Genomic DNA, 457,652 nt, shown 5'->3' with positions numbered 1-457,652 from the left:
CTGAAGGCGCGCGAGGCAGGCGTCGAGGTGATCGGCGACATCGAGCTGTTCTGCCGTGAGCGCCGCCGCCACGCACCGAACGCGCCGTTCGTCGCCATCACCGGCACCAACGGCAAATCGACCACGACGGCGCTGATCGCGCATCTGACCAGGTTCGCGGGCTACGATACCCAGATGGGCGGCAATATCGGCACCGCGATCCTGTCGCTGGAGCCGCCGCGCATGGGCCGCGTCCACGTCATCGAGATGTCGTCCTACCAGATCGACCTCACGCCTTCGCTAGATCCCTCCGTCGGCATTCTGCTGAACGTCAGCGAGGACCACATCGATCGCCACGGCACCATTGAGCACTATGCCGCGGTGAAGGAGCGCCTGGTTGCCGGCGTGCAGGACGGCGGCACCGCGATCGTCGGCGTCGACGACGGCTTTTGCCGCGACATCGCCGACCGGCTCGACCGCGCCGGCAAGACCGTGGTGCGCATCTCCGTCAAGAACCCGCTCGCGTCAGGCATCCATGTCGAGCACGGCAATATCGTGCGCACCGCGGGCGGCGCCCGCAGTGAGGTCGCTGCGCTCGGCGGCATCGGTTCGCTGCGCGGCCAGCACAACGCGCAGAACGCGGCCTGCGCTGCCGCTGCCGCGCTTGCGATGGGCATCAGCCTTGATGTGCTGCAGAGCGGCCTGCGCAGCTTTCCCGGCCTTGCCCACCGCATGGAGCAGGTCGGCCGCCGCGGCAACGTGCTGTTCGTCAACGATTCCAAGGGCACCAACGCCGACGCTACCGCGCATGCGCTGTCGTCCTTTGCCGACATCTTCTGGATCGCCGGTGGCAAGCCGAAGGCCGGCGGCATCACTGGCCTGACCGGCTTCTTCCCGCGCATCCGGAAAGCCTATCTGATCGGCGAGGCCGCGCAGGAGTTTTCGGGAACGCTCGGCACGGTGGCGCATGAGATCAGCCAAACCCTCGACGTCGCCGTCGAGCACGCCGCGCGCGATGCGGAAGCCTCAGGCCTGACCGACGCAGTCGTGCTGTTGTCGCCGGCCTGCGCCTCCTTCGACCAATACCGCAACTTCGAAATCCGCGGCACCAAGTTCCGAGAACTGGTGCAGGCGCTGCCGGGCGTGAAGCCGGTGGTGTGAGAATGTCGCGCCGACGCTGGATTGGAATTGCCGTCGCTGCTCTTGCTGTTCCGATCGGTTTCCTCGGCGTCGTCCTCATCGACAGCGTCATGCACCAATTCGGTGCATGCCGCGTCGTTCGACAGCGCGCCTTCGCCTCGCCAAACGGTAGCCAGTTGGTCGTCGTGGTCTGGAAGTCGTGCGGAGCGACGGTACCCGACAGCACGCAAGCCAGCATCGTGGCGCGCGGCCGGACGTTTTCGCCCGAGAGCACGCCGACCTTTCTCAGCGTGCGCGGGCACCTCGATCCCGTCGTCGTCTGGAGTAGCGAGCGGGCGGTCAGGATCGGTTTCATTCCCGGGCCAGACCAAGTCTACAAGCGCGACGCACGCGTTGGGGATGTCACGATCAGCTACGAATAGGTTCTCGTGTCCCGGACGCGCCCCGGGGCACGAGACTCTTCGAAACTTGAACAAGCTATTAACCCAGCGGTAACCAACCTCGGCGACCAATGAACGGACCTCTATCCGAAAGCGGTCGCCCATGCTCTCCCGTGAAGAACGTACCCCCTTTTCCGAGTGGTGGTGGACCGTCGACAAGCCGCTGATGGGCGCCATCCTGGCGCTGATGCTGACCGGGGTGATTTTGTCGCTCGCGGCGAGCCCGCCGGTTGCGACCCGGATCGGGCTCGATCCCTTCCACTTCTTCAACCGCCACGTGATGTTCCTGCTCCCCTCGTGCCTGGTGCTGCTCGGAGTCTCCTTCCTGTCGCCGCGCGCGATCCGCCGCTCGGCCCTGATCATCTTTGCGGCGAGCATCATCCTGATCGTGCTGACGCTCGCGATCGGTCCTGAAGTGAAGGGCTCGCGGCGCTGGATCACGCTGCTCGGCGTCAACATCCAGGCTTCCGAGATCGCAAAACCGTCCTTCGTCGTCATCGCCGCCTGGCTGTTCGCGGAATCGACCAAGCGGCCGGAGATGCCGGCGACCACGATGGCGATGGTGCTGCTGCTGATGCTGGTCGCGCTGCTTGTGATGGAGCCGGACTTCGGCCAGACCATGCTGATCCTGATGGTGTGGGGCTCGCTGTTCTTCATCGCAGGCATGCGCATGATCTGGGTATTTGGGCTCGCAGGTCTCGGCGCGGCCGGCCTGTTCAGCGCTTATCTGTTCGTCCCGCACGTGGCGGGACGCATCAAGCGCTTCATGAACCCGGCCTCGGGCGACACCTTCCAGGTCGATACCGCCATGGAGGCCTTCTACAACGGCGGCTGGTTCGGCCTCGGGCCGGGCGAGGGCATTGCCAAGCGCAGCCTGCCTGACAGCCACACCGACTTCGTGTTTGCGGTCGCCGCCGAAGAGTTCGGCATCATCCTGTGCCTGGCGATGCTGGCGCTGTTCGCCTTCGTCGTGATCCGCACGCTGTCGCGCGCTTATGCCACTGAGGACATGTTCTCACGCTTTGCGGCCTCGGGCCTTGCGATCCTGTTCGGGGTGCAGGCCGCGATCAACATGTCGGTCAACCTCCAGCTGATCCCCGCCAAGGGCATGACGCTACCGTTCATCTCCTATGGCGGCTCCTCGATCGTGTCGCTCGCCTATGGCGTCGGTATGATGCTCGCGCTGACACGGCTGCGCCCGCGCACCGAGGTCGAGGCCAGCGGCCATGCCGACGCGATGCGGAGTTACGCCTAGCCGCGCGTGTCCCGGACAAGCTCCGCGAAGCGGAGCGCAGATCCAGGACCCAGAATGCCGCAACGATGGGCCCCGGTTCAGCAGCGCACCACGCCGCGAAGTGCGACGTACTGCGCTGCGCCCGGGGCACAAGCACGGTGTAGCCGGCTCGCATTGACGACAAGACCCCTGTAAAAGGGCAATTATGGACACTTCCCCCTGATTCTTCTCGCCGCGGGCGGCACCGGCGGGCATTTGTTTCCGGCTGAGGCACTCGGCGTCGAGCTGATCCGGCGCGGCTTTCGCGTCCGCCTCGTTACGGATGAGCGCGCGCTGCGCTATAGCGGGCTGTTCACCAAGGATATGATCGACGTCGTCGCGAGCGAGACCGCGCGGGGCCGCAATCCGCTCCAGCTCGCCTATGCCGGCCTCACGCTCGCCGCCGGTACGCTCTCTGCCTATAAGCTGATCAAGCGGTTGAAGCCCGTCGCCGTCGTCGGCTTTGGCGGCTATCCGACGCTACCGCCGCTGGTCGCGGCCAAATTCGCCGGCGTGCCCGGCATCATCCACGACGCCAATGCCGTGCTCGGCCGCGCCAACCGGTTCCTGTCGAGCCGCGTGCGCGCCATCGCGACGTCCTTGCCCGGCGTGCTCGATCGCGATCCCGCACTTTCTGGAAAGACAACGACGGTCGGCACACCGATGCGCCCGGCGGTACTCGCCGCGGCTGCCGTCCCATATGCCGCGCCCGAGGTGAACGGTCCGCTGCGCCTGCTCGTCGTTGGCGGAAGCCAGGGCGCGCGCATCATGGCCGACATCGTGCCGGGCGCGATCGAGCGGCTCGAGCCTGCGCTGTGGAGCCGTCTGATCCTCACCCAGCAGGTTCGCGACGAGGACACGGCGCGCGTGCGTGCGGTCTACGACAGGCTCAAGATCAAGGTGGAGCTGGCGCCGTTCTTCACCGATTTGCCGGCGCGGCTCGCCTCCAACCATCTCGTGGTATCGCGCTCGGGCGCCGGCACTGTCGCCGAGCTCGCGGCGATCGGCCGGCCCTCGATCCTGGTGCCGCTGCCCGGCTCGATCGACCAGGACCAGTTCGCCAATGCCGGTGTGCTGGTCAAGGTCGACGGCGCGATCCGCATCCCGCAGACCGAGTTCAGCTCCGACCGGCTGGCCTCCGAAATTTCCGCCTTCGCCGTCGAGCCCGCGCGCCTCGCCGCCATGGCCGCAGCCGCGAAGGGGGCAGGTCGGCTCGACGCCGCCGAGCGGCTGGCCGATCTCGTGGCCAAAGTCGCGGGAATCTGACGCGAAGCGGACCGATTTTCGTATTTTTGCCGTCATGGCCGGGCTTGTCCCGGCCATCCACGTCTTGCATGAAGTAGCTTGGGATTCGTGGATGGCCGGGACAAGCCCGGCTATGACGACGGAACCACGGGATAAGCCATGAGACTGCCGCGCGAGATCGGACCCATCCACTTCGTCGGGATCGGCGGGATCGGCATGAGCGGCATCGCCGAGGTGCTGGTCAATCTCGGCTATGCCGTGCAGGGCTCGGACGCCTCCGACAATTACAATCTCGACCGCCTGCGCAAGAAGGGCGCCAAGGTCTCGGTCGGCCACAAGGCCGAGAACGTCGACGGTGCCGAGGTTGTCGTCGTCTCCACTGCGATCAAGCGCGACAATCCGGAACTGATGGCGGCGCGCGAACGGCGCATCCCCGTGGTGCGCCGCGCCGAGATGCTGGCCGAGCTGATGCGGCTGAAGAGCTGCGTCGCGATTGCCGGCACCCACGGCAAGACCACGACGACCACGATGGTTGCAACGCTGCTCGATGCCGGCGGGCTCGATCCTACGGTGATCAACGGCGGCATCATCAATGCCTACGGCTCCAACGCCCGCCTCGGGGCCGGCGATTGGATGGTGGTCGAAGCCGATGAGAGCGACGGCACGTTCCTGAAGCTGCCGACCGATGTCGCGATCGTCACCAATGTCGATCCCGAGCATCTCGACCACTTCAAGACCTTCGAGGCCGTGCAGGACGCCTTCCGCCATTTCGTCGAAAACCTGCCGTTCTACGGCTTTGCCGTGATGTGCATCGATCACCCGGTCGTGCAGAGTCTCGTCGGCAGGATCGAGGATCGCCGTATCATCACTTACGGCGAAAATCCGCAGGCCGATGTGCGGCTCGTCGATCTCACCCCGATGGGCGGTGGCTCCAAGTTCAAAGTCGCGTTCCGCGATCGCAAGACCGGAGCCGTGCACGAGATCGCCGATCTCATGCTGCCGATGCCGGGCCGCCACAACGCCTCCAACGCGACGGCGGCGATCGCGGTCGCGCGCGAGCTCGGCGTCTCCGACGACGCGATCCGCAAGGCGATCGCCGGCTTCGGCGGCGTCAAGCGCCGCTTCACCAAGACCGGCGAATGGAACGGCGTCACCGTGATCGACGATTACGGTCATCACCCCGTCGAGATCGCAGCGGTGCTCAAGGCGGCGCGCGATTCCTACACCGGCAAGGTGATCGCCGTGGTGCAGCCGCATCGCTACACCCGCCTGCAATCGCTGTTCGAGGAATTCTGCACCTGCTTCAACGACGCCGATGCGGTCATCGTCGCCGACGTCTATGCCGCGGGCGAAGCGCCGATCGAGGGCATTGACCGCGACCATTTCGTGACGGGCCTGCGCGCCCATGGCCATCGCGAGGTTGTCCCGTTGCCGGGCGCGACGGAGCTCGCGGGCATCGTCAAGAGATTGACGAAGTCCGGCGATCTCGTCGTGTGCCTGGGCGCGGGTAACATCACGCAATGGGCGTATGCGCTGCCGGACGAATTGAAGGCGCTGGGGTAGGGCAGTGGGATTCCCCGACATCACGCCCGATCTCAAAGCCGCGATGCCGGACCTTCGTGGCCGCCTGCTCGCCAACCAGTCGCTCGCCGAACTGACCTGGTTTCGCGTTGGTGGTCCTGCGCAGGTGCTGTTCACGCCGGCTGACGAGGACGATCTCGCTTACTTCCTCGCGCATCTTGCGCCCGACATTCCCGTCTACGTCGTCGGCGTCGGCTCCAACCTGATCGTGCGCGACGGCGGCATTGCGGGCGTCGTGATCCGCCTTGCGCCGCGCGCCTTCGGTGAGGCGAGCGCGAGCGGCGACGTCGTCACCGCCGGCGCTGCCGCGCTCGACAAGCGCGTGGCGGAAGTGGCTGCATCCGCCAATATCGGCGGGCTCGAATTCTACTTCGGCATTCCCGGCACCATCGGCGGCGCATTGCGGATGAATGCGGGCGCCAATGGCGGGGAGACCAAGGACGTGCTGATCGAGGCGCGCGGCGTCGGGCGCGACGGCACGAAGCAAATCTTCTCCAACGCCGACATGAAGTTCGTCTACCGCAACAGCGGCGTCGATCCCTCGGTCATCTTCACCTCCGCGCGCTTTCGCGGCGAGATCAGGGACACGGAGGCGATCCGCGCGCGCATGGCGGAGGTGCAGACCCACCGCGAAACCGCGCAGCCGATTCGCGAAAAGACCGGCGGCTCGACCTTCAAGAATCCGCCCGGCCATTCCGCCTGGAAGCTGGTCGACGCCGCCGGCTGCCGCGGTATGCGCGTTGGCGGCGCGCAGGTTTCCGAGATGCACTGCAATTTCCTCATTAACACTGGCGATGCCACCGCGCGCGACATCGAGACGCTGGGCGAGACCGTGCGTGAACGCGTGAAGGCGAACTCCGGAATTGAGCTACACTGGGAAATCAAGCGGATCGGAATTCCCGGTTAACCTGGACAGGCGACGAGAGAACATGCACATCACCATCCTCTTCGGCGGTACCAACCGCGAGCGTCTGGTTTCGGTCGCCTCGGCCCAGGCCCTGCATCAGGCGTTGCCCGAGGCCGATCTGTGGTGGTGGGACGTCGAGGACAAGGTGCACGCCGTTCAGTCGAAGCAACTGCTCGAACATGCCCGCCCCTTCGAGGACGAGTTCAAGCCCGGAACATCAGGCATCCCGCTGGAGCAGGCGCTCGATCAGGCCAGGGCCGAGGATCGGGTGCTGGTGCTCGGCCTGCATGGCGGGCGCGCCGAGAACGGCGAATTGCAGGTGATGTGCGAAGCGCGCGGCGTACCCTTCACCGGCTCGGGTTCGGCGTCCTCGCATCTGGCCTTCGACAAGATCGCGGCCAAGCATTTCGCCGCGCTCGGCGGGGTGACGCCGCCGGCAAACATTGCGCTCGACAACATCGACGAGGCCTTCGCCGAATACGGCAGGCTGATCGCAAAGCCGGCCAGGGACGGCTCGAGTTACGGCCTGATCTTCGTCAATGCCAAGCAGGATCTCGTCGCCGTCCGCAACGCGGCCAAGCACGAAGAGTATGTGATCGAGCCCTATATCGCCGGCGTCGAGGCGACCTGCGGCGTGCTGGAGCGCACCGATGGTTCGATCATCTCGCTGCCGCCGATCGAGATCATTCCGGGTGAGGGCAATTTCGACTACGCCGCAAAATATCTCCTGAAGTCGACCCAGGAGATCTGCCCCGGGCGCTTTTCACCCGAGATCACCGCCGCGCTGAAGGCGCAGGCGATGCTGGCGCACCGCGCGATGTCCTGCACCGGCTATTCCCGGTCGGACTTCATCGTCTCGGACAGGGGCCTCGTTTATCTCGAGACCAACACGCTGCCCGGGCTGACCAAGTCCTCGCTCTACCCCAAGGCGCTGAAAGCCGAGGGCATCGAGTTCGTCGACTTCCTGCGGGGCCTGGTCGAGCTCGCCGGGCGGGGCGTGCGAAAATAGTTAGGACTGGTTAACGGCCAAACGGGCGAAACGGCCCACTTTGGGGTCCAAAACCGGTAAAATGCCGGACATCGCGGCATAAATGCCTCACATGGCGGGGCAAAAAGCATTCCGCGTTAACGAACTTTACCTTTTGTTTACCAGGACGTCCGAAGGTTAACGCTGGCGGCGCATATGGCGTTTTGGCTGCCGGCGCGTGGGCTGTTGTGGGTGTGATGCCACCTCCAGCGCACGCTTTGATGGGGAGAGGCTTCTTCTGCTGAAGACCAGCACCCGGCCCGGCAAGACCGAGACGTCATGTTCGCCAGGACCCGCGCGATGTCGCGGGCAAACTGTTGACGAGCTCGTGCAATGGATGGAGCAGGAAGCCTCACCCGGTCGCTTTTCAGATCGCTGAGGCCCCAAGCTGACCTGAAGGCGGCCGCTGTCGGAGCGGTCGTGCTTCTGCGCGAGTGGCTGCAGGACAGGCGTGACGAGAGGCGCGCGGCCGCCAAGGACAAGATCAAGGCCAAGGCCCTCGTCGAGCGCGAGCCGCCGCCGCGCGTGGTCGCGGTGATCGAGCGCTATCTGCCGCGCCGGGTCGGGATCACAATGACCGTGCTGCTGCTGATCGGAAGCTGCGGTTTCGGCATCGTCAAGGGCGGCCATCTCCAGGATTTCATCACCGCGGTCAGCGATGCCCGCAACGCGCTGGCCAATTCCGCCGGCTTCCGAATCACCTCCGTCGTGATCAACGGCCGCAAGCAGCTCAGCCAGGACGAGATCCTGGCGATCGGCGGCGTCAGCGGCCGTTCCTCGCTGCTGTTCCTCGATGCCGACGGCGTGCGCGACAAGCTCAAGGCCAATCCGTGGATCGCCGATGCGACCGTGCTGAAGCTCTATCCGGGCCAGCTGATGATCGAGCTCACCGAGCGCAAGGCGTTCGCGCTGTGGCAGGAAGCCGGCCGGCTCTCTGTCATCGCCGATGACGGCGCCGTGCTCGAGCCATATGTGTCTCGGCGCTTCCTGTCGCTGCCGCTCGTGGTCGGCAAGGGCGCCGACACCCAGGCCCGCGATTTCCTCGCTCTGCTGGCGCGTTATCCGCAGGTCAATTCGATCACCAAGGCCGCGATCTTCGTCGGCGAGCGCCGCTGGAACCTGAGGCTCAAGGACGGTCTCGACATCCGTCTGCCGGAACAGGACGTCGGCAACGCGCTGGCGATGCTGTCCAAGCTCGACAAGGAGGACAGGCTGTTCTCGCGCGACATCGTCGCCGTCGACATGCGCCTGCCCGATCGCCTGGTGGTGCAGCTGTCCGAGGACGCCGCCAAGGCGCGCGAGGAGCTGTTCAAGGACAAGAAGAAAAAGAAGGCCGGGGATTCCGCATGACCGGTCTCGATCGCACCCAGACGCCGAAGACGCGCCCGATGCCGCACAAGCGCGGCGGTCTCGTCGCCTGCCTCGACATCGGCACCAGCAAGATCGCCTGCATGATCGCGCGGCTGAAGCCGTCGCCGCCGAGCGAGGCGCTGCGCGGCCGCACCCATGCGGTGGAATTGATCGGCTACAGCCAGATCCAGTCGCGCGGCATGAAGGCCGGCGCGGTGATCGATCTCGGCGAATGCGAGCAGGCGGTTCGCCAGGCCGTCGCGCTCGCGGAAAAAATGGCCAAGGTGCGGGTCGAGTCCGCGCTGCTCTCGGTCTCCGGCGGCCGGCTTTCCGGCCAGCTGGTCGAGGCCGCCGCCGACATCCGTGGTGGGGCCGTGACGCAGGCCGATGTCAGCCGCGTCACCTCCACCGGCATGCGTCACGCCACCGGCGAAGGCCGTACCGTGCTGCATGCGCTGCCGGTCGGCTACACGCTCGATGGCGTCAAGGGCATCCGCGACCCACGCGGCATGGTTGCCCATCAGTTCGGCGTCGACATGAACGTCGTCACCTGCGACGCCACCGTGGCGCGGAACCTGATGCTGGCGGTGGAACGTTGCCACATCAACGTCGAAGCCATGGCGGCGAGCCCCTATGTCGCCGGATTGTCGGTGCTGACCGACGACGAGGCCGATCTGGGCGCCGCCGTTGTCGAGATGGGCGCCGGCACCACGACGATTGCCGTTTATTCCGGCGGCCGTTTCGTTCATGCGGCGGGTTTTGCGGTCGGCGGGCAACACATCACGATGGATCTGGCGCGCGGACTCTCCGCGACCATTGCCGATGCCGAGCGAATCAAGACGTTATACGGGACCGTCATCACCGGCGGATCGGACTCGCGTGAGCTGATGTCTGTGCCGACAGCCGGTGACGAGCAGGATCTGCCGCAGATCGTCTCCCGCGCCACCATCGCCAACATCGTCAAGCACCGTGCCGAGGAAGTCTTCGAAATGGTTCGGGACAAGCTGAAGGATTCGCCCTTCGCCTCAGAGCCCAACGGCCGCGTCGTGCTCTCGGGCGGCGCCTCGCAGCTGACCGGCCTCGCCGAGCTCGGCAGCCAGATTCTCGGCCGGCCCGTCCGGGTCGGACGTCCGCTCGGCTTCGGCCGGCTGCCCAACGAGGCGAAGAACGCCGCGTTCGCGGTGCCGGCCGGCCTTCTCGTCTACCCGCAATATGTTCACCACGAACATGTCGAACCGCGGCACACGCGGCAGCAGGTCAAGACAGGGACCGGCGGTTATTTCGGAAAGGTCGGACGATGGCTACGCGAGGGCTTCTGATGACTCATTTCCGCAATTCCCGACTTTCACCAACTCCCGCGGCCGCCGGCCGGGGCGAACCCACGCGCACGTGATCGAGAGGCAAACATGACCATCAGCATCAACGTTCCTGATATTCACGAGTTGAAGCCCCGGATCACCGTGTTCGGCGTCGGCGGCGCCGGTGGCAACGCCGTCAACAACATGATCACGGCGGGCCTGCAGGGCGTCGACTTCGTGGTCGCCAACACCGACGCGCAGGCGCTGACGATGTCGAAGGCGCAGCGCATCGTGCAGATGGGCACGGTGGTCACGCAAGGCCTCGGCGCAGGTTCGCAGCCGAACGTCGGCGCCACCGCGGCGGAAGAGGTGATGGACGAGCTGCGCGACCATCTCTCCGGTGCCAACATGGTGTTCGTCACCGCCGGCATGGGCGGCGGCACCGGCACGGGTGCTGCTCCCGTCATCGCGCGGATCGCGCGCGACATGGGCATCCTTACCGTCGGCGTCGTGACCAAGCCGTTCCATTTCGAGGGCGCCCGCCGCATGCGTACGGCCGAGGCCGGCATCGCCGAGCTGCACAAGGTCGTGGATACGCTCCTGATCATCCCGAACCAGAACCTGTTCCGGGTCGCCAACGAGAAGACCACCTTCGCCGACGCATTCGCGATGGCCGACCAGGTGCTCTATTCCGGCGTTGCCTGCATCACCGACCTGATGGTCAAGGAAGGCCTGATCAACCTCGACTTCGCCGACGTGAGAGCGGTGATGAAGGAGATGGGCAAGGCGATGATGGGCACAGGCGAGGCTTCCGGCGACAAGCGCGCACTGACCGCCGCTGAAGCCGCGATCGCCAACCCGCTGATCGACGACAGCTCGATGAAGGGCGCCAAGGGTCTTCTCATCTCCATCACCGGCGGCAAGGACCTCACGCTGTTCGAGGTTGACGAAGCCGCAACCCGCATCCGCGAGGAGGTCGACCAGGACGCCAACATCATCGTCGGCGCCACCTTCGACGAAGCGCTCGACGGCCTGATCCGCGTTTCCGTCGTTGCCACCGGCATCGAGCAGGCCGCGATCGCCCGCAACAGCCAGGCCACCAGTGCTCCGGTTGCGAACGCGGCGCCGCAGGCGCAGCAGGCTCCCGCAGCTCCGGCCGTCGCCGCCGAGAGCCGTCTTGCCGACCTGACCGCGCGGCTCCGTGCCGACAATCAGCGTATGGCTGAGCGCGCCCAGAAGCTGGAAGGCCAGGTTCCGGGCGCGGTCGCAACCGCGCCGATGGCGCCCCGTCCGAATGTCGAGCGCGCCGCGCTCGCCGCCATCGCTGCCGCCGTTGCGGATGTCCCGCAGGTTCCGGCGCCGATGCAGACCTATGGCGACGTCACCGTGCGCCCGATCGCGCAGAAGCCGACGCTGTTTCCGGAGCCCGACATGGCCCCGGTCGCGATGCAGGAGCCGATGACGCCGGAAAACTTCATCCCGCCGCAGGCCGAGCGTGCGCCGGTCCGTGCACCGCGGATGCCGCGCCTCGAGGAGCTGCCGATGCCTGCCCAGGCCGAAATTCGCCAGGCCCGCGGCGAGGTCGAAGACGAGACCCCGCAGAAGAGCCGCCTGTCGCTGCTGCAGCGCCTTGCCAATGTCGGTCTCGGCCGTCGTGACGAGGAGAGCGAGCCGCCGGTCGCAGCCCGCACCGCCGGTCCTGCGATGCCACCGCTGCCCGAGCGCCGGCAGCAGAAGACCGTGGCGCAGCAGATCGCATCGAGCGACCCGGTATCGGAGTATGCCCGTCGCCCCGCACCGCAGGGGCTGGATATGCATGGCCGTCCCGCGCCTGTTGCGCCGGCGCCACAGGGCGACGACCATCTTGATATCCCGGCCTTCCTGCGGCGGCAGGCGACCTGAGGATTGTTACAATAAGGCAGACGAAAAAAGGTCCCGGCAGCAAGCTTGCCGGGACCTTTCCTTTTATCCCGCGCATATCCGGATTGCGCATTCAAGCAACTGATTTTAAATCATTAATTACGTGTTTGGGTGTTCAGTCAACTGCCGGAAACGACCCAAAACCTCGGCGTAATTTGGTTAAGCCTTGGCGCGAATACGGCGGGTTTGGGGTAACAATCGGTAAAAAAGCGTGAGTTGGCGCTGTTTGAGGCAGTGACTATGGTTTGGCGTGACTTGGGGATACGGATTCGCGGACGTCGGCAGTGGCCGGCCAAGTGGGTCGAGTATAAGTCGCAGTGGGTCGTAGTGGGGCGGGTTCCTGATGAAATTTAGCCGGCAAACAACGCTTCGTGCGCAAGCCTCCGTGGCAGGCGTGGGCGTTCATTCCGGTCTTCCCGTCACTCTCACCCTTGGGCCTGCGCCAGTCGACGCAGGTTTTGTTTTTGTCCGCACCGGCCTCGAGGGAAGTGATCGCGAAGTTCAGGCGACCGCCGAGCAGGTGATCGCGACCGATTTCGCCACCGTCCTCGGCGATCGCAACGGTCCGCTGGTGTCCACAGCCGAGCACGTGCTTGCTGCACTCCGGGGCATGGGTGTCGACAACGCCACGATCGAAATCGACGGTCCCGAAGTGCCGATCATGGACGGCAGCGCCGCGGCCTTCATTGCGGCGATCGACCAGGCCGGCATCGTGACCCAGCCGGCACAGCGCCGCTTCATTCAGGTTTTGAAGCCGATCTCGGTCAAGATCGGCGACTCCTTCGGCGAGATCAGGCCCTACGCCAACGGGTTCTGCGTCGAGGTCGAGATCGATTTCACCAATCCCGTCATCGGCCAGCAGGCTTACACCTTCGACCTCAATCCGGAGCGTTTCCGCCGCGAGGTCGGCCGGGCCCGGACCTTCGGTCTGATGTGCGACGTCGCTCGGCTCTGGAGCGCGGGCTATGCCCTCGGCGCCTCCTTCGACAACACCGTCGTGTTCGACGACGAGCGGCTGCTCAACACCGAGGGCCTGCGCTACGCCGATGAATGCGCCCGCCACAAGGTGCTGGACGTGATCGGCGACCTCGCCCTGGCCGGCCTGCCGCTGCTTGGCGCCTATCGCTCGGTGCGTGGCGGCCACAAGCTCAACCATGCTGTCCTGACCGCGCTGCTTGCCGATCGTACCGCCTGGCGGGTGGTCGAGGGCGAGGCGGCTCGTCGTACCACGCGTCCCGTGGGCGAAGTCGGTCGCGGTATTGTCGGCGGCCGGATCGCTGCGGCTTACGGGCCGGACGTGTCCTGAACAGAGCTATTGCCGCGGACCTCACGCAGCGGCTTGTCCCGGAAACCCCTGGTAACCATGATTGGCTAGCATTGCGGCAAGTTCGCCTTAATCCCGGCGAAATGCCTGCCTATCCGTTTGGTTAAAGATCGCTTTTCGGATACACCGGCGTGGTCGCATGGCAGGCACCACGGTTTCATTTCGCGCCCATGACGGGGTTCATGGGCCGGCGGCACCGCATCACAGGGCGTCAGGGCTTCAATTCATGTCGGCACAGCGTATGACGCGCGGATATTTCTCGGTCTCGTCGCGAGCGCGTGGGCTGCTTCACGCCGCCACCTTCATCATACTCGCGCTGCCGCTGGCCGGCTGCGGCACCGGCTCGCTCTGGGACAAGTTCACCGCCAAGGACGACACCTTCGTCGAGGAGCCCGCGGACAAGATCTACAATGAGGGCCTGTACCTCATGAACGAGAAGAAGGACATGAAGGCGGCGAACAAGAAGTTCGAAGAGGTCGACCGCCAGCATCCTTATTCCGACTGGGCCCGCAAATCGCTGCTGATGTCCGCCTATGCGTCCTACCAGGGCGGCGACTATGACGGCTGCATCGGCGCCGCCACGCGTTACGTCACGCTGCATCCCGGCAGCCCGGATGCAGCCTATGCGCAATATCTGATCGCGGCCTCCCATTACGACCAGATCCCGGACGTCAGCCGCGACCAGGCCCGCACCGAGAAGGCGATCGCCGCGCTGGAAGAGGTGGTGCGCAAATATCCGAACTCGGAATACGCGACGTCCGCCAAGGCCAAGATCGAGGGCGCGCGCGACCAGCTTGCCGGCAAGGAAATGAATACCGGCCGCTATTACGCGCAGAAGCGCGACTACACGGCGGCGATCAACCGCTACAAGACCGTCGTCACGCAGTACCAGACCACCCGCCACGTCGAGGAGGCGCTGTTCCGGCTGACCGAGGCCTACATGGCGATCGGCATCGTCGGCGAGGCGCAGACCGCGGCGGCCGTGCTTGGGCACAATTTTCCTGACAGCCGCTGGTACAAGGACGCCTATAATCTTGTAAAATCCGGCGGTCTCGAGCCGAGCGAGAATCAGGGGTCCTGGATCAGCAAGACCTTCAAGAAGATGGGCCTCGGCTAGGAAATTTGGTTCCATGCTGGCGCGTCTATCGATCCGCGACATCGTCCTGATCGAACGGCTCGATATCGAATTCGCCACCGGCCTCGTGGTTTTGACCGGCGAGACCGGTGCGGGCAAATCCATCCTGCTCGATGCCTTTGCGCTGGCACTCGGTGGCCGCGGCGATGCGGGCCTCGTGCGCCACGGCGCGGAGCAGGGGCAGGTCACTGCCGTGTTCGATGTCCCCAAGAATCACCCCGCGACGAAAATCCTTGCCGAGAACGGCCTGGACGGCACGAGTGTCGAAGAGTCTTGCGAGATGATTCTCCGCCGCGTGCAGCTCGCCGACGGCCGCACCCGGGCCTTCATCAACGACCAATCGATCAGCGTGCAGACGCTGAAGGCGGTCGGCGCCGCCCTGGTCGAGATCCACGGCCAGCATGACGAGCGCGCGCTGGTCGACGCCGCCACCCACCGCCGCCTGCTCGACGCGTTCGCCGGCCTGGAGAAGGACGTCGCCGCGGTCGAAACGCTCTGGGACGCACGCCGCAACGCCAATACTGCGCTGGAGGAGCATCGCGCCGGCATGGAGCGCGCCGCGCGCGAGGCCGACTATCTGCGCCACGCCTCCGCCGAGCTGAAGCAGCTCGCGCCCAAGGACGGCGAGGAGACCTCGCTGGCCAACCGCCGCACCACCATGATGCAGGGCGAGAAGATCGCCTCCGATTTGCGCGAGGCGCAGGAGGCTGTCGGTGGCCACCATTCGCCGGTCTCGACGCTGTCGGCGGCCGTACGCCGGCTGGAACGCCGTGGCGTCAATTCGCCGGCGCTGGTCGAGCCCGCCGTGAAGGCCATCGACGCGGCGATCAACGCGCTGGAGGAGGCCGACCAGCATCTCCAGGCGGCACTCGCCGCGACCGATTTCGATCCGGCCGAGCTCGAACGCATCGAGGAGCGCCTGTTCGCGCTGAGGGCGGCCTCGCGCAAATATTCGACGCCGGTCGACGGGCTCGCCGCGCTGGCCGCGAAATACGCCGCCGACGTCGTGCTGATCGATGCCGGCGCCTCGCGGCTGAAGAAGCTGGAGCAGGCCGCGATCGAGGCAGATGGCCGCTATGCCGCCGCCGCCAAGAAGCTGTCGCTGGTGCGGCAGAAATCGGCCGAGAAGCTCAACATGGCGGTCAACGCCGAGCTGGCGCCGCTCAAGCTCGAACGCGCCAAGTTCATGACCCAGGTCGCGACCGACGAGGCGACGCCAGGCCCGCAAGGCTTCGACCGCGTCGAGTTCTGGGTGCAGACCAATCCGGGCACCAAGCCAGGACCGATGATGAAGGTCGCCTCCGGCGGCGAACTGTCGCGCTTCCTGCTGGCGCTCAAGGTGGTGCTGTCCGACCGCGGCTCGGCGCCGACGCTGGTGTTCGACGAGATCGACACCGGCGTGGGCGGTGCGGTCGCCGATGCCATCGGCGGGCGCCTGGCGCGGCTTGCCGGCAAGGTGCAGGTGATGGCCGTGACCCACGCCCCGCAGGTTGCCGCCCGCGCCGACCTGCATTTGCTGATCTCCAAGGACGCCCTCGACAAGGGCAAGCGCGTCGCCACCCGCGTCAATGCATTGGCCGCCGACCACCGCCGCGAGGAAATCGCCCGCATGCTGGCCGGAGCCGAAATCACGGCGGAGGCGAGGGCAGCCGCGGACCGGCTGCTCAAGGCGGCGAGTTAGGTTTCGTGTCCCGGACGCGCGCAGCGCGAGCCGGGATCCACAATGCCGCCTCGTGCTGCACAGCATCCGGGGAACAAACAGCCCAACCTGCCTTTACCCTTCCGCCCGCTCCGTCGTATCCAAGCATCATGGCCAGAGCAGCAAAATCCAAAGCAACACCGCTTCGCGACGTCGCCGATCTCACCAAGGCCCAGGCCAAGGTCGAGCACATGCGGCTGGCGCTCGAGATCGAGGGACATAACGAGCGCTACTATCAGGAGGACGCGCCCACCGTCACCGACGCGGAGTACGACGCGCTGCGCCAGCGCTTCAACGCCATCGAGAAGCGCTTTCCCGAATTCGTCAGCGCGGACTCGCCCTCACAGAAGGTCGGCGCGGCGCCGTCAGGCCGCTTCAGGAAAGTCGGGCATTCCGTTCCGATGCTGTCGCTCGACAACGCCTTTGCGGAAGAGGACGTGCGCGACTTCGTCGGCCGCATCATGCGCTTCCTGAAGCTCGACGACGACAAGGTCGATTTTTCCGCCGAGCCGAAGATCGATGGCCTCTCGATGTCGCTGCGCTACGAGGGCGGTGAGCTGGTGACCGCGGCGACGCGCGGGGACGGTGCGGTCGGCGAGGATGTCACCGCCAACATCCGCACCCTCGAGGACGTGCCGCAGAAACTGGAGGGGCGGAACATCCCCGACATCTGCGAGGTGCGCGGCGAGGTCTACATGACCAAGAAGGCGTTTCTCGCGCTCAACGAGCGGCAGAAGGCCGCCGGTGACACCATCTTCGCCAATCCGCGCAATTCGGCCGCCGGCTCGCTGCGGCAGAAGGATCCGACCATCACCGCCTCGCGTCCCCTCGGCTTCTTCGCCTATGCCTGGGGCGAGATGAGCGCGATGCCGGCAGCGACGCAGAGCGGCATGATCGGCTGGTTCGAGCGCTGCGGCTTCAAGACCAATCCGCTGACCAAGCTATGCCACTCCGTCGAGGAGCTGATCGCGTTCCATCAGAGCATCGAGGAAGAGCGCGCCGAGCTCGACTACGACATCGACGGCGTCGTTTACAAGGTCGATCGCATCGACTGGCAGGAGCGTCTCGGCTTCGTCTCGCGCACGCCGCGCTGGGCGATCGCGCATAAATTCCCGGCCGAGCGGGCCATGACGGTGCTGCGCGACATCGAGATCCAGGTCGGCCGTACCGGCTCGTTCACGCCCGTCGGCAAGCTGGAGCCGGTCGGCGTCGGCGGCGTGATCGTGCAGAACGTCACGCTGCACAACGAGGACTACATCAAGGGCATCGGCAACAAGGGCGAGGTGCTGCGAGAGGGGCGGGACATCAGGATCGGCGATACCGTCGTGATTCAGCGCGCCGGCGACGTCATCCCGCAGGTGGTCGACGTCGTCCTCGACAAGCGGCCGAAGAGCGCCAGGGAATATCACTTCCCGAAGAAGTGCCCGTGCCCGCTGCACACCGACGTCGTGCGCGGCGAGACCGCCGCCGGCGAAGAGGAATCCCGCGCCCGCTGCACCGGCGAGTTCGCCTGCCCCTATCAGAAGATCGAGCATCTCAAGCTGTTCGTGTCGCGCCGCGCCTTCGACATCGACGGTCTCGGGGAGAAGCAGCTGCAGTATTTCTTCGACCAGGGATGGGTCAAGGAGCCCGCCGACATCTTCACGCTGGAGAAGCGCAACGCGAAGCTGAAGCTCGAAGAGGTTGAGGGCTACGGCGCGACCTCGGTGCGCAACCTTTTCGGCGCCATCGAGGGCCGGCGCAAGATCTCGCTGGAGCGCTTCATCTATGCGCTCGGCATGCGTCATGTCGGCGAGACCACGGCGCTGGCGCTGGCGCGCGGCTACGGCTCCTGGGACGCCTTCCAAGAAGCCTGCCTCAAGGTCGCCAAGGGCGACGAGGAGGCGATGGCGGAGATGGACGCGCTCGACCAGATCGGCGACACCGTGATCAAGAGCATCGCCGATTATTTCGGCGAGAGCCACAATCGCGGCATCGTCGAGCGGCTGACCAGGGAGGTCGAGATCGTCGACGCCGAGAAGCCGAAGAGCAATTCGGCCGTCGCCGGCAAGACCGTGGTGTTCACGGGCTCGCTGGAAAAGATGACGCGCGACGAGGCGAAGGCGACGGCCGAACGGCTGGGCGCAAAGGTCTCGGGCTCGGTGTCGAAGAAGACCGATCTCGTCGTCGCCGGCCCCGGCGCGGGCTCGAAGCTCGCGGAGGCCAACAAGCACGGCGTCAAGGTGCTGACCGAGGACGAGTGGCTGGCGCTGATCGGGGAGTGACGGTCGCTCCCCGTCATTGCGCGGAGCGAAGCGACGGAGCAATCCAGAGTGCCGCCTCGGAGGGATTCTGGATTGCTTCGCTACGTCGCAATGATGGGGAAGGCAGCGCGGCGCCCCCTTACATCATCCCGCCCTCTTCCTCCTCGGCCCGCTCGATCAGCGTCTCGCTCACCACCACTTCGCGGCGGGGGACGACGAAGATCATCATGCAGGCACAGAGCAGCGAGATGGCAACGACGGCCGAGGTCAGCGGCAGCGTCGTGGCTGAGTGGCCGCCGAGATAGGCGCCGAATTGCGACATCAGCGCGCCGATCCCCTGTTGCAGAAAGCCCATGGCGCCCGACGCCGCTCCCGCGGCTTCGGGGCGGATGCTGATCGCGCCGGCCGCGGAATTCGCCATCACGAAGGCATTGCCGACCATCACGATCATCTGCGTGCCGAACAGCCAGGCGGGAGCTTCGTTCCAGCCGGTGAAGCTCCACAACAGATTCAGGAGGCTGCCGCAGAGTTGCAGGGCGAGCCCGAACCAGATCAGCTTTTCCAGCGAATGCCGCGGCGCGAAGCGTACGCAAAGCAGGTTGCCGACAAGGTAGGCGAAGCCGGTGGTCGCAAACCATGCGCCGTATTCGGCGCTGGTCCGGCCCATCTGCGTCACCACGATGTAGGGGCCGCCGCCTGCGAAGGTGAAGATGATCTGCGAGGCCAGCACCTGGCACATCACGTAGCCGACGAAGGCGCGGCTCTTGATCAGGATGCCGACGTCGCCGCGGAAGCCGCTGCCCGCGGCGCGGCTGCGCCGTGTCTCCGGCAGCGCGATGGCGATGCCGAGGGCGACGACGATCGCAGCGACCGTGACGGCGTAGAAGATCGCGCGCCAGCCGAACGCCGTCTCGATCAGACCGCCGGTGAGTGGCGACACCATCTGGCCGATCATCAGCGCCGCGACCACGAGGCTGATCATGGAGGCGACGCGGTCGCGCTCGTAGATGTCGCGAATGATGGCGCGGCTGATCACCATGCCGGAGGCGCCGCCGAGCGCCTGGAAAAAGCGCGCGGCAATCAATTGCGGCAGGGTCTCGGCGAAGATGCAGCCGACGCTCGCCACGACCATCAGCGCCAGCCCTCCGAGCAGCACCGGACGCCGCCCGAACCGGTCCGACAGCGGTCCCATGATGAGTTGCGACAGCGCGATGCCGACCATGTAGAGCGACACCGTCATCTGCGCGATCGAGATGTCGCTGCCGAAATTGGTCGCGAGCACCGGCAGCGCCGGAACCAAAATGTATAACGAGATCGGGGCGATCCCGGTCATGACGACAAGCAGCAGCAGCACCCCGCGCGACGTTGCGAGGTCGCTCGCGCCTTTCGGCGGCTTGCTGATGATGCCGTGCATGCGGGGCCGTCTTTCGAATTCGAATCGACTGTAGCGCGCTCGCGCAAGACGGATATCGGCGTTTCGGAATGCGGCTATACGGATTTTGGGACGGTTATGATGAGGGCATCCGCGGAGGCGTGGCATCCAGTACGCCGCGGCCTCCCCGAACACGCCTTGCGTGCGCGTTGCGGCGGGGCGACCTTACCGCTTCAGCTCCGCGGTGGCCTGATCGAGCCAGGCCTGCGTCGCCTCATCCAGCGCCGGCCGCACCTCGGCGCGGACGCGTGCATGGTAGGCATTGAGCCAGTCCAGCTCGTCGCGGCCCAGCATCGCGACATCGATCAGCCGGCGGTCGATCGGCGCCAAGGTCAGCGTCTCGAACGCGTTCATCGGCTTCTCGGCGCCCTGGATGTCGGCGGCGACCACCAGTTCGAGGTTCTCGATGCGGATGCCGAAACCGTCGGTCTTGTAGTAGCCAGGCTCGTTGGAGAGGATCATGCCGCGCTTCAGCGGCGTGGTCCCGAGCTTCGAGATCCGTGCCGGCCCCTCGTGCACCGAGAGATAGCTGCCGACGCCGTGACCGGTGCCGTGCTCGAAATCGACGCCGGCGGCCCAGAGATATTGCCGCGCCAGCGTGTCGAGCTGCGCGCCCGTGGCGCCGTCCGGAAAGACGGCGCGCGCGATCGCGATATGGCCGCGCAGCACGCGGGTGAAGCGGTCGCGCATCTCGTCGGTCGGCTCGCCCACCGCCATGGTCCGGGTGACGTCCGTGGTGCCGTCTTCGTATTGCGCGCCGGAATCGATCAACAGGAGGTCGCCGGGCGCGATCCGCCGGTTGCTCTTGCGGGTGACGCGATAGTGCACGATGGCGCCGTTCGGGCCAGTGCCGGAGATCGTCGGGAACGAGACGTCCTTCAAGGCGCCGGTATCACGGCGGAATGTCTCCAGCGCCTCGACCGCGTCGATCTCTGTGAGCTTGCCGCTCGCGGCCTCGCGGTCGATGAAGGCGAGGAAGCGCGCCAGCGCCACGGCGTCACGCACATGGGCGGTCTTCGTGCCCTTGATCTCGGTCGCGTTCTTGACCGCCTTGAGCAGCGCGATCGGATCGCTGCCGCGCACCGGCTTGCCGCCGGCGCCCGCGATCAACCGGCTGAGCGCGTCGGCCGCGGTGGCACTGTCGAGTGCAATCGATCTGCCGCCCTTGGCGAGCGCCATCAGTGTCGGCGCCATCGCATCGGGCTCGCGCACGTCGGCGGACTGCTCGAGATGGTCGCGCGTCAGATTGGAGAGCTTTCGGTGGTCGATGAAGATGGTCGGCCGTCCCTCCTTCGGCACCAGCGCGTAAGACAGCGGCAGCGGAGTATGGGCGACGTCGGCGCCGCGGATGTTGAAGGTCCAGGCCACCGCGTGGCTGTCCGACAGCACCAGCGCGTCGGCGCCGAGCTTGCCGATTTCGGCCCTGATCTGCGTCAGCTTCTCGGTTTCAGTGACGCCGGCATTCTGCAGGCTGTGTACGGCGACGGGGGCGAGCGGCGGCTGCGGGCGGTCCTGCCAGACTGCGTCGATGGGATTGCTTTCGACGGCGACCAACTCGGCGCCTGTCTTGGCGCAGGCGGCGGACAGGCGCTCGGCTGCCGCAAAAGTGTGCAGCCATGGATCGAATCCGAGGCGGTCGCCGGCTTTCAGATGCGCCGACACCCAGCTTTCCGGCGGTGGGTTGATCAGGGATTCCACGGCCCAGGCCTTGGCATCGACCTGCTTGGCGGCCTGAAGCGTGTAACGGCCGTCGACGAACAATGCGGCCTCCTGGATCAGCACCACCGCGAGCCCCGCCGAACCCGTGAAACCGGTCAGCCAGGCCAGCCGTTCTTCCGACGGCGGCACATATTCGTTCTGCTGCTGATCGGCGCGCGGGATCACGAAGCCGGTCAGCTTGCGACGGGCGAGTTCTTCGCGAAGTGCGGCCAGCCGCGCCGTCAATGCGACGCCGGCCTCCGGCTCCTCGAATGTCTGGAAGTGTGCTTCGAACATGGTGGACTACTTTAGGATCATGGCGACCGGTCCGCAATGTAGACGCATTTGAGGTCGCATCTGGCACAGACTGTGCTTGAATAAGTTCCATTCGAATTGAGTGGAGTAAAGGATGCAGCAGTTGCGCTTCGTCCCGATAACAGAGAAATTCGAGCAGGTGGTTCATCTCAACGGCGAGGGGACACACGATGCCAGCGTTCACGTTTGAGAAGATTACGCCCCCGGTGCGCCGCGCTCCGACTGCGGCGGCGCCGGAGAAGCCGCGCGGCGTCATCAGCCAGATGATCGAGCGTATCGCAGAGCGCCGCGCGAGGCGCGCCTTGCGGGGCGAACGCACACCACAGCGGGACGAGAAGGCAGCGGAGTAGCGGCATTGATGATCTCGTAAGGGTGGACAAAGGCGAAGCGCCGTGCCCGCCATCGATCCGCGATTGCAGATGAACATAGTGGGCACGCTTTCGCTTTGCCCACCCTACGACGCTTCGCTCACCCCATCTTCCGTAGCAACAGGCTGCTCCACCCCTCGATCCGCAGATGCTTCACCGGTACGAGGCCGCGGGCGCGATAGGCGGCGATCACGGCAGGGGCCTGGTGCGTCAACAGGCCGGAGAGGATGACGCGTGCGCCGGGCGCGAGATGCCGCGCCATCGGGCCCGCCAACTGCCTGAGCGGGTTGGCGAGGATATTAGCCAGCACCAGGTCGAACGGGCCTGCCTTTCCGAAATCCGGCGCGGCGAAGCCGGTGGCGCGGATCACCCGGACCTGGTTGCCGACCTCGTTCAGCACCGCGTTCTCGGCCGCGACCCGCACCGACGGCGGGTCGATGTCGGAGGCGAGCACCGCGCGATGCAGCGCTTTCGCCGCCGCGATGCCGAGGACGCCGGTTCCGGTGCCGAGGTCGAGCAGGTTCCGCGGCCGGGAACTCTTCAGGACATGGTCAAGCAGCAGTAAACAGCCACGCGTGGTTCCGTGGTGCCCGGTGCCGAAGGCGAGCGCCGCCTCGATCTCGATCGCGAGCTTGTTCGGCGCCACACGGTCGCGGTCATGGCTGCCGTGCACAACGAAGCGTCCGGCCGGGACCGGGACGAGATCTTCCAGGCTGGCCTTGACCCAGTCCTTGGCCTCGATGATGTCGAAGGCGAGCGTCGCGGCGATCTCATTTCCCGCTGAAGTTACAACGAGTTCGCGCAGCCAGGCTTGGTCCGGCGCATCCGCAAAATGGAGCGTGACATCCCATGGTCCGTCCGGCCGCTCGAAGGCGGCAACCGCCGCATCACCGTCGAAAAACACCTCGGTGAGCACGTCGACGACGCGCCTCGCGTCGGCCTCGCTGCCGATCGAAAAGCTGGCGCGATGAGTAGGAGAAGGCTGCATTCAGGGTTCCGTTGAGTTCAATTTTTGGAACTTTCGTCGCCAATTTTCCGCATAAGTTGCGGTTCCCGGATTAACCGGGCTGTAGGTTGTGTCTCGTACATTTTCGGATGTTGAAACCAACCAACACAGCTTTGAATTGTAACGGAGGCGAGTCTTGAAGCGCATGGTTCAAAAGTTCTGGTCGGACGAGTCCGGTGCAACCGCGATCGAGTACGGCCTGATTGCCGCAGGGATCGCTTTGGCGATCATCACCGTGGTGAACAGCCTGGGCGTCACCCTGAACGACAAGTTCACGTCGATTAGCACCTCCTTGAAGTAATTTCCGCCTCCATTTCCCAGCGGGGGCTGTTTTCTTCAAAGGCTATTCCTGATCACCGCCCGCGAGGGGTTTTCCCCTGGCGGGCGAGGTCGTTCTGGGGCGACTGTTCCCGGTCGATTTCACAAATTGTCCACCGCTTGCCGGGACGCCATCCACCCGCTTTTCCTGCGATTGTCCTGCCGATTTTCCACCGGCTTTCCCCAAGTTCGGTCCCGACTTTCTGGCCCACATATCCTCGGTCTGACCACAGGCCACTCAACAGCCAGTCCACAGCTCATCCACAGACCTATCCACGCGTTTTGAACAGCGACCGGTGATCCCTCAAGATCGCCTGCGCGGCGTTATGGCCGGGAGCGCCGGTGACGCCGCCGCCGGGATGGGCGCCGGAGCCGCAATGGTAGAGGCCCCTGAGCGGTCCGCGATAATCGGCATGGCCCAGCATCGGGCGCGCCGAGAACAGCTGGTTCAAGGTCAGCGCGCCATGGAAGATGTCGCCTCCCAGCAGCCCGAACTGCCGTTCGAGGTCGAGCGGGGACAGTATCTGGCGGCCCAGCACGCTCGCCGCAAAACCCGGCGCGTACTTGTCCACCGTCGCGATCATGAGATCGGCGACTTCGTCGCGATGGTCATCCCACGATCGTCCGTCGGGAAGCTCCGGCGCGACGTGCTGGCAGAACAGGCTGGCGACGTGCTTTCCAGCTGGGGCCAGCGTGTCGTCGAGCGTCGAGGGGATCAGCATCTCGACGACCGGCTCCCGGCTCCAGCCCTGCGCCCGCGCATCGAGCCAGGCGCGGTCCATGTAGCCGAGGCTTGGCGCCAGGATGATGCCGGAGCTGAGATGATCGCCCTCGCCCGGCAGCGCCGTGAACGAGGGCAGGCGATCCAGCGCAACGTTCATCCGGAAGGTGCCGGAGCCGTTCTTCCAGTGCCGGATGCGGGCGAGGAAGTCCGCAGGAAGAGCGTCGGCTGCGACCAGCCGCGTGTAGAGCAGCTTTGGATTGACATTGGCCGCGACATATTTGGCGCGGATGGCCGTGCCGTTCTCCAGCACGACGCCGACGGCGCGGTCGCGCTCGACGATGACCTCGCGGACGCCGGCATCGGTTTCGATCACGACGCCGCGGTCGCGTGCCGCGCGCGCCATCGCCTGCGTGATCGCGCCCATGCCGCCGATGGCGTGGCCCCAGACGCCCTTCTTGCCGTTCACCTCGCCGAAGGCGTGATGCAGCATCACGTAGGCCGAGCCGGCGGCGTAAGGGCTGGCATAGTTGCCGACGATGGCATCGAAGCCGAACAGCGCCTTGACCAGATCATGCTCGAAGCGTTCGTCCAGCATCTCGCCGGCGGAGCGGGTGAAGAGATCGAGCAGGCTGCGGCTCTGTTCCAGCGTGAGGCCACGCAGGATGTTGGCGCTCTTCCAGGCGTTGACGCCTTCGCGCAACGCCGCTGCGCCAAAGCCGTTGACGAGATTCGGCGGCGCGCGCAGCACGAATTGCCTGAGCACGTCGGCGATGTCTTCCAGCTCGCGCGAAAACCCGTCGAGCGCGGCTGCGTCATGCGCGCTCAGCCGCGCGACGGATGCTTTCGTCCGTCCCTCGCCGGTGAGGAGATAGCTGCCGTCGGGTGCGGGCAGAAAATTCTGGGCGCGCCGTTCGACGATCCGCAGGCCCTGTTCGGCGAGGCCGAGGTCGCGGACCACCTGCGGATTGAGCAGACTCACGGTGTAGGCCGCGACCGAATTGCGGAATCCCGGGTGAAACTCCTCCGTGACCGCGGCACCGCCGACCACCTTGCGGCGCTCGACCACCCGCACGCGCAGGCCCACGCTCGCGAGATAGGCGGCACAGGTGAGGCCGTTATGGCCAGCGCCGATGATGAGGACGTCGGTTTCGGTCATGAAATGCAAGGCCCAGTGTGCTGTCTCTCCGGGGCTCGCGAAGCGAGAACCCGGAATCTCGAGGGTCCGGGTTCGATGCTTCGCATGGCCTGGAACCACATCTCTATATCAAGCAATCCTCGCTGCAACATCACGACGCCCTTTATTGCCCGTTCAGACGCCTTGTGCTCCATTGCGCGCATCCGGCGCCCGCCGGGTTTTGAGCCGGAGCTTCCATGGATTCGATCGTGCAACCCGCCGCCACGGAGCAGCCGTCCTCGACGCGCAACCGGCTGGTGCTGACGGTCTACACCGCCGCGATCTTCGTCAGCGCGCTGCTGCTGTTCTCGGTGCAGCCGCTGTTCACGAAGATGGTGCTGCCGCGGCTCGGCGGCTCGCCGGCGGTGTGGTCGGTGGCGATGGTGTTCTTCCAGTCGCTATTGCTGGCAGGCTACGCCTATGCCCATCTGTTGATGCAGGCGAGGAACCGCATCGTTCCGATCGCGGTGCATCTGGTGCTGCTGATCGCTGCCTTCGTGACGCTTCCGCTCGGCATTGCCTCCGCCTATGGCGAGCCGCCGGCGTCGGGCTATGCGTTCTGGTTGCTCGGTCTGTTCGTGGTTTCGATCGGCCTGCCGTTCTTCGCGCTCGCCGCCAACAATCCGCTGCTGCAGGCCTGGTTCGTCCGCACCGGTCATCCCGCCGGACACGACCCCTATTTCCTCTATGCCTCCTCCAACATCGGCAGCTTTCTCGCGCTGTTGTCCTATCCGTTCCTGCTTGAGCCGATGTTCACGCTGCATGCGCAGAACCGGCTCTGGACCGGCTTCTATGGCCTGTTGATCCTCCTGATCGCCGCCTGCAGCGTGCTGTTGTTGCGCTCGCCGAAGCTCGCAATGGTCGACGCGCGGACCGAGGACGCCAATGCGCCGGCGCCTGAAATCGTGACGCGGCTGCGCTGGATCTTCCTCGCCGCGGTGCCCTCGGGACTTCTCATCGCGGTCACCGCGCACATCTCGACCGACGTCGCAGCAGCGCCGCTGCTCTGGGTGCTGCCGCTGTCGCTGTATCTGCTCACCTGGGTCGTGGTGTTCCAGTCGCGGCCGCTGCTGCCGCACAAATGGATGCTGATGCTGCAGCCGGTCGCGATCGCGGGCGTCGTCGTCCTGCTCGCGTTCGGCGGCGAGCAGAATTTGCTGCTGACACTCGGTGGCCACCAATTATGCTTCTTCATCATCGCCATGGCCTGTCACGGCGAGCTGGCGCGGACCCGGCCGGCGGCCAGATATCTCACCGGTTTCTACGTCGCGCTGTCGTTCGGCGGCATGGTCGGCGGTCTCTTTGCTGGCCTGGTCGCTCCCTTCACCTTCTCGTGGATCGCCGAATACCCGATCCTGATCGCGTTTGCCGCGCTGTGCCGGCCGTCCGCGAACGAGCGTCTCGCAGGTGTCGTAAAATGGTATTGGCTGGTGCTCGCCGCGCTCGCGGGGGCGCTGGTTGCGCCGTCCTATACCACTGGCAGCCCCTCGACCTGGCTGGAGGATCACCGTGTCTGGGTCGCCGGCGCCGTGGGCGCGCTCGCTGCGCTGCTGGCACTGGCGCTCAATGCCGGCCGCTGGAAGATCTTCGCCACCGTCGCGCTCGCGCTGGCGTTGATCCGGGTCTATCCGGCGGACGAGGGCCGGGTCACGACGGTGCGCAGCTTCTTCGGCGTGCACAAGATCGTGGTGACGCCAGGCGGCTATTTCCACGTGCTGATGCACGGCACCACCATCCACGGGGCCGAACGCTTCCGCAACAATGACGGCACGCCGGTCACCGGCCGGCCCGAGCCGATCACCTATTATCACAAGGACGGCGGCATCGGTCAGGCCGTCAGCGCGATCCGCGAGCGCAAGGGCGCGCCGCTCAAGGTCGCCGCGATCGGCGTCGGATCGGGTACGCTCGCCTGCGCCGCCGAACCCGGCGAGGACTGGAAATTCTTCGAGATCGACCAATCGATGGTGGATGCCGCGCGTGACCCCAGGAATTTCCGCTACATATCGAGCTGCCTGCCGGACATGAAGCCGGTGATCGGCGATGCGCGCCTCACCTTCGCAAAGGAGCCTGACGGCGCCTACGACCTCGTCATCGTCGATGCCTATTCGTCGGATGCGATCCCGATTCATCTCGCCACCGAAGAGGCGATGAAGATCTACAAGGACAAGCTGGCTCCGCACGGAGCCGTGGTGATGCACGTCTCCAACCGGCATCTCGATCTCGAGACCGTCGTGGTCGGCATTGCCGACGCCAACGATCTCAAGAGCTGGGTCTTCAACGAGGATTCCGGGCGCGATGGCGATTACATCTTCTCGACCGACGTCGTCATCTCCGCGCGCGAGGAGACCGATGTCGGCAGGCTCGCGTCCTCCAAGGTCTGGGAGCAGACCGAAGCCGACGACAGGGTGCGGGTCTGGACCGACGACTATTCCAACATCCTTGGCGCTTTGTACCGGCGTTTGAAGAATGGGGAGTAGGGCGGCACGAGACTGGAGTTACGGCGCGACCGGCGTCCCCGCTGGCAGCGTGATGCCCTTCTCGCCGGCAACCTCGCGCAGCAGATCGGGCCGGTCGGAAATGATCCCGTCGACGCGGAGCTCCATCATCCGCGCCATGTCTTCGCGCTTGTTGACCGTCCACACCACGACGCGCAAGCCGAGCTCGTGGGCTTCCGCGATGAGTGCCGCGGTCACGTCTCCGAAATAGGGCGACCAGATCGCTCCGCCCGCCGCCTTGATCGTCTGCGGCAGCGAACCGCCATGATCGGTAGGGCTGAAGCCCGCCGTCCAGTTGGTGGGCTTGTCCAGCGCGACTGTCTGGCCCGAGCCTCGCTGCAGCGTCAGGTACACCGTCGGAATTTTGGGTGCCTGTTGCTGGACCAGCAACAGGGCCCGCCAGTCGAACGACTGGATCAAGACGCGGCTTGAAAATCCCTCGGCTTCGATCAACCCGAGCAATTTTGCGACGAAGACTTGCGGATCGAGCGTCTCGTCCGGATGGTTCGGATCGATCTTGGTCTCGATGTTGAAACGGACGCGCGTGTTGCCGGACTTACGCACTAGCGCAAACAATTCCTTCAGCGTGGGAATGCGTGTCCCCGGTATGGTGTGCTGATCGGGGAATTGCTTCGCATAAGAACTGTCCGGCCGGATCTGGCCGACGTCATAGCTCCTGACATCAGCCAGTTTGAGCGTCACGAAAGGGGGCCCGGGCGGCGGCACATAGGCGCCACGCGCATCCCGCGCGAGATCCGGATTGAGACCGCGTTCATGCGATACGACGACCTCGCCGTCGGCGGTCACCCCGACGTCGAGCTCCAGCGTGTCCACGCCCATCGTCAGCGCGTTGGCAAAGGCCGGCAGGGTATTCTCGGGCAGCAGCGCCCGTCCGCCGCGATGCGCCTCGATATCGAAAACCGGGTCATATGCCATGGCCTCTCTCGCGATGAGAAATGACAACACGGTCAGAATTGTCACGGCGCGTGATGTCATCACAGTCCCAAAGGTCAGTGGAAACAAGGTCGGTGGAAAGCTGGGCATTCAAACGCATTTTGCGCCCAGCGCCAATTCTATAGGCTTGCCGCTTGTTGAAACTCCAGGCTCCGGCCTGGGTTGCGTCCGGCCGGTGGGTATGTACTCATGCTCCTGGCCCGCTGAAATTGCCATTTGACGCGCGTGACGGGATTTTCGCATGAACCGCGCCCGCTTGTTTGTCGCATGTCTGGTTGTGGCTCTGTTGTCCGGACCGGCCTTCGCCCAGCGCGGCAATGATTTCGATTCGTTGGTCGTGCAGATGAACGCGGCCACGCAGGCCGGCCGCTGGGCCGAGGGGCTGGCCGCGGCCCAGAAGCTTGAAATCCTGGTGCGCCGCCGGCAGGGCGCCGACAATATGAATTATGCCGGGGTGCTGCACAACGAAGGCATGTATCTGCACAATCTCGGCCGTTTCCCGGAAGCGATCGAGAAGCTCAACGCGGCGCTCGGCATCAAGCTGCGTAACAACGACGTCGTCTCCACGCTGCGGACCTCGAATATCCTGGTCGGATCGCTCGGCATGCTCGAGCGCCGGACAGAGGCGACCACGGTCGCCGAGCGGGCGCTCGCGCTCGGCACCAGCGCTTTCGGCGCCAATGACGGTAGGCTCGCCGGGACGCTGTCGGCGCTCGGCGGGCTCGCGCGCGACAAGGAGAATCTTGCGGAGGCCACCGGCTATTTCGAGCGGGCACTCATCGCCCTGCAAGCCGCCAACGCGCCGCCCGTCGACGTCGCCTCCGCGCTGGACGATCTCGGAGACGCCTACGGCCTGCTCGGTCGCTTCGACGACGGCGAGCGCATGCTGAAACAAGGGCTTGACCTGCTCGATCTCAGTTTTGGCAGAGACGCCGAGACAACGATGAACTACGACAAGATACTCAACGATCTCGGCAACCTCTATCTGGATGCCGGCCGTCTGGCCGAGGCGGAGGCGTCGATGCGGCGCTCGCTCGCGATCACGCGGGCGCGACGCGGCGAGACCCATCCGAACGTCGCGGCCAGCACCGGCAACCTCGCAACCGTGCTTAAGCACGAGGCGCGTTACGCGGAGGCGGAGAAACTCTATCAGCAGACGCTGCAGGCCTACGAGCGGATCTACGGTCCGAACCATCCGACCACGGCTATCGGGCTGAACAATCTCGCCAACGCCTTTTCAGCGCAGGGCAAGCACGAGGCAGCGGCCGGTCTGCAGGAGCGGGTGCTCGCGATCTATGAAAAGTCCTTTGGCGCCGATAGCCCGGATGTCGGCCGCGCGCTGAACAATCTGGCCAACAGCTATTCGGACCTCGGGCGTAAGGAACAGGCCCTCGGTCTCTACCGCCGCTCGCTCGACGTCATTGAGCGCAAGTTCGGTGAAGGCAGCGGCCCGACCGCGCTTGCCGCCGGTTCGCTCGGGCAAGCCCTGATGGACGCTGGCCAGGTCGATGAGGCGAGACGGCTTCTGCTGCGTTGCCTCGAGATCGACGAGCGCGTACTCGGTGCCACGCATCCGCAACTTGTCAAGGACCTGCGGGCCGTCGCGCTGCTCGACCTCAGGACCGGCAACATGACCGAGGCACGCGGCCGGCTCGACCGCGCCCTTGCGATCGCGCAGGCCCGGCTCGGACCCCGGCATCGCGATTCCATCGCCACGATGATCAACCTGGCCGACGCCGATCGCCGCGAGGGCAAGTGGCCGGATGCCCTGGCGCGGCTGCGGCTGGCTGCCGCCGCGCTCAACGCAGAGAAGAATACGCAGTTCGTCCGTTTTCCCGAGATCGATCCCTGGCTGATCGATGCGATCTGGCGCGTCTCCGACGGCACCCCGGACAATGCCGCGAAGGACGAGGCCTTCGGCGCCGCCCAGCGCGCCCACGAGACCAGCGCGGGTGCCGCGCTGTCGCAAATGGCGGCCCGGTTCGGCGCCGGCAACGATGCGATCGCCGGACTGGTGAGGCGGCAGCAGGATCTGAAAGCGAGCCTCGAAACGCTCGAAAAGCGCGTGACGTCCGAGCTCGGGCAGGCGGACGGCAAGCGCAACGACGCACTGATCGCCAGCCTGCGCGCGCAGACCGCGCAAACACGAGAATCGCTCGAAGACGTCTCGGCCCAGCTCGACCGCAGCTTTCCGGCCTATGCTGAATTGTCCAACCCGCAACCGCTGACTATCGCGCAAACGCAGGGGCTGCTGAAGCCCGACGAGGCCCTGGTGGCGTTCATCGTGCGTGGTGACAAGACCTACGCCTTGGCGGTGACGCGTGAGGCAAGCGCGCTGCGTCAGATCGCGCTCGGCAGCCGCGAGATCGGCGATCGTGTTGCCCATCTCCGGCTCGGGCTCGCCAATCCCGAGGCAGCCCAATCGTCATTCGACCTCGATGCGTCCTTTGAACTCTACAATGTGCTGTTCGGCCCGATATCGGCCGACATCACCGGCAAGCCAAAACTGCTGGTCGTCCCGGCCGGTGCGCTCACCAGCCTGCCGTTTCATGTGCTGGTGACGAAGCAGCCCGACACGGCGTCTGCCGACCGCTTTCGGCAGGCGGCGTGGCTGCTCAATGAGCGCGCCATCACGGTGCTACCATCGGTGCCGAGCCTGCGCGCGCTGCGCAGCTTTGCCAGGGACTCACGCGCGCAAAAGCCTTTCATCGGATTTGGCGATCCGGTGTTGCGGCGTACGCCGAGCGACAAGCGCGCAGGGCGCAACGTGCAGCCATACCCAAGCTACTATGACGGCACTTCCGTCGATCTCGAGCGCCTGCGCACGGGGCTGCCTTCGCTGCCGGAAACCGCGGGCGAGCTCCAGGCGGTGGCGCGTGCGCTCGGCGCCTCGCCGCAGGACGACGTCAAGCTTGGCTCAGCCGCGACCGTGACCAGCGTGAGCACACTGCCGCTCGATCAATACCGTGTCGTCGATTTCGCCACCCACGGCCTCGTCGCCGGCGAGGTCAGCGGCCTCAGCGAGCCCGCGCTCGTGCTGACGCTGCCGGACAAGCCGACCAGCGACGATGACGGTTTGCTCACGGCAAGCCGCATCGCAAAACTCAAGCTGGATGCGGACTGGGCGGTGCTTTCGGCCTGCAACACGGCAGCCGGCGACAAGCCTGGCGCCGAGGGCCTGTCGGGCCTTGCGCGCGCGTTCTTCTATGCCGGCGCGCGGGCGCTTCTCGTCTCGCATTGGCCGGTCGATTCCGATGCAGCGGTGCGGCTGACCACGGGCGCCTTCTCCGAGCTCGCCGCGCATCCCGGCATCGGCCGCGCCGAAGCGCTGCGCCGGTCGATGAAGGCCTTGATTGCCGACCGGTCGTCGTCCCGCAACGCCGATCCTGCCGTGTGGGCGCCGTTCGTGCTGGTGGGCGAGGGCGGCTGACGGCGCCCCTCAGATTCAGATTGCGTCAGTTCTGGTAGTAATAGCCGCGCGGCTGGTAAACCTGCCGCGGCTGCGGCTGATAGTAGGTGCCCTGCTGGCCGTAGCCCTGGTCGTAGGTTGGCTGCGGCAATTGCTGATAGGCCTGCGCGCCATAGGGCCGCGTGATCGGGCGCGGCGCCGGATAGCGGGCGCCGGTGTCGCTGCCGTCGGCGGGATAGATGTAATTGTCGTCCTGCGGCATGTAACGACGGGCGGGCTGCTGCGGCGGCGTCAGGTTCACGGGATCGCCGGTGGTCGCGTACTGCTCTTCGACGGGCTGCTGCGGCGCGCGGGCGATTGCATTGTTGGTGCGGCCGCGCGGATTGCGCGCCAGCGCCACCTGTGCCGAGCCGGTCAGCGTCACCGTGGTGTTGAGCACGCCCTGCTGCTGGACCAGCGCATAGAGCGTCGAGGCGTTCTGGCGCGACAGCCGCACGCAGCCATGGGACGCCGGCGAGCCGAGACGGCCGACCGAGTCCGTGCCATGGATGGCGTGGCCGACCTTGGTGAAGAAGATCGCGTGCGGCATCGGCGCGTCGTCGAATTCCTTGGAGTAGTGATCCTCTTCCATGCGGAAGGCGCGGAAGGCGCCGTTCGGCGTCTCGCGCGAGGGGACGCCGGTCGATACCGGCCAGTGATACCGCGCGACGCCGTCGACCGCGACGGTCATCTGCTGATTGTCCTTGTCGACGGTGATCTCGACCTTGGCCTGCGCGCTGCCTGCGCTCAAAAGCATCAGGGAGGTGAAAGCGATGAAAAATGAACGCATCTGGAAACGCATTTGAATCCCGGCCTCCGGCCTGTTCACGCTAGGCGCCGCGGCTCTCCGTCCCCGGCGTGCAATATGCCTGCAATCCGGCTTTCGTTCCAGCGGCCTGCCCGCCCATCGTTAACGTGATGCCTGATCTAAGCAAGGCCGCTTTGTCCCCCTCAGCGCGCAGCGGCGCTGACATTTTCGCGAGCGGCGACCCGTTCACGACGTCGACAATTCGTCACAAAGACGCAACCATTCCGCCGTCCGGTGCGTTGATGATTACCTGCCTCGACAGGCGGCGCTCGCCGCCATTCAGCCTTTGGGATCAAATATGAACAAAGTACGTATCGCCGCCGCGCCGTCGCCGGCCGGTTTGCCCGTCCGCCTGGCGTTCGCAGCCGCCGCCATCCTGCTCGCGCTGTCGGTGCTGCCGCAGGCCGGCCATGCCCAGGGCATCATCCGCGGTGCTCAGGAAGGCTCTCACGAGGGCAACCGGATTGGCGGCCCCGTGGGCGGTGCGGTCGGAGGCGTCGTCGGTGCCGGTGTCGGCGGTGCCGTTGGCGCGGTCGAGGGTGTGCTGGGCATTCCCCACCGTCATTACCGTCACCGCTGCCGCGGCTATTACGACGGCTACCACCGCTTCCATTGTTATCGGTAAGCCCGTGCCGCCATTCCGGGCTCGCCCTTCGGGCGCCCGGAACGACGGCTCAATTCTTCAGTCGATACCCGGTCCGGAAAATCCACCAGATCACGACGAGACAGATCACCAGGAACGCCAGCGTCATGCCGATGCTGACGGACATGCTGACGTCCGCAATCTCGTAGAAACTCCAGCGGAAGCCGGAGATCAGATAGACGACCGGGTTGAGCAGCGCCACCGTGCGCCAGGTGGGCGGCAGCATGTCGATGGAATAGAAGCTGCCGCCGAGGAAGGTCAGCGGCGTCACCACCAGCATCGGGATCATCTGCAGCTTTTCGAAGCCGTCGGCCCAGATACCGATGATGAAACCGAACAGGCTGAACGTCACCGCCGTCAGCACCAGGAAGGCCAACATCCAGACCGGATGGTGGATGTGCAGCGGCACGAAAAGGCCGGCGGTCGCCAGGATGATCAGGCCGAGGATGATCGACTTGGTCGCGGCGGCGCCGACATAGCCGAGCACGATCTCGACATAGGAGATCGGCGCCGACAGGATCTCGTAGATCGTGCCGGTGAATTTCGGGAAGTAGATGCCGAACGAGGCGTTGGCGATGCTCTGGGTCAGCACCGAGAGCATGATCAGGCCCGGCACGATGAAGGTGCCATAGCTCACGCCCTCGACCTGGCTGATGCGCGAGCCGATCGCGGCGCCGAACACCACGAAATAGAGCGAGGTCGAGACGACCGGCGAGACGATGCTTTGCAGCAGCGTGCGCCAGGTGCGGGCCATTTCGAACAGATAGATGGCGCGGACAGCGCGATGGTTCATGGCGTCCTCACGAGGTCGACGAAGATGTCCTCGAGCGACGATTGCGTCGTGTCGAGATCGTTGAAGCGGATGTTGGCGTTGCGGAGGTCGCTGAGCAGGCTGGTGATGCCGGTGCGCTCGCCCTTGGTGTCGTAGTCGTAGACCAGCGTCGCCCCGTTGTCGCAGAGCTCGAGCTCATAGTGGCCGAGGCTCTCCGGCAGCGCGTCCAGCTTGCCCTGCAGATGCAGCGTCAGCCGCTTCTTGCCGAGCTTTTGCATCAAGCTCGCCTTGTCCTCGATCAGCACGATCTCACCCTTGTTGATGATGCCGATGCGATCGGCCATCTCCTCGGCTTCCTCGATGTAATGCGTGGTGAGGATGATGGTGACGCCGGATTGCTGCAGCGTGCGCACCACCTCCCACATGCCCTTGCGCAGCTCGACGTCGACGCCGGCGGTGGGCTCGTCCAGGAACAGGATCTGCGGCTCGTGCGACAGCGCCTTGGCAATCATCACGCGGCGCTTCATGCCGCCGGAGAGCGTGATGATCTTGTTGTCCTTCTTGTCCCAGAGCGAGAGGTCCTTCAACACCTTCTCGATATGACCAGGGTTCTTCGGCTTGCCGAACAGGCCGCGGGAGAAGCTCACCGTCGCCCACACGCTCTCGAAGGCGTCGGTATGCAATTCCTGCGGCACCAGGCCGATCAGCGAGCGCGCCTTTCGGTAGGAGGTCTGGATGTTCTCGCCACCGACCAGAACCTGGCCTTCGCTGGGATTGGCGATGCCGCAGATGATCGAGATCAGCGTGGTCTTGCCGGCGCCATTGGGGCCGAGCAGCGCAAAAATCTCGCCGCGCTTGATGTCGAGATTGACGTTCTTGAGCGCCTTGAAGCCGGACCCATAGGTCTTCGACAGATTGGCGACGGAAATGATGGAGGACATGGATGGCCGTAAGGCTGAGGGGTAAGGCTGGGGAGGGGAAGCTGGAACCTGCCGGGAAGGCGCGGTCAGCGGAGCCCTGAGATAGGAATGCCTTTGCCGGGCCGCAATTGGCGCGAGAGAAATGGTCTCAAAACAGGCGCTTCGGTGGCGGGTTTCGGGCAGGTGTTGCGCGATGGTCACGGGCTGTGGCTAAGATTGCCGTTCACGCGGCTCTTTGTTGCGTCTGCGAGCGGGCCGTGGCTACGATTCCGGCCAATCGCAAAGCGTATGTCCCCAGGGAAAACACCGATGAGACCGAACGGCCGTCACACCGCCGGCGCCAGCCAGTTGTCCGCCCTCCGTGTATGGGCGGTGGGTCTGCTCCTGCTGTCAGCTGTTGCCATCAGCCCGACCACGGCCCGGGCCGCCCCGAGCCAGGCTCAGGTAGCGACTACCCATGTCTATCTTCTCCGCGGCGTGCTCAACATCTTCTCGCTCGGGCTCGACACGATCGGCGCCCGGCTTCAGGCGCAGGGCATCCCGGTAACCGTCGCCAACTTCGTTTCCTGGTCCTCGCTTGCCGACGAAGCCGCTGCCGCCTACAGGGCCGGCCGGCTCAAGACCATCGTCCTGGTCGGGCATTCCTCCGGTGCGACCGCGCTGCCGGACATGATCGCCAAGCTCAACCAGCTGGGCGTGCCTGTGAAGCTCGCGATCGGCCTCGACTCGGTGTTCAAGACCAAGCTCTCGACCGGCGCGGAACGTTACATCAACATCTTTATCGGCGACGGTCCCGGCGAGCCGGTGCGCGCCGCAAACGGCTTCCGCGGCAAACTCGACAATGTCGACGTGCGCGGCACCGGCGTCGGCCACATCTCGATCGACAAGAACGAGGCGATCCAGCGCCGCGTCATCGCGGAGATCGATGCCGCGATCATGCGCTCCCGCGCTCCTGCGCTGCCGGTCGCCGAACAAGGCGCTCCGCGGCAGGCCCGCTCGGCGGCAGCGTCGGCGCCCGCCAGGAACTAAGCTTGTTTGCGCGACGGACACGTCGCGCAAACTGCTCGTGGCGAGCGCGAAGATGGAGTGCGGATCAATGCGCTCCCAATCGTGTCGTGAGGAATGCGCGAATGCTCTCCGCGATCTCCCGCGCATGCGTTTCCAGCGCGAAATGGCCGGTGTCGAAGAACTGCACCACGGCGTTGGGATTGTCGCGCTTGAACGCCTCGGCGCCGGGAGGGATGAAGAACGGATCGTTCTTGCCCCAGACCGCCAGGAGCGGCGGCTGGTGGGCGCGGAAATAGTCCTGGAAGGCGGGATAGAGCGCGACGTTGCTCTTGTAATCGCCGAACAGGTCTAGCTGCACATCGTCCGAGCCCGGACGCGCCAGATAGAAGTTGTCCAGGTTCTGGCCGTCCGGCGACACCGTGGCGGCGTCAGCAACGCCATGCGTGTACTGCCAACGTGTCGCCTCCGGCGTGAGAAGGGCGCGCAGCGCGTCGCGATTGGCGGGCGTGGGGTCCTGCCAATAGGCCTTGATCGGAGACCAGCCGTCGCTCAGGCCATCTTCGTAGGCATTGCCGTTCTGGGAGATGATGGCGGTGATACGCTCGGGGTGACGCAGCGCGAGCCGGAGGCCGGTCGGCGCGCCATAGTCGAAGACGTAGACCGCAAAGCGATCGAAGCCGATGATTTCCGTGAAGCGCTCGATCACGCGTGCGACGTTGTCGAAGGTGTAATTGAAGGTCTCGCGCGGGGGCATGTCGGACTGGCCAAAGCCGGGCAGGTCGGGCGCGACTAGATGGAATTTGTCGGCGAGAAGCGGGAATCAGGTCGCGGAACATGTGGCCGGCGCTCGGGAAGCCGTGCAGCAAAAGAAGCCTTGGCGCGCCTTTGGGACCGGCCTCGCGATAGAACATCTTGAAGCCATCGACATCGGCGGTGCGATAGGTGGTCGGCGTCATGTCCTTCTCCATCGGGTGTAACCTGACAAATGACATGTTGATGGTTACGTCTCCGTGGAGTAACTTGTCAATCGCAATTTTACAGGTTACTTGTTGGCCTGCCTCTTTCAGCAGGCCAAGGACCGCCAATGGACAGACCGCCCGCGATGTTCATCGCCGACTCGCTCGGCCTCGATTTCCTCAACTCGGTGGCGACGCCGGTCGATATCCCCGTCGACTGGCTCGACGACGGCGATGGTCTGATCGACTGGCTGGCCCAGGCGAAGCTGGTGCCGGCGGAGGAACTGGACGCCCTGAAGGCGCGCGCGAAGCCGGGCGAACTCGACAGGGTCGCCGATCAGGCTCGCGCCTTGCGTGAGTGGTTTCGCGGCTTCGTGCGCAAGCATGCAGGCCGGCCGCTGACGGCGGATGCACTGCGCGAACTCGGTCCGCTGAACAGTTTGCTCGAGCGCGACGAAAGGTTCAGTTGGATCGAGCCCGGGCCGGACGATGGCGGCGTTCTCGCGCTGCGAACGAAGCGACGCTGGCGATCATCAGACTCCCTGCTGCTGCCTATCGGTGAGGCAATGGCGAAATTCGTCTGCGACGAGGACTTTTCCGACGTGAAGGCATGCGAGGGCCATAACTGCAGGATGCTGTTCGCCGACCACACCCGCAGGCGCGCACGGCGGTGGTGCATCATGGCGGTCTGCGGCAATCGCGCAAAGCAGGCCGCGCATCGCATCCGGCTCAGGACCAGGCAGTGACGAGTCGGGAGCGTGCTTGTGTGAGATCACGGGGCTTTGATGTGCGCGTGTCCGGTTCGTGCGCCCCAAAATCCGCCAAATCGCTGGTCACTAAGCCCCGGTGGGGCCATCGCCCCCGGTGGTGGGACTACTGGACCGATGATTGATCCGAGGCGCCTCGTCGCGCTGGCAGCTGTCGTGCTGCTAGCCCTGAGCACCGGCATGGCCGCTGCCTCACCCGCCAAATCGAAGTCGACTGCGGCCGTCCCCACCGCGCCGCCGCCTCCGCCCTTCGAGCCATTGCCGCCGCCCAAAATCTACCTGTTCCGCGGCGCCATGGGACCGATCTTCTCGACCGGCATGGACCGGCTCAGCGAGAAGCTGACACAGGCCGGCTTTTCCGCCGATGTCTATGAATTCACCCTGTGCCGGTTCATCGGCAACCGCGTCATCGCCAGCTACAAGGAGAAGGCGGCGCCGATCGTGCTGATCGGCCACTCCATGGGCGGGCTGTGCTCGATCATCATCTCCGAGATGGCGGAAAAGGAGAACATCCCGATCAGCCTCGTCATCGCCATCGACCCTGCGCATGCGACCGGCGACGTGCCACTCAATGTCGAGCGCTTCATCAACATCTTCCTGTCCGACAGCGTGCTCGGCGGCGGCGACGTCGTGGCGGTCCCCGGATTTCGCGGCCATTATGCGAGCTACGACCTCAAGGAAAACAGCCGCGTCTCGCACATCAACATCGAGAAGTCCGACGACATCCATCGCCAGATCGTCGAGATGGTGACGCAACTGCCGCGCATTCCGCCACAGACCCAGTCCGGTGCCGTGCCGCTGCGCTATCTGGTGCCCGCGGATACGCTGGTTGAATTGTGGGATAGCGGCGTGCGGGTGCCGGTGCGCCCCGGCGACACCATGGAGAGCATCGCAGCCGCCAATCGCGTGCCGCTGTGGACGCTTGCGCAGAGCAACTCGCTTGCAGAGAACGCGCAGCTTACCCCGGGCCAGACCATCATCGTCCCGCGCCACCTGACGCCGCCCGAGCCTGCATCCGCGATGGTGATACCGCCGCCGGCTCCGGCGAAGCGGAAGTAGGCTCTTCGCCTCTTCCGCAAGCGGGGAAAAGGATCGCTACACGTTCGACCCGTTGATCGCGTCGATCACCGCATCCGTCACTTCCTTCGTTGTCGCCTTGCCGCCGACATCGGGCGTCAGCACGCCCGCCGCGCAGACACGCTCGACCGCCGCCATCAGCCTCAAGGCCGCATCCTTCTCGCCGAGATGCTCGAGCATCTGCGCGCCGGTCCAGAACGTCGCGACCGGATTTGCGATCCCCTTGCCGGTGATGTCGAAAGCCGAGCCGTGGATCGGCTCGAACATCGAGGGGAAGCGGCGCTGCGGATCGATGTTGCCGGTCGGCGCCACGCCCAGACTCCCCGCAAGTGCGCCGGCGAGGTCGGAGAGGATGTCGGCGTGCAGATTGGTCGCCACGATGGTGTCGAGGCTCGTCGGATGCAGCGTCATCCGCACCGTCATGGCGTCGACCAGCATCTTGTCCCAGGTCACGTCGGGAAATTCACCGGCGACCTCGGCGGCGATCTCGTCCCACATCACCATGCCATGACGCTGCGCGTTCGATTTGGTCACCACGGTCAGGAATTTGCGTGGACGCGACTGCGCGAGCTGGAACGCATAGCGCATGATGCGGGTGACGCCGACGCGGGTGAAGATTGCGACCTCGGTGCCGACCTCTTCCGGCAGGCCCCTGTGCGCGCGGCCGCCCATGCCGGCATACTCGCCTTCCGAATTCTCGCGTACGATCACCCAGTCGAGATCGCCGACGCCGACATTGCGCAGCGGCGAGGAGACGCCCGGCAAAATCTTGGTCGGGCGCACATTGGCGTATTGATCGAAGCCCTGGCAGATCGGCAGGCGCAGGCCCCACAGCGTGATGTGGTCGGGCACATCGGGCGCGCCGACCGCGCCGAAATAGATCGCGTCGAACTTCTTCAGCTCAGCGAGACCGTCGGCCGGCATCATCACGCCGTGCTTCTTGTAATAGTCCGAGCCCCAGTCGAACGTCCTGAAGTTGAAGGCGAGATCGCCGCTGCGTTTTGCGAGAGCCTCCAGGACCCGGACGCCGGCCGAGATCACCTCGGGGCCGATGCCGTCGGCGGGAATGGCTGCGATCGAATGGGTACGCATAGGAAATCTCCAGGGGACCAGGCCGCGGCGCGCCCAGATGGGGCTGGCGAGGCGAAGCAATTCACGCTGGCTTATACAGAAAATGATGCGCTATGACATCAATCCCAGCGAGAAAGCAGGATGCGATGACCGGACAGAAAGCCTCCCACGAGTTGCGGGTTGCCATCGCAGGCCTGGGCTCGATCGGCACCAAGATCGCGACCGCGCTCGATCAGGGCATCGAGGGGCTGACGTTGTCCGCCGTGGCCGTGCGCGATCCCGCCAAGCATCAGGCCTTCATCGGCGGTTTGCGTCATCCGCCGAAGATCCTGCCGATCGATCAACTCGGCGAGGTCGCCGATATCGTGGTCGAATGCGCGCCGAGCAATCATCTGCGCGCGATCGTCGAGCCTGTGGTGAAGCGCGGCAAGGCCGCGGTCGTCGTCAGCGTCGGTGGCCTCCTCGACAATTTCGATCTCGTCGATCTCGCCCGCGCCAATGGCGGCCGCATCATCGTGCCGACCGGCGCGCTGATCGGGTTGGATGCCGTCAACGCCGCGGCAATCGGCACTATTCATTCCGTGAAGATGGTGACGCGCAAGCCGATCGACGGACTGAAGGGCGGGCCCTTCATCGTGCAGAACAACATCGACATCGACAATCTGCGCGAGCCGCTCAAACTGTTCGAGGGCAGCGCGCGGGAAGCGGCGAAGGGCTTTCCGGCGAACGTCAATGTCGCCGTTGCGCTGTCGCTGGCGGGCATCGGGCCCGACCGCACCCAGATCCAAGTCTGGGCCGACCCGACCGTGACGCGCAACGTTCACCGCATCGAGGTCGAGGCGGATTCGGCGCGGTTTTCGATGGGCATCGAGAACATCCCGTCCGAAAATCCCAAGACCGGGCTGATCACGGCGCTGTCGGTGATCGCGCTGCTGCGCAAGCAACGCGCCACGCTCTGCGTCGGGACGTGAAGTTCTACGCGCCCGTCACGCGCCAGATCACGTTGCCGACGTCGTCGGCCATCAGCAGTGATTTCTTGTCGGGGCCGATCACGACGCCGACCGGGCGGCCGTAGGATTCCTTCTCGTCCGGGGACAGGAAGCCCGACAGGATGTCGCGACCGGGGCCGGATGGCTTGCCGTTCTCGAACGGGATGAACACCAGCTTGTAGCCGGACAGCGTGCTGCGATTCCACGAGCCGTGCTGGCCGATGACCATGCCGTCGGGGAAACCCGGCAGCGTGCCTGCTGGCATCCAGCACAGGCCGAGCGAGGCGGTGTGGCCGCCGAGCGCGTAGTCCGGTTGAATCGCCCTGGCGACCATCGCAGGATCCTGCGGCACGCGGTCGTCCACCGTCTTGCCCCAGTAGCAATAGGGCCAGCCGTAGAAGCCGCCGTCGCGCACCGAGGTGAGATAGTCCGGCGGTGTCTCGTCGCCGAGCCCGTCGCGCTCGTTGACGACGGTCCAGAGCACACCCGTATTCGGTTCCCACGCTAGCCCGACCGGGTTGCGCAGGCCCGCGCCGAAAATGCGGTGCGTGCCGGCAACGAGGTCGAGCTCGTAGACCGCGGCGCGGCCTTCCTCGACCTCCATGCCCATCTCGGCGATGTTGCTGAGCGAGCCGACGCCGGCATAGAGCTTCTTGCCGTCGGGGCTTGCGAGCAGGCTGCGGGTCCAGTGCCCGCTCGGCTTGAAATTGGTGAGGCGCTTGCCCGGCGCGGTGATGCGGTCGGCGTTGGCGACGTAAGGAAAGGCCATCACGCCGTCGGTGTTGCCGACATAGAAGGTGTCGTCGATCAGCGCCATGCCGAACGGCTGGCTGAGATTTTCCATGAAGGCGCCGCGAACTTCGGCGACGCCGTCGCCGTCCTTGTCGCGCAGCAGCGTGATGCGGTCGGCGGACACGCCGAGCGCCGCGGCGCGCCGCATCGTCGCCTGCATGGCATAGTGAAACACGCTGCGCGGTTTGCCCGCGATCTGCGTCGCTTCCGCGATCAGCACGTCGCCATTGGGCAGCACCTCGATCCAGCGCGGATGGTCGAGCCCGGTCGCGAACGCGTTGACCTTGAGCCCGGGCGCGACGGTCGGCTTCTGGCCCTCGCTCCAGCCGCGCGCCGTCGGCATCTTCAAGGTCGGGATCGCGCCTTGCGGCTTCGCCTCGGGAATGGCGGGTTTGTCTCCCCAGGCCGGCGCAGGCACGGTGCCCGACAGCTTCCGCCATTGCAGCGCGATGCCGCCGAGAAGCGCAACGAACTGCGCAAAGATGCTGGAGAAGGTCATGAGAGGGCCCCTGTTTGCGCGCGCATCCAACTGGCTGACGGGGCAGACGTCAACCTGTGTGGGGCGCCGGCCGGGCCTATTCCCGTGGAATGGCAGCCGATCGATTTTGCATGGGACGAACGTCGATGGCCGTTGCCCGGAGATCAGCCTCGGATCTGCCGCTCCAGCTGCCGTGCCACGCGAAAATCATCGAGGTGCTGAATGTTCGGAGCCAGCGCGGCCTCCTTGGACAGCAGATGATAGACCCGCGCCACCGTGCGCTGCTTCTGCTTCGGCCGACCGCGCGGCAGCGCCCGCGCCTTGCGGATGGCGGCGATCGCGTGCTCGCGGAAATAATCGTAGGCGTCCGACATGGCTCGATGCTCTGCGGCTAATTGCATGCGTCGAATGGGTAACGAGCTGGCGGAGCGGCGGTTCCTGGCGGGTGGGATCGTGTGCTCGTGCCTCGGACGCAGCGCAGCGCACCTTTCGCGGTGCACTGCCGAGCCGGGGCCCATCTCATCGGCTCACGGCTCTGCGCAGCAGCGTTGCACGCTGCAGCGCGTCCGGGACACGAGAATGACGCGAGCTGCTAAGCCTTCACCGCGGCGACAGGAACGGGATGATCATCGGCACGCGGCGGCAATAGGCGCCGTACGAGTCTTCGCCGAGCTCCTTCGACAGAAACACCTCTTCCATCCGGCCCTTTTGCCACATGCCGAGCGAGATCAGGATCGCGCCGAGGATCGTCGTTACGAGGCCGATGGCTATGCCGGTGACGAGCATGCCGAAGATCAAGCCGGTGTAGATCGGGTGACGGACGATGCCGTAGGGACCGGTGTCGATGACACGGTGGTCTTCCTTCTGGGTGATGGCGTCGGACCAGAATTTTCCCAGATGCAGCCGGCCCCACCAGGCGAAGGCAATGCCGGCAGCCGAGAGGACCGCGGCAATGGCGATGCCAGTGTTGCCGAGCACCCAGAGCGGCTTCCAGCCCAGTATCTCCGCGACCCACGGCGTGTACAGGATGCCTCCGACCAGGATCGGCAAACGAAAGCGCTGCGACTCCAGCGTCATGACCTGCTTCTTGGTCTGGCCTTGCCAAAACGAAGCGCCGACCCAACTGGCGAGAAAGGCGAGCCAGAGCAAGGCCAGCACTTCGGTCGGCCAGGCCGTGGTCCAGCCACCCCAGGCGACGGAGAGAAGCTTGCTGAAATCGAAGGACATGAAGGTTCTTTGCGTTGGGCGGCGGCTCTAGCTCGCGCGCGAGGAGAGCGCGTGATGCTCGAGGGCGCCGGAGGGCTGCTGGCCGTTGCGGGCGAGCAGATGGGTGATGGTTTCGCGCAGCACGGGCTCGATCGGACGCGGCGAATAGCCGAGCTCGGTGCGCGCCTTGCCGATCGAGAGGTCGCTGGCGGCGAGCGCGATGCGCACGCCCTCGGCGGTGCCGTTGGGCGGCCGGCGCGTGACGTGGTCGGAGATGTATTCCAGCATGATCGCGGAGAGTTCGGCGATTCTGCCGGGTACGACGATCGGATACTGCCGGCGGCCGCTCATCGCCGACATCATCCGCAGGATGTTGCCGAGCGGGACGCAGTCGCCGCCGAGGATGTAACGCTGGCCGAGGCGGCCGCGCTCCATGGTCAGCACGAGGCCCATGGCCACGTCGCGGACATCGACGAGGTTGACCAGGAAGTTGAGATGTGGCTGCACCTTCTTCTGGAGGAAGTACCACAGCATCGCCGTCGGCGGCGTCAGATTGTGGTCGGCCGCGCCGATCGGCATGGTCGGCGTGCCGATTACGAGCGGAAAGCCGCTGGCCGCCGCTTTCGCGGCGTGATGCTCGGCGAGCGACTTCGAGCGCGTATAGGCACCCGGCATCGCGTCGGCCGGCTGCAGCGCCTCTTCGGCGGCAACGCCCTTGAGGTCGGTATAGGGGAACAGGATCGATTCCGTCGAGCAGTGCAAGAAGCGCGACACGCCGCGCTTCATCGCGGCTGCGAGCACCACCTCGGTGCCGCGGAAATTGACGTCGTGAAAGTCCTGCTTGTTGGCGACCCACATGCCGGGCAGGCCGGCAAGGTGATACACTTGGTCTACGCCCGCGATCGCAGCGTCGACCGCTGCGCCATCCAGCACCGAGCCGTGCACGTGTTCGACATCTGCGGCCGGCGCGCGGACGTCGAGTACGCGCACCCGCTGCCCACGGGCGCGGAGCGCTTCGACGAGATGATGTCCGATGAAGCCGCTGCCACCGGTAACAAGGACGAGAGCCATGCAGAAGGTTGCTGTTTCGCTGCTAGAGCTATCGGGTTGAAAGGGAATTGGCCGGAAGAGGCGCCAGAATCGCGGCAAGGTCGCGACGGAAGCCCAGTGCAATGAATAATTTTGCCATCACGAACATCGGTCCGAGCAAAAGGTGCGAAGGAAAAGTGAACAACGAGGCTTCGCGGCCCTCGAAAACCTTGTGGCCGATGGTCTGCGCGGCGAGGCCGAGCACCACCAGCGCGGCGAAAATCGCCCACATCGTCGCGGTGCTGACTTGCGCCGCAATGGTCGTCCCAACCGAAAACAGCACGATGGAGACCGCCAGAATGCCGATTCCGAGCGCCACATCGAGCAGCAGCCAATAGACCAGAACCGGCAAGGCCAGGATCACCGCGAGGCTGACGTCGAAACCGAACAGTGGAAGCTTGACCAGCGTCAGCGGCATCACGGCGCCGGTGAACAACAGCAGAATGCCGACCACATGCATCGCCGTGTTCCGGGGGTCGCGATGGTACTCGACGTAAACGGCAAGTTGGCGCTGGAAATAGCCACCCATTTCGGTCTCATGCAGCACGGGGTCGGGAAGGGCGAACAGTGGCTATAGCACTGGACCGGGCGGTGCACAAACCGGCGCATTTGTCGCGCGAAACCGTATTTGTGCGCACCGGACAGGGTGCAAAACGATCGGGACTTCAATGGGTTCCCGCAGGTGCAAAAGCTGCGTGCGCTCAGCGCTTCTTGGCGGGCTTTTTCGCCGCAGGTGCCGTAGCCGGACGCGCAGGTGCGTCCTCGGGCACCTTGGCATAGGTCAGGATTTGCAACTGGCCGTTGACGGCCGCGGTCGGCTTGGCCCGGTCGAGAAACTGCTCCTCGCCGAGGCCGATCGGATGCAGCCGCTTGGTCGAGATCTTGAACGTGTTCACCAGCACGTCGCGGATCGCGTCGGCGCGCCGCTGGCTCAGGATCGCATTGGCCTCCCGCGTCTTCGAGTTGGATTCGACGTGGCCTACGATCAGGAACGTGTAGGGCAGCAGCGAGGAATGAACCAGCGCGTCCGCGATGCGGCCGACGGTCTGGTAGGAGGCCGGCTGGATGATCGGCGTGTCGGCATCGAACTGGATCTGCGCGTTGAAGGCGGGCAGCTTGGCGAGGTCAGGCGCGATCAGTGGCCGGTTCACCGGACCCGGATCGTTCTTGATCCTGGTCTTGGCGCGCTCCATCACCTGCTGCTTCAGCGCGGGAAGGTCGACCTCGGCGGCTTCTTCGAAATGGTTGAGCTTGCCGACGATGTCGTCGCGGGTCGGAGCCGCCGTCTGGGCACCGGCCCCGCGCGTGATCAAAGCAAGGCCGAGCACGACCGCAGCTCCGGCAATGAAGAGCCTGCTCGCGCGCATCAGCGGTACCCCGCGTCGTCGACGGCCTTCAGGCAATTGTTGCTGATGCCCTTGGGCGTCGAAACCAGGCAGGGGACCGACTTGCTGGTCTCCTTGGTCGAGCCGCCGCAGACCTTGACGATCTCGCGCTGGCAGGCGTTCGCCACAGTGACGCGCGCGGCGACGCGCTTCTGGATGGCGTCGAACGCGCCGAGATAGTCGCTCGCGCACTGCTGGGACAGCACGTCGCGATTGCGCGACAGGCACTCCTTCAAGCGGGTCGAATCCGGGTTGACGCCGCGGCAATTGGCGACGATTTCCGCGCCGCAGCTTTTGGCCAGCAGCCCGATCGAATCGCCAAAGCTCATGGTCTCCGCCGCCGCAAGCGACGGCATCCCCAATGCCAGCAAGATCAGTGTGATGGAGCCCCGGATCATGGCCGCATCTGATACGGGGAAGTTTGGGCTGGTCAAGGGGCGTTCGAACGAGAACTGTCGAAGGCGCGGCGAGTGCGGCGAACAGTCCTCACTCGGGGGCGTCGAGGGGCGGCCATTCGATCAGGGCGACGGTATGGTTTCTGAGGTCGTCGGCCACATCTGGGTCGGCCTTGAGCTCATCCAACTTCCGCGGCGGGGGAAGCTCTCGGCCGTCCGCGATCAGCTCCTGCGCATAGAACGCGAGTGCCTCGGGGGCACTCTCCAGGGCCTCCTCGACATCGTCACCGCCGGAAATGCAGCCGGGCAGGTCGGGAAACCACAGGCTGACGGCGTCGTCCGGATCGGTGTCCTCGATGATGGCAACATACAGAGCCATATCGTGGCTCACGCCCGCTGCACGAAACTGTCCACGACCTTCTTCTCGCCGGCCTTGTCGAAGTGGATCGTGAGCTTGTTGCCGTCGATCTTGGTGACGTGGCCGTAACCGAATTTCTGGTGGAAGACGCGGTCGGACAGCGAGAAGTCCGAGGTCGTGCCGGTCGATTTGGCGACCAGCTCGCCCTCGATCGTCAGCGGACCGCGGCGGCGCGAGGAGAAGCTGCCGAAGTCGGGGCCCGACGATGAGGAGGACGAGAACGTCGCGGCCTCTTCTTCGAAGCCGCCGCCACCGCCTCCGTTGCGGCCGCCGCCCCGATTGCGGTTGGCTTGGGCGCGCTGCCAGCCCGGCGTCGAATAGGTCGAGCCGAACGCCTCCATGTCGTCGAAGCGCGAAGCGCCGTAGCCGCCGGTGCCGCCCCAGGCCGAGCCGCCCTTGGATTCGGTGATCTCGACATTGGCCGCCGGCAATTCGTCGAGGAAGCGCGACGGGATCGTGGTCGACCAGGTGCCGTGGATGCGGCGGTTGGTGGCGAAATAGATCATGGCGCGGCGGCGGGCGCGGGTCAGGCCGACATGGCCAAGCCTGCGCTCTTCTTCCAACCCCGCGCGGCCCTGTTCGTCCAGCGTGCGCTGGCTCGGGAACAGGCCTTCCTCCCAGCCCGGCAGGAACACGTTGTCGAATTCGAGTCCCTTGGCCGAATGTAGCGTCATCAGGGACACCGCGTCTTCGTCGGCGCCGCTGTCACGGTCCATCACTAGCGAGATGTGTTCGAGGAAGCCTTGCAGGTTCTCGAACTCCTCCATCGAGCGCACCAGCTCTTTCAGGTTCTCCAGCCGGCCCGCGGCGTCCGCCGAACGGTCCTTCTGCCACATCTCGGTATAGCCGCTCTCGTCGAGCACGATCTGGGCGAGGTCGGTGTGCGCGGTGACCTCGCGCTGAGCGCGCCAGCGGTCGAACTGGGCGACGACCTCGCGCAGACTCCCGCGCGCCTTCGGCTTCAGCTCGTCGGTCTCGATCACCGCGCGCGCCGCTTCGAACAAGGGAATGCGGCGCTTGCGGGCGTGGTCGTGCAGCATCTGCACGGTGGCATCGCCAAGTCCCCGCTTGGGCACGTTGACGATGCGCTCGAAGGCGAGGTCGTCGGCCGGCGAGTTGATGACGCGCAGATACGCCAGCGCGTCGCGAATTTCGGCGCGCTCGTAGAAGCGGGGGCCGCCGATGACGCGATAGGGCAGGCCGAGCGTGACGAAGCGGTCTTCGAACTCGCGCATCTGGTAGGAGGCGCGCACCAGAATGGCGACCTCATTGAGCTTCTCGCCCTTGCGCTGAATCTGCTCGATTTCCTCGCCGATGCCGCGGGCTTCCTCTTCCGAATCCCACGAGCCCGTCACGGTGACCTTCTCGCCGTCCTGGTCCTCGGTGCGCAGCGTCTTGCCGAGCCGGCCTTCGTTGTGCGCGATCAGATGCGAGGCGGCGGCGAGGATGTGGCCGGTCGAGCGGTAGTTGCGTTCGAGGCGAATGACCTTGGCGCCGGGGAAGTCATGGTCGAAGCGCAGGATGTTGTCGACCTCGGCGCCGCGCCAGCCATAGATCGACTGGTCGTCGTCGCCGACGCAGCAGATGTTTTTGACGTGGCCCTTCTCCCTCTCCCCGTCCTTTACGGCGGGAGGGTTGGGGTGAGGGGCTGCTTCCACGAGTTCAGCTTGCGGAGAGTCCCCCTCACCCGCATCGCCCTGCGATGCGACCTCTCCCCGCAGACGGGGAGAGGTGGAAGAGGGCGCCTGCGACAGCAGCCGCAGCCACAGATATTGCGCGACGTTGGTGTCCTGATATTCGTCGACCAGGATGAATTTGAAGCGCTGCTGGTATTGCCGCAGAATATCCGGGTGCTCGCGGAAGATGCGGATGTCCTCGAGCAGCAGATCGCCGAAATCGGCGGCGTTCAAAATCTTCAGCCGCTCCTGATAGCTCGCATAGAGCTTGCCGCCCTTGCCGTTCGCGAACACGGCAGCTTCTCCGGCCGGCACCTGCGACGGCGTCAGGCCGCGGTTCTTCCAGCCGTCGATCAGGCCGGCGAGCATGCGTGCCGGCCAGCGTTTGTCGTCGATGTTGTCGGCCTGCAGCAGCTGCTTCAGCAGCCGCACCTGGTCGTCGGTGTCCAGCACGGTGAAGTTCGATTTGAGCTGCGCCAGCTCGGCATGGGTCCGCAGGATACGGCCGCCGATGGAGTGGAAGGTGCCGAGCCACGGCATGCCCTCGACGGCATGGCCGAGCATCTGGCCGAGCCGGTGCTTCATCTCGCGCGCGGCCTTGTTGGTGAAGGTCACCGACAGGATCTCGGCGGGGCGGGCGCGGCCCTGGCTCAGGATATGGGCGATCCGCGTCGTCAGCACGCGCGTCTTGCCGGTGCCGGCGCCGGCCAGCACCAGGACCGGGCCGTCCAGCGTCTCCACAGCCTCGCGCTGCTCCGGATTGAGCCCGGACAGATATTTCGGGCCCACCGAGGCGCGCGCACGCGCGGCAATGCCGCCGGCTGCAGGCTGGTGGTCGGGGACGCTGGTGATTTTGCTCGGCTCGGTCATGCGAATCATTGGCCCCACGATGGCACCGCGGGGTGGCGGAAGGGAGCCTTCTAACAGGGATTGGTGCCTATATGGGATCGCGGAACGAGGTTTTCCACGTGCACGGCGAGCCAATTTGTTCCTGGGGTCCTTGCGAATTTCCGCGCTGTGCTGGCCGGAACCATTGTTCCCGCGTCGAGATTGTCTGGGCAGGTGGTGCGGCCGGCCGCGCCAGATGCAGACAAACATCAAGACGAGGGTTTCACCATGCTTGGCTGGGTTGTGACATTTCTGGTTATCGCATTGATCGCCGGCATCCTGGGCTTCGGCGGCATCGCCGGCGCTTCGATCGAGATTGCCAAGATCATCTTCTTCATCGCGGTCGTTCTGTTCCTGGTCTCGGCCGTGGTCGGACTGGCCCGCGGCCGCAACAGGGTCTAGCGCTTACCGTTTCGAGGGCATCGCCACGTTGCGGCCGATGCCCTCGGGCCGCGGCACCGCGTTGTGGGCCTTGGTGACTGCAGCGATGCGCTCGCTGATATCCGGCGGAAAAGGCGCAACGCGCCGCGCGTTCATGTCCATGTGCAGCGACATGTTCTCGGACGTCGCCGACAGCCAGCCCTCAGTCGCGTGCCGCATCTCCTCGAACGTGTGCAGGCGCTTGTCGTCGGCTTCCAGCAGCCAGACCAGAATCTGCACGGGATCGCCGAGGTGAATTTCGCGCAAATACCGCACATGGCATTCGGCGGTGAAGGTCGAACCGCCGCGCTCCTTCATGTAGGTCGGCCCGATGCCGAGTTCGCTCCAGAGCTGGTCGATCGCGCGGTCGAACATCACGTTGTAATAGGCCATGTTGAGATGGCCGTTATAATCGATCCATTGCGGCTCGATCTGCATGATCGAGGCGCGGAACGGTTCGGCCTTGGGCGCTGAGGCGGCAGTCTCGGGCATCGTTTCCTTCCAGCTATGCGTCCGGTCGCTTGACTTGACCGGCTTTATGTCCTTTGCCACGGTTCTTCTGTCGGGAGGAATTCGTGGGCACGACCATCACCAATAATCCGCCGCGGCCGGAGCCGAAAGCCCTCGCGAGCGCGCTGGAGCAGCTTGCCGCACGCTTCGGCAACCGCCTCATCACCTCGCAGGCCGTCCGTGAGCAGCACGGCCATACCACCACCTGGATCCCCAACCAGCCGCCGGATGGCGTGGTGATGGCGCAGGAGACCGCCGACATCCAGGATGTGGTGCGGATTTGCGCCAAAAATCGTGTCCCCGTCATTGCCTTCGGCACCGGGACCTCGCTCGAAGGCCAGGTCAACGCGCCTGCCGGCGGTATCTCGATCGACCTGCGCGACATGAACAAGGTGCTTGCGGTGCATGCCGAGGACCTCGACTGCGTGATCCAGCCCGGCGTCACCCGCAAGGCGCTGAACGAGCATCTGCGCGACCAGGGCCTGTTCTTCCCGATCGATCCCGGCGCCGATGCCTCGCTCGGCGGCATGGCCTCGACCCGGGCCTCCGGCACCAACGCGGTGCGCTACGGCACCATGCGCGACAGCGTGCTGGCGCTGAAAGTGGTGCGCGGCGACGGCGAGATCATCACGACCGGCACACGCGCCAAGAAGTCATCGGCGGGCTACGACCTGACGCATCTGTTCGTCGGCGCCGAAGGCACGCTCGGCATCATCTCGGAACTGACCATCCGTCTGCGCGGCATTCCCGAGACCATCGCCGCCGGCGCGGTGTCGTTCGAGAGCGTGCATGGGGCCTGTCAGGCCGTGATCCTGGCGATCCAGACCGGCATTCCCGTGGCGCGCATCGAGCTGCTCAACGCCGCGCAGGTGCAGGCCTGCAACGCCTATTCGAAGCTGACACTGCCGGAGACGCCGCTGCTGCTGATGGAATTCCACGGCAGCGAGATCGAGGTCGCCGAGCAGTCCAAGGCCTTCGGCGAGATCGCCAGGGATTGCGGCGGCGGCGATTTCTCCTGGACCACCAAACCGGAGGATCGCACCAAGCTGTGGCAGGCGCGGCACGATGCCTATTGGTCGGTGAAGGCGCTCCGCCCCGGCGACAGCATCGGCGTGGTCGCGACCGACGTCTGCGTGCCGATCTCGCGGCTCGCCGATTGCGTCGGCGAGACCGAGGAAGATCTCAAGCGCCTCAATCTGCTGTCGCCGATCGTCGGCCATGTCGGCGACGGCAATTTCCATTGCTCCCTGGTCTGCGACACCAACGACGCCGCCGAGATGGCGCGCGGTGAGGAGTTCATGCATCGCCTGGTCGAGCGCGCGCAGGCGATGGACGGCACCTGCACCGGCGAGCACGGCATCGGCCAGGGCAAGCAGAAATATCTCGAGGCCGAGCTCGGCCCCGAGGCGCTCGATGCGATGCGGGCGCTGAAGAAGGCGCTCGATCCGCTCAACATCTTCAACCCCGGCAAGATCGTGCCCGAGGCGTAGCGCGCAGGCCGAGCGCCGTTTATGCTCGCTCCATCGGCTACGGAGCGGGCAATGCGCTGGTTCGCGCGAAAGGCGCGACGGGACATCTGGGACGAAGCGATCGAAGCACCGCTCGGCGACATCGATGCCGCCGAGCGCATTCGCGCGATCTGCGATGCTGCGGCTCCGAGCGCCACACATGCTGCGCAGGGCGACAAGCGCGAGGGCGAGCGCTACGAGCGCGCGGCCAAGGTCGCGATGGAAGTCGCCATGAAGATCTCGGATGGACTGATGCGCGATGATGCCGTTCGACGCATCGTCGATCTCTGCATGACGGCCAACGACCTCAAGACTGCACAGATCCTGTTCCGCGCGATCCATGTCGGCTGGATTCGCGAGACGATCCAGCGGGATCACCCGACGCTGGCGCAATGAAGGCGGCTACTTCGCCATCTTGCGCACGGCCTCCTCCACACTATAGAAGACGTGCTCGCGGGGCAGGGCGTCGAACAGCCTGAAGCGCTCGAACGCATCCTGCGCACGCACCGATTCCAGTCGTGCCAGCGCCACCGTGACGCCTTGCTCGCCGCACACCTTGAAGACATCCAGCAGCATCTGCGCGGCGGTGAAGTCGATCTCGACCATGCCGCTCGCCTCCAACACCAGCAGTTGCGGCGTCGTCGTGAGCACCTTGGTCACGTCGCTGCGAAAACCCGGCGCGTTGAGGAAGGACAGCGGCGCCTGCAGTCCGATCACGGCGACGCCTTGGACGCGCTCGCCGGTGATGTGCGGATGCGCCGGCCACCAGATCGTCGTGCCGGGCACGCGCTCGAACGCGACCAGCCGCGCGCGCGTCGTGCTCCAGATGCCGTGCAGCAGCGACAGCACGATGCCGAGGAACGCGCCCTGCTGGATCGGCAGCACGATGATCAGCGCGGCGGTGGCGACGATCAGCAGGAATTCGCTGAATGACTGGCGGTAGATCGTCACGATCTGCCTGAAGCGGACGATGCGTAGCGCCACGAACAGCAGGATGCCGCCCAGGGCCGCATCCGGCACGTGTTGCAGCAGTCCGGTGCCGAATGCGAGCAGCATCAGCACGATGGCCGCGGCGGCAAGGCCCGCGAGCTGCGATTGCCCTCCGGTCTCGGCGACGATGCCGGTGCGCGGCGGGCTCGCATTGACCGGAAAGGCGCCGAACAGGCCAGCGAGCACGCTGCCGGCGCCGGCGCCGAGGAAGTCGCGGTCGACATCGGCGGGTGTGTCGGGATCGGACGGGAACGACTGCGTCGTCGCCGCGGTCTGCACCATCACCACGACCGTGATGACGAAGGCGAGCGGCACGAGGCGCACCCACAGCTCCGGTGCCAGTTCGGGAAAGGTCGGCCGAGGCAGCGTGCCCGGCACACTACCGACGACGTTGACGCCCTTGCTCTCCAGGCCGAACGCAATCGTGGCCAGCGTCGCGGCGACGAGCCCGATCAGTGCGCCCGGAATTTTCGCGCTGATCGTCTCGAAGACGTAGATCAGGGCCAGCACACCGAACCCGATGCACAGCGTGAATGGGTTGCTGAGGCCGATCTCGCTTGCGAGCAATCCTATGCGATCGAGCGTCGGCCCGCTCGGCGATTGCAGCCCGAGCACGCCCGGCAATTGCGAGACGATGATATGGACGGAAATGCCGGCGAGGAAGCCCACCATGACCGGCACCGATAAGAGGTTTGCGATGACGCCGAGGCGAAGGGCGCCGCCGGCCAGCATCATCGCGCCGACCATCATCGCCAGCGCAATCGCAAGCCCCTGATACTCAGGCGTCCCGGCGGCGGCCAGCGCCGCGAGCCCGCCGGCGAAGATCGGCGTGATCGTGGAATCGGCGCCGCAGGACAGGAAGCGGTTGCCGCCGAGCAGTGCGAAGCCGAGCGAACCCGCCATGAATGCGAAGAAGCCGATCTGCGGCGCGAAGCCGCCGAGCCGAGCTGTGGCCATCTGCTCGGGAATCGCAATCGCGGCCAGCGTCAGTCCCGCCATGAGGTCGCCGGGCAGGGAATAGGATGCGAGCGAGCGGAAGAGCGGCCATGCGTACTTGGCGTGCGGCATCGATGTGAGATCCCCGGAAATGCTGGCGTCAGTCGATCAGACTACAGCATTTCTGGAAGTATGCGTGTCCCGGACGCGGTGCGGCACGAAGTGCCGCTCCGCAGAGCCGGGACCCATCATGCCGCGCAGTACATCGCCGCATGGGCCCCGGATCTGCGGCGCACCGCAAGAGCGCTGCGCTGCGTCCGGGGCGCGAGAGTTGCGGATACCTCAGTACCTGCTGCGGTAATTGTCGCCACGTGCCGGTCCCCCGTAGCCGCCACCGCCGTAGCCGCCGCGGCCCATGCCGATTCCAATCCCGATGCCGACACCCACGGCTGCGGGCGGCGGTGGCGGCGGGGCGCGCTCGTAGACGATCACTTCCTCGGGCGGCGGCCGGCGCGTTTTGGGAGGCGTCTCGACCACCTTGCGCTTCGGCGGGGTGTCGTCGACGCGCTTCTTGATGACGGGCGCGACCGATGGGTTGACTGGCGTCGCCGGCGGCGCCGAACACGGGCAGGTCGGAGCCGTCGCAACCGCGACCGGGGTCGTCGCGGCGGCGACAGGCACGCCATAATTGCGGTTCTGCACCCGCAGCAGCATCCGGCGTGCGGTCGCGGCGAGGTCGCTGTTATCCCAATTGTCGAGATAGGCCTCGAACGAGGCGCGGGTGTTGATCGCGGTAGCGCGCTCCCAGGCCAGCATCTGGCGCCGCCGCTCCAGTACCGTGCGCAGGCGCGGCGTGCGGGTGTCCTGGGCGTACAGCTCGACATAGGCTTGATAGGCCGGCACGGTGTCGTCGGTGATCACGAGTTCATAGGCGACGGGAGCCGGCTTGCCGCGCAATTCCTTGCGCCAGTCATCGAGGCTGCGCGTGCCGCCGGCAAGGGCCATCGAACCCGCGCCCGGAATGGACGGAGGCTGGCCGCTGCTCTCGCCGAAGAACTTGAAGTCGGTGGTCAGCGACGAGCTTTCCCAGGGGATCTGCCGTCCGTCGGTCGATTGCGCGACGGCGACGCGGATGCGCTTGAACACCTCCTCGATCGGCAGATTGGGCTGCTTGGCGACGGTCAACGCGGCCGCAGTGTAGGGGCTGTCGACGCCATTGCCATCCTCGGCTTCGGCGCCGGGCGAGGTCGAATAGGAAATGAAGGTGCCCTGCGCGCCGGCCTTGGTGTCGACGATCGCAAGCCCATGGCCGGCGCCGCTCAGCGCCGGGAACGGGTTGTTGCGGCAGGCGTCGAGCATGAAGATGCGCGCCCGCGTCGGCAGCGCGCCGAGCGTGTTGAGCATGTCGTTCAGCCGCACGCCCTGCAGCGGAATGTCGGCCTCGCGCTTGGGATCGAGATCAACGGGAACGAGATAGTTTTCACCGTCGATCTGCAGGCCGTGGCCGGCATAGAACACCAGTGCCACCGTGTCGGCGCCGCTGGCGCTGACCTTGCCGGCGAAATCCGAGATCGCCGCGCGCATCTCGTTCTGTGCCAAATTTGAGGCCGTGGTGACGGTGAAGCCCGCATTGCCGAGCAGCTCGGTCATGCCCTTGGCGTCGTTGGCAGCGTTGGGCAGTTCCGGCACGGTGCGATAGGCGGATTGGCCGATCACCAGCGCGAGCCGCGCTTCGGCCGAGGCCTCCGTCGGTGCCGTCAATTGGGTGAGGGCCAGAAGGCCGGAGGCAAGAAACAAACGGGAAAAGGCAGGAAGGCGCATGGTGTCAGCTCCATCGGCAATGGGCGCGACGATGCCAGCTTTCTTATGCGGTCGCCATGCGTCCGTCTGTGCGCTGGGTCACGCTTGCACTGCGGCAAAATGGGGCAGGTGTTTGCCGGAGCCGGCAGGCATCGGTGTGGATGCATCCATGCCAATTGCGCATTGATCCATGCTCCCATTGGATTGATGGCGGCCCTGCGCGGCAGCCCACATTGCGCGGCGGGGCGTCAGGCCTCTCCTCTCCGCAAATCCTCGGGGAATGCCGTCGTTCAGCTGCGCTTCTCGGGCTGCTGCGGGTCTGACGCGCTGCTGTGCGCCTGCAAGCCCTAAGCTTGCCTGTGCCGTCGCTTTGGCCATACAGTCCATGCAACAGGCCACGGCAACGACCGCGGCAAACAAAAATAATGTGGGAGAGACCGCACCATGACCATCGTGCCCGTGAACCGTCGCGCGTTCATCAAGTCATCGGCGGCGGTTACCGCCGGCCTCGTGCTCTCTCCCGCCATCATCGGCCGTGCCGAAGCCGCGACGCTGAAGCTGAAATGTTCCTCCTCGCTGCCGAACGATCCCAAATTCGCCAATGGCCGCGTCTATTACGACAATCTCGTCAAGAATTTGAAGGGCAACGGGCTCGGCGAGCAGATCGAGATCGCGTTCTTCCCCGACAACCAGCTCGGCCAGGAGATCGACGTCATCAATTCGGTGAAGCTCGGCGTCATCGACCTCATGGTGTCGGGCTCGTCGATCTCGGCCAATCTGGTGCCGCTGGTCGGCACCTACGATCTCGGCTTTCTATTCTCGAGCTTCCCGCAGCAGACCAAGGCGTTTGACGCCGGTGCGGCCAAGCCGATCGAGGATGCACTGCTCAAGGGCGGCAACATCCGCATCATCGCCTGGGCGTATAATTTCGGCTCGCGCAGCGTGCTGGCGAAGAAGCCGGTCAAGACGCCGGAGGATCTCGCCGGCCTCAAGATCAGGACGCTGCCCAATCCCGTCATCACCGAATGCCTGCGCTTGATGGGCGCTGCCGCGACGCCGCTGGCCTTCGGCGAGATCTATACAGCGTTGCAGGCCGGCGTGCTTGACGGTCTGGAGCACGATCCGCCGACGATCCTCGCCAGCAAATTCTTCGAGACTGCGAAATTTTACGCCCTGACGCAGCATAATTTCTCGCCGCTCGCGATCTATTTCAGCGACGTGACCTACAACCGCATGGATCCGAAGCTGCGCGAGGGCTTCCTCGATGCTGCGAAGAAAGCCGCAGCCGACACGCGTGCCCATGGGCTTGCGGTCGAGAAGGAGGCGCTGGCGGCTTTGACCGAGAAGGGCGTGACGGTGGCCGAATGCGACCGCGAGGCGTTCAGGAAGCGCGTCGCGCCGCAGACCGAAAACTTCATCAAGGCACGGCCGGAATCCAAGGCCGTCATCGACATCATCCGCGCAACGCAAGCCTGAGATGACGATGACAGCCGCCGTGTCGCTCCCGGGCGGCCGCCACGGGAGCATCACCCTGCTGCTTCGCCTCAGCGACGCGATCGCGGCCGTCCTGCTCGTCGCCGATCTCGTGGTGGTCTGCGCTTCCGTGCTGCTGCGCTTCTTTTTCAACGCACCGGTCGAATGGTCGGATGACGTCGCTCGCGGGCTGATGGTCGGCTCGGCCTTCTTCGGAGCGGCGAGCGCGCTCGCGCGCGGCGAAAATGTCGGCGTCTCGTTCTTTCGCGACCTCCTGCCGGCGCGTCTGCGCACGCTGGTCGATGCCGCCGGCGCGCTGCTGGTGGTGCTGATCGCGGGCTATGTCGCCTACAACGCCATCAAGCTGGGTTCGCTCACCGCGGGGCAGACCACCGGCTCCGGCCTGCCGCTGGAGCTGACCTTCTATCCGATGGGCGTCGGCGCGCTGTTCATGACGGTGTTCGCGATCGACCATCTCTGCGCACGGCCGTTTCCCGATATCGTCAGGGGGCTCATCGCGATCATCGTCGTCACCGGCCTCTATCTCGCCTGGGATTATCTGTCGCCGTCTTCGGTGCCGTCGGCGGGCACGCTGATGCTGGTCGGCTTCTTCGTGACGCTGTTCGGCGGATTGCCGATCGGCTTTGCGCTGGCGCTCGCCGCGCTCATCTTCATCTGGGTCGAGGGCGCGCTGCCCGGCGTCATCTTCGCCCAGCAGATGGCGCGCGGCATCGACAATTTCGTGCTGCTTGCGATCCCGTTCTTCATCCTCGTCGGCTATCTCATGGAAGCCAACGGCATGTCGGTGCGGCTGATCGAGCTGCTGCAGCGCGGGGTGGGGCGCATGCGCGGCGGGCTGAACGTCGTGATGGTCGCGTCGATGGTGCTATTCTCCGGCATCTCAGGCTCGAAGATGGCCGATGTCGCCGCGGTCGGCTCGGTGCTGATCCCGGCGGCGCGCCGCTCGAAGCAGAACCCTGGCGGCGCGGTGGCGCTGCTCGCGGCCTCCGCGGTGATGGCGGAGACCATCCCGCCTTGCATCAATTTGATCATTCTCGGCTTTGTGGCCAATCTTTCGATTGGCGGCCTGTTCGTCGCCGGCCTGTTGCCGGCGGCGTTGATGGCGGCTGCGCTGATCGCCGTGTCCGTCATCTTCGGCAAGCGGCCGGACAAGGTCGAGGAGGTCGAGCCACAGATGCCGGTCTCGGGCCTGTGGAGCGGAGCGATCGCCTCGTTCGGCCTGATCTTCATGATCTTCTTCGGCTTCAAGAGCGGCTTTGCCACCGCGACCGAGATCTCGGCGTTCGCGGTGGCCTACGCGCTCGTCGTCGGCAGCGTGGTGTTCCGCGAGCTCAGCTTCAAATCGGCGACACACAGCTTCGTGCAGGCGGCGACGCGCGCCGGTCTGGTGCTGTTCATCGTCGCCGCAGCGCAGTCGCTCGCGTTCACGCTGACCTTGCAGCAGGTGCCGCATGCGGTCGGCGATTTCATGCTGGGCTTGTCGAAGACGTCAGGCGTCTGGCTTTTCATTCTGCTTGCGATCGCCGTGCTGATCGTGATGGGTTCGGTGCTGGAGGGTGCGGCCGCGCTGATCATCTTCGGGCCATTGCTGTTGCCGGTTGCGGTGCAGCTCGGCGTCGATCCCCTGCATTTCGGCGTCGTGCTGGTCATCGCCATGGGCATCGGTCTGTTCGCGCCGCCGCTCGGGCTCGGGCTCTACGGCGCCTGCCTGATCGGCAATGTGCCGATCGAGCAGACGGTGAAGCCGATCATGGGGTATCTCGGCCTGTTGTTCCTCTGCCTGCTCGTCATCGCCTTCGTGCCATGGCTCTCGACCGCGCTGCCGCGGGCATTCGGCTACTGAAGGAGTTTTGTCGTGAAGGTTTTGCTCGCTCACACGCCGGAGATGCGGGGCAACTACTATGGCGATCGTAGCCTGAGCGGCCTGCGCGCGGCCGCCGAGGTAATCCTGCACGAGAGCGACGCCACTCTGGACGCCGCCAGCCTCGTGCGCGCTGCGCAGGATGCCGACATCATCGTCGCCGACCGCATGACGGAAGGTCGCGGCGAGATCTTTGCGCAATTGCCGCGCCTGCGGGCCTTCGTCCGCTGTGCCGTCGATATCCGCAACGTCGATGTGGAAGCGGCCTCGGAGGCTGGCGTGCTCGTGACCCGCGCCGGGCCCGGCTTCGTGCAGGCCGTCGCCGAGCTTGCACTCGGCTTCATGGTCGATCTCTCCCGCGGCGTCTCGCGGGCAACAGCGGACTACCAGGCCGGCCGCAAGCCGGAAGCTCGGATGGGCCGCCAGCTTGCCGGCAGCAAGATCGGTATCATCGGTTACGGCAGCATCGGCCGCTATCTCGCCGAGGTCGCAAAAGTGCTGCGCATGGAGGTGCTGGTCTCCGATCCCTTCGCCCCCGTCGGCGACGGCACCATCAGGCAGGTCGCTCTCGACGAACTGCTCGCTGCGTCGGACTACGTCGTCTGCCTCGCGATCGCCAACGAGCAGACCGAGAATCTGATCGGCGAGGCGGCGCTGGCGCGCATGCAGAAGCATGCGGTCTTCCTCAATCTCTCGCGCGGCAATCTCGTTGATGAGGCGGCGCTGGCACGCGCGCTGCTGGAGCGTCGTATCGCCGGCGCGGCGATGGATGTCGGCCGCGCGCCCGATCAGATGCCGACGCCCGAGTTGGCGAAGCTTCCCAACGTCATTGCGACGCCGCATGTCGGCGGGCTGACGCCGCAGGCGATCGAATATCAGTCGCTGGAAACCGTGCGGCAGGTCGAGGCGATCGTCAAAGGCGAGGTCCCGCCGGGAGCGGTGAACGCCGACCGCTGGACGAGGCGGCGGTGAAGCGGCCCTAAAGCCGGTCCACCGCCCTGAACGTCCCGTCCTTCTGAATCACCGTCAAAAACACCTTCGGCGGCGTGTCTATCATGCGCATGCCGACGGTGACGACGCTGCCGCTGATGTCGAAGCGGCCGACATCGTTGATGGTGCGGAGCAGGTTTGCGCGCGTCGGGTTCGGCCCGGCTTTCTCCAGCGCTGCGGCCGCGAGGCGGCCGGAGAGATAGCCCTCCAAGGACACGAAGTCCGGTGTCAGCGTCGGATCGAACGCCTTCTGCGCATCCTGATAGTCGGCGACGAGCTTGAGCGAGCGATCCCATGGAAACGGCACGACCTGGGAAACGATGACGCCTTCGCCCTCGGGGCCGAGCTCCTTGGCGAGCGCATTGGCACCGACGAAGGAGATGTTGACAAAGGTCGGATGTAAGCCGCTGCGGTGCGCGAGCTTGATGAACTCGGCGGAGGGCCCATAGGTCCCGACCATCACGATGGCTTCGGGTTCGGCGCGCTTGATCATTCGCCAGGCGGCCGCGACCGCGCGGGTGTTGCGTTCGAAGGTGCCTTCGGCGGCGAGCTCGAGGCCGCGCTTGGCGAGCGCACGCTTGACGCCGGTCAGGCCGTCGCGGCCGAAGGAATCGTCCTGATAGAAGATGCCGATGCGGGTGAAGTGGCGATCGTCGGTGAGGTGCTTGATCCACGCCTCGGCCTCCGCACCATAGCTCGCGCGGATGTTGACCACGTTTGGAAGTTCGAGATCGCGCAGGAATTCGGCGCCGGTGAAAGGGCCGATGAACGGAACGTTCCTGGCGCTGGTGATCGGAATTGTCGCCATCGCGGTCGGCGTGCCCACCGCGCCGATCAGCGCGAACACCTTGTCGTCCTCGATCAGGTGCAGCGTCTGCGCCACCGAACGGTCGGGGTCGTAGCCGTCATCGCGGCTGATGAGCTGGAGCTTGCGGCCGTGGACCCCGCCCTTGGCGTTGATCTCGGTGAATGCCGCGACGATGCCTTGCCGCATGCGCTGTCCGAGCGCGGAGGAGGGGCCCTCCAGCGCGGCGGCCTGGCCGAACAGGATCGCATCCTCGCTGACGCCGGCCTCGTCGGCTCTCGCCGGGAGCATCGCTGCGGCCAGCAATGCGATGGTCGAGGCGACATATGCCGCGGATCGCGATCGTGTCATGAGAATGGTTGCCGGATGCTGGACGCGGTTGCAGGAACGATAGGTCTGCGAGGCTGAACAGGACGCTAACTCCGCGCCGCGCGGACGGTCCGTAAGACTCCGGGGAAAACCGGCAACTTGTTTCCACAACGCCGGATCATTCGGAGACTTCGTTAACTAATTCACGCGTTGCGGAATGCTCGGGTTCCGAAATTGTGCAGTTCTTAACCGCGGTCTTGTTCCGATAGCCGCGCCGGTGCCTCAACCAGAGGTTCGGTTCGTCGCGGACAGGGGACGGCGCTTGAAGATGGGCGATCGCGATCGGAACGATCAGGATCGGAGGGGGATGACCGGATGGTGGCGTGCCGCGCCGCTGCTCGGGCTCTATCGCCCTGCGCTCGTCGCCGTCGGCGTCGGTCTTCTGTTCTCGGTCGCGGGCGCGGCCGCCGTGGCGCGGTGGGAAGATCGCGTCAACAGGATCGAGTTCGAGAACGCGGCCGAAACCGAGGCGATCGTCATGCAGAACGGCATGGGCGAATACATTTCCCGGCTCGTCGCGCTGCGCACGTTGTTCGAATCGACCAACGACGAAGTCTCCCGCAACGAGTTCGAGACCTTCAGCGCACGCCTGTTCGAGCGTCATCCCGGCATGCTGCGCATCGCCTGGCTGCCGCGCGTCAACCGCAGGGAGCGCGCCGAATACGAGACCGCGGCGATCACGGACGGCGTGTCGGGCTATCGCATCAAGTCGCTCCAGGGCGAGAGCTTCGCGACTGCGCCGCAGAGCGACGAATATTTTCCGGTGTTCTACTCGACCCAGCCGAAGACATCGCCGGTCTATGGCATGGATTACGCCACCGTCCCGGAGCGCCGCGCGGTGCTGGAGCGCGCGCGCGACAACGACAAGGTCGCAGCCATCCGCACGCGCCTGTTCGAGCCGAGAGAGGGAGGCCGGCTGCCCGATGTCCTCGTTGCCATTCCCGTCTACGCCAAGGGAACGTCGCGCGAGACGGTCGCGGACCGGCGTCGCAATCTGGCCGGCTTCGTGGTCGGCATCTTTGACCTGCCGCTGTTGATCCAGACCATTCGCGTCACCACCGGGGCAAGCCCCGCGGTCAGCATGAACGTCTACCCGCCCTTCACGGCGCAGATCGTCAGCCTGGAACAGACGCTGCCGGATTATTCCTCAGCGGCCACGGCGCCGCAGTCGATGCGGGACGTCGCGCGGGCGCTGCACTGGTCGGGCAGTCTCAAGATCGGTGATACCGATTGGCAGGTGCGGGCGGTTCCGACCGCCGGCGGTCCGCTGGAGACGACTTATGATCGCGCGGGCGCGGTGCTCATCGTCGGCTTGCTGCTGACGCTGTCGCTGTCGACCTATCTCATGCTCGCGAGCCGCAATTCGCGCCGGCTGTCGCTGGCCAACCGGCGGGTGCTCGAACTCGCCCAGACCGACATCCTGACCGGATTGCCGAACCGCGCCTTCTTCCTCACCCGGCTCGACGAGATGAACAGCCAGCTGAGCGTGCGAGGCCTGCCGTTCTCGATCCTGATGCTCGACCTCGACCGCTTCAAGAACGTCAACGATTCCCTCGGTCACGGCGCCGGCGATGCGCTGCTGCGCCAGGTGGCGCAACGGCTGAAATCCGCCGTGCGCGCCAACGACGTGCTGGCGCGGCTCGGCGGCGACGAGTTTGCCGTCATCCAGGAAGCGGGTGCCGACCAGCGCGCCTGCTCGACCGAGTTGGCGGCGCGGATCGCGAAGCTCTTGACGGAACCGTTCCTGCTGCCCGGTCACCGCGTCGAGATCGGCACCAGCATCGGCATCGCCATCGCGCCGGATCACGGCAGCGATCAGGAACAACTCCTGAAGAAGGCGGACCTCGCGCTCTATCGTTCGAAATCGGTGGGCCGCAACTGTTTCACCATCTACGACGAGGCGATGTCGGCCGAGCTGGAGGCCCGCAACACGCTGGAGGGGGATCTGCGCGACGCCATCGCGCAGTGCCAGCTGGAGGTGCATTACCAGCCGTTCGTCGACGCGCTGAGCGGCGCGCGGCGCGGCTTCGAGGCGCTGGTGCGCTGGCGGCATCCGACACGCGGATTGATTCCGCCGGATCAGTTCATTCCGCTTGCGGAAGAGACCGGGCTGATCGTTCCGCTCGGCGAATTCGTGCTGCGGCGCGCCTGCGCGGACGCGGCCGGCTGGCCATCGGATCTCGTAGTCGCCGTCAATCTGTCGCCGATCCAGTTCAAGGAGGCCGAGCTGTTCGAGATGATCTGCGCGGCGCTCGCCGATTCCGGCCTGCCGCCCCAGCGGCTGGAGATCGAGATCACCGAATCCGTGCTGCTGGAACGCGGGGTCGAGAACCACGCTTTCATGCAGCGGTTGAAGCAGCTCGGCATCGAGCTCGCGCTCGACGATTTCGGCACCGGCTATTCCTCGCTGAGCTATCTGACGGCGTTTCCGTTCGACAAGATCAAGATCGACAAGTCGTTCATCCGCAACCTCACGGGTCAGCCGCGCAGCTCCGCCATCATCTCCGCGATCGTGACGCTGGCGCGCGGGCTGGACATGTCGGTGACCGCCGAGGGCGTCGAGACCCGCGAGGAGTTCGAGCGGCTGAAGGCGCTCGGCGTCAATTTCGCGCAGGGCTATCTGTTCGGCCGCCCGCAGCCGGTCGAGCGGATCCTGTTCGATGCGCCTGTCAAAACCTCGCGGCGCGACGCCGCCTGAACGTATCCTGGCGCATCCCGGCCGACGGGCATGCGCGGAATTCGCTTGACCCGGGCATTCCCGGATGGTCGGTAGCACCGTCCAGGGATGAAACATACAAACATGCGGCTTCGGTTCTTCTACGGCTGGGTCGTGGTCGCCGTGACCTTCGTCACCATGGCCATCGGCGTCAACGCGCGCACCGCCTTTTCACTGTTCTTTCCTCCCATCATCTCCGAATTCGGCTGGGAACGCGGCGTCACCGCGGGCGCGTTCTCCTTCGGTTTCGTGGTGTCGGGCTTCGTCAGCCCGCTGATCGGTCGCCTGATGGACCGCGCCGGCCCGCGCGCGGTGATGGAGCTCGGCGTGGTGTTGATGGGCGGCGGGTTGCTGCTTGCGCCGCTTACCAGCGAGCCCTGGCATCTCTATGTCACCATCGGCGTCATGGTCGGCGCCGGCTCGGTGTGTCTCGGCTATTCCGGCCAGTCGCTGTTCCTGCCGAACTGGTTCATCCGCAAGCGCGGCTTCGCCATCGGCATCGCTTTCGCCGGTGTCGGCATCGGCTCGGTGACGTTGCTGCCGTGGGTGCAGCACATGATCGAGCAGACCGGCTGGCGCACCGCCTGCACCGCGATGGGCCTGCTCGTCCTGGTCGTGCTGGCGCCGGTCAATTTGCTGCTGCACAAGCGGCCACAGGACATCGGCCTCGAGCCGGACGGCGATGCCGTCCCGGCCGCGGGCGCGGCCCCGCCGATCTCCAACGTCGTCGATCCCACCTGGGTCGGAACCGACTGGACGCTGAAACGCGCCGTCGCGACCGCGCGATTCTGGTGGATCGCGCTCGGCTATTTCTGCGGCCTGTACATCTGGTACGCCGTCCAGGTGCACCAGACCAAATTCCTGCTCGACATAGGCTTCAGTCCCGGTGTCGCGGTGTGGGCGCTCGGCATGGTCAGCCTGCTCGGCATTCCCGGTCAGATCCTGCTCGGTCATGTCTCCGACCGGATCGGGCGGGAATGGGTGTGGTCGATCAGTTGCGCCGGCTTTGTGATCTGCTTTGCGGCGCTGATGGTCCTGAAATTCCAGCCGTCGCTGTGGCTGGTCTACGTGATGGTGTTCGCGCAAGGCGCGCTCGGCTACGGCCTCACCTCGATCATGGGCGCGGTGGTGTTCGAGATTTTCCAGGGCAAGCATCAGGGCAGCATCTTCGGCACGATCATGCTGGCGGCGCTGGCGGGCGGTGGGGCCGGACCGTGGGTGACCGGCTTCCTCTACGATCGCGCCGGCGACTACACGCTTGCCTTCGCCGTCGCGATGATCATGAGCTCCCTCTCGGCGCTCTCGATCTGGCAGGCGGCACCGCGCAAGGTGCGGGCGGTGGCCGGCCGTCTGCACAAGCTCCAGACGGAAACCGGCACGGACTAAGACTCAGCACGCATCGAGATACCGTCGTTGTTTTTTGCCGGTCTTTAAGCATGTCGCGTCTTGGCCCGAGGCCCTTAGGCGGCGAAAACGTCTTGGACACCATCGGAGCGTTAGCGTCGGGCCGATTGCCGCATTTTCCCGATGTTGCCGGGTCAAACGATGTCCGCCTTGGATTGTCTCACTGAAATTCCGGACGTGCTTCGAGCCGCGCTCGAACGCGCCGACGATGGTGTCGTCATCGTCGACGACGCGCATCGCATCACGCATTTCAACGCCGCCGCGGAGCGCATCTGGAAGCTGGCGCGCGCCGACGTGCTGGGTCGGGATGCCGCTATTCTCGGTCTCGCGGGCTTTCAGCCCGATCCGGTGACGGATTTCCGGGACGAGATCAGTCTCGTGCGCCGCGACGGCAGCCGCATCAGGGCGGCTATCGCGCTCTCTTCCGTGAAGATCGGCGGCGCCGATCATTACATCGTGTTTGCGCGCGACGTCACCGGGGAGGCCGAGCGCCGCGTCAGGATTGGACTTCTCAACGCCGTCTCCGACCAGACCAACCGGGCGGTGATCATCAGCGACACCGAGCAGAACATCGTCTACGTCAATTCCGCCTTCACGACGTTGTTCGGCTACACCAACGCGGAGGCCGAGGGCCGCGGCGCAGGCGAACTGATTGCCGGCCGGCACACCGATCGCAAGGCCATCGCGAAGCTCATCGCGCGCCTGAGGCACGGCGGCCGCCGCGGCGAAGCCGAAGTGCTGGCCTACGACAAGGACGGCGAGGAGATCTGGGTCTGTGCCCGGATCGATGCCTTCCGCGACACGAAGGGCCGGGTCAAGCACATCTTCGCGCTGATCGAGGACATCACCGAGACCAAGCAGCTGCGGTCGCTGCAGCAGCTCATCATGAGCTCGCTCGCGGACGAAGTCCCGATCACCGAAATCGCCGACAGGCTGTGCCGTCGCGTCGAGGAGATCGCGCCCGATGTCGTCTGCTCGCTGCTCCACGTCGATGCCGCCGGTCTCGTTCATCCGCTGGGCGGCCCCAGCCTTCCCGAGGACTATTCCCGCGCGCTGGACGGCATTGCTATCGGCCCCAATGTCGGTTCCTGCGGCACCGCCGCCTTCTACGGCAAGCCAGTGCTGGCCGAGGATCTCGACACCGATCCGCGCTGGCAGCCCTACAAGGCAATGCCGCTCGCGATCGGCTTGCGCGCCTGCTGGTCGACGCCGATCAAGGCCAAGGACGGCCGGGTCATCGCGACCTTCGCCTTTTACTTCCGCGAAGCGCGCGCGCCGAGCAAATGGCACCGGCGCATCGTCGATGCCTGCGTCAATCTCGGCGCCTTCGCGATCGAACGCAAGGAAGCGCGTGCCGAGATCGCGCGGCTCGCCTACCACGACATTCTCACCGGCCTGCCGAACCGCGCGCAACTGCGCAACCTGATCACGACGGCGATCGATGCCTGCCCGCACGGCAGTCATGTCGCGCTGGCCTTCCTCGACGTCGATCATTTCAAGGACGTCAACGACACGCTCGGCCACGCCGCCGGCGACGAGCTGCTGATCCAGCTCGCCCAGCGCCTGCGCGAGCAGATCGGACCCGAGGACATGCTGGGACGGCTCGGTGGCGACGAATTCGTCATCCTGCTCCCGCAGCGTAACGCCGAGGCCGCCGATCGCGTCGCGTCCGGGATCACCGATGCGCTCGCGGCACCCTTGCGGATCGGCTCGAAGCCGATGCCGATGTCGGTCAGCATCGGCATCAGCCTCTATCCCGATCATGCCACCGACATCGACACGCTGATGCAGCAGGCCGACGCCGCCATGTACATGGCCAAGCAGGCGGGGCGCTCGACCCATCGCATCTTCAGCGCGGAGATGAACGGGCTCACCGAGCAGCGCCTGGCCTTGATCGCAGCGCTCCGCCGCGCCATCGCGGAAGGGACGCTGACCCTCAGCTACCAGCCGCAGATCCGCAGCTGCGATGGCGCGATCCATGGCGTCGAGGCGCTGGCGCGCTGGCACGATGCCTTGCTCGGCGACGTCTCGCCGGCAAAATTCATCCCGCTCGCCGAGGAGTGCGGCCTGATCGAACAGATCGGCCTGTGGTCGGTGCGCGAGGCCTGCCGGCAGATAGCGAGCTGGCGCCGCGCCGGCCTCGACATTCCAAGCGTGTCGGTGAACCTGTCGCCGATCAATTTCCGCAACGTCACGTTGGCCGCGCGGCTCAAGGACATTCTCGCCGAATACGATCTGCCGGCGGACGCCTTGATGCTGGAAATCACCGAAGGCGCCTTCATGCATGACAGCGTCGCGGCGCTGGAGACGATGAACGCGATCCGCGAGCTCGGCGTCGGCCTCTCGGTCGACGATTTCGGCACCGGTTATTCCAGCCTCAGCCGTCTTGCGCATCTGCCGATCCGCGAATTGAAGATCGACCGCAGTTTCATGCGCGACATCGAGCGTGACGCCGGCGCGGTTGCAATCGCGACCGCGGTGGTGCGCGTCGGCCAGGGCCTCGGCATGACCGTGGTCGCCGAAGGCGTCGAAACCGAGGGCCAGCGCAACACCCTGGCTGAACTCGGCTGCGACGTCGTACAAGGTTTCCTCTACGCCCCCGCACTTCCCCCCGTCGCGTTCGAGCGCTGGCTGATCGAGCACTGCGCCGAGCAGGCGAGGGCGATGCTGGGGCGGCTGGACGTTGCCGCGGTGGGGAGTGATGCCGTGAGGCGGTCGGCGTAGGGACAGCGTCGAAAGCAGGGTGCGACCCCACTCATGCGGTGAGTCGCACCCCGGTTCGGCTCTAACCCGACGGGCGGTCAGTAGTCCCAGAACGCTGGCACCCAGCGAAAGTGGTCGCCGTCGACCGCCACCCGGCCGATCGACGGGAACGGCATGTGAGTGGCGACGAGGAGCTCTCCGTTCGCTGCCAGCTCCCGCAGAAGACGGACCCGGACGCGGGCCGCCTCTTCGGGATCATGCTCGAAGCCGTTGTACCAGTCGGGGTGGTCGAATCCGACGGTGAACACGGCATCGCCGGCGAATGTCAGCCGATCGTCGCCGGATGCCAGGCGGACCACGCTGTGCCCGGGGGTGTGGCCGCCGGTGCGCGTGACCACTACGCCCGGCGCCACCTCGTGCTCATCCTCGAAGGTGCGCAGCTGGTTGTGATATTCTTTCGCGAACCGCTTGGCGGTCGCCCGAAGCGCGTCCGGGAATCCCGGCGGCATCGAGACGTGGGAGAAATCGGGCGCCTCCCAGAACTTGACCTCGGCAGCCGCCACGTGGATGCGCAGGTCCGGGCGCAGCCGCTCCCTCACCTCGTCGACGAGCAGCCCGCCAATGTGGTCCATGTGCATGTGCGTCAGCACCACGTCGGTCACGGACGCAAGATCGATACCGGCGGCTTCCAGTCGCTTGCTCAACTGGCCGGCGCGCGGCAAGTGCAAGTCCGGGTCGGATCCCAGTCCTGCGTCGACGAGGATGGTCTGGTCGCCGCTGCGCACCACCACCACGTTCAGCGCCCAGTCGAACGCATCCGGCGGCAGGAACATGTCCTTCAGCCACGCGGCGCGGACGGCCGGGTCGGCGTTGTGGGCCAGCATCGCGCCTGGCAGCATAAGTACGCCGTCGCTGATCACCATCACGTCGATCTCGCCGATCTTCAACGCGTAGCGCGATGGAACCAACTCCTGGGGCCCCGGCCCGCCGGGGCGTGTGGTGTTATGCAGGTTCATGTTCGTCTCCTCAGTGTTACGGATCGTCTGGTTCATCTTGAAAGCTCCTTTGCTCTGTCTTGACGCGGTTCTGTAGGAGACCGCGCCACTGCCGTGAGCAGTGCGGTCAATGCTGATGAGGTGTTCGGAAGATTGGGGGCGACCTGATCCGACAAGCGGTCAGTAGTCCCACCAGGTCGGTACCCAGCGAAACAGGTCGCCTGCGGCCGCTACCCGGCCGATCGACGGGAACGGCATGTGCGTGGCGACCAGCCACGCGCCCGTCTCCGCCAGCTCGCGCATGAGCCGGATCCGGACGCGCGTCGCCTCCTCGGGATCGTGCTCGAAGCCGTTGTGCCATTCGGGGTGATCAAACGAGACCGGGAATATGGCATCGCCGGCGAACATCAGCCGGTCGCCGCCGGACGCCAGGCGGACCACGCTGTGACCGGGCGTGTGACCGCCGGTGCGACTGACGAGCACGCCCGACGCCACCTCGTGCTGCTCCTCGAAAATGCACAGCTGGTTGCGGTATTCGTCCATGAATTGCTTGGACGCGCGCCGAGCCAGGTCAGCGAGCGCGGGAGGCATGGCGGTGCGGGAGAAATCGGGCGCTGCCCAGAACTTGACCTCGGCCGCGGCCACGTGAATCCGCAGGTCCGGACGCAGCCGCTCCTTCACCCCGTCGACGAGCAGCCCGCCGACATGGTCGAAATGCATGTGGGTCAGCACCACGTCGGTCACCGATCCAAGATCGATGCCGGCAGCATCGAGTCTTGAGCCCAGCTGCCCGGCGCGCGGAAAGTCCGGGTACTCCACACCGAGCCCGCTATCGATGAGGATGGTCAGGTCGCCGCTGCGCACCACGACCTCGTTCAGCGCCCAGTCGAACGCGTCCCGCGACAGGAACATGTCGTCCAGCCAGGTCCCCCGGGCAGCCGGGTCGGCGTTGGTGGCCATCGACTCCGCTGGCGGTGTCAGCACGCCATCGCTGACGACAAGCACGTCGATCTCGCCGACGCGCAGCGCGTAGCGTGACGGAACCAGCTCGTCGGACCGGGGTTTGTCGAAGTGTGCGGCGTCGTGCAGGTTCATGTTCGTCTCCTTCTGAAAGTGAGAGATCATCTGATTCATCTTTGAAGACTCCTCTGTTTGGATGCTTGGGCTGCGGATTCTTGAAGGCTGCCGCGAGGCCGCGCCCGCAGGGCGCGCGGCCATCGTCAGGTGGGCGTCTAGAGATCAGTCACGCGTTCCGGATCGGCTGACGCGAGCGCGGCGGCGCGTTCGGCGCGCGGCGGGTAGATCCAGACCGTGTTGATCTCCCGCTTCGTCTTCTTGGCGACGTCGCCGACCATCTCGACGTTGCGCTCCCAGCCGCGCGTGAACAGCGCGCCGGCTTCGCCGAGGTCGAGACAGGTGACGTAGGTCTTCTGGTGGTAAGGCCTGGTTGCGAGGCCGAGCAGCTCGGCCGCGGCATTGTTGCCGGCGAAGGCGCCCATCCGCGTGGCGTGCTGGCACGACATCAACGCGTAATTGCCCTCGTCGTCGCAGGCGGCACGCGCCGCATCGCCGGCCGCGAAGACGCCCTGAACGCCCGTCACCTGCAGGCAGCGGTCGACAAGCAATCGGCCGAAACTGTCGCGCTCGGCGGGAATCTGCGCCGTCAGCGGCGCGGCGCGAATCCCCGCCGCCCAGATCACGGTCTCGGTTTCGATGTGCTCGCCACTCGACAGCGTGACGCTGGATTCATCGAGCGAGGCGACACCGGCGCCGATCCGTGTCTCCACGCCGACCTTGCGCAGGGCTTCCTCGATGACCGGCCGGGGGCCCGCGCCCATGTCGGGCGCGATCGCATCGTTGCGCTCGACGATGATGACGCGAGTCTTTGCGCTGGTGCCCAGGATTTCGCGAAGCCGCGCCGGCATTTCGGTGGCCGCCTCGATGCCGGTGAAACCGCCGCCGGCGACGACGACCGTGTCGCGCCCGGTCGTGGCCGGTCGCATGGCGAGACCATGCAGGTGCTTGTCGAGCGTGATCGCATCGTCCAGCGAGTCGACACTGAAGCCGTGCTCGGCAAGACCCGGAATGTTCGGACGAAACAGCCGGCTGCCGGTGGTCACGACGAGGCGGTCGTAAGAGAGCGACTTCTTCGTGCCGTTCGCGTTGGCGATCTTCACCAATTTGGATTTGGTGTCGACCGTTTCGGCGCTGCCTTGCACATAGCTGACGTCGATGGCCTCGAGCATGTCAAACAGGGGCGCCGTCAAGGTCTCCGGCTTCCGTTCATAGAGCCGCGGGCGAACCACGAGCGTCGGCTCCGGGGCCACTAGCGCGATCTCGAGTTGGCCTGGCGAGACGCCCCGGATCTCACGCAGGCGGGCGGCGGACAGGGCGGCGTACATGCCGGCAAAGCCGGCGCCGATGATGACGAGTCGCATGTGTCTACTCCTTGATGTCTGCGTTTCGAAAATTTGTGCGGGAGCAGCTGCTGCACCGCTCCAGGGCAGTATCCGGTGACGGCACGAAGAGGTGAGGTGAATCGCCGGTGTTAAGGCGCAACGCAGCGCGATAGCGGCGAACCCGATGGCCAATCTTGGCGTGACCAACCTTGGCGCAACCAACTTTGGCGAAAGACGACCGGCAGAGTCGCCCCCGGGCCCCAGTCCTGGTAGGGAAGGCCGGAGCCATCCCGGGTCATGATGAACACCAGCGGGTAGACCGGATGCATGGCGTGCGCCGGAATCTCTACCTCCTCGCCCGTTGCCGACGTGAAGCGAACGGCCAGCGAGAGTCCGTACAAGGTTGCGGTCGCGAGGCTTCGGCGGCGCGAGCCGATCAACCGCCGGCTGATGAAGTTTTTCCAGGTCATCTTCGGTCTCCGTCGATTGGTCTGGGCATGGTGATGATCTAGCGGATCGGATTTGCCGCTGCGCCAGAGCGATTGCCGTGGTTGCAGCGCGATTGCTGCCAACGCTTAGGCCTGGGCCGACCGCTCGGGCTTTCGCCGCTCGGCTTGCTGTACGCGGCCGCGAACGCCGTCTGCGGGGAATAGCCAAGCGCAGCTGTGATCGAGACGATCGAAACGTCGGGGTCGCGCAGCATCTTCACGGCTTGCTCGAGCCGGTGCTGGCGCAGCTACGCATGCGGCAAACGCCCGGTGCTTTCCTTGAGTGTGCGACAGAAATGGTAGCGCGACGGGCCGGATCGGCGAGGCTCGTTAGCGCGCGTGCCGCCTGCGCCAGTCGCTCGGCGTCTCACCGGTCAGCTTCCTGAAGGCTGCTGCGAACGCCGTCTGCGACGAATAGCCCAGCGCCGCGGCGATCGAGACGACCGTTTCGTCGCCGTCGCGCAGCATGTTCATGGCCTGCTCGAGCCGGTGTTGGCGTAGCCAGGAGTGCGGGGAAAGCCCGGTGCTTTCCTTGAAGGCGCGGCAGAAGTGAAAGCGCGATAGTCCGGCATCGGAGGCCAGCGCATCGAGCGAGACGTCCGCATCGCTGTCCGAGCGCAACCGTTCGATCGCACGGAGCAGGATCTTCGGCGATAGCCCGCCCATGGTCGGCTGCAGCGGGGTCGGAGAACCCGTGTGCGCAACCAGCAGGCGCGTGGCGAGAAGATCTGTCAGCTGATGCCGGAACAGCGCATCCAGGGCTTCATTGCCTCCCAGCGTATCCGCCGCACTCAGGAGCAGCCGGGACGTAATGGGGTCGGGATGCGCCGTCCGCTCCAGTAGATCGTCCGCTCCCGTGATCTCGGCTTCGCGAGCAACGCGCTTCAACGTCGCATCGGGAAGATACAGTTGAACCACATCGACAGGCTTCGGAATGTCCCATCGGGAGCTTGATCCTTCTGGAATGATGATCACGACCCCGCGACGAAACGTGCCGATCGCAACCGATTTTCCCGTCCGCCGCTCCATGCGTTGCATCACGCCGTTGTAGGCCATGATCACGTGGTGGCTCATGGGTTCGACGACGTCGTGCAACGGATCATGTTTCCAATGGGCGATCCCGGCACCGGAGGACTCCAATGCCATGCGAAGTGGTTCGGTCCCGAGCACGCGCGCCATCTCCGCATCGGCGCGTCGCTCGGAACTCGAGCGATCGTCCGGCTGTGAGCCCGGCGCGGGTGGCAAGCCCTTGGGCGAGGGATTGCGCATGAGTGCAGTGCTCCCGGTCATTGCGTGGTCCTCCTGATCAGCTCGAGCTTTCGATCAGTGTCCGTACTTGTACGAGTCGGCGGGTGTTCTATGCACTGCGAAGGATCAGCGTATTTCCTGAAGCGGTGACGCTTTGTCCGATCCTGCTCCAAGCCGGCGCGCGCTTTCACAAATGCACGATGAGCCGGTGTTGCGCCTGCCGGAGCACTGAACAAAGATCGCGCGAGATTTGTCCAAGCCTGTTGAAATTGCTCGTGAAAAACAGTCTGAGGCAAGAGGCGCGGCGGGCCGTCACACGGCTATCGCTCCGACGCGCTGGTCTGGACCGTCGCTTGGCGATGTCGGATAATCGGGCGTGATTTGGCGATGGCGCCGCGCTCCCAAGTCTCCTCTCACACGAGATCCAAGCCCGAGATATCCGTCCATGGCACAGGCAGCTGCCTTCGCGCAGAAAGTCGAACGGTTTCTGCATCTGAAAGATGCGCCGCCAACGCTGGTCACGCGTTCGCTGCGTAGCGCCGAGCTCGCCGTCACCGAAACCCGGGATGACCATCCCATGCCGCGTCTTTCCGATTCGATGCCCTCGGAGGATGCCTATCTCGTTGGCCTGAAATTTCGCGATTTCGCCGATTGCGAGTGCTGGGAGCGCGGCCGCTGCGTGATCAAGAGCGATATCCAGGCCGGCGCCACATATCTGTACGACCTGAAACGCGATCCGCGCTACGTGATCGACAAGCCCTTCCATTCCCTGTTGTTCTATCTGCCTCGTTCGGCTTTGGACGACATGGCGAGGCAAGGCGGCGCGCCACGGATCGGCGAACTCGCCTATCAGCCCGGCGTTGGCCATGACGATACGACGATCCGCCATCTCGGCGCGTCGTTCCTGGCGGCGTTGCGCCAGCCTGATGAGGCCAACCAGCTCTTCATCGACCACATGATGCTCGCGCTCACCGCACATGTTGCGGCGACCTACGGCGGATTGCGGAGCGCCGCCGAGCCGGCGCGCGGTGGCCTTGCTCCATGGCAGGTCAAGCGGGCTTGCGAACGGTTGGAATCCGATCTCCGCGGAAAGCTTTCACTGGGCAAGGTCGCAGCCGAGTTCGATCTTTCCGTCAGTCATTTTTCGCGTGCATTTCGCGTCTCCACCGGCCTGCCGCCGCACCAATGGCTGCTGCGCCAGCGCGTGGACACGGCCAAGCAATTGATGACGGTGCGCGACCTGTCGCTGGCGGAGATTGCGATCTCGGCGGGGTTCGCCAATCAAAGCCACTTCACCCGGGTATTTTCCTCGATCGTCGGCGTCAGCCCGGGAGTATGGCGCCGCGAGGCGCAGGGCGTGCCGGAAAGTGAAACGTGATCGGGCGCCCAAGAGCCTCTCCAAGAACCTGTCCAAGAGCCTGTCCAAGAGCCTGACCGCCCGCTGTTCGGCTCAACGGCGCCCTGCCTGAGAGATGGCATAGGCGGCGCTGCGCGCTGCAAACATCTCGTCCGGCGGATGGTCGATGCCTTCGGCGAGATAGGCCGGATTGAACGCGGACCCGTCGCACGCCTCGTCGGATTCCGTGCCCGTTATCACGATCGTTCCGAGGCGTACCGCTTCGCGCGCATCCTCGTCGGGCCAACGGCTGGTCACGTCCATCACGGGGTCGCCGGGCCGGTCCAGCAGCGCCATCACGCTGAACCTGACATCGCGTGCCCCGATCCGGGCTTCGAGCTCGCCGCGCTGAAAGCCGGTGGGCTCGGCTGTGGCCGCGTCGGCGGGCGGCCTGCCTTCTTCGCCGACCGGCGCGACCTTGAATTTGATGAATCGCGTCTCGCCCTTTGCGTTCGTCGCTGGAAAGGCGTGCACGCCCCAATAGGTCGTGCACGCAAGGCTCGCGGGCGGCGGATGCACGGCAATATAGCTCGCCTGACGCAGCGTTTCGGGATTGGCGGCGGAGAATGCCTCGACCTGCGCCGTATCAGGCTTGCCGTCCGGTCCCGGCATGCGCGCCTGGAGGAACGCCAGCATCTGGTCGAGCGTTCTGGCGAAATGAACCGGGGCGCTCTGGGTGAAGATCTCGGAGCGCTGATCCCCGCTGCCGAGCCGGAAGCTGAAGCCGCGCAGCGAGCTTCTGCCAATGTCCACGGCGTTCGGGGCGCAGCCATCGGCCGCGAACCGCGCTAGCACCCGGGATGGCTTGGTGAAGCTGCGGGATTTGGTGATCTCCTTGGCCTGATACGATGGGGCGTAGGTGCCGCGAACGCATTGGCCCCAGGAAAAGCTCGCGCGCGCCCCTGGCGGAAGCCCGCCAGCCGCCTTCAGGGCATCGACAAGGGACGTCGGCGTTGCAGCGCCGCTGGGGAACTGAGGCAGGACGAAACCCCGGGTTCGAACGATGGCGCTCGTTTGTGGCCCAGGGCGGATCGAGCTTCTTTCCCAAAGCGGGCGTGCCTTGCCCGATCCTGCGACAAATCTCGTGACCGGCTTGCTTCGAGCCCGCCGCGTCTATGAAGACGCCCCCTCATCCGACGCCAGCCCCGTCCTCCGCCGCAAATCCGTGATCGCCCGCAGAAAGCTGTCCGCGGGCGTCGTCTCGGGATCGATCAGCCGGTGCAGACGGAAGCCGTCTTCCAGCGCCAGCACGATGGAGGCCATCCAGGGCGGGTTCAGCTTGTCGCCTCTGCCGTTGCTCTTCAACGTCGCCTCGACGATGTCGGCAACAAGTTTGCGCCGCGCGCGCAGGCGTTTGGCGAGTTCGGGGCGGCGCTTCTCGGCGCGTGCGACGAACAGGATCATCTCCATGTGTAAGAGCGGTGCGCGGCCGAGCGGGTCCTGCCGGCTGCGGTCCATCGCCTTCAACGCCGCGATGAAGTCGTCGAGATTGTCGTGCTGCGCGAGGATGTCGAGGTTACGCCGGATCGACTGCTCGACATGGTCCTCGAGCATCGCGATGATCAGTTCGTCCTTGCTCTTGAAGTTCGAATAGAACGCGCCGCGGGTGAAGCCCGCCGCCGCTGCGATCGCCTCGATGCTGGCGCCGCCGATGCCGTCCTGCTCGAACACGCGCGCGGCGGCCTCGAACAATTTGTCGCGCGTGTCGTCCCTGGTCGGCCTGGTTCTCACCCTTGACATCGGACGAGGTTAGGGCAGAATGCAACTCGATACAACAATGTATCGAGTTGATAAATCTTGGGGATGGTTACGCCGGGCAGTCGGGCTGCGATCGGCGTATTCGTGTCATCGGCAACCGATCTGAGGTCACCATGAACGAGCACGTGCAAGGCGCCGGCGGCGGACCGCTGTTCAACCCGCTCTCGCCGGACTTCATCCGCGACCCCTATCCGCACTATGACCGGCTGCGCACGATCGATCCGGTCCACGTGACGCCGTTCGGCCAGTTCGTCACCAGTCGCCACGCCGACGTCAGCCTCGTGATGCGCGACAAGCGCTTCGGCAAGGATTTCGTCGAGCGCTCGACGCGCCGCTATGGCGAGAAGATCATGGACGAGCCGGTGTTCCGCAGCATGAGCCATTGGATGCTGCAAGCCGATCCGCCCGACCATACCCGCCTGCGCGGCCTCGTCGTGAAGGCGTTCACCGCGCGCCGGGTCGAGGACATGCGGCCGCGCATCCAGGCGATCGTCGACCAGGCCATCGATGCCGTGATTGATCGCGGCCACATGGACCTGATCGAGGATTTCGCTTTCCGCCTGCCGGTGACCATCATCTGCGAGATGCTCGGGATCCCCGAGGACCATCGCGAGGTCTTCTACAAGAGCTCGCGCGACGGCGGGCGGCTGCTCGACCCCGTGCCCCTCACTCCGGAGGAGATCAAGAAGGGCAACGAGGGCAACCTGATGGCGCAGATGTATTTCCAGCAGCTGTTCGAGCTGCGCCGCCGCAACCCAGGGGACGATCTCACCACCCAGCTGGTGCAGGCCGAGGAGGACGGCAACAAGCTCACCAACGAGGAACTGACCGCCAACATCATCCTCTTGTTCGGCGCCGGCCACGAGACCACGGTGAACCTGATCGGCAACGGCCTTTTGGCGCTCCACCGCAATCCGGACCAGCTTGCGCTGCTCAAGGCCCGCCCCGAGCTGATGGAAGGCGCGATCGAGGAGTTTTTGCGCTACGATTCCTCGGTACAGATGACCGGCCGGGTCGCGCTGGAGGAGATCGAGGATCTCGGCGGCAAGAGGATCCCCAAGGGCGAGAGCGTGCTGTGCCTGCTCGGCTCGGCCAACCGCGATCCCGCGGTCTATCCCGACAGGCCCGACCGGCTGGATGTCACCCGCCAGAATGTGAAGCCGCTGTCGTTCGGCGGCGGCATCCATTTCTGCCTGGGTGCCCAATTGGCGCGCATCGAGGCCGAGATCGCCATTGCCACGCTGCTGCGGCGGCTGCCTGATCTGCGCATCGACGACATCGAAAACCCGGAATGGCGGCCGACCTTCGTGCTGCGCGGCCTGAAGCGGCTGCCGGCGAGCTGGTAGGCGGCTCCGGCGTTAACCTCCGCGCGCAACAGTCGCTGTGACTTCGCCACACTTCCCCCTATATAAGGGGCTGTTCCGGCACGCCTGAAGTCCACGAAGGCCAGGGTTTGGTCCGGGTGCCGGTTTGGCCGAGGGGAGACCCGTGCAGACGACGCTGCTCGGATTGGCGATTGCCTTCATCATTGCGCTGCTGGCCGCGTTGATCGGGCCTTCCTATGTCGACTGGAACCAGTTCAGGCCCCAGTTCGAGGCAGAGGCTGGCAAGATCATCGGCGTGCCGGTGCGAGTCGCGGGCGAGCTCGACGCGCGGCTGCTGCCGGCGCCGACGCTGCGGCTGCGCCAGGTCACCTTCGGCGGCAACAACGATCTCGGCCGCCTGCGCGCCGACAAGCTCGACGTCGAGTTCAGCCTCAGCTCCCTGATGCGCGGCGAATGGCGCGCCACCGAGCTTTCAGTGGGCGGCATGGCGGTCGATCTCGGCTTGGATGCGAGGGGACGAGTCGACTTGCCCTCCACCGCGAGCGGCACCTTCAATCTGGCCTCGCTCGCCATCGAGCGGCTGAATCTCACCGGCCGTATTGCGCTCCACGATGCCGCCAGCCGCTCGACGCTGGAGCTGAACGACATCGCCTTCTCCGGCGACGTCCGCTCGCTCGCGGGCTCGGTGCGCGGCGACGGCGGCTTCACCGCCAATGGGGTGCGTTATCCCTTTCGCGTCTCCTCCGGCCCGAGCGCCGACGGCAGCGCCACCCGTCTTCACCTCAACATCGATCCTGGCGAGCGCGCCATCCTCGCCGACCTCGAAGGCGTGCTCGCCTTCGACAATCGCCTGCCGAAATTCGACGGTGCGCTGACGCTGGCCGTGCCGGCGGTCAAGAAGGCGGGCGAGGCAGGTCCGACGCCGTGGAAGCTCACGACCAAGCTGAGGGCGGACCCGGCCGGCGCGAAGTTCGAGCAGATCGACGCGAGCTTCGGCGCTGAAGACAATGCGCTGAAGCTCGGCGGCGTCGGCGATGTCAGGTTCGGCGCCTCGCCGCTGCTGCGCGCGGTGCTGTCGGCGCGCCAGGTCGATGCCGACAGGCTCGCGGGCAAGGATGATTCCGAGACGCTCCGCATCCTGCCGGCGCTGCGCGCGGGGCTGGCTGCCATTCCGCAGGCGCCGATCCCGGCGCAGATCGAATTCAACTCCGACCAGATCATGCTCGGCGGCCGCCCGCTGCAGAACATCACGGCAGAGCTGCAGACCGATGGACGGTCCTGGACCTTCCAGCGGCTCGAGCTGCGTGCGCCCGGCATGACGCAGCTCTCGCTCAACGGCGCAACCCCGGGCGCCGACAGTTTCAGCGGCCGTCTCAGCGTCGAATCCTCCGATCCCGACGCGCTGGTGGCCTGGCTGCAGGGCCGCAGCGAGATCACCCGCCGCAGCACGCGGCCGCTGCGCCTCGCCGGCGACGTGACCATCGCCGCCAACCATCTCGCCATCGACAGGCTGAAGGCCGACATCGAAGGCGGCGCGGTCGAGGGCCGCATCGCCTTCGTGCAGACAGGTGCGAGCAAGGGTTCGCGGATCGACGCCGAGCTGAAGGCCGACCGGCTCGACCTCGATGCCGCCGCAAGCTTCGTGCGCGCGCTCGCGGGGCCGCAGGGCGAGTGGCCGGAAGAGGCCAAACTCTCGCTCGATATCGGCCGCGCGATCTCCGCCGGCCAGGAGCTGCGGCCGTTCGCGGCCAAGCTTGGTTACGGCCCCGCATCGCTGTCGCTGGAGCAACTGCGCTTCGGCCAGGCCAGCGGCGTGACCACCGAGGCGAGCGGCAGCTTCGACCGCACCAAGGCCACCGGCAAGCTCGCGCTGAAATCCTCGGCCAATTCGCTGCGCGAGCTCACCGCTCTGATCGAGCCGTTTGCGCCCGCGGTGCGGGCCCGCTTCGATGCCATGCCGTCGTTGCCAGGCGCGACCCGCCTCAAGCTCGATCTCAGCCTCGACAGGAATGCCGAGCATGCCGATCGCAGCAACGCCCGCGCCGTGCTCGATCTCGACGCGCCGCAGCTCAAGGCGACCGCGACGCTGGCCGCGCAAATGCCAGCGGCGGCCGTCAATGGCATCGATATCGACAAATTGCGCAACAGTGACTTCACCTTGGACACGAAACTGTCGACCCCGCAGGCCGGCGCGCTGCTGGCGCTGCTCGGGCTCGATCGCGTGGTGGCCGCAGGCGAGGGCGCTTCGCAACTCGAAGGCAAGCTGACCGGTGCATGGCGGCGACCGTTGCAATTGAACGCAAAGCTCAACGGCGGCGGGCTGGATGCCGATGCGCAAGGCAGCGTCGAATTGTCGGGGCCGAAAGCCAGCGTGAACCTGCGCGTGCGCAACGCCAATCTGGCGCCGCTGTTCGGGACCAGCCCGGCCGACAAATCGATGCAGGTCGTCAGCCTGTCCTCCCGCGTGGGGCTATCGGGCAACCGCCTGACTTTCGACGATCTCGACGGCAATGCGGCCGGCTCGCATTTGCGCGGTCATCTGGCGGTGATGCTGGATCCGGAGAAGAGCGTCGACGGTGAAGTCGGCCTCGATACGCTCGATCTCGCGCCGGCGCTCGCGGTGGCGATCGGCGCCGCTGGGCATGAGTCCGGCGAGCCGCTGAGCGCGGGGTTGTTGAGCGGTTGGCGCGGCCGCATCGCCTTCCAGGCGCTGCGCGGGATGTTGCCCGGCGGCATCGAGCTGCGCCCGTTCGGCGGCACGATCCGGAGCGACGGCCAGTCGCTCGCGCTCGACGCGCTGAAAGGCGGCCTCGGTGGCGGCGAGATGTCGGCGAGCTTTGACGCACGCAACGGCGCCAACGGCCTGACCTTGAACTCGCGCATCGAGCTGAACAATGTCGATGCGGCGGCGCTGCGCTATCGCGCTCTCGCGCTGCCGAAGGGGCGCGCCTCGGTGCAGATGGCGCTGACGAGCCAGGGCCGCAGCGTCGCGGCGCTCACCGGCGCGCTCGCCGGCAACGGTACGGTGACGCTGGACTCCGCGGAAATCGGCGGCCTCAATCCGCGCGCCTTCGAGATCGCCATCCGCGCCAGCGACGGCGGGCAGGTCGCCGACGACAATCGCCTGCGCCAACTCGTCGAACCCGCGCTCGCCGCCGCACCGATCGCGGTTGCCTCGGCGCAGATCCCGTTCACGATCCGCGACGGACGCTTGCGCGTCGGCGCGACGCCGCTGGAAGCGAAGAACGCCCGCGCCATCGTCTCCGGCGGCTACGACATTCCCGCCGACCAGGCCGACATCCGCGCCAGCCTGACGCCGATCATGACCGGGCTCTCCGGCGCCCCGCCGGAGATCCAGCTGTTCGCGGCGGGTCCTCCCGACAGGCTCAATCGCACCATCGACCTCGCGCCGCTGTCGTCGTGGCTGGCGGTGCGCACCATCGACCGCGAGACGCGCCGGCTCGACGCCATCGAGCGTGGCGAACCGCCGCCGGCGACCGCGGCGCTGCCGATGCTGGTGTCTCCTGATGCCGCTCCGGAGCAGGCGCCGGTCAATGTGCCGCTGCCCGGCCAGGATCCGCGCCGCGCGCCGCCGAAGCCGAAAGCCGCGCCGACGCCGAAGGCCCCACAAGCCGCGCCCGCAGCGCCAAGCCCGCCGCTTGCCAGTCAACAGCTTGCGCCGCTGCCGCCCGCCATCGACGTGAAACCGGCTCCGGGTCCTTCACCCGCCAGGCCAAAGCCGAAGCCGCCGCTGGTCCTGACGCCGCAGAATCCGTAGGGCTGATTGGTTTGCTCGGACCGAGCCGCAGGCTGGCTGACCTCTCCTGCTTGCGGGAGAGGTCGGCGCGAAGCGCCGGGTAGGGCTTTCTCTTCCAGGGGGTGTCCCGTTGCGGAGACACCCTCTCCCCAGCCCTCTCCCGCGAGCGGGCGAGGGAGCGCACCGTCTTCCTTCTCTCGCGGTAAACCCATTCCCTCGCATTTGAATGAATCTTGCCCGGCAAAACTGATCTGCCGACTTTACTGGATTCTCGCGTTTGTTCCCTAGTCTCGGTTTCCAGAGGAATTCGGCGTCGCGCCACGAGCGGCGGGACGGCTGGCCTAGAGAACTGCCAAGAACTGGGGTTATCGAAATGAACGGGGCGAAGACGCTTCTACAGGATCTGGACGACGCGATCGCGCGCGGCAGCGACGAAAGCCGGGCGAAGGCGTTGTGGCATGCGACCGACATCCTGATCACCGGCCGCTACAGCGACGACGAAATCAGCACGTTCGGGGAGGTGATCGGCCGGCTTGCCGACGAGATCGAGGTGGCCGCGCGGGTGCAGCTTTCGGAGTTGATGTCGGGGTGCGATCAAGCTCCGCTCAACGTCATCGAAAAGCTGGCGTTCGACGACGAGATCGCGGTCGCCGGTCCCGTGCTGCGCGACTCCAATCGTCTCGACGAGAAGATGCTGGTCGAGAGCGCCATGACCAAGGGCCAGTCGCATCTGCTTGCGATCGCCCAGCGCAAATCGATCGGCGAGGCCGTCACCGACGTGCTGGTCAAGCGCGGCGATCAGGAGGTCGTGACGTCGGTTGCCAGGAACGAGGGCGCGCGCTTCTCCGGTTCGGGCCTGTTGCACATGGTCCGCCGCGCCGAGGGCGATTCGATCCTTGCCGAGCAGCTCGGTCTGCGCAAGGACGTGCCGCGCCACATCTTCCAGCAGTTGATCTCGAAGGCGTCGGAAGACGTCCGACGCCGGCTCGAGACCGAGCGGCCCGAAATGATGGCGCAGATCCAGAGCTCGGTGACCGAGGTCACCGGCGATCTTCAGTCCAAGTTCGGCCCGTCCTCGCGCAGCTATTTCGTCGCCAAGCGCGTGGTGACGACGCAATATCGCCAGGGCAATCTCAACCAGGATTCGATTTCGAATTATGCGCGCCAGCACCGCTTCGACGAGGTACAGATCGGCCTGTCGCTGCTGTCTGCGCTGCCGGTCGACGTGATCGAGCGCGCGATGATGGACCGCAACCGCGAGATGATCCTGGTGCTGTGCAAGGCGCTCGACTTCTCCTGGGACACGACCATGTCGCTGCTGTTCCTCGGCGCCAAGGATCATCTGATCACGGCGCGCGAGCTCCACGACAACGAGCGCGATTTCGGCCGGCTCAAGATCGAGACCTCGCGCAGCGTCTTGAAGTTCTACCAGTCGCGAAAGACCGCCACCGATTCCGCCTCAGGCGGCCGTCAGCCCGAGCTTCAGGTCCACTGAACAGGTGCACTGAGCATCGTCCCGGAATTCAAAGGGGAGTATTTGCAATGTTGCCTCAATTCGGCACCGCGGTTCGCAAGACCAAGAGCCTCACCGCCGAGACCAGCGGGTCGGCTCCGGAGCGGGCCACGGTCGATGCCGCCTGGCTCGTGCTGGAAGCCGCCAACGACCTCGGCGACCACGCCGCGATCGAAGCCTGCCGCCGCGTCATCGACGCCGAGCTGAACGGCACCGTCGCCGGCAGTTCGGATACCGATCTCGTGCTGGGCTATTTCAGATAGGAACTCGTGGGTGGCGGGGCGCTCCTGCGCCGTGCTCACCACCGATCTGCATTCCTTGCGACTCGCAGGCCAAGCGCGGCGGACCGGTCGCATGGCCGCTTCAGGCGGCGAACCTCCTCATTGCAGCAACGACCTGTCTCTCGTCGTAGGGCTTGGCGAAGAACATGCCGCGTGCCGGCAGATCGACATGGGACACGTCGAAATGACCTGACGTCAGAATGATATTGATCGGAGGCCACCGGTCGCGGATCAGAGCCGCGAGCTTCATGCCATCGACGCCGCGAGGCATCTGGATGTCGGAGAAGACGATGGTGATGTCGAGATGCGCCTCCAACATCTGAACGGCTTCCGTGGCATCGGCGGCTTCCAGCGCCTCAAAACCTGCTTCTTCGACCATGTCGACGGCGTTCATTCGCAGGATCGGCTCGTCTTCGACGATCAGGACAAGAGGCCGGGGCCTCGAATTGGTGCATGTCATGCGTTGGCTTCCTGTCTCATGGTTGTTGCACCTGAGACAGAGGGGCTGAGAAATCAGCTTCGAACCCAGTGGGCAGGTAACGAAGCTCGACGCCTCCCGTTCCGATGAGGCCCATACTGATGAGCCGCGATCCGAAGCCTTTGCGCGTCGGCGGGATCGCGGCGGGCCCGCCAATTTCGCGCCAGCTCAGGGTCAATTGATCGTCCAGGACGGTCCAGGAAACGGCGACGCGCCCCGCAGGCTCGGAAAGTGCTCCATACTTGATGGCGTTGGTCGACAGCTCATGAAGCAGCAGAGACATCGATAGGGTCGCCCGCGCGCCCAGATTGACGGCGGGCCCGTCCAGGTCGAAACGCTCGATGCCCTCCATGGTGCCGAGGACGCTTTTTACGACGTCGAAGATCTTGGCTTCGGACCAACGTTGCTGCATCAGCGTCATATGGGCCGTCGAGAGGGCCTGAAGTCTTGCGTTGAATGCCTCGACCGGCGCCTGGTCCGGGATCGATCGCAGGGTTTGCCGCGCGATCGCCATGACCATGGCCAGTGTATTCTTCATCCGATGACTGAGTTCGAGATTGAGGACGGCTTGAAGTGCTTCCGCTTCCAGGCGTGCGACGCTTGCCGCGATGCGATCGCCGGCGTTGCGAAGGAATGTGAGATCCTCGGTACCCCAGTCTCGCGGCTCGGCGCCGTGGGCGAAGAACAGTACGGTCGAGCCATCGTGGTCCCGCCTCGGTATGATAGCCAGCGACCTGACGCCAAGACGAAGCAGCCAATCTCGCCGCGGCCCCGGCAGGGAACTCGCGAGCACGTCCCCGATGATGATCGGCTGGTTGCCGGTGAGGACCGCGGTCAGATCGCCATAGTTAGATACGCGATGTCGCCCGGCGAGGCTGTCGTAACCTTCGGCGCACCAGTCGTTCTCGATGGTGACGTATTCGCCCGCGGGATCGACACGGCAGAATCCGACCCGTATGGCACCGAGCGTCCGGCCGACGATCTCGGCCGCGGCGCCTGTGATCTCGGGGATGGTGGCGCGTGACCGCAGCCGATCGCCGAGGCTCAGAAGCGCATTGCGCCGCAATTCGCTCCGGCGCCGCTCGGTGATATCATTGAACAGGATCGCGACAAGATGTGCATCCACATCTCCTACCCTGAAGGCGTGGACGTCGTACCAGCGATCATTCAGTGCCTTGGCGGGGTTCTCGAAACGAACTGCTTCTCCGGTAATCGCGACCTGCCCGTAGAGATCGAACCAATGCTGCTCGTGGTTCGGCGCAAGCTCGCGCATCCATTTGCCTTCGGCATCGATCAGGCCCGTCTGTCTTACGAAAGCCGGATTGATCTCGATGAACCGGTAGTCGGTGGCGGCGCCCGATGTATCGAACGCGACCTCGACGATGCAGAACCCGGCATCGAGAGAGTTGAACAACGAGCGATACCTGTCGTCAGCCAGGCGGCGCGCGGTTTCGGCATTGTGCCGTTGCCGCATTTCGGCCTCGAGTTGTGTTCCGTGGGCATGCTGCAGGCCGATGACGCGGCGCATTTCAAGTTGGGTCATCACCAGGCGTGCGAGCACCTCCAACGTCAATCGTTGGTGATCCGTAATCCCTTGCGGGCGCGGTTCCCGGTCGAGCACGCAAAGCGTGCCGAGAGGCAGGCCTTGCTCGGTCTTGAGCAGGGCGCCCGCATAGAAGCGAAGGCCATTCGTGGCGGTCACGAGGGGATTGCGGATAAATCGCTCGTCGAGCCGGGTGTCCGGAATCACCATGGTATCGTTTTGCAGGATCGCATGCGCACAGATCGACACATCGAGCGGAAGTTCCCGTGCGCCGATGCCAACCTCTGCCTTGAACCATTGCCGGCCGCTGGCGATCAGGTTCACCACCGCGATCGGCGCGCCGAAAGTATCTGCGGCCAACCGGACGATATCGTCGAACTCGCTTTCCCTCGGGGTATCGAGAATTCCATAGCGATCGAGCGCAGCGAGCCGATCCCGCTCGTCCCAATCTGCCTGCCCCGACTGGGATCGGGCTGGACTCACGTTCATACTATCGTTCCTGACACTGGAGGCCTCAAACAGCGCCCTCGCGGGGAGTTCCATTGGAACGAATGGGCTGCGCAATCCTGTATGCCATATTGCAGCCCTGTTGGCTGCCATGTTGATATTAACATGAATGATATCTGCAGTGAGGGCGACCGCTGAAAACTGGGCGCCTTTTGCGATCTTCACCGTCTGATGCGGTGGATCACCAGGTCCTCGCCGTGTCGCGTGGTGCTCTTCTCGAGGGTGTAGTTCGCCTTCTCCAGCACGCGGCGGGATGCGCCGTTAGCGAGATAGACGAGGCCGATGAGGGACGGCACTTCGTGGTGCGACAGCCCAATGTCCGTCAGCGCGATTGCGATCTCGCTCGCGAATCCCTGGCTCCAGAACTCTCGCCTGAAGGCATAGGCAACCTCGATCTCGTCGATGCCGTCCACGAGGATATGCCGGATGCCGGCCCGTCCGGCGAAGGCGCCGTCTTTCGTTCGCAGCACCCACAGCCCAAAACCATGCTGATCCCAATGCGCCATGTTGGTCGCGAGATAGGTCGTCGTGACCTCTGGAGTGCGCACGCCGCCGAGATAGCGGGACACCTCTGAATCGAGATGTAGCGCGACGAGATCGGCGAGGTGGCTGTCGTTCAGCCTCTCGGCCGTCAGTCTCTTCGTGGTGAAGTGATCCATGGACGGGGCGGTCGTTTTTGGTCGGCTGACGATGCCATCGTGCCAGCGCTTTGTCCAAGGATCAACGAGCGCGCGGTCGTGCGCTCGATGCTCCTCATGCTTTCTAACACAACCTAACGAGCAAGTTCCGCAGCGTTCTGTAAATGTCAGAGGATGAAAGCGGCCGCTATTTCAAAAGCACACGATCATCGACGGAGACTGCATGACGTCCAAAACGCCAATCGAATTGTTGCCGCGGGCTGCAAATCTTTCGCGCCGCGGCTTCGTGGGAGGCCTCTCAGCGGGTATTCTTGGTGTGGCTGCGACCGAGGCGGCCGGCGCCGAGACACTGGCCGACGTTCCTGATCGCGCGCCAGGCGGCGATCTCGGCGCGCACAGCGAGCGATCCCGCTTCGTCAAGATCGACCGTATTCCCGAGGCCACACCGGGCAAGCGCAACGTCGACCCCGGCGATGCCATCAACTCCAAGACGCCGCACCAGAAGCTGGTCGGCAATATCACGCCGACCGATCTGCATTACGAGCGCAGCCATTCCGGCGTGCCCGACATCGATCCCGCGCAGCACCGGCTGCTCGTTCATGGCATGGTGCAGAAGCCGCTGGTCTTCAGCCTCGAAGACCTGAAGCGGATGCCCTCGGTCACACGTATCGTGTTCATCGAATGCACCGGCAACGGATGGGAGAACTGGAAAAAGGCGGATCCCGACCTCACGGTGCAGAACACGCATGGACTGGTCAGCACCAACGAATGGACCGGGGTGCCGCTCAAATTCCTGATCGACCTAGTGAGCAAGGACAAGGGCTCGAACTGGATGCTGGCGGAAGGCGGCGACGGAGCGGGCGTCGATCGCAGCATTCCGCTCACCGACGAAATCTTGAATGAGGCCTTCGTCGCCTATGGACAGAACGGCGAGCCGCTGCGACCCGCGCACGGCTTTCCGATGCGGCTGGTGATGCCGGGCTTCGAGGGCAACCTCAATATCAAGTGGCTGCGCCGCCTCAAATTCGGCAACGCGCCGTGGATGACGCGTTGGGAGACGGCGCGCTACACGCAACTGCTCGCGAACGGCAAGGCACGGCAATTCCAGCTGAGGATGGAGACCAATTCGGTCATCACGCAGCCGTCCGGCACGATGCAGATACAGCCGGGCTATAACCGCATCTCGGGCCTTGCCTGGAGCGGCCATGGGAAGATCGCCAAGGTCGAGATCTCGACCGACGGCGCCCGGACGTGGAAGCAGGCGCAATTGGCTCAGCCGGTATTGTCCAAGGCGCAGGTGCGTTTCCAGATGGATTGGGACTGGGACGGCAAGCCGACCAGGATTGTCAGCCGCTCGACCGACGAGCAAGGCAACACCCAGCCGGACCGGCAGACCTTCATCGCAGCGATGGGGACCAATGCCCTGTTCCACTACAACGCCCAGCAGACCTGGAGCATCGATGACGCCGGGAGGGTTCGCAATGTCCTCGCATGACAAGCTGTTTCTCGCAGGCATCCTCACATTCGGCCTGCTCGCCGCACCTGCGTTGGCGCGCGACTTCGGCCGTCCGGCAACGCCTGCCGAGATCAAGCTGTGGGACATCGACGTCGGCCCGGACGGCAAGGGCCTGCCCGACGGCAGCGGCACGGCAGTGCAGGGCAAGCAGATCTTCACTGACAATTGCGCGGCCTGTCATGGCGACAACGGCCAAGGCGGCATCAAGGATCGTCTTGCCGGAGGGCAGGGCACACTCGCATCCAACATGCCCGTCAAGACCGTCGGCAGCTTCTGGCCCTATGCGACGACTTTGTTCGACTACATCCATCGCGCGATGCCCTATCCGACCCCGGGCTCGCTCAGCACCGATGAGACCTATGCCGTAACCGCCTACATCCTGAGCCTCAACGGCATCGTTCCAGCCGACGGCAAGGTGGACAAGGAAAGTCTGCCGAAAATCAGGATGCCCAATCGCGACGGCTTCGTTCCACAACCGGGATTCGATCCCGCCAAGCTGTTCCGCAGGAAGTGAGCGGGCGATGAAGCTTTCGATATTGATCAGGATCCTCGTTCTGATCGCAGCGACATGTTCATGGGAGGCACAGGCAATGGCCGCAGACGGACTCATCACCATCAAGAGCAGTTTCGGGCCCGAAGACACGATGAAACGGTTGGAGGCGGAAGTGAAGGCCAAGGGCCTCACCGTGTTCGCCCATGTCGATCATGCGGCCGGTGCCGCCGCGGTCGGCCTGCCGCTGCGGCCGACCGATCTCATCATCTTCGGCAACGCCAAGGGCGGCACGCCCTTGATGCAGCAGGCGCAAACCGTCGGCATCGACCTGCCGCTAAAGGCGCTGGTCTGGCAGGACGAGCAAGGCGTGACCTGGCTGTCTTACAACGACCCCGCCTATCTCGCCGGGCGTCATGGCGTCGGCGAGCCGGCGAAGTCTGCCGTCACGGCGATGACGGGCGCTCTGCATGCGATCACGGCCAAGGCCACCGCACCGTAAGCGTGAGCGGCGGATGCGTGAGGAGGGCTTCATGAACAGCACTGACGAACAACCGGCATCATCCTTGTCGCAAGGTAGCAACCTCGCCAGATGGCTGGTCATCGCGGTGTTGTGTGCGATGCTCGTCGCCGCGTCCGTCCTCGGCTATCTCGGCTGGACCAGCACCGACACCAGCGTTCCTGCGTCGGGCTATGCCGCGCTGGTGCTGGGTGTTGTGTTCTCGCTGGTGGTCGGGGTCGGCCTGATGGCGCTGGTGTTCTACAGCAGCCGCAAGGGCTACGACGAACCCGCGGTGCTGATACAGGAGCCGGAGCACGATCCGGAAAACGGAAGCGACCAGGCGCGCTAGCAGGCCATGCGGTCAGCCAACGGAGATCGACCAGCCATCATGCTTCTGTTTTGCCAGCCGGGCCGGCCGCTTGTCGGTCCGAACTATGGGTATTTGCGTGTCAGCTGTTCGCAAAATATGCTCAAGCAGCAGCCTTGATTTATGTCAAGCACACGGACGACAGTCGCACCACAACGCCACTGTAAGGGCTGGTGCCATCCTGGTGTGCGTAATGAATTCGACTTGGTACGTCACCTTTGAAGTCCGACAACGCGGCCTGCTCTTGAAACAGCGGAGCCCGCGTGAGACGAAGACGTTCGCGACAGAGGCCGAGGCCAAGCTGTTCGCGCGCGCAAAGCTCGATGAGGGCCTCGCTGTCTTCGCTGGCACGATCAATCCTCGCCTTCCCCGGCGGGTCATTCCAGCATCCTGCATTGCCGATTGGCTTGCCGAGGGACAGGACGGCACCGGATTGCCTGGAACCCCGGATGGCGATTAAGCACGTTACCGTGCGCAGCGATCACCCTTGAGTGTTGCCATTCTGTTACGGGCCGAAAGCCCCCTCGCGCCTAAACTTCAGGATGTTCGCGGAACTTGTGCACGCCAGCCTGCATAAGCGCTCATCTGACGGACGATATACAAGCAAGAGGGGATGAGACGATGAAGAGGTTTTCAATAGCTGCAATCGGCTTCGCGGCGCTGAGCATGACGGCTCCGGCCATGGCGGCCGACATGGCCGTCAAAGCGATGCCGCCGCCGGCGCCGGTCGCGGCGGTCTACAACTGGAGCGGCTTCTACATTGGCGCCAACGGCGGCTGGGGGCAGAGCCATGGCTGCGTCGATTTCGTAACGCCCGCAGGAACAGTCGCAGGCGGTTGCGCTGATCGCTCCGGAGGCCTCGTGGGCGGGCAGATCGGCTATCGCTGGCAGACCAATCAGTTTGTGCTCGGCCTGGAAGCGCAGGGCGATTGGGCTGAAATCAAGAATACGCGCGTCAGCCTGATCGATCCATTGATCTCGACCACAGGCAAGATCGACGGCATCGGGCTGTTCACGGCCCAACTCGGTTGGGCTTGGAACGCCTCGCTGTTCTACGTGAAGGGCGGCGCTGCCGTGACGCGCAATCGCTTCGATGTATTCAACAACGTCACCGGGGTCGGCCTGGCGTCGGCAGGCCACACGCGCTGGGGCGGTGCTCTGGGTGTCGGCTGGGAATACGGCTTCACGCCGAACTGGTCGTTCGGCATCGAGTATGACCATCTCTGGATGGGTCGTGACAATTTCGGCTACGCAGGCGTAGTCACGCCCGGAGGGTTCACCCTCACCGGCAGCGGGGTCAGCCAGGATGTGGACCTGGTCACGCTTCGGTTGAACTACCGCTTCGGCGGATACGGGGCGCCGGTCGCGGCTCGCTATTGACCTTAATTCTTCCCGGTGAACTCAGGCCCCGGCATCGACCGGGGCCTTTTTCATCGGCGAATGAACGCGAGGATGTCCGGCGCGTTCAACGTCAGGTCTGCCGGTCGAACTCGACGAGTTGCCTTCTGTCCATGATGACGACATGGCGCTGATTGTTGTCGATGAAGCAGACGCGTCGGGACGTGCGTCGCTGCGTCCGCTGGCAGGAAGGCGTCTGCGCATCGTATCAATAGATGCCATGAGACCCGGCGTCCGGCTCGTCGCCCGGACGCCGCCAACGCCGAACGTGATCCAATGCGGTGCGAGCGCGTCCTTTGCGATCACCAGTACCGGTACCCAAACCAGCCGAACTTTGGTTGCCGGGCCGCCAGAACCATCCGCGGTGCCCCGTGCCGTTTCGACTGCATTGCGACGTGTTGCGTCTTTCGCGGCCGTTTGCGCTCGACGGCTTCGTGCGGCGGCAAATCTGAGCGTGCCATCGCAAGTGCATTGGCGACGGCGGGCGTCTCTGCCTGAACGACCGGCGCCATTTGAGAGACGAGAGGTGCAGGTTCGGTGATCACAGGCGCAGATGTGACCGCCACGATCACCGGCAGGGTCGTGTCGAGGACCACGCGCTCAGGCCATTTTCGATCCGAGTGAATTCGTATGGTCGCCTGGTCCACTGCCGTCCTCCCGGTGACGGCCGCCTTGGGCAGACAAAAGTCCGCAACGAAGAGAAGCGCGATCAACGCTGCGCCGACCTTCCAGAAATACGCCAACACTGGCATTTCGCTCGCTCCGCGTTCCTCCCCCACATATTCGATGATGAAATTGCGCCGGTGTTTTGCCCGATGGTGAAGCCGGCACGCCAGGTCATGCCAGAAGCTGCGCACAGCTCGATCGATCCCGCCGCGCAGCCTCCCGGGCACAACACGACGCGACAATCACGAGCTTCGCCGAGCTGTCGGCAAAGCTCGTGACGCCAAGCTGAACCTTCAGCGCCTCGCGCCGACGCGATTGACGCCGCCATTTGCATTGCCGCCGGCATTGTGGCGGACCGCAGCACGAGCGACGGGCCTGGGCCTCAGGACGACGCCGGCCCGCGCAATGCAACCAACGGGATAGCCGACGTACTGGCAATACGCCGCAGCCGCAGCCGCCGGTGCCGGATTGACGGTGACGCCTGCAATTCCAATGAGGGCGCTGGCAGCGAGTCCCGAAACTGTCGCGGACTTGATCGAAAAGCGCATTCTTGGATTCATGATGATCCTCCCGTTTTCGTTTGCGCATGAAGGTAGCGAGAGCCGCCTTATCCGCGCCGATCACAACCCTTTTCTTCGAGGGATCAATCACGTTGATGTAGATCAAGCTTGCGCAGGCGGTTGCGCCGGTCCGGGGAGGTCGTGCTTGAGAGGCCGCCTGCAATATCCGTCGGGATGAGGTTTGTGCAGCAGCGATGATTTTCGGGAGGATGCCATCCTGGTCCCGTTTTGGCCGACGGGTCAACAGCGCGCAACGTGAAGTGCAATCCGAGAATCCCTGCATAGGACGCGCTTGCCTGGATCTCGCTACGCTCTGTCCGGGTTACACGGTCGTATGCCTGTTGGCCTGCGCTTAAGCCATTGATTTCACAACCCTCGTCTACTGTGCATGGGGTTGTTTTCGCATTTTTTGTTTTGGGAGGGGCTGCTAGCCGGCGCCGAGCGCGACCGCGACGTTATACGTCACGAGACTTGCCGCATACGCCAGCACCAGCATGTAGGTGAACGTCACCGCCATCCAGGTCCAGCTTCCGGTCTCGCGCCGGATCACGGCGAGCGTCGAGGCGCATTGCGGGGCGAAGATGTACCAGGCCAGCATCGACAGCGCGGTGGCGAGCGACCATTTCGTCGCCAGCACCTGGCCGATCTGCTCGGCCGCTTCCTTGCCGCCTTCGATCGCATAGACGGTGCCGAGTGCTGCGACCGCGACCTCGCGCGCCGCCATGCCCGGGATCAGCGCGACCGCGATCTGCCAGTTGAAGCCGACCGGGGCGAGCAGCGGTTCGAGCGCCTTGCCGATGATCGCGGCGAGGCTGAAGTCGATCGCCGGCTCGGTGGCGCCCGCCGGCGGCTGCGGGAACGAGGCGAGGAACCAGATCAGCACCATCATCGAGAAGATCGTGGTGCCGGCGCGCACCAGGAACATCTTGGCGCGGGTATAGATGCCGATCGCGATCGATTTCAGCCGCGGCATCTTGTAGTCCGGGAGCTCCAGCATGAACGGGGCTGGCGCATAGTCGCGCAGCATGAAGAACTTGATCAGGAACGAGACGGCGAGCGCGCTGGCGATGCCGGTGGCGTAGAGTCCGAACATCACGAGGCCCTGCAAATTGATGAAGCCCCAGACTTCCTTTGCGGGAATGAAGGCGGAGATGATCAGCGTGTAGACCGGAATGCGCGCCGAGCAGGTCATCAGCGGCGCGATCAGGATCGTCGTCAGCCGGTCGCGCTTGTTGTCGATCACGCGCGTCGCCATGATGCCGGGAATGGCGCAGGCAAAGCTCGACAGCAGCGGAATGAAGGCGCGGCCGTGCAGGCCGGCGCCGCCCATGATGCGGTCCATCAGGAACGCGGCGCGCGCCATGTAGCCGAAATCTTCCAACAGCAGGATGAACAGGAAGATGATGATGATCTGCGGCAGGAACACGATGACGCTGCCGACGCCCGAGATCACGCCGTTCTGGAGGAAGCTCTGCAGCAGGCCGGCGGGCAGGGTGGCGTGAACGAGCTCGCCGAGCGCATCGAAGCCCGAATTGAGCAGATCCATCAGCGGCTGCGCCCAGGCGAACACCGCCTGGAACATCACGAACAGGATCAGCATGAGCACGATGAGGCCCCCGACCGGATGCAGCACGATCCCGTCGATCCGCGCGGTCCAGGTGTCCGGACGGCTCGGCAGGCTGACGCAGTCGGCGATGATGCGATCGGCCTCGCGCTGGGTCGCGCGCAGCTCGGCGACACTGAGCGCGCGCCAGCTGTTCGCCTCCGCCTCGGCGGCGAGCTTGGCCGAGATCTCATCGGTCAGCTTCAGGAGGTCGGCGGTGCCGCCCTTGCGCACCGCGATCGAGGTGACCACGGGCAGTCCGAGCTCCTTGGCGAGCCGCTCGACGTCGACACTGATGCCGCGGCGGGCGGCGATGTCGAACATGTTGAGCACGAGCACCATCGGCCGCCCGGTGCGCTTGAGCTCCAGCAGCAGGCGGATGGTCAGGCGCAAATTGGTCGAATCGGCCACGCACAGCACGAGATCGGGCACGGCTTCGCCTGAGGCCTTGCCGAGCACGAAGTCGCGGGTGATCTCCTCGTCCGGGCTGCGGCCGCGCAGCGAATAGGTGCCGGGCAGGTCGACCAGCGAGACCTGGCGTCCCAAGGGAGTGACGAAGAAGCCTTCCTTGCGCTCGACGGTGACGCCGGGATAGTTCGCGACCTTCTGCCGGCTGCCGGTCAGGGCGTTGAACAGCGACGTCTTGCCGCTGTTCGGCGTGCCCACCAGGGCGAGATGCAGCAGGGGTAATTCCATGGAATCACTGGTCCGGGATCAGAGGTCCGGTCGCTGTCTAGGCGACGATGATGGCCATGGCTTCGCGGCGGCGGACCGCAATCGTGATGCTGTCGACCCGCACGGCGATCGGGTCGCGCCCGACCAGTCCCTCGTGCAGGATCTCGACCCGGGCGCCCTCGACGAAGCCGAGCTCGATCAGACGGCTTTCGAGCTCGATGTCGGAGAGCGCCGAGCCCGCATCGCGAGCTGAAAGATGCTGGATGACGCCGGTATAGCCGCGATGGGCCAGACCCAGCGGCATATGCGGGCGCGTGTCATTGGTGTCGGTCATGCCCTGTATTTTCAACGCAAGGCATTGAGGTCAAGCGCGCGTGCTCAATGAAACCGCACCTTAGAGCGATTATAAAGTGCGGGTGGCGGAGCGCCGTCGAAGGCGCTCCGGCGGCTACTGGGCCGGGACCTTGTCCGGCTGGGGGGCCATGGCCCGGCTCTTGAAGTAGTCCAGGACGAACAGACGGATCGCCGACGACAGATTTCCCTGTTGGCGGTTGTTGTCGATCTCGCCGACCAGCTCGGACAACGTCATGTTGCGCAGGCCGGAGATCTCTTTCATGCCGTTCCAGAACGCCTCTTCCAGGCTGACGCTGGTTTTGTGCCCGGCGACGACGATCGACCGTTTCACGACGGGCGACTTCATGGCTGCTCCTCGCGATCGATCTGATGCTGGTCCAACTGATGCTGGTCCAGGTGCGCCTTCGCCTTGTCCGCGCGCGCCTCCTCCGACGACCGTTCCGCCTTCGTGCGGCCGAACTTCGTCCGGTTGACGTCCGCCTGCTTCGCCGAGGCTTCCCGCTCGGCGCGCTTCCTGAAGCGATTCAGGTTGATGACGTTCCCCATGCCGCGTCTCCATCATCCGATCCTTTCCAGGCAGGATGAAACATTCAGAAACAGGGTGCCGCGCTGCGCCCCAAAAGACTTGATCGCCATTCGCTTGTCCTCGTCAATCGGCCGCTCGGGCCATCAAACGATGAATTTCACCCTCGTCGAGGGGCGGAAAGGCCTGCGTAGCACGCCGTTCCGCCGGAACATTGACGGTAATCAAATCCCGCCCCCAAAGCCGCACATTTCTGGGGCGCTCAGCGTCCGTATCATTACGGAGGGCTATCGGAATTCGGAGTTTTACCCCGGGCTGGTCATCTTCTCGGGGCGCACCAGGCGGTCGAACTCGTCGGCCGAGACGAAGCCGAGCCGCAGCGCCTCCTCCTTCAACGTGGTGCCGTTGGCATGGGCGGTCTTGGCCACCTTGGCGGCGTTGTCGTAGCCGATCTTCGGGGCGAGCGCGGTCACCAGCATCAGCGAGCGCTGCATCAGCTCGTTTATTCGCTTCTCGTCGGCGCGGATGCCGCTGACGCAATGCTCGGTGAAGGACCGCGCGGCATCCGCCATCAGGCGGATCGAGTGCAGCATGTTGTAGGCGAGCACGGGCTTGTAGACGTTGAGCTCGAAATGGCCCTGGCTGCCGGCCACCGTGATCGCAGTGTGATTGCCGAACACCTGGCAGCACACCATGGTCATCGCCTCGCACTGGGTCGGATTGACCTTGCCCGGCATGATCGAGGAGCCCGGCTCGTTCTCCGGCAGGATCAGCTCGCCCAGCCCTGAGCGCGGGCCTGATCCCAAGAGGCGGATGTCGTTGGCAATCTTGAACAGGCCGGTCGCGACCGAATTGATGGCGCCGTGCACCAGCACATAGGCATCGTTCGAGGCCAGCGCCTCGAATTTGTTGGCGGCGCTGGTGAAGGGAAGCTTCGTGATTGCGGCAACGTGCTTTGCGAACAGCTTGGCAAAGCGCGGCTTGGAGTTGAGGCCGGTGCCGACGGCGGTGCCGCCCTGCGCCAGCGGGTGAAGATCCTTCACGGCAACCTTGAGCCGGGCGATGCCGCTCTCGACCTGCGCTGCATAGCCGGAGAATTCCTGGCCGAGCGTCAGCGGCGTCGCATCCTGGGTATGGGTGCGGCCGATCTTCACGATCCTGGAAAACGCCTTCTCCTTCTTTCGCAGTGCGCGGAGGAGCTCGGTGAGGGCCGGGACGAGATCGGCAGTGATGCGGCTGGCGGCCGCGATGTGCATCGCGGTCGGAAACGAATCGTTCGACGACTGGCTCATGTTGACGTGATCGTTGGGATGCACCGGCTTCTTGGCGCCGAGCTCGCCGCCGAGCAGTTCGTTGGCGCGGTTGGCGATCACCTCGTTGAGGTTCATGTTGCTCTGCGTGCCGGAGCCGGTCTGCCACACCACGAGCGGAAAATGGTCGTCGAGTTTGCCGTCGATCACCTCGCGCGCGGCGCGGATGATGGCATTGGCGCGTCGCTGGTCGAGCAGGCCGAGCTCGAGGTTGGACTGCGCGGCCGCGAGCTTGACGATGCCGAGCGCGTGCACGAGCGAGATCGGCATGCGATCGGTGCCGATGCGGAAATTCTGGCGCGAGCGTTCGGTCTGCGCGCCCCAATAGCGGTCGGCAGGGACCTCGATGGGACCGAAACTGTCGGTCTCGATGCGGGTGGCGGGGCGGGCGGTCTTCGCGCGAGCGGCTTTGGCCATGAGCACATCCATTCTGCCGCGCGAAACGCCGCGCGGCTCTTTCATGTGCTTCTCTATATAGGGAGTTCGGCCGCGTGCGACGGGCTCAAGCCCAACCTAGATCATTTCTTGCGGAAACGATCGAGCCGCACAACTTCGGCGCCGCCCTGGTTCGGCGGGGTCGGCTCTTCCGGGGTCTCGGCCTTTTCCGTGGCGGCGGCGGGCACAGCTACGGCCGAAGGGGCAGGGGCGGCCGGCAAGTTCTCCGGCGCGACCTCGGCGACATCGGAGGTGTCGAACTGGAGGCCGAACTTCACGGACGGATCGAGGAAGCTCTTGATGGCGCTGAACGGCACGATCAGCCGCTCCGGAATGCCGCCGAAGGACAGCCCGACCTCGAAGCGGTCCTCAAGCACGGTCAGATCCCAGAATTGATGCTGCAGGATGATCGTCATCTCTTCCGGATATTGCGCCAGCAGCCGAGACGACAGCTTCACGCCCTCGGCCTTCGACACGAAGGTGATGAAGAAATGATGCTCGCCCGGCAGGCCTTGGGCGGCGGCATCGGTCAGCACCTTCCGCAGCACGCCGCGCAGCGCGTCGCGGGCAAGCACATCGTAACGGATATGATCGGTCGCCATGGTGGTCCTGTTGCATCCCGAAGCCGGACCGTGCCGATCCGACTCGCCAAGCCGCGATAGTACCGCGCCTGACGGGTCAGCAGGAGTCCCCGCCGAGGAAGAAATCAAGAGTAAAGTGGAGGCTTCTGTTGCCAGGTGCCTCCGAACCCCGCCTAACGGAGCTTAACCCGTTAGGACTTCAGAATGGTCTTTCAAACTGCGTTACGCAGCCTGAGCAACCGGAGCAAAGTTGTCGTTGGCAACTATTGCATAGCCCGATAACGGCGGAACAATACCGGGAAAAAGTTCGCCCTTTACGCCCTCGTCGATCCTATTTCGCCCCCGCCAAAACCCGCCTTTCGGCAGGCTGAAGCCCGAAGACCGGTGGGCTTTGGTGGAGGCGCCGGGTACCGCCCCCGGGTCCGAATGGTTTATTGCGACGACCGTTTATTTCCATAGCCGGCGAACCGGCACTCCCAATATAGGGGGCAAACGTTTCGAAAAACAGGGGTTTCGAGTCACACGGTGCGGTTCCCTTTGGATAGGTTCCGAACCGACGCGAGCCTGACCTTGGCCGCGGTGCAAGCCTCGTTCTAAGCTCCTAACATGTCCTCGGATTCAGCACCGGCCGTGCAAGAGCCGGATTTCGCCCCCGCTCCACCTGGCCTGCTCGCGCTGTTTCTGGCCTTTGCCAGAATGTCGCTGGCCGGTTTCGGCGGGGTCTTGGTGTTTGCCCGGCGGGCCATCGTCGAGCAGCATCGCTGGATGACGGCGGACGAGTTCAACGAGACCTTTGCGCTCTGCCATTTCCTGCCCGGGCCCAACATCGTCAATCTGTCGATGGTGTTCGGGTCGCGCCTGCGCGGCATCGCCGGCGGGGTTGCCGCCTTTGCCGGGCTGTTGCTGCCGCCGACCCTGATCATGACGGTGCTCGCGATCGCCTACGCCCGTTTCGGCGACCTCGACGTGCTGCGCCGCAGCCTCGCCGGCATCTCTTGCGCCGCGGTCGGGCTCTTGATTGCGGTGGTGTTCCGCATGATGACGCCGCTGCTGAAGCGGACGGATCCCCTCGCGCTGATCTTGATGGCCGGCGTGTTCCTCGCCATCGGCGTGCTTCGCCTGCCGCTTCCGGCGGTGCTGCTGGTTGCGATTCCCCTGAGCATCGGCGCCACTTTCTTCCTGCGGCGGAAAGTAGCAGCATGAAGCCTGAGAATCCGATCTGGGCGCTGATCTCCACCTTTGGACTGATGTCGCTGTTCGCGGTCGGCGGAGCCGCGGCGGCGGTGCCCGAGATGCACCGCATCGCGGTCGAGGTGCATCACTGGATGACCGACAAGCAGTTCACCGACGCCTATGCGATCGCGCAGCTCTCGCCAGGTCCAAACGTGCTTATCGTGACGTTAATCGGCTATGCCGTCGCCGGCATCCCCGGCGCATTGGCGGCGACGCTGGCGATGTGCCTGCCGACGGCGCTGCTTGCCTATTACGTCAGCCGGCTCCTGAATCGGCCGAGCCAATCGCGCTGGCCCGGCCTGATTCAGGCTGCACTGGTTCCGCTCTCGATCGGATTGATGGCGGCGAGTGCCCTGATCCTGGCCCAGTCGACCGATCGCACGATTGCTGCAGTGCTTCTGACCGCAGTGGTTGCGGTGGTCGCCTCCGTCTCGCGCATCAATCCACTGTGGCTCCTGCTCGCCGGCGGAGTGTTGGGTTTTGCTGGCATTGTGTGATGAAAATGGCTAGGCAGTGGAGCGGGCGAGGGGAACAACTTCCAAGCCGATTAGAACAACAGTGCTCGTGACTTAAGGGTCGCGGAGGAGACATGCATGGCCGATACGATGGGCCACTCGGCGACAGCCACCCGAAACACATCGATGGCGCTCGGCTTCTGTCTGCTGGCGATTGCGCCGCAGATTTTCGAATTCATCTGGTCGATAGGAACGATTTTCGGTTGGGGCGCGGGCCGCGGCCCGGCCACGGTCGTGATCAGCCACGCCACCGCGCTTCTTGCCGGTGCGCCCGGTGCGTTGATCGGAGCGGCCAGCGGCGACGGCAAGAAGGCGTCATCCGAGGTGCTTCTGGCGCTGATCTACACCTATCCGATCTTGGCGGTGGCGATCGTCACGCTGTTCATGACCATCAGGTCGGCTCAGGACTATGTCGGCGGGGTCATCCTGATGGCGCTGGGGCTGTTCGCGCTGTGGGCTTCGAGCGATCTGCAGGGCATGCGCGGCTTCTCCTTTGGTGCCGGCACGGCACCGCGGATGTTCGGCGGGTTGCTGGTAGTCTTGTCCGCCGCTATTGCCCTGACCGGTCTTCTGACCGATGGGCCGGGGATGTCCCATTATTCATGGCGCGGGCCGCTGTTCGTGATGGCCGCGATCCTGTTCTTCGCGCTGGCGATCCGACCGCTCGGCGTCGTGGTCTCAGCCTTCGTCAGCTTCATGATTGCGGCGGCAGGATCGCATGAGACGCGCTGGGTGGAGGCGGCCATCGTCGGCGCCTGCCTGACGGTCGGTTGTGCTGTGCTTTTCCCATATGTGCTCGGGTTGCCGATGCCGATGTTCCCGCGTTTCCTGATCCAGTGAGGGCGTAATGGATCTCTTTGCCAACCTCGCTCACGGCTTCGCCGTCGCGTTTTCCCCGATCAACCTCCTGATGTGCCTGATCGGCGCCCTCGTCGGTACGCTGGTCGGCGTGCTCCCGGGCATCGGCACCATCGCCACGGTCGCAATGCTGCTTCCGATCACGTTCGGATTGCCGCCGGTCGGCGCGCTGATCATGCTGGCCGGTATCTATTACGGCGCCCAGTATGGCGGCTCGACCACATCTATCCTGGTCAATATTCCAGGTGAGGCGACATCGGTCGTCACCGCTATCGACGGTCACCAGATGGCCAAGCAGGGTCGTGCCGGCCCGGCGCTGGCGATTGCGGCGATCGGCTCGTTCTTCGCCGGCTGCGTTGCGACCGTGCTCATTGCCGTGCTCGGCGCGCCGCTGACCAAGCTTGCGCTGGCGTTCGGTCCCGCAGAATATTTCTCGCTGATGGTGCTCGGCCTGATCTTCGCAGTCGTGCTGGCCAAGGGCTCGGTGCTGAAGGCGATCGCGATGATCGTGTTCGGCCTGCTGCTTTCGATGGTCGGCTCGGATATCGAAACCGGCGCCTCGCGCATGGCCTTCAACATTCCGGAGCTTGCCGACGGTCTCGGCTTCGCGACGGTGGCGATGGGTGTGTTCGGCTTCGCCGAGATCATCCGCAATCTCGACGCCGGCGCCGAGATGAATCGCGACCTCGTGCAGCAGAAGATCACCGGTCTGATGCCCACCAGGAAGGACCTGAAAGATTCGGCGCCTGCGATTCTGCGCGGCACCGCGCTCGGCTCGATCCTCGGCATCCTGCCGGGCGGCGGCGCGGTGATCGCTTCCTTCGCGGCCTACACGCTCGAAAAGAAGCTCGCCAAGGATCCCAAGCGGTTCGGCCGCGGCGCGATCGAGGGCGTTGCGGGGCCGGAAAGCGCCAACAACGCCGCGGCGCAGACCTCCTTCATTCCGCTGCTGACGCTCGGCATTCCGCCGAACGCGGTGATGGCGCTGATGGTGGGCGCGATGACCATCCACGGCATCGTGCCGGGCCCGCAGGTGATGCAGAAGCAGCCCGATCTCGTCTGGGGCATGATCGCCTCGATGTGGATCGGCAATCTGATGCTGATCATCATCAACCTGCCGCTGGTAGGTATCTGGGTTCGCCTGCTCCGCGTGCCGTACCGGTTGATGTTTCCTTCGATCGTCATCTTCTGCGCGATCGGCATCTACTCGGTGAACAACGCGCCGGTCGACGTCATCCTTGCCGGCGTGTTCGGTCTCGTCGGCTATTGGCTGATCAAGCACGATTTCGAGCCGGCGCCGCTGCTGCTCGGCATGGTGCTGGGACCGCTGATGGAGGAAAACCTGCGCCGCGCGCTGCTGATCTCGCGCGGTGACTGGAGCGTGTTCCTGACGCGTCCGCTGTCGGCGGTGCTGCTCGCGATCGCAGCGGGCCTGCTGCTGCTGACGGTGTTGCCGGCGCTGCGGTCGAAGCGTGACGAGGTGTTCACCGAATCCGAGAACTGAGGGCGCCTGCGTCGGCGCGCCGCATGCGGAAGTCGGATCGACTTGTGCTACGGCTTCGTGAAATGAAAATGCCGGCCGTTGGGCCGGCATTTTGCTTGGTATCCAATTGTTTGTGTCCAAGGGACCGATACGGGGATCGACATGACCTTCATTCGCGCGCTCACGGGCGCCTGTGCCGCAGCGCTTGCGTCGCTATCCGCTTTTGTTGCACCGGCGGAGGCGCAGACCTATCCGACGCGCAGCATCACCATGATCGTGCCGTTTGCGGCCGGCGGCCCGACCGACGTGATCTCGCGCATCGTCACCGGGCATATGGCGCAGACGCTGGGCCAGAGCATCATCATCGAGAACGTGGTCGGCGCCGGCGGCACCACCGCCACCTCGCGCGCCGCGCGCGCGGCCAATGACGGCTACACGCTGATCACCGGGCATATGGGCACGCATGCCGCATCGGTGCCGCTCTATCCCAAGCTCGCCTATCATCCCGAAAAGGACTTCGAGCCGATCGCGCTGCTCGCGGGCACCCCGATCCTGATCCTCGCGCGCAAGGACTTTCCGCCGAAGGATTTGAAGGAGTTCGTGGCCTATGTGAAGGCCAACGCCGAGAAGGTGAACGCTGCCCATGCCGGCGTCGGCTCGGTCTCGCACGTCTCCTGCGAGCTCCTGCACTCGATCCTCGACATCAAGCCGGTCAGTGTGCCCTTCAACGGCACGGGACCCGCGATGAACGCGCTGGTGGCGGGGCAGGTCGACTACATGTGCGACCAGATCGTCAACGCCGTGCCGCAGATCAATGCCGGCACCATCAAGGCCTATGCGATCGCAACGCCGGAGCGCAATCCGTCGCTGCCGAACGTGCCGACCACGGCGGAAGCGGGCCTGCCGAAATTCCAGGCCCAGGCCTGGAACGCGATGTTCGCGCCCAAGGGAACTTCGCCGGCGATCCTGGCCAGCCTGAACGCTGCGGCCAGCAAGGCGCTCGACGACGAGACCGTGAAGAAGCGCCTGCTCGAGCTCGGCAGCGTCATCCCGAGCCCTGCTGAGCGGACGCCGGAGGCTCTGGCGGCCCTCGTCAAGAACGAGATCGCGAAGTGGACCCCGGTGCTCAAGCCGGCAACTTAGCCAGCACTTTCAAGTCGATAGGTGAGGGGCGGGACGCAAGTTCCGCCCCTTGTCGTTTGCGCCGGGATGCTCATTTTTCCGGGTATAATCGGTGCAGGCGGCGAATCGCTGCTGTCGTACCGCAGGGGGCGCCGTTAAGTTCGCCGCCTCCCCAAAGGCTCAGTCGCACATGCACCAGTATCAGGACCTGCTCGAGCGGATTCTTTCAGACGGCGCCGAGAAGACCGATCGGACCGGCACCGGCACGCTCTCGGTGTTCGGCCATCAGATGCGCTTCAATCTGTCGGCCGGCTTCCCGATGCTGACGACCAAGCGGCTGCCGCTGAAGGCGATCATCCACGAGCTGTTGTGGTTCCTGAAGGGCGACACCAACATCAAATATCTGCGCGACAACGGCGTCACCATCTGGGACGAGTGGGCCGACGCCAATGGCGACCTTGGCCCGGTTTACGGGCATCAGTGGCGCTCCTGGCCAACGCCTGATGGCGGCAGCATCGACCAGATCGCCAAGGTCATCGACATGATCAAGCGCACCCCGGATTCGCGCCGGCTGATCGTCACCGCCTGGAATCCGGCCGACGTCGACAAGATGGCGCTGCCGCCCTGCCATCTGCTGTTCCAGTTCTATGTCGCCAACGGCAAGCTGTCGTGCCAGCTCTATCAGCGCTCGGCCGACGTCTTCCTCGGAGTGCCCTTCAACATCGCCTCCTACGCGCTGCTGACCATGATGGTGGCTCAGGTCACCGGCCTGAAGCCCGGCGACTTCGTGCATTCGTTCGGCGACACGCACCTTTATTCCAACCATCTGGAGCAGGCGCGGCTTCAACTGACACGTGCCCCGCGTCCGCTGCCGGTGATGCGGATCAATCCCGAGGTGAAGGACATCTTCTCCTTCCGCTTTGAGGATTTCGAACTCGTCGGCTACGACCCTCATCCGCACATCAAGGCGGAAGTCGCGGTCTAGCGCCGATGTCGCTCAACATCCGCCGTGTGCGCCCGGGCGAAGCCGGGCTCGTTCTTGCTTTCATCCGCGAGCTCGCCGAATACGAAAAACTCGCGCACGAGGTGGAGGCGACCGAGGCTGACATCGCCGAGGCGCTGTTCGGTGAGAGGGCGCAGCTCTATTGTGCGATCGCCGAGTGGAACGGCGAGCCGGTCGGTTTCGCGGTGTGGTTTGCGAATTTCTCCACCTTCAGCGGCCGCCATGGCATCTATCTCGAAGATCTCTACGTGCGGCCGTCGCATCGGGGCAGGGGCCTCGGCAAGGCGCTGCTGGTCTATCTCGCCAAGGAATGCGTCGACAACGGCTGGTCCCGCCTGCAATGGGCGGTGCTCGACTGGAACGCGCCGTCGATCGCGTTCTACAAGTCGCTCGGCGCGGTCATGATGGACGACTGGACGCTGTGCCGCGTCACCGGGCCAGCGTTGACGCGGCTTGCCGGGAGTGTGCCCTGATGGAGATCGTCTTCGTCGTCGCGATCGCGGAGAACGGCGTCATCGGCGCGGGCAATGCGATGCCGTGGCGATTGAAATCCGACATGGCGCGCTTCAAGACGCTGACCATCGGCAAGCCCGTGATCATGGGCCGCAAGACCTTCGAATCCCTGCCCCGCCGTCCCCTGCCGGGCCGCACCAACATCGTGATCACGCGTGATGCGGCTTATCGTGCCAAGGGCGCCCTCGTCACGACGTCCGCCGCAGATGCGGACGCGGTTGCGCGCGGCGATGCCCTGCGGCGTTCGGCCACTGAGATCGCCGTGATCGGCGGCGCCGAGATCTTTCGGCAATGGCTCGATCGCGCCGATCGCCTCGAAATCACCGAAGTGCATGCGCGGCCCGACGGCGACACGCATTTCGACATCAACAAGGCGGAATGGGATGAGGTCGCACGCGTCCGCCATCCTGCCGGAGGCGAGGACAGTGCCGAATACTCCTATGTGACATATCGTCGGCGGCGCGGCCATTAACCGCTTTCTTCAATGTTTACATTGACTTTTTCGCGCCCGAGCATAGCTCGGAAGACGGTCACCGCTGCGTTGTAAGGGACTGGCCTGTCCCCTATAAAGCCGGACCGGACAAAGCGGGCGGGGGCAATTCCACCCTGCCGAGGAGAGCGTCGAATGCCGTGGAAGAATCAGGGCGGTGGCCCATGGGGCTCGGGTCCGAAGGGACCATGGGGCTCAGGCCCGCAACCAGTCGGGCCGAGGCCGCCGGATCTGGAAGACCTTCTGCGGCGCGGCCAGGACCGCCTCCAGCAGATCATGCCGGGAGGCTATTTCTCCGGCATAGGCATCACGCTGGTCGTGCTGCTGATCGCCGCGTTCTGGTTGTTGTCCGGCTTCTTCCGCGTGCAGTCCGAAGAGCTCGGCGTCGTGCTGCGCTTCGGCAAGCACGTTCGCACCGTGCAGCCAGGCCTGAACTATCATCTGCCCTATCCGATCGAGACCGTGCTGCTGCCGAAGGCGCTGCGCGTCAACACCCTCTCGATCGGCATGACGCTGATCGATGACCCGGCGCGGCGCGGCCGTTCCGTTCGGGACGTGCCCGAAGAGAGTCTGATGCTGACCGGTGACGAGAACATCGTCGACGTCGATTTCACCGTGCTTTGGCGCATCAAGCCGGACGGTGTCGGCGACTTCCTCTTCAACATCCAGAATCCCGAGGGCACCGTGAAGGCGGTCGCCGAGAGCTCGATGCGCGAGGTGATCGGCCGCTCCCAGATCCAGCCGATCCTGACCGGTGCGCGCAACGTCACCGAACAGGGCGTGCAGGAGCTGATCCAGAAGACTCTGGACACCTACGGTGCCGGCATTCAGATCAGCCAGGTGCAGATGCAGAAGGTCGACCCGCCGGCGCAGGTGATCGACGCCTTCCGCGACGTCCAGGCTGCGCGCGCCAATCTCGAGCAGTTGCAGAACGAGGCGCAGACTTACGCCAACCAAGTGGTGCCGCAGGCGCGCGGTCGCTCGGCGCAGATTCTGCAGGCCGCCGAAGGCTACAAGGAGCAGGCGGTCGCCGAGGCCAAGGGCCAGAGCGCTCGCTTCCTGAAGGTGTACGAGGAATACAAGAAGGCGCCCGACGTGACGCGTGAACGGATCTATCTGGAGACGATGGAGCGCGTGCTCGGCGGCTCTGAAAAGCTCATTTATGACGGCGGCCAGTCCGGCCAGGGCGTCGTGCCTTATCTGCCGCTCAGTGAGCTGACGGCCAAGCGGCCGCCTACCACCGGTCAGCCCTCGAGCGGAGGCACCCGATGAGGTCTCCGGTCACAGGTATCGTCACGCTGCTCGCCCTCCTGCTCGTCGTGATCGTCGGCTACATGTCGTTGTTCACGGTACAGCAGACCGAGCAGACCATCGTGCTGCAATTCGGCCGGCCCGTCGACGTCGTCACCGATCCCGGCCTGCATTTCAAGGCGCCGTGGAACTCGGTGATCAACATCGACAAGCGGATCCTCGATCTCGAGAACCCGTCGCAGGAAGCGATCGCTTCCGACCAGAAGCGGCTCGTTGTCGACGCTTTCGCACGCTACCGCATCAAGGACGCGCTGCGCTTCTATCAGAGCATCGGCTCGATCCAGGCCGCCAACATCCAGCTCACCACGCTTCTGAACGCGGCGCTGCGCCGCGTGCTCGGCGAGGTCACCTTCATCAACGTGGTGCGCGACGACCGCGAGAAGCTGATGCAGCGCATTCGCGACCAGCTCGACCGCGAGGCCGACGGCTACGGCATCCAGGTCGTCGACGTCCGGATCCGCCGCGCCGACCTGCCGGAGCAGAACAGCCAGGCAGTCTACCAGCGCATGAAGACCGAGCGTGAGCGCGAAGCCGCCGAGTTCCGCGCCCAGGGCGGACAGAAGGCCCAGGAGATCAAGTCCAAGGCCGATCGTGAGGCAACCGTCATCGTTGCCGAAGCGAATTCGCAGGCCGAGCAGACCCGGGGTGCGGGCGATGCCGAGCGCAACCGCCTGTTCGCGGAAGCCTACAGCAAGGATGCCGACTTCTTCGCCTTCTACCGGTCGATGACGGCCTACGAGAATGGGCTGAAGTCGAACGACACCCGCTTCCTGCTGCGGCCGGACTCGGATTTCTTCCGGTACTTCAGTAACCCGTCCGGCAAAATGGCGACTGAGACGCCGGCGAAGCCGTAAGCCAGACAAAGGGCGGCGGATATCGCCGCCCTTCGTCCAGACAAGAACAACATACCGGGAGGTTCCGATCCGATGAGGTCCATTGCGTTCACCGATTTCCTCATCGGTTTGGGCATCCTGTTCGTGCTGGAAGGCTTGATGTTCGCGGCCAGTCCCAACTGGATGCGGAAGGCCATGAAGAGCGCCATCGCCACGCCGGACAACATCCTGCGCGCGGTCGGGATCGGTTCGGCCGTCGCCGGCCTGGTCCTGATCTGGGTGATGCGACGCCCCATTTAGGCGTCTCGCCAACGCCAAAGTGAAGGCGAAAGACCGGTTTTCGCCGTATTATAGGGGTCCTGAGGCCCGCTAAGCTCCGCGCTTGCGCCGTCTCCCCGTCAAGCGCAGTCTGGCGCCAAATCCCTCTCTCTGGAGATCACAATGACCGCTGCCGCCCTTGCTCCGTCCCGCTCGCGACTTGGTGTGCGAATTGGGCTGGCCGCGCTCGCCGTCGCTGCTTTCAGCGCGCTCGGCACGCCGGCCTATGCGCGCGGACCGGAGGGTATCGCCGACGTCGCCGAGAAGGTGATCGACGCGGTCGTCAACATCTCGACCTCGCAGACCGTCGAGGCCAAGGGCGGCGGCGGCAACGCCATGCCGCAATTGCCGCCCGGCTCGCCCTTCGAGGAGTTCTTCGACGACTTCTTCAAGAACCGCAAGGGCCCCGGCGGCGGCAAGGGCGGTGAAAACAGCCCGGCGCCGCGCAAGACCAACTCGCTCGGAAGCGGCTTCATCATCGACACGTCGGGCATCGTCGTTACCAACAACCACGTCATCGCGGACGCCGACGAGATCAACGTCATCCTCAACGACGGCACCAAGATCAAGGCCGAGCTGGTCGGCGTCGACAAGAAGACCGATCTTGCGGTGCTGAAGTTCAAGCCGACCAAGCCGCTGATCGCGGTGAAGTTCGGCGATAGCGACAAGCTGCGTCTCGGCGACTGGGTGGTCGCGATCGGCAACCCGTTCAGCCTGGGCGGCACGGTGACGGCCGGAATCGTCTCGGCCAAGAACCGCGACATCTCCTCGGGTCCCTATGACAGCTACATCCAGACCGACGCCTCCATCAACCGCGGCAATTCCGGTGGCCCGCTGTTCAACCTCGATGGCGACGTCATCGGCGTCAACACGCTGATCATCTCGCCCTCGGGCGGCTCGATCGGCATCGGCTTCGCCGTGCCATCGAAGACGGTCGCGGGCGTCGTCGACCAGCTCCGTCAGTTCGGCGAGTTGCGCCGCGGCTGGCTGGGGGTGCGGATCCAGAGCGTCACCGACGAGATCGCCGAGAGCCTCAGCATCAAGCCGGCGCGCGGTGCGCTGGTTGCGGGCATCGACGACAAGGGTCCCGCCAAGCCGGCCGGCATCGAGCCGGGCGACGTCGTCGTCAAGTTCGACGGCAAGGACGTCAAGGATCCGAAGGACCTGTCCCGCGTCGTCGCCGACACGGCGGTCGGCAAGGAGGTCGACGTCGTCATCATCCGCAAGGGCAAGGAAGAAACCAAGAAAGTCACGCTCGGCCGCCTCCAGGATCCCGACAAGGTGCAGGCCGCGGTGAAGACCGACGAGCCCGCGCCCGAGAAGCCGGTGACGCAGAAGGCGCTGGGCCTTGACCTTGCGGCGCTGAACAAGGATCTGCGCACCCGCTACAAGATCAAGGAAAGCGTCAAGGGCGTGGTCGTCACCAATGTCGACGCCAATTCCGACGCCGCCGAAAAGCGCCTCTCCGCCGGCGACGTCATCGTCGAGGTCGCGCAGGAGGCGGTGTCCAGCGGCGCCGACATCCAGAAGCGGGTCGATCAGCTCAAGAAGGACGGCAAGAAGTCGGTGCTGCTGCTGGTCTCCAACGCCGACGGCGAGCTGCGGTTCGTGGCACTGAGCGTGCAGTAGTCGCAAGGGCAGAGACTTGTAGGGTGGGCAAAGCGAAGCGTGCCCACGTCTTTCTATCGCTGAAACAAAGGTGGGCACGGCGCTAACGCGCCTTTGCCCACCCTACGGCAGCTGAGTGTGCAGCTAGAGACTACCCCTCCACGAACTCCTCGCGCCGATAGCCCTGCGCATAGAGCAGCGCGGTGAGATCGCCATGGTCGATCCGCGCCGCGGCGGCAGCGGCCACGGCCGGCTTGGCGTGATAGGCAACGCCAAGTCCCGCCGCCTGGATCATCGCCAGATCATTGGCGCCATCGCCGACCACGACCGAGTCGATGTCGTCGAGATCGAACGATTCCATCAAATCCACCAGCGTCGCGAGCTTTGCCGCCCGGCCCAAAATCGGCTCCTTCACCTCGCCGGTGAACTTGCCGTCGCGCACGACGAGCTCGTTGGCGCGGTTCTCCTGGAAACCGATCCTGGCGGCGACCGCGGTCGTGAACAGCGTGAAGCCGCCGGAGACGAGGCAGGTATAGGCGCCGTGGGCGCGCATGGTCGCGACCAGTTCGCGACCGCCCGGGGTCAGCGTGATGCGCTTGGCCAGGACTTCGTCGACCACGCCGGCGGGCAGGTCCTTCAGCAGCGCCACGCGCTCGCGCAGCGCCGGCTCGAACTCGATCTCGCCGCGCATGGCGCGTTCGGTGATGCCTGCGACGTGGGCTTTCATCCCGACGAGGTCGGCGAGCTCGTCGATGCACTCCTGGCCGATCATGGTGGAATCCATATCGGCGAGAAAAAGCTTCTTGCGCCTGAAGCCGACAGGCTGCACCACGATGTCGACGGGGAGATCGCCGCGAAGCTCGCGGAGCCGCTGCTCGATGGCGTGACGGTCGCCTTCGAGGTTACTGTCGGCGCCGAAGGGAATGTCGACCGCAACCCCGTCGAACAGCCAGCGCGCGGGTGCTGCCTGGGGCAGCACGGCGCGGGCGCCATCGACGATGGTGCTATCGAGCGCGGGGTTGTCGGGGTTGCAGATCAGCGTGGCGACGAGGGACATTTGAGGTTTTCGTGAGCGAGGAACAGGTCGGCAGAAGGCAGCTTGGCGAGGCCGTGCTTATCGCAGGCCCGACCGCCAGCGGCAAGTCGGCGCTGGCGCTGGAGCTCGCCCTCAGCACGGGTGGGGTCGTCATCAATGCCGACTCCATGCAGGTCTATCGTGACCTCCGCGTCATCACGGCGCGTCCCACACAAAGCGAGGAGGCGCGCGCGCCGCACCGTCTCTACGGCCATGTCGATGCGGCCGTGAACTTCTCGGCGGGCGCCTGGGTGGCTGACGCGGCAAAGGCGCTCGACGAGGCGAAAGCGGAAGGCCGTCTGCCGATCTTCGTCGGCGGCACCGGCCTCTATTTCAAGGCGCTGACGGCGGGGCTCTCCGTGGTGCCGCCAATTCCTGCCGAGGTGCGCGAGGACGTGCGCGCGCGGCTGGAACGCAACGGCGCGGAGGCGCTGCATGCGGAACTGGCGCGTCGCGACCCCGGTGCGGCCGGGCGATTGAACCTGCGTGACCGCACCCGGATCGCGCGCGCACTCGAGGTGGTCGAGGCGACCGGCCGTTCGCTGCTCGACTGGCACAGGGAAGGCCAGCCGCCGCTGCTGCCGAAGCACAGTTTTCGCGCGGTGTTTCTCGCGCCCGAGCGGGACGAACTCTATGCCCGCATCGATGCCCGGTTCGACGCCATGCTGGACGCCGGCGCGCTGAGGGAGGTCGAGCGGCTCGCCGCCCGACATCTCGATCCGCTGCTGCCGGCGATGAAGGCTCATGGCGTGCCGGCCCTGATCCGCCATCTGCGCGGTGAGCTCAGCCGGGAGGACGCCGCAGGAATCGGTCGCGCCGACACCCGCCACTATGCCAAGCGGCAATTCACCTGGTTCCGGCATCAATTGCCGGAGTTCGAATGGGTGAAGTCCGGGGAGGCACGGGAATGGCTCGCCGCCATTGTGAGCGCGGCCAGAGACCACGGCTGACACGTTATTCTGTCCGGGTTCCCGAATTTACCTCTCGCCCAACCCAGGGAACACCGCTACACTGCCAAAATCGCGCGAGAACGGCCGCATCGCCTTGACATCCAGGGTTTGGCCGCTATGTTTCGCGCAACCTTTGGGAAGCCGAGCGTCAGTCATGCGCAACATTATTACCAGACTCCTTATCGCCGTCGTACCCAGGCACACCGCCGGGGGTGGCTAGCTGCCATCCACATGACAGGCGGTGTGCATGGGCCCTCTTCGGGGCCTTTTTTATTTCCCGAACCAGACACGAACGAAGCCGCTGACAACAGCGCATCCGGAGCAAGCCAATGAGCGACAAGAGCCACGATCCGAACCAGATGACCGGCGCCGCGATGATCGTCCGCGCGCTCATCGATCACGGCGTGACCGACATTTTCGGCTATCCCGGCGGCGCGGTGCTTCCGATCTATGACGAGATCTTCCAGCAGAGCGAGGTCCAGCACATCCTGGTCCGCCACGAGCAGGGCGCGGGCCATGCGGCCGAAGGCTATGCGCGCTCCACCGGCAAGCCCGGCGTTGCCCTGGTGACCTCCGGCCCCGGCGCCACCAACATGGTGACGCCGCTCACCGACGCGCTGATGGACTCGATCCCGCTGGTCTGCATCTCCGGCCAGGTGCCGACGCATCTGATCGGCAACGACGCCTTCCAGGAATGCGACACGGTCGGCATCACGCGTCCCTGCACCAAGCACAATTGGCTGGTGCGCGACGTCAACGATCTCGCCAAGGTGCTGCACGAGGCCTTCTACGTCGCGACCACGGGCCGTCCGGGTCCGGTGCTGGTCGACGTGCCCAAGGACGTGCAGTTCGCGACCGGCACCTATCACCCGCCACGCAAGTCCGACGTGCATCGCTCCTACGCGCCGCGCGTGAAGGGCGACGCGACGCAGATCCGCAAGGCCGTGGCGTTGCTGGCCAATGCCAAGCGCCCCGTGATCTACAGCGGCGGCGGCGTCATCAATTCCGGCCCCGAAGCGACCAAACTGTTGCGCGAGCTGGTCGAGGTCACGGGCTTTCCCATCACCTCGACGCTGATGGGTCTCGGCGCCTATCCGGCGTCGGGCAAGAACTGGCTCGGCATGCTCGGCATGCACGGCACTTACGAAGCCAACATGTCGATGCATGATTGCGACGTCATGCTGTGCGTCGGCGCGCGCTTCGACGACCGCATCACCGGCCGGGTCGACGCGTTCTCGCCGGGCTCGAAGAAGATACACATCGACATCGACCCGTCCTCGATCAACAAGAACATCCGCGTCGACGTGCCGATCATCGGCGATTGCGGCAACATCCTCGGCGACATCCTCCAGGTGTTCAAGGCGGAGGCGAAGAAGCCCGACATCAAGGCGTGGTGGCAGCAGATCGCGCAGTGGCGCGCCCGCAACTCGCTCTACTTCAAGAAGAGCAACGACGTCATCCTGCCGCAGCATGCGATCCAGAGCCTGTTCGAGGCGACGCGCGGCAGGGACACCTACATCACGACCGAGGTCGGCCAGCACCAGATGTGGGCGGCGCAGTTCTACGGCTTCGAGGAGCCGCATCGCTGGATGACCTCGGGCGGTCTCGGCACCATGGGCTACGGCCTGCCGGCCGCGGTCGGCGTGCAGGTGGCCCATCCCGACAGCCTGGTCATCGACATCGCCGGCGATGCCTCGGTGCAGATGACGATGCAGGAGATGTCGACGGCGGTTCAGTACGAACTGCCGATCAAGATCTTCATCCTCAACAACCAGTACATGGGCATGGTGCGGCAGTGGCAGCAGCTGCTGCACGGCAACCGGCTGTCGCATTCCTATTCGGAGGCGATGCCGGACTTCGTCAAGCTCGCGGAAGCTTATGGCGGCGTCGGCTTCCAGGTGCACAAGCCCGGCGATCTCGACGGTGCCATCCAGGAGATGATCTCGGTCAAGCGCCCGGTGCTGTTCGACTGCCGCGTCGCGTCACTGGAAAACTGCTTCCCGATGATCCCGTCCGGCAAGGCGCACAACGAGATGCTGCTGCCGGAGCAGGCCAACGACGAGGCCACCGCCAAGGCGTTTGCCGGCGGCAAGGCGCTGGTGTGACGAAGACATTTGAGGGGACGACAATGAACCAGCCCGCATCCGCCTACTTCATCGAAGAGCGCCACGATCCCAACGAGACGCACACGCTTGCCGTGCTCGTGCAGAACGAGCCCGGCGTGCTCGCGCGCGTCATCGGCCTGTTCTCGGGCCGCGGCTACAACATCGAGAGCCTCACGGTCTCGGAGACCGAGGCCCAGAAGCACCTGTCGCGCATCACCATCGTCACCACCGGTACGCCGATGGTGATCGCGCAGATCAAGAACCAGCTCGACCGCATGATCCCGGTCTACCAGGTCGTCGACATGACCCAGACCCGGCGCTCGATCGAGCGCGAGCTCGCGATGGTGAAGGTGCGCGGGCAGGGCGAGCATCGGGTCGAGGCGCTCAGGCTCGCGGATGCCTTCCGCGCCCGCGTGATCGACGCCACCACCGAGAGCTTTGTGTTCGAGATCACAGGCAACACGGACAAGATCAATCAATATATCGACCTGATGCGTCCGCTCGGCCTCGTCGAGGTTTCGCGCACCGGCGTTGCCGCGATCGGCCGCGGGCCTGAAGGAATGTGAACCATGCTGGCGCGCGACTGGTATTATAACGAGCGGAACCGGATGGGGATCGAGCCTGCTGTGGCCTCGATCTACGACGCCCATGACGATGCCGATCTGCGGGCGCGCGCCGCACTGAAAATGTTGGGAGTCCAGCGCGGCTGGCGCATCGCCGACATCGGCTGCGGCAACGGCGTGCTGGCGACCGAAGCGGCGCTGATGGGTGCCGAGGTCGATGCCATCGACATATCGCCGGCAATGCTGGCGCTCGCCGAAATTTACGCGCGTGACCGCAAGGCGAAGGTCACAACCCAGTCAGCCGGCCTGCTCAGCTTCGCCTACCGGCCGGAATCCTACGACCTGATCGTCAGCGAGTTCACGCTGCACCATCTGCCGGATTTCTGGAAGGCGGTGGCGATGTCGCGAATTTTCCGCGCGCTCAAGCCCGGAGCGACGTTCTATCTGCGCGACCTCGTCTACGCCGCGATGCCCGACGCCATCGAGCGCGACGTCGAGCAATGGGCCGACTTCCAGATCAAGAACCACGATTTTCCGCGCGACAGCGTCGTCACGCACATGCGCGACGAATATTCCACTTTCGGCTGGGTGATGGAGCGGATGCTGACCGACGTCGGCTTCACGCTGGTCTCGGCCGATTACCACGCACCGATGCACGGCACGTATCTGCTGCGCAAACCAAGAGCCGGCGAGCAAGGCTAGACGACAAACAACAGGGCTGCACGACAGGGCAGAACCGAGAACAACAATGAAGCCGGCCGATATCCTCATCGCCATCCTGGTGGCGATCATCTGGGGGCTTGCCTTCGTGGCGAGCCGGATCGCGCTCGACGAGCTTTCGCCGGAGCTGATGACCGCGATGCGCTTTTCCATCGCCGCGTTGCCGTGCCTGTTCATTCCCAAGCCCAAGGTCGCATGGTCGCGTCTGATCGCGATCAGCTTCACGTTGTTCCTCGGTCAATTCCTCAGCCAGGCCTACGGTATCGCCCATGGCGTGCCGGTGGGGCTGACCAGCGTCGTGGTGCAGAGCCAGGCGCTGTTCACCATCGGATTTGCCGCGATTGCCTTCGGCGAACGGCCGACGCCGGTCCAGACGCTCGGCATCGGCATCGCTGCGATCGGCCTGCTCATGATCTGCGGCACGGTCGGTTATGATTTCAGTGTCGCTGCATTTGCGGTGCTGATGATCGCTCCGATCTGCTTTGCCGTCGGCAATCTCCTGCTGCGCGGCGCCCGCGGCGCGCCGATGTTCGATCTGTTTGCCTGGCTCTGCCTCACCGCCGCGGTGCCGCTGTTTGCGCTTGCGCTGGTCGTCAACGGGCCAATGCCGACCTTCCAGTCGCTGATCCACATGTCGCTGACCGGCTTGATCTGCCTGCTGGTGATCGGCGCCATCTCCACCAGCATCGCCTATTGGCTGTGGGGCCGGCTGCTGCGTGATTACCCGGCAGCGCAAGTGGTGCCGTTCGCGTTGCTGGTGCCGTTCGTCGGCTCGGCCGCCTCCAGCATCGTGTTCGGCGAGCGGTTCGGGCCGTTGCGCCTGGCCGGCATGCTGACGGTGATTGGCGGTATCGCAGTGATGGTGCTGGTGAAGCGCCCGCAGATCCTGCCGAAGGCGGCGTGAGGTGGCGATGACCTATCCGTTGTTCTATGCCTTCCTCGTCTTCATGGTCGTGATGTACTTCACGCCGGGGCCGAACAACATCATGCTGCTGTCCTCCAGCCTGACTTACGGCTTCCGGCGCACCATCCCCCACATCGTCGGCATCGTCCTCGGCTTCGCCTTCATGGTCGCCGCCGTCGGCCTCGGGCTCGGCTCGGTATTCCTGACCTATCCGATCCTCCAGACCATCCTGAAATACGCCGGTGCCGCCTACCTGATCTATCTTGCCGCCGCGATCGCCATGTCCGGCCCGACCAGGCCAGGGGAGGGGGATGGCCGCGGCCCGATGACCTTCTGGGGCGCGGCGATGTTCCAATGGATCAATGCCAAGGGCTGGGTGATCGTGATCGGCACCATCACCGCCTATGCGGCGATCGCCCAATTCCCGCTCAACATCGCGATCCAGACCCTGATCAGCCTGCTCGTCGGCACCGTCTCGACCGTGGTCTGGGCCCTGTTCGGCTCGGCGTTGCGACCGGTCCTGACCTCGGAGCGGCTGGTCCGCGCCTTCAATATCCTGATGGCGATGCTGCTGCTGGCCTCTCTCTACCCCGTTCTCATGGATGCATGATGTCGCGGATTTCCATGCAGAAACGGGTTTCCCAGGGGAGCGAAAATGCTCTAGACAGCCCCCGAAATCCGCAAATTTCACCGTCCAAGACTTGAGCAGTCGGACCTGACCAACGGCCGATACTGGCCCCTAACGAGGAAACAACCCATGCGTGTTTATTACGATCGCGACGCCGACCTGAACCTGATCAAGGGCAAGAAGGTCGCCATCGTGGGCTATGGCAGCCAGGGCCACGCCCATGCGCTCAACCTGAAGGATTCCGGCGTCAAGGACGTCGCCATCGCGCTGCGCAAGGATTCGGGCTCGGTCAAGAAGGCGGAAGCCGCCGGCTTCAAGGTGATGGAAGTCGCCGAAGCCGCCAAATGGGCCGACCTCGTCATGATGCTGACCCCCGACGAGCTCCAGGGCGACATCTATCGCGAGCACCTGCACGACAACATGAAGAAGGGCGCCGCCCTCGTGTTCGCGCACGGCCTCAACGTCCACTTCAACCTGCTCGACCCGCGCGGCGACCTCGACGTGCTCATGATCGCGCCGAAGGGCCCCGGCCACACCGTGCGCTCGGAATATCAGCGCGGCGGCGGCGTGCCCTGCCTGATCGCGATCGCCAAGGACGTCTCGGGCAACGCCCATGACCTCGGCCTGTCCTACGCTTCGGCTGTTGGCGGCGGCCGCGCCGGCATCATCGAGACCACCTTCAAGGAAGAGTGCGAGACCGACCTGTTCGGCGAGCAGGTCGTGCTCTGCGGCGGCCTGGTCGAGCTGATCAAGGGCGGCTACGAGACCCTGGTCGAAGCCGGCTACGCGCCGGAGATGGCCTATTTCGAGTGCCTCCACGAAGTGAAGCTGATCGTCGACCTGATCTATGAAGGCGGCATCGCCAACATGAACTACTCGATCTCCAACACTGCGGAGTACGGCGAGTACGTCACCGGTCCGCGCATCGTCACCGCCGAGACCAAGGCCGAGATGAAGCGCGTTCTCGCCGACATCCAGGGCGGCAAGTTCGCCCGCGACTGGATGCTCGAGAACAAGGTCAACCAGACCTCGTTCAAGGCGACCCGCGCCAAGCTCGCCCAGCACCCGATCGAGGAAGTCGGCGCGAAGCTCCGCGACATGATGCCCTGGATCAAGAAGGGCGCGCTGGTCGACAAGTCGAAGAACTAAGTCGGTTTGCCCCGGACGCAGCGCAGCGCCCGGCGATGCAAAGCATCGTCGGGTGTGATGCGCTGCTGATCCGAGGGCCGATGCTGCTCCTGGGTCCCGGCTTTGCGCTCCACTTCGTTGCGCTTGTCCGGGACACGGGCAAAAATCCGAGGCATGATCGCGGGAACTCCAGGGGGGGAGACCATGCGATCTGTCGTCGTGACCGGTGCGTCCACGGGCATCGGCTGGGCTACTGCAAAATTCCTGATCGGGCGCGGTTATCGCGTGTTCGGCAGCGTTCGCAAGCAGGCCGATGCCGAGCGGCTCAAGGCCGAGTTCGGCGCCGATTTCACGCCATTGCTGTTCGACGTCACCGACGAGGCCGCGGTCCTCGCGGCTGCACGGGACGTGCGTGAGGCGCTGAATGGCGAGACGCTGGCGGGCCTCGTCAACAACGCGGGCGTCGCGGTCGCGGGTCCCGTGCTCGAATTGTCCGCGGATGATTTCCGTCGCCAGATGGACATCAACGTCATCGGCCCTGTCATCGCGACGCAGGCGTTCGGGCCGCTACTCGGGGCCGACCCGTCGCTGAAGGGGCCGAAGGGGCGGATCGTGATGATCAGCTCGGTCGCCGGCAAGAACGGCAATCCGCTGTCGGCGCCCTACTGCACCTCCAAGCACGCCATCGAAGGCCTATCCGAAAGCCTGCGCCGCGAATTGATGCTGTTCGGCATCGACGTCATCATCGTCGCCCCCGGCGCGGTGAAGACGCCGATCTGGAGCAAGCCGAACAGATCGACCTCTCCGTCTACCAGAACTCGCCCTATCTGCCGGCGCTGAACAAGGTCATGGCCTTCATGATGGACCTCGGGGCGAAGGGCCTGCCGGCCGAACGGATCGCCGAGATCGTGTTCGAGGCGCTGACGACCGCAAGCCCCAAGGTGCGCTACCAGATCACGCCGGACCCGCTGCGGCATCTGATCGGCGCCGTACTGCCGAAACGGACGGTCGATCGCATCATCGCCAAGCGGCTGGGATTCCTGCCGCAGGGGTGACTGACGTTCAGTTCGCCCCGGGCCAGTCCTGCGATGCTGCCTGTCTTGCCTGCGGCCCATCGCCGCCCGCGAAGCATTAAGCGAAGGTCGGATCACGGCCTGCATTGCCTGTCCTTGACCGTTCCGTTACAGTTTTATGACACGGTGCAGGCCTTCCGGCTGCGCCGGATGCCCTAGCTGCCCTTATTCTCTCTTGGGCCGGCCAGACGGCTAGGTATCATTGCGCCGGACCAGCTGTTGCGTGTCGTCGATGGCGTCCGCGCCCAATCCAGGTCCTTCTGCCGCCACCGCCGTGCTGGCGAGCGTCGCCGCGCTCGGTATCTGGCGGCTGCTCGCGGTTGCCGCGCCGCATCTGGCCGCGCTCGCGCTGATGTACGAGACCGAGACCGATTTCGGCTCGCGCTTCTCCTTCGCGCTGGCCTGGGGCATCCTGAATTTCTTCTGGATCACGCTGCTGCGCCGGCCGGCGCTGTCAGGCGCGCTGTCGCTGACCCTGGTCGTGGTGTTGGTGCTGCTGTCGCGGCTCAAGCACGACGTCGTCCAGATGACGGTCAACTTCATCGACCTGATGATGATCGACCGCGACACCGTCGCATTCCTGTTCACGATCTTCCCGAACTTGCGCTGGTCGGTGATCCTGGCCGGGCTCGTCACGCTGCCGCTGATGTATGCGCTGTGGTGGCTCGATCCGTTTCGCATCCGCCGCCTGCCGGCGCTCGCCTGCAAGCTGGCCTGCCTCGCCGCGCTGGTCGGCTATTCGCTCTATCATCCGGACGAGGCCTGGCGCGGCTATTACGACGACGGCTATCTGTCGAAGTTCTTCCGCTCCGGCGTCAGCTCGGTCTCGGACTTCGTGCAATACGGCTTCATGGAATCGGCCGCTGCGACCGACGAACGGCTCAACGTGCCGCTGGTCGATTCCTGCCATCCTGCCGGACGCCGGCCGAACATCGTCATGATCCATGATGAATCGAGCTTCGACATCCGCGCCGCCCAGGGCATCAAGGTGCCGCAGGGCTATGGCAGCCACTTCAAATCCTGGGACGGCAGACAGCGCACCTTCCTGGCCGAGAGCAATGGCGGGCCGAGCTGGTTCACCGAATACAACGTCCTCGCAGGCCTCTCCTCGCGCTCGTTCGGCCGCTTCGCCTATTTCGTGACGCGCATCGCCTCGAACCGCGTCGAGCGCGGGCTGCCGCTGGCGCTGCGTCGCTGCGGCTACGACACGATGTCGCTGTATCCCGCCAATGGCGGCTTCATGGCCGCCCGCAGCTTCCAGATGACGACGGGCATCGAACGCTTTTTCGACTCCAAGGATCTCCACGCCAAGGACGTCGAGCCCGACGGCTTCTTCTACGACAAGGCGCTCCAGTTGATGGGTCAGCAGCCGCCCAACAAGCCGCTGTTCACCTTCATCTATCTCGGCGCCAATCATTTCCCCTGGGAGACGCGCTTCCGTCCCGACCTGCTGCCGAACTGGCGCGCGCCTGGTAACGTTGCGTCGATCGACGAATATCTGCGTCGTCAGGCGATGAGCGCCGAGCAGTACAAGGCGTTCGTCGCCGGTCTGAAAAAGAACTTTCCGGGCGAGCCCTTCCTGATCGTGCGCTATGGCGATCACCAGCCCGAGTTCGCGCCTGCGATCCTCGAGCCCGGGCTCGACGAGGGCGCCATCGGCAAGAAGCTCGACGCCTACGATCCACGCCTTTACGCAACCTATTATGCGATCGACGTCGTCAATTTCGAGCCGGTCAGAAGCGAGGCCGTGATGGACACGATCGACGGCCCCTATCTGCCGCTGGTGATCCAGGAAGCCGCCGGCATCCCGCTCGACCCGTCCTTCGCCGAGCAGAAGCAGATCATGCTCCGCTGCAAGGGCGTCTTCTACAGCTGCAAGGACGGCGCCGAAGCGCGGCGGCTGAACAGGCTGCTGATCGAGGCAGGAATGATCCGGGGGCTTTAACGCCGGCTCGCGGACCTCAGGCGATGACATCGCCGCTGCCGATCGCGGTGGCTGCTGCGCGCAACAGATCGCATTACGGCATTTTAATCTTCGGCGATGTGCGCGGGATCTCAAACTAAAGTCTGAAGCTGAAGCGCCCGCTATCACCGACTTGTAATTGGTACGGTGCTTCGCCACCCAAACTTCGTCACGATTGCTTCCATCATTCGACACGTCGCCGTCACGGCCTGACTGTCTCTTCGCGACGCGATGCCCGTCTCTGGCCCACCCATCCTTGCAGGAGTATCATCCATGCGAGCGCTTGATGCTGCGCGTCTTGCATTTGCCCTCACGCTTGTCAGCCCCGTCGTTCATGCCGCCGAACCGTCGCATGAGATCAAGGGTCTGTATCTGATGACCGACTATCCGGCGATCACGGTGCGGCCCGGCACCACAACCAACGTTGCGCTCCGCCTGCAGGATTACGGCCTGTCGCCGGAGCGTTATCAGCTCTCGGTCGCAGGCGTTCCGAGTGGCTGGACCGCGACGCTGCTCGGCGGCGGACAGCCGGTCGGAGCGGCGATGCCGGCGCCTGATGGCAGCGTCACATTGCAGCTCAGGCTCGATATTCCCACCGGCAACGATCTCAGCGCACACACGCTCACAGTCAAGGCCGAAGGGCAGGGCACCAACGCGGAGCTGCCCATCGCGGTGTCGCTTGCCAAGGAGCTTCCCGCCAAGCTCAGCGTGAAGTCCAGCCTGCCGTCGCTGCGCGGCAGTCCGAAATCCAACTTCGACTACACGCTCTCGATCAAGAACGATTCAGGCCGCAACCTCGTCGCGAGCTTCGGAGCGGACGCGCCGGCCAATTTCGAGACCTCGTTCACCGAGGCCTATGGCACCCAAGAGCTGTCCTCGATCCCGATCGACGCCGGCCAGTCCAAGGACGTCAAGTTGAAGGTGCGCCCGCCCAGCACGATCGATGCCGGTCATTTCCCGGTCAAGGTCACAGTCAAGGCGGAGGATGCCTCGGCGTCGACCGAGCTTGCGCTCGACGTGGTCGGCGAGCCACAGCTCCAGATCTCCGGTCGCGACGGTCTCTTGAGCGCGCGTGCGGTCGCCGGGCAGCAGAGCTCGATTCCAATCGTCGTGACCAACACCGGCACGGCGCCGGCCGAGAACATCGCACTCGCCGGGAGCGCGCCGAGCGGGTGGAAGGTGACGTTCCAGCCGGCGACGATTGAGCGCCTCGTGCCGGGCAAGGACAGCGAGGTACAGGCACTGGTGACGCCGAGCGACAAGTCGTTGGCCGGTGACTACCAGGCCACGATCCGCGCCACTTCGCGCGGCGAGAGCGCTTCCAGCCAGTTCCGCGTCACCGTCGCCACGTCGACCGTATGGGGCATGGCAGGTGCCGGCGTCATCGGCGTCGCGCTGCTGTTGATGCTGGGTGCAGTGGCGAGGTTCGGACGGCGATGAGCGGTCAATCCAGCCAAAGCCAAGGGACGGCACAAGGTCCCGTCATCGCCGCGCGCGGGCTGACGCGGCGCTATGGCGCCACCGCCGTGGTGGATGCCATCGACTTCGACATTGCCCGCGGTGAGGTGTTCGGCCTGCTCGGCCCGAACGGCGCGGGCAAGACCACGACCATCCTGATGATGCTCGGTCTCACCGAGATATCTTCGGGAGAGGTCAGCGTGCTCGGCTTCAATCCGGCGCGCGAGCCATTGAAGGTCAAGCGGCGCGTCGGCTATCTGCCCGACGCCGTCGGCTTCTACGACCAGCTCACCGCCACGGAGAACTTGGCCTACACGGCCAAGCTGATGGGCCTTGCGCGTACCGAACGGGCTCGGCTGATCGAGGCGGCGCTGTCCCGGGTCGGGCTGGCGGACGTCGCGTCGAAGCGTGTTGCGACCTTCTCGCGCGGCATGCGGCAACGGCTTGGCCTGGCCGAAATCATCATGAAGCGCGCCGAGATCGCGATCCTGGACGAGCCGACCTCCGGGCTCGATCCGCAGGCGACGCAGGAATTCCTCGGATTGATCGGAGAGCTGAAGGCCGAAGGCATCACCGTGCTGCTGTCGTCCCACATGCTCGACCAGGTGCAACGCATCTGCGATCGCGTCGCGCTGTTCAAGGCCGGCCGGATCGTGCTGATGGGCGCGGTGCCCGAACTCGCGGTCAAGGTGCTCGGCGCGAGCTTCGTCGTTGAGGTGGAGGCTGAAGGGCCTGGCATCGCCCGGCGGCTGGCGCTGATCCCGGGCGTGACCGAGGTGGAGACCCTCGCCGTCGACCGTTTCCGCATGACGGCCGAGCGCGACGTGCGGCCGGATGCGGCCCGCGCCGTGGTCGCAGTCGACGGGGCGCTGCGAAAATTATCAGTCGACGAGCCGAGCCTCGAAGCGATCTACGCGCACTATTTCCAGGCGCAGCCCATGGGAGACGTTCGGCATGCGGCGTGAAGGATCACCGTTCCAGGGACTGTCGGCCGTGTTTGTCAAGGAGCTGGCCGATCACGTCTCCAGTATCCGGATGCTGATGCTGGAGCTCCTGATCGTGTCCACGGCGCTGGCCGCGCTCTATGAAGCGATCAGCCGCCTCAGGCAGACCACGGCCGAGGATCCGTTCCTGCTGCTGCGCCTCTTCACCATCGATCAGGCGCCGTTGCCGTCGTTCGTCGCGATCCTCGGCTTTCTCATTCCGCTGATGGCGATCGGGCTCGGCTTCGACGCCGTCAACGGCGAGCACAACCGGCGGACACTCTCGCGCATCCTGGCGCAGCCGATCTACCGCGATGCATTGCTGATGGGGAAGTTCCTTGCGGCGCTCGCCACCATCGGTATCAGCCTCGCCGCGTTGTGGCTGCTGGTCATCGGCCTCGGTCTGCTCTTCCTGGGCGTGCCTCCCGGCAGTGAGGAGATCGCAAGATCGCTGGTCTTCCTGATCGTGGCGATCTTCTACGCCGGCGTATGGCTGTCGCTTGCGATGTTGCTGTCCACAGTGTTCCGTTCGGCGGCTACCGCTGCGCTGGTCTCGCTGGGCATCTGGTTGTTCCTGACGGTGCTCTGGCCGATGCTGGCTCCAGCCATCGCGCAGGCGATCGCGCCGGCCGATCCCCGCTATGCGCTGCTGGGCCTGAACGATCCAGCGACTGCCGTCTGGACGCAGGAATTGCAGAGGCTGTCGCCGAACGACCTGTTCGGCGAAGCGATGCTCGCCGTGCTGTCGCCGACGACGCGCACGCTCGGCCCCGTATTCCTCGATCAGCTCCGCGGCGCCGTCATGGATGCGCCGCTCCCATTCGGTGAAAGCATCATGATCGCGTGGCCGCAGACCGTCGGCCTCGTTGCCGGCACCATCATCTTGTTCGCGTTCAGTTACGTGCTGTTCCAGCGGCAGGAGGTGAGGGCGTGAACCGAAGCTGATCGGCGTTGCCCTCTCTTCCTCCAGGAGACGGGCGAGAGGGGGTGGTCGGAGTTTCCCCATCGCGGCCACCCCCTCGACTTTGCTCTACCTGATCTTCCCCCACAACCACTTCGCCACCGCATCCGGCGACGAATTCGCATCGTTGCCGCTGGCGCGCAAATTCGCTTCGCGCATGGTAGCGATGTCGATCTTGCCGAGCAGGGGCTCGAGTGCGGCCTGCAGTCGCTTGTCGCCGGCACGTTTCGGCGCCAGCAGCAGGATGGCATCGTAGGGCGGAATCGCGTGCCTGGGATCGTCCAGCGCGACCAGATCGTATTTCGCGATCAACCCGTCACTGGTGTAGCCGGCGATCACGTCGACCTCGCCGCTGGCGACCGCCGCATACATGAAGTCTGGCTGCATCTGGCGCTGCGCCTTGAACGAAAGGCCGTAGGCCTTTTGCAGCGCCGCCCATTCCGGCCGCGAGAAGAACTCGTAGTCGCCGGCAATCGACAGCGTCGATGCGTACGCGGCGAGATCGGCGATGGTGCGGATATGAAGGGCTTCGGCGCGTTTCTTCGGGATCACCAGCGTATAGGCATTCTCGAAACCGAGCTCGCCGAGCAGGGTGATGTTGTCCTTTGCCAGGCTTGCCTTCAAATCCGCCAACAGCTCTGCGCGCGGCTTGATATCGGTGCGGTGAAACTGGTTGGCCCAGAGCGTGCCGGAATAATCGATGTAGAGATCGATGTCGCCGGCCTTCAACGCCCCGAAGATCACGCTGGAGCCGAGGCCCGATCGTGTGGTGGCGGGCAGACCGGCGGCCTGGAGGCGGTCCCTGAGCAGGGCCGACAGCACATATTGCTCGGCGAAGGTCTTGGCGCCGACGACATAGCCCTGCGACGGGCGCCCCATCGCCGGCACCAGCGTGGCGGCGACCAGCGCCGCGATGCCGGCCGCGCCGAGGCCGGTGCGCAAACGGCTGCGGCGTCGCAGGCCGCTCTCGATCAGGCCGAGCAGCTGATCAACGGCGAGCGCGAGCAGGGCCGAGGCAAAGCAGCCGAACAGCACGAACACCCAGTTCTGGGTTTGAAGCCCGGCAAAGATGTAATTGCCGAGGCTGGTCTGCCCGATCGGCGTCGATAGCGTCGCGGTGCCGATCACCCACACCGCGGCGGTGCGGATGCCTGCCATCATCACCGGCAGCGCCAGCGGCAGTTCGACTGTGACCAGCGATTGCCGCGCCGTCATGCCGACGCCCTTGGCGGCCTCGATCAAGGCGGGGTCGATGCCGTTGAGCCCGGTGACGCCGTTGCGCAGCACCGGCAGCATCGAATAAAGCGCCAGCGCCAGCATCGCCGGCAGGAAGCCGAAGGCCGAGAAGGATACGCCGAACCAGGCCAGCGTCACCGAGGCGACGAGCAGCAGCAACGGGTAGAACAGCGCGAGCAGCGCCAGGCCCGGCACCGTCTGCACGATGCTGGCGAGTGCGAGCAGGATGGCGCGGGGCGCCGGGCGGTTGCGCGTCAGGATCGCCAGCGGCAGGCTGATGGCGAGACCGAGCGCAAGCGCGGCGAGGCTCACCCGGACATGATTGCCGAGATAATCGGGCAGATGCGCCAATGCTTCGCCCCAGCGCGGATCGGCGAGCAAGCTCATGCCGCACCGCTTTGCGGCAGCAGCGCGTTCAGCCGCTCGACCTGGCGGCGCGGCGTGCGCAGCAGCTCCAGCACGTAGGCGTCGCTGCTGTTCGACAGCTCGGCGGGGGTACCCTGCGCGAGCAGCTGTCCGCTGCGCATCACCGCGATGCGGTCGGCGAGCAGGATCGCCTCCGTCATGTCATGGGTGATCATCACGGTGGTCAGGCCGAGCTTGCGATGCAGCGAACGATAATCGTCGCCGAGCGCATCGCGGGTGAGGGGATCGAGCGCGCCGAACGGCTCGTCCATCAGCACGATGCGCGGCTTGGCCGCCAGCGCCCGCGCCACGCCGACGCGCTGGCGCTGGCCGCCGGAGAGCGCCTCCGGCAGACGGTCGCGATGGGCATCACGGTCGAGCTGCACGAGCTCCAGCAGCTCGTCGACCCGCGCTGCGATATCCGCCGCCGGCCGGCCGAGCAGTTTTGGCGTGATCCCGATATTGTCGGCCACGCTCAGATGCGGAAACAGCCCGCCGCTCTGGAACACGTAGCCGATCCGCCGCCGCAGCGCGACCGGATCGACGTTTTGCACGTCCTCGCCCTCGACCGTGATGGTACCGCTGTCGGCCTCGATCAGCCGGTTGGCGAGCCGCAGCAGCGTGGTCTTGCCGGAGCCCGAGCCGCCGACGATCGCCAGAAATTCGCCCTCGGCGATGTCGAGCGAGACGTCGTCCACGGCCTTGAGCGCGCCGAAGCTCTTGGTGATTTGGGCATAGCCGATCATCGGCCTGGACGGCATCGGGCGGGGCTCACTTCGCTGACCCGCCCACGGAGGGAGGGAATGAGAAGACCCATGCGTAGCACGCTTGGCGCCTTGATTGAACTTGGCCGCGCGAGCGGCTAAGGCATCGGGCCAAGTTCGGAGGGAACATATGTCAACGCCAACGGCAGTGGCGCTGGAAGATGCCAAGGTTGCGTTCCGGCTCGGGGACGGGCGGGTCTATACGGCGGTGGAGAAGGCTCATCTCACGGTTGCGCAAGGCGATTTCGTCGCCATCGTTGGGCCCACCGGCTGCGGGAAATCCACGCTGCTCAACGTCGCGGCCGGGCTGCTGAAGCCGGCTGCCGGCAATGTCAGGATATTCGACCGGCCGCTCGCCGGGCTGAACCGGGATGCCGGCTATCTGTTCCAGGCCGATGCGCTGTTCCCGTGGAAGACTGCGCTCGACAATGTCGCGATCGGGCTGGAGGTCCAGGGCACGCCGCGCGCCGAGGCGCTGCCGCGGGCGCAGCAATGGCTGACCTCCGTCGGCCTCGGCGCCTTCGCGGGTCGTTATCCGCACATGCTTTCCGGCGGCCAGCGCAAACGCGTGGCACTGGCGCAGGTGCTGATCCGCGATCCCAAGATCCTCTTGATGGACGAGCCGTTCGGGCCGTTGGATGCGCAGACCCGGCAGGTGATGGGCAACCTGCTGCTCGACCTCTGGAGCGCCGACCGCAAGGCCGTGCTGTTCGTGACCCATGATCTCGAAGAGGCGATCGCGCTCGCCGACCGCGTCGTGATCATGTCGGCCGGTCCGTCCTCGCGCATCATCGGCGATTGGCGGGTGAGCCTGCCGCGCCCGCGCGACATCTTCGAGGTGCGGCTGGACAAGGAGTTTCATGCGCTCCACCGTGAGATCTGGAGCGTGCTCAAGGACGAGGTGATGAAGGGCTATGCGCAATCCACCCAAGCGGCGGAGGCGGTCTGATGTCGCGTCCGACGCTGTTTGCGCTGCAAGTCCTGGTCGCGGTCGTCTGCATCGTGCTGTGGCAGGTGCTGTCGACCGTCCCCGTGTTCGGCAAGATCCTGCTGCCGCCGTTCTTCTTCTCCAACCCGCTCGACGTCTTCAGCCAGATCGTGAAATGGTTCTCTTCCGGCGTGATCTGGAAGCATCTCGGCATCACGCTGACGGAATCGCTCCTGGCCTTCGTGATCGGTTCGGCCGGCGGCGTTCTGGTCGGCTTCTGGTTCGCACGCCAGCCGCTGGTCGCCGCCGTGTTCGACCCCTACGTCAAGATGGTCAACGCGCTGCCCCGCGTCGTGCTGGCGCCGATCTTCGCGCTGTGGCTGGGGCTCGGCATCTGGTCCAAGGTCGCGCTCGGCGTGACCCTGGTGTTCTTCATCGTGTTCTTCAACGTCTATCAGGGCGTCAAGGAGGTCAGCCGCACCGTGCTCGACAATGGCCGCATGCTCGGCATGAGCGAGCGGCAGCTGATGCGGCACGTCTATTGGCCCTCGGCGCTGTCCTGGATGTTCTCCTCGCTGCACACCTCGGTCGGCTTCGCCGTGGTCGGCGCGGTGGTCGGCGAATATCTGGGATCGGCCGCGGGCCTCGGCTATCTCATCCAGCAGGCCGAAGGCGTGTTCGACGTCGCCGGCGTATTCGCCGGCATGTTCGTGCTGTCGGCGTTCGTCATCCTGATCGACTATGGGGTGACGCTGGTGGAGCGGAGGCTATTGGTGTGGCGGCCGACCGTGGACGGTCGCGGCTAGGCTCGATCTGCTGCTGACATTTATGTGATTGGCCGGCCGGAATAGAACGCGCGCCCACGCGTCATACCCCCATGCGACCACCTGCATGGGAGTTCAGGATGCACCAGTTACAGTTTCGCCGCGTCGTTGCGGCGCTCGCAGGCAGATGCCGATGGCCGAGGCCCGGCCTCGGCACGGCGCTCATCGGCGCCCGCATTTTCGTCGCATTCGCGCTGCCGTCGCTCGTGCTCGCGCACGAAGCCCATCCGGTCGCCCCATCGGTTGCGCACAGCGCGGATGAGCGCGCGTTCCTGGAGGAGAACGACGCGGCGATGACCAAGATGATGAACGACATGGCGGCCAAGCCGACCGGTGATATCGATCGCGACTTCGTTGCGATGATGAATCCGCATCATCAGGGCGCGATCGACATGGCGGTCATCGAACTGCGTTACGGCAAGAATGAGCAGCTACGGCGCATCGCCCAGGAAATCATCGTCGATCAGATGCAGGAGATCGCGGCGATGAAGCTCGCCATCGGCGAGCCTGCAACGGACACGACGCCGGCCCCGACGCAGCCGCCGTCCGTTTCAGCCGCAAACGTTCATCATCAGGGCATGCAGATGGATATGTCCGCCGGAATGAAGAAATAGGAGTCATCGATGAAGACGTCGCAAAGCAATCTCATGAAGAGCATTTTCCTGGCAGCCACGATGCTCGCCACCGGCTCGGCCGCATGGGCAGGGCAGGCGCCGGGCGCGCTATCCGCCCCCGATATTCCGATGAGCCATCACGATCGCGTCTATGCGGCCGAGCAGTTCTCGAACACGGTCTCGGTGACAGATCCGGTCGACAACAAGCTGCTTGGTGTGATCCGCCTGGGAGACCCGCAGCCCGGCAATTTCAGCCCGCTCTACAAGGGCCAGGTTCTCGTGCACGGGATGGGTTTCTCCCCCGACCACAAGACGCTGGCCGTGGTGTCGATCGGCTCGAATTCGGTGAGCTTCATCGACACCGCGACCAATGCGGTCAAGCACGTGACCTATGTCGGGCGGTCGCCGCACGAGGCGTTCTTTACGCCGGACGGCAAGGAGGTGTGGGTCACCGTTCGCGGCGAAAACTACATCTCCGTGATCGATGCGAAGAGCCTGAAGGAGAAAGCCCGTATCACGACCCCCAACGGGCCGGGGATGCAAATCTTCTCGCCCGACGGCAAATACGGTTACATCTGCTCGTCGTTCAATCCCGAGACCGATGTTGTTTCTGTCGCCGAGCACAAGATCATCGCCAAAGTGAAGCAGGAGAGCCCGTTCTGCCCGAACATCGCGGCGACGCCCGATGGAAACCAGGTCTGGTTCACGCTGAAGGATGTCGGCCGGACCCAGGTGTTCAACGCGAAGCCGCCGTTCAACCTGATCAAGACGATCGACACCGGTCCGATCACCAATCACGTCAATTTCGCGCACACCGCGAAGGGCACATTCGCCTATGTCACCGTCGGTGGCCTGAACCTGGTGAGGGTCTTCCGCACAGACGATTTTTCGCAGGTCGCGACGATCCCGGTCGGTAATCTGCCCCATGGCGTCTGGCCGTCTGGCGATGGCACGCGCATTTATGTCGGCCTCGAGAACGCCGACGCCCTCGCGGCGATCGACACCGCGACCAACAGCGTGGTTGCGAATGTCCCGATCGGCCAGGCACCGCAGGCGATCGCCTACGTTCCAGGCGCGGCGCCCAATCCGGATGACCGCCAGAATCTGCAGCCGCTGGGCGTAGCCGGCCAAGTCGCCCATCTTTCGATGGGCCCCAAGGACGGATCGAAGGATGGCGCGGCGCCGACCAGCGTCTCGCTGTTCGATCAGGGCCTGATCCAGATATTGCAGGCTTCGGTGACAGGACTTCAACCCAAGCAAAAATATGTGCTTGCGCTGGCGGATCGAAATGATGGAAGCGGCCCGCTGCAGCCACTCGCGGCCTTCATGACGAATCCGGCCGGATCAGCTATCGTCAACGCGGCTGGTCCGATCCGCCAGATCGTCGATCAGTCCGCGGCCTCCGGAAAGCGATATCTCGTGATTGCCTCCGGTGATGCGGCCGAGCCCGGCGGCGCGGTCCAGATCGAGACGCAATGACGCGCCATCGGGTGTCAACGAAAGGCAGGCGGAGCACTCCATGAAGGACATGCTGGTTCAGGTCGAGCCGCTGATCCCCTCGCTCCGCCGTTATGCGCGCGCGCTGATGCGTGATCGCACGACCGCCGACGATCTGGTTCAGGATTGCCTGGAGCGCGCCGTCAGCCGCTGGCATCAGCGGCGTGACGGCAGCGTGCGCGCCTGGCTGTTCACCATCCTCCACAATCTGGCGGTCACCCAATTCCGTCAGGCCGCGACGCGGGGAAGGCATATGCCGATCGATGATGCAGGCGAGCGCGAGCTCGCGAGTGCTGCCGCGCAGGAGCACAGGCTGATCTACCAGGACGTCCTGAACAAGCTCGCGAGGCTGCCGGAAGAGCAGCGGGCCGTGCTGTTGCTTGTTGCAGTCGAGGATTTTTCCTACGCCGACGCCGCGAAATTGCTGGATGTCCCGGTCGGGACCGTGATGTCGCGGCTGTCACGCGCGCGGGAAAGGTTGCAGCAGGAGCTGGAGGGGGCTGCACCGGGGAATGTCGTGGAATTGCGGAGCATGAAATGAGCCAGCGACCGATCACGGAAGATGATCTCCACGCCTTTGTGGATCAGGCACTTGCACCTGAGCGTCTTGGAGAGGTTGTTTCCTATCTGAAACTTCATCCGGATGCCGCCGAGCGCGTCGCGGCCTTCGCCAGCCAGCGCGAGCAGTTGCGCGGCGCGTTGGCTTCGATCGCGGATGAACCAGTTCCGGCCGAACTGAACCTGTCGCACATCATTGAACGTCGAAAGCGACGTCCATTGCGGGCATGGAAAGCAATCGCGGCGCTGTTGCTGGTGAGCATCGGCGGTCTCGGCGGGTGGACCGTGCGCAGCCTGTTGCAAGGTGGTTCGAGCGGATTGTCCGCCTTGGCGCAGGAGGCCGCCTACTCCTATGGCGTCTACGCACCGGATCGCGTGCGGCCGGTCGAAATACGTGCTTCCGACAGGGCCGAGCTCACGCAATGGGTTTCCAGCCGGCTGAAGCGGGTGGTCAAGGTGCCTGATCTCTCCACGTCGGGCTATCGGCTGATGGGAGGCCGCCTGGTTGCGACCTCGCATGGTCCGGCCGCGATGTTCATGTATGACGACGATCAGGGCGACCGTCTCGTCATGCTGACACGTCCAATGAGCAGCGGCAGTCAGGATGCGCCGATGATGCCGCACGCCGCCGGCGATATCGCGGGCTTCGCATGGGCGGATCGTGGCATGGGCTATACGCTCGTCGGTCAGCTTCCGGGGGACACCCTTAAGCCGATCGCAAACGAGATTCGGAAACAGGCGGGACCGATCTAGCTTCGGAAACCGGGGAACGGGTCCGCGCATTGGCGCGAACCCTGATAGCGAAGCCTGGCGCCGTCGGCGGTCATGAAGCTCTTGGAGCGATAGCCGACCTTGTCGGCCGGGCCCAGGGCCACGCATGCTATTGCGCCGAATGGCCGAAGGCCAGTGCTTCCCGAGCGCTTCTCAAGCCCGTCCCGCTGCTCTATGGTGCGCCGGCCGAACGGAGGAAACCAATGAAGAACACGATTGCCAGGCTCGCCGGCGCGCTGCTGGCGCTGATGCTCACCACCGGATTTGCCGCAGCGCAAAGCAAGGTCACCATCGCGATCGGCGGCGGCTCCTGCCTGTGCTATCTGCCGACGGTGCTGGCCAAGCAGCTCGGCGAATACGACAAGGCCGGCCTCAGTGTCGAGCTGGTCGACCTCAAGGGCGGCTCGGACGCGCTGAAAGCCGTGCTCGGCGGCAGCGCCGACGTGGTCTCCGGCTATTTCGACCATTGCGTCAATCTGGCTGCCAAGAAGCAGGAGCTCCAGGCTTTCGTGGTCTATGACCGCTATCCCGGCCTCGTGCTCGTGGTCGCGCCCTCGCGTACCAACGACATCAAGTCGGTCAAGGATCTCGCCGGCAAGAAGGTCGGCGTCAGCGCGCCCGGCTCCTCCACCGACTTCTTCCTGAAATACATGCTCAAGAAGAACGGCGTCGACCCAACCAGCGCCGCCGTGATCGGCGTCGGCCTCGGTGCCACCGCGGTCGCCGCGATGGAGCAGGGCCAGATCGATGCCGCCGTAATGCTCGACCCCTCCGTCACCGTGCTTCAGGGCAGCCACAAGGATCTGCGAATCCTCTCCGACACCCGCACGCAGAAGGACACGCTCGAGACGTTTGGCGGCGAATATCCCGGCGGCGCGCTGTACTCGACCGCGGCCTGGGTTGCCAAGCACGAGAAGGAGACGCAAGCGCTCACCAACGCGATCCTCGCCACACTCGCCTGGATCCATTCGCACAGCCCTGAGGAGATCATGGCGAAGATGCCGGAGGAGACGGTCGGCAAGAACAAGGACCTCTATCTCGCCGCGCTGAAGAACACGATCCCGATGTTCTCCGAGACCGGCAAGATGGACCCGAAGGGCGCGGACGCCGTGCTCGCGGTGTTCAGCGTCGGCTCGCCCGAGGTGGCCAATGCCAAGATCGACGTCAGCAAGACCTTCACCAACACCTTCGTCGAGCAGGCCAAGAAGACGACGGGGAGCGCCAAATAGCCGACGCGAAGGCGTGATAGCCGCCCCCTCATGACGTCACCGATCATCCATCGCGTCACGACGCTCGATCTGGCCGTCCGCCCGATCGCCTGGCCGTTCGCGGAAGAGCGTCGCGACGAGATCGCGGCGCATTTCGCCGAGAAGCAGCGCGAGCGGCCGAAGATCTGGAACGGACGCGTCCTGGTCGGGCGAGATCCTGTGTTCACAGACGGCCATTTCGCCGCGACCTATTTCGAGACCGACTTCGCGAGCTTCCTCGCCTGGCGCGACTGGGGCTTTCCCGGCGCTCCCGTGTTCAACGGTTTCGGCATGGGCGCGCTGCGCACGTCCGATGGCGCCTTCGTCATGGGCGAGATGGCGCAGCACACCGCCAACGCAGGCCGCATCTATTTCCCTTCGGGCACGCCCGATCTCGACGACGTCAGGGGTGGCACACTCGACATACCCGGCAGCGTCATCCGCGAACTCGAGGAGGAGACCGGCCTGACGGCGGCAGACTATCGCGCGGAGCCGGACTGGCATTGCGTCGTCAGCGGTCCCACGATCGCGATGATGCAGGTGCTCAACCTGGATATGTCAGGCGAAGAAGCGCGCGCCCGGATCGAAGCCAACCTCGCCCGCGAGGACGAGCCCGAATTGTCGGCCATCCATCTCGTGCGCGGGATCGGCGACCTCACGCCGACCATGCCGCGATTTGTCACGGCCTTCGTCGAGCAGCAGTTCGCCTCGCGCTGACGCGCAAGGCTTGACATCCCGGCGTTCAGCCCATGTGATGGGAAAAAGCAAAAGCAAAAAGATTGCAATGCACAATCGTCCAGGGAGGTTTTGATGCGCCTGCGCATGGCTGCCCGCTTGGTACGTGGGCTGTTGGTCGCGATATCAGCGACGGGCTTGGCGGTGTCCGCCCAGGCTCAGGACAAGAAGATCAAGATCGGCGTCGTCTTTGATTTGACCGGGCCTCTGGCCGGCGGCGGCTCCGAGCTCAATTATGTCGGCACAAAGATCATCCTCGACCATTTCGCCAAGACCGGCGTCGAAGGCTACAAGATCGAGGCGGTCTATGCCGACGCGCAGAGCAAACCCGATATCGCCATCAACGAATCCGTGCGCCTGCTCGAGCAGGAGAAGGTCGACATGGTGCTCGGCTTCTTCTCGTCGGCGCAGTGCGTGCCGGTGGCCGCCCGCGTCGAGCAGCTCAAGAAATTCATGTGGATGACGACCTGCATCTCGTCCGCCGTGTTCAACGAGAAGGGCTACAAATACGTCTTTCGCCCACAGGCGAGCGGTGATCAGTTCGGCATGATGACGATGGATTTCATCGCGCAGAACGCTAAAGCGAAGTTCGGCAAGGAGCCGAAGGATCTGCGCGTCGCCATCATCCACGAGGACGGGGCTTATGGCGTCGACGTCTCCAAGGGCAACGAGGCCGGTGCGAAGAAGGCGGGCTTCAACGTCGTGATGAAGGAGGGCTATTCGGCCACCGCGCCCGATCTGTCGGCGCTGGTGACCAAGCTCAAGCGCGCCAAGCCCGACGTGATCTTCCACACCGGCTACAATCCGGACATCACCCTGCTGCTGCGCCAGGCGCGCGAGCAGGGTCTGAAGTTCGGCGCGCTGATGGGCCACGGCGCAGGCTATGGCGTCTATGAGAAGCTGAAGGAAGGCATGGGAGCCGACGCCACCTATATCTTCAACACCGACCCGATCTCGATCTGGCTCGCCAACCAGAAGACCATGGATCCGAAGCTTGCGCCCGTCATCAAGATGGTCGGCGAGGAGTTCGACAAGATCAAGCCCGGCGTTGCCATCCGCTCCGCCCATGTCGGCATCGGCGCGTCCAACACCTACGTCTTCATGGCCGACGTGCTGCCGCGGGCAATCAAGAAGTACGGCGGAGTCGATCCCGAAGCGCTGCGCAAGGCGGCGCTCGACACCGACATCGCCGAAGGCGGCACCATGCTCGGCTTCGGCGTCAAGTTCTACGGCGAGGGCACGCCGATGTCGGGCCAGAACGAACGCTCGTTCCCGGTCGTGATCCAGTACATCGACGACAAGTCCTCGGTGGTGTGGCCCAAGAGTCAGGCGCAGCGCGAGGCCGTGCTGCCGCTGCCGAAGGGCACCACCTACAGCAACCAGTAGCAGCGGAGGGCTCTGGTGCTGGAAGTCAGTGGGCTGGTGAAGCGGTTCGGCGGCTTCACCGCCGTCAACAATGTGTCGTTCCGGGTCGATCAGGGGGAGATCCTCGGCCTGATCGGGCCGAACGGTTCGGGCAAGAGCACGATCTTCAACATGCTCTCCGGGACGCTGGCGCCGACATCGGGCTCGATCGTGTTCGACGGCTCGGAGATTGCAGGCCTCGCGCCGCACCGGATCATCAACAGCGGGGTCGGCCGTACCTTCCAGATTCCGCGGCCGTTCCGCCGCCTGACCATTTTCGAGAACGTCGCGCTCGCCGGCTTTTACGGCCAGGGCCGCCATAGCCGTGCCAGGGCGGAGGAGGCGGCCGAACGATCGCTGGCGATGGTCGGCCTGCCGACCGATCGCCATGCCAGCGTCGATGGCCTCGGCGCGGCCGGGCTGAAGAAGCTCGAACTGGCGAAAGCCCTCGCGACTGCGCCAAAGCTGCTGCTCGCCGATGAGAGCCTCGGCGGTCTCGACGAGACCGAGATGGACCAGGCCGCCGACATGCTGCGCAACATCCGCGACGAACTCGGCATCACCATCATCTGGGTCGAGCACATCATGGGCGTCTTGATGCGCGTCGTCGACCGCGTCATGGTGCTCGATCACGGCGAGAAGATCTCGGAAGGATTGCCGAGCGCGGTCGCGGGCGATCCGCGCGTCATCGAGGTCTATCTCGGCACCGATGCCGAGACCACGCAGGCCGCGGCCGCCGAAGCGCGCCGCCGTGCGGGAGGCGCCTGATGCTGGAGCTCCGCGCCGTGAATGCCGGCTATGGCACCTTCCAGGCGTTGTTCGACGTCGATCTCGACGTCAAGGCCGGCGAGGCCGTCGGCGTCATCGGCCCAAATGGCGCCGGCAAGACCACCTTGATGCGCGTCATCTCCGGGCTGATCCGACCCTCGCGCGGCTCGATCCGGATGGAGGGCACCGACGTCGTGGCAACGCCGCCGCACAAGATCGTCAGCCTCGGCATTGCGCATGTGCCGGAGAACCGGCGGCTGTTTCCGCAGCTCTCGGTCGACGACAATCTCAAGATGGGCGCCTTCATGAAGGAGGCGCGCAGCCACTATGCCGAGCGGCTCGAGGTCGTGTTCGACCTGTTTCCGCGCCTGAAGGAGCGCCGCCACCAGATGGCCGGCACCATGTCCGGCGGCGAGCAGCAGATGTGCGCGATCGGCCGCGCGCTGATGTCCAATCCAAAGCTGCTGCTGCTCGACGAGCCCTCGGCGGGGCTGGCGCCGGTCGTGGTGCAGCAGGTGTTCGAGCTGGTAAAGCGGATTCGCACCAGCGGGCTGACGGTGCTGATCGTCGAGCAGAACGTGCAGCAGGTGCTGAAAGTGGTCGATCGCGCCTATCTGATCGAGGCAGGCACGATCCGGGCATCCGGCACGTCCGCCGAGATGCTGGCGAGCGACACGGTCAGGGAAGCTTATCTCGGGGTGTGATGGGCATGCAGGGATTTTTCGACATCTTCGACATCTACCTGCTGGAGGCCGTGATCAACGGCATCCTGCTCGGCGGCGTGCTCGCACTGCTCGCGCTCGGGCTCAATCTGATTTTCGGCGTCATCGACGTGACCTGGATCTGCTATGCCGAGCTGGTGATGATCGGCATGTATGCCATGTATTTCATGGTGCAGGTCTACGGCCTCAGCTATTTCGTCGCCGCGCCGTTCACCATCCTGCTGGTCGCGATGCTCGGTGCCGCGCTGCATTTCCTCGTGATCGCGCCGCTATTGACCGCCCCGCCGATCAACCAGCTGCTCGCGACCGGCGGCGTGCTGTTCGTTCTCCAGAGCTTTGCCACCGTCGCCTTCGGCATCGACTTCCGCAATCTCGGCATCCGCCTGCCGGTGCTTGCGTTCGGCGACATGAATTTCAGCTATGCGCGACTTCTGTCCTTCCTGGCGGCGCTGGTCGGCATGGTCTGCGTCTATCTGTTCATGACGCGCACCTTCACCGGCACCGCGATCCGCGCCATCTCGCAGGACCGGCAGATCATGGCGCTGATGGGGGTCGACACCAGGCGGATCTATCTCATCACCTCTGCAATCGGCGGTGGGCTGGCCGGGCTCGCTGCCTGCCTGCTGGTGCTGCAATACGACGTGCATCCCTTCGTCGGCCTCTCCTTCGGGCCGATCACCTTCCTGATCTGCGTGCTCGGCGGCCTCGGCAATTTCATCGGCGGTTTCATCGCCGCCTTCGTGTTCGCCGAGATCATCTCGCTCGGCGGCCTGTTCTCGGATCTCGAATGGGGCTACGTGCTCGCCTTCGCCTTCTTCATCGTCATGATGTTCATCCGGCCTGCGGGCCTGCTGGCGAGGCGCCGATGATGGGGCAGGGGCGGCTTGCAGCTTGGGGGATCGGACTGGCGGCGCTGGTCGCGCTGCCCTTCGTCTACCGCGATCCCTATCATCTGCACATCCTGGTGCTGATCCTGATCTGGTCGTTCGCCTACACGTCGTGGTCGATGATGGGGCGATTCGGCCTCGTCTCGCTCGGACATGGCGGCTTCATGGGGATCGGCGCCTATGTCACCGCGCTGCTATGGAATCACCTGGGCTGGTCGCCCTGGATCGGCATTCCCATGGGCATGGTCGCGGCCGGCGCGCTGGCGCTGATCGTCGGCTATCCCTGCTTCCGCTTCCGCATCACCGGACATTATTTCGTGCTCGTGACGCTGGCGCTGTCGGGCATCGTGCTCCAGGTCATCACGGCGACGCGCGATTACACCGGCGGCTCGCTCGGCTATACGCCGAACCGCGCGTCCGGCAACAAGCTGCTGGCGCTGCAATTCGACGACAAGATCACCTGGTACCTGATCGCACTCGGGGTCTGGTTGTTCGGCATCGTGGTCTGGCACTGGGTCGACCGCAGCATGAGCCGCTACGCGCTGGAGGCGATCTCCGAGGACGAGGACGCCGCGGCCGCCGCGGGCGTGAACGTCACCGCGGAGAAACTTAAGATCACGCTGCTCAGCGCGGTGATGACGGCGCTCGCGGGCGCGATCTACTGCCAGTACCAGATGTTCATCACCCCCGACACGGTCAGCGGCATCGCGGTCTCGCTGCAGATGGTGTTCGCGGCCATCGTGGGCGGCCTGTTCGTCTCGCTCGGCCCGACCTTTGGCGCCGTGATCACCATCCTGCTGGCGGAAACCCTTCGCATCGGCTTCGGCACCAAGGCGGTCGGCTGGGACAATCTCGTCTATGGCGTGCTGCTGGTCCTTTTCATCATATTCCTTCCCAAGGGCATCCTTGGTAGCGTGCTCGACCGACTGAAGCCGCAACGCAAGGTGCCCCGCGCTCATGAGCAAGAAGCCGTCTAAATCGCTCGACCAGGAACTTGACCGCTACATCACGCCATTCCGCTACGACGGATCGGGCAAGTTCCATCTCAAGGATCACAAGACCGACGAGAAGGACGATCTCGACAAGGAGAAGGCACAGGCGATTCTGGACGCCAACAAGAAGCGGCTGATCGGGTTTCAGGAGAAGCTCTACGCCCAGGACCGCTGGTCGCTCCTGATCGTGTTCCAGGCTATGGACGCCGGCGGCAAGGACAGTGCGATCAAGGCGATCTTCGAGGGCATCAACCCGCAGGGCTGCGAGGTCCATGCCTTCAAGGCGCCTAGCAGCAAGGAACTCGACCACGATTTCCTATGGCGTCATGCGATCGCGCTGCCCGAGCGCGGCCATATCGGCATCTTCAACCGATCCCATTACGAGGAGTGCCTGGTCACGCGCGTCCACCCGGAGCTGCTCGCCAAGGAGAAGCTGCCGCAGAAGCTCGTCACCAAGAACATCTGGAAGGAGCGGTTCGAGGACATCTCGTCGTTCGAGCGCTATCTCTGCCGCAACGGCACCGTGGTGCTGAAGTTCTTTCTCAACGTCTCCAGGGAGGAGCAGCGCAAGCGCTTCCTCGACCGGCTGGAGGAGCCGGCCAAGCAGTGGAAATTCTCGATGGACGACATCAAGGAGCGCGCACTGTGGCCGCGCTACCAGGCGGTCTATCAGGATATCGTCCGGCATACCGCCACTTCTCATGCGCCGTGGTACGTCGTGCCCGCGGACCACAAATGGTTCGCGCGCGTCGTGATTGGCTCGGTGATCAATGCCGCGCTCGAAAAGCTCGACCTGCGTTTTCCGCGGGCCGACAAGGCCTCGGTGGAGGAGTTCGAGCAGGTGCGCAAGGCGCTGGAGAAGGAGGGCAAGGGGAAGCGGTAAGGCGCCGCGATCGCCGATCCAGCAAGATCCCGTAGGGTGGGCAAAGCGGAGCGTGCCCACGACTTCCAAAGACGTGGGCACGGCGCTGACGCGCCTTTGCCCACCCTACGAATTCGGCGCCGCCCCTCAATACCCGCGGGCCCACCAGTAGCAGAAGCGCTCGATGTTGGCGGGCAGTGCGGTTTCGTAATTGGCCCACTTTTCATACTTCGGCAGCTTCACTTCCTTCATTGCGGTGTCGAAGCACTTGCCGCTATCTGCGGCCTTCTTCACCTCGGTGGAGAGATCCTCCATGTAGGCGATATCGTCCTCGATGTCCTTCTTGGTGCCGAAGCGGCCGCCGGCATAGGGATGGCCGGGGATCATCCGCTCCCAGTCGAGTGACGCCAGCTTCTTCAGCGAGGCGATGTATTCCAGCGGCGAGGCGTTGTCGGGGATGTTGCGGAACTGGACCTGCTCGATCGGTGCGAAGTCGACCACGAAGACGATCTTCTCCTTCGGTAGGCGCATCACGAGCGAATTGTCGGAATGGTTGCGGCCGACATAGTTCAGCTCCAGGGTGGTGCCGCCGAGCGTGATGCTCTTCTTGTCGTCCACCACCTGGTCCGGCATCACGACATCGGCGAGCAGCGATTTCTGCTTCTTCAGCTCGAGGAAACGCTCCTTGGTCCGCCGGTGCGCGATGAAGGTGGCGCCGAGATCCTTGAAGGGCTGGCCGCCGGCGATGTGGTCGTAGTGGTGGTGGCTGTAGACGACGTATTTGATCGGCTTGTCGGTGACTGCCTTGATCGCATCGATATAGGGCTTGGCTGGACGCAAATAGGCGATCGGGTCGGTCGCGATCACGCCCTGCGGCGTCACGATGAAGATCGATTGATGGCCGCCATAGCGGAAGACGTAGACGTTGTCGGTGCCGTCGACCTTCTTGGTCGAGGTCTGCGGAGGATTTTGCGCAGCAGCGGGTCCAAGTCCGGCAACGATTGCCGTGAGTACGGTGAGGCAAATCGATATCTTCATGTCTGACTTTCTGAAAATGAATGAGGGCGGGAGACAGGTATCCTCGCCATCACAAACGCTGGCGGAATGATTTTATTCCGCTGCATTGAGTCGCAGGCGATCCAGGCCGACACGGCATGATCCAGCGCCTAGCTGCCCCCGAGGAACTGGCGCGTCAATTGTGATTGCTCTCTCGATTGATCTCGCTTGACAGTCTTGTGGCACAGGAGGAGCATGGTCGCGGTCGCAAACAAGCGACGCGCAACGTCCACCTCATGAGCAAGGGGAGGTCTATGACTCCACCTCCGCAAACCCAGCCGCGTTAAGTGCGATGGAGCTCGTTCGGACTATCGCATAGCGGCAGAAACCGCGAACGGCACGCCGGGTCAAGGTTTAGCGGGCTGCATCAGTAAGGCAGAGCCCCTACCTTCCCGGCGCTGTATTTTGCATCACCCGATCATGTCGGATCAGCCCGGCGCGCCGAGTGCCTGATCGCATTCTGCTTTTCCCCCTTCTTCCACGTCGCCGTCATTTCGGGTCAACGCCTGGAATGACCGAGTGATATGGAATGAGGAGTTCCTTCCCCGCGGCGCATCCTTCGATACGAGTCGCTTCGTTGCGATCACGGTTCCTACATCTTCGCATTGCGGCAAATGCCAAGAGAATGTCGCCCCAAAGGCCAACTTCCGACACAGGCCGCGGGCGAATAGCGGCCATCCGACATGATGCATGCGCTTCGGCGGTGACGGGTCCCGACACCGCCGGTGCATGCATTTGTTCCAGGAGATCCTCGTGTCGCATAAGCTTGCCCCGGCGCTCCTCGCCGCTCTCTTCCTCGCGATCTCCTCTCTCTCAGCTGTCAGCGCCGAAACGCCTCGGCCGGCGACGAACAATGCCGCCGCGCTGTCGCCCGACGAAGCCAGGCGCGCGCTGGAGACGCTTCAGGACGACAAGAAGCGGACGCAGATGATCGATACGCTGCGGGTGATCGCCAATGCGTCCGGTCAGCAGCAGCCTGCGCCGCCCGCGCCCGAGCAGAAGTCGCCGATCCCGCTCTCGGCCGACGGTCTCGGTGCGCAGCTCCTGCTTACGGTGTCGGAGGAGATCGGCGACATTTCGAGCCAGATCGCCAGCGTGGCGCGGACGATCACGCATTTCCCGGCGTTCTATTACTGGATCGTGCGGACTGCGAATGATCCCGCGGCCTATAACCTTCTGATCGAGATCGCCTGGAAGCTTGCATTGGTGGTGGGTTGCGGGCTCGCGGCCGAATGGGTGCTGTTCCGCCTGATCCGTCGCCCGGTTGCCTTCCTGGAGGGACGCGTGCCGCAAACCGCGCATCTGCCCGCGCAGGTGCTGCCGATTGCCGATCCGCCGTCGTCGGTTGCCGATGTCACCCCTGCGCCCGAACTGAGCAAGCGGCGTCACAGCCTCGCGCGCGCCTGGCAGATCGTGCTGCGGCTGCCTTTCGTGCTGGGGCGCTTCCTCCTCGAACTCCTTCCCGTACTCGTCTTTGTGGGCGTTGCCACGGCGCTGATCGGCACCGAGCTCGGCGAGCCCACGACGGTTCGCCTCGTGATCCTCGCCGTCGTCAACGCTTATGCGTTCTCGCGCGGGCTCATCTGCCTGGTTCGGGCGCTGGCCGGACCCTTCGGCCTGTTCCCGGTGCGGGCCGAAACCGCGGCTTATGTCGAGATCTGGGCCCGCCGCATCGTCGGCGTCGGCGTCTCCGGCATCGCCTTTGCCAATGTGGCGCTGCTGCTCGGTCTGCATCGTGCCGGCTATGCCGCGCTGCTGCGCATGGTGATGCTGGTGGTGCACCTCTTCGTCGTCGTCATCATCCTGCAATGCCGCCGGCAGGTTGCCGAAGCGATCCGGGCGCCGGCCGACCGGCAGGGCATCGCCGCGCGCCTGCGCAACCGCATCGCTGGCGGCTGGCATTATCTTGCCATTGCGCTCGATCTCGCGCTATGGGCGGTGTGGGCGCTCAACATCCGCAACGGCTATTCGCTGCTGCTGCAATATTTCGTCGGCACCATCGCAGTCGCCCTGATCACCCGCGTCGCCATCGTACTGACGCTGAGCCTGATCGACCGCGGCTTCCGCATCAGGCCGGAGATCCTGCAGCGATTTCCGGGCCTGGAGATCCGCGCCAACCGCTATCTGCCGCTGCTGCGCAGAATTGTCTCCGGCGTGATCGCCTTCATCGGCTTCGTCGCCGTGCTCGAAGTCTGGGGTGTGGATGCCATCGTCTGGTTCTATGGCGGCCAGATCGGTAGCCGGCTGATCTCGGCCGTGGTGACGATCGGCCTCGCCGTGTTGGTTGCTGCCGCGATCTGGGAGGCCGGCAACGCGCTGCTGGACCGCCAGATCAACACGCTGTCACGGGACGGGCACTATGCGCGCGCTGCCCGCCTGCGCACCTTCCAGCCGATGCTGCGCACCGCGCTGCTGTGCCTGATCGCCACCGTCGTCGGCCTCACCGCGCTGAGCGAGATCGGTGTCAACGTCGCGCCGCTTTTGGCGGGCGCCGGCATCGTCGGTATTGCCATCGGCTTCGGCTCGCAGAAGCTGGTGCAGGATCTCATCACCGGGCTGTTCCTGCTGCTGGAGAACACGGTCCAGGTCGGCGACAATGTCAGCGTGTCCGGGCTTTCGGGCGTGGTCGAGAATGTTTCCATTCGAACGATTCGCCTGCGCGCAGGCGACGGCGCGGTGCACATCGTGCCGTTCAGCGCGGTCACGACCATCACCAATGCCAGCCGCGGAGCCGGCAACGCCTCGGTCAGCGTCAACGTCGCCTACAAGGAAGACACCGATCGAGCCGGCCAGATCCTCAAGGACATCGTCGAGGAGATGCGCCGCGAGCCCGAATTCCGGCCCCTGATCCGCGGCGACCTCGATCTCTGGGGCATCGACAAGGTCGATGGCGCGATGGTGTCGATCGTCGGCCAGATCCGCTGCACCGAAGCCGGGCGCTGGCCGGTCCAGCGCGAATTCAATCGCCGCATGAAGCTGCGCTTCCAGCAGAACGGCATCAATGTCGCGTCCGCGACCCAGACCATCCTGATGCACATCGCGCCGCCGGCCGATAGCGCCGCCAATCTGACGCCGCGGCGCGCGGCCGGCTGATCGCTGGGCGACTTCCCGCTTGCCTTGGCGCATTGTGGCGGCGTTCACTCCGCTGGCAACATGCGGACGGCAAAAGGAGGAGCGCGTGAACGATGCGGGCTGGGGGGCGTTGTGCTCGGCGCCCGGCCGTTTCCGTCGCGCGCGATCACTCTGATGATACCGTTTGCGATGACCACCGGCCTTCCTGAGGCCCGCGTGCCGCGCTCTCCATGGGCGGTGGCTCTGCGGCATTAATCTTTTGCCGCGCGATGGCGTTCTCGTTCGTTCTCGTTCGCGAGAAATCTCGCTGCGGTGCGAGATCACAATCGGCGTCTCAGTCGCTACGTCCTTGATCTCAATGGAACGCTGGTCGACAATGTACACAGGTTCAATGTGAAGCTCCTTGGGGGAATTTGTGAATAGACCTGCCCGGGTCGTTGCCCAATCGAAATCGTCCAATTCGCCGCAAGGCATGGCGCTGCTGCGCGATCCCCTGCTCAACAAGGGCACCGCCTTCACGGAAGCGGAGCGCGAGGCCCTCGGCCTGCGCGGCCTGTTGCCGCCTTGCGTGCTGACGATGGAGACGCAGGCGCAGCGCGTCCTCACCAATCTGCGCACGCTGCCCACGGACCTGGAAAAATACGTCGCGCTGAACGCGCTGCATGACCGCAACGAGGCGCTGTTCTTCCGCGTCGTCGTCGACAATATCGACGAGATCCAGCCGATCATCTACACCCCGACGGTCGGGCTGGCCTGCCAGAAATACGGCCTGATCTTCCAGCGGCCGCGCGGCATGTTCATCTCCTCGCGCGACCGCGGCCAGATCGCCGAGCTGCTGAAGAACTGGCCCTATCAGGCCAAGCTGATCGTCGTCACCGACGGCGAGCGCATCCTGGGGCTTGGCGATCTCGGCGCCAACGGCATGGGGATTCCCGTCGGCAAGCTGTCGCTTTATTCGGCCTGCGCCGGCGTGCATCCGGAAGCCTGCCTGCCTGTCGTGCTCGACGTCGGCACCAACAACGAAGAGCTGCTGAACGATCCCTATTATCTCGGCCTGCGCGAGCGGCGGCTGACCGGCGAAGCCTACGACAGCTTCGTCGACGAATTCATGCAAGCCGCGCGAAAGACCTTTCCGGGCGTGCTGATCCAGTTCGAGGATTTCGCCAATCATTCGGCGTTCAAGCTGCTGCACAAATATCGCGATGAAGCCTGCGTCTTCAACGACGACATCCAGGGCACCGCGGCGGTGGCGCTGGCCGGCCTGTTCTCGGCGCTGCGTGTCAATGGCGGCAAGCTGAAGGATCAGCGCATCCTGTTTCTCGGCGCAGGAGAGGCCGCGACCGGCATCGCCGATCTCGTGGTCTCTGCCATGATGGCGGAGGGCGCCTCGGAAGCCGAAGCACTCCGGCGCAACTGGCTGGTGGATTCCCGCGGACTCGTCGTCGGCAGTCGCGAAGGCCTCCACGGTCACAAGCTCCGCTATGCCCATTCCGACCAGGCGCCGATCGCCGACTTCCTCACCGCGATCAAGACGCTCAAGCCGACGGCGATCATCGGCGTTGCCGCGGTTGGTGGCGCCTTCACGCCCGAGGTGCTCAAGACGATGGCCGAGCTCAACGAGCAGCCGATCGTGTTCGCGCTCTCCAACCCGACCTCGAAGGCGGAATGCTCGGCGGAGGATGCCTATCGCTACACCGAAGGGCGCGCGCTGTTCGCCTGCGGCAGCCCGTATGATCCGGTCAAGCTCAACGGCCGCAGCTTCGTGCCGCGCCAGGGCAACAACTCCTACATCTTCCCCGGCGTCGGCCTCGGCGTGATCGCCAGCGGCTCGAAGCTGGTGACCGACGAGATGTTCATGGCGGCGGCCCACACGCTCGCCGATTGCGTCGGCAAGGAGGATCTTGCGCAGGGCAGCCTCTATCCGGCCCTGCCGCGCATCCGCGAGGTCTCGATCCGCATCGCCGCGGCCGTTGCCGACGTCGCCTATCAACGCGGGCTCGCCGACGGACCCGCGCCCAACGACGTCAAGGCTCTCGTTCAGTCGCAGATGTACGAGCCGCATTACTGAGGCCGCTCAGCCGACAGTTGATCGGCGCCGGAGCGCGATCCGGTCAGGCGCTCGCCAGGCTTTCGCTGGGCGCCTGATTTCGCTGCGTGGGGGCCGGCTCGGGGCTGTCTGTCCCGATTCAGGACGCGTCACTGTGGTGGAATCGTCACAGCTGACGCGAAACGGCGGCGGCCTCAGGCCCGCTTTTGTTCCGACAAGGTTCTGCCCTCATTGCCCACCGAAACTCCGCATCATTCGGAGGGCGCATCATGTCTTGCATTGCACGTGCCGAAACTGCCCGGATTTCATTGGCAACCTCGAGCCGGCTGCTGCTGGCCATCGTCGGTGCCGCCTCGCTCGCCGCCTGCGCGCAATCGCCGGCCGGCCGCCAGAAGGCCGATCTCGCGGCGACCGGCCGGCACGCTGCGGTGGAACGGCCGCACAAGGTGGCGGCGCTGCATCGACGCCCGATCAGCCGGGTGCGCATTCCCGATGGCGATGCAAAGCAGACCGCTTCGCATGGCGTCGCCAGCTTCTATTCGGACACCGAGACCGCGAGCGGCGAGAAGTTCGACAAGAACCAATTGACCGCGGCCCATCCGAGCTTGCCGTTCGGCACGAAGCTGCGCGTCACCGACGTGTCCTCCGGCCGCTTCGTGACCGTCAGGGTCAACGACCGCGGTCCCTATGTTCGCGGCCGCGTCGTCGACATCTCGCCGTCCGCAGCCGAGGCCCTCGGCATGGTCGACAGGGGCATCACCAATGTCCGGCTCGACGTCGTGCAGTGAGGCAAACTCCGTCGAACTCGACCCGCCGTACTTAACCGGCTGTTAGCCGCTCTGTCGCACCATGGCTGTCCAACAAGTCGGGGGCTCCGGGTTCGGCGCCCTCTCGGGAGGCGGCCCTTGAACACGATCCAGTATCTCGAAGATCAGGCTGCGCACGCCGAGCGGCTCGCCAAACGGATCACGGATGCGCTGACGATCGAAAGGCTGCTGAGCTTCGCGGGCGAGCGTCGCCGCGAGATCGAGGTCATCGCCGGCAGGCACCGCCGCGCCTGACTCCCGCGTCCATGCGCTGAGCGCATTCGCCCTCGCTACGAAGCGCGGAACTTGTTCGCCTCTCCTGCGTCATGTTGGCAGTGCATGAGGAGGAGGAATTCATGGGCTTTGGACGAGGTGCTTTGCTTTGGTTGCTTGGCGTGCCGCTGCCGATCGTTCTGCTGCTGGCATTGTTCTGGCATCACTAAGCTGACCAGATCACACGAAAGCGCCGCGCAAGCGGCGCTTTTTGTTGTCTGCGCAAACCGGCGAATTCACTCAGCCAATTCACTTCAGCTATGGCTCTCGACGAAGTCGCTGAGATAGTCGGGCAGCGTCACGCCGTCGATATCGCAGCGCGCCTTGAGCTCGCCGGCGACATCGGTCGAGATGTCCTTCATCCAATGTTCGAGCGTGTTGAACGAAATCACCTTGATGGGGTCGTTGAAGCAGCCGGCGACGAGCTCGCCGATCGTGGCTTCGAGATCGCTTCGTTCGATGCGAATCTCTCTCGCTTGGTCGAGGCGATCGATCACCACGAACAGGGTCTTGTCTGCGCCGTAGGGCACGACCGGGGATGGCACGCCAGCTTCGAGCATATCGGGCACTCACGCCTTGGCTTCCGATCTCCACCAACGGGAAAAACCGGCCGAAGGTTCCAGCGCGCCTGCAGGTGAAGTGCCGTCAGAGAAATTCTCTCCAGCGCGAGAGCTCGATGACGTGTTCGGGGGAGAGGATGCCGGTCACGAGCGGCGGCTGCGCCGCTGTCCGGATCTCATAGAGATGCCGGGTCGCCGCCGGCTTTTCCATGAACGCCGAGATGCACTGGTCGAGGGTGCCTTCACTGACCTGGTAAGGCTCCCGGTCCGGCCGGCGCTGGTTTGCCAGCGATGGCCATTTATGCAGGCGTGCATGCGCACCGAAATCGACCTTCGACTCCGCAACCACGTCCGCCATCGCTCCGCCTCACGCAAAAAACACCCCAGCACGCGGATCTACGTGCCGGGGCTCACACCAAACGTTGGATCCCAATGCCTGACCCACAACCCGGCAGCCGGGAAAAGGTTCCCGGCTGCCTTCTCGCAATCAGCTCGCCGCCGCCGCGATTTTGAAACCCGGGCCAGGCTCGCCGCGACTGACCTCCGGCAGGCCGGCGAAGCGTCGCAAGGCTTCCGCCATCTGCACCCGGCCGGACACACCCGTGATCACCACATCGACCATGGTAAAAGACGAGTGGAAATGGCCGTGCGCCTTCAACTGCTCGACCGGGACGCCCGCGGCCGACATCGCCTCGGCATAGGCGATGCCCTCGTCGCGCAGCGGATCGAACTCGCAGGTCGTCACGAAGGCCGGCGGCAATTTTTCGACCTTGCCGCGCAGCGGCGAGACGCGCGGATCGGTGCGGTCCGCCGGCGAGCAGTAGAGATCCCAGAACCAGTACATCAGCCCGCGCGTCAGGAAGTAGCCCGCGGCGTTGTCGTTGTAGGAGGGACGATCGAAGCTGCAGTCGGTGACCGGGCAGATCAGCAGCTGGCCGGCGATCTCAGGTCCGCCACGGTCGCGCGCGAGCTGGCAGGTGACGGCAGCGATGTTGCCGCCGGCGCTCCAGCCCGCGACCAGCACCGGTCCCGCTCTGCCGCCGAGTTCGGCGGCATGCTCGGCGATCCAGCGCGTGGCCGCATAGCCGTCTTCGGCCGCGGTCGGGAAGCGATGCTCAGGCGCGTGACGATAGCCGACGCTGACGAACATCATGTCGGTCCGCCGCACCATGTCGCGGCAGAACGGCTCGTCCGACTGCTCGTCGCCGAGCACCCAGCCGCCGCCGTGGAAATAGACCACGACCGGATGCGGTCCCGGCGTTGCCGGTTTGTAGACGCGGTACGACAGCGTGCCGTCGGTGACGGGCAGGGTGCCGTCGACGATGGCGCCGATCGGCCGCCCCGCGGGGCGGCCCTTGTTGAACTCGTTCACGAAGGCGCGCGCGCCTTCCGCGCCCATCGACTCGATCGGCGGCAGGTTCAACGACGTGAGCAGGTTGAGCACCAGCCGCACGTCGGGCTGCAGCCGCACCACCTCGCCGTCGTTGCATTGCGTGGCGCCACCGGGGCCGGTGAGCTTGAAGCCGAGCATGCCGCGGCTGACCACCTCGTCGCAGATGTTGCGATAGGGGCCGACGCCGCCGGTATAGGGCATCAGGCCCTGCACCTTGCCGGGGACGTTGGCGCCCGTGTACCAGGTGTTGGCGAGCCGATGCAGTGTCACCATCGAGCAGTCGGCCATGTGCCTGTTCCAGCCGGCCTGCGCCGTCTCGGTCGGCTCGATCGTGGTGAAGCCGGCATCGCGCAATGCCGCGAGGCGATCCACGACCCAGTCGACATGCTGCTCGATCGACACCGCCATGTTCGATAGCACCGACGGGCTGCCGGGCCCGGTGATCATGAAGAAGTTCGGGAAGCCCTCGACCGTGAGCCCGAGATAGCTCTGCGGCCCCTGCGCCCAGACGTCGGTCAGCGATTTGCCGCCACGTCCCGTGATGGGATGCACGGCGCGGATCGCCCCGGTCATAGCGTCGAAGCCGGTCGCGAACACGATGACGTCGACGTCGACGTTGCGCCTGGCCGTCGTGATGCCGCCGGCCGTGATCGTCTTGATCGGCTCCTGGCGCAGATTGACCAGCGTGACGTTCGGCCGGTTGTAGGTCGCGTAGTAATTGGTATCGAGGCAGGGACGCTTGGCGCCGAAGGGATGGTCGTCCGGCATCAGCGCCGCGGCGGTCTCGGGGTCCTTGACCGCGGCGCCGATCTTCTCGCGGATCAGGTCCTGGATGATCTTGTTGCCGTCGACATCGACGGCCTGGTCGGCCCAGAGCTGTGTCAGGATGTGGACGAGGTCGCCGGCCGCCCAGGCGCGTTCGAACCGCTCGCGACGCTCGGCGTCGCTCAATTGCCAGCTCACGACCGTCTGCTGCGGATACGGCACGCCAGCCATCGATTGGCGGGCCTGCTCGCGATACGCCGCGCGATCGGCCTGCAACAGGCTCATGCGGTCGGAGGGTGCCGGGCCGTTATGCGCGGGCAGTGCGAAGTTCGGCGTGCGCTGGAACACGGTCAGATGCGCGGCCTGCTCGGCGATCAGCGGGATCGATTGGATCGCCGACGAGCCGGTGCCGATCACGGCGACGCGCTTGCCGGCTAGATTGACGCCGTCATGCGGCCAGCGTCCGGTGAAATAGACCTCGCCCTTGAAATCCTTGACGCCGTCGATCTCCGGCGGCTTCGGCGCCGAGAGGCATCCGGTGGCCATGATGTAGTGGCGGCAGGAGACTGGCGCGCCGTTGTCGGTGGTGATGAGCCAGCGCTCTGCCTTCTCGTCCCATCTGGCTTCGGTGACCTTGGTCTTGAAGCGGATGTCGCGCCTGAGATCGTAGCGGTCGGCGACGAAGCCGAGATAGCGCAGGATTTCGGGCTGGGCCGCGTATTTCTCCGACCAGGTCCAGGCCGTCTCCAACTCGGGATCGAAGGTGTAGCTGTAGTCGATGGTCTGGATGTCGCAGCGCGCGCCCGGATAGCGGTTCCAGTACCAGGTGCCGCCGACGTCGCCGGCCTCATCGAGGGCGACGGCCGAGAAGCCGGCCTTACGCAGGCGATGCAGGAGATAGAGGCCGGAAAATCCGGCGCCGACCACGGCGACATCGACCTGCTGAGCGGTTCCGCGGTCTTCGGAGGCACGTGTGGCAACCATCGCGTCAGGCATGGCATCCTCCCGAATGTTTTGTTTTGCCGGCAGGCTATCGCTGCAGGGTCGGCTTGTCATCAGAGCAAGTGCAATCTTCGGTAGTCGTTTGCGGCGGCATCAAGGCCAATTGAACGTTGCGGCGCTACACGCACCGCGATGCACAATGGCCGTGATGACCCGGGGTAATCATGCCCGGTCCATCTGTGTATGCTTGCGGCTACAAGCCACGCGTAGCGATCGAGCGTCATGCCAGAGTTGAGTGAGCGGACCAAAGCCAACATGGACGTCGTCCTTGAGGAGACGTGCCGGCAATTGCCGCACGGCGGCGATCACGACAGCCGCAGATTCATCGCCGAGCGCTTGATCGAGGCCGCGCAAGCGGGGCACTCCACGCTCGGCGAGCTCGGCATCGTCGCGCGGCACGCGCTGGCGGAGATTCTCGCAAAGCGTGGTGCGTGAGCCGAAAGGCTTGCCTCTCGGCGCGCTCCGGACTTAACCTCACGGGGACCTTTCCGCGCATCGGGATGCTCCGAAGATGCGATCCTTGCTCGCGCTTCTTGCGGCCTCCATTGTCCTGTGCTGCGCCGGCTCGGCCGTGGCGCAGCCGGTCGGACAGTTTCCATTCGCGCTGACGCGTGAAGGACAAATGCTCGGTGCCGTCGAAGGCGAGGTGGCCTCGTTCAAGGGACTGGCCTACGCCGAGCCGCCGCTCGGCGCGCTGCGCTGGCGCCCGCCGCAGCCGGCGCCGGAAAGTTCGGAGATGCACACCGCCTACCAGTACGGCGCGCCGTGCCTTCAACAGTCGTTGCCTGATGCGAGCGAGGATTGCCTGACGCTGAACGTGTTCCGTCCCTTCGGGGTCGACGGGCCGCTGCCGGTGATGATGTTCATCCACGGCGGCGGCTTCGTCAGTGGCACCGCGAATGAGCGGCTGTTCGACGGTGCCAGGCTGGCGCAGGCCGGCCTCATCGTGGTCACCGTGAATTACCGCCTTGGAGTGCTTGGCTGGCTCGCTGATCCCGCGCTGACGGACGGCGGCTCCGGCAATTACGGCCTGATGGACCAGATCGCCGCGCTGCATTGGGTTCATGACAACATCGCAGCCTTCGGCGGCGATGCTGATAACGTCACCTTGTTTGGCAGCGGCGCAGGCGCGACATCGATCGCGCTGCTGATGTTGTCCGCGCAATCGCGCGGCCTGTTCAAGAAAGCCATTCTGCAATCGATCCCCGCCCGGGCGCGGTTGCGATCGTCGCAGGAGGCGGAAGCTATCGGCCGGCAGTTCGTGGCGGCGCTTGGACCGGAGGCGGATTTGCGCGCCGCCGAACCGCGACGCCTGCTGGCCGCCGAAAGCCGTCTCCTGGAGCAATCGCGGCACGGCTTCGCGCCGATGATGGATGGAGCCCTGGTGACCGAGGATATCGCTGCAGGCTTTGCGGCCGGACACCAAAGCCGCATGGCCCTGATGATCGGCTCGAACGACGACGAGACCGGTTTCGACGGCGAGTTCGATACCAGGCAGGAGCTTGCAGCGTCAGGCCTCACGATCGATGATCTGCGCAAGCTCTATCCCGATCTCGCCGAGCCTTCTCTCGCCAGTCCGACGGATATCGCGGTGAGGTTCTACTCCGATAAGGTCTTCTCCGAGCCCGCAAGACTGCTGGCGCGCCTGCACGCCGCAAGTGGCGGGGCGACCTTTCGCTATCGCTTCGCCTATGTGCCCGAGGCGCGTCGCGGCAATCCCGGGGCTGGGCACGGGCGCGAGCTGCAGTTCATCTTCGGTGCGGAAGGCGTGCCCGGAGCGGGCATCTTCTCGCGAGCCGATCGCGAGGTCGCCAGCCGCATGCGGTCCTATTGGATCAACTTCGCCAGGAGCGGCGATCCCAACGGTCCCGACCTGCCGCATTGGGACTCGGCCGCAGGCCGCGATCGCCTGCTGCTGATCACGAACGATCGCATCGCGAGCGGCGACGATCCCCTGGCGGAGCGTCTTGACCGGCTCGCGCGCTAGCGCGACACGAATGGGTTGGACTTAAGCCGCGAGCTCGACGCGGGGCGCCGGCGTCAGCCGGTCTTCCTCCAGATAGTCCATCGCGCCGTCCTTCTCGACGGCGTAGAACTGCTGGCCGTCCCGCGACTTGAAGGCGGCGCGAACGATGCCGCGGCGGCCCTTGTCACTGTTGACGACGTCCCCCAGCGCAAACTTCCTCATCTCAACGTCTCGCTTGTCTTCGGGCCGACTGCTTCGGCCGCACCGGGGATTTTGGGCGGCAATCGTTAACGACTTGCTAACCATGCCGGTTTGCCTATGCTCGCGGCCGTCGCGCGGGCGCTGGCACGCGCACCTTTCCGACGAGACCAATCCGATGACGCGATTACCGACCCTCTTCCTGTCGCATGGCGGCGGTCCGTGGCCATTCATGGAGGATCGGCGGGTGCAATACGCCAGGACCGCCCAGGAGTTCGGCCGGTTGCCTCAGCTGCTTCCCGAAAGGCCGAAGGCGGTGCTCGTCATCACCGGCCATTGGGAAGCCGATGCCTTCACCGTCTCGACCTCCGCGCAGCCGCCGATGGTATACGACTATTACGGTTTCCCCGAGCACACCTATCACCTCAAATATCCAGCGCCGGGCATGCCGGAGCTCGCAGCGAAGGTGAAGACGCTGCTTGCGGGCGAGGGCGTCGCTTGCCGGGAAGATCCCAACCAGGGTTTCGATCACGGCACCTTCGTGCCGCTCGGCCTGATGTATCCGAACGCCGACATGCCGATCGTGCTGCTCTCGCTGAAATCTGCTTACGATGCGGCCGAGCACATCAAGGTCGGCGAAGCCATCGCCGCGCTCCGCGACGAAGGCATTCTGATCGTCGGCAGCGGGTTGACCTATCACAACATGCGTGGCTTCAACCGGCCGGAGTCGAAGCCGGTCTCGTATGATTTCGAAGCCTATCTGAACGAGGCGATCAGCAACCCCGATCCCGCCCGCCGCAACGCGATGCTGGTCGATTGGGAGAATGCGCCCGGCGCACGGCTCGCGCATCCGCGCGAGGACCATCTGCTGCCGCTGATGGTGGCCGCCGGCGCCGCCGGCAGCGATATCGGCAAACGCGTCTTCGTCGACGAGGTCGCGAGCGTGGCGATGGCGTCGTACGTGTTTGGTGGGTGATCTTCTCCCTCGCCCCGCAGGCGCAGGGCAATCGCATATGCTTCGCAGCGACATCGGAGCAAGCGCCTCGTCCTTCGAGACGACCGCTTCGCGGTCTCCTCAGGATGAGGCTCGGCTGCGTCGGTGTGCTTTGAATCCGTACCGCGCACTCCGCCCTCATCCTGAGGGGCCCGCCAACGGCGGGCGTCTCGAAGGATATGCCGCGGCGAAGGTCGCCTCAAATGCGATAGCCCTGCCGCAAGCGGGAAGAGATGAAGGAAGGCGCCTCACCCGTATTTCAGCTTCATGAACAGGATGCAGCCGGCGAGCACCATGGTGATGGCGTTGGCGGCGACCAGCGGCGCATCGCCCGAGAGCAGGCCGTAGATCAGCCACAGCGCGAGGCCCAGCACCATCACCAGGAACATGCCGAGCGAGATGTCGCCGGTGGAGCGGGTCTTCCACACCTTGATGGCTTGCGGCGCGTAGGCCACGGTGGTGCAGGTGGCGGCGGCAAAGCCGATCAGCTTGATCACGAACGGGTCCATGCCGGCTCTATAACATGGATTCGACGGTCATGCTTCTCAGGGCGGCCATCCATGCGGCCGTCGGTGCGCACGCCTCGTCCTTCGAGACGGCGCTTACGCGCCTCCTCAGGATGAGGCTAAGCAGCGCCGGTGCTGTCGAGGTTCGTTGCCGCGGACTCCGTCCTCATCCTGAGGAGACCGCGAAGCGGTCGTCTCGAAGGATGGCTGAGGGTCTCGAATGCCCTGCCGCTTCAGGCGCGGGCCGCCATCAGATCACGATACAGCGCGGCATAGTCGCCGGCGCGGTTGCGCCAGGAGACGTCGGTCGCAAGGCCGTTTCGTTGCAGCTTGCGCCAGGTCGGCTTGTCGTGAAAGGCGGTGTTGGCCTTGCGCAGCGTGCCGGCAAGGGCCTCTGCCGTCACGGGTGCGAACTTGAAACCGGTGGCATCGCGGCCGGAGGCGTCGGCCTCTCCGATATCCACGATGGTGTCCTCCAGCCCGCCGACGCGTGAGACGATCGGAACGGCGCCGTAACGCAGCGCGCAGAGCTGGGTCAGGCCGCAGGGCTCGAAGCGCGACGGCACGATCAGTGCGTCGGATCCGGCCTGGAGCAGGTGCGCCAATATCTCGTCATAGCCGATCACGACGCCGATCCGGCCGGGATTGGCGCGGGCTGCGGACTGATAGCGATCCTGAAGATCGCGGTCGCCGCTGCCGAGCAGCGCGAGCTGCATGCCTTCGGCCAAAATGGTCGGAAGGGCCTCGAGCAGCAGATCGAGACCCTTTTGCCAGGACAGCCGGCTGATGACGCCGAGCAGCGGCGCCTCGTCGGAGGAATCGAGACTGAACTGCTGCTGCAGCACCGCCTTGTTCGCGGCCCGGAAGGTCAGGTCCTCGGCGCCGTAGCGGTAGGCGATGTGCGGATCACCTTGCGGATTCCACACCGAGACGTCGATGCCGTTGAGGATGCCGCTCAGCACGTTGGCGCGTGCGCGCAACAGGCCGCCGAACCCCATGCCGCCTTCGTCGCTCTGGATTTCCTGCGCGTAGGTCGGCGACACCGTGGTGATGCGATCGGCGAATTGCAGGCCCGCCTTCAGGAAGCTGATGCCACCGAAATATTCGATCTCGTTGACGCTGAACGCGTGCCAGGGCAGGCCGATCGCACCGATCAGCTCGGGAGCGAACTTGCCCTGATAGGCCATGTTGTGGATGGTCATCACGGTGCCGGGCCGCGGGCGATCGTCATAGTGCAGATAGGCCGCCGCGAGCCCGGCCTGCCAGTCATGGGCATGGACGATTTCGGGCACGAAGGCGGGGACGAGGCCGTGGCCGATATCGGCGGCGATGCGCGACAGCGCCGCGAAGCGCACGCCATTGTCCGGCCAATCGACACCTTCGGTGGTGACGTAAGGGTTGCCCGGCCGCGCATAGAGATGCGGCACGTCGAGCACGAACAGGTCGAGCCCGTCATGGGAGCCCGCAAGCAACCGGCCCCGCCCGCCGAAATAATCCGGCCAGCTCCGGATCTCCTCTGCGTTCGATACCAGCCGCATCACGTCGGGATAGCCCGGCATCAAGGTGCGCATCTCGACGCCATGCGCCTTCAGCGCGATCGGCAGCGCGCCGGCAACATCCGCGAGGCCGCCGGTCTTGACGATGGGATAGACTTCAGATGCGACCGCGAGGACGCGAACAGGCGTCATGTATTGAGCCTGTCGATCATCGGCTGGGTGACGAGCGAGATCCCCTGCTCGGTGGTGCGGAAGCGCTTTGCGTCGAGTTCGGGATCCTCGCCGATCACGAGTCCCTCCGGAATTTCGACGCCGCGGTCGATCACGACGTTCTTCAAGCGGGCGCCGCGGCCGACTTGCACATAAGGCATGATCACGGCGTTCTCGACATTGGCGTAGGAGTTGATGCGCACGCCGGTGAACAGCAGCGACCGGCGCAGCGAAGCGCCGGAGATGATGCAGCCGCCCGAGACCAGCGAACTCACGGCCTGGCCGCGCCGGCTCTCCTCGTCATGGACGAATTTCGCCGGCGGCGTGATCTCCGCATAGGACCAGATCGGCCAGGAGCTGTCGAACAGATCGAGCTCGGGCACGACGTCGGTGAGGTCGATATTGGCAGCCCAGTAGGCATCAACGGTACCGACATCGCGCCAATAGGCGCGTTCCTCGGTGCCGGTGCGCACGCAGGAGGTCGAGAATTGGTGCGCCATCGCGCGGCCGTTCTTGACGAGGTAGGGAATGATGTCCTTGCCGAAATCGTGGTTCGAGTTCGGGTCCTCGGCGTCGCGCTTGAGCTCCTCGAACAGGAACTTCGCGTTGAACACGTAGATGCCCATGCTGGCGAGCGAGACGTCCGGCTTGCCCGGCATCGGCGGCGGATCCTTCGGCTTCTCCAGGAATTCCTGGATCCAGCCGTTCTCGTCGATATGCATGATGCCGAAGCCGGAAGATTCTTGCCGCGGCATCTCCAGGCAACCGACGGTGACGTCGGCGCCGCTCTCGACGTGCTGGCGCAGCATCACCTCGTAATCCATTTTATAGATATGGTCGCCGGCCAGCACGACGATGAAACGGCAGGCGTGGGTTTCGATGATGTCGATGTTCTGGTAGACGGCATCCGCCGTGCCGACATACCACATGTTCTCGGAGACCCGCTGGCTCGCGGGGAGGATGTCGAAACTCTCGTTGCGTTCGGGGCGGAAAAAGTTCCAGCCCATTTGAAGATGCCGGATCAGGCTGTGCGCCTTGTACTGGGTCGCGACAGCAATGCGGCGGATGCCCGAATTGACGGCATTGGACAGCGCGAAATCGATGATGCGGGACTTGCCGCCGAAATAGACAGCCGGCTTGGCGCGGCGGTCGGTCAGCTCCAGGAGCCGGCTGCCACGTCCGCCGGCCAGGACGAAGGCCAGCGCCTGACGGGCAAGCGGCTCGGGTCTCGCGGCACTCATGTCATCCTCCCACACACCCGGCGCAGGGCCGAGGCTATTCGTCGCGAGAAACCTCGCTCCCTTGGAACCGATAGTAGCGGTACGAATAGTCAATCGTGAAGTAGGTTGTTGGTTGCGAAGGCGGGAAGCTTAATGCTTTTGCGTTGGCCGCAGGGCTCCGGCATCGCGTCGGCGTCACGTCGGGCAGAGCAGGCGCGTTGGTCCGCCTCGCAGGTCGGCAGCCGCTTCGCAGAAGCATGAACGGGACTTGTGCGCCGCACGCAAATCCGGGCTTTAAAATCCCGGCTTTGACTTGGCGCAAAGATGCCCGATCATGCTGTTGCGATCCTTTTCCAAGCGAAACGTCAGACAGGGAGCAAGTTGATGAGGATCTGGAAAACGGCAATTGCCTGTTCGGTCGCCGGCGTGGTCATCGCTGGCCAAATTCAACAGGCGGCAGCGGCCCCGCTGCCGACCAACGTCGCGACCATGAAGGCCGCGGTCGGTGACGATGTCGCGCAAGTGCATTGGCGCGGTCGTGGCTGGGGATGGGGTGGAGGCGGCCTCCTTGCCGGTGCGATCATCGGCGGCGCCATCGCCAGCGGCGCGCCTTATGGCTACGGCTATTACGGCGGCGGTCCGTATTACGGCGGCTATGGGCCGGGCTATGGCTATGGTTACGCGCCGGCCTATTACGGCGGCTATGGATACGCACCTGCCTATCCGCGCTATTACCGGCCCTATCGTCCGTACGGCTATGGCTACGGTTACTACCGGCCGTACCGGGTCTATCACCGCCACTATCACCGCCGATATTGGTGAGAGCCGGTTCGAGCATGCGCGCAAACGATGAGCGTTTGCGCGCACCTCCGCGCGGCATCGCGGCGTGCCGGGACAGACTGCGCGAGATATCGACGGTGCTTGCTGCTCTTTCACGAAAGTAACAATGTGTGATGGTCCTGCCGGGGATTGCTCGGCAGTATGCTGGAACTCGAGGAACAAATGCACGTTTGCAGCGCCGGGCGGGGCCAATCGGGAGCGGTGCCGTGCGAGCGCAAACGACGCTATTCTTTTCACTGGCCTGTTTTTCTTTTTCTGCCTTTTCCGTCGCCCGCGCCGAAAGCGGGCTCGCTTCCTATTACGGCTACGCAAAGGCCGGCAAGGGCGAGCTGACCTGCGCGCACCGGACCCGCCCGTTCGGCAGCGTGCTCAAGGTCTCCTACAGCGGCCGCACGATCCAATGCCGCGTGAACGATCGCGGCCCCTTCATCCGCGGCCGTATCGTCGATCTCTCGGTGCCCGCCGCCCGCGCGCTCGGCATGATGAGCGCCGGCGTGGTGCGGGTCTCCGTGGAATAAGCCGGCCCGCGCGCTATAGTGCCGCCCAAAGCAAGGGGGCGCTATGGCAAGGATAAGGGTGGGACTCGTCGGCTGCGGCTTCGTGTCGGAGCTGCACATGTACGCGTTCCGGCGCGTCTATGGCGTGGACGTCGAGGTCGCGGCGGTGGCTGCCCGCGGCGACCATGTCGTCGAATTCGCCGGCCGCCACGACATCCCGCGGGTCTATCGCAGCTTCTCTGATCTGATCGGGGACGCAGCTATTGACGTCGTCGACATCTGCACCCCGCCCAATCTTCATGCGGAAATGATCGTCGGCGCGATGCAAGCCGGCAAGCACGTCATCTGCGAAAAGCCGTTCGCCGGCTATTTCGGCCGTGACGGCGATCCGCAGCCGATCGGCAAGCACGTGCCGAAGGCGCTGATGTATCAGCGCGTGATCGAGGAGATGGACAAGACGCGCGCCGCGATCGAGCGCACCGGAAGACTCTTCATGTATGCCGAGGACTGGATCTACGCGCCCGCGGTGACAAAGACGGCGGAGATCATCAGGGCGACGAAAGACAAGATCCTGTTCATGAAGGGCGAGGAGAGCCATTCCGGCTCGCACGCGGCCCACGCCGCGCAATGGGCGATGACCGGCGGCGGCTCGCTGATCCGCATGGGCTGCCATCCGCTCTCGGCGGTGCTGTATCTGAAGCAGGTGGAGGCGAAGGCGCGCGGCGAGAGCATCCGTGTCGCCAGCGTCACCGGCGATGTCGGCAACGTCACCGCCGCGCTCAAGCCCGAGGAGCGCGGCTACATCAAGGCCAATCCGCTCGACGTCGAGGATTGGGGCACGCTCACCGCCACCTTCTCCGACGGCACCAAGGCCACCGTGTTCTCCGGCGACATGATCATGGGCGGCGTGCGCAATCTCGTGGAGACCTACACATCCGGCGGCTCGCTGTTCGCCAACATCACGCCGAACAATCATCTGATGAGCTACCAGACCTCCGAAGAGAAGCTCGCATCCGTCTACATCACCGAGAAGGTCGATCGCAAAACCGGCTGGCAATATGTCTGCCTGGAGGAGGAATGGACGCGCGGCTATTTGCAGGAGATCCAGGACTTCATGGAATGCGTGGCGACGGGCCGGCAGCCGCTGTCCGACCTCGCGCTCGCCTATGAGACGATCAAGGTCAACTACGCAGGGTACTGGGCGGCGGAGGAGGGGCGGAGGGTGGTGTTGTGAAGGAGGCCATCGCTGCAGCGGAGGTGTGCTCCCTCTCCCCGCAAGCGGGGCGAGAGAGCGCAGCACCGTGGCCGTCGCTCGCTCCTACGCCCCGTAGGTCGAGCCCTTCGGCAGCGGGAATACCGGGTCCCGCGTTTTGATGTTGGTCGGCCACACCACCGAGATGTGCTCGCCAGCGTTCTGCATCACCACCGGGGTCGAGCGTTCGTTCTGGCCGGACAGCGGCGTGCCCGGCGGGAAGAATTTCACGCCGTAGCCCTGGATGGTGCCGCCGGCGGGAATATCGACGTCGAGCGCGGCCTTGCGGATCGCCTCCGGCTCGAAGCTGCCGTACTTCTCCTTGGCCACCGGCAGCACGTTGTTGAGCAGCACCCAGGTCTGGTTGAAGCCCATCGAGCAGTGCGGCGGCACGTCGGTGGCGCCGGTCTTGGTCTGGTAGCGCGAGACCATGGTCTTGATCAGCTCGCCCATGCCCGGCGCGAGCTTGGCGGGATCGAGCAGCTGCGCCGGCACCGGATCGATGTTGCAGAAATTGTCGATGTCGGGGCCGAAGGTGGCGCGCAGCTTGTCGAGCTGGCTGTAGCCGGCGCCGGCCCCGAACAGCATCTTGAAGCGCAACCCGCTCTCGCGGGCCTGACGCAGGAACAGCGTGATGTCGGGGTTGTAGCCGGCGTGCGAGATCACGTCCGCCTTGGCGCGCTTGAGCTTGGTGACGAGCACCGAGAGGTCGGGCGCGGACGCCGAATAGCCTTCGCGCAGCACCACCTGGATGCCCGCCTGCTTGGCATAGGCCTCGTCGGCCGCGGCGACCCCGACGCCATAGGGGCCGTCTTCGTGGATCAGCGCGACCTTGACGTCCTTGGCCTCCATGCCGAGCCTGGCTTTCGCGTGCTCGGTGAGGAAGCCGGCGAAGGCCTGGCCGTATTGATCCGAATGGATCTGCGCGCGAAACACGTATTGCAGGTTCTTGTCCTTGAACACGGCGGTCGAGACCGCGGTCGTGATCCAGAGGATCTTCTTCTGCTGCTCGACCTTTGCAGCCATCGGCACCGCATGCGCGCTGGAATAGACGCCGTTGATGATGTCGATCTTTTCCTGGCTGATCAGCCGCTCGGCCTCGTTGATCGCAACGTCGGCCTTGCTCTGGGAGTCCGCCGCGACGGGCACGATCTTGGTCTTGCCGCCGATGCCGCCCTTCTCGTTGACGAGGTCGATGGCGATCTGCGCGCCGACCGAGGAGGCGACCGAGCCGCCGGCGGCGAAGGGACCGGTGAGGTCGTAGATCAGGCCGACGCGCAAATTCTCGGCCTGCGCCTGGGCCCTGGTCCAATCGAGGCTGAGCGTAGCGGCGGCAGCCGCCGTACCCTTCAGCAGCTGCCTGCGTGAAGTTGGCATCCTATCCTCCCTCAAATCCGTCGTGTGACTGGTTGTTATTTTTTTGCGAAGTATGAGGAGGGGGACAGCGGAAAGTCAACATCGCGAAAGTCGGGTGCGCCGCAGAACGCAATTGCGAGACGACGGTGAGCCCCGGCGAGATCGTGCGCTATTGCGACAAGCGCCGCGCCAGATAAGGCGCCGTCTTGCCGCCGGCTGTGGCGACCTGGTCCGGCGTTCCCGATGCGACGATGCGGCCGCCCTCGTCACCGGCGCCGGGGCCGAGATCGATGACCCTGTCGCTATGGGCCACGACGTCCATGTCGTGCTCGACCACGATCACGCTGTTGCCGGCATCGACGATCCGATCGAGCTGGGCGATCAGCCGCTCGACGTCGCGCGGGTGCAAGCCGGTGGTGGGCTCGTCAAGCACATAGAGCGTGTGGCCGCGTTGCGGGCGCATCAGCTCGGTCGCCAGCTTGATCCGCTGCGCCTCGCCGCCGGACAGTTCGGTCGCGGACTGGCCGAGGCGGATATAGCCGAGACCGACTTCGCGGACGACCGACAGCGACCGGTTCAGCGTGGCATCGTCGCGGAAGAAGTCGAAGGCCTCGTCCACGCGCATCGCCAGCACGTCCGCGATGGATTTTCCGTCGATCTTCACCTCGAGCGTCTTGTCGTTGTAGCGCGCGCCCTTGCAGGTCGGGCAAGGCGCGTAGACGCTGGGCAGGAACAGCAACTCGACGCAGACGAAGCCTTCGCCATTGCAGGTCGCGCAGCGCCCCTTCGCAACATTGAACGAGAAGCGCCCGGCATCGTAGCGTCGCGACTTGGCCTGAGGCGTTGCCGCGAACAGCTTCCGGACATGGTCGAACAGGCCGGTATAGGTCGCAAGGTTGGATCGCGGCGTGCGGCCGATCGGCTTCTGGTCGACGACGACGAGACGATTGATCCGGTCAAGTCCGGCAACGATCTTGCCGCCAAGCGTCTCGACCGTCGGGGCGAGGCTGTCGTCGTCCGTATCGGTGGCAAGCGTATGGCCGAGATGCGCGGCCACGGTCTCGACGAGGAATTGGCTGATCAGGCTCGACTTGCCGGAGCCGGACACGCCGGTGATGCCGGCGATGACACCGAGCGGAATGTCGACGTCGAGGCCGCGCAGATTGTTGCGGGTCACGCCCCGGAGCTTCAGATGTCCCTTCGGCTCGCGGCGGATCGCCGGCAGTTTCTTGCGCGGACGTGCAAGGTAGTGCGCGGTGCGCGATTGCTCGATCTCGCCGAGCCCTTCCGGCGGTCCGCTGTAGAGGATGAGCCCGCCGCCCTCGCCGGCATCGGGGCCGACATCCACCAGCCAGTCGGCATGCCTGATCACCTCGATCTCGTGCTCGACCACGAAGATGGAATTGCCGGCGTGCTTCAGCCGGTCCAGCGCCCGCAGCAGCGCCTCGGTGTCGGCCGGGTGCAGGCCTGCGGAGGGCTCGTCGAGCACGTAAACCACGCCGAACAGGTTGGAGCGGACCTGCGTCGCCAGACGCAGGCGCTGCAGCTCGCCCGGCGACAGGGTCGGCGTGCTGCGTTCGCAGGCGAGATAGCCGAGGCCGAGGTCGAGCAGGACGGCAAGGCGCGCGGACAGATCCTCGCAGATGCGCATCGCGACGACGGTCTTCTCCGATTTGTCGGCCGAAGGTCTCGCAAACGGCCTGATCACTTCGTGCAACTGCTTCAGCGGCAGGTGCGATATTTCGGCGATGTTGCGCCCGGCGAACTTCACCTTGAGCGCCTCGGGCTTCAGCCTTGTGCCGTGGCAGATCGGGCAGTCCCGGATGATCATGAATTGCGCGACGCGGCGCTTCATCATCGCACTCTCGGACTTGGCGTAGGTCTGCATCACGTAGCGCCTGGCGCCGGTGAAGGTGCCCTGATAGCTAGGGTCTTCCTTGCGGCGAAGGGCGCGCTTGACCTCGGCGGCGTCATAACCGGCATAGACAGGCACAGTCGGCTGCTCATCGGTGAACAGGATCCAGTCGCGGTCTTTTTTGGGCAGCTCCCGCCAGGGCTTGTCGACGTCGTAGCCAAGCGTCGTCAGGATGTCCCGGAGGTTCTGTCCCTGCCAGGCGCTCGGCCAGGCCGCGACGGCGCGCTCGCGGATCGTCTTGGTGTCGTCGGGCACCATCGATTTCTCGGTGACGTCGAGCATCCGGCCGATGCCGTGGCAGGTTGGGCAGGCGCCCTCGGGCGTGTTCGGCGAGAACGATTCCGCATAGAGCATCGGCTGCCCCCGCGGATAATCGCCGGCGCGCGAATAGAGCATCCTGAGCAGGTTCGAGATGGTGGTGACGCTGCCGACCGACGACCGCGTCGTCGGCGAGCCGCGCTGTTGCTGGAGCGCGACCGCGGGCGGCAGGCCCTCGATGTCGTCGACCTCGGGGATCTGCATCTGGTGGAACAGGCGCCGCGCATAGGGCGACACCGACTCCAGATAGCGCCGCTGCGCCTCGGCGTAGATCGTTCCAAAGGCGAGCGAGGATTTTCCGGAGCCCGACACGCCCGTGAACACGACGAGGGCGTTGCGCGGAATCCTGACGTCGACGTTCCTGAGATTGTGCTCGCGCGCCCCGCGCACCCGCACGAAGCCGTCGTCCTGCATCAGGCTGTCGGGCCGTCCCGGTTGATCGTCCATCTCGCCTCCTCCGGCTCCCTGGGGAAACAACGGCAGGATCGCAGGATGGGTCCTTTGAGGCCAGTGGGACCGGCAGTGTTCTGCACAAGGCGAAGGCCCGCCGCGGTCGACGACGGGCCTTGCAAGGGAAGGATGCCGCGGAACGGCTCGCCCGGCGCTTACTGCGATAGCTTCACGAAGTTCGGAAATTTCAGCTTGCCCTCCGCGATCTTCTCGGGCCAGACCACGACCTGCTTGGAATCCTGCCACTGGAAGACGAGGCCCGTCACGGCGCCCGGCCCCGACTTGATGCCGTGGGTGAACTCGTCGTTCTTGCCGTAGAACTGGATCTTGCCGATCGTGCCTTCGTAGTCGGTCTTTTCCAGCTCGGCGACCATCTTGTCGGGATCGGTCGAGCCGGCGCGCTTGATCGCGTCGGTGATCATGTAGACCTCGTCATAGGCGGTATAACCGGTATAGGCCGGCGCCGAACCGAACTTGGCCTTGAACGCCGCCGCGAACGGCTTGGTCTTCGGGGTCACCGCAACGTCCGGAGTAGCCACCGCAAGCGAGGGTATGCCGTCGGCGGCGCCATTGGTGTCCTTCCAGAAGGTCGGGCTCAGCGCCTGCGCGGAGATGCCGAACATCGGGATCGGCACCTGCTGGTTCTTCCACTGCACGGTCGGCTGCACCCCGACATGCGAGATGCCGGTGACGATCACATCAGGCTTCTTGCTCTCGATGTTGTTGAAGATCGGCGTGAAGTCGGTGGTGTCGGGCGAGAAGCGCACGTGCTCGACCACCTTCAGGCCTGCCTTCGGCAGGCAGGCCTCGTAGCCGACGTCGAGCGGCTTGGTCCAGGCGGCGTCCTCGCTCATGATCGCGACCGTCTTGAACTTGAGCTTGTCGACGAGGAGATCCTTGGCGGCGTCGCAGACGATCTGCGCCTGCGCGGCCGACGTCAGATAGCCGTGGAAGGTGTACTTGTTCTTCTCATAGTCGTTGTGGATCGCCTTGGTGATCTCGTTCGAGGCGGCGCCGGGCGTGATCAGCGGCATCTTCAGCCGCGCCGCCCAGGGCTCCAGTGCCAGCACGACCTCGCTGATGTAGCTCGCGATCACGGCGGAGACCTTGTCCTCGCTCACCGCGCGCTGGAAGGCGCGCACGGAATCCGCCGAGGAGCTCTTGTTGTCGTAGGTGACGATCTCGACCTTGCGGCCGAGAATGCCGCCCTTGGCGTTGATCTCGTCGGCGGCGATCTGCGCGCCACCCGGCGTCGCCGCACCCGCGATCGACTGCACCTCGGCGATGACGCCGATCTTGATCGGATCGTTCGACTGCGCGTAGGCGGGCGCCGCGAGGCACAGCACCAGCGCGGAGGCGAGCAGGCTGCTGCCGAGAACTGAAGGTCGCATGGTCGTTTCCCTTTCGTTGTTTTGTTGTCGAGACGTACGAACTAGAGAAAATCCGCGCCGGCCTCGCTTGCGAAGCGGCCGGGATCGCCCTCCCAGACGATCCTGGCATGCTCCAGCACGTAGACGCGGTCGGCATGCGGCAGCGCGAAGGTGACGTTCTGCTCGCCGAGCAGCACCGTGATCGCCGTGGTCTGCCGCAACTTCTCCAGCGCCTTGGACAATTGCTCGAGGATGACGGGGGCAAGGCCCAGCGTCGGCTCGTCCAGGATCAGGATCTGCGGCTGCATCATCAGCGCGCGGCCGATCGCCAGCATCTGCTGCTCGCCGCCCGAGAGCGTCTGCGCCATCTGGCCCTGGCGTTCCTTCAGGATCGGGAACAGCTCGAACAGCCAGGCAAGCTGCTTGGCGCGCTCGTCGTCGGACAGGTGCTGTCCGCCGAGATCGAGGTTCTCCCGCACGCTCATCTCGCCGAACAGCTCCCGCGATTCCGGGCACTGCACGAGGCCGCTGCGCGCGATCTTCGCCGGACTGGTGCCGCGCAGTTTGTCGCCGCCGCGCACGATCTCGCCGGTATAGGGCAGGAAGCCGGAGATGGTGTTGAACAGCGTGGTCTTGCCGGCGCCGTTGAGGCCGACGATGGAGACGAACTCGCCCTCGTGAACGTGGATTGAGACGTTCTCCAGCGCCTGCGCCTTGCCGTAGAATACGCTGACATTCTCGACCTGGAGCAGCGGCACCTGGTCCTTGAAGCCGGTCTCGGGCCGCGCATGGGTCTCGAGGGCGCCGCCGAGATAGACCTTCCGTACCGTTTCGTTCTTCATCACGTCCTCGGCCTTGCCGGTGACGATCTCCTCGCCGAGATACATCGCGAGCACGCGGTCGACCAGCGCGGCGACGCTCTTGACGTTGTGGTCGACGAGCATCACCGCGCGGCCCTCGTCGCGGAAACTTCGGATCAGCTCGGAGAAGATGTCGACCTCGGCCCGTGTCAGTCCTGCGAAGGGTTCGTCGACCAGGACGACCTTGGGGTCGCGCGCGATCGCTTTCGCAAGTTCGAGCCGGCGCAGATCCGCAAAGGGCAGCGTCGGCGGGCGGCGGTTCATCACATCGCCGAGCCCGACGCGCTCGGCGATCCACTTGGCGCGCTCGACCAGCGCCTTGTCCGGGAACAGCATGAACAGGCTGTCCGGCAGCAGCGCGACAAGGATGTTCTCCAGCACCGTCTGGCGGTTCAGGGGACGCGAGTGCTGGAACACCATGCCGAAGCCCTTGCGCGCGATCTTGTGCGCGGGCAGGCCGGCGACGTTCTCGCCCTCGAAGATCACCTCGCCCGAGGTCGGGCGTTCGATCCCCATCACGCTCTTCATCGCGGTCGATTTGCCCGATCCGTTCGGTCCGATCAGGCCGAAGATCTCGCCGCTGTTGACCTCGAAGCCCAGGTTCTTCACTGCGGTCAGGCCGCCGAAACGCTTGGTCAGTCCGCGGACTTCGAGCACGGCCCGGTTTGAAAGCCTCATATCCATCACGAACGCGCCTCGCGCGAGAGGGCCGCTCCGAGGAAGCCGCCGGGGAAGAACAGCACGACGAGCAGGGCGACCGCCGAGACGATGAAGGTCGCGAGCTCGCCGGTCGGGCGCAGGAACTCGCCGGCGACGATCAGGAAGATCGCCCCTAACGCCGCGCCCAGCACGGTGCGCCGGCCGCCGAGCACCGCCGCAACGATCACGTTGACGCCGACGGCGACGTCGACGACGGTGCCGACCGAGGCGGTGCCGAAGTAGAACACCAGCAGCGCGCCCGACAGCCCCGAGAAGAACGCGCTGACGATGAAGGCAGCGAGCTTGTGCTTGACGATGTTGAAGCCGAGCGCGCCGGCCTGCACCGGGTCCTGGCCGCTCGCCTGCAGCACGAGGCCGATGGGCGATTGCGACAGGCCGTAGAGGATGGCCGCCGAGATGGTCATGAAGCCGAGCGCGATCCAGTAGTTGGTGCCGGCGTTGATGCTGATGACGTCGGGGATGGTGAGCCCGATCTCGCCGCCGGTGAGGTCGGCGAACACGACGATGAAGTTCTGCAACATCAGCACCGCGACCAGCGTGGTCAGGCCGAAATACGGTCCGCGCACGCGCAGCGCCGGCAGCGCCAGCACGAGGCCGGCGATCACGGAGGCGACCGCTCCCAACACGATACAGAGATAGACCGACCAGCCGAACTGGGCGTTCAGGATGCCGGCGGTGTAGGCGCCGACGCCGATCAGGAAGGTCGGCCCGAAATTCACTTCGCCTGCGAAGCCGAACAACAGATCCCAGGCCATCGCGAACACGCCGAAATAGAAGGCGACGGTCAGTAGCCCGAGCACGTAGCCGGAGACGTAGAGCGGCAGCGTTGCCGCAATGACGACGAGCGCGATCGAGATGAAGAACAGGCGCGAGGTGAAGAAGTTGGACATCTCAGCGCCTCCCCAGCAGGCCTTGAGGCCGGATGTACATCACGAACACGAGCAGCAGCAGCGCCGGGATGGTGCGATAGGCCGGCGAGACGAGGTAGGCCGTCAGCGTCTCGAGATAGCCGACCACGAAGGCGGCGATCAGCGAGCCGGAGACGCTGCCGAGGCCGCCGAGCACGACGATCGAGAACGCGCTCGCCGTCAACGGTCCGACGCTGTAGGAGCTGACGCCGAGGAACATGCCGAGCAGCACGCCGGCGATGCCGGCGAGAATGCCGTAGATCGCCCACACCACGACGTAGATGTTGGTGAGCTCGAGCCCGAGCAGCGTGACGCCGCGCGGGTTCATCGAGGCCGCCAGCACGGCTTTGCCGATGCGGGTGCGGTTCACCAGAAGCCACAGCAGCGCGATGACGAGGCAGCACACGATCGCCGTGAAGATCTCGTTTTGCGGCGTGCGGACGCCGAGGATCTCGACGACGCCCTCGACGATCGGCAGCACGGTCTTGGCGTTGTTGGTGAAGAAATAGGCGATCAGCTCCTGGATCATGATGCCCCAGAGCAGCGTTCCCGTGAGAACGAAGATCTCCTTCTCCTCATTGGGAATGCGCCGGGAGTCCTGGATCGGCTTCACCACCGCGAAATAGGTGGCAAACGCGGTGAGGAGCGCGACCGCCACTCCGATCAGCGCGCCGACATAGGTGCCGACACCAAGCACGCTGGCCGCGGCCCAGGCCGCCACCGCTGCCGCGACCATGATGGCACCGTGAGAGAGGTTGAGCACGCCCGAGACGCCGAAGATCAGGGTAAAGCCGGTGGCACCGAGAGCGTAGAGAGCGCTGATGGCAAAGCCATCGATCAAGATCTGGAAGGCTCGCATTGATGATAGGCCGGATGGCAGCCGGGCTGCCGCTTTGAGGGACGGTGCTGCGTTGGACGCATGTGGAAGCTCCCGGGAAGTGGTCGCGGGAGCATTTCCTGCTAATTGCTGAGCTTGACGAAGCTCGGGAACTTGACGTCGGCCTTCGCGACGTCCTTGGGCCAGACCGCGACCTGCCTGCCGTCCTGCCATTGCAGCATCAGCCCGGTGATCAGGCCCTTGCCGTACTTGATCGAGTGGGTGAACGGATCGTCCTTGCCGTAGAACTGGACGCGGCCGATCGTGCCTTCCCAGTCGGTCTTCTCCAGCGCATCGACGAGCTTGTCGGCGTCGGTCGAACCAGCCCGCTTCACCGCGTCGGCGATATAGTAGACCTCGTCATAGGCGGTGTAGCCGGCATAGGAGGGATAGTTGCCGAACTTCTTCTTGAAGGCTTCTGCGAACGGCACCGACTTCGGCGTCACCGCGACGCCTGGACCGGAGACGCCCTGATAGAGCACGCCCTCGGCCGCCTGATTGGTGTCCTTGCCGAAGGTCTCGTTGGTGGCCTGCGAGGAGATGCCGAACATCGGAATCGGCACTTGCTGGTTTTTCCACTGCACCGTCGGCTGCACGCCGACGTGGGAAATGCCGGTGATGATGACATCCGGCTTGGAGCCCTCGATCTTGTTGAAGATCGGCGTGAAGTCGGTGGTGTCGGGCGAGAAGCGGACGTGGTCGAGCACTTTCAGCCCGATCTTGGGTAGACATTCTTCGTAGCCGGTGTCGAGCGGCTTGGTCCAGGCGGCGTCCTCGCTCATGATGACTGCGGTCTTCATGTGCATCTTGTCGACGAGCAGATCCTTGGCGGCATCGCAGACCGAAAGCGCCAGTGCCGCCGAGGTCAGATAGCCGTGGAAAGTGTACTTGTTCTTCGCGTAGTCGCTATGGACGCTCTTGCTGATTTCGTTTGACGCTGCGCCAGGCGTGACGAACGGCGTCTTCAGCCGCGAAGCCCAGGGCTCGAGCGCCAGCACGACCTCGCTGATATAGCTGGCAATGACCGCGTTGACCTTGTCCTCGTTCACCGCGCGCTGGAACGCTCGCACTGAATCTGCCGAGGAGGAGTGATTGTCGTAGGAGACGATTTCGATCTTGCGGCCTTCGACGCCGCCTTTCGCATTGATCTCGTCCGCTGCGAGCTGCGCCGCCTGCGGAATGGATGCGCCGGCAATCGCCTGAGCTTCCGCGATCACGCCGATCTTGATCGGATCTGCCGCTTTGGCCGCGCTTGACGCTGTCATCATCGCGGTGGTCGCGGCCACACCGAGCGTCATTCGCAATGCAACAGAGAGTGCATTATTCATTTTTTTTCTCTCCCTTCGAACAGGCCTCTTGTGAGCCATTATGTCGCACTATAGCGGCGAGGGAGGTCTCGGCAAGTGAAACCGCGTTCATGATCGTGAGAGCGGGACTAAAGTCTAGCGCCTGCGCAAATTGCGGGCAGTCCTTGCCACTTCTCTTCAGTGCCAGAAAAACCGCGGCGCGGAACCAGGGTTCGACACGCGCTAGATTCGAAATGTCGAGGGCGTCGCGTGATGCCGACGCCCTCGATGATGCCTTGCGCTCAGCCCGGGCCCGCGCCCTGCGTTGCGGTGAACACCGCGTAGAGCGATTGGCTCGCGGCCATGAACAGGCGGTTGCGCTTGGGGCCGCCGAAGGTGATGTTGCCGCACACCTCCGGCAGGCGGATGCGCCCGAGCAGCTTGCCCTCCGGTGACCACACCGTCACGCCGTTGTAGCCGACCGCGCGGCCGGCATTGCTGGAAGCCCAGACATTGCCGTTGACGTCGCAGCGCAGGCCGTCTGGCCCGCATTTGACGCCGTCGATCACGCAGTCGCTGAACCTCTTGCCGTTGGACAGCTTGTTGTCAGCCCCGACGTCGAACACGAAGATATCGCCTTTGCCGCCCGGGCCTGTGTCGCCCGGTCCCTTGCCGGTTGAGGCGACGTAGAGCTTCTTGTAGTCGGGCGAGAAGCACAGGCCGTTCGGGTCCGGCACCTGCTCCTCGGTCACGACGAGATCGATGCGGCCTGAGGGATCGATGCGATAGCAATTGGTCGGCAGTTCGCGCTTGCCGGGGACGAAGCCGGCGGGCTGTCCGATCCGCGGATTGAGCTTTCCGCCCGCATTGCTCGGGCCGCTTGCGGCGTCGGGTTCGCCCTCATAGAGTTGGCCGCCATAGGGTGGATCGGTGAACCAGTAGCTGCCGTCGGGATGTGCGACCACGTCGTTCGGCGAGTTCAGCTTCTTGCCGTTGTAATTGTCGCAGAGCACGGTGGCGGTGCCGTCATGCTCGTAGCGCGTCACCCGGCGGGTCAGGTGCTCGCAGGAGAGCTGGCGGCCCTGGAAGTCGAAGGAGTTGCCGTTGGAATTGTTGGAGGGCGTGCGAAACACGCTGACGCGGCCGTCGTCCTCGCTCCAGCGCATCTGCCGGTTGTTGGGAATGTCGCTCCACAGCAGATATCTTCCTTGCGCGCTCCACGCCGGGCCCTCGGCCCACAGCACGCCGGTGTACAGGCGCTTGATCGCGGTGTTGGGCTGCGCGAGATCGTTGAAGGACGGATCGACTGCGATGATGTCGGGGTCCCAGAAATAAGTGGTCGGCGCGCCGCGGGGGCCGAAATCGCGCGGCGGGGTGGTGATGGTGGTCGGCGGTGCGGCGGGTCCGGTCTGGGCCAGCGCAGGGCCGGCGAGCGTGGCCGCGGCGCCAAGCGCAAGCCCCCGGACGAGTGTTCGTCGTGAAAGCGCGGCATCCTGCTCACGCTGCTCTTGGTAACGAGCCGCTGGCTCACCCGTCTCCTGGCGTGTCATCGCGTCCTCCCAATAATGTTCGCTGACCGGTTGATCCGGCCGAGCGGAAGCGGAGGTTAATGCGGTCCGCCTCCGGTTGCGAGAGGAATAGAATTCTTCCGTGCGGTTGTGAGCCGCAATGTCGTCATATTCGAATGCGCTGGAGAAAAAAGCCGTGTCGAAGCCTTGATTTCGCGCGGATTGCCACGCAAGAACCGGCCGGGCAGATGCACGGAGTTGAATGTGGCTGGCGTCATCGTATTGATCGTGTTGCTTGGGATCGCGTTCGCGGCCGGCTATTTCACGCGTGATCACATCTCCAGCAAACGACGCGCGGAAGCCCGCCGCTGGCGCGAATATAGCGAGCCGGATTGGCTCTCCGCCAATGCGCCTGCGAACACCAACGAGATCGCGAGCGCGATCACCGCGGCACCCGTCGTCACCGGCGAACTCGGCCAGATGCTGACCCGCTGGGAAAGCCGGGCCCGCGCCCGCCGCGCGGGGTAGCAGAGTTCGCAGTGCGCGTAGTCCCGTAGCCCGGATGAGCGAAGCGACATCCGGGGCCTTCGTGCCGGCTGCACCGCTCCCGGGTATCGCTCCGCTCACCCGGGCTACGGCACCGCGCCTGTGTCGCCCTCTGTCAATCCACGCGCGCGAAGATATTCCACTTTACCGAAATTCGGTTTCGGCGTATGTGTCGTCCATCCCGGCTCACCCAAGAGGGGCGACGTGTCGTCGTCATGTTCGCGAGCCGGGGTTGCGGTGGACGCGGCAGCGTCGGCATGAGAGGTGCGGGCAGGGCGGGTAGTCCCTGTGAGTCCGTAACCGCGTGCGGACGACGGCGCTGCTAGGCTTCGTCTCGCTCGTAAGTTTCCGGCTCTGTCGACGGAGCTCGGGAATACTGCGGCGACATGGCGGGCCGTGCGTACGGCAAAACCGTGTGGTCCTGGCCGTCGTTGCCACGGTCAAGTCTTTCGCGAAGGTGCGAGCGAGCCCAACCGGGCAGACTGCATCATCCAAATTCGCGGGGCGAGGGAGGCCAGAAGGAATGGTCGGCTCCCGGGAGATCACGGCATAAGCCGTCCAGCCACTGCGCAGGGAAGGCCGAGTGATCGGCGACACCTGTATGCTGCTGTGCGGTCTTTTTTGCGCGTGCATTTCGCGCAGCGGACCGCGGGTGCCAGCCGGCACCCGGCCTTCCCTGTGCCCTCTTGGATCAGAGGGTGGAGCGATGAAGCAAAGCTCGGGCGAAATCCGCCGCGAGGACGAGAAGGCATGTCTGCAACCACACATTCAATGTCGTCGCCCGGCCAGTGCGCAATTGCGCACTGCTGCAGAGCCGGCGCCAATCTCGGCGCGTCCCGTGCCGCCCTGGATCCCGGCTCTGCGCCGCAACGCCAAGAGGCGCTGCGACTTGTCCGGGACACGGAGAGAGCGGGACGACTCCCAACCAGGTCAGGTTCCCTGACCATCTTTTGGCGTTGCAGTTGCGGCTATTTCTCGTCTAGAAACAGGCTACTGAGCCCTCTGGCAACCAACCGTCAACGGTTTTGGCCGAGGATTTATGGGCTCAAAAGGGTCTGGCAATGCTGATTCGCGGCCAAATCGATGGGATTTCGGGGGAGGTGGCTCTGGCCGCCGCCACGATCCCGGCCGCGCTGCTGCCCACCCTCCTGATTGGCGGGCTTCTTCTTACTTGCCCCTGAGGGCCGGCTGGGCGCCACGCGCCTGGGCGCTCAGGGGTTGGTCGAGATCACCGGACACCTCAAGCGCCCTTAAGACTGACGGCGCGAAAGCTCAAAAGGAATTTTACAATGGCCCCCGCGAACAAGTCCGATAAGGACCGCGTCATCATTTTCGACACCACGCTGCGCGACGGCGAGCAGTGCCCCGGCGCCACCATGACCTTCGAGGAGAAACTCGAGGTCGCGGAGCTGCTGGATGATATGGGCGTCGACGTCATCGAGGCCGGCTTCCCCATCACCTCCGAGGGCGACTTCCAGGCGGTGAGCGAGATCGCCCGCCGCTCCAAGAACGCCGTGATCGCCGGTCTGTCCCGCGCCCATCCGGCCGATATCGACCGCTGCGCCGAAGCCGTGAAATTTGCCAAGCGCGGCCGCGTTCACACGGTGATCGCGACCTCGCCGCTGCATATGCGGGTGAAGCTGAACAAGACCCCCGAGCAGGTGCTCGAGACCTCGGTTGCCATGGTCGCGCGCGCCCGTAACCAGATCGACGACGTCGAATGGTCGGCCGAGGACGGCACCCGCAGCGAGATGGACTATCTGTGCCGCATCGTGGAAGCCGTCATCAAGGCCGGCGCCACCACGGTGAACATCCCCGACACCGTCGGCTACACGGTGCCCGAGGAATACACCCACTTCATGAGGACGCTGATCGAGCGCGTGCCGAACTCGGACAAGGCGGTATTCTCGGTGCATTGCCACAACGACCTCGGCATGGCCGTGGCGAACTCGCTGGCCGGCATCATGGGCGGCGCGCGCCAGGTCGAGTGCACCGTCAACGGCATCGGCGAGCGCGCCGGCAACGCCGCGCTCGAAGAGATCGTGATGGCGATTAACGTCCGCAACGACAAATTCCCCTACTGGAACAAGATCGACACCACGCAGCTGACCCGCGCCTCCAAGGTGGTCTCGGCGGCGACCTCGTTCCCGGTGCAGTACAACAAGGCCATCGTCGGCCGGAACGCGTTCGCGCACGAGAGCGGCATCCATCAGGACGGCGTGCTGAAGGACGCCTCGACCTACGAGATCATGCGCCCCGAGATGGTCGGCCTGAAGCAGTCCTCGCTGGTGCTCGGCAAGCATTCCGGCCGCCACGCCTTCGTGCACAAGCTGGAGGAGATGGGCTACAAGCTCGGCCCGAACCAGCTGGAAGATGCGTTCACGCGGATGAAGGCGCTCGCCGACCGCAAGAAGGACATCTACGACGAGGACATCGAGGCGCTGGTCGACGAGGAGATGGCGGCGTCGCACGACCGCATCAAGCTGACCTCGCTGACCGTGATCGCCGGCACCCATGGCCCGCAGCGCGCGACCATGAAGCTCGACGTCGACGGCCAGATCAAGATCGAGGAAGCCGAGGGCAACGGTCCGGTGGACGCGGTGTTCAACTGTATCAAGCGCCTGGTGCCGCACGAGGCCAAGCTGGAACTGTACCAGGTCCACGCCGTCACCCAAGGCACCGACGCACAAGCCGAGGTCTCGGTGCGCCTGTCGCACGAGGGACGTGCGATGACGGCGCGCGCCGCGGATCCGGACACGCTGGTGGCCTCGGCCAAGGCCTATCTCGGCGCGCTCAACAAGATCGTCATGAAGCGCCAGCGTGACACCGTGACAACGGCGGCTGCGAGTTGACGAGCGAAGCTCGTTATCCCGGGGCGTCTCGAAGAGGCGGACTATGGTGCGCAATTGCGCACCTGAGGATCTGGGGATCCTCCGATGTGCAATTGCACATCGTAGCTCGATGCTTCGCATCGCCCCGGAATGACGGCGTTGGTTACCGCGAATGGCCGCCCTGCTAACGGCCAATAGCAGTCCACTCCGGCGGCCTGTATTGATGCAGCCGGAACAAGCATTGGTCGCCCGCGCGGGCGGCTTAGATAACATCAGGGAGAGATTATGCGCACCATCGCAATCGCCGCGTCGATCGCGGCACTGGCACTCGGGCTTGCCGGGCCGGCATCGGCTCAATCGCCAATCATCATCAAGTTCAGCCACGTCGTCGCCACCGAGACGCCGAAGGGCAAGGCGGCGGAGAAGTTCAAGGAACTCGCCGAGAAGTACACCGGCGGCAAGGTCAAGGTCGAGGTCTACCCGAACTCGACGCTGTACAAGGACAAGGAAGAGCTCGAGGCGCTCCAGCTCGGCAGCGTGCAGATGCTGGCGCCGTCCAACTCCAAATTCGGACCGCTCGGCATCCGCGAGTTCGAGGTGTTCGACCTCCCCTACATCCTGCCCGACCTGAAGACGCTGCGGAAGGTGACGGATGGCCCGCTGGGCACCCGGCTGCTCAAGCTGCTGGATGCCAAGGGCATCACCGGCCTTGCCTATTGGGACAACGGCTTCAAGCAGATGAGCGCCAACAAGAAGCTGATCACCCCGGCCGACTATCAGGGCGTCAAGTTCCGCATCCAGTCGTCACGCGTGCTGCAGGCCCAGTTCAAGGCGCTCAGCTCGCTGCCGCAGGTGATGGCGTTCTCCGAGGTCTATCAGGCGCTGCAGACCGGCGTGGTCGACGGCCAGGAAAACACCTGGTCGAACATCTATACCCAGAAGATGCACGAAGTGCAGAAGTACATCACCGAGACCAATCACGGCTACATCGGCTACGTCGTGATCGTGAACAAGAAGTTCTGGGACGATCTGCCGGCCGACATCCGCGACCAGCTCACCAAGGCGATGAAGGAAGCGACCGAGTTCGGCAACGCGCAGTCGCAGAAGGAGAACGACGACGCGCTCGCCGAGATCAAGAAGAGCGGCAAGAGCGAGATCATCAAGCTCACGCCGGAGCAGAACGAGGCGATGCGCAAGGCGATGGAGCCGGTCTACAAGGATGCCGCAGGCCGCATCGGCCAACCCTTGATCGACGAATTCCTCAAAGAGGCCAAGAGCACGACGAACTGAGCACGACGAACTGAGCTCCGAACGATGAACGAAGGCTTCCTTGCGGTCTGCACGGAAGCCTTTCTGTTGCGAATGATTTCCGATCGCGGCTGGAGGTAAAATCGCGCGTTACATCTTCGTAAGGACATGCTCCCTGTCCAGATTGTAAGTTGCTTGTCAGCCGTCCGGCGCCCATCTTCATGGCCATCCTTCCAGAGGAGGTCCGGATGAAGAAGTTCACCATTGCCGCCATTGCCGTGCTCAGCATCGCCGGCTCGGGCGCGGTCTATGCCCAGTATCATCGCCCGTGGATGGAGCACATGCGCCACCACATCCGCATGAACCCCGAGGACCGCGCCGCCCTCGTCGACGCGCGGATCGCCGCCGTCCATGCCGGCTTGAAGCTCAACGCCGACCAGGAGAAGCTGTGGCCGCCGGTCGAGGCTGCCGTGCGTGATTTCGCCAAGCTGCGCATCGACCGCGCCAATGCGCGGATGAATGCCGGCCCTGGCGATGCCGGCAGGAATGCTGACAAGGACAGGCCGGAGGATCCGGTCGCCCGCCTGCGCCAGCGCGCCGAGGACATGGGCGCGACGTCGGCAGCCCTGAAGAAGATCGCCGATGCCGCTGACCCCCTCTACAAGACCCTCGACGAGGGCCAGAAGCGGCGCCTCGCCGTGCTGACCCGCCACCGCGGGCCGTTTGGAGGCGGCGAAGACGGCTCGCACCGCCACTTCATGGAGCGCGGCATGGACCGCATGATGGAGCGCAACATGGAGCACTTCCATCGTGACCGCTCCGACCGCGACGGCGGCCCCGACCGGGACCGCGAGGGCCGGCTCTGAACGGGGCTGGATTTCGCGACGATTAACCCTGGAGAAGCCGCTGGAATCCAGCGGCTTTTCGCTTTCTGGGGACTTTGGAAAAACCTTCATTGCATCGCTTGCCATACCCGGATCGCTTTGCTAAACGACCGACCTCGCAAGGCACTCACCGCCTTTCGGGCGCATAGCTCAGTTGGTAGAGCAGCTGACTCTTAATCAGCGGGTCCCAGGTTCGAGCCCTGGTGCGCCCACCATATAAATCAAACACTTAGCGGTTTGAGCAAACGGCAAAACGAGCGCCGTTTACACCATCGTTTACAGTTTTGTTCTCGCTTCGAGCTTCACCGCAGCTTCTGCGAGCTGAATGTCGCGACCGAGGTAGTGCGCATCGAGAATGGCCTCGACGTCCTTCAACGAATGACCGGTGACGGCCGCGATCTGCGGCACGCTGGCGCCTGCGATCGCAAGGCGAACCACCGCCGTGCCGCGCAAATCATGAAACGTCAGGCCGTCGATGCCGGCACGCTCGCAAGCCTTTCCCCCACGACGCGCGAGAGCCATCGGACGTCCAGGGCCGGCCCAGTGTGTCGTCAGGATGAGCGGCCCCCGACGGTCGGTGGCGTCGAGTAGAGCTCTCAACGGCGTGCCGGCCGGCATCGCGACGCGCCGGCCGCCTTTCGATTGCCGCAGCCAAATGTACGGGTTCTCGTACGCAGACCAGGGCAGGGGCCCGCGCGAGACCTGATGAACCGCCGAAAACAGTTGTTGCAATTTTGATTGACCGAGCGTGCCAGCGTTTGGCATTCGATCAAAGATGTGATCGAGACCATCCAAGTAAATGGGTACGTCGATTAGGCGGCGAGCATCACCGCCCCTTTGCTCGCCACACTTCGCCGCAAGCTCCGCTATTGTGGTCTCTGCTGATGTAAGCGAAATCACCCGGTATTGTTCACCATTGTCCGAACCGTCGTCGAACGCGGGGCTGCGCCGTTTGGTCGAGCCAGTGGCAAGGTTGTGGGCGAAATTGTTTGCACTGTGATACTTTTCTTTGTCAGATGCGACCGGCATCTTGTTTAAATCGTCGACGACCATCAGGCAGTCATTATGTGAGCGCAGGGCTGGTTCAAGGCCACCCAATGTTGCGTTCCAAGTGAGTAACTGGTCGATCCGACCGGCCCCACAAACTGACGAGCCGACTAAGGTAGCCGTCGTCTTTCCACCCCCGGTTTTCCCTGCGAGACAAAGTCCGAACGCCTGCTCGTTCGCGATGCGCAAGAGGGGCGCCGCAAATGAGCAGCACGTGGTCAGCATCATGCCCGACGACTTCCTGGCGAGCACTCCGACCGACCTGAGCCAAGCTTTGGATGTACCTCGCGGCTCAGGCCGATGCGCGTCAGGCGGCAGGCCGCAGATATTCTTCGTGTTGGCTCCAATGGCCCGATGTGCCAGCACAAATGTCCTATGGCCGGGGCGCCAACCTGTTGCGGCCGCGTATGCGGATCGCCTTGTTGGTTCCGAAGATCGTAGGGGCGTCGCCGGGGCAGTCAGTTGGGTGCGCAGGTCACAAGATGATGGTTTAGGCGCGGCTAAGTCATGTCTCACCAGAGGCGCCGTCGCTGTCCTCATTGAAGAGCGCTCTCAGCAAACGCCAAAGTTCGCGGTGACCAGCGGTTTGGCCGCCCTGTGTTAGATAGACCGCAATATCCATTGTCGATGTTTGGAATGCGACTGTGCCCCCGCGTCCTGTCTCCAAATGCGTCACCTCCCGCTCGACATACAAGCTCTTGGTGTCAGTATCGAAGACAAGAAAAGAACGATCCTCGTGTGTGATCTCCGGGCCTTTCACCTGACGATATAGTTGTCTCTTGAGGAAGGCCATTCTCCGCTCCCGATGAGGACGGTGCGATAGCTAGGTTTCGGAGACCAGTAAGGTTCGGACCCTCGTGGCGGCGTCATAGATTTCGATCTTGAGCATCCGATAGGTCGATTTCAGTTTGCGACCGGCTGATCTTGCCGCTTCGGCCGTCTCAAACTCCGATTTAAAGTGTCCGTCGACAACGACCACAAATCCCTCCGACGGCGGCCTGTCGGCACGCGGCACCTTTGGCTCAGGATCGTCAATTGAGCGAACCGACTTTTTCATGGGAGCTCTCATTGTATCGCAGGCGCGTGACAAGGGGCCTCTCTTGGCACCCAAAGCCAATCAAGCTGCCAGTCTCATTCGATGGCGGCATCAGAGAAGACGAATGACGAAATCCGGAGACGGGAACCAGCTTATCTGGCTCGGGTCTCCGGCTTTCGGCGAGGACCCCACAGGGCTAGGCCGCCTTGCCAGGTGCAGCGGTTTCGTTCGGCTCGGGGCTCGCGCTTGGGGGAGCGCCGGTCTTGATATTGATCGTCTTGGTGGTCTTCACCGCCTTGGCCGGCTTCTTAATGGCGAGATGCAGCACGCCTTTGTCGAAATGAGCTTCGATTGCTCCCTCTTCCGGCTCGAAAGGCAGAGACATCGATCGATAGAATGAGCCGTAGCTGCGCTCCTCGACGTGCCAGTCCTTTTCATCTTTCGTGCTCTCCGCCTTCTTCTCGCCGGAGATAACCAATTGGTTGCCGTCCAGGCCGACCTTGATATCTTTCTCGTCCACGCCTGGAAGTTCGGCTGTCACTTCGAAGGCATCCCTGGTTTCTGCCACATTAATTGCAGGCGCCCCCGCCCCAATGCTGGGAGTCGGCGAACCCTGATCGAAAGCGCGAAATGCGTTTTCCATTTCACGCCGCATGGCCCTTAAAGGATCGAATGCAACCTCCTGGCTGGCGGTCCACAATCTCGGAAGGCTCATCTGCTCTCTCCACACGTTCAAGAAACATCAAAAGCAGCTTGCTCCCCGCGGTCGCGGTGGCTTTGATGTAGCGCAAAGCGGCTGGGTTATTTCGAAGCGGAACGCTAGCCCATGCCGATGAAAGAGAGCACGTCAATGAAGTTGCCCTAATGGCGCCCCACGAGCTTGCATCGCTGCACTGAAAGCCGGCAGGCGCGAGCGCATTCAGTCGCAGCCGGACTAATACCAGAGGCCAAAGATCCATTTCGCGCCGAGGACGGTTTCCCAGACTGCGGTCAATTCGACCGCCAGCACAACGACGCTGACCAGCAGCGCGATCAAGAGCAGGAGACCGTCCTCTTCGAGATAGGCCAGCGAGATCAGCGCGATCACCAGAGCGGGGACGACATTGCTGAGAGGGACCGGCGTGAAGAGCAGGGTAATGTTCAGGAGCACGACGACGGCGCCGACGAGACGCTTGGTCGCATCGAGTGGAGTCGGCCAGCGGGGATGAATGAGCTTCTCGAGAGACCTAAGCACGGGCACAGCGCGCTGGACCAGAGCGGCAAGGTGCCGTGTCGGCAATGGACGGGCGGCGATGCGGCGCGGGAACACCGGCATGTTGTGGCCCAGAATCATCTGGAACGCGGGGATCATGAGCAGCAGGCCCGCGACGATCGAGACACCCGGCGCAACAGCTACCACGGCGAGCAGCAGCATGATGAGGCCGTAGGAGCGCTTGTGCATGCGGCTCATCAGCCAACCCAGGGTAAAGTGATCCCGCCGGCGCCTCGTCGTGCAGTCGCTGCAGCAAGACCGAAGCGGGGACAAACGCTGTCGTGTCGGCGGGTAGCGCCTGCTTCAGATTGGGTCTCCTCTCTCTTCCTTCGAGGCCGACCGCAATTGATTGGATCAACGAACTCCACCGCGCTATGGCGAGGAGACGCGGCAGAGGCATTCCCAAAGCCACCCCCATGGAATGGGCCGCATTCGAGCCCGGCTCATCACCTGCTCGCCGGCCACCGCTTGGTCAAAGTTTGCCGAGCAAAAGCAAGATCAGCAGAATGACAATCACAAGACCAAGACCTCCACCACCGTAGTAGCCAGTACCGTAGAACGGACCGCCACCGATCCCACTGAAGCCGCCCAGCAGCGCGATGATTAGAATGATCAGAATGATGGTCCCGATTGACATTTCGATATCTCCCTTTGCGACTTGGTCGCGACTGGCTCGAACATTGCGCCAACCGCCGATTCCAGGCAGGTTCCCAGTAAGGAACTCATCTTGTCGCGAAGTAGCAAGGCCTGGTTGACGCAAATCAAAGATGTGGATGGTTCGAAACGGCCCCATCATGTTCGGATAGTCAGCAGCCAGTCGTCGAGCCGTTGCAGCCAGCGCCGAGGGGGAGGTGGAGCGGGGGGCGGTTTGAGCTTGAGGCGGTCGCCGTCACGTCCATGAACGAGCTGGAGCGTTCGGGTGTGGTAGACTGCGAGATCCGGTCGGTGACCAATGCTTAACACGGTGGTCCGCTTCAGCTCGTCATCGAACAGGCGCATGACGCGGCGCTGGCTGTCTTCGTCGAGCGCGGCTGTCGCCTCGTCGAGAAAGACCCACCCAGGCTTGTGCAGGAGAAGCCTCGCAAAAGCGAGGCGCTCCTGTTCGCCAAGCGAAAGCTCCTTGTCCCAGCGCTCGGTCTTGTCGAGCTTGGGAATGAGATCGCCGAGATCGCACCGCTCCAGGGCTTGTCGTACATCCGCGTCAAGGAAGGCGTCGGCCGGGCTCGGATAGCTCAGGGCGTTTCGTAGCGTGCCCAGGGGCAGATAAGGGCGCTGCGGCAGGAACGACATGGCCTCGGGCGCAGGCGTGAGGATTGTCCCGGATCCCCACGGCCAGAGGCCCGCCACGGCGCGGAACAGCGTCGATTTTCCTCTTCCGGTGTCGCCGACAATAGGACGCGCTCGCCCGGGGTGATGCTGACCGTCGCGTCGTCGATGACGATATGGCCGTCCGGCAAGAGGATGCGCACGCCCTCGAAAGCAAGATGTCCTTGCGGATGCAGACCGCGTTTGATTTCCTCTGCGCCCGCTTCGATCGCAGGGAGATTGTCGAGCGCTTCGCGAAACCGCGCGACGCGATGGACTGCTGCGCGCCAGTCGGCGAGCCGTGAGAAATTATCGACGAACCATCGCAACGCCAATTGTACCTGGGTGAACGCGCCCGCCACCATGATCAGGCCGCCCAGCGTCAGGTTGCCGCCGAAATAGGCCGGTGCTGCCACCAGGATCGGAACGACCAACGACAGCCAGCCGATGCCCGATGTGATCCAGGTCAGGTGAGCGAGCGAAGAGGATATCCGCCGCATCGTGTCCACGACAGCCGCGAGCGCGGCCTCGAGATGCCGCCGTTCGTCATTTTCCCCGCCATGCAGTGCGATGCTCTCGCCGGACTCGTTGACCCGAACGAGTGCAAAGCGGAATTCCGCCTCACGCGCATATCGCTCGCCGTTCAGGGCGATCAGCGGCCGCCCCACGATCCAGGTCAGAGCCGAGCCGATCGAGGCATAAGCGAGCGCACACCAGACCATATAGCCGGGAATGGCGATGTCGTAGCCCGCGACCTGGAAAGTGACTTGCGCCGAGAGAGTCCAAAGCATCCCGACGAAAGCTATGAGCTGAAGCAAGGAATAGACGATGCCGCAGCCGAGGTCGGCGGTGTAGTCGCCCAAAAGGCGCGTATCCTCCTGGATGCGCTGGTCCGGGTTGTGACCATACTCGCCGGCAAAGCCGAGTTGATAGACGCGCAGCGGCTTGAGCCACTCGGCCAGGAGGTGACGGGTGATCCATTCCCGCAGTCGAAACTTCAGGCGCTCCTGGAGAAAGGTGTTTGCGACCGTGAGCGCCAACAAAATAGCGATGATGACGACAAACGTCTGGAGATCGTGAACGAAGCCCGACAGGTCCTTGCGGCCGACGGCGTCGAAGAACCGGCCGTTCCAATCGTTGAGTTGGACTTGTCCAAACATGTTGGCAATGGTGACGACAGTCGAAGCAATGAAGATCGCCACTACCCGTCGCCCGCCTTCAGCCTGCCGAAGCACGCGCGTGAACAAGCTCAGGTCCCGGGCAAGATTGAAATCGTGTACTGGCGCAGCCTTGATGAGCGCGTTCGCGAGAGGGGGCCTGGCTGCCACGCCCGGCATGATTGGAATTAAAGGATGCGCAGCCTGCGGCAGCTTCGGAATTGCCTCCGCCGGCGGCGAGACGGCCTGTGGAGCAGCAGGTGATGCAACGTCAGCCTTCATACGCTCGTGCCCCCCTGTTTCGTCCGCGGATCATCGGATTGGAGCAGGCCCCGGCGACTGGGATCCTGACCCGCCGCGATGACCTGCCCCGGCGGTATGAGCTATTGCACTATCATGAATGTGCTTGGCTCGCCGTCTGTTCATCGCCGATGCGGCATCTGGTGCGGTGGGCCGTGCCATTGCGGAGATATCTCGGCGAGCCCTTTCGCTGTCACTACCGGCTGAATGGAAAATACGGAAAGAACGGAAAGAACGGAAAGAACGGAAAGAACGGAAAGAACGGACCGTAAACTACCGGTGCAGGAGAGCGTTCACGTTCAGAGGTCCTGAAAACGTCGTCGGCGATTCTTTTCTGGTCGTCGGGCATTGCGTCGTAAAGCGTCGCGAACGATGCAATCAGATTATTCAGCCCGTCGACATGCGCCTGTGCATATTTCTGATAGCTTTTCAGATCGTCCACTGCGGTCATGTCTTGTGGGGGCATCCTCCGAGTTTCTGCAATTAAGGTGTCCATGTTAATGGCATTTTCGCGCATCGCCTGCGCTACGGCGTCCCATTTCGGCTCTTGGTCGGACGTGATTTTCAGCGCCCTCTGAAGAGTCCTGACCCGTTGCTCGACGGTCTCCCCCTTTTGCCTCGGTGGCTCCCGCGGCGGCCCCGCTCGTATCGGACTGCACCAACTGGATTGCAGAGTCGGGGACGGTCTCGGCGCGAACCGCGGTCGGCGGGCTGGCGAGCATCGTCGAGCCCATCAGCGCCCCGATCGCAACCGAGCAGACGAAGGGCACGGGTATGGCAATAGGACCGAAGAAAGATGACATGGCGTGTCCTCTCTGGAAGCCTACGCGCAGCGTTTCTGCGGTTGCGCACTGAAGCGCTTCGGACCGGCTGGTATTAAAGTTACGTGCGGTTGAGACAGTGGAATTGATGCTGATCAACTTGAACGCACGGCGGAGCAAGGCCCACCCAGCAACCTGCTCCGGCTGGAAGCACCGGCGCGGCTATGGAGGGAACGAGGGTGGCTGACGCCTTCGGATAGCGCCTACATTGCGCGATGTCCCCCGGAGCCCCTCCGAAGCTCAGTGTAAGCACCTCGCTCGGTATCCCCCTACTGGGCGGGCCTAGTTTACGAGCTGCCTCAGTTGGCTGCCTCTTTCACCAAGAGGCAGATCGAGGAGCCCAACCACGATCCAGGGGGGAACTATTAATTGGCGGTTTTGTTGTGGTCCCGCGAATCTCTGCATTGATCGAGATCAAAGCCAAATGCGGCGATGCAGTTAATCTTAATATACCGGGGCTGGTGATTTTAATGAGCGTTCATTGCAACCCGGTAAGGGGCTGCTGCGAGGCGGCCCCTTTTATTCGACAATGGCCCCCGCGCTCATTTAAGCGATTTCGTACGGCCAGCGCGCACCTCCAGCTCAACCTCTCGGGCCTCTTCTTTTGAAATGAGATCCGGAAGCACCGACCGTTTCTTGGCATCGGTTTAAGCTGGCTGAGGGGCCGCTGGAATTCGGTACTGAACATTGCTAAACAGTTTCGGCCGCGCTGAGGGCAAATCCACCTAAGCAGTTTCGGGCGATTCCTGTTGCGGGAGCAGGACTGCAGAACTTTTATCGCCCAGTAGTTCCCGGTTGATTTGCTTATGAGATGCGTCCGCCAGCATGCTGGACAGCCTACATTCGCGTATTCTTCGGCTTAGGCCGTGGACGCAATCTCAAGCTTAAATGGCAACGGGACATTCATCTCAGTGCGCGGGCACAGAAGCGGAGGAGCCGTACGCATTACGGACATCGACATCGGCGGACATCGTGCCTGGAAAGTTTCTCGTTAGTCGGCGAACTCCAGAACAAACCGACCTGCGCCCGTCGTCTTGGTGGTGAATTTGAGGGTTTTTCCGGCAAGCGATCCAGATGCGAATTTGACGATCGCGGTGCCCGAACTTTCGCCGCCGACCGGGCTGCCATCTTTCATGATCATGGACTGAGTCCCTTGCAACATCTGCGTGACGGCCAATCCGCCCCCCGCGCGATGCGTGCCGCCGGCTTGCAACTGCGTTGCCTTGGCACCATCCCATTCCGAAACGTTGACGGCCGAATACACCGCGTTCTTCAGAATGCCCTCGACGCCAAAGCAGGAGAATTGGGTCGTCACCAGATTATGTCCGCTGCGATCGCCAATCGGCTCCGGCGCTTGGATGCCGTAGACGTTGCATTCATTAGCGTCCGATGGGGTCGGCGGATGCAAATCCGACTATTCCCATGCAGCCGATGGCAGAAGCGAAGATCGTACCGATGACACGTTTCAACATGGCCGACTGATCTTGACCTACATCAATCGAAAGCTTTAGCCGCCAACCGCGCGACGGTGGCGATCGTTATCCGCGATGGCTCCCAAGCCAAACATCAACATTGCGGGGCGCTGGAGCCCAAGGACGACGTGGAATTCGAGCTTTCGCGGGCGCCGCTCTCAGCCGCGCATACGTACTTTATCATCCTTCACCTGAGATGGATCGGTCTTGTCCAATGCGAGAAGAAGCGACGCGACACGGTTGGCCGAAGCAGCCCATTCGGCAAGGCGTGGATAGTTATCCGTAAACCAGCTGCAGGCGCCCTGGACCACGACAAAGGCTGCGGCCGCCTGGACGACCTCGCCGAGCAGAATCGTACCGGCAACGTATTTCGGCGTGCAAAGCAGCAGACCGATCACCGGCGTCACCAGCGAATTCGTGTGGGTTATGATCGTGAGACGTACGAGTTGCCAGCAATAATCCAGCCACGATGAGATTACCGCCTTGAGGGCGGGGTGGATCGCGCGAATTCCATCCTCGCCTTTCATGCCGGGTGCCGTGCTTTCTCCGCTTTCACGCACATGGGTTCCGACGGCCCTCAACTGGGCTTCGGCCCGTTTGTTCTCTTCCAGAACGTCCGTCAGCCGGCGGCCGATCAACATCGTCACGGCTGCTACGGCGATCGAGTAGATGACGACGGCGACGACCAGATAGCCGGGAATGGTCAGAGTGAGGCTGGCTGCATCAATCGTGAGATTGCCTCCGACCACCCAAAGGATGCCGATAAAGGTGGCCGCTGTCAGGAGAGAAGCCGCGAGCCCGAGAACGAGGTCGACCGGGAGATCCGTTGCCAGTCTGACGTCCTCCGCGATACGATATTCAGGGGCCTGATAGTCTCCCGCTACGAAGTTCAGTCGCACAAAGCGATCCTGCCCCAGCCAGTAGCGGTAAAGCTCATCGCTGAACCAGGCTCTCCACCTTCGCTGGAGCGTCATCCGCCCCCAGACCGAGAAGACGGCGAGCGACAGGCTGGCCGCAGCGAGCGGGATGAATCGCAGCGCCTGGCTGAGGAGCTCTTTCCCGTCCTTGCGCTCGACCGCGTTGAAGAAGTCGCGGTTCCAGAAGTTCAAGTAGTATTGGGTCAGCAATTGCAGAAGAACTGTCGCAATGAGCAACACCGTGAGAAGCCAGGCCCAGCCCGCCGACTTGCCTTTCCAGAAGCCCCCGGCACTTTTCCAGAAGCGCAGCAGCAACTGCCGTTCGCCGGGTGAGTGGTACGCCTCGTTGCTAAGCATGATAGCCGGCTATGATTGTGACGTTCACGCTGGATGCTAGGCGATGAACGTCGGCAGCAAGGCAAAGCCCCGTTCCGGGACTGAGCAGCGCCGCCGAACCGCCGGCAATGCCATAACGCAGGGCGCTATCGAGCTTGTCGCCATTGGCGAGGCGCCACACCATCGCCCCCAGGAAGCTGTCGCCTGCGCCGGAAACGCTGACAGGCTCCATAGGAAGGCCATTCGCACGCATGGCGATGTCGCGCGTCAGGAGCAGTGCCCCGCCGGAGCCCAACGAGAGGGCAATGATCTCGATGCGATAACGGTCGAACAGGCGGCGCCCCGCCTCCAGGAGCGAGGATTCGTCGGCGCAACTGATCCCCGCAAGCTCCTGAAACTCGCGAAGGTTGGGCTTGATGAGATAGACGCCCGCTTCCAGCGCGGCTTTGAGCGAAGCGCCGGACGTATCAACGATGACTTTGGCCGCCCCTTTCGATGCCCGGACCACCTTGCCGTAGAAATCGACCGGCGCACCCGGCGGCAGGCTGCCGCTTGCGATGACAAACGCGGCCCGCGGAGTGAGACGCGCAATTGCGTCGAGACATTGCTGCCATTCGAATTCGCTGAGGGAGGCGCCCGGGAAAACCAGCCGGAACTGCTCCTTGCTGGTCTCGTCGAAGACGGTGATGTCTTCGCGAGTATCCTTCAACGTCGGGATGACGATGCTGCGCACAGCCTCGCGTTCAACCAGCGCCGCCAGCGTTTGGCCGGTTGCGCCGCCGGCCGGATAGACCGCAGTCGCTTCGAGGCCGAGCCGCATCAGGACACGGGCCACATTGATCCCGCCACCGCCGGGATCACGCTGAGCCTCGGTGCAGCGCATCTTCGTGAAGGGCACCAGCTTCCTGACCGAGGTCGAAATATCGACAGCCGGGTTGATGGTCAGGGTCACGATGTCGAGTTGCGGTATCTCAGCCAATGCCTTCGACCTCCATCAGGTTACGAAGGCCGACGAACGCAACGTCGTCGTCCAGGACGAGATAGGCTGGTATGGGTTCCAGGAATTTTCGGAGCCGCCCCTTCTCCTCGAAGCGCCGGCGAAACTCGGAGGCGGCAAGATAGTTTGGCATGTGGCGCAAAATGCCGCCGCCGATGAATATCCCGCCTCTCGCATTCAGCGCGAGCGCTAGGTTGCCCGCGACAGACCCCAGCATCGCGCAAAACATGTCGACGGCGGCGCGGCTGGTCGGACACGTCCCCTCAATTCCGGCCCGCGTAATGTCGGCCGCGCGGCGTTTTGGCGGCGTCGCGCCGTCGATCGAGGCGAGAGCGTCATACAGGTTTTCGAGCCCCGCGCCCGACAGGGCGCGTTCGGCCGACACATGTCCGAAACGTCGCCGCAAATGCTCAATCACCGCATCCTCGCGTAACGAACCGCCTGCCATCGTGGCATGGCCTCCCTCGCTGGCGAGAACGATCTGTCCGCCGGGGCGTGGTATGCTCACCGCCATTCCCAAACCGGTGCCTGGGCCGATCGCGGCAAGGGGCGCTCCCGGCACCTGCTGCCGCCCGCCGAGCTGCAGCAAGCTGCGAGGGCCAAGGCGGGGTAGGGCCCATGCGACTGCTTCAAAATCGTTGATCAATCGTACGATCGAAAATCCATGGGTCCCGCGCAACTCCTCTGCATCGACGATCCAGGAATTGTTCGTGAGCGCGCAGCGGCCATTCTCAACCGCGCCGGAAGCGGCAAGGATCGCATGGGCAGGCCTTTCGGCCTTGGCCGAAGCGCCGAGATAGGCAGCGAGCGCTTCCTGAAAGGTAGCGTAGTCATTGACCGCCATATGTGTGATCGCGCCGAGCTCGCCGTCAGTTAGCAATGCGAAGCGGGCGTTGGTCCCTCCAACATCTGCAAGCAACGCGGCTCGTTCTTCCAGCGTCGCCTTGATCATGGCCGCACCGCGCTGATCAACCCGGCATACCAGCGGAAAGACGATTTCGGGATTCGCCGCAGCGAAGCATAATCGACATAGGTCAAGCCGAACCTGATGCTGTACCCGGAGTCCCATTCGAAATTGTCGAGCAGCGACCAGACGAAATAGCCACGAACATCGACGCCGCTGGCAGCGGCTTCGTTCATCGCGTTGATATAGGCCTTCAAGAACTCTATCCGGCCCGGGTCGACTACCGCACCGGTCTGGTCGGGCTGGCCGGAATCGCCATAGCCATTCTCGAGCACGTAGATTGGGAGGCCATACCGCGCGTGCACATCCTGCAGTGCTTGACTGAAAGCGTCGGGATCGATCGGCCATCCGATCGGGGTCAAGGGCAGGCTGGCCGGCTTGTCACCGAAGTCGTAACCCAGCATCGAATCCGCCCCGGCCTTCACGTAGACCGGGCTATAGTGGTTCAGTCCGAACCAATCGAGCGGACGGCAAATCCGCGTCAGATCCCCCGGCTGCATATGCGGTTCGATCGCCGTGCGCATCGACCGCGGATACTCGCCGCGGCATTGCGGATCCGGAAAGACCGCATTCCAGTACACATCCAGGCGTGCCGCAGCCGCTGCATCGGCCTCGCTTGCGCTGGAAGGCCGGCATGGCTGCCGATTGTGAATGCAGCCGATCGAGGCGTTGATTACGTTGGCTCGAAGCACATCCACCGCCGCCCCGTGGGCGAGATTGACGTTGTGGATCATGCAGTGGAGCTTGTCCTCGCTGCTGCTATCCCGCTTGCCGAGCGAACGGCTGAACAGGCTGAACATCGACGGTTCGTTGAATGTTGCAAAGCGCTTGACCCGGTCACCAAAGCGCGCGGCGATCAAACTCGCATAGTCGGCGAACCACACGGCCGCTTCCCGATTGAGCCAGCCGCCGCGCTCCTCGAGGGCCTGCGGCAGGTCCCAATGATACAGGCACAGCCACGGCTCGATACCGGCGGCCAACAGCTCGTCGATCAGACGGTCATAAAATGCAAAGCCCGCCTCGTTGGCGGATCCGCGGCCCTGTGGCAGGACGCGCGGCCAGGAGACCGAGAACCGGTACGCCTGCACGCCTAGCGCCTTCATGAGACCGACATCTTCGCGGTAGCGATGATAATGGTCACACGCGACGTCGCCGGTGTCGCGATTCTTGATCTCACCGGTCCGACAATAGATGTCCCAGACGCTCAATCCGCGCCCATCCTCCTGAGTTGCCCCTTCGATCTGGAAGCTGGAGGTAGAAACGCCCCAGATAAAATCGGAGCGCAGGCTGGCGGTGTTCGGCAGTTGCGTTGTCTGCATGGACGACCTGCTTGGTCCTGCTTGTCGGCGACCGCTATGCTGTTGCGCGGTCCGCCGGTGATCTCAGGCACGTTGTCTCCCTGTGACATTGGTAGTCGTGTCGGTTCCGAGTGGTATTGAGATAGGTCAAGAAGCCCCGTGCCGGCCGTGCGATGGATTGATATCGTTAGAATGTTGCCGGGGTCCGCGCTTGCAAAGAACCAAATGGGGAGGGGTGGTCGACGCCGACCTCAGCGGGAGCGGCTTCTTCCGCGTTGCCGAGCGCAATGGCGTATTCTGGCTCGTCGATCCCGATGGTGGCAGATTTCTCTCGAAGGGCGTCAATACGGTCCGATTCGATCAGGATCGCATCGCCGGGACCGAACGCGTGCCTTACGCCGATGCCTGCCGGACCAAGTACGGCAACCTGCAGAGCTGGCGCACCGCTGTGTCCGACCGTCTGGCAAGCTGGGAATTCAACACGGTCGGCTGCTGGTCAGACGAACTCGTCGCCAGCACGGGATCGCGCTTGCTGGCGACCGCGCCGATCACGGAGCTCGGCGCTTCGTTTCGGCTGCACCGGCGTGATCAGATCTTTCCGGATGTGTTCGATTCCGAGTTCTGGGCGCATATCCGCGTGAGCGCCGATCAGCGCTGCCGGCACCGGCATAATGATCCCGGCTTGCTCGGAACGTTCGTCGATAACGAACTCTACTGGTCGCCCGACTGGCGCGGCACCGACGAGCTTCTGACGTTATTTCTGAACCTGCCATCCCATCGTCCCGGCAGGATTGCCGCAATCTCGGGTCTGCAAGCGCACTACCGAGAAATTTCTCAATTCAATGCGGTATGGCGCACACGGGCGCGGTCCTGGGAGGAGCTCGGCAGGATCGAACACATCGTGGCGCCGTTTGTCAGACTCCGGCCCGGCGCCGTAAACGATGCGCTAGAGACCAAGGCCAACCTGGAAGATCCCGCCCGCGAGGCGTTCTCAGCAGATTGCGATGCCTTCGCGGCTGTTGTGGCCGATAAGTATTTCGAACTGTGCGTCTCGGCGATCAAGGCGGCCGACCCCAATCATCTCGTGATCGGCTCCCGGTTCGGATATCAACCGCTCAGCGGTGTGATTGCCGCGGCCGGCCGTCATCTGGATGTCGTTTCATTCAATTGCTACGACTTCGATCCAGGTCCTGTTATTGACGCTTACGCCGCTACCGGTAAGCCGTGCCTGATCTCGGAATTCTCGTTCCGCGGCGACGATGCGGGCCTACCGAATTCCAAGGGAGCGGGGCCACGGGTGGCCACTCAGACGGAGCGCGCCCAGGCTTTCGAGGGCTACGTCGTGGCAGCACTCAGCAAGCCGAATGTGATTGGCTATCATTGGTTCGAGCATGCCGACCAGCCGGTCCAGGGCCGCTTTGACGGCGAGGACTCCAATTTCGGCACGGTGACCATCGATGACCAGGTTTATGGTGAGCTGACGGAGATGATGAGAAAGGTCAATGCCGCGGCGGAGCGTATCCACGCTGCTGCCGTCGCGGCCGCGATCTGATTGCGACAACGCGCGGAAGCGTCACGTCCCGGACTTTGGGAGAGTGGCCTCGGCGTCCGCCACGGCGGCCATGGTCCGAAATACGCTCGCGGGATTCACGCTGATCGAATCGATGCCCAGCCCCGTCAAATAGCGCGCGATCTCCGGGTAGTTCGCGGGTGCCTCGCCGCAGATGCCGATGTGGCGACCGTTGCGCTTGGCCCCGACCACCGCTTGCCGGAACATCTCCAGCATGCCCGGATCGCGCTCGTCGAAGTCGAAGGCCACGATATCGGAATCCCGGTCGACCCCCAGCGTGAGCTGGGTGAGATCGTTGGAGCCGATCGAGAAGCCGTCGAACAGTTCCGCAAACGCGTCGATCTGGATGACATTATTCGGGATCTCGCACATGACGTAAATCTCGAGACCATCCTCGCCGCGCTTCAGTCCATTGGCCTCCAACGTCGCAATCACGCGCCGGCCCTCGCCGACCGTGCGGCAGAATGGCACCATGAGGCGCAGATTGGAGAGACCCATCTCCTTGCGCACTCGGCGGAGCGCAGCGCATTCCAGTGCAAACCCCTCGGCATAGGCGGGATGGCTATATCGTGAGGCGCCCCGGAAACCCAGCATGGGGTTTTCTTCCTTGGGCTCGAAGCCTTCCCCGCCAAGCAGGCTGGCGTACTCGTTGGTCTTGAAGTCGGAAAGTCGGACAATCACCGGCTTCGGATAGAATGCCGCGGCAATGGTACCGACGCCCTCCGCCAGTCGTTGAACGAAGAAATCTGCCGGGCTCGTGAAGTCCTTCACCAAGCGGGCGATCGCGGTCCGCGCCTTGGTTGACGTGACCTTCTCCGGCTTGAGCAGCGCCATCGGGTGAACGCCGATATGTTCGCTGATGATGAACTCCATGCGGGCGAGGCCGACTCCGGCCTGCGGCTGCATCGCCGTGCGGAACGCCATTTCCGGGGTTCCGACGTTGACCATGATCGCCGTGCGCGGCTGCCGCAGTTCGTTCACTGGCGTCTTTGTAACGTCGAAGGCAATGGCTCCCTGATAGACGCTGCCGATATCGCCTTCGGCGCAGCAAATCGTGACGTCAGTCCCGGTCTTGATCTTTTCGGTCGCGTGCGTAGCGCCCACCACGGCGGGGATGCCCAACTCGCGCGCCACGATGGCGGCATGGCAGGTGCGGCCGCCCTTGTCGGTGACGATTCCGGCTGCGATCTTCATGACCGGCTCCCAATCCGGGCTGGTGGCCGGCGCCACCAGGATTTCACCCGGCCTGAAGGCTGCAAGATCGCGCGCGGTCGAAATGCGGCGCGTACGCCCTGAAGCGATCTTCTCCCCCACCGCGCGACCGCTGACGATGACCGGGCCATGTTCCTTGAGGTTATATGTCTCGTAGAAGTCCGCTGAGCGCTGCGAGGCGACGGTCTCGGGCCGGGCCTGAATGATGTAAAGCTTCCCGTCGACACCGTCCTTGGCCCATTCGATGTCCATCGGCATCGAAACGCCGGCATGTTTCGAATAATGGGCTTCGATCCGGACCGCGATCTCGGCAAGTCTCAGCACGTCCGGGTCGGAAATGCAGAATTTCTGTCGTTCGGCGTCAGGCACATTGCGGGTGAGCGTCGCATGGCTGCCGCCACGCTTGCCGTAGATCATGCGGATCTGCTTGGCTCCGAGCCGGCGCCGCAGCACGCGGCGGAAACCCTGGCTCAGCGTTGGCTTGTGAACGTAGAATTCGTCCGGATCGACCTGGCCCTGCACGATGGTCTCACCGAGGCCGTAACAACCCGTGACAAAGACCACGTCACGAAAGCCGGATTCGGTATCCAGCGTGAAGACGACGCCGCTTGCAGCCAGATCCGAACGGACCATTTTCATCACGGCAACAGAGAGCGCGACCTTGAAATGATCGAAGCCGTTGTCGATGCGATAGGAGATCGCGCGATCGGTGAAAATGGAGGCAAAGCAGCGGCGGCATGCTTCGAACAAATCCTTCGGCCCGCGCACATTGAGAAAGCTCTCGTGCTGGCCTGCAAAACTCGCCGTCGGTAGATCCTCCGCCGTCGCAGAACTCCGAACGGCGACCGCGACCCCGATCCCGGCCTCGCGCTCGAGCTGCCGATACGCTTCCACGATCTGTTCGCGTAGACGCGGCGTTTCCATCGCTTTGTATATAATCTCGCGGGCCTTGGCGGCCTTGCTCGCGAGCTGCCTGATCTTGGTTTTGTCGATCCCGTCAAGAAGCCCGTGAAGTGCGTCCGCGACACCGTCCCGGGATAGCGCTTCGCGATAGGCGTCCGCCGTGATCGCAAAGCCGTTGGGGACGGAAATCCCCTGGGGCGCGAGAGCAGAATACAACTCCCCTAACGACGCGGTCTTGCCGCCGACCAGCCCGACGTCGTTCAATCCGATTTCGAGGAAAGATTTGATATATCGAGCCATGAAAACATCAGATCATGTTAGACCTGCCCGGTCTTGAGACAGGTCAACCTTTCAACGGATTTTACGTGGCTGCCTTATAAGCCGTCGATCACGTTTCGGAGCAGTGTCTGGACACGCTCAGCCGACGCCTTGAGGCCAGGATTTTCAATTGCCTGCATTGACGCGACGGGATCAATGGCGGCGACCTCGGTGCGATCTTGAGTGATCTCCTGAACGACGACGTTGCAGGGCAGCATAGTGCCGACCTTGTCCTCAAGCTGGAGTGCTTCGTAGGCAAGCCGCGGATTGCATGCCCCGAGGATACGATAGTTTCGAAAATCGATACCGAGCTTGTCCATGAACGTTCGCCTGACATCGATTTCCGTGATGATGCCGAAGCCTCCTTTCTTTAGAGCTTCGGTGGCGCGGCGCACGGCTTCGTCGAACCCGACCGGCAAGGTCTTGCTGAAGTAATAGCCCATTTTGGGATCCCTCCTGGTCAGCCGGCATCCGACTTGAACGCGCCCTGGACAAAAATTCGAAGTCTCGTCTTCCAGACCCGGCTGATGCTCTACCAAGGGTGCCGCCAAAAGCGGCCGCGGTCCGAAGGCGTATCCAGTCGGCTCTTCTGCTCGTCGCTGAGAGTGGCGTAGAAGGCCTCGAAAGCGGGACGCATGGTCTTGATCGACTGCAGCATCGCTTCCATGCGCTTCTCCATGAACTCCATTCGACCGACTGCGGTGGTCGGCACGTCGGTCGGACAGGCGAGGCGGAGGGCCTCGGAGGCTCTGTCGGATGTCGCCTTCAATTCATCGAACTTGGCACGTTGCGCATCTGTTGGCTTAATGACCTGTTCGAGCCGGGCAATGCGCCATCCGGAAAAGCCGGCGGCAGCGGGGCTGCACATGCCCGCGAATCCACCACGACCCATGAACCCCGGCCCCATCATCGTGCCGGAGCCCATCATGTCCCGTCCCCATCCATGCGCTCCGGGTCCGTAAGGCTGAGCGTTGGCGCCTGCGGAGGACATTGCGATGGCGAATGATACGGAAGCTATTGTGACGAGTTGATTGAATCTGAGCACGGCATGGTCCTCCATTGCTATCAATCTCTCGGTCGAGGCCCGAAATCCTTCATCTTATGAGGCGCCCTCGACAAGTCCTTGAGTTGGATCAAATTGCAGCGGGTCGGGCGATTTCGACCGCAGCAACGTCTCGTAGAATCGGTAGGAGCGCTGAGGATCGTTTTTGCGATAATTGATCTGGTCGCTCACCTCGAAGCGAGCGAGAAAGACCAGTGGTCCTTAGAATGGTCAGTCACAAACACAAAGGGACATTTTAAACACAATCTGCGCAACGCTGCCGGTTGCCGAGGCCTAAGGCGGATGATTGGCGCGCCCTTTGCCGTGAAGACAACCGCCGATTTCCCGGACCGAACATCACTAAGTGCCCGGCTGGTGACCTCTCTCCTGGAGCTTGCTCTCCCGCGATGTCGCGGCTGCGATAGCGAGTTGAACGGTTTCGTCCTGCGTCTTGATGGCCCGGCTCAGAGAAAACAACCGTTGGCGGGTGTCGTAAAGCTGATCAAGCAACGACAGCACCACCGGTAGCGCGCTGTCATCAACGTCGAGTTCATAGGTCAGCGTACAAATGAGTCGGATCCGCGCGCATTCCATGTCCGAGAACATCAGCGACCCTTCGTTCTGTTGCGGCGCGACCAGTTCTTCGCTGATCCAACGTTCGAGATCGCTGCGCTGGAGGGCGGATATGGCGGCCAAGAGATCGTCGACAGCCATCATGGCTCCATCTCCTTGCGTGGATCCTGAGCGTTTTTCGGTCGCCATGCTTCCAGAAATTCTACGAGTTCGGGTTCTTCGCCCGCAGGCAGGACCACCTTCAGCGTGATCAATTGATGTCCGCGCTGCCCGGACTTTCGGTTGCGGATACCTCTTTCACGCAGCCGCAGCGTAGTGCCGGAATTCGAACCCTTCGGGACTGTCATCGTCACCGGTTGTGTGATTGTCGGCACCTCGATCCTGCCTCCGAGCACTGCCTCCCTCAGGGTCACGGGTATTTCGACATGGATGTTGTCATCCTTGCGGTGAAAGAACGGATGCGGCTGGATATGCAACTCGACATAGGCATCGCCCGGCGGCCCGCCGCCATAGCCAGGCATTCCCTGGCCTTTCAGCCGCAGCATCTGCCGGTCTTCGGCGCCCTCGGGAACCATCACCTCCAGGGTCTTGCCGTCCGGTAGCGTGATGGTGCGGGTGGCGCCGCTGGCGGCGTCCACGAAGGCCACCGGCAGCACATAGGTCACATCCTGACCGCGCGCCCGGAATGCCCTCTCTGATCGTTGCCCTCTGCCGGCAAACGCTTTTGCCAGGAATTCTTCCAGATCTTCGTTGCTGTCAAATCCATCCTGCGCGGCATGGGTGGTGTAGGCAGGCCCATCCGCGAAGTCGCGATAGAACCGCTCCTGCGGTCGCTCTGCGCCGCTGGCGTCGATCTCACCCGCGTCAAACCGCCGCCGTTTCTCCTTGTCTTTGAGCAGATCGTTGGCAGCCGAGATGGCCTTGAACTTCGCCTCGGCCTCCTTGTCGCCCGGATGGAGGTCGGGATGAAATTTGCGGGCGAGCTTTTTGAAGGCGCTCTTGATTTCCTTGTCGGTCGCGGATCGGGTTACGCCGAGCGTCTCGTAAGGGTCTTTCATTCACCTGGTCCCCGAAGGCTACGAAATCCAGTCAATCTTCGCGACCTTTCTGGGAACCGGCGCCACCGCTGTTTTGGGATGCCCTACGATAATGGGCGCGACTGGCACGGTCGTGCCGGAAAGCTTGAGCGACGACTTCCCCTCCGACGTTCCAAGCCATCCCTGCGCAAAGCCGATCCAGCATGTTCCCAATCCGACGGCGCAGGCCGCCAACATCAAGTTCTCAGCCGCCAGGGCGCAATCCTCAATGACCCATGGGCCCTCGGGTGCCGAGATCACGACCAATGCCGGAGCGTGATAGAATATGTCGAAATCGGGATTTTCGAGGATGCTTTGGAAGTGATGCGATGCCAACGCCGCGGCCGAGGTTCTGAGCATATGGGCTTTTGCCTCGCGCGAAATGCGCGCGAGTAATGCTTTGTCCCGCACGATCGTAAACAGCCATGGCTGTTGATTGACGGCGCTAGGCGCCTGGATGGCAGCATCAATGAGTTGCTTCAACTCTTCCTCGTCCACCGGTTGCGAGTTGAATTCGCGTACGGCGCGCCGATTATAGATGGCTTCGTTGATATCCATGGCCGCCTCCATTTGCATCCAACGAATTGATCCTGACGCGTTCGTCATTTCTGGGCTTGATGTCGATCAAATCGATGGAGGCGCAATGGTCCTAGGTTGAACTGCTAGTGGAGGTGGATCATGCATGAACGCGCTGCAATTCGAGTTGCGATCTTTGTCGTCACCTTCTTGAGCTTTGCTGGCCCGATGGGTTCGGCGATAGCAGCACCGCTGGCGCCGGCAACAACCGCAATGACAACGTCAACCGGCCTCAACGTCACACAGGTCCGCTGGCGTCACGGTGACGGGGGTGGTGCGCTGGCTGCGGGGCTATTGACCGGAATGATGATTGGCGGCTTGTTTGCCGCGCCGGGCTACTACGGGCCGTATCCCTATTACCCTTACGCGTATGGTGGCTACTACCCTCCGCGATATGTTGCACCGATTGGCTACGGTGCGCCGGGGTGGGAGGCCTATTGCACGTTTTCGTTCGTTCGATCCGATCAGCGGGACATATTTGGGGCGCGACGGTCGACGGCACTATTGCAGATAGCGAGGCGTTTGCAGGCGCACTCAACGTAGCTGAGATGCAGGAGCCGCCATCATGGGGTCGTTAGCGTCGAATCCAGATCGCTCTGACGAGGTGAGGTCGTTTCCTGCGCTGCGGGCAGAGATGGTCAAGCACAATATCGTGGCGCGCGGTGTGCGTGACGAACTCGTTCTTGAGGCAATGGGCAAGGTGCCGCGCGAGCTGTTCCTGCCGGAGAAGCTTCGCGAATTCGCCTACGAAGATTCGCCGCTCCCGATCGCCGGGGAACAGACCATTTCTCAGCCCTACATCGTCGGTTTCATGGCGGAGGCGCTGATGCTCAAGGGCGGCGAGAAGGTGCTCGAGATCGGCGCCGGCTCCGGTTACGCCGCCGCGGTGCTGTCGGAGATCGCGGCCGATGTGTACACGGTCGAACGCCTCGGACCGCTCGCGGAAAGGGCGGCGGTTACACTTGCCGAACTCGGTTACGATAACGTCCATGTCCTGCACGGTGACGGCACCAAAGGCTGGCCCGAACATGCGCCCTACGATGCCATCGTTGTAGCCGCCGGTGGTCCGCAGGTTCCAGAGGCGCTCAAGGAGCAGTTGAAGATCGGCGGCAGGCTGGTCATCCCCGTCGGCGCCGATCAGCGTACCCAGGAATTGGTCCGGGTCGTCCGCGTTTCGAAGAACTAATATCGTAGTGAAGACATTGCCGACGTCCGCTTCGTTCCATTGATCGGAGAAGAGGGATGGGCGACTGCAGAAGGCAAGACCAGCGCGCCCGTGCGACGAGCGCTGCGGCCGGTCGCTCCGGATGAGGAAACGCTAGTCCACGATCTCGCCGACGCCGCTGAATCGTTTCCATCCATCGAGGCGGCCGATCTCAGCCCGCTGATGGATCGTATCGGGTCGGCGCGCATCGTGCTGCTCGGCGAGGCAACCCATGGCACCTCCGAGTTCTACCGGATGCGCGAACGCATCACCCATGATCTGATCGTCAAGAAGGGTTTTCGCTTCGTGGCGATCGAGGCGGACTGGCCGGATGCTGCCCGGGTCGATCACTATGTGCGGCACTTCCAATATGCGCCTTCGGAGTGGACTGCGTTTGCACGGTTTCCGACCTGGATGTGGCGAAACACCGAGGTGCGCGATTTCGTCACCTGGTTGCGCAAGCATAACGGTTCCGTAGAGAAGAGTAAGCGCGTCGCATTTCACGGTCTTGATCTCTACAGCCTCTACGATTCAATTCGGTCGGTCCTGAACTATCACGCCCGCAGTAGGCCGCGATCAACCCGACAAGGGCTGTGACGAGGAGCATCGTTACGATGGTCTGAATCAGGCCAAAGTTCAACGCGTCTCGCGAAACGAACAGCGCCGTGATCGGCGCTGCTATGGCAAAGAAAATTCGAACGATCCATCCAAGCATGGCCGCTCCCGATGCGTCGGCGTTCAGCCCGCGGCCTCCAAGTCCTCTGGCGCTTCGACATAGTAGCCAGAGTATGAATCAACCAGGCAAAGGTGGTCGTGCACGTCCTGGACGCCACGGATGCCAGTCGGATTTATTGACCGCACGCGCAATACGCCCGCGAATGTGCTCGTCATCGGCGGTCGGGTCCGGAATCTTGTGTGCGAGGCTTGCCATCGCCTGTAGCAAGTTGTTTCTCGTAACGATCCCGATCGTCGCCTTGCCCCGCATCACCGGGACGCGTTTAATGTCGTGCTTCTCCACCAGGTCGGCGAGTGAGGTTTCTTCTTGAGCGGAGACAACTTTCCGCGTCATGACATCTTCCACCTTGCGACCGCTCTCGTGAATAAACTCGGCTGCCGCTCTTCCTGGTCCCATGAAGAATCTCAACCAGGCTGCGTGCTTGCGCCCAGTGCCGATCTCGCTGCGACGGAGGAAGTCACTTTCCGACACAATGCCAACGAGATTGCCGGCATCGTCGATGACAGGTAGGCCGCTGATGTGCATCTGGAGCATGATCTTGGCCGCTTCTTCGATCGTCGCATGAGGCGTCGCGGCGACGACGTCTCTCGTCATCACGTGAAGTGCGTGCATTGATGTGCCCTCGATATCATGGAGTTGCAACTGCGGGCGAGGCTGCGATGCAACCTCGCCCTGGCAGGCTGTCAAGCCGCCTTCACGTTGATCGTCTTGGCCGGCTTCGGGGCTTCCTCGGTTTTCGGAAGAACGACTTTCAGCACACCGTTCTTGAAGGTCGCCTCGATCTTGTCGGCGTTGACGCCCTCCGGCAGGGTGAAATAGCGCTCGAGGGTGCCGTAGCGGCGCTCGGAGACGTAGTAGTCCTTCTTCTTCTCGGTCTCCTCGCGCTTCTCGCAGACTTGACCGATCCTGCCGCCGGCGGGCCGTAGCTCGTGGCTTCCGTGATCCGATCGTCTGCTGTTGCTTTCTTGCTTCTTCTGGCCATCGTCTGACTGTGCCGGCAATTCCGCAGACATCCGGTAAAGCCGCGCCGAAATCCTTGTTGAGTGCCCGTGTGGCGGCACGTTAATCGGGTTGCGCAGGCAGGTCCAGCCGAGCGCGCGTCGATAGGGCCGGTATCCCGCTTCGGCAGATCCGTCATGACTTCCACATCGTCCGCCGCTCACATATAGGGCGACGGTGAAGTGGCAGCGTCTGAGTCGCGAGTGAGTTTCCAGCTTTCGATCCTGAAGATTCTCGACGGGCAGACCGACGGACGTGCCAGCCTCGAGGTCATCAGGCAGCACCTTGCCGTTTTCTACACGAGCGGACAGGAATGGACCGGACGGATGAATCGTCTCGCCGAACGTGCGCCCGATCTCGATATATTCCGCCAGAAGCTCGTGGTGCGCGAGCCGGGCATGTGGAACATTACCGCAGAAGGCCGCAGCTTTCTCGCGATCCTCGAGGGGCGGGGCGCGGCTAATGAAGATATCGCGCTGGCCGAGCCGAGTTCGGTCGGCCTGACGACCGGGGCGAGCGCTCCGCCTGGCTCCTAGTTCCGTCGAAAGACGTTGGCGTCCGCGCGTTCACTTGCCGGTGAAGCGTGGCGTCCGCTTTTCGATGAAATGAGCAACGCCTTCCTTGAAGTCTTCCGTTCCCCGGCAGATCGCGACTTCCCTGTTCGCGAGCTGCGTCGCTTCGGCGAGGGTTTGCCGAGGGGCTGCTGTGAGTTGCTGCTTGATGATGCGCATGGATCGGGGCGAGCAGAGATTGGCGAAATCCGACGCGGTCTGTTGAACCGTCTCGCGAAAAGTTTCTGCGGGCAACATTCGGACCAGGCCGAGCCGCTCGGCCTCGGCGGCTTCGACCACGCGTCCGGACAGCAGAAGGTCCGCGGCATTCATCGGCCCGATGAGCTTACGTAACATCCAGGCGCTGCCGTGTTCTGCGATGAGGCCGCGCCGGGCGAAAGACGTCGTCAGCTTCGCGCCCGCGGCCATGAAGCGCAGGTCGCAATAGAGCGCGATGCAAAGACCAACCCCTGCGATGGCGCCATTGATGCCCGCAATGATCGGCTTGGGAACGGCGAGAAGATAGCTGTATCGCTGCGCCAGATCATCGTCACTTTCCGCCGGGGCGACCGGGGGGGCGGCGCTCGTGTTTCCCGACGACGCATCTGACAGGCGACCCATGTCGGCGCCAGCGCAGAAGCCTCGGCCTGCGCCGGTGATTACGATCGCGCGGACATAGTCGTCCTCGGACGCGATGGCCATCAGGCGGCGCAGCTCGCTCTCCATGACAGGCGTCCAGGCGTTCATCTTGTCCGGTCGGTCGAACGTGATCGTCGCGACGCGATCGGACACTTCGAACTTCATCTGCTCGGCAGAAACCATGGGCGATCTCCATTGAGGAGCTTTCTAGCAAACGCAAGGAACCACCGAAATGCCTTTCGTCCATGAAGAAACTTTTCTATCTATGTGAAAAAGCAAGCGAGGAAGCATGTCCAAAGAGGTCATCAAGACGGCCAAGCGGCTGTTCGAGATCCTGGAATATTTCGATGAAGTGCAGCGGCCCTTGAGTCTCAAGGAGGTCGCGCTGCGCTTCGGCTACCCCGTCTCAAGCGCGTCCGCGGTCCTCAAGAGCATGGTGGTGCTCGGTTATGTCGACTTCGACCGCTATTCGCGGACCTACATGCCGACGATGCGGATCGTGCAGCTGGGGCACTGGGTGCAGGGCGCGCTTTTCGGCGAGCGCGGAATTTCGGCGCTGGTGAACCACCTCAACAAGGAAACCGAAGAGACCGTCAGCATCGCAACCCAGAGCGACCTGTACATGCAATATATCCATGTACAGCCTTCGCCGCGCACGATCCAGTTTTCGATCAAGCCGGGGACGATCCGGCCGCTCGCGCGTTCGGGCCTCGGATGGATGCTGCTGAGCGCGCGTTCGGACGAGACCATCGAGAAGCTCGTGCGCCGCATCAATTTCGAGGAGGAAGACCGAAAGAAGAAGGTCGACCTGAAGGAGCTGATGCAGAAGCTGCGCAAGATCCGCAAGGATGGTTACGTCATCTCCCTTCACACTGTAACGGCCGGAGCGGGCGTCATCGGGATGTTGTTGCCGGAGCGGCGCCACGGCCGCATCCTGGCGATCGGCGTCGGCGGTCCGGTCGAACGACTGGTATCCAAGCGAACGCAGATCCTGAGATCGCTGCGCGAAGGCATCGACAAATTCGTTACGCGGGAGGATCGCGCATCCGCGACAAAAGCCCGCAACTGAACAGATCCATTTTCACATATCTGTAAATACGCACGCATATCTGTAATGCTCTGGCTTTCAGCTACGTCCCGGCACATTCTTCCGCCCACTCCACGCCTCGAACGCGCGGGGATACAAAATGGTTAGAAGGGTGGAGTCGTGCAGGAGAAGGTCGTCGATCTGAAAACCAAGGACGGGGTGATGAACACGTACGTGTTTCACCCGGACCGTCCAGGACCGTTCCCCGTCGTCATCTTCTATATGGACTCGGTCGGCGTCCGCGAGGAGCTGTCCGACATGTGCCGTCGTCTGGCGACAGTCGGCTATTACGTCATCATGCCGAACATGTACTACCGCATGGTCCGCTGCGTCGATCTCGACGCGAACCGGCTGTGGGACCCCGCCTGCGCGGACAAGCTGGAGTTCATGTGGAAGCTCAACCGCCACCTCACCAACACCATGGTGATGGAAGACACCCAGGCCATATTCGACTTCCTCGCCAATGAGCCGGCTGCTCGGCAGGGCAAGACGGGATGTGTCGGCTATTGCATGAGCGGCCGCTACGTCTATCGCGCGATGGGCGTGTTTCCCGATCGCATGGCCGCCGGCGCATCCGTCTACGGCGCGCGCCTCGTCACTGACCAGCCGGACTCCGCGCATCTCGTCACCGACAAGATCGAGGGCGAGATCTACTTTGCGCTGGCCGAGCATGATCACTACGCGCCTCCCGAGATGCTCGAGCAGGTATCGCAGGCGATCAAGACGACCGGCATCAACGGGCGGATGGAATACTATCCGGAAGCCGAACACGGCTTCGCCTTTCCAACCCGGCGCCTCTACCACAAGGCCAGCACCGAGCGGCATTGGGAGCGCCTGTTCGATCTCTTTCAGCGCAATCTGAATTGAGCTCGGACGCTGAGTCCATCAGAAATCATAGGAGCCGCCGCGTTGCCGCGGGCTGGCGAGACAAATCATAGGGGGAAGAACGATGAAGCGTGCGGATCGCCGAAATGTAATGTTGTCTTTGGGGGCCATCGTGGCGGCGACTGTGCAGCTCGCTTACGCGCCCGGCGCGATGGCGGCTGACCCGGTCAAGATCGGCCTTGCGCTGCCTCTGAGCGGCGCAGCGGCGACTTATGGGCAGGAATTGCAGCGCGGCGCTGAATATGCAGCCGATCTCGTCAACCAGCGCGGCGGCATTCTCGGCGGCCGGAAGATCGAACTGGTCTTCGAGGATGAGAAGGGCACGCCGCAAGGCGGCGTCGCCGCGGTCCAGAAGCTGATGTCGGTGGGGCGCGTGAAAGCGATAACCGGGGGGACGAACAGCTCGGTCGTGCTTGCCGAGTCTTCGGTCACTAAGAAGCGTATCCTGCAAGTAAACGCTGGCGCGCAGGCTGATGCGATCACCGATCAGGGCAGTCCCTGGCTGTTTCAAATCAACAACACGGTGTCGCTCAACTCCGAATCGTTCAATGCCTACATCGTCAAGACGTTGAAGCCGAAGACGGTCGCCTACATGGGCGAGAATTCCGAGTTCAACAAGACGGTCCTCGAGAAGCTCAAGGCGAGCCTCCAGTCCGCAGGCATTGAGCTGGTGAGCATCTCTACTTATGACGCCGAGACTAACGATTTCACGTCCATTCTCACCAAGATCAAGGCGAGCAATCCGGACATGATCTACGTCGCCGACGCCTACCCGGCGCGCGCCGCACAACTGTGGAAGCAGGTGCGCCAGCTCGGCGGCTTCAAGATCGAGGTGATGTCGCCTGGCGTGGTGACGCCGGGCATGATCAAGCCATCGGAAGGCGCCATGAACGGCGTCATTACGGGAGAGATCTTCATGGCATCAGATCCCGGCGCCGAAGGCAAGGAGTTCGTCGAGAACTATCAGAAGAAGTTCAACTCCTCTCCGGGAAAAGGTGAGCTTGTGATCTTCGAGGCGGTCAATCTCATCGCCGCCGCGATGGATAAAGCCGGTACCGACAGCGACTACGACAAGATCTCGAAAGTCATCCGCGAAAACGCCTGGCCGAGCCCGAGGGGACTGCTCAAGTTCGACGAGAAGGGCAGGGCGCGGGCGCCGTACTTCTATATCCAGCGAGTCGAGAACGGGGCTGTCGTCCAGGTCGAGCGCGTCAGCTCGAACTGACGATCGCGCGGATCAAATTTAGAAGGCACGTACGGCTTTGGAACTTCTGGTTCAAACCCTCGTCAACGGATTGGTGCTTGGCGCCGGCTATGCCGTCATCGCCGTCGGCTTGACGCTGATCTTCGGGATCGTGGGCATTGCAAACTTTGCCCATGGCGCGTTCTTCGCCATGGGCGGCTATGCCTGCTACCTGCTGACGTCGCGAGGCGTGAACTATTTCATCGCTGTTCCGTTGTCGGTGCTGATCGTCGTGGCCATCGGCGCCGTCACAGAATGGGTCGTCATCCGTCGCAGCCTGTATGGCGATTCACATCACGGCTCACTGATCGTCACGTTCGCGCTCGGTCAGGCGGCGGTGGCCGGATTGATCCTGATCTTCGGGCCGGACCCGCTCCCCGTGACATCGCCGCTCGGACAAAGCACGATGCGATTTCTCGGTATCTTCGTGACGTCGCAACGCGCGTTCATCTTCGTCTGTTCAGTTCTCGTGCTTGGCGCGCTCGGTCTGTGGCTCCGTCTGAGCATAAAGGGCCAGCAGGTCGTGGCCGTCGCCCAGAACGCGCGTGGCGCGCTCTATTCCGGCATCGATGTTCCCTGGATCCGCGCGCTGGCCTTCGTGCTAGGCGTCGCCGCCGCCGGTCTTGCAGGCGCGCTGTTGGCGCCGATCTCGACGATCTATCCGACCATGGGATACAGCGCCCTGATCGTCGGCTTCACGGTCGTCATCCTGGGCGGGATGGGCAGTATTCCGGGCGCAATGCTGGGTGCGCTTCTGATCGGTGTCGCCAACGCGCTGTTTGAAACTTACGTCTCTGTCTCGTGGACGCCCGCGCTGGGCTGGGGCCTCGTCATCGCCACGCTGCTGTTCCGACCGCAAGGACTGCTTGGCCAAGTCCAGCAGCATCGGCACTGAGATGGCGATCCAGGATTTCGGCACGATGATGGACAGGAAGCGGGCCGGCGCCATGAACGGCGACAGGGCCGGGCGCGCCGCGCGAGAGGCCATTTACGTCGCATGCGCCGTCGCGGTCATCGCGGCGTTCGCCTTCGCGTTCACCGACCCGTTCGTGGTGACCCTCGCCGGGTACACCTGTGCGTTCGCCCTGTTTGCTCTGAGCATCAACATCATCCTCGGCGGCGTCGGCGAGGTGCCGCTCGGCCAATGCCTGTTTTTCGGCGTCGGCGCTTACGGCGCGGCGATCGGAATGGGCAAGCTTGGGCTGCCGTTCGAGGTCGCGGTGCTGATCGCGCTCATGCTTTCCGTGGTGCTGGCCGCCATCATCGGCGTCATCACGCTGCGTCTGACCGGCGCCTATTTCTCGATCGTGTCCTGGGGCCTGACCGGCGTCGCCATGGTCGCAGCGACGAATCTCGAGGAGATCACCGGGGGACCGCTCGGCCTGTTCGGCTTTCCGCCGATCGAGATCGGTTCGCTTGAGCTGTCGGATCCGCAGACCTACTTCGCGGTCACCGCCACCATTCTTCTGCTTGCGATCGTCTTCCTGGTGGCCCTGCGCCGGTCCCCGTTCGGCGCCGCCATGGACAGTGTCCGCCAGAATCCCCATCTCGCGCGCTCGGTCGGCGTCGATGTGGCGCGCGTCCGGCTGAAGGCTTTCATGCTGAGCGCGCCGTTTGCCGCGCTGGCTGGTGCGCTCGCCGTTCCCTACACGCAGATTGTCACGCCTGAGGTCTTCAGCGTCGCGAATACGGTGGACGGGCTCCTGATGGTCCTGCTGGGCGGCGCGCAGCTCGTGGTCGGACCGGTGATCGGCGCTGCGATGTTCACGCTGATACCGCAGGCCATGAACCTCGATCCGAACGTGAGGATCCTGGTGTTCTCGTCGATCATCATCCTGATCATGATGTTCGCCCCCGGCGGACTGCATCAACTGGGCGTTGCTCTGCGTGACCGGCTCGGAAGGAGGACAGATGACGATCGCAGCCGCTGAGCGTCCAGTCGTCTCGGCCCGGGATATCGTCAAGCGATATGGCGGCGTGACGGCCCTGAACGGCGTCAGCCTCGATGTCGAGGAAGGCGAAATCTTTGGCATTATCGGCCCGAATGGTGCGGGCAAGTCGACGCTGTTCGACATCCTCTGCGGCATCACCGTGCCGACCAGCGGATCGATCCGCATCATGGGAAGCGAGATCTCGGGGATGCCGCCGCATCTCATCGCGCGCTCAGGCGTCGCCCGAACCTTTCAGAGAACTGCGGTGTTCGCCGAAAGCACGGTGCTGGAAAATCTCCTGTTCGGGCGCCATGCGAGCTTTCACCACGGCGTCCTTGGCCGGATCGTCGGCAGCAAGTCCTATGTCCGGGATCAGCAGGCCTTCCAGGCCCGCGTCGAGGAGGTTCTTGCGCTGATCGGCCTCGACGGAGAGCGGCACCGGAAGGCCGGCGTGCTGGCCTATGGCGTGCAGCGCCGGCTGGCCGTCGGAATCGCATTGATGTCCGATCCGAAGATCATGTTCCTCGACGAGCCCGCCGCCGGCATGAACGGGCGCGAGACCGCCGACTTCATCGCCCTGATCCGTGCGATCGCACCGGGGCGGACCATCCTGATCGTCGAGCACGACATGGCGGTCATCCGGCAGCTCTGCGGCCGCGCGCTCGTCGTCGTCGACGGCAAGCCTGTCGTGGTCGACGCGCCGCATCACGTTCTCAGTCATCCGGAAGTCGTGACCGCCTATCTGGGGGCTGACGATGACGAGTGATGGCTCGCTGCTGACCGTCAAGGACGTCTCGGCGGCTTACGGCAAGGTCGTCGCGCTCCGCGGCGTCTCGCTCTCCGTCAACCGCGGCGAGATCGTTGCCATCCTCGGCGCCAATGGCGCCGGCAAGACCACGCTATTGAACGCGATCTCCGGCGTCCTGCCGATCACTGCGGGCCGCATCGAGTTCGCGGATCAGCGCATCGACGGGCGCAAGCCCTGGACGCTCAGCCGGGCCGGCATCAGCCACGTCCCCGAAGGGCGCGAAATCTTTCCGTCGATGACGGTCGAGGCGAATTTGAAGATCGTCGACGCATTCGGCAGCGGTCCCGTGTTTACGGTCGATGACGTGCTCAACATGTTTCCGCGCCTGCGCGAGCGTTTCCGGCAGGCCGCCGGAAATCTCAGCGGCGGCGAGCAGCAGATGCTGGCGATCGGCCGCGGCTTGATGGCGCGTCCGCGGCTCATCCTGTTCGATGAGCCGTCACTCGGTCTGTCGCCGTTCTTCTCCAAATTCGTGCTCGGCGCGATCGGAGCGCTGCGGGCCAAGGGCCTTTCGGCGCTTCTGGTCGAGCAGAACATGCGCGCGGCGCTCAAGATTGCCGACCGGGCCTATGTGCTCAGAGTGGGCTCAATCGTGCGCGAAGGAACGGCCGGCGAAATCGCTGATGCCCCCGACATCCAGGAAGCCTATCTCGGCGCTTAGCGGACATAGCTCTTTGCAAGGGATTTGAGACAGACACATGCAGGGTCGACGCAATCTTCCGCTCGATGGCCTTACGGTCATCGATCTTGGTCAGGTCTATCAGGGCCCTTACGCAACTTATCTGATGGCCAAGGCCGGGGCCCAGGTGATCAAGATCGAGCCGCTTGCCGGGGAACCGGTTCGTCAGCGCGACAGCGTCAGTCGCGGGTCGGGCGCACCTTTCGCAATGCTGAACGGTCACAAGAAGTGCATCACGCTGGATCTGAAATCCGCGAAGGGCAAGGAGATCCTCAAGCGCCTGGTCAAGGACGCCGATGTCCTGCTGGAAAACTACGCGCCGGGCGTGATGGATCGGCTCGGGATAGGCTGGTCCGTGCTGCACGAACTCAATCCCCGGTTGGTCTATGCGTCGGGATCCGGTTATGGGCTGTCGGGCCCGGATAAGGACAATCTGGCCATGGACGTGACTGTGCAGGCCGTGTCGGGACTCATGAGCGTTACCGGCTTTCCGGATAGCCCGCCCGTCAAGGCCGGTCCGGCGCTGGTCGATTTCATGAGCGGAATTCACCTCTATGCCGGGGTGATGACGGCGTTGTACGAGCGGCAGATCACGGGCGTCGGCCGGCTGGTGGAAGTGGCGATGCAGGAGGCCGTGTTTCCCGCGCTCGCCTCGAACCTGGCCTACATGTACGACATCGGCAGGGCACCGCCGCGCACCGGCAATAGACACGGCGGGCTCTCCGCGGCGCCATACAATGTCTATCCGGCGATTGACGGCTACATCGCGATCATTGCGACCAACGACAAGCATTGGGGCAATCTGCTGCAAGCGATCGGACGGACCGAACTCGCGGACGATCCGCGATTCCGCGACAAGGTCGCGCGCGTTCGCAACATGGACGAAACCGACCAGTTGATCGCGGGCTGGAGTTCGAAGATCACCCGCGAGGAGGCCTGCGCTGCACTGGCGAAATTCAAGGTGCCCTCCGCACCGGTCCGCGACCTAGAAGAGGTGTGCAACGACCGGCACATGCATTCACGCGGCATGCTGGAATGGATCGAGCATCCGCAGTTCGGGCGGATCGTCATTCCGGACAGCCCGATCCGCATTCACGGCGCGGACAGGCTGCCGGCCGCGGTTTCCTCCAGATTGGGCGCGAACACCGATGAGGTGCTGTCGTCGATGCTCGACATGTCGGAGCCCGAGATCGCTACGCTGCGGAGCGAGGGCGTGATCGGCCCGCGCCCCCCATCCACATGGTGAGAGAATGACGATGTCAGCTTCCGAAACCCTCGTCGTCGAAACAGCCGCGCGCGTCCTTGCGGATCTGGCCGATCCGCAGACCATTGTCCAGAAGCGCGACGATGCCTGGAAGGCGCCGCTCTGGTCGTCTCTTCAGGAGATAGGACTGGACCTCGCCTGGGCTTCCGAGACCGCCGGCGGGGCAGGGGCCTCGCTCGGCGATGGCTTCGGCATCATTCGCGAGGCCGGCCGCGCGGCATTGGGAGTGCCGCTCGCGGAAACGCTTCTGGCCGGATGGCTGCTGGACCGCGCGGGTCTGACCGCGCCGGGCGGGCCGATGACGGTGGCGCCGGTTCGGCCGAAAGATCACCTCACACTCGACAAGACCGGCCGCGTCAACGGCCAGGCCCGCATGGTGCCCTTCGCGAGCGATGTCGAGCATCTCGTCGTGCTGGCCACTGGCGACGAGGGGCCGTCGGTCGCTCTGGTCCGAACGGCCGATTGCGAGCTGAAGCCGGGCAAAAGCCTCGCGAGCGACGCGCGCGACACCGTGGAGTTCGCGAACGTGCTGCCGGTTCATCGTGCGCGCCTGAAGGAATCGGGAGGGCGCGAGAAGGACGTCCTCCTGCTGATGGGCGCAGCTGTGCGAGCGCAGCAGATTGCGGGCGCTCTGGACAGGATCCTCGAACTTTCGGTTCATTATTCGCAGCAGCGTGTCGCGTTCGAGAAGCCGATCTCGAAATTCCAGGCGATCCAGCACAGCCTGGCGCGGCTTGGCGGCGAGGTCGCTGCGGCCGCGTCCGCCGCGGCTTCGGCCGCGGATACCATCGCCAACACCAGCTTCGATGACGACGCCGCGCTACTTGAGGTCGCAGCCGCCAAGATTCGCTGCAGCGAGGCCGTTGAAGTGGGGACCGGCATCGCTCATCAGGTGCACGGCGCGATCGGCTTCACCGACGAGCACATACTGCACCGGTTTACGCTGCGCCTGCTGTCGTGGCGAGATGAGTTCGGTGACGAAACGTTCTGGAGCCTCAAGCTCGGCGAGTTAATCACCGCCAGAGGTGCCAGGGAACTCTGGCCCCTGCTGGCCTCTCGCTGAAAGGAGCCGCGATGTCTCTCATTCATTTCGACGCCATGCGCCTGCCGGATCATTGCCAGGAGTTGCGCAAGGAGGTCCGGGCGTTCCTTGAGAGCGAGATCGCAGCCGGCACGTTCGATCCCGACAGGCCCGAAGTCGGCGCGAAGAATGCCGATGAATTCTCCCGTCGCGTCGGCGCGAAAGGCTGGATCGGCATGACCTGGCCGAAGAAGTATGGCGGGCAGGAGCGCAGCTTCCTCGAGCGATATGTCGTCACCGAGGAGATGCGGATTGCAAATGCACCCGTGCGCCGTTTTTTTGTGGCGGATCGGCAGAGCGGCCCAACCCTCATTCGCTACGCGCACGAGAAGATCAAGCAGGACGTGCTTCCCCGCATCATCCGCGGCGAGCTGTTCTTCTGCATCGGCATGAGCGAGCCGAATTCCGGCTCGGATCTGTTCGCGGCGAGCGCGAAGGCGACCAGAACGGACGGAGGCTGGCTGATCAACGGAACGAAAGTCTGGACCAGCAGCGCGCACATCGCGGACTACATGATCGGCTTGTTCCGGACCTCCGGCTCGACCAAGGAAAACCGGCGGCACGGCCTCACGTCGTTCCTGGTCGACATGAAGACGCCTGGCATCACCTGCCGGCCGATCGGGCAGATGAGCGGCCAGCGCGACTTCAACGAGGTCGTGTTTCAGGACGCTTTCATTCCGGACGATCATGTTATTGGAGAGGTCGATGGCGCCTGGAAGCAGGCCACGAGCGAGCTGGCTTACGAGCGCTCGGGGCCTGAGCGGTTTCTCGAAACCTACGATGCGTTGCTTGCGCTTACCAACGCAGCGGGCGCCAAGCCGGACGTGAGGGTGACCGTCGGCATCGGGCGGCTGGTCGCGCAATTGCACACGCTGCGCCGCATGTCCGTTTCGGTGGCGGGGATGCTCGAGGCGGGCCGCGAACCCGTCGTCGAGGCCGCGATCGTCAAGGATCTCGGCACGGTCTGGGAGCAGGGCTTGCCGCATCGGGTCCGCGAGCTCGCTTCGCTGCTCGACCTCGAGGACGACGAGGAGGACGCCTTCCGCAACAAGCTGGATTTCGAGCTCAAGATCGCGCCGAAGCTCACAATCCAGGGCGGCACCACGGAAGTCCTGCGCGGCATCATCGCGCGCGGGCTTGGACTTCGCTGATCAAGACAAAAGGAATCTGACTCCACATGAGCACTGATATCGCGGTTACCACGCAAGGCCAGGTCGCAACGATCGAGATCCAGCGGCCACCGCTGAATTATTTCGATCTCCAGCTCATTCGGGACATCGCCGACGCGCTCGACAAGATCGATGCGAACGGCGAGATCCGCGCCGTCGTCCTTGCCGCGCAGGGCAAGGCGTTTTGCGCCGGCGCGGATTTCAATACGCCGGCCCGGGACGCGCCGGCCAGTGGCGACCAGCGAGATGGCGGTCACCTCTATATCGAGGCCGTGCGCATCTTCCGGAACAAGAAGCCGATCGTCGCAGCGGTGCAGGGCGCGGCAATCGGCGGCGGCTTTGGTCTGGCGATGTCGGCGGATTTCCGCGTGACGTGTCCCGAGGCCCGGTTTGCCGCGAACTTCACGCGCCTGGGCTTCCATCCCGGCTTCGGACTGACCGTCACGTTGCCAGAGGCCATCGGCAAGTCGAACGCCGAGCTGATGTTCTACACCAGCCGGCGCGTCACTGGTGAGCAGGCACTGGCGATGGGATTGGCGAGCGTCTTGGTCCCTCAGGACCAGGTTCGCGCGGCCGCGATGTCGCTCGCGCAGGAAATTGCCGAATGCTCGCCGCTCGGCCTTCTGTCGACCCGCGCCACCATGCGCGCGGGACTCGCGGACCGCGTCAAGCATGCGACGGATCACGAACTCACCGAGCAGAATCGCCTGCGCGTGACCGACGATTTCCGCGAAGGCGTCAAATCCACGGCGGAGCGCCGGTCCGCCAATTTCACCGGCAAATGAGGTCACCATGACGGAAAAGCTCGAAAAATTTCCGGACGGAAGTTGCGATTGCCACGTCCACATCTATGGGCCGTTCGATCGCTTCCCCGTCGACTATTCCGGAAGATTCGCTCCGAAGCAGGAGTTCCCGGTCGAGATGCTGTTCGACGTCTGGAAGACGATCGGCATTTCGCGCGGCGTGATCGTCCATGCCGGCAATGCCGGCTCGGACAACGAGGTGACGCTCGAGGCCTTGAAGCGCTTTCCGGACAAGCTGCGCGCGGTCGCGATCCTCAATCAGGATGTCACAGACAAGCGGCTGGACGAGTTGACCGATGCCGGCTTCAAGGGCGTGCGCATCAATCTCCTGTACCAGGACGGCAAGCCCGTGTTGTCGGGCGGCGGCATGAATCTGGACGACCTGAAGGCCTTGGCGCCGCGCATCGCCGAGCGCGGTTGGCACGCGCAGCTCTGGATCGAGACCGGCGATTTGCAGCAACTGGCGCCCGAAATCGAGAAGCTCCCGCTCGACTTCGTCATCGACCATCAGGGTCGCACCATGGCAGACAAGACCGTCAATTACAGTGGCTACCAGTGGTTCTGCGACCGCGGCCTCAAGAGCGGCCGCTATTGGTGCAAGCTGTCCGGTGCGGATCGCAACACGCGAGTCGGCAGCCCGTACAAGGACACCGAGGACTTCATGAAGGCGCTGGTCGCGGCCAACCCCGACCGGCTGGTCTGGGGCAGCGACTGGCCGCACGTCGGCCACGCTGACGACGCCGTCCCGAAGGAGTCCGTGCTGATGGATCTGTTCAGGCGCTGCGTGCCCGACCAGGCCGTCCGCAGGAAGATCCTGATCGACAATCCGGCCAGACTCTACGGCTTCTGAGAGCCGAGAGCTGCGAAAGGATTACGCCAGGCTGGTCCCGGCGGGATTCTTGGGCCGTAGAGCCGCCGTCGAACTCGCCGTTGCGATGAGCACGTCGTTTGAATCCCGAAGCTCGGCTTCCAGGAAGCCGACGCTGCGTCCCTGCCGGACGACCTTGCCGTAAGCCCGATACAGGCCCGGGTGTGCGGGCAGCAGGAATGCGACCTTGATCTCGAGGCTCGCGACTGCAATCAGGTATTCGCCGCGCAGCAGGCTCGCGGTCGCCATGGCCGCATCGAGCCAGCCCGTCACGATTCCACCCTGTACGATGCCGCCCTTGGGATGCCCTTCGGTGGAATGGCAATGCCGAGGCTCGGCATGCCATTCGATCACGACACGATCGCGTGTCTGATCGTAGGAAACGGCGCCGACGCCGAGCAACTCCCACGCAGCCGGCCGTCGCGCCTCGGTCTGCTTGATCAAGTCTTCGTACGACATGTCTGGTGATAGCCCGCAATTGCTTGATGTTCACAAGGCGTGCCGCAGCACGCCTCGCAAACAATCAGCACAGGCAATGTCGCTACACAACAGCGCCCGGCGGAGATCAGCTATCCGACGCGATGCCCTTTTGCCACGTGGAGGGATTTCCGCCAAAGCCGCGGCGGGCCCGCTTTTCGAGCCAGTAGCCCATTTGCGGCGGGACCGTGCTGAAGGTCGGATCGACGCCGAGCTTCTGCGCCGCGTCCATCGCCCAGTTCGGGTTGTGGATGAACTCTCGGCCGACAGCGACGAGGTCGGCTTTCTTGTCCTGAAGGATCGCTTCGGCCTGATCGCCGTGAATGATGAGGCCGACCGCCATGGTCATGATGTCTGCCTCGCGGCGGATATAGTCCGCAAACTGGACCTGATAGCCGTACTCGTTGAGGCGGAAGAAGTTGGGGACCTTGCTGTTGAGGCCGCCGGTGCTGCAGTCGATGACGTCGACGCCCTTCGTCTTGAGGATGCGGACCAGCCTGGCGTTCTCCGCCGGACCCCAGCCCGCCTCGTCTTCGATCGAAAGACGAACGAACAGCGGCTTTGGCGCCGGCCAGTTGGCGCGCACGGACTCGGCGACCTCGATGGCAAATCTCATCCGGTTGGCTTCGCTGCCGCCATAGTCGTCCGTTCGCTGGTTCGCCTCAGGCGACAGGAACGAATGGATCAGATAGCCATGGGCGGCATGCAGCTCGACGACGTCGAAGCCGGCCTGGTCGGCGCGCGCCGCCGCCTTGCCCCAGGCGTCGATCGCATCAGGAATCTCGTGACGCTCCAGTGCGCGCGGCGTGAAATAGCCGTTGCCGAACGCAAGCGCGCTCGGACCGATCAAGTCCCAGCCGTCGACGTCGTCGACGGCTGCAAGCTCCTGGGCGGAGAGGGTTCCATCTCCCTCCCAGGGACGCCGGGCCTTTCCCTTCCGGCCGGTGTGTCCAAGCTGGATGCCGGCTGCAGCGCCGTTCGACTTGATGAAGCTCGCGATGTCGCGAAGCGGCGCGATGAACTTGTCGTCCCAGATGCCGAGGTCTCCGGCCGTCCCGCAGCCGCGGCGCTCGACCTTGGTCGACTCGACGATGACAAGGCCCGCGCCGCCTGCGGCGAACTTGCCCGCGTTGGTGATGTGCCAGGGGGTCGGAAAGCCGCGCTCTGCAACGTATTGCAGCATCGGCGGGACCACGATCCGGTTCTTGAGCTCGACATCACGGATACGTAGTGGTGAGAACAGCAGCGTCTCGTTCATCCGGCCTCCCTTGTTGATTTCAGATTAGGGAGCTGGCCTACATATGCCAATGCACGTCAGGGACGGCATCGCATTTCTATGGATGTGAAAAGAGGGGCTGACGATACCTTGTTGGCTGGACGGCGTCGTTCACGCGACCGTTGACCTCCGCTATTCTGTGTCCGGATGGTCTGCAAGAATTGTCGCCAACGCTTTTCCCGATTTCGCGAGAATCTTCTGCCTCGCTTCCGCGATCTGCTCGAGGGGCGGTGCGATCTCCCGCAATCCCATCTCGACCCCAAGATCGTTGAGGGCTCTCTGGTCGAACGCGAACGAGTCGTCGGCCCAGCGGTTCATCTGCTCCGCCCAGAGCTTGCAAAGATCGTTGGCGGAGAGTTGTTCGTACCGGCGGCCGCGTACGAGATAGGATTGCCGATTGTCCGATTGACGGTTCTTGAGCAGCAGCTCGACAGCTTCTCGCGCCTGATCGGTCATGGACCATCCTTTCCCGAATCGTGTCGTCGAGATCCTCAATTCGGGTTCGTTGCGAGATAAGCATAAATTCTGCGGGACCGGAAGCCAAGCCGGCCACTTCAGCCCGATCGAGCGGTGGAAGCCGCCCTGAACGGCAGCACTGGGCTGCCGCTCAAAGATCCTTCACGAAGCCTGGAGATCAGGACTTCTTCATCAGCGAACACTTGCTCTGTTCGCGCGGAATGTTGGCGTCTTCGGCCGGGACCGTTGCGACGACGTCGTAGAAGTCCCACGGCCCCTTGGACTGCTCCACCGTCTTTGCCCGCAGCAGGTAGTAGTCGTGGATGTGCATGCCGTCCTCGCGAACGTAACCCTTCTCCGAGAAGAAGTCGCTCACGGGCATCGAACGGAATTTTGCGAGCACGGCTGCGGTGTCGAGGGTTCCGGCAGCTTCGACGGCCTTCAGATAGTGCAAGGTGGCCGAGTACATGCCGGCCTGGACCATGGTCGGCATGCGACCGACCTTGTCGAAGAAGCGCTTCCCGAACGCGCGCGAAGCGTCATTCCGATTCCAATAGAAGGCTTCCGAGGTGTACAGACCCTGCAGATTGGGAAGACCCACCGACTTGGCATCCGTGATCTGGAACAGCAGAGCCGCGACCCTCATCTTGCTCTTCTGTCCGAGCAGGCCGAACTCGTGCGCCTGCATCAGCGAGTTGGTTGTGTCGCCGCCGGCATTGGCGAGAGCCAGCACGTTGGCGCTCGAGTTCTGCGCCTGCAGCAGGAACGACGAGAAGTCGCTGGTGTTGAAGGGGTGCCGCACCGAGCCGACCACCTTGCCGCCGGACTCCTTGAGCACGGCGGACGCATCGTTCTCGAAGGCTTGTCCGAAGGCATAGTCGGCCGTCAGGAAGTACCATTCGTTGCCGCCCTGTCCCAACAGCGCCTTCGCGGTGCTGCGCGCCAGGGTGTAGGTATTGTAGGTCCACTGGAAGGTGTTGGGAGAGCATTTCTCGTTCGTGATGGCGGATGCGCCGGCCGACGACACGATCATCATCTTGTTCTTGTCCCGGACCAGATCAGCCAGAGCCAGCGCGACCGCGGAGTTTCCGATATCGAGAATGACATCGACATTCTCCGTGTCGATCCATCGCCTGGCGATGCCCGAGGCGATATCCGTCTTGTTCTGGTGATCGGCGAACACGAGCTCGATCGGCTGTCCCAGCAATTTTCCGCCGAAATCGGCGATCGCCATTTTGGCGACTTCAACGGCTGCAGGCCCGGCGGCATCCGCGTATTGGCCGGACTGATCGTTGAGCACGCCGAGCTTGACCGGCTTCGACGCAGGCGTCTGCGCGTGAGCCGAAGCAAGACTGAGGAAAACCATCGACGCAGCCAGTACATTTCTCATTTTTCACTCCCCTTTGAAGTTTTTTTGACTTTCGAGATCAGGATTGATCTTGCGACTTCAGCCGCGTTGGCAGCGGTTCTATTCGGCCGCCTCGCGGTATCGCTCGACCCCGTCCAGACTTTCTCCGGCGGCACGAAGGGCTCCGCCCCATTTGGCAAGCCACCAGCCATATTGCTCAGGCCATTGCTCGAAATGACCGGTCAGCCCGAAATGCTCCGCGGCGTGAAGCGCCCAGAACGGATCGTAGAGCATCTGGCGGGCCATGAAGATGAGGTCGGCCTTGCCGTCCTGCAGAACCTTCTCTGCAAAGTCCGGGGTCCGGATCATGCCAACCGCGCCGGTCGCAATGTCGGCCTCGCGGCGAATGCGTTCGGCAAACGGCACCTGATAGCCTGGACCGCGACCGAGATTGGCGTTGGTCGATCCCGCGCGAAGATTACCGCCCGTCGAACAATCGACCAGATCGACGCCGAGCTCCTTCAATTTGCGGGAAAAAATGATGCTGTCTTCGATTTCCCAGCCGCCGTCGATCCAGTCGGTCGCGGAGATGCGCACGAAGAGGGGCGTGGACGAGGGAAGTGCGGCCCTCACGGCACGCGTCACTTCGAGCGGAAACCGCATCCGGTTTTCGAGGTTGCCGCCGTATTCGTCGGTGCGGAAATTGGCGAGCGGCGACAGGAACGATTGCAGGAGATAGCCGTGAGCCATGTGAAGCTCGATGATGTCGAAGCCCGCGAGCACAGCCCGACGCGCCGTGGCGACGAAGGCATCGCGTACGCCGACGAGTCCGTCCTTGCTGAGAGGGATGGGAGTCTGGAAGCCATCAGAGAATGCCACATCCGACGGCCCCGTGGGCACCCAGGTTTCCTCTCCCATTTCGATATCGCGGTCCGTCAAATGGCTATTGCCCCGGAACGCGCGCTGCTGGCTCGATTTGCGTCCGCCGTGATTGATCTGGATCGCTGCCTTTGAGCCGTGCGACTTGATGACATGAACGATCTGGCGCATGCCGTCGATCTGGCCGTCCTCCCACAGCCCGGGATCGCCGTTGGTAATGCGCCCCTTCCGGGAGACCGACGTCTGCTCGACGAAGACGAGCCCGGCCCCGCCCTGGGCAAATTTGCCATAGTGAACCAGGTGGAACGGCGTGACGTAGCCGTTCACGGCCGAATACATCCCCATCGGCGAAACGACGATGCGGTTGCTCAGCTCGACGCCGCGGAATGCAATGCTTTCAAACAGCTTGACCATGGTGATCTTCCCCTGAATTGGCGGACCGGGGCATTCGCCCCTCGACGTTCGTCATTGTTGTGCAATGGCGCCGGAGCGGCGTAGCTCATCAATCTCGCTGCTGGACAGGCCGAGATATTCCGACAGGACCTCGCCATTGTGCTGACCGAGACGCGCGGACGGAACGTACTCGGGCGTCGCCGTATCGTGCAGCACCAGCGGGCTGCGATGAACGAGGATGTCGCCGTATTCCGGATGCGCGATCTCGCGCAACATGCCGCGGGCGTGGAGGTGTTTGTCCTCGGTCACTTCGCGCAGGTCGCGAACGGCGGCGCAGGGCACCCTGTTGACGCGGCAAAGCTCGGTGATCTCGTCGCGCGCGAGCTGCGAGGACCAATCGGATACGATCTGGTCCGTCAGATCGATGTGCTTCAAGCGGTCTAGCACGGTCTTGAACCTGATATCGTCGGCCAGCTCCGGCCGCCCCATCGCGCGCGTCAGTCCGGTCCAGTGGGATTCGTTGACGCTGATGATGGCGACATAGCCGTCGGATGCCGGATAGACATTGTAGGGCGCCTCGGCGAGCCCGCCGTGACGATTGCCGGTGCGGGGGGCCGCCGCCTTACGATTGAAGACATCGGCCAGGTTCGAGGCCATCGCCGGATAGACGGTCTCGACCATCGCGATCTCGACCAGCCGGCCGCGGCCGCTTTTCTCCCGATCGTAAAGCGCCGTCAGGATGCCGGCGTACAGATGCACGCCGCTGATGAAGTCGGTGATGGCAGGCCCGGCCTTGACCGGAGGACCATCGGCAAATCCCGTTACGCTCATGATGCCTGACACGGCCTGGATGGTGAGGTCCATCGCCAGATTGTCCCGGCTGGGCCCGGACAGGCCGTAACCGGTAGCCGAGCCGTAGATCAGCCGCGGGTTAACGGCGCTGAGTGCAGCATAGCCGACGCCCAGTCGATCGAGCACGCCGGGGGCGTAGTTCTCGATCAGCACGTCGGCCTTCGACGCGAGCTCCTTCAGGACCCTGACACCGTCGGGCGACTTCAGGTTCAGGCTGATGTTGCGCTTGTTGGCGTTCAGCATTGCGAACGGGACGGCGTTGCCCTTGCTGATGCGGGCGCGATGACGCACCGGCTCGCCGTTCGGCGGCTCCACCTTGATGACGGTCGCGCCGGCCTGCGCCATCAGGAAACCGGCGTAGGGGCCCTGATAGACCTGGCCGAGGTCGATGACGATCACGCCGTCGAGCGGCAGCTTCTTGTTGTTGTCCAAGGTGTCCTCGGTCCTGTCAGAAATTGTAGAGCCGCGCCGGGTTGGCGATCAGGATCTTGCGGCGGGTGGCTTCGTCGGGGACGCAGTCGTGCAGCAGACGAAGCAGGTCCTGGAGATCGGGCATCGTCTCGGCGCTGTGGCCGACATGGGGCCAATCGCTGCCCCACACGACCTGGTCGGGCGCTGTTTGGACGATGGCGCGCATGAAGGGCGCCGTGTCCGCATAGGGGCGGCCGACGCGCGTGTTGCGGTCGGCACCGGAGATCTTGGTCCAGTAGCGCCCGGTCTTCAGCCGGTCGGTGAAGGCGCGGAAATCCGGGTGATCGTGCCCCTTGTCGGCCATGGTCCGTGACATGTGGTCGATCACGTAGTTCAGTGGCAGTTTCTCTAGCTCGGCCGCGGCGGCGGCAAGATCCGAGCTCTCGATCCAGAGCTGCGCATGCCAACCCCGCTCCGCGATGCGGGGGGCGAGCTTGACCAGATCGTCGTAGCTGGTGCCGAGCGTTGAGACCGGCTTGCCGTCCTGCCGGATCATGGTGACGCGCACCGCCTTGAAGCCGACGTCGGTGAGTTGATCGAGCCGCCGATCCGAGACATCGGGCCGCAGGATTGCGACGGCACGAAGCCTGTCGGGGTAGCGGCGCAGCGCATCGTAAGTGACGGCGTTGTCGTCTCCCGATCCGACCGCATGGACGATGACACCGCGCGTGATGCCGAGCTTGTCCCAGATGGCAAAGGCGTCTTCGATTGTGAATGGCTTTGCGGCGGTGAAGCGGCCCTCATTTCCGGGCGGAAAGCGATCGAAGGGGCCGTAGATGTGAAAATGACAATCGCAGCTGCCTTCAGGCAATCGGTAGTCCATGGAAGCAAATCCCTGTTCGGTCTAGGTGTTGCCGCCGCTGCACACGATGGCTTGCGAGCCGTCGCCGACGTGAGCGCGATGGTTGATCTCTGGAAGCATGGTCGCGAAAGGGTTGGGTTCAGCGGCGGGAGCCCAAGCGAAGACAGGTCGAACCGGACGACATCAGTCGATAGAGATGGACAAATTCATTCCCGGCTTCATCACGCCCTCCCTGCAAGCGCGCGCCACCTTGGCGGGGCGCTTTTCATTCTTGAACGGCTGCTACGCCGCAGCCTTTTCGGCCGCTGCAAGTCTAGAGGCAGGGCGCTTCTGAGTCCATCATGTTACATATACATGGTTCTATTTCTATATATGTGTAAAAGACTTGTTGTCATAGGAGGGAGGGGCTATACTGCGGCCGAATTCTGCAATCGGCTCGACTTATCAAGGTACCTATCAACTAACCGTCATTCCAGATATGTGTAAATGATGAGCTCCAGTATCAAATCGGCCAAGCGGATCTTTGAAGTCCTCGAGTACTTCGAGGAAGTGAAGCGTCCGATTTCGCTGAAGGAAGTGGCGACGAAGTGCGACTATCCGACGTCGAGCGCCGCGGCCTTGCTCAAGAGCATGGCGATGCTGGGGTACCTGTTTTACGACAGCTACAATCGCACCTACATGCCGACCATGCGCATCGCCCAGATGGGCCGCTGGCTGGACACCGGGTTGTTCGGCGACAGCGCCATCCTTGCGCTGGTCGATTTCGTCCATGGGAAGCTCGACGAACTCGTCAGCATCAGCACGCAGTCCGATCTGCATGCGCAATACATTCACGCGTTGCAAACCAGCAAACGCCTGCGCTTCGAAGTGAAATCCGGCGACGTCCGGCCGCTTGCGATCAGCGGCATCGGACGCACGCTGCTGAGCGGCCATACCGACGTCGAGATTGAGCGGCTCCTGCGCCGCATCAACGCCGTCTGCCCCCGGGAAGAGCACGTCGAACTGAATGCGCTGATGAAGATCGTCAACGGCATCCGGCGCGACGGCTACATGTTCTCAAAACACATCATCGTCCAGGACGCTGGCGTGATCGCCGTCCTGCTGCCGAAGCGCGATTTCGGCCGCGACCTGGTCCTCGGTGTCGGCGGCCCGGTGTCCCGTCTCGAAGAGCGGCAAGACGAAATTTTGGCTTGTATCCGTGAAGGCATCGCGCAGTTCCTGTCGTGACGTCTCCGTCTTCATCGCCACCGCGTTTGCCCAGGACGATGCCGAGGCCGCGCGAACCCAGTGGCGCAAGGTCGCCGACCAGCTCCGGCCAAAGCTGCCGAAGCTAGCCGGCTTCCTCGACGAGGCCGAGACCGACGTGCTCGCCTACATGACGTTCCCGCCGCAGCATCGGACCAAGCTGCACTCGACCAGCCCGATCGAACGCCTCAACGGCGAGATCAAGCGGCGGACCGAGGTGGTCGGCATCTTCCCCAATGAGGATGCCATCGTCCGCCTCATCGGCGCCATCCTGCTCGAGCAAAACGACGAATGGGCCGTCCAGCGCGCCCGCTACATGACGCTGGAAACCATCGCCCCATTGGGCGATGATCCAACTGTCAGCCTTACGGCTATCGCCAGCTGACCGGCCCGGCCTTGCCGGCGAACGCGGTACCCACCGCCAGCTACACCACGCCAGGGGACACGATCCAGCCATCTCCCAGCCGCCAAGTTGCTGGACGATTGATAGGAGGACCAATAGTTTAGTGTCGCATATTTTGATTTGGACCGAAAAGTCTTTCCCCAAAGAAGGTCTTGATAGTGACTGCGATTGCTATTGTTGGCATCGGCTGCAGACTCCCGGGATACATCGACTCCCCGAAATCCTTGTGGGGTGCGCTGCTGGCAGGCACCGACCTCGTTAGCGAGATTCCGCAGCAGCGCTGGAATGCCGACGATTACTACGAGCCCGTAGCGGGCGTGGCGGGCCGCTCGGTTTCGCGCTGGGGCGCCTTCCTGGACGACCCATCGGGCTTTGATCATCGTTTTTTCGGTATCGGTGAACCCGAGGCCCTCGCCATGGACCCTCAGCACCGGCTGTTGCTCGAGGTCGCTTGGGAGGCCGCCGAACATTCCGGCCGCGATCCGCGCTGCCTGTTCGGGACCGATGCCGGCGTGTTCTTCGGCCTTTCGCACCAGGACTATATGCAGGTCACGCGTGACGCAGATGCGATGGGCCAGGCCTACGCTTTCACTGGAACACCCTTCAGCATGGCGTCAGGGCGGGTTGCGCATGCATTGGGCCTCACGGGTCCAGCCATCACCATGGACACGGCCTGCTCGTCCAGCCTCGTCGCCGTGCATGCGGCTCGGCGAAGCCTGCTTGCGCGCGAATGCCACGTCGCGTTTGCCGGCGGGGCCATGTTGATGTTCTCGCCCACGAGCTTCGCTTCGGCGTCGGGTCTCGGCATGCTGTCGCCGACAGGGCGGTGTCATGCGTTTGACGAGCGCGCCGATGGTTTTGTTCGCGCCGAAGGCTGCGGCGTGGTGATGCTCAAGCTGCTGAGCGACGCCCTGCGCGACGACGACCGCGTGCTCGCCGTCATCCGCGGTAGCGCCGTCAACCAGGATGGACGCACGCACAACATTCTCGCACCTTCGCGCGCGGCCCAGGTCGCGGTGATCGATCGTGCGCTTGCCGAGGCACAGGTTGATCCCGCAGCCGTCGGCATGATCGAGGCGCACGGCACTGGTACGCCGGTGGGCGACACGGAGGAGTTCCACAGTCTCTCTACGCAGTATGGACGACATTCGCCCTGCGCCCTTGGCTCGCTCAAAAGCAACCTCGGCCACGCGGAATCGGCGGCGGGCGTCCTTGGTCTGATCAAGGCGACGCTCGCGCTGGCACATGGCGTCGTACCGCGATCACTTCACTTCCGTCAGTTGCCTGCGCATCTCCAGCCCATCGAGACGCGGCTTTTCGTCCCGACCGACACCGTGCCCTGGCCTGCGACTGGCCCCGACGGCCTTCGCCGCGCAGCCGTATCGTCTTACGGCATGTCCGGCACGAACGCGCACGTCGTGCTCGAACAGGCTCCTCAGGCACCTGCCTCATCTCATCGACCAGAGGCCGCCAGAACACAGGAGCAGCCGTGGCTGTTTCCAATTTCTTCGACCTCGCCGGAGGCGCTTCGCGCAACGGCTGCGCGCCTCGCGGCTTGGCTGAACGGGAGCGCCGCCAGTCATCGCCCGGTTGACGTCGCGCGGACCCTTGCCTGCAGGCGTGGGCACCGGCCGGTCCGGCAGGCGCTCATTGCGAAAACGCTCGGCGACCTGACGGCGCAATTGCGCGAACTCGCAGCCGGTCGGTCCATCGATGCGGACTGGGCCGACCATGATAGCCGCGGTCCCGTCTTCGTATTCTCCGGACAGGGCTCGCAGTGGGAGTCGATGGGCGCGGAACTGCTCGATATCGACCCGGTCTTCGCCAGGATGGTTGCCGCCATCGAGCCTCTGATTCAGGCGATCGGCGACTTCTCGGTGACCGATACCCTGCGTCGCCCGGCGCAACTCGAAGGCATCGAACGTATCCAGCCGGCGATTTTCACATTTCAGGTCGCGCTGGCGGCGTCGCTGAAGGCCCGGGGTGTGGTGCCGTCGGCAGTGATCGGCCATTCGATGGGCGAAGTGTCGGCGGCAGTCGTGGCCGGTGCGCTCTCGCTGGAAGACGGCGTGCGAGTGATCTGTCATCGCGCCATGCTGTGCCAGACGCTCGCTGGATCCGGCGCGATGGCAGCCGTCGGGATGGCACCGGCGGCGGTTCGCGAAGATCTGGCGCGCCGACGGATTGACGATGTCGAGATTGCCGTGCTGGCTGCGCCGACCTCGACGGTCGTCGGGGGCTCCGTCGAGGCCGTGCAACGCCTCGTGGCTGCGTGGCAAGCCGAAGGCCTTTTCGCTCGCGAGGTCGCGGTGGATGTGGCCTCACACACGTCGCAAGTCGAACCGATCCTCGCGCAGCTGTCGGAGCGCCTTGCGGAGGTGACGGCGTACAATCCGCGTATACCGATGTACTCCACCGTGCTGCTTGATCCGCGCGAATCCCCCATTTGCGATGGCCCCTACTGGATCCACAACCTTCGTCAGTCGGTTCGCTTCCGTCCCGCCGTGCAGGCGGCGCTCGAAGACGGACACCGCGTATTCGTCGAGCTTTCGCCGCACCCGATCGTGACCCGCGCGGTGCTGGAGAATGCTGCCGCGACGGACTTCGCCGTCCGCGCGCTTCCGTCGATGACGCGCGGCGAGCCCATGCCCAACGGGCTTCTGAACCTGGTCGGCGCCATCCATGTCGCAGGAGCCTCGATCGATTTCAATGTCCTGTATCCGGACGGCCAGCTGCTTGATCTCCCGTTGCCGGCCTGGACGCACTATCCCCTGTTCCTTGCGCCGGCGACGCCGGCCGCTGGTCAGCATCACGTGTCGTCATCGCATCCGCTGTTGAACGTCCACCGCGTCCTGCACGAAGAGCCGGAACGCCACATCTGGGCATGTGAGGTTGGCCTTGGTGCCCACCCCTGGCTTGCGGACCACCGGGTCAACGGAACGCCGCTTTTCCCGGGGGCTGGCTTCTGCGAAATGGCGCTCGCCGCGGCGCGCACAGCCCTCGGGACATCGCTCGTCGAAGTGCAGGCGATGACGTTCGACCACGCGTTGCGGTTGGAGCCGTCGATGCCGATCGTCTGCACGGCAGTGCTGGACCGACCGGGTGAGTTGAATTTCAGGCTCGAGAGCCAGGCGAAAGGCGAAGCGCGGGTCCATGCAAGCGCCCGGCTTTCTGGCGCTACCTCTGCAAAGCCTCCGGCCGCGCACGACGTAGCCGCGCTGCGCGCCGCTCACGCGACGCCCGTCGCTGCGGAGGAGGTGTGGCGGTGGTTCGACTCGCAGGGCATCCAATACGGGCCGTCATTTCGCGCACTGGCCTCGGACTTGGCAATGTCCGCGGACGGCGCTTCGCTCTTTGCGGATCTTCGGCTCCCGAGCTCACTCCGAACGGGCAGGCGGGGCTACATAGTGCATCCCGTGCTGCTTGACGCGTGCTTCCAGTCCGTCGGGGCGTTCGCCCGGGTCGCTTCGGAGACAAATGGGCGCCTGCTGCTGCCGCGCTCGGTACAAAGGCTCCGGCTCCACCGCACAGACGCCGACGTCGCCCATTGCATGACCCGCTTGGTCGCGATCGACGCACTGCACGTCGAGGCGGACATCGATCTGCTCGACGCCTCCGGTCGCGTGCTGCTCAGTGTCGATGGATTGGCACTGTGGAGCGGCTCGGCCGAACAGCACGCCGATGCCGTCGCCTGCGACGCGCGCCTGCTCGACATAACCTGGCAGTCATGGGACATTCCTCGCGCCACGGTCAGGCCGGACGACTGCGCCTGGTTGCTGCTCGATGCCGATGATGCGGCGCACCGCTTGATGTTGGATCTGGAAGGAAGCCTGCGCGATCAAGGGTTCAAGTCTCGAATCCTCAGTTGCGCCGGGGTGGGGAAGGGAGACGCATGGCGCGAGCAAATTGAAGACGCTCTGCGTCTGCATCGCCCTGGAGCCGTGGTGGTGGTCTTGCCACGCGGCGATGAGCCGGCGAATCCCGACGCATCTCGGGCGAACATAAGCAGCCTGCTCCACCTGACCAACGCACTGAGCCAATGCGAGCGGCGGCCTCGGCTCTTCGTCGTCACCTGCATGGCCCAACGCGTGCTGCCGGACGACACTGTTCAGCTCGCGCATGCCGGTGTGCGTGGATGGCTGCGAGCCATCGGTGCCGAATATCCCGCACTCCATCCCACTCAGATCGACGTGACCCCACTGCCCGACGTGTCACTACTTCGGTCTCAGCTGCTGAGCGGCTCGGACGAAGACGAAACGGCGCTGCGCGGAGCGAGCGCCTATGTCGCACGAATGCAGCGAAGTCCCCTTGGTCCTGTTGATCGCCGAATGGTGGACCACGACGCGGCTCGCGACGGTCTTCGCCTGGAAATCCGCGTGCCCGGCGATCTGCAGAGCCTGGAGGTGACGGCATCCGAGCGTCGTGCCCCGGGCGCGGGCGAGGCGGAAGTGGCCGTCCATGCCACAAGCGTCAATTTCGCCGATGTGCTCGTTGCCCTTGGCCGTTATCCTTCACTCGATGGCCGTGCGCAGGGACTTGGCCTGGACTTCGCCGGCATTGTCACCGCAGTCGGGCCTGGCGTTTCGGCATTTCGCGTTGGCGACCGCGTGGCCGGGCTCTGCTGCGGGGGTGCCTGGGGCACCTATCTGACTTGCGATGCTCGCCTGCTCGTCGCGATACCCCGCACGCTCACGGATACCGAAGCGGCCGCCATTCTCACGACAACTGCCACGGCCGCGTATGGTCTCGAGGATCTGGCCCGGATCGGACCTGGCGACAAGGTGCTCATTCACTCGGCGACCGGCGGCGTGGGGCAGGCGGCTGTGGCCATTGCCCGCGCGGCTGGTGCGGAGATATTTGCAACAGCGGGCTCGGAGGCGCGACGAGAGCTGCTGCGCGCCGACGGCATCCGCCACGTGTACGACTCTCGAACCGCGGACTTCGCCGAGAAGATCCGGCAGGACACAGCGGGCTACGGCGTGGACGTGGTCCTCAACTCGCTCACGGGCGCGGCGCAACGCGCCGGCCTGGAACTCCTTGCGGCGGGCGGGCGCTTCATCGAAATCGGCAAGAAGGATATCTATGGAGGCACGTGGCTGGGACTGTCTCCGTTCAAGCGCAACCTCTCGTTCTTCGCCGTCGATCTTGCGCAGATGTGTATAACGGCTCCGGCGCGCGTGCAGGCGCTGCTGTCACGGGTCATGCGTCTTGCCGGGGAGGAGCGGCTGCGCCTGCCGGACATCGCGAGCTACCCCCTCGCCGAAGCGGCTTGCGCCATCCGAATTGTCGGTGGCGCCGATCACACCGGCAAGCTCGTGCTCACCGTTCCGAGAACCGGCCGCTACCGGGTACCAGCGGCGCCGGAGCGCCTCACGCCGTTCAGGCGCGATGGTGCATACATCGTCACAGGCGGCCTCGGCGGGCTCGGCCTGTTCCTCGCTGACGCGATGTCCGCCGCCGGAGCGGGTCGCGTCATCGTCAACGCGCGCTCCAGGCCCACCGACGCCGCGACGAGTGTGCTCGTCGCGATGAAAGCACGCGGCACCGAGGTTCGGGTGATAAGTGCGGATATCGCAGAGCCATCGACCTCGCGACGTCTTGTCGAAGCTGCCACGACGACGGGCCTGCCGTTGCGCGGTGTCCTGCACGGTGCAGCCGTTATCGAGGACGGCATCCTTCCCTCCGTCTCAGAGGAGAGGCTGCATCGCAACTGGGCACCCAAGGCGGAAGGCGCCTGGCATCTGCATGCGGCAACGCTGGAGCAACGACTCGACTGGTTTTGCTGCTTTTCTTCGGTTGCGGCGCTCTTTGGTTCGCCTGGGCAGTCCGCGTACGCAGCCGCCAACAGCTGGCTCGATACGTTTACACAGTGGCGGCGCGCCCAGGGGCTGCCGTCGTCGGCCATCGCCTGGGCGGCGTGGGCGGATATTGGTGCCGGTGCGCATCTCTCGGCCCGCGGCGATGCGCGAATGATCGAGCCACGTGACGGTGCTTACGCGTTCGAGACGCTGCTGCGGCACGACCGGGGGTATGCGGCATATGTCCATCTCGACGGCGCCCCATGGCTGACGGCGCTCGCTGCGCGGAGCCCGTTCGGGGCGGCGCTGTCGCAGGCACCAGAGGCCGCGGGCGAACCGGGGGGCCACCGGCGCGTGGAGTTGAGACGCGCGCCGTCCGAAGAGCGGCCGGCCCTGCTGCGGCGTCTGATCATCGAGCATCTCGGTGTCATCCTGCGCCGCACCGTGAATCCAGACCGCTCTCTGTTCGATTACGGCCTCGACTCACTCGGGACACTCCAGTTGTTGATCGCGCTCGAGGCCGACACGGGCATCCGGCTCCGTTCCGTGAACGTAACGACCGTGCGCGCACTCGCCGACACGCTGAGTGGCGCCATGCAGGAGTTTCAGTCCGCTGGAGCAGATGCCCGTGACTGATCTGCGTCCATTGCACGACTGGTCGGGGCCTCCTGCGATGCTGACACTCTGGTGTCCGTCTGCGGCATCGATGGAAAGTGCCAAGCGCGCACCGGTGTCTCCCGCATTGCCGAGCTACGAACAGGAGCAGCATCTGCACGCCTTCCGCGCCTGTGAGCAGCGGCACGAGGCGATGGCGCGGCTGCTTGTCGTCGTGTGGGAGGAACCCGGCCGGTGTGACCCCAGAGCCATGACCCATGTGGTGACAGCACATCTGCGCAGGCACGACACGTATCACAGCTGGTTCGAAGAGCGTGAAGGGGCCATCGTACGGCACATCCTCGCGGATCCCGCGGCTATCCAGATGGAGCCTATGGCGCTCGGTGAGGTTCGCGCGGAGGATTGGCAGAAACATGTCATGGCAACTCCTGCACCGTTTGCGTGGGATTGCTTTCGATTTGGCATTCTCCAGCGCGCGAATGGGTTCACGTTCTTCGCAAGCGTCGACCATTTGCACGCCGATGCGACCGTCATCGCGTTCCTGATGACGGAGATCCGCTCGGCCTATCGGGCCGTGCTTGACGGCGAGGGGCCGCTTCAGCTTGGACAGCCAGGAAGCTATCTGGATTACTGCGGCAATCAGCGCCAGCGGGCTGCCGCGACGACGCTGGCGGATCCTGAGGTGACGCGATGGATCGCGTTCCTGCACCGCAACAGCGGGCGGATGCCTGCTTTCGCGCTGCCGCTCGGTGTGCCGGAGGATCGCTATCATGCGGAGTACGTGCATGTAGACATCCTCGAAGATGCCGTCATGGACGCGTTCGAGTCCGCGTGCCACGCTGCTGGCGCGCGAGCGATCGGCGGCCTGTTGGCCTGCGCGGCGCTGACCGAACGGGAATTGGCAGGCCGCTCGCGCTACAGTGTCGTCACGCCCACGACGACGCGAAGATCGCCACAAGCGTTCCGGACGACGGGCTGGTGCGTTGGCGTGGTGCCAATCGACTTTGACGTGCAACAACGAACGTTTCCTGAACTCGCCTTGACCGCCCAGGACAATTTTGACGAACGGCTAAGCCTTGCCGATATACCGATCGAGCTCGTGCTCGAACTCGCAGCCGGGCTGCCGACGGTCGGGCCCGTCGCCACAGGCGGCGTCATGCTATCCTATATGGATGTCAACGTTGCTCCGCTCAGTGCACACATTGCGCGAGAATGGCATCAGGCGAATGGCCGGGTCTATATCAACCAGGGCATCGCCGCGCAGGTTGCGATCTGGCTATTTCGTACGCAACGCGGTCTCTCGCTCACGGCGGCCTATCCGGCAAACAGCACAGCCCGCGCATCGATGCACCGCTATGTCGCAGCGTTTGCGGGCGCGTGCCGCATGGCCGCCGACGCATTGATGCCGACGTACTCTGATGTCGGTCGTGAACGATGACGCAGGCGGTTGCGCACCCAACGAACGTATCGGATATGCCGCCGGCATTCTTGTCCTTCGCGGATCAGGCCATGTACCTCGCGCATGTCTCGCTCGGGCAGCACGCGGTCATTCAGGTGCTGTGGCGCTATCTGCGGCCTGTAGACATCGACGCGCTCACACGGTTTCGTGACAATCTCGCGCACGGTCATCTGGCACGGCTGATCCGGCCGGCGCGGCTTCCGTTCGGACGACACCAGTGGGCCAGCGCGCCACCGCCGTCGGCTGCTCTGGTTGCCGCCGAGACGGCGCTTGCCCCCGAGGCGATCCAGACGTGGGCCGACGCGCAGGTGGCGCTTCCATTGGACCTCGTGCACGGACCGGCATGGACCTTGACTTTCCAGAGCTTCACAGACGGCTCCACGGTGGTCTCGCTGGTGGTGTCCCACTGCATTGCGGACGGACTGACGATTGCAATGGCCGTGAGCGATGCAGTGCGCGGGGAACGGCGGATTCCAATCTATCCTGGAGTCTGGACGGCGCAGCGCGCCCTCACAACGCTGGGTGTCGAGCTCCAGCGCATTGTGCGTGACGTGCCGGCGACATTTCGGGCGCTGGGCCAACTGGCCCGTACCGCATACACCTCCCTCGACACGTCGAACACACCCGCTGCATCGCCCGTGGGGCCAGCCGCGGATGACCAGACGGTTGTGTTTCCGTCGGCCTTCATACGCGTGCCCATATCGGTCTGGGACGCCGGAGCGCGGAGCCGCGGAGCGAACCGCCTCACGCTCCTGACCGCAATGACCGCGGCGTTCGCCGAGGCGCTCGGTCGTATCCGTGACGAGGAAGTGACCCTGCTGATTCCCGTGAACCAGCGCGAAGGTCTGTCCCACGCCGGCGGGAACAGCGTCGCACTTGCCACATTGAAGGTGCGTGTCGACGAGCCGCGCGGGCGCCTGCATGCGTTGCAGCGGCGTCTGCGGGCTACGTTGCTACAGACAAGACGGGAGCCAAATCGACTTGCTGCGCTGCTACCCTTGGTGCCCTTTGTGCCCAGACGCGCATTTTCGGCCGCCAGCCATCTGGCGCTTGGCGCGCTCGCCGACCTGCCGGCCACGTGTTCGAACTTGGGCGGCTTGCCCAAGGACGTGCTCCAGATCGACGGCAACGCGGCTGATCGAATCTGCTTTCGCGGCATCGACCGTCCGGTCGCGCGCCGCGCGATCGAGGCTCGTCAAGGGGTGGCCACGCTCTTCGCCGGCGTCATCCCCGGATTTGTCGCCCTGAGCTTCGTTGCCTACCAGCCCGGCGTGGTAACGGAGCCTCGGCATCTTCGTGCGCTCGTCGAACGGCTCTTGGCTGACTACGAACTCGTCGGCGAGTTTTTCGATGCTTGAGACGAGCACGACCGGCACCTCCACCTACGCGAGGCACCGCCTCGCCTGGCTCGACCAACTGGCGTACGAACTGTTCAGGGTCACCGGCCGAAGCCAGTTGATGCAATGCCTCTGGCTCTATGATCGTGACGTGAACCGCGCCGCGCTGGTGCAAACATATGAACGCCTTATCGCACTGTCCTTCAATCGGCTCATTGAACCGTCATCCTTGCCATGGGGCAGGCCTCGCTGGGTGGCCGGGACCTTCGTTCCGTTCGAGCAGAGTTCTGATCCGCTGCCACGATCGCGGCTGCTGCAATGGGCGAACCAGCAGGCGCGCGCGCCGGTAGACCCTGTCATCGGTCCGGCCGGACGGATGGCCATCCAACCATTCGACGATGGCAGCACAGCCGTGAGCATCGTCGGATCGCATCTGGTGCTCGACGGAATGGGAGCTTTGCGCGTCATCGCGGCCGCCGTGAACGGAACCGGCATCCCGAATCCGTACTTGCCTCAAGGCGCTCGCGGGCGACTGTCCGGCTGCCTGTCGGATGCGTGGCAGATCCTCGCCGATGCTCCGCAGACGGTTGCCGCACTCGCTCGGATTGCGCAGGCGGACTGGTCGAGACTCGTCGCTCCCAGGCGAAGTCCGGCCGTTCCAGCAGCAGACGCAGTTCACGACCCAACGATCGTAGAGCTTCCCTCTGTTGTGGTGAGTGTTGAATCGCGTGTCTGGCTCGCGTGCGAGCAGCGGCTTGGTGGCGGCATGAATACGCTGTTGCCCGGCTTCGTGGCGTCGCTGGCATCGCGTCTAGGCCGCCGCCGTTTATCGGATGGCGCGATCAGCCTGCTTGTCCCAAGAAGCCGAAGGCGTGGGCTGGCCGACGAACGCGCGCTGGCGATCGAATTCCATATGATGAACGTCGCTCCTGAAGGCCTGACCAAGAGCCTGGAGCCCGTGAATGACGCGAGGGCGCTGCTCCGTGGCGCGAGGAAAAGTCAGACCGATGTACTGACTTCGTTACTCCCTGCCATCGCTTTGATGCCTCGCACCGTCGCAAGGGCGCTCGTGAACCGGTTGTTCGATTATGCCGATGAGCTGCCGGTAAGCTGCTCCGACCTTGGAATGCTGCCGGAAGGGCTCGCGCGGATCGACGGCGCGCCGTGCCGGCACTTGCTGACACGAGCCGTCGATGTCAACGTCACACGCCAGGACCTGGAGCGTTCCCACGGTCATCTCGTCGTCGTGGCCTCCCGCTACGACAAGACTGTTTCTCTTTGCATCGAGGCCTGCCAGTTGCGCCCCGCAGCAACGACGGTCGACGAACTTCGCCTGCTGGTCTCTCAAACACTCACCGACTTTGGGCTTGAGGCTGTCATAGACGCCTGATCCCGGCGCGTGACCGAAGCCCGTTATTGCATGTAGATTCCGACTCAATGGGAGATCAAGCCTCGATGGGCAGCGGTCGCTTCGTGCAGCAGGAAGACAGGGGGCTCGAGGGTTGAGCTCTTCTGCCAACGAACGGCGTGGACGGCGCGGCGGCGGGGGGCGCAACCTCGACGTCAGGGCGGACGACGTCCTGTGCTATATGGACCAGGCCTCATTCGTCGGATTGCGGGCGCTCGGACGCGGGCCGGCACTGCAACTCACCTGGCTATATCCTCACGAGATTGACGAGGCCGCCGTGACGCAATTCAGCGAGCGGCTCGCACACGGATTGCTCGGACGCCTCCTGCAGCGTTCACCATTGCCATGGGGGCGGCACCGTTGGGTGGCGAACCCCGTGCCGGGCCCGGTGGCGTGGTTTCGTCACGGGTCGCTCCCCAGGTTACGACCTTTGCTGCTCGATCTACCGGTGGATCCCGAGCGTGGGCCAGGCTGGCGCTTGGCAGTTCAGGCACTGGAAGGCGGTGGCTGCGCGCTGACATTGCTGGTGTCGCATACGATCGCCGACATGCAGGCCACCAGCCAAACCATCGCCGACGCGGTGGCTGGTCGACGTCCCGGCTACGGGTTCCCGGCCCCATCTTGGCGATGGTCTCCAGTGATGCTGGCGCGCGACAGCGTCGAGAGCCTGCGCACCCTGCCTGATGTTTGGCGCGCTATGGTGGTTCTCACGCGGCGCTCGGGCAGGGGACGGACGAGCTTGCCTCGCTCGAAGCCGCGCGCGCGAAGCCGGTATCATTTTGAGCCGGCAGTGGACGTGCCGCTCGTGCAGGTGGTCATGGACGCAGGAGCGTGTCAACAGCGTGCGTCGGATCTGGGCGTCGCGAGCAACACGCTGATCATGGCGTTCGCGGCACGGCTCGCTTTCAGGATGGATCGCGTGGACGCATCAGGACGCGTGAAGCTGGTGCTGCCGGTCAGCGACCGTCATTCGAATGATCGGCGCGGCAACGCGCTGCGGTCGATCACGGTGATGGCGGACCCCGATGCTTGCCGCAGCGATGCGCGCGCCTTGCAGCGGGATCTCAAGGCTGCGCTGGCCTCGCTGGTCCGAAACGGCGACGATGTGTCGCCGTTGTTTCCGCTGATCCCCCATGTGCCGTTGTGGCTGGCGCGCCGTCTTGAGCGGGAGGCGCTCGGGGCGGACCTGCCGGTTGGATGCAGTCTTATTGGCGAATTGCCGCTTGACGTAAACCGCCCCTGCGGCGAGGCATCGCTCCTGCAGATATCGTTGCTGGAGTGCTATACAGCTTCGGAACTCGAGCGGCTGGGCGGCGTGCTATTCATCCCCTGCTATCGCGTCGGCGAGCGGCTATTCATGACCGTGTCCGGATACGCGCCAGACCGCGTCACGTCCCGCGCCGAGCTGATGCCATTCGTGCGCGATGCGCTCGCGGACATGGGCCTGTGCGGGACGATCGGCTGACGATTGCCGGTCGACGAGGCGGATGGTGCAACGCCTGCCGAGCGCTCAAGCGACGCGCAGGGCGTCGACGATCTTCATGCGGGCGGCCCGCACGGCCGGCAGGAAACCGCCGAGAAAGCCCATCAAGAGGGCGAAGACGAGCGACCGCAGCACGATCCCGGGCGTCAGCACAAACCGAAATGCGAGCTCGGAGAGTGACGTCCAGTTGAGCGTCGTGATCTTCACCTGCGTCATCAGTGACGCGAACAGGATTCCAATGGCCCAGCCGATCAGCGCGAGCAGCAGCGCCTCGACGAGGAATGCAATCAGGATCCGCGACCGCCGAAATCCGAGCGCGCGCAGCACTCCTACCTCCATCATGCGGCTGGCCACGGCCGCGTACATCGTAATCGTGGCGCCAATGACTGCGCCGAGCGAGAACATCCCCGAAAGCGTGAGCCCGAGAATCTGAATGAACCCGGAGAGCAGGCGTGACTGCTCCTCATAGAAGATGCGCTCGCGCTTGGCCTCGATGGTGAGGCGGGGATCCGCTTCGAGGCGCGCCTTGAGGGCGTCGAAGCCGGAACGATCGGCGAGCCGTACCGTGATCGAAGAGAAAAAGTCTCGGCGGAACGATTGCATGAGCTGCTCGCTATCGCCCCAGATCTCGGAATCGAACCCGCTGCCGCCCGCATCGAACCGGCCTACGATCCTCCATTCCCGCTGGGCAAACCGGAGGCTCGATCCGATCTCGACGTCTTCGAAACGTCCCGCGAGGGCGCGCCCAATGACGATCTCGTTGGACCCCTGGCGAAACATGCGCCCCTCGGCGATCCGCACTTGCGGGCGCACGGTCAGAGCGGCCGGACCGACCCCGCGGATCAGGAGGTTGCTCGCCTGCCTGGTCTTGCGTTTTGGCTGCGAGATCAGAACCGCCACTTCCTTCGATACGAGCGGCGCTCCTTCGGCTCCGACGATGATTTCGGGCTGGCTTTCGATGATCCTGGCCTGACGGCGGTCGATCAGGCTCTGGATCTCGACTTCCGCGGAGCGGCGCACGAAGATGACGTTCGTGTCTTCGCCGGTCGCGACGAGCGTTTGCTTGAGTCCGGAGTCGAGCATGAGCACGGCAGCGTAGACGAATACCACGAGCGCCATGCCCGTCGCGGTCAGCAAATTGGTGAGCTTGCGCTCCTGCAGGTTTCGCAAGCTGTAGGAGAGCAGCAACGGCATGGTCAGCCCAACGCCCGAAGGCCGTCGACGATGCTGACGCGGGCTGCCCTGCGCATCGGCAGGGCCGCGGCGAGGATTCCGACCACCACCGCCGCAAGTGCCTGCAGCATGACAGTATTGACGCTCACGATCAGGGTCGGGAACAGCGTGGCGGAGAGCTCGGCAAGGTGGGCGGCGACCGGGGGCGTGAGCCCGATGCCGATCGCACCGCCGATCGAGGCTATCAGGACGGATTCTGCGAGGATCAATCGCGCCACGTAGCCGGGGCTGAAGCCGATGGCTTTCAGAGTGGCATACTCGCGGAGCCGCTCGCGGGCCGTCATCGCCATGGTGTTCGCCATGACCGCCAGGATGATGAAGATCACGACGAAGGAGACGACGCGAATGGAAATGAGGATCGCCTCCGTCTGCTTGACGAACCCGATCTGGAACGCGCGCTCGGTCTCGGTGAGCGTCTCGGCAAGCGAGTTTCGAAACACTTCGTCGATGGCCTGACTGACGTCCGCGACACTATCCAGGCTGACGACGTCCACGGCGAACACGCCCACCTGGTCGGCTTGTGCCTTGGAGCGCACACGCAATGTTTCGTTCAGGTAATCCCAGCGGAAGAAGAGTTGCGACGTATCGGTTTTGGGATCCCGGCCGTCGAAGACACCGCAAATCAAGAACTCCCAATTGCCGGGGAAAATGGTCCCGCGCAGCTGGATCACGTCGCCCGGCTTGAAGCCGTAGCGTTTGGCGAGCTTGCGCCCGACAATCGCGCCGCGGCGCTCGCGCAGGAAGGCACGCCGCACCTCGTCCGGAACCAGGAGCTCGGGGAACATGTCGAGATAGCTCGCGGCATCGATCGCAAACTGGGGAAAGAAGTTCTTCGAATCCTTGTAGACGCCGCCGAACCAGCTCAGGTGGGTGACGCGCCGCACGCCTTCGACGGCGCTGATGCGCTTCTGATAGGATTTCGGTAGCGGCAGCGCAAAGGAGATGGCGTTTCGGGTCAGCAGCCGCGAAGGGACGGCGCCGTCCACCCCCGCATACCACGTTTTGACGACGGTCTGGAGCACGCCGAAGGCGAGGATCGCGACGACGAGACCGACCAGCGTCAGGGACGTGCGGAGCCGGTGGCGCAAGACGTTGCGTGCCACGAGGGTGAGCCACTGGCTCATGACCGGCACTCACTCAAGCCGCTGCTCCACCAGATAGGAGAGATCGCCCTTCTCCAGACTCATGATGCGTTTCGCATGCGCGGCGGCGCGGTGATCATGCGTGACCATCACGATCGTCTTGCCCATGTCGCGGTTGAGCCGCTGCATGATCTCGAGCACCTCCTTCGCTGACTGCCGGTCGAGGTCGCCCGTCGGCTCGTCGGCCACGAGCACCGTCGGGTCGGTTACGATCGCCCGCGCGATGGCCACGCGCTGCTGCTGTCCGCCCGAGAGTTCCGAGGGCAAATGCTTGACGCGATCGCTGAGGCCGACCAGGCTGAGCGCGAGTTGCGCGCGGTCTCGGCGCTCGCGCCGCCCCAGGCTCGTGAGCGTGAGAGGCAACTCGACGTTCTCGAGGGCCGTGAGCACCGGCATCAAATTGTAGAACTGGAAGATGAAGCCCACGTTCGCCGCGCGCCAGTCGGCAAGTTCGGCTTCCGGAAGCAGCGTGATGTCCTCGTCCCCCACCTTGATCGAGCCCTGGTCTGGACTGTCGATGCCGGCGATCAGGTTGAGCATTGTCGATTTGCCCGACCCCGACGGGCCCATCAGGGCGAGGAACTCCTTGCGGCGGATGTCAAATGTGAGTTTGGCAAGGACCGGGACGATCTGCGCGCCGCGCCGGTAGCTCTTGCTTACGTCGCTCAGCGCGATCAGAACGTCCTCTCCGGTGCGCGCCTCGGAGATGTGAAGCACGGTCACTTCGTGGCCTGCTTCACTGCGCGCCCGTCGACCAGATCTTCCAGCGGCCGGACCACTACGCGCGTGCCGGCTTTGACGTCGCGGACCTCGATCTGATCGCCCACCTTCGCTCCGAGATCCACGCTCCGCAGACGGGCCTTGCCATCCTCGACGACATAGAGATGCTGTCGCCCATCGAGCTCGAAGACGGCCGCCATCGGCACTGCAAGAACAGGCTTGCGCTCCGATTCGGAAACTTCACGCTCGAGGAAAGCCACCTTGGCGCTCATGTCCGGAAGCATTCTCGGGTCGCGCTGCACGAACCGGGCTTTCACGAGGGTCGACGCCTTGGCGCGATCCACGGTCGGCACCATCCGGCTGACCACGCCCTCGAAACGCTCGCCGGGGATCGCGTCCAGCTGGATCTCGACCGGCTGTCCGACGTGGATGCTGAGATACGACGACTCCGCCACGTCGGCTTCCACTTCCAGCGAGTCCATGTCGGCAATGGTGACGACCGCGCCCTTTGTGTCGACCGCCTGCGAGAACGGCGTGATCGTGTCGCCCACGTTGGCGTGCCGGGTGAGGACGACGCCGTCGAACGGCGCTCGGATCTGGGTCTGCCCGACGGCAACTTCGGAGGCGCGGAGATTGGCCTGCGCCGCGGCGATGGCGGCCCCGTATCCGGCAAAGGCAGCGCGCGCCTTGGCGAGGCGTGCCTCGGCGCTTTCGCGCGACGAGTCGCTGATGATGTTCTTCTCGCCGAGGGCCTCGGAGCGCTTGAACGCGATTTCCGCCTGCGTGAGCTCCGCCCGCCCCTGGGCGAGGTTGGCCTCCGCAACCTGCACGTTGGCGGCTGCCTGGTCGCGCACCGCCGCCGTGTCGCTGCTCTCGATCCGGGCGATCAGCTCACCCTCGTGCACCTTGCTGCCTTCGAGCACACCGAGCCATTCGAGACGGCCTGTCGCCTTCGAGGCGACGGACGCCTTGCGTTGCGCAACGACGTACCCTGTCGCGTTCAGCAGCGTCAGCGCCTGCGACGGATAGACGGAGTAGACGACCGCCGTTTCGACGACGATCTGCGTATGCCGCCGCCACACCCAGATCGCGCCGGCGATGCCGACGAGCAGCGCGACGAGAAAGACCCGTCCCAGGAGGCGGCGGGATTGCCTGCGGCGCCGCGAGCCAGCGCTACGGTCGATGGCAAGGGCGGACAGATCGGAGGCGTCGGGTGCGCCGTCGCTCAGGGCCTGGGGCAAAGTCATGGTCTGATCATGGACTTTCGAACAAAACAGCGCAGACTTTGAAGAAAATGTCTAATCGAGAAAGCCGTAAGCCATGCGCTTGACCACTGTCAATTAGCAGAAAGCGCCGCGCTTGACATCCATCAGTTCGTATTCTCCAAATCTTCTCAGGGTGTTAAACATAGCCGATGGCACCCGCGCCGCGCGACCGCCATACTCGGCTCCGCGAAAACCGGAGCGGGACCATCAAGTTTGCCATCGCAGTCCACGGGACACGAGGAGACATCGAGCCTGCGGCTGTGGTTGCACGTGAGCTGCAGCGCCGCGGTCACGACGTTAGGATGGCCGTGCCTCCCAATCTCGTCGGGTTCGCCAAATCGGCCGGTCTATGCTCGGTGGATTGTTACGGCCCCGATTCCCAGCGCCAGCTCGAGGCGGAGGTTTTTCACGACTGGTTCAAGTTGCGTAATCCGGTCAAGGTGCTGAGGCAGGCGCGAGAGTACCTCGCCGACGGCTGGGCGGACATGAGCGCGACCCTGACCAGGCAGGTGACCGGCGCCGATATGATTCTGAGCGGTACGACCTATCAGGAGCTGGCCGCCAACGTTGCAGAGGCCCATGGGGTGCCGTTCGCCGCCCTTCATTACTTCCCCGTTCGGGCGAACAACCACATCCTGCCGGTTCGATTACCCCTGAGTCTGGTCGAACCCTTGTGGTCGGTCGCCGAGTGGTCGCACTGGCGCCTGTTGCGGCCGGCCTATAACGCGCAGCGCCGAGCCCTTGGGCTTCCGCACTCCAGAATTCGTGCCGTGCGCCGTATGGTCGAATCCGGCGTGCTGGAGATTCAAGCCTATGACAAGGTGTTCTTCCCCGGGCTCGAGGCGCAATGGGGCTGGAAGAGGCCGCTGGTCGGCACACTGACCCTGCAATCCGCCACCGACTTCGATGATTCCGTGAATTCCTGGATCGCCGCCGGCTGGCCGCCAATTTATTTCGGGTTCGGCAGCATGCCGGTCGACAGGCCGGCCGAGACCGTTGCGATGATCGCAAATGCGTGCCGGGAACTCGGAGAGCGTGCCCTGATCTGTTCGGGCGCTATGCCGCTTGAACGCACGGCCGCCACGCTGGACGTCATGGTCGTGCCTTCGGTCAATCACGCCGCGGTCCTGGCGCGATGCCGCGCCGCTGTTCACCATGGCGGCGCCGGCACCACGGCCGCCAGCGTGCGCTCCGGCGTTCCAACTCTTGTGCTCTGGATCGGCGCCGACCAGCCGGTTTGGGCGACACAGATCAGGCGCCTGGGTGTCGGCACCTCGCGTCGTTTCTCCGCAACGACGCGAGCGACCCTTCGCCATGACCTGAGGACCGTTCTGGAGCCAGGCTGTGCAGCTCGGGCGCGGCAGGTGGCCAGTCTGATGACTCCGCCGAGCCAGAGCCTGACGACCACCGTAGCCCTTCTCGAAGAGTTGGCCGCATTGCGGCGCGGGGGGTGAATCCGGCGACGGCAAGATCAAGGGGCGCGTCGTGATTGATGTGAAGGCGCAGGATCCGACGATTGGCTTTTGACGGCGGGGTATGCCGCCGGCCTGGAATAGCCAAGGGCGGCGCCGATGGTTCGGGCTGCCTCCATCACGTGAACTGAATATTCCTTGATCTGCTTGCGCTTGATGCGGCTGTCGGGGCCGGACATACCGATCGCTCCGACGAGTTCGCCGGAGCGGCCGAGGATCGCGCAAGCGCAGGCCGCGATGCCCTCGCGCCACTCGCCATGCAGCACGGAAGAGTAACCCTGCGCGCGCGCCAGCTCGATGTCGTCGCGCAGCTCCTTGATCGTCGTTCGCGTCGCTTCGGTGTACCGCCGGAGATGCGGCCGGAACCGCTCGAGGTAGTCATCCGGCATATATGCGAGCATCGCCTTTCCTGTCGCCATGGTGAAGGCGGGGGCACGCATACCCACGCTGGTGTGCGCGCGAATATGGTGAGCGCTTTCGATCTTGTCGACGTAGACGACTTCGGTGTCCTCGAGCACCGAAAGATGAATGGTTTCGCCGGTGATTTCGGCGAGTTTCGTCATCGCCGGCCGCGCGACGTTGATGAGGTCCATCCGGTGGATGACGTGGCTGCCCAGCGCCCAGATCTTGGTCGTGAGCTCATACATGCTGTGTGGGGGGATCTGGCGCACGTATCCTTGGGACTGCAAGGTCATCAGCAGCCGATGCACGTTGCTCTTGGTGAGCTTCAACTCGCTCGCGAGGTCCGTGACCCCGCGAGGCTGCTCGCTCAGAGCAAGCGTTTCCAGCAGACGCAGTCCCTTGATAAAAGCCTTGTCCATCCGTCCGCCGAAATAGAATGATCTTTCGTCCGATCTAGCATGGTCGGGCGGTCGGCCATAGTCCCGGGGATCGGATGTCCCCGATCCCAGCGGATCGGGGACATCTGCGGATCGGCCTGCTTATTGAGCCAGCAAGGCGTTGAGCTTCTCCTGGCCGTACTCTTCGTTGGTAGAGTTTCCGGCCGGCGAAGCTGCGCCCCAGTAATCCGGGCTCCATTCGATCGCTTTCGAGATGTTGTCCGGGTTGTTGGCCCAGTAGCGGGCGAGCTTCTTGTCGGTCGCCGCCTCGAACACGACCCGGGAGGGGAGGGCGACCGGGAAGGTCGAGGTCAGCTGCGCCGCGCGCTTGGGCTCGAGCCGCCAGGACAGCAGTTTCAGCGCGTTGTCGTAGTTTGGCGCCCCCTTGGGGATCGAGAAGAAGTCGTAGTAGACGAAGCCCTGGTTGAAGGTCAGGTCGATCGGCGCGCCCTCCAGGGCGAGCTTGCTCATCGAGCCGGTGTAGGCCATGCACATGTCGGCCTCGCCGTCGAGCAGGAGTTGCGGCGGCTGTGCGGACGTCGTCCACCATTTGGCGATGTGGGGCTTGATCTCCTTGACCTTCTTCAGCGCCCGCTCCATGTCGATCGGGTAGAGCTTGCTCTTCTCCACGCCATCGGCCATCAGCGCCGCTTCGAACACGAAACGCGGCCAGGCCGGCATGCAACGCCGGCCGGGGAATTTCTTCACGTCCCAGAAGTCGGCCCAGCTCGTCGGTACGTTTTCGCCCTTGAACTTGTCCTTGTTGTAGACGAGGCCGACGCCGATCACCTGCAAGGCCACGCCCTTCTTGCGCTTCAAATTGTCCGGCATCGCCGCCAGCGTCTGTTTCGCCCCGTCCGACAGCTTGGAATAGTCGATATCGGCCAGGCAGCAGTCGCCGAGCAGCTTCGTCTCCTGGTCGAAGATGAACGTCAGGTCCCATTGCGCCTTGCCGGCTTCGGCCTGAGCCTTGATGCGCGGGCCGCTACGGGCTTCCTGGACGGTGACGACCTTGATGCCGGTCTCCTTCTCGAACGGCTCGTACATGACCTTGCGCAATGCATCGCCATACCCGCCGCCCGGATCCTGCATGATCACGACGTTGCTCTGCGCTTGAGCCAGACCCGTTCCCATCGCGACGAACAGGGCCGAGGCCAATACGGAAGCCGATAGCCGCCAGCGTTTCATTCCCAGCATTTTCTCTTTCCTCCAGTTGAAATCGATCATTGTGACGTCGCCTTCCGCGACGTCGCGAGAACGGGGCGTGCAAGGGCGAGCCCTGCGACCACCAGCAGCACCTCCAGCGTCGAGACCACGGCCAGCACCGGGTTGAGCCGATAGTTGACGTCGCCCCACAGCATCAGCGGAAGCGTCTTCAGCTCCGCGCTCGACAGGAACAGCGTCAACACCAGTTCATCGAACGAATGCAGGAAGGCGAAGAACGTCGCTGCGGCAAGGCCCGGCATGATGGCCGGCAGCGTCACCAGGCGGAACACCGTCAGGGAGGACGCGCCATGGACGGCCGCTGCCTGCTCGAGCCTGGTATCGACGCCTTGAAGCGAGGCGGACAGGATCACCACGACGAGGGGAAGGCCGCCGATCGCATGCGCGGCGGCAAGGCCGAACACGGAGCCGACGAGATCGAAACGCAGGAACAGGCTGTAGAGCGACAGGCCGAGCACGACCGGAGGAACGATGATCGGACTCACGAGAAGCAGCATGATGGCTGATTTGCCGCGAATGTTGCTCCTGACGATGCCGAGGGCCGCCGAGGCGCCCAGCGCGATCGCGATCGCGGCCGACATCGCCGCGACGACCAGGGATGTCCAGAACGCCCGCATCCAGTTCGAATCGGAGAAGAACTGCTCATACCAGCGCAATGAAAAGCCCGGCGGCGGGAAGGTCAGATAGCTCGCGCTGCTGAAGGAGATGATCATCACCACGATGATCGGCAGGATGAGAATGGCAATGACCAGGCCGCCCATGAGGCGCACGGTCCAGGCCCCGCAGCTCGCCGGCAGCCGCCCGAACAGCCGCAGGAGCGGCCAACCGATGAAATCGGCAACCGAGGCGCCGAAGCTGCGGCGGCCGACGTCGCCAGCGTGGCGATCTGTGGCTCTCGGCGCGGCCTCCGTCAGCTTGCGGCCGCCCCAGATGAACTCGAATCCGAGGAAACGTCCGGCCACCGCGACCACCGCCAGCGTGATCGTCAGCAGCACCACGCCCAAGGCTTGCAGGAATCCCTCCGACGTGACCGAGTCCGCCTGCTGGGTGATATGCATGGCGAACATCTGGTCACCGGGTCCCCCGAGCAGGGTCGGCGTAATGAAGAAGCCGATCGCGGCGACGAAGACCAGCAGGAAGCCGGCGCCCATCCCGGGCAAGGTCAGCGGAAGCAACACGCGCCAGAACGCCGCAAGAGGCCCGGCGCCGCTGGCCAGCGCCGCGCGCGTCAGGCTTTGGTCGAGGCGCGCCACGCTGGAATAGATCGTCAGCACCATCAGCGGCAGAAGCACCGCGGTCATTCCGAGAAGCACCGTGCCGCGGTTGAACAGAAGCTGCACCGGCTCGCTCAATATGCCGATCGAGACCAGCAGCTTGTTGACCGGCCCGTTGCGGCCGAGCAGGACCATCCAGGCGTAGGTCCGGATCAGGATGGCGATGAAATAGGGAAGCACGATCGCGGTCGCGATCAGGACCTGGGCAATGCCGCGACTGCGATGTATGAGCAGCGCAGTCGGATATCCGAACAGCAGGCACAGGCCTGCGACCGTCACCGAGATCTGCATCGTGCGGACGAGCGAATCCCAATAGAGCGGTATCGCGAACACCCGCGCGAAATACGACGACCACGACGGACCGCTGACGCTGATACGGATCAGATCGATCAGCGGGAGGAGATAGATGAAGGCCAGGAAGGCAAGCGCCGGCAGCAGCAGCAGCGCCGGATCCTTCAGCCTCCTGACGAGATCAAGCTCCGCAGGACGGTCCGCCTGGACGCCGATCGATGCCGAGCTCATGCAAGCACCCAGCAATCCGCTGCGCCCCAGCTCACGTGCAGACGATCCCCGACGGAGGGCAGGGGCCGGTCCGCCATGTCGGTGCACCTGATCAGGAGCGGCTCTCCGCCCTCCATGTGCGCCTCGATCCGCAGGATCTCGCCGAGGAAGATCGCAGACGTGACGCTGACGGGCGTGGAATTCGCAGTCGGCTCGTTCGATACGGCAATGCGTTCGGGACGCACCAGCACGGTTGCGCGCCCGACGTCGATCGTGTCGCGGCTTTCGGCGCTGAACACGTATCCCGCGCGGTTCTTCATCGTCAGCGTCGATCCGCGCTTCTGCAGAATCTCCGCTTCGATCAGGTTGCTCTCGCCGACGAACGAGGCGACGAAGCGATCCGTTGGATGTCGATAGATGTCCAGCGGGCGGCCGATCTGGACGATCTTGCCTGCGTTGAGCACGGCGATGCGGTCGCTCATGGTCAGGGCTTCGCCCTGGTCATGGGTGACGAACAGGATCGTGCTGCCGATGGTCCGGTGCAGGTCGCGAATCTCGATCTGAATCGATTCGCGCAACCGCCTGTCGAGGGCGCTGAGCGGTTCGTCCATCAGCACGACCCTCGGCCTCCTGACGATGGCGCGGGCGATCGCGACGCGCTGTTGCTGCCCGCCCGACATCTGCGAGGGGGACTTCGTCGCATGCTCCGTCAGGCGCATGATTTCCAGCGTCTCGGCGACGCGTCGGTCCGTGGTTGCCCGGTCGACGCCCGCCATGCGAAGCGGAAACGCGACGTTCTGGCTGACCGTCATGTTGGGAAACAGCGCGTAGCTCTGGAAGACCATGCCGAAGCCGCGCTTGTGCGTGGGCACGTTGTGGACGGGCTTGCCGTCGACGAGAATCTCGCCGCTGTCGAGGCTTTGGAATCCGGCCACGAGGTTGAGCAGCGTCGTCTTGCCGCTGCCGGAAGGGCCGAGGAGCGTGATGAATTCACCCGGCTCGATGTCGATGCTGATCCGGTCGACCGCATGAAAGCTGCCGTATCGCTTCACGGCGTCGCGGACGGCGATGCTTGATCCGATGGTGCCGCGCTCCCGCGGGAGGCCGCTCGGCGACGTCCGAGCGCCTACGTCGCCGGAGCGCGTTGTGCGCAGAGCCGCGGGCTCACCCATTCTTCCCCTCCCACATGTTCTATATTGTAGAACGCTATTCCAATTATTGTTGGCGTAGCGCGCGCACTTGTCAAGTCGCGCCGTTCAACCGCGACGCAGCCGCGCGCGCCGCGATCGCCTGCGCAGGCGACATTCCCTGCAAACAAAGGCCTATCCGGTGAAGTCAGATTGACAGTCGCGTTCAAATCCGTCTAACATTTATTTGGAATAGTGTTCTACAATATAGAACAATCGCAGGGAGGATGATGGTGTTGAGCGAGCCTCGCGCAATGGCGAAGCACATCGAGCCGGGCATGCGCGTGGCGCTGCCGGTGGATTACGCCGGCGTCTCCATGGTCATGACGCGGCCGATCATCGAGCATGGCGCGGGCGATCTCGATCTCGTGTGCGTGCCGACCGGCGGATTGCAGGTCGACCAGCTCGTCGGCGCGGGTCTGGTCCGCACGGTGGAGACCAGCGCCGTCTCGCTTGGCGAAGCGGGCGGAGCGCCCCGCTTCAACGCCGCCGTCAAGGAAGGCGCGGTTCGACTCAAGGACGCGACGTGCCCTGCCATCCACGCGGGCCTGATGGCGGCGCAGAAGGGCAGTCCCTTCATGCCGCTCCGGGGGCTGATCGGAACGGATCTGCTCCGGCATCGCGACGATTGGCGCGTCGTCGACAATCCGATGGCGGACGGAGGCGATCCGATCGTGCTGATTCCCGCCATCAAGCCCGACGTCACGATCTTCCACGTGCCGATGGCCGATCGCTTCGGCAATGTCTGGATCGGACGGCGCCGCGAGCTTGCCGCGATGGCCTACGCCTCGCGGATCGCGCTCGTCACGGTGGAGCGCATCGTCGAGGAGAATCTGCTTGCGGACGAGATGAGCGCTGCCGGCGTGCTGCCCGCGCTCTACGTCACGGCGGTCGCGCTGGCCCCGAAGGGGGCGTGGCCCTATGGCCTGTGGGGCGAGTATCCGACAGACAGCGCGGAGATCGCACGCTACGCGAAAGCCGCGCGGACGGCCGACGGCTTCTCCGCCTATATGGCCCAGGCGCAGATGGAGCCCGCGTGATGGCCGAGGTCCTCCCTCGCGAAGTGCTGATCTGCACGATCGCACGGCTGCTCGATGGCGTCAGGCATGTCGCGGTCGGCGCCTCGTCTCCGATTCCCGCCGCCGGCGCGATGCTGCTGCGTGCAATGAAGGAGGCGGAGGGCGCCGTCGGTCCACGCATCTCCATTCTCGGCTCCGTCGAGCACAATTTCTTCACCAACGGTTCGGCGGAACTGTTCGATTGCGCGGGGCAGGGCCGAATCGATGCGTTCTTCCTCGGCGGTGGCCAGATCGACGGCTTCGGCAACGTGAACCTCGTCGGCGCCGGGGATTATCCGCGATCGAGCGTGCGCTGGCCCGGCTCGTTCGGGTCGGCCTATCTCTATTTCGTCGTACCGCGCGTCATCCTGTTCCGGGAGGAGCATACGCCGCGTGTTTTCGTCGAGAAGGTGGACTTCATCAGTGCGCCGGGTGTCAGTCCGGACGGGGTTTTCCGGAGCGGCGGTCCTATCGCCCTGCTGACCGGCAAAGGCCTCTTCCGCTTCGACAAGACGCGGCCGGGCTTCGAGCTGGAGAGCGTCCATCCCGGGCATGATCTCGCGGAGATCAAGGAGGCGACCGGTTTTCGGTTCGCCCATGACGCCGAGCCGCGGCAGACCGCGCTGCCTGATCGAGCGACACTCGACCTGCTCCGCAGCCGCGTGTTCGACGAACTCGCCGAGACCTATCCCGAATTCGCCGCGCAGATGCGGCGCGAGCTTGGGACGGTTGACGCATGAGCGAGGTCAAGCGGGTCCCGCACTGCAGCCATTGGGGTGCGTATACGATCCTCGTCGAGGACAATCGCATCGTGGGCGTCGAGCCGTTCGAGCACGATCCGGCTCCTTCCCCGATCATCCATTCTGTCGCCGAATGGGCGAACCCGGCGCGCCGCGTTCTGCGACCGATGGTCCGTTCCGGCTGGCTGGACAAGCGCGAGAAGAGCGACCGCCGGGGCCGTGGCCGGGAGAAGTTCGTGCCGGTCAGCTGGGACGAGGCAACGACGCTGGTGTCGGATGAAGTGCGCCGCGTCGCCGGCACCTTCGGCAATGCGTCGATATTCGCCGGCTCCTACGGTTGGACCAACTCGGGCCGCCTGCACCACGCCTCGTCGCTTCTGAAGCGCATGCTCAACCTGGTTGGCGGCTTCACCAGGCATGTCGACACCTATTCGATCGCGGCAGGTCCCGTGATCCTGCGGCACACGCTGGGCAGCGACGATGCATGCGGCGGCCGCGCGAACACGCTCGACACCATCGCGCAGCACACCGAAACGCTGGTGGTGTTCGGCGCGCTCTCGCCGCGAACCGCGCAGAACGAGGCCGGCGGAATCGGCAGCCACCGACTTGAAACCTATCTCAGGAAAATCGTCGCGCGCGGCGTCAAGGTGATTCATGTCTCGCCGCTGAAGGACGATCTGCCAGACTGGGTCAACGCCGAATGGTGGCCGATCCGCCCGAACACCGACACTGCGCTGATGCTCGGCCTTGCCGGCGAGATCGTGAAGGCGGGCCGGCACGACAGGGATTTCCTGGCGCGCTGCACCAGCGGCGCGGATCGCCTGCTTCGCTATCTCGAAGGCGAGGCGGATGGCGTCCGCAAGGAGGCGGTTTGGGCTGCGGGCATCTGCGGCCTCGATGCGGAGAAGGTCGCAGGGCTCGCAAGGCGCCTGGTCGACACGCGCAGCATGCTGACCGTGAGCTGGAGCCTGCAGCGCGCCCATCATGGCGAGCAGCCGTTCTGGGCGGCGCTCGGACTCGCGTCGGTTGCCGGCCAGATCGGATTGCCGGGGGGCGGCGTCGGCTACGGCTACGGCTCCCTGGGGGGCGTGGGAGCGCCGCTCAACCTGGCCCGGTCTCCGGCCATCTCACAGCTGACCAGACCGATCGACAGCTTCATCCCGGTGGCGCGGATCACCGACATGCTGCTCAATCCCGGCCGGCCATTCAGCTATGAAGGCGAGCTCCGCACCTATCCGGATACGAGGCTGGTCTATTGGGCGGGCGGCAATCCTTACCACCATCATCAGGATCTCAATCGCCTGTCGGACGCCTGGACGAGGCCCGAGACGATCATCGTGCAGGATCCGATGTTCACGGCGACGGCTCAGCGCGCGGACATCGTGCTGCCGGCGACCACGTCGATCGAGCGCAACGATCTTGCCGGCAACAGGCGTTCCGACTTCATCCTGGCGATGAAGCAGGCAATCGAGCCGCTCGGCGAATCCCGCTCCGACTTCGATATCTTCAACGCCATTGCAGGCAAGCTCGGAGTGGCCGATCGCTTCAACGAGGGCCGGGACGAGATGGGTTGGGTCCGGCATCTCTACGAAGAGTGCCGCAGCGACGCTTCGAAGCGCTTCGATTTCACGATGCCTGATTTCGATGCGTTCTGGGAAGCCGGCTATGCTCGCTGCCCGGTCAAGGCCGAGCAGACGTTCCTTGCCGACTTCCGCAACGAGCCGGAGGCCCATGCGCTGAGGACCGAAAGTGGAAAGATCGTGCTTGGCAGCGCGACTCTGGCCAGGCTGGACTATGCCGATTGTCGCTCGCATCCGGCGTGGATCGAGCCGGCTGAATGGCTCGGCAACGCCGCCGATGCCGGCCAGATGCACCTCATCTCGCACCAGCCGGCGGGCCGTCTTCACAGCCAGCTCGAAACCGGCGCATCGAGCAGGGCCATGAAGCGCAACGGCCGTGAACGGGCTCACCTGCATCCCGACGACGCGGATGCTCTCGGCATCGCCGATGGTCAGACGATCCGTATCTGGAACGGCCGCGGGGAGTGCCTGGCGACGGCCGAGGTCACCGACAAGGTTCGCCGGAGCGTGCTGGTGCTCCCGACCGGCGCATGGTTCACGCCGACCGGCAATAGCGGCCTCGAGGTTGCCGGCAATCCGAACGTGCTCACGCTCGACATCGGCACGTCTCAATTCGGCCAGGGCTGTTCGGCCCACACCTGCCTCGTGCGGGTCGAGCCCTACGCTGCCGATCGGCGCGATGCGTTCGAGGCCTATCAGGAAACGCTCGCCGCGCTCGCGGCAGTCTAACAGGAGCTTGCAACATGTCTGCACCCGCCATCAGCCGCTTTCCCGTCCCCGACGTCGCGACCCTGCCTGCGGATATCCGCTCGCGGATCGAGGCGGTTCAGGAGAAGTCCGGTTTCGTGCCCAACGTCTTCCTGACGCTCGCGCATCGCCCGGACGAGTTTCGGGCGTTCTTCGCCTATCACGACGCGCTGATGGACAAGCCCGGGCCGATCACCAAGGCCGAGCGCGAGATGATCGTGGTGGCGACCAGCAGCGCCAATCAATGCCAGTATTGCGTCGTCGCACACGGCGCGATCCTGCGCGTGCGGGCGAAGAATCCGCAGATCGCGGACCAGGTCGCCGTCAACTATCGCAAGGCCGATATCACCGCGCGGCAAAGGGCGATGCTCGATTTCGCAATGAAGGTCTCGGCGCGCGCCTATGAGGTCGACGATGTCGACGTACGGGATCTCAAGGGACACGGATTCACGGAGGAGGACGTCTGGGACATCGCGGCCATCGCGGCATTTTTCGGGATGTCGAACCGCCTCGCCAACGTCACCAGCATGCGTCCGAACGACGAATTCTTTGCGATGGGCCGCTGAACGCCTCGGACGAAGACCGCAATGGTATCGCTTGTCATCGACAGACGCTTCCGGGGACCGCCGAACTCCGGCAACGGAGGCTATGTATGCGGATGTGTCGCAAGGCACGTCGCCGGAGACGCCGAAGTCACGCTACGCGCGCCACCGCCGCTGGAGCGGCCGCTCGACGTTCTGACCGCATCTGATGGCACCATTGAGCTGCGCGAGAACGACAGGCTGCTCGCGACGGCGTCCGCAACGAGGATGGACGTTCGGGATATTCCCGGCGTGAGCTACGAGGCGGCGGAAGAAGCGGTCGCCAGAACACCCTACGACGCGCAGACCCACGACCTTCCGGGCTGCTTTGTCTGCGGCCCTGCGCGCGGCCATGGCGACGGTCTTCGGATCTTCGCAGGTCCGGTGCAGGCGGGAGCAGTCCCGGGCAAGCCTGTGGTGTTCGCAGCGTCCTGGATACCTCATGGCAGCCTGTCCGGCGAGGACGGCTATATCGCGCCCGAATTCGTCTGGGCCGCCCTCGATTGTCCGACCGGCTATTGCAGCGTGGGTGCCCGTCACCTGGGCTTGAATGGAAACGAGACGGCCCTGCTCGGACGCATGGCGGCGCGGATCGAGCGCCGGCCACGCCCCGGCGATCGTTGCGTGGTGACGGCCTGGCCGACCGGGCGGGAGGGCCGCAAGCTCTTTGCCGAGAGCGCCTTGTTGAGCTCGGAACAGGACGTGTTGGCGGTCGCACGAACCACGTGGCTGCTGGTCGACCGCCAGGTTCAGCTTGGAGCAACGACATGAACGGGAGTCGGAACAGCGCATGACCAGTCGCGAAACAGAGCTCGAGCTTCGTCAGTCCGTCATCGACGCATGTCGCGAGATGGCGGCGCAAGGCATCAACCAGGGGACGTCCGGAAACATCAGCGTTCGAACCGACGACGGCATGCTGCTCACGCCGTCCGGTCTTCCATACGACCGCATGAAGCCCGAGGACATCGTGGCCATGAAGTGGGATGGTTCATGGGCCGCGTCGGCCGGCAACGTTCCGTCGACGGAATGGCGTTTTCACCTCGACATCCTGAGATCGAAGCCGGAGGTCGGCGCCGTCGTTCACGCGCATCCGATCTTCTGCACTATCATCGCGATCATGAATCGCGCGATCCCCGCGATTCACTACATGATCGCTGCCGCCGGCGGCAACGACATCCCCTGCGCACCCTACGCCCAATACGGCACGGCCGAACTGTCGCAGGCGGCCCTTGACGCGCTTCGCTATCGACGCGCCTGCCTGCTCGCCCATCACGGGCTGATCGCCACAGGTCCCAACCTGCGCAAGGCGATGTGGCTCGCGGTGGAGGTGGAGGTGCTTGCCAAGCAATATCACGGTTGTCTTCAGCTTGGCTCTCCTCCGCTGCTGCCGGACGAGGAGATCGACAGCATCCTGAAGCGGTGGGGGCAGTACGGCCTGCGCGACAACGACGGCGCGCTCAAGATTCCCCTGCAACCGAGCTAGATGAATCCCGCTCAAACCACTTTCCTGCGAGAACTCATGGCAAACACTCACGACGTCAGCGTCTGCGGCACGTATATTCTGGATATTCTGGGGGTCCCGGTCACCGAGATTCCGCCCGGTGGCGGACGCTTGCTGATCGAAGAAATCCGGCTCGCGGTGGCAGGCACGGCCGGCGGAACGGTTGTGCCTTGCGCGCGTCTCGGTCTGAAGGCGCTCGCGGTTGGCGCCGTCGGCTCCGACGAGAAGGCAGACTGGATGCTGAACGCGCTGGAGCGCGAAGGCATCGATATTTCCCTCATGGAGCGGATGGCCGGCAGCCCGACCTCGGCCACGATCCTGCCGATCCGGCCCGACGGCTCGCGTCCGGTCATGCACGCAAGGGGGGCTTCTGCCCGCTGGCGGATCGCGCCCGAAGCGCAAATGGCCGCTTGCCGGAGCAAGATTCTGCATCTCGGCGGGGTCGGCTCCCTGCTCGCGATGGACGGCGCGCCATCCGTTGCCTTGCTGCGGGACGCGAAAGCGGCCGGCTGCACGACGACGCTCGATCTGATCCAGGCGCGAGGCGAAACGCTGGCGCTGGTCGAACCGTTGCTGCCTTACGTCGACTTCTTCATGCCGAGCATCGACGAGACCAGTGCCATGGTCGGAACCGACGATCCCGCCGCGTGTGCGCGGTTCTTCATCGAGAGGGGAGCGGGGGCCTGCGCCATCTCTCTCGGTGCCGATGGCTCTTTCGTGATGACGCGTGACGGACGTCAGTTCACGGTGCCGGCGTTCGAGGTTGCGGTTCGCGACACCTCGGGATGCGGCGATTCCTACACGGGCGGTTTCATCGCCGGTCTCGCGCGCGACTGGGACTTGCTCGACTGCGCCAGGCTCGCGACCGCGACGGCCGCGATCGTCGCGACGGGGCTGGGCTCGGGCGCCAATCTCGTGTCGTTCGAAGAGACCGTGAAGGCCATGAACAGCCTCCCGGTCCGCAAGCCGGCTCGCGTCTGATCCATCCACACCATCAAGAAACATTCATCCGAACGACAGGGGAGAACGCAACATGGCCCGACATGCGATCGTGACCGGAGCAAGCCGTGGAATTGGCCGCGCGATAGCGCTTGGTCTTGCGAGGCGCGGCTACGATCTCGCGCTGACCGACATCGCAGCGCAGGAGAAGGTCCTCCTCGAGACCGTTTCCGAGGTCAAGGAGCTTGGCCGCCGCTGCATCCCGGTGCTGGGCGACGTCAGCAACGCCGCCGATTGCAGGCGCGCCGTGGCTGAAGCGGTCCGGGATCTCGGGCACGTCGACGTCCTCGTCAACAATGCGGGAATACTCAGGCTGGCGACCATCGACGAATTGACCACCGAAACCTGGGATCAGACGTTCGCCGTCAACACGCGCGGCGTGTTCCAGATGACCCAGGCCTTGGTGCCGCACATGAAGGAACGCAAATACGGACGGATCGTCAACATTGCCTCGCTCGCGGCCCGAACGGGCGGTCCGGGACAGTCCCACTACGCCGCGTCGAAGTCGGCCGTGGTCGGCTTCACCCGGGTTTCGTCCATGGAGTTCGGAGGCTTCGGCATCACGGTCAATGCCGTATGCCCGGGCATCATCATGACGGAGATGGGGATAAACAATCTTCGCGATCCCGAGCGGGTCGCCTATTTCGAAAAGGTCACGGACCTGCACAGGCTCGGGCAGCCGGAAGACGTCGTCGGGCCCGTGGCGTTTTTCGCGTCCGATGATTCAGCGTTTGTAACCGGCCAAGCCCTTAACGTGGACGGAGGTATCTTCTACAGCTAGCGACGGTATCGTTCGTCATTTGATGATCCCAATCCGTTGTTCGCGAAAGACCGCACAGAGCCCGCTCCTTGGCCGGGAAGTGCGGTCCCTAAGCGATTGCAACCCCGATCATGGTCAGACATGTCAAGAACCCCAGGATCGGCACCCAGATCGGGACCCGAACGTGCCGTTCGACCGAATGGACATGGCGCGCGCGAATGCAGAGCAGCGACAGGTTGACCATCGCAAACGTCGCCAGCGTGGCGACCGAGGTGCCGGTGGCCAGTCGTTCGATCGGAAATGCGAGCGCGAGGGCGATCACGGAAAGCATGACCAGGCCGGTCGCTATCACGGGTGTGCCGGTGCTCGCGTGGACACGAGATAGCAGGCGCGGCAGGTCGCCTTGCCGCGACATTCCGTAAATGACGCGCGCGGCCATGGTCATTTGGGCGAGGACGGTGTTCAGCGTTGCGACGACGGCGATCACGTTGAGCGGCACGGGCTCCATGCCCGTTACGGTGCGGAATACCAGGCTGAGCGGAGCAGGCGAGGCGGTCAGGCGATCGGTCGGCACGGCTGTAATCGATATCGCAGCGATGAGAATGTAGAGGACTGATGTTATCAGGAGGGTGAGAACCATGGCGCGCGGAATGTCCCTGTGCGGAACCCTGGCCTCTTCAACCACGTTCGCCAAGTCCTCGAATCCGACAAAGGCAAAGAACGCGAGCAGGGACGCATAGGCAATTCCCGAGAGCGCTGCTGCGTTCATCGGAGGAAAGGCAACGAGCGCCGAGGGGAACGACGGCATATGCCAAATGGCTGCGAGGATGATCCATGCGAGCCCTCCGGCTTCGATGACCGTGAACACACCGGCCAACACGACGGATTCAAGAATCCCCCAGGCCGCGATCGCTCCCAGCGACATGACGACCGCGACGACGATGACTGGCGGGGGTAGATCGACGAATTGCCTGATATAGCCGACACTCCCCAGAGTGACTGCGCCGGCTGCGACCACACCGGTACACAATGTCAGGAGCCCGACGATCGTCGAGAGCAGCCGGGAATTGAACGCAGCTCGCACATAGGCTGCTTCACCGGCGCTCACCGGATACCGCGTCGCCATCTCCGCGTAGGATGCCACCGTGAGCCCCATGACCAAGGCTGCCAGCAGGAACGACCATACGGAATATGGGCCGGCGTGCCCGGCCACGGCGCCGATCAGAACATAGATGCCCGCGCCGATCGTAATGCCGGTCCCGTAGAGGACCAGCAAGGGAAGGCCGAGCCGGCGGCGCAGATTGCCTGACATGTCGACGGATGAATCGGTCATCTGACGAGAAGCGATTCCTTGCTTGACTGGACGTCAGTAACTGACCGTCCGCAGGACCGCTTGATTTGCGTCAACGGGATAGCCGGGAAACGCGAGATAAAGGGATGATCCGAGCAAAGGAGCAACGCTATGTCTCTTGCCAGCGTCATGGTCTACGTCGATTCCCAGCAGCAGGACGAAGGGCAGATTGCCGTCGCCGAAGGCGTCGCGAACAGCTTTGGGGCAGCCCTGCTCGGCGTCTCGGCCATCGCAACAGGGCCTCCGTTCGTCGCCGAAGGCGTGATCATCGAGCAGACGACCGCCGACGATCTCGAGCGCATGCGCGCAACTCTTTCGGCCAAGGAGGCTTGGTTCAGGCGCATCGTTCGCCTGCCGAGCGAAAAGGTGGAATGGCGTTGGGCGATTGGCTTTCCGACGGAATTCCTGGTCGAGCAGTCCAGGGCGGCGGACCTTGTCGTGGTGCGGCGCAGCCAGCTGAAGGCCAAATCCACTCACTACCTCGATGCGGCCGGAGCCATGTTGCGGCTGGGCCGTCCGATCCTTGCGGTGCCGGACGGCGTCACCACATTGTCGGGTGATCGGATCGTGGTCGGATGGAAAGATGCCCGGGAGGCGCGACTGGCCGTTCGCGATGCACTGCCGTTTCTGACGCGGGCTTCGCAAGTCACGATCGCCGAAATCTGCACGTCGAGCGAACAGGATTCCGCGCGTGATCGGGTGCGAGACGTTGCTAGGTATCTTCAGCGGCACGGCGTCAATTGCCAGCACGAGGTGCGCGTGCATACGGCGGAACCCGACGCAGGCTATCTCGTTCGGCTGGCCGCCGACGTCGGTGCCGACCTCGTCGTGACCGGCGGGTATGGACATAGCCGACTGGGAGAATGGATTTTCGGCGGCATGACGCAGAGCCTGTTGCAGCAGGCTCCGACCTGCCTGCTGATGTCGCATTGACGCCGACACAATCGGAGGGCGTGCGATGGCCGGGCAAAACGCACCGGCCTCCGCGGACGCCTATCCGGACCGCCATGCGCCGCCACGGTCGGCGGTGTTGAGCTGAATCAAGCGGAGACCCGCTGTTCCTCATTACCATTCAAGCTGCAGCTGATGGCGATGGGAGAAGCAGGTTGGAGTCCGATCAAGGTTCACGGAAGCCGGGCCTCGCGATGGCTGCCATTTTGGCGGGTGGCTTGCTGCTCGTCATGCTGCAGTTCGGCCTTGCTATGTATAGTTCGACCGAAACCATTCCCTACAGCCAGTTCGAGCAGTTGCTCGCCCAGGACAAGATCACGGAGGTGTCCGTCGGCTCGGATACGATCCAGGGGAAATTGAAAGAGCCGCTTCCGGGCGGCAAATCCGCCTTCGTCACCGCCCGGGTCGATATGGCCTTGGCCGAAAAGCTCGCGGCGAAGGGCGTGAGCGTTACCGGCGTTCCCGGTGGTGGAGCGTTGCAGACATTGTTGTCCTGGATCTTCCCGGTCATCGCCTTCTTCCTGATCTGGTTCTGGATGGGCCGCGGGATCGGTGGCGCCCAGGGCCTGGGCGGGCTGATGTCGATCGGCAAGTCCCGCGCAAAGGTCTACGTCGAGAAGGACATCAAGGTCACCTTCGCCGATGTCGCCGGGGTGGACGAGGCGAAGTTCGAGCTGCAGGAGGTGGTGTCGTTCCTCAGGGATCCCAAGAGCTATGGTCGCCTGGGAGCGCATGTTCCCAAGGGCATCCTGCTCGTTGGACCGCCGGGGACGGGAAAGACCTTGCTGGCCCGCGCGGTCGCGGGAGAAGCCGGCGTCCCGTTCTTCTCGATCTCGGGCTCGGAATTCGTGGAGATGTTCGTCGGCGTCGGCGCCGCCCGGGTTCGGGATCTGTTCGAGCAGGCCCGCAAGGCGGCCCCATGCATCATCTTCGTCGATGAGCTCGATGCGCTGGGACGCAGCCGCGGGCCGCAGTCGTTCGGCGGCTACGACGAGAAGGAGCAGACCCTCAATCAGCTCCTGTCCGAGCTCGACGGCTTCGACCCGAGCGCCGGCGTCATTCTGCTGGCGGCCACCAACCGGCCCGAGGTCCTGGATCCGGCGCTGCTGCGCGCAGGCCGGTTCGACCGGCAGGTGCTGGTTGACCGGCCGGACAAGATCGGGCGCGTTGCGATCCTGAAGGTGCACGCCCCCAAGATTCACACCAGCAAAGACGTCGATCTCGACAAGGTGGCTGGTCTCACGACCGGCTTCACCGGGGCCGACCTCGCAAACCTCATCAACGAAGCCGCGATCGCGGCGACCAGACGGAGCGCCGAGGAGGTCACGTTCGACGATTTCGTCACGGCGATCGAGCGGATCGTCGCCGGCATCGAGAAGAAGAGCAGGGTACTCAGCAAGGGCGAACGGCGCAGGGTTGCGTATCACGAGATGGGTCATGCCCTCGTTGCGGCCAGCCTGCCCGGCGTCGATCCCGTGCAGAAGGTGTCCATCGTCCCGCGCGGAATCGGCGCGCTCGGATACACCATTCAGCGTCCGACCGAAGACAGGTTCCTGCTGACGGTCGAGGAACTGAAGAACCGCATCGCGGTGCTGATGGGAGGGCGCGCGTCGGAGCATCTGATCTTCGACGGGGCGATCTCGACCGGTGCAGCCGATGACCTTCAACGTGCGACCGAAGTCGCGATCGAAATGGTGACCAAGTACGGTATGGACGAGACGGTGGGGCAACGCACCTATGCGTCGAAGCCGCAGGCCTTTCTCGTGGCGGCGCAGGACAAGATCGTTGCGGCCGCGGAGGCAACCGGCCGCGAGATAGATCTCGCCGTACGTAACCTGATCGAGGAGGGAGGCCGCCGCGCCCGGGAGATCCTCCAGCACCGGCGGGCAGATCTCGATGCCGGCGCCGAACTGTTGATCGCAAATGAGACCCTGACATCCGAGCAGTTTGCGCCGTTGCGAGGTAAACGCTCCGAAGGAAGCAAGCCGGTCGCCGCATGACGGCGCTGGCAGCTTGATGTGCCGCGCACTCGGTCCTCGTCCTGAGGCCCGCTAGCGGCGGGCGTCTCGAAGCATGGCGAAATCGCTGAAATATGCGATTGCCCTACGCAAAGAATGGGGTCCTTTGAGACCTGCCTGATTGTCCCGGATTTGATCCGGGTCAAGATTTCGACCCGGCTGTCCCATTATGATTTGATTTTCCGGTCGCCGCGGGCCACCCCACCCTCGGCAGCTCCTTTTTCCCGGGATGATGGCGTCAAACGAGCCGCGTGAAGACGCGGGAAGGAGTTCATGCCCACATATTATTTCGACATGAAGGACGGTGTACCCGCCCGGGACAGGTCCGGACTGGAACTGGTGAGCGATGGTGCCGCCATCGTGCACAGCAAGAATCTCGCCGATAAGGTGCGCAGAGAGAAGCCGAAAGGCCATCCCGACCTGCAGGTCATCGTCATCGATGAGAGCGGCCGGGAAGTCCACCGCGAGCGAATTTATCCAGACGCCACCTGATCATTGGCCCGCCGCCACGAGAGCCGGGGCCGCGATCATTCGGCCCGGCCGCATCATTTCTTCCTGCCGCTTCCGGATGGCGAAAAGATCTGATTGGCGGGCGGTTGCCCGCCGGTCGGAACGGAGATCGCAATGAAGCCGCGTCCCATTGAAGTGTGACAGGCGTTGCAGCCGTCGGTCAGCCCGCGCATGGAAACGGCGAACTTGCGATTGTCTCCCGCCGCGATCGCGTCCGCGATCGAGAGCAGCGGCTCCTTCATCGTGGTCACGTTGCTAATCGGAATTGCCGGGTAGAAAATGGCGGCTTCGGCCAAGCTGTTGGTCAATTGGCGCAATTCATACGCGGCGAGGTCCCAGTTTCCCGCCTTGCCTGCATGCCACAATTTGAGATGCTGAAGTTGGGCCATGCTCATGACCTCGACGAGGCGAGGCGCTTCTTGCTTGCTGTTCGCGGAGGGCGGGAAGTCGGATTGGGCGATCGCGGATGAGACCGCGCCCGCCGAAATCACCAGAACCGCGCACCAATTCTTCAGCGTCATCCGACCATTCCTTGCTGATTGGAAGCCTGAATATCAGGACCACGCTCCGTGCTCTTGCGGTGAATCAATCCTGCTGCGCTCGCCGCATTCCTGTGGGCGGAGCCGGGGCACGTCTATCGCCAAGCCCGACCAGGGGATGCGCAAGCCTCAGCAGAAATCGGGCCTCCCTAGACGGCGCGGCGTTGCCAGGTGCTCAAAAATTCGTGGCCATTGCGGCCAGACGTCGATGGGCCCTGTCCCGCGCGGCCTCGATCGGCTGCTGCGGTCCCGTGGTTGGCCCGATCGGCACGAAACGGACATTGTCGATGCCGATGAAGCGCAGGATGTCGCGCAGGTAAGGCGTCGCCATGTCGATGCGGCCGCGGTTCATGCCGGTGGCAAAGTCGCTGCCGCTGGCGAGAATCACCAGCGTCGGCCGGTCCTTGAGCAGCGGCAGATAGCCTTGAGACGGGTCGAACCGGAACGTCAGCCCGGGCTGCACGATGATGTCGAACCACTGCTTGAGCTTGTAGGGAATGCCGAAGTTCCACATCGGCGTCGAGATCAGCACGCGATCGGCCAACGAGAACCGCAGCGCCATGCGCTCGGCCTCGGCAAAGCTGTCGCGCTGCGCGTCGTTGAACGCTTGCCCGTTCAGCCGGGCATATTTGGCCTCGACGATGGGGCCCGAGAATTCCGGCATCCGCTCCCGCCAGAGGTCCATGACGTCGAGGTCCCAGTCCGGCCGGGCCTGGCGAAAGCCGTCAAGAAAGACGCGCGCGCCGGCGGTCGACTCGGAGTCGGCGCGCGGTGAGCAGGAGAGGTGCAGGAGCTTTGCCACCGCTCATCTCAGCGCGTTGATGACGGCGTCTGCCCTCGTGACGATCGCGACGTTCTGCATGGCGAAGTTGATCGAGGCATTGTGCCAGTCCGCGTTCATGGTCGAGCAGCAATCTTCGGGCACGATCATGAAGTAACCCTTGTCGGCCCCGGTGCGGGCGGTGTGCTCGACCGACATGTTGGTCCAGGCACCGGTGTTGATGATCATGTCGCGCCCGGTCGCCTTGAGGATTGTCTCGAGCCGCGTGCCTTCCCACGCGCTCATCCGCATCTTCTCGACGACGAAATCGCCTGGCCGCGGTTCGAGGCCGGAAACGGGCGCCGCGCCCCAGCTGCCGCGCACCATCGCTTTGCTGTCGACGAGACCCTCAAAAAGCGGCGCGTTCAGCGTCACGCCGGGCGCGCCCGGCTCGACCACGAACCAGACGTGGATGATGGCGACGCCGCGGGCCCGCGCGGTCTCCGCGAGGCGGCGGACATTCTCGACGACATGCTGCTGCTTCGCATGTCCCGGCGCGCCGGACTCGGCGAAGGCGCCGCCATCCATGATGACGTCGTTCTGGAGGTCCTGGATGATCATGGCACAGCGCTGCGGATCGAGCCGCATGTCGCCATCGGCGAGGATCGGCGCCGCCGGCGAGGCGCTTGCCGCCTGGCCGCCGCCGCTTCTCCGGCCGCTCATATAAGGCTCATGCCGCGGGCCGACCTTGGTCGGAATAGCGTAGACCGAATGCGTCGAGGTCAGATACAGCGTGCGGAAATCCGGTCCGCCCCAGGCGAGGTTGGCGACCATCTCGGGCACGCGGACCTTGCCGAGCAGTTCGCCGTGTCGCGAATAGACCCAGACTCCGCCAGGCGCGGTGACCCAGACATTGCCATGCTGGTCGCATTTCATGCCGTCGGGCAGGCCGGCCTCCAACTCGGAGCGGATGCCGCTTGCGAACACCCGCGCATTCGACAGCGAACCGTCGGCATTGACGTCGAAGACGCGGATCAGCGCTTGCACCGTGTCGTTGACATATAGCAGCGTCTCGTCCGGCGAGAAGCACAGCCCGTTCGGCTGGTCGAACAAATTGCGCTCGACCACGAGCTTCGGCTCGCCCCCGGGCACGACGCGATAGACGCCCTGGAAGCCGAGCTGGCGCGGCCGCTCGACGCCATAGACCGGCATGCGGCCGTACCAGGGGTCCGAGAAATAGATCGCGCCGGAGGAGTGCACGCAGACGTCGTTCGGGCTGTTCAGCTCCTGGCCCTGGAAATGCGAAGCCAGTACCTCGCGCCGCCCATCCGGCCGTTCGCGGATCAGCGATGAGCTCGCGTGCTCGCAGACGATCAGATTGAGCTCGGCATCATAGGTCATGCCGTTGCATTTGTTCGAGGGACGCTTAACCTCGGCCACACCGCGCCGCGCGTCCCAGCGACGGCGTACGTCGCCCGGCATGTCCGAGAACAGCAGATAGTGATCGACCGGATGCCAGATCGGCCCCTCCGTGAAGTCGAAGCCGGTGCCGACCTGCGCGACCGGCGCGTAGGGGTCGACCAGGGTTTCGAATTCGCTTCGCAAGGTGACGTGGGTCATCGGTCGATTCCTCAGATCATCTCAGGCCGGGAACCAGTTGCGCGCGGGCAAAGACTGCACGATCGGTCCGGGGACCTGATCGTGCAGGCGCCCGACGACGTTGCCGCCTTCGATCTTGGCGGGACGGTCGTGCACCGGCAGCAGATAGCGCGAATTGCTCAGCAGCTTCTTGATCGAGGCCTTCTCGGCGCGCTTGCTGGTGCCATGATTGCCTGTCGTGCGCGGCTCCCAATCGTTGATCTCGTTGAAGGGCGTCACGATCTGGTCGTTGAAATCGTAGATCACGTCGCCGCAGATCGTCGCGATGCCGTCGGCGGTCTCGACGATGACGTTCATCGAGCCCTCGGTGTGCGCGTTGGCGGCGTCGCAATAGACGCCGGGCATCAGCTCGATCGGGCCGGTGATCTCCAGGTCGAGGAAGCGTAGCGCGCTCTTGGTGTGCAGGCGGTCGATCAGGTGCTTGATGTCGGGCGCCGGATATTGCGGATGCATCAGGCCGGAGACGGAATATTCGAGCTCCTTGCGGTTGAGCACGACGGTCGTGTTCATCGGGAACAGATCGTCCTTGCCGGCATGGTCGATGTGCAGATGGGTGTGGCAGACGAAGCGGACGTCGCCCATGCGCACGCCGTGGCGCGCGAGCTGGTTCTCGATCATGTTCTCGTGGTATTGCAGCCCGCGCATGCCCAGCGTCTCCATGATCTGGTTGGAGCGGTAGCCGGTGTCGACCACGACCGGATATTTCCCCCCGAGGATCAGGAAGCCGAGGGTGAGGACGCGGCGGGTGCGGCCGCAGTCGCGGCCGAGCACCAGAAAGCTCGATTCCAATTCGATATCGCCATAGTCCAGGATCTTGATCTCCAGCGCCATTCGTTGCCCTCCCTCATCTGTTTCTTGTTTGTCAAAGCCGGTAGACGCGCGTCGCGGTCGTCCTGAAGATGGCGTCCTGCTGCTCCGCGCTGAACGGCGCGGCTGCCGCGCGAAAGGCGCCGACGAGCTCGCGATAGCTGGTCCACAATTTCTCGATCGGGAAATTGGAGCCGAACAGGCAGCGCTCGGCGCCGAAGATCGCGACGGTATCGGTAAGCACGGCAGCGATGTGCGCGGGATCGTTGCGATGGATGAAGGTGCCGAGCCCGGACAGCTTTGAGACGACGTTCGGGCAGGCGGCGAGCCGGGCCATCCCGCTGCGCCAGGCGGCGCGGCCGGAAGGCGAGAGATCCTCCAGCATGCCGGCATGCTGGAGGATGAAGGTCACGTCGGGGCAGGCCTCGGCCAGCGCAGCGGCGTCCGGCATCTGCGGAGTGAAGACCTGCAGGTCAAAGCTCCAGCCGTAGTCGGCGAGACGCGCGACGTTGCGGCGGATCATCGGATCGGCGCAGAGGTCCGCCCGGGCCGCAAAGCGGTAGAGCGGGTTCTCGTGCCAGTGCAGCTGCATGCGCACGCCGCGCACGAGTGGATAGCGCTTCAGGCGATCGAGCTGCGGGCGCACGTCGTCCACGGCAAAATCGGCATAGGCGACGATCGCGTGCGGCCAGCCGTGCTCGTCCGCTGTCTGTTGCACCCAGGCCGCCTCGTCCTCGAAGCGGTCGTTGGCCCAGTTGGTCTGCACATAGACCGATCGCGTGACGCCGGCGCCCTCGAGGTCATCGAGATATTCCTGAATCGGATAGTCGCGACGGATCGGTTCATACGGGCCGAAGATGCGGGGCTGCATGGGGCCGGTCAGCCAGGGCAGATCGGCTTGCCGCCAGATATGATGATGGCCGTCGACAATGCCGGTCACGCTGCTCTCCTTCGTCCCAACGCCAGAATATGGGCGACGATTGACGCGCTCGAACCGCCGTCCACGATGTCATCGACGAAGCGCTCGATCGCGACGAGCGCTTCGGTCTGCGGGCGGAAACCAGGGCTCGTCGCCAGCGGCGTCAACCAGCTCAGGCGCCAGGCCCGCCGCGACAATTTCGCGACGGCGTCGCGAAGTGCGTCGGTCTCGCCGCGCTCGAGTCCGTCGGAGACGATCACGACGGCGGCTCCGCGCGCATAGCCGCCGAAGCGGGGCACGGCGAGGAAAGCTTGAAGTGCGTCGCCGATGCGGGTACCGCCGTCCCAGTCGCTGACCAGATGCGCGGCGGCGTTCATGGCCTGCTCGCGGCGCTTCAGCCGCAGTGGGCGGGTGATGCGGGTCAGCCGCGTGCCGAAGGTGAAGACCTCGACACTGGGTGCCGCCTGCACCAGCGCATGCGCGAGCTTCAAGTTCTCTTCGGTGCGGCTCTTCATCGAGCCCGAAACGTCGATCAGCAGCAGCATCTTGCGCGGGCGCTGGCGCCGCTTCATGTGGCCGAGCCGCAGGATCTCGCCGTCGCTGCGGACAGAGTCGCGCAAGGTGCGGCGGAGATCGGCAAACGGCCCGCGTCGGGCGCGCATGCGGCGATGGCCGCGCCGCCGAGGCAACCGCCGCGGCGCCTCCCGTGCCAGGCGGCGCAATGCATCCGTGCTCGATGTCGCCCCAAAACGGCGCTCGACCAGCGCCTCGCTTCGGGTCGCGGTGAGACCGGACTCGTTGGCCTCATCGGAGAGAAGCGGTTCCTCATCACCGCGGCCTTCCTCCTGAAGCCGGACGGTCTCGTCGTCTTCGCCGTCCTGGGTACGCTCGATGGCCTCGCTGCCGCGGAAATGCAGGTCGAACAGCCGGTCGAAGGTCGCGCGGCGTTCGGGCGGGGGAGCCAGTGTCGCCAGTGCGGCTTGCCTGATGTGCTCAATGCTGCGCGGGCCGAGCAGCTCGATCGCGGCCAGGAACGTCGTCGTCTGTTCCGGCGCGACGGCAAAGCCGTTCGCGCGTAGCAGCGGGACGAAGGCGACGAAGATGCGCGCGGCGCGCGGGAGCTGCGGCTCGGTGTTCATGCGGTCACCTCCGCGAGCATGGCATCGAGCCGCGGCGAGATGAAATGCAGATCCTCCTCGTCCTTCAGCGCCACCCCGATCGAGCGCTTGAACGCATCCGGCCAGCGCGCGCCGCCGTTATGCAGCAGCGTCGCAGCCTCCGCCCAGTCGACGGCCTCTGCAATGCCGGGCGCCTTGCTCAGGGGCTCGCGCCGCAGTTTCTCGACGGCCGCGACGACGGCGCGGGCGGTGGCGTCGGCGACGCTGGAGGCGCGCATCATGATGATCCGCGCCTCGCGCTCCGCGGTCGGATAGTCGATCCAGTGATAGACGCAGCGGCGGCGCAAGGCCTCGTGCAGATCGCGCGTCCGGTTCGATGTCAGCACGACCACGGGGCGTTCGGCGGCGCGCACCGTGCCGCGCTCGGGAATCGAGATCTGGAAGTCGGAGAGGAATTCCAGCAGGAAGGCCTCGAACTCCTGATCGGCGCGGTCGATTTCGTCGATCAGCAGCACGGTGGAGTCGGGCGCGCGGAGCGTGGCCAGCATGGGACGCTCGATCAGGAAGGTCTCGCCATAGATGTCGATGCTCTCGTCGCCGGCCTGGCGGATCGCCAGCATCTGGCGCGGGTAGTTCCACTCATAGAGTGCGGCAGAGGCGTCGATGCCCTCGTAGCATTGCAGGCGGATCAGGCGCCGGCCGAGCACGGCGGCGATCGCTTTCGCCGCCTCCGTCTTGCCGACGCCCGGCGCGCCTTCGAGCAGCAGGGGCTTGCCGAGCGCGAGGCCGAGATAGGCTGATGTCGCAAGGCCCTCGTCGGCGAGGTAATAAGCCGCGCGCAGCGCCTTCTCCAAGGCCTCCGGGCTGTCGATGCCGACGATGTTGCTGCGAACTGCCACGGTCAATCCTCTAGCGCCGCGCCTGCGGCCGGGCGCCGCCCTGGGCCTTGATCGCGCGCAGCACCTTTTCGGGCGTGATCGGCAGGTCGTCGATGCGCACGCCGACGGCGTTGAAGATCGCATTGGCGACGGCCGGCAGCACCGGGTTGGCGCACATCTCGCCGGGACCTTTGGCGCCGAACGGACCATCGGGAGCGGGGCGTTCCAGCACCGCGATATCGTGCGGGCAGATGTCGCCGGGGCCGGGCATCAGATATTCGACGAAGTCGCGCGGGCCGTGAACGGGATCGGGATAATAGGGCTCCGGGGTCTCGTAGAGCGCGTGGCTGACGCCCATCCAGGCGCCGCCGACCAGCTGCTGCTCGACCAGACGCGGGTTGAGCGCGCGACCGAGTTCATAGGCGGAGTCCATGCGGACCATCGCGACCTCGCCGGTCTCGTCGTCGACATCGACCTCGGCGACCAGGCAGGCATGGGCGTAACAGGTCGCCGGCGACATCTCGCCGGTCTCCGGATCGACGTTGGAGAGGGGAACGAGGAAGATGCCGCGGCCGGAGATGGTCTTTCCCTGCTTGAACTGCGCGGCAATCGCGACGTCCTTGGTCGAGATCGAGCGATGCGGTGCGCCCTTGACATGGATGTTGCCGCGGCCGTCGGTTTCGAGATCGGCAGCGTTGACCTCGAGCTCCTCGGCTGCGGCCTCCATCATCACGCCACGGGCCTCGCGGGCCGCCGCCATCACGGCATTGCCGACGCGGTGGGTGCCGCGCGAGGCGAACGAGCCCATGCAATGCGGGCCGGTGTCGGAATCCGCCGTGTCGACATAAACGTCCTCGACCGGCACGCCCAGCGTCTCGGCACAGATCTGCCGCGTCACTGATTTCATGCCCTGGCCGAGGTCGATCGACGACAGCGCCACCGTGAACTTGCCGCTCGGATTGGAGTGAACCAGGGCCTGGCTCGGATCGCCGCCAAGGTTCATACCGATGGGATAGTTGATCGACGCCATGCCGCGTCCGCGATGCCGGGTCATGTCAGCGTCTCCTGGTGCCGAACACCGACGAGAACCGGGTCGCACCGTGGGATGGTGCGGCCGGACGCGGCGGGGGAGGCGGCGGCGTTGGTGGGGGCGGATCACGCGGCGGTTCCCGCGTTGCGGTCACCGGTGCGCGGTCATAGCTCGTGCGCTGCTGTGCAGGCGCAGCCGGACGATTACGCGAATCCGTCGGTGTCGGCGGGATGGCCGCGCGGCTGCCGCCGCCGTCCTTGCGCGAGGAGGCGCGCTTGAACTCGTCGCGGATCGGCCATTTGGCCTTTTCGGCGGCGACCTGAACGCATTCGATCAGCGCGGTGTTCTTGGCCTCGCGCCGGTGCGCCTTCATGTCGCCGTCGCGATAGGCGTTGAGAATGCGAAACTCCATCGGGTCCATGCCGACGAGGTTCGCGAGCTTGTCCATCTGGCATTCGATCGCGAAGTCCATCGCGGTGACGCCGAAGCCGCGCATCGCGGTCGCAGGCGTGCGATTGGTGAAGACGCAGTAGACGTCGCCATAGACGTTCGGGATGGTGTAGGGGCCCGGCAGATGTGCCGCGCACTTCACGGCGGCGTAGCTCGACAACCGCGTATAGGCGCCGCTGTCGAAATAGGCGTGGATCTTGCGGGCGACGATGCGGCCGTCGCGCATTACGCCGTCCTTGATGTAGATGCGTTCGGCGCCGCGCGGCGGCCCATATTGCATCTCCTCCTCGCGCCCGAACACGTAGCGCACGGGGCGTCCCGTCAGCATCGCGCCGAGGATGGCGAGCGGCTCGGTCAAGGTATCCACCTTGCCGCCGAAGCCGCCACCGACGGTGCCGCCGATGAAATGGAAGGTGTTGGAGGGCACGTCCAGGATCTTGGCGCAAGTGTCGACGGAGAAGAACAGCGCCTGGGTCGAGGTGTAGACGACATAACGGCCATTGGTGTCGGGCGCCGCAATGGCGCCGTTGGTCTCGGTCGGCGCGTGCTCGATCGGCGACATCTGGTAGCGTTGCTCCAGCACGTGGTCGGCGGTCGCGAGCGCCGCGTCGGCATCGCCGAAGCGCAGGCGCTGATGGTCGTAGGCATCGTGATAGATGAAGGCGTTCTTCGGATAGGTCTCGTTGACCACGGGCGCGCCGGGCTTCAGCGCATCCTCGACGTCGAACACGGTCGGCAGGGGTTCGTAATCGATCTTGACCTTCGCGATGGCCTCGAACGCTTCGCGCTCGCTGTCGGCAACGATGGCGAGGATCGGCTCGCCCTTGTAGCGGACCTTGTCGACCGCCAGCGACGGCTCGTCGTCCTTGCCGAAGTTGATCAGGCTGAGCAAGGTGTTGAGATTGACCGGCACGTCGGTGCCGCGGATGATGCGTCGCACGCCGGACGAACGTTCGGCCTCGGCCGTATCGATGCGGCGGATCCTTGCATGCGCCTGTGTCGAGCGCACGACCTTCAGGTGCAGCATGCCCTGCAGCTTGTGGTCGTTGAAATAGCTCGACGTCCCCGTGACATGGCCGAGCATGTCCTGGCGCTGGGTGCCCTTGCCGATTTCATTGAGATTATCGTCGCGCTCGTCGGCGAAGATGTCCTTGCGAAGTTCCAGCATGGTTGACCTCAGGCGCTGACCCGGCCGCCGGCGGCAGCCAGGATGGCGTTGATGATCGGCTCGTAGCCGGTGCAGCGGCAGATATTGCCGGAGATGGCCTCGACGACTTCGTCGCGGCTCGGCGAGGGATTGCGGTCGAGCAGCGCCTTTGCCGCCATCAGCATCCCCGGCGTGCAATAGCCGCACTGGGCCGCGAAATGGTCGGCGAAGGCGCGCTGCAGCGGGTGCAAATTCGGGCCCTGCTTCATGCCGTCGAGCGTCTCGATGGAACGGCCGCCCACGGTCTCCGCCAGCGTCAGGCAGGAGAGATGAAGCTCGCCGTCGATCAGCACGCTGCAGGTGCCGCAGCCGCCCTGGCCGCAGCCGAATTTCGGCGTCATGTCGCCGATCAGCTCGCGGAGCGCGACCAGCAGATTGGTGCCGCCATCGACGAAAATCGCGACGTCGCGGCCGTTGTGACGAAATTGCAGGGGGATCTTGGACATGGGCCCTATTCCTGTCCCGTCAGCAGGCGCCGCAGGTGGACGCCGACGATCTCGCGGCGATACCAGGCGCTGCCGAGCGCGTTGTCGGATGGCGATGTTCCTTCGGCTGCAGCGGATGCGGCCGCCGCAATGGTCGTGGCATCCAGCGAACGGCCCTCCAGCGCACGCTCGGCGGCACGGGCACGGATCTGGGTCGGTGCCATCGATCCCAGTGCGATCCGGGCGCCTGCAATTCGACCGCCACTGATCGGCAGATGCGCCGCCAGCGTGACGACCGAGCCTCCCTTCGGCTTGATGCGGGCAATCTTGCGATAGCGGAACGCCTCGCTGCTCGCCGGCCGGGTGCAGGAGACCGACAGCACCAAGGTTCCCGCCTGCCGGTCGCGCGCCTGCAAAAACTCCTCGATCGGGATGTCGCGTGAACCAAAGCCGCCCGCCACGGCGACGGTGGCATCGAGTGCCAGCAGCGCGACGGTGAAATCACCATAGGGACTGGGTGCGAAGAGATTGCCGCCGACCGTGCCCATGTTGCGGACGGCGGGACCGCCGATCGAGCGGGCGGGCGCGTGCAGGAAGGCGAGGTCGCGCTCGGCAAGGACGCGCGCGAAGGTAACGCCGGCGCCGAGCGTGACGCGCGGGCCGGAGGCGTCGATCCGGGTCAGCGCCTGATCCTGGGCGCGGATGACGGTCGCGATCGCAACATCGCCCTCGTTCAGCGCGCGCATCACCAGCGTGCCGCCGCCGAGATAGCGCGCGCTGCGGTCAGAGGACAGCGCCCCGGCCGCTTCGCTTACGCTTGCAAACGTCTTCACTGTCACGGCCATGATTATGCGGCCTCCTTCAGATGGCGGCGGATCGCCTCGAACCCGGCCTGGTAAATGTCTTCGGCGACCATATGCGTGATGCGGTCGCGATCTTCCGGCTTGGTGGTGAAGCGGGACTCCCAGTGCCAGAAGGTGCGGTCGCCGTCGGTGACCGGTAGCAGTCGGACATGGGCGACGTAGTTGAACATCGGCATCGGCGTATCGAGCAGGCAATAACTGAAGGACTGTTCAAGGTCCGACAGCGCCAGCAACTGCTCGCGCAGCTCGGAGCCGTCGTTGAGCTTGAACCGCCTGATGCAGCCGATCTTGTCGGAGGACTGCGCGCGCTCGATCGAGGACGTCGCGACGACCGGGTGCCAACGATCGTGCCCGTTGAAATCGCGCAGCACGGTCCACACCGCATCGGTCGGTGCGTCCAGGATCGTGCTCTTGACGACATGCGGCACGGCTAGCCTCCGAACACGCGCTTGAGCGCATCGAACCCGCCCTGGAACACGCCGCCGCCGATATTGCCGACGAACTCGGCCTCGCGCTCCGGCGCGCAGTCGAACTCGGCGGTCCATTCCATGAAGGTCTGGTCGCCGTCGGTGACGGGTGTCAGCCGCAGGGTTGCGACGTAGTTCTCGACACCCATCGGGGATTCCAGGATCGAATAGGTGCAGAACATGTCGTAGTCGGAGAGCCCGAGCAGCTTCTCGCGGATGCGATCGCCGTTGCGCAGGCGAAAATCCCGCACGCAACCGATCTTGTCCGAGGGTTCGCCGCCCTCGATACGGCTTTCGGCGATCGCCGGATGCCAGTTCGGAAGGCCGTTGAAATCGCGGACCCGCGCCCAGACGCGGTCGTTGCGGGCATTGACGACGGTGGAGACGTAAACGCGAGCCATGGTGCGACCTCAGCCCTTCTTCCGCGGTCCGCGATCGGCCGGCGGCGCGCCACCTTCGGCCGAGGGGGCTGGTGAGGCCGCCGGCTTGTCGCCGCCACCTCCGCCCCCGCCGCCCTTGCGCGCGGCTTCCTTGATGCCTTGCATGTCGCGGGCCTCGCGGATCAGGCCCGGCATTTTGGAGAGGCTGCCGCCTTCGACGCCGATGTCGGCGAGGATCGAGTCGATCAACGGCGCCTGAACGCGATAGCGCAGGGCGGAATCGATGACCTCGTCGGTGGCGCTGCGGCCGCCATTGCCACTATTGCCATTGCCGTTGAGGCCGTCGACCTGGAGGATGCGGATGCCCTCGATCTTCTCCATCGGCTTGACGCTCTCGCGCACGATGCCCTCGATCCGGTCGAGCAGCTTGCGGCGGAACAGCGAGTAGCGGGCTTGATCGGTCAGCACGTTCTCGGCTTCGTTGAGCATCCGCTGCGCCTCGGCTTCGACGGTCGCGCGCACGCGCTCGGCCTCGGCCGCGATGCGGGTCTCCTCCGCCTGCTTCTCCGCCAGCAACACCTCGATCGTCTTGCGCCGCTTGGCGATCTCGCTCTCTCGCGCGGTGACGACACGCTCGGTGGCTTCCGTCGCGCGCATCCGGGCTTCCTCGGCCGATGCCTTGGCTGCGGACTCTTCCAGAGACTTCAGATGAATGGCGATGGCCTTCTCCATCAGGACGGTCTCGACCTCCTTCTCGCGATTGACCTCGAGCTTGCGCAGCTCGCGCTCGCGGCCGACGCGGGCTTCGTCGAGGCCCCGATCGGATGCAATCCGTGCGCGTTCGACCTCCTCGCGCGAGGCGATCTCGGCCTCTTGCAAGGATTGAACGCGGGCGACCTCAAGTTGCTCGATCGAGCGGCGCCGCTCGATGCGAGCCGCTTCCAGCGCCTGCTCGCGCGAGACGTCAGTGGTCTCGACCTCCTTGCGCGCCACGATTTCGGCCTGCCGGACCTGGCGGTCGGCATCGATCCGCTCGGACTTCTTGGTCGACAGCGCGATGACGCGGTCCTCGTCGGCGATCTCGATCGCCTTCTTCTGCTCGATATTGAGCACCTCGCGCTTCTTCGAGGAATTGATCCGTTCGGCCTCCAGCGCCAGATCGACCGTGATGCGTTGGCGCTCGATGGCGTCGCGCCGCTTCAGCTCGGCTGCCTCCAGCACGCCGGTGCGCTCGATTTCGAGCGAGCGGGTGTCGCGCTCGGCCTGGATGCGCTCGGCCGCAACCGCCTTCTCCTGGGCGATGCGGGCTGCCTCGATCGCCTCGCGGGAGGCGATGTCGGCTTCCTCGACGGCGCGGTTGCGGGCGATTTCCAGCGAGCGCACGCGCTCCTCCTGGGCAATGCGTGAGGCCTCTGTGGTCTCGCGCGCGGCGATGCCGGCGACGTCGAGCGCCTGGTTGCGCTCGATCTCCAGCTGCCGCGTGTTCTGCTCGGCGGCGATGCGCTCCGCGGAGAGTGTCCGCTCGCGGGCGATGCGGGCGGCCTCCACCGCGCGCTGCGCCTCGATCTCGGCCTCCTGGATGGCGCGCACCTGCTGGATCTCCAGCGCGCGGGTGCGCTCGTCCGAGGAGATGCGCTCGACATTGACGATCAGCGTCTGGGCGATGCGGGCCTTTTCGGTCGCCTCGCGCGCGGCGATCTCGGCCTCGTCGACGGCGCGGGTGCGCTCGATCTCGCGGCGGCGCGTCTCCTCCTCGTTGGCGATGCGGGCATCGGTGATGACGCGATCCTGCTGGATCCTGGCCTTTTCGATCGCTTCGCGCGCCGCGATCTCGGCTTCCTCGACCGTGCGCATCCGCTCGATCTCGCGCTGGCGGACCTCGCGCTCCGAGGCGATCCGCGTGGTGTCGATCGAACGCTGGTTGGCGATCCTGGTCTTCTCGATCTCCTCGCGCGCCAGCAGCTCCTTTTCCTCGATGGTGCGGGTCCGCTCGATCTCCTTCTGGCGGGTCTCGCGCTCGGAGGCGATGCGGGCCTCCGCGATCGCCTGGTCATTGGCGATGCGGGCGCGCTCGATGGTCTCACGCGCGGAGATCTGCGCCTGTTCTGCCTCGGTCTCGCGCAGCGCGCGCTCGCGGGCGACTTCCGTGCGCTGGAGCGCGCGGCGCATCTCGATGTCGCGTTCCTGCTCCAGGCGCGCGGTCTCGCTCTCGCGCTCTATCTCGAGCGCCTGCCGCTCGGCTTCCAGATTGCGGGTGCGGATCCTGATCATCGAGTCCTGCTCGATGTCGTTGCGCAGCTTCCGCTTGGCCTCGATGTCCTGCATCAGCTGGGTCAGGCCTTCGGCGTCGAACCGGTTCGAGGGATTGAAGAATTCGAGATCGGTCTGGTCGAGATCGGTGATGGCGACCGATTCCAGCTCGAGGCCGTTCTGGGCGAGGGCTTCCGTCGCGTTGGCCTTGAGGCGGGCGACATACTCGCCACGCTGCTCGTGCATCTGCTCCAGCGTCATTTCGGAAGCAACCGAGCGGATTGCCGAGATGAACTTGCCGGCGAGGAGGGCGTGGAGCTGCTCGGGCTCCATGGTGCGGCGGCCGAGCGTGGCGGCTGCGATCGACACGGCCTCGCGGGTCGCCTGCACGCGGACATAGAAGTCGGCCTCGATGTCGACGCGCATGCGGTCGCGGGTGATCACGGCGTCCTGCTTGGACCGCACGATGCCCATCGGCAGCACGTTCATGTTGACAGGCGTGTAATCGTGGATGAACGGCATCACGAAGGCACCGCCATTGATCACCACGCGCTCGCCGAGGAAACCGGTGCGGACGAACGAGGTCTCCTTGGAGGAGCGGTGATAAAGCCAATTCACGATGTAGACGCCGACCACGATCACGACGATCGCGACGATCAGCCAGAGGATCAATTCACCGACCAGATTGCCCGACATCTATTCCTCCCTCGTACCTTCGGCGTTATCGCGCGCCGATCGCCTTGAATTGACGCACCTGCTCCGTCAGCGCCCGTTCCACCGGCAGCCGCTCCATCGAGGAGGCGCCGTAGAAGCCGTGGCAATGGCGGGTGTTCTTCATGATGAAATCGGCGTCGGCGGGATCCGCGATCGGGCCGCCATGCGCCAGCACCAGGATCTCAGGATTGACGCTGAGCGCAGCGGAAGCCCAGGTGTCGATCCGGGCGGGACAGTCATCGAGCTTAGGTGCCGTCTGCGCGCCGATCGAGCCGCCGGTCGTCAGCCCCATGTGACAGACGACGATGTCGGCGCCGGCGATCGCCATCGCGGCGGCCTCCTTCTCGCTGAACACATAGGGCGTCGTCAGCATGTCCTTGTCGTGCGCCTTGGCGATCATGTCGATCTCGAGCGCATAGGACATCCCGGTTTCTTCGAGATTGGCACGGAAGGTGCCGTCGATCAGGCCGACGGTCGGAAAGTTCTGGACGCCGGCGAAACCGAGCGCCTTCAGCTGGTCGAGGAAGACGTCCATGTCGCGGAACGGATCGGTGCCGTTGACGCCGGCGAGCACCGGCGTCCTGGTGACCACGGGCAGCACTTCGCCGGCCATTTCCAGCACGATGGCATTGGCATCGCCGTAGGCCATCAGGCCGGCGAGCGAGCCGCGGCCGGCCATGCGGTAGCGGCCGGAATTGTAGATCACGATGAGATCGACGCCGCCGGCCTCCTCGCATTTCGCCGACAGCCCGGTGCCGGCGCCGCCGCCGACGATCGGCTCGCCGCGCTTCGCCATCTCGCGAAACCTCTTCAGCAGTGCTGCGCGTTCAAACCTGGCCATCTCTCACCTCGCTAGTCTCCGCCGCGCGCCGGGTCGCCCGAACAGGGTTCGGAACGCACTGACGATGGCGGCGGCGAAGTCGGGATCGTTGATGTTCTTCGGCGTGCGAATGAGCTGGCGATGACCGGTCTGCCGCACGGTCCGCTCCAGCGCGCGGAACAGCGCGGCGTCCGCATCGGGGTCCCAGAACGGCTGGCCGCGGGCGTCGAGCGCGGAGACGCCGCCCTCGGGCAGGAAGAAGCGCACGGGTCCGTCCATCTGGTTGAGCCGCTCGCCGATCCAGCGGCCGATGCGCTCGTTCTCTTCCACGGTCGTCCGCATCAGCGTCACCTGCGGATTGTGGACGTGGAATTTGCGGCCGCGGTAGCGCTCGGGGATGGTGTCGGGCGCGCCGAAATTGACCATGTCGAGTGCGCCGACCGAGCCGATATAGGGGACGCGCGTGCGGATGATCGCGCCGAGGCGGTCATCGGTTGCGGGAAACACACCGCCCAGCAGGAGATCGCAGACCTCCGTCGTGGTGAGGTCGATGACGCCGGCGAGCTGGCCGGACTCGACGAGTTTCTCCATGGAGCGGCCGCCGACGCCGGTGGCATGGAAGACCAGGCATTCGAAATCCTCGCGCAAATCGGCGGCGATCTTCTGCACCGCCGGCGTCGTCACGCCGAACATGGTGATGCCGACCGAAGGCAGGCCGCCGGCGGGTCGGGCCGCGCGCGTATCGAGCCGCGCCTTGACCATGCCGGCCAGCGCATTGGCGCCGTTGGCCAGCACCGAGCGCGAGATCGAGTTGAGCCCCTGCACGTCGGTGACGGAGTACATCATGGTGATGTCGGCGGGGCCGACATAAGGCCCGACATCGCCGGAGGCAACCGAGGAGACGATCAGCTTGGGCACGCCGATGGGAAGCGCGCGCATGCCGGGGGCAACCAGCGAGGCCGCGCCGGAGCCGCCGGCTGAGATCACGCCGGCGACATTGCCCTGGCGCCGCAGCCAGCTGGCAAAGGCATCGGCCATCGCCTTCACGGCCGCGCCGCGGTCGGGGCCGAATACGGCGGAGCCGCCGCGGCCGTGGTTCAGTGCGATCTCCTGCGCGGAGACATCGCAGCTGGAATGCTTGCCGCTGGTCGAGACGTCGACCAGCCGCGTGCGCAGGCCGGTTTCCGCGATGATGTCGCGGATGAAGCGCAGCTCGAGACCTTTCGTATCGAGCGTGCCGACCACCAGCACGACGGGCGGCCCGGCGGTCTGCGCCGCCACCGGTTCGCGCTTGCGCCGCGCGGTGTCGTCGAGTCGCGCGACCTGGGTCGAGAGCGTGCGCGCTGCAGCCTCGATGCGGGCGATCGGCACCGGTTGCGACCACCGCGTCGGAAGCGTCGGGTTGGAGATGTAGATGCGGACCGGTCCGTCGCGGCGCGGCGCCGGCACCGGTTTGGCCTCCGGGCCGGATGCGGGGATGTCGAGATCCGGCTCGAGTTCGGCGTGGAGGCCGACACCGAGCAGGCGCTGCTGCAGCTCGCGGTCGGCGGCGAGCCGCGCGGAATCGATGATGCGGTTGATGCGGCCGTTGACCATGATCGCGACGTTGCGCGAGACCGCGGTGGCGACGCCGATATTCTGCTCGATCACGAGCACGGACATGTCGCCGTCCTCGCCGAGCCGCAGCAGCATCTCCTCGACTTGCGCCACGATGACGGGAGCGAGGCCTTCGGTCGGCTCGTCCATGACGAGCAGCTGTGGATTGGTGAGAAGCGCGCGCGAGATCGCCAGCATTTGCTGCTCGCCGCCGGAGAGCTGGCCGCCGCCATGGTCTTTGCGCTCGGCAAGGCGCGGGAAGGTGTCGTAGATGCGCTCGACGGTCCAGGCGCCGGACCGCAGCCCGCCGGCCAGCCGCAAATGCTCGTCGACGCTGAGCGAACGCCACAGGCGGCGTCCCTGCGGCACATAGCCGACGCCGAGCCGGGCGATCTGGGCGGAAGGCCGCCGCGTGATGTCCTCGCCGCGCAGGCGGATCGAGCCGCCGCTCACCGCGACCAGCCCCATGATCGCCTTGCACAGCGTGGTCTTGCCCATGCCGTTGCGGCCGACGACGGAGAACACGCCGCTCTCCAGCGTGAGGTCGACGCCTTGCAGGGCGTGCGAGTGACCGTAATAGACGTCGAGCCCGCGGACCTCGAGTGCGGCGGCGGAGCGGCGGGCCTCATTCATGGCCGCCTCCGAGATAAAGCTCCTGCACTTCCGGATCCGACTGGATCTCCTGCGGCACGCCTTCCTTGAAGACGCGGCCGTTGTGCATCATCGTGACGCTCTCGACGACGCGCAGCGCCACGTCCATGTCGTGCTCGATGATGATGTAGCCGATATGCGCCGGCAGCGAGGTCAGGATCTCGATCAGCTCGGCACGCTCGGTCGGCGACAGGCCCGCGGCCGGCTCGTCGAACAGCACGAAGCGGGGCGCGCCGGCGAGCGCGAGCGCGATCTCGAGCTGGCGCTGCTGGCCGTGCGCGAGTTCGGCGACGCGCTGGTCCTTGACGGCGGACAGATGCACGGCCTGGACCAGATTGTCGGCTGCGTGCATCAGGGCATCGTTCTGTCCCGGACGCAGGAACGAGAAGCGACCGCGCGAGACGCCGCGGCAGGCGAGATAGACATTGTCCTGCACGGTGAGGCCGGGGAACAGCGCGGAGATCTGGTAGGTCCGGCGCAGCCCGCGGCGGATGCGTTCATAGGGCGGGAAATGCGTGACGTCCTCGCCGAAGAAGCGGATCGTGCCGGAGGAGGGCGGGAAGTCGCCGGTGATGCAGTTGAACAGCGTGGTCTTGCCGGCGCCGTTGGAGCCGAGCACGGCGCGGCGTTCGCCGGGACGCACGGTGATGGTGACGTCGGTGAGCGCGGCGAGCGCGCCGAACAGCCGCGTCACGCCGCGCAGCTCCAGCGCGGCGCCGGCGCCGACGGCCGAGAGGCGCTGGGCGACGCTATCCATGGCGACGCCCTCCACCGGATCGGTCGGCGCCGCGGTGCTGGCGCCAGCGCTGCCACAGCCCGATGACGCCGTCCGAGGACCAGAACACGATGGCGAGGAAGCCGAGTCCGATCAAAAGCCGGAATCGGTTGCCGTCGAGACCGATCCTGACCAGGAAATCGAGCGCGAAGGTGCGCAGCAGCACGAAGATCAGCGCGCCGATGAAGGGACCGATCGGGCGCGTGATGCCGCCCACGACGGCGATGATCAGCACGTCGATGCAGGCGCCGACGCTGACGGAGCCCGGCGAGATCTGGCGGTAGTTCCAGACCTGGAGGACGCCGGCGAGCGCCGCGATGAAGGAGGCGAAGGCATAGGCGGCGACCCGGTGCGCGTTGACGTTGAAGCCGAGTGCGGCCATGCGCCTGGGATTGTCGCGCACGCCCTGCAGCGCAAGGCCAAACGGGGCGCGCGAGAGATATTCGACGGCGAAATAGCAGAGCGCGGCGACCGCGAGCACGATGTAATAGAAGGGAATGTCGGCGCGCCAGTTCACGCCCCAGAAGTGCGGTGTGGCCACGGTGTTGATGCCGGTATGGCCGTTGAAGATCGCCCAGTTCTGGTTGGTGAAATAGTAGAAGGCAGCTCCGATCGCGAGCGTGATCATGATGGTGTAGATGCCTTCGGTGCGTACCGCGAGCGCGCCGCCGAGCGTGCCGAAGGCGGTCGCCAGCGCCAGCGCCATGGGAACCGCCAGCCACCACGGCCAGCCCAGGCTGATATTGGCGTTGCCGCTGACGCCGAACACGGCGACCATGTAGGCCGAGAAGCCCGCGATGGTGAGCTGCATCAGGCTGACCATGCCGCCGTAGCCGGCGAGGAACATCAGGCTCAGCGCCATGGTGCCGAGGATCAAGGTGGAAGCGAAGATCTCGATCAGGAAGAAGCCGTTGGCGATCAGCGGCATGATCAGGAGAATGACCGCGACGATCCAGGCCGCGGGATGGTTGATCTCAGGCCATATGCGCGCCGGGCGCTGCGCCAATGCGGCGGGCCGTACGGTGATGCGGCTATCGTGGGCGAGCGACATCTCAGCGCCTCGCCAACAGGCCTTGCGGCCGGATCGCCAGCACCAGCACCATGATCAGGAAGGTCACGACGATGGCATAGGTGGGGATGTAGACCGAGCCGAGCTGCTCGGCGAGGCCGATGATCAGCGCGCCGAGCGCCGCGCCGGGGATCGAGCCCATGCCGCCCACGATCACGACGACGAGGGAGGCGAGCAGGAAGCGGATGTCCTCGCCCGGCGACAGGGATTGGAAGGTGCCGCCGACGACGCCGGCGATGCCGGCAAGTCCCGCGCCGAACGCAAACACCGCCACGAAGACGAGCTGGATGCGCACCCCGGTCGCCGCGAGGATATCGCGATCGTCGACGCCGGCGCGGACGATCATGCCGACCCGGGTGCGATTGAGAACAAGCCACATCGCAACGCCGATGACCACGGAAGCGGCGAAGATCACGAGCCGGACCATGGGATATCTGAGATAGACCGGTTCGCCCGAGGACTTGATCGCCGTGACCAGCGGCAGCTCCATAGGGCCGATCAGCCAGTTCGGTGTCTGGATCTGGTAGAAGTCGCCGCCGCAGGCCCACAGCATGAGGTCGGCGAACACGATCGAAAGCCCGATCGTCACCATGGTCTGCCTGAGATCCTGTCCCTCCATCCGGCGGAACACGATCAACTGGAGCAGGACGCCGACCATGGCGGTGAGGATGAAGGCGACGATGAAGCCGAGCACCCAGGAGCCGGTTGCCGTGCTGATGGCGTAGCCGACATAGCCGCCGAACAGATAGAGCGAGCCGTGCGCGAGGTTGACGTTGCGCATCAGGCCGAAGATCAGCGTGAAGCCACTGGCGACGAGGAAGTAGAGGCCTCCGAGCGTGATGCCGTTGAAGACCGCGTTGAGGAAGACGCGCTTGCGGCCGATGGCCTCTTCGAGGCCGGGCGGCCAGATCGCGAAGACCAGCCAGAGCCCGACGGCAATGGCGATGATCGAGATCAGCGCCCAGGCCGGATGGCGTTCGACAAAGCGGCTCATGGCTTCACCTCGCCCCGATTGCGGGGAGAGAACCGCATATCGGGAACGGCGTCTCCGCCGCGGCCCATCCTTCGAGACGCCCGCATTGGCGGGCTCCTCAGGATGAGGGCGGAGCATGCGGCAGCAGGTCCGATGCCGATCAGCCTCATCCTGAGGAGACCGCGGAGCGGTCGTCTCGAAGGACGAGGCGCTTGCCGTTCCAAGAGATCTTCTGCGATTTTCCCCCCGCACGCGGGGAGACGTCGCGAAGGCGCGGGCACACCCCAACCGCCTCCCCGCATGCGCGAAGAGGAGGGATGCAAGCCGTCGTCGGCTGCGAGCCCTGCCATTGACGTACGTCCTCCCGTCGGTCGCGACCCTCTTCCGGGATCGCGTTGCCCGCATCCTAGCGGGGCTGCGAGGGCGACGTTTGATCGTGAGTATCTTTTCGCGCAGCTCAGGCGCGCAAAATCTTGGCTGCGCGACGATAATCGGTCGGCGCCATCCCGACATTGGCAGCGAAGAAGCGGGTGAAGCCGCTCTGGGAGGAGAAGCCGAGATCGAAGCCGATATCGGCGATCGGCGCCTCGCTCGCCACCAGCGCTTCGAGCGCCTGTTCCATGATCAGCGTGTTGAGATAGAGGTTCGGCGTCACGCCGGTCTGGACGCGAAACAACCGGTAGAAATGCGGCCGCGACAGGCCGGATTCCCGCGCGATCGCATCGAGTTCGATCTCGGCGCCGGGGCTTTCCGACATCATCTTGATGCACTTGCGCACGCGAAAGTCGGTGACGGAGCCGTTTGCGCGAGGATCACGTGCGATCTCGGCCTGCTGCCAGCTTTCGTCGTAGCAGACGTCGATCAGCCGCCGCAGCTCGGAATCCAGGCTGGAGAGCGATGGTGCGCCGCACACGAGCGCGGCGGTCCGCCTGATATGCTTGTCCAGCGCCGGCGTGCGCCGGAACTGGGTGCGGCCGAAACGCATCCGGTGGGTGCCGGATGCATCGGGCGCAAACCATTCGGCGTTGACATAGAGCACGAAGAAGATCGCGCCGCCGTCGAGATCCGCGGGCAGGAAATTGTGCGGCTCCCACGGATTGACCGCGACCACGGACGTCTCGTTGAGATCGTGGTGTCCGTCGGAGACGTCGATGCATGCGGGCATGCCGCCAACATGGAAGATCAGATGACCTTCACGATGGGCGTGGATATTGAAAGGGCGGTTCAACTGATAAACCGTCGCCCGGCCAAACCGGCCATGGAAGACGGCGAGCGCACGGCTCATGCCTTCCCCTCCCGAATGTTCTTGTCTTTTCGGTCAGCGTTCAACAACGCCGACGAGATTGCAAGAGCGGAGAGCGACCGCGTCAGCGAGTCGCTCCCCGGGTTGTGCATCGCAGGAGTATGCGTCAGTACTTCTTACATTCCGGCACGGTGCGGCTCGGCAACCCGATCTTGGAGAAGACCGCCGGATCGTAGCCGAGCGTCTGGTTGACGTTCGGGATCACCTTCACGACCTTGCTGAACAGCGCGCCCTTGCCGTCGTCGACGACCTCGGTGACGAAGTTGGTGCCGATCGCCTGGCGATTGGCGTCGAGCTTGATCTTGCCGTTCGGCGCATCGATCTCGATCTTGGCGAGGGCTTCCTTGTACTTGGCCTGGTTGTTGGAGAGATCGCCATTGACCGCACGCAGCGCCAGGATCAGCGCCATGGTCGAGCCGTAATAGTTGGTGGCGAGCAGCGACGGGCTCGGGAATCGCTTGTTCGGCGGGAAGGAGTCCTGATAGGCCTTCACGAATTTCTGCCAGCCCGGATCCTCCCAGGTGTCGGCCTGGCCGCTCGCCGCGATGGTGCCGACCAGGGCGTTCTTGGCGTTGCCCTTCGACGACAGGATGGTCTGGTCGATCATGATCGAGCCGCCCATCAGATGCGCCTTGCCGCCGGCCTGCTGATACTGGTTGAGGAAATTGACGGCGTCGGCGCCGCCGAGCCCGAGATAGATCGCATCGACGTCGTCGGGCAGTGCCGCGATGACCGAGGCGAAGTCCTTGGTGCCGAGCGGCACCCATTGCCGGTTGGTGACCTGTCCGCCGGCGCCGCAGAACTCGAGCACGAGACCGAACACCTGGGTGTAGATGAAGGAATAGTCCTCGCCGACGGTCGCGATCTTGCGATACTTCTTTTCCTCATAGGCGTATTTGCCGAGGCCGACCTGCCACTGCGCGCCGTCCATGTTGTAGCGGAAGAAGTTCGGGGCCGGATCGACATAGGTCGTTTCCTGCGCGCCGGAGGCCGCGTTGATGAAGGTCAGCTCGGGATGGGTTTTCGCGAAATTCTTCACCGCGATGCCCTCGTCGCCGGAGAGCGGCGAGAGCAGGATCTGCACCTTGTCCTGCTCGATCAGCTTGCGCACGGCGCGCACGGCGCTGTCCGGCGTCGCGTCGGTCGAGGCGACGATGAATTCGAGCTCCTTGTCGCCGACCTTCTTGCCCAGGACGTTGAGGGCCGTCTGGTGGCCGCGCATGCCGTCCTCGCCGAGCACCGTGTAGGTGCCTTCGAGGGTTGCGGTTACGCCCACCTTGATCTTCTCCTGGGCGAACGCCGCGGTTGAAAGAAACAAGCTGCTCAGCGCGAGCAGTCCCACACTGCATTTCGACATTGTGCTCCTCCCTGTGTGTCGTCTTTTGTCGCCGCGTGGCTCTCGAAAGGCCCGCGGCTTTGATGGGAAAGCTAACCGAAGTCGGACGCGGTGCATGCGTCGGCGCCTCCTTTGGTTTGACGGGCAGTCTCATTTTCGAATGGTGCGGTGCAAATGCTTCCGCGATGCAACAGGCGGTCGCACCGCGCTGGTGATGCTCGACGGAGGCAGGCACCATGGCGCCCGGCGGAGCGTTGCCTGTGTCGGCTTCTGTCAATCCACGCGCGCAAAAATATTCCCCTTTACCGAAATTCGGTTTCGGCGTATGTGTCGTCCATCCCGGCTCACCCAAGAGGGGCGACGTGAAGTCGTCATGTTCGCGAGCCGGGCTTGCGGTGGACGCGGCAGCGTCGGCACGAGAGGTGCGGGCAGGGCGGGTAGTCCCTGTGAGCTCGTAACCGCGTGCGGACGACGGCGCTGCTAGGCTCCGTCTCGCTCGTAAGTTTCCGGCTTCGTCGACAGGGCTCGGGAATACTGCGGCGACATGGCGGGCCGTGCGTACGGCAAAACCGTGTGGTCCTGGCCGTCGTTGCCACGGTCAAGCTGTTCGAAGATGTGCGCGAGCCCAACCGGGTGGACGGCATCGTCAATTTGAACGGCGAGGGAGGCCAAAAGGAATGGTCGGCTCCCGGGAGATCACGGCATAAGCCGTCCAGCCACTGCGCAGGGAAGGCCGAGTGATCGGCGACACCTGTATGCTGCTGTGCGGTCTATCTTGCGCATTATTCGCGCAGCGGACCGCGGGTGCCAGCCGGCACCCGGCCTTCCCTGTGCCCTCTTGGATTCAGAGGGTAGCGAGACCAGGCAAAGCTCGGGCGAAATCCGCGGCGAGGACGAGAAGGCATGTCTGCAAGCGAGCTGCTTGTCACAAGCCGGATCTCGTAGGGTGGGCAAAGCGGAAGCGTGCCCACGCCTTGTTGCTCAAAGAGGGAGATCGTGGGCACGGCGCCGTGCGCCTTTGCCCACCCTACGGCAATGCGCGGGCGACGAAGCAATCCAGAATGTCTCCGCGGAAAGACTCCGGATTGCCTCCCGCACATCTCGTCAGGCGGCGTTGGACGCCTTGGCGTTGACGCCCTTGCGAAGAGCCACCGTGTTCAGCTTGGTGTTGGCGGCCTTCTCTTCGTTCAAATTGGTGGTGAGGAAGCGCACGATGTCGTCGTGGCCCAGCTCTTCCGCCCAGGCGATCAGCGTGCCGTAGCGGCACATCTCGTAGTGCTCCACCGCCTGCGCGTTGGCGACGATCGCGGCGTCGAGCACGGCCTTGTCCTCGATCTCTCCGGCGGTCTCGTCGGCCTCCTTGATGATGCCGTCGATCGCAGGACATTGCGTGCCGCTGGGCTCCTTGCCGAGCTTCGCGAACACCTTGCCGAGCCGCTCGACCTGCTTGTTGGTCTCGTCCAGATGGGCTTTCAGCCCGGTGACGAGATCCCTGTTGGTCGCCTTGTCGATCATCTTCGGCAGCGCCTTCAGGATCTGCTGCTCCGCGTAGTAGATGTCCTGCAGCCCGTGCAGCAGCAGGTCTTCCATCGTTTTGATGTCCTTGGTGAAGAAACCCATAAATGACCACTCCTTTGACAATGATGACAGTGGAACGCTCCACGGCGACAGCTGTTCCATTCCGTGGTGACACCAGGAGAGCCGAATGAGCGACGGAATTGATCATCTTGCGGGCCTGCTCGGACGCGCGGCGATGGACGTGTGGGGCGATATGCCCCGCGATATCCAGGAAGCGCTGTTCGAGACCGCCATGAAGGGCCGCGCTACCGAGCGCGAGGAGCTCGCGCGGCTGCTGCACGAGCGGCACCCGCGCACGCTTCATCCGGCCCGGCCGGGCTGATGCCGTGGATGGAACGATCGTATGCTGCGCCGATTGGTAAATTGAGCGACGCGCCGCCGAATGGTTCGCATCGGGCCGCGGGAGGCGCAACGCTGGACCGTCGGAAAATCTGTGAGTCGATCGCCGTGACTGGGATGAACATCGGAAAATGGTACGACCCGATCTCAGAGCGGTGGATCGTGCCGCGTGAAGCGCGCGCGATCGCCGGATATGGCCGGCCCAGTGCCGAGAAGGTGCCGGAGGATCACGCGGAAGGCGAGGCGCGGCGGATCTGGCAACTGTTGGTGGATTGCTGCGCAGGTGAGTGAGGCCGAGCCGCAGTAGGGCCTATGCGGCCCGCCCGGCACGCATCGTCATAACGTGATCACGTAGACCGCGAAGGCGATGACGATCGCCAGGCTCACGTCGACGCTGATTAATAGCTTGCCCATGCTGCTCCTGCGGCATCAATGAAACGGCCGAGGCCTTCGTTCCTCGCCGCGCAGTCGCGTCCCATTCGGCTTGGGCGAACGCCCCTGCAGCGGCTTCCGGCCTCGCGCGGGGCAGCCCAGCGTTTCCGTCAACGCTGATCTCGACGAATTCCGGATCGGATCGGTATATTACCACCCTGATTGCAGGCCGATGCCGGAACAAGGATCAGATGATGGACGATACGATTGGCTTCCCCGATCCCGGTCTCGACCTCTCGGATGGCTTCAAGCCGCACACCTCGCATTGGGGCGTGTTTTCCGCGCGTCAGAGCGCGGCTGGGCTGGAGGTCAGGGCCTATGCGGGCGATCCCGATCCGAACGGCATCATCGATAATTTCCCCGGCGCGCTCCGCCACCAGGCGCGCATTGCCCAGCCGGCGATCCGCCGCGGCTGGCTCGAGCGCGGGCCGGGTCCCGACGATCGCCGTGGCCGCGACGAATTCGTCTCCGTGAGCTGGGAGAAGGCCCTTGACCTCCTCGGCGACGAACTCGGCCGCATCCGCGACACGCGCGGGCCGGGCGCCGTATTCGGCGGCTCCTATGGCTGGTCGAGCGCCGGCCGCTTTCATCACGCCCAGAGCCAGGTGCATCGCTTCCTCAACATCGCGATGGGCGGCTATGTGCGCTCGGTCAATTCCTATTCCTCGGGCGCGTCGTCGGTGCTGCTGCCGCAAATCCTCGCGGGCTATGAAGACATCACCAAGCGCAACGTCACCTGGGAGCAGATCGCCGATCACACCGACATCGTGCTGGCGTTCGGCGGCATGGCGCTGAAGAACTCCATGGTGGCCGGCGGCTCCATCAGCAAGCATGTCGAGCGCGGCGCCATGGCAGCGGCCCGCAAGCGCGGCTGCGAGTTCATCCTGGTCAGCCCGCTTCGCGAAGACCTGCCCGTCGAGGCCGGTGCGGAGTGGATGACCTGCGTGCCGAGCACCGATACCGCCTTGATGCTCGGCCTCGTCCACACGCTTGTCAGCGAAGGCCTGCAGGATCAGGCCTTCCTCGATCGCTACACGGAAGGGTGGTCCGTCTTCCTGCGCTACCTCACCGGCGAGAGCGACGGGCAGGCAAAGCATGCCGAATGGGCCGCCGCGATCTCGGGCGTCGATGCCGAGACGATCCGCACGCTCGCGCGCCGGCTCGCCGGAAAGCGCGCACTGATCACCGTCTCTCATTCGCTGCAGCGGGCCGAGCATGGCGAGCAGCCGGTTTGGATGGGCATGGTGCTGGCGGCAGCGCTCGGCCAGATCGGCCTTCCCGGCGGCGGCTATGCCTATTCGCTCGGGGCGATCGCCTACTACGGCCGCCGCGTCAACGACGTGCCGGGGCCGACGCTGGGACAGGGCCGCAATGCCGTCGCCGATTTCATTCCGGTGGCGCGCATCGCCGACATGCTGCTCAAGCCGGGCAGCACCTATCGCTACAACGGCGAGACGCGAACCTATCCGGACATCCGCATGGTCTACTGGGCCGGCGGCAATCCCTTCCATCATCATCAGGACATCAACCGCCTGCGCAAGGCCTTCGCTCAACTCGATACGTTCGTCGTGCACGAGCTCGCCTGGACCGCCACCGCCCGGCACGCCGACATCGTGCTGCCCGCGACGATGACGCTCGAGCGCGAGGACATCGGCTATTCCAGCAACGACCCTCTCATGGTCGCCATGCATCAGGTCGCCGAGCCGTTCGGGCTTGCTCGCGACGACTACGATATTTTCGCTGATCTCGCCGAGCGTCTCGGCGCCCGCGAACCCTTCACCGAGGGCCGCACGTCGCGGCAGTGGTTGGAGCATCTCTACGAGCCGACACGCGCCTCGCTCGCCAGGCGCGGACTGGAAGCGCCAAGCTTCGACGAGTTCTGGGCGCGCGGCAGCCTGGTCGTGCCGCAGCAGCCCGATGATGGCGGCCGGTTGCGCCGCTTCCGTGAGGATGCCGTCGCTCACGCGCTGCCGACGCCGAGCGGGCGCATCGAGATATTTTCGGCCAAGATCGCGGGGCATAACGATGCGGATTGTCCGGGACATCCGGTCTGGCTCGACAAGACCGACATGCCCAGGCCGGGGGCGCCGTGCTTCCTCGTCGCCAACCAGCCGGCGACGCGCCTGCACAGCCAGCTCGATTTCGGCGGCCATTCGCTTGGCGCGAAACATCGCGGCCGCGAGGTCGCGCGGATGAATCCGGTGGATGCGAACGCGCGCGGCATCGGGGACGGCGACATCATCCGCCTGTTCAACGATCGCGGGGCGTGCCTTGCCGCAGTCCGCGTCACCGATGGCATCGCGCCCGGCGTGGTCCAGCTTCCTACCGGCGCCTGGTACGATCCGATGGACCCCGAAGAGGAGGCGCCGCTGTGCGTTCACGGCAATCCGAACGTGCTCACCCGCGACGTCGGGACTTCGTCGTTCGCGCAAGGCTGCACGGGGCAGCTGACGGTGGTCGAGGTGGAGAAGTTCACCGGCAATCTGCCGCCGATCCGCGCGTTCGATCCGGTGTAGCCCTCTCGTGCCCCTGAGGCGGCACTACGCCGCGGCGCTGGCGATCCAACCGACCTCCGGGGAAGGACGCCGCCGCCGCGGCGGCGCTTCGACCTCGAGCCGTTCATCCCTGCTGGCGAGGCGCCAGCGTGCCGGCGATTCACCGCTGATGCGCTTGAACACGGTCGAGAAATGCGCCTGCGTGCTGAAGCCCACGGCAAGCGCGATCTCTGCCAATGGCCGCTCGGTGGTTGCAAGCAGCATCTTGGCCTGCTCGGTCCGGTAATTGAGCAGATATTCGCGGGGACGGTAACCGGTCGCGATGCGGAATTGCGCCGCAAAGTGCATCCGGGACAGGCCGGCGACATTGGCGAGTTCGGACAGGCTGATGCAGCGGTGGAAATGATCTGCGACATATTGCTCGACACGCCGCAGTCGCCATTTCGGCAAGGCATTGACCCGGACGCGCGGCAACTCCATCCGGGTGAGATGCATCGCCAGGGTCTGGCCGATGCACTGCGTAAAACGTCGGTCAGCGGCATCGCTCTGCTCGATCAACGCCTTGGCAAGCTCGGCGGCGAGTGGATCGCGCAACAGCACGAGGTCATTGAGCCCGTCAGTCGCAACGACATGTGCCGGAAGACGATCCGCGGAGATGTGGACGTGCAGGAAGGCGCATGGCGACTGGAATTGCACGCCGAGGGACTTCGACGGAGCGGTGACATAGAGCGTCCCCGCAGGCATCGTGCCGTCGAAAATGATCTGGCGGTCCCGTGTCAGCTTCGCGCGCGCGGTCTTCAGGGCGATGCCGATGAAATAGCGATCGTCCGGCGTCGTCGTTTCGTGCGACGAGCTGCTCCGCGAGTCCTCCCATCGCGAGATGGTGACGTCCTCGGTCGCGCCATCCGGTGCGCGATCGATCTGACGCCATCGGCTCTCCCGGGCGATCACCTGCGTCGGGCGAAGAACCTCGCGATCCCGCGCGCCGGCGGGAAGATCGATCCAGGCATCTGCCGCTTGCAAATTGTTCGACATCGCTCGTCCTCTCCTGGTCCTGTGGCTGCTTGCGACGACCGGCAAACGCGCAAGCCCGATGCTTTCCATGCTCGGAGGATAGGCGGGAGCTGGCCAGGACGCCCGTTAGTGGTGATGAGGAGTTGTTAGATTTTGTGCGTGTGCGCAGGTGCGACAGCCCGCCGCAGACGTTTGATTAGGTCCAATTTGTCGAATATTCGCGCGGCTGCCCTGTTTGAGGGGCCCTCATGGCGCATCGCGTGGGGATCGACGTGCCGGTGTGTGACCCGCGAAGGGCCTTCGCTGGACCTCGCATTGGGGCCGGGTATAGTCCCTGCGCGTTTCGAGGAAGCCGTCGTCAAGATGAGAAAGATGTGACCGACCTCTCGGCAGGACATGACCCCGGCGGCGGCGCCGGAACGATCCCTGATCTCGATGCCGTCTCGTTCGGGCCGTTTTCGTTGCGGTCGCGGCTGCTGCAGAAGGACGGCGAGCCGGTCAAGCTCGGCAGCCGCGCGATGGATATTCTGCGCCTGCTCGTCAGCCGTGCCGGCGAGGTGGTGCCCAAGAACGAGATTATCAGCTACGCGTGGTCCGGACTCTCCGTCGAGGAGATCAGCCTGCGGGTTCATGTCGCTGAGCTGCGCAAGGCGCTCGGCGACGGCAAGGACGGTGTCCGCTACATCACCAACGTCCCGAGCCGGGGTTATTGCTTCGTTGCGCCGGTGCAGCGTGGCACACGCGCAGAGCCGCCCGCACCAGCGTCGCTGCCGCCCGATAAAGTGGCGGCGCCACCGTCTCTGCCGCATCGTCTGGACCGGATGATCGGGCGGGACGAAATCGTGGCCGAGCTGGCGCCGCGTTTGCTCCGCGATCGTTTCGTCACGCTGCGCGGGCCAGGCGGCATCGGCAAGACCACCATCGCGGTCGCGCTCGCGCATGAGCTGTGCGATAGCTTCGAGGGCAACGTCCATTTCCTCGAATTCGGTCCGCTCAAGGACGCCGCGCTGGTGGCGAGCACGGTCGCCGCCGCGCTGGGCCTCGTCGTGCATCACAACGATCCGGGCGGCAGCATCGTCAATTTCCTGCGCGTGCGGCGGCTGCTTCTCGTTCTCGACAGCTGTGAGCACGTCATCGACGCTGTCGCGCGTCTCGCAGAGGACATCTATCGTGAGGCGCCCGGCGTCGCCATCCTCGCCACCAGTCGCGAGTCGCTGCTGGTGGCCGGCGAGCAGATCTTCGAGCTCGTTCCGCTGCCGGGCCCGCCGCAGGGCGCGCGCCTCAGCGCCGGCGAGGTGCTTGGCTATCCGGCCGCGCGTCTGTTCGTCGATCGCGCCAATGCGGCGGGGCATCGCGACGACCTCACCGACGAGGATGCGGAAGTCCTGGTGCAGATCTGCGGCAAGCTCGATGGCATCGCGCTCGCGATCGAACTCGCCGCCGCCCGCGTCGGTCTCTACGGGCTGCGCGAGATGGCGGCGCTGCTCGACAGCCGCCTGCAGCTCGAATGGCGCGGACGGCGAACGGCGCCGCCGCGGCAGCAGACGCTCGGCGCCACGCTCGACTGGAGTTTCAGCCTGATCGGCGAGAACGAGCGGGTCGTGTTCCAGCGGCTCGCTGTCTTCGCGGGTCACTTCACCCTGAAGGGCGCAATAGCGGTGGCGGCCGAGGAGGAGACGCCGGAGGATCGCGTCGTCGACGCGCTGGAGCAACTCGTGGCCAAGTCGCTGGTGTCCTCGCAGCCGGACGGCGCATCGCGGCGTTATCGACTGCTGGACGCGACGCGTGCCTATGCCATGCAGAAGCTGGTGGAGGTCGGTGAGGCCAACGTCATCGCGCGCCGTCACGCCTGTCATGTCCAACGCACGCTCGAAGCCGGCCTGGCGGTGCAGGGCGGCGGCGGCCAGCTGTCACGCCCGCATCAGCGGGCGGGTCTGCTCGCCGATGCCCGCGCGGCGCTGGCATGGAGCTACGCCAATGATGACGGCGCGGATTTGCGCGTGCCGCTTGCCGGCAGTTGCATGGGTCTGTTCGTCGAGCTCAATCTGCTGAACGAGGCGCGCATCTGGTCCGATCGCGCACTCGCAATGCTCGACGACGCCGATCGTGGCGGCCGATGGGAGCTCGAGCTTCAGTCGACGCTCGGCCACGCCTTCATGTTCACCGAGCGCAACAGCGAGCAGGCGGAAGCGGCACTCAGGCGCGGGCTGGAGATCGCGCAAGCGCTCGGCGACCACGCCAATACGTTCAGGCTGCTGTCGCGGCTGAACATGTACTACCGCCGGACCGGCGGCTACCGGCATCTGGTGCCGACAGCGCGTCACGCCGAGCGGATTGCGCGCCTGATCGGCGATACCGCGGGCATTGCCGGCAGCAAAGCGCTTCTCGGCGTGTCCTATCACCTCGCCGGCGACCAGGCCGAGGCGCAAGCTCATCTCGACGAGGGCATGCGCGACGACGCCGCGCTGCGGGGCACGCAACCCGGACATTTCGCCTATTCGCGTACGCCGCAGATTCCGCTCGCGCGCGTGTTGTGGCTGCGCGGCTATCCCGATCGCGCGCTCGAATGCGTCCTTCCGCTCGTCGGCGCGTCAGCGCCGCGCGACGTGGTCATGCATTGTATCGCGCTGTGCTGGTCCGCCTCGGTGTTCGGCTGGGTTGGCGACTGGTCCGCCGTCGAGACCATGAGCGCTCGCCTGGCGACGCATGCGAACATGCACGGGCTCGTCCCCTACGAAGCCGTTGCGACCGGGTTTCGGGCGCAGACCTTGATCGCCCATGGCGAGGTAACCGGCGGCATCGACCTGTTGCGGAGCGCGCTCCCGCGCCTGCACGCGGATCGCTACGAGCTCTATATGTCGGCATTCGCCGCGGATCTGGCTCGGGGGCTGGTGTTTTCGGGGCGATTAGCGGAAGGCGCGCAGGTCCTGCACGAAACCATCGACCGCGTCGAGCAGGAAGGCGGCGCCTTCGACATGCCGGAACTGCTCCGTCTGCGCGGAGAGCTCGAGGCGCAGGGTGGGAACCTCGACGCGGCCGAGGCAAGCCTCGTCGCGTCGGCGGAGCTCGCCGAGCGACAGGGGGCGCTGTCCTGGCGGCTGCGCACCGAAATGTCACGCGCGCGGCTGCGCGAGCGGCAAAGTGTCGGAAATCCGCGCGAACAGCTCGCCAGGACCTATGCACAGTTCACCGAGGGGTTCGAGACCGCCGATCTCAAAGCCGCACGGCTCATGCTGAACCCGCCCACCGCCTGATCAAGCCACCGCCTGATCAAGCCGGAGGGTTTATCCGGGCAGCCATGCCGGACCGAACTGGATCAGCATGAGCAGGACGACGACGAGCAAGGCGAGGGTCGCAAACAACCGGCGCATCCCCGGTCGCTCCCTTGGTGCGGGTTTCGCCATTGTGATGCTAGCTCGCGGTTGCCACGTCCAGGATCGCGTCGGCGAAGGCCTTTGGCGCCTCCTGCGGCAGATTGTGCCCGATGCCGCCCTTGATGGTCCGGTGCGAATAGCGCCCGGAGAATTTTGCGGCGTAGGCGGACGGCTCCGGATGCGGCGCCCCGTTGGCGTCGCCCTCCATGGTAATGGTGGGCACGGTGATCACGGGGGCCTGCGCCAACCGCGCCTCGTAGGCATCGTATTTCGCTTCGCCCTCGGCGAGGCCGAGGCGCCAGCGGTAATTGTGGATCACGATCGCGACGTGGTCCGGATTGTCGAAGGCCGCCGCGCTTCGCTCGAAGGTGGCATCGTCGAAATGCCATTGCGGCGAGGCGAGCTGCCAGATCAGCCGTGAAAAATCCCGACGGTACTTGTCGTACCCTTCGCGGCCGCGTTCGGTCGCGAAATAGAACTGGTACCACCATTGCAGCTCCGCCTTCGGCGGCAGCGGCATCTTGCCGGCCTGCTGGCTGCCGATCAGATAGCCGCTCACCGAGACCATCGCCTTGACGCGCTCCGGCCAGAGGGCGGCGACGATGTTGGCGGTGCGCGCGCCCCAGTCGAAGCCGGCGAGCGTGGCCTTCTCGATCTTGAGCGCGTCCATCAGCGCGATGACGTCGGTTGCGATCGCCGCCGGCTGACCGTTCCGCATCGTTGCGTCGGAGCGCAGGCGCGTGCTGCCGTAGCCGCGCAGATAGGGGATGATCACGCGATGGCCGGCCGCCGCGAGCAGCGGTGCGACGTCGACGAAGCTGTAGATGTCATAGGGCCAGCCGTGCAGCAGGATCACGGGCGGACCATCCGCGGGACCCGCTTCGGCATAGCCGACGTTGAGGAGGCCGGCGTCGATCTGCTTCAGGGACGCGAACGCCGTGTTGGCTCCCGGCTTGATGGTGACGGCGGACTTCGCCGGCTTGGCCGTCTCAGCCGAGGCGGTCGCGCCGAGCGAAAGCTGGGCGGCCGCGAGCGACATGGCGGCACTTCCGAAAAAGCGGCGGCGGTTGATGTTGTCGGACACGTGTTGCTCCTGTCATCGTTGCGTGGTGTGAAGCGTGGCGATCCGCCACGCGGCTGCTGTTCAGCCCTTGTGTCCGTCCAGTCGCGCAAGGAAGTCGCGAACGAGCGCAGCGATTTCGTCGGTGGCTTCATCCAGCGCGAAATGGCCCGCGTCCAGGAGGTGAACCTCCGCATCCGGAACGTCGTCGCGATAGGCCGAAGCGCCGGCAATCGCGAAGGACGGATCGTATTTGCCCCAGACCACCAGCGTCGGCGGCCGGGTCTTGCGCAACCACTCCTGCCATTTCGGATAGGAGGCGACGTTGGTCCGGTAATCCAGGAACAGCGTGGTCTGGATTTCGGCCTGCCCCGGACGCGTCAGGAACGCGTATTCGTCGCTCCAGGTATCGGGGTCGTAACGTTCGGGGTGCGGGCTGGAGCCGAGATGCCGTTGGCGCGTCGCCGCCAGGGAGGTGAAATTGGCCTTGAGCGCCTCGAGCTCATGTGCCGGATCGGCCCAATATCTGCGACGCGCGTCCCAGAGCGGGCTCAAGCCCTGCTCGTGCGACACGGCGTTCTGGATGATGATCCCGCGCACACGTTCGGGATGCGCCAGCGCCATGCGGAAGCCGACGGGGCCGCCATAGTCCTGCATGAACAGGACGTAATTGCCGAGACCGAGCTTGGCCGTCAACTCGTTCATCACGCCGGCGATGTTGTCGAACGTATAGGCGAAATCGGACGGCGGCGGCGCGCTGCTGTTGCCGAAGCCGGGATAGTCAGGTGCGATCACGTGATATTTGTCGGCCAGCAGCGGCAGCAAGGGCTCCCACATCCGCGACGAGGACGGGAAGCCGTGCAGCAGCAGCACGGCCGGGGCGTCGGGCGATCCGGCCTCGCGATAGAAGGTCTTGAGACCGCCGATATCGACGGTGTGATAGCTGATCGAGCGCCGGCTCGATCGCAATTCCTGCGCCGAGGCCGGTACGACGGCGCAGGCCATTGCGGCGGAGAGGGCGAGGGCGGCTGGAATGCTCATGTCGTTGCTCTTGTGCATAGCGTGAGGGTTTGCGGAAAGTGCTGCGGCGCATTCCACGCGCGTGGCTGCGTCGGCCGGGTTTCGTTCGAGCACGTCGTTCGTTGCTCGCAAACCCAATCTGCGCTCAAAGTGGACCGTTGGCTCGTTATGTATTGTTAGGCGTTGAGAGCGGCCGTATCAGGCGTGTCGCCGCTATTCGAAGACGGCGTCGAAGATCTCGACGTCCATCAGCACCGGCTTGGCAATCACGGTTCCATCGGGCCGCACTGTCTGCGCGCGCCGAAGTGTCGGCACCACGATGCCGCCGAAGCTGTCATGGGCCCAGGAGGAGTGCGCGACCTTCATCCCGAAGAGGTCGTGATCTGTCCGCCGCTGCAGGGCGCTCTCGTCGAAATAGAAGACCTGCTCGGGCGCGAGCGTCATCAGGTGAGCCGGGAATTGTGCCCGCAGCCGTCGCCAGGTTTCGGCATTCTCCTGCCAGGGCGACAGCTCCTCGATCACAACATCAGGATGGGCAAGCAGGAATGGAATCGTCAGATAGCTCCAGATCGCGACGCCGCAGAAGAAGATCAGGTGCAGCTCATCAGCGAGCGCTGACGGATCGACCTCGGGAAATGCAAGGCTGGGGTTAGGCCAGGACCGCAACACGTCACCATCCAGGCTCTCGATCGTGATCGCATCCGGTTGAAAGGAGCCGGAGTATTCACCCCCGGTGATGCCGGTGAAGCGCACCGATTGCGTCCGGGTCGAGCCTTCCGCGGTCACGTCCTTGAATTCCAGGGCATGGCCGGCACTGGAGAACAGCGTTCCGCCAACGGAAAGGTGGAGCGTGAACCGGTTCAAGCTGTTCCAGCGGGCCATTCCGCCGCTGGCATCGATTACATCGTCAAGAAGCGCCATGTCCCGCCATATCCACCGTGAGTGTTTCCACCATGGCGGGGCCCATGCGGCTTGGCGTGTTAGAAGTTGTTAGGAGTTGCGAGCGGGCATCATGGCGGTATCTCGTTGAAGATACTCTCAATTCAGGGTGCTCAGCAGCTCCCTGGCAGCGATCAGATCGCGGGTCTGCAAGCCCTCCTGGTAGCGCGCAACGAGGGGGGTGAGCAAAGCGCGGACGTCAGCTGGCTGGCCGGCCCGCTCCCAGATGCGGCCAAGGCTGATCGCCCCGCGAAGCTCCCAGCCGACCGCGGATTGACGCCGGGACAGATCGAGCGATTTGCGCAAGATCCTCTCCGCCTCTGCAGCGTGGCCCGATCCGGCGAGGATGTCACCCTTGATCCTGAGCATCTCCGGCATGTCGAAGGATTCGCCATGATCGGGAATCTGGGCGATCGCTTCGTTGATCGTCTGCAAGGCCTCGTCCGGCTGGTTCTGGGCGGCGAGACCCTCCGCGAGCGCCGTCGCAAACACCGTCGTCATGATGCGGTGCCGTGTCGCGTACAACGTGGCCTGGCTGCGGCGAAGGTGCTCGATGCCCGCCGCGGCGTCGCCGCGGCGCAGCAGCAGCTCGCCCTTCTGGCCGATGCCGACCGCGTGATAGGGGCCGAGGAAGTGCCGTGCGGAATGATCGATCAGCCGATCGATCAGGATTTCGGCATCGGCCCAGTCGCCGACCCAGAGGAACACGTAGATCGTCCAGATCAGGGAGATGCCGAGGGTGAGAGGCTGCTCGAGCAACTCGGCCTCGCGAACGGTGTATCTGGCCACCTCGACCGCTCGCTCGGGCCGGCCCGTGAGCCAGAGCCCGCGCGCCAGCGCAACCAGTGCGACGATGCGGTCGTCATAACCGAGATGGCCGATGTTGAGCCGTTGCGAGCCTGGATTGTGCACCATCGCGCTTTCGCAGAACCGAATCGCCTTGTCCTGGTTGCCGATCAGATGATGCGCGACGCCGAGCATCCAATCCACGTTCAGCGCGGCCGCGGAATCATTCAGCTTGCGCGCAACGCCCTCGCCCTGTTCGCCGGTGTCGAGCGCGCCGTGAAAATCTCCGACCCTGGTCAGGTAGATGTGCAATCCGCGCAGCAGCCAGAGCTGCCAGTGCAGGTCATCGAGCTGCCGGGCGAGTTCGAGACTGCGCGTGAAGGCCGACCGGACCGCTTCCGTATTGCCCTGCGTGAACATCACGGAGACGCCGAGCGCGGCCTGCAGGGTCATCTCCTGGCGGCTGTCGACGGCGCGCGTGTCGAGGGACGCCAGCGCCTGCTGGGTCCATCGGTAGCATTCCGTCAGCAATGTCAGTTCGAGGAAGAACTGGGCCGCCGAGGCCGCCAGATCCACGCCGATCGTCCGGTCGCCGCGGTCCGAAAAGCTGAACGTCAGCGCGGCCCTGACGTTGGGCAAATGGTCGGCATAGGGAAGGAAGCCGCCCGCGCTCTGCATGCCCGTGGATTTGAGGGCAATGTCGTGCAGGACGTCGCGGAAATATTCGGCGTGGGCACGCGCGACGCGGTCCGCTTCCCCCTTCTCGACGAGCTTGTCCGCCATGAAGGCGCGGGTGGTGTCGAGCAGGCGATAGCGCAGCCGCCGCTCCGCCGGCGAGGTCGCGATCAGGGATTTGGAGAGTAGGTTCGAAATGGCTTCCACGCCTTCGGGCTCGTCGACACCCTGGCAGGATGCGACCGCAAGCGCGGCTTCCAGCGTGAACGGCCCGACGAACACCGACAAGCCGCGCAGGGTCGCGCTCTCGGTCGGCGGCAGCAGATCGTAGCTCCAGGCGACCGCGGCGCTCAGGGTCTGGTGCCGCGGAATCGCCGTGCGCCGTCCCCGCCACAGCAGCGAGAAGCGGCTGTCCAGCAGTGATGCGGTCCCGGCAATGCCATAGGCGTTGACGCGTCCGGCGGCGAGCTCGATTGCCAGTGCAATGCCGTCCAGGCGCCGGCAGATTTCGGCAACGAGCGGCGCATCCTCCTCGGTGAGCTCGAATTCGCTCAGGCTCTCGGCAATGCGTTCCACGAAGAGCTGGCTTGCGGGATAGGCAAGGATGTCGGCGATGCCGAGGCCTTCACGCTGCGGCGGGCAATCCAGGGGAAACAGCCGGTGGACGCGCTCACCTTCGGTCCGAAGGGATTCGCGGCTGGTGGCCAGAATATGCAGCTGCGGCGCCTCGCGGACCATGCGCTCGGCCAGAGGGGCGAGCTCGTCGAGGATATGCTCGCAGCTGTCGAACATCAGCAGCATGCGCCGGCTGCGCAGGACTGTCAGCAGGCTCGGCACGGGATCGTCGGCATTGACGGTCAGGCCCAGTGCGGAAGCAATCGTGCCGGGAACCAGCCGGACATCCGTCAGTGCGCCGAAATCGACGAAACACACCTGGTCATCGAAGGCCGCGAGCTCGCGATGCGCGACGGCAAGCGCGACCGACGTCTTGCCGATTCCGCCCGGGCCGACGATTGTGACGAAGCGATGCTGGGCAAGCTCGGCGGAGATTTTCTCGACCGCATCGTCCCGCCCGATCATCTTGGCAAGCGGTGTGGGCAGCGAGCGGGGCGAAGCGGCCGGCAGGCCGGCCCGGCTCTCCGAAGGCGCAGCCCGGAGCAGCGGGGCTGCGAAGCAATAGCCGCGGCCGGGGACGTTGATCACATAGCGGGAACCTTCGCCGGCAGTGCCCAAGGCCTTGTCGTCCAAAGCCTTGCGAAGCGTCGTGATGTGGAAGCGCAGGCTTCCCTCGTCGACGTTGACGTCGGCCCAGACACGCTTGATCAACTCTCGCTTGTCCACGACCTCACCGGCACGTTCAGCGAGACAGATCAGGATATCGAGCGCGCGGCCGCCGAGATGATGCGGTGCGCCGTCCTTTTCAAGCAATCGCGATTTCGCGAACAAGCGGAAGGGCCCGAAGGCAATGGCCGAATCCTGCTCGTTGGTGTCTGGCACGGGCGAGTAATCCGGTGAAAGGGCTGATGTTCGCAATTTGAACTACCAGAACGCGCTGTCCAGTAAACCGGCCGAAAGTGGCGAAATCGCGTGACCGTCGGCCGATTGCATGGAAGCGATCCCGGCAATCTCACCCAAAAGCAGCAATTTTGGGCACGGCCGGGCCAGCTGAGCAGTCCCATTGGCAGCGATCGACCGGGCGCTGACCGGGTGCGTGCACCGCCCTTCATAACAGAATCTTGCAACGTCTAACGGGCTAAACACGCGCGATGCATCCAGTATGGCCCTCGAGTTAGATCCTATCAACGGGGAAGCCATGATGTCCATTATCGACGCTCGGCCGAACGACCATGTCGTTCGATCTCAACTCGTCGCCAGTCTCGATGAGCAGTCGCGTGATTGGGAACTCGTGCTGCGGGAATCCCACCATCGCATGAAGAACACGCTGACGCTGCTGGGGGCGTCGGTCCGTCGCGATTTCACGCGTGCGGGCAGGGGCGATGTGTCGCTGGCGGTGGACCGGCTCGAGCGGCGCATCGTCGCCTTCGGCAGGCTCTATCAACTCTTGTCCGATCATGGCGATCTGCCGGTGGTCTCCGCAGCGGCCTTCTTCGAAGGCCTGTGCAAAGCGATCTCCGAGGCCGTGCTGGAGCCGGCGGGCATCCGCTGCGAGGTTGCGATCGAAAGCGGCTTGTTGCCTTCTGCGCAGTGTCATCGGCTCGCGCTGATGCTGACGGAGCTGGTGACGAATGCGGCAAAGCATGCTTTCCCGAACAAGAATGGTGCGTTGATCCGCATCGGCCTGGCCAGGCGCGACGGCACCTGGCTCTGCACGGTGGCCGACAACGGCATCGGTGCCACCGGTCCGCTTCAGGGCACCGGCAGCCGGATTCTCGAAGGGCTCGCTCGCAGCATCCACGCTCGGTTGCAGGGCGAGGCGGGGGAGGGCGGCACGCGGGTCACCATCGTGCTGCCGATCGCTGCGGCGTGACGGCTGGAGAAGTTTTGCCCTTCCCTCACAACGGCTGGCGGAGCCCAACACTGCATGACGGGCAAAGGTCTCTCCTTTGCGCGACAGTCTTGACGTCCGGAGCGGGTGTCGATCCCGAGAACCCGCGGCTTGAAACAAGGAGTTCGACATGGCTGTGATCGAGATCAATCGCGAAGCTGAAACAAGGCCCTCGAAATCTCGCGGAGTTGATTCAAAGCTCGAGGTCCTCGTGATCCCGGTGGCCGACGTCGACCGCGCCAAGGCGTTCTATGCGCGACTCGGCTGGCGGCTGGACGCCGACTTCGCCTCAGGCGACGACTGGCGCGTGATCCAGTTCACGCCGCCGGGCTCGGCCTGTTCGGTGATCTTCGGCAAGAACGTCACGGCCGCAGTGCCCGGCTCGGCGCGAGGCCTGTATCTGGTCGTCTCCGATCTCGAAGCGGCACGACAGGATCTGCTCGACCGCGGCGTCGAGATCAGCGCGCCATTCCACGGTGCCGGCGACGTTCACGCCGGGCCTGACGAGCCATATCTGTTCGGCAGCGTTCGAGTCGGCGGTGCTGACCCGAAGCGCGGCAGCTATGCTTCATTCGCCGCGTTCAGCGACCCCGACGGCAATGGCTGGCTGTTCCAGGAAATTACCACACGATTGCCGGGACGCATCGCGCCCGACAGCACGACATTTGCCTCAACGACCGATCTGGCCGCAGCGCTGCGTCGCGCGGCGCTGGCGCATGGCGAGCATGAGACGCGGAGCGGCGGACACGACGAGAACTGGGCGGATTGGTACGCCGACTACATCGTCCGCGAGCAAGCCGGCCAGCCGCTGCCGACTTGAGCTGCAGCGTAAGATATCTCCCGATCCTGCCCGACACGGCGCGCGATAATCATCGCGCGCCGTGTCGCATTGCGCCTATGTCGTCGCCCTCTTGCCGTGCGCGGACTCGCAACGGCTAACGCAGGCTAACAATCCATAACGCGTAAATTGCCGGGGCCTCAGTCAATCTCTCTGCACACCAACGGACGCGCTGATCTCGAATTCGGTCAGCGTCTCCGACCAAAGCAAGGGAGATCCAACATGACCGCGCAAGAACGATCCGAGAGCCTCAATCCCGACCGCCGACAATTGCTGAGCCAGGCCGCGATGACCGCGGTCGCCGCCAGCGTGTCGAGCCTGTTGCCGCTGCATCCGGCCAAGGCTGCCGCAGGCGGCGCCATCCGCCCCTTCCAGATCAGCGTGCCCGAGCAGGATCTGCTCGACCTGCGCCGGCGCCTGGCTGCCACGCGCTGGCCGGATCGCGAGATCGTCACCGATCAGTCGCAGGGCGTGCAGCTGACGACGGTGCAACAGCTCGTGCGCTACTGGCAGAGCGACTACGACTGGCGCAAGCTGGAAACGCGGTTGAACGCCCTGCCGCAATTCGTCACCGAAATCGACGGCGTCGACATCCACTTCGTTCACGTCCGCTCGCGGCACGAGAATGCACTGCCGATGATCGTCACGCATGGCTGGCCCGGCTCGATCATCGAGCAGATGAAGATCGTCGGTCCGCTGACCGATCCGACTGCGCATGGCGCCAAGGCCGCGGACGCGTTCGACCTCGTGATCCCCTCGCTCCCTGGCCACGGCTTCTCGGGCAAGCCGACGGTGCTCGGCTGGGATCCCCAGCGCATCGCGCGCGCCTGGATCGTGCTGATGAAGCGGCTCGGCTACAACCGCTATGTCGCGCAAGGTGGCGATTGGGGGAACGCGGTCACCGAGCAGATGGCGCTGATCGCGCCGCCGGAATTGCTCGGCATCCACACCAACATGCCCGCGACCGTCCCCGACGACATCGCCAGGGCGCTGCAACCCGGCGGAACGCGCCCGGCGAACCTCTCGGCCGAGGAGCGCCTTGCCTACGACCAGCTCGACGATTTCTACAAGCACGGCCTCGGCTACGCGATCGAGATGTCGAACCGGCCGCAAACGCTCAACGGTCTCGTGGATTCGCCCGCGGGCCTCGCGTCGTGGATGCTCGATCACGATGCGCGCAGCGCCGCGATGATCGCACGCGTGTTCGACGGCGGGACGGAAGGGCTGTCGCGCGACGATGTCGTCGACAACATCACGCTCTACTGGCTCACCAACACCGCGGTGTCGTCAGCGCGGCTGTACTGGGAGAACAAGCTGGTGTTCTTCGCGCCCAAGCACGTCAATATCCCGGTCGCCGTCAGCGTCTTTCCCGACGAGATCTATGCCGCGCCGCGGAGCTGGACCGAGAAGGCCTATCCCAAACTGATCCACTACAACCGTCTCGACAAGGGCGGACACTTCGCGGCCTGGGAGCAGCCGGCGCTGTTCTCCGCGGAGGTGCGGACGGCGTTCCGTCCGCTGCGGCAATCGATCTGAGATGCGAACCCATACATCAGGAGTGCAACACATGAACCGTCCCGAACGCAATTTCACGACCGGCGACATCCGCCTCGAGCGCCGCCTTCCGACCTATTGGCGCGTCACCTTCGATATGCCGCCGGTGAACATCTTTGGCCCGAGGCATCTTCCATTGCTCAATGACGTCGTCACGGCGATCGAAACCGATCCGGACGTGAAGGTCGTCGTGTTCGACAGCGCGGTCGAAGGCTTCTTCATCACGCATTACGACTTCCTCGCGCCGCTCGAGGATTCACTCGAGGTCCCGCCCGGGCCGACCGGCCTGCAGTCGCTGCCTGACACGCTGGTGCGCCTCAGCCGCGCGCCGGTCGTCTCCATCGCCGCGATCCGGGGCCGAGCGACAGGCGTCGGCAGCGAGCTCGCGCTCGCGAGCGACATGCGCTTTGCCAGCCGCGAGAAAGCGATCCTGTCGCAATGGGAGGTCGGGGCGGGCCTCGTGCCCGGTGGCGGGCCGATGGCGCGGCTGCCGCGCCTGATGGGCCGCGGCCGCGCGCTCGAAGTGCTGCTCGGCGCCGACGACATCCATGGCGATCTCGCCGAACGCTACGGTTACGTCAACCGGTCGTTGCCGGACGCCGAGCTCGATGGCTTCGTCGAGGCGCTCGCCATGCGCATCGCGTCGTTCGACAAGGAGGCGCTCGCCGAGACCAAGCGTCTCGTCGATGTCGCAAGCCTGCCGCCGGACGTCGATATCAAGCCGGAGTGGGACGCGTTCCTGGCCTCGCTCGGCCGCCCCGCGAGCCAGACCCGCATCAAGGCGCTGATGGCGCGCGGCTTCCATCGCGCCGGCGACGTCGAGAACCGGCTCGGCTTCCACGTCGGACAGATCGGCAGCTAAAGCGTTTTCGAGCGAAGTGGATGCCGGTTCGCGTGAAGAAAACGCGTCAAAACAAGAATCCAACCCCGTTCAGATGTCATCGGAACGGGATTTGACGGAACCGTTGCGATGCTCGGCCGGTTGGAGCGGCGGCGGGCGGTCACGCCGATGCCGCCTTCCATCGGTAGAGAGTGCCGGTGTGTAAAACAAACAAGGAGAATTGAGATGATCCGCAAGGCAAAGGCAGTATGGAAGGGTACCGGCCGCGACGGCACCGGCCAGCTCTCGAGCGACTCCGGCGTACTCGCCGAGACGCCTTATTCGTTCAAGACCCGTTTCGAGAACGAGAAGGGCACCAATCCCGAGGAGTTGATCGCGGCGGCCCATGCCGGCTGCTTTACGATGGCGCTGGCCTTCGGGCTTCAGATGGCAGGTTTCACGCCGGACGAGCTCTCGACCGAAGCCGCCGTGACTCTCGAGCCTGAAGGCAAGGGCTTCAAGATCGCCAAATCCGCGCTCACCTTGCGCGCCAAGGTGCCGAAGCTCGACGAGGCCGGTTTTGCCAAGATCGCCGGTGAAGCCGAGAAGAACTGTCCGGTGTCGAAGGTGCTCAACGCCGAGATCACGCTCGACGCCAAGCTCGCCTGAGCGAACGGGAAGGAGCCGCGCCATGTCGCGTCAAGATCTGCCTCGTCAACATCAACCGGATGAAGACAGGTTCCGGGCGATCCTGCCCGAGGACATCGCATGGCAGCCCTTCCCGGCATTCCCCCCGGGGGCCCGGTTGGCCGTCATGGTCGGACATCCCGCCGCGCCCGGACCTTATGTGGTCCGGGTCAAGGTGCCAGGCGGCACCAGGCTGATGCCGCACAAGCATCCCGAGGACCGCATCTACACCGTCATGTCGGGCGTGTTCTACATCGGGCTCGGCGAGAGTTTTGACGGCGATAAAGTCAGCGCCTATCCGCCGGGCAGTGTTATCGTGCTGCCCGGCGAGACCTGGCATTTCCATTGGGCGAAGTCCGGCGAGTATGTCACGCAGGTGAGCGCGATCGGGCCGCTGGGCCTCGAATATCACGACGACAAGGACGACCCGCGCTTGCATGCAGTTGCAGAGCAAAGGTAAGCATCTCGACGAAACCAAGGAGCATCAAATGACGATGGAACGCGCAGTTTTGGCCGGAGGCTGCTTCTGGGGCATGCAGGATCTGATCCGCAAGCAACCGGGCGTGATCTCCACACGCGTCGGCTACACCGGCGGTGCGGTGAAGAACGCGACCTACCGCAACCACGAAGGCCACGCCGAGGCGATCGAAATCATGTTCGATCCCGCCAGGACCAGCTACCGGACCATGCTGGAATTCTTCTTCCAGATCCACGATCCCTCCACGCTCAATCGCCAGGGCAACGATCGGGGCACCAGCTATCGCTCCGCGATCTTCTATACGAGCGACGAGCAGAAGCGGATCGCCGAAGACACCATCGCCGACGTCGAGGCCTCGGGCCTGTGGCCGGGCAAGGTGGTGACCGAGGTCGCGCCGGCGGGAGAGTTCTGGGAGGCCGAGCCCGAGCATCAGGACTATCTCGAACGTTATCCGGACGGCTACACCTGCCACTTCATCCGGCCGGATTGGAAGCTGCCGCGCCGCGCGATGGCTGCGGGAGGCTAACTCAAGACGCCAGGAGCCGTCAGGCCCGCGATGGCATCATCAAATCGCGGGCCATGCGCATGTCGGCGATGTCGAAGCCTTCGGCAAACGTCCCGCAGACTTTGTCAAGAACCACGCGAGCTTCCGCGCCCCGGCCGGCCCCGCTCATCGACCGCGCGAGGCTCGTCGCGCATCGAAGCTCCCAGAAGCGCGCCCCCTGCTCGACGGCTATGCCCATCGCCTCGCGAAAGTGCGTCTCGGCCTGCTCCGCGTGCCGCGCGCTCCTCAGCAATAATTCTCCCTTGATGCGGAGCAGCTCCGGTAGATACCAGCGCTCCTGCCGGTCGTTGCAGCGGGTCAGCACGTCCTCGATCACGTCGAGGCCCCGGTCGATTTGGTCGGCCTCGAGGAAGCACGCGGCGAGCTCGCCGAGCAGCGGCAGAAAGCGCGGCAGGAAACGCGCATCGCCGGCGCGGTTGAGCTCTTCGCGCAGGAGCGGCAGGCCGGTGGCGATGTCGCCGCGCCTGGCCACGACCGCTGCGTTGAAGGCCCGTGCCCAAAGGCCCCACGGCCGGATCGCGTTGCGCTCGGTGTGTTCGAGCAACTCGGCGCCGTGGCGCTCGGCGGCATCGAAATCGCCGGACCAGAATGCGATCGGGCAGGCGGCCTGCCCCAGCACGCTGCAGAAGGTCAGCGCATGGCCGTTGGCGCGGCCTTCCTCGATGTTGTTGGCGGCGAGCGCCCGGGCTTGATCGGCGAGGCCCTGCAGCCACAGGATGCGGGCGCGGAAATATTGTGTCGATATCCTGAGATCGAGCGGGAAGATCTTCGGCTTCTCCACCAGCACATGCAGCGAGGCGTTGACCCGGTCGATACGCTGCCGCGCCTCGCTCTGGTCTCCCAGATAATGCAGCGCGACCGCCATCAGGCGGTCGCTCAGCATGAGATCGGTGTTGTCGGATGAATTCACCGCGGCATTCGCAAAGCGGTCGGCGAGCGCGCGGGCCTTGCCGAACTGCCCGTTGTTGAACTGGTCGATACACAGGCCCCAGAGCGCGCGCAGCCGGAAATCCTTGTCGTCGAGGCTCTCGGCCAGCTCGAGGGTCGTCTCGAGGATCGGGCGCGCCTCGCGCGCGCGGCCCTCGCCATACATCAGCGACCAGCCGAGTGCCGACAGCAGCTGCATGCGGATGCGGTCGTTGTCGCCGCCGTCTCCGAGCGCCGCAAGTGCCGTTCTGCAGCGCTCGCGGCATTCGGCGAACAGCGACAGACGCACCCACAGGATGACCGCGGTCGCCGTCAGCGCGATGCCGAGCCTCGCGTCGCCGTCGGGCGCGAAGGCCCAGTCCAGCGCCGCGCGCACATTGTCGAGCTCCCCGCCATAGGTGCTCAGCCATTCGGGAAGCGGCGTCGAGGTGTCGGCCCCCGCGCGTTCGAAGAGGTCGCGAAAATGCTCGGCATGACGCCGCGCGAACTGCCTGTTTTCGCCGAGCTCGTTCAGTTTCCCGAGTGCGTAGGTGCGCGTGGTGTCGAGCAGGCGATAGCGCAGCGCCCGCGAGCCGGATGACGAGATCAGCGATTTGGTGACCAGGCTGTCGATCGCCTCCAGCGTCTCCGGGGTGCTGAGGCCATCGCCGGACGCGACCGCGGCGGCCGCCTCCGGCGCGAAGGGTCCTGCGAACACCGACAATCGTCGCAAGGTGGCGCTTTCCGCCGGAGGCAACAGGTCGTAGCTCCAGTCGAGGGCGGCGGCGAGCGTCTGGTGCCGCGGGACGGCCGTGCGCCGTCCGCGCCATTGCAGCGAGAAGCGGCTGTCGAGCAGCGAGGCGGTGCCGGCGATGCCATAGGCGTTGACACGGCCCGCCGCGAGTTCGATCGCCAGCGCAATGCCGTCGAGGCGCCGGCAGATGCTCGCGACGAGCGGCGCCTCTTCCGCGCTGAGCTGGAACGGCCCGGAGCTCTGCGCGATGCGCTCGACGAAGAGCTGGGCCGCGGGGTAGGCGAGAACCTCGGCGACGTCGAGGTCCTCGCGCTCGGGCGGGCAATCCAGCGGAAACAGCCGGAAGATCCGCTCGCCTTCGCTTCGGAACGATTCGCGGCTGGTGGCGAGAACACGAAGCTGCGGTGCTTCGCGAACGATGCGCTCCACGATCGGCGCCAGCGTGTCCAGCACGTGTTCGCAACTGTCGAAGATCAGCAGGGCCGGTCCGCTCTTCAGAAATGTCAGGATGGCCGGCGTCGGATCCTCCGAGTTGACGGTCAGTCCGAGCACGGCGGCGATGGTGGTTGGGACATGGCTGGCGTCCCGCAGCGGACCGAAATCGACGAAGAAGACGCGGCCGCCGAAATCCGCCGAGCGCCGATGGCCGACCGTGACGGCGACGGCGGTCTTGCCGATGCCGCCGGGACCGACCAGCGTCATGAAGCGATACAGCGTCAGGCCGTTCGAAATCTTCTCGATGACCTCCTCGCGTCCGACCATCTTCGCAAGCTGGGCGGGCAGGGAGCGGGGGAGAATGATTTCGGCGGCGGCCGGTACGGCCTGCGAGGCGGCTTGGGCGGACGGGGCGACGAAGCAATAGCCGCGGCCGGGCACATTGAGGACATAACGGGCCGATTTGCCGGTGTCGCCGAGCACCTTGCGCAACGCTGCGATATGGAAGCGCAGGCTGCCCTCGTCGACATTCACCTCGGCCCAGATGCGCTTGACCAGCTCTCTCTTGTCGACGACTTCGCCGGGACGCTCGGCAAGCAGGATGAGAATATCGAGCGCGCGGCCGCCGACGTGAAGCGGCGCCCCTTCCTTCTCCAGGAGCCGGGACTTGGGAAACAGCCGAAATGGCCCGAATGAAATGGCCGAATCTTGGTTGTTATTATCAGCTGGCACGTGCCATTGCCCCCGCAACGGGAGTCGAAAAAAAGGTATCTTGTTGTGGTCTAGCAGAACGAGGCGTCCAGTAAACTGGCCGAAAGCAGCATGGCTGGCAGACCTGCGCAGATGGCTTGGGCTTGGCTTCGGTCCGCTTGAATAGTGCTGGAGATGGAAGGGGTTGGCTTTCTGCAATCCTAACGCGAACCCGCAGTGACGACACGCGCCGACAGCGCGACCAGACCCATCAGCGCAGCCAGCAGCCAGAACGCCATGGGCAATCCGCCAAAACGTGCGACGAAGCCGACGCCGGCGGGGCCGACGAGGATTCCCGCGTAGCCTGCGGTCGTGATCGCCGCGACCGCAAGCCCCGTGGGCATCACCGTCTGCCGCGCCGCCCGGCGGAACAGCACCGGCACGAGATTCGACGCGCCGAGCCCGATCAGCAGGAAGCCCCCGATGGCGACCGCCGCAACGGACGCCGTCAGCAGGACCACGAAGCCGGCGATCGCGATGAGGCTGCCCCACAGCAGCGTCGCGCGGTCGCCGATGCGCGCGACGACGGCGTCGCCGCCGAGCCGGCCCGCAGTCATCGCGATCGAGAACACGATATAGCCGGCGCCGCCTTGCGCCTCGGTGACGAGACCTGCGCCGATGACGAGCAGGGCGCCCCAATCCAGCATCGCGCCTTCGACCAGGAAGGTGATGGCGCCGAGCAGCGCGAGCAGCAACACCGATCCGTGCGGCAGCACGAACAGCGGTCCCTCCTGCACCTGCACGGAACGAAGCAGGCGCGGTGAGGTCACGACCATCGCGACCAGCATCAGGACGGAGCAGATCAAGGTGCAGGCGAGCGTGCCGAATTGCAGCGAGAGCAGCGCCGTCATCAGCGCGGATCCGGCAAAGCCCCCGATGCTGAACAGCGCGTGGAAGCCGGACATCAGCGGGCGTGCCGCGGCACGCTCCACCTCCACGGCGTGGATGTTCATGGCGACGTCGATCGAGCCGAGCGCGGCGCCGAATGCGAACAGCGCCAGCGCCAGCGTTGCGGGCGAAGCCGCAATGGCGAGCAGGGGCAGGACCAGCGCCAGACCGAACCCTCCCGCAATGATGATCGGCCTGCTGCCGTAGCGCGCGCTCACGATTCCGGTCACCAGCATCGCGACGACCGAGCCGATGCCGAGGCTGAGCAGCAACAGTCCGAGCACGCCGTCATCGACGCCGAGCCGCGTCTTCGCGAACGGCACCAGCGGCGCCCAGCACGAGATGCCGAAGCCCGCGACGAGGAAGGCAAGCCGGGTCGCAAGGCGCGTCGAAGGCCGGTCGGCGGAAGACATGGGAACTCCGGGAAAGCAGGCGGGGCGATCGACAAGCCCGGGAAATGCCGCGGCTTTATGTCCGGAGCGCTTCCAAATCGTCACGTGCGGCCCGCGCGAGTTGCAAGCGGACGCGCAGGCCCTTTGGCGCGTTGTCGAGCAGCTGAAGCGATCCGCCATGCGCGGTCACGATCGTCTGCGCGATCGAAAGGCCGAGACCGAATCCGGCCCTCTCGTCGAGGGTGCGGGCTTCTTCTCCGCGCACGAAGGGCTCCAGCATCGCGGCCTTCCTTTCCTCGGGAATGCCCGGCCCGTCGTCGGAGACGTCGATGACGAGCCGGTCTCCGGCCGCCAACAGCGCGACCTCGATCCGGGTTCCGAAGCGCGTTGCGTTCTCGATGAGGTTGGTGACCGCGCGGATGATCTCGTCGGGCCGCAGGATGAAGGCGGCCCGGTCCGGTCCGGAATAGGTGACGGCGAATCCGGAATCCGAAAACTGGTCGCAAACCATTTGAAGCAGCGCCGCGACGTCCACCAGCGTCGGCTTGACCGGGGTTTCGCTGCGCAGGAGCGACAGCACCGATTCGAGCATCGACTGCATCTGGTCGAGGTCCCGCACGGTCTGCGTGCGTTGCGCCGGATCCTCGATATATTCCGAACGCAGCCGTAGACGCGTGATCGGCGTGCGCAGATCGTGGCTGATGGCCGCGAGCATGCGGGTCCTGTCGTTCATCAGCGTGGTGATGCGATCGCGCATCCGGTTCAGCGCCCTCGCTGCGGACCTGATCTCCTCCGGTCCGTTTTCGGGCAGCGGCGCGGAGGACCGGCTCAGGCTGAAATCCTCCGCCGCGCGCGCGAAGGCCGACAGCGGCGAGGAGAGCGCGCGGCCGGCCCAGACGCCGAGCAGCGTGACGCTCGCCACGAGGAACAGCAGCGTCGAGGTCCAGAGGCCGCTGACGAAGGCCGGCATCATCGGTGATCCGATCGTGGCCTCGAGCACGTCGTCGTTGGCGAGGTAGAACCAGACGCGGTTGTCTTCCGGCGCAGAGCCGCGAATGAGATCGGCCCGGCCACCCAGCGATGTCGGGATGTTCAGGGGCGTCCGCTCCGGCAATGGCGCGGTGGAGGCGGAAACGCCTTCTTTCAACTGGAGCTTCAGCCCCGGAAAGGTTCGACTGATGCTTTCCAGGACGAGACTGCGCTCCACCTGTGACGTATTGGCGATGATCCGCGCGATCAGCTCGAACTGCTCGAGCGGCCTGTCCGTCAGCAGCATCGGCCGGTTGAGCAGAAAATATCCGGCGATCAGGACGTGGATCAGGATCAGCGATCCCAGGATCAAGGCGGCGATCTGGCCGCTGATCCGCCGGAAGCTGAAGAGCGCGACGATGTCGGCGGTGCGGCTCATGCTTCCTCCACCACCGGCGTGAAGACGTAACCGCCGATGCGGACGGTCTTGATCACGGATGTTCCTTCCGTCCGGTCGAGCTTGCGGCGCAGCCGGCTGACCAGCACGTCGATGCTGCGGCCGAAGCTTGCTCCGGGACGACCGCGCGTCATGCTCAAAAGGTTGTCGCGGGTGAGAACGCGGCCAGCCCGCTCGCAGAAGGCCTGCAGCAGATCGAACTCGGCACTGGTCAGCGGTACCTGAGCGCCTTGCGGATCGCGCAATTCCCGCAGGCGAAGGTCGATGGTCCAGCCCTGGAACCTGAGACGCGCTGCGGCGGAGCCGGCGGCGAGGCCGCTCGAACGCCGGCGCAGCACCGCGTTGATCCTGGCGAGCAGTTCGCGCGGGTTGAACGGCTTTGCCAGATAGTCGTCGGCGCCCATCTCGAGGCCGAGGATCCGGTCGAGATCCTCGCCCTTGGCGGTGAGGATGATGATCGGCGTCGTGGAGTCCGTCCGCAGGCGGCGGCAGAGGCTCAGGCCGTCCTCACCCGGCAGCATCAGGTCGAGCACGATCAGATCGACCCGGTCCTTCGAGAGATAGCGGTCCATCTCCTTGCCGTTCGCGACGGCGTCGACCGAGAACTGGTGATCGCGCAGATAACGCGAGATGAGGTCGCGGGTCGGCTGGTCGTCCTCGACGATCAGGATATTCTGGCTGCCGTCGGTCATGATTGAAATCGCATCGGGGGCACCGATCATCGGTCGATTTGCGGACGAATGTCCCGTCCGAAGCACTGTGGTCATGGTCAATCCTAGGGTCAGTCGCGGCTCAGCGCCACCACGGGGTCGAGGAACGCGGCGCGGCGGGCCGGGAAGAAGCCGAAGGCCACCCCGATGCCGGTCGAGGTCAGGAACGCCGCGCCGATCGAGAACGTCGAATAACTGACCTCGAACCCGGGCACGGCGAGGTTGATGGCGAGGCCGAGCAGCATCGCGACGAGAATGCCGGCGATGCCGCCGATGGACGAGATCAGGGTCGCCTCCACCAGGAACTGCTGGAGGATGTCGCCGCGCCTGGCGCCGACCGCCATGCGCACCCCGATCTCGCCGATCCGTTCGGACACGGACACCAGCATGATGTTCATGACGCCGATCCCGCCGACCACCAGCGAGATCACCGCGATCGCTGCCACCAGGAACGCCAGCGTCTGGGTCGTGCTGGTGATGGTGCGGCGGATATCGTCGGTGTTGAGGATGACGAAATCCCTCGTGTTGTGCCGCTGCGTCAGCAACGTGGTCACCGCGTCCTGCGCCAGGTTGGTCGAGATCTCGTCGCTGATCCGCAGCAGGATGCTGCGCAGCGCACGATCGCCCGTGAACTGGGCCTGCACGGTGGTGTAGGGCAGGTAGACCGACAGGTTCTGGTTCGAGCCGAATCCGCCCTGCTGCTGGGCGATGACGCCGACGATGCGGCATGGCACCTTGCCGAGCCAGATCACGCGGCCGACGCCCGCGGTCTGGTCGTCGGCGAAGAAGGTCTTGCGGGTGTTGTCGTCGATGACGGCCTGGCGCTCGATATTGCGGATCGCGTCGGCGTCGAACAGGCGGCCCTTCGCGAGCTTGGCGCCCTTGACCTGGAAATAGCTCGCGCCGACGCCGTTCACCAGCACGTTGGACTCGTTGCCGCGATACCGCACCGTCGTGCTGGTCGAGACCGTCGGCGTGACCCCGGCGATGAAGTCCTGCCGGTCCAGCGCGCGGGCGTCGTCCAGCACCAGCGTCTTGATCTTGCTGGCGCGCGCATCGCCAAAATCCTTGCCCGGAAAGACCTCGATCGTGTTGGTGCCGAGGTTGGAGATATCGGACAGCACCTTGCGCTGGGAGGCGTTGCCGAGCGCGACAACGGACGACACCGCGGCGATGCCGATGATGATGCCGAGCATGGTCAGGAACGCACGCAACCGGTGCGCGGCCATCGCGGCCAACGCCATGCGCGATGCCTCATGCAAGCGCCCCATCGTACTGAACCAGCCGACACCGCTATCCCTTGCGGATCGGGAAACCCCGGCGGCCGGTTCTATCGTGGCTGCGGATTCAGTGCGGCGATCGGAGGCGATCTTGCCGTCCCGCAATTCGATGATGCGCTCGGCCCGTGCGGCGACATCGGCATCATGAGTGACGATGATGATCGTGCGTCCCTCGCGATGCAGCTCCTTGAGGATCTTGAGCACTTCCTCGCCGCTGCGCCGGTCGAGAGCGCCGGTCGGTTCGTCCGCCAAAATCACTTCGGCGCCGTTGATCAGGGCTCGCGCGATCGAGACGCGCTGCTGCTGGCCGCCGGAGAGCTGGTTCGGGCGATGACCGCTTCGGGTCGCCACGCCAAGTCGTTCGAGCAGTTCGGTCGCGCGCGTGCGGCGCTCGCGCGCATTGATGCCGGCATAGACGGCCGGAATCTCGACATTGGCTGCTGCGGAGAGGTCCCCGAGCAAATGATAGCGCTGGAAGATGAAGCCGAAATGTTCGCGGCGCAGCGCCGCCAGTTGGTCCGCATCGAGCTCTGAAACGTTCTTGCCGGCGACGCGATAGGTGCCGGATGTCGGGCGGTCGAGACAGCCGAGGATGTTGAGCAGTGTCGATTTGCCCGATCCGGAGGAGCCGATGATCGCGACCATCTCGCCGGGCTGGATGCTCAGCGAGATGTCGTCGAGCGCAACCACGCAGGTGTCTCCGGTCGCGAATTCCCGCCGGACCTTCTCCAGCGCGATGATCGGATCGGCCATGTCAGAGACCTCCGGGCGCGCTACCCGGCGCGCCGCGCGATGCGGTCTGCTCGCTCGCCTCTCCGGTGACGACCCGCTCGCCCTCGTCGAGACCGGATCTGATCTCGACGATGGTGCGATCGTTGAGGCCGGTCTTGACCTCGCGCTCGCTGACGTCACCGGACGCGCTGAGGGTGCGGACGGTGCTGCGGCCGTCGGATTTGCGCATCACGGCCAGCGCGGGGATCACCTTCACGCGCTTCGCCTCGCCGGTGACGATGTGAACCTCGGCGGTCATGTAGGTCCGCAGCGCATAGTCCTTGTTGGGGACGTTGAAGACGCCGATGTAGTAGATCGCCGTGCTGGTCGAGCTCGACGAACTCGAGCTCGACGAGGACGTGGTGGTCGAGGAGAAGCTGGCGTCGGTCTTGATCGACTCGGGTGCCGGCTCGATCTGCTCCAGCCGGGCCTCGTAGCGATGGTCCTGGTCGCCGAGGATGGTGAAGTACAGCGATTGCCCCGGCTTGACCTTGACGATGTCGGTTTCGGAAATCTCCGCCCGCACCGTCATGGTCTCGAGCTGGCCGAGCACGACGATGGTCGGCGCGGACTGCACCGCGTTCACCGTCTGTCCTTCCTGCGCCACCGTGGCGAGGACCGTGCCGTCGATCGGCGCGGTGATGCGGGTGTATTCGAGGTTCACGCGCGCGGTCTCGACGCTGGCTTCCGCTCCCACGATCAGGGCTTCGAGGGCGGCGATCTGGGCCCGGGTCTGCCGCACGGTCGAATCCGCACTGTCGAAATCGCTGCGCGAGGTCGCGCGCTGCGCCAATGTCGCCTGTTGGCGTGCGAGGTTCGCCTCGGCCAGCACCAGCGCGGCCTCTTTCTCGACCTTCTGCGCCCGGTAGTTTTTCAGCGACGCCTCGGAGCTGCGCAGATCGTTCTGCTTGGTGACGGGGTCGATCTGGGCGATGACGTCGCCCGCCTTGACCGTATCGCCGACGCGAACGTTGAGGGCGGTGATCCGGCCCGACACCTGCGCGCCGACCGCCGTCAGTCGCGCCGGCTTCAGCGTGCCGCTCGCGAGCACCTCCTCGCGCAGATCGCTGACGGTGACCGGCGCCGTGATGTAGGACTGCGTCTTGTTCGACGTGCCCGGAAAGCGCATGGCCGCGACGACTCCGGTCGCCGCAACGGCAACGATTGCCGAGGCGATCTTCAGGCGCTTGGGGGTGATGATCCCGGTCACTTCTGCATCTCCCGGAAGTGAGGTCCCGTGTTGCTGTCCACGATGATTGGCGTCGACACGTCGACCGGATCGGACCAGCCGCCGCCGAGCGCCTTTGCCAGCGCGATGTAGTCCTTGGCCGCCGACACCTTGCTCTGGATCAGCGAATCCTCGGCCGAGTACAGCGACCGTTCGGCGTCCAGCACGTCGATGAAGCTGGCGCTGCCGGTCTCGAACAGCGATCGCGACAGCCGTGCGGCCTCGCGGTAGTTTTTGGCCGCTTCCGTCAGCTTGGCCGCACGCACGCGTTCGCGCGACAGCGAGACCAGGGCGTTCTCGACGTCTTCGAACGCGGTGAGCAGCGTCGAATGGAACGTCGCAAACGCCTGGTCGCGCTGCGCCTCCGCGATCCTGACGGTGGCCAGGCGCTTGCCGGCGTCGAATACCGGCACCGTGACCGAGGGGCCGACCGACCAGCTCACGCTGGAATATTTCGCGAGATCGCCGGCGCGTAGCGCCGAGGTGCCGACCGAGCCGGTCAACGACACCGCCGGATAGCGATCGGCCTCGGCCGCGCCGATCTTGGCGGTCGCTTGGGCCAGCTTGCGTTCGGCGCTGGCCACATCCGGGCGGCTCATCAGGAGATCGGCAGGCAGTCCGGTGGGGAGCGGCATGCGCGGTGCCGGCACGGGCGCGGACCGCGCCATCAGCGAAGCGACGCCGTCGGGTGGACGGCCGAGCAGGATGCCGAGCCGGTGAATGTCGGCCGCGAGCGCGGCCTGATAGGTCGGAACGTTGGCCTCGGTACTGGCGGCCTGCGCGGTCGCCTTGGCGAGATCGACGGCGTTGCCGCTGCCGGCCTCGTATTTGCTGCGGGTGAGCTTTTCGGTGTCGCGCTGCGAGACCGAGGTCCGCTGCGCCAGCGCAATCCGGGCCTGATAGCCGCGTGCGTCCACATAATAGGCGGCGACGTCGCCGATCAGCGTGACCAGGCTGTCGCGCAGATCTTCCTCGGCCGACTGCGCGCCACGGACGGCCGCCTCGATGCTCCGCTGCGTGCCGCCGAACAGGTCGAGCTCCCAGCTGGAGTCGAAGCTTGCCTGGTGAAGCGAGTAGGGGGAAGTGTCGACGACGGCCGAGGCGGAGCCAGCGCTGGTCTTGTTGTCGGTTACCGAGGCAGAGCCGCTGACCGAAGGAAACAGGCCGGCGCTGGTTTGTTGAACCGTTGCGCGCGCCTCGCGCACGACCGCCTTGGCTTTGGCGACATCTGGATTGGCTTCGACGGCTTGTTCGATCAGCCGATTGAGCAGGGGATCGCGCAGGCGCAACCACCAGCGATCCAGTGTGCCGGTCTGCCGTCGGGACGCCGGTTTGGCGCTCCAGTGCGCGGGCATGTCCAGCCTGGGCGGCCCGGCGTAATCCGGACCAACCGCACAGCCGGTCAACAGGCCGCCCAGCATCAGCGCGAGGCAGGCCGCTCCGGCGCGCGACTGCGTGGTCGTCGGATGATGATTCTCCTTTGCGGATGGTACGGGGATTGCGACGAACGGGTGTGACGGCATCAAATCGGCTGAGATCCATATGGCCTTGCCCCGGGAGGGCACCCATGGCCCCCCGGAGGGGGCAGGAACAGGCTGAAACCAATAGCCGCGCGATCGTGGCCTTTCAGCAGCCCGAATGTTGCTGAATGTAAACAGGTATTGCCGGACATCTCGGCGCCGCGCCTGTGTCGCCCTCTGTCAATCCACGCGCGTGAAAATATTCCACTTTACCGAAATTCGGTTTCGGCGTATGTATAGCCCATCCCGGCTCACCCAAGAGGGGCGACGTGTCGTCGTCATGTTCGCGAGCCGGGGTTGCGGTGGACGCGGCAGCGTCGGCATGAGAGGTGCGGGCAGGGCGGGTAGTCCCTGTGAGCTCGTAACCGCGTGCGGACGACGGCGCTGTCAGGCTTCGTCTCGTCTGTAAGTTTCCGGCTTTGTCGACAGGGCTCGGGAATACTGCGGCGACATGGCGGGCCGTGCGTACGGCAAAACCGTGTGGTCCTGGCCGTCGTTGCCACGGTCAAGCTCTTGCGAAGGTGCGAGCGAGCCCAACCGGGCAGACTGCATCATCCAAATTCGCGGGGCGAGGGAGGCCAAAAGGAATGGTCGGCTCCCGGGAGATCACGGCATAAGCCGTCCAGCCATCGCGCAGGGAAGGCCGAGTGATCGGCGACACCTGTATGCTGCTGTGCGGTTCTTTCTGCGTGTGCATTTCGCGCAGCAGACCGCGGGTGCCAGCCGGCACCCGGCCTTCCCTGTGCCCTCTTGGATCAGAGGGTGGCGAGACCAGGCAAAGCTCGGGCGAAACACGCCGCGAGAACGCAAAGGCGCGTCTGCAAGCCGAGCTGCTCGCCACAAGCCGGATCTCGTAGGGTGGGCAAAGCGAAAGCGTGCCCACGCCTTGTTGCTCATGGAGGGAGATCGTGGGCACGGCGCCGTGCGCCTTTGCCCACCCTACGGCACCGCCCCTGGGATCTGCACTGGCGCATTGCAATGACGATGTGGAAGAAGCTGCGCTACGCTCCGCTCACCACGAAATCGGTATCCTCTGCGCGAATCCGCCGAGGTCCGAATCCGGGCTCAGTGGCTGCCGGTCGAGGGGCCGGTTGTTGTTGCTGCGTGCGAACGAAGCGCCGGGCGGGAAGGCATAGTCGGTGAACTTGCGCTCGCCCGGAAGGACCTCGGTGCCGCCGTCCAGCCACGACCGCTTGCTGACATAGATGCGCGTATGCAGGCCGGATTGATAGGACCGGTTGGGGCCGCGCGGGCCGTATTCATAGACGGCGCTTTGTATCGCCGGCTGTCGATTGCGCTTGCCGGTGGTCGCGGCATGCGCGCTCAGAGTCGAGAGAAGGAGGGCGGCCAGCGCCGCTCTGGTCGTGACGCGCGCGCTCATCGGTAAATACCCCATGCAAGTTCCTGATGGCGCCGCCTCTCGCACCGGTCCCGGACCTTGTAAAGAATTCACGCGTTACGGAATGTTGTCGAACATCCGCGCGGGCGCGCCATGGCGCGAAGGCTGCAAAGTCGACCACCCGCGGCCGCGCAGGGCCCGGAGACCGCCGCTGCCCATGCGCATATGCGGCGCGCGCAATCGACCGACCGCACGAAATTCAACGCGCAGAAACATGCGGCAATCCCAAAGCCACACCGCGGCCACAGCGTTCCCGTCTTCAGAACATGCGAAGTGCTGTTGAGGTGTGGAATGTCGTTTTTGCGGGCCTGGCTGATCGTCGTGGCGATGAGTGCTGTATCGATTGCAAGTTCGCTTCCGTTTGCTCTGTTGCCGCAACCGGCGGCCGCGCAAGTCGCGGAGACGATCGTGGTCGAAGGCAATCGCCGGGTGGAGGCCGAGACGGTCCGCTCCTATTTCAGGCCCGGTTCGGGCGGACGCCTCGATCAATCCGCCGTCGATGACGCGCTCAAGGCGCTGATCGCGACCGGCTTGTTCCAGGACGTGAAGATCAATCAGTCCGGCGGCCGCATCGTGGTGTCGGTGGTGGAAAATGCAGTGATCGGCCGCATCGCCTTCGAGGGTAACAAGAAGATCAAGGACGAGCAGCTTTCGGCGGAAATCCAGTCCAAGCCACGCGGGACCTTCTCGCGCGCGCTGGTGCAATCCGACACGCTGCGCATCGCCGAGATCTACCGGCGCTCCGGCCGCTATGACGTGCGGGTCACCCCTGAGATCATCGAGCAGCCGAATAGCCGTGTCGATCTCGTCTTCACGGTCGAGGAGGGCGCCAAGACCGCGGTGAAGTCGGTCGAGTTCATCGGCAACAGCGCCTTCTCGGCCGCACGCCTGCGCGACGTCATCAAGACGCACGAGAGCAATCTGCTCAGCTTCCTCGGCAGCAACGACATCTACGACCCTGATCGCGTCGAGGCCGACCGCGACCTGATCCGCCGCTTCTATCTCAAGAACGGCTTCGCCGACGTCCAGGTCGTGGCTGCGCTCACCGAATACGATCCGGAGAAGAAGGGCTTCCTCGTCACCTTCAAGATCGAGGAAGGCGCGCAATATCGCATCGGCTCCGTCGACTTCCGCTCCAGCATCGCCAATTTCGACACGGGTACGCTCCGCGCCTATTCGCGCGTCAGTGCCGGCTCGCTCTACAACGTCGAGTTGGTCGAGAAGTCGGTCGAGGAGATGCAGATCGAGGCCTCGCGCCGCGGCTATGCCTTTGCCGCGGTCCGTCCCGGCGGCGACCGGAATTTCGAGGCGCACACCGTCTCCGTTGTGTTCAACATCGACGAAGGCCCGCGCACCTATATCGAGCGCATCAATTTGCGCGGCAACACGCGCACGCGCGACTACGTGATCCGCCGCGAGTTCGACATCTCCGAGGGCGATGCCTACAACCGCGCCCTGGTCGACCGCGCCGAGCGTCGACTGAAGAACCTCGACTACTTCAAGAGCGTCAAGATCGTCACCGAGCCGGGCTCCTCCAGCGATCGCGTGGTCCTGAACGTCGAGATGGAAGAGAAATCGACCGGCGACTTCTCGATCTCCGGCGGCTATTCCACCAGCGACGGCGCGCTGGCCGAAGTCTCGATCTCCGAGCGCAACCTGCTCGGCCGCGGCCTCTACGGCAAGGCCTCGGTGAGCTACGGCCAGTATTCACGGGGAATATCGCTGTCCTTCGTCGAGCCCTATCTGCTCGACTACCGGATGGCGCTCGGATTCGACACCTATTGGAAGCAGCAGAAATCGAACAGCTATACGAGCTACGGCGTGACCACGCTCGGCTTCTCTCCGCGCATCGGGCTCGCCCTGCGTGAGGACCTCTCGCTTCAGCTCCGCTATTCGCTCTATCAGCAGAGCATCACGCTCGCCAGCGCCTACAACAATTGCAACAACAACGCGTCCAATAGCTCGCTCGCCTTCAACCCGACGCCGTCCTACATCCAGAACGTCCTGGGCGGCGTCGACCCGACCAATTCCACGAGCTCGGGAGTCTATGGCTATGGCTGCTACGGCGACGGCGAATCGAGCCTGCCGGTCCGGAAGGAGCTGGCGAACGGCGCGACCTGGACCTCGGCGCTCGGTTACACGCTGAGCTACAACACGCTCGACAACACCAAGAACCCGACGGACGGATTGCTGGTCGACTTCCGGCAGGATTTCGCCGGGGTCGGCGGCGACGTCACCTATCTGAAGACGGTGCTGGACACCAAATATTACACGCCGCTCGTCTCCGAGATCGTCAGCGTGATCCATCTCCAGGGCGGCCTCCTCAGCAAGCTCGGCAACCAGGATTTGCGCATGCTGGATCACTTCCAGATGGGTCCGAACCTGGTGCGCGGCTTCGCCTCGAACGGCATCGGTCCGCGCGACATCAGCTACTGGAGCCTCGGCGCCAGCGGCGATGCGCTCGGCGGCACGAAATATTGGGGCGCGTCCGCGGAATTGCAGATGCCGTTCTGGTTCCTGCCCAAGGAAGTCGGCCTGAAGGGCGCAGTCTACGCCGATGCCGGCTCGCTGTGGGGCTATCAGGGGCCGACCTCGTGGTCGGCCACGGGTGAGGTCAACACCAAGGCGTGCCCGACCTGCGGACTGCAATATGACGACGGCAACACGGTGCGATCGTCGGTCGGCGTCGGCCTGATCTGGGCCTCGCCGTTCGGGCCGCTGCGCTTCGACTACGCCGTGCCGATCACCAAGGGCAAATACGACGTCGTGCAGGAGTTCAGATTCGGAGGAGGGACGTCGTTCTAACCCCCGAGAATGCGGCGGCAGGCGTCGACATACACCTCCGCGCCGGTGACGATATCGGCGTCGGCGGTGTTCTCGGTCCAGTGATGGCTGATTCCGCCGATCGACGGCACGAACAGCATGGCGGCGGGCATGACGGTTGCCAGCATCTGCGCGTCGTGGCCGGCGCCACTGGGCATGCGAACGGACCGTCCGCCGGCCAGCGCCTTGCTCGCGGCTTCGATCGCGTCCTGAAGGCCCGGGTTCATCATGGCGGGCGCGCCGGTGCGCAGCTTCTCGACGGTGACGGTGCAGGGACCCTGCGTGCTGGCCTCGTCCGCCATGGTGCGCAGCTCTTGCTCTAATCTCGCAATGACGGCCGGATCGTCGTCGCGGATTTGGAACAGCATTTCGGCGCCGCCCGGAATGATGCTCGGAGCGCCCGGATCGAGCGTGATGCGGCCGGTGGTCCAGACCGTGCGCGGACCGCAGGTATCGGGAAAACGCTCGTCGATCGCGACGCAAAATTTGGCCAGCGCCAGCCCCGCATCCTTGCGCACGGCCATGCGCGTGGTGCCGGCGTGGTTCTGCTCGCCGGCAAAGTTGATCCGGTATTGCCAGATACCGACGATGGACGTCACGACGCCGATCGCGAGGCGGCCGCTTTCGAGCGTATCACCCTGCTCGATATGCGCCTCGAGATATCCGACGTGGCGGCCCGGCTCGACGCCGACGCGCGGGCGTCCTGCCAGTCCCATGTCAGCAAGTGCGTCGCGCATGGTGCGGCCGCTGGTGCGGTCGCGCGCGGCGTCGATCTCGGCTTCGGTCACCTGGCCGACATACGAACGCGAGCCCAGGAAGCTGCCGAAATGACCTTCCTCGTCGCACCAGGCAGCGACTTCGACGGCGCCCTTCACGGAGGGATCGATATTGAGCACGCGGGCGGCCTCGAGCGCGTAGACCACGCCGAGCGGGCCATCGAGCCACCCTGCGTAGTTCTGGCTCTCCAGATGCGAGCCGGCCAGCAGCTTCGACCCGGGCTTCGCGCTGGTGCCGAAGACATTGCCGATGCCGTCTACAGCCGCGGAGAGATTGGCCTCTGGCAGCTTCTGCACGAGCCACTCCAGGGAGAGCTTGTGTGGCTCCGAGAAGGTCGGCTTGTGCACGCCGGTCTTGTAGGCGCCAAAAGCGCGCAGCGCATGGAGGTCAGCGAGGACGCGCGCGCCGTCGGCGGAGGGACGATTGTCAGGCATGCTCGGTAACCTTCAGCGCCTCGGTACGGATTTCCTCGACCAGCCGTTCCTTGAGCTGGACGAATTCCGGCGTGGTCTTGATCTTGTAGGAGCGCGGATGCGGCAGGTCCACTGTGATCTCGGCCTTGATGCGGCCTGGCCGCGCGCTCATGACGATGACGCGGCTGCCGAGGAAGATCGCTTCTTCGATGTCGTGGGTCACGAACAGCACGGTCTTCTGGTCGCGCTCCCAGATCCCCAGCAGCATCTCCTGCATCAAGGCGCGGGTCTGGTTGTCGAGCGCGCCGAAGGGCTCGTCGAGGAGCAGGATCTTGGGGTCGTTGGCGAGCGCGCGCGCGATCGCGGTGCGCTGCTGCATGCCGCCGGAGAGCTGCTTGGGCCAATGGTTCTCGAAGCCGGACAAACCGACCTGGCGGATGAAGGCGTCAGCGATTCTGTGGCGGTCCGCCTCGGAGACGCCGCGCTCGCGCAGGCCGAACGCGATATTCTCGCGCACAGTGAGCCAGGGGAACAGCGTGTAGGACTGGAACACCATGCCGCGATCGGCGCCCGGACCCGTCACCTCGCGGCCGTCGAGCGTGACGCGTCCGCCGGTCGGACGATCGAGGCCGGCAACGATGCGCAGCAGCGTGGACTTTCCGCATCCGGACGGACCGAGAATGGTGACGAAATCGTTGTTGCCGATGACGAGATCGGTCGGCTCCAGCGCCTTGGTCGGTGCGTTGCCGTGGCGCGCGGGGAAGGTGCGCGAGACCTGCTCGACCTTGAGGATCGTCATGCGAGCCTCCACGGGAACAGCCAGGCGTTGAACGCCTTGAACATGAAGTCCGAGAGCAGCCCGATCAGCCCGATCACGATGATGCCGAAAATGATCTGGCCGGTGTTGAGCAGCGCCTGGCTGTCGGTGATCATGTGACCGATGCCCGAGGACGAGCCGATCAGCTCGGCAACGATGACATAGGTCCAGGCCCAGCCCAGCACCAGCCGCAGGATCTCCGCGATCTCGGGCGCGGAGGAGGGCAGCAGCACACGCCGGATGATGCCGCGGTCCTTGGCGCCGAGTGTATAGGCCGCCTCGACCAGATCGCGCCGCGTCGAGCCGACCGTCACGGCGATCATCAGGATGACCTGGAACACCGAGCCGATGAAGATGACGAGCAGCTTCTGCAGTTCGCCGATGCCGGCCCACAGGATCAGCAGCGGGATGAAAGCGGAGGCGGGCAGATATCGCGCGAAGGAGACGAACGGTTCGAGGAAGGCTTCGACGGGCTTGTAGGCGCCCATCAGCACTCCGATCGGCACTGCGATGATGGCGGCGAGAGTAAAGCCTCCTACGACGCGCCAGATGGTCATGCCGATGTCGTACAGGAAACCCTGCCTGGCGATCAGGTCGACGCCTTCCTGCACCATGGTCAGCGGATTGGCGAGGAACACTTTCGACACATGGCCGCCGAAGGTCGCCCATGACCAGAGGGCAACGAACACCACGAAGAACGCAAAGCCATAGGCCACACGTTGCTTCGATGTCACGGGATCCAGAGGGCGCATCAACGATCTATCCAGGCGATGAACGGGATCGCCGGCCCCGCCGCGAGACGGAGCCGGCGGCTATCGAGGCGTTACTTGATGAAGCTGGCGTCGAAGAGGTCCTCGACCTTCGGAGCGGCCTTGATGATGCCGATCTCGAGCAGGAGCTCGGCGGCCTCCTTGTTGAAGGTCAGGAAGTCGCCCGCGAAGAATTTCTGGTTGGCGGCCTTGTCCTGCCAGCGCAGATACTTTGCCGAGTTGCCGAACTGCTCGCCGCTCTGCTTCACGTCGGCGCCCATGATCTCGTAGGCCTTGGCCTGGTCCTTGGCGATCATGTCGAGCGCCTCGAAATAGCTGTCGGCAAGCGCCTTGGCGGCCTTGGGATTCTCGCTCAGGAATTTCGGCGTGCAGCCAAAGGTGTCCATGACCATCGGGTAGTCCAGCGTGGTCGCGATGATCTTGCCCTTGTCGGGCGCGGCGCGCACCGTCGACAGATAAGGCTCATAGGTCATCGCGGCGTCGTTCTGGCCGGAGACGAAGGCCTGCGCGGCGGCCGCCGGCTCGAGGTTGACGACGGTGACGTCCTTCACCGTGAGGCCGTTCTTCTTGAGCATCCAGGCCAGCGCGAAATAGGGCGAGGTGCCGGGCGCGGAGGCGGCGACGGTCTTGCCCTTGAGGTCCTTGATCGCGGCGACGTCGTTGCGCACGGCCATGCCGTCTGCGCCGAAGCTCTTGTCGAGCTGGAAGATCTGCTTGGTCGCAACGCCATTGGCGTTCCAGGAGATCCAGGTCTCGACCGTGGTCGCGGCGCACTGGATGTCGCCGGACGCAATGGCGAGATGCCGGTCCTTCTGCGGGATCTTCTTGATGCTGACGTCGAGGCCGTTCTTCTTGAAGATGCCGGCTTCCTTCGCCAGCGTCAGCGGCGCGAAGCCGGTCCAGCCGGAGATGCCGACGCCGACCTTGACGTCGTCGGCGAGCGCGGGAGTGGCGGCCGCGAAAGCAATGATTGTCGCAAATATCGTCGAACTACGCATGATTGTCGTCCTCTTGCCCAGATGGTTTGACGTGCTGTTGAATTCCGTCGGTCCAGGCGGACCGTTGCCCGAAGCGTTGCACGATTTGTGCCGACATATCCTCTCAACCTCCCTTGAATCGCGCGACAAGGCGGTGAGAGTCACCGGGATAGAGCAGGCGCACGGCGGTGATGGTGCGCGCGCTGCGCCAGGTGTAGCGGTCGATCACGAGACAGGGCGCGCCGACCGCGATCGCCAGCGCGTCCGCCGTGGGCTCGTCCGCAACGACGGCGCTGATCGTGTGCTCGGCTTCTGTCCATGGGACATGATGAAGCAGCCAGGACCCTGGCGGCTCGCGCGAGAAATCAGCCGTGGCGGCGTCGGGCACGGACGACAAATCGATCAGCCTGTCCTCGATGGCGAACGGTACCTTGTCGGCGCTGTGCCGGCAGGTGATCGCGACCACCTTACCGGCCTTCCGCACGCCGAGACGGTCACGGTCGGCCGCGGTCGCGGCGCGCAGCTTGCGATGGATCAGCTCATAGCCGTAAGCGCGCCCGAGCGCGGTGATCTCGGCGCGTATGTCGGCGATCTTGAGCACCGCAGACTGATGCTGCGGCCGGCGCACGAACGAGCCGGCGCGCCGCCGCCGCTCGATCAAATCCGCCTGCGCGAGCTCAGACAGCGCCTTGTTCACGGTCATGCGCGAGCAGCCGTAGCGCGCGACCAACTCGTGCTCGAACGGAATGCGGTGGCCCGGCGGCCATTCGCCGGTCAGGATGCGTTTTTCAATGTCGTCGCGGATGCGCTTGTAGAGCGTCGGCTGGTCGGCCGCGTCGGTGGCGAGGCTCATGCGACGAGCCTCCGCACCGCCGCGTTGAAGCGCTCGCGCGCGGTCTGGCGCAATCTGTGGTGCCCGGCTTCGACCACCTTGTGGCCGCCGGACCAGACGCAATCGATCGCGCCACTGCTCGCGGCAAAGATCCAGCCGTCAATGGCTGCGTCGCCGACGCGCCCCGATAGCGAAGGATGCGCCGTGTCGAGCGTGACGATGTCGGCCCGCGCGCCAGGGACGAGGCCGACCGTCGGCTCGGCCAGTGCTTGCGCGCCGCCCGCAAGAGCATGGTCGAATAATGTGCGACCGGTGGAACGGCCCGCGCCGCTGGAGAGTACGTTGCGCTCGCGATGGGTCAGCCGCTGGCCATATTCGAGTTGGCGCAGTTCGTCGGCGACGCCGACCAGCACGTTGGAATCGGTGCCGACGCCGAACGTACCGCCCGCGCCGAGAAATTCGCGCGCCGGGAAGATGCCGTCGCCGAGGCTCGCTTCGGTGATGGGGCAGAGACCCGCGACCGCGCCAGACTTTGCGAACGCGACGACTTCCTCACCCGTCGTGTGTGTCGCGTGAATGATGCACCAGCGCCGGTCGACGGGCGCATGCTCCAGCAGCCATTGCACCGGTCGTCGCCCCGACCAGGCGAGGCAGTCCTCGACTTCCTGCACCTGCTCGGCGGCATGGATATGCACCGGGCCGCCCTCGGCGAGGGGAATGATCGCTGCGAGCTCGTCCGGCGTCACCGCGCGCAAACTGTGCGGCGCGATGCCGATATTGGCGCCGGGCAATGCGCTGATGGCCTTGCGCGAGGCGATCATGAGCTCAGCGAACCGATCGACCGAGCAGATGAAGCGGCGCTGGCCGTCATGAGGCGCTGCGCCGCCGAAAGAGCCGTGCGCATAGAAACTCGGCAGCAATGTCAGGGCAATGCCGGAGGCCTCGGCCGCCTGCGCGATCCGCGCGGCCATCTCGGCGGGATCGGCATAGGGCGCGCCGTCGCGATCATGGTGCAGGTAATGGAATTCGCCGACGCGGGTAAAACCTTGCTCCAGCATCTCGACATAGAGCAGCGTCGCAACGGCGGCGACGTCATCGGGCGTCATTGCGAGGGCGAAGCGATACATCGTCTCGCGCCAGGTCCAGAACGTGTCGGTGCTGTCGCCGCGCAGCTCGGCAAGGCCGGCCATGCCGCGCTGGAAGGCGTGGCTGTGCAGGCTCGCCAATCCCGGCACCGCAATTGCGTGGCGCTCGTCGCCGGCAGCTGGCTGCACGCCCGCCGTCACCGCCGCGATCGCGCCGGCGGTAATCACCACCTGCACGTCATTGGCCCAGCCCGAAGGCAGGAGCGCGGAGGCGAAATGCAGTCGGGACATGATTGATGACACGCCGGCTGGACAGAAGAGCCTTACGATTATATGTCTAGACATATAAGTCAAGCATCTCAGGGCGTAGGGACATCCGCGAAGGGACCGTTGCATGGCAGAGCGCTTCGACCGGATCTGGCACAATGCCCGGCTCGCCACGATGCGGGCTGATCGGCCCGACCTCGGCGAGATCGAGCATGGCGTGATCGCCGCGCGCGGCGGCCATATCGTCTATGCGGGCGCGGCGGCGGACTTTCCTGTTGATGCCGACGCGATCAAGCGAACGGACTGCGAGGGCCGCTGGATCACGCCGGGCCTCGTGGATTGCCACACCCATCTCGTCTATGGCGGCAACCGCGCGCACGAATTCGAGCTGCGCCTGAAGGGCGCGAGCTACGAGGAGATCGCACGCGCCGGCGGCGGCATCGTCTCCACGGTGGCCGCGACGCGCAAGGCGAGCGAGGCCGAACTCGTCGCGAGCGCCCTGCCGCGGTTGGATGCGTTGATCGGCGAGGGCGCAACCACGGTCGAGATCAAATCCGGCTACGGCCTCGACACCGAGACGGAGATGCGGCAGCTCGCGGCCGCGCGCAGCATCAGTCGTCAGCGGCCGGTCGCGATCCGCACCTCCTTCCTCGGTGCGCACGCGCTGCCGCCCGAGGCCGATGGCGACAAGGATCGCTACATCGATCTCGTCTGCAACGAGATGCTGCCGGCCGTCGCAAAGGCCGGACTTGCCGATGCCGTCGACGCCTTCATGGAAGGCATCGCGTTCTCGGCTGAGCAGACGGCGCGCGTATTCGAGACGGCGCGGGCGCTCGGGCTGCCGGTCAAGCTGCATGCCGATCAGCTCTCGAACCTCGGCGGTGCTGCGCTCGCCGCAAAATTCTCGGCGCTGTCGGCCGATCATCTCGAGCATACCGACGAAGCCGGCGCCGCTGCGATGGCAAAAGCCGGCACGGTCGCCGTGCTGCTGCCCGGCGCGTTCTACTTCATCCGCGAGACGCAGAAGCCGCCGGTCGAGGCGTTCCGCAAGCACGGTGTTCCCATGGCGCTCGCAACCGACTGCAATCCCGGCAGCTCGCCGCTGACGTCGCTGCTGCTCGCGATGAACATGGGCGCGACGCTGTTCCGGATGAATGTCGTCGAGTGCCTCGCCGGAATCACCCGTGAAGGCGCGCGAGCGCTGGGCGTGCTCGGTGAGACCGGAACGCTGGAAGCCGGTAAATGGTGCGACCTCGCGATCTGGGACATCGAGCGGCCCGCAGAACTGGTCTACCGCATCGGCTTCAATCCGCTGCATCGCCGGGTGTGGAGGGGACAGTGACGAGCCAAGGCGCAGCGATCGTCGTCACGCCGGGAACGGTCAGCCTCGACGATCTCGCACGCGTGCTTGAAGGCGCGCCTGTCGTTCTCGATCCATCATATTGGCCACGGGTCGAGGCTGCCGCGGCGATCGTTGCGAAAGCCGCGCGGGCGGACGCTCCCGTCTACGGCATCAACACCGGGTTCGGAAAGCTGGCCTCGAAGCGAATTCCGCCCGACCAGACTGCGCTGCTCCAGCGCAATCTGATCGTGTCGCATTGCTGCGGCGTCGGCCCGGCGACGCCGGAGCCGATCGTTCGGCTGACGATGGCGCTGAAGATCGTCTCGCTCGGGCGCGGCGCCTCCGGCGTACGCCGCGAGGTGATCGAGCAGTTGCAGGAGATGTTGGTGCGAGGCGTCTATCCGCTGGTGCCGCAGCAGGGCTCGGTCGGCGCCTCCGGTGATCTTGCACCGCTCGCGCACATGACCGCCGTGATGATCGGCGAGGGGCAGGCGTTCGTTGATGGGACAATCGTGTCCGGCAGCGAGGCGCTCGCCGCCGCCGGTCTCGCGCCACTGACACTCGGCCCCAAGGAGGGTCTCGCGCTGATCAACGGCACGCAATTCTCGACCGCCTACGCCGTATCAGGTGTACTCCGGGCATTCGGCCTGGCGCGTGCCGCGCTGGTGACCGGCGCCTTGTCGGTCGACGCGGCGATGGCGTCGACCGCGCCATTCCGCCCCGAAATCCAGGCCCTGCGTGGTCATCCCGGCCAGATCGCCGCGGCCGCGACGCTGATGGCGCTGCTGGAGGGCAGCGACATCCGCCTGTCGCATCTCGAAGGCGACGAGCGTGTGCAGGATCCCTATTGCCTGCGCTGCCAGCCGCAGGTGGCAGGCGCCGCGCTCGACCTGATCACGCAGGCCGCGCGCACGCTGATCGTCGAGGCCAACGCCGTCACCGACAATCCGCTGGTGCTGGTCGAGACCGGCGAGATCGTCTCGGGCGGCAACTTCCACGCCGAGCCGGTGGCGTTTGCCGCCGATGCCATCGCGCTGGCGCTGTCGGAGATCGGTGCGATCAGCGAGCGGCGCATCGCGACGCTGGTGGATCCCGCGCTGAATTTCGGCCTGCCGCCGTTCCTGACGCCGGATCCCGGCATCAACTCCGGCTTCATGATCGCGGAGGTGACGGCCGCCGCGCTCTACGCCGAGAACAAGCAGCGCGCTTCTGCCTGCTCGATCGATTCGACGCCGACCAGCGCCAACCAGGAAGATCACGTCTCGATGGCGGCGCACGCCGCGCGGCGCTTGTCCGACATGGCCGACAATCTCGCCGCCATCCTCGGCATCGAGCTGCTGGTCGCCGCCCAAGGCATCACGCTGCGCGCACCGCATGCGACCAGCGCGCCGCTCGTCGCGGTCATCGCGAGGCTTCGCGAGCAGGTGCCCGCACTCGGGGCCGACCGCTACATGGCCGGCGATCTCGCCCAAGCCGCCGCGTTGATCGAGGCTGATGCGCTGCCGGCCGCAACGCTTGCCAAGCTTTCAATCGATCCGTTTCCAAGACTGAGCTGAAGGGGTGCCCGCATGAACCGCCGACTGGACAATGACCGCACCATCCGCGCGCCCCGTGGCAGCGAGATCAGCGCCAAGAGCTGGCTGACGGAAGCGCCGCTGCGCATGCTGATGAACAATCTCGACCCTGACGTCGCGGAGCGCCCGAGCGAGCTCGTGGTCTATGGCGGCATCGGCCGCGCCGCGCGCGACTGGGAGAGCTTCGACCGGATCGTTGCGGCCTTGCGCAAGCTCGAAGGCGACCAGACGCTGCTGGTGCAGTCCGGAAAGCCGGTCGGCGTGTTCCGTACCCATGCCGACGCGCCGCGCGTGTTGATCGCAAACTCCAACATCGTGCCGCATTGGGCGACGCTCGATCATTTCAACGAGCTCGATCGCAAGGGCCTGATGATGTACGGGCAGATGACGGCGGGCTCCTGGATCTATATCGGCAGCCAGGGCATCGTGCAGGGCACCTACGAGACCTTCGTCGAAGTCGGCCGTCGCCACTATGGCGGCAGCCTTGCCGGCAAGTGGATTCTCACTGCTGGCCTCGGCGGCATGGGCGGAGCGCAGCCGCTGGCTGCGACCATGGCCGGCGCTTCGATGCTCGCGGTCGAATGCCAGCCGAGCCGCATCGAAATGCGCCTGCGTACCGGATATCTCGACCGCCAGGCCGCGACGCTCGACGAAGCGCTCGCTATCATGGAAGAGGCTGCCAAGACGAAGAAGGCCGTCTCGGTCGGCCTGCTCGGCAATGCCGCGGAGATCTTCCCGGAGTTGGTGCGCCGTCGCGTCAAGCCCGACATCGTCACCGACCAGACCAGCGCGCATGATCCGATCAACGGCTACTTGCCGAAAGGCTGGACGCTCGCCGAGTGGGAGGCCAAGCGTAGCTCCGATCCGAAAGCCGTTGAGCGTGCCTCCAAGACCTCGATGGTCGAGCACGTCCAGGCCATGCTGGATTTCCATGCGCAAGGAATCCCCACGCTCGACTACGGCAACAACATCCGCCAGATGGCGCAGGACATGGGCCTGAAGAACGCCTTTGATTTCCCGGGCTTCGTTCCTGCTTATATCCGGCCGTTGTTCTGCCGCGGCGTCGGGCCGTTCCGCTGGGCAGCGCTCTCGGGCGATCCCGAGGACATCTTCAAGACCGACGCCAAGGTCAAGGAGCTGATGCCCGACGACAAGCATCTGCACAATTGGCTCGACATGGCGAAGGCGCGCATCAAATTTCAGGGCCTGCCGGCGCGGATCTGCTGGGTCGGGCTTGGCGATCGCCATCGCCTCGGCCTCGCCTTCAACGAGATGGTGGCGCGCGGTGAATTGAAAGCGCCGATCGTGATCGGGCGCGACCATCTCGACAGCGGCTCGGTGGCGAGCCCCAACCGCGAGACCGAGGCGATGAAGGACGGCTCGGATGCGGTGTCCGACTGGCCGTTGCTCAACGCGCTGCTCAATTGCGCCAGCGGCGCGACCTGGGTCTCGCTGCACCACGGCGGCGGCGTCGGCATCGGCTATTCCCAGCACGCCGGGATGGTGATCGTCGCCGATGGCACGCCGGAGGCCGCCAAGCGGATCGAGCGCGTGCTGTGGAACGATCCCGCCAGCGGCGTCATGCGTCATGCCGATGCCGGCTACGAGACGGCGATCGACTGCGCCCGCGACAAGGGCCTCGATCTGCCGAGCCTGTCGAAATAGTGCGCGCACGCCTCGTCCTTCGAGACGACCGCTCCGCGGTCTCCTCAGGATGAGGCTAACTGGCATGGGCGTTCGCTAGAACAGCTGCCGCACACTCCGCCCTCATCCTGAGGGCCCGCCGGAGGCGGGCGTCTCGAAGGATGCGCCGGGGGGCGTCGATTTAGCCGCTTACGAGCAGTTTCGGCATCGTCGTCTTCGCGCCGTCCATGAAGGTCTGGACGGCGTCGCGGACGATGGCGTCGAGATCGGCCGGGATCGGCGTCTCGTAGATGAACTTGCGGATCGCGAGATAGAAGATGCGGCCGTGCAGCCCCCAGAACAGCTCGGTCTCGCGCTCGCTCAATGAATGCGCCTTCGCGTCGGGCAGCCTGAGCTCGTGGCGCAGTTCGGTCGCCGCCGGCTCGATGATCTCGCGGCGGACGATGTCGAGATAGCGGCCGGTGATGCCGAACGACTTCATGCCGGAGAACACGAAGATCCGCACCCAATTGTACTCGAACACGCGCTCGACATAGTCGAGATAGAACCGCGTGAGCCTCACTTCGAGTGACAATGAACGATCGCGGATCATCGGAGCCCAATCCGGCGACCAGCGGCTGAGATAGACCTCCTGGTAGACCCGCTCGATCAACGCTTCCTTGCTGGGGAAGTGGCGATAGATCGCCGAATGCGTGATGCCCATGCGCTTGGCGAGCTCGCGGGTCTGGCCCTCGAAGCCGCGCTCGGCGAAGAAGCGGACAGCCTCGTCCACGATCGCGCGCTCGCGGTCGGCCGCGCGCATGTTGCGACGCTTTGGCGCGGACTTGCTGCCTGTCGCGGTCCGCTTGCGGGCCGGTTGCTTCGCCGTTTTCTGCGCTTTTCGGGCCATCTCGTCGCTGAATCAACCTGCCGCTGTCTTCATAACCCAAGGTGCTTTTGTGACCAAATGGTCATTTCCTGTTGACCGGCCTCTGGAGCCGTGTCAGGATTTTGAGACCAGATGGTTACAAATCTGGCGTCCCGGTTGATGAGCCGATGGATCTCGAGGAAACGGCAGTGAAGGCGAGGGCTTTCAGCTATTTTCGTGCTGCGACGATCGACCAGGCGCTGGATGCTCACGCTCGCGCCGGGGACGATGCGCGTTTCATCGCCGGCGGCCAGAGCCTGGTGCCGGCGCTGTCGCTGCGACTGCAGGCGCCACGGCTGCTGATCGACATCACCCATATCGACGAGCTGCGCGGCGTCAGGCGCGAAGGCGGGCATTTGCGCATCGGTGCGCTGACGCGCCATTGCGAGATGCTCAGCGAGCCGTTGATCGCCGAGTTCGCGCCGCTGCTGCATGCCGCGGCGCCGTTCGTGGCCCATCCCGCGATCCGCAACCGCGGCACCTTCGGCGGCAGCGTCGCACTGGCCGATCCTGCTTCCGAATTTCCTGCGATGACCCTGGCGCTGGATGCCGAGATCGAGATCGCCGGGCCCTCAGGTCGCCGCCGCGTCAAGGCCGACGACTTCTTCATCGACCTGTTCGAGACGTCCCTACAGCCCGGCGAGCTGATCACCGCAATCTACGTTCCGCTGTTCAGGGCGGATCAGCGCTTTGCATTCGACGAGTTGGCGCGGCGTCGTGGGGATTACGCGCTGGTCGGTTGCGGTATGCTCGCGACCTTTGCCGGCGCGCGTATCGACGACATCCGTATCTCCTTCTTCTCCGTCGGCAATACGCCGACACGGGTGAGGGGGGTCGAGGCGACCTTGATCGGCTCGCGCCTGGATGCGGAGCGGGTTGTCGCGGCGCAAGGCGCGCTCGAAGGCGATCTCGCGCCGCCCGAGAGCGACGAGGTGCCGCCCGCGATGCGGCTGCATCTCGCCCGCGTATTGCTTGGCCGCCTGCTCGGACGTCTCGGTGAGGGAGCATGAGCGGCTTCGACGATAGCCTGCTGAACGAGGCGGACGAGACGGTGCGCATTCGCATGGTCGTCAACGGCCGCAAGGTCGCCTGGGAGGTCGCGCCACGGGAGACGCTGGTCGACTGCCTGCGCGACAGGCTCGAGCTGACGGGCACGCATGCCGGCTGCGAGATGGGCGCCTGCGGTGCCTGCCTGGTGCAGCTCGACGGCCGCGCCGTGCATTCCTGCCTGATCTTCGCGGTGCAGGCCGACGGCGCCACCATCGACACCATCGAAGGCCTGTCGGAGCGCGGCGCGATTGCTGACCTCCAGGCCGAATTCCACCGCCGCAATGCGCTGCAATGCGGCTTTTGCACGCCGGGCATGCTGGTCAACGCCCACGAGCTGCTCTCGCAGGTGGCGCAGCCGAGTCGCGAGGAGATTCGCGACGCGCTGTCGGGCAATTACTGCCGCTGCACCGGCTATGAGGCCATCGTCGACGCCATCGACGCGGTGGCCAAAGCGCGCGGTACGAGTGGAGGCGTAACATGACCGCGCCGCTGACCTCGCTCGATCGCCCGAATTCCTACATCGGACGCTCGGTGCCGCGGCCGAATGCCAAGCGGTTGCTGGCCGGGCGGGGTCGCTATGTCAGCGATCTCCGTCTGCCGCGCATGCTCTACGCCGCGTTCCTGCGCAGTCCGCATGCGCACGCGAAGATCGTCTCGATCAACACCGAGCCGGCGCGCGCAATCGAAGGCGTTCATCTCGTTGCGACCGGCGTTGATCTCGCCGAGATCTGCACGCCGTGGACCGGTACGCTGGATCATTTCAAGGGCATGACCTCCGCGCCGCAATGGCCGTTGCCGGTGGATCGCGTGGTCTGGGCCGGGCAGGCGGTGGTTGCCGTCGTCGCCGAGAGCAGGGCGATCGCCGAAGATGCGCTGGAGCTGATCGAAGTCGATTACGACGACCTTCCCGTCGTCGTGGATCTCGACGTCGCACGCGAGGCCGGCGGTCCGCTGGTCAACCCCGGCAGCGTCAATAACATCTGTTTCCGTAGCCAGCTCGACAACGGCACCGTGGACGATGCCTTTGCACATGCGGCCCATGTGGTGGAGGAGGAATTCACCTTCGGTCGCCATACCGCGGTGACGCTTGAGCCGCGCGCGATCGTCGCGGACTATGATCCCGCCGCCGGAATGCTCACCGTGCACCACGGCACGCAGACGCCTTATCAGTTTCAGGACCTCTATTCGCGACACTATGATATTCCGGAATCGCGCGTTCGCGTGATCGCCAGCGATATCGGTGGCTCGTTCGGGATGAAGCTGCATGTCTATCACGAGGACATGGCGGTGGTCGGTCTCTCGATCCTGCTCGGCCGGCCCGTGAAATACGTTGCCGATCGCATGGAGTCTTTCGTCTCCGACATCCACGCCCGCGACCATCGCGTCCGTGCTCGTATGGCGCTCGACGCAAAGGGCGGGATTTTGGCGATGGACGTTGAGGACCTGACCGCGATTGGGGCGTTCTCGACCTATCCGCGCACCAGCGTGGTCGAGGGCAATCAGGTGATCCGCCTGATGGGCGCGCCTTATCGCTTCGAGAACTACCGCGCCACGCTGGAGGTGATCTTCCAGAACAAGGTGCAGACCAGCCAGTATCGCGCCGTCGGCCATCCCATCGCCTGCGCGGTGACCGAGCGTCTCGTTGACATGGCGGCCGCCAAGCTCGGCCTCGATCCCTTCGCCATCCGTGCGCAGAACGTCATCCCCGATGATGCCTATCCGCAGACCTCGCCGACCGGATACCGTTTCGAGGCGCTGTCGCATCAGGCGTGCCTGAAGCGCCTGCACCAGATGATGGACTATGACGGCTTGCGCGCGGAGCAGGCGGATCTGCGCAAGCGCGGCATCCATCGCGGCATCGGCATTGCAGCCTTCGTCGAGATCACCAATCCGAGCCCAGCGTTCTACGGGGTCGGCGGCGCCCGCATCTCCTCGCAGGACGGCGCGATCCTCAGCCTGACGCCGTCGGGCGAGGTGCGCTGCCTGATCTCGGTCACCGAGCAGGGGCAAGGCACCGAGGCGATCATCAGCCAGATCGTGGCCGACCAGCTCGGCCTCGCGCAGGAACACGTCAAGGTCATTACCGGCGATACCGAGGTGACGCCGCATGGCGGCGCGACCTGGGCTTGCCGCGGCGCCGGCATCGGCGGTGAGACCGCGCTGCAGGCGACGCGCGCGCTCAAGCGCAACATCCTGGAGATCGCTGCGCTCATCTTGCAGGAGCAGCCGTCGGCGCTCGATATCATCGATGGCCAAGTGGTGGATGCGGCAACGCGGAACCAGCGGATGCCAATCTCCGAGATCGCGCGCATCGCCTATTTCCGTTCCGACACGCTGCCGCCGGGGACGCAGGCGCAGCTTACCGTGAGCCATCATTTCGCGCCGCAGGGCTATCCGTTCGCCTTTACCAACGGCATTCAGGGCTGTTTGCTGGAAGTCGATGTCGAGACCGGGCTCATCAAGCTCCTGAAGCACTTCATTGTCGAGGATTGTGGCCGCGTCATCAATCCGATGCTGGTGGACGAGCAACTGCGCGGCGGTGTCGTGCAGGGGCTGGGCGCGGCGCTTTTCGAGGAATGCCGCTACAGCGACACCGGCCAACTCGTGAACGGCTCGCTCGCCGACTATCTCGTGCCGATGCCGATGGAGATGCCCGACATCGTCATCGCCCATGTCGAGACGCCGACCGCCGACACCGAGCTCGGCGCCAAGGGGGTCGGCGAGGCCGGTACGGCTGCGGCGTCCGCCTGCGTGCTCAACGCCGTCAACGACGCGCTCGCGCCGTTCGGTGCCACGATCAATTCGATTCCGATCACGCCGATGAAAGTCCTGACAGCCCTGAAGCGTTTCTAGAAAAAAGACACTTGAAAAAGACCTTGGAGGAAATCATGCCTAAGTCCGGTTCGACCCCGAAAATAACCCGCCGCACCGCGCTCGCCGGCCTCTCGGCAGGCGCTGCATTGCTCGCCATGCCTCGTCTTGGCCGCGCCGCCGACGAGACGATCCGCATCGGCTTTCCGACGCCGCTGACCGGCCCGTTCGCGGCGGAAGCGCGCGATCAGGTCAAATGTGCCGAGCTCGCAGTCAAGCTCGTCAACGACAAGGGCGGCATCGGCGGCCGCAAGGTCGAGCTGCTGGTGCGGGACGACAAGCTCAACGCCGGCGAGGCCGCAACGCGGACGCTCGAGCTGATCGAGAAGGACAAGGTTCACGCCGTGGTCGGCGCGCTCTCCAGCGCCGTGCAGCTCGCGGTCAACGAGGTCACTCGCGCCCGTGGCGTGATCTACGTCTCGATCAGCCAGTCCGATACCATCAACGAGGCCAAGGATTTCAGCAAGTACACCTTCCACGAGGCGCTGAACCCGCACATGACGACGGCTGCGGTGGCGCGGCAGACCCTGAAGAAGGGCATGAAAGTCGCTCATCTCGTCGCCGACTATGCGTATGGCCACGAGATGCTCCGCGGCTTCAAGCGCGCGCAGGCCGCGATCGGCGCGGACAATGTCGGCGAGATCCTGCATCCGTTCGGTGCGGCCGATTACTCCACCTTCATGCCGCGCCTGATGTCGATGCGACCCGACGTGCTGTGCATCTCCAATTTCGGCCGCGATCAGGCCAATGCGATCAAGCAAGCGGTGGATTTCGGCGTCAAGCAGCAGATGAAGATCGTCGTGCCGGTGATCCTGCACAACCAGCGCCTCGCGGTTGGCCCCGACGTGTTCGAGGGCGTGGTCGGCGGTGCCAATTATTATTGGGGCCTGGAGGCGCAGAGCAAGTCGGCAGCCGCGTTCAACACGGCGTTCAAGGCCGCCAATGGCGGCGCGATCCCGACCGATTACGGTGCCTACGGCTATTCCGGCGTCGGATCGTTGTTGGCCGCGATGCAGACCGCCGGCGGCACCGACACAGACAAGGTGATCGATGCGCTGGAGAAGCTGCAATATGATCTGTCCAAGGGACCGCAGCACTATCGCAAATGCGACCATCAGTCGGTGCAGTCGGTGCTGGTGCTGGAGTCCAAGAAGAAGTCCGCCATGGCGGGCGACAACGACCTGTTCGCCATTCTCGCCAACGACACCGCCTCGGACGACATGCTGCGCAGCTGCAGCGAGCTCGGCCACGCGACCTAAGACTTGAGACGATGGACCTTTCGCTGATCATCATGCAGCTTCTCTCCGGGATCGCGCTTGGCGCGGTCCTGGTGATCACTGCGCTTGGACTGACGATCGTCTTCGGCATGCTCGGGGTGGTGAATTTCGCCCATGGCGCGTTGTTCATGATCGGGGCCTATGCGGGGCTGTACCTGGCCTCGCTCACCGGCAGCTTCTGGTGGGGGTTGCTGCTTGCGCCCATCCTGATCGGCGCCTTCGGCATGCTGATCGAGTTCGTGCTGATCCGCAGGCTCTATGGTCGTTCGATCGACGATCCGCTGCTGCTCACCTTCGGCCTCAGCTACGTCCTGGTCGAGGGCGTGCGCATCGTGTTCGGCAGCGACGGCATTCCGTTTCCGACGCCGCCGCAGCTGGTCGGCGTGCTCGATCTCGGCATCGGCTTCTTCCCGCGCTATCGCCTGTTCGTCATCGCGCTGGTGGCGGTGGTGCTGCTGGTGCTCTGGCTGACGCTGGAGAAGACCCGTGTCGGCTTGATCGTGCGTGCGGGTGCGCGCGATCCCACCATCATGCAGGTGCTCGGCGTCGACATCGGCCGGGTGTGGCTCGCGATCTTCGGCCTTGGCGTCGGGCTCGCCGCGCTCGGCGGCGTGCTCGCCGGGCCGATGCGCAGCGTCAATCCGGAGATGGGCTCGCTGGTTCTGGCCGAGGCCTTTGTCGTGACCGTGATCGGCGGCCTCGGCTCGATCGTCGGCGCGGTCGTGGCCGGCCTCATGGTCGGCATTTCCATCAGCCTGGTGGCGCTGTTCGCGCCTGAAATGGCGACCATCGTGATGTTCGCGCTGATGGCGGTGGTGCTGCTGATCCGCCCGCAAGGCCTGTTCGGCGTGAGAGGGAGGACGGCGTGACGCACCCTTCGAGCGGCGAGGCTCTCGCCAAGCCTGCGCCGGGCGGGCTCGGCCGGCTTCTCGACCACCGCGTGTTGCTCTCCATCGCCGTGCTGGCGATATTGCCCTGGCTGCTGCCGTCCAAGGCGCTGGCCGTCAACGTCCTGATCTACGGCGTCGTGGTGATGGGCTACAATCTGCTGTTCGGCTACACCGGGCTGCTGTCGTTCGGCCAAGCCGCGTTCTTCGGTGCGGGCGCCTACTTCACCGGCATTGCGATCGGCCGCTACGGCGTGCCGTGGTTTGCCGCGGTCGCGCTCGCCGTGTTCCTCAGCACCTGCCTGGCAGCCCTGATCGGAATCATCTCGACGCGCACCCGCGGCATCTATTTCTCGATGGTGACGCTCGCTCTGGCGCAACTGGTCTATTACGTCGCGCTTCAGGCCTCCTCCTTTACCGGCGGCGAGAACGGCCTGCGCGGCTTCACCGTCGACCGGATCAGCCTGTTTGGCCTTCAGGTTAATTTCCTCGACCCCGTCAACAAATATTACGTGCTGATGGCCTTCGCGGCGCTGGCGATGTGGTTCCAGTCGCGCATCCTGAACTCGCCGTTCGGGGCCGTCATCGAGGCGATCCGCGAGAACGAGCAGCGCGCGCGGGCCTGCGGCTACGACGTCGAACGCAGCAAGCTGGTCGTGTTCATGCTGTCGGGCGCGATCTCCTCGCTCGGCGGCTGCATGCTTGCGCTGCACCTGTCGATCGTGCCGCTCGACATCCTGCACTACCAGACCTCGGGCATGATCGTGATGATGGTGCTGCTCGGCGGCGCCCGCAGCTTCTTCGGGCCTTTCGTCGGCGCGGCGAGCTTCCTGATCCTGGAGGACGTCATCTCGCTGTGGACGCCGCATTGGCAGATCTTCGTCGGCGCGATCTTCGTGCTGTTCGTGCTGTTCCTGCCCAAGGGCATCTGGGGCACGCTGCTCGATACGCTTGGCATCGGAAAGGCGCGGCGATGAGCGGCGAACTGCTCCGCGCCGAAGGGATCGGCAAGCGCTTCGGCGGCTTCGTCGCGCTCGAGGATATCACCTTGTCCTTCGCGGCGGGGCAGCTCACCTCGATCATCGGGCCGAACGGCGCCGGCAAGAGCACGTTCTTCAACATCCTCTCCGGTGTGTTGACGCCGACGTCCGGCAAGCTGCATTTCCGTGGGCGCGAGCTGAACGGCCTGCCGCAGCACCGTTTCGTGCATCAGGGCATTTCGCGCTCCTATCAGATCACGAACATCTTCCCTGACCTGTCCGTGCACGAGAACGTGCGCGTCGCAGCCCAGGCGCTGACCGTGAGCTTCGACATCTGGCGCAACCGCGACCGGCTGACCGAATTGCATGCGCGTGCGGATGCGGCGCTGGACGCAGTCGGCCTGCTCGGCAAGCGCGGCGATCTGGCAAAATTCCTCTCGCATGGCCAGCAGCGCGCGCTGGAGATCGCGATCGCGCTGGTTTCCGAGCCGGAGTTGCTGCTGCTCGACGAGCCGACAGCCGGCATGGGTCCGGAGGAGACCAAGGACATGGTCGCGCTGCTGGAGCGGCTTGCGGACAAGCGCACCGTGCTTCTGGTGGAGCACAAGATGAAGATGGTGCTGGGCCTCTCCAAGCGCGTCGTGGTGCTGCACCACGGCCGCCTGCTCGCGGACGGCGCGCCCGACGAGATCAGGAGCAATCCGGACGTGCGCCGGGTCTATCTCGGACAGAGTGAAGGTTATGGCTGAGACCGCGCTGCTCGAAATCGAAAACCTCCACGCCTGGTATGGCGCGAGCCACATCCTCCACGGCATCTCGCTGCACGTGAAGGAGGGCGAGGTGGTTGCCCTCGTCGGCCGCAACGGCGCCGGCAAGACCACGACCTTGCGAACCATGATGGGCCTGATGCCGAAGGCGACCGGCCGAGTGCGCTTTGCGGGCAGGGAGCTCCTGCCATTGCGCGCCCATCAACGCTTCCACCTCGGCCTCGCTTACGTGCCCGAGGAGCGGCGCATCGTTCCCGGGCTGTCGGTGCGCGAGAACCTGCGGCTCGGTCTGGTCGCGGCCGGCAGCGAGATCGACGAGCGCACGGCCATCGACGAGATCGCCGAGACCTTCCCGCGCCTGAAGGAGCGGCTTGACCAGGAGGGCGTGACGCTCTCCGGCGGCGAGCAGCAGATGCTGGCGATCGCGCGCGCGCTGATCGGCAAGCCCAGGATGATCCTGCTGGATGAACCCTCGGAGGGCATCATGCCCGTCCTCGTCGAGGAGATGGGCGTGCTGTTCCGCCGCCTGCGCGACGAGGGCAAGACGCTGCTGCTGGTCGAGCAGAACGTCGAATGGGCGCTGCGGCTGGCCGATCGCGCCGTGATCATCGACCAGGGCGAGGTCGTGCATCAAAGCAGCGCCGCGGCGCTGCTCGCGGACAAGGACATCCAGGAGCGCTATTGCGCGGTGTGACGTCTGGGCCCGCTAGGCCACGACCTTGGCGCTGTCGAGGCGGTGGCGCTCGTTCGCGAGATAGTCGCCTATCGCATCGGCCGACATGGGCTTTGCGAAATAGTATCCCTGGATGAAGTCGCAGCCGAGCCGGCGCAAGGTGTCGAGCTGGGCGCGGGTCTCCACGCCCTCGACGACGCAGGCGATCTCCATGTCGTCGCAGAGGCCCGTCAGCGACTTGATGATCTTGTGACTGACCGGATTCTCGTTGACGTCGGCGACGAAACTGCGGTCGACCTTGATCTTGTCGAGCGGCAGCCGGTGCACATGGCTCAACGAGGAATAGCCGGTGCCGAAATCGTCCAGCGAGATGCCGCAACCCATCGCTTTCAGCGTCGCGATCGACTGCTCCGCGCGCACGAAATCGAACGTGACGGCGGTCTCGGTGATCTCGAAATCGATCCGGCGCGGCGACAGACCGCTCTTCTCGATGATGGAGATCAGCGGCAGGATGCCTTCGGCGGCACAGACGTCGTGAGCGGACAGGTTGAACGACAGGCGGACGTCGGCGGGCCAGGTCTTGGCCGTCGCCAGCGCCCGCGTCAGGAGCGCCTGCGTCAAGGGACGGATCAGGCCGATGCGCTCGGCGGCGGGAATGAAGTCGGCAGGGGAGACCCAACCGAGACGGGGGCTGTGCCAACGCGCCAGCGTTTCGAAACCCGCAGTGTGCTCGCTCATGGCATCGACGATCGGCTGGAACACGAGCTCCATCTCGGCGCCGAAATCGGAGGTGCGCAGCAGGTTTTCGATGACGCCGCGGCTGCGGATCTCGGCTTCGAGCTCGCCCGAGAAGATCATGGTGCTTCCGCGCTGATGGCGCTTGGCGTGATAGAGCGAGTAGTCGGCGCATTCATAGAGAGCTTCCGACGTCGTCGCGGCCTCCGGATACGACGCAAAGCCGATCGAGCAGGACAGGCCGGTGTGGGCGGTGTCGAGCTGGTAGGGCAGCTTGACCTGCGCGCCGATGCGTTCGCCGAGCCGCGCCAGGTCGGCGTCGTCGGGATCACCGCACACGACGAGGCCGAACTCGTCGCCGCCGAGACGGGCGAATTCCACGCGTTGCGGCCCGAAGCCTTCGCAAACCTCGCGGATGCGGCGGCCCGCCTCGATCAGGACGCGGTCGCCGACGCTGTGGCCGTAATTGTCGTTGATCGGCTTGAAGCCGTCGAGGTCGATGATACCGACCGCGACGCGAACCTTTCTGCGCTCGGCGTCGCCAAAGGCGTTCGATAGCTCGGCGAAGAAGCGGCGGCGGTTCGGTAGCTCAGTAAGGGAATCCAGATTGGCGAGGCGGAAATTCTCGTCCGAGAGCGCCTGGGTCGCCGTCTGCTGTGCCAGGAGCGACTTACGGCTGGCGACGAGATCGGCGAAGTCCCGGTAGTAGATGATGAGCACCGTCACCATCGCGCCGGTGACCAGCAAATTGTTGATAGCCATCGCCTCCAGCGTCGGCTCGCCCGTGGCGAAGTAGAACACCACATAGGGCACGTCGACGACCAGCGTCACGATCAGCGCGGACGAACGAAGATGCATTAGCGAGAAGATGCAGCCGATCACGGTCACCGCCATGTAGAAGGCGACCTGGCTCTTGGCAAAGGGATCGCCGTAGGGATAGAGCGCGAACGACCAGGCGGTGAAGCCCGCCGCGATCGGCGCGGCGATCCAGTTGGTGAGACGCAAACTGCGGAGGATGTCGGCATCGCTGCGTACGACGTGGCGCTGCCGCAGCCACCAGAAGGTCCGATAGCCCGCCACCGCGATCAATATGCCCGGCACGATCATGCTGAGCGAGGCGGGCGCCAGCGGAACATAGGTATAGGCGACCGCGATCGTGTTGGTGATCAGGATGAAGTAGAGCAGCGGGATCTGCTTGGAGAAGGCATCGAACTGCGCGCGCGTCAGCTCGGGATTGTCGACCGGGACCCGGAACAGATCCACGACAGTGGCAAGGTGAGACTTGAATCTGGCGACAGGCATTGCAATACGAGCCTTGGATACCTTCAAAAACGCGGGCGATCTTGCACGGCTCGGGTAAAGGGGGCGTTAGATCGATCCCCTCGTCGCAGGTTGCGCGCGCCGCAGATGCTCCGGCCTGGTGCTCCAGTGAGGCCACGTTAAGCATAAGCCGCGGCAGAAGCCTGCGGTTTGGTTGCAAATGCCTGCAATAGGCGCTGCTACGCTCCGCTAACCATATGCGTCAGCGCAACGTATTGCCGCACCGCCGATGTGAGAGCTGCTCGTCGAAATCCTCAGGCAGGCCGGTCGCATAGGTCGCAATCTCACCCGGTTTGACGAACGGATTCGGTGCGCCGTTCGGCAATGGCGGCGTGGCAGCTGAAAGCCGGATCGCCTAGCGCCCGATCGTCACGCCGGCGGTCGAACGCATGGCGTCGCGCAGGCTGGTCGCCTTCATGTCGTCGATGACCTGGCGCGTCAGCACGGTGGTCTGGCCCGGCGTGTCGAGGATCGGCTCGCCGCGCGAGGAGGAGAGCCGATTCGCCTTATAGGGTGCGGCTGAATCGGTGGCGGGAGCGGCGGCGACTGCATGACGTGGCCGCTTGCCCGCAGCGAGGGCCGGCTGCGAGACGCAGAAGGCGGCGATCACGATCAGTCGCGATAGCTTTGCAGGCATGCGATCTCCCATGTTCGGGAAACCTCAGCCTAGCACGGCGAGATGGCGCTTGCAGCGGAAAGGATCAGGCGAGAGCGGCCTGGCGCTCCCGCACCGGTTCGCGAACCCGGTCGAGCTTCCCTGGCTCGGCGAGCCGGGTGAAGTTGCGATGGCTCGCCTGCGCGGGGGCCTCGACGATGACGCCCTCGCAGACGATCTGTCCGCCGAGTATCTTGAACTCCAGCTTGTCGTAGCGCGGCATCGTCTCGCCCGGCGCCGGCGGCAGCAGCCCGACGCTGCCCTGGATGTTCAGCGTGGCTTCACCGGTGCCGTGAAGGCGGGGATTCCACATCCTGATTCCGCTTTCCGCCCAGCGCTGCCGGATCAGCGCGGTGCGATCGGCAGGTTCCGCGACTTTCGCGCGTTTCGGCGTACTGCGAATCCCTTCAACTGGAGCCGCGAGAGCCGGAGCCGGCTCATCATCAGTATCTACGACGGCGTCGGCGGAAGAGTCCTCCGCAACGACAGGGGCGGGATCGCCTGCCGCGGCTGGCTCGATGGCCATCGCTGCGCCGGAAGTGGTATCGCTGTCGAGGCTGTCTTCGGCGACAGGCTCCGCCGAGACATCGCGACCGGCAGGCGTGACCTGGGAGTCGTCTACAACGGGCCCGACATCCACGGCCGCAACAGTGGAGGGGTCGTCGGCAACGACGAGAGCGGGAGCGTCAGCCGGAGCGACCTCAACGGAAGCGATCGCGACATTGGACGAGGTCTGCTCCGCCACATCAGGCTCAACATCGGCCGCGAACTCGGGAGATGGATCGCTGCTGATGACGGGCTCGTCCGCCTTGGCCGGCTCGTCGGCGACGTCGATGGTCGCGGCCGCTTCTGCGGCGACGGGCTCGAGTGTCTTCGAAAGCTCCACAGGCGCATCATCGCCTTTGACGGGTTCAGGACCATCGACTGGTTTGGGACCATCGACTGTCTCGCCAGCCACTTCGTCCGAAGCGAGAACCGCAGTCATGATGACCGGCTGGAATTCCGTCGGCGCCCTCTGCAGGGAATCGTCGTTGCCGCCGACATCAGCTGGTGTTTCCGCGATGACGGGATGGGCAGTGCCGTCTTCGGCGACCGCGGCGTCGCTGCGCAGTGGATCAGTGCGGATGCCGGTGTCGAGCGCCGGAAGAGCTTCGGCGCCGTCGGCGACGATGACAGGCTGTTCCGCGACGACCGCCGCACCGTCGATGCTGCCGCCATGCGGCAAGGGCCGAAGCCGGGTGAACGCCCATTTCACCGCGGGGATGCGGCGCAGCAACGATATCAGTCTCGAAAGCACTGGGAGTTGTCCAAGAGGTACTCGGCGTGAGGCAATCGCTGATTCGCCAGCAATGTGAAAAACTGCCCCGGCCGTCACACCCCTGTCAATGCAGGGGAGATCAATTGCAGAACATCTGCAGTGTGCGGCGGTGAGGGATGAAGCGTCAGCCATGACGGCGAGCCCGAAGGATCATCGTGAAGCAAAGATCATCGTAAAGCCACGGCTCGCCCGGCCAATGTGACGGCGACCACGGTCCAACCCGGCCGGAATGGTGACGCTCTGCTTCGAAAGCGAAGGAGAGGAAACGTGATCCACAAGATCTGTCTGGCTGCGGGCATCGCAGCGTTCGTCGGTGCCCCGGCGCTTGCGGACGATCTCACGCCGAAAATCGCGGCTCGCCTCATCCCGCCCAATGCTGAGATCAACATCTCCTGGACCAGCCCCGCGTCCGATCCGGACGGTCGCACGATCGAAGTGGCCTGCGGCGAGATCACGGTTCGCAGCGACAAGGGCTTTTCGACGACGTCCTTTGCGTATGTCATCGACGACGACAAGCTTTGGCAGGCCTGGAAGATCGAGTGGATGAAGGAGCCGGAGCCGCAGGGCGTCCGCCGCGTGATGCGGTATTGTCTCGGTCGTTGACGGACGGTACATGTCTGCACCGAATGTAGGGTTCCGCGTGTCGTTCCCTCGGGCTAGTCTGGAGCGCCCCGCATCCTGTGTAAGGACGAAACATGAAAAGAATAGTCGCCGTCGGAGCGGCTCTGCTCTGGTCCACCATCGCGTTCGCGCAGGACCGCACCATCACGGTCGCCTCGACCACCTCGACGGAACAGTCGGGCCTGTTCGGCCATCTGCTGCCCTTGTTCTCGAAGGACGAGGGCATCAGCGTGAAGGTCGTTGCCGTGGGCACCGGCCAGGCGCTCGATATCGGGCGGCGTGGCGATGCCGACGTGGTGTTCGTCCATGACCGGGCTGCCGAAGACAAGTTCATGTCCGAAGGGCAGGGCGTGAAGCGCTTCGACGTGATGTACAACGACTTCGTCATCGTCGGTCCCAAGAGCGATCCGGCGAAGATCGCGGGCGGCAAGGACGTCACCGATGCGCTGCGCAAGATCGCGGCCGCGAAGGCGCCGTTCATCTCGCGCGGCGACAAGTCCGGCACGCACGCGGCCGAGCTCCGGCTGTGGAAGGAGGCGGGCGTCGATCCCGGCGCCGGCAAGGACAGCTGGTATCGCGAGATCGGCCAGGGCATGGGCCCGGCGCTGAACATGGCGTCGTCGTTGAACGCTTATGTTTTGTCGGACCGCGGCACCTGGCTGTCCTTCAAGAATCGCGGCGAGCTTGCCGTCCTGACCGAGGGCGACAAGCGGCTGTTCAACCAGTACGGCGTCATGCTGGTCGACCCGGCCAAGCATGCAAACGTGAAGGCGAAGGACGGGCAGGCCTTCATCGACTGGCTGGTCTCGCCGAAGGGGCAGCAGGCGATCGCCGGCTACAAGGTCGGCGGCGAGCAGCTATTTTTCCCCAACGCGTCCCACTAGCACGAAGGCGACGGTCGACACCGCCACGCTGAGCGCGAGCAGGATCAGCCCCAATCCGAGCGCCAGCGGCAGATCGCCCTTGCTGGTCTCCAGCGCGATCGCGGTCGTCATCGTCCGCGTGAAGCCGCGGATATTGCCGCCGACGATGATGATGGCGCCGACCTCGGCGATGGCGCGCCCGAACGCCGCGAGAAAGGCCGTCAGCAGCGAGGTGCGCCCGAGCGCGAACAGCAGCGCCACGCTGCGGAAGGCCGACAGCCCGTCGATCCGTGCGAGGTCGCCATATTCCGCCCACAGCAGGCTCGCGGGCCGGTGAACCAGCGCCACCACGATCGGGGTGGCGAGCAACGTTTGCGCGATCACCATGGCGGCCGGCGTGAACAGCAGTCCGGCCACCCCGAGCGGGCCGGACCGCGACAGCAGAAGATAGAGCGCGAGCCCGACCACGACCGGCGGAAGGCCGAGCAGCGCATTGGTCAGCACGATGACGACCTGACGCCCGCGGAAACGCATGATGGCAAGCAAGGCCCCGATCGGTGCGCCGATCAGTAGCGCAATGACGCTCGCGGTCAGGCTGACGCGCACCGACAATCCGACGATGCCGAGCAGCTCGGCGTCGGCTTCGCCGATCAGGGAGAACGCCGCGCCAATGGATCGTGCGAAGTCGTTCATGCGGCCTGACGCTTCGGCGCCGGACGGAATGCCGCGGGGGCGTCGGTGTCGGGACTGGGCAGACGTTTCACGGATGATTCCTGCGAGTGTCGCTGTGCAATGCAGTGGCGCGAGCGCGTTCCGCAGGCACTTGTGGCTCCGCCGGCGACAAGGAGTTCTCCTTGCCGCAGGCGGTCACAGAATACTCGCGTGGAGCGGTTTGGAAACCGGATTCAGCTGGAATGCAATGTCGCGGACGGGGATAGCACGTCTGCTTTCGGCATTAGTGCTTGACCTTGGTCGATGCCGAGATCGTGGGGGCTGCCCCGGCGCTTTCCCGCCAATAGCGCTCGATCTGGTCGATCAAGGCGGGCGGGAGCGGGACGTAGTTGAGCGTTTCGGCCTGGGACCTGCCGTTCTCGAGCAGCCAGCGCATGAAGTCGATGGCGGCTGCCGATCGTTCCGGTGATTTCGGAGCCTTCGGCATGAGCACGAACGTCGTCGCCGTGATGGGGTAGGCATCTTCACCGGGCGCGTTGGTAAGCACGAGGTGGAAATCCTTCTCCGCCTTCCAATCCGCATTCGCTGCCGCCGCCTGAAATGATGCCGCGTCGGGCACGACATAATTGCCGGCGCTGTTCTGCACGATCCCGAAGGAAATCCGGTCGAGCCGTTGCAGCGCGTAAGTGTATTCGAGATAGCCGATCGCGCCGGGGACGAGGCTGACGAGCGAAGCGACGCCGTCATTGCCCCGGCCGCCGAGGCCGAGCGGCCACTCGACGGAGGTGCCTTCGCCCATGCTGGCTTTCCATTGCGGGCTGACCTTCGAGAGGTAGTTCGACCAGTTGAACGTCGTGCCGGAGCCATCGATGCGATGAACCACCGTGATCGCAGTGTTCGGCAATCTCACGTCGGGGTTGATCGCGCCGAGAGCGGGATCGTTCCAGAATTTGAGCTTGCCGAGGTAGATGTCGGCGAGCACCTGCCCGGTGAAGCGGATCTGGCCAGGCTTGATGCCCTCGATGTTAACCACCGGCACGACGCCTCCGATCACGATCGGGAATTGCATCAGGCCGAGCCTGTCCAACTCCTTCCGGGCGAGCGGCATGTCGCTGGCGCCGAAATCGACGGCTTCCTTCATGATCAGGCCGAGGCCGGTGCCGGAGCCGACGGCTTTATAGCTGACTACGTTGCCGGTCCCGGCCTTGTACGCGTCGGTCCATTTCGCCATCACGGGCGAAATGAAGGTTGAGCCGGCGCCTCTGGTTTCGGCAGCCACGCCTTGTGTGGCGACGAGCAGAGCGGTGAGGATGATGGATGGCTTGATGTGGTTCTTCATGTGGGCGACGCTAACAGGTGAGGTACGAAGCCGATGTGGTCGATGGCACAAGGGCGTCGCGACGCATTCGCGCTGGCATTGCGCATCGACTACACCACACGGTATGTGGCTGCCGCGTCGTCCGATCGGCGGAGATCGAGGCCCGAAGCGTGCTGGGACTTTGGCCGTCCTCCCGCGGCGCGGCGCCGGGCCCGGCGCGGGCGCAAATTCGGCGCAGACCGCCTGCCAGGTGGCCAAATCGCGCCATTTCGCGACCCACGGCGGCTTTATTCCCGCCGTGGATGCTTTAAGGAAGAGGCAGGATCAGGTCGCGGGCGCCGGCCGGCGATGCCAGAGCCTGATGCAGGAACAATGGGCAGGGCCGGGACGGCTCGCCCGCAAGGATGAAGGATGTGAGGCTATGATCCAGACCGTTGGCATCATCGGGGCAGGGACCATGGGGAATGGTATCGCGCAAATCTGCGCGGCGGCCGGGCTCTCTGTCGTGATGGTCGATATTTCCGATGCGGCGGTGAACCGCGGGCTGTCGACCGTCGGCGGCAGCCTCGAGCGCCTGGTCAAGAAGGAGAAGATGTCGGCGGCCGACCGCGACGCGGCGCTCAAGCGCATCACCGGCACGACGGACCGCGCCAGGCTTACCGATTGCGATCTCGTCATCGAGGCCGCAACCGAGAACGAGGAGCTCAAGGTCAAGATCCTGAAGGACCTCTGCGCCACGCTGTCGCCGCGCACGCTGCTCGCGACCAACACCTCGTCGATCTCGATCACGAAGCTCGCTGCGGCGACCGATCGTCCCGACCGTTTCATCGGCATGCACTTCTTCAACCCGGTGCCGGTGATGGCGCTGCTGGAACTGATCCGCGGCCTGCAGACTTCCGACGATACCCACGCCAAGGCACTCGATTTCGCCAAGCGCGTCGGCAAGGTGGCGATCACCGCCAAGAACAGCCCGGGCTTCGCCGTCAACCGCATCCTGTGCCCGATGATCAACGAGGCGATCTTCGCCCTCCAGGAAGGGATCGCGACCGCGGAGGAGATCGACGCCGGTATGAAGCTCGGTTGCAACCACCCGATCGGGCCGCTGGCTCTGGCCGATCTCGTCGGGCTCGACACCATGCTTTCGGTGATGGAGGTCTTTTACAAGGGCTTCAACGACCCCAAATACCGTCCGGCCCCCTTGCTCAGGGAAATGGTCGATGCCGGCCATCTCGGCCGCAAGACGGGGCAGGGCTTTTACACATACGGCGCCTGATGAAGTCGCCAGCGGCGGGCGCCAAGCGCCCGCCGCCTTATCCCGCATTTGCGCTGCGACAAAGACGCCGCTCGCAATTGGTCCGACAATGTCGAACGGGCGGCTCGCGGGACCAACGGAACGGAAAACAAAGGACATGTCGGATCGACTGAAGGCCGAGCGCGAAGCTGCGGTCGCACGGCGGAACCTGCTGACCCAGGATGCGATCGAGCGTACCGGGATCACCGAAGAGATGATCTCCGACCTTGTCACCCGTTTCTACGGGCGCGTGCGCGAGGATGCGCTGCTGGGACCCGTGTTCGCGATTGTGAAGAACTGGGACGAGCATCTCGCCAAGCTCAGGGATTTCTGGTCGTCGGTCGTCCTGATGAGCGGTCGCTATCATGGCTCGCCGATGCGGGCGCATATGCCGCTCGGTCTGGCCGGCGATCATTTCGACCGCTGGCTCGATCTGTTCGAACAGACGGCGCGTGAGGTTTGCCCGCCGCCGGCGGCCACACTGTTCATCGACAAGGCTCGGCGCATCGCCGACAGTTTCGAGATGGCATCGGCCACCGTCGCGGGTTCGATCGCCGCGCCACGCCACGTGCTCAGATCCTGACGACGACCGGCTGCCTGCAGAACATGCAGGGACCTCGCGCTGCGTTTGCGCTGCGCGACGAATAGCGCGCTGCACCAATTCCGACATCATCGGTCTGATCTGCAAAATCATCATGCCGCTCGCGCGGCGCGACGTTGAAATTGCAAAAACGCGCTTGAACGCGTTCGTCGTTGTTCAATCAACGCGAGCAAAGTCATATTGATGCACTGCGGCGCCAATTCTTCGCCTTGTTTTCGGCAGAGTTCCAGCGCCAGCTTGTGGACATGTCCCGCGCATCCTTCACCACGAATTCCTCATCGTCCGAAAACCCTGGGGAGCCCGAAGCCGACATGTGCGCCGAGCAGACGCGGCGAACGGTCCTGCTCGGCGCACTTGCCACCACCGCGTGCCTCGGTTGTTCCGCGCATGCGCGCGCGGACGAGGATCCGCCCGGCTCCGACGAACGGCCCCAGAAGGGCGATGTGCTCGTCTTCTCCGAAGGCGACAAGGAGGGAAAGCTGATCACCGCGGCCGATCTGCCGGCAGGCGGACCGCCGGTGCATGCCTGGCCGAAGGATCCCAAGACATCTGTGGTGCGCAGCGCCTCTCGTCTCAACGAGATCCTGGTCATCCGGCTCGATCCGGCCGAGCTCGACGACAAGACGCGCGCGCGTGCCGTCGACGGCATCATCGCCTATTCGGCGATCTGCTCGCATGCCGGCTGTCCCGTCACCGCCTGGGTCAAGAGCGATGTCGGCGACAAGGAGGTGTTCAAGTGCATGTGTCACAACTCCGAATACGATCCTCGTGCGGGCGCACAGGTCGTGTTCGGCCCGGCGCCGCGACGGCTCGCGGCGCTGCCGCTGGCGCTGGCTGACGGCTCACTCAGCGTCGCCGGCAACTTCATCGGAAAGGTAGGTGGCGTGCAGCCAGGATGACGGACGGTGCGGGATATGCCCGCGTCACGAGAGGCCGCATCCGCCGAGGGGCGGACGACGGGACGACAAGAATTCAAAACAACAATTCAAAACAAGAATTCAAACGGATGAAAAAGGGGAACGTCCATGACCAAAAAGCAATGGTACCTGTCCGGCTTCGTCGCCTTCACCTGCCTCGTCTCGACCGCCGCGATCGCCGGCCCGATCGAGAATTATTCTCCGGTCACCGCACAACGATTGGAGAATCCGGAGCCAAAAAATTGGATGCTCTACCGGCGCACCTATGACGGACAGGGCTACAGTCCGCTCGACCAGATCAACACCTCGAACGTGAAGAACCTCACGCCGGTCTGGACCTTTGCCACCGGCGTGGTCGAAGGCCATCAGGCGCCGCCGATCGTCAACAATGGCGCGATGTTCGTGACGACCCCAATGGGTCAGGTGATCGCGCTGAACGCGAAGACCGGCGACGAATACTGGCGCTACAAGCGGCAGCTCCCTGACGATCTGTTTCAGCTGCATCCGACCAACCGGGGCGTAGGCCTGTGGGAGGACAAGCTCTACCTCGCCACCACGGACGATCACGTGGTCGCGCTCGATGCCAAGACCGGCAAAGTGGTGTGGGATACCAAGGTGCAGGACTACAGGAAGGGCCAGTATTTAACGCTGATGCCGTTGATCGTCGACGGCAAGGTCATCGTCGGCGGGTCCGGCGGCGAGTTCGGCGTGCGCGGCTATATCGTGGCCTATGATGCCAAGGACGGCAAGGAGCTGTGGCGGACCTACACCATCCCCGGCGAAGGCGAGCCCGGTCACGACACCTGGCAGGGCGACGACTGGAAGAACGGCGGTGGATCGGCCTGGATGACCGGCAATTACGACAAGGAGACCAAGACGATCTATTGGGGCGTCGGCAACGCCGCGCCATGGCCCGGCGAGACCCATCCCGGCGACAATCTCTACACCGCATCGGTGCTCGCGCTCGATCCCGACACCGGCAAGATCAAGGCCTATCACCAGTACCACCAGAACGATTCCTGGGACTGGGATGAGGTCGAGGCGCCGATGCTGATCGATCTGCAACGGAACGGTCGCACCATCAAGAGCCTGGTCCATCCGGGGCGCGACGCGATCTTCTGGGTGCTGGAGCGGACGCCGACCAAGATCAACTATGTCGCCGGTTGGCCATTCGTCTATACCGACGTCTGGAAGGGCATCGACGAGACTGGCAAGCCGATCGTGGACCCCGCGCACAAGCCGGTGATCGGCAAGCGCGTCGAGTTCTGTCCGTCGCTGTGGGGCGGCAAGGATTGGCCGTCGGCCGCCTACAGCCAGAGGACCGGCCTCGTCTACGTGCCTGCCAACGAGAATTTCTGCGGCGGATTCACCGGCGAGAAGGTCCCGCTCAAACCGGGTGAGCTCTGGCTCGGCACCAAGCCTGAGGACATCGGCCTGAAGACGAAGCCGGGCGCCGATCATTTCGGTGAGCTCCAGGCATGGGATCCCGCCACCGGCAAAAAGGTGTGGCAGCACGACTTCCCCAAGTCGCAGTTGTTCGGTTCGGTGACGGCGACGGCGGGCGATCTCGTCTTCGTCGGCGGCACCAACGACCGCAACTTCCGAGCCTTCCATGCCAAGACCGGCGAACTCCTGTGGGAGCAGAAGACCAATTCCGGCATCGTGGGCATGCCGGTGTCCTACGAGATCGACGGCACGCAGTACATCGCAATCCAGTCGGGCTGGGGCGTGGACGCTCAGCGCATCCAGGATGCGCTGGTGACCAACAATATCGGCATCGAAGCCAATGTGCCCCAAGGCGGCGTCGTCTGGGTCTTCGCACTCAAGAAATAGCTCCGCGGGCGGATCGAAAGAAGCGGAGCAGCAGGGGGGTGGCGAATGCGGCGGACGGCAACGTCCGCCGCATTTGGTGTGGGTGGCTAGTAGCAAGGCGACGCCCCGTACCACGAGTTCGTCATGCCCGGGCCTGTCCCGGGCATCCACGTTCTTCCTGCCGCGGCAAAGACCGTGGATGGCCGGGACAGCCCGGCCGTCACGCGGAAACAGCCGCGTGGAAAAGCGCCCCGTCCACTACTTCCCCTGCCGGTCCACCTTGTCCTTTTCCTTCTGGTTCATCTCCTGAATCTTGGGATCGGGATTGTGCTGTCCGGTGGTCTGGGTGGTCGAGGCGGGCGGGGCGTTGGCGTTGGGCAGCGAGTTCTGGTCCGGCGCGGAGGGGCGTGTCGCGGTGGACGGTGGCGTGGTGTTGCCTTGGGCGAATGCGCCGGAGGCCGTCGAAAGAAAGGCGCCCGACAGCAACGAGACTGCGAGCGCCTTTGGGATGTTTGTCATCGATCTGCTCCTGTCAGATCGATGGAAACGGCGCGAGATCGTTTGTGTTCCGTCTCGCGCCGTTGTTTAGGCTCACGCCTCCAATTGCTTGCCGAGCGGCAGGCTGCGGATGCGTTTTCCCGTCGCGGCGAAGATTGCGTTCATCAGCGCGGGTGCGAACGGCGGTACGCCGGGCTCGCCCACGCCGCTCGGCGGCGTGTCGGGTCCGGGCGGCACGATGTAGACGTTGGTCACCACGGGAGATTCGTCCATCCTGATGACCTGGAAGTCGTCGAAGTTCTTTTGCTCCACCTTGCCGTCCTTGAAGGTGATCGCGCCGTATTTGGCAAGACTCAGCCCCATGATCGCCGCGCCCTCGATCTGCGAGGCAATGCGCTCGGGGTTGACATAAGTGCCGCAGTCGATCGCGGTGTCGACCCGCGGCACACTCAGCTTGCCCTTCTCGTCGACGGCCACCTCGACGATGGTCGCGATGTAGCTGACGAAGCTGCGGTGCACGGCGATGCCGAGACCATGGCCCTTGGCGACCGTCCGCCCCCATTCGCCCTTTTCGGCGACCAGTTCGACCACCTTGCGCAGGCGCGCGGTGTCGATCGGGTAACTGTCCTGGGGCTCGCCGTAGTTCCACATGTCCTTCACCGCGGGCTTGACGATGCGCGGGCTGCCGATCAGCGCGAGCAGCGTCTCCTTCTGGTCGCGCCCGGTTGCTGCTGCGATCTCGCCGACCATCGATTGCACCGCAAACGCACGCGGAATGTTCGAGACCGAGCGGAACCAGCCGATGCGCGTGAATGCCGCGGCCTCCGGGTTCTCGCAGGAGATGTTGGCGATTTCGAACGGCATGTCGACGAGTCCCATGCCAAGCTCGAAGGGCGCCGCGTGCTTGGCGCCCGCAGCGAAGGTCGAGGCGATGGTCGGCGCGACGCTGCGATGGCGCCACGCGATCACCTTGCCGCTTTTGTCCAGGCCCGCCTCGATGCGCTCCACCGAGACGGTGTGCAGGAAGTCGTGGTGCACGTCGTCCTCGCGCGTCCACTGCACCTTCACGGGCGCACCGAGCTCCTTCGACAGCAGCGCGGCCTCGAGCGCGAAGTCGCATTTCGACTTGCGGCCGAAACCGCCGCCGAGCAGCGTCACGTTGACGGTGACATTGCCCTCGGGGATACCGAGCGTCTTGGCGACGTCCTCGCGGGTGCCGCCGGGGCTCTGCACCGGCGCCCAGATCTCCGCCTTGTCGCCCTTGACGTCGGCAACCGCGACCGGCGGCTCCATGCTGACATGGGCGAGGTGGGGCAGGTAATATTCGCCGACGACGACCTTGTCGGCGGACTTGAGCGCGGCGTCGGCATCGCCCTCGGCGCGCACGACGAGGCCGGGCTTGCGCGAGGCCTCCTCGAGCTCCTTGCGATAGGCGACCGAGTCGTATTTGCCGTTGGCGCCATCGTCCCAGGTCAGCTTCAGGGCGTCGCGGCCCTTGATCGCAGCGCCGGTGTTACGGGCGATCACCGCGACGCCGCCGAGCGGCTGGAACTTCGAGGGCCACGGCCAGCCCTGAACCTTCATCACCTTCTCGACGCCGGGAACCTTCAGCGCCGCATCGGGATCGAAGGAAACCAGCTTGCCGCCTGTGACCGGCGGACGCGCGATCACCGCATATTTCATGCCGGGCAACCGCACATCGGCGCCGTAAAGCGCCTTGCCGGTGGTGATGTCGTGGAGATCGACGATGCCGACCTGGCCCTTGCCCAGGTAGCGGAAATCCTTGGGATCCTTCAGCTTGAGGCCTTCGATGCTGGGCATCGATTCCTTGGCGGCATCCGCGGCGAGTTCGCCGAAACCGAGCTTGCGCCCGCTGGCGCTGTGGACGACCTCGTGATTGACGGCCTTCACTTCGGTCGCCGGCACACCCCAGCGCTTCGCCGCGGCCTGCTCCAGCATGGTGCGGGCGGAGGCGCCGATCTGGCGCATCGGAAGCAGATAATGCCGCGTACTGCGCGAGCCGTCGGTGTCCTGGTTGCCGAACTTGACCTCGTCGCCATGGGCCTGCTTCACCTTGACCCTGGACCAATCGGCTTCCATCTCCTCGGCCACGATCAGCGGCAGGCTGGTGCGGACGCCTGTGCCCATCTCGGAACGGTGGGCGAGGATGGTGACGATGCCGTCGGGCCCGACCGCGACGAACACGCGCGGGTCGACCACGACGCCATGCGGCATTTTGCCCGCGCCGGTCTCATAGGCAAACGCCTGGCGCGACATCACGGGTGCCGCCAGCACGAAGCCGCCGGTGATGCCAAGGCCCTTCAGGATGCTGCGGCGCGAGACCTTCTCGATCTTGATGTTCTTTTCGAAGCCATTTTTTTCGAAGACATGGAGCTTGCCGGGATTGTCGATGAAATTCATGTCACACCCCCGTCGATGCGAGATGGACCGCGTTCTCGATGCGCTGGTAGCAGCCGCAGCGGCAGATGTTGCCGGACATCGCCTCGCGGATCTGGTCATGCGAAGGCTTCGGATTGTCCATCAGAAGCGCGGCGGCCTGCATGATCTGGCCGGCCTGGCAGAAGCCGCATTGGGGCACATTGACCTGGCGCCAGGCCTTCTGCACCGGATGATCGCCGTTCGGATGCAGTCCCTCGATCGTGGTGACCTCGCGTCCGGCGACGTCGTTGATCGACGTGATGCAGGAGCGCACCGCTTCCTTGTCGACGATGACGGTGCAACTGCCGCACAGGGCCTGGCCACAGCCGAACTTGGTGCCGGTGAGCCCGGCTTCGTCACGCAGGAACCAGAGTAGCGGGAGATCCGGGTCGCCGTCCCAGCTCTGTTCCTGGCCGTTGATCTTCACCTTGATCATGATCGTCCCTCGCTCTTCATAAGCATGCCAAAATTCAAAATTCGCCGACGCTGGTCGGCGACGGTTGATGTCTCGTCTCGCCAGATCCCGCCGTCGTCCCGCGCGGGCAAATCCCGGAGGGAGGCAGGAATGCCGATGGCGATGTCTGGATGTGCTCGATACCTCCCGTTTTTGTTCTTGATTGTTGAACGTCGTGCGGCATCGTGACGGCGCGACCGTAGCAGAGATCGCGCCGGCCCGGCGTTCACAGCCGGGTGTTCTCACCGGGAAAAGATTGCATCGACGATTTGTCAAAAGCAGGGCGCGTCATCGCGCCGTGTAGACCGCGCGTTTGCAAACAGAGGTTGTGATGGAAAAAAGCTTCGTCCGCCAGAAGACTGCGCGGACGAAGCAAGGTGCCTCAGTCGAGGGAGGGAGAAACGCAGGGACCGGGACTTCAAGAGGGAAGTTGCGGTGCTGCGCAGTCATTCAGAGACCATGACTGAGGGAGCCAATGACTGAGGAGCCAATCGCCCTCGCATACGCGTAACTTGCAGAGGCGGCGGCCTCGCCGCGATCGCTCCGCGGCAAGGCCCCGTCCGGCTCGCTGGGCTGGATCGAGGCCAGCGAGCCGATGGGGAGCATGGCGAACGTCCGACCGCTTGCGCAGGCGGCTTTGTCAGGCGGCCTTGCTCAGGCGGCTTTGGCTTTGGCGACGTGGGTCGCTATCGCGTCCATCAGCGCCGGTGACAGGCAATCATAGGGCTCGAGCCCGATCTCCTTCAGCCGCGAACGGATGCCGGCCATCTGCTCCGGCTTCACGCCCGCTTCGATCACAGAGGAAACGAAGGCGGCGAATTGCGGCGCCTGCGAACCCTGCTCCTGGAACAGCTCGGGATGGATGAAGTCGAGGCCGTAGAACGGATGGTTCTTGTTCTCGATGCGGCCGAACATGTGGGTGCCGCAGGCCTTGCAGGCGTGGCGCTGGATCACCGCGGAGGGATCGACGATCTGGAGCTTGTCGCCGTTCTCGAGCACGGTGACGTTCTGGCGCGGCACCACGGCGACGACGGAGAACGTCGCGCCTTGCGGCTTCCAGCACTTGGTGCAGCCGCAGGCGTGGTTGTGGGCGACGTCGCCCTTAACGCCGACCTTGACCTGGTGGTCCTTGCATTTGCAGGCCAGCGTGCCGCCGGCAAAGCTGCCGCTGCCTTGTTTGAGGCCGTTGTCGATCGAGGGATGGAGTGCAACAGTCATGGGTCGATCCTCCTTGGGGTGACTCTTTCGAGCTAGTAGACGACGACTGAACGGATGGATTTGCCCTCGTGCATGAGGTCAAATCCCTTGTTGATCTCCTCGAGCTTGAGCACGTGGGTGATCATCGGATCGATCTGGATCTTTCCGTTCATGTACCAGTCGACGATCTTCGGCACGTCGGTCCGGCCGCGCGCGCCGCCGAAGGCGGTGCCGCGCCAGTTGCGCCCGGTGACGAGCTGGAACGGGCGGGTGGCGATCTCCTTGCCGGATTCGGCAACGCCGATGATGATCGAGGTGCCCCAGCCGCGATGGCAGGCTTCCAGTGCCTGGCGCATCACCGTGGTGTTGCCGGTGCAATCGAAAGTGTAGTCCGCGCCGCCGTCGGTGAGGCCGACGAGGTGCTGGACGATGTCGCCGGTGATCTTCTTGGGGTTGACGAACTCGGTCATGCCGAACCTGCGGCCCCAATCCTCCTTGGAGTCGTTGATGTCGACGCCGATGATCTTGTCGGCGCCGGCCATCTTGGCGCCCTGGATCACGTTGAGGCCGATGCCGCCGAGGCCGAACACGACGACGTTGGAGCCCGGCTCGACCTTGGCGGTGTTGACGACGGCGCCGACGCCGGTGGTGACGCCGCAGCCGATGTAGCAGCTCTTGTCGAAGGGGGCGTCCTCGCGGATCTTGGCGACCGCGATCTCCGGCAGCACGGTGAAGTTCGAGAAGGTCGAGCAGCCCATGTAATGGTAGACCGGCTTGCCCTTGTAGGAAAAGCGGCTGGTGCCGTCGGGCATCACGCCCTTGCCTTGCGTCGCGCGGATCGCGGTGCAGAGATTGGTCTTCTGGCTGAGGCAGCTTTTGCACTGCCGGCATTCCGGCGTGTAGAGCGGGATGACGTGGTCGCCCGGCTTCACCGAGGTCACGCCGGGGCCGATCTCGCGGATGATGCCGGCGCCCTCATGGCCCAGGACCGACGGGAAGATTCCCTCGCTGTCGAAGCCGTCGAGCGTATAGGCGTCGGTATGGCAGATGCCCGTCGCCTTGATCTCGACCAGGACCTCGCCGGTCTTGGGTCCCTCGAGGTCGAGTTCGACGATTTCGAGCGGCTTCTTGGCTTCGAAAGCGACGGCGGCACGTGTCTTCATTGGTAGCTCCTCAAATTCTCACAGGATGCCCAGAAGTAGTCTCGGCAGTCCTCGTAACGTTCACTTGTGGCCCATGCAGGCGTCTTCCGCCTTGGTGTAGACCTCGTTCTTCTCGTCCTTCTTGGCGGGACGCTGCCGGCCCCACGCTTCGGTGGAGCGGGCGCGCAGATAGACGTAGAGATCGTCCATGTAGCAGGCGACGTTCGGGTTGTCGCCGAAGGCCGGCATGACGTTCTCCTGCGCGGTCGAGACGTTCTTGCGACCGGAGGCGACCACGCCGAGAAAGTCGCCATAGCTCATGGTCTTCACGGAATCCTTGAGCGCCGGCGCGTAGGTGGAGCCCATGCCGTCGGGGCCGTGGCAGACGTGGCAGTCGGAGTGATAGCGGCGGTATCCGGAGTAGGTGAACCAGTCCACGGTGCCGTCGGCCGAAATCTTGTAGGTCGGAATTCCGTCCTTATCGAGCCACTTTCCGTCGTCTTCCTTCTTCACGGCGGTCGGATCGCCCGGACCGTCCGCGACCGCAATTCCTCCGGACGCAACCAAGATCATCGCAGCAATGACAGAGCAGATTTTACGCAAGAGATTCATCCTCGAAGGCATCAGGGGAGACGAGCCGGCGCGTGGAGTTGATTCCACGCGCCGGAGCGATGCTGATGAGCCTAGTTCGGCAGCGCGAACACGGTCAGCGTACCGCCGAGTGCCGTGTAGTTGCTGAGAGCCGCGTAGCCACCGACCGCGCCGAGACCTGCGTTCGGATCGGTCAGGCCTGCCGCCAGACCGATGCCGGCCCAGCCGCCGACGCCGGAGAGCACTGCGATATACTGCTTGCCGGCGTTCTCATAGGTGGTGACGTTGCCGATGATGCCGGAGGGAGTCTTGAACTTGTAGAGCTCCTTGCCGGTCTTGGCGTCGACCGCCTTCAGGTAGCCTTCGAGCGTGCCGTAGAACACCACGTTGCCGGCGGTCGCGAGCGCACCCGACCAGACCGAGAACTGCTCCTTGTTCGACCAGACGATCTTGCCGGTCTTGCCGTCCCAGGCGATGAAATTGCCCATGTGGGTTTCACCCGGAGGCGGATACATCGAGAGCGTCGCGCCCACATAGGGCTGGCCCGCGGTGTAGCTCACCTTGAACGGCTCGTAGTCCATGCAGACGTGGTTGGTCGGAACGTAGAACAGCTGCGTGTCCGGCGAGTAGGCTGCCGGCTGCTCGTCCTTGGTGCCGAGCGCGGCCGGGCAGATGCCCTTCACGTTGACGTCCTCGCCCGCCTTGTCGGTCGAAGCTGCGTCGAGCACCTTCGGACGGCCGTAGGTCGGCGAGTTCTTGTCCATGTCGACGCCGGAGGTCCAGTTCACCTTCGGGTCGTACTTTTCGGCGACCAGCAGTTCGCCAGTGGCGCGGTCCATCGTGTAGGCGAGGCCGTTGCGGTCGAAATGGGTCAGCAGCTTGCGCGGCTGGCCGTTGATCGACTGATCCGAGAGGATCATCTCGTTGACGCCGTCATAGTCCCACTCGTCGTGGGGCGTCATCTGATAGACCCACTTGGCCATGCCGGTATCCGGGTTACGTGCCCAGATCGTCATCGACCATTTGTTGTCGCCGGGACGCTGCTTCGGATTCCAGGTCGAGGGATTGCCCGATCCGTAATAGACGAGGTTCAGTTCGGGATCGTAGGAGATCCAGCCCCAGGTGGCACCGCCACCGATCTTCCACTGATCGCCTTGCCAGGTCTTGAGGCTGGAGTCCTTGCCGATCGGCTTGCCGAGCGCGGTGGTCTTCTCCGCATCGACCAGGAGCTGGTTGTCCGGCCCTTCCGAATAGCCGCGCCATGCCAGCTTGCCGGTCTTGATGTCGTAGGCGGACATATGGGCCTGGACGCCGAACTCGCCGCCGGAGATGCCGACCAGCACCTTGTCCTTGATGACCATCGGCGCCGACGTACCGGTTTCGCCCTTGCTGGGGTCGCCGTTCTTGACGGTCCATGCAACCTGACCGGTCTTGACGTCGAGCGCGACGAGGGTGGTGTCGGCCTGATGCAGGAAGATCTTGCCGTCACCGAAAGCGAGGCCGCGGTTCACCGTATCGCAGCACATCACTGGAATGACGTTCGGATCCTGCTTCGGCTCGTACTTCCAGACGATCTTGTTCTCCTGCGAAAGGTCAATGGCGTAGACCTTGTTCGGGAACGGCGTGTGGACGTACATCATGTTGCCGATGATCAGCGGGCCACCTTCATGGCCGCGCAGCACGCCGGTCGAGAAGGTCCAGGCCACCTGGAGCTTGCCCACGTTTTGTGCGTTGATCTGGTTCAGCTTGGAATAGCGGGTATTGGCGTAGTCGCCCGTGGGCATCACCCAGTCTTTCGGGTTCTGCGACATCTTGAGCAGCTCGTCATTGGCTGAGGCGCCCCCGACGGCGAGAGCCGCCGCGGAGCCAAGAAAGGTCGCCAGTAGCACCTTGCGCATAGTCATTCCTCCGTTGGTATCGTTTATTGTTCCGAAGCAAAAATGATTCACCGGGCTTCTCGTCCGGCGTCTGCTCGTGCAGGGCGGTCGCGATTGGGACCAGAAACGATGCTGTGGTGTTTTCTCCTCCCGATGAGAGCCACGGGTCCACGTGCAGGAGCGGCCCGTTCTTATTGTTCCTCTCTCAATCCCTAACGACTTCGTCATCGGGAAACTTGCCCAAGAGAGAAGATGGTTTGCTTGATAGCGCACGGACGCGAAGATTTTGATTTTGCAGTAGCGAATTCAGCGGCTTCCGCGTCGCTTGACAGCGCACTCAACGCTCAGGTTCCCCTTGACGGCGCTGCAACTAAGGCGGAGGATTAACTTTCAAGGGTGGCAAGGGAACGGTGGCGCTCGTTCCAAAGATCGCCCAAATTTGAGGTAAACGTCACGCAATCAAGGGTCAGGGCTCCGCAGCACTGGTCGCGATTCGCGTCGAATCCCGGGTAACACCAGTGGCTCAATTAATGTCCGACACAATTCACACGCTCTCGACGACAGGACTGACGCCGAAGCGCCAGATCCAGAGCTGGATCGACGGGCTGACGAGTCTGTGCGGGCATTTCGACGTCGATCCGCTGGAGGCGTCCTCGCTCGAGGGCCGCATCGACTACACCAGCGTCTCGCGACTGAAGCTCTGCCAGATCGAAGTGAGTCAGCATCGCATCGCCCACACGCTGGCGCGCGCCAAGGCGAACGAGCATCCGTACATCAAGATTCACTTCCAGACCTACGGCGTCTCCTATTTCGAACAGGAAGGCCGCCACATCGAAATCAATCCGGGCGACATCATCGCCTATGACGTCTCCTGCCCGCATTCGATCATCAGCCCCGCCTTCACCCGCCATGACGTGGTGATCGTTCCGAAGGCGCTGCTGCGCGACCGTGGATTCCCGTCGCAGCGGATGCCCGCCTGCAAACTGTCGTCGAAGACGGGGACGGGGCGGATCGCCCACGATTTCGTTCATGCGACCTTCGACGAGGCGGCGAAGCTGTCGGCAAACAGCGCGGTCGGCGTCGCCGATTCGCTGATCGACCTGCTGCTGCTGCCGCTGCGCGAAGCCGACACGATGTTCGACCGTGTCGGGCCCGAAGCGATGTATGTGCGCGCGCAGTTCTTCATCCGCGAGCACCTGCGCGATCCGGATCTGTGCATCGACCAGATCTCGACCGAGCTTGGCTGCTCCAAGCGCTATCTGCACATGCTGTTCTCGGAGCGCGGCACCACGGTGAGCGACTACATCTGGCAGGCCCGCCTGCAGAACTGCCGCCAGGAACTCGAGGCCCACGCCGGAAAGACCATCACCGACGTCGCGTTCTCCTGGGGCTTCTCCAGCTCATCGCATTTCAGCCGCGTGTTTAGGAAATATTTCGGCGTGGTGCCGTCTTCGATCCACAAGGCGCAGCAGGCGAGTATTTCCCCGGAAGAGCTGTAGAAGGGGCGAGTTGGCTAGAGCTTCACCTCGACCCTGTCGATCCTGCCGTTGAACCTGAACGGGCGGCGATCGAAATAGTCCAGCGAGACGGTCGAACCGAGGTCCGCACCCACGTCGAACGTTTCGCTCGCCGAGAATGCGGCGGGCACTGTGCGTTTGACCGTGGTCCGCGCAACCTCCTGTCCGTCGACCTTCAGCACGACCTCGGCAGGCGAGAGGGGCTTCGGGCTCGCAAGCTGGGTCGTGACCTCGATGTGCCGCTTCCCCGGTGCGATCTTCGAGGTGGAGCGTGCGATGTACCGCTCGATGATCATCATGTTGTACTCATAGACCAGAGTTCCCTTGTCCATGTACAGCGTGACGCCGCCACCGGCCCCACCCAGCGCGTAGAGCACGCCGGACGTGGTCTCGCCGACCTCGGCGTCGATTATTACCCTATTGCTTTCGCGGCCGATGCCCGGCGCCGAAAATTCGGGCATACGCGTCGTCGTCGCGTCGAACCGCCAACTCGTATACGGCGACTTGATGCGATCTTCGGGATGCAACCGAAGCCAGATGCCGGCGCCCAGCGGATAGACGTGGTTGGCCTTTGCCTGCTCGTCGAACACCCTCTGCAATTCCGCCAGGCGCTCTGGTTCCTTGGCGGCGAGGTCGTTGGCTTCCGAGAAATCCTTGCTGATCTGGTAGAGTTCCCATTTATCCTTGGCCGAATCCCATTCGGCGAGACCCGGTGCGCCGGGCAGCCAGGGGACCAGTGGGCCAAACGTGGCCGCGATCCAGCCATCCCGATAGATCGCGCGGCTGCCATTGTTATCGAAATACTGCAACTCCTTGCGGGTGGGAGCCCCTGGATCGCTGAACGTGTACGCGAGACTGACGCCATCGATCGGATCCTGCGCGAAGCCGTCGACGACCTTCGGCGGCTTGATGCCGATGATCTCATAGAGGGTCGGCGCGATGTCGTTGACATGGGCGAACTGAGGCCGCGGCCTGTGATCCGGCTTGATGCCGTTCGGCCAGGAAATCACCATCGGATTGCGCGTTCCGCCGAAATGCGACGCGACCAGCTTCGTGTGCTGGAATGGCGTATTGCCGGCCCACGCCCAACCGGCGTGATACATGCTGTCGGTCTTGGGCGAGCCCAGCGCTTCGAGACCACCGATCTTGTCCAGCGCGGCGATCTGCTCCTCGACGGTATTGGGAATCCCGTTTTGCGCCAGCAATTCGCTGATGGTCCCGTTTTGGCCTTCGGCGCTGGCGCCGTTGTCGCCGAAGATGTAGATCACGATGGTATTGTCGCGAATGCCGAGACGATCCAGCTCATCCACCACCCGGCCGGCCTGTACGTCGACGTGCTCGACGAAGCCAGCAAAGATTTCCATCAACCTGCGCTGGAACGGGCGCTGCGTTTCGGGAATGCTGTCCCAGTCGGGCATGGATGCAGCCCGCGGTGTGAGCTTGGTGTCAGCCGGTATCCAGCCGAGTTGCTTCTGTCGTTCGAACACGCGCTCGCGATAGGCATCCCAGCCGCTATCGAACTTGCCCTCGTACCTGTCGGCCCACTCCTTGAAGATCTGATGGGGCCCATGTCCGGCGCCGGGTGCCCAATAGAGCAGGAACGGCTTGTCCGGCGCGAACGCCTGATGGTGACGCAGCCAGTCGATGCCGTGCTGCGCGAGGTCCTCGCTCAGGTGGTACTTCTCATCGTGCGGTGGCTCGATCTGATTGGTATTCTCGACCAGCCGCGGTTCCCACTGCGACGTCTCGCCGGCGAGGAAGCCATAGAAATAGTCGAAGCCGTGCCCGGTCGGCCAGCGGTCGAATGGCCCCATTGAGGTGGTCTGGTCGGCGGGCGTGTTGTGCCATTTGCCGATGGCCGCGGTCTTGTACCCGTAATTGCGCAGGACCTCCGCCATCGTCGCCGAGGTCTTCGGAATGATGCCGGTATAGCCGTCCCAGTCCACCGCGCGTTCGGCGATCGTGCCGTTGCCGACCCGCTGATGATTGCGCCCCGTCAACAGCGCCGCGCGCGTCGGGGAACAGATCGCAGTGGTATGGAAGCTGTTGTAGCTGATGCCCTGGTCGGCAAGCTTGCTAAGCGTCGGGGTATTGATCTCACCGCCGAACGTTGCGGCTTGGCCGAAGCCGACGTCATCCATCAGGATGATCAGCACATTGGGCGCATCCTTGCGCAAATGATCCTGTGCTGGCCGTCGCTGGTGCTTGGAGTCCTGCAATCGCGGCGCGGCGACGCTCGCCGACGGTGCGGGCGGGAATGGAAGCACTGAGCCGTCGGTGGAAGCGGCGGTTTCAAGCGGTGCCGCGTTCGACATCGATATGCAGGATGCGATCGCCAGCGCGGTCGGAAGGAGTCCTCGTTTCAATGTTTCCGTGAGTTTTCGAGACTTGGTCATCAAACGATCTCCAGCAACTGAGTGCAGTTGAACGATCCTTACTGGCGCCCGACCAGAGCAAACGCACCGGTCTCATCAAGCCGGCAAGCTTCGTCGTGCCGGTGATCGAATTTCGGCATGTCTCCGTCCTGGTCGGCGAGCAGCAGACGCAAGGTCGTTCGGAACGAAATGCTTCGATTGCCAAGCAACGCCGTGTTATCGTTCTCGGCGCCGTGATCGGTATAGGTTCCGCAAGAAGCCGATCGTGGCGATTTTTCGCGCGAACGGCCGGGTTGCCAGATCCAGCGTGTGCTCCTGGGACGTGGCCTCGCCTTTCCACTTGCCGCCGCAGCAGACATAGCTGCCGGTGAAGTAGAAGAAGGAATCGCCGCCGCGGATCGTGGCGTCGCGCAGCACCAGGACGCCATTGCCTCCGCCTTGAATGCCGTCTTGCAACTCGATTGATAATGCGTAAAGCCCGTTCTTGATCATGACGGCGTCCCTCCAGTTCATGACGTGAAGCATGTGCCGCACTTAGTGCGCGATCGGTCATTGATGCTTCGGCAGCGCAATCCTGTCGCGCGGCAACCCCCCGTCGTCGATGTCGAAGTCCGGATCGAAGATGGTCTGCCCTTGCGCGCCCAGGTAGTTCGGTTGCGCCTTGAGCCATTCGCTCATTTTCTGCTGCTTGGCATAGGCGAGCAGACGAGTTTCGAGATCGCGCACGACATCGACGTTCTGATCCGCCACATTGTTCTTTTCGCCTGGGTCGGTGGTCAGGTCGAACAGTTCGGTTTTGCCGGGCAGCAACGCGATTTTCACGAGCTTCCATCGCCCCTTGATGATGGCGCCGCGAAATGCCTCGACATTCACCAGGATATCATCGTGCGGCGAAGGCGTTCCATTGGCTACGGTCGCCCAGATATCCTTGCCGTCCAGTGGCTTGTCCGCGGAATTGGCCGTTGCACCGGCCAGTGCAAGGGCTGTAGGCATGATGTCGACCATATGAAGCGGTTCGTTCACGACGCCCGGCTTGAGTTTCGCCGGCCAGTTGAAGATAGTCGGCACGCGGACGCCGCCCTCGTAGAGACTACCCTTGCCGCCACGAAGAACTCCATTGTTCGCCGGCAGCGATCCTTCTTTGACCCCGCTTTCAGTCCGCTCCTCCTTCGAGTGTGCGCCGCTGGCGACCACCGCGTTGCGCGGGCCGCCATTGTCGCTGGAGAAGATGATCAACGTATTGTCGCGCATGCCGCGTCTCTCCAGGCGCGCGACGATGCGGCCGACCTGGTCGTCGAGCGAGGTGATCATCGCGGCGTAGGTACGGCGTGTAGGATCGGTGATGGTTGTGGCGTAGCGATCCTCGTCCGCTTTCTGTGCCTGGTACGGCGCATGCGGTGCCAGCGACGCGAAGTAGAGGAAGAAGGGCTTGTCCTTTGGCTGCTTGTCGATGAGCTTCACGGCTTCGTCGCCGTCCAGTGTCAGGACGTAACCCTTCTCGTCGATGAAGGAGCCGTTGCGTTGCCAGTCTATAATGCCGGCGCGCTTGTGTGTGAAGTAGTCGACCTCGCCAACCGTATTGCCGTAGAAGTGGTCGAATCCGCGGTTCTGCGGCCAGAACTTCTTGTCGGCATGCCCCAGATGCCACTTGCCGACCATCGCGGTGCTGTAGCCCGCCTCTTTCAACGCCTGCGGCAGGGTGCGCTCATCGGTCGGAAGGCCATAAGTGTGGTTCGGAAAGATCACCAGGGTCTGCAAGCCGTAGCGCATCGGATAGCGTCCGGTCATCAGCGCCGCGCGCGCAGGTGTGCAAACCGGCATGCCATGGAATGATTCGAGCCGCACGCCGCCTTTTGCAAGCTGGTCGATGTTCGGCGTCTTGATCTCGCTGCCGCGATAGCCGAGATCGGCATTCCCGAGATCATCGGCAAGAATGACGACGATATTCGGGCGCTGCTGCGCCGCGACGCAGTCGCAGGCCATCAATGAGAGGATTGATCCAATGGCCGCGATCGCTAGATGACGCTGAGAGTTCATGGCGTGCTCCTGGTAGTTTGCGACGCTTGGCAACAACGGAAGTTGACGCTGGAGCGTTGATTGTCGTTGGCCGCGCTGGAGCGACTGACGCCGCCGCTCGCGCCCGGTTCAATCTCGATCAGCAGCAACAGCACGGCCAGGAGCGCTCTGCTCAGAATGCCTGATGCTGTCATTTGCGCTCCAATCCAAACTTGCGAGGATGGAGGTGCGCACTCAGCCACGCACGCCACCGCGCTCGTTGAGGTAGATCAAAATGTTGTCGCCGTTGAGAGAGTAGCAGGAGGATGGAGAGGACATTGATCGCGGGCGATCAATTGGACGCCAAATGTCGCAGCGCGAGGCAGCGTGCAAGGTTGTCACTAGTAACGGTTGGCTCAGCCGGACGCCAGCATCGTTCCAGCGCGAGGTGCTTGCCAGATCTCTCCTGGAGCAATTCAAGCAAGGCGCCTCGATCTACTCGATCGGAGACGACCCGGGCGGCATGTTCGGCCTCGTTGCCGGCGGCCTTGGAGTCGCCATGGCTCCGCAGGAAGAGGGGCCCTATACCGCGCATTTCGCGATGCGGGGGACCTGGTTTGGAGAAGCGGCCGCCTTCACGCGGCAGCCTCGGATGGTCGGCCTGATTGCCACCCGGGACAGCGAACTCTTGCATCTGCCTCTGGCGGCCATCGACGAAATTGTCAAGTGCGACCCTTCTGCGTGGCGCCTCTTCGGTCTGGTCACACTCGATCATCTCCGCCTTGCGATGGGAGGCGCCGACGACCTGATGATACGTAACCACGTCAAGCGGTTTGTCGCAGTCCTGCTCCGCACTGCTGACTGCCGCCTTGTTACTCCGCGTAACCGACATCCGATCGAGATCGACATGAACCACGAAGATCTCGCGCATATGGCCAATGTGTCAAGGACAACAGCCGGCGCCATCCTTCGCGAGTTTGAGGCGAAAGGGCACGTGGCGCTGTCATACCGCCGTATCAGCATTCTTGCACCTGACGCGTTGCGGATGATGCTGCGCGGCTGATGGCGTCAGGTCCGACAGCGAGTTTCGGTCCTTCCGGCGCCCTTCTGGCGCGCTTGCTTCATCGATCGCAGAGATCATTGCAGGAACGAGAGAGCGCCGAGCCCGAGGCGATGTATGTGCGCGCAATTCTGGGTGTTCCGGAAATATTTCGGTGTGGTGCCGTCTTCGATCCACAAGGCGCAGCCGGCCACTGCGAGTTCGGGCGAGCATTAAGCGCTTTCGAGCGCAGGCATTGGGCAGCGATGGTCGGGCCGTTCGCGCCGTCGCGGCGACATTTCACGCGGACGTGGCAATGTAGGGAATGCCGGCCAGGAGTGCGACGAGCAGCACCGCATTGGCCAGCATGCCGCTCCAATGCAGCCGCCGCAGCCGACGCGGGGCATCGGCATCGCCGGCGTCCCTCGCGCTGAGCTGCTCGTCGACCCTTCGCATGAACCAGCGGCGTCCCCAGATCGCCAGCGCTGCGAGCAGGCCAACGCCCAGCGCGGCAAGCAGGCGGCCGTCCAGGAGGAGTGCCGCGGTCCCGATGAAGGCGGCGACGCGCATCACCAGAAAATGGGCGTTGAACATTCCGCGCAGCAACTGGGCGACGGGCTGAATATCGAGCCTCACCAGCAGGAAGGCCGGCGAGGCCAGCGTGAAATAGCCCATCGGAAAGAGCAGGATAATCATAACGGCGACAGCGACTGCATCCGGTGTCATGCAATTGGCCCTTCTGGTCCGCAGCGGCACGCAATCATAGCGGGAAAACGCGCTTCCGACACTAGGCTTTGGTCGGACTCCGGGGCGAGATGGGGCAACCGGCGCGCCGGCCCCGGGCTCGGAGCCTAGGCCGGCTCTAGGCCGAGCGACTTCGCGCTCTCGATCCAGATCGGCAGTTCGCGCTGGTACAGCGCATTGGTCTCCTTGAAGCCGATGGCGGGTTCGAGCACGAAGGTCGTGAGCACTTCCTTCACCTTCGGATCGTTGTTGGCGGCCACGCACAGCTCCGCCAGTCGGTCGACGACCGCTTGCGGCGTCGCCTTCGGCACCGCCCAGCCGGAGAAGCCGCTCACGGTGAAGAATTTCGAGGTCGCGCCCTGCTCCGGGAGGGTCTTGATGGCAGGGATCGCGTCGACCTTCTTCGAATGCACCGCGAACACGGTGCCACGGTCGCTTTGCAGGACCGACTGCGCCGCAGTGTAGCTGCCCATTGCGGCATCCAGCGTACCTTCGAGCATCCCCGTCCACATCGGGGCCTCGCCGCGGTAATGGATCGGCTCGATCGACAGGCCATACTGCTTGTTGAGCTCGTTGACCGTCATGTGCGGGGCCGAACCCGCGCTGTAGGTGCCGAAGTTCACCTTGCCGCTCTTGCGTGCGAACGCGACGAAATCCTCCAGCGTCTTGACCCCGGTCCTGGGGTTCGCGACCAGCAGAAGGCCGGCGCCGGGAATGACGCTGACCAGCGCCAAATCCTTGTCCATGTCGTAGCCGGGATTCTTCATCACCATCCGGTTCATGATGTAGGTGGTCGAGATCGAGCACAGCATGGTGTGGCCGTCGGGCTCGGCGCGGGCCACCTCCGCCGTACCGATCGCGCCGGAGGCGCCGGGCTTGTTCTCGACGACGACGGTCTTGCCGACCTGCTTGGAGATGAATTCGCCGTACGCGCGCGCGAGCAGGTCGGTTTGCCCGCCGGCGGGGTAGCTGCAAATCATGCGAATCTGCCGTGCGGGCCAAGCGCCCTGCGCGGAGGCGTTGCGCGAAACGAAGGGCATCGCGAAGGCGCCGGCTCCAGCGGCGATGAAGTGGCGGCGATCGATTTTGTAGACATGATTCCCTCCCGGTTCCGGGCAAGGTACTGCACCAGGCTGGCGCTGCCATGGGTGTCAGGCGAGACAGATTGGCGCATTCCGTCGGACCGAGTGGGGGCACGGTGGCACGGCGTTCGTGCCCCGGACGCAACGCAGCGCTCCTTAGCGGTGCGCTGCAGAGCCGGGGCCCATGCTCGACCGCAAGCCATACCGCATGGATCCCGGCTCTGCGCCGCAACGCTCGCGCGTTGCAGCGCGTCCGGGACACGAGAGCCTCACCGCTGGATGATCTTCATCCAGACATCGCCCAGGATCGCAGGCTCGCGCGGCGGCAGATAGGTGAGCCCGGCCTGCTTGCCGAACTCGGCGATCTTGCCCTCAGCGGCGAGCCCCGTCAGCGCCTTGTTGACGGCGTCGATCAGCGCGCCATCGCTGGCCAGTCCGACATAGCCGCGATTGGCGCCGATCGGATAATAATAGCCGGACGCCGTGATCGCCGTGTCCGGGTGCGCGGCGCGATGGGCGTCGAAGCGGGCAAGATCGATCAGCGTCGCGTCATGCTCGCCGCGCTGGAGCGTGGCCAGCAGATCGTCGCGGCCGGGGACGAGATGGGTGATGCTGTCGATCAGCCGCCCCTTGTCGAAGCTCATCAGGATGGCGTCGCCGAGCGAGCCGCTATCGATGACGAGACGAAGCCCTGCGAGATCGCCGATGTCGCCGATCTTGCGGCCGCTTGCCTTCGGTCCGAGCACGACCGTCATCGGCGAATAGACGTAAGGCTGGCTCGGCGCGAGCACGCCGAGTGCAACGCGCCGCCGCCGATCGTCGCGTGTGGCCCCGGCGAAATCAGGCAAGCGCGCCGTCTTCATCCCGGGGACGACGAGCGAATCCTGCGTCAGCGCGTAGCCGCCGACCAGCGAGCAGCGTCCGTCCGAGAGCAGCGCATTGGCCTCGAGCTGGGGGCTCGAATCCTCGTCCAGCTTGCTCTCGAACCACTGGATCGCCAGCTTCCGTCCGAGCCGTTCCGCGATCGCCTGTGCCAGCAGCACGTCGAAGCCGGCGTCCGGCTTGCCGCGGTGGTGCATCGAGAGCGGCGGCCGGTCCTCGTCAAGGCAGATCTTCAGGGGATCGTCGGCTGCGAGAGCAACCGACGCCATTGTCGAAAGCAGGGCCGCAAGGCTCCATGCGGCACGACGACCCCTCATGGCTTCCTCCGGCTGGAGATGAAGGCCCAGAGAGAGCCGATCTCGTCGTCATTGAGGATATCGCCCCATGGCGGCATCCTGTTGTTCTTGCCGTTCTTCACCGTGGTGACGAAGCGGGTCTTGTCGTCGGGGAAGGCACGCAGGTCCGGCGTGATGGTGCCGGAGTTCATCAGATTGGGGCCATGGCAGTGCGAGCATTTCGAAGCATAGGTCGACTTGCCGTGGTCGATCTGTGCCTGCATGGGATTGCCGGTTGCGTCGTCCGCGGCGCGAACGGTCGCCGCAAGCGCGACCGTCAGCCCCGCGACGGCGGCGAGGATCGCCGCCGTCTTGTGAGATAGCCTTCTCAGCATCATGCCGTGGATTACTGCTTGACCGCAAAGACCCACAGCGAGCCGCCGGGCGGCACTTTGGCAAGCCGCTCGTCGCCCGAGAACAGCGAGTAGACGCCGCCATAGCCTGATGTCACCGCGACATATTGCACGCCGTCCTGCTGCCAGGTCACCGGCTGGCCCTCGATGCCGGACCCGGTCTGGAACTGCCAGAGCTTCTTGCCGGTGTCGGCGTCGAAGGCCTCGAACTCGCCGGTCAGTGCGCCCGAGAACACGACGCCGCCCGCGGTCGACAGCACGCCCGAGAAGCGTGGAATGTCGCTCGGTGCTTCCCATTTCGACTTGCCGGTCATGGGATCGATCGCCTTGAGGTAACCGCGCGGCCCGTCCCCGAATTCCCAGGGATCGGTCAGGTCCATGCCGAGATACCATTCACCCTGCTTGAAGGTGACGGGCTCGGCCTTGTACTTGCCGCCGAAGTTGAGCGTGTTGGCGTAGGCGAGGCCGGTCTGCGGGTTGAACGACATCGGCTCCCAGTTCTTGCCGCCGAGGATCGACGGATAGACCGTGACCTTCTTGCCCTCGCGCGCATCCTTGGCGACGTCGGTCTCGATCGGCTTGCCGGTCTTCATGTCGACGCCGGTTGCCCAATTGACCTTCACGTAAGGATTGGCCGCGAGCAGCTTTCCGTTGGTGCGGTCGAGCACGTAGAAGAAGCCGTTGCGGTTGGCATTCATCAGCGCCTTGGTCGGCTTGCCCTCGACGTTCACATCCGCGAGCACCATCTCGGCGACGGCGTCGTAGTCGAACGGATTGTTCGGCGAGAACTGGTAATGCCACTTGATCTTGCCGGTCTTGGGATCCATCGCCAGCACGGAGCAGGTGTAGAGATTGTCGCCGGGGCGCACCGCCGAATTGAACGGGCCGGGATTGCCGATGCCCCAATACACGGTGTTCAGCTCGGGATCGTAAGAGCCCGTGATCCAGGTCGAGCCGCCGCCGAGCTTCCAGGTATCGCCCTTCCAGGTGTCGCCGCCGGGCTCGTCCGGCGAGGGGATCGAATGGGTGCGCCACAGATGCTTGCCCGTCGCCGGATCCCAGCCGTCGATGAAGCCGCGCGTGCCGAATTCGGCGCCGGAGATACCGGTAATGACGACACCGTCGGCGACCAGCGGGGCCACCGTCATCGAATAGCCTTCCTTGATGTCGGCAGCCTTCTGACGCCACAGCTCCTTGCCGTTCTTGGCATCAATCGCAATCACGTTGGCATCGAGCGTCGTACGAAACAATTTGCCTTCGTGGATCGCGACGCCGCGATTGATGATACCGCAGCAGACGATTCTGGGCGTCTCGGCCGGATATTCGACCTTGCTCTTCCAGATCTGCTTGCCGGTTTTGGCGTCGACCGCCATGGTCGCATTGTGCGAGGTCACATAGATCACGCCCTGATAGACTATGGGCTGCGATTCCTCGCTGCGATCGTCGTTGAAGGAGTAGTTCCAGACCGGGACGAGGTTCTTGACGCTGTCCTTGTTGATCTGGTTCAGCGTCGAGAAGCGCTGCAGATTGTACCCCATCCCGTAATTGAGAACATTCGATGTATCAGTCCCGCCCTTGACCAGTTGCTCGGTGGTCTGTGCGCTTGCACAAGTCGATGCAAGCATGACGAGGCTCGCGGCCATCGCAAAGCGTTTCATCCGTTCCTCCCAATATGCGCGCCTTTTGACGCTGCGGGAGCAACACTCCGTCGGAAACCAAAACGCGTCAACACGAAAGTCGTAAGAGTCGTGTCGATCGTTGAACGCAAGTGCCGGTCACCTTACGGAAACCTGACGGCAGTGCAGTCCAACTTGCGTGGAGACGCTGCAAAAATTCCGCGACGCGAAGCAATCCGGTCGGCGGTCGTGCCAGGCTTCCCGGGTTGTCGCGCGCGCAAGTTGCAATTCCGGGCTTGAACCGGGGGCCGCTTGCGGATTTATGTTGTGTATCGCGCCCAAACCGGGCGCTTCATCTGGGAGGTCTTGATGATTTCGCGTCGCTCAGTTGCGCTTGCGCTCACCATTGCATTGTTGTCCGGTCCGGCATGGTCGGCCTCCGGCAACGCGGTCAAGTTGTTCGACACCGACAATGACGGCACGCTCGATCTTGCCGAGGTGAAGAAGGCGGCCGCCGCGACCTTCGCAAAGCTCGATCCCGATCATGACGGCACGCTCGACGCGCGCGAATTGCGCGGGCGGTTGTCGGCGAAAGAGCTCGCGGCCGCCGATCCAGACCGCGACGGGACGCTGACGCTCGACGAATATCTGTCCGTGGTCGAGCAGCGCTTCAACGCAGCCAATCCCGACAAGGACGGAACGCTGGATGCGAAGGAGCTGAGCTCGCGTGCCGGCCGGAGCCTGGTGCGATTGTTGCGGTGAGCGGAACAGGCGTGGCGCGGCGGTGTTTGCGAGCATTTCCGCTCCGACACTCGGAACATCGGGCAGCTCGGCCTGTTCTCTTCGCGATGTCCTGCCCGGCGTCGGGGCAGCGCGGCAGGACAAGAGGAGATGCAGATGAACACGAAACGTTCCGTTCTAGCCGCCTGCGCGATCTTGACGTTAAGCGCCGGCGTCGCCGTCGCCGGCCCTTGCAACACAGGGAGCGCCAGCACTGACAAGGATGCCGGTTCTGGTCCGGTCACCGTAGGCTCGGCGCAATCGCACGCGTCCAGCTCAGCGAGCGACACCAGCCAGCATCCGCCGACCAGCACGATGAATCGTGCAAGCGGTGAAACTCCGGCGTCGTCCGAGGATGCACAGCGGCAGATGCAGAGCCAGCCGACGGCGGCTCAGCGGGCCGACGGGGCCAAGCCGAACGCCACAGCGGCCGACAAAGGTTGCTGACAGCGCGGGTACGTTTGGTGTCGATTCGGCGCGCGGTGCATCGCACAAGCCAGTGTCTTGCAGGGCGTGTTTGACCAAGAGAGAACTGGTTTTGTCCGAGAGAGAAATGCAGCCACGAAGAATCGACACGGACGCGCTTGGCAGCCGAATCGAGGCTTGAACTGCACCTGAGGCAGCCCTAGGTTTTTGCGCCGCGCGATGTCGCGCTCAATACCTTGGGGAGACCCCGAATGGCTTGGAAAGCTCCGAAGATCGTGGAAGTGCCGGTCGGCATGGAAATCAACATGTACGCCTGCGCTGCGCGCAAGTAAGACTGACGACCTGCCGCGGCCTCGACGGTGAACGCCGTCGAAGCCGTGGCAGTGTCGGATCTCGAGCCGGGCATCGTTGTGCCCTGTGCTTCGCCGTCGACACGATGAGACGCCTGCGCGGGCTTCAATCATCTTCCATCAAAATCTCGACCTCGCTCTTGCGGCAGTGTGTTACGCTGATGCCCGGTCGGCGCTGCTGGCGCATCAAAGCGGCGTGCGCTATCGGGACAGGGGATGCGCGGCAGGACTCGCAGATGTCTGATGGTGATGGCCTGCGCGGTCGCGTTGAGACCGACGCATGGGCACGCCGAGGAGGGCTTCGATACCGAGCACATTTTCGGCTTCATGATCGGTAGCGATGTCGGCAATCCCGGCGAGCGCGAATTCCAGAGCCAGACGACGGGGCGATTCGGCAAGGGCGCCGGGACCTATCGCGCTCTGGAGAAGGAGGTCGAGATCGAGATCGTACCGCTGCCGAACTTCCGCATCGAGCTCGGCGGCATCGCCTCGCTGCACGACATCACCGGCGTGCCTGATATCGACGACCGCCGCCAGCTCAACTTCCAGGGCGCCTCGCTCGACCTGCGTTATCGCCTGCTCGACCGCGAGCGCGCCCCGTTCGGCCTCACCGTCGCCGCCGACCTCCATGGCGACCGCATCGACGAGACCAGCGGCGCGAAAGGGCGGATGTACGGCACCGATTTCACCGTGGCGTTCGACCGCGAGCTCATCCCGAACTTCGCCATCGGCGCGCTCAACCTGATCTATCAGCCGGAATGGGCGCGCTTCGAGGTGACGGGGCAGTCCGAGAAGAGTTCGACGATCGGTGCGGCCTTTGCCGGCCTGGTGCGCGTGCGGCCCAACGTACTGCTCGGCGGCGAGCTGCGCTACTTCCGGCAATATGAAGGCATCGGCCTCGGCGAGTTTTCCGGCCAGGCCCTGTTCGTCGGCCCGACCGCCTATTTCCAGCTCTCCGAGCGCTCGCGACTGACCCTGAGCTGGAGCATGCAAGCCTGGGGTCGCCCGGCCCGATCGGGCGGCAATCTCGACCTCGTCAATTTCGAGCGCCACCAGGCCCGTATGGTGTTTGGCATTAACTTCTAGAGGTGGCTCTGTTCCTCACTCCGGATTGAAACTTCCCTCTCCATGGGACGTAGTTTCTTGTGCTAACCTCCATTTGTTCCCGTGAGAGGATCTCGGCATGAACCCGATCGACCTGGTGGTGACCGTGTGTGCGGTGCTCTCGCCTGCGACCTGCGAAGAGCAACACCTGATCTTCAACTATGCGGGGTCGCCCCGCCAATGCGTGATGGCCGCGCCCCCCTATATCGCGCAATGGGTCGGCGATCATCCGAAGTGGCAGGCGGTGCGGTGGCGCTGCGAATATCCGCACCCGAACGACAGGGCGTAAGACGTCTCGCTATTTGCTGCAGTCCTTCAGATCCTTGTCGGCGATCGAGAACACCGCATCTGCCCTGATCTCGATGTCGCGAACGACGCACTGCCGCGCATTGGGATAGCCCACCTTGGCATCGTAACGGCCCGGCTCGACGCCGGTGATGCGCAGCCGCTCGTCGTGGTCGACCTCCTTGTCCTTGTCGTTCAAGCACTGGTTCGGGCCCCACTCGGTCTTGCCGGCGGGTGAGAGCTGGAAGCCGGAGATCGTCTCGCTCGTCAGGTTCCAGAGCCTTATGCCCTTGCCCTTGGTCTGCGCCAGCGCCGCGCCCGGCACCGCAACCAAGAGGATGCCGATCGCAATCAGCGTACGCCGCATTGGTGAACCTCCCTCGACACATTGGTCCAGTTGACCACGAGTTTTCATTTCGATTCAAGCTGCAAGGCCGCGAGCTCGGCCCTGATCCCACTGAGCGCAGCTTCGCTGCGCATCGCGCGCGGGATGGTGATCGGGACTTCCTGCACGATATGCGCGGGACGCGGCGACAAGAAGAACAGGCGGTCGCCGAGCCGAACTGCGTCATCGAGACTGTGGGTGACGAGCAGCGTCATCACCGGACGGCTCGCCACCAGCGCCGCGATCTCGTCGCGCAAACGGCCGGCGAGCGCGTCGTCGAGCGAAGCGAGGGGCTCGTCGAGCACCAGCAGATCGGGCTCGACTGCGAAAGCGCGGGCGAGCGCGACGCGCCGGGCAAGGCCGAGCGACAACTCGCCGGGAAAGTGGCTGCGATGCGCGTCCAGCTCCAGAATCCTGAACAGCTCGGACAGCTTGGCATCGGTCACGTCGGGCGCAGCCAGCCGCACATTCTGCTCGACCGAACGCCACGGCAACAGCCGCGGCTCCTGGAACACCATGCCGATCCGCGCTTGCGGCGGACGCGCGACATGGCCCCTGAAATCTGCGTCGAGCCCGAGGATGATGCGCAGCATCGTGCTCTTGCCGCAGCCGGACGGACCGATCAGCACGCCGACCTCGCCGGATTGAAGCGCGAATTTGAGCGGGGCGAGCACCTCGTGGGTCCCGCCCGCGACACTCCTGAACGTCTTGCCTGTGATCTCGACCTCAAGCCGCACGGGGCCGCCACCGTGTTGCCCGGGCTTCGAACGGCTGCACCAGCAAGGTTTCGATCACGAACACGACCGCGGCGAATGTCAGCGAATAGGCCAGCAGCCGCGGCGTGTCGAACAGCTGGAAGGCGACGCCGATCTCGAAGCCGACGCCGTTCGGCCGTCCCAGCAGCTCGGCGACCAGGACGATCTTCCACACCAGCGACAGTCCGGAGCGGGCGGAGGCCGCGATATAGGGCGCAAGCTGCGGCAGCACGACATGGCGGAACGCGCGCCAGCGCGGCATCGCGAACACGCTCGCCATCTCGTCCAGCGAGCGGTCGAGCGCGCGGGTACCCTCGCGCAAGGTGACGACCGCGGTCGGCAGCTTGTTGATGGCGATCGCGGCGATCGCGGCGGCCTCGGTGAGACCAGCCCAGATATAGGCCAGCACGATCACGACCAGCGCCGGCAGATTGAGCAGCAGGATCAGCCAGGGATCGCCGAGCTTGTCCGCGAGCCTGACCCGTCCCATCAGATAGCCGATGGCGCTGCCGAGCGACATCGCCAGCACGAAGGCGAGGATCACGCGCGCCAGCGTGGCGCCAAGATGCAGGAACAGCGCGCCCGATGAGGCCTCCGCGATCATGACCTCGAGCACGGCCGGCGGTGAGGGCAGCTTCGCGCCGCCGACGAACAGCGCGGCAATCCACCAGATCACGAGAAACAGGGCGAACGACAGAAGACGCAGCACCTCAATCTCCGGGGACTGCGTGATAGAAAGTGCCGGGATCGAGCTCGGCCGCGGGGCCGACGAGGTCACGGCCGCCGGTCTCGGCCAGCACGCGGTAGAGCACGCGCGCATCTTTCTCCTCGTCGTCGATGCTCCGGCGTGGAATGCCGTCTCGATAGCGGTCGCGATAGGTCTTGAGCAGGGTGGCATCGCTCGTGCCGGTCAACGGCGCGATCTTGTCCCAGGCTGCATCGGAGGTCACCAGTAGCTCTTTGGCCTTGCGGGTCATCGCGATGAAGCGCGCCACCGCGTCCTTGTGGCTCGCCGCCCAGCTCTCGTCGAAGACGTAGCCGACCGCGGAGACCGCGCCTTTGGCGCCGAGCTTCGGCAGAATGTCCTCGATGCCGGCGAGGCGGCGAAAACCCTTGGCCTCGAGCTGGGCACAGAAATTCCAGAAATTGAGGCTTGCATCCATCTCGCCGTCGAGCGCTTTGGCGGCGATCAGGGGCGGGGCGCCATAGACGATGGTCGCCTCCGACTTCAGGTCGATGCCGTCCTGCTTCATGCTCGCCTGGAGCAGCAGCCAGCTCTTGTCGATTGCGCCACCGGCGATCGCGAGCTTGCGCCCCTTGAGGTCGGCGAGCGTCTTGATCGGCGAGGATGCGGGTACCATCACCGCGCCGAGCGCGCTGGAATAGGGATAGAAGGTGAGCTTGGCGCCGAGCGCCCGCTCGCGCGATACCCACAGCCAGTCCGACAGGATGATGTCGGCGCTGCCGGCGCGCAGCGCGATCTTGCCGGCCTCGGTGCTCGCGAGCTCGGTGACATCCAGCGAGAGGCCCGCCTCCTTGTCGAGACCGTTGGCGCGGATCGCGGCCAGCTCCCAGGAGAATGTTCCGGTCTTCTGCACCGCAAGGCGGATCGTATCCGCGGCGCGGCCGGGTGCGACCAGTGTCAGCATCAGCATCGTCGCGAGCGCCAATGTCCGACCTTGTGCCCTTATCACGCCAAGTGCTCTCATCACCTTGTGAGCCGTTTCCTCTGACAGAGTGCTTTTCAGGACAATACGCATAGCATAGCTTTGCTCGCAACCCGCGGGAGGATGCGCATGAAACTGGCCGGACAGCTACGACCGATTGTCGCCGCATTGACGGTGCTGGCGGCGACCGCGTGCGTGGCGCGGGCCGAGGAGGCCAATGATTACCCGACGTCGGCGCGCGCGGAGTACGTCTATGGCTGCATGAAGGCGAATGGCGAGAGCCGGCAGTCGATCGAGCAATGTTCCTGCTCGATCGACGTGGTGGCCTCGATCATGCCCTATGAGCGCTATGTGACCGCGGAGACCGCGCTCAGCATGTCCCAGGTCCGCGGCAATCTCGGCGTCCAGTTCCGCACCTCGGAGCAGGCGAATACGGCCGTGAATGATCTGCGCCGCGCGCAAGCGGAAGCCGAGGTGAGGTGTTTTTAGCGCTTTCTTCCTTCTCCCCTGTGGGAGAAGGTGGCGCGAAGCGCCGGATGAGGGTATCTCACCGCGCACTCATCTGAGGAAAACCCCTCACCCGTCTCACCGCTATCGCGGCGATCCACCCTCTCCCACAAGGGGGAGAGGGATTCAACGCAAGTCGCGCGAGTCTACGTCCCCGGCTTCTCCACATCCCACTCATTGCGGAACACATGCCCATCCGTATCCTTGGCTTCCGCGCGGAAACGCTTGGCGCCGTTGGATACGTAGGTGAAGCGCAGATTGGGATCTTCCGAGATCGAGATGCCGCCTTCCATCGACAGCACGAGGCTGTCGTCCTGCGTCAGCTTCAGCTGGTTGACGAAGAAGGCGGGAATGTAGAGCTGGGTGACCTGGTCCATCTGCAGGCCGGAATTGTTGGGATGGCCGATCATGATCTGGGCTTCGCGGATGCGGCTCGCCTGCGCTTCCTCGCGCGCGAATTGCCTGTAGCGCATCTTGCCGAGCCGGCTTTGCGCCTCCTCGGCGTTCTTTCCTGCCGGCGCCGAGCAGCCACCCGAGGCCTTGACATAAACTTTCGAGACATAGAGCTGGCCGTCGCTGAGCTCGGCCACCGCGTGCACATCGGTGTAATTGTTGACACGCACGCGCGTCGAGATCTCCGTGACATTGGCATCGGCGCCGAGCTCGAACTTCGCCGCCATCGGCGCCGGGTTGCGGTCGATCACGAGCGTGATCGAACGGATACGGCGGCCATCCGCGGGCGAGAGCTTGCTGCGCAGGGTCACCGGCACGATCGCCGCGTCCTCTGCGCGATACGGCATCTCGATGCCGATCACGGCGCTGCCGTCATTCATCGCACGGTTGTTGAAGATGTCCTGCACCAGGCCCGGCCATGGATCGTCAGCCTCTTCAGCCTGCGCCGGCAGGGCGAAGGCGATGCCGAGCAGTGCGGCGATCAAGGGCAGGCGGCGTGTCCATCTGGTCATGGTCATCATCCTCCGAGTCAGCGAAGCTGATCTCGTAGTCAGCGAAGCTGATCTCTCGCTTCTATCGTAGCGCGCCTGCTACTCCCATTCAATTTCCGAAAATGCTGCAGTTGCGTTCCGGGCGTTGTAATCGCCGAACAACTCCCAGCGCGGTCGCTCCTCCGCGGCCGCCTTCTCGGCGGCGGCCCGGATCGGCTCGCCGTTCTTGTTCCGCGCGCGCACGTCGGACAGCAGCGTTGACAGGTAACGCCGCTCATCGGCCAGCGCGGCAGGCCAGTCGCTCACGGGTCCGTGACCGGGAACGACGCGTCGCGCCGGGATGGTCTCCGATTCCTTCAACGTGGTGAGCCAGCCGCGGATACTGCCATCCATGACGGGAATGTGGCGGAGAAAGACGAGGTCGCCCGCGAACAGGGTTTTCGTCGTCTCGTCGTACACGGTCACATCGCTGTCGCTGTGCCCGGCCCGCCATGCGCGCAACGCGAGACGGCGCGCCCCGAGATCGAGCGTCATCGTGTCCGACACCAGGAGGGTCGGAGCAATGATCTTCACGGGATCGATCAACTCGCTGCCCATGATGCGGCGGAAATTGTCGAGATAGTAAGGCCCGCGCGTCGCCAGCGCCTGCGGCAGCCTGCTGTGGCCGACGAAGCTGGTGCCGCCAGCGGCGAAGGCGGCATTGCCGAAAACGTGGTCGGGGTGGCCGTGAGTGTTGATGACATACCGGATCGGCTTATTGGTGCGGGCCCGCACGGCGGCCAGCAGGGCCTCGCCTTCGCGGAGGCTGCCGCCGGTGTCGATGACGGCCACGGCATCATCGCCCACGATGAAACCGACATTGGCAATGTCGCCCTCGTTCTCGCGGGTCATCAGGGCAATGGCCCCGGAGTGTACGAAGATTCCGGATGCGACTTCGCTCACAGGCAATTCGGCCGCCCCGGCCCGTGCTAGCGTTACCGTCCCCAGCAGGGACAAGGCTGCGATCACTCGAGCGATGCGAGACACTTTTCCGCCTCAGTTCAAAGGATTGGCTGCATTGCACTGCAACAAAGCAAAGCCAGCAGAGTCTGGCGAAACTTGGCGCGTCATGCGTTGCATGGATAGCATTCAAACAAAACGAGGAGGAAGCGGGATGACGGAGGCCGGACCACATCGTCGCTGGTTGTTTTCACTGTGGGTCCTGGTTGCGTGCTGTGCATTCGGCGATGGCGCCGTCGCGCAGACCAATGACAGCGGCGACCTCTCGTTCGAGCTGGTCGACCCGAACGTGCTACGCGTTTGCGCCGATCCCCGCAATCTGCCGTTCTCGAACGAAAAGGGCGAGGGGTTGGAGAACAAGCTGGCCGAACTGTTTGCCGACAAGCTCAAGAAGAAACTCGACTACGTCTTCTTCCCGCAGGCCACCGGCTTCGTGCGGATGACGCTGGGCGCGCACCGCTGCGACGTCATCATGGGCTTTCCGCAGGGCGATGACGTCGTGCAGGGCACCAATCCCTATTACCGCACGAGCTATGCGCTGGTCGCCAAGGCCGGCAGCGGGCTCGAGGACGTCGACACGCTCGAGGACGCGAAGTTGAAGGGCAAGCATGTCGGCATCGTCGCCGGCACGCCGCCGGCGACGAACATGGCCATCGCCGGCCTGATGGGCGACGCGAAGCCTTATCCGCTGATGATCGACACGCGCTACGACAATTCGGCCCAAGCCATGATCGACGATCTCGCCGCCGGCAAGATCGACGCCGGGGTGCTGTGGGGACCGATGGCTGGCTACTACGCGAAGAAGGTCGGCTCGCTTCACGTCACACCGCTGGTGAAGGAAACCACGGGGCCGAAGCTGGTCTATCGCATCGGCATGGGTGTGCGTCCCGCCGACCAGAACTGGAAGCGACAGCTCAACAAGCTGATCCAGGAGAACCAGGGCGAGATCAACAAGATCCTGGTCGACTTCGGCGTCCCGCTGCTCGACGAGAACAACAAGCCGCTCGGCGCGGAGACGGCCAAGAAGTCGCCATGAGGTGGCGTCTTGCCGCTGCGCTCGTGGTTGCCGCGTTCGCGGTGCCGGCATTCGCGCAGCAGCAGGAGCCGTTCGAGCCCGACGGTTATCGCGCCGACAATTATCGCGCACCGGTGCCGGCGACGCTGGCGGGTGCGCGCGTGCTCAATACGGTGGAAGCCGAAGCGATCTGGCGCGCCAGGAGCGGTGCGTTCGTCGACGTGCTGCCGCGGCCGCCGAGGCCGAAGAATCTTCCGGCAGGCACGGTGTGGCGTGATGCGCCGCGCAAGAACATTCCGGGCAGCATCTGGTTGCCGGATACCGGCTACGGCAGCTTGCCGCCGGCGATGGACGATTATCTCCAGCGCGGCCTCGCACAGGCCTCACGTGGCGACAAGTCCGCGCTGCTGGTGATCTATTGCCTCGCAGATTGCTGGATGTCGTGGAACGCCGCCAAGCGCGCGCTGACATACGGCTACTCCAGCATCGCCTGGTACCCCGACGGCACCGACGGCTGGGAGCGGGCGAAGCTTCCGACTGCGGAGGCGCAGCCTGAGCCGCGCCCCGAGCAGTAGAGGCGCGAACTCAGGTGTGCTCCCTCGCCCCGCTGGCGGGGAGAGGCGAAGCAAGCGCCTACTGCTTCTGCAGCTTCGTCAGCGTGCCGGTGCCGTTATTGTCGGTGGCAGAATAGTTCACCCTGTCGCCGGCGTGAACGGACTCCAGCATCGCGGCGTCCTTGGTTTTGTATTCCTGGAGCGCGCCGGCGCCGCCGGCGCTGCCGCCGACCGTGCCCTTCTGCGTCTGCTGGATCGAGATCGTGCCGTTCAGCCGATCGATCCGCATGACCAATCCGGTCATGTCGTCGGCAAAAGCGCTGGTTGCGAGCATGCTGAGGGCCGCAACGCCCGCACAGATGAATCTTGTGGTTCCCATCGAGGCCTCCCGACGTCCTGGAGTTCACGTCGACAAGCCATCCTAGCGCGATTTGGTTCCGGCAAATAGCGGAGCAAAGGGGTTAACCGGTGATCCGGGAACCTGCCGTAACCGGCAAGCGAGGCGGACGCTATTCCATTTCCTGCTGAATCACGCGGCCGAGCGCGAACAGGCGCTGGTCGATCGTGGTTGGAACTTCGCAGACGAACCGCACGACCTTGTTGCGGTCCTCGAAAATGCGGGTCTTCCAGATCAGCTCATTGCCGAGCGCCTCGACCTTGGCCTCGTCACGCGGAGTGGCGCCCTGCAGCGCCTGGAGCTGAATAGCCTCCTCGCGAATCTTGTCGGCGGCCTCCCGCTGCTTGCGGCTGACGCGCTCGAGCCCGTTCATCACCTGGGAGCGCTGTGCGTTGAGCGTGTCGAACAGGCCGGCGAACAGCAGCTTTGCGTTGTTGGTCTTGTCGGCGGAAGAGGCGGCCAAAAAGTCTTTCACCGACTTCTCGGCCTCGTCCATCGGCGTCTTGCGCGCCGACAGCTTCGCGACCAGCGCGGTGATCTTCGCATCGTTCTTCCACTTGGTCTCGGCGTCGTCGAGCGCAGGACCAGCCCAGACGGCGGCGAGCGAAATCTCCGGCACCTTGGCTTGCGTGCAGGGCCAGTTGGGGTAGCGCGGATCGGCCGCGTGGGCGGCCGTGCCCGACAGCGCCAGCGCCACAACAGCCATGGCCAGAACCTTCATCCTTCGCCTCCTGCGGGCCCCCGTCGCGCCAGCCCACGCGAGGGATCATAGGCCCAAATCGCGCCGATCATGAAGACGATTGTGCATGCCGCGACCACCGCCAGCGAGATCCAGTTGATTTGGCCATAGAGCGCAAAACGTATCAGCTCGACCGCATGGGTGAAGGGATTGGCCTCGCAGAGATAGTAGAGATAAGGGCTTCCCTCCTGCACCCGCCACAGCGGGTAGAGCGCGGAGGAAGCAAAGAACATCGGGAAGATGACGAAGTTCATGACGCCGGCGAAGTTCTCGAGCTGCTTGATGCCGGAGGAGATCAGCATGCCGAGCGAGCCCAGCATCAGCCCGGACAGGATCAGCGCCGGCAGCACGGTGAGATAGCCCGAGGATGGCGGGGTGATGTCCCAGAACCAGGCGATCAGCAGGAACGCGTAGACCTGGAGCAGGGAGACGGCGGTGCCCGCCAGCAGCTTGCAGAACAGCAGGAAGCCGCGCGGCAGCGGGCTCACCAGCAGCGTGCGCATGTTGCCCATCTCGCGGTCGTAGACCATCGACAGCGAGGACTGCATGCCGTTGAACAGCTGGATCATCGCCATCAGCCCGGGCGCGATATAGACCTCGTAGAGGATGTAGGTCTCGTAGGGCGGGATGATGGAGATGCCGAGCACCTGACGGAAGCCGGCGGCGAAGATGAACAACCATACCAGCGGCCGCACCAGAGCCGACACGAAGCGCTCGCGTTGATGCAGGAACCGCAGGCCCTCGCGCCAGACGATGCCGGTGAGGCAGGTCATGTACTCGCCGGCCGAGAAGCCACGCGGGGTGTCGCGCGTCGTCATGCTGCTCATGCGCCGCCTCCCGGCATGGTCTGCGCCCCCGTCAGCCGCATGAAGGCGGTGTTGACGTCCTGCGCGCCGGCTTCGGTAACGACGCGGCTCATCGGCCCCTGCGCCAGTACCTTGCCCTGGTGCAGCACCACGAGGTCGTCACTGGGCATGATCTCGTCGAACAGATGCGTGGCCCATAGCACGCCGATGCCTTGCTCCGTCACGAGCCGGCGAACCTGGCTGATGATGTCGGCGCGCGCCTTGACGTCGAGGCCGACGGTGGGTTCGTCGAGCAACAGCAGCCGCGGCCGGTGCAGCAACGCTCGCGCGATCTCCAGCCGCCGCATCTGCCCGCCGGAGAGGTCGCGCACCTTGCTGCCTGCGCGTTCTTCCAGCCCGATGCGGCCGAGCAGTTCGGCGCTGCGTGCGGCGGCCTCGCTCCGGCTGATGCCGTGCAGCGCGGCGTGATAGAGCAGGTTCTGCGTCAGCGACAGGTCGAGATCGAGCGTGCGCGGCTGGAACACGACCCCGAGCAGCCGCAGCGCCTCGCCGGGGCTCTTGCCGACGTCATGGCCGAAAATGCCGACCCGGCCGGACTGGATGCCGAACAAGCGCGTGATCAGCGAGAACAGCGTGCTCTTGCCCGCGCCGTTGAGCCCGAGTAGCGCGGTGAAGCTCGCTGGCTGAACGTTGAAAGAGACGTCGATCAACGCCCGCCGCGATCCATAGGCATGGCTGACGCCGTCGATCGACAGCGCCGGCACCGCGGCCGCATCTGGCTTCGGCGCCTCCTGTGGTTTGGGAATCGGAGCAGGGCTGGTCATGGCGCGATTGCGATACCCCAGGGCAGTTCGCCCACCTGAATGGTCTTGATCACCTTTTGCGCGGCGACGTCGATGACGGAGACGTCGTTCGACACGCCATTGGTGGTCAGCAGGTATTTCTCGTCCGGCGTGAACGCCATGTGCCAGACCCGCTGACCCACCAGCAGATATTTCGTCACCTTGCGCGAGGCCACGTCGACCACGGCGATGCGATTGGCGGGGCCGAGCGCGACAAAGGCGGTCTTGTCGTCCTTGGTCATGCCGATGCCGACCGGCTGGATCGCTTCTTTCCGCAGGCCCGGAATTTCGAACGTGATCTTGCCGATCACCTCGTGCTTTTTCGGGTCGATCACCGAGACTGTGCCGCCGATCTCGGAGGAGACCCACAGTTCGGAAGCATCGTGCTTGAACTCGGCAAAGCGCGGCCGCGCGTCGACCAGCACGTTGGCGACGATCTGGCGCGAGGCGGTGTCGATGAAATGCGCCATGTTGGTGGTTTCCGACGTGTTGATCAGCGTCTTGCCGTCGGGGCTGATGGTCATGCCCTCGGGCTCGACGCCGACCTGGATGTCGCCGAGCCGGGCACGCTTCTCGAGGTCGATCACGGTCACCGTGTTGTCGTTCTCGTTGGCGACGTAGAGGATCTTGCCGGCGGCGTCCTGGGCGAACAGTTCCGGGTCGGGTCCGGAGGGCAGGCTGTCCACCACGGCGTGCGTCTTGGCGTCGATCATCTGGACGGTGTCGTCGTCGCCGACCGCGACCATCACGAACTTGCCGTCGCGCGTGAAATCGATGCCGCGCGGGCGCTGGCCGACCTTGATGGTCTTGGTCACCGTCCAGCTGTCGGTGTCGATCACCGAGACCGTATTGCTCTTCTCGTTCGAGACGTAGGCGATGAAGGCGTGTGCTGGCGCGGCCGCGAGCGCAAGGGTCAGCAGCGACGCTGCTCCCAGCATGCGTGATGTCTGCCCGCGGGCGGTCTTCACCTCCCCCGCCTGCGGGGGAGGTCGCATCGCATCGTCAGATGCGATGCGGGAGAGGGCTCTCTCCTCTTGGGGGCTCTCGCGAGCGGAAATACCCTCTACCCAACCCTCCCCCGCAAGCGGGGGAGGGGGCGCTGCGTCGTTGTCGAGCCAGCTTGAACTCATCTCACATCGCTCACTTCAGCTTGCATTTGCTCTCCGGACGATCATAGCCGAGCGTGTCGAGCTCGGAGACCTGGTGCAGAAATCCTTCCTGCGGCGAGACCGAAACCACCATGCGACCGTCGACCAGCAGGATCGGCTGGCGCAGCTGCAGGTTCCAGTCACGCAGGGTCAGCCGTGTGCCCTTGAAGGCGGCGACCGAGAAGTCCGGGCCCTTGATGAAGTCAGTCACTTTCTTGACGTCGCCGGAATTGGTGCGCGAGGTGGCCTCTCCAATCATGCGGGCCGCGGTCCAGGCCTGCATGTCGAGCGCCGACATGCGCCGTGAATTCAGCTTCATGAAGCGGTTCTGCATCTGGATCGCGCCCCATTGGTCCTGCGATGCGTCCCAGCTGCGCGGCACGAGCCCCGCCGAGCCCGCGACGGGGCGGGGATCCCAGGTGCGATAGGGCAGGTAGGCGCCGAACACCTCGCTCTCGTCGGCAGCGACCAGCACGTCGTAGGCGGGCGCCTGCTGGGTGAACACAGGCATCTGGCGCTGGATCAGCGTCACGCCGCTGTCGGTGCGGCGTGCGCCGCCCTTGTCCTCGAAAGTGCGCTCCTGCACGATCTTGGCGCCGAACCGTGTGGCGGTGCGCCGGAGCGCATCCGCAAACAGCTTGTCCTCGTCATGCGAGCCGACCACGAGCAGCCAGCGCGACCACTTTTTCCAGACGAGATATTGCCCGAGCGCATCCGCCAGCATCGCCCGCGTCGGCGCGGTGTGGATCACATTGGCGCGGCAATCGGCCTCGCGCAGCCGCTCGTCGATCGCGCCTGCGTTGAACAGCAGCGTGCCGCGCTCGCGCAGGGCGTCCGAGACTTTCAGCAGCGCATCGGCGGGCAGGTCGGCGATGATGAAGCCGTTCTTCTCCGCGAGCGCGGTTGCGGCCTGGACGACGTCCTCACCTTCTTTGATGCGGCGCTCTTCCAGTACGAACCGCTGGCCCAGGAATTTGCCGGTGGTGTTGTTGTCCTCGATCGCGAGCCGCGCGCCGGCGATGCCGTCATTCTCCGCGGGCTGCTCGACCAGCGATAGTGTGGATCGGGTCGCGGCGACGCCGAGATAGCCGACGCCGATCAGGGCAGGCTCCGCCGCGAGCGCACTCGTCGCAGCAAGAGCAAAGCCGATCAGGCCGGCCAACCATCGGATCATGTTTCCTCCGAGCGATCCCCCCGGCTTGACCGCAGGTGGAGAATTGTCTCTGCTTCAAGCATGACCAATTTGTCAGGGCATGCAACCCCGCATTTCGTCCCCGCGCGCGGCGGCATCACGATCATGCGAGCATTGATGGTGATCGCCGCTTTGCTGTTGACGCCGTCGGTCGCGCGCGCCGATCCACCCAAGCTCGCCGTGTTCGATTTCGAGCTGATCGATACCAGCCTGCCGGGCGAGTTTTACGGCTCCAAGCCCGAAGAGGCGCGGCTCGTACTCGTCAGCGAGCAGCTGCGCAAGGAATTGAAGGAGTCCGGCAGGTTCCAGATGCTCGACATCGCGCCGGTCAGGGATGCCGCCCGTCACGCGAACTTGCAGGCCTGCGGCGGCTGCGACCTCAAGCTTGCCGGCGAATTGGGCGCTGACCTCGAGATCACCGGCATGGTGCAGAAGGTCTCGAACCTGATCATCAATCTCAACGTCTATTTGCGTGACGTGAAGACCGGCCAAATGATCATGGCGGCGAGCGCCGACATGCGCGGCAACACGGATGAAGCCTGGACCCGCACGATGAGCTATCTGATCCGCAACCGGCTGTTGGCGCCGAATTACGGCAGGCGGGAGTAGGTTCTTCGCCTTTCCGCGAGTCCCACTGTCACCGCTTTCGGGGATGTAGCCCCTCACCCCAACCTTCTCCCCGTACGAACGGGGGAGAGGGGGAGGAGAGACCGGTCTCACCCCTTCAGCTTCTCAGCATGCCAGTGCAGATGATCGCCCATGAAGGTCGAGATGAAATAATAGCTGTGGTCGTAGCCCGGCTGACGCCGCAGCGTCAGCGGGATGTTCGCCTTGCTGCAGGCGGCTTCGAGCAGCTCCGGCTTCAGCTGCTCCTTCAGGAAATTGTCGGCCTCGCCGACGTCGACCAGGAAGCCGGAAAACTTCGCGCCGTCCGCGATCAGCGCCACCGTGTCATGGCTGCGCCATGCGTCCTTGTTCGGCCCGAGATAGCCGGTGAGCGCCTTGATGCCCCACGGCACCTGCGAGGGCGCCACGATCGGCGCGAAGGCGCTCGCGGCGCGATAGCGGTGCGGATTGCGCAGTGCCACCGTCAGCGCGCCGTGGCCGCCCATCGAATGGCCCATCACCGATTGCCGCTTGGCGTCGACGGGAAAATTTCCCGCCACGAGCTTCGGCAACTCGTCGGTCACATAGCTCCACATCCGATAATTGCGCGCGAACGGCGCCTCGGTCGCATCGACATAGAAGCCGGCCCCGAGGCCGAAATCATAGGCGTTGTTGGCATCGCCCGGCACGTCGGGCCCACGTGGTGACGTATCGGTCGCGACGAAGATCAGGCCGAGCTCGGCGCAGGCCTTGCGGAATTCGCCCTTCTCGGTGACGTTGGCATGGGTGCAGGTGAGGCCGGACAGGTACCAGACCACGGGCAGCCTGGCGCCGCCGGCATGCGGCGGAACATAGACCGAGAACACCATGTCGGTTCCCGTCGCCTGGCTGGCATGGCGATACACGCCCTGCACGCCGCCGTAGGATTTGTTGGTCGAGACAGTCTGAATCGTCATGCCTTGGAGCTCCGTGGCATCTCACCACTTCAAGATTGCAACGCTTATGTGACCGAATTCGTGGCGCCGTCAGGCAACGCCGCTGTCGATCGCCAGCCGCACCAGCTCGACCGAGGTCTTGACCCCGAGCTTCTGGCGCATGATGGACGAGGTGTTGGCGACCGTCTTGTAGGACGACTGCACCAGCCAGGCAATTTCGGACAGGCTCTTTCCGGCGCTGAGCAGCCGCAGGATCTCCATTTCGCGCGGGTTCAGCTTGGACAGCGGGCTTTGCGCCAGCGTCGGCCCTGCGAAGGCGATGCTGCGCGCGATCGCGCTCGGCAGATACGTGCCGCCGCCGCCGACGGCGCGGATCGCCTCGACGAGATCGTCGGGGTCGCCGGTCTTGGAGACGTAGCCCTTGGCGCCGCACTCGATCGCGCGCGCGGCAAAGGCCGGGTCGTCGTTCATGCTGAACATGATGATGCGGGCATCAGCCGCGCGCTCGAGGATGCGGCGGGCGAGCTCGAAGCCGGAGACGGTCGGCAAATTGATGTCGATGATGCAGAGGTCGGGGCGTTCGACGATGAAGACGCACTCGCCGTCCTCGGCGTCGGCGGCCTCCAAAATCTCGATCTCGCCCTCGTCGGCCAGCACGGCACGGCAGCCGGAGGCGACAATGGGATGATCGTCGACGATCAGAATGCGCATAGGCGTTTCCTTGTGACAGCGTCGGCCTGTTTCGCGCCCGGCCGGGATTGCTGTACGCTTCCGATTAGATATCCGCCGCTTCGCCCCTGTCAACGCCATCGGACCGGGGCGGGCGAGGCATCGCGAGGCACGGGCGACACCAATGTGGCAAAATCTATCCTTGCGCGGGCGCATCAACCTCTTGCTGGCGCTGCTGCTGGCGCTGGGGCTCGCCGTCAATATCGGCCGCCAGGTCGCGGAGGCAGGTCCGCGGGTGCAGGCCGAGGACCAGAGCGTGATCCGCCTCGCGCGCGAATTCATCGAGATGATCGTTGCCGATCTCAACGAGGCGCCCGATCCGGATGCCAGGCTGAACCAGATCGCGCGCGATCTCAGCCGTCTGCGCCATGTCAGCATCACGCTTCGGGATGCCGCAGGCAATCCGCAGACGCCACCCCGGCTTGATACTGACGCCGACACGCGCGGGCCGCCGGCCTGGTTCGTCGGCCTGGTTCATCCCGAGCAGACCGCGGTGAGCGTACCGGTCTCGATCCACGGCAGGCCCGGCTCGCTCCTGATCACCTCGCATCCCGATGACGAGATCGCGGAGATCTGGGACGGCATCGTGACCCAGCTCGAGGTCGGCTCGGCGATCGCGCTGGCGCTGTTCTTCTTGATGATGAATGTGGTCGGCCGCGCGCTGGCGCCGCTGCAGTCGCTGGCGGAGGCAATGGGGGAGCTGGAAGGCGGACATTACGAGGCCCGTGTCACACCGGGCGGTGCGCCGGAGCTCGCCGTGATCTGCACCAAGCTCAACCACCTCGCCGCAACGCTGGGTGAGGCAGTCGAGGACAAGCGGCGCCTCGCCGAGCGCGCGGTGTCGCTCCAGGACATCGAGCGCAAGGAGATCGCGCGCGAGCTCCACGACGAGTTCGGGCCGTATTTGTTCTCGCTGCGGGCGCATGCCGGCGCGCTGGCGAAGCAGGCGGACGGACGCGTTCCCAGCGCCGAGGCCGTGCGAAAACACGGCAGCGCCATGCTGGAGCAGATCAACGCGCTGCAGCAGTTCAATCGCCGCGTGCTGGAGCGCTTGCGCCCCGTCGGCCTTGCCGAGCTCGGCCTGCGCCAGGCGCTGGAATCGCTGTCGCGGCTGTGGCGGGAATCGCATCCGGATGTCGCGATCGAGACGTCGATCTCACCCGCGCTGGGCGCAACCGGCGAGACCGCCGACCTCACCATCTACCGCATCGTGCAGGAGGCGCTCACCAACGTGTTCCGCCACGCCGGCGCGACCTCGGTCAATGTCGTGATCGAGCCGGCGGAGCAGACGGCGCAGGACGGCCGCGTCTGCGCCCGGGTGCGGGTCAGCGACAATGGCCGCGGCATGGAGCCGGACCAGAAGCTCGGCTTCGGCCTCGTCGGCATGCGGGAGCGGATCCTGGCGCTGGGCGGCACGCTCAACGTCGTCTCCGGCGATGGCGGATTGACGGTGGAGGCACTGGTTCCGACGGCGGTGGCCTGATCTGAACGTGGCGTCTACTGCCTCCGAGCGAGCAACGGACCAAGTGGTCGCGCGTCAATTCGGGCTGTCTTCTCCGTCGGCGAGATCGCGCGCCCGTCGGAGCAGGTCGCTCGTGCGGCGGATACCGAGCTTGGTCCTCGCCTGCTTGATGAGCCGGGCGACAGCCCGAGGCGTGATAGCCAGCTCGTCGGCGATCGCAGGATACGAATGTCCTTGGCCGAGCAGGCCGAGCGCCTCACGCTCTCTTCGTGTCAGTGTGGCTTTTCCGGAAACGACGTGGTCGGGCAGGGTCACGCCGCGCAGGTTGATCCGTTCGTCGACATAGCGATGGCCGAGTCGGACCTGACGCACCGCCTTTGGCAGTTCGTCCGGCGGAGAGTCCTTCAGCAAATATCCGATGGCTCCCGCCTTGATCGCGGACGCGACGATATTTGCGTCGGCATGCATGCTGAAAACCAGGATGCGTGCGAGCGGCGCATCCGAGGAGATGCGGTGCAGCAAGTCGACACCGCCCAGTGCTTCGCCGGGAAAGCTCAAATCGAGGATGACGACTCCCGGCCGGTGCTCCAGGAATGCGTCATAGCCGCTCGGCACGTCGCGCGCGGCGACAACGTCTTCGACGTCCCCCAGCACGATACGGCATGCCTCCGCAATGATGGGATGGTCATCGACGACCAGTATGGAACTCAATGAACCTCCTCGAAATGCATTGTGTTTCAGAGGATTGAGGCGTGTTGCGAACTTCGCATCCACCGGCTGCGGCAAGGCCTGCCGCAGCCGTGCCGCCATGTCATTTCTTCGGCCGTATCGCGTCGGCGGTGCCTTGGATGAAGGCCTGGATCTTCACGACGTCGGCTTCCGTCAGCTTGCCCGTGAAGTCCGGCATGCCTTTGTCGCGGAACGGTCCCTTGAAGACGATGTCCTTGAGGTTGGCGATCTCCGCCGCGGGTACGTAGCCGAGATTGCGGACGTTGCCGCCCTTGTCGACGCCGGGCACACCATGGCATGTGGCGCAGGCGGCAACGTAGAGGGCCGTTCCTTCCGGCACGTCCTTGGGATCGTACTTCACGCCCTGGAGCAGGCCTTCGGTCTGGTACTTCACGAATTCCGGAAGCGGCGCCTTGCCGTTGAGCGCGAACGTGTAGACCGTGCCCGGGTTTTGCCGCTCGGTCGCCCGCTGCGCCATGCCGTAGACGCCGCCCCAGCCGACGGCGATCGAGACGTACTGCACGCCATCGAGCAGGTAGGTCGAAGCCGCCGCGACCACGCCGGTGCCGGTCGGTGTTTCCCACAGCGTCTTGCCCGTCATGGCGTCATAGGCGACGAAGCGTCCGTCCGCGGTGCCCTGGAAAACCAGGTTTCCGGCCGTGGTCAACGTTCCGCCGTTCCATGGCGAAGGGTATTCGACGCGCCAGGCTTCCTTCTGCTTGACCGGATCCCACGCGACCAGCCGTCCGAACGGAAGACTCTTGGGCGGCTCTCCGTTGAGCACGAAGCCGACATTCCAGCCGGTGGTGCCGCCGAATTTGCCCGGCGTTGCGGCATTCTGCTTGAAGCTCTTTTCCGGAATGAGATTCAACGGCACGTTCTGGGCCGGCAGATAGACGAGGCCGGTCTGCGGGTTGAACGACATTGGATGCCAGTTGTGGGCACCGTAGGGTCCGGGGATCGAGTCGTAGGCTGCTTCGCCACGCGCGGCCGGCACCTCGATCGGGCGGCCGTTGGTGTCGTAGCCAGTGGCCCAGTTCACATCGACGAAATTCTTCGCCGAGATGAATTTGCCGTTGGTGCGGTCGATCACGAAGAAGAAGCCGTTCTTGGGCGCGTGCAGGATGACCTTGCGCGGGGCGCCGTCGATGCTGATGTCGGCGAGGATCATCGGCTGGGTCGAGGTGTAGTCCCAGTGGTCGCCGGGCGTTTCCTGATAATGCCAGGCGTATTTTCCGGTGTCGGCGTTCAGTGCGACGATGGAGGCGAGGTAGAGGTTGTCGCCGCCGGCGGGACTGCGCACATTTCTGTTCCAGGGCGAGCCGTTGCCGGTGCCGATGTAGACGAGATTGAGGTCGGGGTCGAAGGTGATGGTGTCCCACGGCGTGCCGCCGCCGCCGTTGAGCCAGTACTTGCCGGCGGGGTCCCACGTCTTGGCCGCCTTCTCCATCGATTCGTCCTCGAACGGCTTCGAGGGATCGCCCGGCACGGTGAACCAGCGCCAGAGCTGGTTGCCGCTTTCGGCATCGTAGGCGGTGACGTAGCCGCGCGCGCCATATTCGGCGCCGCCTTGTCCGATCACCACCTTGCCGTTGAAGACGCGCGGCGCGCCTGTGATGGTATAGGAATGCTCGTGGTCGAGCAGGGTGTCCTTTTCCCAGACCTTCTTACCCGTTGCGGAATCAAGCGCGATCAGGCGCCCGTCGTAAGCCGCCACGAACACCTTGCCCTTGTAGAGTGCGACGCCGCGGTTGACGACGTCGCAGCAGCCCTTGAAGCCGAGTTCGCGGTTGACCTGGGGATCGAACGTCCAGATGCGCTTGCCCGTGCGCGCGTCGATCGCGTGCACGACGCTCCACGATGCCGTCTGGTACATGATGCCGTCGACGACGACCGGTGTGGCTTCGACGCCGCGTGAAGATTCGAGATTGTAGGTCCAGACGAGGCCGAGGCCTTTGACGTTGTCGGCCGTGATCTGATTGAGCTTCGAAAAGCGCGTCTCGGCATAGTCGAGACCGATCGTGGGCCAATTGCTGGACGTCGCGGTGTTGGCCTTGATGTAGGCGCTGTCAACCTGGGATGTGATGGCTTTGATGCTCTCTGGCGTCGGACTTTTTGCGCCGTCCTGGGCCAGAACCGCCGTCGTCGATGCCGCAACGCCGAGGCCGATGACAAGGCTGGTCCAGGTTCTCTGCAACGTCAGGGGTCGCGTTGCGGGCCGAATGGAAAAGCGAGCCCAACATGTCTGAGCCATCGTGTCCTCCCGAATTATTGCTTGCCGCAAAAGCACCCCGCCACGGGGGCGGGGTGAGTCTACGGATGAATGACTCGTGACCTAAGTCGCGACGTCGAATCGAGGATTGCACGGAGGCTGTTCGCGAAGTTCGGCAAAATGTCTCGCCGCGACCGGGAATAGTTCCCATTACGGCAAGATGGACAGCGGCTCCCGCCCGCCAATTGAATCGGGAATAATTCCCGATTTGATCGGGAATTCGTGCTCCGGACGGGCCTGACCTTTTACGGCTGGTGCTTTTCGGCGGTTGGCTTGTATCGTTTGCTCAACCGGCGGGGAAACAAATAGCCGGACAAGAGGGTACGGGTGGAGGCGGCATGCGCGTTCGCGGTCTGATCATCATTTCAATTTCCACGGGAATGGTCGTGGCAACCGACGCGGCTGCCGCGCAGGACGAGGAGACCAACGTCCAGAATCTGCCGCCGGTCGAAGTCGCAGCGCCACCGCCGTCGGTGGCCAGGCGTACCGCGCCGACGCGGCCGGTCGCGCGCATAGGGGCGCCGTCGTCCGCCGCTCCGAAGACGCGGCTTTACGTCTACCCGACCGCGCCGGGCATGGGCCGCGGCCTCGACGTCGATAAAGTGCCGTCGGCGATCAACGCCGTCGATGCCAGCCAGATCAAGCGCACCGGATCGCTGAACGTCACCGACGCGCTGCGCGACAATATCGCCGGCGTCAACATCACCGAGGTCACCGGCAATCCATTCCAGCCGGATGTCGAATTCCGCGGCTTCGTCGCTTCGCCCGTGGTGGGCACGCCGCAGGGCCTTGCGGTGTATCAGAACGGCGTCCGCATCAACGAAGCGTTCTCGGATGCCGTCAACTGGGACCTGATCCCGACCGCCGCCATCAGGTCGGTAACGCTGGTGACCAACAACCCGGCGTTCGGCCTCAACGCGCTAGGCGGCGCGCTCAACCTGCAAATGAAGGACGGTTTCACCTATCAGGGCGCCGAGGTCGACGTGATGGGCGGTTCGTTCGGTCGCATCCAGGGCTCGGCGCAATGGGGCAAGCAGGTCGATCAGAATTACGCGGTCTACGCCGCGCTCGAAGGCCTGCGCGACAACGGTTTCCGCAATTTCTCCCAATCGACCGTTCGGCGCTTCTACGGCGATGTCGGTTACAGGGCTGGCGACAGCGAATTCCACGTCAACATGGGTGCCGCCAAGAACAAATTTGGTGCAAGCGCCACCGTCCCGGCCGAGTTGCTGGATAAATACTGGGGCGCGACCTACACGACGCCGCAGACCACCTCCAATCGCGTCGGCTATCTCAATCTGACCGGAAAAGTCGATGCGACGCCGACCTGGACTTTCGAAGGCAGCGCCCGTGTGCGCAGGTTCGAGCAGAACATCGTCGACGGCAATCCAACAGACGTGGAGGAGTGCGCTGCAGATGCGACGCTGCTCTGCTTCGGCGACGACACCTCACCCGCCAACGGCGCCGGCGGCGGTCAGCTCGCCAACCCCTATGCGCCGGGAACGATCCTCGGCGCGATCGACCGGGGCTCGATCCGTTCGTCCACATTCGGCGTCTCGGGGCAGGCCACCAACACCGATCAACTGTTCGGCCATGACAACCGCTTCGTGATGGGTTCAACCTATGACGCCAGCGTTACGCGCTACAACGCCAGTTCCGAAATCGGCTCGATGGGAGAGAACTACGTCGTCAGCGGCAGCGGCGTCTTCCTGGGGCCGACCCCCGCGGCAGATCCCGTTGCCGGTCCCGTGTCGCTGCGAACCGTCAATCAGTATAATGGCCTCTACGCGATGGATACGTTCAACGTCACGGACGCGTTCGCCATCACGGGCGGCGGTCGCTTCAACGCGGCGCGGATCTCGCTCGAAGATCAGCTCGGGACTGCGCTGAACGGATATCACACTTTCACCCGTTTCAATCCGATCATTGGCGGCACTTACAAGATCACGCCGGGATTGACCGCCTATGCCGGCTATTCCGAGGCTAACCGCGTGCCGACGCCGCTCGAGCTCGGCTGCGCGGATCCCGCCAGGCCCTGTCTCATCGCGGCCTTCCTGGTTGCGGATCCGCCGTTGAAGCAGGTCGTCTCCAAGACCGTGGAGGCCGGCTTCCGCGGCACCAAGGAACTGAACATCGGCACTCTGGGATGGAAGATCGGCGGCTTCCGCGCCACCAATCACGACGACATCATGGCGGTGCCGGTCGTTGGCCGGACCGGCTTCGGCTATTTCTCAAACGTCGGCCGGACACGGCGGCAGGGGCTCGAGGCCGAAGTCAACATCAAGTCGCCCACGCTTCAGTTCCAGGCGAGCTACGCCTTCGTCGATGCGCGCTTCCTCGATCCGCTCGAGCTCGGCTCGGAGAGCCCGTTCGCCGATGATGCCAGCGAGACCATCCAGGTCAGGCCCGGCAACCAGATTCCCGCGATTCCGCGCCACCGCGTCAAGGTCGGCGTCGATTACGCCGTGACCGACGTCTGGAAGGTCGGCGGCAACGCGCTGTTCGTCTCCAGCCAATACATCGTCGGCGACGAGTCGAACCAGTTCGCGAAGCTGCCGTCCTACACGGTGTTCAATCTCCACACCTCCTACCAGGTCGCGAAGAACATCCAGCTTTACGGCCGCGTCGACAACATCTTCGACAGGCGCTACGCCACCTACGGACAATTCTTCGACCGCGAGGCCTTGCCCAACTTCACCAACGGCGGCAACGACTTCACCGACCCGCGCTCGCTGAGCCCGGCAAGGCCGCGCGCGTTCTACGCGGGGATGCGGGTGACCTTCTAGGAACGGCCCCGGCCGGAGGCAGCGCCTCTTGTTCCGCGATGGCGCACGCTGAGCTTGCAGAATATCCCGCCTCCGGCATGATGGCTTCGGAGGCTCGCTTTGCTGTGGCGTTGAAGAATCCGGACGCCGTCGCTGCTATCGTTACAGCGCTTCGGCACGTCTACGGTGACGAGATCGCGCGACTTTTGCTCGTCGAGGGCATGAGCCTCGCCGACCTCATCGATGCGATGTTTTCTGCGCCCTTGACGCACCGCGAGGCCGTTCGGGATATCACCGACGGATTGGACGATTTTGTCATTTCGCCGGACCTGGGTCTGATGTGGCACCTCAAATACATCTATGCAGACGAGCCCGGCTCTCTGCACGTCGTGGACATGGAGATCGCCACGCCGAACGGCACGCTGGCAAGCAGAGACGTCTGGCTTCGTCTGCCCTCCTAGAGGAGAGGCCGCCCTCGGGACGATGTGGCCCGGCGCGGCCGAAGTTCCGTGCGGCGCTGGCTTCACCAACCGGAAACCATGTCAAATGATCTTAAAATTTTAATGCAACTGCCCGGCGCTCTCCGCGTCAGTTCGTCGGAGGGCCCGTGTGATGACAGAGCGCCAATTGACCGAGCAGGAGTGCCAGATCGCGCGTTATCGGTATTTGGAGCGGGAGGTGACGGATCCGCTTGCCGCGTGCCTGCTTCACGGCATCGTCGAAGAGCTTGAAGCCGAGCTGCGCAGGCAAAGGCCGGATTGGCACGGGCCGCGCGATTAACGCTTTCTTAGCGCTATTCATGCGGATTGTCGCACGGGAATGGCCAAGGGAGACTGCTCCCATGCTGAAGGACGGCACATATGCGGCGTGGTACGAGACGCCGCTCGACCAGGGTACCGGGATCGTTCATCTCGCGGACGGGCAGATCTGGGGTCGTGACAGCCTGATGACGTATCACGGCTCGTGCCGGGTCGATGGAGATCGCTTCACCGCCACCGTAACAGCGAAGCGTCATACCGACGGACGTGTAACGGTGTTCGGCGTGGATGACGACCTCACTTTGGATATCGAGGGAAACTGCCCCGGCAAGATCGCGACTTACACCGCGACGACACGACAAGTGCCCGGAATGATCCTCAAGGGCACGCTCATCCTGACCGAACAGCAGCCGCCGGCACCGGGACGAACCGAGCAGTTCCCGGCGTTCAATCCCGGCAAGCTGCCAAAGCTGCCGAAGCGCTCGCGCTGATCGCGGAGGCCGGCGCGGGGCTGGCCCGCATCCATATGTCGCGCCCCCGGCCGCGCGATTCCGTATCCGGCTTGTTCCAAAGCTTGCTTCTCAAACCGCCATGGACTCGCCATTGTGCGTCCGCAACATTTTGGAAGCGGAGAAGCATCGATGTCGGACAAGGTCTCGCGCCGCCGGTTCGCGAAACTCGCGGGGCTGTCTGCAGCCGGCTTGACCGGTTCGCTCGGCGCGGCCGAAGCCCGGCCGGCATCGCCGCCGCGCGCCGGCGGCGGCTTTCCGGCCGGCTTCGTCTGGGGCACGGCGACCTCGTCCTATCAGATCGAGGGCGCGGTCAACGAGGACGGGCGAGGGGCCTCGATCTGGGACAAGTTCGTGCGCATCCCCGGCAAGATCGAGGACGGTACCACCGGCGACCGCGCCAATGAGCACTATCACCGCTACAAGGAGGACATCGCGCTGATCAAGGCGCTCGGCTGCAAGGCCTATCGCTTCTCGGTGGCCTGGCCGCGGCTGTTCCCGGACGGCGACGGCAAGCCGAACCCGAAGGGACTCGATTTCTACAATCGCCTGGTCGACGAGCTCCTGAAGAACGGCATCGAGCCGTGGCTGACGCTCTATCACTGGGACCTGCCGCAATCGCTGCAGGATCGCTTCGGCGGCTGGCGCTCGACCGAGACCTGCAAGATCTTCGGCGACTACGCCGCCTACGTCGCCCGGCATCTGACCGACCGCGTCAAGAACGTGTTCACGCTGAACGAGAGCGGCCGCTTCGTCTATTTCGGTTACGGCATCGGCATCGACGCGCCGGGCGTGACGCTGCCGCAGGCCGAGGTCAACCAGATCAGGCACAACAGCGCGCTGGCGCACGGGCTCGCGGTGCAGGCGGTGCGCGCCCATGGCCGCCGCGGCACCAAGGTGGGGCCGGCCGAGAACATCGATGCCTGCGCGCCCGCCATCGACACCCCGGAGAACGTTCGCGCCGCCGAGATCGCGCTGCGCGAGATGAATGCCGGCTATCTCAACGTCATCATGACGGGCCGCTACACCGACGCCTTCCTGAAATTCGCCGGGCCCAACGCGCCGAAATTCACCGATGCGGAGCTGAAGATCATCTCCTCGCCGGTCGATTTCCTCGGCCTCAACATCTACGCGCCGCAGAATTATGTGGTGGCGTCCGACCAGGGCGCGGGCTTCATGCCGCTGCCGATCCCGAAATCGTTCCCGCACATGAACTCGGACTGGCTGCGCGTCGGGCCGGAGACGCTCTATTGGGTGCCGAAGCTGGCGGCGAAGATCTGGAAGACGGACGCGATCTACATCAGCGAGAACGGCGCCTCCGGCGACGACGCCGTCACGCCGGACGGCAAGATCTACGACACCGACCGCATCATGTATCTGCGCAACTATCTCGCCCAGCTGCAGCGCGCCACCGCTGAGGGCGTGCCCGTCCGCGGCTATTTCCTCTGGAGCCTGATGGACAATTTCGAGTGGGTGTACGGGTTGAACAAGCGCTTCGGGCTATACCACGTCAATTTCGACACCCAGGTGCGTACGCCCAAACTCAGCGCCAGTTTCTACCGCAACGTGATCGCGACGAACGCGGCGGGGGCGTAGCCGGTTTCGCAAACCGCGCAGCGGAAAATCCGGGTGCGAAGCGGTAAACGTCTCGCATTGACTCTCCTCTCCCTCTTATTCAGAACCGTCCTCAACAACCCACAGCAAGAGGACAACGCCAATGGCTGACGCGCTGATCATCGATGCCTGCCGGACCCCGCGCGGCGTCGGCAAGGCCGGCAAGGGAGCACTCTCCGGCATTCATCCGCAGCAGCTCGGTGCCACCGTGCTGCGGGCGCTCGCGACGCGTACCGGCATCGACACGGCCGATGTCGACGACATCGTCTGGGGCTGCAGCGCGCAGGTCGCGACCCAAAGCGGCGATCTCGGCCGGATGTCGGCGCTCGATGCCGGCTACGACGTGCGCGCCAGCGCCGTGACGCTCGACCGCTTCTGCGGAAGCGGCATCACCAGCGTCAACATGGCGGCATCCTCGATCATGGCGGGCGCGGAAGACCTCGTCATCGCCGGCGGCTGCGAGATGATGTCGATGGAAGGACGCCGCGGCGGCAGCGGGCCGATGATGATGGATAGCGGCAATCTGCGCCTGCGCGCGCGGCATCCGCAATCGCATCAGGGCGTCTGCGCGGATGCGATCGCAACGCTCGAAGGCATCACGCGGCGGGACGTCGATGCGCTCGGGCTCGAGAGCCAGAAGCGCGCCGCGCACGCGATCGCGAACGGCCACTTCGACAAGAGCCTCGTGCCGGTGCATCGCGAGGACGGCAGCCTTGCGCTCGACCACGAGGAATATCCGCGGCCGCAAACCACGATGGAGGGGCTGAGCGCTCTGAAGCCGGCATTCCCGGCAATCGCCGACTATGCGATCGATGACAAGGGCACGACCTATCGCGGTCTGATCCTCCAGAAATATCCGGATCTGAACATCGACTTCATGCACCACGCCGGCAACTCCTCCGGCGTCGTCGACGGTGCCGCTGCGATTCTGCTGGCCTCGCCCGCTTACGCCAGGGCGCACGGCCTCAAGCCCCGCGCCCGTGTCGTCGCGATGGCGAACATGGGGGACTCCCCGACCCTGATGCTGAACGCGCCGGTGCCGGCCACGCGCAAGGTGTTGGCGAAGGCGGGGCTGACCGTCGACGACATCGACCTGTTCGAGATCAACGAGGCGTTTGCGGTGGTGGCGGAAAAATATGTCCGCGACCTCGATCTCGATCGCGCCAAGGTCAACGTCAACGGCGGCTCGATCGCGCTCGGCCATCCCATCGGTGCCACCGGCTCGATCCTGATCGGCACCGTGCTCGACGAACTCGAACGGCGCGATCTCAAGCGTGGTCTCGTCACCATGTGCGCCGCCGGCGGCATGGCGCCGGCCATCATCATCGAGCGCATCTAGCCAATCATCCCCTCGCTTTCTCCCTGTTTTTACGGGGAGGAAGGCCGCGACATGCACTCCGGACCTTATTTTTCAGGGTGAATCACGATCGACCTCTCACAAAGAAGCACCTCGTCGCTTGTCGAAAGCCGCGAATCAGTTTTAGCAAGGTTGCGTGCGGGCCTTTGAAACAAGGCAAAATCCACTGATCGAGGCTTCTCCCGCTCAGGAAGTAGCTAAAAAGCAGGGTTTTTTGCCACAGAGGGCCAAAAATGCCCGTAAAACCGCGACAAAACTGTGCAGAAGGCTACAGGCCTTCGCTGGTTGGTCTAATATGCAGCCGTCACGAATCAGAGGAGACACGATGGCAACCCAAATGTCGAAATCGCAGCTGATCGAAAAGATTGCGACCACCACCGAGCTTTCCAAGCGCGACGTCAAGAGCGTCATGGAGACGCTGACCGACGTTGGTCACAAGGAGCTCAAGAAGAACGGCCTGTTCCTGGTGCCGGGCTTCGCCAAGTTCGTGGTCATCAAGAAGCCCGCGACCAAGGCTCGCAAGGGCACCAACCCGTTCACGGGTGAAGAGATGATGTTCAAGGCCAAGCCGGCCCGCAAGATCGTCCGCGCCCGCCCGGTCAAGGCGGCCAAGGACGCCGTGGGCTAACGACGCAAAGGCCCCCTCGGGTAGGAGGGGGCCTTTTGATTGGGGCAGCCGCGAGGGCCTGAGACGGAGGGCTCAACCCTTGCGGCGCTTCACCCGGACCGGGATCGGCTGAAGCCGCGGTTCGGGCCCTGCGAGCGCATCGCGCACCCGATCGATGGCACGATCGAGCAATTGGCGCAGCTTCTGCGTCTTCCGCGATCGCTTCGCATCTTCCAGCAGTTTCTTCATCGTACTCACTCCGCCGCTGCACCGATTTGAGCTTCGACCGGCTCGAGCGCGGCGGCGATGGCTTCGTCGACGCGCTCCAGCCAGATGAATTCGAGGTTGTCCCGCGCGCTCTTCGGGATGTCGTCATAGTCCCGCTTGTTGCGCGCCGGCAGCATCACCCGCTTCAGGCCGGCAGCGGCCGCAGCCACCACCTTCTCCTTGATGCCGCCGACCGGCAGCACCAGGCCGCGCAGCGAGATCTCGCCGGTCATGGCGGTGTCGCTGCGCACCGTGCGGTTGGTGAGCAGGGACGTCAGCGCCGTGAACATCGCAACGCCCGCGCTCGGTCCGTCCTTCGGGGTTGCGCCCGCCGGAACGTGAACGTGGATGTCGCTCTTCTCGAACACCGACTGATCGATGCCGAGTTGCGTGGCCTTGCTCTTCACCAGGGTCAGCGCAGCCTGCACGCTCTCGCGCATGACCTCGCCGAGCTGACCGGTCAGGATCATGCCGCCCCGGCCCGGGACGCGCGAGGCCTCGATGAACAGGATGTCGCCGCCGACAGGCGTCCAGGCAAGGCCGGTGGCCACGCCCGGAATGCTGGTGCGCTGCGCGATCTCGCCCTCGAAGCGCGGCTGGCCGAGCACGGTGGCGATATCCTTCACCCCCACCACGACCTTGGCAGCCGTGCCCTCGGCGACCTGCACCGCGGCATGCCGGAACAGCTTGCCGATCTCGCGCTCGAGGTTACGCACGCCCGCCTCGCGGGTGTAGCCCTTGACCACCAGCTTCAGCGCTTCCGGCTCGATCTCGGCCTGCTCGGCCGTCAAGCCGTTGGCCTCGAGCTGCCGCCGCACCAGATAGCGCTTCGCGATCTCCAGCTTCTCCTCCTCGGTGTAGCCGGCGAGGCTGATCAGCTCCATGCGATCCAGCAGCGGACCTGGGATCTGGTCCAGCATGTTGGCGGTCGCGATGAAGACCACGCGCGAGAGGTCGAAGGGCACGGCCAGGTAATTATCCCGGAACGTCCCGTTCTGCTCGGGGTCGAGCACCTCCAGCATGGCGGCCGAGGGATCGCCCTGCACGCCACGGCCCATCTTGTCGATCTCGTCCAGCATCATGACGCAGTTGCGGCTGCCGGCCTTCTTGATGCCCTGGATGATGTTGCCCGGCAGGGCGCCGATATAGGTGCGGCGGTGACCGCGGATCTCGGCCTCGTCATGCACGCCGCCCAGGCTGACGCGCACGAAGGGGCGATCCATCGCGCGTGCGATGGACTGGCCGAGCGAGGTCTTGCCGACGCCGGGCGGGCCGACGAAGCACAGGATCGGCGCCTTGCCCTGCGGTGCCAGCTTCCGCACCGCCAGATATTCGATGATCCGGCCCTTGATCTTCTCCAGGCCGAAATGATCGGCATCCAGGATGGCTCGTGCCGCCTTGATGTCGATCGGCTTCTCCTCGGGCAGCGCCCAGGGCAGCTCGATCAGCCAGTCCAGGTACGTGCGGACCATGCCGGCTTCGCCGGCGGCCTCCGGCATGCGCTCGTAGCGGCGCAGCTCCTTCCTGGCGTGCGCGTCCGCCTCGGGCGGCATGTTGGCCTTGGCAATGGCAGCCGTCAGCTCGGCGACCTCGGCCGCCTTGCCGTCGCCTTCGCCGAGTTGGCGCTGGATGGTCGCCATCTGCTCGCGCAGGATCGCCTCGCGCTGCCGCTCGTCGAAGCTGGCGCGGGTCTTCTGGCCGATTTCATTGCTGATGCGCAGCACCTCCAGCCGCTCGGCCAGATGCTTGGACACCTTCTCGACACGCAAAGCGAGGTCGATGGTCTCCAGGACCTCCTGCTTGTCCTGCGGCTTGATGTCCATGAACGAGGTCGCCAGATCCGCCAGCGCGCCGGGCGCAGTGGTGCCCTGGAACATCGCGGCCAGCTCGGGCGGTGCCTGCGGCAGCAGCTCGATCGCCTCGATCGCCTGGCGCTGCAGGTTCAGCGCGCGCGCCTCGATCTCCGGCGAGGTCGTGGTCGGCTCCGGGATCTGCTGGATCCGCGCGGCCGGGAACGGCGTGCCCGGCAGGAAGTCGAGGATGCGCGCGCGCTGCACGCCCTGGCAGACGATATGATGGGTGCCGTCGGGTGCGGTGATGTAGCGCACGATGTTGGCGATGGTCGCGACCCGATAGAGATCGTCCGGGCCCGGCTCTTCGGTCTCGGGGCTGCGCTGCAGGACGATGCCGATCGGCCGCTGCTCGCGCAGCGCCTGCTGCGCGGCGGCGACCGACTTCGGCCGCGCGATCGCGATCGGCGCGATGGCGCCGGGGAACAGCACCATCTCGCGCACGGGGATGATGATCAGCGCGTCGTCGGGGATCTTCACGTCGTTATTGGTCTGTTCGTTGTTCATCTGTTCGGTGGCCATGATCGACCTCAGGATTTGGCGAGACGCAGCGCGACGCAGCCGTCCATCACGAAGCGGCTGATGGCGTAGCGGCCGACGGGAAGCGCGATGCGACGCTCGAAGCGGCCCTGCGGCAGTTCGAGCCGGTGGATGCGGGCCTTGCGAAGCTCCGGCGGAAGCGTGCGCTGGCCGGAAACGACGAGCACACCGTCATGAATGACCGTCTCGACATTGTCGGGATTGACGCCGGGAAGCGCGACCAGGATCAGCAGCTCATGCTCGGTTTCGAGCACGTCGATCGGCGGCTCCCAGCAGGCTTCCTGACGGCCGAACTGCTGGCGCAGCCGGTCGGCGCGCGTCAGCTGGTCCAGGGCTTCGGACAGCATCCAGTCGAGGGGATTCTTCGGTTGCATGATGCGGGCTCAGGGGTGGGAAAGCCTGCATATGGGGCTGGTTCCCGGGAAATCCAGTGCACTGGCGCTGACGTGCCATGCGCCGTCGTGCGATCGCAAAAGCAAACGCCGCGGCAGGTGCCGCGGCGTTCCGTCATCGGCGCGGGCGCGGGTCAGGCCGCGTCGCGATACTCTTGTTCCGCTTCGAGGTTGATCACGGACGTCGCAAGCTCGGTCAGCGTATGGTCGGTCGCCTCTTCCTCGTCCAGCGTCGCCTGAAGCAGCCGTGCTGCGTCCTGCATGCCGAGCTCCTCGGCCCAGGTGCGCAAGGTGCCATAGCGGGAGATCTCGTAATGCTCCACCGCCTGCGCGGCCGCGAGCAGGCCCGCATCGAGCGCCGGGGCGCCCTTGAAGTCCTTCATGATCTCGGCGCCCTCGTCGGTGATGCCGTTGATCGCCTCGCAGGGCTTGCCGCGCGCCGGCTTGCCCAGCATCTTGAAGATCTGGTCGAGCCGCTTGACCTGGCCCTGGGTCTCGCGCAGGTGCTTGTTGAAGGCCGCTGCGAGCTCCTTGGAGTTCGCGGCCTTTGCCATTTTCGGCAGGGTCTTGATGATCTTGTTCTCGGCGAAATAGATGTCCTTCAGCGTCTCGTGAAACAGGTCGCTGAGCATCTTCGGCGCCTGACGCGGTCGGCGGGTCGCGGTCTTCTTGGTCGTGCGCTTCTTTGCTTTAGCCATACGTCCTCCTCATGAGGTAACACGGGAAGGCCTCGCCCTCCTCAATCCTCAGGCGATCAAAGCCGCTTCATGAACGAAAGTTCCAAACGGCAACCGGCGCGGGGGCCGAACGCTCAGGTCGGGCGCTTGTACGGATCTTCCTGGCGCTGCCGTGCCTCGGTGTTGCGATCGAGCTGCGCCCGCTCGCTGCGCCTGAGGCGGCCGGCCTTCGTCACGCCATAGACGAGGACTCCGCCGAGCACGAAGGCGCCGATGAACCAGAGCCAGAGCAGGTTGGTCGAGAGGTGGCCGAGGAGCATTCCGATTCCACTGTCGCTCATTGTCGTCTCCCCGTGATTTCCAAAGCGGCTTTGCTGGGCTAAGTCAGCGCGGAAGCCATCGTTCCAGCTCCCGAGAACCCTGCCGGCACATGCTCGATTTCGCCCTGTCCGCTTTCGTCACGCTGCTGCTGGTGGTCGATCCGGTCGGCCTTGCGCCGGCCTTCCTGGCCGCGACCACCGGCATGCCCGACAAGGTCAAACGGACCGTCGCGTTGCGCGCGCCGTTGATCGCCGCCTCGATCCTGGTGGTGATCGCGCTGGCCGGAAACTGGCTGCTGCGCCAGCTCGGGATCGGCATCCCCGCCTTCCAGATCGCCGGCGGGCTGCTGCTGTTCGGCGTGTCCTACCAGATGATCTTCGGCGATCGTCCGCATCGCGAGGCCCGCGAGGCCGACAAGGCGACATCCGAGCACGCCTCCGACGTCGCGGTGTTTCCCCTGGCCATCCCCATGACGGCCGGCCCCGGCGCGATTGCGACCACGCTGCTGCTTTCGGGCGATGCCGGCTATGGGGCGAGGCTCGCGGTGATCATCGCGGTCGTCCTCTCGGTCTGCCTGCTCTGCATGCTGTGTTTCGTTTCGGCGCAGCTGATCGCCAAGACCCTCGGGCGCACCGGAAATGCCGTGCTCTCGCGCGTCCTCGGCATGCTGCTCGCGGCCTATTCCGTGCAGTTCGTGATCAACGGGATTGCGGCCGTCCGGACCAGCCTGTCATAGGGCTGCGACAATCCGTGAATTCATTGATTTTGCCGTCCATTTCGTGATTTGGCAGGTGTGGCGACAAGGTGGCACCGGATCCGGGCCGCTTTCGCTTGCACTGCCACATTGCTTTGACGTACTTCGGGTCTAACAAGATGATCGTCAGGAAATCGGGATGTCGATGACAGCGGACGAGCCCGCCAAGAGACAGGCCATCATCGACGCCTGCCGGCGCATGAACGCGCTCGGCATCAACCAGGGCACCTCGGGCAATATCTCCGTCCGGCATGTGGACGGGCTCCTGGTCACGCCGACCAGCGTGCCCTATGAGGCCATGACGCCGGACCAGATCGTCTTCATGACCATGGACGGCGCGCACGCGCCCGATCAGAAGCCGTCGAGCGAATGGCGCTTCCATCGCGACATCCTGAAGTCGCGGGATGACGTCAACGCCGTCGTGCATGCGCATCCGACCTATTGCACCATCCTGGCGATCATGGGCATGGAGATTCCGCCGGTTCACTACATGATCGCGGCGGCCGGCGGCGACAGCATCCGCTGCGCGCCCTATGCGACGTTCGGGACCGTGGAGCTGTCCGAACATGCGGTGCGGGCGCTGGAGGGGCGGTTTGCCTGCCTGCTCGACCATCACGGCATGATCGCGACCGGCAAGACGCTGGACAAGGCGATGTGGCTCGCCGTCGAGGTCGAAACGCTGGCGCGGCAATATCATGGCTGCCTCCAGATCGGACAACCGCCGCTGCTCGCCAGCGCCGAGATCGAGCGGGTCCGCAAGCGCATGGCCGGCTACGGCCTGTCGGAAGGGTAGGGCGGGCACACGGTGTTCCTACGGCTCAGGCATTTCGCTGATCGCAAAGGATCCAGCCGCACCATGGTTCGGTTGCGCGCCCTGTTGCGCAGCAACGAATTCTACCTGATCCCGCTTTCACTGGTGATCGGCACGCTGGCGGGCGCGGTGGTCACGCTGATGGCGCACATCGCCCAGTTTGCGCATGTGGTGATCTATGGGATTCCTGTCGACGTCCATTTGTCGGCTCACGCGAGCGTTAGCCCCTGGGCCGCGCTGATCGCGCCTGCGCTCGGCGGGCTTCTGCTCGGCATCATGGAGTGGTCGCGGCGCCGCATGAAGATTTCAAACGCGGTCGACCCGATCGAGGCCAACGCGCTGCGCGGCGGCAATCTGTCGATGCGCGACAGCGTCATCGTGTCGAGCCAGACGCTGATCTCCAACGGCTGCGGCGCCTCGGTCGGCCTCGAAGCGGGCTATACCCAAATCGGCTCCGGGATCGCCTCGCTGTTCGGCAAGTTCTTCAATCTGCGCCGCAACGATCTGCGCCTGATGGTCGGCTGCGGCGCTGCGGCTGCGATCGCGGCGGCGTTCGGCGCGCCGATCACCGGCGCCTTCTATGCCTGTGAGTTGATCGTCGGCGTCTATTCGGTCGGCAGCGCGGCCCCGATCCTGGCAGCCTCGCTGGCCGGCGCCTTGACCGCGCAATGGCTCGGGGGCGCGCCATACTCGCTGGAGATCCCCAAGGTCAGCGCCGTCGGCGTCGAGCAATATCTGGCGCTGATCGGGCTTGCGCTCATCACCAGCGGCGTCGGCATCGCCGTGATGCGCTCCTCGCCGATGTTCGAGCGCCTGTTCGCCTGGCTGCCGGTCTGGCTCCGCCCGGTGGCCGGGGGTCTCATCGTCGGCGGCTTTGCCATCATTACCCCGCAGGTGCTGGCGGCCGGCCATGGCGCCATGGTGCTCGATCTGTTTCACGACATGACGATCGGCCTGATCGCGCTGATCATCGCCCTGAAGGTGACGGCCTGCCTGATCTCGCTCGCCTCGGGCTTCCGCGGCGGCCTGTTCTTCGCATCGCTGTTCGTCGGCAGCCTGATCGGCAAGTTCTTTGCCGCGGTGCTGCTCCTGGTCAGCCCGAACTTCGCCATCGATCCGCTGGTCGCGATGCTGACGGGCATGGCGACGCTCGGTGTCGCCATCGTCGGCGGCCCCCTGACCATGTCGTTCCTGGTGCTCGAGATGACCCGCAACGTCGACGTCACCGCCGTGGTGCTCGCCGGCTGCATCGTCACCTCGATCTGCGTCCGCTTCATGTTCGGCCATTCCTTCTCGACCTGGCGCCTGCATCTGCGCGGCGAGACCATCCGCAGCGCCAACGACGTAGGCTGGCTGCGCAATCTCACCGTCGAGCGGCTGATGCGCTCCGACGTCGGCAAGGTGCCCTCGACCACGACGATCGCCGCGGTGCGCCGCGAGTTCGTGCTGGGATCGCGGCCCGGTATCGTCATCGTCAACAATTCCGACGAATATGTCGGTCTCGTCATGCTGCCCGATTTGTTCTCCAGCGATCTCGACACCATCGCCGACGAGATCCAGGTGATCGAGCTCGCCCGCCTGATCGACATCGTGCTGATCCCGGAAATGAACGTGAAGTCGGCGATGGCGGTGTTCGACGAGGCCGAAGCCGAGATGCTGGCGGTGGTCGATTCCACCGACAGCCGCAAGGTGGTCGGCTTCCTCACCGAGACCTTTGCCCGCCGCCGCTATGTCGAAGAGATCGACAAGGCGACGCGCGGGGTGTTGGGAGCGTTGTCGTAGGCGCCTTCTATCGGCCTGGTTGAGGCGGGGCCGCGACGACGAGCGTCACGATCCGCCGCACCATCGGCAGAACCACCAGCAGCGTCGGAAAGGCGACCAGCCAGGACAGCGCCCAGGCGCCCGGCCAGGTCGCGAGGAACGCCGGCGTCGCCCCTAAGCTCCGAAGCGTCGAAATGACCGACACCACGGCCGTCATGAGGATGGACAGCACGAACGGCATCACGATCGGCGCATAGCGCGCCGGCAGTTTGCGAACCACAATCATCTGATTTCTCTTGGAAAAGGACGCGTCGATCACGTTGAACCCTGCAAATGGCATCGATCCCGACGGCGTCGGTTGATGCGTTGGTTCACGTAAAACGCTTACGGCGACCGAAAAGCGGCGCGGCTGTTCATTATCCGCTCAGGTTCGATGGTTCAAGCTGGGATACGACCGTTTGGTTATAATCGTTCAAAGCGTGGCGGATTGCCGCGAGCACGAAACTATCTCGATGGTTTGCGCATTGAATCCGGTTTGCAGATACCTACGTTTGGCAGCAGCATCGGCAAGATGACAGGAATATCAAAATGACTGTTAGACCCATGATTTCCGGAGCCGGCCGCAAGATGGCCTTGGCCGCGTTCGCAAGCCTGGCATTTGTCGCAACCTCCGCATCGCCCTCGGCTGCGGCGTCCCTCGGGGCGGTGTCGGCGCAGCCCGTCACGGCGGGCCAGGGCTCTTCCGACGTCACCGATTTCAGCGCGGCCCGTCGTCGGCACTATTATCGGCGCGGGTCGAACGCCGCAGGTCTCGCCTTCATGGGCGCCGCAGCGGGTATCATCGGCGGGGTGATCGCCGAGCAGCGGCGCCGCGACTATTACGAGAACCGCTATTATTATGGTCCGCGTCCCTACTATGGCGGTCCCGGCTATTATGGCGGGCAGGGCTATTACGGCGGCGGCAGTCCGTTCTATTACGATCGGGGTTACCGCTACGGGCCCTATTGAGCGGTTCATTTCAACGCAGCCCGGATCGGGTGGCGAGATAAGGGCGGTGCTTTGCGCCGCCCTTTTTGATGGTCGATACCCTCGTAGCCCGGATGGAGCGACTTGTCCGCCATAGCTCGAAGAGCGACGGCGGAAGGCGTAATTCGGGACGGCTCGCCCGGCATTTCACACTGTCCCGGATGTCGCTCCGCTCATCCGGGCTACGGGACCGCGCCTGTGTCGCCCTCTGTCAATCCACGCGCGTGAAAATATTCCACTTTACCGAAATTCGGTTTCGGCGTATGTATAGCCCATCCCGGCTCACCCAAGAGGGGCGACGTGTCGTCGTCATGTTCGCGAGCCGGGGTTGCGGTGGACGCGGCAGCGTCGGCATGAGAGGTGCGGGCAGGGCGGGTAGTCCCTGTGAGCTCGTAACCGCGTGCGGACGACGGCGCTGTCAGGCTTCGTCTCGTCTGTAAGTTTCCGGCTTTGTCGACAGGGCTCGGGAATACTGCGGCGACATGGCGGGCCGTGCGTACGGCAAAACCGTGTGGTCCTGGCCGTCGTTGCCACGGTCAAGCTCTTGCGAAGGTGCGAGCGAGCCCAACCGGGCAGACTGCATCATCCAAATTCGCGGGGCGAGGGAGGCCAAAAGGAATGGTCGGCTCCCGGGAGATCACGGCATAAGCCGTCCAGCCATCGCGCAGGGAAGGCCGAGTGATCGGCGACACCTGTATGCTGCTGTGCGGTTCTTTCTGCGTGTGCATTTCGCGCAGCAGACCGCGGGTGCCAGCCGGCACCCGGCCTTCCCTGTGCCCTCTTGGATCAGAGGGTGGCGAGACCAGGCAAAGCTCGGGCGAATTGCGCCGCGAGAACGCGGAGGCATGTCTGCAAGCCAAGCTGCGTGCCACAAGCTCGGTCTCGTAGGGTGGGCAAAGCGCAGCGTGCCCCGCATTGTTGCTCATGGAAGGAGATCGTGGGCACGGCGCTATGCGCCTTTGCCCACCCTACGGCACCGCCGCTGGGACCTGCACCAGCGCATCGCCATGACGACGTGGAGAGCGTGCGCCGCTCTCCGCTCTCGTCCGGGACGCCGGCTAAATATTCGGCACGCTCGCCCTTTGGCGCCGATGGACTTGGCCGCCGCAATCCGGTTCAATGGGCCAATCGAGCTTCAGGCGACAACGATGTCGAGATATCTGCTGGTCCTGGTGCTGCTGGCCTCGCCGGCGTCGGCGCAAGTCAAGTTGGCGCCGAAGACCGCGGCCGGACATCCCGATCCCTGCGCGCCGATCGGGCGTACCGCGGACGGCAAGCTGGTCTACTCCATGAAATGCGAGAACCTGCCGGCGCCGCCCCCGCCGCCGCAGGCGGAATTGAAGCAAGCGCCGCCGCCGGCCGTCGAGCCAGAACCGGAGACGCGGCGGAGCGGCATTTTCGGCTGGTCCTACGACCGCAGGTGATGCGTCCGCGCCACTTGCGCGAAACTGTCGGGAATGCTCTTTGCTTGAAAATGACCCGTGGGGCCACCGGCCCCGATCCAGAGAGATGAGATGAGCAAACTCGTTATCCGTGCCGGCGATTTCACCTTCGATGCCCGCTTCGAGGAGCAAGCGGCACCCAAGACCGTCGCCGCCTTCCGCAAGGCACTGCCGTTCGAAAGCCACATCATCCATGTGCGCTGGAGCGGCGAGGGCGTGTGGATGCCGCTCGGCGATCTCGATTTCGGCGTCGGCTACGAGAACCACACCAGCTACCCCGCGCCGGGCCAGATCATCCTCTATCCCGGCGGCATCAGCGAGACCGAGATCCTGATGGCCTATGGCGGCGTGCATTTTGCCAGCAAGATGGGCCAGCTCGCCGGCAATCACTTCATCACGCTGACCTCGGGCCTGGAGAACCTGGCGACGCTGGGCAAGAGCGTGCTGTGGAAGGGCGCGCTGCCGATCCGCTTCGAGGAAGTTTGAGTGGCTGACACACGCTACCCGCGCGATCTCCGCGGTTACGGCCGCAACCCGCCGCACCCCGAGTGGCCCGGCCATGCGCGGGTCGCGGTGCAGTTCGTGGTCAATTTCGAGGAGGGCGGCGAGAACAACATCCTGCACGGCGATCGCGCCTCGGAAGCGTTCCTGTCCGACGTGCTCGGCGCCCAGCCCTGGCCCGGCCAGCGTCATGCCAATATGGAGTCGATGTTCGAATATGGTTCGCGCGCCGGCTTCTGGCGGCTGTGGCGGATGTTCACCGCGCGCAACTGGCCGACCACGGTGTTCGGTGTCGCCACCGCGCTGAAGCGCAATCCTGAAATCGTCGCTGCGATGAAGGAGGCGGATTGGGACATCGCGAGCCACAGCCTGAAATGGATCGAGCACAAGGACATGACCGAGGCGCAGGAGCGCGCCGAGATCGCCGAGTCGATCCGCGTCCACACCGAGGCCACCGGATCGCGGCCGCTCGGCTGGTACACCGGTCGCTCCTCGATCAACACCAACCGTCTGCTGATGGAGGAGGGCGGCTTCCTCTATCTCTGCGACTCCTATGCCGACGATCTGCCCTATTGGATCAAGGGCGCGAATGGCAAGCAGCTCGTCATTCCCTATACGCTCGATGCCAACGACATGCGCTTCATCAACCCGCAAGGCTTTGCCGAGGGCGAGCAATTCTTCACCTATCTGAAGGACGCCTTCGATGTGCTCTACGCCGAAGGCGAGATCGCGCCGAAGATGATGTCGGTCGGCCTGCACTGCCGTCTCGCCGGCCGGCCCGGCCGCGCCGCGGGGCTGATGCGCTTCCTGGATTATATCGGCAAGCACGAGCGCGTCTGGGTGCCGACGCGGCTGCAGATCGCGCAGCACTGGCACGACAAACACGCGCATCTTGCCGCCAGCGCATTCGAGATCGGTTGAGGCACGATGTCGCAAATTTCGCTGTCTGACCTCAACGCCGCCGCCAAGGCCGACTTCGTCGCGGTGCTCGCCAATGTCGTCGAATATTCCCCGTGGATCGCCGAGCAGCTCGCCGGCAAGCGGCCGTTCGCCGGCGTCAACCAGCTGCACGCCGCGCTGATGGCGGCGATCCAGAGCGCCGAACCCGACGTGCAGCTGGCGCTGCTCCGGGCGCATCCCGACCTCGCCAACAAGACCCAGCGTGCGGCGGGCCTCACCGAGGAATCGACCGAGGAGCAGAACAGCGCCGGCCTCGACCGGCTGTCGGAGGCCGAATACGCCGCATTCGAGCGCGTCAACAACGCCTACCGCGAAAAATTCGGCTTCCCCTATATCGTTTGCGTGCGGCGTCACACCAGGGATTCCGTGCTGAACGACTTCGAGACACGGTTGCGCAATATCGCCAAGACCGAGACGCGCCGTGCGATCGAGGAGATCGGCCGCATCTCCGCGTTGCGGCTCGATCAGCTCGTTGCCGCCGAGGACAAGCTGAAGGTGCACGGCCGGCTTTCGACCCATGTGCTGGACAATCAGATTGGCAAACCGGCGCCGGGGATTCCGATTGAGCTCGTTGAGCTCGCAAGCCTCGGTGAGAGCCGTGTGATCGCGCGCGCGGTCACCAACGCCGACGGTCGCACCGATCAGCCGTTGATCGGTGGTCGTCCGCTTCCGATCGGCCGCTACGAGCTCAAATTCAGCGTTGCCAAATACTACACCGAGCGCAACGTGCAGCTCACGGACCCGCCATTCCTCGACGAGATCCCGCTGCGCTTCGCCGTCAGCGAGCCGGAGGGGCACTACCACGTGCCGCTATTGGTCACGCCCTGGAGCTATTCGACCTATCGCGGCAGCTAGTCCCCGAACTTCGCGTGCAGCGCCGGAAACAGCCGGTCCGGCTTGAACGGCGGCGCGGTGAAGCGGATGCCGGTGGCATTCGCGATCGCATTGCCGAGCGCGGCCGCGACCGGATTGTACGGGCTCTCGCTCATCGACTTCGCCCCTAGCGGCCCGATCGTGTCGGACGTCTCGGCGAAGAACACGTCGGTGCGCGGCACGTCGGCGAAGGAGGGCAGGTGGTAGTCGCGGAATTTCGGGTTGGTGACGCGCCCCTCGGCGTCGATCACCATCTCCTCGTAGAGCGCAGCACCAAGCGCCTGCGCAACACCGCCTTCGACCTGACCGCGGCACTGCATGGGATTGGCGACGACGCCTGCGTCCGCGGCGTGGACGCTCCGGAGTATCCTGAGCTCGCCGGTGGCCTTGTTCACGGCGATACGAAAACCCTGGACGTTGAAGCCGACCGAACGCGGCGTGCCCGCAGAGTTGCCGCTGCCTGCGAACGGCTGCCCGCGTTCGCGGGCGAGCTTCACCAGTTCCGCAAACGGCATGCGCCGGACGCCGCTGACGACGGCGTTGTCCTCGAGCACGCAACCCTGGACGTCACAGAGCCACGTGCTGGCGGCGGCCGCTTTCAATTCGGCCGCAAGCTGCATGGAAGCCGCATGCGTCGCCTTGCCGGCGACGAACATGCCCGCGCTGCCATAGGCGCCGGTGTCGTGGCCGCCATGGGCCGTGTCGGACTGGCGCAGGCGGATCCTGTCGACGGTGGTCGCCAGCGTGGTCGCGGCGATCTGCCGGTGCACCGTGCTGGTGCCGTTGCCGAATTCAGCGGTGCCGACGGTGAGATCGAAACCTCCGTCGTTGCGCAGCGCGATCGTCGCGTCGGCGAGGTGGCCCGCCGGCGGCACTGTGTCGATCATGGTCAGCGCGACACCGTCGCCGATCAGCCAGTCCGGCGACAGGTCCGGCTGCGGGCCATCAGCCTGCATCGCGCGTTCGACGAGGTCGAGGCATTGGTCGAGCCCGTAGGAGCCGTAGAGCACGTCGTGAAATTCGGACGGCGGCGGCGACAGCATGGGATCGCCGTCCCTGACGATGTTGCGCCGGCGCATCTCGAAGGGGTTGATGCCGAGTTGCTTGCCCAGCTCGTCGATCGCGGCCTCGATTGCGATCAGCGTCTGCGGCAGACCATAGCCGCGAAACGCGCCCGCCGGCACCGTGTTGGTGTAGACGGCGTAACCGTCGACCCGCTTGTTCGGGCAATTGTAGACGGCGATGGACTCGGACAGCGAATGGAACATCACCGGGCCGGCGTGATTGCCGTAGGCGCCGGTGTTGGAGAGCACGTCGAGCTGGAGCGCGGTGAGCTTGCCGTTGGCATCCGCTCCGGCCTTTATGTGGACCCGCATCGGGTGCCGCGTCGAGGTCGCGATGAATTGCTCCTCACGGGTGAGCTCCAGCTTCACCGGACGACCCGTCTTGAGCGCAGCGAGCGCCAGGATGTCCTCGACGAACATCTCCTGCTTGCCGCCAAACCCGCCGCCGACACGCTCGCAGAACACGCGAACTTTGTCGGGAGGAAGCTCGAAGATATCAGCCAGCGCGCGCCGGGTCAGGAACGGCACCTGGGTCGAGGTGCGGACATTGAGCACGCCCGCTTCATCGAGCCAGGCGAGGCCGCCATGGGTCTCCAGCGCCGCGTGCTGGACGCGATGACTGTGGAAGGTGCCCTCGTAGGTGACGGCAGACGTTGCGAGCGCCGCTGCGACATCGCCGTACTCGCCATGCGTCTCCGCGGCGAGGTTACGCTGAGCGTCGGCGATGCGGTTCGCGGTGGTGCGGTCGGGATGGATGATGGGCGCGCCGGGCGCCATCGCCTGCTCCGGATCGATCAGCGCAGGCAGGATCTCATAGTCGACCTCGATCCGCCGGCACGCCTCCTCGGCGGCGGCTTCGCTCTCGGCGACGATTGCGGCAACTCTCTGGCCGATGAAGCGGACGACGTCGTCGAGAACGCGGGTGTCCTCGGGGTCCATCCAGTCCATCTCGTGCCGCGCGGTCGAGATCAGCATCGAAGGTGCGTCTTCATGCGTCAGCACCGCGTGCACGCCGGGAACGCGAAGGGCGTGCGACTTGTCGATCGCGACGATCCTGGCGTGCGCATGAGGCGAACGCACCAGCTTGACGTGAAGCAGGCCATCCATGGCGGTGTCGAAGGTGTAGCGCGCATTGCCGCGCACGATATCGGGGCCTGCGGGTGCCGGCAGGCTGCGGCCGAAGGCAGCGCCGGCCTCGACGCTGGCCTCGACATTGGTCTTGCCCAGCAATGCATCCTCGATCGCGCGATAGCCGGTGCAGCGGCAGATATTGCCCTTCAGCGCCGCGCCGAGATCGGTGCGCTGCGCCTGGTTCAGCGAGGCGCAGGTCAGGATCATGCCGGCGGTGCAGAAGCCGCATTGAAAGCCCTGCGCGTCGAGGAAGGCCTGCTGCATCGGATGCGTGCCGTGGTCTCCGCCCAGACCTTCGATCGTGGTCACGCTGCGTCCCTCGGCCCGGAACGCCGGGATCAGGCAGCTGTGCACCGGCTCGCCGTCGAGCAGCACGGTGCAGGCGCCGCAGTCGCCGGCGTCGCAGCCTTTCTTCACGCCGAAATGGCCGAGCTCGCGCAGGAACGTGCGCAGGCACTGGCCGGCGCGCGGCGCCTGCGCAAACGGCTTGCCGTTAACCTCGAAACTCATGACGGTACTCCGGCAGAGAGCTCGCCGCGGATCTCCTCGGCGAGCCGTAGCGTCATGTGCTTGCGCCAGAGCGGCTGGCCGTGGATGTCGGTGTGGTACAGATCGTCCCCGATCTGCTGGACGATCGCATCGCGAAGCGCGCCCGCATCGGGCGGCTTGGCGAACGACAATTGGATCGGCCGCACCGTGGAGGCCGTGACCGTCAGCGTCAGCGGGCCATCGGCATCGAGGCTGCCAATCAGAAGGGCCGCCGACCGGCCGACCGGCGCGAGCGAGATTTGGCGGAAGGCCGTGCGGCGCTTCAACGCGGCAACTGGAATATCGATCTGCCGGAGCAGGTCGCCCGGCGTCAGGCGGTTGCCCTGGTTGCCGGTGACAAACTCGGCAACGGGAATCCGCTGCTCGCCGCCGCCGGCTTTCCAGATGGTGCAGACGCCGTCGAGCGCCGCGGTCAGCGAGATCATCGGTCCCGCCGGCAGCGACATGCAGAGATTGCCGCCGATGGTTGCGGTCTTCCAGATCTTGAACGACGCAAGGAATGCGCGGCAGCATTGGTTGATCAGCGGCGCGGCGAGCCAATCGGACGGGCAGGCAAGTCCGTCGAGTTGCGCGACCGTGCAAGTGGCGGCGATGGAGAGATGGCTTTGGCTGATCGTCAGCGCCGGCCATTTCAGATCGGTGAGATCGATCAGCCGCGCGAGGTGCGCTTGTGGTTCCGAGAACAGCCAGGTCCCGCCCGCGAGCCAGGCATCGCCGGCCGTCCAGGCCGGCAATTGTGCCCGTGTTTGCGGATGGGCCACTGTCGTGATGGTATTCAAATCCATGGCTGCGCCAAAGCTTTCGCCGGTGAATCGTGCCGATGAGTCTTGCAGATGAGTCTTGCAAGACCGGAGCCAAGTCGCAACAAACAAGTGGTCGCGCGAAGGTGACCGGGCCGGCCTTACCCGGCAGGCCTGTCAGCGGATGTAAGGGAGAAGCAGGATCATGAGCGATGCAACGCCGATCTGGATCCGGGATCCGCTGGCCATCCTCGCCGATGGCGCCGCGCGCGGGATCGTGGTGAAGGATGGCCGGATCGTCGAGCTGGTGCCGGCCGGCGCCGCGCCTGCGACCGCTGACGCCGCAACGTTCGATGCCAGCGAACACGTCGTGCTGCCGGGCCTGATCAACACCCACCATCACTTCTACCAGACGCTGACGCGAGCATTGCCGGCAGCGATGGATCGCGAGCTGTTCCCCTGGCTCAAGGCGCTCTATCCGGTGTGGGCGAGGCTGACGCCCGAGGCGCTCGAGCTCGGCGTCACCGTGGCGATGTCCGAATTGCTGCTCTCGGGCTGCACCACCACGACGGACCATCATTACGTCTTCCCTGCGGGCCTCGAGGACGCCGTCGATATCGAGGTCGCCGTGGCGAAGCGTCTCGGCGTGCGGGTGCTGCTCACGCGCGGTTCGATGAACCTGTCGCAGCGCGACGGTGGCTTGCCACCTGACAGCGTGGTGCAGGACGAGGACACGATCCTTGCTGACAGCGCGCGCGTTGTGGCCAGGCATCACCAGCGCGGCGCGGATGCGATGGTGCAGATCGCGCTGGCGCCGTGCTCGCCGTTCTCGGTGACGACGTCGCTGATGCGCGCCACCGCCGATCTCGCCGGCAAGCTCGACGTGCGCCTGCACACCCATCTCGCCGAGACCGAAGACGAAAACAGATTCTGCCAGCAGATGTACGGCTGTCGTCCGCTCGACTATCTCGAACAATGCGGCTGGCTCGACGCGCGAACCTGGCTCGCCCACGGCATATTTTTCAACGCCGACGAGATGAAACGGCTCGGTAAGGCGAAGACGAGCATCAGCCATTGCGCGTGCAGCAATCAGCTGCTGGCGTCCGGCTGCTGCCCGGTCTGTGAGATGGAGGAGGCCGGTGTCGGCATCGGGCTTGGTGTCGATGGCTCGGCCTCGAACGACGGCTCGAACCTGATGCAGGAGGTCCGTGCCGCCTTCCTGCTGCAACGGGCGCGCTACGGCGTAGCGAAAGTCAGCCACAAGGATGCGCTGCGCTGGGCCACCAAGGGCTCGGCGGCCTGCGTCGGCCGTCCGGAACTCGGCGAGATCGCGGTCGGCAAGGCGGCCGACCTCGCGCTGTTCAGGCTCGACGAGCTGCGCTTCTCCGGCCATGGCGACCCCTTGGCCGCGCTGGTGCTGTGCGGAGCCCATCGGGCCGACCGGGTGATGGTGGCGGGAAGATGGGCCGTGATCGATGGCGCCATCCCGGGCCTCGACGTGGAGAACCTCATCCGTCGCCACAGTTCGGCGGCGCAGGCCATGCGGATGGAATGAAAGAGGGGGCGACCACAAGTGCCGGGTGCTTCTGGCCACCCCCTCCGAACCTCCTCCGGGAGGAGCAGGTGATTTGGATAAAGCAAGAAGCGTGCTACTTGCCCGGCAGCTTGTCGTCGATGCCCTTCACATAGAAATTCATACCGAGAATCTGGCCGTCGTCGAGGTGATCGCCGCCTTTGCACTCGACCGGCTTGCCGTCCTGCCCAATGATCGGGCACTTGAACGGATGCAGCTTGCCCGCGATGATCGCGGCCTGGGCATCCTCAGCCAATTTTTTCACGTCGTCAGGCATGTTGGTGTAGGGCGCCATCGCGAACATGTGACTGTCGAGGCCGCCCCAGCTGTCCTGGGACTTCCAGGTGCCGGCGAGCTCGGCCTTGACCCGCTCGATGTAGTAAGGGCCCCAGGTGTCGAGGATCGAGGTCAGCTGGGTCTTGGGCCCGAACTTGATCATCTCGGAGTCCTGGCCGAAGGCGAGCTTGCCGCGTTCGCTGGCGATCTGCATCGCGGCTGGCGAATCCGTGTGCTGCATGATCACGTCGGCGCCCTGGTCGATCAGGGCCTTGGCGGCGTCGGCCTCCTTGCCCGGGTCGAACCAGGTGTTGGCCCAGATGATCTTGACCTTGATGTTCGGGTTGATGGTCTGCGCCGCCAGCATCGTCGCGTTGATGCCGGAGACGACCTCCGGAATCGGGAACGAGCCGATGTAGCCGAGCACGCCGGACTTCGACATCTTGGCCGCGATCAGGCCCTGAATGTAACGGCCCTGCCACCATTTGGCCGAGTAGGTCGACATGTTCGGATTGCGCTTGTAGCCGGTGGCGTGCTCGAAATGCACGTTGGGATATTTTTTCGCGACCTTCAGCGTTGGATCCATGTAACCGAACGACGTCGTGAAGATCAGCTTGTTGCCGGCGCGGACGAGCTGCTCGATGGAGCGTTCGGCGTCGGGGCCTTCGGGCACGTTCTCCAGATAGGTGGTCTCGATCTGGTCGCCCAGTTCCTTGACCAGCGCCTGGCGCGCGAGATCGTGCTGATAGGTCCAGCCGAGGTCTCCGATCGGGCCCAGATAGATGAAGCCGACCTTGAGCTTGTCGGCGGCGGAGGCTGCACTGACGCTGCCGGCAAGCAAGAGTCCGGTGGCCAGCGCAAGAAATGATTTCCTCATCATCGATCTCCAGACATCAGGGGAAAGTCACGATTCGCAACTTGCGCGCCCCATCGCGCCCGTTGCGGAAATGAAATTCAGCGGTCCGGCACGAACACGGTGCCGAGCGCGGCCGGTGCGGTCGAGCCGCCGCTGCGCGCGCGGGAGAGCAGGACCAGCACGATGACGGTCGCGAGATAAGGCAGCGCCGACATGAATTGCGAGGGGATGCCGATGCCCCAGCCCTGCGCGTGCAACTGCAGGATCGTCACCGCGCCGAAGAGATAGGCGCCGATCACGAGGCGGCCCGGCCGCCAGGACGAGAACACCACCAGCGCCAGTGCGATCCAGCCGCGGCCCGCGGTCATGCCGGGAATGAAGAACGGCGTGTAAGCGAGCGGCAGATAAGCGCCGGCAAGGCCCGCACAGGCACCGCCGAACATCACGGCGAAGGTCCGGATGCGCAGCACGGGATAGCCGAGCGCATGCGCGGAGACGTGATTGTCGCCGCAGGCGCGCAGGATCAATCCCGCCCGCGTGCGGTACAGGAACCACCAGACGCCAATGACGAGGGCAATGGAGACGTAGACGAAGCCATCCTCGCCGAACAGCACGCGCCCGACCAGCGGGATGTCGGTAAGGCCGGGAATGGCGAGATGGACTGCCGGCGTGATGCGCTCGCCGACGAAGCCGGCGCCGATCAGTCCGGACAGTCCGACGCCGAGGATGGTCAGCGCGAGACCCGTTGCCACCTGGTTGACGGCGAGCCCGAGCGTCATCAGCGCGAAGATCAGCGACATCATCGTGCCCGCGACTATGCCGAACAGCGCGCCGACGAAGACCGATCCGGTGAGCCAGGCGCCGGCAAAGCCGCAGGCCGCGCCAACGATCATCATGCCCTCGACGCCGAGATTGAGCACGCCGGAGCGCTCGGTCACGAGCTCCCCGGTCGCGGCGATCAGGAGCGGCGTGGACGCGGCGAGCACGGCCAGGACGATGGCTTCAATGAGTTCCACGGGCCACCTGGCGGTTCGGGAAGCTCAGCTTGAAGCGGTAGAGGATCAGGGAATCGCAGGCGAGCACGTAGAACAAAAGAATGCCCTGAAAGACCTTGGTGACATCCAATGGAATCTTCATCGCGATCTGCGCCTGCTCGCCGCCGATAAAGGTCAGTGCAAGGAAAAGTCCTGCAATTAATATTCCAAGCGGGTTCAGCCGGCCGAGGAAGGCGACGATGATCGCAGTAAAACCGTAGCCTGGAGAAATGCCGGGTTGGAGATGCCCGACGGGTCCTGCCACCTCGATGATGCCGGCAAGCCCTGCGAGCGCGCCTGACACCGCGAAGGTCAGGATGATCAGGTGGTTGGCATTGAAGCCGCCGAACCGTGCCGCGCGGGGCGCTGCGCCGACGATGCGGATCTCGAACCCCTTGATGGTGCGCCCGAGCAGGATTGCGGCTGCGGCGACGACAAGAAGCGCGATGATCGAGCCGAGATGCAGCCGGCCGCCCTCGATCAGCAATGGAACGGTCGCCACCGGATCGAACTCGGCCGTGGTCGGGAAATTGAAGCCGTTGGGGTCGCGCCAGGGCCCGCGCACGAGATAGTCGAGGAAGAGGTCGGCGACATAGACCAGCATCAGGCTGGTCAGGATCTCGCTGGCGCCAAACTTCACCTTGCAGATCGCCGGGATCAGCGCATAGAGCGCACCTGCCGCGGCGGCGAGCACCAGCATGGCCGGCAGCACCCAGGCGCCGGCGTCGGTGCCTTGCGTCTTCACCGCGATCCAGCTTCCGGCAACCGCGCCCATCAGGAATTGTCCCTCAGCGCCGATGTTCCAGGCATTGGCGAGATAGCAGAGCGACAGCCCGATCGCGATCATCACCAGCGGCGTCGCCTTGACCGCGATCTCCTGCAGAGAATAGCCATCGGTCAAGGGCGCGATGAAATAGGCATGCAGTGCGAGCAGCGGATTCTTGCCGAGGATCGCGAACAGGATGACCATGGTCACGACCGTGAGGCCGATCGCGATCAGCGGCGAGACCAGCGCGATCGCGCCAGAGCGTTCGGCGCGCTTCTCAAGTACCAGCTGCATGCGCGGCCTCCTTCGGCTCGAGGCTACTGCCGCCCATGAGCAGGCCGAGCTTTTCGCGGCTGGCCTCGCGGGTAGCGAGCGGTACCGACAGCTTGCCGTGGAACATCACGGCGATGCGGTCGGCGATCTCGGTGAGCTCGTCGAGATCCTGGCTGGTCACGAGCACCGCGGCGCCTGCGGTTGCGAGATCGAGCAGCGCCTGGCGTATGACGGCGGCGGCGCCGGCATCGACGCCCCAGGTCGGCTGGCTCACCACCAGCACCGCGGGGTTGCGCAGGATCTCGCGTCCCACGATGAATTTTTGCAGATTGCCGCCGGAGAGGCTGGCAGCCTCGGGATCCCGCTTGGCCTTGCGAACATCAAAGGTTTCGGTCGCGCGGTCCACCGTCTTCAGCGTGGCGGCAGTGTCGATAAAGCCGTGATGGACCATGCCGCTGGCCGCGTGCCCGGTCAGCAGCGCGTTCTCCGACAGCTTCATGCGCGGCGCGGTACCATGGCCGAGCCGCTCTTCGGGAACGAAGGCTGCTCCCAGCTTGCGTCGCTGCGTGATCGAGAGATGGCCGGCGGCAATGCCTTCGATCACCACCGTGCCGGGATCCTTCGAGAGACGCTCGCCGGATAGCGCGGCGAACAATTCGTCCTGGCCGTTGCCGGCGACGCCGGCGATGCCCAGGATCTCGCCGCCCTTCAGTTCGAACGAGATGTGCTCGAGCCGCACGCCATGCGTCTCGGCTGGCACAAGCGAGAGATCGTTGACGACGAGCCGTGGCACGGTGGTCTTCCGGCCGGATGCCGCCTTCACTTCCTTGATGTCGCCGCCGACCATCATGCGTGCGAGCGAAGCGGCGGTCTCGCGCCGGGGATTGCAGGTCTCGACCTTCCTGCCGCCGCGCAGGATCGTGGCAGTGTCGCAGAGCCGCTTCACCTCCTCGAGCTTGTGGCTGATGTAGAGGACGGCGCGGCCTTCGGCCTTAAGCCGCTCCAGCACGATGAAAAGCTGATCGGCTTCCTGCGGCGTCAGGACGGCGGTGGGCTCGTCCAGGATCAGGAATTTCGGATCCTGCATCAGCGCGCGGACGATCTCGATGCGCTGGCGCTCGCCGACCGACAATTGCCAGACCTCGCATCTGGGATCGAGCGGAAGGCCGTAAGTCTTCGATACTTGCTCCAGTCGCGCCGACATGTCCTTGAAGGACTCTTTCCCGTCGAGGCCGAGCGCGACGTTCTCGGCGACGGTGAGATTGTCGAACAGCGAGAAGTGCTGGAACACCATGCCGATGCCGAGGCTGCGTGCTTCGGAGGGACCGGACAGCACGACCGGCTGGCCCTGCCAGCGAATCTCGCCGGCGCTGGGCTGGATCAGCCCATAGATCGCCTTGACCAGCGTCGACTTGCCGGCACCGTTCTCGCCGAGCAGCGCGTGGATTTCGCTCGGCCGGATATCGATGTCGATGGAATCGTTGGCGAGGAAATCGCCATAGCGTTTGGTGAGTCCGATCGTCCGCAGCAGCGGAGGCGCGCCGGAATTTTGGCCGTCAGGTGTCGAATCCAACATTCGCTGATGCGCTTGCATGGTGAAATGGCCCGATAGTGGGCCAGTTTGACCCGCGGCGTAAGGTGTGAAAATGCGTCATCCCTTGCTCAACGCTTCGGCAGGCACTGCGCCCGCGTCGGCCGGAACGTAAGGCCTTGCTCTAACGCCCGCGCGGGTGTGGCTCCCCGCGGCGCCTGTTGCAGATTTGTGACGGTTCAGGCCAAATCGGAACTCGCTATGCAGACCCGATGTCGCAGTGAGCAGAGTTGCGCCATCGCGATTATGCCATGCGGATCGACGCGACATTGGCTCCTGACCGTCCGTCCCCAAACAGCCGCTCGACATGAAAGAAGGGCGAAATCAAACGGCAATGTCCGGCAATAGCCGAACCGCTTCCCTACAGTCCGGCGAACGGCGTCTACAACACGGCGGTCGAATTGAATTCGGAGCCGATCCGCCTGACCTTCGATGCCTCGAAGGCCGCTTGGGGTGACAAGTACTCCCACCTCGTGGACGTCCGGGTGGCTTACCGCTCCTGGCAGAACAAGTTCGGTCTCGATCACAACCTTGCCGTAGGCTTTACCACAGCGGTCGGTGGCCGGACGGTGAGCACCGGTTCGTGCACCGAGTCCTCGCTCTACTCGGGTATCACCGTGAAGTTCTGATCGCCAGACGCTCGGCAGTCGTAGGTGGATTGGCCGAAGGCATCATCCACCACTTCGGCTGGCGAGCGCGGAAGCCGCCCTGCTGATCGGAGTTTGTGTCTACTTCGTCCACACACCGTCGTGCAGCGCTTCGGCTTCGTCCTCCAGCAGCGGACCAACGACCTCGGTCGGACGCTGGCCGCTGGCAAAGACCTCGCGGCACGGCAGGTCGAGGGTCGGGTTGTCAGGATGGTTGCCGGTGACGCCGCGCAGGCGATGCTCGCTGAGGCCGTAGACGACGCGGCCGATGCCGGCCCAGTAGATCGCGCCGGCGCACATCGCGCAGGGCTCTGCCGAAGAATAGAGCGTTGCTGTTGCCAGCACCTCGCGGCCGAGTGTGCGGCAGGCCTGGGTGGCCGCCAGGCGTTCGGCATGCGCGGTGCCGTCATGATCCGGCATGTAGCCGTTCTCGGTCTCGATCAGCACCTTGCCGTCCGCACCGACGACGATGCAGCCGAACGGGTGGTTGCCATGGGTGAGGGAGCGCTGCGCGACCGCGAAGGACAAACGCAGAAACTGCTCGTCACGCTTCGATACGCCGTCCATTGATCCTCCCGGTCGGTGCCGCCATGCGCCAGACGATCATGGCGAGATCGGCTTCGCTGGTCCGCCTTTCATACACGAATTCGCAGTGGACCCTCTCCACCAGCCGCCCGTGATCGTTGAATGGATTTCGGGATAATTGATTGAAAATATTGATTATACGGCCCGTCCCGGCCCTGATAAGAACGAAATCATCGGTGTTGAGCCGGGCCTGTGCACGAGCGGCGCGACGCAGCCTGCCGCGTACGCGCATTCATGCTAATCACGCGCTGGTCGGGACGGGCGCCGGTGCTTGATTGGCCGCCGAACGTCTAACGATTGTCGCCAGGACGGCCGCTGCCGCGGTCCAGAGAAGAGAGAGCTCGTCGAGATGGGTGCCGTCAACGCCGTTCAAAATGCATCGCTCGGCGAAGAGATCGTGCGTCGGATCAACGATCTGGCTGCGATCTCGGAAAGTAGCGACAACCTCACCCGCATCTATCTCACCAGGCAATTGCGTGAGGCGGCGGACCTCCTCCTGAGCTGGATGCGCGACGCCGGTATGAGCGCGCGTCTCGATGCGATCGGCAATGTCTGCGGTCGCTATGAAGGCGAGCGGCCGGGTGCGCCTTGCCTGATGCTCGGCTCGCACTACGACACCGTACGCGACGCCGGCAAATGGGACGGGCCGTTGGGCGTGATCACGGCCATTGCCTGCGTTGCCGATCTCAATCGCCGTGGCAAGCGCCTGCCGTTTGCGATCGAGATCGTCGGCTTCGCCGACGAGGAGGGCGTGCGCTTCGCGTCGACCTTGCTCGGCAGCCGTGCGGTGGCCGGCACCTTCGATGAGAGTGTCTTGAATGTGCGCGACCGCGACGGTGTGTCGATGCGCGATGCGCTCGTGCAGTTCGGCCTCGACCCCGATCATATCGGAGCGGCCGCGCGGACGAGGCGTGAGCTGCTTGCCTATCTCGAATTGCACATCGAGCAGGGGCCGGTGCTGGAAGCGCAGGACCTGCCTGTCGGTGTCGTCACCGCGATTGCCGGCGCCACGCGGCTTGCCGCGCGGCTGACCGGCATGGCCGGGCATGCCGGTACCGTGCCGATGGCGCTTCGGCGTGATGCGCTCACGGGAGCGGCCGAATGCATCGGGGCGATCGAGCAGTTTTGCCGCACCGACGAGAGTGGGCTCGTCGGCACTGTCGGCTACATCCAGGCGAGGCCCGGCGCGACCAATGTCATCCCGGGCGAGGTGTCCTTCACCATCGACATGCGGGCGCCGACCGACATGCACCGCAAACGCGCGGTCGCCGATATCGTCCGCCAGATCGAGGCGATCGCCAGGCGCCGGCACCTGGCCCTCCAGCTCGACGTCACCCACGAGAACCGCACCGCGCCTTGCGCGCCGTGGCTCAAGGAGCAGATCGCGCAGGCGATCGGAGCGGAGGGCTTCTCCGTGTTCGAGCTTCCGAGCGGGGCAGGGCACGACGGCATGGCCATGATCGACATCGCCGACGTCGGCATGGTCTTCGTCCGCTGCCGCGGCGGCATCAGCCACCACCCGGACGAGCATGTAGAGCTCGCCGATGCCGACGCCGGTGCCCGGGTGCTGCTGCGGGTGATCGAGAATTTCAGACCACGAGAAGGCTAGTCCGGGCGGGTCGGATAAGCCCCGCCGGAAGCCGACACGTCATCTGGAGGAAATACGAATCAGCCATGCTTCGGATGGTGGCCGCACCACCGGAGTCACTTGGCCACATATGAATTGCGATATCTCGTTGCCCTCAGATCGCGGAAACCGATTTTACCAAGGCGTTGCCGCGACCTTCTTCGCCAACGCCCTCCAGGCGGTCAATTTTCTCGGTGATCGATTCCTGAGAAAATCGCACCATTCGTTGTCTGGGATCGAGGACCTTTACCGGCACTCGATGGACAGCGCCTTTTCGGTGACCGAGGCCTTCCTCGTCACGGGCGCGCCGCACGCATCCGCCTATTACCCCCGCGACTTCGCCTGGTTCTATCCTGATGTGCTCGACCCCGAGACCATCATGGATGCGCAGGACGCGGCGCGGCGAGCGCACCTGCTCGACAAGAGTGTCCGTTTGTTGCTGGAGGCGGTTCGTGCCGACGTCGTCACGACGACCATCGTCCCGGCGGGGCGCGGCCGGTATCTCGGCGTGAATTATTTCTCGCGGCCTTCGGACACGCTGCTCGGCATTCTCGCCGGCCTGCAGCAGATGATCTCGGCGGATCAGAGGGCGCCGTCCTATCTGGTGATGGCACAATGCGCGCACGCGGGCCGGCTGCTGCAGGCGGAATACGGTGGTGACCTGAAGCGTGCGATCCTGCAGCTCGCAAGCGAGCTCGAGCCGTTCGACGATGACGGCACCAGGTATCTGTTGTGTGATGCCCGTGGCCCTCGCTCGGCTGCAACGGATACCCGTGCGGAACGCAGGCGCTTTGTCACCAATGCCTGCGTCTACACGACCTTCCTGTGGAGCGTGCAGCTCGGCATCATCGAGGAGAACGAGCTGAAGCGGCTGCTCGGACGCGATCTCGCGCAGTACAAGAAGGACCTGCTCCGTCTGTTCGGCAAAGAGGGCTACATCAGGCATTCCCTGGATGGCCCGAAGGGCCCGCCGGTGTCCGCGGTCGCGCTGGATTTCGTCGGCGTGCATCGCGGCTTCTGGGATATGACCGATGCGAGCGAGCGGGCGCTGTTCGCGGCCACGACGGATCTGATCATCGCGGAGCCGCGCTTCCGCATACCCTCTACGTTCCACTTCCTGGTGTCCGCGGATAATCCCCGGAACAAATTGATCCACAAGATTGCGGCTCCCGCCTATCAGGGACGTTCGTCCTGGCCGACGTTCAACGTCGAGTTCGCGGACCGGATGCTCGACTACGACGAGGTCTCTGGCGGCGATAACTACCGGGCCTGCGCGCAAGGGATATTGAAGGACATTCGCACCGCGACCGAACTCCACGGCGGATATCAGGAGCTGATCTCGGAACAGGGGCTGAAGTACCGCACCTGGGCCTACAAGGGCGCCGTGGCCCATTCCTGGTTTCCACGCTTCCTGTCGGTCTGGAGGAGGGCGCATGGAACGCCGCTCCTCCAATGGAACGACTGATCCGGCGGGGCGCTATCCCGCCGTGACGTCCACCAGTTCGCCACCCTCCAGCACCTCGGCCGCCTTGGCGCGGTCGAGATCGCCTTCCCAGGCCGCGACCACGACGGTCGCGACGCAGTTGCCGACGAGGTTGCCGAGCGCGCGGGCCATGCCGATGAACCAGTCGACCGACAACACCAGCACGAGCCCGATCGCGGGAATGCTGGGCACCGCATTGAGGGTCGCGGCCAGGATCACGATGGCCGAGCCCGGCACGCCATGTGCGCCTTTGGAGGTGATCAGGGAGACGCCGAGAACCAGCAGGAGGTCGCCGAAGGACAGCGGCGTGTTGGTCGCCTGTGCGATGAAGACGACAGCGAGCGTCAGGTAGATCGAGAAGGCGTCGAGGTTGAAGGAATAGCCGGTCGGAATCACGAGACCGACCACGGAATCCTTCACGCCCATCCGCTCCAGCTTCTTCATGATCTGCGGCAGCACGGCATCGGAGGAGGCGGTCGCGAGCACGATGGTCAGCTCTTCCCGCAGGTAGGCGAGGAATTTGAGGATGTTGATTCCGACGAGCGCCATCACCCCGCCGAGCACGCCCAGCACGAAGATGCCGACCGAGACGTAGAACAGCGCTACCAGCGAGACGAGCTGCTTGAGCGAGCCGACGCCGTATTTGCCGACAGTGTAGGCGACCGCGCCGAGCACGCCGAGTGGTGCGACGCGGACAATCAGGCCCATGACGCGGAACAGCACGGTGGAGGCGGCATCGATCATGCTGGTGACGAGCTTGCCCTTCTCGCCGCCGACGAGCGCGAGGCCGACGCCGAACAGGACCGCGAAGAACAGCACCTGGAGCACGTCGTTGCGCGACAGCGCATCGAAGGAGGTGGTCGGGATCACGTTCATCAGGAAGGCGCCGATGCCGCCGCCTGACAGCTTGTGGGCGTTGTCGGCGTAGGTATTGAGCGCCTTGGCATCCAGCGTCGAGGGATCGATGTTCATGCCGTGGCCGGGGCCGAAGAGGTAGGCGAGCAACAGGCCGACGACGAGGGCCACGGTCGTCATGACCTCGAAATAGACCAGCGCCTTGACGCCGACCCGGCCGACCTTCTTGAGGTCGCCGGCGCCGGCAATCCCGTGCACGACGACGCAGAACACGATCGGTGCCACGATCATCGAAATCAGCTTCAGGAAGGCGTCGCTGAGGATCTTGAGCCCGATCGCGAAATCCGGCACGGCCATCCCGAGGATGACGCCAAGCACAAGGGCGGCCAGGACCTGAACGAACAGCGAGGTATAGAGCGGCTTCGGCTCGGCGGCGGGCGCCGCTGCGATGGTCGACATGGTAGATTCCCCCGATTTGACGCGACTTGGACGTCAAATCGGAGCAACAACCGTGCCAGATTGACGCGGGGTACCCCGGAAAGTGGCGCTGGACGTCACTCTGGTATCGCGGGGGCGACGCGACGCTTCTTGCGTCGTCCCCCGTTCGGAGCGGGGCCCACCCGTCAGTCGTTATGCCTTCGCCGAAACGAACGGCATCGTCATGCCGCAAGATCCAGCAGCCGGCATGATCCGCGCACGAGTGCCTTGCGTCCCGTAGGCGTCATCACGGGGACGCCATCATTGACGACAACGAGGCCGAGCTTGACGAGGCTTTCGACGAGATAGGCCTTCGAGAGGCGACCGCTCGACACCGGATTGCGAAGCGTGCGCAGCGCCTCCCATTGGTCCGGCGAAAGATCGAAGTCGATGTCGTTGCTCATGTTGCCTCAAACGATAGTGCCATTCGCGCCTCTGTTAGCGGCGCTGCGTGAAGACCATGCGATGACAATGAGTCGGGAATCCGGTGTGCTGTTTAGAACGTCTCTTCACGAATTGCCGCACTTCATTGCGCCACAAGAGGAAAGATCGCTGGATTGCGGATATCGTCCCGAGCTTCGATCACATATTGATGATGTCGGCTTGGTGTTGCACGGCAAGTTGCTGCGACGCACGGGAAGCGCTGCTGTCCCATTCTGCGTCGCAATATGCACAGATATCGTGAGACGAAAGGTCGAGGAGTCTGTTACGGTGATTCCCGGCGAATGACTTCACGCTGCAGGAGTGGAGTGCATGAACAGGCTGGTCGAAATTCGCAGTCAGGAATCCCTGTGCCGGGAGCGTGCGGCGCTCGATTGCGATCGCCGGAATTTCTGGCTCGCGCAAGCCGAAGAATGGGAGCAGCGCGCGCTCGACGAAATTGCCTATCACTTTCGGGAGTGTAACGTCGGCCAAGTGGAGCTTGCGCGAAACTGACGCTGGCCGCGCCGAGAGCGTCTATTGATAAGTCGCCACGATGTCGGACACCGCGCGCTCAAGCTGCTGCGCGGTGGCGCATTGGCGTACGACCGTACAGAAGGTCGCGTAGCGCGGCATCTCGGAATCACCAAAGCCCCAGGCGAGCCGTCCTTCGGGATTGAGCCAGACCAGTCGCTTCGAGCGTTCGGAGATGCGGCGCAGGATGTCGGCGCGCGGGTCGAGATTGTTGCTGCGGGCATCGCCGAGCACGATCACCGTGGTCCGCGGCGTCAGCGCGCTCATGAAGTCCTTTTCGAAATCGACCAGCGAAGAACCGTAGTCGGACGAACCGAAGCCGACCTTGGACATGATCTCGGCCATCGCCTCCTCGGGAGACTTCTTTTCCAGGATCTCGCTGACCTCGATCATGTGCGAGGAGAAGGCAAAGGAGCGGACGTCGTCGACCACCTCGTGCAGCGAGTGGATCAGGAGTAGAAAGAAATCGGAGACTTGCGCGACCGACCCGGAGACGTCGCAAAGTGCCACGATCTTCGGCCGGTCGCGATGCTTGCGCTTCCATGCGGTGAGGAAGGGAATTCCGCCCCAGGCGGCGTTGCGCCGGAGCGTGCGACGGACATCGAGATGGCCGCGGCGCTGGCGCTTGCGCGGTTTCGAGTAGCGCTCGCGCAGGCGGCGCGCGATCTGGCGGATCAGGGCGCGCATCTCCGCGACCTGGCGCCGCTCGATGCGCGCGAGCGGCGCGTTGCGCAGGATCTCGTTGCGGAGGTTTTCGGCTTCCTCACGGGCGTAGAGCGCAAGCCCCTGCGAGACGGTGTCGCGCACGGCTTCGCGCAACGCGTCGAGCGCGCTGCGCAGACGCTCCGCGAGAGCCGGGTTGGTCGCGGTCAGCGCGTCGAGATCGTCGCGCAGGCGCTGGAGACCCATGGCATCGAGGATGCGGCTGGAAAAGATCCCGCGCTGGGTGGAATAGCGAATGTCCGACAGGGAGGCGGCACCGGAGGCATTGGCGATGGCCGCCGCGATCGCGCTGCGGTCCTGCGACAGCAGCATTTGCGCGAGCGGACCCAAGTCTTCGGGAGGCTGGCCTTCGCCCGCTTCGCTGGCCGAGCCGGAGGAGGGCGACTGATCCGGATCCTGCGAGGCGTTCTCCTCGCTATTGGCTTCGGTCTGATCCTGCCGCGGCTCCGGCTGGCTGAAGAACAGGTCGAAGCAGTCGCCGAGCGCGAGCTTCTCGTCCTGCGATTTGGCAAGGGTCAGGAGCAGTGCATCGCGCAGGACGGCGCGGTCGGAGATGCCGACCTGCGCGACCGCGCGCATCGCATCGATGCTTTCGGCGGGCGAAACGTGGACGCCGGCGCCGCGAGCCGCCCGAAAGAAACGATGGAGATTCTCGCGCATCGGCGTCAACCGAAGACGTTCGACCGGGCCGCCTTGGCAATGAAGGTCGTCACCTGTGGCGATGCAGCCTCGATGTCGGCTTCGTATTTCAGGAGCACGTTGAGCGTGTCCTTGACCATCTCGGTGTCGAGCTCCGTGGCCTGGAGCAGCACCAGAACGCGTGCCCAGTCGATGGTCTCGCTGACCGAGGGCAGCTTCTTCAGATCGAGCGAGCGGATCTCGTGGATGAAGCCGACCATCTGCCGGCGCAGCGCCTGCGAGATGCCGGGCACCCGGCTCTCGACGATGCGTTCTTCGAGCCGCTGCTCGGGGAAGCCGATATGCAGATGCAGGCAGCGCCGCTTCAGGGCATCGCCGAGATCGCGTTCGCTGTTGGAGGTGAGGATCACCGTCGGCGGCGTGATTGCGGAGACGGTGCCGAGCTCGGGGATCGTGACCTGGAAATCAGACAGGATCTCCAGCAGCAGCGATTCGAATTCGGCGTCCGACTTGTCGATCTCGTCGATCAGCAGCACGCAGCCGCCCGGCTGCTCCAGCGCCTGGAGCAGGGGGCGCGGCTCGACGAATTCCTTTGAGAAGAACACGTCGCCGAAATCGTGGAGCTGGTCGAGCGCGGCATCCAGCGTCTGCGCGCCGCCCAGGACTTCGCCGAGTTTGTCCTTGAGGATCTGCGTATAGAGAAGCTGCTTGGCGTATTTCCATTCATAGAGCGCCTTGGCCTCGTCGAGGCCTTCGTAGCATTGCAGGCGGATCATCTTCATGCCGCGCCAGGCGGCGATCGCCTTGGCAAGCTCGGTCTTGCCGACGCCCGCGGGGCCCTCGACCAGGATCGGCTTCTCGATCTGTTGCGACAAGTAAACGGCGGTCGCGATCTGCCGGCTCGCGATATAGCCCTGCGCGGCAAGGCCGCTCTGCACTGCCTCGATCGAGGTCGAGGCCTTCTGATCAGCCACGAAAGGGCGCTCCCAAAGGTCTTGCTTGAGGCTTGTTCTGCCTGCGTTCCCGGCAAAGAACAAGCCTCGTTTGGGAAGGACCAGACCCGCACGGACGGCGCTATTTCCGTTCGACGCAAATACGTCTCGTCGCGGATATTTGCGCGGGATCAGTGCCGCAGCAGCTCCGGCTTGCGGATCGTCTGTCTGACCTCGGCGCCGCAATCGGCGCATTCATAGACGAAGTCGATCTTGGCGAGGCTCCAATGCGGTTCGACCTCGCGTACATACATCGGCAGGAACCCCATGCATGTCGGGCAATTCACAGGCGCGATCTCGATATCCTGATGATGCTGTACATAAGCTGGCATCTTGGTTCTCCTTCGCAGGCGACAACCAAACCCCGCGCAGAAGCTACTGCCGGCCGCTCCAGGCGCGTCATCAACTCTTTCGAACGGAGATGGAACGGGAGACGTTTGTCGCGCGCTGTGACATTCTTGTTACGTGCCTGTACTGTAACGGGCGGACCGAATGCCTATTTCTGCCGCCAATCCGGTTTTCCGGATCCTCAACCAACGATAAGGGAGCAACGCCCATGACGCATGCCATTCGTTTTCACAAGACCGGCGGTCCGGAAGTCCTGGTCTGGGAGGAGGTCAGCGTCGGCAAGCCAGGACCGGGCGAGGCACGCATCCGCCACACCGCCGTCGGTCTCAACTTCGTCGACATTTACAACCGCTCCGGCCTGTATCCGGCGCAACTGCCGAGCGGGCTCGGCAGCGAGGCGGCCGGGATCGTCGAGGAAATCGGGCCCGGTGTCTCCGATCTGAAGCCGGGCGATCGTGTCGCTTATGGCGCCTCGCCGCTCGGTGCCTATTCCGAGGCGCGCGTGATCCCTGCGGACCGCCTGCTGAAGCTGCCTGACGGCGTCGACGACAGGACCGCGGCGGCGATGATGCTGAAGGGTCTCACCACGCAATATCTGATCCGGCAGACCTATCGGGTGAAGGCCGGCGATACCATCCTGCTGCATGCGGCGGCGGGCGGGGTCGGTCTGATCCTGAGCCAGTGGGCCAAGCACCTCGGTGCGACCGTGATCGGCACCGTCAGCAACGACGAGAAGGCCAAGCTTGCCAAGGCGCACGGCTGCGACCATGTCATCATCTACACCCGCGAGGATTTCGTGAAGCGGGTCGACGAGATCACCGGCGGCAAGAAGGTCCCCGTGGTCTACGATTCCGTCGGCAAGGACACGTTCCTGAAATCGCTGGATTGCCTCGCTCCGCTCGGCGTTGCCGCGCTGTTCGGCCAATCCTCCGGCGCGGTCGAGCCGCTGAATCTTGGCCTGCTGGCGCAGAAAGGCTCGCTCTACGTCACCCGGCCGACGCTGTTCACCTACGCCGCCAAGCGCGAAAATCTGGTCGCGATGGCGAACGAGTTGTTCGACGTCGTCAAGTCCGGCGCGGTGAAGATCGAGGTGCACCAGACCTATCCGTTGAAGGACGCTGCCAAGGCGCACGCCGATCTCGCCGCCCGCAAGACCACGGGATCGACCGTCCTTCTGGTGTGATGTCGGTCCCGACGGTGACGCAGGCCCCCTACGGGACTGCGTCACGTCCGTTCGTGTTTGCGCAGATCGCGGGCGTGATCGAGGCGAATTGCCTGCAGGTCGATATCCTCTGGCGGGATCTGGGGCAGGGCGGCCTCGGTCAGGATGGCCTCGGTGACGTCCTCGATCGAACTACCGGCGATCTCGTGGATGAACGAGACATTCCGGTATTCGCCCGAGGCGATGCGGGAGATGACCTCGCGCCTCGTGATTTCAGGGTCGACGACCGCCTCGCGGCCCCGCCGTCCATAGTCGATCATCACGACGAAATACTGCATCAAAACGACTCTGCCGCGCCCCCGTTGCGGGCACGCGGCAGATTATTTCCGAAAAACGGAAGCAAGTCAAGGGCGATTTCGAAAAAATCGAAGTCGCTGGCCTTGGCGAAGCCTTACTTGCCCTTCTTGCGGGGGCGCGCCGACTTGGCGCGCATCCGCTCGAGCTGGCCTTTGGGCATGGACAGGCAGATCTCACCGACCCACTCGAGCTTGACGCCGACGATCGGCTTGGCATTGAAGCTGGTGAGATTGACGACGGAGGGGCTTTTTCCCCGCTCGATCGTCTTCAAATAGCGCTCGCCGGTCTTGAGCCGGACCACGGCCTCTTCGCCGTAGAAGGAGGACAGCGGATGGCGCTGGTCCTTGTAGGCCACGATCACGTCGCCGCTCTCGTATTTAGGCAGCATCGAATCGCCCACGATCTCGAAGGCGACGGTCTCTTCCATGATCGGGAAGGGCAGCGCGACATCGCCGAGACCCTCCGGGGGGACCTGCTCGTAATCCGGCTCGATCACAGCGCCGGCGCCGACGCGGCCCATGATCGGCGCGAGATTGAGCTCGAGATATTCCATGATCGGAACGATCTCCGAGGCCTTCACCAGGCGTTCGCCGCCCAGGATCTCCGAGACCGCGCCGGGCCGCACGCCCATGGCCGCCGCGAGGCCGCCCTTGCTCTTGCCCGTCTTCTCCAGGCCCCGCTCGATCATTGCAACGTCCAACATGGTGATTCCCTCGATTACCCATCGTCCCGCTCTTGTAATCCGAAATTCGGAATTATTGCAATTATGAATATCAGAATTATTGCTTGACTTTGGATTCGGAATACCGGAATGTCTGTTTCGCCCCCGGTCGTGCGATCGGAGGGGCGCATCACAGGACAGCAGCATGGAACCGGGCCATTGGCCGTCGGAGCACTCCGACGCGCTTCGCGACTATTTCCTCAAGGGCATGTCTTATGCGGAGGTCGGAAGGCAGATTAACGCAAGGTTTGGAACGGCTTACACGCGCAATGCGGTGATCGGCCGCGCCAAGCGGCTCGGGCTCGTCATTCCGGAATGGATCGTGAGCCCATCACTCGCGCCATATTTGCCGGGTGAGGCTCCGGTTTCGCCGCGCCGCGCGGTGCTACCGAACCTGAACGTGCCGCCGAAGTCCGCAATGAAGCCCGCGGCGCCGCTGAAGCTGCGCTGCGTCGGCATCCAGCCGCGCTTGATCCAACTGGTCGAACTCGAGCCGGCCGACTGCCGCTATCCCTATGGCGGCGACAAGGAGGGGGAGGAGATCGCCTTCTGCGGCCATCCGCGCCAGCCGGGCTCCAGCTATTGCGCGCCGCATGCGGGCCTGACGCGTCGCTCCGGGGCTGCGTCCGCCCGTGTCCCCGGTCCCGTCGTGCTGAAGCTGGTCGTCGCGGCCTGAGCTCTCAGTCTTTCCATGGTCAATCTCGCAAGGAGTATCCAGGTGGCTCGCGTCCGACGCAACAAGTCCTACAAATTGGCGCAGATCTACGACCGGCGGTCCCGCGACGTGCCGTTCAATGCCGAAGTGGCGGAGGTCGAGGTCGACAATCCGCTGGCGCTCGATGCCGGCGAGAAGATCGTGGCGATCCGGTCGATCCGTGGCGATCCGCTGGGACGGCTGCACGCACACCACCAAATCGACGAGGCGCAATACCTCGGCGGGCGCGCTTTCCAGAACGATTGGGAGAGAGCGGAGCGGGGCCCCCAGGCGATGGACCCGACCCGCGAATATGTCGATGGCGCGCGCACGCGCGAGCCGGTCACCGAGAGCCAGCGCCAGGCGGTGCTGCGGCTGAACCAGATCGAGCGCGAACTCGGGACCGACGGCGCGGCGCTGGTGCACGACGTGCTGGTGCTGGGCCTGACCATGGATCAGATCGGGCAGCGTCGTGCCGTCCGTACGCAGCGCTGGAACGACTATTTCGCGCGACGCTTTCGCGAGTGCCTGGATCGGCTGGCGCTGATCTACGGCTTTGCGACGGAAACGGGGGCACAGCACGCAGGGCGGCGCAGATGACAACGGCACGCCTGCGGTCTGTGCCGCGGGCGTGCCAGTCGGCCGCTCACGGATGCGGCACAATCTGATAAGGCGTCGTATAGGGCTCGACGCGGAGCGAGGCGTTGGCCAATAGCCCGATCCTGGCTGTCGGCGCCTGCTGCAATTCACCGTTCGGGCCGCGATGCACGTTATATTGCCAGACCGTGAGATCGCCCTTCTGCGCCAGCGCGTGCGCAACCGCGCTCGCATCATTGCCGCCGAGCGCCTGAAGCTCCTCCGCCGACAACCCGACGACGATTTCGTCCTTGATGGTGACGATCTTGAACAGGTTCATCCTGGTCTCCTGCGCCCATGCGCCTTGTATCGAGAGGGTAAAAAGCGCGACCGCGGCGCCCTTGATGAGATCGCAGCGAGAAAGCATGCCGTCGTCCTTTGGTGCTGAGGCGCGCCCGAATCGAAGAGTTTTCAGCCAAGGCGCCCGTTGTCTGCGTGGCCGTGTCGCAACGCCTTGGTCGTTCGGTCACGGACAACGGTTCACGGGTGGAGGCATATCCAACCCGGATGAATTCCCGAGGCGGCAGCCGCGCCGGGGTCAGGACGTCGGAGATCGGCTGCCGGATCGACCTTCGTTTCGTGCTGGTACAACCGCCAGGGCGAGACTCAACAATTACGTGTATGCGCTGGAGAAGCGCCAATTCGTCGCCAATGTCCGTTCATGTCGGAAACAAGCAGAAACGTTTGTCCCGATTGACAGCGATCCGGACTGTGGGCGTGATTGATGCCGCTTGTTGACGCAGGTGGGTGACGGCGGTCGATATACCTGTTATCCGGAATTGCCGTGGTGCGATGCAGACGAAGCATCGCTACAGCCATTGTCGGGCTTGCCGGAGGGGTTGTTCCTTGGCATAATTGCAACCCTCTGGTTGAGCCGTCCGTTTGGACATGTCGTTCGGCGTGCCAACCCGCCGGGCCACCCGGCCGGGAGTTCGTCGCCAGGGGGCGCGTTATGGCGTGTCCTGTTATGGCGTTCGGTTCTCGAGTGGCTCACGAAGCCGGTGCTTGTGAATAGGTGCGAGATGAAAAACCTCAATTTCGCGGCTGAACTGCACCTCAAGGTCGGTGCGCCCGCGAGCGGCACCGTCGAAAGCCTGCGCTTGCTCCGCGCGTTTCTGAAGCTCGCGCCGCGACAGCGTTTCGAGGTCATCAAGCTGGTCGAAGACCTCGCCACCGAAGAGGCTCTTCCCGAGCACCCCTTGTCCTGAGCCGGCCGCGCGCCGGCTTTCCGCCTCCACTTTCATTTTCCCGTTCGTTTCCGCGCCGGAGCCGGACCGCCGGCGACGTCCCCAAACCTGGTGTCCCCGAGCCTGGCCGCTGGAAGGCGATCCGGCAAGTGTGGTATTCAATTGGGAAAACGAAGGGAGTGCGACCATGATCGAACCGAAGCTCGAAGTTCCGGCCGAACTGCGCGACCTGGCCGAGAAGACAATTGATCAGGCGGAAAAAGCATTCGGCATGTTTTTCGAAGCCGCTACCAAATCGATGTCGTCCGTTCCAGGAGCGGGGACGGAGGTGTCGAAGCAGGCGCTGGTTTTCACCGAGCAGAACATGAAGTCGGCCTTCGAGCATGCGCGCAAGCTGGTTCATGCCACCGACCTCCAGGAAGCGATGCGAATCCAGTCCGACTTCCTGCGCAGCCAGTTCACCAGTGCCGGAGATCACATGCGCCAGATGACCGGCAGTCTCATGCAGCCGGGCAAGGGGAAGTCCTGATTCTCTGCGTGCGCACCCAAGGTCGATGACGGGCCACCGAACGGCCTCGTTCGCCGTCCGTCATCCGTTCTGCTGATCCCTGTCGGACCGCCGGCAGGGATTTGCATTTGTGGCAAGCGTCGTGTTCTGCGCGTAACGAGATGAGCCCCGATTGCCGCAATGACGGAGGTGCGTTCCCTCTCCCGCGAGCGGTGAACGAGCCGCAGCGATCGATTCGACCTAAAGATGTTTCGCTTTAGCGCAGCGATGCGATGTAGGCCGCGATATCGCCAGCTTCGGTTCGGCTTAGGGGGAAATTCGGCATCTTCGGGTGCGGATCGAGCAGGAAGAAGGCGAGCCTCTCCGGACTGAAGTCCGGTCTGAGCGCAACGGAGACAAAGGAGGGGACGTCCGCGCTCGCCTGGGTCTGGCCGTTCGCGACGACGTGGCAGCTTGCGCACCAGCGCTTGGCGAGGTCGGCACCGTGATCGGCATCGGCTGCGAGAGCGGACGACGTGCCGAAGCTCGAGGTTACGGCTAGCAGCAGGTAAATTCGTCTCAAATGCTGACGCATAGAGCAACCTTCATGAATTCGTTGGCGATCGCCATGCTATCCGCAGCACGATCCCGGAAATTGCGAGAGATCAATGCGGCCGATGATGGACCGCAGCAGCTTGCGGACGGAACGATAGAGATGCCTTGCGAAGGCCGGCATTCTCGCCGCGGGCAGGCCAAGGCTCTTTGTAACGAGACTTCTCGTATCGAGACCTTTCGCTTCAAGACTTTCGATATAGTTCGACACGTGTCTCTCCGGGGCCATATCACCTTTTTTAGCCTCGTGCCTCGGAGCCGCCTTGATCTGCCGCAAGGCGTTCCCGGCTAATAGTCGCCCGGATTCATGATCATCGGGCTTTTCGTATCGGCCGGCGCGAGCGCGCTGCTGGCGCTGTCACGCAGGAAGCGGTCGAGCGTCTCCTGAATCTTCTCCTTGACCGCGTTGGGCCCACGATCGCTCATTTCCGTGTGCTGCGCGCCGGTATGGACGATGTCGATACCGCGCGCCTTGGCCTCTTCCGGTGTCGGCAGCACGCCGGGATCGGTCACGAAATGCGGGTCCTTCGACCGGAAGGACAGGATCTTCAGGCCGTCGCTGAGCACGAAAGGCACCCGCAGATTGTCGAGCGTGATCACCTTCGACACCAGCTCCGGGTGTTGATGGGCCACATACATGGAGACATCGCCGCCGTTGGAATGGCCGACGAGGGTGATGTGGTCGTAGTCGACGTTCTCCTGCTGCCTCCTCAGCTTGTCCAGCACGAAAAGAATGTTGGCTTCGCAGCGGATATAGACCTCGCGTCGGCCGACATATGGCTGACCGACATGGGTCATCAACGGCGGATCGCTCGGCAGGTCCTGCTGAATGCTGGCAACCATATAGCCGCGCGCGGCGAGCACGTTGGCGAGGAAGGAATATTCGGTGGCCTTGACGGTGTTGCCGTTGCTGATGATGGCGAGCGGGAGTTTCCAGAGGCCGAGATTGGCCTTGGTCTCGTAATCGCGCCGCACCGCCACCTCGACTGAGATCGGCCGCTGCCGCGCCGCGTCATACAGGGCCAAAGTTTCGTGGCGGATCGCGAACCGGCTGACGACGAAATATTCCCCGACGCCGAGGATGCAGAGAAACGCCAGGACTGCAAAAACTCGCTTCATTCGTCTCGTCTCAAATCACGTTCCGCTGAACATGGCCATTGGTAACTCCCGGATCGAGCGACCGTGAGCAGGTTACTGGATTAAATTTAGGCAAGTCTGTGAGCAAGGCCGCAAAAGGGCCGCATGTCGCGCCGCCGCGCGAACCACAGGCCAACTAGAGACAGCCGGAGTTGCCGCGTTCGGGGCAGAGCCGGAATGCGCTCGACAGGGTGAGCAGGAAGCGCGGGCTGCGGCGCTGGTTGTCCGGCGCCCGGTAGCTCAGAGGCACGGCCACGGCGAGATCGGCCTGGAGATCGTCTGGCATGAAGAAGCGCACACCGGCTCCGGCCGACGTCAGCGACAGGCTGTCGCTCAGGTGGTAACCGTCGTTCCAGACTGCGCCAGCGTCGCCAAAGGCGTAGAGCTGATAGCCGGTCCAGTAGCGGAAATTGAGCTTCTGGTCGAAGCGCAGTTCGAGCGAGCCGGCAAGGCCATTGTCGCCGCTGATCTCGGCCGCGCCATAGCCCCGGCCGAAGGCCGCGCCGCCGAGATAGAATTGCTGCGAGGTGAACAGCGGCCGCGATGCCGTCTGGCTCGCCGCGGAGAGCTTGAGCGACCAGGCATCGCTGAGCGTCTGGTAGCGCGTGAACCAGAGGTTCAGCACCGAGAAGTTCGAGGAGGCGCCGGCGCGCGACAACAGCTCGTCGTCGAAATGCGAGGCGCCGAAGATGTCGAGGCCGTGGCGGTAGGTCAGCGTCGCAAGATTGGTGCCGCCGAAGCGATCCTGCAGCCGGTAATCGGCGGTCAGGCTCGCGGTCCTGATATGGTCGTTGTACCAGGGACCGTAACGGTCGTGCTCGGACACGTTGCTGAAGGTCGTCGCCGCAGTCAACGTGAGCGTGGAGGATTGCGACTGGAGCGGGACGATGCTGACCCGCAGCTCGAACGCCTCGGTCGTCGTGATGTCGTTGTCGAGGCGGCGGGCATCGCCCGGCCTGACCGCGCTGTACAGCACCGACCCGCCGAGGCGCAGGCCGTCGATGCCGACCGGCGCGTCGTAGGACAAACGGGTGAAGCCGAGCTGGCGCGGGTCGTTGGCAATCGTCGACAGGTTGACTGCCAGCGTGTCTCCAGGCGTGAGGTAGGAGTTGAAGGCGCCGGTCGCGTAGGTCTGCCACGGGCCGACCGATGACGATCCGAGATTGTCCAAGCCGAACGAGGAGAAGACGTGCCAGGTCTTCAAGAAGACGATGAGGCGGAAGCGGCCGGTCGTACCACCGATCTCCTCCAGCGCGGTATCGGTGATCCGGACGCCCGGCCTGCCGTTGATGAGGAAGAGCTGACGTTCGAGTGTCGGCAGGCGCGACGGCTGCTCGGCTAGAATCGGCCCAAGCATCGGCCTTACGCCGAACTGCTCGGCGCCGTCGCCTTTCAGCTCGGCCTGCACGATGGCGCCTTCGATCACCTGGATCCGGACGCGGCCATCGGCAATGTCCTGCGGCGGCACGATGGCCCGGCTCAGATGGAATCCGTCGGCGCGGTAGAGCTCGCTGATCGCGCCGGCAATCGCAGCGAGATCCGCCTGCGAAACCTGCTTGCCGAGATAGGACTGATAGACCGTGGCGATACGATCCTGGGAGACAGCGTGGGCGCCGCTGACGGTGACGCCGCGCAGCACGAATTGCGGCTTGGTATCCCCGCCGGTGTTCGGCTGCCCGACGCTCGGAAGCTGAACCGGAGGCCGGCTCAGCGATTCTCGCTCGGTTTGGTTATCGAAATATTTCTCGGGCTGGCGCGGATCGAAGCCCGGCTGGTTCGCCTGTTGGGCGAAGGCCTGCGGAATACCCGCAAAAATCGGTGCCATCAACACCAGCGCGGTAAGGAGATGCCGCCTCTCAGCCCGCGCAGCGAACCTGCCCCCGTAGTTTGGCGGAGATTCTCTGATGGAACGGTAAGGCTTCGTTAGCCGCATGATTTTTCATAGTTTTTTATGGTCAATGATTGGTTAAGGCACCCTCTTGGCTGGCCGCTTGCCGCTAATCCTCTCTTGAGTGATTTCGGATACTCCTCAGATCGGGCTGTAACGCGGACTGAGGATCGTCATGCTTGGCAGAATTGGAATGCGGTGGGCCTTCGTGGTGGCGCTGACCCTCGGAGCGGCTTCCGGTGCATTCGCCGCGGAGGACGGCGTCTGGTCGGTCAGCAAGGCCACCGGCGAAGTATGGGTCGCGACCGACGGCGCGCAACAGGTGTCGCTGAACCAGGAAGCGACGCTCAAGCCCGGCAATACCATCCGCACCGGACGCAATGGCCGGGTGCTGCTCGTCCGCGGCGAGGAAACCATTCTGATCTCTCCGAACTCCGTGGTCGGCTTGCCGGCCGAGAAGAAGGATGGGCTTTCGACCACCATCGTCCAGCAGGCGGGATCGATCCTGCTCGAGGTCGAGAAGCGCAACGTCAAGCATTTCGAGGTCGAGACGCCCTATCTCGCCGCCGTGGTGAAAGGAACGCAGTTCAGCGTCACGGTGGGAGCTGGCAGCACCAAGGTCGGCGTGCTCCGCGGCCAGGTCGAAGTCTCCGACTTCAAGACGGGACAGATCGCCCAGGTCATGCCGGGTCAAGCGGCCACGGTCTTTGAGCGCGGCAAGCCCGGTCTCAGCCTGAGCGGTGCAGGCACGTTCAATCCGATCGAGCACGGCAAGCCGCGCGCCTCGACGATCGAGCGTGTCCCCGTGCCGAAATCGGGCCTGTCAGCGCCGCGCAATGCCGCGAGCGGCCATGCGATCCATGCGCTCGGTCCGATCGACAAGGGGACCAAGGCGGCTGGCGTGCCGAAGGCATCGCATCAGGCGGCCGGAGGTCATGTTTCCAAGGCCGGCGTCGTGCGCATTTCGAACTCGCTCGGCGAGGTCAAGCTGAATGTCCACAAGGTCACCAATGGGCTCGCCCGCGGCGCGGTTGCTCCCGGACAGGTGCGCAACGCGAACGCCAACACCGGTTCTGAGACGGTCTGGAGCGACGGCAAATCGAATGCCCCGGCATCCAACAGCTCCGTCCAGACTGCGGCAACGACGAGCGGTGCGGCAACTGCTAGCAGCAGCGCATCGGCTGCGAGTGCGGCGATCGCGGCAGCGGCAGCAGGTGCATCCAGCGACAGCCCTGGAAACTCCGGCGGCAACAACGGCAATAGCGGTAACGGCAACAACGGTAACGGGAATGGCAATAACGGTGCCACCGGCAACGGCAGGGGCAACAACGGCAACGGCAATGGGAACGGCGGCGGTAACGGCAGCAACGGCCATGGCCACGCCTATGGCAGGCGCTGAGGCGGTTTACTAGGGGATGAGGGACGCACCTGCAGAAGCGGGTGCGCGGGAGGATCGGGTGAAACGCTATCGGCCGCATATTCTCGTCGCGATCGCGCTTGCGATCGTGCTGTCCACGGGATGGCATGGTGCGCTTCGCAACGCGCTCACCGACCTACGGTTCAGCTGGCAATCGCGTGCGGCCAGCGGCAATGTCGTCGTGGTGGCTATCGACGCGCCGTCCATCGATCGGATCGGGGTGTGGCCCTGGCCGCGCCGGCTCCACGCGGAGCTGTTGCACAGGCTCGAGGCGGCGGGAGCGGCGGATATCGCCTTCGACGTCGATTTCAGCACACCCTCGGATCCGGCTTCGGACGAGGCCTTCGTCCAGGCCCTTCGCGAAGCCGGCGGCTCGACGATCCTGGCGTCCTTCAAGCAGCCGACGCCGAATGGCGGTGCGGCCCACATCAACCGTCCCCTGAAATCGTTCAGCAACCAGTCGTGGCCGGCGGTCGTCAACGTCGCAGTCGAATCCGACGGACTCGTTCGCCGCTATCCGTTCGGTGAGAAGCTTGGCGATGCCGTGATGCCGTCGATGGCCGTCGTGCTGGCCGGGCAGGACGCCAACCGGCGGCCGCCCTTCCTGATCGATTTCAGCATTCGTGCAGCCTCCATTCCCAGCGTCTCCTATGTCGACGTGCTGCGCGGCGATACCGCTGCTCTCGACAGGCTGAGAGGCAAGAAGATCATCGTCGGCGCCACTGCGCTCGAGCTCGGCGACCGCTTCAGCGTTCCCAACGGCAAGATCGTCTCGGGGCCGGTCCTCCAGGCGCTGGCCGCAGAATCGATCCTCCAGAACCGGATGCTGCGCTGGACGTCCGATATCGGCATGATCCTGGGTCTGGGCGTGATCTGCCTGCTGATGATGTATTCGTGGCGCCGCCTCGCGCCGGGAATTCGCGTCGCGGTCCTGGTCGCCGCCGGGGCGGTTGTCGAACTCGTCGCAGCCCTCGTGCAGGCAAGATGGTCCCTCGTCATTGACACATCGCTGTTCCACATCGCGATCGTCGCTTATCTGACCGCGATTGCGCTGGACGAGATCGATTTCCGTGGTCTCCTGGGACGCATCGCCGAGAGCCGCTTTCACCGCATCGCGATGTCGCTTGGTGACGGTCTCGTCTGCACCGACGAGGATCATCGGATCACGGTCTGGAATCCCGGCGCGAGCGCGATCTTCGGCTACGCGCCGGCGGAGATGATCGGCCGTCCGTTCGAAACGCTGTGCGTCGTGCCGGCGGACGGTGATGCAAGGCCGTCCATGCATGACGCCGCGCGCCAGGCGCTCCTGGTTCCGGGCGGCGCGGTCGTCGTCGAGTTCGAGGGCCGGCGCAAGAATGGTGAAACCTTCCCCGTCGAGGCGAGCTTTTCGGGCTGGCAGGGAACGGAGGGTTTCCAGTACGGCGCGATCCTGCGCGACATCTCGGTCCGCAAGCGCGAAGCCGAACGCGTCAAATATCTTGCCGAACATGACGCGCTGACCGGCCTTGCCAACCGCAACACGCTGCACGCCCGCCTGGTCGGCATGATCGCGAATGCGGAGCGAAAGCCTCGCGAGGTCGCGTTGCTCGTCATCGGGCTCGACGGCTTCCAGAGCATCAACGACATGCTGGGGCATTCGGCGGGAGACCTCGTACTGCAGGCGGTTGCCATTCGCCTGGAGGGGCAGGCCGGAGATGGGGCGATCGTCGCGCGGCTCGGCGGAGATGAATTCGCCATTGCGCGCGAAGCCGCAGATGGCAGTGAGCCGATCGTGAAATTCGCCGAGCGGATCGCGCGTGCATTCGAAACGCCGCTGGCGACGGGCACGCGCCAGCATCGCGTCAGAATCAGCATCGGCGTCGCTGTCTATGGCGAAGGCGGACAGGGCGCCGACGAACTTCTCAGCAATGGTCATCTGGCGCTGAGCAAGGCAAAGATGACGCGGCGCGGCAGCCATGTGATCTTCGAGGCTGCGATCAGGCAGGAACTGGAGAGCCGGCTGACGCTGGAGAGCGAGTTGGCGCTCGCCGCGGATCGCGGCGAGTTCGAGCTGTTCTACCAGCCCCAGGTTCGTCTGACCGACGGCAGCCTTGTCGGCGCCGAAGCGCTCATCCGTTGGCGGCACCCCGTGCGCGGCTACGTCTCGCCCGGAGAGTTCATGCCGGTGGTCAACACCTCGGCCTTGTCCGAGCGGATCGCGAACTGGGTGATGGAAACCGCCTGCCGTCAGGCGCGCGGCTGGGAGCTGTCCGGAAGCGGCGTGCGCGTCGCGATCAACCTGTCGCCGTCGCAGCTCCAGTCCGGCGATCTCGCGCATTCGGTTGCGACATTGCTGGAATCGACGGGGCTGACACCGTCCCTGCTCGAAATCGAGGTGACCGAAGACATCCTGCTCGATGATGAACGCCGCGTGCTCGACATGTTCAAGCGCATTCAGGAGCTTGGCGTCCGCATCCTGTTCGACGATTTCGGTACTGGTTACGCGAGCCTGAGCTATCTGAAGAAGTTTCCGCTCGACGGGCTCAAGATCGATCGGTCGTTCGTGTCCGGGCTGCTCTCGAATTCCGACGACGCGGCGATCGTCGGTTCGACCATCGGCCTCAGCAAGCGGCTCGGTCTCACCGTGGTGGCGGAAGGCATCGAAGATCGTGCAACCGCCGACTTCCTGGTCAGCATGGGATGTGAAGAAGGTCAGGGATACTTCTTCGGCCGTCCGATGCCTGCGCAGTCGTTTGAAAAGCAATTCCTGGCGCCGGAACTCGACGCGGTCAGTGCCGCCTGAGCCAGGTGGCCTCGCTGTCTATCGGCGGCGGGCGACCGCGACCCCGAAAAGGAAGGCGACGAACAGGCTGGCAAGCGGCGCTTCGCGCGTGATCGATGCGACTGTCGCGAGAGTCCCACCAGGTTTCCGCGATTCCTCGACGGCAGAGGTCAGGCGGCCGACTGCCGAATGCAGCCCTCCGGCCACTTCACCAATCGTGCGGGAGACGTCCGCCGCTGTATCGATGGCGCGCTCGGCCATGCCGGGTTGGTGCTCTGACTGCGGTATCTCGGTGCTCAAGCGCGATCTCCAAGCGTGAGAATGGAGGCCGACACCTTTGGCTATCCGCGCGAGCGCTCGTTTTGAACAGCGGGTCTGACGACCTTTGGCTATCCGCGAGAGGCGCCGTGGTTTACGGCGGGTGCCGGCCTTGGATAAGCAATTCAGCGCGCGGGCCTTTGTTCCGAATGATATGTCGGATGAGGCGTTTGTGCCCGGGAAACGACGGGGGCGAATCTCTGTTAGGCTGGCTCGACCTCGTTGACGTCAGGAGACAGCCGTGACCGATCGAACCATGACGGATCGAGCCCGGCGCATCGCTTTACTCGGTGCTCCCATCGACATGGGGGCGTCGCAGCGCGGCACCTTGATGGGCCCTGCGGCGTTGCGTACCGCGGGCCTTGCGACATTGCTCGAAAGCCTGGATTTCGAGGTCGTCGACTATGGCGATCTTTCCGTGGCCGAAGTCGGGGATCTCACCGACAGGCCGCCCGAAAGGGCCAATCACTACCGCGAGATCCAGCGCTGGACGCGCGTTCTGAGCCAACGAGGCCATGAGATCGCGCAAACCGGCGCGCTGCCGATCTTCCTCGGCGGCGATCACACGCTCTCGATGGGATCGGTGAACGCCATGGCGCGCCATTGGCAGGACCGGGGACGCGAGCTGTTCGTGCTCTGGCTCGATGCCCACGCCGACTACAACACGCCGGAGACGACGATTACCGCGAATATGCATGGCATGTCGGCCGCGTTTCTGTGCGGCGAGCCCGGCCTCGACGGCCTGCTCGGTGACGATCCGCGCGCTTCGATCACCCCTGACAGGCTCGATCTATTCGGCGCGCGTTCGATCGACAAGCTCGAAAAAGAGCTGATGCGCGCACGCCGGATCAGGGTTGTCGACATGCGCCAGATCGACGAGTTTGGCGTCGCCGTGTTGATCCGGCGGGTCATCGAACGGGTCAAGGCGAGCAACGGCGTGCTGCATGTCAGTTTCGACGTCGATTTCCTCGATCCCAGCGTGGCGCCGGGCGTCGGCACCACGGTGCCGGGTGGCGCGACCTATCGCGAAGCACACCTGATCATGGAGCTGCTGCACGATTCCGGCGTGGTGGGATCGGTCGACATCGTCGAGCTCAATCCCTTCCTGGACGAGCGTGGCCGGACGGCGCGCACCGCCGTCGAACTGATCGGTAGCCTGTTCGGCCAGCAGATCACCGACCGGCCGACGCCGAGCAATGCGATCGCTCCGGGCGAGTGAAGCGGCGGCTGACGAAGGCTACGAACGCCCATCTGCTAGATGGGGCGCAGCTTGTCACCCGGCAGTTGCGACAGGGCCGTATCGATGGCGGACTGCAGCTCTGCCGGCAAGGGGGCTTTCTCAGAGTTCCGCGAGACTTTAAGCTGCGCGGGGGAACATTCTCGCAATTGCCAAGTTTTCCCGATGCCCTTCCCCAAGGGTGACCCCGCATGGCCCCAGCTCCAATGCCCCCCAATATACCCGCGAGCTGGGGCCTTTTTTTCTCAAACCCCAGCGGCGACGCGGCCGCATTTTGCCAATGCAGACGTGAATAGGCGGACACCATGAAATGGATGCTCGTGGTCCTCGTGGGTGGCGTCGCGCCCGTCAACACCGATCTCGTCTTCGACAAGTTCAGCGACTGCCTGTCCGCCGAGGCGCAAATGCGACAGCATTACTCCGATGCGTTCGATGCCTGGGACCGGCTGGCCGCTGCAAGAATCGACCGGCGTAGCGACTACAAGAAGGCGCGCGAGCTCGAGGCGAAAAGACTGCTAAGCAACGTCGGCACCTGTGTGCCCCACGGCGGGGGCGAGTCTGTTGCTCCGGCAGAGCCGCCCAAGTCGCCCGCTGCATCTCCGCAGCAACCTGCTACGCCGTCACAGCCGCCCCGCGAACTTAGCGAAACGTCTCGCCTCATAGGAAAAAGCCACGTTTATTGCAGCGCGGCCTTTGAGGTGTAGCGCTCGCCAATGGCGATGATGCCGTTGCCGTACCACGAGGTGGTCGTGGTGGAGCCGCCGCTCCATCGATGCGGCACATCGTATCCGGCGGGGCCGCCATCACGGCCGGCGCCATGGCGGACGATCTGGTCGTTTCGACCAAAGTTAATCGGGAAAAAGTGGAAATATAGACGATGCCGTGAGTTGGCAGCATGGATACAGGTGTCTGGAGAGCATCATCGTGGACGACGCCGTCTTGAAGAATGCCGCCGAAACGGCGTGGACGGTGTACCGGGCGCGTCATCCCGAGGTCGACCTGTTCGACAGCCGGCGATGCCTGCTGGAACGCCATTTGCTCAGGAGAAGGGAAGAGCGCGAGAGCGATGCCGAAGAACTCGCCAGCTTCGGGATAGCCTACCTGTGCCGGCTTCCCAGAGACGAATGTTGACCACCATTAAAATGTTCGTCGCGCGCGTAGTTCGCGGGAGCACAAGTCCGAGTTGGACGCTGCTCGCGATTTCGTTTCTCATCTCGGCGGTCATCGTAACCGCCTTGCGGACGACGTTTGGGAATTAGTTGCCGACACGCCGCGGACGGCCGGTCCGGGCCGCTCTAGTGCAAGCGCCCGCAGTCTAGAACCTTGATCCTCCCGGCGGCGTCAAACGCCAAATTCGCGCTCATGACGCCCTTACTGGTGACGTACGAAATCACGGTTCCCCGGTCTGAAGGGTTGAGATCGTCCAGCGTGCCCGCGGGATATTTTTGGAGGTGCTGGATCCAATAGGCACGAAGGGCTTCGCGGCCGGTGATCGTCTGGACGCCGCTGCAGCCGCAGTGCACTACGGCATCGTCTGCATGAAGCTCCAAGATCGCTTCGATATCGCCAGCGCGGTAGGCATCAAGCCAGTCCACGGCCACGGCCATTGGGTCAAAAGAGCTATTTGTCACTTGCTGCCGTCCAAACTGATTTCCGCCAAGGGAACCAAATCCACTCGTCATATTTTAATAAGCCACCCGGCCACGGCCATATGCCGAAGGACATAGAGGACCGGGCCGAGGCAAAGTCGATGTTGGACGCGTCCGCCAAGCACCGGATACTCAAACCCATCCGGCTTGCGATCGTTGATCGGCAACCGATCGTCCTGCAGGGGCTGAAGTCGGTCCTCGGGACACAGCAGGATTTCGATATCGTCGCCTCGGCTAGCGACGGGACAAGCTGCCTCGAAGCTATCAGGAGTTTGTCGCCCGACGTCGCACTCATTGCCGACACCCTGCCGGACCTGACCGCATCCGACATCCTGGCGATTGCGAAAGTCGAGAAGCTTTCCACGCGCCTGGTGTTCTTTACCGAAGCCGGCGGCAATCACGATCTGACCGCAGCGATCGCTGCCGGCTCTTGCAGCGCAATTTCCAAAGATGCCGCTCCCGGCACCATGCTGCAATCACTGCGGCTGATGGGAAAAAGCGGTGTCTCGCTGGAGCCCTCCGATCTCTCGCCCGCCGGCAGGGAAGCGGGTGGCGGCAGCAAGATCGAAAAGATGCTCGAGCTGTTGACGCCCCGGGAACGTCAGATCGTTCGGTTGGTCTCGGAAGGAATGTCGAACAAGGAGATCGCTCGCCAGCTCGACGTTTCCCAAGGGACGGTCAAAGTCCATCTGCATAATATCTTTCAGAAGCTCGAGATCACCAATAGAACGGTGCTCGCGACCATCTCATTGCTGCAACGCACCTCTGGTTTCAGCGTGCTCGCGCTGGGCATTCTGGCGGTCGCAATTGCGGACGAGCTCAAGGCGTCGGAAGCCAACGACATATTTGCGCATGATGATGACCACGGTCAGAAAGGCGAGCACGCCGAATATGAGGTCTGCAAGAAAGCCATTCTCCAGCATCTCATCGTCTCGAAATCCGGCGACACGCCACCATTCACGGAGAGGGACCTGCTTGCCAAAGCAAGCCAAGCCGCGAGCCCGTCCGCGGCAATGGAAGCGCTGCGCGCAGCGGAGCAACTCCTGGGCTCGAAACCCTGGAAGGATGTCGTGGCAGGATCGGGCACGCCAAGTCTGCCGGCGCTCTTGCTGCGAGGGACCAATGACGCTCTGAGCGGAGGTGACCGTACAGGGGAAGATCACCTTCCGCGGCTTGCTTCGAATCCGATGTCGATTCACGGAGCCTATGGCACCTTCGCCGCTCTCGCCGGGGCATTGATCTACGAACTGAGCGATGTCCAGCACGCCGCGCAGTCGCATGAACTGGATCAGGCTTCCATCGACAGCTTCCTGGCTAGCATCGGGGACAATGCCACCAAACTGGCCGCGATCACGCATGTCGATGCCAATCCCGCAGACAACGCAGCACCTCATTTCCTTTCACACGATTTCGGTCCGCATTCTGCCTCGGTGACCACTGCGAACAACATCGCGCAAGAGCGCGTTCGGGGCGAAGAGGGCCCGGACGCCGCGGCTCACAACCTCCAAGCACTAGTCGGCGTAGTGGACCCGGGTCACGATCCCCGCCCGCGCGGACACAGCGGCGATCAGCTGTTGGGGGGTAACAGCGAGAATGGTGTTGATCGCTCTCCGACCGGCGCCAAGTCTGCCTCTTCCGATTCCGTCCTGGATGACGCATCCGGGCCGGGCCGGCTCAATCTTGCGGCTTTCGGGGCACTCGCCTGGCTGCATCTGACGGCGGCAGCCAAATCCATCCCGCCACATACCCTCGCCTGGATCTATGACCCCGCAAGCAATCAAACGATCGTCTATGTGAATCCAACCGACCACATCCTCGATGTCGGAGACCGCGGCCTGCTCGAAATCCACATGCAGGGAATTGTCTCCGTTGCGGAGTCGGATGTCGTTCAGCAATCGGGGGGCGCGGCTGTCGCGGTTACCCTTGAGCAACTCGAACAGGCGCTGATCCTGGCGTCCGCAACCGATGAGACGGCTTCCAGTATGAGCAGCAGCCACGCGAGTGAGGAGCCGCTCGGGGAGGCCGGCGTTTGGAGCGCTTCGGCCGATGACGGCTTGAGCTTTCAATTCGCGCACGTTCGAACCGGCTCTGGGACGGCGGCCAAGTCCGGCACCTACAGCAGCGATTCTGCGGATGCAGCAGACGAGAATGCGGGTGCGTCCGGTGTGCCCGCCTACGGATCATCAATCGCGCCTGGTCAGGGTGCGTCGCCTCCGACGGTGGAAAACCTCTCCTGGAAGAATGAGCCGACTCACCCGAATACCGGGGCTGCGTCGACGAAGCAGAGCGAGATGGTCCAGCCGGACTTCAACACCGCCGACAGGACCGGCCACAGTAACTCTGAGCACAGTCCGGAACCAGGTTCGGAAAAGGCGACGGAAAAGGCCGAAACTGAGTCCAAACCCGGCAAGGGCGTCGGTCTTGGCAATGACCACCATTCCCAGGCGCCGGACAGTATGCAAGGAGCAGCGAAGACGGCAGAGCCAGGCGGTGGCGCGCACGGCAACTCGAGCCAATCGGCTTCCGCCAAAGGAGCGGAAGCGGGCGAGAGCGCCGAAACGCCCGGGCAGACGGAGCACGGCCACTCACAGAAGGTTGCGGAGCGGGGCCCGATCAAGGTGGTGGCCGTGGAGATGGCCGGGGCGGAGCCCAAACCCGGCAACGGCGTCAGTGATGGCAAAGAAGGCCATTCTCAGGCTTTGGACGGTTCGCCAGGAGCAGCGAGGACGGCCGAATCCGGCAGCGCGGCACACACGAATTCCAGCTCAACATCAGCCAAAGCAGCGGACCCAAGCGAGAGCGTCGCAACTCACGGCAACACGGATCATGGCAACGCGCAGCAGGCAGCACATGCCGGTGCAAACCCATCGGAAGCTGTGCCGGTGAAAGCGGCATTCAAGCTTGGAAGCGCAGATCAAGAACCAGTGTTCCGCTTCGATGACGACGTGGCTCCTTCCACGCGCGTCGCGGTCGTCGAGTCCAAAGAGCATGGCAATCCCCACGTTACCCCCGGTCAGAAAGATGCCCCCCAGATGATCGCCGAGATTGTCCCTGGTTCATTCGACGAGCACGCCGCCAGCCACGGCATTACCGATCCGCATCACGGCGTTGGACCTGCGCCCCATGACTGGCTGATTTGAAGCCTTGCATCCTCCTGACTGAACATGGGCGGGAGGGCGACCACGCGGGCCCGGGTTGTGCACTGTTGGAACCCGCCTGACGGGAGCGGGGAACCGAGAGGGGCGGCTCTGAATTAACCTGCGATGGGAAAATAGCGGATACTTCGATGACAAATGGTCGTTTCGCGAGCTCCATATCTATCGCCCTACGCCACCCCGGCGTGATCGCGCTCATCGTGGCGGGTGTCACGATTGCAGCCATGCTGATCGTCGACCACGGTCCATGGAACCGCGCCAAGACGCAGCCGGCCCATGTTGCGATGTATGCAACGACCGGAGAAGCGGCACGGGCCGCCGGCGCCGCGGTGCTCCCGACCAGCCCGAGATCGCCGATCGAGCCCTCGCGGCCCGGGCCCAAAACGTCCCCGACCGTCAATCCCGTGACGCCGTAGCTTCGTTAGCCCAACACCGACGAGCCGAGCAGAGCGAGCACGGCCAGCGCCATCAGCGCGGTGCCGAGCCAGCCCAGCGCGATCAGCCATGAGCGGGCCCTGAAGCGGCCCATGATCGCGCGGCTCGAGACGATCAGCATCATCATCGCCATGATGGGCACGGCGACGATACCGTTGAGCACCGCGCTCCACACCAGCATGTGGATGGAGTCGATCCCGGTGAAGCCGAGGCCGAAGCCGATGATGGTTGCCGCGGCGATGATGGTGTAGAAGCCGACCGCTTCGTCGGGCTTGGCCTCCAGCGTCGCCCGCCAGCCGAAGATCTCCGCGACGCCATAGGCGGCCGAGCCCGCCAGCACCGGGATCGCGAGCAGGCCCGTGCCGATGATGCCGAGCGCGAACAGAGCGAAGGTGAAATCGCCGGCCAGCGGCCGCAGCGCTTCGGCCGCCTCCGTCGCCGAATTGATCTTGGTGATGCCATGCGCATGCAGCACGGAAGCCGTGGTCAGGATGATGAAGAAGGCAATTCCGTTGGAGAGCAGCATGCCGGCGAGGGTGTCGGTCTTGATGCGGTCGAGTTCGTGGTTGCCGCCGCGCTTGAGCTCGCGGAGCGGCTTGTCGCGCCGGCCCTGGTTCATCTCCTCGACCTCCTGCGAGGCCTGCCAGAAGAACAGATACGGGCTGATGGTGGTGCCGAGCACGGCGACCACCATCATGAAATACTCGGCGCTGACATTGGCCTTCGGCCACACCGCGGCGAGCAGTGCCGTACTCCACGGAATCTTGACGGTGAAGGCGGTCGCGACATAGGCGAACAGCGCCAAGGTGAGGAATTTCAGCACCGGCGAATAGCGGCGATAGGGCAGGAACACCTGGAGCAGGGTCGAGCCCGCCGCGAAGATCAGCGCGTGCTCGTGGTTGAGCCCGCCGATCACGAGCGAGAGCGCCTCGGCCATCGCGGCGATGTCGGCGGCGATGTTGAACGTGTTCGCGGCAACGAGCATGGCGACGAGGCCCAATACCGCCCAGCGCGGCGCGAGCTGCATGATGTTGGCGGCGAGCCCCTTGCCGGTGACCCGGCCGATCTGCGCGCTGACGAGTTGGATCGCGATCATGAACGGTGTGGTCAGAAACACCGTCCACAGCAGACCGTAGCCGAATTGCGCCCCGGCCTGCGAATAGGTGGCGATGCCGGACGGATCGTCGTCGGCAGCTCCCGTGATCAGTCCCGGCCCCAGCCTTTGCAACAGCGTCGGCGCGGATTTCGTCGGCGTGAGAGCGCTGTCGCTCATGAACGGACCTCGTCGGGGCGCGGCTACTTTCATAGCAAATGCTGACGAGGGAACGAAAGTTCCTCACCGCGCGGGCGATCCAATATTTCGGTTAAGCCTAAATCAGCTTGACTGTCGGGCAAAACAGGAGTAGATTGCGATCATCCCAGAGTTTGCGTCGGCTCACCGCCGGGGTCCGTGAGGCTTGCCCGCGCCAGGTGACGGGGATGTCGAGGGCCAGGGATGATAGCCTGCGCCGCCGCGCTACTTGATGCTGACGAACATGCCCCAGGCGGCGGCCAGCGCCGCGCCGGCAAAGACGATCAGCGGGTTATCGCAGAATGCGCCGCCATAGCTGCACATCGTAACGCCGAGCGAGCCGATCTCGTGATGGCTCGCGGAATAGAACAGTCCCGACAGCACCAGCAATGCAGCGGCGACGTAGTACATGGGCGATTTCTCCGACGTTGTCCCGATTGCATTCGCGCAAGCACATGTCCCAGCATGGCGCGAAGAGATTGCATTTCGCCAAATCCGCTATGTTGCATTTGAGATAAAATTTTGATCTGCCGGGCAAGGCATCGGACGGATGAGAGCATCGGGACGATTTGGCACTCGGCTGACGGCGTGTTCGCCCATGAGAAAGGGCCCCGCACCGCGGGGCCCTGGTCGTGCAATCCGAGAACGCTTAGCGACGCGTGCTCGTGCCGTAGAGCTGACGCTCGCGGCCGATATCTTCCGGCGAAAGCGGCGGGCTCGCGGCATCGAAGTCGTTCCAGCCGGACTTCTGCCAGGCCGCGCTGCGCTCCTGCAGGTTCACGGCGCGCTCGTGCAACAGAGCATCGAGACGGGCGCGATCCTGGCCGGGCACCCGCGCGGTCACCAGCGTGCCGCCGCGGCGAACGCCCTCGGCGTAACGCGAGGCTTCTTCCTTGGAGACGCCGGCTTCCGTCAGGGCACCGACAATGCCGCCCGTGGCCGCACCGGCAGCTGCGCCGACTGCGGTTGCGGCGAGCCAACCCGCTGCGACGACCGGTCCGAGACCGGGGATCGCCAGCAGGCCGAGGCCCGCGAGCAGGCCGGCCGCGCCGCCGAGGCCCGCACCGATACCGGCTCCGGTCCCGGCGCCTTCGGCACGATCATCGACGCCGTCGCGATCGCGGTCGACCTTGCCGGAGCGCGAGCCATACCAATTGTCGGAGTTGTTGGCGACGATGCTGATGTCGGAATGCGGCACGCCGGCGCCTTCGAGCCGGGTCACGGCGCTCTCGGCGTCGGAGTAAGTGTCGTAGAGGCGAGAGATGGTGGTGGTCATGTGTCAGGTCTCCTGATTGCTTTGCGCGCTATTTGGCGCGTTACTTGGCGGGATTGACGTTGCCCTGGAAGTCCAGGCTGACGTCAGCCTTGGTGCCGGCCTTGTCGGCCTTGCCGCGCCAGACGCCCTGGTCATCCTTCTTTAGGCCGGAGACATTGGAATATCCCGCCTCTTCGATCTTCGATTTCGCCTGGCCCTCGGTGAAGCTGTTGCGGCCGGCGACAGGCTTGTTCGAGTTGTTCTGGTCCGCGCTGTTGACGGCGTTGTTGCCCGGCCCGCTCTGGGCAGGCTGAGACTGTGCGCTTGCGGGCACCGCTGCGAGCAGCAACATGGTCGTGGCAAGTAGAGTAAGACGTCGCATTTTTTTGTCCTCCGGCAGTGAATGTGCCGGCGACAACAAGTGAGATTCGAATTGGTTGCTTTGAGTTCGTAGCTTCCGAGTGCCGCAGCTCGTCTTATGCGAATGCCGCGTGCATCGAAATCAGTTTAGGAACGTTTGCCGGTTTGTCCTGTTATGCGCGCTCTGCGGCTGATGCTGATTGGGGTCGCCGAATCCAACGCGCCGCGCAGGCGAGACGACTCCCACATGCAATCCCGCGACCCGCTGTTGAAGAAATGGACGGTGCAAGACCACGAGCGGCCTTGGCCGAAGCGGGCCGGCGGCCCGACGAGATTGCGCTCGAGCTCGATCGCAGCGGGGCGGCCGTGAGGGCGCGCGCCTGGTAGCACGGGATCGGCTTGAAGCTTGTTACGCAGAAGCGCGGCAAGCAATAGAGGGCCGTCTTCCTCCGAGCTTGCCTTTATGCCGGCACCTCACTTCGTCGAGTGTGCTTCGGCCTGCGTCGTGGCGGGCTCCCAAGGTGCGGGAAGGATGACGCGGATCGGGCGCGCGTCAGTGGCGCCTTGAACCGCGGGCCGGACCTGCTCCCTGGCGGGATCGGCCAGTGCCACGGACAGCAGTGCAATCAGCATAGCCAGCGATGTCGCCACAAGTCTCAAATCCAGCATCGAAGCCTCCGTTGTGCGCATCAACGCAGGCGGCGCGACTTGGTTCGGGCCAGGCCGGGAATAAGCGGCAATATTACGATGTTCCAGAGAAGACAGGTCCAATTGACGTCTTGGACCTAGTGCTGAGTTCTTGCGGAACGCTGCTCGAGCGGTAAGCAAAAACCCGCGTGGAGCAATCCGCGCGGGCTTTTGGTTATGAACCGTTATCGAAGAGAACCCGGCGAGGCAGATCTCACCCGGCGAGGGACACCTCCATGCGCTGAAATCCCCGCACCGCCGGCAGCGACATGAAGCCGGGCTTGGCAAAATGATAACCCTGGAACAGCGCGATGCCGGCGGCCCGCAGCACCGTCAGTTCGGCCTCGTTCTCGACGCCCTCGGCCAAAACCGTGATGTCGAGCTCGCGCGCCATGGCTGCCACGCCCGATACGATGACCTGCTTGGCATGGCTGAGATGGATGTCGCGCAGCAGCTCCATGTCGATCTTGATGAGGTTCGGCTGCAGCCGGGCAAGCAGGCCGAGGCCGGCATAGCCGGCGCCGAAATCGTCCAGCGCCGTCCAGAAGCCGAGGGCCTTGTAGGCGCGCACGATGTTCTCGACATGTGCGGGATCGCTCATCCGCTCGTTCTCGGTGAACTCGAACATCAGATTGGACGCAGGGAAATTCGCGCGGCGCGCGGCCTCGAGCGATTTCTGGATGCAGGCGCGCGGCTCGTACACCGCGTTCGGCATGAAATTGATCGAGAGGCGCGCGCGCGGATCGGCGAACAGCTTGCCCGCGGTCTCGATCGCCATGACGCGGGCGGCCTGGTCGAAGCGGTAGAGTTGATCGTCGGTGAGCTGGCTGAGGACGCTGTGGGCGCTCTCGCCGTTCGGGCCGCGCACCAGCGCTTCATAGCCCCAGATCCTGCTCTCGGTCACATCGACAATCGGCTGGAACGCCATCTTGAATGCGAACGGCAGTTCCGTCCCGTCGGCACATCCCGCGCACTTCACGCCCATCTCGTCAAACTCCTGCAGCCCTCAAACATGCGGACGTTAGGGCGCAGCAGTTAAAGAACAGCGAAGCGGGAGGGCCGCCGCGACCGGTTGCGCTCAAGTTCAATTGTGCACACAGGCAGGCTGGTCATCACCGTTTCGGCGCGACGAAACACGGCTGAAACAGAGCTGAAACCCGATTGTCCTGAACTGCCTCGCGCCCGGTTCCGACCAACGGAGCGAAGAGGAGAGAACTCATGATCCAGATCGGTTCGAAGGAAGAAGTCGCGTTCCTGCTGGCGCTGTTCGGCACCCACACCCAGCCGGTGAAGCGGCCGAAGCCGAAATCGCAGCACAGCTAAGGAGGCTGAACCCATGCCAGGTTTGGCCGAATGCCAGAGCCTGCTCAGGCTCCTGATCGCCAGGGGCGATCCCAAGGCCATCCCGCTCGCCAAAGGCGCCATCGATCAGTATCTGAACACGGCGCCGCTCAGCGCCCGCGGGCGCGGCCTGCGCGTGCTCCAGCGCGACGCGCTGGACCAGCACGATGTCGCGGTCGGCGTGCAGCGCTCGTTCGCCGAGACGGTGGATGCCTATATCGAGAACAAGCTCGCGGAGGAGTAGGAGCAGCGCGAGCCGGCGCAGTCAGGCCGCTGGAGCGGCCGGCGCCCCGGTTCCGGGATCCGATTGATTCCCGCGGAAAATTTCCATTCGGCAGCAACTTTCGTGCGGGGCCGCGCCTTTCTACGGAAAGGATGCGCCAATGCCCCGCTATTACTTCGATCTTCTCGATGACAATGGAGTTGCGCGCGATGAGGAGGGCCTGGAATTGTCCAGTCCGCGCGCGGTCCAGGCGGAGGCCGCCAAGTCGCTGGCCGACATGGCACGCGAGGGCGTCATGTCCGCCCCGTCGGCAGGTGCAAGGCAGAGGATGGCGATCGACGTTCGCGACGCCAGGGGGCCCGTGATGCAGGTGACGTTCTCGTTCTCGATCGAGATCTTCGATTCGCGATCGCAATAGGGATCATTGACGCGTCAACGGACCCTGCGGGGGCTGCTCGGGATCAAGCACGGCGATCTTCCGGTCGAGCTGCCACACCTCGACCTTGCCGTGTCGTGTAAACTGCCGCGCGAAGCCGAGGGCGGACGAATCCGACGGGGCCTCGAACGCTTCGGCCGAGCGGAAGATGCCGTTCTCGCCGACGAGATAAGCGCGATATTGCTGCATCATGTCGGCGCCCTCAGCCCGGGCGAGCGCAGCCAGGCTTCGATCTGCATCGCCGTCTCGTCCTGCCGCGCCCGGCGCAGCAGCATCTCGCGGCGCCGCCCCGGCGACAGCGCGCGCGCTTCCTCGCGACAGCGCGTGGCTTCCTCCGCAAGTCTTTCGTTGAGTGTCATGCTCTGTTTAAGACGACGCCGCTTCATCATGGCGTGCTCTCCTTCGCTGCAGAAAGGCGGGAGCGCAATTGGCGTTCTCATCACCGATCTCATGCCACGGGCCTTGCGGTAATGCATGAAGACTAGGCCTGCCGCGGCGGAGAGTCTGTATCTTTTGATATGCGTGAAGATTAAATTTCGCGCGGGAGACCGAGCCTTTTAAGCAAATTACTCAATTTGAGTGCGAACGATTTCTGAGTTCACTTTGAATCAAGGCCGACCCCGGAGGGCGTTTTTCGACACCATCGTCTCAGGGCGTCGTCTCAAGGCTTTGTCTCAAGCAACGCTTGTGAAAGAGCAGGGACGGGACGCGGATGCCGGCTGACGCGCTGGGTGCCGGCTCCCGCGCGCCGGCTCAGTCGCGAAGCGCAAGGTGCAGGAATTGATTGAAGGCGCTCGCCTGGTAATCGGCGAACGCCTCGCCGTTGACGAAGCCGCGCTTGCGGTACAGCGCGAGCGCGGGCTCGAACGCCGGGCCGCTTCCGGTCTCGAGGCTCAGCCGGGTCAGCCCGCGCGCCCCGGCCTCGCGCACGATGTGGTCCAGCAGCAGCGCCGCGATGCCGCGGCGCAGATGATCGGGGTGCGTCCGCATCGACTTCACCTCGGCGCCGCCGTCGCCGAACTCCTTCAGCGCGCCGATGCCGACGACGTCATCGCCTGCGCGCACCGACCACACGGTGACATCAGGCGTCTGCAGTCCCGACAGGTCGAGCGCAAACACATGGCCCGGCGGCGAGTTCGCGTGCATGCCGGCGAGATGAAGCGCGAGCAGGCGGCGAGTCGGTTCAGAGGTGAGATCGTCGGGATGGATTGAGAACATGGGGATCATTTGGGAGCTGTGTCGGCACTCGGATTGGCCCGGATAGTATGAACCATCGAAACGCCGGTTGACAATGTTCTTGTTTTGTTCCATCTTCCAAAATACTTCAACTTTTGGGCGAGCATCGCAGAGGATCGCGTTTCGTCCCCAAATTTCAGTGGGTCGTCGATGAGTAGCTCCCTTCTCGCTTTTGTCTTGCTGGAAAATCCGGTGACGCCGGACATGTCGGCAGTTGCGGAGGTGCTTCACGCCCGACATCCGGAGTTGGCAACGGAGTCCATGGACGACGGGCGTGTACAGCAGGCTCGAGCAAGCTCGCCGCTCATTCGCTGCGGCAACGAACTCGTCGCCGTCATGGCGATGCCGGCGCCCATCCCGGACGATGACGGACTGTGGGCGCGCGCGGCCACGACGTGGCCGGAGAGCAAGGCGGTGGCAGCCCGGCATCGAGGTCATCTGATCGTCTCGATGCTCGGAAAGAGTGAGCAGCCGCTGGTCGCGGCGCGCATCACGACTGCGGTCATCGGCGCGTTGATTGCGACGATGCCGGAAGCTTGCGGCGTTGTGTGGGCCGGCCGGGTCGCGCGGCCCGCCGACCTCTGGCTCGAGACGTCCAGCTATTCGTTCGCACCGTATCCCGACTACCCCTTCAGGCTGTGGGTCGACATTCTTCTGTTCCGGTCAGGCGACAAGATCGGCGCAGTGACGATGGGGCTGACCGCCTTCGTGGGCCGTGAGATCGAGTTCGTGACCGGCAAGCTCACGCTTCCGGAGTTGTTCGACAAGGTGGCAGGGCTTTCCGTCTATCTGATCGAGCATGGCAGCGTGGTGAAGGACGGCGACACGATGGGGACAAGCGCGAGCGAGCGCATCCAGGTTCGTTACAAGAGCTCCGATGCGTTTGGCGGACTGCCGGTATTTTACTGTGTTGATGAGTTCAAGCACTGATGTCGATGAGCAACGTCCAATCGGTACGTGCCGCCAAATTAATTGCTCGGGATCGATCGTTTGACACGTCGGGCAAAACACCGGCAGAATGGCATCATCGAAACAGTCCGATCAAGCTCGTGGGAAGCCGCGGGCTTTATTGTTATGCGGCCGATCGCGGTCTCCGCCGCGTGCGGTCGCGAGCACGATGTTCAACGAGATGCAGTCATGCGTGACGATAAAGCAATTTCTGCTGCAAAGCGTCCCCGAGCACGAAAACGCCGCTTCTTCGAAATCGGGCCCGATTTCAACGGAAGGGGGCCGGGCTTTTCGCTTCTGGACGAGAGCGTCCTTCCTCCCCACCGAGTATATCGTCTGCCCGCCTCTACGCCGCCTGTGCCTTACATGTTTGATAAATCCAAGGGCAGTTTGCCCTATGACCTGGAGCTCTGCTTCCGTTGGTGGCTCATTTCGGACCGAACCAAGGCCCTCTTCGAGCGGATTGATCCGGAGGCTTTCGTGTTCGTGCCATGCGACGTGCGCGTACCGCAAGGTCGCTATCACGGCGCGGACTATTGGCTCTGTGATGTTGTTCGCGTCCTCGATGCGCTGGACGAATCGGCGTCCTGTTTGCGCATCGGTATCCGGGACGACGTTCGCTATATAGATCATGGTCAGAAATACTATGGGTACGCTCCCGGCTACAAACTGTTCTTCAGAGAGGCCGCGGTCGGGAACGCGCACATCTTCCGCATGGCCTATGACAATGGGACTATCATATGCGATCAAGAGTTCAAGGACGCTTGCAAGTCGGCGGGACTGAAGCGAATTCGGTTTCGCGATCCTTCGAAAACCATATGTTGATCCGCGCCATCTGAGAAATGAAGAAGTCTGTTCGCTCGTGGGCGCCAGTTCATACTCGGAAGGTGAATGACGCCGGCCACCTTGGCTTCAACGATGATCAGTGGCTTGGTAATTATTGCTAGCGCACAGAGGGGCGCCTGCGAGTGCATGGCGGCGGGCCCACAGTACGTATTCTCGATAAAATCAAATCCATTAAAGCTCGCGCTTTCGGGCCGGTGAGTAGTTCAGCGCTCCGTAGGCGTCGACTACCGGCGGTCTGATCGAGTGCTCGCCTGCACGCCATAGCACTTCAGGAACATTGCAACCCTGTTGACGAACGCGCGGGCGTCCCCGCCGCGGCCGCGCTTGCGCGCTTGATCCGCTCACTTTGCCAACTCCTATACTCAATGAAACCCTTGTGAGGGTGCATGTCGATTTTTTTCGATCACCACATCATTCCAAAACGCTTTGAAAATCACCCCGCGTTTCGCGGTATCGACAAGAAGACGTTTGATATCGACGGGCCCGCAAACCGAATCTATCTGCCGGCAAGTCGGGAGTTCGCTGCAAAGTTGGAGGTGTCGCCCCATCCGGGCAGACACCTGGAGCCGTATGGCGGGCTCATTTGCAAGAGGCTCAAGCAGATCGAAACGATCGAAGATC

The 457,652-nt window shown here is 64.5% G+C and carries 414 protein-coding genes, 1 tRNA gene, 1 other RNA gene and 8 pseudogenes (2 of these 424 only partly in view); 208 read left to right on the top strand and 216 right to left on the bottom strand.

The features are described 5' to 3' along the window. The 14 genes from murD to ligA form a co-directional block, all read left to right on the top strand. Nucleotides 1-1,140 carry the 3' portion of a UDP-N-acetylmuramoyl-L-alanine--D-glutamate ligase gene (gene murD / locus CIT39_RS26730; RefSeq protein WP_094977340.1) on the top strand. Its footprint begins 258 nt before the window's first position, so 1,140 of the gene's 1,398 nt are visible here — the last part of the coding sequence; its start codon lies off the left edge, out of view; it ends in the stop codon at nt 1,138-1,140. Between the two features lie 2 nt (nt 1,141-1,142). After that, the gene (locus tag CIT39_RS26725) at nt 1,143-1,541 is read left to right on the top strand and encodes a hypothetical protein (RefSeq protein WP_094977341.1); all 399 of its coding nucleotides are present in this window, start codon (nt 1,143-1,145) and stop codon (nt 1,539-1,541) included. A gap of 121 nt (nt 1,542-1,662) precedes the next feature. Further along, nucleotides 1,663-2,814 (top strand): putative lipid II flippase FtsW, encoded by a 1,152-nt coding sequence (ftsW, locus tag CIT39_RS26720; RefSeq protein ID WP_094977342.1) that lies wholly within the window; start codon nt 1,663-1,665, stop codon nt 2,812-2,814. A 198-nt stretch (nt 2,815-3,012) separates the two neighbouring features. Continuing rightward, complete coding sequence (murG, locus tag CIT39_RS26715; protein WP_109853918.1) at nt 3,013-4,098, top strand: undecaprenyldiphospho-muramoylpentapeptide beta-N-acetylglucosaminyltransferase; 1,086 nt, start codon at nt 3,013-3,015, stop codon at nt 4,096-4,098. Nucleotides 4,099-4,236: 138 nt separating this feature from the next. Then, entirely contained in the window at nt 4,237-5,640 is a 1,404-nt protein-coding gene (gene murC / locus CIT39_RS26710; RefSeq protein ID WP_094977344.1) for a UDP-N-acetylmuramate--L-alanine ligase, read from the top strand. A gap of 4 nt (nt 5,641-5,644) precedes the next feature. Beyond that, nucleotides 5,645-6,565, top strand: a complete 921-nt coding sequence (gene murB / locus CIT39_RS26705) for a UDP-N-acetylmuramate dehydrogenase (RefSeq protein WP_094977345.1) — start codon at nt 5,645-5,647, stop codon at nt 6,563-6,565. A 22-nt stretch (nt 6,566-6,587) separates the two neighbouring features. After that, a complete protein-coding gene (locus CIT39_RS26700; RefSeq protein WP_094977346.1) occupies nt 6,588-7,574 on the top strand; it encodes a D-alanine--D-alanine ligase family protein in 987 nt (328 codons plus the stop codon). A gap of 351 nt (nt 7,575-7,925) precedes the next feature. Continuing rightward, nucleotides 7,926-8,942 (top strand): cell division protein FtsQ/DivIB, encoded by a 1,017-nt coding sequence (locus CIT39_RS26695; protein WP_094977347.1) that lies wholly within the window; start codon nt 7,926-7,928, stop codon nt 8,940-8,942. Continuing rightward, nucleotides 8,939-10,261 carry a cell division protein FtsA gene (ftsA, locus tag CIT39_RS26690; RefSeq protein WP_094977348.1) on the top strand — a complete coding sequence of 441 codons (1,323 nt, stop codon included), beginning with the start codon at nt 8,939-8,941 and terminating at the stop codon, nt 10,259-10,261. Before CIT39_RS26695 ends, ftsA begins: the two co-directional genes overlap by 4 nt. Before the next feature lie 87 nt (nt 10,262-10,348). Continuing rightward, nucleotides 10,349-12,142, top strand: coding sequence for a cell division protein FtsZ (gene ftsZ, locus CIT39_RS26685; protein ID WP_094977349.1), 1,794 nt, complete (start codon nt 10,349-10,351; stop codon nt 12,140-12,142). A 361-nt stretch (nt 12,143-12,503) separates the two neighbouring features. After that, nucleotides 12,504-13,466 carry a UDP-3-O-acyl-N-acetylglucosamine deacetylase gene (gene lpxC, locus CIT39_RS26680; RefSeq protein ID WP_094977350.1) on the top strand — a complete coding sequence of 321 codons (963 nt, stop codon included), beginning with the start codon at nt 12,504-12,506 and terminating at the stop codon, nt 13,464-13,466. A gap of 244 nt (nt 13,467-13,710) precedes the next feature. Then, a complete protein-coding gene (locus CIT39_RS26675; protein WP_094977351.1) occupies nt 13,711-14,601 on the top strand; it encodes an outer membrane protein assembly factor BamD in 891 nt (296 codons plus the stop codon). A gap of 13 nt (nt 14,602-14,614) precedes the next feature. Continuing rightward, a complete protein-coding gene (gene recN / locus CIT39_RS26670) occupies nt 14,615-16,300 on the top strand; it encodes a DNA repair protein RecN (RefSeq protein ID WP_094977352.1) in 1,686 nt (561 codons plus the stop codon). A gap of 128 nt (nt 16,301-16,428) precedes the next feature. Then, nucleotides 16,429-18,582, top strand: a complete 2,154-nt coding sequence (gene ligA, locus CIT39_RS26665; protein ID WP_162308697.1) for an NAD-dependent DNA ligase LigA — start codon at nt 16,429-16,431, stop codon at nt 18,580-18,582. A gap of 118 nt (nt 18,583-18,700) precedes the next feature. Here the strand turns inward: ligA and CIT39_RS26660 are convergent, their stop codons facing one another. Both CIT39_RS26660 and CIT39_RS26655 read right to left on the bottom strand, forming a co-directional pair. Beyond that, entirely contained in the window at nt 18,701-19,975 is a 1,275-nt protein-coding gene (locus CIT39_RS26660) for a multidrug effflux MFS transporter (protein WP_094977353.1), read from the bottom strand. A 183-nt stretch (nt 19,976-20,158) separates the two neighbouring features. Beyond that, nucleotides 20,159-21,988 (bottom strand): aminopeptidase P family protein, encoded by a 1,830-nt coding sequence (locus CIT39_RS26655; protein WP_094977354.1) that lies wholly within the window; start codon nt 21,986-21,988, stop codon nt 20,159-20,161. A 188-nt stretch (nt 21,989-22,176) separates the two neighbouring features. Between CIT39_RS26655 and CIT39_RS26650 the strand changes: the two genes are divergently transcribed. Next, on the top strand, nt 22,177-22,356 hold the full coding sequence (locus tag CIT39_RS26650) for a hypothetical protein (protein ID WP_094977355.1): 180 nt from the start codon (nt 22,177-22,179) through the stop codon (nt 22,354-22,356). A 118-nt stretch (nt 22,357-22,474) separates the two neighbouring features. On the opposite strand, the gene CIT39_RS26645 is transcribed toward CIT39_RS26650, so the two are convergent. Beyond that, nucleotides 22,475-23,362 carry a 50S ribosomal protein L11 methyltransferase gene (locus tag CIT39_RS26645; RefSeq protein ID WP_094977356.1) on the bottom strand — a complete coding sequence of 296 codons (888 nt, stop codon included), beginning with the start codon at nt 23,360-23,362 and terminating at the stop codon, nt 22,475-22,477. A 163-nt stretch (nt 23,363-23,525) separates the two neighbouring features. Between CIT39_RS26645 and CIT39_RS26640 the strand changes: the two genes are divergently transcribed. Beyond that, entirely contained in the window at nt 23,526-23,681 is a 156-nt protein-coding gene (locus CIT39_RS26640; protein WP_094893896.1) for a Flp family type IVb pilin, read from the top strand. Nucleotides 23,682-23,967: 286 nt separating this feature from the next. Here the strand turns inward: CIT39_RS26640 and CIT39_RS26635 are convergent, their stop codons facing one another. Further along, the gene (locus CIT39_RS26635; RefSeq protein ID WP_094977357.1) at nt 23,968-25,578 is read right to left on the bottom strand and encodes a phytoene desaturase family protein; all 1,611 of its coding nucleotides are present in this window, start codon (nt 25,576-25,578) and stop codon (nt 23,968-23,970) included. A 215-nt stretch (nt 25,579-25,793) separates the two neighbouring features. On the opposite strand from CIT39_RS26635, the gene CIT39_RS26630 reads away from it, so the two are divergent. Further along, nucleotides 25,794-28,073, top strand: coding sequence for a fused MFS/spermidine synthase (locus CIT39_RS26630; RefSeq protein ID WP_094977358.1), 2,280 nt, complete (start codon nt 25,794-25,796; stop codon nt 28,071-28,073). An 18-nt stretch (nt 28,074-28,091) separates the two neighbouring features. Here CIT39_RS26630 and CIT39_RS26625 read toward each other — a convergent pair whose 3' ends face one another. Then, nucleotides 28,092-29,027, bottom strand: coding sequence for a glycerophosphodiester phosphodiesterase (locus tag CIT39_RS26625; RefSeq protein WP_244607460.1), 936 nt, complete (start codon nt 29,025-29,027; stop codon nt 28,092-28,094). Nucleotides 29,028-29,286: 259 nt separating this feature from the next. Between CIT39_RS26625 and CIT39_RS26620 the strand changes: the two genes are divergently transcribed. Next, on the top strand, nt 29,287-32,475 hold the full coding sequence (locus CIT39_RS26620) for a CHAT domain-containing tetratricopeptide repeat protein (protein ID WP_094977360.1): 3,189 nt from the start codon (nt 29,287-29,289) through the stop codon (nt 32,473-32,475). Between the two features lie 25 nt (nt 32,476-32,500). Here CIT39_RS26620 and CIT39_RS26615 read toward each other — a convergent pair whose 3' ends face one another. Beyond that, nucleotides 32,501-33,295, bottom strand: a complete 795-nt coding sequence (locus CIT39_RS26615) for a L,D-transpeptidase (protein ID WP_181955120.1) — start codon at nt 33,293-33,295, stop codon at nt 32,501-32,503. A gap of 304 nt (nt 33,296-33,599) precedes the next feature. Here CIT39_RS26615 and CIT39_RS26610 point away from each other — a divergent pair, with 304 nt between their 5' ends. Beyond that, nucleotides 33,600-33,926, top strand: a complete 327-nt coding sequence (locus tag CIT39_RS26610) for a hypothetical protein (RefSeq protein WP_094977363.1) — start codon at nt 33,600-33,602, stop codon at nt 33,924-33,926. Between the two features lie 49 nt (nt 33,927-33,975). On the opposite strand, the gene CIT39_RS26605 is transcribed toward CIT39_RS26610, so the two are convergent. Continuing rightward, on the bottom strand, nt 33,976-34,737 hold the full coding sequence (locus tag CIT39_RS26605) for an ABC transporter permease (RefSeq protein ID WP_094977364.1): 762 nt from the start codon (nt 34,735-34,737) through the stop codon (nt 33,976-33,978). After that, a complete protein-coding gene (locus CIT39_RS26600; protein WP_094977365.1) occupies nt 34,734-35,657 on the bottom strand; it encodes an ABC transporter ATP-binding protein in 924 nt (307 codons plus the stop codon). The genes CIT39_RS26605 and CIT39_RS26600 overlap by 4 nt, the downstream gene beginning before the upstream one ends. 288 nt (nt 35,658-35,945) lie before the next feature. Here CIT39_RS26600 and CIT39_RS26595 point away from each other — a divergent pair, with 288 nt between their 5' ends. After that, complete coding sequence (locus CIT39_RS26595) at nt 35,946-36,665, top strand: hypothetical protein (RefSeq protein WP_094977366.1); 720 nt, start codon at nt 35,946-35,948, stop codon at nt 36,663-36,665. A gap of 64 nt (nt 36,666-36,729) precedes the next feature. On the opposite strand, the pseudogene CIT39_RS26590 reads toward CIT39_RS26595, so the two are convergent. Next, nucleotides 36,730-37,600, bottom strand: a pseudogene (locus tag CIT39_RS26590) (alpha/beta fold hydrolase). Nucleotides 37,601-37,728: 128 nt separating this feature from the next. On the opposite strand from CIT39_RS26590, the gene CIT39_RS26585 reads away from it, so the two are divergent. Continuing rightward, on the top strand, nt 37,729-38,346 hold the full coding sequence (locus CIT39_RS26585; RefSeq protein ID WP_094977367.1) for a CGNR zinc finger domain-containing protein: 618 nt from the start codon (nt 37,729-37,731) through the stop codon (nt 38,344-38,346). 138 nt (nt 38,347-38,484) lie between these two features. Then, nucleotides 38,485-39,426, top strand: coding sequence for a LysM peptidoglycan-binding domain-containing protein (locus CIT39_RS26580; RefSeq protein ID WP_162308694.1), 942 nt, complete (start codon nt 38,485-38,487; stop codon nt 39,424-39,426). 36 nt (nt 39,427-39,462) lie between these two features. On the opposite strand, the gene CIT39_RS26575 is transcribed toward CIT39_RS26580, so the two are convergent. Further along, nucleotides 39,463-40,536, bottom strand: coding sequence for a tartrate dehydrogenase (locus CIT39_RS26575; RefSeq protein ID WP_094977369.1), 1,074 nt, complete (start codon nt 40,534-40,536; stop codon nt 39,463-39,465). Between the two features lie 125 nt (nt 40,537-40,661). Between CIT39_RS26575 and CIT39_RS26570 the strand changes: the two genes are divergently transcribed. Continuing rightward, the gene (locus CIT39_RS26570) at nt 40,662-41,486 is read left to right on the top strand and encodes an aspartate dehydrogenase (RefSeq protein WP_094977370.1); all 825 of its coding nucleotides are present in this window, start codon (nt 40,662-40,664) and stop codon (nt 41,484-41,486) included. Between the two features lie 4 nt (nt 41,487-41,490). On the opposite strand, the gene CIT39_RS26565 is transcribed toward CIT39_RS26570, so the two are convergent. From CIT39_RS26565 to CIT39_RS26525, 9 genes are all read right to left on the bottom strand, one after another. Next, the gene (locus tag CIT39_RS26565) at nt 41,491-42,795 is read right to left on the bottom strand and encodes a PQQ-dependent sugar dehydrogenase (protein ID WP_094977371.1); all 1,305 of its coding nucleotides are present in this window, start codon (nt 42,793-42,795) and stop codon (nt 41,491-41,493) included. A 143-nt stretch (nt 42,796-42,938) separates the two neighbouring features. Beyond that, nucleotides 42,939-43,148 (bottom strand): hypothetical protein, encoded by a 210-nt coding sequence (locus CIT39_RS26560; RefSeq protein ID WP_094977372.1) that lies wholly within the window; start codon nt 43,146-43,148, stop codon nt 42,939-42,941. A gap of 226 nt (nt 43,149-43,374) precedes the next feature. Then, a complete protein-coding gene (locus tag CIT39_RS26555; protein ID WP_094977373.1) occupies nt 43,375-44,001 on the bottom strand; it encodes a methyltransferase family protein in 627 nt (208 codons plus the stop codon). Between the two features lie 27 nt (nt 44,002-44,028). Continuing rightward, nucleotides 44,029-45,051 carry an NAD-dependent epimerase/dehydratase family protein gene (locus CIT39_RS26550; protein ID WP_094977374.1) on the bottom strand — a complete coding sequence of 341 codons (1,023 nt, stop codon included), beginning with the start codon at nt 45,049-45,051 and terminating at the stop codon, nt 44,029-44,031. 28 nt (nt 45,052-45,079) lie between these two features. Continuing rightward, nucleotides 45,080-45,598 carry an Mpo1 family 2-hydroxy fatty acid dioxygenase gene (locus CIT39_RS26545; protein WP_162308693.1) on the bottom strand — a complete coding sequence of 173 codons (519 nt, stop codon included), beginning with the start codon at nt 45,596-45,598 and terminating at the stop codon, nt 45,080-45,082. A gap of 172 nt (nt 45,599-45,770) precedes the next feature. Continuing rightward, nucleotides 45,771-46,436: an OmpA family protein gene (locus tag CIT39_RS26540; protein ID WP_162308692.1), complete on the bottom strand. Its 666-nt coding sequence runs from the start codon at nt 46,434-46,436 to the stop codon at nt 45,771-45,773. Then, nucleotides 46,436-46,852, bottom strand: coding sequence for a hypothetical protein (locus CIT39_RS26535; RefSeq protein WP_162308691.1), 417 nt, complete (start codon nt 46,850-46,852; stop codon nt 46,436-46,438). Before CIT39_RS26535 ends, CIT39_RS26540 begins: the two co-directional genes overlap by 1 nt. 88 nt (nt 46,853-46,940) lie before the next feature. Further along, nucleotides 46,941-47,228 carry a type II toxin-antitoxin system HicB family antitoxin gene (locus CIT39_RS26530; protein ID WP_094977377.1) on the bottom strand — a complete coding sequence of 96 codons (288 nt, stop codon included), beginning with the start codon at nt 47,226-47,228 and terminating at the stop codon, nt 46,941-46,943. Between the two features lie 8 nt (nt 47,229-47,236). Beyond that, nucleotides 47,237-49,822: an ATP-dependent helicase gene (locus CIT39_RS26525; RefSeq protein WP_094977378.1), complete on the bottom strand. Its 2,586-nt coding sequence runs from the start codon at nt 49,820-49,822 to the stop codon at nt 47,237-47,239. A 237-nt stretch (nt 49,823-50,059) separates the two neighbouring features. Here CIT39_RS26525 and CIT39_RS26520 point away from each other — a divergent pair, with 237 nt between their 5' ends. Next, nucleotides 50,060-50,233, top strand: a complete 174-nt coding sequence (locus CIT39_RS26520) for a DUF1328 domain-containing protein (RefSeq protein ID WP_018319670.1) — start codon at nt 50,060-50,062, stop codon at nt 50,231-50,233. Nucleotides 50,234-50,236: 3 nt separating this feature from the next. Here CIT39_RS26520 and CIT39_RS26515 read toward each other — a convergent pair whose 3' ends face one another. Further along, nucleotides 50,237-50,743: a thioesterase family protein gene (locus CIT39_RS26515; RefSeq protein WP_094977844.1), complete on the bottom strand. Its 507-nt coding sequence runs from the start codon at nt 50,741-50,743 to the stop codon at nt 50,237-50,239. 83 nt (nt 50,744-50,826) lie between these two features. On the opposite strand from CIT39_RS26515, the gene CIT39_RS26510 reads away from it, so the two are divergent. Both CIT39_RS26510 and CIT39_RS26505 read left to right on the top strand, forming a co-directional pair. Next, on the top strand, nt 50,827-52,251 hold the full coding sequence (locus CIT39_RS26510) for an FAD-binding oxidoreductase (RefSeq protein WP_094977379.1): 1,425 nt from the start codon (nt 50,827-50,829) through the stop codon (nt 52,249-52,251). 51 nt (nt 52,252-52,302) lie between these two features. Continuing rightward, entirely contained in the window at nt 52,303-52,665 is a 363-nt protein-coding gene (locus tag CIT39_RS26505; protein ID WP_162308690.1) for a hypothetical protein, read from the top strand. A gap of 6 nt (nt 52,666-52,671) precedes the next feature. On the opposite strand, the gene CIT39_RS26500 is transcribed toward CIT39_RS26505, so the two are convergent. Beyond that, nucleotides 52,672-54,327, bottom strand: coding sequence for a SulP family inorganic anion transporter (locus CIT39_RS26500; protein ID WP_094977381.1), 1,656 nt, complete (start codon nt 54,325-54,327; stop codon nt 52,672-52,674). 210 nt (nt 54,328-54,537) lie between these two features. Next, nucleotides 54,538-56,016: a caspase family protein gene (locus CIT39_RS26495; RefSeq protein ID WP_094977382.1), complete on the bottom strand. Its 1,479-nt coding sequence runs from the start codon at nt 56,014-56,016 to the stop codon at nt 54,538-54,540. A gap of 423 nt (nt 56,017-56,439) precedes the next feature. Between CIT39_RS26495 and CIT39_RS26490 the strand changes: the two genes are divergently transcribed. Genes CIT39_RS26490 through CIT39_RS26480 form a run of 3 tightly spaced genes read left to right on the top strand, consistent with a single transcriptional unit; the run spans nt 56,440 to nt 60,322 of the window. Then, the gene (locus CIT39_RS26490) at nt 56,440-57,471 is read left to right on the top strand and encodes a TRAP transporter substrate-binding protein (protein ID WP_094977383.1); all 1,032 of its coding nucleotides are present in this window, start codon (nt 56,440-56,442) and stop codon (nt 57,469-57,471) included. Nucleotides 57,472-57,478: 7 nt separating this feature from the next. After that, complete coding sequence (locus CIT39_RS26485; protein WP_162308689.1) at nt 57,479-59,332, top strand: TRAP transporter large permease; 1,854 nt, start codon at nt 57,479-57,481, stop codon at nt 59,330-59,332. 12 nt (nt 59,333-59,344) lie between these two features. Then, on the top strand, nt 59,345-60,322 hold the full coding sequence (locus tag CIT39_RS26480) for an NAD(P)-dependent oxidoreductase (protein WP_094977385.1): 978 nt from the start codon (nt 59,345-59,347) through the stop codon (nt 60,320-60,322). 7 nt (nt 60,323-60,329) lie between these two features. Here CIT39_RS26480 and CIT39_RS26475 read toward each other — a convergent pair whose 3' ends face one another. After that, nucleotides 60,330-61,496, bottom strand: coding sequence for an ABC transporter substrate-binding protein (locus tag CIT39_RS26475; protein WP_094977386.1), 1,167 nt, complete (start codon nt 61,494-61,496; stop codon nt 60,330-60,332). Nucleotides 61,497-61,821: 325 nt separating this feature from the next. Here CIT39_RS26475 and CIT39_RS26470 point away from each other — a divergent pair, with 325 nt between their 5' ends. From CIT39_RS26470 to CIT39_RS26460, 3 genes are all read left to right on the top strand, one after another. Beyond that, the gene (locus tag CIT39_RS26470; RefSeq protein WP_162848674.1) at nt 61,822-64,212 is read left to right on the top strand and encodes a bifunctional diguanylate cyclase/phosphodiesterase; all 2,391 of its coding nucleotides are present in this window, start codon (nt 61,822-61,824) and stop codon (nt 64,210-64,212) included. 102 nt (nt 64,213-64,314) lie between these two features. Beyond that, complete coding sequence (locus tag CIT39_RS26465; protein WP_094977845.1) at nt 64,315-65,616, top strand: MFS transporter; 1,302 nt, start codon at nt 64,315-64,317, stop codon at nt 65,614-65,616. Between the two features lie 159 nt (nt 65,617-65,775). Beyond that, on the top strand, nt 65,776-68,358 hold the full coding sequence (locus tag CIT39_RS26460) for an EAL domain-containing protein (protein ID WP_094977388.1): 2,583 nt from the start codon (nt 65,776-65,778) through the stop codon (nt 68,356-68,358). A 77-nt stretch (nt 68,359-68,435) separates the two neighbouring features. Here CIT39_RS26460 and CIT39_RS26455 read toward each other — a convergent pair whose 3' ends face one another. The 6 genes from CIT39_RS26455 to CIT39_RS26430 all read right to left on the bottom strand — a co-directional run bounded on the left by CIT39_RS26455 (nt 68,436) and on the right by CIT39_RS26430 (nt 73,509). Then, a complete protein-coding gene (locus CIT39_RS26455; RefSeq protein WP_094977389.1) occupies nt 68,436-69,389 on the bottom strand; it encodes an MBL fold metallo-hydrolase in 954 nt (317 codons plus the stop codon). 123 nt (nt 69,390-69,512) lie between these two features. Then, the gene (locus CIT39_RS26450; RefSeq protein WP_094977390.1) at nt 69,513-70,466 is read right to left on the bottom strand and encodes an MBL fold metallo-hydrolase; all 954 of its coding nucleotides are present in this window, start codon (nt 70,464-70,466) and stop codon (nt 69,513-69,515) included. A 98-nt stretch (nt 70,467-70,564) separates the two neighbouring features. Next, nucleotides 70,565-71,770, bottom strand: a complete 1,206-nt coding sequence (locus CIT39_RS26445; protein ID WP_094977391.1) for an NAD(P)/FAD-dependent oxidoreductase — start codon at nt 71,768-71,770, stop codon at nt 70,565-70,567. A gap of 110 nt (nt 71,771-71,880) precedes the next feature. After that, nucleotides 71,881-72,201: a hypothetical protein gene (locus CIT39_RS26440; RefSeq protein WP_244607459.1), complete on the bottom strand. Its 321-nt coding sequence runs from the start codon at nt 72,199-72,201 to the stop codon at nt 71,881-71,883. Nucleotides 72,202-72,239: 38 nt separating this feature from the next. Then, nucleotides 72,240-72,434: a helix-turn-helix transcriptional regulator gene (locus CIT39_RS33240; protein ID WP_414645256.1), complete on the bottom strand. Its 195-nt coding sequence runs from the start codon at nt 72,432-72,434 to the stop codon at nt 72,240-72,242. A 115-nt stretch (nt 72,435-72,549) separates the two neighbouring features. Further along, nucleotides 72,550-73,509: a helix-turn-helix domain-containing protein gene (locus tag CIT39_RS26430; protein ID WP_181955119.1), complete on the bottom strand. Its 960-nt coding sequence runs from the start codon at nt 73,507-73,509 to the stop codon at nt 72,550-72,552. A 403-nt stretch (nt 73,510-73,912) separates the two neighbouring features. On the opposite strand from CIT39_RS26430, the gene CIT39_RS26425 reads away from it, so the two are divergent. Then, the gene (locus tag CIT39_RS26425; protein WP_094977392.1) at nt 73,913-74,845 is read left to right on the top strand and encodes a helix-turn-helix transcriptional regulator; all 933 of its coding nucleotides are present in this window, start codon (nt 73,913-73,915) and stop codon (nt 74,843-74,845) included. Nucleotides 74,846-74,917: 72 nt separating this feature from the next. Here the strand turns inward: CIT39_RS26425 and CIT39_RS26420 are convergent, their stop codons facing one another. Beyond that, the gene (locus tag CIT39_RS26420) at nt 74,918-75,844 is read right to left on the bottom strand and encodes a catalase (RefSeq protein WP_094977393.1); all 927 of its coding nucleotides are present in this window, start codon (nt 75,842-75,844) and stop codon (nt 74,918-74,920) included. A gap of 132 nt (nt 75,845-75,976) precedes the next feature. Continuing rightward, a complete protein-coding gene (locus CIT39_RS26415) occupies nt 75,977-76,603 on the bottom strand; it encodes a TetR/AcrR family transcriptional regulator (protein ID WP_094977394.1) in 627 nt (208 codons plus the stop codon). 131 nt (nt 76,604-76,734) lie between these two features. On the opposite strand from CIT39_RS26415, the gene CIT39_RS26410 reads away from it, so the two are divergent. The 4 genes from CIT39_RS26410 (at nt 76,735) to CIT39_RS26395 (ending at nt 83,479) form a co-directional block, all read left to right on the top strand. Next, nucleotides 76,735-77,967 carry a cytochrome P450 gene (locus CIT39_RS26410; RefSeq protein WP_094977395.1) on the top strand — a complete coding sequence of 411 codons (1,233 nt, stop codon included), beginning with the start codon at nt 76,735-76,737 and terminating at the stop codon, nt 77,965-77,967. A 142-nt stretch (nt 77,968-78,109) separates the two neighbouring features. Further along, nucleotides 78,110-81,724, top strand: a complete 3,615-nt coding sequence (locus tag CIT39_RS26405) for an AsmA family protein (RefSeq protein WP_094977396.1) — start codon at nt 78,110-78,112, stop codon at nt 81,722-81,724. A 352-nt stretch (nt 81,725-82,076) separates the two neighbouring features. Beyond that, nucleotides 82,077-83,198, top strand: coding sequence for a DUF2336 domain-containing protein (locus tag CIT39_RS26400; protein WP_094977397.1), 1,122 nt, complete (start codon nt 82,077-82,079; stop codon nt 83,196-83,198). A gap of 47 nt (nt 83,199-83,245) precedes the next feature. Further along, nucleotides 83,246-83,479, top strand: a complete 234-nt coding sequence (locus CIT39_RS26395) for a hypothetical protein (protein ID WP_094977398.1) — start codon at nt 83,246-83,248, stop codon at nt 83,477-83,479. Nucleotides 83,480-83,579: 100 nt separating this feature from the next. Here CIT39_RS26395 and CIT39_RS26390 read toward each other — a convergent pair whose 3' ends face one another. The 3 genes from CIT39_RS26390 to CIT39_RS26380 all read right to left on the bottom strand — a co-directional run bounded on the left by CIT39_RS26390 (nt 83,580) and on the right by CIT39_RS26380 (nt 86,684). Then, on the bottom strand, nt 83,580-83,957 hold the full coding sequence (locus CIT39_RS26390; protein WP_094977399.1) for a response regulator: 378 nt from the start codon (nt 83,955-83,957) through the stop codon (nt 83,580-83,582). Between the two features lie 16 nt (nt 83,958-83,973). Further along, nucleotides 83,974-86,007: a GAF domain-containing protein gene (locus tag CIT39_RS26385; RefSeq protein WP_094977400.1), complete on the bottom strand. Its 2,034-nt coding sequence runs from the start codon at nt 86,005-86,007 to the stop codon at nt 83,974-83,976. 179 nt (nt 86,008-86,186) lie between these two features. After that, nucleotides 86,187-86,684 carry a GNAT family N-acetyltransferase gene (locus CIT39_RS26380; protein ID WP_094977401.1) on the bottom strand — a complete coding sequence of 166 codons (498 nt, stop codon included), beginning with the start codon at nt 86,682-86,684 and terminating at the stop codon, nt 86,187-86,189. 202 nt (nt 86,685-86,886) lie between these two features. On the opposite strand from CIT39_RS26380, the gene soxC reads away from it, so the two are divergent. The 5 genes from soxC to CIT39_RS26350 all read left to right on the top strand — a co-directional run bounded on the left by soxC (nt 86,887) and on the right by CIT39_RS26350 (nt 90,918). Beyond that, the gene (gene soxC, locus CIT39_RS26375) at nt 86,887-88,158 is read left to right on the top strand and encodes a sulfite dehydrogenase (protein ID WP_094977402.1); all 1,272 of its coding nucleotides are present in this window, start codon (nt 86,887-86,889) and stop codon (nt 88,156-88,158) included. Next, nucleotides 88,145-88,693 (top strand): c-type cytochrome, encoded by a 549-nt coding sequence (locus CIT39_RS26370; protein WP_094977403.1) that lies wholly within the window; start codon nt 88,145-88,147, stop codon nt 88,691-88,693. The genes soxC and CIT39_RS26370 overlap by 14 nt, the downstream gene beginning before the upstream one ends. Nucleotides 88,694-88,769: 76 nt before the next feature. Beyond that, nucleotides 88,770-89,171 (top strand): DUF302 domain-containing protein, encoded by a 402-nt coding sequence (locus CIT39_RS26365; protein WP_414645228.1) that lies wholly within the window; start codon nt 88,770-88,772, stop codon nt 89,169-89,171. Between the two features lie 31 nt (nt 89,172-89,202). Further along, on the top strand, nt 89,203-89,520 hold the full coding sequence (locus tag CIT39_RS26360) for a hypothetical protein (RefSeq protein WP_094977405.1): 318 nt from the start codon (nt 89,203-89,205) through the stop codon (nt 89,518-89,520). Nucleotides 89,521-90,159: 639 nt separating this feature from the next. Further along, nucleotides 90,160-90,918, top strand: a complete 759-nt coding sequence (locus CIT39_RS26350; protein ID WP_094977407.1) for an outer membrane protein — start codon at nt 90,160-90,162, stop codon at nt 90,916-90,918. A 320-nt stretch (nt 90,919-91,238) separates the two neighbouring features. Here CIT39_RS26350 and CIT39_RS26345 read toward each other — a convergent pair whose 3' ends face one another. The 9 genes from CIT39_RS26345 to ssrA form a co-directional block, all read right to left on the bottom strand. Further along, complete coding sequence (locus CIT39_RS26345) at nt 91,239-91,793, bottom strand: hypothetical protein (protein WP_148667343.1); 555 nt, start codon at nt 91,791-91,793, stop codon at nt 91,239-91,241. Between the two features lie 102 nt (nt 91,794-91,895). After that, complete coding sequence (locus CIT39_RS26340; RefSeq protein WP_094977409.1) at nt 91,896-92,162, bottom strand: hypothetical protein; 267 nt, start codon at nt 92,160-92,162, stop codon at nt 91,896-91,898. Nucleotides 92,163-92,589: 427 nt separating this feature from the next. Then, nucleotides 92,590-94,461 carry a ferrous iron transporter B gene (gene feoB / locus CIT39_RS26335; protein ID WP_094977410.1) on the bottom strand — a complete coding sequence of 624 codons (1,872 nt, stop codon included), beginning with the start codon at nt 94,459-94,461 and terminating at the stop codon, nt 92,590-92,592. 37 nt (nt 94,462-94,498) lie between these two features. Continuing rightward, nucleotides 94,499-94,774 carry a FeoA family protein gene (locus CIT39_RS26330; protein ID WP_094977411.1) on the bottom strand — a complete coding sequence of 92 codons (276 nt, stop codon included), beginning with the start codon at nt 94,772-94,774 and terminating at the stop codon, nt 94,499-94,501. A gap of 114 nt (nt 94,775-94,888) precedes the next feature. Continuing rightward, nucleotides 94,889-95,140 (bottom strand): ribbon-helix-helix domain-containing protein, encoded by a 252-nt coding sequence (locus tag CIT39_RS26325; RefSeq protein WP_063202285.1) that lies wholly within the window; start codon nt 95,138-95,140, stop codon nt 94,889-94,891. Next, a complete protein-coding gene (locus tag CIT39_RS26320; protein ID WP_094977412.1) occupies nt 95,137-95,340 on the bottom strand; it encodes a DUF4169 family protein in 204 nt (67 codons plus the stop codon). The genes CIT39_RS26325 and CIT39_RS26320 overlap by 4 nt, the downstream gene beginning before the upstream one ends. A gap of 282 nt (nt 95,341-95,622) precedes the next feature. Further along, on the bottom strand, nt 95,623-97,056 hold the full coding sequence (fumC, locus tag CIT39_RS26315; protein WP_094977847.1) for a class II fumarate hydratase: 1,434 nt from the start codon (nt 97,054-97,056) through the stop codon (nt 95,623-95,625). Between the two features lie 89 nt (nt 97,057-97,145). Then, nucleotides 97,146-97,664 carry an SspB family protein gene (locus tag CIT39_RS26310; protein WP_094977413.1) on the bottom strand — a complete coding sequence of 173 codons (519 nt, stop codon included), beginning with the start codon at nt 97,662-97,664 and terminating at the stop codon, nt 97,146-97,148. 114 nt (nt 97,665-97,778) lie between these two features. Next, nucleotides 97,779-98,154: a transfer-messenger RNA gene (gene ssrA, locus CIT39_RS26305) on the bottom strand. A 95-nt stretch (nt 98,155-98,249) separates the two neighbouring features. Between ssrA and CIT39_RS26300 the strand changes: the two genes are divergently transcribed. The 12 genes from CIT39_RS26300 to CIT39_RS26245 all read left to right on the top strand — a co-directional run bounded on the left by CIT39_RS26300 (nt 98,250) and on the right by CIT39_RS26245 (nt 108,951). Beyond that, a complete protein-coding gene (locus tag CIT39_RS26300; protein ID WP_094977414.1) occupies nt 98,250-98,846 on the top strand; it encodes a chromate transporter in 597 nt (198 codons plus the stop codon). After that, nucleotides 98,843-99,373: a chromate transporter gene (locus CIT39_RS26295; protein ID WP_094977415.1), complete on the top strand. Its 531-nt coding sequence runs from the start codon at nt 98,843-98,845 to the stop codon at nt 99,371-99,373. Before CIT39_RS26300 ends, CIT39_RS26295 begins: the two co-directional genes overlap by 4 nt. A 96-nt stretch (nt 99,374-99,469) precedes the next feature. Continuing rightward, a complete protein-coding gene (locus CIT39_RS26290) occupies nt 99,470-100,231 on the top strand; it encodes a tripartite tricarboxylate transporter TctB family protein (protein ID WP_094977416.1) in 762 nt (253 codons plus the stop codon). Between the two features lie 7 nt (nt 100,232-100,238). Next, nucleotides 100,239-101,753, top strand: coding sequence for a tripartite tricarboxylate transporter permease (locus CIT39_RS26285; protein ID WP_094977417.1), 1,515 nt, complete (start codon nt 100,239-100,241; stop codon nt 101,751-101,753). Between the two features lie 141 nt (nt 101,754-101,894). Then, nucleotides 101,895-102,875: a tripartite tricarboxylate transporter substrate binding protein BugD gene (locus CIT39_RS26280; RefSeq protein ID WP_094977418.1), complete on the top strand. Its 981-nt coding sequence runs from the start codon at nt 101,895-101,897 to the stop codon at nt 102,873-102,875. A 169-nt stretch (nt 102,876-103,044) separates the two neighbouring features. Beyond that, entirely contained in the window at nt 103,045-103,839 is a 795-nt protein-coding gene (locus CIT39_RS26275) for a thymidylate synthase (protein WP_094977419.1), read from the top strand. Nucleotides 103,840-103,844: 5 nt separating this feature from the next. Next, a complete protein-coding gene (locus tag CIT39_RS26270; RefSeq protein WP_094977420.1) occupies nt 103,845-104,330 on the top strand; it encodes a GNAT family N-acetyltransferase in 486 nt (161 codons plus the stop codon). Further along, a complete protein-coding gene (locus CIT39_RS26265) occupies nt 104,330-104,842 on the top strand; it encodes a dihydrofolate reductase (protein WP_094977421.1) in 513 nt (170 codons plus the stop codon). Before CIT39_RS26270 ends, CIT39_RS26265 begins: the two co-directional genes overlap by 1 nt. Nucleotides 104,843-104,995: 153 nt before the next feature. Further along, a complete protein-coding gene (gene hflK, locus CIT39_RS26260; RefSeq protein ID WP_094977422.1) occupies nt 104,996-106,132 on the top strand; it encodes an FtsH protease activity modulator HflK in 1,137 nt (378 codons plus the stop codon). Continuing rightward, nucleotides 106,129-107,025, top strand: coding sequence for a protease modulator HflC (gene hflC, locus CIT39_RS26255; RefSeq protein WP_094977423.1), 897 nt, complete (start codon nt 106,129-106,131; stop codon nt 107,023-107,025). Before hflK ends, hflC begins: the two co-directional genes overlap by 4 nt. Nucleotides 107,026-107,097: 72 nt before the next feature. Further along, nucleotides 107,098-107,304, top strand: a complete 207-nt coding sequence (locus CIT39_RS26250; RefSeq protein ID WP_094893965.1) for a DUF2065 domain-containing protein — start codon at nt 107,098-107,100, stop codon at nt 107,302-107,304. A 141-nt stretch (nt 107,305-107,445) separates the two neighbouring features. Continuing rightward, entirely contained in the window at nt 107,446-108,951 is a 1,506-nt protein-coding gene (locus CIT39_RS26245) for a Do family serine endopeptidase (RefSeq protein WP_094977424.1), read from the top strand. 130 nt (nt 108,952-109,081) lie between these two features. On the opposite strand, the gene serB is transcribed toward CIT39_RS26245, so the two are convergent. Then, a complete protein-coding gene (gene serB, locus CIT39_RS26240) occupies nt 109,082-109,987 on the bottom strand; it encodes a phosphoserine phosphatase SerB (RefSeq protein ID WP_094977425.1) in 906 nt (301 codons plus the stop codon). A gap of 11 nt (nt 109,988-109,998) precedes the next feature. Between serB and miaA the strand changes: the two genes are divergently transcribed. From miaA to CIT39_RS26180, 12 genes and pseudogenes are all read left to right on the top strand, one after another. After that, the gene (miaA, locus tag CIT39_RS26235; RefSeq protein ID WP_094977426.1) at nt 109,999-110,955 is read left to right on the top strand and encodes a tRNA (adenosine(37)-N6)-dimethylallyltransferase MiaA; all 957 of its coding nucleotides are present in this window, start codon (nt 109,999-110,001) and stop codon (nt 110,953-110,955) included. Between the two features lie 329 nt (nt 110,956-111,284). Then, a complete protein-coding gene (locus CIT39_RS26230; RefSeq protein WP_094977427.1) occupies nt 111,285-113,060 on the top strand; it encodes an acetolactate synthase 3 large subunit in 1,776 nt (591 codons plus the stop codon). A 23-nt stretch (nt 113,061-113,083) separates the two neighbouring features. Next, the gene (gene ilvN, locus CIT39_RS26225; protein WP_028145447.1) at nt 113,084-113,626 is read left to right on the top strand and encodes an acetolactate synthase small subunit; all 543 of its coding nucleotides are present in this window, start codon (nt 113,084-113,086) and stop codon (nt 113,624-113,626) included. 3 nt (nt 113,627-113,629) lie between these two features. Then, nucleotides 113,630-114,325: a class I SAM-dependent methyltransferase gene (locus CIT39_RS26220; protein ID WP_094977428.1), complete on the top strand. Its 696-nt coding sequence runs from the start codon at nt 113,630-113,632 to the stop codon at nt 114,323-114,325. A 46-nt stretch (nt 114,326-114,371) separates the two neighbouring features. Then, nucleotides 114,372-115,247 (top strand): EamA family transporter, encoded by an 876-nt coding sequence (locus tag CIT39_RS26215; RefSeq protein WP_094977429.1) that lies wholly within the window; start codon nt 114,372-114,374, stop codon nt 115,245-115,247. A 7-nt stretch (nt 115,248-115,254) separates the two neighbouring features. Continuing rightward, the gene (locus tag CIT39_RS26210) at nt 115,255-115,857 is read left to right on the top strand and encodes a LysE family translocator (RefSeq protein ID WP_162308688.1); all 603 of its coding nucleotides are present in this window, start codon (nt 115,255-115,257) and stop codon (nt 115,855-115,857) included. A gap of 147 nt (nt 115,858-116,004) precedes the next feature. Then, a complete protein-coding gene (gene ilvC / locus CIT39_RS26205) occupies nt 116,005-117,024 on the top strand; it encodes a ketol-acid reductoisomerase (RefSeq protein ID WP_094977431.1) in 1,020 nt (339 codons plus the stop codon). Between the two features lie 183 nt (nt 117,025-117,207). After that, nucleotides 117,208-118,058: pseudogene (locus CIT39_RS26200) on the top strand (SDR family oxidoreductase). A gap of 250 nt (nt 118,059-118,308) precedes the next feature. Next, entirely contained in the window at nt 118,309-120,021 is a 1,713-nt protein-coding gene (locus CIT39_RS26195; protein WP_094977433.1) for a sulfatase-like hydrolase/transferase, read from the top strand. Nucleotides 120,022-120,312: 291 nt separating this feature from the next. After that, nucleotides 120,313-121,479 carry a COG1470 family protein gene (locus CIT39_RS26190; RefSeq protein WP_094977434.1) on the top strand — a complete coding sequence of 389 codons (1,167 nt, stop codon included), beginning with the start codon at nt 120,313-120,315 and terminating at the stop codon, nt 121,477-121,479. Continuing rightward, nucleotides 121,476-122,462, top strand: a complete 987-nt coding sequence (locus CIT39_RS26185; RefSeq protein ID WP_094977435.1) for an ABC transporter ATP-binding protein — start codon at nt 121,476-121,478, stop codon at nt 122,460-122,462. The genes CIT39_RS26190 and CIT39_RS26185 overlap by 4 nt, the downstream gene beginning before the upstream one ends. Next, nucleotides 122,452-123,414 carry an ABC transporter permease gene (locus tag CIT39_RS26180; protein ID WP_094977436.1) on the top strand — a complete coding sequence of 321 codons (963 nt, stop codon included), beginning with the start codon at nt 122,452-122,454 and terminating at the stop codon, nt 123,412-123,414. The genes CIT39_RS26185 and CIT39_RS26180 overlap by 11 nt, the downstream gene beginning before the upstream one ends. A 96-nt stretch (nt 123,415-123,510) precedes the next feature. On the opposite strand, the gene CIT39_RS26175 is transcribed toward CIT39_RS26180, so the two are convergent. Both CIT39_RS26175 and CIT39_RS26170 read right to left on the bottom strand, forming a co-directional pair. Continuing rightward, nucleotides 123,511-125,064, bottom strand: coding sequence for an ABC transporter permease/substrate-binding protein (locus tag CIT39_RS26175; protein WP_094977437.1), 1,554 nt, complete (start codon nt 125,062-125,064; stop codon nt 123,511-123,513). Next, nucleotides 125,061-125,843, bottom strand: a complete 783-nt coding sequence (locus CIT39_RS26170; RefSeq protein WP_094977438.1) for an ATP-binding cassette domain-containing protein — start codon at nt 125,841-125,843, stop codon at nt 125,061-125,063. Before CIT39_RS26170 ends, CIT39_RS26175 begins: the two co-directional genes overlap by 4 nt. A gap of 133 nt (nt 125,844-125,976) precedes the next feature. Here CIT39_RS26170 and CIT39_RS26165 point away from each other — a divergent pair, with 133 nt between their 5' ends. From CIT39_RS26165 to CIT39_RS26100, 14 genes are all read left to right on the top strand, one after another. After that, nucleotides 125,977-126,795, top strand: a complete 819-nt coding sequence (locus tag CIT39_RS26165) for an ABC transporter ATP-binding protein (protein WP_094977439.1) — start codon at nt 125,977-125,979, stop codon at nt 126,793-126,795. Next, nucleotides 126,795-127,580, top strand: a complete 786-nt coding sequence (locus CIT39_RS26160) for an ABC transporter permease (RefSeq protein ID WP_094977440.1) — start codon at nt 126,795-126,797, stop codon at nt 127,578-127,580. The genes CIT39_RS26165 and CIT39_RS26160 overlap by 1 nt, the downstream gene beginning before the upstream one ends. 98 nt (nt 127,581-127,678) lie before the next feature. Next, nucleotides 127,679-128,212, top strand: coding sequence for a DUF305 domain-containing protein (locus CIT39_RS26155; protein ID WP_162308687.1), 534 nt, complete (start codon nt 127,679-127,681; stop codon nt 128,210-128,212). 9 nt (nt 128,213-128,221) lie between these two features. After that, nucleotides 128,222-129,691: a YncE family protein gene (locus CIT39_RS26150; RefSeq protein WP_094977442.1), complete on the top strand. Its 1,470-nt coding sequence runs from the start codon at nt 128,222-128,224 to the stop codon at nt 129,689-129,691. A gap of 40 nt (nt 129,692-129,731) precedes the next feature. Beyond that, on the top strand, nt 129,732-130,250 hold the full coding sequence (locus CIT39_RS26145; RefSeq protein ID WP_094977443.1) for a sigma-70 family RNA polymerase sigma factor: 519 nt from the start codon (nt 129,732-129,734) through the stop codon (nt 130,248-130,250). Next, entirely contained in the window at nt 130,247-131,020 is a 774-nt protein-coding gene (locus CIT39_RS26140; protein WP_094977444.1) for an anti-sigma factor family protein, read from the top strand. Before CIT39_RS26145 ends, CIT39_RS26140 begins: the two co-directional genes overlap by 4 nt. A gap of 221 nt (nt 131,021-131,241) precedes the next feature. Continuing rightward, the gene (locus CIT39_RS26135) at nt 131,242-132,267 is read left to right on the top strand and encodes an ABC transporter substrate-binding protein (RefSeq protein ID WP_094977445.1); all 1,026 of its coding nucleotides are present in this window, start codon (nt 131,242-131,244) and stop codon (nt 132,265-132,267) included. Nucleotides 132,268-132,297: 30 nt separating this feature from the next. After that, on the top strand, nt 132,298-133,002 hold the full coding sequence (locus CIT39_RS26130) for a hypothetical protein (protein ID WP_094977446.1): 705 nt from the start codon (nt 132,298-132,300) through the stop codon (nt 133,000-133,002). A 93-nt stretch (nt 133,003-133,095) separates the two neighbouring features. After that, nucleotides 133,096-134,406: an ABC transporter substrate-binding protein gene (locus CIT39_RS26125; protein ID WP_094977447.1), complete on the top strand. Its 1,311-nt coding sequence runs from the start codon at nt 133,096-133,098 to the stop codon at nt 134,404-134,406. A 15-nt stretch (nt 134,407-134,421) separates the two neighbouring features. Next, the gene (locus tag CIT39_RS26120) at nt 134,422-135,192 is read left to right on the top strand and encodes an ABC transporter ATP-binding protein (protein WP_094977448.1); all 771 of its coding nucleotides are present in this window, start codon (nt 134,422-134,424) and stop codon (nt 135,190-135,192) included. Continuing rightward, the gene (locus CIT39_RS26115; RefSeq protein WP_094977449.1) at nt 135,192-135,896 is read left to right on the top strand and encodes an ABC transporter ATP-binding protein; all 705 of its coding nucleotides are present in this window, start codon (nt 135,192-135,194) and stop codon (nt 135,894-135,896) included. The genes CIT39_RS26120 and CIT39_RS26115 overlap by 1 nt, the downstream gene beginning before the upstream one ends. Nucleotides 135,897-135,901: 5 nt before the next feature. Further along, nucleotides 135,902-136,783: a branched-chain amino acid ABC transporter permease gene (locus tag CIT39_RS26110; RefSeq protein WP_094977848.1), complete on the top strand. Its 882-nt coding sequence runs from the start codon at nt 135,902-135,904 to the stop codon at nt 136,781-136,783. Beyond that, complete coding sequence (locus CIT39_RS26105; protein WP_094977450.1) at nt 136,780-137,778, top strand: branched-chain amino acid ABC transporter permease; 999 nt, start codon at nt 136,780-136,782, stop codon at nt 137,776-137,778. The genes CIT39_RS26110 and CIT39_RS26105 overlap by 4 nt, the downstream gene beginning before the upstream one ends. After that, nucleotides 137,759-138,676, top strand: a complete 918-nt coding sequence (locus CIT39_RS26100) for a polyphosphate kinase 2 family protein (RefSeq protein WP_094977451.1) — start codon at nt 137,759-137,761, stop codon at nt 138,674-138,676. The genes CIT39_RS26105 and CIT39_RS26100 overlap by 20 nt, the downstream gene beginning before the upstream one ends. Before the next feature lie 126 nt (nt 138,677-138,802). Here CIT39_RS26100 and CIT39_RS26095 read toward each other — a convergent pair whose 3' ends face one another. Next, nucleotides 138,803-139,693, bottom strand: a complete 891-nt coding sequence (locus CIT39_RS26095; protein WP_094977452.1) for an MBL fold metallo-hydrolase — start codon at nt 139,691-139,693, stop codon at nt 138,803-138,805. Between the two features lie 771 nt (nt 139,694-140,464). On the opposite strand from CIT39_RS26095, the gene CIT39_RS26090 reads away from it, so the two are divergent. The 4 genes from CIT39_RS26090 to CIT39_RS26075 all read left to right on the top strand — a co-directional run bounded on the left by CIT39_RS26090 (nt 140,465) and on the right by CIT39_RS26075 (nt 145,891). Further along, nucleotides 140,465-142,804 carry a mechanosensitive ion channel domain-containing protein gene (locus CIT39_RS26090; protein ID WP_094977849.1) on the top strand — a complete coding sequence of 780 codons (2,340 nt, stop codon included), beginning with the start codon at nt 140,465-140,467 and terminating at the stop codon, nt 142,802-142,804. Nucleotides 142,805-143,255: 451 nt separating this feature from the next. Next, nucleotides 143,256-144,851 carry an NAD-dependent malic enzyme gene (locus tag CIT39_RS26085; RefSeq protein ID WP_244607638.1) on the top strand — a complete coding sequence of 532 codons (1,596 nt, stop codon included), beginning with the start codon at nt 143,256-143,258 and terminating at the stop codon, nt 144,849-144,851. A 248-nt stretch (nt 144,852-145,099) separates the two neighbouring features. Beyond that, nucleotides 145,100-145,618 carry a septal ring lytic transglycosylase RlpA family protein gene (locus CIT39_RS26080; RefSeq protein WP_094977454.1) on the top strand — a complete coding sequence of 173 codons (519 nt, stop codon included), beginning with the start codon at nt 145,100-145,102 and terminating at the stop codon, nt 145,616-145,618. A gap of 117 nt (nt 145,619-145,735) precedes the next feature. After that, complete coding sequence (locus CIT39_RS26075) at nt 145,736-145,891, top strand: hypothetical protein (protein WP_162848673.1); 156 nt, start codon at nt 145,736-145,738, stop codon at nt 145,889-145,891. Between the two features lie 272 nt (nt 145,892-146,163). Here CIT39_RS26075 and CIT39_RS26070 read toward each other — a convergent pair whose 3' ends face one another. From CIT39_RS26070 to CIT39_RS26060, 3 genes are all read right to left on the bottom strand, one after another. After that, on the bottom strand, nt 146,164-146,469 hold the full coding sequence (locus tag CIT39_RS26070) for a hypothetical protein (RefSeq protein ID WP_162308686.1): 306 nt from the start codon (nt 146,467-146,469) through the stop codon (nt 146,164-146,166). A gap of 85 nt (nt 146,470-146,554) precedes the next feature. After that, the gene (locus CIT39_RS26065; RefSeq protein WP_094977455.1) at nt 146,555-146,827 is read right to left on the bottom strand and encodes a hypothetical protein; all 273 of its coding nucleotides are present in this window, start codon (nt 146,825-146,827) and stop codon (nt 146,555-146,557) included. A 129-nt stretch (nt 146,828-146,956) separates the two neighbouring features. Next, nucleotides 146,957-149,623 carry a flavin-containing monooxygenase gene (locus CIT39_RS26060; RefSeq protein ID WP_094977456.1) on the bottom strand — a complete coding sequence of 889 codons (2,667 nt, stop codon included), beginning with the start codon at nt 149,621-149,623 and terminating at the stop codon, nt 146,957-146,959. Nucleotides 149,624-149,851: 228 nt separating this feature from the next. On the opposite strand from CIT39_RS26060, the gene CIT39_RS26055 reads away from it, so the two are divergent. Further along, nucleotides 149,852-150,064 carry a hypothetical protein gene (locus tag CIT39_RS26055; RefSeq protein WP_094894007.1) on the top strand — a complete coding sequence of 71 codons (213 nt, stop codon included), beginning with the start codon at nt 149,852-149,854 and terminating at the stop codon, nt 150,062-150,064. Between the two features lie 76 nt (nt 150,065-150,140). Continuing rightward, the gene (locus CIT39_RS26050; RefSeq protein ID WP_094977457.1) at nt 150,141-151,616 is read left to right on the top strand and encodes a carboxylesterase/lipase family protein; all 1,476 of its coding nucleotides are present in this window, start codon (nt 150,141-150,143) and stop codon (nt 151,614-151,616) included. Between the two features lie 21 nt (nt 151,617-151,637). Here CIT39_RS26050 and CIT39_RS26045 read toward each other — a convergent pair whose 3' ends face one another. Then, the gene (locus CIT39_RS26045; protein ID WP_094977458.1) at nt 151,638-151,817 is read right to left on the bottom strand and encodes a hypothetical protein; all 180 of its coding nucleotides are present in this window, start codon (nt 151,815-151,817) and stop codon (nt 151,638-151,640) included. A 154-nt stretch (nt 151,818-151,971) separates the two neighbouring features. Between CIT39_RS26045 and CIT39_RS26040 the strand changes: the two genes are divergently transcribed. Next, entirely contained in the window at nt 151,972-152,769 is a 798-nt protein-coding gene (locus CIT39_RS26040) for a DODA-type extradiol aromatic ring-opening family dioxygenase (RefSeq protein ID WP_094977850.1), read from the top strand. A gap of 266 nt (nt 152,770-153,035) precedes the next feature. On the opposite strand, the gene CIT39_RS26035 is transcribed toward CIT39_RS26040, so the two are convergent. The 3 genes from CIT39_RS26035 to glgC all read right to left on the bottom strand — a co-directional run bounded on the left by CIT39_RS26035 (nt 153,036) and on the right by glgC (nt 156,240). After that, on the bottom strand, nt 153,036-153,296 hold the full coding sequence (locus CIT39_RS26035; RefSeq protein ID WP_094977459.1) for a SemiSWEET transporter: 261 nt from the start codon (nt 153,294-153,296) through the stop codon (nt 153,036-153,038). A gap of 230 nt (nt 153,297-153,526) precedes the next feature. Further along, the gene (glgA, locus tag CIT39_RS26030) at nt 153,527-154,981 is read right to left on the bottom strand and encodes a glycogen synthase GlgA (RefSeq protein ID WP_094977460.1); all 1,455 of its coding nucleotides are present in this window, start codon (nt 154,979-154,981) and stop codon (nt 153,527-153,529) included. Then, entirely contained in the window at nt 154,978-156,240 is a 1,263-nt protein-coding gene (glgC, locus tag CIT39_RS26025) for a glucose-1-phosphate adenylyltransferase (RefSeq protein WP_094977851.1), read from the bottom strand. The genes glgA and glgC overlap by 4 nt, the downstream gene beginning before the upstream one ends. A 363-nt stretch (nt 156,241-156,603) precedes the next feature. Between glgC and CIT39_RS26020 the strand changes: the two genes are divergently transcribed. The 3 genes from CIT39_RS26020 to CIT39_RS26010 all read left to right on the top strand — a co-directional run bounded on the left by CIT39_RS26020 (nt 156,604) and on the right by CIT39_RS26010 (nt 158,790). Further along, nucleotides 156,604-157,041: a hypothetical protein gene (locus CIT39_RS26020; RefSeq protein WP_094977461.1), complete on the top strand. Its 438-nt coding sequence runs from the start codon at nt 156,604-156,606 to the stop codon at nt 157,039-157,041. A gap of 224 nt (nt 157,042-157,265) precedes the next feature. Further along, nucleotides 157,266-157,577 carry a septal ring lytic transglycosylase RlpA family protein gene (locus CIT39_RS26015; protein ID WP_094977462.1) on the top strand — a complete coding sequence of 104 codons (312 nt, stop codon included), beginning with the start codon at nt 157,266-157,268 and terminating at the stop codon, nt 157,575-157,577. Nucleotides 157,578-157,620: 43 nt separating this feature from the next. Beyond that, nucleotides 157,621-158,790: a Gfo/Idh/MocA family protein gene (locus CIT39_RS26010; RefSeq protein ID WP_094977463.1), complete on the top strand. Its 1,170-nt coding sequence runs from the start codon at nt 157,621-157,623 to the stop codon at nt 158,788-158,790. An 84-nt stretch (nt 158,791-158,874) separates the two neighbouring features. Here CIT39_RS26010 and CIT39_RS26005 read toward each other — a convergent pair whose 3' ends face one another. The 8 genes from CIT39_RS26005 to CIT39_RS25970 all read right to left on the bottom strand — a co-directional run bounded on the left by CIT39_RS26005 (nt 158,875) and on the right by CIT39_RS25970 (nt 170,418). Continuing rightward, nucleotides 158,875-160,185 carry an ABC transporter substrate-binding protein gene (locus CIT39_RS26005; protein ID WP_094977464.1) on the bottom strand — a complete coding sequence of 437 codons (1,311 nt, stop codon included), beginning with the start codon at nt 160,183-160,185 and terminating at the stop codon, nt 158,875-158,877. 148 nt (nt 160,186-160,333) lie between these two features. Then, complete coding sequence (gene uvrA / locus CIT39_RS26000; RefSeq protein ID WP_094977465.1) at nt 160,334-162,844, bottom strand: excinuclease ABC subunit UvrA; 2,511 nt, start codon at nt 162,842-162,844, stop codon at nt 160,334-160,336. Between the two features lie 158 nt (nt 162,845-163,002). Next, complete coding sequence (locus CIT39_RS25995; RefSeq protein ID WP_094977466.1) at nt 163,003-164,238, bottom strand: ABC transporter substrate-binding protein; 1,236 nt, start codon at nt 164,236-164,238, stop codon at nt 163,003-163,005. Between the two features lie 41 nt (nt 164,239-164,279). Next, nucleotides 164,280-165,761, bottom strand: coding sequence for an ATP-binding cassette domain-containing protein (locus CIT39_RS25990; protein WP_162308685.1), 1,482 nt, complete (start codon nt 165,759-165,761; stop codon nt 164,280-164,282). Further along, on the bottom strand, nt 165,761-166,687 hold the full coding sequence (locus CIT39_RS25985; RefSeq protein WP_094977468.1) for a branched-chain amino acid ABC transporter permease: 927 nt from the start codon (nt 166,685-166,687) through the stop codon (nt 165,761-165,763). Before CIT39_RS25985 ends, CIT39_RS25990 begins: the two co-directional genes overlap by 1 nt. Before the next feature lies 1 nt (nt 166,688). Continuing rightward, the gene (locus tag CIT39_RS25980; RefSeq protein WP_094977469.1) at nt 166,689-167,564 is read right to left on the bottom strand and encodes a branched-chain amino acid ABC transporter permease; all 876 of its coding nucleotides are present in this window, start codon (nt 167,562-167,564) and stop codon (nt 166,689-166,691) included. Between the two features lie 101 nt (nt 167,565-167,665). After that, nucleotides 167,666-168,880, bottom strand: coding sequence for an ABC transporter substrate-binding protein (locus tag CIT39_RS25975; RefSeq protein ID WP_414645255.1), 1,215 nt, complete (start codon nt 168,878-168,880; stop codon nt 167,666-167,668). Between the two features lie 290 nt (nt 168,881-169,170). Next, entirely contained in the window at nt 169,171-170,418 is a 1,248-nt protein-coding gene (locus tag CIT39_RS25970) for an SMP-30/gluconolactonase/LRE family protein (RefSeq protein WP_162308684.1), read from the bottom strand. A gap of 222 nt (nt 170,419-170,640) precedes the next feature. Between CIT39_RS25970 and CIT39_RS25965 the strand changes: the two genes are divergently transcribed. The 5 genes from CIT39_RS25965 to CIT39_RS25945 all read left to right on the top strand — a co-directional run bounded on the left by CIT39_RS25965 (nt 170,641) and on the right by CIT39_RS25945 (nt 176,100). Beyond that, nucleotides 170,641-170,904: a hypothetical protein gene (locus CIT39_RS25965; RefSeq protein ID WP_094977853.1), complete on the top strand. Its 264-nt coding sequence runs from the start codon at nt 170,641-170,643 to the stop codon at nt 170,902-170,904. 1,307 nt (nt 170,905-172,211) lie between these two features. Next, complete coding sequence (locus CIT39_RS25960) at nt 172,212-173,774, top strand: 2-isopropylmalate synthase (protein WP_094971782.1); 1,563 nt, start codon at nt 172,212-172,214, stop codon at nt 173,772-173,774. Between the two features lie 264 nt (nt 173,775-174,038). Then, a complete protein-coding gene (locus tag CIT39_RS25955) occupies nt 174,039-175,043 on the top strand; it encodes a TRAP transporter substrate-binding protein (RefSeq protein ID WP_094971783.1) in 1,005 nt (334 codons plus the stop codon). A gap of 206 nt (nt 175,044-175,249) precedes the next feature. Further along, nucleotides 175,250-175,867 (top strand): Spy/CpxP family protein refolding chaperone, encoded by a 618-nt coding sequence (locus CIT39_RS25950; RefSeq protein ID WP_181955118.1) that lies wholly within the window; start codon nt 175,250-175,252, stop codon nt 175,865-175,867. Between the two features lie 157 nt (nt 175,868-176,024). Beyond that, nucleotides 176,025-176,100: transfer RNA gene (locus CIT39_RS25945), tRNA-Lys, on the top strand. Nucleotides 176,101-176,161: 61 nt separating this feature from the next. Here CIT39_RS25945 and CIT39_RS25940 read toward each other — a convergent pair. The 14 genes and pseudogenes from CIT39_RS25940 to CIT39_RS25875 all read right to left on the bottom strand — a co-directional run bounded on the left by CIT39_RS25940 (nt 176,162) and on the right by CIT39_RS25875 (nt 188,808). Beyond that, nucleotides 176,162-177,472 (bottom strand): DUF927 domain-containing protein, encoded by a 1,311-nt coding sequence (locus CIT39_RS25940; RefSeq protein ID WP_244607457.1) that lies wholly within the window; start codon nt 177,470-177,472, stop codon nt 176,162-176,164. Then, the gene (locus tag CIT39_RS25935; RefSeq protein ID WP_094971785.1) at nt 177,438-177,725 is read right to left on the bottom strand and encodes a hypothetical protein; all 288 of its coding nucleotides are present in this window, start codon (nt 177,723-177,725) and stop codon (nt 177,438-177,440) included. The genes CIT39_RS25940 and CIT39_RS25935 overlap by 35 nt, the downstream gene beginning before the upstream one ends. A 30-nt stretch (nt 177,726-177,755) precedes the next feature. Next, complete coding sequence (locus CIT39_RS25930) at nt 177,756-177,989, bottom strand: hypothetical protein (protein WP_094971786.1); 234 nt, start codon at nt 177,987-177,989, stop codon at nt 177,756-177,758. Between the two features lie 175 nt (nt 177,990-178,164). Beyond that, complete coding sequence (locus tag CIT39_RS25925) at nt 178,165-178,683, bottom strand: Hsp20/alpha crystallin family protein (protein WP_094971787.1); 519 nt, start codon at nt 178,681-178,683, stop codon at nt 178,165-178,167. Nucleotides 178,684-178,902: 219 nt separating this feature from the next. After that, a complete protein-coding gene (locus CIT39_RS25920; protein ID WP_202975542.1) occupies nt 178,903-179,418 on the bottom strand; it encodes an exopolysaccharide biosynthesis protein in 516 nt (171 codons plus the stop codon). A gap of 274 nt (nt 179,419-179,692) precedes the next feature. Then, the gene (locus tag CIT39_RS25915; RefSeq protein WP_065752791.1) at nt 179,693-179,857 is read right to left on the bottom strand and encodes a DUF3309 family protein; all 165 of its coding nucleotides are present in this window, start codon (nt 179,855-179,857) and stop codon (nt 179,693-179,695) included. 155 nt (nt 179,858-180,012) lie between these two features. Beyond that, nucleotides 180,013-180,579 (bottom strand): ATP-binding cassette domain-containing protein, encoded by a 567-nt coding sequence (locus CIT39_RS25910; RefSeq protein WP_244607637.1) that lies wholly within the window; start codon nt 180,577-180,579, stop codon nt 180,013-180,015. Between the two features lie 254 nt (nt 180,580-180,833). Then, nucleotides 180,834-181,685: pseudogene (locus tag CIT39_RS25905) on the bottom strand (SbmA/BacA-like family transporter); the annotation flags it as partial. A gap of 493 nt (nt 181,686-182,178) precedes the next feature. Next, nucleotides 182,179-182,544: a Spy/CpxP family protein refolding chaperone gene (locus tag CIT39_RS25900; protein WP_244607636.1), complete on the bottom strand. Its 366-nt coding sequence runs from the start codon at nt 182,542-182,544 to the stop codon at nt 182,179-182,181. A 1,250-nt stretch (nt 182,545-183,794) separates the two neighbouring features. Further along, nucleotides 183,795-184,211 carry a hypothetical protein gene (locus CIT39_RS25895; protein WP_162308682.1) on the bottom strand — a complete coding sequence of 139 codons (417 nt, stop codon included), beginning with the start codon at nt 184,209-184,211 and terminating at the stop codon, nt 183,795-183,797. A gap of 222 nt (nt 184,212-184,433) precedes the next feature. After that, on the bottom strand, nt 184,434-185,549 hold the full coding sequence (locus CIT39_RS25890; RefSeq protein ID WP_094974069.1) for an SbmA/BacA-like family transporter: 1,116 nt from the start codon (nt 185,547-185,549) through the stop codon (nt 184,434-184,436). Next, nucleotides 185,542-186,480 (bottom strand): 1-phosphofructokinase family hexose kinase, encoded by a 939-nt coding sequence (locus CIT39_RS25885; protein WP_244607456.1) that lies wholly within the window; start codon nt 186,478-186,480, stop codon nt 185,542-185,544. Before CIT39_RS25885 ends, CIT39_RS25890 begins: the two co-directional genes overlap by 8 nt. A 19-nt stretch (nt 186,481-186,499) precedes the next feature. Beyond that, nucleotides 186,500-187,477: a glucokinase gene (gene glk / locus CIT39_RS25880; RefSeq protein ID WP_094974070.1), complete on the bottom strand. Its 978-nt coding sequence runs from the start codon at nt 187,475-187,477 to the stop codon at nt 186,500-186,502. Continuing rightward, on the bottom strand, nt 187,474-188,808 hold the full coding sequence (locus tag CIT39_RS25875) for a GH1 family beta-glucosidase (protein WP_094974071.1): 1,335 nt from the start codon (nt 188,806-188,808) through the stop codon (nt 187,474-187,476). The genes glk and CIT39_RS25875 overlap by 4 nt, the downstream gene beginning before the upstream one ends. 214 nt (nt 188,809-189,022) lie before the next feature. Here CIT39_RS25875 and CIT39_RS25870 point away from each other — a divergent pair, with 214 nt between their 5' ends. Beyond that, complete coding sequence (locus tag CIT39_RS25870) at nt 189,023-190,339, top strand: glycoside hydrolase 5 family protein (RefSeq protein WP_244607455.1); 1,317 nt, start codon at nt 189,023-189,025, stop codon at nt 190,337-190,339. Between the two features lie 21 nt (nt 190,340-190,360). On the opposite strand, the gene ppsA is transcribed toward CIT39_RS25870, so the two are convergent. The 6 genes from ppsA to CIT39_RS25840 all read right to left on the bottom strand — a co-directional run bounded on the left by ppsA (nt 190,361) and on the right by CIT39_RS25840 (nt 196,039). Next, the gene (gene ppsA / locus CIT39_RS25865) at nt 190,361-192,772 is read right to left on the bottom strand and encodes a phosphoenolpyruvate synthase (RefSeq protein WP_094974073.1); all 2,412 of its coding nucleotides are present in this window, start codon (nt 192,770-192,772) and stop codon (nt 190,361-190,363) included. A gap of 74 nt (nt 192,773-192,846) precedes the next feature. Continuing rightward, nucleotides 192,847-193,233, bottom strand: coding sequence for a DUF302 domain-containing protein (locus CIT39_RS25860; protein ID WP_094974074.1), 387 nt, complete (start codon nt 193,231-193,233; stop codon nt 192,847-192,849). A gap of 89 nt (nt 193,234-193,322) precedes the next feature. Beyond that, complete coding sequence (locus CIT39_RS25855; protein ID WP_162308680.1) at nt 193,323-193,718, bottom strand: Spy/CpxP family protein refolding chaperone; 396 nt, start codon at nt 193,716-193,718, stop codon at nt 193,323-193,325. Between the two features lie 474 nt (nt 193,719-194,192). Continuing rightward, nucleotides 194,193-194,549 carry a chaperone modulator CbpM gene (locus CIT39_RS25850; RefSeq protein ID WP_094974076.1) on the bottom strand — a complete coding sequence of 119 codons (357 nt, stop codon included), beginning with the start codon at nt 194,547-194,549 and terminating at the stop codon, nt 194,193-194,195. Beyond that, entirely contained in the window at nt 194,546-195,463 is a 918-nt protein-coding gene (locus CIT39_RS25845; RefSeq protein WP_094974077.1) for a DnaJ C-terminal domain-containing protein, read from the bottom strand. The genes CIT39_RS25850 and CIT39_RS25845 overlap by 4 nt, the downstream gene beginning before the upstream one ends. A gap of 18 nt (nt 195,464-195,481) precedes the next feature. Further along, nucleotides 195,482-196,039, bottom strand: a complete 558-nt coding sequence (locus CIT39_RS25840) for a nitroreductase (protein ID WP_162308679.1) — start codon at nt 196,037-196,039, stop codon at nt 195,482-195,484. A gap of 120 nt (nt 196,040-196,159) precedes the next feature. Here CIT39_RS25840 and CIT39_RS33275 point away from each other — a divergent pair, with 120 nt between their 5' ends. After that, on the top strand, nt 196,160-196,600 hold the full coding sequence (locus CIT39_RS33275; protein WP_422653153.1) for a hypothetical protein: 441 nt from the start codon (nt 196,160-196,162) through the stop codon (nt 196,598-196,600). A 22-nt stretch (nt 196,601-196,622) separates the two neighbouring features. Further along, a pseudogene (locus tag CIT39_RS25830) lies at nt 196,623-197,846 on the top strand (protein-L-isoaspartate(D-aspartate) O-methyltransferase); the annotation flags it as partial. A gap of 153 nt (nt 197,847-197,999) precedes the next feature. On the opposite strand, the pseudogene CIT39_RS25825 reads toward CIT39_RS25830, so the two are convergent. Continuing rightward, nucleotides 198,000-198,609, bottom strand: a pseudogene (locus tag CIT39_RS25825) (CBS domain-containing protein). Nucleotides 198,610-198,680: 71 nt separating this feature from the next. Beyond that, nucleotides 198,681-198,869 (bottom strand): annotated as a pseudogene (locus CIT39_RS25820) (Hsp20/alpha crystallin family protein); the annotation flags it as partial. A gap of 330 nt (nt 198,870-199,199) precedes the next feature. On the opposite strand from CIT39_RS25820, the gene CIT39_RS25815 reads away from it, so the two are divergent. Continuing rightward, a complete protein-coding gene (locus tag CIT39_RS25815; RefSeq protein ID WP_181955117.1) occupies nt 199,200-199,532 on the top strand; it encodes a hypothetical protein in 333 nt (110 codons plus the stop codon). Nucleotides 199,533-199,562: 30 nt separating this feature from the next. Here CIT39_RS25815 and CIT39_RS25810 read toward each other — a convergent pair whose 3' ends face one another. Beyond that, nucleotides 199,563-200,369, bottom strand: coding sequence for an enoyl-CoA hydratase-related protein (locus tag CIT39_RS25810; protein ID WP_094974080.1), 807 nt, complete (start codon nt 200,367-200,369; stop codon nt 199,563-199,565). A 106-nt stretch (nt 200,370-200,475) separates the two neighbouring features. Between CIT39_RS25810 and CIT39_RS25805 the strand changes: the two genes are divergently transcribed. From CIT39_RS25805 to CIT39_RS25750, 12 genes are all read left to right on the top strand, one after another. Next, nucleotides 200,476-201,255, top strand: coding sequence for an IclR family transcriptional regulator (locus CIT39_RS25805; RefSeq protein WP_094974081.1), 780 nt, complete (start codon nt 200,476-200,478; stop codon nt 201,253-201,255). 138 nt (nt 201,256-201,393) lie between these two features. Next, complete coding sequence (locus tag CIT39_RS25800) at nt 201,394-202,140, top strand: dienelactone hydrolase family protein (protein ID WP_094974082.1); 747 nt, start codon at nt 201,394-201,396, stop codon at nt 202,138-202,140. 82 nt (nt 202,141-202,222) lie between these two features. Further along, nucleotides 202,223-203,383, top strand: coding sequence for an ABC transporter substrate-binding protein (locus CIT39_RS25795; protein ID WP_244607454.1), 1,161 nt, complete (start codon nt 202,223-202,225; stop codon nt 203,381-203,383). A gap of 73 nt (nt 203,384-203,456) precedes the next feature. Continuing rightward, a complete protein-coding gene (locus CIT39_RS25790; protein WP_244607635.1) occupies nt 203,457-204,296 on the top strand; it encodes a branched-chain amino acid ABC transporter permease in 840 nt (279 codons plus the stop codon). After that, entirely contained in the window at nt 204,268-205,332 is a 1,065-nt protein-coding gene (locus tag CIT39_RS25785) for a branched-chain amino acid ABC transporter permease (RefSeq protein WP_094974085.1), read from the top strand. Before CIT39_RS25790 ends, CIT39_RS25785 begins: the two co-directional genes overlap by 29 nt. Further along, the gene (locus CIT39_RS25780) at nt 205,313-206,098 is read left to right on the top strand and encodes an ABC transporter ATP-binding protein (protein WP_244607453.1); all 786 of its coding nucleotides are present in this window, start codon (nt 205,313-205,315) and stop codon (nt 206,096-206,098) included. Before CIT39_RS25785 ends, CIT39_RS25780 begins: the two co-directional genes overlap by 20 nt. Next, nucleotides 206,088-206,801, top strand: a complete 714-nt coding sequence (locus tag CIT39_RS25775) for an ABC transporter ATP-binding protein (protein WP_094974086.1) — start codon at nt 206,088-206,090, stop codon at nt 206,799-206,801. Before CIT39_RS25780 ends, CIT39_RS25775 begins: the two co-directional genes overlap by 11 nt. A gap of 37 nt (nt 206,802-206,838) precedes the next feature. After that, a complete protein-coding gene (locus tag CIT39_RS25770) occupies nt 206,839-208,065 on the top strand; it encodes a CaiB/BaiF CoA transferase family protein (protein ID WP_094974087.1) in 1,227 nt (408 codons plus the stop codon). Nucleotides 208,066-208,075: 10 nt separating this feature from the next. Next, nucleotides 208,076-209,146, top strand: a complete 1,071-nt coding sequence (locus CIT39_RS25765; RefSeq protein WP_162308678.1) for an acyl-CoA dehydrogenase family protein — start codon at nt 208,076-208,078, stop codon at nt 209,144-209,146. 11 nt (nt 209,147-209,157) lie between these two features. Continuing rightward, entirely contained in the window at nt 209,158-210,315 is a 1,158-nt protein-coding gene (locus CIT39_RS25760) for an acyl-CoA dehydrogenase family protein (RefSeq protein WP_094974089.1), read from the top strand. A 26-nt stretch (nt 210,316-210,341) separates the two neighbouring features. Further along, nucleotides 210,342-211,118 carry an enoyl-CoA hydratase/isomerase family protein gene (locus tag CIT39_RS25755; protein ID WP_094974090.1) on the top strand — a complete coding sequence of 259 codons (777 nt, stop codon included), beginning with the start codon at nt 210,342-210,344 and terminating at the stop codon, nt 211,116-211,118. A 7-nt stretch (nt 211,119-211,125) separates the two neighbouring features. Beyond that, nucleotides 211,126-211,986, top strand: coding sequence for an amidohydrolase family protein (locus CIT39_RS25750; RefSeq protein ID WP_094974091.1), 861 nt, complete (start codon nt 211,126-211,128; stop codon nt 211,984-211,986). A gap of 21 nt (nt 211,987-212,007) precedes the next feature. Here the strand turns inward: CIT39_RS25750 and CIT39_RS25745 are convergent, their stop codons facing one another. The 7 genes from CIT39_RS25745 to CIT39_RS25715 form a co-directional block, all read right to left on the bottom strand. Further along, a complete protein-coding gene (locus CIT39_RS25745; protein ID WP_094974092.1) occupies nt 212,008-212,463 on the bottom strand; it encodes a PaaI family thioesterase in 456 nt (151 codons plus the stop codon). Nucleotides 212,464-212,569: 106 nt separating this feature from the next. Beyond that, nucleotides 212,570-213,739 carry an NADH:flavin oxidoreductase/NADH oxidase gene (locus tag CIT39_RS25740; RefSeq protein ID WP_094974093.1) on the bottom strand — a complete coding sequence of 390 codons (1,170 nt, stop codon included), beginning with the start codon at nt 213,737-213,739 and terminating at the stop codon, nt 212,570-212,572. Between the two features lie 150 nt (nt 213,740-213,889). Further along, entirely contained in the window at nt 213,890-214,213 is a 324-nt protein-coding gene (locus CIT39_RS25735) for a hypothetical protein (RefSeq protein WP_094974094.1), read from the bottom strand. 178 nt (nt 214,214-214,391) lie between these two features. After that, nucleotides 214,392-215,603: an ABC transporter substrate-binding protein gene (locus CIT39_RS25730; RefSeq protein ID WP_094974095.1), complete on the bottom strand. Its 1,212-nt coding sequence runs from the start codon at nt 215,601-215,603 to the stop codon at nt 214,392-214,394. 78 nt (nt 215,604-215,681) lie between these two features. Further along, on the bottom strand, nt 215,682-216,854 hold the full coding sequence (locus CIT39_RS25725; protein ID WP_094974096.1) for an NADH:flavin oxidoreductase/NADH oxidase: 1,173 nt from the start codon (nt 216,852-216,854) through the stop codon (nt 215,682-215,684). Nucleotides 216,855-216,905: 51 nt separating this feature from the next. Beyond that, entirely contained in the window at nt 216,906-218,117 is a 1,212-nt protein-coding gene (locus tag CIT39_RS25720) for a CaiB/BaiF CoA transferase family protein (RefSeq protein WP_094974097.1), read from the bottom strand. A gap of 16 nt (nt 218,118-218,133) precedes the next feature. Further along, complete coding sequence (locus CIT39_RS25715; RefSeq protein ID WP_094974098.1) at nt 218,134-218,979, bottom strand: amidohydrolase family protein; 846 nt, start codon at nt 218,977-218,979, stop codon at nt 218,134-218,136. A 465-nt stretch (nt 218,980-219,444) separates the two neighbouring features. Between CIT39_RS25715 and CIT39_RS25710 the strand changes: the two genes are divergently transcribed. From CIT39_RS25710 to CIT39_RS25680, 7 genes and pseudogenes are all read left to right on the top strand, one after another. Beyond that, nucleotides 219,445-220,185 (top strand): IclR family transcriptional regulator, encoded by a 741-nt coding sequence (locus CIT39_RS25710; protein WP_094974099.1) that lies wholly within the window; start codon nt 219,445-219,447, stop codon nt 220,183-220,185. Next, nucleotides 220,175-220,588: pseudogene (locus CIT39_RS25705) on the top strand (transposase); the annotation flags it as partial. The gene CIT39_RS25710 and the pseudogene CIT39_RS25705, both read left to right, overlap by 11 nt. Nucleotides 220,589-220,764: 176 nt before the next feature. Further along, on the top strand, nt 220,765-227,040 hold the full coding sequence (gene pks2, locus CIT39_RS25700; protein ID WP_244607452.1) for a sulfolipid-1 biosynthesis phthioceranic/hydroxyphthioceranic acid synthase: 6,276 nt from the start codon (nt 220,765-220,767) through the stop codon (nt 227,038-227,040). After that, nucleotides 227,033-228,457, top strand: coding sequence for a condensation domain-containing protein (locus tag CIT39_RS25695; RefSeq protein ID WP_162308677.1), 1,425 nt, complete (start codon nt 227,033-227,035; stop codon nt 228,455-228,457). Before pks2 ends, CIT39_RS25695 begins: the two co-directional genes overlap by 8 nt. Nucleotides 228,458-228,528: 71 nt before the next feature. Further along, nucleotides 228,529-229,836 carry a hypothetical protein gene (locus tag CIT39_RS25690; protein WP_148667342.1) on the top strand — a complete coding sequence of 436 codons (1,308 nt, stop codon included), beginning with the start codon at nt 228,529-228,531 and terminating at the stop codon, nt 229,834-229,836. Next, nucleotides 229,829-231,205, top strand: a complete 1,377-nt coding sequence (locus tag CIT39_RS25685; protein WP_094974102.1) for a hypothetical protein — start codon at nt 229,829-229,831, stop codon at nt 231,203-231,205. The genes CIT39_RS25690 and CIT39_RS25685 overlap by 8 nt, the downstream gene beginning before the upstream one ends. Before the next feature lie 448 nt (nt 231,206-231,653). Continuing rightward, a complete protein-coding gene (locus CIT39_RS25680) occupies nt 231,654-232,688 on the top strand; it encodes a hypothetical protein (protein ID WP_148667341.1) in 1,035 nt (344 codons plus the stop codon). A 45-nt stretch (nt 232,689-232,733) separates the two neighbouring features. Here CIT39_RS25680 and CIT39_RS25675 read toward each other — a convergent pair whose 3' ends face one another. Genes CIT39_RS25675 through CIT39_RS25660 form a run of 4 tightly spaced genes read right to left on the bottom strand, consistent with a single transcriptional unit; the run spans nt 232,734 to nt 237,048 of the window. Beyond that, on the bottom strand, nt 232,734-233,843 hold the full coding sequence (locus CIT39_RS25675) for an ABC transporter permease (RefSeq protein WP_334273035.1): 1,110 nt from the start codon (nt 233,841-233,843) through the stop codon (nt 232,734-232,736). Nucleotides 233,844-233,902: 59 nt separating this feature from the next. Then, on the bottom strand, nt 233,903-235,063 hold the full coding sequence (locus CIT39_RS25670) for an ABC transporter permease (RefSeq protein ID WP_094974160.1): 1,161 nt from the start codon (nt 235,061-235,063) through the stop codon (nt 233,903-233,905). 9 nt (nt 235,064-235,072) lie between these two features. After that, nucleotides 235,073-235,804 carry an ABC transporter ATP-binding protein gene (locus CIT39_RS25665; RefSeq protein ID WP_094974105.1) on the bottom strand — a complete coding sequence of 244 codons (732 nt, stop codon included), beginning with the start codon at nt 235,802-235,804 and terminating at the stop codon, nt 235,073-235,075. Continuing rightward, the gene (locus CIT39_RS25660) at nt 235,801-237,048 is read right to left on the bottom strand and encodes an efflux RND transporter periplasmic adaptor subunit (RefSeq protein ID WP_094974106.1); all 1,248 of its coding nucleotides are present in this window, start codon (nt 237,046-237,048) and stop codon (nt 235,801-235,803) included. Before CIT39_RS25660 ends, CIT39_RS25665 begins: the two co-directional genes overlap by 4 nt. Nucleotides 237,049-237,215: 167 nt before the next feature. Here CIT39_RS25660 and CIT39_RS25655 point away from each other — a divergent pair, with 167 nt between their 5' ends. After that, nucleotides 237,216-238,520: a glycosyltransferase gene (locus CIT39_RS25655; RefSeq protein ID WP_094974107.1), complete on the top strand. Its 1,305-nt coding sequence runs from the start codon at nt 237,216-237,218 to the stop codon at nt 238,518-238,520. Between the two features lie 17 nt (nt 238,521-238,537). Here CIT39_RS25655 and CIT39_RS25650 read toward each other — a convergent pair whose 3' ends face one another. From CIT39_RS25650 to CIT39_RS25635, 4 genes are all read right to left on the bottom strand, one after another. Then, complete coding sequence (locus CIT39_RS25650; protein WP_094974108.1) at nt 238,538-239,359, bottom strand: IclR family transcriptional regulator; 822 nt, start codon at nt 239,357-239,359, stop codon at nt 238,538-238,540. A 120-nt stretch (nt 239,360-239,479) separates the two neighbouring features. Continuing rightward, nucleotides 239,480-240,574, bottom strand: coding sequence for an extracellular solute-binding protein (locus CIT39_RS25645; RefSeq protein WP_094974161.1), 1,095 nt, complete (start codon nt 240,572-240,574; stop codon nt 239,480-239,482). Nucleotides 240,575-240,600: 26 nt separating this feature from the next. After that, nucleotides 240,601-242,397, bottom strand: coding sequence for an ABC transporter permease subunit (locus CIT39_RS25640; protein ID WP_094974109.1), 1,797 nt, complete (start codon nt 242,395-242,397; stop codon nt 240,601-240,603). Beyond that, nucleotides 242,394-243,548 (bottom strand): ABC transporter ATP-binding protein, encoded by a 1,155-nt coding sequence (locus CIT39_RS25635; RefSeq protein WP_094974110.1) that lies wholly within the window; start codon nt 243,546-243,548, stop codon nt 242,394-242,396. The genes CIT39_RS25640 and CIT39_RS25635 overlap by 4 nt, the downstream gene beginning before the upstream one ends. Nucleotides 243,549-243,793: 245 nt before the next feature. Here CIT39_RS25635 and CIT39_RS25630 point away from each other — a divergent pair, with 245 nt between their 5' ends. Genes CIT39_RS25630 through CIT39_RS25595 form a run of 8 tightly spaced genes read left to right on the top strand, consistent with a single transcriptional unit; the run spans nt 243,794 to nt 251,550 of the window. After that, complete coding sequence (locus CIT39_RS25630; RefSeq protein WP_181955176.1) at nt 243,794-244,603, top strand: CoA transferase subunit A; 810 nt, start codon at nt 243,794-243,796, stop codon at nt 244,601-244,603. Then, on the top strand, nt 244,603-245,361 hold the full coding sequence (locus tag CIT39_RS25625; RefSeq protein WP_094974111.1) for a CoA transferase: 759 nt from the start codon (nt 244,603-244,605) through the stop codon (nt 245,359-245,361). Before CIT39_RS25630 ends, CIT39_RS25625 begins: the two co-directional genes overlap by 1 nt. Then, nucleotides 245,358-247,670 carry a molybdopterin-dependent oxidoreductase gene (locus CIT39_RS25620; protein ID WP_094974112.1) on the top strand — a complete coding sequence of 771 codons (2,313 nt, stop codon included), beginning with the start codon at nt 245,358-245,360 and terminating at the stop codon, nt 247,668-247,670. Before CIT39_RS25625 ends, CIT39_RS25620 begins: the two co-directional genes overlap by 4 nt. A 14-nt stretch (nt 247,671-247,684) precedes the next feature. Then, nucleotides 247,685-248,254: a peroxidase-related enzyme gene (locus CIT39_RS25615; RefSeq protein WP_094974113.1), complete on the top strand. Its 570-nt coding sequence runs from the start codon at nt 247,685-247,687 to the stop codon at nt 248,252-248,254. 21 nt (nt 248,255-248,275) lie between these two features. Further along, nucleotides 248,276-249,040, top strand: coding sequence for a hotdog family protein (locus CIT39_RS25610; RefSeq protein WP_094974114.1), 765 nt, complete (start codon nt 248,276-248,278; stop codon nt 249,038-249,040). Between the two features lie 19 nt (nt 249,041-249,059). Further along, nucleotides 249,060-249,752 (top strand): L-fuculose-phosphate aldolase, encoded by a 693-nt coding sequence (locus CIT39_RS25605; RefSeq protein ID WP_094974115.1) that lies wholly within the window; start codon nt 249,060-249,062, stop codon nt 249,750-249,752. Nucleotides 249,753-249,788: 36 nt separating this feature from the next. Further along, on the top strand, nt 249,789-250,751 hold the full coding sequence (locus CIT39_RS25600; RefSeq protein WP_094974116.1) for a carbohydrate kinase family protein: 963 nt from the start codon (nt 249,789-249,791) through the stop codon (nt 250,749-250,751). Between the two features lie 52 nt (nt 250,752-250,803). Further along, a complete protein-coding gene (locus tag CIT39_RS25595; RefSeq protein ID WP_094974117.1) occupies nt 250,804-251,550 on the top strand; it encodes an SDR family NAD(P)-dependent oxidoreductase in 747 nt (248 codons plus the stop codon). An 88-nt stretch (nt 251,551-251,638) separates the two neighbouring features. On the opposite strand, the gene CIT39_RS25590 is transcribed toward CIT39_RS25595, so the two are convergent. After that, nucleotides 251,639-252,862 carry an APC family permease gene (locus tag CIT39_RS25590; protein WP_094974118.1) on the bottom strand — a complete coding sequence of 408 codons (1,224 nt, stop codon included), beginning with the start codon at nt 252,860-252,862 and terminating at the stop codon, nt 251,639-251,641. A 129-nt stretch (nt 252,863-252,991) separates the two neighbouring features. On the opposite strand from CIT39_RS25590, the gene CIT39_RS25585 reads away from it, so the two are divergent. The 3 genes from CIT39_RS25585 (at nt 252,992) to CIT39_RS25575 (ending at nt 256,341) form a co-directional block, all read left to right on the top strand. Beyond that, entirely contained in the window at nt 252,992-253,813 is an 822-nt protein-coding gene (locus CIT39_RS25585) for a universal stress protein (protein WP_094974119.1), read from the top strand. Nucleotides 253,814-254,025: 212 nt separating this feature from the next. Then, the gene (ftsH, locus tag CIT39_RS25580; protein WP_244607451.1) at nt 254,026-255,831 is read left to right on the top strand and encodes an ATP-dependent zinc metalloprotease FtsH; all 1,806 of its coding nucleotides are present in this window, start codon (nt 254,026-254,028) and stop codon (nt 255,829-255,831) included. 291 nt (nt 255,832-256,122) lie between these two features. Beyond that, entirely contained in the window at nt 256,123-256,341 is a 219-nt protein-coding gene (locus tag CIT39_RS25575; RefSeq protein WP_094974121.1) for a DUF6894 family protein, read from the top strand. A 53-nt stretch (nt 256,342-256,394) separates the two neighbouring features. Here the strand turns inward: CIT39_RS25575 and CIT39_RS25570 are convergent, their stop codons facing one another. The 22 genes from CIT39_RS25570 to CIT39_RS25465 all read right to left on the bottom strand — a co-directional run bounded on the left by CIT39_RS25570 (nt 256,395) and on the right by CIT39_RS25465 (nt 280,968). Further along, the gene (locus tag CIT39_RS25570; protein WP_094974122.1) at nt 256,395-256,880 is read right to left on the bottom strand and encodes a hypothetical protein; all 486 of its coding nucleotides are present in this window, start codon (nt 256,878-256,880) and stop codon (nt 256,395-256,397) included. 193 nt (nt 256,881-257,073) lie between these two features. Continuing rightward, complete coding sequence (locus CIT39_RS25565) at nt 257,074-257,700, bottom strand: FMN-dependent NADH-azoreductase (RefSeq protein ID WP_094974123.1); 627 nt, start codon at nt 257,698-257,700, stop codon at nt 257,074-257,076. 3 nt (nt 257,701-257,703) lie between these two features. After that, nucleotides 257,704-259,278, bottom strand: coding sequence for an isochorismatase family protein (locus CIT39_RS25560; protein ID WP_094974124.1), 1,575 nt, complete (start codon nt 259,276-259,278; stop codon nt 257,704-257,706). 21 nt (nt 259,279-259,299) lie between these two features. Next, complete coding sequence (locus CIT39_RS25555) at nt 259,300-260,148, bottom strand: N-acyl homoserine lactonase family protein (protein ID WP_094891173.1); 849 nt, start codon at nt 260,146-260,148, stop codon at nt 259,300-259,302. 31 nt (nt 260,149-260,179) lie between these two features. Next, entirely contained in the window at nt 260,180-261,064 is an 885-nt protein-coding gene (locus CIT39_RS25550) for an amidohydrolase family protein (protein ID WP_094974125.1), read from the bottom strand. After that, the gene (locus tag CIT39_RS25545; protein WP_094974126.1) at nt 261,061-262,182 is read right to left on the bottom strand and encodes a vWA domain-containing protein; all 1,122 of its coding nucleotides are present in this window, start codon (nt 262,180-262,182) and stop codon (nt 261,061-261,063) included. Before CIT39_RS25545 ends, CIT39_RS25550 begins: the two co-directional genes overlap by 4 nt. Next, nucleotides 262,179-263,060, bottom strand: a complete 882-nt coding sequence (locus CIT39_RS25540; protein ID WP_094974127.1) for an AAA family ATPase — start codon at nt 263,058-263,060, stop codon at nt 262,179-262,181. The genes CIT39_RS25545 and CIT39_RS25540 overlap by 4 nt, the downstream gene beginning before the upstream one ends. Nucleotides 263,061-263,070: 10 nt before the next feature. Beyond that, the gene (locus tag CIT39_RS25535) at nt 263,071-264,093 is read right to left on the bottom strand and encodes a xanthine dehydrogenase family protein molybdopterin-binding subunit (protein ID WP_094974128.1); all 1,023 of its coding nucleotides are present in this window, start codon (nt 264,091-264,093) and stop codon (nt 263,071-263,073) included. A gap of 1 nt (nt 264,094) precedes the next feature. Further along, a complete protein-coding gene (locus tag CIT39_RS25530) occupies nt 264,095-265,687 on the bottom strand; it encodes a xanthine dehydrogenase family protein molybdopterin-binding subunit (protein ID WP_094974129.1) in 1,593 nt (530 codons plus the stop codon). Between the two features lie 8 nt (nt 265,688-265,695). Beyond that, complete coding sequence (locus tag CIT39_RS25525; RefSeq protein WP_094974130.1) at nt 265,696-266,172, bottom strand: (2Fe-2S)-binding protein; 477 nt, start codon at nt 266,170-266,172, stop codon at nt 265,696-265,698. 5 nt (nt 266,173-266,177) lie between these two features. Beyond that, nucleotides 266,178-266,996, bottom strand: a complete 819-nt coding sequence (locus CIT39_RS25520) for an FAD binding domain-containing protein (protein WP_094974131.1) — start codon at nt 266,994-266,996, stop codon at nt 266,178-266,180. 2 nt (nt 266,997-266,998) lie between these two features. Then, the gene (locus CIT39_RS25515) at nt 266,999-267,442 is read right to left on the bottom strand and encodes an SRPBCC family protein (RefSeq protein WP_094974132.1); all 444 of its coding nucleotides are present in this window, start codon (nt 267,440-267,442) and stop codon (nt 266,999-267,001) included. A 2-nt stretch (nt 267,443-267,444) separates the two neighbouring features. Beyond that, nucleotides 267,445-267,882, bottom strand: coding sequence for an SRPBCC family protein (locus tag CIT39_RS25510; RefSeq protein ID WP_094974133.1), 438 nt, complete (start codon nt 267,880-267,882; stop codon nt 267,445-267,447). Nucleotides 267,883-267,891: 9 nt separating this feature from the next. Beyond that, nucleotides 267,892-270,807, bottom strand: coding sequence for a flotillin family protein (locus CIT39_RS25505; protein WP_094974134.1), 2,916 nt, complete (start codon nt 270,805-270,807; stop codon nt 267,892-267,894). Between the two features lie 25 nt (nt 270,808-270,832). After that, a complete protein-coding gene (locus CIT39_RS25500) occupies nt 270,833-271,666 on the bottom strand; it encodes a phosphoenolpyruvate hydrolase family protein (protein ID WP_094974135.1) in 834 nt (277 codons plus the stop codon). A gap of 3 nt (nt 271,667-271,669) precedes the next feature. Continuing rightward, nucleotides 271,670-273,874 (bottom strand): ABC transporter permease, encoded by a 2,205-nt coding sequence (locus CIT39_RS25495; RefSeq protein WP_094974136.1) that lies wholly within the window; start codon nt 273,872-273,874, stop codon nt 271,670-271,672. Continuing rightward, a complete protein-coding gene (locus CIT39_RS25490; RefSeq protein ID WP_094974163.1) occupies nt 273,867-274,649 on the bottom strand; it encodes an ABC transporter ATP-binding protein in 783 nt (260 codons plus the stop codon). The genes CIT39_RS25495 and CIT39_RS25490 overlap by 8 nt, the downstream gene beginning before the upstream one ends. After that, nucleotides 274,642-275,718: a branched-chain amino acid ABC transporter permease gene (locus CIT39_RS25485; RefSeq protein WP_094974137.1), complete on the bottom strand. Its 1,077-nt coding sequence runs from the start codon at nt 275,716-275,718 to the stop codon at nt 274,642-274,644. Before CIT39_RS25485 ends, CIT39_RS25490 begins: the two co-directional genes overlap by 8 nt. A 1-nt stretch (nt 275,719) precedes the next feature. Continuing rightward, nucleotides 275,720-276,730 (bottom strand): branched-chain amino acid ABC transporter permease, encoded by a 1,011-nt coding sequence (locus CIT39_RS25480; protein WP_094974138.1) that lies wholly within the window; start codon nt 276,728-276,730, stop codon nt 275,720-275,722. A gap of 436 nt (nt 276,731-277,166) precedes the next feature. Next, nucleotides 277,167-277,994 carry a helix-turn-helix transcriptional regulator gene (locus CIT39_RS25475; RefSeq protein WP_094974139.1) on the bottom strand — a complete coding sequence of 276 codons (828 nt, stop codon included), beginning with the start codon at nt 277,992-277,994 and terminating at the stop codon, nt 277,167-277,169. Nucleotides 277,995-278,118: 124 nt separating this feature from the next. After that, nucleotides 278,119-279,369 (bottom strand): ABC transporter substrate-binding protein, encoded by a 1,251-nt coding sequence (locus CIT39_RS25470; RefSeq protein ID WP_094974140.1) that lies wholly within the window; start codon nt 279,367-279,369, stop codon nt 278,119-278,121. A gap of 1,083 nt (nt 279,370-280,452) precedes the next feature. Beyond that, nucleotides 280,453-280,968: a YciE/YciF ferroxidase family protein gene (locus CIT39_RS25465; RefSeq protein ID WP_094891190.1), complete on the bottom strand. Its 516-nt coding sequence runs from the start codon at nt 280,966-280,968 to the stop codon at nt 280,453-280,455. Between the two features lie 85 nt (nt 280,969-281,053). Here CIT39_RS25465 and CIT39_RS25460 point away from each other — a divergent pair, with 85 nt between their 5' ends. The 3 genes from CIT39_RS25460 to CIT39_RS25450 all read left to right on the top strand — a co-directional run bounded on the left by CIT39_RS25460 (nt 281,054) and on the right by CIT39_RS25450 (nt 284,213). Further along, entirely contained in the window at nt 281,054-281,248 is a 195-nt protein-coding gene (locus tag CIT39_RS25460) for a hypothetical protein (RefSeq protein ID WP_094974141.1), read from the top strand. Nucleotides 281,249-281,289: 41 nt separating this feature from the next. After that, nucleotides 281,290-281,556: a hypothetical protein gene (locus CIT39_RS25455; protein WP_140480723.1), complete on the top strand. Its 267-nt coding sequence runs from the start codon at nt 281,290-281,292 to the stop codon at nt 281,554-281,556. A gap of 335 nt (nt 281,557-281,891) precedes the next feature. Beyond that, a complete protein-coding gene (locus CIT39_RS25450; protein WP_094974164.1) occupies nt 281,892-284,213 on the top strand; it encodes a molybdopterin guanine dinucleotide-containing S/N-oxide reductase in 2,322 nt (773 codons plus the stop codon). Between the two features lie 24 nt (nt 284,214-284,237). Here the strand turns inward: CIT39_RS25450 and CIT39_RS25445 are convergent, their stop codons facing one another. Further along, the gene (locus tag CIT39_RS25445) at nt 284,238-285,227 is read right to left on the bottom strand and encodes a helix-turn-helix transcriptional regulator (RefSeq protein ID WP_094974142.1); all 990 of its coding nucleotides are present in this window, start codon (nt 285,225-285,227) and stop codon (nt 284,238-284,240) included. 353 nt (nt 285,228-285,580) lie between these two features. On the opposite strand from CIT39_RS25445, the gene CIT39_RS25440 reads away from it, so the two are divergent. Next, complete coding sequence (locus CIT39_RS25440; RefSeq protein ID WP_094974143.1) at nt 285,581-288,460, top strand: ATP-binding protein; 2,880 nt, start codon at nt 285,581-285,583, stop codon at nt 288,458-288,460. A gap of 157 nt (nt 288,461-288,617) precedes the next feature. Here CIT39_RS25440 and CIT39_RS25435 read toward each other — a convergent pair whose 3' ends face one another. The 4 genes from CIT39_RS25435 to CIT39_RS25420 form a co-directional block, all read right to left on the bottom strand. Beyond that, nucleotides 288,618-289,664 carry an alpha/beta fold hydrolase gene (locus CIT39_RS25435; RefSeq protein ID WP_094974144.1) on the bottom strand — a complete coding sequence of 349 codons (1,047 nt, stop codon included), beginning with the start codon at nt 289,662-289,664 and terminating at the stop codon, nt 288,618-288,620. 60 nt (nt 289,665-289,724) lie between these two features. After that, nucleotides 289,725-290,681: an alpha/beta fold hydrolase gene (locus CIT39_RS25430; RefSeq protein ID WP_094974165.1), complete on the bottom strand. Its 957-nt coding sequence runs from the start codon at nt 290,679-290,681 to the stop codon at nt 289,725-289,727. Nucleotides 290,682-290,873: 192 nt separating this feature from the next. Further along, complete coding sequence (locus CIT39_RS25425; RefSeq protein ID WP_094974145.1) at nt 290,874-291,581, bottom strand: hypothetical protein; 708 nt, start codon at nt 291,579-291,581, stop codon at nt 290,874-290,876. Nucleotides 291,582-291,698: 117 nt separating this feature from the next. Continuing rightward, the gene (locus tag CIT39_RS25420) at nt 291,699-294,557 is read right to left on the bottom strand and encodes an ATP-binding protein (RefSeq protein ID WP_094974146.1); all 2,859 of its coding nucleotides are present in this window, start codon (nt 294,555-294,557) and stop codon (nt 291,699-291,701) included. 319 nt (nt 294,558-294,876) lie between these two features. On the opposite strand from CIT39_RS25420, the gene CIT39_RS25415 reads away from it, so the two are divergent. From CIT39_RS25415 to msrA, 7 genes are all read left to right on the top strand, one after another. Beyond that, the gene (locus CIT39_RS25415) at nt 294,877-295,548 is read left to right on the top strand and encodes a sensor histidine kinase (protein WP_094974166.1); all 672 of its coding nucleotides are present in this window, start codon (nt 294,877-294,879) and stop codon (nt 295,546-295,548) included. A gap of 148 nt (nt 295,549-295,696) precedes the next feature. Next, nucleotides 295,697-296,386, top strand: coding sequence for a VOC family protein (locus CIT39_RS25410; RefSeq protein WP_094974147.1), 690 nt, complete (start codon nt 295,697-295,699; stop codon nt 296,384-296,386). A gap of 240 nt (nt 296,387-296,626) precedes the next feature. Beyond that, a complete protein-coding gene (locus CIT39_RS25405; RefSeq protein ID WP_094974148.1) occupies nt 296,627-297,940 on the top strand; it encodes an epoxide hydrolase family protein in 1,314 nt (437 codons plus the stop codon). A gap of 31 nt (nt 297,941-297,971) precedes the next feature. Beyond that, nucleotides 297,972-298,820 (top strand): enoyl-CoA hydratase/isomerase family protein, encoded by an 849-nt coding sequence (locus CIT39_RS25400; protein ID WP_162308676.1) that lies wholly within the window; start codon nt 297,972-297,974, stop codon nt 298,818-298,820. Nucleotides 298,821-299,024: 204 nt separating this feature from the next. Further along, nucleotides 299,025-299,447 carry an OsmC family protein gene (locus CIT39_RS25395; RefSeq protein WP_094974150.1) on the top strand — a complete coding sequence of 141 codons (423 nt, stop codon included), beginning with the start codon at nt 299,025-299,027 and terminating at the stop codon, nt 299,445-299,447. A 22-nt stretch (nt 299,448-299,469) separates the two neighbouring features. Continuing rightward, nucleotides 299,470-299,925, top strand: a complete 456-nt coding sequence (locus tag CIT39_RS25390; protein WP_162308675.1) for a cupin domain-containing protein — start codon at nt 299,470-299,472, stop codon at nt 299,923-299,925. Between the two features lie 28 nt (nt 299,926-299,953). Next, nucleotides 299,954-300,469: a peptide-methionine (S)-S-oxide reductase MsrA gene (msrA, locus tag CIT39_RS25385; RefSeq protein WP_094974168.1), complete on the top strand. Its 516-nt coding sequence runs from the start codon at nt 299,954-299,956 to the stop codon at nt 300,467-300,469. Between the two features lie 19 nt (nt 300,470-300,488). Here msrA and CIT39_RS25380 read toward each other — a convergent pair whose 3' ends face one another. From CIT39_RS25380 to CIT39_RS25345, 8 genes are all read right to left on the bottom strand, one after another. Next, nucleotides 300,489-303,335: an ATP-binding protein gene (locus CIT39_RS25380; RefSeq protein WP_094974151.1), complete on the bottom strand. Its 2,847-nt coding sequence runs from the start codon at nt 303,333-303,335 to the stop codon at nt 300,489-300,491. Nucleotides 303,336-303,514: 179 nt separating this feature from the next. After that, nucleotides 303,515-304,654, bottom strand: a complete 1,140-nt coding sequence (locus CIT39_RS25375; RefSeq protein ID WP_094974152.1) for an MFS transporter — start codon at nt 304,652-304,654, stop codon at nt 303,515-303,517. A 55-nt stretch (nt 304,655-304,709) separates the two neighbouring features. After that, on the bottom strand, nt 304,710-306,041 hold the full coding sequence (locus CIT39_RS25370; RefSeq protein WP_094974153.1) for an ATP-binding protein: 1,332 nt from the start codon (nt 306,039-306,041) through the stop codon (nt 304,710-304,712). Beyond that, the gene (locus CIT39_RS25365; RefSeq protein WP_140480711.1) at nt 306,038-306,751 is read right to left on the bottom strand and encodes a response regulator; all 714 of its coding nucleotides are present in this window, start codon (nt 306,749-306,751) and stop codon (nt 306,038-306,040) included. Before CIT39_RS25365 ends, CIT39_RS25370 begins: the two co-directional genes overlap by 4 nt. An 89-nt stretch (nt 306,752-306,840) precedes the next feature. After that, nucleotides 306,841-308,802, bottom strand: coding sequence for a MacB family efflux pump subunit (locus CIT39_RS25360; protein WP_094974155.1), 1,962 nt, complete (start codon nt 308,800-308,802; stop codon nt 306,841-306,843). Between the two features lies 1 nt (nt 308,803). After that, on the bottom strand, nt 308,804-310,030 hold the full coding sequence (locus CIT39_RS25355) for an efflux RND transporter periplasmic adaptor subunit (RefSeq protein ID WP_094974156.1): 1,227 nt from the start codon (nt 310,028-310,030) through the stop codon (nt 308,804-308,806). Next, complete coding sequence (locus CIT39_RS25350) at nt 310,027-311,571, bottom strand: efflux transporter outer membrane subunit (RefSeq protein WP_414645226.1); 1,545 nt, start codon at nt 311,569-311,571, stop codon at nt 310,027-310,029. The genes CIT39_RS25355 and CIT39_RS25350 overlap by 4 nt, the downstream gene beginning before the upstream one ends. A gap of 1,009 nt (nt 311,572-312,580) precedes the next feature. Further along, nucleotides 312,581-312,949, bottom strand: a complete 369-nt coding sequence (locus tag CIT39_RS25345; protein WP_244607450.1) for a hypothetical protein — start codon at nt 312,947-312,949, stop codon at nt 312,581-312,583. A gap of 345 nt (nt 312,950-313,294) precedes the next feature. On the opposite strand from CIT39_RS25345, the gene bamA reads away from it, so the two are divergent. Then, the gene (gene bamA / locus CIT39_RS25340; RefSeq protein WP_414645254.1) at nt 313,295-315,772 is read left to right on the top strand and encodes an outer membrane protein assembly factor BamA; all 2,478 of its coding nucleotides are present in this window, start codon (nt 313,295-313,297) and stop codon (nt 315,770-315,772) included. Here bamA and CIT39_RS25335 read toward each other — a convergent pair. The 6 genes from CIT39_RS25335 to CIT39_RS25310 form a co-directional block, all read right to left on the bottom strand. After that, nucleotides 315,769-317,001, bottom strand: a complete 1,233-nt coding sequence (locus CIT39_RS25335; RefSeq protein ID WP_094971862.1) for a Zn-dependent hydrolase — start codon at nt 316,999-317,001, stop codon at nt 315,769-315,771. The two genes, bamA and CIT39_RS25335, sit on opposite strands and share 4 nt — an antisense overlap. Next, the gene (locus tag CIT39_RS25330) at nt 316,994-317,779 is read right to left on the bottom strand and encodes an ABC transporter ATP-binding protein (RefSeq protein ID WP_162308674.1); all 786 of its coding nucleotides are present in this window, start codon (nt 317,777-317,779) and stop codon (nt 316,994-316,996) included. The genes CIT39_RS25335 and CIT39_RS25330 overlap by 8 nt, the downstream gene beginning before the upstream one ends. Beyond that, nucleotides 317,776-318,549 (bottom strand): ABC transporter permease, encoded by a 774-nt coding sequence (locus CIT39_RS25325; protein WP_094971860.1) that lies wholly within the window; start codon nt 318,547-318,549, stop codon nt 317,776-317,778. Before CIT39_RS25325 ends, CIT39_RS25330 begins: the two co-directional genes overlap by 4 nt. A gap of 71 nt (nt 318,550-318,620) precedes the next feature. Beyond that, nucleotides 318,621-319,565 carry an ABC transporter substrate-binding protein gene (locus CIT39_RS25320; protein WP_094971859.1) on the bottom strand — a complete coding sequence of 315 codons (945 nt, stop codon included), beginning with the start codon at nt 319,563-319,565 and terminating at the stop codon, nt 318,621-318,623. Nucleotides 319,566-319,668: 103 nt separating this feature from the next. Beyond that, the gene (gene hutC / locus CIT39_RS25315) at nt 319,669-320,397 is read right to left on the bottom strand and encodes a histidine utilization repressor (RefSeq protein WP_094971858.1); all 729 of its coding nucleotides are present in this window, start codon (nt 320,395-320,397) and stop codon (nt 319,669-319,671) included. Beyond that, on the bottom strand, nt 320,394-321,752 hold the full coding sequence (locus CIT39_RS25310) for a formimidoylglutamate deiminase (protein ID WP_094971857.1): 1,359 nt from the start codon (nt 321,750-321,752) through the stop codon (nt 320,394-320,396). The genes hutC and CIT39_RS25310 overlap by 4 nt, the downstream gene beginning before the upstream one ends. A 103-nt stretch (nt 321,753-321,855) precedes the next feature. Here CIT39_RS25310 and hutI point away from each other — a divergent pair, with 103 nt between their 5' ends. From hutI to hutU, 3 genes are read left to right on the top strand one after another with little or no spacing between them, the layout of a single operon-like run. Continuing rightward, nucleotides 321,856-323,070: an imidazolonepropionase gene (gene hutI / locus CIT39_RS25305; protein WP_094971856.1), complete on the top strand. Its 1,215-nt coding sequence runs from the start codon at nt 321,856-321,858 to the stop codon at nt 323,068-323,070. Next, a complete protein-coding gene (gene hutH / locus CIT39_RS25300) occupies nt 323,067-324,626 on the top strand; it encodes a histidine ammonia-lyase (protein ID WP_094971855.1) in 1,560 nt (519 codons plus the stop codon). Before hutI ends, hutH begins: the two co-directional genes overlap by 4 nt. A 12-nt stretch (nt 324,627-324,638) precedes the next feature. Further along, nucleotides 324,639-326,309: a urocanate hydratase gene (gene hutU / locus CIT39_RS25295; protein ID WP_094971854.1), complete on the top strand. Its 1,671-nt coding sequence runs from the start codon at nt 324,639-324,641 to the stop codon at nt 326,307-326,309. Between the two features lie 160 nt (nt 326,310-326,469). Here hutU and CIT39_RS25290 read toward each other — a convergent pair whose 3' ends face one another. Beyond that, nucleotides 326,470-327,090 carry a TetR/AcrR family transcriptional regulator gene (locus CIT39_RS25290; RefSeq protein ID WP_162308673.1) on the bottom strand — a complete coding sequence of 207 codons (621 nt, stop codon included), beginning with the start codon at nt 327,088-327,090 and terminating at the stop codon, nt 326,470-326,472. A 254-nt stretch (nt 327,091-327,344) separates the two neighbouring features. Here CIT39_RS25290 and CIT39_RS25285 point away from each other — a divergent pair, with 254 nt between their 5' ends. Genes CIT39_RS25285 through CIT39_RS25250 form a run of 8 tightly spaced genes read left to right on the top strand, consistent with a single transcriptional unit; the run spans nt 327,345 to nt 335,721 of the window. Further along, nucleotides 327,345-328,205 carry an FAD binding domain-containing protein gene (locus CIT39_RS25285; protein WP_094971873.1) on the top strand — a complete coding sequence of 287 codons (861 nt, stop codon included), beginning with the start codon at nt 327,345-327,347 and terminating at the stop codon, nt 328,203-328,205. Next, nucleotides 328,202-328,726 carry a (2Fe-2S)-binding protein gene (locus CIT39_RS25280; protein ID WP_094971852.1) on the top strand — a complete coding sequence of 175 codons (525 nt, stop codon included), beginning with the start codon at nt 328,202-328,204 and terminating at the stop codon, nt 328,724-328,726. The genes CIT39_RS25285 and CIT39_RS25280 overlap by 4 nt, the downstream gene beginning before the upstream one ends. Continuing rightward, nucleotides 328,723-331,098 carry a xanthine dehydrogenase family protein molybdopterin-binding subunit gene (locus tag CIT39_RS25275; RefSeq protein ID WP_094971851.1) on the top strand — a complete coding sequence of 792 codons (2,376 nt, stop codon included), beginning with the start codon at nt 328,723-328,725 and terminating at the stop codon, nt 331,096-331,098. The genes CIT39_RS25280 and CIT39_RS25275 overlap by 4 nt, the downstream gene beginning before the upstream one ends. A gap of 35 nt (nt 331,099-331,133) precedes the next feature. Next, nucleotides 331,134-332,375, top strand: a complete 1,242-nt coding sequence (locus tag CIT39_RS25270) for an ABC transporter substrate-binding protein (RefSeq protein WP_094971872.1) — start codon at nt 331,134-331,136, stop codon at nt 332,373-332,375. A gap of 11 nt (nt 332,376-332,386) precedes the next feature. Then, nucleotides 332,387-333,262 carry a branched-chain amino acid ABC transporter permease gene (locus tag CIT39_RS25265; protein WP_094971850.1) on the top strand — a complete coding sequence of 292 codons (876 nt, stop codon included), beginning with the start codon at nt 332,387-332,389 and terminating at the stop codon, nt 333,260-333,262. After that, nucleotides 333,259-334,257: a branched-chain amino acid ABC transporter permease gene (locus CIT39_RS25260; protein ID WP_094971849.1), complete on the top strand. Its 999-nt coding sequence runs from the start codon at nt 333,259-333,261 to the stop codon at nt 334,255-334,257. Before CIT39_RS25265 ends, CIT39_RS25260 begins: the two co-directional genes overlap by 4 nt. Continuing rightward, entirely contained in the window at nt 334,254-335,009 is a 756-nt protein-coding gene (locus CIT39_RS25255) for an ABC transporter ATP-binding protein (protein WP_094971848.1), read from the top strand. The genes CIT39_RS25260 and CIT39_RS25255 overlap by 4 nt, the downstream gene beginning before the upstream one ends. Then, a complete protein-coding gene (locus tag CIT39_RS25250) occupies nt 335,002-335,721 on the top strand; it encodes an ABC transporter ATP-binding protein (protein WP_094971847.1) in 720 nt (239 codons plus the stop codon). The genes CIT39_RS25255 and CIT39_RS25250 overlap by 8 nt, the downstream gene beginning before the upstream one ends. 12 nt (nt 335,722-335,733) lie before the next feature. Here CIT39_RS25250 and CIT39_RS25245 read toward each other — a convergent pair whose 3' ends face one another. The 3 genes from CIT39_RS25245 to CIT39_RS25235 form a co-directional block, all read right to left on the bottom strand. After that, complete coding sequence (locus CIT39_RS25245) at nt 335,734-337,737, bottom strand: putative bifunctional diguanylate cyclase/phosphodiesterase (protein ID WP_094971846.1); 2,004 nt, start codon at nt 337,735-337,737, stop codon at nt 335,734-335,736. Between the two features lie 373 nt (nt 337,738-338,110). Beyond that, complete coding sequence (locus tag CIT39_RS25240) at nt 338,111-338,392, bottom strand: TonB-dependent receptor plug domain-containing protein (protein WP_181955116.1); 282 nt, start codon at nt 338,390-338,392, stop codon at nt 338,111-338,113. A gap of 64 nt (nt 338,393-338,456) precedes the next feature. Further along, nucleotides 338,457-339,686 (bottom strand): hypothetical protein, encoded by a 1,230-nt coding sequence (locus tag CIT39_RS25235; RefSeq protein ID WP_094971844.1) that lies wholly within the window; start codon nt 339,684-339,686, stop codon nt 338,457-338,459. Between the two features lie 309 nt (nt 339,687-339,995). Between CIT39_RS25235 and CIT39_RS25230 the strand changes: the two genes are divergently transcribed. Both CIT39_RS25230 and CIT39_RS25225 read left to right on the top strand, forming a co-directional pair. Beyond that, nucleotides 339,996-340,331, top strand: coding sequence for a hypothetical protein (locus CIT39_RS25230; protein WP_094971843.1), 336 nt, complete (start codon nt 339,996-339,998; stop codon nt 340,329-340,331). Between the two features lie 92 nt (nt 340,332-340,423). Further along, nucleotides 340,424-341,233, top strand: a complete 810-nt coding sequence (locus CIT39_RS25225; RefSeq protein WP_094971842.1) for an ABC transporter substrate-binding protein — start codon at nt 340,424-340,426, stop codon at nt 341,231-341,233. On the opposite strand, the gene CIT39_RS25220 is transcribed toward CIT39_RS25225, so the two are convergent. Both CIT39_RS25220 and pstS read right to left on the bottom strand, forming a co-directional pair. Further along, nucleotides 341,207-341,905 (bottom strand): ABC transporter permease, encoded by a 699-nt coding sequence (locus CIT39_RS25220; protein WP_094971841.1) that lies wholly within the window; start codon nt 341,903-341,905, stop codon nt 341,207-341,209. The two genes, CIT39_RS25225 and CIT39_RS25220, sit on opposite strands and share 27 nt — an antisense overlap. A 262-nt stretch (nt 341,906-342,167) precedes the next feature. Next, the gene (gene pstS, locus CIT39_RS25215) at nt 342,168-343,223 is read right to left on the bottom strand and encodes a phosphate ABC transporter substrate-binding protein PstS (RefSeq protein WP_094971840.1); all 1,056 of its coding nucleotides are present in this window, start codon (nt 343,221-343,223) and stop codon (nt 342,168-342,170) included. A gap of 400 nt (nt 343,224-343,623) precedes the next feature. On the opposite strand from pstS, the gene CIT39_RS25210 reads away from it, so the two are divergent. The 4 genes from CIT39_RS25210 (at nt 343,624) to CIT39_RS25195 (ending at nt 347,844) form a co-directional block, all read left to right on the top strand. Next, entirely contained in the window at nt 343,624-344,475 is an 852-nt protein-coding gene (locus CIT39_RS25210) for a 3-hydroxybutyryl-CoA dehydrogenase (RefSeq protein WP_094971871.1), read from the top strand. A 136-nt stretch (nt 344,476-344,611) separates the two neighbouring features. Then, the gene (locus CIT39_RS25205; RefSeq protein WP_094971839.1) at nt 344,612-345,076 is read left to right on the top strand and encodes a group III truncated hemoglobin; all 465 of its coding nucleotides are present in this window, start codon (nt 344,612-344,614) and stop codon (nt 345,074-345,076) included. 263 nt (nt 345,077-345,339) lie between these two features. Next, the gene (locus tag CIT39_RS25200; RefSeq protein ID WP_094971837.1) at nt 345,340-345,993 is read left to right on the top strand and encodes a QcrA and Rieske domain-containing protein; all 654 of its coding nucleotides are present in this window, start codon (nt 345,340-345,342) and stop codon (nt 345,991-345,993) included. Between the two features lie 126 nt (nt 345,994-346,119). Further along, nucleotides 346,120-347,844 carry a methanol/ethanol family PQQ-dependent dehydrogenase gene (locus CIT39_RS25195; RefSeq protein WP_094971836.1) on the top strand — a complete coding sequence of 575 codons (1,725 nt, stop codon included), beginning with the start codon at nt 346,120-346,122 and terminating at the stop codon, nt 347,842-347,844. A 237-nt stretch (nt 347,845-348,081) separates the two neighbouring features. On the opposite strand, the gene CIT39_RS25190 is transcribed toward CIT39_RS25195, so the two are convergent. From CIT39_RS25190 to xoxF5, 7 genes are all read right to left on the bottom strand, one after another. Then, nucleotides 348,082-348,342, bottom strand: coding sequence for a hypothetical protein (locus CIT39_RS25190; protein WP_094971835.1), 261 nt, complete (start codon nt 348,340-348,342; stop codon nt 348,082-348,084). A gap of 72 nt (nt 348,343-348,414) precedes the next feature. Further along, nucleotides 348,415-350,742, bottom strand: a complete 2,328-nt coding sequence (locus CIT39_RS25185; RefSeq protein ID WP_094971834.1) for a xanthine dehydrogenase family protein molybdopterin-binding subunit — start codon at nt 350,740-350,742, stop codon at nt 348,415-348,417. A 1-nt stretch (nt 350,743) separates the two neighbouring features. Next, nucleotides 350,744-351,196, bottom strand: coding sequence for a (2Fe-2S)-binding protein (locus CIT39_RS25180; protein WP_094891237.1), 453 nt, complete (start codon nt 351,194-351,196; stop codon nt 350,744-350,746). Nucleotides 351,197-351,868: 672 nt separating this feature from the next. Further along, on the bottom strand, nt 351,869-352,432 hold the full coding sequence (gene gfa, locus CIT39_RS25175; RefSeq protein ID WP_094971833.1) for an S-(hydroxymethyl)glutathione synthase: 564 nt from the start codon (nt 352,430-352,432) through the stop codon (nt 351,869-351,871). Between the two features lie 32 nt (nt 352,433-352,464). Beyond that, nucleotides 352,465-353,574: an S-(hydroxymethyl)glutathione dehydrogenase/class III alcohol dehydrogenase gene (locus CIT39_RS25170; protein ID WP_094971832.1), complete on the bottom strand. Its 1,110-nt coding sequence runs from the start codon at nt 353,572-353,574 to the stop codon at nt 352,465-352,467. Nucleotides 353,575-353,634: 60 nt separating this feature from the next. Beyond that, a complete protein-coding gene (locus tag CIT39_RS25165; protein ID WP_094971831.1) occupies nt 353,635-354,126 on the bottom strand; it encodes a c-type cytochrome, methanol metabolism-related in 492 nt (163 codons plus the stop codon). A gap of 110 nt (nt 354,127-354,236) precedes the next feature. Next, nucleotides 354,237-356,042: a lanthanide-dependent methanol dehydrogenase XoxF5 gene (gene xoxF5 / locus CIT39_RS25160; protein ID WP_094971830.1), complete on the bottom strand. Its 1,806-nt coding sequence runs from the start codon at nt 356,040-356,042 to the stop codon at nt 354,237-354,239. Between the two features lie 509 nt (nt 356,043-356,551). Here xoxF5 and CIT39_RS25155 point away from each other — a divergent pair. Further along, nucleotides 356,552-357,520, top strand: a complete 969-nt coding sequence (locus CIT39_RS25155) for a helix-turn-helix domain-containing protein (RefSeq protein ID WP_094971829.1) — start codon at nt 356,552-356,554, stop codon at nt 357,518-357,520. Between the two features lie 14 nt (nt 357,521-357,534). Here the strand turns inward: CIT39_RS25155 and CIT39_RS25150 are convergent, their stop codons facing one another. From CIT39_RS25150 to CIT39_RS25140, 3 genes are all read right to left on the bottom strand, one after another. Beyond that, nucleotides 357,535-359,934 carry an arylsulfatase gene (locus tag CIT39_RS25150; protein WP_244607449.1) on the bottom strand — a complete coding sequence of 800 codons (2,400 nt, stop codon included), beginning with the start codon at nt 359,932-359,934 and terminating at the stop codon, nt 357,535-357,537. 195 nt (nt 359,935-360,129) lie between these two features. Next, nucleotides 360,130-360,405: a hypothetical protein gene (locus CIT39_RS25145; protein WP_181955115.1), complete on the bottom strand. Its 276-nt coding sequence runs from the start codon at nt 360,403-360,405 to the stop codon at nt 360,130-360,132. A 57-nt stretch (nt 360,406-360,462) separates the two neighbouring features. Continuing rightward, entirely contained in the window at nt 360,463-361,950 is a 1,488-nt protein-coding gene (locus CIT39_RS25140; RefSeq protein ID WP_094971827.1) for an arylsulfatase B, read from the bottom strand. A gap of 325 nt (nt 361,951-362,275) precedes the next feature. Here CIT39_RS25140 and CIT39_RS25135 point away from each other — a divergent pair, with 325 nt between their 5' ends. After that, nucleotides 362,276-362,971 (top strand): Crp/Fnr family transcriptional regulator, encoded by a 696-nt coding sequence (locus tag CIT39_RS25135; RefSeq protein WP_094971826.1) that lies wholly within the window; start codon nt 362,276-362,278, stop codon nt 362,969-362,971. A 276-nt stretch (nt 362,972-363,247) separates the two neighbouring features. On the opposite strand, the gene CIT39_RS25130 is transcribed toward CIT39_RS25135, so the two are convergent. From CIT39_RS25130 to CIT39_RS25110, 5 genes are all read right to left on the bottom strand, one after another. After that, nucleotides 363,248-363,673, bottom strand: a complete 426-nt coding sequence (locus CIT39_RS25130) for a hypothetical protein (protein WP_094971825.1) — start codon at nt 363,671-363,673, stop codon at nt 363,248-363,250. Between the two features lie 125 nt (nt 363,674-363,798). Further along, nucleotides 363,799-364,731, bottom strand: a complete 933-nt coding sequence (locus tag CIT39_RS25125; protein ID WP_334273034.1) for a Bug family tripartite tricarboxylate transporter substrate binding protein — start codon at nt 364,729-364,731, stop codon at nt 363,799-363,801. A 311-nt stretch (nt 364,732-365,042) separates the two neighbouring features. Further along, nucleotides 365,043-365,972 (bottom strand): type 2 periplasmic-binding domain-containing protein, encoded by a 930-nt coding sequence (locus tag CIT39_RS25120; protein WP_094971823.1) that lies wholly within the window; start codon nt 365,970-365,972, stop codon nt 365,043-365,045. Next, entirely contained in the window at nt 365,969-366,325 is a 357-nt protein-coding gene (locus CIT39_RS25115) for a c-type cytochrome (RefSeq protein ID WP_094971870.1), read from the bottom strand. Before CIT39_RS25115 ends, CIT39_RS25120 begins: the two co-directional genes overlap by 4 nt. Nucleotides 366,326-366,336: 11 nt before the next feature. Further along, nucleotides 366,337-368,001, bottom strand: coding sequence for a methanol/ethanol family PQQ-dependent dehydrogenase (locus CIT39_RS25110; protein ID WP_094971822.1), 1,665 nt, complete (start codon nt 367,999-368,001; stop codon nt 366,337-366,339). Between the two features lie 327 nt (nt 368,002-368,328). Between CIT39_RS25110 and CIT39_RS25105 the strand changes: the two genes are divergently transcribed. The 5 genes from CIT39_RS25105 to CIT39_RS25085 all read left to right on the top strand — a co-directional run bounded on the left by CIT39_RS25105 (nt 368,329) and on the right by CIT39_RS25085 (nt 370,908). After that, nucleotides 368,329-368,721 (top strand): lanmodulin LanM, encoded by a 393-nt coding sequence (locus CIT39_RS25105; RefSeq protein ID WP_162308672.1) that lies wholly within the window; start codon nt 368,329-368,331, stop codon nt 368,719-368,721. 135 nt (nt 368,722-368,856) lie between these two features. Continuing rightward, entirely contained in the window at nt 368,857-369,186 is a 330-nt protein-coding gene (locus CIT39_RS25100) for a hypothetical protein (RefSeq protein WP_244607448.1), read from the top strand. Between the two features lie 230 nt (nt 369,187-369,416). Further along, on the top strand, nt 369,417-369,497 hold the full coding sequence (pqqA, locus tag CIT39_RS25095) for a pyrroloquinoline quinone precursor peptide PqqA (RefSeq protein WP_012029362.1): 81 nt from the start codon (nt 369,417-369,419) through the stop codon (nt 369,495-369,497). 261 nt (nt 369,498-369,758) lie between these two features. Beyond that, a complete protein-coding gene (locus CIT39_RS25090) occupies nt 369,759-370,601 on the top strand; it encodes a hypothetical protein (RefSeq protein ID WP_094971820.1) in 843 nt (280 codons plus the stop codon). 97 nt (nt 370,602-370,698) lie between these two features. Next, complete coding sequence (locus CIT39_RS25085) at nt 370,699-370,908, top strand: hypothetical protein (RefSeq protein ID WP_094971819.1); 210 nt, start codon at nt 370,699-370,701, stop codon at nt 370,906-370,908. Nucleotides 370,909-370,917: 9 nt separating this feature from the next. Here the strand turns inward: CIT39_RS25085 and CIT39_RS25080 are convergent, their stop codons facing one another. Genes CIT39_RS25080 through CIT39_RS25065 form a run of 4 tightly spaced genes read right to left on the bottom strand, consistent with a single transcriptional unit; the run spans nt 370,918 to nt 373,753 of the window. Beyond that, complete coding sequence (locus CIT39_RS25080) at nt 370,918-371,271, bottom strand: hypothetical protein (RefSeq protein ID WP_094971818.1); 354 nt, start codon at nt 371,269-371,271, stop codon at nt 370,918-370,920. A gap of 44 nt (nt 371,272-371,315) precedes the next feature. Further along, entirely contained in the window at nt 371,316-372,026 is a 711-nt protein-coding gene (locus CIT39_RS25075; protein ID WP_094971817.1) for an ABC transporter ATP-binding protein, read from the bottom strand. Next, on the bottom strand, nt 372,016-372,753 hold the full coding sequence (locus CIT39_RS25070; RefSeq protein WP_094971816.1) for an ABC transporter permease: 738 nt from the start codon (nt 372,751-372,753) through the stop codon (nt 372,016-372,018). Before CIT39_RS25070 ends, CIT39_RS25075 begins: the two co-directional genes overlap by 11 nt. 1 nt (nt 372,754) lies before the next feature. Beyond that, nucleotides 372,755-373,753, bottom strand: a complete 999-nt coding sequence (locus CIT39_RS25065; RefSeq protein ID WP_162308922.1) for an ABC transporter substrate-binding protein — start codon at nt 373,751-373,753, stop codon at nt 372,755-372,757. A gap of 87 nt (nt 373,754-373,840) precedes the next feature. On the opposite strand from CIT39_RS25065, the gene CIT39_RS25060 reads away from it, so the two are divergent. Next, nucleotides 373,841-374,200 carry a hypothetical protein gene (locus CIT39_RS25060; RefSeq protein WP_094971868.1) on the top strand — a complete coding sequence of 120 codons (360 nt, stop codon included), beginning with the start codon at nt 373,841-373,843 and terminating at the stop codon, nt 374,198-374,200. Between the two features lie 164 nt (nt 374,201-374,364). Here the strand turns inward: CIT39_RS25060 and CIT39_RS25055 are convergent, their stop codons facing one another. Both CIT39_RS25055 and CIT39_RS25050 read right to left on the bottom strand, forming a co-directional pair. Beyond that, nucleotides 374,365-375,183 (bottom strand): quinoprotein dehydrogenase-associated SoxYZ-like carrier, encoded by an 819-nt coding sequence (locus CIT39_RS25055; RefSeq protein WP_162308671.1) that lies wholly within the window; start codon nt 375,181-375,183, stop codon nt 374,365-374,367. 78 nt (nt 375,184-375,261) lie between these two features. Beyond that, complete coding sequence (locus tag CIT39_RS25050) at nt 375,262-376,188, bottom strand: quinoprotein relay system zinc metallohydrolase 2 (protein WP_094971814.1); 927 nt, start codon at nt 376,186-376,188, stop codon at nt 375,262-375,264. Nucleotides 376,189-376,315: 127 nt separating this feature from the next. Between CIT39_RS25050 and CIT39_RS25045 the strand changes: the two genes are divergently transcribed. Continuing rightward, on the top strand, nt 376,316-377,197 hold the full coding sequence (locus CIT39_RS25045; RefSeq protein ID WP_094971813.1) for a substrate-binding domain-containing protein: 882 nt from the start codon (nt 376,316-376,318) through the stop codon (nt 377,195-377,197). After that, nucleotides 377,194-377,751, top strand: a complete 558-nt coding sequence (locus CIT39_RS25040) for a PQQ-dependent catabolism-associated CXXCW motif protein (protein ID WP_094971812.1) — start codon at nt 377,194-377,196, stop codon at nt 377,749-377,751. The genes CIT39_RS25045 and CIT39_RS25040 overlap by 4 nt, the downstream gene beginning before the upstream one ends. 58 nt (nt 377,752-377,809) lie before the next feature. Here the strand turns inward: CIT39_RS25040 and CIT39_RS25035 are convergent, their stop codons facing one another. From CIT39_RS25035 to CIT39_RS25010, 6 genes are all read right to left on the bottom strand, one after another. Further along, the gene (locus CIT39_RS25035) at nt 377,810-378,109 is read right to left on the bottom strand and encodes a copper-binding protein (protein ID WP_094971811.1); all 300 of its coding nucleotides are present in this window, start codon (nt 378,107-378,109) and stop codon (nt 377,810-377,812) included. A gap of 130 nt (nt 378,110-378,239) precedes the next feature. After that, nucleotides 378,240-378,848 (bottom strand): BAR domain-containing protein, encoded by a 609-nt coding sequence (locus CIT39_RS25030; protein WP_094971810.1) that lies wholly within the window; start codon nt 378,846-378,848, stop codon nt 378,240-378,242. Next, a complete protein-coding gene (locus CIT39_RS25025) occupies nt 378,845-379,693 on the bottom strand; it encodes an ABC transporter permease (RefSeq protein ID WP_094971809.1) in 849 nt (282 codons plus the stop codon). Before CIT39_RS25025 ends, CIT39_RS25030 begins: the two co-directional genes overlap by 4 nt. Next, on the bottom strand, nt 379,690-380,496 hold the full coding sequence (locus tag CIT39_RS25020) for an ABC transporter ATP-binding protein (RefSeq protein WP_094971808.1): 807 nt from the start codon (nt 380,494-380,496) through the stop codon (nt 379,690-379,692). Before CIT39_RS25020 ends, CIT39_RS25025 begins: the two co-directional genes overlap by 4 nt. Next, nucleotides 380,493-381,452, bottom strand: coding sequence for a YVTN family beta-propeller repeat protein (locus CIT39_RS25015; protein WP_094971807.1), 960 nt, complete (start codon nt 381,450-381,452; stop codon nt 380,493-380,495). Before CIT39_RS25015 ends, CIT39_RS25020 begins: the two co-directional genes overlap by 4 nt. Before the next feature lie 202 nt (nt 381,453-381,654). After that, the gene (locus tag CIT39_RS25010) at nt 381,655-382,836 is read right to left on the bottom strand and encodes an ABC transporter substrate-binding protein (RefSeq protein ID WP_094971806.1); all 1,182 of its coding nucleotides are present in this window, start codon (nt 382,834-382,836) and stop codon (nt 381,655-381,657) included. Between the two features lie 60 nt (nt 382,837-382,896). On the opposite strand from CIT39_RS25010, the gene CIT39_RS25005 reads away from it, so the two are divergent. After that, nucleotides 382,897-383,463: a DUF3280 domain-containing protein gene (locus CIT39_RS25005; protein WP_094971805.1), complete on the top strand. Its 567-nt coding sequence runs from the start codon at nt 382,897-382,899 to the stop codon at nt 383,461-383,463. 107 nt (nt 383,464-383,570) lie between these two features. Here the strand turns inward: CIT39_RS25005 and fghA are convergent, their stop codons facing one another. Further along, nucleotides 383,571-384,416 carry an S-formylglutathione hydrolase gene (fghA, locus tag CIT39_RS25000; protein ID WP_094971804.1) on the bottom strand — a complete coding sequence of 282 codons (846 nt, stop codon included), beginning with the start codon at nt 384,414-384,416 and terminating at the stop codon, nt 383,571-383,573. Between the two features lie 69 nt (nt 384,417-384,485). Then, the gene (locus tag CIT39_RS24995; RefSeq protein WP_094971803.1) at nt 384,486-385,106 is read right to left on the bottom strand and encodes a response regulator; all 621 of its coding nucleotides are present in this window, start codon (nt 385,104-385,106) and stop codon (nt 384,486-384,488) included. A 142-nt stretch (nt 385,107-385,248) separates the two neighbouring features. Between CIT39_RS24995 and CIT39_RS24990 the strand changes: the two genes are divergently transcribed. After that, nucleotides 385,249-386,607 (top strand): histidine kinase, encoded by a 1,359-nt coding sequence (locus CIT39_RS24990; protein ID WP_162308670.1) that lies wholly within the window; start codon nt 385,249-385,251, stop codon nt 386,605-386,607. 54 nt (nt 386,608-386,661) lie between these two features. Here CIT39_RS24990 and CIT39_RS24985 read toward each other — a convergent pair whose 3' ends face one another. After that, entirely contained in the window at nt 386,662-387,396 is a 735-nt protein-coding gene (locus CIT39_RS24985; protein WP_094971801.1) for a response regulator transcription factor, read from the bottom strand. Nucleotide 387,397: 1 nt separating this feature from the next. Then, on the bottom strand, nt 387,398-389,569 hold the full coding sequence (locus CIT39_RS24980) for a PQQ-dependent dehydrogenase, methanol/ethanol family (RefSeq protein WP_094971800.1): 2,172 nt from the start codon (nt 389,567-389,569) through the stop codon (nt 387,398-387,400). Nucleotides 389,570-389,925: 356 nt separating this feature from the next. Between CIT39_RS24980 and CIT39_RS24975 the strand changes: the two genes are divergently transcribed. From CIT39_RS24975 to CIT39_RS24945, 7 genes are all read left to right on the top strand, one after another. Then, complete coding sequence (locus CIT39_RS24975; protein ID WP_094971799.1) at nt 389,926-392,373, top strand: TonB-dependent receptor; 2,448 nt, start codon at nt 389,926-389,928, stop codon at nt 392,371-392,373. Between the two features lie 77 nt (nt 392,374-392,450). After that, nucleotides 392,451-392,813, top strand: a complete 363-nt coding sequence (locus tag CIT39_RS24970; protein ID WP_094971798.1) for a hypothetical protein — start codon at nt 392,451-392,453, stop codon at nt 392,811-392,813. 166 nt (nt 392,814-392,979) lie between these two features. Next, a complete protein-coding gene (locus CIT39_RS24965) occupies nt 392,980-393,132 on the top strand; it encodes a hypothetical protein (RefSeq protein ID WP_162308317.1) in 153 nt (50 codons plus the stop codon). 61 nt (nt 393,133-393,193) lie between these two features. Then, nucleotides 393,194-393,601, top strand: coding sequence for a hypothetical protein (locus CIT39_RS24960; RefSeq protein ID WP_162308669.1), 408 nt, complete (start codon nt 393,194-393,196; stop codon nt 393,599-393,601). Between the two features lie 150 nt (nt 393,602-393,751). Further along, the gene (locus CIT39_RS24955; protein WP_094971796.1) at nt 393,752-395,215 is read left to right on the top strand and encodes a GH1 family beta-glucosidase; all 1,464 of its coding nucleotides are present in this window, start codon (nt 393,752-393,754) and stop codon (nt 395,213-395,215) included. A 121-nt stretch (nt 395,216-395,336) separates the two neighbouring features. Next, nucleotides 395,337-396,572: an acetyl-CoA C-acetyltransferase gene (locus CIT39_RS24950; RefSeq protein ID WP_094971795.1), complete on the top strand. Its 1,236-nt coding sequence runs from the start codon at nt 395,337-395,339 to the stop codon at nt 396,570-396,572. A 343-nt stretch (nt 396,573-396,915) separates the two neighbouring features. Beyond that, a complete protein-coding gene (locus CIT39_RS24945) occupies nt 396,916-397,218 on the top strand; it encodes an HU family DNA-binding protein (RefSeq protein WP_007601427.1) in 303 nt (100 codons plus the stop codon). A gap of 72 nt (nt 397,219-397,290) precedes the next feature. Here the strand turns inward: CIT39_RS24945 and CIT39_RS24940 are convergent, their stop codons facing one another. The 5 genes from CIT39_RS24940 to CIT39_RS24920 form a co-directional block, all read right to left on the bottom strand. Further along, entirely contained in the window at nt 397,291-397,446 is a 156-nt protein-coding gene (locus CIT39_RS24940) for a hypothetical protein (RefSeq protein ID WP_162848670.1), read from the bottom strand. Between the two features lie 5 nt (nt 397,447-397,451). After that, nucleotides 397,452-399,836 carry an endopeptidase La gene (gene lon / locus CIT39_RS24935; RefSeq protein ID WP_094971794.1) on the bottom strand — a complete coding sequence of 795 codons (2,385 nt, stop codon included), beginning with the start codon at nt 399,834-399,836 and terminating at the stop codon, nt 397,452-397,454. An 8-nt stretch (nt 399,837-399,844) separates the two neighbouring features. Further along, entirely contained in the window at nt 399,845-400,228 is a 384-nt protein-coding gene (locus CIT39_RS24930; protein ID WP_094891270.1) for an Hsp20/alpha crystallin family protein, read from the bottom strand. Between the two features lie 152 nt (nt 400,229-400,380). After that, nucleotides 400,381-400,944 carry a YciE/YciF ferroxidase family protein gene (locus CIT39_RS24925; protein WP_094971793.1) on the bottom strand — a complete coding sequence of 188 codons (564 nt, stop codon included), beginning with the start codon at nt 400,942-400,944 and terminating at the stop codon, nt 400,381-400,383. Between the two features lie 113 nt (nt 400,945-401,057). Further along, nucleotides 401,058-401,264, bottom strand: coding sequence for a hypothetical protein (locus tag CIT39_RS24920; protein WP_094971792.1), 207 nt, complete (start codon nt 401,262-401,264; stop codon nt 401,058-401,060). 89 nt (nt 401,265-401,353) lie between these two features. Here CIT39_RS24920 and CIT39_RS24915 point away from each other — a divergent pair, with 89 nt between their 5' ends. The 3 genes from CIT39_RS24915 to CIT39_RS24905 all read left to right on the top strand — a co-directional run bounded on the left by CIT39_RS24915 (nt 401,354) and on the right by CIT39_RS24905 (nt 404,591). Next, nucleotides 401,354-401,980, top strand: a complete 627-nt coding sequence (locus CIT39_RS24915; RefSeq protein ID WP_094971791.1) for a MarC family protein — start codon at nt 401,354-401,356, stop codon at nt 401,978-401,980. 157 nt (nt 401,981-402,137) lie between these two features. Then, complete coding sequence (locus CIT39_RS24910) at nt 402,138-402,791, top strand: class II aldolase/adducin family protein (RefSeq protein ID WP_181955114.1); 654 nt, start codon at nt 402,138-402,140, stop codon at nt 402,789-402,791. A 12-nt stretch (nt 402,792-402,803) separates the two neighbouring features. Continuing rightward, nucleotides 402,804-404,591, top strand: coding sequence for a chloride channel protein (locus tag CIT39_RS24905; RefSeq protein ID WP_094971790.1), 1,788 nt, complete (start codon nt 402,804-402,806; stop codon nt 404,589-404,591). Between the two features lie 7 nt (nt 404,592-404,598). Here the strand turns inward: CIT39_RS24905 and CIT39_RS24900 are convergent, their stop codons facing one another. After that, on the bottom strand, nt 404,599-404,856 hold the full coding sequence (locus tag CIT39_RS24900) for a DUF2798 domain-containing protein (RefSeq protein WP_094971865.1): 258 nt from the start codon (nt 404,854-404,856) through the stop codon (nt 404,599-404,601). A 302-nt stretch (nt 404,857-405,158) separates the two neighbouring features. Between CIT39_RS24900 and CIT39_RS24895 the strand changes: the two genes are divergently transcribed. The 5 genes from CIT39_RS24895 (at nt 405,159) to uraD (ending at nt 409,354) form a co-directional block, all read left to right on the top strand. Beyond that, on the top strand, nt 405,159-405,578 hold the full coding sequence (locus CIT39_RS24895; RefSeq protein WP_094971789.1) for a hypothetical protein: 420 nt from the start codon (nt 405,159-405,161) through the stop codon (nt 405,576-405,578). 1,166 nt (nt 405,579-406,744) lie between these two features. After that, nucleotides 406,745-407,020, top strand: coding sequence for a hypothetical protein (locus CIT39_RS24890; RefSeq protein ID WP_162308668.1), 276 nt, complete (start codon nt 406,745-406,747; stop codon nt 407,018-407,020). 90 nt (nt 407,021-407,110) lie between these two features. Next, entirely contained in the window at nt 407,111-407,524 is a 414-nt protein-coding gene (locus tag CIT39_RS24885; protein WP_027566580.1) for a DUF3830 family protein, read from the top strand. Continuing rightward, the gene (puuE, locus tag CIT39_RS24880; protein ID WP_094972665.1) at nt 407,525-408,460 is read left to right on the top strand and encodes an allantoinase PuuE; all 936 of its coding nucleotides are present in this window, start codon (nt 407,525-407,527) and stop codon (nt 408,458-408,460) included. A gap of 6 nt (nt 408,461-408,466) precedes the next feature. After that, entirely contained in the window at nt 408,467-409,354 is an 888-nt protein-coding gene (gene uraD / locus CIT39_RS24875; RefSeq protein WP_094972664.1) for a 2-oxo-4-hydroxy-4-carboxy-5-ureidoimidazoline decarboxylase, read from the top strand. Here the strand turns inward: uraD and CIT39_RS24870 are convergent. Continuing rightward, on the bottom strand, nt 409,351-412,077 hold the full coding sequence (locus CIT39_RS24870) for a molybdopterin-dependent oxidoreductase (protein WP_094972663.1): 2,727 nt from the start codon (nt 412,075-412,077) through the stop codon (nt 409,351-409,353). The two genes, uraD and CIT39_RS24870, sit on opposite strands and share 4 nt — an antisense overlap. Beyond that, nucleotides 412,074-412,901 (bottom strand): FAD binding domain-containing protein, encoded by an 828-nt coding sequence (locus tag CIT39_RS24865; protein ID WP_094972662.1) that lies wholly within the window; start codon nt 412,899-412,901, stop codon nt 412,074-412,076. The genes CIT39_RS24870 and CIT39_RS24865 overlap by 4 nt, the downstream gene beginning before the upstream one ends. A 160-nt stretch (nt 412,902-413,061) precedes the next feature. Here CIT39_RS24865 and CIT39_RS24860 point away from each other — a divergent pair, with 160 nt between their 5' ends. Beyond that, a complete protein-coding gene (locus tag CIT39_RS24860; protein ID WP_094972661.1) occupies nt 413,062-414,411 on the top strand; it encodes an 8-oxoguanine deaminase in 1,350 nt (449 codons plus the stop codon). Between the two features lie 94 nt (nt 414,412-414,505). Here CIT39_RS24860 and CIT39_RS24855 read toward each other — a convergent pair whose 3' ends face one another. The 4 genes from CIT39_RS24855 to CIT39_RS24840 all read right to left on the bottom strand — a co-directional run bounded on the left by CIT39_RS24855 (nt 414,506) and on the right by CIT39_RS24840 (nt 419,228). Then, the gene (locus tag CIT39_RS24855; protein ID WP_162308667.1) at nt 414,506-415,582 is read right to left on the bottom strand and encodes a BMP family ABC transporter substrate-binding protein; all 1,077 of its coding nucleotides are present in this window, start codon (nt 415,580-415,582) and stop codon (nt 414,506-414,508) included. Between the two features lie 77 nt (nt 415,583-415,659). Further along, complete coding sequence (locus CIT39_RS24850) at nt 415,660-416,577, bottom strand: ABC transporter permease (protein WP_094972659.1); 918 nt, start codon at nt 416,575-416,577, stop codon at nt 415,660-415,662. Beyond that, nucleotides 416,564-417,655: an ABC transporter permease gene (locus CIT39_RS24845; RefSeq protein WP_094972658.1), complete on the bottom strand. Its 1,092-nt coding sequence runs from the start codon at nt 417,653-417,655 to the stop codon at nt 416,564-416,566. The genes CIT39_RS24850 and CIT39_RS24845 overlap by 14 nt, the downstream gene beginning before the upstream one ends. After that, a complete protein-coding gene (locus tag CIT39_RS24840) occupies nt 417,639-419,228 on the bottom strand; it encodes an ABC transporter ATP-binding protein (protein ID WP_162308666.1) in 1,590 nt (529 codons plus the stop codon). Before CIT39_RS24840 ends, CIT39_RS24845 begins: the two co-directional genes overlap by 17 nt. 347 nt (nt 419,229-419,575) lie before the next feature. Here CIT39_RS24840 and CIT39_RS24835 point away from each other — a divergent pair. Continuing rightward, nucleotides 419,576-419,854 (top strand): annotated as a pseudogene (locus CIT39_RS24835) (hypothetical protein); the annotation flags it as partial. A gap of 99 nt (nt 419,855-419,953) precedes the next feature. Here CIT39_RS24835 and CIT39_RS24830 read toward each other — a convergent pair. Further along, nucleotides 419,954-420,439, bottom strand: coding sequence for a nucleoside deaminase (locus CIT39_RS24830; RefSeq protein ID WP_094972656.1), 486 nt, complete (start codon nt 420,437-420,439; stop codon nt 419,954-419,956). Next, nucleotides 420,417-420,689, bottom strand: a complete 273-nt coding sequence (locus tag CIT39_RS24825) for a hypothetical protein (RefSeq protein WP_148667340.1) — start codon at nt 420,687-420,689, stop codon at nt 420,417-420,419. The genes CIT39_RS24830 and CIT39_RS24825 overlap by 23 nt, the downstream gene beginning before the upstream one ends. A gap of 117 nt (nt 420,690-420,806) precedes the next feature. Between CIT39_RS24825 and CIT39_RS24820 the strand changes: the two genes are divergently transcribed. Further along, entirely contained in the window at nt 420,807-422,066 is a 1,260-nt protein-coding gene (locus CIT39_RS24820; RefSeq protein WP_094972655.1) for an allantoate amidohydrolase, read from the top strand. A 109-nt stretch (nt 422,067-422,175) separates the two neighbouring features. Further along, on the top strand, nt 422,176-423,549 hold the full coding sequence (locus CIT39_RS24815) for a hypothetical protein (protein WP_094972654.1): 1,374 nt from the start codon (nt 422,176-422,178) through the stop codon (nt 423,547-423,549). A 12-nt stretch (nt 423,550-423,561) separates the two neighbouring features. Here CIT39_RS24815 and CIT39_RS24810 read toward each other — a convergent pair whose 3' ends face one another. Together CIT39_RS24810 and CIT39_RS24805 are read right to left on the bottom strand one after the other, a co-directional pair. Further along, a complete protein-coding gene (locus CIT39_RS24810; RefSeq protein ID WP_094972653.1) occupies nt 423,562-424,881 on the bottom strand; it encodes a dicarboxylate/amino acid:cation symporter in 1,320 nt (439 codons plus the stop codon). Nucleotides 424,882-425,081: 200 nt separating this feature from the next. After that, nucleotides 425,082-425,303: a hypothetical protein gene (locus CIT39_RS24805; RefSeq protein WP_094891294.1), complete on the bottom strand. Its 222-nt coding sequence runs from the start codon at nt 425,301-425,303 to the stop codon at nt 425,082-425,084. 349 nt (nt 425,304-425,652) lie between these two features. Between CIT39_RS24805 and CIT39_RS24800 the strand changes: the two genes are divergently transcribed. After that, nucleotides 425,653-425,835 (top strand): hypothetical protein, encoded by a 183-nt coding sequence (locus CIT39_RS24800; protein WP_094972652.1) that lies wholly within the window; start codon nt 425,653-425,655, stop codon nt 425,833-425,835. A 21-nt stretch (nt 425,836-425,856) separates the two neighbouring features. Here the strand turns inward: CIT39_RS24800 and CIT39_RS24795 are convergent, their stop codons facing one another. The 3 genes from CIT39_RS24795 to CIT39_RS24785 all read right to left on the bottom strand — a co-directional run bounded on the left by CIT39_RS24795 (nt 425,857) and on the right by CIT39_RS24785 (nt 428,539). Next, on the bottom strand, nt 425,857-427,236 hold the full coding sequence (locus CIT39_RS24795) for a vWA domain-containing protein (protein WP_094972681.1): 1,380 nt from the start codon (nt 427,234-427,236) through the stop codon (nt 425,857-425,859). Between the two features lie 5 nt (nt 427,237-427,241). Beyond that, the gene (locus CIT39_RS24790) at nt 427,242-428,189 is read right to left on the bottom strand and encodes an AAA family ATPase (RefSeq protein WP_162308665.1); all 948 of its coding nucleotides are present in this window, start codon (nt 428,187-428,189) and stop codon (nt 427,242-427,244) included. 149 nt (nt 428,190-428,338) lie between these two features. After that, the gene (locus CIT39_RS24785) at nt 428,339-428,539 is read right to left on the bottom strand and encodes a hypothetical protein (RefSeq protein ID WP_018319162.1); all 201 of its coding nucleotides are present in this window, start codon (nt 428,537-428,539) and stop codon (nt 428,339-428,341) included. 224 nt (nt 428,540-428,763) lie between these two features. On the opposite strand from CIT39_RS24785, the gene CIT39_RS24780 reads away from it, so the two are divergent. Then, nucleotides 428,764-429,738, top strand: coding sequence for a quinone oxidoreductase family protein (locus CIT39_RS24780; RefSeq protein ID WP_094972651.1), 975 nt, complete (start codon nt 428,764-428,766; stop codon nt 429,736-429,738). Between the two features lie 41 nt (nt 429,739-429,779). Here the strand turns inward: CIT39_RS24780 and CIT39_RS24775 are convergent, their stop codons facing one another. Both CIT39_RS24775 and CIT39_RS24770 read right to left on the bottom strand, forming a co-directional pair. After that, a complete protein-coding gene (locus tag CIT39_RS24775) occupies nt 429,780-430,055 on the bottom strand; it encodes a hypothetical protein (protein WP_094972650.1) in 276 nt (91 codons plus the stop codon). A gap of 113 nt (nt 430,056-430,168) precedes the next feature. Continuing rightward, nucleotides 430,169-430,777: a S24 family peptidase gene (locus tag CIT39_RS24770; protein WP_094972649.1), complete on the bottom strand. Its 609-nt coding sequence runs from the start codon at nt 430,775-430,777 to the stop codon at nt 430,169-430,171. Between the two features lie 163 nt (nt 430,778-430,940). On the opposite strand from CIT39_RS24770, the gene CIT39_RS24765 reads away from it, so the two are divergent. Both CIT39_RS24765 and CIT39_RS24760 read left to right on the top strand, forming a co-directional pair. Next, a complete protein-coding gene (locus tag CIT39_RS24765) occupies nt 430,941-431,471 on the top strand; it encodes a GcrA family cell cycle regulator (protein ID WP_094972648.1) in 531 nt (176 codons plus the stop codon). A 42-nt stretch (nt 431,472-431,513) separates the two neighbouring features. Beyond that, nucleotides 431,514-432,089, top strand: coding sequence for a hypothetical protein (locus CIT39_RS24760; protein ID WP_094972679.1), 576 nt, complete (start codon nt 431,514-431,516; stop codon nt 432,087-432,089). A gap of 46 nt (nt 432,090-432,135) precedes the next feature. Here the strand turns inward: CIT39_RS24760 and CIT39_RS24755 are convergent, their stop codons facing one another. Further along, nucleotides 432,136-432,492 (bottom strand): hypothetical protein, encoded by a 357-nt coding sequence (locus tag CIT39_RS24755; protein ID WP_094972647.1) that lies wholly within the window; start codon nt 432,490-432,492, stop codon nt 432,136-432,138. Between the two features lie 655 nt (nt 432,493-433,147). Here CIT39_RS24755 and CIT39_RS24750 point away from each other — a divergent pair. Further along, the gene (locus tag CIT39_RS24750; protein WP_094972646.1) at nt 433,148-433,333 is read left to right on the top strand and encodes a hypothetical protein; all 186 of its coding nucleotides are present in this window, start codon (nt 433,148-433,150) and stop codon (nt 433,331-433,333) included. 166 nt (nt 433,334-433,499) lie between these two features. Then, a complete protein-coding gene (locus CIT39_RS24745) occupies nt 433,500-433,841 on the top strand; it encodes a phasin (RefSeq protein WP_094972645.1) in 342 nt (113 codons plus the stop codon). 235 nt (nt 433,842-434,076) lie between these two features. Here CIT39_RS24745 and CIT39_RS24740 read toward each other — a convergent pair whose 3' ends face one another. The 4 genes from CIT39_RS24740 to CIT39_RS24725 form a co-directional block, all read right to left on the bottom strand. Then, a complete protein-coding gene (locus CIT39_RS24740) occupies nt 434,077-434,394 on the bottom strand; it encodes a c-type cytochrome (protein ID WP_094972644.1) in 318 nt (105 codons plus the stop codon). Between the two features lie 36 nt (nt 434,395-434,430). Next, complete coding sequence (locus tag CIT39_RS24735) at nt 434,431-434,622, bottom strand: hypothetical protein (protein WP_148667339.1); 192 nt, start codon at nt 434,620-434,622, stop codon at nt 434,431-434,433. A 77-nt stretch (nt 434,623-434,699) separates the two neighbouring features. Then, nucleotides 434,700-435,530 (bottom strand): alpha/beta fold hydrolase, encoded by an 831-nt coding sequence (locus CIT39_RS33270; RefSeq protein ID WP_094972643.1) that lies wholly within the window; start codon nt 435,528-435,530, stop codon nt 434,700-434,702. 154 nt (nt 435,531-435,684) lie between these two features. Then, entirely contained in the window at nt 435,685-437,481 is a 1,797-nt protein-coding gene (locus CIT39_RS24725; protein WP_094972642.1) for a ShlB/FhaC/HecB family hemolysin secretion/activation protein, read from the bottom strand. 130 nt (nt 437,482-437,611) lie between these two features. Here CIT39_RS24725 and CIT39_RS24720 point away from each other — a divergent pair, with 130 nt between their 5' ends. Together CIT39_RS24720 and CIT39_RS24715 are read left to right on the top strand one after the other, a co-directional pair. Continuing rightward, entirely contained in the window at nt 437,612-438,835 is a 1,224-nt protein-coding gene (locus CIT39_RS24720) for a FecR family protein (RefSeq protein WP_094972641.1), read from the top strand. 58 nt (nt 438,836-438,893) lie between these two features. Further along, complete coding sequence (locus CIT39_RS24715) at nt 438,894-441,635, top strand: EAL domain-containing protein (RefSeq protein ID WP_162308664.1); 2,742 nt, start codon at nt 438,894-438,896, stop codon at nt 441,633-441,635. Between the two features lie 18 nt (nt 441,636-441,653). Here the strand turns inward: CIT39_RS24715 and CIT39_RS24710 are convergent, their stop codons facing one another. After that, on the bottom strand, nt 441,654-441,914 hold the full coding sequence (locus tag CIT39_RS24710) for a hypothetical protein (protein ID WP_162308663.1): 261 nt from the start codon (nt 441,912-441,914) through the stop codon (nt 441,654-441,656). A gap of 259 nt (nt 441,915-442,173) precedes the next feature. Here CIT39_RS24710 and rocF point away from each other — a divergent pair, with 259 nt between their 5' ends. The 3 genes from rocF to CIT39_RS24695 all read left to right on the top strand — a co-directional run bounded on the left by rocF (nt 442,174) and on the right by CIT39_RS24695 (nt 444,300). Next, nucleotides 442,174-443,151, top strand: a complete 978-nt coding sequence (gene rocF / locus CIT39_RS24705) for an arginase (protein ID WP_094972638.1) — start codon at nt 442,174-442,176, stop codon at nt 443,149-443,151. A gap of 323 nt (nt 443,152-443,474) precedes the next feature. Continuing rightward, the gene (locus CIT39_RS24700; RefSeq protein WP_244607447.1) at nt 443,475-443,873 is read left to right on the top strand and encodes a hypothetical protein; all 399 of its coding nucleotides are present in this window, start codon (nt 443,475-443,477) and stop codon (nt 443,871-443,873) included. A gap of 220 nt (nt 443,874-444,093) precedes the next feature. Beyond that, a complete protein-coding gene (locus CIT39_RS24695; protein WP_244607446.1) occupies nt 444,094-444,300 on the top strand; it encodes a hypothetical protein in 207 nt (68 codons plus the stop codon). A 164-nt stretch (nt 444,301-444,464) separates the two neighbouring features. On the opposite strand, the gene CIT39_RS24690 is transcribed toward CIT39_RS24695, so the two are convergent. Continuing rightward, nucleotides 444,465-444,851 (bottom strand): nuclear transport factor 2 family protein, encoded by a 387-nt coding sequence (locus CIT39_RS24690; RefSeq protein ID WP_244607445.1) that lies wholly within the window; start codon nt 444,849-444,851, stop codon nt 444,465-444,467. A gap of 68 nt (nt 444,852-444,919) precedes the next feature. Here CIT39_RS24690 and CIT39_RS24685 point away from each other — a divergent pair, with 68 nt between their 5' ends. Then, nucleotides 444,920-447,958, top strand: a complete 3,039-nt coding sequence (locus tag CIT39_RS24685; protein WP_094972677.1) for a LuxR C-terminal-related transcriptional regulator — start codon at nt 444,920-444,922, stop codon at nt 447,956-447,958. Between the two features lie 146 nt (nt 447,959-448,104). After that, nucleotides 448,105-448,389: a hypothetical protein gene (locus CIT39_RS24680; RefSeq protein WP_094972636.1), complete on the top strand. Its 285-nt coding sequence runs from the start codon at nt 448,105-448,107 to the stop codon at nt 448,387-448,389. Between the two features lie 5 nt (nt 448,390-448,394). On the opposite strand, the gene CIT39_RS24675 is transcribed toward CIT39_RS24680, so the two are convergent. The 6 genes from CIT39_RS24675 to CIT39_RS24650 form a co-directional block, all read right to left on the bottom strand. Continuing rightward, nucleotides 448,395-449,681 carry an NRAMP family divalent metal transporter gene (locus tag CIT39_RS24675; RefSeq protein ID WP_094972635.1) on the bottom strand — a complete coding sequence of 429 codons (1,287 nt, stop codon included), beginning with the start codon at nt 449,679-449,681 and terminating at the stop codon, nt 448,395-448,397. Nucleotides 449,682-449,924: 243 nt separating this feature from the next. Then, nucleotides 449,925-450,110 (bottom strand): hypothetical protein, encoded by a 186-nt coding sequence (locus CIT39_RS24670; protein ID WP_094972634.1) that lies wholly within the window; start codon nt 450,108-450,110, stop codon nt 449,925-449,927. Between the two features lie 238 nt (nt 450,111-450,348). Next, nucleotides 450,349-450,975, bottom strand: coding sequence for a hypothetical protein (locus CIT39_RS24665; RefSeq protein ID WP_094972633.1), 627 nt, complete (start codon nt 450,973-450,975; stop codon nt 450,349-450,351). Nucleotides 450,976-451,015: 40 nt separating this feature from the next. Further along, nucleotides 451,016-451,336 (bottom strand): PepSY domain-containing protein, encoded by a 321-nt coding sequence (locus CIT39_RS24660; RefSeq protein WP_094972632.1) that lies wholly within the window; start codon nt 451,334-451,336, stop codon nt 451,016-451,018. Between the two features lie 452 nt (nt 451,337-451,788). Beyond that, the gene (locus CIT39_RS24655; RefSeq protein ID WP_148667338.1) at nt 451,789-451,983 is read right to left on the bottom strand and encodes a hypothetical protein; all 195 of its coding nucleotides are present in this window, start codon (nt 451,981-451,983) and stop codon (nt 451,789-451,791) included. Between the two features lie 232 nt (nt 451,984-452,215). Further along, a complete protein-coding gene (locus CIT39_RS24650; protein WP_094972630.1) occupies nt 452,216-452,986 on the bottom strand; it encodes an EAL domain-containing protein in 771 nt (256 codons plus the stop codon). Between the two features lie 351 nt (nt 452,987-453,337). Here CIT39_RS24650 and CIT39_RS24645 point away from each other — a divergent pair, with 351 nt between their 5' ends. Next, complete coding sequence (locus CIT39_RS24645; protein ID WP_094972629.1) at nt 453,338-453,586, top strand: hypothetical protein; 249 nt, start codon at nt 453,338-453,340, stop codon at nt 453,584-453,586. Between the two features lie 139 nt (nt 453,587-453,725). After that, on the top strand, nt 453,726-453,983 hold the full coding sequence (locus CIT39_RS24640; RefSeq protein WP_094972628.1) for a DUF6894 family protein: 258 nt from the start codon (nt 453,726-453,728) through the stop codon (nt 453,981-453,983). A 3-nt stretch (nt 453,984-453,986) separates the two neighbouring features. On the opposite strand, the gene CIT39_RS24635 is transcribed toward CIT39_RS24640, so the two are convergent. From CIT39_RS24635 to CIT39_RS24625, 3 genes are all read right to left on the bottom strand, one after another. Beyond that, the gene (locus tag CIT39_RS24635) at nt 453,987-454,193 is read right to left on the bottom strand and encodes a hypothetical protein (RefSeq protein WP_094972627.1); all 207 of its coding nucleotides are present in this window, start codon (nt 454,191-454,193) and stop codon (nt 453,987-453,989) included. Continuing rightward, nucleotides 454,190-454,390 (bottom strand): hypothetical protein, encoded by a 201-nt coding sequence (locus CIT39_RS24630; protein ID WP_094972626.1) that lies wholly within the window; start codon nt 454,388-454,390, stop codon nt 454,190-454,192. Before CIT39_RS24630 ends, CIT39_RS24635 begins: the two co-directional genes overlap by 4 nt. A gap of 364 nt (nt 454,391-454,754) precedes the next feature. Further along, nucleotides 454,755-455,219, bottom strand: a complete 465-nt coding sequence (locus CIT39_RS24625; RefSeq protein WP_094972625.1) for a GNAT family N-acetyltransferase — start codon at nt 455,217-455,219, stop codon at nt 454,755-454,757. A 168-nt stretch (nt 455,220-455,387) separates the two neighbouring features. On the opposite strand from CIT39_RS24625, the gene CIT39_RS24620 reads away from it, so the two are divergent. The 3 genes from CIT39_RS24620 to CIT39_RS24610 all read left to right on the top strand — a co-directional run. Next, nucleotides 455,388-456,167: a DUF4261 domain-containing protein gene (locus CIT39_RS24620; protein ID WP_094972624.1), complete on the top strand. Its 780-nt coding sequence runs from the start codon at nt 455,388-455,390 to the stop codon at nt 456,165-456,167. 207 nt (nt 456,168-456,374) lie between these two features. After that, the gene (locus CIT39_RS24615; RefSeq protein ID WP_162308662.1) at nt 456,375-457,010 is read left to right on the top strand and encodes an imm11 family protein; all 636 of its coding nucleotides are present in this window, start codon (nt 456,375-456,377) and stop codon (nt 457,008-457,010) included. A gap of 407 nt (nt 457,011-457,417) precedes the next feature. Next, on the top strand, nt 457,418-457,652 hold the start of the coding sequence (locus CIT39_RS24610; protein WP_094972622.1) for an AHH domain-containing protein. It continues 1,409 nt past the right edge of the window; only the first 235 of its 1,644 coding nucleotides appear in the window; it begins with the start codon at nt 457,418-457,420; its stop codon lies beyond the right edge, outside the window.

Source organism: Bradyrhizobium symbiodeficiens (assembly GCF_002266465.3).
Lineage (GTDB): Bacteria > Pseudomonadota > Alphaproteobacteria > Rhizobiales > Xanthobacteraceae > Bradyrhizobium > Bradyrhizobium symbiodeficiens.
The sequence above is the reverse complement of the archived record's forward strand: the minus strand, read 5'-3'. Positions and strand labels throughout refer to the sequence as shown.

Coding starts and splice junctions, on each gene's coding strand:
- ilvN (WP_028145447.1), top strand. CDS start 113,084: ATGAACCAGCCCGCATCCGCCTACTTCATCGAAGAGCGCCACGATCCC.
- fumC (WP_094977847.1), bottom strand. CDS start 97,056: ATGGATGTGCTCATGGCCAAAGCCGCTCGCGCGAAGACCGCCCGCCCC.
- CIT39_RS26440 (WP_244607459.1), bottom strand. CDS start 72,201: ATGACCTGGAAAAACTTCATCAGCCGGCGGTTGATCGGCTCGCGCCGC.
- CIT39_RS26475 (WP_094977386.1), bottom strand. CDS start 61,496: ATGACACGATCGCGATCCGCGGCATATGTCGCCTCGACCATCGCATTG.
- CIT39_RS26210 (WP_162308688.1), top strand. CDS start 115,255: ATGACCTATCCGTTGTTCTATGCCTTCCTCGTCTTCATGGTCGTGATG.
- CIT39_RS26650 (WP_094977355.1), top strand. CDS start 22,177: ATGCCAGCGTTCACGTTTGAGAAGATTACGCCCCCGGTGCGCCGCGCT.
- CIT39_RS26700 (WP_094977346.1), top strand. CDS start 6,588: ATGCACATCACCATCCTCTTCGGCGGTACCAACCGCGAGCGTCTGGTT.
- CIT39_RS25670 (WP_094974160.1), bottom strand. CDS start 235,063: ATGAGCCAGTGGCTCACCCTCGTGGCACGCAACGTCTTGCGCCACCGG.
- CIT39_RS25055 (WP_162308671.1), bottom strand. CDS start 375,183: ATGACCAGATGGACACGCCGCCTGCCCTTGATCGCCGCACTGCTCGGC.
- CIT39_RS26565 (WP_094977371.1), bottom strand. CDS start 42,795: ATGACCTTCTCCAGCATCTTTGCGCAGTTCGTTGCGCTTCTCGGCGGC.
- CIT39_RS25620 (WP_094974112.1), top strand. CDS start 245,358: ATGAGCGAGGTCAAGCGGGTCCCGCACTGCAGCCATTGGGGTGCGTAT.
- murC (WP_094977344.1), top strand. CDS start 4,237: ATGAGACTGCCGCGCGAGATCGGACCCATCCACTTCGTCGGGATCGGC.
- CIT39_RS26620 (WP_094977360.1), top strand. CDS start 29,287: ATGAACCGCGCCCGCTTGTTTGTCGCATGTCTGGTTGTGGCTCTGTTG.
- CIT39_RS24620 (WP_094972624.1), top strand. CDS start 455,388: ATGAGTAGCTCCCTTCTCGCTTTTGTCTTGCTGGAAAATCCGGTGACG.
- CIT39_RS25535 (WP_094974128.1), bottom strand. CDS start 264,093: ATGACCCGGCATCGCGGACGCGGCATGGCGTCGATCAACTATCCCATC.
- CIT39_RS26445 (WP_094977391.1), bottom strand. CDS start 71,770: ATGCGACTCGTCATCATCGGCGCCGGCTTTGCCGGCATGTACGCCGCC.
- CIT39_RS25240 (WP_181955116.1), bottom strand. CDS start 338,392: ATGCCTGCAAAGCTATCGCGACTGATCGTGATCGCCGCCTTCTGCGTC.
- CIT39_RS26640 (WP_094893896.1), top strand. CDS start 23,526: ATGGTTCAAAAGTTCTGGTCGGACGAGTCCGGTGCAACCGCGATCGAG.
- CIT39_RS25715 (WP_094974098.1), bottom strand. CDS start 218,979: ATGGACTACCGATTGCCTGAAGGCAGCTGCGATTGTCATTTTCACATC.
- lpxC (WP_094977350.1), top strand. CDS start 12,504: ATGAAATTTAGCCGGCAAACAACGCTTCGTGCGCAAGCCTCCGTGGCA.
- CIT39_RS26245 (WP_094977424.1), top strand. CDS start 107,446: ATGACCGCTGCCGCCCTTGCTCCGTCCCGCTCGCGACTTGGTGTGCGA.
- CIT39_RS25640 (WP_094974109.1), bottom strand. CDS start 242,397: ATGAGCTCGGCATCGATCGGCGTCCAGGCGGACCGTCCTGCGGAGCTT.
- CIT39_RS26310 (WP_094977413.1), bottom strand. CDS start 97,664: ATGGCGACCGATCATATCCGTTACGATGTGCTTGCCCGCGACGCGCTG.
- CIT39_RS25255 (WP_094971848.1), top strand. CDS start 334,254: ATGAGCGGCGAACTGCTCCGCGCCGAAGGGATCGGCAAGCGCTTCGGC.
- CIT39_RS24765 (WP_094972648.1), top strand. CDS start 430,941: ATGGAACCGGGCCATTGGCCGTCGGAGCACTCCGACGCGCTTCGCGAC.
- CIT39_RS24775 (WP_094972650.1), bottom strand. CDS start 430,055: ATGCAGTATTTCGTCGTGATGATCGACTATGGACGGCGGGGCCGCGAG.
- CIT39_RS24820 (WP_094972655.1), top strand. CDS start 420,807: ATGGGTGCCGTCAACGCCGTTCAAAATGCATCGCTCGGCGAAGAGATC.
- CIT39_RS25040 (WP_094971812.1), top strand. CDS start 377,194: ATGAGGTGGCGTCTTGCCGCTGCGCTCGTGGTTGCCGCGTTCGCGGTG.
- CIT39_RS25150 (WP_244607449.1), bottom strand. CDS start 359,934: ATGACCAAGTCTCGAAAACTCACGGAAACATTGAAACGAGGACTCCTT.
- CIT39_RS26385 (WP_094977400.1), bottom strand. CDS start 86,007: ATGAACGTGAGTCCAGCCCGATCCCAGTCGGGGCAGGCAGATTGGGAC.
- CIT39_RS26415 (WP_094977394.1), bottom strand. CDS start 76,603: ATGTCAAGGGTGAGAACCAGGCCGACCAGGGACGACACGCGCGACAAA.
- CIT39_RS24615 (WP_162308662.1), top strand. CDS start 456,375: ATGCGTGACGATAAAGCAATTTCTGCTGCAAAGCGTCCCCGAGCACGA.
- CIT39_RS26175 (WP_094977437.1), bottom strand. CDS start 125,064: ATGAGCTTGCTCGCCGATCCGCGCTGGGGCGAAGCATTGGCGCATCTG.
- CIT39_RS25190 (WP_094971835.1), bottom strand. CDS start 348,342: ATGACAAACATCCCAAAGGCGCTCGCAGTCTCGTTGCTGTCGGGCGCC.
- CIT39_RS26545 (WP_162308693.1), bottom strand. CDS start 45,598: ATGGGTGGCTATTTCCAGCGCCAACTTGCCGTTTACGTCGAGTACCAT.
- ftsH (WP_244607451.1), top strand. CDS start 254,026: ATGGCTGCCATTTTGGCGGGTGGCTTGCTGCTCGTCATGCTGCAGTTC.
- CIT39_RS26540 (WP_162308692.1), bottom strand. CDS start 46,436: ATGCGCGCGAGCAGGCTCTTCATTGCCGGAGCTGCGGTCGTGCTCGGC.
- CIT39_RS25060 (WP_094971868.1), top strand. CDS start 373,841: ATGAAACTGGCCGGACAGCTACGACCGATTGTCGCCGCATTGACGGTG.
- CIT39_RS26220 (WP_094977428.1), top strand. CDS start 113,630: ATGCTGGCGCGCGACTGGTATTATAACGAGCGGAACCGGATGGGGATC.
- CIT39_RS26145 (WP_094977443.1), top strand. CDS start 129,732: ATGAAGGACATGCTGGTTCAGGTCGAGCCGCTGATCCCCTCGCTCCGC.
- CIT39_RS26160 (WP_094977440.1), top strand. CDS start 126,795: ATGTCGCGTCCGACGCTGTTTGCGCTGCAAGTCCTGGTCGCGGTCGTC.
- CIT39_RS26455 (WP_094977389.1), bottom strand. CDS start 69,389: ATGAACCAGACGATCCGTAACACTGAGGAGACGAACATGAACCTGCAT.
- CIT39_RS25990 (WP_162308685.1), bottom strand. CDS start 165,761: ATGGATATGAGGCTTTCAAACCGGGCCGTGCTCGAAGTCCGCGGACTG.
- CIT39_RS25610 (WP_094974114.1), top strand. CDS start 248,276: ATGGTATCGCTTGTCATCGACAGACGCTTCCGGGGACCGCCGAACTCC.
- glgC (WP_094977851.1), bottom strand. CDS start 156,240: ATGAGTGCCGCGAGACCCGAGCCGCTTGCCCGTCAGGCGCTGGCCTTC.
- CIT39_RS26495 (WP_094977382.1), bottom strand. CDS start 56,016: ATGCGCCTTCCTGCCTTTTCCCGTTTGTTTCTTGCCTCCGGCCTTCTG.
- hutU (WP_094971854.1), top strand. CDS start 324,639: ATGAACCGCCGACTGGACAATGACCGCACCATCCGCGCGCCCCGTGGC.
- CIT39_RS25425 (WP_094974145.1), bottom strand. CDS start 291,581: ATGGCGCTTCTTGACGATGTAATCGATGCCAGCGGCGGAATGGCCCGC.
- CIT39_RS25105 (WP_162308672.1), top strand. CDS start 368,329: ATGATTTCGCGTCGCTCAGTTGCGCTTGCGCTCACCATTGCATTGTTG.
- CIT39_RS25740 (WP_094974093.1), bottom strand. CDS start 213,739: ATGAACGAGACGCTGCTGTTCTCACCACTACGTATCCGTGATGTCGAG.
- CIT39_RS26125 (WP_094977447.1), top strand. CDS start 133,096: ATGCGCCTGCGCATGGCTGCCCGCTTGGTACGTGGGCTGTTGGTCGCG.
- CIT39_RS25860 (WP_094974074.1), bottom strand. CDS start 193,233: ATGGGCTATTACTTCAGCAAGACCTTGCCGGTCGGGTTCGACGAAGCC.
- CIT39_RS25635 (WP_094974110.1), bottom strand. CDS start 243,548: ATGGGTGAGCCCGCGGCTCTGCGCACAACGCGCTCCGGCGACGTAGGC.
- CIT39_RS25065 (WP_162308922.1), bottom strand. CDS start 373,753: ATGAGAGCACTTGGCGTGATAAGGGCACAAGGTCGGACATTGGCGCTC.
- CIT39_RS25730 (WP_094974095.1), bottom strand. CDS start 215,603: ATGAGAAATGTACTGGCTGCGTCGATGGTTTTCCTCAGTCTTGCTTCG.
- CIT39_RS26365 (WP_414645228.1), top strand. CDS start 88,770: ATGGCCGCAGACGGACTCATCACCATCAAGAGCAGTTTCGGGCCCGAA.
- CIT39_RS25645 (WP_094974161.1), bottom strand. CDS start 240,574: ATGCTGGGAATGAAACGCTGGCGGCTATCGGCTTCCGTATTGGCCTCG.
- CIT39_RS25015 (WP_094971807.1), bottom strand. CDS start 381,452: ATGCTGGGAGCAGCGTCGCTGCTGACCCTTGCGCTCGCGGCCGCGCCA.
- CIT39_RS25350 (WP_414645226.1), bottom strand. CDS start 311,571: ATGCCGTCACACCCGTTCGTCGCAATCCCCGTACCATCCGCAAAGGAG.
- CIT39_RS26380 (WP_094977401.1), bottom strand. CDS start 86,684: ATGGATCACTTCACCACGAAGAGACTGACGGCCGAGAGGCTGAACGAC.
- CIT39_RS24810 (WP_094972653.1), bottom strand. CDS start 424,881: ATGTCGACCATCGCAGCGGCGCCCGCCGCCGAGCCGAAGCCGCTCTAT.
- xoxF5 (WP_094971830.1), bottom strand. CDS start 356,042: ATGCGCAAGGTGCTACTGGCGACCTTTCTTGGCTCCGCGGCGGCTCTC.
- CIT39_RS24995 (WP_094971803.1), bottom strand. CDS start 385,106: ATGCGCATTCTGATCGTCGACGATCATCCCATTGTCGCCTCCGGCTGC.
- CIT39_RS25770 (WP_094974087.1), top strand. CDS start 206,839: ATGCAGGGTCGACGCAATCTTCCGCTCGATGGCCTTACGGTCATCGAT.
- CIT39_RS26195 (WP_094977433.1), top strand. CDS start 118,309: ATGGCGTCCGCGCCCAATCCAGGTCCTTCTGCCGCCACCGCCGTGCTG.
- CIT39_RS25845 (WP_094974077.1), bottom strand. CDS start 195,463: ATGAAAGACCCTTACGAGACGCTCGGCGTAACCCGATCCGCGACCGAC.
- CIT39_RS25460 (WP_094974141.1), top strand. CDS start 281,054: ATGAGCGACGGAATTGATCATCTTGCGGGCCTGCTCGGACGCGCGGCG.
- CIT39_RS25165 (WP_094971831.1), bottom strand. CDS start 354,126: ATGATCTTGGTTGCGTCCGGAGGAATTGCGGTCGCGGACGGTCCGGGC.
- CIT39_RS25605 (WP_094974115.1), top strand. CDS start 249,060: ATGACCAGTCGCGAAACAGAGCTCGAGCTTCGTCAGTCCGTCATCGAC.
- CIT39_RS25520 (WP_094974131.1), bottom strand. CDS start 266,996: ATGGCCGTGACAGTGAAGACGTTTGCAAGCGTAAGCGAAGCGGCCGGG.
- CIT39_RS25545 (WP_094974126.1), bottom strand. CDS start 262,182: ATGAACACCGAGCCGCAGCTCCCGCGCGCCGCGCGCATCTTCGTCGCC.
- CIT39_RS24985 (WP_094971801.1), bottom strand. CDS start 387,396: ATGGCGGCACGGCTGCGGCAGGCCTTGCCGCAGCCGGTGGATGCGAAG.
- CIT39_RS24870 (WP_094972663.1), bottom strand. CDS start 412,077: ATGAGTTTCGAGGTTAACGGCAAGCCGTTTGCGCAGGCGCCGCGCGCC.
- CIT39_RS26105 (WP_094977450.1), top strand. CDS start 136,780: ATGATGGGGCAGGGGCGGCTTGCAGCTTGGGGGATCGGACTGGCGGCG.
- CIT39_RS25950 (WP_181955118.1), top strand. CDS start 175,250: ATGAAGAAGTTCACCATTGCCGCCATTGCCGTGCTCAGCATCGCCGGC.
- CIT39_RS25920 (WP_202975542.1), bottom strand. CDS start 179,418: ATGAGCCGCATGCACAAGCGCTCCTACGGCCTCATCATGCTGCTGCTC.
- CIT39_RS26295 (WP_094977415.1), top strand. CDS start 98,843: ATGAAGCCTGAGAATCCGATCTGGGCGCTGATCTCCACCTTTGGACTG.
- CIT39_RS25135 (WP_094971826.1), top strand. CDS start 362,276: ATGTCGCAGCGCGAGGCAGCGTGCAAGGTTGTCACTAGTAACGGTTGG.
- CIT39_RS24895 (WP_094971789.1), top strand. CDS start 405,159: ATGACTGTTAGACCCATGATTTCCGGAGCCGGCCGCAAGATGGCCTTG.
- CIT39_RS26410 (WP_094977395.1), top strand. CDS start 76,735: ATGAACGAGCACGTGCAAGGCGCCGGCGGCGGACCGCTGTTCAACCCG.
- CIT39_RS25005 (WP_094971805.1), top strand. CDS start 382,897: ATGACCAATTTGTCAGGGCATGCAACCCCGCATTTCGTCCCCGCGCGC.
- CIT39_RS26180 (WP_094977436.1), top strand. CDS start 122,452: ATGCGGCGTGAAGGATCACCGTTCCAGGGACTGTCGGCCGTGTTTGTC.
- CIT39_RS26725 (WP_094977341.1), top strand. CDS start 1,143: ATGTCGCGCCGACGCTGGATTGGAATTGCCGTCGCTGCTCTTGCTGTT.
- CIT39_RS25850 (WP_094974076.1), bottom strand. CDS start 194,549: ATGATGGCTGTCGACGATCTCTTGGCCGCCATATCCGCCCTCCAGCGC.
- CIT39_RS26065 (WP_094977455.1), bottom strand. CDS start 146,827: ATGGCGGACGTGGTTGCGGAGTCGAAGGTCGATTTCGGTGCGCATGCA.
- CIT39_RS26150 (WP_094977442.1), top strand. CDS start 128,222: ATGAAGACGTCGCAAAGCAATCTCATGAAGAGCATTTTCCTGGCAGCC.
- CIT39_RS26250 (WP_094893965.1), top strand. CDS start 107,098: ATGAGGTCCATTGCGTTCACCGATTTCCTCATCGGTTTGGGCATCCTG.
- CIT39_RS25270 (WP_094971872.1), top strand. CDS start 331,134: ATGCCTAAGTCCGGTTCGACCCCGAAAATAACCCGCCGCACCGCGCTC.
- glgA (WP_094977460.1), bottom strand. CDS start 154,981: ATGACGCCTGTTCGCGTCCTCGCGGTCGCATCTGAAGTCTATCCCATC.
- ftsZ (WP_094977349.1), top strand. CDS start 10,349: ATGACCATCAGCATCAACGTTCCTGATATTCACGAGTTGAAGCCCCGG.
- CIT39_RS26130 (WP_094977446.1), top strand. CDS start 132,298: ATGACGTCACCGATCATCCATCGCGTCACGACGCTCGATCTGGCCGTC.
- hflK (WP_094977422.1), top strand. CDS start 104,996: ATGCCGTGGAAGAATCAGGGCGGTGGCCCATGGGGCTCGGGTCCGAAG.
- CIT39_RS25750 (WP_094974091.1), top strand. CDS start 211,126: ATGACGGAAAAGCTCGAAAAATTTCCGGACGGAAGTTGCGATTGCCAC.
- CIT39_RS25220 (WP_094971841.1), bottom strand. CDS start 341,905: ATGAACGACTTCGCACGATCCATTGGCGCGGCGTTCTCCCTGATCGGC.
- CIT39_RS25080 (WP_094971818.1), bottom strand. CDS start 371,271: ATGCGGCGTACGCTGATTGCGATCGGCATCCTCTTGGTTGCGGTGCCG.
- CIT39_RS25600 (WP_094974116.1), top strand. CDS start 249,789: ATGGCAAACACTCACGACGTCAGCGTCTGCGGCACGTATATTCTGGAT.
- CIT39_RS25755 (WP_094974090.1), top strand. CDS start 210,342: ATGAGCACTGATATCGCGGTTACCACGCAAGGCCAGGTCGCAACGATC.
- CIT39_RS25045 (WP_094971813.1), top strand. CDS start 376,316: ATGACGGAGGCCGGACCACATCGTCGCTGGTTGTTTTCACTGTGGGTC.
- CIT39_RS26190 (WP_094977434.1), top strand. CDS start 120,313: ATGCGAGCGCTTGATGCTGCGCGTCTTGCATTTGCCCTCACGCTTGTC.
- CIT39_RS24925 (WP_094971793.1), bottom strand. CDS start 400,944: ATGGCTAAAGCAAAGAAGCGCACGACCAAGAAGACCGCGACCCGCCGA.
- CIT39_RS33270 (WP_094972643.1), bottom strand. CDS start 435,530: ATGAAGCGAGTTTTTGCAGTCCTGGCGTTTCTCTGCATCCTCGGCGTC.
- CIT39_RS25110 (WP_094971822.1), bottom strand. CDS start 368,001: ATGAAACGCTTTGCGATGGCCGCGAGCCTCGTCATGCTTGCATCGACT.
- CIT39_RS25485 (WP_094974137.1), bottom strand. CDS start 275,718: ATGTCGCTCGCCCACGATAGCCGCATCACCGTACGGCCCGCCGCATTG.
- CIT39_RS25760 (WP_094974089.1), top strand. CDS start 209,158: ATGTCTCTCATTCATTTCGACGCCATGCGCCTGCCGGATCATTGCCAG.
- CIT39_RS26300 (WP_094977414.1), top strand. CDS start 98,250: ATGTCCTCGGATTCAGCACCGGCCGTGCAAGAGCCGGATTTCGCCCCC.
- CIT39_RS26465 (WP_094977845.1), top strand. CDS start 64,315: ATGCGGCTTCGGTTCTTCTACGGCTGGGTCGTGGTCGCCGTGACCTTC.
- CIT39_RS26450 (WP_094977390.1), bottom strand. CDS start 70,466: ATGAATCAGATGATCTCTCACTTTCAGAAGGAGACGAACATGAACCTG.
- CIT39_RS25940 (WP_244607457.1), bottom strand. CDS start 177,472: ATGAGGACAGCGACGGCGCCTCTGGTGAGACATGACTTAGCCGCGCCT.
- CIT39_RS24640 (WP_094972628.1), top strand. CDS start 453,726: ATGCCCCGCTATTACTTCGATCTTCTCGATGACAATGGAGTTGCGCGC.
- CIT39_RS26425 (WP_094977392.1), top strand. CDS start 73,913: ATGGCACAGGCAGCTGCCTTCGCGCAGAAAGTCGAACGGTTTCTGCAT.
- CIT39_RS26040 (WP_094977850.1), top strand. CDS start 151,972: ATGACGCGATTACCGACCCTCTTCCTGTCGCATGGCGGCGGTCCGTGG.
- CIT39_RS24910 (WP_181955114.1), top strand. CDS start 402,138: ATGTCGATGACAGCGGACGAGCCCGCCAAGAGACAGGCCATCATCGAC.
- CIT39_RS24980 (WP_094971800.1), bottom strand. CDS start 389,569: ATGGCTCAGACATGTTGGGCTCGCTTTTCCATTCGGCCCGCAACGCGA.
- CIT39_RS25875 (WP_094974071.1), bottom strand. CDS start 188,808: ATGCAGACAACGCAACTGCCGAACACCGCCAGCCTGCGCTCCGATTTT.
- gfa (WP_094971833.1), bottom strand. CDS start 352,432: ATGACTGTTGCACTCCATCCCTCGATCGACAACGGCCTCAAACAAGGC.
- CIT39_RS25445 (WP_094974142.1), bottom strand. CDS start 285,227: ATGTCGAACAATTTGCAAGCGGCAGATGCCTGGATCGATCTTCCCGCC.
- CIT39_RS26170 (WP_094977438.1), bottom strand. CDS start 125,843: ATGCCGTCCAGGCCGATGATCGGCTATGCCCAAATCACCAAGAGCTTC.
- CIT39_RS33275 (WP_422653153.1), top strand. CDS start 196,160: ATGCATGAACGCGCTGCAATTCGAGTTGCGATCTTTGTCGTCACCTTC.
- CIT39_RS25745 (WP_094974092.1), bottom strand. CDS start 212,463: ATGTCGTACGAAGACTTGATCAAGCAGACCGAGGCGCGACGGCCGGCT.
- CIT39_RS25725 (WP_094974096.1), bottom strand. CDS start 216,854: ATGGTCAAGCTGTTTGAAAGCATTGCATTCCGCGGCGTCGAGCTGAGC.
- CIT39_RS25360 (WP_094974155.1), bottom strand. CDS start 308,802: ATGGCCGATCCGATCATCGCGCTGGAGAAGGTCCGGCGGGAATTCGCG.
- CIT39_RS26615 (WP_181955120.1), bottom strand. CDS start 33,295: ATGCGTTTCCAGATGCGTTCATTTTTCATCGCTTTCACCTCCCTGATG.
- CIT39_RS26580 (WP_162308694.1), top strand. CDS start 38,485: ATGATTGATCCGAGGCGCCTCGTCGCGCTGGCAGCTGTCGTGCTGCTA.
- CIT39_RS25450 (WP_094974164.1), top strand. CDS start 281,892: ATGGACGATACGATTGGCTTCCCCGATCCCGGTCTCGACCTCTCGGAT.
- CIT39_RS26285 (WP_094977417.1), top strand. CDS start 100,239: ATGGATCTCTTTGCCAACCTCGCTCACGGCTTCGCCGTCGCGTTTTCC.
- CIT39_RS26460 (WP_094977388.1), top strand. CDS start 65,776: ATGTCCGCCTTGGATTGTCTCACTGAAATTCCGGACGTGCTTCGAGCC.
- CIT39_RS25585 (WP_094974119.1), top strand. CDS start 252,992: ATGTCTCTTGCCAGCGTCATGGTCTACGTCGATTCCCAGCAGCAGGAC.
- CIT39_RS26230 (WP_094977427.1), top strand. CDS start 111,285: ATGAGCGACAAGAGCCACGATCCGAACCAGATGACCGGCGCCGCGATG.
- CIT39_RS25735 (WP_094974094.1), bottom strand. CDS start 214,213: ATGACCGATCAGGCGCGAGAAGCTGTCGAGCTGCTGCTCAAGAACCGT.
- CIT39_RS24840 (WP_162308666.1), bottom strand. CDS start 419,228: ATGCAAGCGCATCAGCGAATGTTGGATTCGACACCTGACGGCCAAAAT.
- CIT39_RS26100 (WP_094977451.1), top strand. CDS start 137,759: ATGAGCAAGAAGCCGTCTAAATCGCTCGACCAGGAACTTGACCGCTAC.
- CIT39_RS25400 (WP_162308676.1), top strand. CDS start 297,972: ATGAACCGTCCCGAACGCAATTTCACGACCGGCGACATCCGCCTCGAG.
- CIT39_RS26135 (WP_094977445.1), top strand. CDS start 131,242: ATGAAGAACACGATTGCCAGGCTCGCCGGCGCGCTGCTGGCGCTGATG.
- CIT39_RS26570 (WP_094977370.1), top strand. CDS start 40,662: ATGACCGGACAGAAAGCCTCCCACGAGTTGCGGGTTGCCATCGCAGGC.
- CIT39_RS26600 (WP_094977365.1), bottom strand. CDS start 35,657: ATGTCCTCCATCATTTCCGTCGCCAATCTGTCGAAGACCTATGGGTCC.
- CIT39_RS26430 (WP_181955119.1), bottom strand. CDS start 73,509: ATGACCGGGAGCACTGCACTCATGCGCAATCCCTCGCCCAAGGGCTTG.
- CIT39_RS26535 (WP_162308691.1), bottom strand. CDS start 46,852: ATGATCCGGGGCTCCATCACACTGATCTTGCTGGCATTGGGGATGCCG.
- CIT39_RS33240 (WP_414645256.1), bottom strand. CDS start 72,434: ATGCTGCGCGACCCCGACGTTTCGATCGTCTCGATCACAGCTGCGCTT.
- feoB (WP_094977410.1), bottom strand. CDS start 94,461: ATGGAATTACCCCTGCTGCATCTCGCCCTGGTGGGCACGCCGAACAGC.
- CIT39_RS25655 (WP_094974107.1), top strand. CDS start 237,216: ATGGCACCCGCGCCGCGCGACCGCCATACTCGGCTCCGCGAAAACCGG.
- CIT39_RS24740 (WP_094972644.1), bottom strand. CDS start 434,394: ATGCGTCAGCATTTGAGACGAATTTACCTGCTGCTAGCCGTAACCTCG.
- CIT39_RS26575 (WP_094977369.1), bottom strand. CDS start 40,536: ATGCGTACCCATTCGATCGCAGCCATTCCCGCCGACGGCATCGGCCCC.
- CIT39_RS25200 (WP_094971837.1), top strand. CDS start 345,340: ATGTCCCGCGCATCCTTCACCACGAATTCCTCATCGTCCGAAAACCCT.
- CIT39_RS24970 (WP_094971798.1), top strand. CDS start 392,451: ATGATGGCTTCGGAGGCTCGCTTTGCTGTGGCGTTGAAGAATCCGGAC.
- CIT39_RS24700 (WP_244607447.1), top strand. CDS start 443,475: ATGAAATGGATGCTCGTGGTCCTCGTGGGTGGCGTCGCGCCCGTCAAC.
- ftsW (WP_094977342.1), top strand. CDS start 1,663: ATGCTCTCCCGTGAAGAACGTACCCCCTTTTCCGAGTGGTGGTGGACC.
- CIT39_RS25805 (WP_094974081.1), top strand. CDS start 200,476: ATGTCCAAAGAGGTCATCAAGACGGCCAAGCGGCTGTTCGAGATCCTG.
- CIT39_RS25980 (WP_094977469.1), bottom strand. CDS start 167,564: ATGCGAGCCTTCCAGATCTTGATCGATGGCTTTGCCATCAGCGCTCTC.
- CIT39_RS26520 (WP_018319670.1), top strand. CDS start 50,060: ATGCTTGGCTGGGTTGTGACATTTCTGGTTATCGCATTGATCGCCGGC.
- CIT39_RS25775 (WP_094974086.1), top strand. CDS start 206,088: ATGACGAGTGATGGCTCGCTGCTGACCGTCAAGGACGTCTCGGCGGCT.
- hutC (WP_094971858.1), bottom strand. CDS start 320,397: ATGAGCCTCGCCACCGACGCGGCCGACCAGCCGACGCTCTACAAGCGC.
- CIT39_RS26500 (WP_094977381.1), bottom strand. CDS start 54,327: ATGCCGCACGCCAAGTACGCATGGCCGCTCTTCCGCTCGCTCGCATCC.
- CIT39_RS25560 (WP_094974124.1), bottom strand. CDS start 259,278: ATGACCCACGTCACCTTGCGAAGCGAATTCGAAACCCTGGTCGACCCC.
- CIT39_RS24990 (WP_162308670.1), top strand. CDS start 385,249: ATGTGGCAAAATCTATCCTTGCGCGGGCGCATCAACCTCTTGCTGGCG.
- CIT39_RS25795 (WP_244607454.1), top strand. CDS start 202,223: ATGAAGCGTGCGGATCGCCGAAATGTAATGTTGTCTTTGGGGGCCATC.
- CIT39_RS26555 (WP_094977373.1), bottom strand. CDS start 44,001: ATGTCCTTCGATTTCAGCAAGCTTCTCTCCGTCGCCTGGGGTGGCTGG.
- CIT39_RS26350 (WP_094977407.1), top strand. CDS start 90,160: ATGAAGAGGTTTTCAATAGCTGCAATCGGCTTCGCGGCGCTGAGCATG.
- CIT39_RS26505 (WP_162308690.1), top strand. CDS start 52,303: ATGCGCTGGTTCGCGCGAAAGGCGCGACGGGACATCTGGGACGAAGCG.
- bamA (WP_414645254.1), top strand. CDS start 313,295: ATGAGTGCTGTATCGATTGCAAGTTCGCTTCCGTTTGCTCTGTTGCCG.
- CIT39_RS26140 (WP_094977444.1), top strand. CDS start 130,247: ATGAGCCAGCGACCGATCACGGAAGATGATCTCCACGCCTTTGTGGAT.
- CIT39_RS24645 (WP_094972629.1), top strand. CDS start 453,338: ATGCCAGGTTTGGCCGAATGCCAGAGCCTGCTCAGGCTCCTGATCGCC.
- CIT39_RS25955 (WP_094971783.1), top strand. CDS start 174,039: ATGCGCACCATCGCAATCGCCGCGTCGATCGCGGCACTGGCACTCGGG.
- CIT39_RS26005 (WP_094977464.1), bottom strand. CDS start 160,185: ATGCCAACTTCACGCAGGCAGCTGCTGAAGGGTACGGCGGCTGCCGCC.
- CIT39_RS26525 (WP_094977378.1), bottom strand. CDS start 49,822: ATGATTCGCATGACCGAGCCGAGCAAAATCACCAGCGTCCCCGACCAC.
- CIT39_RS25225 (WP_094971842.1), top strand. CDS start 340,424: ATGAAAAGAATAGTCGCCGTCGGAGCGGCTCTGCTCTGGTCCACCATC.
- CIT39_RS26110 (WP_094977848.1), top strand. CDS start 135,902: ATGCAGGGATTTTTCGACATCTTCGACATCTACCTGCTGGAGGCCGTG.
- CIT39_RS24660 (WP_094972632.1), bottom strand. CDS start 451,336: ATGCGACGTCTTACTCTACTTGCCACGACCATGTTGCTGCTCGCAGCG.
- CIT39_RS26320 (WP_094977412.1), bottom strand. CDS start 95,340: ATGGGGAACGTCATCAACCTGAATCGCTTCAGGAAGCGCGCCGAGCGG.
- CIT39_RS25280 (WP_094971852.1), top strand. CDS start 328,202: ATGAGCGGCTTCGACGATAGCCTGCTGAACGAGGCGGACGAGACGGTG.
- CIT39_RS25405 (WP_094974148.1), top strand. CDS start 296,627: ATGACCGCGCAAGAACGATCCGAGAGCCTCAATCCCGACCGCCGACAA.
- CIT39_RS26560 (WP_094977372.1), bottom strand. CDS start 43,148: ATGTCGGACGCCTACGATTATTTCCGCGAGCACGCGATCGCCGCCATC.
- CIT39_RS25195 (WP_094971836.1), top strand. CDS start 346,120: ATGACCAAAAAGCAATGGTACCTGTCCGGCTTCGTCGCCTTCACCTGC.
- CIT39_RS26060 (WP_094977456.1), bottom strand. CDS start 149,623: ATGCCTGACGCGATGGTTGCCACACGTGCCTCCGAAGACCGCGGAACC.
- CIT39_RS25390 (WP_162308675.1), top strand. CDS start 299,470: ATGTCGCGTCAAGATCTGCCTCGTCAACATCAACCGGATGAAGACAGG.
- CIT39_RS26080 (WP_094977454.1), top strand. CDS start 145,100: ATGTCTTGCATTGCACGTGCCGAAACTGCCCGGATTTCATTGGCAACC.
- pqqA (WP_012029362.1), top strand. CDS start 369,417: ATGGCTTGGAAAGCTCCGAAGATCGTGGAAGTGCCGGTCGGCATGGAA.
- CIT39_RS25025 (WP_094971809.1), bottom strand. CDS start 379,693: ATGAGCAGCATGACGACGCGCGACACCCCGCGTGGCTTCTCGGCCGGC.
- CIT39_RS26595 (WP_094977366.1), top strand. CDS start 35,946: ATGAGACCGAACGGCCGTCACACCGCCGGCGCCAGCCAGTTGTCCGCC.
- CIT39_RS24770 (WP_094972649.1), bottom strand. CDS start 430,777: ATGTTGGACGTTGCAATGATCGAGCGGGGCCTGGAGAAGACGGGCAAG.
- CIT39_RS25410 (WP_094974147.1), top strand. CDS start 295,697: ATGGCTGTGATCGAGATCAATCGCGAAGCTGAAACAAGGCCCTCGAAA.
- CIT39_RS25710 (WP_094974099.1), top strand. CDS start 219,445: ATGATGAGCTCCAGTATCAAATCGGCCAAGCGGATCTTTGAAGTCCTC.
- CIT39_RS24785 (WP_018319162.1), bottom strand. CDS start 428,539: ATGCCAGCTTATGTACAGCATCATCAGGATATCGAGATCGCGCCTGTG.
- CIT39_RS26550 (WP_094977374.1), bottom strand. CDS start 45,051: ATGGCTCTCGTCCTTGTTACCGGTGGCAGCGGCTTCATCGGACATCAT.
- CIT39_RS25855 (WP_162308680.1), bottom strand. CDS start 193,718: ATGATGGGCTCCGGCACGATGATGGGGCCGGGGTTCATGGGTCGTGGT.
- CIT39_RS24680 (WP_094972636.1), top strand. CDS start 448,105: ATGACAAATGGTCGTTTCGCGAGCTCCATATCTATCGCCCTACGCCAC.
- CIT39_RS24940 (WP_162848670.1), bottom strand. CDS start 397,446: ATGAAGAAACTGCTGGAAGATGCGAAGCGATCGCGGAAGACGCAGAAG.
- CIT39_RS26530 (WP_094977377.1), bottom strand. CDS start 47,228: ATGGCTCTGTATGTTGCCATCATCGAGGACACCGATCCGGACGACGCC.
- CIT39_RS25125 (WP_334273034.1), bottom strand. CDS start 364,731: ATGCCCTTCGTTTCGCGCAACGCCTCCGCGCAGGGCGCTTGGCCCGCA.
- CIT39_RS25365 (WP_140480711.1), bottom strand. CDS start 306,751: ATGACCGACGGCAGCCAGAATATCCTGATCGTCGAGGACGACCAGCCG.
- CIT39_RS24725 (WP_094972642.1), bottom strand. CDS start 437,481: ATGCGGCTAACGAAGCCTTACCGTTCCATCAGAGAATCTCCGCCAAAC.
- CIT39_RS25475 (WP_094974139.1), bottom strand. CDS start 277,994: ATGAGCCGTGCGCTCGCCGTCTTCCATGGCCGGTTTGGCCGGGCGACG.
- CIT39_RS25495 (WP_094974136.1), bottom strand. CDS start 273,874: ATGAATGAGGCCCGCCGCTCCGCCGCCGCACTCGAGGTCCGCGGGCTC.
- ilvC (WP_094977431.1), top strand. CDS start 116,005: ATGCGTGTTTATTACGATCGCGACGCCGACCTGAACCTGATCAAGGGC.
- CIT39_RS25570 (WP_094974122.1), bottom strand. CDS start 256,880: ATGACGCTGAAGAATTGGTGCGCGGTTCTGGTGATTTCGGCGGGCGCG.
- pstS (WP_094971840.1), bottom strand. CDS start 343,223: ATGAAGAACCACATCAAGCCATCCATCATCCTCACCGCTCTGCTCGTC.
- CIT39_RS24650 (WP_094972630.1), bottom strand. CDS start 452,986: ATGGGCGTGAAGTGCGCGGGATGTGCCGACGGGACGGAACTGCCGTTC.
- CIT39_RS24655 (WP_148667338.1), bottom strand. CDS start 451,983: ATGCTGGATTTGAGACTTGTGGCGACATCGCTGGCTATGCTGATTGCA.
- CIT39_RS25085 (WP_094971819.1), top strand. CDS start 370,699: ATGAACCCGATCGACCTGGTGGTGACCGTGTGTGCGGTGCTCTCGCCT.
- CIT39_RS25780 (WP_244607453.1), top strand. CDS start 205,313: ATGACGATCGCAGCCGCTGAGCGTCCAGTCGTCTCGGCCCGGGATATC.
- CIT39_RS25625 (WP_094974111.1), top strand. CDS start 244,603: ATGGCCGAGGTCCTCCCTCGCGAAGTGCTGATCTGCACGATCGCACGG.
- CIT39_RS24830 (WP_094972656.1), bottom strand. CDS start 420,439: ATGGACGGCGTATCGAAGCGTGACGAGCAGTTTCTGCGTTTGTCCTTC.
- CIT39_RS24915 (WP_094971791.1), top strand. CDS start 401,354: ATGCTCGATTTCGCCCTGTCCGCTTTCGTCACGCTGCTGCTGGTGGTC.
- CIT39_RS24945 (WP_007601427.1), top strand. CDS start 396,916: ATGGCAACCCAAATGTCGAAATCGCAGCTGATCGAAAAGATTGCGACC.
- CIT39_RS25145 (WP_181955115.1), bottom strand. CDS start 360,405: ATGATCAAGAACGGGCTTTACGCATTATCAATCGAGTTGCAAGACGGC.
- CIT39_RS26035 (WP_094977459.1), bottom strand. CDS start 153,296: ATGGACCCGTTCGTGATCAAGCTGATCGGCTTTGCCGCCGCCACCTGC.
- CIT39_RS26155 (WP_162308687.1), top strand. CDS start 127,679: ATGCACCAGTTACAGTTTCGCCGCGTCGTTGCGGCGCTCGCAGGCAGA.
- CIT39_RS26095 (WP_094977452.1), bottom strand. CDS start 139,693: ATGAAGATATCGATTTGCCTCACCGTACTCACGGCAATCGTTGCCGGA.
- CIT39_RS25325 (WP_094971860.1), bottom strand. CDS start 318,549: ATGCGCCCTCTGGATCCCGTGACATCGAAGCAACGTGTGGCCTATGGC.
- CIT39_RS25275 (WP_094971851.1), top strand. CDS start 328,723: ATGACCGCGCCGCTGACCTCGCTCGATCGCCCGAATTCCTACATCGGA.
- CIT39_RS26675 (WP_094977351.1), top strand. CDS start 13,711: ATGTCGGCACAGCGTATGACGCGCGGATATTTCTCGGTCTCGTCGCGA.
- CIT39_RS24960 (WP_162308669.1), top strand. CDS start 393,194: ATGCTGAAGGACGGCACATATGCGGCGTGGTACGAGACGCCGCTCGAC.
- CIT39_RS25245 (WP_094971846.1), bottom strand. CDS start 337,737: ATGCCTGTCGCCAGATTCAAGTCTCACCTTGCCACTGTCGTGGATCTG.
- CIT39_RS26165 (WP_094977439.1), top strand. CDS start 125,977: ATGTCAACGCCAACGGCAGTGGCGCTGGAAGATGCCAAGGTTGCGTTC.
- CIT39_RS25465 (WP_094891190.1), bottom strand. CDS start 280,968: ATGGGTTTCTTCACCAAGGACATCAAAACGATGGAAGACCTGCTGCTG.
- CIT39_RS24755 (WP_094972647.1), bottom strand. CDS start 432,492: ATGCTTTCTCGCTGCGATCTCATCAAGGGCGCCGCGGTCGCGCTTTTT.
- CIT39_RS26490 (WP_094977383.1), top strand. CDS start 56,440: ATGACCATCGTGCCCGTGAACCGTCGCGCGTTCATCAAGTCATCGGCG.
- CIT39_RS25020 (WP_094971808.1), bottom strand. CDS start 380,496: ATGACCAGCCCTGCTCCGATTCCCAAACCACAGGAGGCGCCGAAGCCA.
- uraD (WP_094972664.1), top strand. CDS start 408,467: ATGTCGCAAATTTCGCTGTCTGACCTCAACGCCGCCGCCAAGGCCGAC.
- CIT39_RS24750 (WP_094972646.1), top strand. CDS start 433,148: ATGAAAAACCTCAATTTCGCGGCTGAACTGCACCTCAAGGTCGGTGCG.
- CIT39_RS25930 (WP_094971786.1), bottom strand. CDS start 177,989: ATGAAAAAGTCGGTTCGCTCAATTGACGATCCTGAGCCAAAGGTGCCG.
- CIT39_RS25995 (WP_094977466.1), bottom strand. CDS start 164,238: ATGCGACCTTCAGTTCTCGGCAGCAGCCTGCTCGCCTCCGCGCTGGTG.
- CIT39_RS24795 (WP_094972681.1), bottom strand. CDS start 427,236: ATGCGCGAGAATCTCCATCGTTTCTTTCGGGCGGCTCGCGGCGCCGGC.
- CIT39_RS25890 (WP_094974069.1), bottom strand. CDS start 185,549: ATGCTTAGCAACGAGGCGTACCACTCACCCGGCGAACGGCAGTTGCTG.
- CIT39_RS25375 (WP_094974152.1), bottom strand. CDS start 304,654: ATGTCTTCCGCCGACCGGCCTTCGACGCGCCTTGCGACCCGGCTTGCC.
- CIT39_RS26340 (WP_094977409.1), bottom strand. CDS start 92,162: ATGAATCCAAGAATGCGCTTTTCGATCAAGTCCGCGACAGTTTCGGGA.
- CIT39_RS26645 (WP_094977356.1), bottom strand. CDS start 23,362: ATGCAGCCTTCTCCTACTCATCGCGCCAGCTTTTCGATCGGCAGCGAG.
- CIT39_RS25130 (WP_094971825.1), bottom strand. CDS start 363,673: ATGACACCGGATGCAGTCGCTGTCGCCGTTATGATTATCCTGCTCTTT.
- CIT39_RS24630 (WP_094972626.1), bottom strand. CDS start 454,390: ATGATGAAGCGGCGTCGTCTTAAACAGAGCATGACACTCAACGAAAGA.
- CIT39_RS25205 (WP_094971839.1), top strand. CDS start 344,612: ATGTCGGATCGACTGAAGGCCGAGCGCGAAGCTGCGGTCGCACGGCGG.
- CIT39_RS24720 (WP_094972641.1), top strand. CDS start 437,612: ATGCTTGGCAGAATTGGAATGCGGTGGGCCTTCGTGGTGGCGCTGACC.
- CIT39_RS24860 (WP_094972661.1), top strand. CDS start 413,062: ATGAGCGATGCAACGCCGATCTGGATCCGGGATCCGCTGGCCATCCTC.
- CIT39_RS24845 (WP_094972658.1), bottom strand. CDS start 417,655: ATGCAGCTGGTACTTGAGAAGCGCGCCGAACGCTCTGGCGCGATCGCG.
- CIT39_RS24665 (WP_094972633.1), bottom strand. CDS start 450,975: ATGACCACCACCATCTCTCGCCTCTACGACACTTACTCCGACGCCGAG.
- CIT39_RS26115 (WP_094977449.1), top strand. CDS start 135,192: ATGCTGGAGCTCCGCGCCGTGAATGCCGGCTATGGCACCTTCCAGGCG.
- CIT39_RS24745 (WP_094972645.1), top strand. CDS start 433,500: ATGATCGAACCGAAGCTCGAAGTTCCGGCCGAACTGCGCGACCTGGCC.
- CIT39_RS25415 (WP_094974166.1), top strand. CDS start 294,877: ATGTCCATTATCGACGCTCGGCCGAACGACCATGTCGTTCGATCTCAA.
- CIT39_RS24920 (WP_094971792.1), bottom strand. CDS start 401,264: ATGAGCGACAGTGGAATCGGAATGCTCCTCGGCCACCTCTCGACCAAC.
- soxC (WP_094977402.1), top strand. CDS start 86,887: ATGACGTCCAAAACGCCAATCGAATTGTTGCCGCGGGCTGCAAATCTT.
- CIT39_RS25510 (WP_094974133.1), bottom strand. CDS start 267,882: ATGGCTCGCGTTTACGTCTCCACCGTCGTCAATGCCCGCAACGACCGC.
- glk (WP_094974070.1), bottom strand. CDS start 187,477: ATGATCAAGGCGACGCTGGAAGAACGAGCCGCGTTGCTTGCAGATGTT.
- CIT39_RS25810 (WP_094974080.1), bottom strand. CDS start 200,369: ATGGTTTCTGCCGAGCAGATGAAGTTCGAAGTGTCCGATCGCGTCGCG.
- CIT39_RS25180 (WP_094891237.1), bottom strand. CDS start 351,196: ATGATCAAGGTGAAGATCAACGGCCAGGAACAGAGCTGGGACGGCGAC.
- CIT39_RS24890 (WP_162308668.1), top strand. CDS start 406,745: ATGTCGAGATATCTGCTGGTCCTGGTGCTGCTGGCCTCGCCGGCGTCG.
- CIT39_RS25335 (WP_094971862.1), bottom strand. CDS start 317,001: ATGCCTGACAATCGTCCCTCCGCCGACGGCGCGCGCGTCCTCGCTGAC.
- CIT39_RS25035 (WP_094971811.1), bottom strand. CDS start 378,109: ATGGGAACCACAAGATTCATCTGTGCGGGCGTTGCGGCCCTCAGCATG.
- CIT39_RS26290 (WP_094977416.1), top strand. CDS start 99,470: ATGGCCGATACGATGGGCCACTCGGCGACAGCCACCCGAAACACATCG.
- CIT39_RS25660 (WP_094974106.1), bottom strand. CDS start 237,048: ATGACTTTGCCCCAGGCCCTGAGCGACGGCGCACCCGACGCCTCCGAT.
- CIT39_RS25840 (WP_162308679.1), bottom strand. CDS start 196,039: ATGGATATCAACGAAGCCATCTATAATCGGCGCGCCGTACGCGAATTC.
- CIT39_RS25030 (WP_094971810.1), bottom strand. CDS start 378,848: ATGAAGGTTCTGGCCATGGCTGTTGTGGCGCTGGCGCTGTCGGGCACG.
- CIT39_RS25500 (WP_094974135.1), bottom strand. CDS start 271,666: ATGGCCAGGTTTGAACGCGCAGCACTGCTGAAGAGGTTTCGCGAGATG.
- CIT39_RS24900 (WP_094971865.1), bottom strand. CDS start 404,856: ATGATTGTGGTTCGCAAACTGCCGGCGCGCTATGCGCCGATCGTGATG.
- CIT39_RS25310 (WP_094971857.1), bottom strand. CDS start 321,752: ATGTCCCGACTGCATTTCGCCTCCGCGCTCCTGCCTTCGGGCTGGGCC.
- CIT39_RS25685 (WP_094974102.1), top strand. CDS start 229,829: ATGCTTGAGACGAGCACGACCGGCACCTCCACCTACGCGAGGCACCGC.
- CIT39_RS25320 (WP_094971859.1), bottom strand. CDS start 319,565: ATGCGTAGTTCGACGATATTTGCGACAATCATTGCTTTCGCGGCCGCC.
- serB (WP_094977425.1), bottom strand. CDS start 109,987: ATGTCCCTCGTCGCCACGCTGATCTGCAACCCCGACAACCCCGCGCTC.
- CIT39_RS24780 (WP_094972651.1), top strand. CDS start 428,764: ATGACGCATGCCATTCGTTTTCACAAGACCGGCGGTCCGGAAGTCCTG.
- CIT39_RS26070 (WP_162308686.1), bottom strand. CDS start 146,469: ATGCTCGAAGCTGGCGTGCCATCCCCGGTCGTGCCCTACGGCGCAGAC.
- CIT39_RS25470 (WP_094974140.1), bottom strand. CDS start 279,369: ATGTCGAAATGCAGTGTGGGACTGCTCGCGCTGAGCAGCTTGTTTCTT.
- CIT39_RS26605 (WP_094977364.1), bottom strand. CDS start 34,737: ATGAACCATCGCGCTGTCCGCGCCATCTATCTGTTCGAAATGGCCCGC.
- CIT39_RS24685 (WP_094972677.1), top strand. CDS start 444,920: ATGTTGGACGCGTCCGCCAAGCACCGGATACTCAAACCCATCCGGCTT.
- CIT39_RS26660 (WP_094977353.1), bottom strand. CDS start 19,975: ATGCACGGCATCATCAGCAAGCCGCCGAAAGGCGCGAGCGACCTCGCA.
- CIT39_RS25650 (WP_094974108.1), bottom strand. CDS start 239,359: ATGGACAAGGCTTTTATCAAGGGACTGCGTCTGCTGGAAACGCTTGCT.
- CIT39_RS25970 (WP_162308684.1), bottom strand. CDS start 170,418: ATGACACGCCAGGAGACGGGTGAGCCAGCGGCTCGTTACCAAGAGCAG.
- CIT39_RS24690 (WP_244607445.1), bottom strand. CDS start 444,851: ATGACGAGTGGATTTGGTTCCCTTGGCGGAAATCAGTTTGGACGGCAG.
- CIT39_RS24805 (WP_094891294.1), bottom strand. CDS start 425,303: ATGAGCAACGACATCGACTTCGATCTTTCGCCGGACCAATGGGAGGCG.
- CIT39_RS26485 (WP_162308689.1), top strand. CDS start 57,479: ATGACAGCCGCCGTGTCGCTCCCGGGCGGCCGCCACGGGAGCATCACC.
- CIT39_RS24930 (WP_094891270.1), bottom strand. CDS start 400,228: ATGCAACCGAAGAATCCCCTCGACTGGATGCTGTCCGAAGCCCTGGAC.
- CIT39_RS24855 (WP_162308667.1), bottom strand. CDS start 415,582: ATGAGGAAATCATTTCTTGCGCTGGCCACCGGACTCTTGCTTGCCGGC.
- CIT39_RS25925 (WP_094971787.1), bottom strand. CDS start 178,683: ATGAGCCTTCCGAGATTGTGGACCGCCAGCCAGGAGGTTGCATTCGAT.
- CIT39_RS25330 (WP_162308674.1), bottom strand. CDS start 317,779: ATGACGATCCTCAAGGTCGAGCAGGTCTCGCGCACCTTCCCCGCGCGC.
- CIT39_RS26010 (WP_094977463.1), top strand. CDS start 157,621: ATGGCAAGGATAAGGGTGGGACTCGTCGGCTGCGGCTTCGTGTCGGAG.
- hutI (WP_094971856.1), top strand. CDS start 321,856: ATGGCAGAGCGCTTCGACCGGATCTGGCACAATGCCCGGCTCGCCACG.
- CIT39_RS26265 (WP_094977421.1), top strand. CDS start 104,330: ATGGAGATCGTCTTCGTCGTCGCGATCGCGGAGAACGGCGTCATCGGC.
- CIT39_RS25265 (WP_094971850.1), top strand. CDS start 332,387: ATGGACCTTTCGCTGATCATCATGCAGCTTCTCTCCGGGATCGCGCTT.
- CIT39_RS25120 (WP_094971823.1), bottom strand. CDS start 365,972: ATGAGGGGTCGTCGTGCCGCATGGAGCCTTGCGGCCCTGCTTTCGACA.
- CIT39_RS25480 (WP_094974138.1), bottom strand. CDS start 276,730: ATGAGCCGCTTTGTCGAACGCCATCCGGCCTGGGCGCTGATCTCGATC.
- CIT39_RS24950 (WP_094971795.1), top strand. CDS start 395,337: ATGGCTGACGCGCTGATCATCGATGCCTGCCGGACCCCGCGCGGCGTC.
- CIT39_RS24800 (WP_094972652.1), top strand. CDS start 425,653: ATGAACAGGCTGGTCGAAATTCGCAGTCAGGAATCCCTGTGCCGGGAG.
- CIT39_RS24675 (WP_094972635.1), bottom strand. CDS start 449,681: ATGAGCGACAGCGCTCTCACGCCGACGAAATCCGCGCCGACGCTGTTG.
- CIT39_RS26055 (WP_094894007.1), top strand. CDS start 149,852: ATGCCAGAGTTGAGTGAGCGGACCAAAGCCAACATGGACGTCGTCCTT.
- CIT39_RS26630 (WP_094977358.1), top strand. CDS start 25,794: ATGGATTCGATCGTGCAACCCGCCGCCACGGAGCAGCCGTCCTCGACG.
- CIT39_RS25370 (WP_094974153.1), bottom strand. CDS start 306,041: ATGAGCCGCACCGCCGACATCGTCGCGCTCTTCAGCTTCCGGCGGATC.
- CIT39_RS25765 (WP_162308678.1), top strand. CDS start 208,076: ATGTCAGCTTCCGAAACCCTCGTCGTCGAAACAGCCGCGCGCGTCCTT.
- CIT39_RS25185 (WP_094971834.1), bottom strand. CDS start 350,742: ATGAATTTCATCGACAATCCCGGCAAGCTCCATGTCTTCGAAAAAAAT.
- CIT39_RS25010 (WP_094971806.1), bottom strand. CDS start 382,836: ATGATCCGATGGTTGGCCGGCCTGATCGGCTTTGCTCTTGCTGCGACG.
- CIT39_RS25250 (WP_094971847.1), top strand. CDS start 335,002: ATGGCTGAGACCGCGCTGCTCGAAATCGAAAACCTCCACGCCTGGTAT.
- CIT39_RS26635 (WP_094977357.1), bottom strand. CDS start 25,578: ATGACCGAAACCGACGTCCTCATCATCGGCGCTGGCCATAACGGCCTC.
- CIT39_RS26625 (WP_244607460.1), bottom strand. CDS start 29,027: ATGGCATATGACCCGGTTTTCGATATCGAGGCGCATCGCGGCGGACGG.
- CIT39_RS26370 (WP_094977403.1), top strand. CDS start 88,145: ATGTCCTCGCATGACAAGCTGTTTCTCGCAGGCATCCTCACATTCGGC.
- ppsA (WP_094974073.1), bottom strand. CDS start 192,772: ATGGCTCGATATATCAAATCTTTCCTCGAAATCGGATTGAACGACGTC.
- CIT39_RS25345 (WP_244607450.1), bottom strand. CDS start 312,949: ATGAGCGCGCGCGTCACGACCAGAGCGGCGCTGGCCGCCCTCCTTCTC.
- CIT39_RS25210 (WP_094971871.1), top strand. CDS start 343,624: ATGATCCAGACCGTTGGCATCATCGGGGCAGGGACCATGGGGAATGGT.
- CIT39_RS26215 (WP_094977429.1), top strand. CDS start 114,372: ATGAAGCCGGCCGATATCCTCATCGCCATCCTGGTGGCGATCATCTGG.
- uvrA (WP_094977465.1), bottom strand. CDS start 162,844: ATGGACGATCAACCGGGACGGCCCGACAGCCTGATGCAGGACGACGGC.
- CIT39_RS26395 (WP_094977398.1), top strand. CDS start 83,246: ATGTTGCCTCAATTCGGCACCGCGGTTCGCAAGACCAAGAGCCTCACC.
- ftsA (WP_094977348.1), top strand. CDS start 8,939: ATGACCGGTCTCGATCGCACCCAGACGCCGAAGACGCGCCCGATGCCG.
- CIT39_RS26185 (WP_094977435.1), top strand. CDS start 121,476: ATGAGCGGTCAATCCAGCCAAAGCCAAGGGACGGCACAAGGTCCCGTC.
- hflC (WP_094977423.1), top strand. CDS start 106,129: ATGAGGTCTCCGGTCACAGGTATCGTCACGCTGCTCGCCCTCCTGCTC.
- CIT39_RS26470 (WP_162848674.1), top strand. CDS start 61,822: ATGACCGGATGGTGGCGTGCCGCGCCGCTGCTCGGGCTCTATCGCCCT.
- CIT39_RS25575 (WP_094974121.1), top strand. CDS start 256,123: ATGCCCACATATTATTTCGACATGAAGGACGGTGTACCCGCCCGGGAC.
- CIT39_RS24825 (WP_148667340.1), bottom strand. CDS start 420,689: ATGCGCGTACGCGGCAGGCTGCGTCGCGCCGCTCGTGCACAGGCCCGG.
- CIT39_RS25590 (WP_094974118.1), bottom strand. CDS start 252,862: ATGACCGATTCATCCGTCGACATGTCAGGCAATCTGCGCCGCCGGCTC.
- CIT39_RS25915 (WP_065752791.1), bottom strand. CDS start 179,857: ATGTCAATCGGGACCATCATTCTGATCATTCTAATCATCGCGCTGCTG.
- CIT39_RS26085 (WP_244607638.1), top strand. CDS start 143,256: ATGGCGCTGCTGCGCGATCCCCTGCTCAACAAGGGCACCGCCTTCACG.
- recN (WP_094977352.1), top strand. CDS start 14,615: ATGCTGGCGCGTCTATCGATCCGCGACATCGTCCTGATCGAACGGCTC.
- CIT39_RS26045 (WP_094977458.1), bottom strand. CDS start 151,817: ATGAGGAAGTTTGCGCTGGGGGACGTCGTCAACAGTGACAAGGGCCGC.
- CIT39_RS25985 (WP_094977468.1), bottom strand. CDS start 166,687: ATGTCCAACTTCTTCACCTCGCGCCTGTTCTTCATCTCGATCGCGCTC.
- CIT39_RS24955 (WP_094971796.1), top strand. CDS start 393,752: ATGTCGGACAAGGTCTCGCGCCGCCGGTTCGCGAAACTCGCGGGGCTG.
- CIT39_RS25690 (WP_148667342.1), top strand. CDS start 228,529: ATGTACCTCGCGCATGTCTCGCTCGGGCAGCACGCGGTCATTCAGGTG.
- CIT39_RS24625 (WP_094972625.1), bottom strand. CDS start 455,219: ATGTTCTCAATCCATCCCGACGATCTCACCTCTGAACCGACTCGCCGC.
- CIT39_RS24885 (WP_027566580.1), top strand. CDS start 407,111: ATGAGCAAACTCGTTATCCGTGCCGGCGATTTCACCTTCGATGCCCGC.
- CIT39_RS26330 (WP_094977411.1), bottom strand. CDS start 94,774: ATGACCGACACCAATGACACGCGCCCGCATATGCCGCTGGGTCTGGCC.
- CIT39_RS25115 (WP_094971870.1), bottom strand. CDS start 366,325: ATGCTGAGAAGGCTATCTCACAAGACGGCGGCGATCCTCGCCGCCGTC.
- CIT39_RS24815 (WP_094972654.1), top strand. CDS start 422,176: ATGAATTGCGATATCTCGTTGCCCTCAGATCGCGGAAACCGATTTTAC.
- CIT39_RS25490 (WP_094974163.1), bottom strand. CDS start 274,649: ATGGATAGCGTCGCCCAGCGCCTCTCGGCCGTCGGCGCCGGCGCCGCG.
- lon (WP_094971794.1), bottom strand. CDS start 399,836: ATGGCCACCGAACAGATGAACAACGAACAGACCAATAACGACGTGAAG.
- CIT39_RS26400 (WP_094977397.1), top strand. CDS start 82,077: ATGAACGGGGCGAAGACGCTTCTACAGGATCTGGACGACGCGATCGCG.
- CIT39_RS25290 (WP_162308673.1), bottom strand. CDS start 327,090: ATGCGCGCGGCCGACCGCGAGCGCGCGATCGTGGACGAGGCTGTCCGC.
- CIT39_RS25090 (WP_094971820.1), top strand. CDS start 369,759: ATGGTGATGGCCTGCGCGGTCGCGTTGAGACCGACGCATGGGCACGCC.
- CIT39_RS25975 (WP_414645255.1), bottom strand. CDS start 168,880: ATGACGCTCGGTGTGGCCGCGACCACCGCGATGATGACAGCGTCAAGC.
- CIT39_RS26655 (WP_094977354.1), bottom strand. CDS start 21,988: ATGTTCGAAGCACACTTCCAGACATTCGAGGAGCCGGAGGCCGGCGTC.
- CIT39_RS24975 (WP_094971799.1), top strand. CDS start 389,926: ATGCGCGTTCGCGGTCTGATCATCATTTCAATTTCCACGGGAATGGTC.
- CIT39_RS26270 (WP_094977420.1), top strand. CDS start 103,845: ATGTCGCTCAACATCCGCCGTGTGCGCCCGGGCGAAGCCGGGCTCGTT.
- CIT39_RS24865 (WP_094972662.1), bottom strand. CDS start 412,901: ATGGATTTGAATACCATCACGACAGTGGCCCATCCGCAAACACGGGCA.
- CIT39_RS26585 (WP_094977367.1), top strand. CDS start 37,729: ATGGACAGACCGCCCGCGATGTTCATCGCCGACTCGCTCGGCCTCGAT.
- CIT39_RS26020 (WP_094977461.1), top strand. CDS start 156,604: ATGAGGATCTGGAAAACGGCAATTGCCTGTTCGGTCGCCGGCGTGGTC.
- CIT39_RS25530 (WP_094974129.1), bottom strand. CDS start 265,687: ATGCTGGAACTTCGCAAGGACATCTTCGCCGACGAGCGCGACGATAAT.
- CIT39_RS25155 (WP_094971829.1), top strand. CDS start 356,552: ATGTCCGACACAATTCACACGCTCTCGACGACAGGACTGACGCCGAAG.
- CIT39_RS26280 (WP_094977418.1), top strand. CDS start 101,895: ATGACCTTCATTCGCGCGCTCACGGGCGCCTGTGCCGCAGCGCTTGCG.
- CIT39_RS25170 (WP_094971832.1), bottom strand. CDS start 353,574: ATGAAGACACGTGCCGCCGTCGCTTTCGAAGCCAAGAAGCCGCTCGAA.
- CIT39_RS25430 (WP_094974165.1), bottom strand. CDS start 290,681: ATGAGCATTCCAGCCGCCCTCGCCCTCTCCGCCGCAATGGCCTGCGCC.
- CIT39_RS25935 (WP_094971785.1), bottom strand. CDS start 177,725: ATGGCCTTCCTCAAGAGACAACTATATCGTCAGGTGAAAGGCCCGGAG.
- CIT39_RS26360 (WP_094977405.1), top strand. CDS start 89,203: ATGAACAGCACTGACGAACAACCGGCATCATCCTTGTCGCAAGGTAGC.
- CIT39_RS26325 (WP_063202285.1), bottom strand. CDS start 95,140: ATGAAGTCGCCCGTCGTGAAACGGTCGATCGTCGTCGCCGGGCACAAA.
- CIT39_RS26695 (WP_094977347.1), top strand. CDS start 7,926: ATGGATGGAGCAGGAAGCCTCACCCGGTCGCTTTTCAGATCGCTGAGG.
- CIT39_RS26515 (WP_094977844.1), bottom strand. CDS start 50,743: ATGCCCGAGACTGCCGCCTCAGCGCCCAAGGCCGAACCGTTCCGCGCC.
- CIT39_RS25140 (WP_094971827.1), bottom strand. CDS start 361,950: ATGAACTCTCAGCGTCATCTAGCGATCGCGGCCATTGGATCAATCCTC.
- CIT39_RS25960 (WP_094971782.1), top strand. CDS start 172,212: ATGGCCCCCGCGAACAAGTCCGATAAGGACCGCGTCATCATTTTCGAC.
- CIT39_RS25595 (WP_094974117.1), top strand. CDS start 250,804: ATGGCCCGACATGCGATCGTGACCGGAGCAAGCCGTGGAATTGGCCGC.
- CIT39_RS25395 (WP_094974150.1), top strand. CDS start 299,025: ATGATCCGCAAGGCAAAGGCAGTATGGAAGGGTACCGGCCGCGACGGC.
- ligA (WP_162308697.1), top strand. CDS start 16,429: ATGGCCAGAGCAGCAAAATCCAAAGCAACACCGCTTCGCGACGTCGCC.
- msrA (WP_094974168.1), top strand. CDS start 299,954: ATGACGATGGAACGCGCAGTTTTGGCCGGAGGCTGCTTCTGGGGCATG.
- CIT39_RS25100 (WP_244607448.1), top strand. CDS start 368,857: ATGAACACGAAACGTTCCGTTCTAGCCGCCTGCGCGATCTTGACGTTA.
- fghA (WP_094971804.1), bottom strand. CDS start 384,416: ATGACGATTCAGACTGTCTCGACCAACAAATCCTACGGCGGCGTGCAG.
- CIT39_RS25630 (WP_181955176.1), top strand. CDS start 243,794: ATGGTGTTGAGCGAGCCTCGCGCAATGGCGAAGCACATCGAGCCGGGC.
- CIT39_RS26050 (WP_094977457.1), top strand. CDS start 150,141: ATGCGATCCTTGCTCGCGCTTCTTGCGGCCTCCATTGTCCTGTGCTGC.
- CIT39_RS24670 (WP_094972634.1), bottom strand. CDS start 450,110: ATGTACTACGTCGCCGCTGCATTGCTGGTGCTGTCGGGACTGTTCTAT.
- CIT39_RS24635 (WP_094972627.1), bottom strand. CDS start 454,193: ATGATGCAGCAATATCGCGCTTATCTCGTCGGCGAGAACGGCATCTTC.
- CIT39_RS25615 (WP_094974113.1), top strand. CDS start 247,685: ATGTCTGCACCCGCCATCAGCCGCTTTCCCGTCCCCGACGTCGCGACC.
- CIT39_RS26390 (WP_094977399.1), bottom strand. CDS start 83,957: ATGACATGCACCAATTCGAGGCCCCGGCCTCTTGTCCTGATCGTCGAA.
- CIT39_RS25555 (WP_094891173.1), bottom strand. CDS start 260,148: ATGGCGCTGGAGATCAAGATCCTGGACTATGGCGATATCGAATTGGAA.
- CIT39_RS26610 (WP_094977363.1), top strand. CDS start 33,600: ATGAACAAAGTACGTATCGCCGCCGCGCCGTCGCCGGCCGGTTTGCCC.
- CIT39_RS25505 (WP_094974134.1), bottom strand. CDS start 270,807: ATGTCGGGCAATCTGGTCGGTGAATTGATCCTCTGGCTGATCGTCGCG.
- CIT39_RS26275 (WP_094977419.1), top strand. CDS start 103,045: ATGCACCAGTATCAGGACCTGCTCGAGCGGATTCTTTCAGACGGCGCC.
- CIT39_RS25525 (WP_094974130.1), bottom strand. CDS start 266,172: ATGTCCAAGATCCCCCTGCAATTTCGTCACAACGGCCGCGACGTCGCG.